This is a genomic window from Neorhizobium phenanthreniclasticum (genome assembly GCF_040066075.1).
Lineage (GTDB): Bacteria > Pseudomonadota > Alphaproteobacteria > Rhizobiales > Rhizobiaceae > Neorhizobium > Neorhizobium petrolearium.
The window spans coordinates 1-432,187 of sequence record NZ_JBEAAL010000002.1; the positions used below are offsets into that span (position 1 = coordinate 1).

At 61.3% G+C, this 432,187-nt stretch carries 400 protein-coding genes, 2 tRNA genes, 1 other RNA gene and 6 pseudogenes; 195 read left to right on the plus strand and 214 right to left on the minus strand.

Features of this window, described 5'->3' with window-relative positions:
• Positions 1-635: 635 nt before the first annotated feature.
• Together ABK249_RS04160 and ABK249_RS04165 are read left to right on the plus strand one after the other, a co-directional pair.
• Positions 636-746: pseudogene (locus ABK249_RS04160) on the plus strand (globin); the annotation flags it as partial.
• Positions 747-750: 4 nt separating this feature from the next.
• Positions 751-951, plus strand: coding sequence for a hypothetical protein (locus ABK249_RS04165; protein ID WP_407721354.1), 201 nt, complete (start codon positions 751-753; stop codon positions 949-951).
• 341 nt (positions 952-1,292) lie between these two features.
• On the opposite strand, the gene ABK249_RS04170 is transcribed toward ABK249_RS04165, so the two are convergent.
• Both ABK249_RS04170 and ABK249_RS04175 read right to left on the minus strand, forming a co-directional pair.
• Complete coding sequence (locus tag ABK249_RS04170) at positions 1,293-2,555, minus strand: FAD-dependent oxidoreductase (RefSeq protein ID WP_227703573.1); 1,263 nt, start codon at positions 2,553-2,555, stop codon at positions 1,293-1,295.
• Positions 2,552-3,370: a shikimate dehydrogenase family protein gene (locus tag ABK249_RS04175; protein ID WP_227703574.1), complete on the minus strand. Its 819-nt coding sequence runs from the start codon at positions 3,368-3,370 to the stop codon at positions 2,552-2,554. Before ABK249_RS04175 ends, ABK249_RS04170 begins: the two co-directional genes overlap by 4 nt.
• A 107-nt stretch (positions 3,371-3,477) precedes the next feature.
• Between ABK249_RS04175 and ABK249_RS04180 the strand changes: the two genes are divergently transcribed.
• The 8 genes from ABK249_RS04180 to ABK249_RS04215 all read left to right on the plus strand — a co-directional run bounded on the left by ABK249_RS04180 (position 3,478) and on the right by ABK249_RS04215 (position 10,854).
• Positions 3,478-4,419, plus strand: coding sequence for a LysR family transcriptional regulator (locus ABK249_RS04180; RefSeq protein ID WP_227703575.1), 942 nt, complete (start codon positions 3,478-3,480; stop codon positions 4,417-4,419).
• Between the two features lie 89 nt (positions 4,420-4,508).
• Positions 4,509-5,318 (plus strand): alpha/beta fold hydrolase, encoded by an 810-nt coding sequence (locus tag ABK249_RS04185; RefSeq protein WP_265105699.1) that lies wholly within the window; start codon positions 4,509-4,511, stop codon positions 5,316-5,318.
• Positions 5,302-6,237, plus strand: a complete 936-nt coding sequence (locus tag ABK249_RS04190; RefSeq protein ID WP_161784752.1) for a LysR family transcriptional regulator — start codon at positions 5,302-5,304, stop codon at positions 6,235-6,237. Before ABK249_RS04185 ends, ABK249_RS04190 begins: the two co-directional genes overlap by 17 nt.
• A gap of 149 nt (positions 6,238-6,386) precedes the next feature.
• The gene (locus tag ABK249_RS04195; RefSeq protein WP_210057886.1) at positions 6,387-7,412 is read left to right on the plus strand and encodes an ABC transporter substrate-binding protein; all 1,026 of its coding nucleotides are present in this window, start codon (positions 6,387-6,389) and stop codon (positions 7,410-7,412) included.
• A gap of 53 nt (positions 7,413-7,465) precedes the next feature.
• Positions 7,466-8,233, plus strand: a complete 768-nt coding sequence (locus ABK249_RS04200; protein WP_227703577.1) for an ABC transporter ATP-binding protein — start codon at positions 7,466-7,468, stop codon at positions 8,231-8,233.
• Positions 8,190-9,071, plus strand: a complete 882-nt coding sequence (locus tag ABK249_RS04205; protein WP_227703578.1) for an ABC transporter permease — start codon at positions 8,190-8,192, stop codon at positions 9,069-9,071. Before ABK249_RS04200 ends, ABK249_RS04205 begins: the two co-directional genes overlap by 44 nt.
• A gap of 26 nt (positions 9,072-9,097) precedes the next feature.
• Positions 9,098-10,132: a zinc-dependent alcohol dehydrogenase gene (locus ABK249_RS04210; RefSeq protein WP_227703579.1), complete on the plus strand. Its 1,035-nt coding sequence runs from the start codon at positions 9,098-9,100 to the stop codon at positions 10,130-10,132.
• Positions 10,129-10,854, plus strand: coding sequence for a hypothetical protein (locus ABK249_RS04215; protein ID WP_227703580.1), 726 nt, complete (start codon positions 10,129-10,131; stop codon positions 10,852-10,854). The genes ABK249_RS04210 and ABK249_RS04215 overlap by 4 nt, the downstream gene beginning before the upstream one ends.
• 100 nt (positions 10,855-10,954) lie before the next feature.
• Here the strand turns inward: ABK249_RS04215 and ABK249_RS04220 are convergent, their stop codons facing one another.
• From ABK249_RS04220 to ABK249_RS04250, 7 genes are read right to left on the minus strand one after another with little or no spacing between them, the layout of a single operon-like run.
• A complete protein-coding gene (locus ABK249_RS04220) occupies positions 10,955-11,875 on the minus strand; it encodes an aminotransferase class IV (protein WP_037149742.1) in 921 nt (306 codons plus the stop codon).
• A 28-nt stretch (positions 11,876-11,903) separates the two neighbouring features.
• Entirely contained in the window at positions 11,904-12,680 is a 777-nt protein-coding gene (locus tag ABK249_RS04225; protein ID WP_037149528.1) for an amino acid ABC transporter ATP-binding protein, read from the minus strand.
• A 22-nt stretch (positions 12,681-12,702) separates the two neighbouring features.
• A complete protein-coding gene (locus ABK249_RS04230; RefSeq protein ID WP_037149526.1) occupies positions 12,703-13,368 on the minus strand; it encodes an amino acid ABC transporter permease in 666 nt (221 codons plus the stop codon).
• 11 nt (positions 13,369-13,379) lie between these two features.
• Complete coding sequence (locus ABK249_RS04235; RefSeq protein WP_227703581.1) at positions 13,380-14,165, minus strand: amino acid ABC transporter permease; 786 nt, start codon at positions 14,163-14,165, stop codon at positions 13,380-13,382.
• 2 nt (positions 14,166-14,167) lie between these two features.
• A complete protein-coding gene (locus ABK249_RS04240; RefSeq protein ID WP_227703582.1) occupies positions 14,168-15,001 on the minus strand; it encodes a transporter substrate-binding domain-containing protein in 834 nt (277 codons plus the stop codon).
• 28 nt (positions 15,002-15,029) lie between these two features.
• On the minus strand, positions 15,030-15,887 hold the full coding sequence (gene proC / locus ABK249_RS04245; protein ID WP_227703583.1) for a pyrroline-5-carboxylate reductase: 858 nt from the start codon (positions 15,885-15,887) through the stop codon (positions 15,030-15,032).
• Complete coding sequence (locus tag ABK249_RS04250) at positions 15,884-16,642, minus strand: GntR family transcriptional regulator (RefSeq protein WP_244446866.1); 759 nt, start codon at positions 16,640-16,642, stop codon at positions 15,884-15,886. The genes proC and ABK249_RS04250 overlap by 4 nt, the downstream gene beginning before the upstream one ends.
• Positions 16,643-16,987: 345 nt before the next feature.
• Here ABK249_RS04250 and ABK249_RS04255 point away from each other — a divergent pair, with 345 nt between their 5' ends.
• The 6 genes from ABK249_RS04255 to ABK249_RS04280 are packed head-to-tail and all read left to right on the plus strand — an operon-like array spanning position 16,988 to position 22,680.
• Positions 16,988-18,247: an ABC transporter substrate-binding protein gene (locus tag ABK249_RS04255; protein WP_037149517.1), complete on the plus strand. Its 1,260-nt coding sequence runs from the start codon at positions 16,988-16,990 to the stop codon at positions 18,245-18,247.
• 57 nt (positions 18,248-18,304) lie between these two features.
• Entirely contained in the window at positions 18,305-19,174 is an 870-nt protein-coding gene (locus ABK249_RS04260; RefSeq protein WP_037149514.1) for a carbohydrate ABC transporter permease, read from the plus strand.
• A complete protein-coding gene (locus tag ABK249_RS04265; RefSeq protein WP_037149511.1) occupies positions 19,164-19,973 on the plus strand; it encodes a carbohydrate ABC transporter permease in 810 nt (269 codons plus the stop codon). Before ABK249_RS04260 ends, ABK249_RS04265 begins: the two co-directional genes overlap by 11 nt.
• A 15-nt stretch (positions 19,974-19,988) precedes the next feature.
• Complete coding sequence (locus ABK249_RS04270) at positions 19,989-20,741, plus strand: glycerophosphodiester phosphodiesterase family protein (RefSeq protein ID WP_227703584.1); 753 nt, start codon at positions 19,989-19,991, stop codon at positions 20,739-20,741.
• Positions 20,738-21,793, plus strand: a complete 1,056-nt coding sequence (locus tag ABK249_RS04275) for an ABC transporter ATP-binding protein (RefSeq protein ID WP_227703585.1) — start codon at positions 20,738-20,740, stop codon at positions 21,791-21,793. Before ABK249_RS04270 ends, ABK249_RS04275 begins: the two co-directional genes overlap by 4 nt.
• A 5-nt stretch (positions 21,794-21,798) precedes the next feature.
• On the plus strand, positions 21,799-22,680 hold the full coding sequence (locus ABK249_RS04280) for a MurR/RpiR family transcriptional regulator (RefSeq protein ID WP_037149502.1): 882 nt from the start codon (positions 21,799-21,801) through the stop codon (positions 22,678-22,680).
• A 107-nt stretch (positions 22,681-22,787) separates the two neighbouring features.
• Here the strand turns inward: ABK249_RS04280 and ABK249_RS04285 are convergent, their stop codons facing one another.
• From ABK249_RS04285 to ABK249_RS04295, 3 genes are read right to left on the minus strand one after another with little or no spacing between them, the layout of a single operon-like run.
• Positions 22,788-23,588 (minus strand): ABC transporter permease, encoded by an 801-nt coding sequence (locus tag ABK249_RS04285; RefSeq protein ID WP_037149499.1) that lies wholly within the window; start codon positions 23,586-23,588, stop codon positions 22,788-22,790.
• A gap of 3 nt (positions 23,589-23,591) precedes the next feature.
• The gene (locus ABK249_RS04290; RefSeq protein WP_227703586.1) at positions 23,592-24,386 is read right to left on the minus strand and encodes an ABC transporter permease; all 795 of its coding nucleotides are present in this window, start codon (positions 24,384-24,386) and stop codon (positions 23,592-23,594) included.
• Complete coding sequence (locus ABK249_RS04295) at positions 24,383-25,372, minus strand: ABC transporter ATP-binding protein (RefSeq protein WP_227703587.1); 990 nt, start codon at positions 25,370-25,372, stop codon at positions 24,383-24,385. The genes ABK249_RS04290 and ABK249_RS04295 overlap by 4 nt, the downstream gene beginning before the upstream one ends.
• A gap of 333 nt (positions 25,373-25,705) precedes the next feature.
• On the opposite strand from ABK249_RS04295, the pseudogene ABK249_RS04300 reads away from it, so the two are divergent.
• Positions 25,706-25,902: pseudogene (locus tag ABK249_RS04300) on the plus strand (MBL fold metallo-hydrolase); the annotation flags it as partial.
• An 89-nt stretch (positions 25,903-25,991) separates the two neighbouring features.
• On the opposite strand, the gene ABK249_RS04305 reads toward ABK249_RS04300, so the two are convergent.
• Together ABK249_RS04305 and ABK249_RS04310 are read right to left on the minus strand one after the other, a co-directional pair.
• On the minus strand, positions 25,992-26,270 hold the full coding sequence (locus ABK249_RS04305; protein WP_227705177.1) for a putative quinol monooxygenase: 279 nt from the start codon (positions 26,268-26,270) through the stop codon (positions 25,992-25,994).
• A 98-nt stretch (positions 26,271-26,368) separates the two neighbouring features.
• Positions 26,369-26,733 (minus strand): annotated as a pseudogene (locus ABK249_RS04310) (nuclear transport factor 2 family protein).
• Here ABK249_RS04310 and ABK249_RS04315 point away from each other — a divergent pair.
• Complete coding sequence (locus ABK249_RS04315; protein WP_227705275.1) at positions 26,668-26,889, plus strand: hypothetical protein; 222 nt, start codon at positions 26,668-26,670, stop codon at positions 26,887-26,889. The pseudogene ABK249_RS04310 and the gene ABK249_RS04315 overlap by 66 nt on opposite strands.
• On the opposite strand, the gene ABK249_RS04320 is transcribed toward ABK249_RS04315, so the two are convergent.
• Positions 26,865-27,290, minus strand: coding sequence for a nuclear transport factor 2 family protein (locus ABK249_RS04320; protein WP_320443049.1), 426 nt, complete (start codon positions 27,288-27,290; stop codon positions 26,865-26,867). The genes ABK249_RS04315 and ABK249_RS04320 overlap by 25 nt on opposite strands.
• A gap of 22 nt (positions 27,291-27,312) precedes the next feature.
• On the opposite strand from ABK249_RS04320, the gene ABK249_RS04325 reads away from it, so the two are divergent.
• A complete protein-coding gene (locus ABK249_RS04325) occupies positions 27,313-27,891 on the plus strand; it encodes a TetR/AcrR family transcriptional regulator (RefSeq protein WP_348862330.1) in 579 nt (192 codons plus the stop codon).
• Positions 27,888-28,559: a hypothetical protein gene (locus ABK249_RS04330; RefSeq protein WP_227703589.1), complete on the plus strand. Its 672-nt coding sequence runs from the start codon at positions 27,888-27,890 to the stop codon at positions 28,557-28,559. Before ABK249_RS04325 ends, ABK249_RS04330 begins: the two co-directional genes overlap by 4 nt.
• Before the next feature lie 86 nt (positions 28,560-28,645).
• On the opposite strand, the pseudogene ABK249_RS04335 reads toward ABK249_RS04330, so the two are convergent.
• Both ABK249_RS04335 and ABK249_RS04340 read right to left on the minus strand, forming a co-directional pair.
• Positions 28,646-29,836: pseudogene (locus ABK249_RS04335) on the minus strand (DNA polymerase ligase N-terminal domain-containing protein); the annotation flags it as partial.
• Positions 29,837-30,467: 631 nt separating this feature from the next.
• Positions 30,468-31,706, minus strand: coding sequence for an aminotransferase class III-fold pyridoxal phosphate-dependent enzyme (locus tag ABK249_RS04340; RefSeq protein ID WP_227703590.1), 1,239 nt, complete (start codon positions 31,704-31,706; stop codon positions 30,468-30,470).
• Positions 31,707-32,040: 334 nt separating this feature from the next.
• Here ABK249_RS04340 and ABK249_RS04345 point away from each other — a divergent pair, with 334 nt between their 5' ends.
• Positions 32,041-32,775, plus strand: coding sequence for a GntR family transcriptional regulator (locus ABK249_RS04345; RefSeq protein ID WP_227703591.1), 735 nt, complete (start codon positions 32,041-32,043; stop codon positions 32,773-32,775).
• Between the two features lie 23 nt (positions 32,776-32,798).
• Here the strand turns inward: ABK249_RS04345 and ABK249_RS04350 are convergent, their stop codons facing one another.
• The 14 genes from ABK249_RS04350 to ABK249_RS04415 all read right to left on the minus strand — a co-directional run bounded on the left by ABK249_RS04350 (position 32,799) and on the right by ABK249_RS04415 (position 49,127).
• Positions 32,799-33,788: a transketolase family protein gene (locus tag ABK249_RS04350; RefSeq protein WP_227703592.1), complete on the minus strand. Its 990-nt coding sequence runs from the start codon at positions 33,786-33,788 to the stop codon at positions 32,799-32,801.
• Complete coding sequence (locus tag ABK249_RS04355) at positions 33,785-34,651, minus strand: transketolase (RefSeq protein ID WP_227703593.1); 867 nt, start codon at positions 34,649-34,651, stop codon at positions 33,785-33,787. The genes ABK249_RS04350 and ABK249_RS04355 overlap by 4 nt, the downstream gene beginning before the upstream one ends.
• A gap of 37 nt (positions 34,652-34,688) precedes the next feature.
• The gene (locus ABK249_RS04360; RefSeq protein ID WP_227703594.1) at positions 34,689-36,374 is read right to left on the minus strand and encodes a N,N-dimethylformamidase beta subunit family domain-containing protein; all 1,686 of its coding nucleotides are present in this window, start codon (positions 36,372-36,374) and stop codon (positions 34,689-34,691) included.
• Between the two features lie 50 nt (positions 36,375-36,424).
• Positions 36,425-38,671 carry a N,N-dimethylformamidase beta subunit family domain-containing protein gene (locus ABK249_RS04365; RefSeq protein WP_227703595.1) on the minus strand — a complete coding sequence of 749 codons (2,247 nt, stop codon included), beginning with the start codon at positions 38,669-38,671 and terminating at the stop codon, positions 36,425-36,427.
• A complete protein-coding gene (locus ABK249_RS04370) occupies positions 38,661-39,011 on the minus strand; it encodes a hypothetical protein (RefSeq protein ID WP_227703596.1) in 351 nt (116 codons plus the stop codon). The genes ABK249_RS04365 and ABK249_RS04370 overlap by 11 nt, the downstream gene beginning before the upstream one ends.
• 117 nt (positions 39,012-39,128) lie before the next feature.
• Positions 39,129-40,196, minus strand: coding sequence for an extracellular solute-binding protein (locus tag ABK249_RS04375; protein WP_227703597.1), 1,068 nt, complete (start codon positions 40,194-40,196; stop codon positions 39,129-39,131).
• Positions 40,197-40,240: 44 nt separating this feature from the next.
• Positions 40,241-41,032 (minus strand): ABC transporter permease, encoded by a 792-nt coding sequence (locus ABK249_RS04380; protein ID WP_227703598.1) that lies wholly within the window; start codon positions 41,030-41,032, stop codon positions 40,241-40,243.
• Complete coding sequence (locus ABK249_RS04385; protein WP_227703599.1) at positions 41,029-41,907, minus strand: ABC transporter permease; 879 nt, start codon at positions 41,905-41,907, stop codon at positions 41,029-41,031. Before ABK249_RS04385 ends, ABK249_RS04380 begins: the two co-directional genes overlap by 4 nt.
• Entirely contained in the window at positions 41,904-43,007 is a 1,104-nt protein-coding gene (locus ABK249_RS04390) for an ABC transporter ATP-binding protein (RefSeq protein ID WP_227703600.1), read from the minus strand. The genes ABK249_RS04385 and ABK249_RS04390 overlap by 4 nt, the downstream gene beginning before the upstream one ends.
• A 130-nt stretch (positions 43,008-43,137) precedes the next feature.
• Positions 43,138-43,926 (minus strand): shikimate dehydrogenase family protein, encoded by a 789-nt coding sequence (locus ABK249_RS04395; RefSeq protein WP_348862332.1) that lies wholly within the window; start codon positions 43,924-43,926, stop codon positions 43,138-43,140.
• 18 nt (positions 43,927-43,944) lie between these two features.
• Entirely contained in the window at positions 43,945-44,592 is a 648-nt protein-coding gene (locus ABK249_RS04400) for a class II aldolase/adducin family protein (RefSeq protein ID WP_227703602.1), read from the minus strand.
• Complete coding sequence (otnK, locus tag ABK249_RS04405; RefSeq protein ID WP_227703603.1) at positions 44,589-45,872, minus strand: 3-oxo-tetronate kinase; 1,284 nt, start codon at positions 45,870-45,872, stop codon at positions 44,589-44,591. The genes ABK249_RS04400 and otnK overlap by 4 nt, the downstream gene beginning before the upstream one ends.
• Positions 45,873-45,963: 91 nt before the next feature.
• Entirely contained in the window at positions 45,964-46,878 is a 915-nt protein-coding gene (locus ABK249_RS04410; RefSeq protein ID WP_348862333.1) for a DMT family transporter, read from the minus strand.
• A 905-nt stretch (positions 46,879-47,783) separates the two neighbouring features.
• Positions 47,784-49,127: a formimidoylglutamate deiminase gene (locus ABK249_RS04415; RefSeq protein WP_227703605.1), complete on the minus strand. Its 1,344-nt coding sequence runs from the start codon at positions 49,125-49,127 to the stop codon at positions 47,784-47,786.
• Between the two features lie 80 nt (positions 49,128-49,207).
• Here ABK249_RS04415 and hutI point away from each other — a divergent pair, with 80 nt between their 5' ends.
• From hutI to hutC, 9 genes are all read left to right on the plus strand, one after another.
• The gene (gene hutI / locus ABK249_RS04420; protein ID WP_227703606.1) at positions 49,208-50,449 is read left to right on the plus strand and encodes an imidazolonepropionase; all 1,242 of its coding nucleotides are present in this window, start codon (positions 49,208-49,210) and stop codon (positions 50,447-50,449) included.
• Positions 50,449-51,984 (plus strand): histidine ammonia-lyase, encoded by a 1,536-nt coding sequence (gene hutH / locus ABK249_RS04425; protein WP_227703607.1) that lies wholly within the window; start codon positions 50,449-50,451, stop codon positions 51,982-51,984. The genes hutI and hutH overlap by 1 nt, the downstream gene beginning before the upstream one ends.
• Position 51,985: 1 nt before the next feature.
• Positions 51,986-52,786 carry an N-formylglutamate deformylase gene (hutG, locus tag ABK249_RS04430; RefSeq protein WP_227703608.1) on the plus strand — a complete coding sequence of 267 codons (801 nt, stop codon included), beginning with the start codon at positions 51,986-51,988 and terminating at the stop codon, positions 52,784-52,786.
• A gap of 12 nt (positions 52,787-52,798) precedes the next feature.
• A complete protein-coding gene (gene hutU / locus ABK249_RS04435; protein ID WP_227703609.1) occupies positions 52,799-54,472 on the plus strand; it encodes a urocanate hydratase in 1,674 nt (557 codons plus the stop codon).
• Positions 54,473-54,507: 35 nt separating this feature from the next.
• Entirely contained in the window at positions 54,508-55,062 is a 555-nt protein-coding gene (locus tag ABK249_RS04440) for a HutD/Ves family protein (RefSeq protein ID WP_227703610.1), read from the plus strand.
• Between the two features lie 107 nt (positions 55,063-55,169).
• Positions 55,170-56,114, plus strand: coding sequence for an ABC transporter substrate-binding protein (locus ABK249_RS04445; protein ID WP_227703611.1), 945 nt, complete (start codon positions 55,170-55,172; stop codon positions 56,112-56,114).
• 62 nt (positions 56,115-56,176) lie between these two features.
• Positions 56,177-56,950, plus strand: coding sequence for an ABC transporter permease (locus tag ABK249_RS04450; RefSeq protein WP_037149438.1), 774 nt, complete (start codon positions 56,177-56,179; stop codon positions 56,948-56,950).
• Positions 56,947-57,735, plus strand: coding sequence for an ABC transporter ATP-binding protein (locus ABK249_RS04455; protein ID WP_037149435.1), 789 nt, complete (start codon positions 56,947-56,949; stop codon positions 57,733-57,735). Before ABK249_RS04450 ends, ABK249_RS04455 begins: the two co-directional genes overlap by 4 nt.
• 113 nt (positions 57,736-57,848) lie before the next feature.
• Positions 57,849-58,589, plus strand: coding sequence for a histidine utilization repressor (gene hutC, locus ABK249_RS04460; RefSeq protein WP_037149432.1), 741 nt, complete (start codon positions 57,849-57,851; stop codon positions 58,587-58,589).
• A gap of 205 nt (positions 58,590-58,794) precedes the next feature.
• Here the strand turns inward: hutC and uxuA are convergent, their stop codons facing one another.
• The 7 genes from uxuA to ABK249_RS04495 all read right to left on the minus strand — a co-directional run bounded on the left by uxuA (position 58,795) and on the right by ABK249_RS04495 (position 66,101).
• Positions 58,795-59,994, minus strand: a complete 1,200-nt coding sequence (uxuA, locus tag ABK249_RS04465) for a mannonate dehydratase (RefSeq protein ID WP_348862335.1) — start codon at positions 59,992-59,994, stop codon at positions 58,795-58,797.
• A complete protein-coding gene (locus tag ABK249_RS04470; protein ID WP_227703613.1) occupies positions 59,991-61,061 on the minus strand; it encodes an L-idonate 5-dehydrogenase in 1,071 nt (356 codons plus the stop codon). Before ABK249_RS04470 ends, uxuA begins: the two co-directional genes overlap by 4 nt.
• 57 nt (positions 61,062-61,118) lie before the next feature.
• Positions 61,119-62,525, minus strand: coding sequence for a TRAP transporter large permease (locus ABK249_RS04475; RefSeq protein ID WP_037149424.1), 1,407 nt, complete (start codon positions 62,523-62,525; stop codon positions 61,119-61,121).
• Between the two features lie 2 nt (positions 62,526-62,527).
• Positions 62,528-63,103: a TRAP transporter small permease gene (locus ABK249_RS04480; protein ID WP_037149716.1), complete on the minus strand. Its 576-nt coding sequence runs from the start codon at positions 63,101-63,103 to the stop codon at positions 62,528-62,530.
• Between the two features lie 70 nt (positions 63,104-63,173).
• The gene (locus ABK249_RS04485) at positions 63,174-64,148 is read right to left on the minus strand and encodes a sialic acid TRAP transporter substrate-binding protein SiaP (protein ID WP_227703614.1); all 975 of its coding nucleotides are present in this window, start codon (positions 64,146-64,148) and stop codon (positions 63,174-63,176) included.
• A 58-nt stretch (positions 64,149-64,206) separates the two neighbouring features.
• Entirely contained in the window at positions 64,207-64,920 is a 714-nt protein-coding gene (locus ABK249_RS04490) for a FadR/GntR family transcriptional regulator (protein WP_227703615.1), read from the minus strand.
• A gap of 116 nt (positions 64,921-65,036) precedes the next feature.
• Entirely contained in the window at positions 65,037-66,101 is a 1,065-nt protein-coding gene (locus ABK249_RS04495; protein WP_227703616.1) for an Ldh family oxidoreductase, read from the minus strand.
• Positions 66,102-66,215: 114 nt separating this feature from the next.
• Here ABK249_RS04495 and ABK249_RS04500 point away from each other — a divergent pair, with 114 nt between their 5' ends.
• Positions 66,216-67,190: a GntR family transcriptional regulator gene (locus ABK249_RS04500; RefSeq protein WP_210055879.1), complete on the plus strand. Its 975-nt coding sequence runs from the start codon at positions 66,216-66,218 to the stop codon at positions 67,188-67,190.
• 76 nt (positions 67,191-67,266) lie between these two features.
• Positions 67,267-68,385, plus strand: coding sequence for a mandelate racemase/muconate lactonizing enzyme family protein (locus tag ABK249_RS04505; protein WP_227703617.1), 1,119 nt, complete (start codon positions 67,267-67,269; stop codon positions 68,383-68,385).
• Between the two features lie 129 nt (positions 68,386-68,514).
• On the opposite strand, the gene ABK249_RS04510 is transcribed toward ABK249_RS04505, so the two are convergent.
• The gene (locus ABK249_RS04510) at positions 68,515-70,089 is read right to left on the minus strand and encodes a hydantoinase/oxoprolinase N-terminal domain-containing protein (protein ID WP_210055876.1); all 1,575 of its coding nucleotides are present in this window, start codon (positions 70,087-70,089) and stop codon (positions 68,515-68,517) included.
• The gene (locus ABK249_RS04515; RefSeq protein ID WP_037149408.1) at positions 70,086-71,165 is read right to left on the minus strand and encodes a DUF917 domain-containing protein; all 1,080 of its coding nucleotides are present in this window, start codon (positions 71,163-71,165) and stop codon (positions 70,086-70,088) included. Before ABK249_RS04515 ends, ABK249_RS04510 begins: the two co-directional genes overlap by 4 nt.
• Positions 71,166-71,313: 148 nt before the next feature.
• Here ABK249_RS04515 and ABK249_RS04520 point away from each other — a divergent pair, with 148 nt between their 5' ends.
• From ABK249_RS04520 to ABK249_RS04545, 6 genes are all read left to right on the plus strand, one after another.
• A complete protein-coding gene (locus ABK249_RS04520; RefSeq protein WP_227705179.1) occupies positions 71,314-72,267 on the plus strand; it encodes an AroM family protein in 954 nt (317 codons plus the stop codon).
• Between the two features lie 174 nt (positions 72,268-72,441).
• The gene (locus tag ABK249_RS04525; RefSeq protein WP_227703618.1) at positions 72,442-73,122 is read left to right on the plus strand and encodes an AroM family protein; all 681 of its coding nucleotides are present in this window, start codon (positions 72,442-72,444) and stop codon (positions 73,120-73,122) included.
• A gap of 31 nt (positions 73,123-73,153) precedes the next feature.
• Positions 73,154-74,746, plus strand: coding sequence for an ABC transporter substrate-binding protein (locus ABK249_RS04530; protein WP_037149401.1), 1,593 nt, complete (start codon positions 73,154-73,156; stop codon positions 74,744-74,746).
• 96 nt (positions 74,747-74,842) lie between these two features.
• On the plus strand, positions 74,843-75,850 hold the full coding sequence (locus ABK249_RS04535) for an ABC transporter permease (RefSeq protein ID WP_037149398.1): 1,008 nt from the start codon (positions 74,843-74,845) through the stop codon (positions 75,848-75,850).
• Positions 75,850-76,797 (plus strand): ABC transporter permease, encoded by a 948-nt coding sequence (locus tag ABK249_RS04540; RefSeq protein ID WP_227703619.1) that lies wholly within the window; start codon positions 75,850-75,852, stop codon positions 76,795-76,797. The genes ABK249_RS04535 and ABK249_RS04540 overlap by 1 nt, the downstream gene beginning before the upstream one ends.
• Complete coding sequence (locus ABK249_RS04545) at positions 76,794-78,443, plus strand: ABC transporter ATP-binding protein (RefSeq protein ID WP_227703620.1); 1,650 nt, start codon at positions 76,794-76,796, stop codon at positions 78,441-78,443. Before ABK249_RS04540 ends, ABK249_RS04545 begins: the two co-directional genes overlap by 4 nt.
• Positions 78,444-78,475: 32 nt before the next feature.
• Here the strand turns inward: ABK249_RS04545 and ABK249_RS04550 are convergent, their stop codons facing one another.
• Both ABK249_RS04550 and ABK249_RS04555 read right to left on the minus strand, forming a co-directional pair.
• A complete protein-coding gene (locus ABK249_RS04550; protein ID WP_227703621.1) occupies positions 78,476-78,697 on the minus strand; it encodes a hypothetical protein in 222 nt (73 codons plus the stop codon).
• On the minus strand, positions 78,678-79,091 hold the full coding sequence (locus tag ABK249_RS04555) for a DUF2325 domain-containing protein (protein ID WP_037149391.1): 414 nt from the start codon (positions 79,089-79,091) through the stop codon (positions 78,678-78,680). The genes ABK249_RS04550 and ABK249_RS04555 overlap by 20 nt, the downstream gene beginning before the upstream one ends.
• 225 nt (positions 79,092-79,316) lie before the next feature.
• On the opposite strand from ABK249_RS04555, the gene ABK249_RS04560 reads away from it, so the two are divergent.
• Positions 79,317-80,678 (plus strand): NAD(P)-dependent oxidoreductase, encoded by a 1,362-nt coding sequence (locus tag ABK249_RS04560; RefSeq protein ID WP_227703622.1) that lies wholly within the window; start codon positions 79,317-79,319, stop codon positions 80,676-80,678.
• Between the two features lie 15 nt (positions 80,679-80,693).
• Positions 80,694-82,007, plus strand: a complete 1,314-nt coding sequence (gene preA, locus ABK249_RS04565; RefSeq protein WP_348862338.1) for an NAD-dependent dihydropyrimidine dehydrogenase subunit PreA — start codon at positions 80,694-80,696, stop codon at positions 82,005-82,007.
• Positions 82,008-82,306: 299 nt separating this feature from the next.
• Here preA and ABK249_RS04570 read toward each other — a convergent pair whose 3' ends face one another.
• From ABK249_RS04570 to ABK249_RS04600, 7 genes are read right to left on the minus strand one after another with little or no spacing between them, the layout of a single operon-like run.
• Complete coding sequence (locus tag ABK249_RS04570) at positions 82,307-83,425, minus strand: M24 family metallopeptidase (RefSeq protein WP_227703623.1); 1,119 nt, start codon at positions 83,423-83,425, stop codon at positions 82,307-82,309.
• 1 nt (position 83,426) lies between these two features.
• Positions 83,427-84,647, minus strand: a complete 1,221-nt coding sequence (locus ABK249_RS04575) for a M20 family metallopeptidase (RefSeq protein ID WP_227703624.1) — start codon at positions 84,645-84,647, stop codon at positions 83,427-83,429.
• A 22-nt stretch (positions 84,648-84,669) separates the two neighbouring features.
• A complete protein-coding gene (locus ABK249_RS04580) occupies positions 84,670-86,301 on the minus strand; it encodes an ATP-binding cassette domain-containing protein (protein WP_037149383.1) in 1,632 nt (543 codons plus the stop codon).
• A 10-nt stretch (positions 86,302-86,311) separates the two neighbouring features.
• Positions 86,312-87,136 (minus strand): ABC transporter permease, encoded by an 825-nt coding sequence (locus ABK249_RS04585; RefSeq protein WP_037149381.1) that lies wholly within the window; start codon positions 87,134-87,136, stop codon positions 86,312-86,314.
• Positions 87,129-88,076 (minus strand): ABC transporter permease, encoded by a 948-nt coding sequence (locus tag ABK249_RS04590; RefSeq protein ID WP_227705180.1) that lies wholly within the window; start codon positions 88,074-88,076, stop codon positions 87,129-87,131. The genes ABK249_RS04585 and ABK249_RS04590 overlap by 8 nt, the downstream gene beginning before the upstream one ends.
• Before the next feature lie 60 nt (positions 88,077-88,136).
• The gene (locus ABK249_RS04595) at positions 88,137-89,687 is read right to left on the minus strand and encodes an ABC transporter substrate-binding protein (protein WP_227703625.1); all 1,551 of its coding nucleotides are present in this window, start codon (positions 89,685-89,687) and stop codon (positions 88,137-88,139) included.
• Positions 89,688-89,708: 21 nt separating this feature from the next.
• Complete coding sequence (locus ABK249_RS04600; RefSeq protein ID WP_227703626.1) at positions 89,709-90,974, minus strand: M20 family metallopeptidase; 1,266 nt, start codon at positions 90,972-90,974, stop codon at positions 89,709-89,711.
• Between the two features lie 164 nt (positions 90,975-91,138).
• Here ABK249_RS04600 and ABK249_RS04605 point away from each other — a divergent pair, with 164 nt between their 5' ends.
• From ABK249_RS04605 to ABK249_RS04650, 10 genes are all read left to right on the plus strand, one after another.
• A complete protein-coding gene (locus ABK249_RS04605; RefSeq protein ID WP_052182800.1) occupies positions 91,139-91,903 on the plus strand; it encodes a GntR family transcriptional regulator in 765 nt (254 codons plus the stop codon).
• Positions 91,904-92,021: 118 nt separating this feature from the next.
• Positions 92,022-92,876, plus strand: coding sequence for a helix-turn-helix transcriptional regulator (locus ABK249_RS04610; RefSeq protein WP_227703627.1), 855 nt, complete (start codon positions 92,022-92,024; stop codon positions 92,874-92,876).
• A 104-nt stretch (positions 92,877-92,980) separates the two neighbouring features.
• Complete coding sequence (locus tag ABK249_RS04615; protein WP_227703628.1) at positions 92,981-95,950, plus strand: xanthine dehydrogenase family protein molybdopterin-binding subunit; 2,970 nt, start codon at positions 92,981-92,983, stop codon at positions 95,948-95,950.
• The gene (locus ABK249_RS04620; RefSeq protein ID WP_227703629.1) at positions 95,947-96,774 is read left to right on the plus strand and encodes an FAD binding domain-containing protein; all 828 of its coding nucleotides are present in this window, start codon (positions 95,947-95,949) and stop codon (positions 96,772-96,774) included. Before ABK249_RS04615 ends, ABK249_RS04620 begins: the two co-directional genes overlap by 4 nt.
• The gene (locus ABK249_RS04625) at positions 96,762-97,274 is read left to right on the plus strand and encodes a (2Fe-2S)-binding protein (protein WP_348862340.1); all 513 of its coding nucleotides are present in this window, start codon (positions 96,762-96,764) and stop codon (positions 97,272-97,274) included. Before ABK249_RS04620 ends, ABK249_RS04625 begins: the two co-directional genes overlap by 13 nt.
• On the plus strand, positions 97,267-98,784 hold the full coding sequence (locus ABK249_RS04630) for an AMP-binding protein (protein ID WP_348862341.1): 1,518 nt from the start codon (positions 97,267-97,269) through the stop codon (positions 98,782-98,784). The genes ABK249_RS04625 and ABK249_RS04630 overlap by 8 nt, the downstream gene beginning before the upstream one ends.
• 37 nt (positions 98,785-98,821) lie before the next feature.
• The gene (locus ABK249_RS04635) at positions 98,822-99,628 is read left to right on the plus strand and encodes an enoyl-CoA hydratase/isomerase family protein (RefSeq protein ID WP_227703632.1); all 807 of its coding nucleotides are present in this window, start codon (positions 98,822-98,824) and stop codon (positions 99,626-99,628) included.
• Positions 99,629-99,705: 77 nt separating this feature from the next.
• Positions 99,706-100,968, plus strand: coding sequence for a benzoate/H(+) symporter BenE family transporter (locus tag ABK249_RS04640; RefSeq protein ID WP_037149360.1), 1,263 nt, complete (start codon positions 99,706-99,708; stop codon positions 100,966-100,968).
• A 470-nt stretch (positions 100,969-101,438) separates the two neighbouring features.
• On the plus strand, positions 101,439-101,897 hold the full coding sequence (locus ABK249_RS04645; RefSeq protein WP_037149359.1) for a tripartite tricarboxylate transporter TctB family protein: 459 nt from the start codon (positions 101,439-101,441) through the stop codon (positions 101,895-101,897).
• 1 nt (position 101,898) lies between these two features.
• A complete protein-coding gene (locus ABK249_RS04650; RefSeq protein WP_227703634.1) occupies positions 101,899-103,398 on the plus strand; it encodes a tripartite tricarboxylate transporter permease in 1,500 nt (499 codons plus the stop codon).
• A 218-nt stretch (positions 103,399-103,616) separates the two neighbouring features.
• Here the strand turns inward: ABK249_RS04650 and ABK249_RS04655 are convergent, their stop codons facing one another.
• From ABK249_RS04655 to ABK249_RS04690, 8 genes are all read right to left on the minus strand, one after another.
• Positions 103,617-105,020, minus strand: a complete 1,404-nt coding sequence (locus tag ABK249_RS04655) for an MmgE/PrpD family protein (RefSeq protein WP_348862342.1) — start codon at positions 105,018-105,020, stop codon at positions 103,617-103,619.
• Between the two features lie 92 nt (positions 105,021-105,112).
• A complete protein-coding gene (locus tag ABK249_RS04660; protein ID WP_227703636.1) occupies positions 105,113-106,090 on the minus strand; it encodes a Bug family tripartite tricarboxylate transporter substrate binding protein in 978 nt (325 codons plus the stop codon).
• A 467-nt stretch (positions 106,091-106,557) separates the two neighbouring features.
• Complete coding sequence (locus tag ABK249_RS04665) at positions 106,558-107,385, minus strand: ABC transporter ATP-binding protein (RefSeq protein WP_227703637.1); 828 nt, start codon at positions 107,383-107,385, stop codon at positions 106,558-106,560.
• A complete protein-coding gene (locus ABK249_RS04670) occupies positions 107,382-108,269 on the minus strand; it encodes an ABC transporter ATP-binding protein (protein ID WP_227703638.1) in 888 nt (295 codons plus the stop codon). The genes ABK249_RS04665 and ABK249_RS04670 overlap by 4 nt, the downstream gene beginning before the upstream one ends.
• Positions 108,270-108,282: 13 nt before the next feature.
• Entirely contained in the window at positions 108,283-109,173 is an 891-nt protein-coding gene (locus tag ABK249_RS04675; protein ID WP_227703639.1) for an ABC transporter permease, read from the minus strand.
• Positions 109,174-109,187: 14 nt separating this feature from the next.
• The gene (locus tag ABK249_RS04680) at positions 109,188-110,195 is read right to left on the minus strand and encodes an ABC transporter permease (RefSeq protein WP_227703640.1); all 1,008 of its coding nucleotides are present in this window, start codon (positions 110,193-110,195) and stop codon (positions 109,188-109,190) included.
• A gap of 55 nt (positions 110,196-110,250) precedes the next feature.
• A complete protein-coding gene (locus tag ABK249_RS04685; protein WP_227703641.1) occupies positions 110,251-111,807 on the minus strand; it encodes an ABC transporter substrate-binding protein in 1,557 nt (518 codons plus the stop codon).
• A 71-nt stretch (positions 111,808-111,878) separates the two neighbouring features.
• The gene (locus ABK249_RS04690) at positions 111,879-115,736 is read right to left on the minus strand and encodes a hydantoinase B/oxoprolinase family protein (RefSeq protein ID WP_227703642.1); all 3,858 of its coding nucleotides are present in this window, start codon (positions 115,734-115,736) and stop codon (positions 111,879-111,881) included.
• A 303-nt stretch (positions 115,737-116,039) separates the two neighbouring features.
• Here ABK249_RS04690 and ABK249_RS04695 point away from each other — a divergent pair, with 303 nt between their 5' ends.
• On the plus strand, positions 116,040-116,774 hold the full coding sequence (locus tag ABK249_RS04695) for an IclR family transcriptional regulator (protein ID WP_227703643.1): 735 nt from the start codon (positions 116,040-116,042) through the stop codon (positions 116,772-116,774).
• Positions 116,775-116,950: 176 nt separating this feature from the next.
• Here ABK249_RS04695 and ABK249_RS04705 read toward each other — a convergent pair whose 3' ends face one another.
• Entirely contained in the window at positions 116,951-117,862 is a 912-nt protein-coding gene (locus tag ABK249_RS04705; protein ID WP_227703644.1) for a LysR family transcriptional regulator, read from the minus strand.
• Between the two features lie 109 nt (positions 117,863-117,971).
• On the opposite strand from ABK249_RS04705, the gene ABK249_RS04710 reads away from it, so the two are divergent.
• On the plus strand, positions 117,972-119,012 hold the full coding sequence (locus tag ABK249_RS04710) for a YeiH family protein (protein ID WP_037149327.1): 1,041 nt from the start codon (positions 117,972-117,974) through the stop codon (positions 119,010-119,012).
• 62 nt (positions 119,013-119,074) lie between these two features.
• On the opposite strand, the gene ABK249_RS04715 is transcribed toward ABK249_RS04710, so the two are convergent.
• Positions 119,075-119,275 carry a DUF2735 domain-containing protein gene (locus ABK249_RS04715; protein WP_037149325.1) on the minus strand — a complete coding sequence of 67 codons (201 nt, stop codon included), beginning with the start codon at positions 119,273-119,275 and terminating at the stop codon, positions 119,075-119,077.
• A gap of 448 nt (positions 119,276-119,723) precedes the next feature.
• Here ABK249_RS04715 and ABK249_RS04720 point away from each other — a divergent pair, with 448 nt between their 5' ends.
• Positions 119,724-120,758 carry a glutamine synthetase beta-grasp domain-containing protein gene (locus ABK249_RS04720; protein WP_037149322.1) on the plus strand — a complete coding sequence of 345 codons (1,035 nt, stop codon included), beginning with the start codon at positions 119,724-119,726 and terminating at the stop codon, positions 120,756-120,758.
• A 79-nt stretch (positions 120,759-120,837) separates the two neighbouring features.
• Here the strand turns inward: ABK249_RS04720 and ABK249_RS04725 are convergent, their stop codons facing one another.
• Positions 120,838-121,482, minus strand: a complete 645-nt coding sequence (locus tag ABK249_RS04725) for a TetR family transcriptional regulator C-terminal domain-containing protein (protein ID WP_037149318.1) — start codon at positions 121,480-121,482, stop codon at positions 120,838-120,840.
• Positions 121,483-121,731: 249 nt separating this feature from the next.
• Between ABK249_RS04725 and ABK249_RS04730 the strand changes: the two genes are divergently transcribed.
• The 3 genes from ABK249_RS04730 to hydA are packed head-to-tail and all read left to right on the plus strand — an operon-like array spanning position 121,732 to position 124,751.
• Complete coding sequence (locus tag ABK249_RS04730; protein WP_227703645.1) at positions 121,732-122,985, plus strand: Zn-dependent hydrolase; 1,254 nt, start codon at positions 121,732-121,734, stop codon at positions 122,983-122,985.
• Positions 122,986-123,021: 36 nt separating this feature from the next.
• Positions 123,022-123,300, plus strand: coding sequence for a hypothetical protein (locus ABK249_RS04735; RefSeq protein ID WP_037149313.1), 279 nt, complete (start codon positions 123,022-123,024; stop codon positions 123,298-123,300).
• Positions 123,297-124,751, plus strand: coding sequence for a dihydropyrimidinase (gene hydA, locus ABK249_RS04740; RefSeq protein WP_227703646.1), 1,455 nt, complete (start codon positions 123,297-123,299; stop codon positions 124,749-124,751). Before ABK249_RS04735 ends, hydA begins: the two co-directional genes overlap by 4 nt.
• An 88-nt stretch (positions 124,752-124,839) precedes the next feature.
• Here the strand turns inward: hydA and ABK249_RS04745 are convergent, their stop codons facing one another.
• Positions 124,840-125,259 (minus strand): cupin domain-containing protein, encoded by a 420-nt coding sequence (locus ABK249_RS04745; RefSeq protein WP_348862343.1) that lies wholly within the window; start codon positions 125,257-125,259, stop codon positions 124,840-124,842.
• On the opposite strand from ABK249_RS04745, the gene ABK249_RS04750 reads away from it, so the two are divergent.
• The 9 genes from ABK249_RS04750 (at position 125,247) to ABK249_RS04790 (ending at position 135,572) form a co-directional block, all read left to right on the plus strand.
• Complete coding sequence (locus tag ABK249_RS04750; protein ID WP_348862344.1) at positions 125,247-125,696, plus strand: hypothetical protein; 450 nt, start codon at positions 125,247-125,249, stop codon at positions 125,694-125,696. The two genes, ABK249_RS04745 and ABK249_RS04750, sit on opposite strands and share 13 nt — an antisense overlap.
• A complete protein-coding gene (locus tag ABK249_RS04755; RefSeq protein WP_348862346.1) occupies positions 125,693-126,484 on the plus strand; it encodes an ABC transporter ATP-binding protein in 792 nt (263 codons plus the stop codon). The genes ABK249_RS04750 and ABK249_RS04755 overlap by 4 nt, the downstream gene beginning before the upstream one ends.
• Positions 126,485-126,487: 3 nt before the next feature.
• On the plus strand, positions 126,488-126,823 hold the full coding sequence (locus ABK249_RS04760) for a hypothetical protein (RefSeq protein WP_348862347.1): 336 nt from the start codon (positions 126,488-126,490) through the stop codon (positions 126,821-126,823).
• The gene (locus ABK249_RS04765) at positions 126,823-127,710 is read left to right on the plus strand and encodes an ABC transporter permease (RefSeq protein WP_348862348.1); all 888 of its coding nucleotides are present in this window, start codon (positions 126,823-126,825) and stop codon (positions 127,708-127,710) included. The genes ABK249_RS04760 and ABK249_RS04765 overlap by 1 nt, the downstream gene beginning before the upstream one ends.
• On the plus strand, positions 127,707-128,834 hold the full coding sequence (locus ABK249_RS04770; RefSeq protein WP_348862349.1) for an ABC transporter permease: 1,128 nt from the start codon (positions 127,707-127,709) through the stop codon (positions 128,832-128,834). The genes ABK249_RS04765 and ABK249_RS04770 overlap by 4 nt, the downstream gene beginning before the upstream one ends.
• 54 nt (positions 128,835-128,888) lie before the next feature.
• Positions 128,889-129,860 (plus strand): ABC transporter substrate-binding protein, encoded by a 972-nt coding sequence (locus ABK249_RS04775; RefSeq protein ID WP_037149297.1) that lies wholly within the window; start codon positions 128,889-128,891, stop codon positions 129,858-129,860.
• A 293-nt stretch (positions 129,861-130,153) separates the two neighbouring features.
• A complete protein-coding gene (locus ABK249_RS04780) occupies positions 130,154-131,347 on the plus strand; it encodes an efflux RND transporter periplasmic adaptor subunit (protein ID WP_348862350.1) in 1,194 nt (397 codons plus the stop codon).
• A 21-nt stretch (positions 131,348-131,368) separates the two neighbouring features.
• Positions 131,369-134,704, plus strand: coding sequence for an efflux RND transporter permease subunit (locus tag ABK249_RS04785; RefSeq protein WP_348862351.1), 3,336 nt, complete (start codon positions 131,369-131,371; stop codon positions 134,702-134,704).
• Between the two features lie 163 nt (positions 134,705-134,867).
• Entirely contained in the window at positions 134,868-135,572 is a 705-nt protein-coding gene (locus ABK249_RS04790; RefSeq protein ID WP_152601090.1) for a Crp/Fnr family transcriptional regulator, read from the plus strand.
• 244 nt (positions 135,573-135,816) lie between these two features.
• Here the strand turns inward: ABK249_RS04790 and ABK249_RS04795 are convergent, their stop codons facing one another.
• Complete coding sequence (locus ABK249_RS04795; protein ID WP_348862352.1) at positions 135,817-137,784, minus strand: adenylate/guanylate cyclase domain-containing protein; 1,968 nt, start codon at positions 137,782-137,784, stop codon at positions 135,817-135,819.
• Positions 137,784-141,407, minus strand: a complete 3,624-nt coding sequence (locus tag ABK249_RS04800; RefSeq protein WP_348862353.1) for a FecR domain-containing protein — start codon at positions 141,405-141,407, stop codon at positions 137,784-137,786. Before ABK249_RS04800 ends, ABK249_RS04795 begins: the two co-directional genes overlap by 1 nt.
• 113 nt (positions 141,408-141,520) lie before the next feature.
• On the opposite strand from ABK249_RS04800, the gene ABK249_RS04805 reads away from it, so the two are divergent.
• From ABK249_RS04805 to ABK249_RS04830, 6 genes are all read left to right on the plus strand, one after another.
• The gene (locus tag ABK249_RS04805; RefSeq protein ID WP_037149290.1) at positions 141,521-142,075 is read left to right on the plus strand and encodes a Pycsar system effector family protein; all 555 of its coding nucleotides are present in this window, start codon (positions 141,521-141,523) and stop codon (positions 142,073-142,075) included.
• Between the two features lie 198 nt (positions 142,076-142,273).
• Positions 142,274-143,098, plus strand: a complete 825-nt coding sequence (locus tag ABK249_RS04810) for an MBL fold metallo-hydrolase (RefSeq protein WP_037149288.1) — start codon at positions 142,274-142,276, stop codon at positions 143,096-143,098.
• A 357-nt stretch (positions 143,099-143,455) separates the two neighbouring features.
• Complete coding sequence (locus ABK249_RS04815; protein WP_227703652.1) at positions 143,456-146,170, plus strand: ABC transporter transmembrane domain-containing protein; 2,715 nt, start codon at positions 143,456-143,458, stop codon at positions 146,168-146,170.
• A gap of 52 nt (positions 146,171-146,222) precedes the next feature.
• Positions 146,223-146,690: a cyclic nucleotide-binding domain-containing protein gene (locus tag ABK249_RS04820; RefSeq protein ID WP_037149673.1), complete on the plus strand. Its 468-nt coding sequence runs from the start codon at positions 146,223-146,225 to the stop codon at positions 146,688-146,690.
• Positions 146,691-146,928: 238 nt separating this feature from the next.
• Positions 146,929-147,519 (plus strand): ankyrin repeat domain-containing protein, encoded by a 591-nt coding sequence (locus tag ABK249_RS04825; RefSeq protein ID WP_348862354.1) that lies wholly within the window; start codon positions 146,929-146,931, stop codon positions 147,517-147,519.
• A gap of 37 nt (positions 147,520-147,556) precedes the next feature.
• Positions 147,557-148,081, plus strand: a complete 525-nt coding sequence (locus tag ABK249_RS04830) for a YHS domain-containing (seleno)protein (RefSeq protein WP_348862355.1) — start codon at positions 147,557-147,559, stop codon at positions 148,079-148,081.
• A 12-nt stretch (positions 148,082-148,093) separates the two neighbouring features.
• On the opposite strand, the gene ABK249_RS04835 is transcribed toward ABK249_RS04830, so the two are convergent.
• From ABK249_RS04835 to urtA, 16 genes are all read right to left on the minus strand, one after another.
• Positions 148,094-150,316 carry an adenylate/guanylate cyclase domain-containing protein gene (locus ABK249_RS04835; protein ID WP_037149282.1) on the minus strand — a complete coding sequence of 741 codons (2,223 nt, stop codon included), beginning with the start codon at positions 150,314-150,316 and terminating at the stop codon, positions 148,094-148,096.
• A 230-nt stretch (positions 150,317-150,546) separates the two neighbouring features.
• Complete coding sequence (gene ureG / locus ABK249_RS04840; RefSeq protein WP_037149281.1) at positions 150,547-151,158, minus strand: urease accessory protein UreG; 612 nt, start codon at positions 151,156-151,158, stop codon at positions 150,547-150,549.
• Between the two features lie 42 nt (positions 151,159-151,200).
• A complete protein-coding gene (locus ABK249_RS04845) occupies positions 151,201-151,872 on the minus strand; it encodes an urease accessory protein UreF (RefSeq protein WP_037149279.1) in 672 nt (223 codons plus the stop codon).
• A 6-nt stretch (positions 151,873-151,878) separates the two neighbouring features.
• Positions 151,879-152,340: an urease accessory protein UreE gene (gene ureE, locus ABK249_RS04850; RefSeq protein WP_037149277.1), complete on the minus strand. Its 462-nt coding sequence runs from the start codon at positions 152,338-152,340 to the stop codon at positions 151,879-151,881.
• Positions 152,341-152,466: 126 nt separating this feature from the next.
• A complete protein-coding gene (locus tag ABK249_RS04855; RefSeq protein ID WP_037149273.1) occupies positions 152,467-153,009 on the minus strand; it encodes a peroxiredoxin in 543 nt (180 codons plus the stop codon).
• 204 nt (positions 153,010-153,213) lie between these two features.
• Positions 153,214-154,923, minus strand: coding sequence for an urease subunit alpha (ureC, locus tag ABK249_RS04860; protein WP_037149271.1), 1,710 nt, complete (start codon positions 154,921-154,923; stop codon positions 153,214-153,216).
• Positions 154,924-154,979: 56 nt separating this feature from the next.
• On the minus strand, positions 154,980-155,387 hold the full coding sequence (locus ABK249_RS04865) for a lysozyme inhibitor LprI family protein (RefSeq protein WP_037149268.1): 408 nt from the start codon (positions 155,385-155,387) through the stop codon (positions 154,980-154,982).
• Entirely contained in the window at positions 155,384-155,689 is a 306-nt protein-coding gene (locus tag ABK249_RS04870; protein WP_037149266.1) for an urease subunit beta, read from the minus strand. The genes ABK249_RS04865 and ABK249_RS04870 overlap by 4 nt, the downstream gene beginning before the upstream one ends.
• A gap of 19 nt (positions 155,690-155,708) precedes the next feature.
• The gene (locus ABK249_RS04875; protein WP_348862357.1) at positions 155,709-156,011 is read right to left on the minus strand and encodes an urease subunit gamma; all 303 of its coding nucleotides are present in this window, start codon (positions 156,009-156,011) and stop codon (positions 155,709-155,711) included.
• An 18-nt stretch (positions 156,012-156,029) separates the two neighbouring features.
• On the minus strand, positions 156,030-156,875 hold the full coding sequence (locus ABK249_RS04880) for an urease accessory protein UreD (RefSeq protein ID WP_037149258.1): 846 nt from the start codon (positions 156,873-156,875) through the stop codon (positions 156,030-156,032).
• Positions 156,812-157,942 carry a CE1 family esterase gene (locus ABK249_RS04885; RefSeq protein WP_348862358.1) on the minus strand — a complete coding sequence of 377 codons (1,131 nt, stop codon included), beginning with the start codon at positions 157,940-157,942 and terminating at the stop codon, positions 156,812-156,814. Before ABK249_RS04885 ends, ABK249_RS04880 begins: the two co-directional genes overlap by 64 nt.
• 221 nt (positions 157,943-158,163) lie before the next feature.
• Positions 158,164-158,859, minus strand: a complete 696-nt coding sequence (gene urtE, locus ABK249_RS04890) for an urea ABC transporter ATP-binding subunit UrtE (protein ID WP_037149256.1) — start codon at positions 158,857-158,859, stop codon at positions 158,164-158,166.
• Positions 158,860-158,861: 2 nt separating this feature from the next.
• Positions 158,862-159,623: an urea ABC transporter ATP-binding protein UrtD gene (gene urtD, locus ABK249_RS04895; protein WP_037149253.1), complete on the minus strand. Its 762-nt coding sequence runs from the start codon at positions 159,621-159,623 to the stop codon at positions 158,862-158,864.
• Between the two features lie 19 nt (positions 159,624-159,642).
• Complete coding sequence (urtC, locus tag ABK249_RS04900; RefSeq protein ID WP_037149251.1) at positions 159,643-160,815, minus strand: urea ABC transporter permease subunit UrtC; 1,173 nt, start codon at positions 160,813-160,815, stop codon at positions 159,643-159,645.
• The gene (gene urtB / locus ABK249_RS04905) at positions 160,812-162,416 is read right to left on the minus strand and encodes an urea ABC transporter permease subunit UrtB (RefSeq protein ID WP_037149248.1); all 1,605 of its coding nucleotides are present in this window, start codon (positions 162,414-162,416) and stop codon (positions 160,812-160,814) included. Before urtB ends, urtC begins: the two co-directional genes overlap by 4 nt.
• Before the next feature lie 205 nt (positions 162,417-162,621).
• The gene (gene urtA, locus ABK249_RS04910) at positions 162,622-163,911 is read right to left on the minus strand and encodes an urea ABC transporter substrate-binding protein (protein WP_037149245.1); all 1,290 of its coding nucleotides are present in this window, start codon (positions 163,909-163,911) and stop codon (positions 162,622-162,624) included.
• 244 nt (positions 163,912-164,155) lie between these two features.
• On the opposite strand from urtA, the gene ABK249_RS04915 reads away from it, so the two are divergent.
• Both ABK249_RS04915 and ABK249_RS04920 read left to right on the plus strand, forming a co-directional pair.
• Positions 164,156-164,464: a putative quinol monooxygenase gene (locus ABK249_RS04915; RefSeq protein WP_037149242.1), complete on the plus strand. Its 309-nt coding sequence runs from the start codon at positions 164,156-164,158 to the stop codon at positions 164,462-164,464.
• Positions 164,465-164,564: 100 nt separating this feature from the next.
• Entirely contained in the window at positions 164,565-165,221 is a 657-nt protein-coding gene (locus ABK249_RS04920) for a phytochelatin synthase family protein (protein WP_037149667.1), read from the plus strand.
• A gap of 50 nt (positions 165,222-165,271) precedes the next feature.
• Here the strand turns inward: ABK249_RS04920 and ABK249_RS04925 are convergent, their stop codons facing one another.
• Entirely contained in the window at positions 165,272-166,231 is a 960-nt protein-coding gene (locus ABK249_RS04925; protein ID WP_037149239.1) for a GlxA family transcriptional regulator, read from the minus strand.
• Between the two features lie 89 nt (positions 166,232-166,320).
• Here ABK249_RS04925 and ABK249_RS04930 point away from each other — a divergent pair, with 89 nt between their 5' ends.
• Together ABK249_RS04930 and ABK249_RS04935 are read left to right on the plus strand one after the other, a co-directional pair.
• The gene (locus tag ABK249_RS04930; RefSeq protein WP_463139866.1) at positions 166,321-166,764 is read left to right on the plus strand and encodes a DUF488 domain-containing protein; all 444 of its coding nucleotides are present in this window, start codon (positions 166,321-166,323) and stop codon (positions 166,762-166,764) included.
• Between the two features lie 74 nt (positions 166,765-166,838).
• Entirely contained in the window at positions 166,839-167,435 is a 597-nt protein-coding gene (locus tag ABK249_RS04935; protein WP_037149237.1) for a LysE family translocator, read from the plus strand.
• An 89-nt stretch (positions 167,436-167,524) separates the two neighbouring features.
• Here the strand turns inward: ABK249_RS04935 and olsC are convergent, their stop codons facing one another.
• Positions 167,525-168,352: an ornithine lipid ester-linked acyl 2-hydroxylase OlsC gene (olsC, locus tag ABK249_RS04940; RefSeq protein ID WP_463139867.1), complete on the minus strand. Its 828-nt coding sequence runs from the start codon at positions 168,350-168,352 to the stop codon at positions 167,525-167,527.
• Between the two features lie 345 nt (positions 168,353-168,697).
• On the opposite strand from olsC, the gene ABK249_RS04945 reads away from it, so the two are divergent.
• The gene (locus ABK249_RS04945; RefSeq protein ID WP_037149233.1) at positions 168,698-172,084 is read left to right on the plus strand and encodes a hybrid sensor histidine kinase/response regulator; all 3,387 of its coding nucleotides are present in this window, start codon (positions 168,698-168,700) and stop codon (positions 172,082-172,084) included.
• The gene (locus tag ABK249_RS04950; protein WP_348862449.1) at positions 172,077-173,012 is read left to right on the plus strand and encodes a response regulator transcription factor; all 936 of its coding nucleotides are present in this window, start codon (positions 172,077-172,079) and stop codon (positions 173,010-173,012) included. Before ABK249_RS04945 ends, ABK249_RS04950 begins: the two co-directional genes overlap by 8 nt.
• 219 nt (positions 173,013-173,231) lie before the next feature.
• Here the strand turns inward: ABK249_RS04950 and ABK249_RS04955 are convergent, their stop codons facing one another.
• The 12 genes from ABK249_RS04955 to ABK249_RS05010 form a co-directional block, all read right to left on the minus strand.
• Entirely contained in the window at positions 173,232-173,525 is a 294-nt protein-coding gene (locus ABK249_RS04955) for a hypothetical protein (RefSeq protein ID WP_037149230.1), read from the minus strand.
• 299 nt (positions 173,526-173,824) lie between these two features.
• Positions 173,825-174,940, minus strand: a complete 1,116-nt coding sequence (locus ABK249_RS04960) for a branched-chain amino acid ABC transporter substrate-binding protein (RefSeq protein WP_037149228.1) — start codon at positions 174,938-174,940, stop codon at positions 173,825-173,827.
• A 142-nt stretch (positions 174,941-175,082) separates the two neighbouring features.
• Positions 175,083-175,436 (minus strand): DUF6867 family protein, encoded by a 354-nt coding sequence (locus tag ABK249_RS04965; RefSeq protein WP_037149225.1) that lies wholly within the window; start codon positions 175,434-175,436, stop codon positions 175,083-175,085.
• A 24-nt stretch (positions 175,437-175,460) separates the two neighbouring features.
• Complete coding sequence (locus ABK249_RS04970; protein ID WP_227703665.1) at positions 175,461-176,189, minus strand: ABC transporter ATP-binding protein; 729 nt, start codon at positions 176,187-176,189, stop codon at positions 175,461-175,463.
• The gene (locus tag ABK249_RS04975) at positions 176,189-177,067 is read right to left on the minus strand and encodes an ABC transporter ATP-binding protein (RefSeq protein ID WP_227703666.1); all 879 of its coding nucleotides are present in this window, start codon (positions 177,065-177,067) and stop codon (positions 176,189-176,191) included. Before ABK249_RS04975 ends, ABK249_RS04970 begins: the two co-directional genes overlap by 1 nt.
• Positions 177,067-178,455 (minus strand): high-affinity branched-chain amino acid ABC transporter permease LivM, encoded by a 1,389-nt coding sequence (livM, locus tag ABK249_RS04980; RefSeq protein ID WP_037149216.1) that lies wholly within the window; start codon positions 178,453-178,455, stop codon positions 177,067-177,069. Before livM ends, ABK249_RS04975 begins: the two co-directional genes overlap by 1 nt.
• A gap of 1 nt (position 178,456) precedes the next feature.
• A complete protein-coding gene (locus ABK249_RS04985) occupies positions 178,457-179,359 on the minus strand; it encodes a branched-chain amino acid ABC transporter permease (RefSeq protein WP_037149214.1) in 903 nt (300 codons plus the stop codon).
• 280 nt (positions 179,360-179,639) lie between these two features.
• Positions 179,640-182,066, minus strand: coding sequence for a GcvT family protein (locus tag ABK249_RS04990; RefSeq protein WP_348862360.1), 2,427 nt, complete (start codon positions 182,064-182,066; stop codon positions 179,640-179,642).
• Positions 182,067-182,193: 127 nt separating this feature from the next.
• Positions 182,194-182,742 (minus strand): sarcosine oxidase subunit gamma, encoded by a 549-nt coding sequence (locus ABK249_RS04995; protein WP_348862361.1) that lies wholly within the window; start codon positions 182,740-182,742, stop codon positions 182,194-182,196.
• Positions 182,743-182,751: 9 nt separating this feature from the next.
• Positions 182,752-185,709, minus strand: coding sequence for a sarcosine oxidase subunit alpha family protein (locus tag ABK249_RS05000; protein ID WP_348862362.1), 2,958 nt, complete (start codon positions 185,707-185,709; stop codon positions 182,752-182,754).
• Complete coding sequence (locus ABK249_RS05005) at positions 185,706-185,987, minus strand: sarcosine oxidase subunit delta (protein WP_348862363.1); 282 nt, start codon at positions 185,985-185,987, stop codon at positions 185,706-185,708. The genes ABK249_RS05000 and ABK249_RS05005 overlap by 4 nt, the downstream gene beginning before the upstream one ends.
• A 23-nt stretch (positions 185,988-186,010) precedes the next feature.
• A complete protein-coding gene (locus ABK249_RS05010; protein WP_348862364.1) occupies positions 186,011-187,261 on the minus strand; it encodes a sarcosine oxidase subunit beta family protein in 1,251 nt (416 codons plus the stop codon).
• Positions 187,262-187,514: 253 nt separating this feature from the next.
• Between ABK249_RS05010 and ABK249_RS05015 the strand changes: the two genes are divergently transcribed.
• The 3 genes from ABK249_RS05015 to sciP all read left to right on the plus strand — a co-directional run bounded on the left by ABK249_RS05015 (position 187,515) and on the right by sciP (position 189,884).
• Complete coding sequence (locus tag ABK249_RS05015; RefSeq protein ID WP_348862365.1) at positions 187,515-188,543, plus strand: DUF2793 domain-containing protein; 1,029 nt, start codon at positions 187,515-187,517, stop codon at positions 188,541-188,543.
• A gap of 200 nt (positions 188,544-188,743) precedes the next feature.
• The gene (locus tag ABK249_RS05020) at positions 188,744-189,403 is read left to right on the plus strand and encodes a sugar transferase (protein ID WP_415926425.1); all 660 of its coding nucleotides are present in this window, start codon (positions 188,744-188,746) and stop codon (positions 189,401-189,403) included.
• Positions 189,404-189,608: 205 nt separating this feature from the next.
• Positions 189,609-189,884 (plus strand): CtrA inhibitor SciP, encoded by a 276-nt coding sequence (sciP, locus tag ABK249_RS05025; protein ID WP_018327815.1) that lies wholly within the window; start codon positions 189,609-189,611, stop codon positions 189,882-189,884.
• A 120-nt stretch (positions 189,885-190,004) separates the two neighbouring features.
• Here the strand turns inward: sciP and ABK249_RS05030 are convergent, their stop codons facing one another.
• On the minus strand, positions 190,005-190,469 hold the full coding sequence (locus ABK249_RS05030; RefSeq protein WP_348862366.1) for a paraquat-inducible protein A: 465 nt from the start codon (positions 190,467-190,469) through the stop codon (positions 190,005-190,007).
• 112 nt (positions 190,470-190,581) lie between these two features.
• Between ABK249_RS05030 and ABK249_RS05035 the strand changes: the two genes are divergently transcribed.
• Positions 190,582-190,860 carry a GNAT family N-acetyltransferase gene (locus tag ABK249_RS05035; protein WP_348862451.1) on the plus strand — a complete coding sequence of 93 codons (279 nt, stop codon included), beginning with the start codon at positions 190,582-190,584 and terminating at the stop codon, positions 190,858-190,860.
• Between the two features lie 112 nt (positions 190,861-190,972).
• Here the strand turns inward: ABK249_RS05035 and ABK249_RS05040 are convergent, their stop codons facing one another.
• The gene (locus ABK249_RS05040) at positions 190,973-191,323 is read right to left on the minus strand and encodes a flagellar export protein FliJ (protein WP_348862367.1); all 351 of its coding nucleotides are present in this window, start codon (positions 191,321-191,323) and stop codon (positions 190,973-190,975) included.
• Positions 191,324-191,747: 424 nt separating this feature from the next.
• On the opposite strand from ABK249_RS05040, the gene ctrA reads away from it, so the two are divergent.
• On the plus strand, positions 191,748-192,449 hold the full coding sequence (ctrA, locus tag ABK249_RS05045) for a response regulator transcription factor CtrA (protein ID WP_037149192.1): 702 nt from the start codon (positions 191,748-191,750) through the stop codon (positions 192,447-192,449).
• 126 nt (positions 192,450-192,575) lie between these two features.
• Here ctrA and ABK249_RS05050 read toward each other — a convergent pair whose 3' ends face one another.
• Positions 192,576-192,938, minus strand: a complete 363-nt coding sequence (locus ABK249_RS05050; protein ID WP_037149191.1) for a response regulator — start codon at positions 192,936-192,938, stop codon at positions 192,576-192,578.
• A gap of 106 nt (positions 192,939-193,044) precedes the next feature.
• On the minus strand, positions 193,045-193,692 hold the full coding sequence (gene chpT, locus ABK249_RS05055) for a histidine phosphotransferase ChpT (protein WP_227703669.1): 648 nt from the start codon (positions 193,690-193,692) through the stop codon (positions 193,045-193,047).
• 236 nt (positions 193,693-193,928) lie between these two features.
• Here chpT and ABK249_RS05060 point away from each other — a divergent pair, with 236 nt between their 5' ends.
• A complete protein-coding gene (locus ABK249_RS05060; RefSeq protein WP_407722101.1) occupies positions 193,929-194,477 on the plus strand; it encodes a DUF1134 domain-containing protein in 549 nt (182 codons plus the stop codon).
• A gap of 154 nt (positions 194,478-194,631) precedes the next feature.
• Positions 194,632-195,843, plus strand: coding sequence for a coiled-coil domain-containing protein (locus tag ABK249_RS05065; RefSeq protein WP_348862368.1), 1,212 nt, complete (start codon positions 194,632-194,634; stop codon positions 195,841-195,843).
• A gap of 40 nt (positions 195,844-195,883) precedes the next feature.
• Here the strand turns inward: ABK249_RS05065 and ABK249_RS05070 are convergent, their stop codons facing one another.
• Both ABK249_RS05070 and ABK249_RS05075 read right to left on the minus strand, forming a co-directional pair.
• Positions 195,884-196,705, minus strand: coding sequence for a TrmH family RNA methyltransferase (locus ABK249_RS05070; RefSeq protein ID WP_227703671.1), 822 nt, complete (start codon positions 196,703-196,705; stop codon positions 195,884-195,886).
• Positions 196,705-197,091, minus strand: a complete 387-nt coding sequence (locus ABK249_RS05075; RefSeq protein WP_210055740.1) for a hypothetical protein — start codon at positions 197,089-197,091, stop codon at positions 196,705-196,707. The genes ABK249_RS05070 and ABK249_RS05075 overlap by 1 nt, the downstream gene beginning before the upstream one ends.
• Positions 197,092-197,129: 38 nt before the next feature.
• On the opposite strand from ABK249_RS05075, the gene ABK249_RS05080 reads away from it, so the two are divergent.
• A complete protein-coding gene (locus ABK249_RS05080) occupies positions 197,130-198,152 on the plus strand; it encodes an RluA family pseudouridine synthase (protein ID WP_227703673.1) in 1,023 nt (340 codons plus the stop codon).
• On the opposite strand, the gene ABK249_RS05085 is transcribed toward ABK249_RS05080, so the two are convergent.
• The gene (locus tag ABK249_RS05085) at positions 198,149-199,024 is read right to left on the minus strand and encodes a DMT family transporter (protein ID WP_227703674.1); all 876 of its coding nucleotides are present in this window, start codon (positions 199,022-199,024) and stop codon (positions 198,149-198,151) included. The genes ABK249_RS05080 and ABK249_RS05085 overlap by 4 nt on opposite strands.
• Positions 199,025-199,128: 104 nt before the next feature.
• Between ABK249_RS05085 and ABK249_RS05090 the strand changes: the two genes are divergently transcribed.
• From ABK249_RS05090 to rpoH, 6 genes are all read left to right on the plus strand, one after another.
• Entirely contained in the window at positions 199,129-199,836 is a 708-nt protein-coding gene (locus tag ABK249_RS05090; protein ID WP_227703675.1) for a helix-turn-helix transcriptional regulator, read from the plus strand.
• A gap of 95 nt (positions 199,837-199,931) precedes the next feature.
• Positions 199,932-200,765 (plus strand): helix-turn-helix domain-containing protein, encoded by an 834-nt coding sequence (locus ABK249_RS05095; RefSeq protein WP_037149171.1) that lies wholly within the window; start codon positions 199,932-199,934, stop codon positions 200,763-200,765.
• 146 nt (positions 200,766-200,911) lie between these two features.
• Positions 200,912-201,073 (plus strand): hypothetical protein, encoded by a 162-nt coding sequence (locus ABK249_RS05100; protein ID WP_200883934.1) that lies wholly within the window; start codon positions 200,912-200,914, stop codon positions 201,071-201,073.
• A gap of 184 nt (positions 201,074-201,257) precedes the next feature.
• Positions 201,258-201,470, plus strand: a complete 213-nt coding sequence (locus ABK249_RS05105; RefSeq protein WP_052182811.1) for a DUF1127 domain-containing protein — start codon at positions 201,258-201,260, stop codon at positions 201,468-201,470.
• Positions 201,471-201,698: 228 nt separating this feature from the next.
• On the plus strand, positions 201,699-202,484 hold the full coding sequence (locus tag ABK249_RS05110; protein WP_227705186.1) for a class I SAM-dependent methyltransferase: 786 nt from the start codon (positions 201,699-201,701) through the stop codon (positions 202,482-202,484).
• A 193-nt stretch (positions 202,485-202,677) separates the two neighbouring features.
• Positions 202,678-203,580, plus strand: a complete 903-nt coding sequence (rpoH, locus tag ABK249_RS05115; RefSeq protein ID WP_037149163.1) for an RNA polymerase sigma factor RpoH — start codon at positions 202,678-202,680, stop codon at positions 203,578-203,580.
• Between the two features lie 216 nt (positions 203,581-203,796).
• Here rpoH and ABK249_RS05120 read toward each other — a convergent pair whose 3' ends face one another.
• Together ABK249_RS05120 and ABK249_RS05125 are read right to left on the minus strand one after the other, a co-directional pair.
• Positions 203,797-206,124: a hypothetical protein gene (locus tag ABK249_RS05120; protein ID WP_348862371.1), complete on the minus strand. Its 2,328-nt coding sequence runs from the start codon at positions 206,122-206,124 to the stop codon at positions 203,797-203,799.
• Positions 206,125-206,183: 59 nt separating this feature from the next.
• A complete protein-coding gene (locus tag ABK249_RS05125) occupies positions 206,184-207,479 on the minus strand; it encodes an adenylosuccinate synthase (protein WP_227703677.1) in 1,296 nt (431 codons plus the stop codon).
• Between the two features lie 287 nt (positions 207,480-207,766).
• On the opposite strand from ABK249_RS05125, the gene ABK249_RS05130 reads away from it, so the two are divergent.
• Positions 207,767-208,654 (plus strand): DMT family transporter, encoded by an 888-nt coding sequence (locus ABK249_RS05130; RefSeq protein WP_227703678.1) that lies wholly within the window; start codon positions 207,767-207,769, stop codon positions 208,652-208,654.
• 36 nt (positions 208,655-208,690) lie between these two features.
• Here ABK249_RS05130 and ABK249_RS05135 read toward each other — a convergent pair whose 3' ends face one another.
• Positions 208,691-209,242 carry a transglutaminase-like cysteine peptidase gene (locus tag ABK249_RS05135; RefSeq protein WP_227703679.1) on the minus strand — a complete coding sequence of 184 codons (552 nt, stop codon included), beginning with the start codon at positions 209,240-209,242 and terminating at the stop codon, positions 208,691-208,693.
• A 257-nt stretch (positions 209,243-209,499) separates the two neighbouring features.
• Here ABK249_RS05135 and ABK249_RS05140 point away from each other — a divergent pair, with 257 nt between their 5' ends.
• Positions 209,500-210,297, plus strand: coding sequence for a creatininase family protein (locus tag ABK249_RS05140; RefSeq protein WP_348862373.1), 798 nt, complete (start codon positions 209,500-209,502; stop codon positions 210,295-210,297).
• Here ABK249_RS05140 and ABK249_RS05145 read toward each other — a convergent pair.
• Entirely contained in the window at positions 210,285-211,250 is a 966-nt protein-coding gene (locus ABK249_RS05145) for a LysR family transcriptional regulator (protein WP_227703681.1), read from the minus strand. The two genes, ABK249_RS05140 and ABK249_RS05145, sit on opposite strands and share 13 nt — an antisense overlap.
• A 190-nt stretch (positions 211,251-211,440) precedes the next feature.
• Between ABK249_RS05145 and ABK249_RS05150 the strand changes: the two genes are divergently transcribed.
• The 6 genes from ABK249_RS05150 (at position 211,441) to ABK249_RS05175 (ending at position 217,586) form a co-directional block, all read left to right on the plus strand.
• Positions 211,441-212,457 carry an ABC transporter substrate-binding protein gene (locus ABK249_RS05150; protein ID WP_348862374.1) on the plus strand — a complete coding sequence of 339 codons (1,017 nt, stop codon included), beginning with the start codon at positions 211,441-211,443 and terminating at the stop codon, positions 212,455-212,457.
• A 146-nt stretch (positions 212,458-212,603) separates the two neighbouring features.
• Entirely contained in the window at positions 212,604-213,428 is an 825-nt protein-coding gene (locus ABK249_RS05155; RefSeq protein ID WP_348862375.1) for an ABC transporter ATP-binding protein, read from the plus strand.
• On the plus strand, positions 213,428-214,279 hold the full coding sequence (locus ABK249_RS05160) for an ABC transporter permease (RefSeq protein WP_227703684.1): 852 nt from the start codon (positions 213,428-213,430) through the stop codon (positions 214,277-214,279). Before ABK249_RS05155 ends, ABK249_RS05160 begins: the two co-directional genes overlap by 1 nt.
• The gene (locus ABK249_RS05165; protein WP_227703685.1) at positions 214,279-215,595 is read left to right on the plus strand and encodes a cytosine deaminase; all 1,317 of its coding nucleotides are present in this window, start codon (positions 214,279-214,281) and stop codon (positions 215,593-215,595) included. The genes ABK249_RS05160 and ABK249_RS05165 overlap by 1 nt, the downstream gene beginning before the upstream one ends.
• 3 nt (positions 215,596-215,598) lie before the next feature.
• Complete coding sequence (locus tag ABK249_RS05170; protein WP_227703686.1) at positions 215,599-217,005, plus strand: FAD-binding oxidoreductase; 1,407 nt, start codon at positions 215,599-215,601, stop codon at positions 217,003-217,005.
• Positions 217,005-217,586, plus strand: a complete 582-nt coding sequence (locus ABK249_RS05175) for an NAD(P)H-dependent oxidoreductase (RefSeq protein ID WP_037149131.1) — start codon at positions 217,005-217,007, stop codon at positions 217,584-217,586. Before ABK249_RS05170 ends, ABK249_RS05175 begins: the two co-directional genes overlap by 1 nt.
• Before the next feature lie 3 nt (positions 217,587-217,589).
• Here ABK249_RS05175 and ABK249_RS05180 read toward each other — a convergent pair whose 3' ends face one another.
• Positions 217,590-218,159, minus strand: a complete 570-nt coding sequence (locus tag ABK249_RS05180; RefSeq protein ID WP_227703687.1) for a dihydrofolate reductase family protein — start codon at positions 218,157-218,159, stop codon at positions 217,590-217,592.
• 114 nt (positions 218,160-218,273) lie between these two features.
• Positions 218,274-218,879 (minus strand): GNAT family N-acetyltransferase, encoded by a 606-nt coding sequence (locus tag ABK249_RS05185; protein WP_320443028.1) that lies wholly within the window; start codon positions 218,877-218,879, stop codon positions 218,274-218,276.
• Between the two features lie 94 nt (positions 218,880-218,973).
• Between ABK249_RS05185 and ABK249_RS05190 the strand changes: the two genes are divergently transcribed.
• The 3 genes from ABK249_RS05190 (at position 218,974) to ABK249_RS05200 (ending at position 221,688) form a co-directional block, all read left to right on the plus strand.
• Positions 218,974-220,167, plus strand: a complete 1,194-nt coding sequence (locus ABK249_RS05190) for a low temperature requirement protein A (RefSeq protein ID WP_348862377.1) — start codon at positions 218,974-218,976, stop codon at positions 220,165-220,167.
• 54 nt (positions 220,168-220,221) lie between these two features.
• The gene (locus tag ABK249_RS05195; protein WP_037149126.1) at positions 220,222-220,797 is read left to right on the plus strand and encodes a transglycosylase SLT domain-containing protein; all 576 of its coding nucleotides are present in this window, start codon (positions 220,222-220,224) and stop codon (positions 220,795-220,797) included.
• A 177-nt stretch (positions 220,798-220,974) separates the two neighbouring features.
• Positions 220,975-221,688, plus strand: a complete 714-nt coding sequence (locus ABK249_RS05200) for a hypothetical protein (protein WP_348862378.1) — start codon at positions 220,975-220,977, stop codon at positions 221,686-221,688.
• A gap of 6 nt (positions 221,689-221,694) precedes the next feature.
• Here the strand turns inward: ABK249_RS05200 and ABK249_RS05205 are convergent, their stop codons facing one another.
• On the minus strand, positions 221,695-222,084 hold the full coding sequence (locus ABK249_RS05205) for a RidA family protein (RefSeq protein ID WP_037149124.1): 390 nt from the start codon (positions 222,082-222,084) through the stop codon (positions 221,695-221,697).
• Positions 222,085-222,299: 215 nt separating this feature from the next.
• On the opposite strand from ABK249_RS05205, the gene ABK249_RS05210 reads away from it, so the two are divergent.
• On the plus strand, positions 222,300-223,340 hold the full coding sequence (locus ABK249_RS05210) for a phytanoyl-CoA dioxygenase family protein (RefSeq protein WP_348862380.1): 1,041 nt from the start codon (positions 222,300-222,302) through the stop codon (positions 223,338-223,340).
• An 11-nt stretch (positions 223,341-223,351) separates the two neighbouring features.
• Here ABK249_RS05210 and ABK249_RS05215 read toward each other — a convergent pair whose 3' ends face one another.
• The 6 genes from ABK249_RS05215 to galE form a co-directional block, all read right to left on the minus strand.
• Positions 223,352-224,776 (minus strand): aldehyde dehydrogenase family protein, encoded by a 1,425-nt coding sequence (locus ABK249_RS05215; protein ID WP_348862381.1) that lies wholly within the window; start codon positions 224,774-224,776, stop codon positions 223,352-223,354.
• A gap of 87 nt (positions 224,777-224,863) precedes the next feature.
• Positions 224,864-225,478: an alpha/beta hydrolase gene (locus ABK249_RS05220; protein WP_348862382.1), complete on the minus strand. Its 615-nt coding sequence runs from the start codon at positions 225,476-225,478 to the stop codon at positions 224,864-224,866.
• Positions 225,479-225,553: 75 nt separating this feature from the next.
• Complete coding sequence (locus ABK249_RS05225) at positions 225,554-226,483, minus strand: VOC family protein (RefSeq protein ID WP_348862384.1); 930 nt, start codon at positions 226,481-226,483, stop codon at positions 225,554-225,556.
• Positions 226,484-226,602: 119 nt separating this feature from the next.
• Entirely contained in the window at positions 226,603-227,307 is a 705-nt protein-coding gene (gene ung / locus ABK249_RS05230; protein WP_348862385.1) for a uracil-DNA glycosylase, read from the minus strand.
• A gap of 11 nt (positions 227,308-227,318) precedes the next feature.
• Complete coding sequence (locus ABK249_RS05235; protein WP_348862386.1) at positions 227,319-227,714, minus strand: VOC family protein; 396 nt, start codon at positions 227,712-227,714, stop codon at positions 227,319-227,321.
• A gap of 12 nt (positions 227,715-227,726) precedes the next feature.
• Positions 227,727-228,716, minus strand: coding sequence for a UDP-glucose 4-epimerase GalE (galE, locus tag ABK249_RS05240; RefSeq protein ID WP_037149107.1), 990 nt, complete (start codon positions 228,714-228,716; stop codon positions 227,727-227,729).
• A 154-nt stretch (positions 228,717-228,870) separates the two neighbouring features.
• On the opposite strand from galE, the gene ABK249_RS05245 reads away from it, so the two are divergent.
• On the plus strand, positions 228,871-229,233 hold the full coding sequence (locus tag ABK249_RS05245) for a YbaN family protein (RefSeq protein ID WP_210055695.1): 363 nt from the start codon (positions 228,871-228,873) through the stop codon (positions 229,231-229,233).
• Between the two features lie 12 nt (positions 229,234-229,245).
• Here ABK249_RS05245 and ABK249_RS05250 read toward each other — a convergent pair whose 3' ends face one another.
• From ABK249_RS05250 to ABK249_RS05260, 3 genes are read right to left on the minus strand one after another with little or no spacing between them, the layout of a single operon-like run.
• A complete protein-coding gene (locus ABK249_RS05250) occupies positions 229,246-230,028 on the minus strand; it encodes a heme ABC transporter ATP-binding protein (protein WP_348862387.1) in 783 nt (260 codons plus the stop codon).
• The gene (locus tag ABK249_RS05255; protein WP_348862388.1) at positions 230,025-231,110 is read right to left on the minus strand and encodes a FecCD family ABC transporter permease; all 1,086 of its coding nucleotides are present in this window, start codon (positions 231,108-231,110) and stop codon (positions 230,025-230,027) included. The genes ABK249_RS05250 and ABK249_RS05255 overlap by 4 nt, the downstream gene beginning before the upstream one ends.
• Entirely contained in the window at positions 231,110-231,994 is an 885-nt protein-coding gene (locus tag ABK249_RS05260; protein ID WP_348862389.1) for a heme/hemin ABC transporter substrate-binding protein, read from the minus strand. Before ABK249_RS05260 ends, ABK249_RS05255 begins: the two co-directional genes overlap by 1 nt.
• Positions 231,995-232,158: 164 nt before the next feature.
• On the opposite strand from ABK249_RS05260, the gene ABK249_RS05265 reads away from it, so the two are divergent.
• Positions 232,159-232,503: an antibiotic biosynthesis monooxygenase family protein gene (locus ABK249_RS05265; RefSeq protein WP_037149100.1), complete on the plus strand. Its 345-nt coding sequence runs from the start codon at positions 232,159-232,161 to the stop codon at positions 232,501-232,503.
• Between the two features lie 9 nt (positions 232,504-232,512).
• Positions 232,513-233,037 (plus strand): heme utilization cystosolic carrier protein HutX, encoded by a 525-nt coding sequence (hutX, locus tag ABK249_RS05270; protein ID WP_348862390.1) that lies wholly within the window; start codon positions 232,513-232,515, stop codon positions 233,035-233,037.
• A 299-nt stretch (positions 233,038-233,336) separates the two neighbouring features.
• Here hutX and ABK249_RS05275 read toward each other — a convergent pair whose 3' ends face one another.
• Together ABK249_RS05275 and ABK249_RS05280 are read right to left on the minus strand one after the other, a co-directional pair.
• A complete protein-coding gene (locus ABK249_RS05275) occupies positions 233,337-233,567 on the minus strand; it encodes a hypothetical protein (RefSeq protein WP_037149096.1) in 231 nt (76 codons plus the stop codon).
• Between the two features lie 92 nt (positions 233,568-233,659).
• On the minus strand, positions 233,660-233,848 hold the full coding sequence (locus ABK249_RS05280; protein ID WP_037149094.1) for a DUF3008 family protein: 189 nt from the start codon (positions 233,846-233,848) through the stop codon (positions 233,660-233,662).
• Positions 233,849-234,137: 289 nt separating this feature from the next.
• Here ABK249_RS05280 and ABK249_RS05285 point away from each other — a divergent pair, with 289 nt between their 5' ends.
• The gene (locus tag ABK249_RS05285) at positions 234,138-234,983 is read left to right on the plus strand and encodes a nucleotidyltransferase family protein (RefSeq protein ID WP_407722104.1); all 846 of its coding nucleotides are present in this window, start codon (positions 234,138-234,140) and stop codon (positions 234,981-234,983) included.
• 32 nt (positions 234,984-235,015) lie between these two features.
• Complete coding sequence (locus ABK249_RS05290) at positions 235,016-235,735, plus strand: metallophosphoesterase family protein (RefSeq protein WP_227705189.1); 720 nt, start codon at positions 235,016-235,018, stop codon at positions 235,733-235,735.
• A gap of 129 nt (positions 235,736-235,864) precedes the next feature.
• Here the strand turns inward: ABK249_RS05290 and lpdA are convergent, their stop codons facing one another.
• From lpdA to ABK249_RS05315, 5 genes are all read right to left on the minus strand, one after another.
• Positions 235,865-237,262 (minus strand): dihydrolipoyl dehydrogenase, encoded by a 1,398-nt coding sequence (gene lpdA / locus ABK249_RS05295; RefSeq protein ID WP_348862391.1) that lies wholly within the window; start codon positions 237,260-237,262, stop codon positions 235,865-235,867.
• A gap of 120 nt (positions 237,263-237,382) precedes the next feature.
• A complete protein-coding gene (locus ABK249_RS05300) occupies positions 237,383-238,678 on the minus strand; it encodes a dihydrolipoamide acetyltransferase family protein (RefSeq protein WP_348862392.1) in 1,296 nt (431 codons plus the stop codon).
• A gap of 1 nt (position 238,679) precedes the next feature.
• Complete coding sequence (locus ABK249_RS05305; RefSeq protein ID WP_227703702.1) at positions 238,680-239,693, minus strand: alpha-ketoacid dehydrogenase subunit beta; 1,014 nt, start codon at positions 239,691-239,693, stop codon at positions 238,680-238,682.
• Between the two features lie 3 nt (positions 239,694-239,696).
• Entirely contained in the window at positions 239,697-240,947 is a 1,251-nt protein-coding gene (locus ABK249_RS05310; RefSeq protein WP_227703703.1) for a 3-methyl-2-oxobutanoate dehydrogenase (2-methylpropanoyl-transferring) subunit alpha, read from the minus strand.
• 47 nt (positions 240,948-240,994) lie between these two features.
• On the minus strand, positions 240,995-242,125 hold the full coding sequence (locus ABK249_RS05315) for an acyl-CoA dehydrogenase family protein (RefSeq protein ID WP_348862394.1): 1,131 nt from the start codon (positions 242,123-242,125) through the stop codon (positions 240,995-240,997).
• Between the two features lie 186 nt (positions 242,126-242,311).
• Here ABK249_RS05315 and treZ point away from each other — a divergent pair, with 186 nt between their 5' ends.
• The 4 genes from treZ (at position 242,312) to ABK249_RS05335 (ending at position 248,584) form a co-directional block, all read left to right on the plus strand.
• On the plus strand, positions 242,312-244,126 hold the full coding sequence (gene treZ / locus ABK249_RS05320) for a malto-oligosyltrehalose trehalohydrolase (protein ID WP_348862395.1): 1,815 nt from the start codon (positions 242,312-242,314) through the stop codon (positions 244,124-244,126).
• A complete protein-coding gene (gene treY / locus ABK249_RS05325; protein ID WP_348862396.1) occupies positions 244,123-246,663 on the plus strand; it encodes a malto-oligosyltrehalose synthase in 2,541 nt (846 codons plus the stop codon). The genes treZ and treY overlap by 4 nt, the downstream gene beginning before the upstream one ends.
• Before the next feature lie 314 nt (positions 246,664-246,977).
• The gene (locus tag ABK249_RS05330) at positions 246,978-248,303 is read left to right on the plus strand and encodes an NAD(P)/FAD-dependent oxidoreductase (RefSeq protein ID WP_227703707.1); all 1,326 of its coding nucleotides are present in this window, start codon (positions 246,978-246,980) and stop codon (positions 248,301-248,303) included.
• Complete coding sequence (locus ABK249_RS05335) at positions 248,300-248,584, plus strand: hypothetical protein (protein ID WP_037149074.1); 285 nt, start codon at positions 248,300-248,302, stop codon at positions 248,582-248,584. The genes ABK249_RS05330 and ABK249_RS05335 overlap by 4 nt, the downstream gene beginning before the upstream one ends.
• A gap of 77 nt (positions 248,585-248,661) precedes the next feature.
• Here ABK249_RS05335 and ABK249_RS05340 read toward each other — a convergent pair whose 3' ends face one another.
• Positions 248,662-249,519, minus strand: coding sequence for an SDR family oxidoreductase (locus ABK249_RS05340; RefSeq protein WP_227703708.1), 858 nt, complete (start codon positions 249,517-249,519; stop codon positions 248,662-248,664).
• Positions 249,520-249,672: 153 nt separating this feature from the next.
• Positions 249,673-250,092, minus strand: a complete 420-nt coding sequence (locus ABK249_RS05345; protein ID WP_227703709.1) for a DUF983 domain-containing protein — start codon at positions 250,090-250,092, stop codon at positions 249,673-249,675.
• Positions 250,093-250,305: 213 nt separating this feature from the next.
• On the opposite strand from ABK249_RS05345, the gene ABK249_RS05350 reads away from it, so the two are divergent.
• Positions 250,306-251,160, plus strand: a complete 855-nt coding sequence (locus tag ABK249_RS05350) for a glycerophosphodiester phosphodiesterase (protein WP_227703710.1) — start codon at positions 250,306-250,308, stop codon at positions 251,158-251,160.
• 5 nt (positions 251,161-251,165) lie between these two features.
• Here ABK249_RS05350 and ABK249_RS05355 read toward each other — a convergent pair whose 3' ends face one another.
• Positions 251,166-251,468, minus strand: coding sequence for a membrane protein (locus ABK249_RS05355; RefSeq protein WP_037149063.1), 303 nt, complete (start codon positions 251,466-251,468; stop codon positions 251,166-251,168).
• Between the two features lie 156 nt (positions 251,469-251,624).
• Between ABK249_RS05355 and ABK249_RS05360 the strand changes: the two genes are divergently transcribed.
• Positions 251,625-252,986 carry an amidase gene (locus ABK249_RS05360; protein ID WP_227703711.1) on the plus strand — a complete coding sequence of 454 codons (1,362 nt, stop codon included), beginning with the start codon at positions 251,625-251,627 and terminating at the stop codon, positions 252,984-252,986.
• 182 nt (positions 252,987-253,168) lie between these two features.
• Complete coding sequence (locus ABK249_RS05365; protein WP_227703712.1) at positions 253,169-253,465, plus strand: hypothetical protein; 297 nt, start codon at positions 253,169-253,171, stop codon at positions 253,463-253,465.
• A gap of 432 nt (positions 253,466-253,897) precedes the next feature.
• Here ABK249_RS05365 and ABK249_RS05370 read toward each other — a convergent pair.
• From ABK249_RS05370 to ABK249_RS05380, 3 genes are all read right to left on the minus strand, one after another.
• Positions 253,898-253,974 (minus strand) — tRNA-Met (locus ABK249_RS05370).
• Positions 253,975-254,105: 131 nt separating this feature from the next.
• Positions 254,106-255,302: a tRNA 2-thiouridine(34) synthase MnmA gene (gene mnmA, locus ABK249_RS05375; RefSeq protein ID WP_227703713.1), complete on the minus strand. Its 1,197-nt coding sequence runs from the start codon at positions 255,300-255,302 to the stop codon at positions 254,106-254,108.
• 1,058 nt (positions 255,303-256,360) lie between these two features.
• Complete coding sequence (locus ABK249_RS05380) at positions 256,361-257,476, minus strand: mechanosensitive ion channel family protein (RefSeq protein WP_037149051.1); 1,116 nt, start codon at positions 257,474-257,476, stop codon at positions 256,361-256,363.
• Between the two features lie 118 nt (positions 257,477-257,594).
• On the opposite strand from ABK249_RS05380, the gene ABK249_RS05385 reads away from it, so the two are divergent.
• Positions 257,595-258,014 carry a DUF1810 domain-containing protein gene (locus tag ABK249_RS05385; protein WP_227703714.1) on the plus strand — a complete coding sequence of 140 codons (420 nt, stop codon included), beginning with the start codon at positions 257,595-257,597 and terminating at the stop codon, positions 258,012-258,014.
• On the opposite strand, the gene ABK249_RS05390 is transcribed toward ABK249_RS05385, so the two are convergent.
• On the minus strand, positions 258,011-259,042 hold the full coding sequence (locus tag ABK249_RS05390) for a Tim44 domain-containing protein (protein ID WP_227703715.1): 1,032 nt from the start codon (positions 259,040-259,042) through the stop codon (positions 258,011-258,013). The genes ABK249_RS05385 and ABK249_RS05390 overlap by 4 nt on opposite strands.
• Before the next feature lie 260 nt (positions 259,043-259,302).
• Here ABK249_RS05390 and ABK249_RS05395 point away from each other — a divergent pair, with 260 nt between their 5' ends.
• The gene (locus ABK249_RS05395; protein WP_227703716.1) at positions 259,303-259,749 is read left to right on the plus strand and encodes a DUF305 domain-containing protein; all 447 of its coding nucleotides are present in this window, start codon (positions 259,303-259,305) and stop codon (positions 259,747-259,749) included.
• Positions 259,750-259,801: 52 nt separating this feature from the next.
• Here the strand turns inward: ABK249_RS05395 and serA are convergent, their stop codons facing one another.
• From serA to ABK249_RS05415, 4 genes are all read right to left on the minus strand, one after another.
• The gene (gene serA, locus ABK249_RS05400; protein ID WP_227703717.1) at positions 259,802-261,397 is read right to left on the minus strand and encodes a phosphoglycerate dehydrogenase; all 1,596 of its coding nucleotides are present in this window, start codon (positions 261,395-261,397) and stop codon (positions 259,802-259,804) included.
• A gap of 81 nt (positions 261,398-261,478) precedes the next feature.
• The gene (locus ABK249_RS05405; RefSeq protein ID WP_227703718.1) at positions 261,479-262,657 is read right to left on the minus strand and encodes a phosphoserine transaminase; all 1,179 of its coding nucleotides are present in this window, start codon (positions 262,655-262,657) and stop codon (positions 261,479-261,481) included.
• Positions 262,658-262,799: 142 nt separating this feature from the next.
• Positions 262,800-263,975, minus strand: coding sequence for a GNAT family N-acetyltransferase (locus ABK249_RS05410; protein WP_348862398.1), 1,176 nt, complete (start codon positions 263,973-263,975; stop codon positions 262,800-262,802).
• 158 nt (positions 263,976-264,133) lie between these two features.
• A complete protein-coding gene (locus tag ABK249_RS05415) occupies positions 264,134-264,973 on the minus strand; it encodes an outer membrane protein (protein WP_037149028.1) in 840 nt (279 codons plus the stop codon).
• A 235-nt stretch (positions 264,974-265,208) separates the two neighbouring features.
• On the opposite strand from ABK249_RS05415, the gene ABK249_RS05420 reads away from it, so the two are divergent.
• Positions 265,209-265,367, plus strand: a complete 159-nt coding sequence (locus ABK249_RS05420; RefSeq protein WP_200883933.1) for a hypothetical protein — start codon at positions 265,209-265,211, stop codon at positions 265,365-265,367.
• A 48-nt stretch (positions 265,368-265,415) separates the two neighbouring features.
• Here the strand turns inward: ABK249_RS05420 and glmM are convergent, their stop codons facing one another.
• From glmM to ybgC, 10 genes are all read right to left on the minus strand, one after another.
• Positions 265,416-266,771, minus strand: a complete 1,356-nt coding sequence (gene glmM, locus ABK249_RS05425) for a phosphoglucosamine mutase (RefSeq protein ID WP_037149024.1) — start codon at positions 266,769-266,771, stop codon at positions 265,416-265,418.
• Between the two features lie 287 nt (positions 266,772-267,058).
• The gene (gene ftsH / locus ABK249_RS05430; RefSeq protein ID WP_037149022.1) at positions 267,059-268,996 is read right to left on the minus strand and encodes an ATP-dependent zinc metalloprotease FtsH; all 1,938 of its coding nucleotides are present in this window, start codon (positions 268,994-268,996) and stop codon (positions 267,059-267,061) included.
• Positions 268,997-269,104: 108 nt separating this feature from the next.
• A complete protein-coding gene (tilS, locus tag ABK249_RS05435) occupies positions 269,105-270,481 on the minus strand; it encodes a tRNA lysidine(34) synthetase TilS (RefSeq protein WP_348862399.1) in 1,377 nt (458 codons plus the stop codon).
• A gap of 10 nt (positions 270,482-270,491) precedes the next feature.
• Positions 270,492-271,526: a tol-pal system protein YbgF gene (gene ybgF / locus ABK249_RS05440; RefSeq protein ID WP_227703721.1), complete on the minus strand. Its 1,035-nt coding sequence runs from the start codon at positions 271,524-271,526 to the stop codon at positions 270,492-270,494.
• A 178-nt stretch (positions 271,527-271,704) separates the two neighbouring features.
• Positions 271,705-272,214: a peptidoglycan-associated lipoprotein Pal gene (gene pal, locus ABK249_RS05445; RefSeq protein ID WP_037149017.1), complete on the minus strand. Its 510-nt coding sequence runs from the start codon at positions 272,212-272,214 to the stop codon at positions 271,705-271,707.
• A 184-nt stretch (positions 272,215-272,398) separates the two neighbouring features.
• Positions 272,399-273,706 (minus strand): Tol-Pal system beta propeller repeat protein TolB, encoded by a 1,308-nt coding sequence (gene tolB, locus ABK249_RS05450; RefSeq protein WP_037149011.1) that lies wholly within the window; start codon positions 273,704-273,706, stop codon positions 272,399-272,401.
• A gap of 14 nt (positions 273,707-273,720) precedes the next feature.
• On the minus strand, positions 273,721-274,884 hold the full coding sequence (locus ABK249_RS05455; RefSeq protein WP_348862401.1) for a hypothetical protein: 1,164 nt from the start codon (positions 274,882-274,884) through the stop codon (positions 273,721-273,723).
• A 10-nt stretch (positions 274,885-274,894) separates the two neighbouring features.
• Positions 274,895-275,347: a protein TolR gene (tolR, locus tag ABK249_RS05460; RefSeq protein ID WP_037149007.1), complete on the minus strand. Its 453-nt coding sequence runs from the start codon at positions 275,345-275,347 to the stop codon at positions 274,895-274,897.
• 25 nt (positions 275,348-275,372) lie between these two features.
• On the minus strand, positions 275,373-276,092 hold the full coding sequence (gene tolQ / locus ABK249_RS05465; protein ID WP_037149000.1) for a protein TolQ: 720 nt from the start codon (positions 276,090-276,092) through the stop codon (positions 275,373-275,375).
• A 254-nt stretch (positions 276,093-276,346) separates the two neighbouring features.
• Positions 276,347-276,796 carry a tol-pal system-associated acyl-CoA thioesterase gene (gene ybgC, locus ABK249_RS05470; protein ID WP_037149613.1) on the minus strand — a complete coding sequence of 150 codons (450 nt, stop codon included), beginning with the start codon at positions 276,794-276,796 and terminating at the stop codon, positions 276,347-276,349.
• A gap of 122 nt (positions 276,797-276,918) precedes the next feature.
• Here ybgC and ABK249_RS05475 point away from each other — a divergent pair, with 122 nt between their 5' ends.
• The 3 genes from ABK249_RS05475 to ABK249_RS05485 all read left to right on the plus strand — a co-directional run bounded on the left by ABK249_RS05475 (position 276,919) and on the right by ABK249_RS05485 (position 279,973).
• Positions 276,919-278,139: an NAD-dependent epimerase/dehydratase family protein gene (locus ABK249_RS05475; RefSeq protein ID WP_210055633.1), complete on the plus strand. Its 1,221-nt coding sequence runs from the start codon at positions 276,919-276,921 to the stop codon at positions 278,137-278,139.
• Between the two features lie 137 nt (positions 278,140-278,276).
• Positions 278,277-279,089, plus strand: a complete 813-nt coding sequence (locus ABK249_RS05480) for a glycosyltransferase (RefSeq protein ID WP_227705190.1) — start codon at positions 278,277-278,279, stop codon at positions 279,087-279,089.
• Positions 279,086-279,973 carry an NAD-dependent epimerase/dehydratase family protein gene (locus ABK249_RS05485; protein ID WP_227703725.1) on the plus strand — a complete coding sequence of 296 codons (888 nt, stop codon included), beginning with the start codon at positions 279,086-279,088 and terminating at the stop codon, positions 279,971-279,973. Before ABK249_RS05480 ends, ABK249_RS05485 begins: the two co-directional genes overlap by 4 nt.
• On the opposite strand, the gene ABK249_RS05490 is transcribed toward ABK249_RS05485, so the two are convergent.
• The 6 genes from ABK249_RS05490 to ruvC all read right to left on the minus strand — a co-directional run bounded on the left by ABK249_RS05490 (position 279,936) and on the right by ruvC (position 283,591).
• Positions 279,936-280,322, minus strand: coding sequence for a hypothetical protein (locus ABK249_RS05490; protein ID WP_227703726.1), 387 nt, complete (start codon positions 280,320-280,322; stop codon positions 279,936-279,938). The two genes, ABK249_RS05485 and ABK249_RS05490, sit on opposite strands and share 38 nt — an antisense overlap.
• 190 nt (positions 280,323-280,512) lie before the next feature.
• The gene (gene ruvB, locus ABK249_RS05495; protein WP_227703727.1) at positions 280,513-281,553 is read right to left on the minus strand and encodes a Holliday junction branch migration DNA helicase RuvB; all 1,041 of its coding nucleotides are present in this window, start codon (positions 281,551-281,553) and stop codon (positions 280,513-280,515) included.
• Positions 281,550-281,957: a PIN domain-containing protein gene (locus tag ABK249_RS05500; RefSeq protein ID WP_227703728.1), complete on the minus strand. Its 408-nt coding sequence runs from the start codon at positions 281,955-281,957 to the stop codon at positions 281,550-281,552. The genes ruvB and ABK249_RS05500 overlap by 4 nt, the downstream gene beginning before the upstream one ends.
• Positions 281,954-282,232 (minus strand): AbrB/MazE/SpoVT family DNA-binding domain-containing protein, encoded by a 279-nt coding sequence (locus tag ABK249_RS05505; RefSeq protein ID WP_037148987.1) that lies wholly within the window; start codon positions 282,230-282,232, stop codon positions 281,954-281,956. The genes ABK249_RS05500 and ABK249_RS05505 overlap by 4 nt, the downstream gene beginning before the upstream one ends.
• A gap of 65 nt (positions 282,233-282,297) precedes the next feature.
• Positions 282,298-282,915 carry a Holliday junction branch migration protein RuvA gene (gene ruvA, locus ABK249_RS05510; RefSeq protein WP_037148984.1) on the minus strand — a complete coding sequence of 206 codons (618 nt, stop codon included), beginning with the start codon at positions 282,913-282,915 and terminating at the stop codon, positions 282,298-282,300.
• A 166-nt stretch (positions 282,916-283,081) separates the two neighbouring features.
• Positions 283,082-283,591: a crossover junction endodeoxyribonuclease RuvC gene (ruvC, locus tag ABK249_RS05515; RefSeq protein WP_037149610.1), complete on the minus strand. Its 510-nt coding sequence runs from the start codon at positions 283,589-283,591 to the stop codon at positions 283,082-283,084.
• A 198-nt stretch (positions 283,592-283,789) separates the two neighbouring features.
• Here ruvC and ABK249_RS05520 point away from each other — a divergent pair, with 198 nt between their 5' ends.
• On the plus strand, positions 283,790-284,620 hold the full coding sequence (locus ABK249_RS05520; RefSeq protein WP_227703729.1) for a methyl-accepting chemotaxis protein: 831 nt from the start codon (positions 283,790-283,792) through the stop codon (positions 284,618-284,620).
• 115 nt (positions 284,621-284,735) lie between these two features.
• Positions 284,736-285,743 (plus strand): LLM class flavin-dependent oxidoreductase, encoded by a 1,008-nt coding sequence (locus tag ABK249_RS05525; RefSeq protein WP_227703730.1) that lies wholly within the window; start codon positions 284,736-284,738, stop codon positions 285,741-285,743.
• A 115-nt stretch (positions 285,744-285,858) separates the two neighbouring features.
• Here ABK249_RS05525 and ABK249_RS05530 read toward each other — a convergent pair whose 3' ends face one another.
• The gene (locus ABK249_RS05530) at positions 285,859-286,605 is read right to left on the minus strand and encodes a YebC/PmpR family DNA-binding transcriptional regulator (RefSeq protein ID WP_037148978.1); all 747 of its coding nucleotides are present in this window, start codon (positions 286,603-286,605) and stop codon (positions 285,859-285,861) included.
• 184 nt (positions 286,606-286,789) lie between these two features.
• Between ABK249_RS05530 and ABK249_RS05535 the strand changes: the two genes are divergently transcribed.
• The gene (locus ABK249_RS05535) at positions 286,790-287,302 is read left to right on the plus strand and encodes a pyridoxamine 5'-phosphate oxidase family protein (RefSeq protein ID WP_227703731.1); all 513 of its coding nucleotides are present in this window, start codon (positions 286,790-286,792) and stop codon (positions 287,300-287,302) included.
• A 24-nt stretch (positions 287,303-287,326) separates the two neighbouring features.
• Here ABK249_RS05535 and ABK249_RS05540 read toward each other — a convergent pair whose 3' ends face one another.
• Complete coding sequence (locus tag ABK249_RS05540; protein ID WP_227703732.1) at positions 287,327-288,172, minus strand: MBL fold metallo-hydrolase; 846 nt, start codon at positions 288,170-288,172, stop codon at positions 287,327-287,329.
• A gap of 203 nt (positions 288,173-288,375) precedes the next feature.
• Between ABK249_RS05540 and ABK249_RS05545 the strand changes: the two genes are divergently transcribed.
• On the plus strand, positions 288,376-289,107 hold the full coding sequence (locus tag ABK249_RS05545; protein WP_227703733.1) for a dienelactone hydrolase family protein: 732 nt from the start codon (positions 288,376-288,378) through the stop codon (positions 289,105-289,107).
• A gap of 29 nt (positions 289,108-289,136) precedes the next feature.
• Positions 289,137-289,520, plus strand: a complete 384-nt coding sequence (locus ABK249_RS05550; RefSeq protein WP_037156110.1) for a YciI family protein — start codon at positions 289,137-289,139, stop codon at positions 289,518-289,520.
• 138 nt (positions 289,521-289,658) lie between these two features.
• Here ABK249_RS05550 and ABK249_RS05555 read toward each other — a convergent pair whose 3' ends face one another.
• Positions 289,659-290,402 (minus strand): SDR family NAD(P)-dependent oxidoreductase, encoded by a 744-nt coding sequence (locus ABK249_RS05555; protein ID WP_037156108.1) that lies wholly within the window; start codon positions 290,400-290,402, stop codon positions 289,659-289,661.
• 91 nt (positions 290,403-290,493) lie between these two features.
• Here ABK249_RS05555 and ABK249_RS05560 point away from each other — a divergent pair, with 91 nt between their 5' ends.
• Positions 290,494-291,048, plus strand: a complete 555-nt coding sequence (locus ABK249_RS05560) for a TetR/AcrR family transcriptional regulator (protein ID WP_227703734.1) — start codon at positions 290,494-290,496, stop codon at positions 291,046-291,048.
• A gap of 49 nt (positions 291,049-291,097) precedes the next feature.
• On the opposite strand, the gene ABK249_RS05565 is transcribed toward ABK249_RS05560, so the two are convergent.
• From ABK249_RS05565 to ABK249_RS05605, 9 genes are all read right to left on the minus strand, one after another.
• Positions 291,098-291,922, minus strand: coding sequence for a TIGR00282 family metallophosphoesterase (locus ABK249_RS05565; RefSeq protein WP_037156095.1), 825 nt, complete (start codon positions 291,920-291,922; stop codon positions 291,098-291,100).
• A gap of 11 nt (positions 291,923-291,933) precedes the next feature.
• Positions 291,934-292,524: a 5-formyltetrahydrofolate cyclo-ligase gene (locus ABK249_RS05570; protein ID WP_037156093.1), complete on the minus strand. Its 591-nt coding sequence runs from the start codon at positions 292,522-292,524 to the stop codon at positions 291,934-291,936.
• Positions 292,524-293,795, minus strand: coding sequence for a hemolysin family protein (locus ABK249_RS05575; protein WP_320443051.1), 1,272 nt, complete (start codon positions 293,793-293,795; stop codon positions 292,524-292,526). The genes ABK249_RS05570 and ABK249_RS05575 overlap by 1 nt, the downstream gene beginning before the upstream one ends.
• 253 nt (positions 293,796-294,048) lie before the next feature.
• Positions 294,049-295,077: a sensor histidine kinase gene (locus ABK249_RS05580; RefSeq protein WP_227703736.1), complete on the minus strand. Its 1,029-nt coding sequence runs from the start codon at positions 295,075-295,077 to the stop codon at positions 294,049-294,051.
• A gap of 9 nt (positions 295,078-295,086) precedes the next feature.
• Positions 295,087-295,530: a response regulator gene (locus ABK249_RS05585; protein WP_037156089.1), complete on the minus strand. Its 444-nt coding sequence runs from the start codon at positions 295,528-295,530 to the stop codon at positions 295,087-295,089.
• Positions 295,527-297,026, minus strand: a complete 1,500-nt coding sequence (locus ABK249_RS05590; protein WP_348862402.1) for a sensor histidine kinase — start codon at positions 297,024-297,026, stop codon at positions 295,527-295,529. The genes ABK249_RS05585 and ABK249_RS05590 overlap by 4 nt, the downstream gene beginning before the upstream one ends.
• 118 nt (positions 297,027-297,144) lie before the next feature.
• Positions 297,145-297,304, minus strand: a non-coding RNA gene (gene ssrS, locus ABK249_RS05595) — 6S RNA.
• A gap of 79 nt (positions 297,305-297,383) precedes the next feature.
• Positions 297,384-297,761, minus strand: coding sequence for a cell division protein ZapA (locus tag ABK249_RS05600; protein WP_227703737.1), 378 nt, complete (start codon positions 297,759-297,761; stop codon positions 297,384-297,386).
• Positions 297,762-297,789: 28 nt separating this feature from the next.
• The gene (locus ABK249_RS05605; protein ID WP_037156158.1) at positions 297,790-298,062 is read right to left on the minus strand and encodes a DUF4164 domain-containing protein; all 273 of its coding nucleotides are present in this window, start codon (positions 298,060-298,062) and stop codon (positions 297,790-297,792) included.
• 342 nt (positions 298,063-298,404) lie between these two features.
• Here ABK249_RS05605 and tkt point away from each other — a divergent pair, with 342 nt between their 5' ends.
• From tkt to ABK249_RS05650, 9 genes are all read left to right on the plus strand, one after another.
• Positions 298,405-300,387, plus strand: coding sequence for a transketolase (gene tkt / locus ABK249_RS05610; protein ID WP_227703738.1), 1,983 nt, complete (start codon positions 298,405-298,407; stop codon positions 300,385-300,387).
• 47 nt (positions 300,388-300,434) lie between these two features.
• Complete coding sequence (gene gap / locus ABK249_RS05615; protein WP_227703739.1) at positions 300,435-301,445, plus strand: type I glyceraldehyde-3-phosphate dehydrogenase; 1,011 nt, start codon at positions 300,435-300,437, stop codon at positions 301,443-301,445.
• 305 nt (positions 301,446-301,750) lie between these two features.
• Complete coding sequence (locus ABK249_RS05620) at positions 301,751-302,638, plus strand: HEPN domain-containing protein (RefSeq protein WP_227703740.1); 888 nt, start codon at positions 301,751-301,753, stop codon at positions 302,636-302,638.
• Positions 302,635-303,216 (plus strand): hypothetical protein, encoded by a 582-nt coding sequence (locus ABK249_RS05625; protein WP_227703741.1) that lies wholly within the window; start codon positions 302,635-302,637, stop codon positions 303,214-303,216. The genes ABK249_RS05620 and ABK249_RS05625 overlap by 4 nt, the downstream gene beginning before the upstream one ends.
• Positions 303,217-304,093: 877 nt before the next feature.
• The gene (locus ABK249_RS05630) at positions 304,094-305,950 is read left to right on the plus strand and encodes a potassium/proton antiporter (protein WP_348862403.1); all 1,857 of its coding nucleotides are present in this window, start codon (positions 304,094-304,096) and stop codon (positions 305,948-305,950) included.
• 110 nt (positions 305,951-306,060) lie between these two features.
• Positions 306,061-307,263 carry a phosphoglycerate kinase gene (locus tag ABK249_RS05635; RefSeq protein WP_227703743.1) on the plus strand — a complete coding sequence of 401 codons (1,203 nt, stop codon included), beginning with the start codon at positions 306,061-306,063 and terminating at the stop codon, positions 307,261-307,263.
• 215 nt (positions 307,264-307,478) lie between these two features.
• A complete protein-coding gene (locus tag ABK249_RS05640; RefSeq protein WP_227703744.1) occupies positions 307,479-308,375 on the plus strand; it encodes a fructose bisphosphate aldolase in 897 nt (298 codons plus the stop codon).
• 181 nt (positions 308,376-308,556) lie between these two features.
• Complete coding sequence (locus tag ABK249_RS05645) at positions 308,557-309,003, plus strand: hypothetical protein (RefSeq protein WP_227703745.1); 447 nt, start codon at positions 308,557-308,559, stop codon at positions 309,001-309,003.
• Positions 309,004-309,121: 118 nt separating this feature from the next.
• Complete coding sequence (locus ABK249_RS05650; protein WP_227703746.1) at positions 309,122-310,039, plus strand: PhzF family phenazine biosynthesis protein; 918 nt, start codon at positions 309,122-309,124, stop codon at positions 310,037-310,039.
• A gap of 15 nt (positions 310,040-310,054) precedes the next feature.
• Here ABK249_RS05650 and ABK249_RS05655 read toward each other — a convergent pair whose 3' ends face one another.
• Positions 310,055-310,216 (minus strand): hypothetical protein, encoded by a 162-nt coding sequence (locus ABK249_RS05655; RefSeq protein WP_227703747.1) that lies wholly within the window; start codon positions 310,214-310,216, stop codon positions 310,055-310,057.
• Positions 310,217-310,504: 288 nt separating this feature from the next.
• Here ABK249_RS05655 and ABK249_RS05660 point away from each other — a divergent pair, with 288 nt between their 5' ends.
• The 3 genes from ABK249_RS05660 (at position 310,505) to rcdA (ending at position 312,945) form a co-directional block, all read left to right on the plus strand.
• Entirely contained in the window at positions 310,505-311,776 is a 1,272-nt protein-coding gene (locus ABK249_RS05660; RefSeq protein ID WP_037156060.1) for an MFS transporter, read from the plus strand.
• Positions 311,773-311,964 carry a DUF1192 domain-containing protein gene (locus ABK249_RS05665; RefSeq protein ID WP_227703748.1) on the plus strand — a complete coding sequence of 64 codons (192 nt, stop codon included), beginning with the start codon at positions 311,773-311,775 and terminating at the stop codon, positions 311,962-311,964. Before ABK249_RS05660 ends, ABK249_RS05665 begins: the two co-directional genes overlap by 4 nt.
• Positions 311,965-312,432: 468 nt before the next feature.
• Positions 312,433-312,945, plus strand: a complete 513-nt coding sequence (gene rcdA, locus ABK249_RS05670) for a protease adaptor protein RcdA (RefSeq protein WP_037156053.1) — start codon at positions 312,433-312,435, stop codon at positions 312,943-312,945.
• A gap of 52 nt (positions 312,946-312,997) precedes the next feature.
• Here the strand turns inward: rcdA and ABK249_RS05675 are convergent, their stop codons facing one another.
• Together ABK249_RS05675 and rpmE are read right to left on the minus strand one after the other, a co-directional pair.
• Complete coding sequence (locus ABK249_RS05675) at positions 312,998-313,525, minus strand: P-loop NTPase family protein (protein WP_227703749.1); 528 nt, start codon at positions 313,523-313,525, stop codon at positions 312,998-313,000.
• 81 nt (positions 313,526-313,606) lie between these two features.
• Entirely contained in the window at positions 313,607-313,828 is a 222-nt protein-coding gene (gene rpmE / locus ABK249_RS05680; protein WP_037156051.1) for a 50S ribosomal protein L31, read from the minus strand.
• A 188-nt stretch (positions 313,829-314,016) separates the two neighbouring features.
• Here rpmE and ABK249_RS05685 point away from each other — a divergent pair, with 188 nt between their 5' ends.
• Positions 314,017-315,813, plus strand: a complete 1,797-nt coding sequence (locus ABK249_RS05685; RefSeq protein ID WP_227703750.1) for an ABC transporter transmembrane domain-containing protein — start codon at positions 314,017-314,019, stop codon at positions 315,811-315,813.
• A gap of 20 nt (positions 315,814-315,833) precedes the next feature.
• On the opposite strand, the gene ABK249_RS05690 is transcribed toward ABK249_RS05685, so the two are convergent.
• The 7 genes from ABK249_RS05690 to ABK249_RS05720 all read right to left on the minus strand — a co-directional run bounded on the left by ABK249_RS05690 (position 315,834) and on the right by ABK249_RS05720 (position 322,442).
• Entirely contained in the window at positions 315,834-316,052 is a 219-nt protein-coding gene (locus ABK249_RS05690) for a hypothetical protein (protein ID WP_037156047.1), read from the minus strand.
• Positions 316,053-316,057: 5 nt separating this feature from the next.
• Positions 316,058-317,089, minus strand: coding sequence for a peptidoglycan -binding protein (locus ABK249_RS05695; protein ID WP_037156038.1), 1,032 nt, complete (start codon positions 317,087-317,089; stop codon positions 316,058-316,060).
• A 3-nt stretch (positions 317,090-317,092) separates the two neighbouring features.
• Positions 317,093-318,136, minus strand: coding sequence for a flagellar motor protein MotA (locus ABK249_RS05700; protein WP_227703751.1), 1,044 nt, complete (start codon positions 318,134-318,136; stop codon positions 317,093-317,095).
• A 123-nt stretch (positions 318,137-318,259) separates the two neighbouring features.
• Positions 318,260-319,060 carry an inositol monophosphatase family protein gene (locus ABK249_RS05705; RefSeq protein WP_227703752.1) on the minus strand — a complete coding sequence of 267 codons (801 nt, stop codon included), beginning with the start codon at positions 319,058-319,060 and terminating at the stop codon, positions 318,260-318,262.
• Between the two features lie 184 nt (positions 319,061-319,244).
• Positions 319,245-320,513 carry an MgtC/SapB family protein gene (locus ABK249_RS05710; protein ID WP_227703753.1) on the minus strand — a complete coding sequence of 423 codons (1,269 nt, stop codon included), beginning with the start codon at positions 320,511-320,513 and terminating at the stop codon, positions 319,245-319,247.
• 130 nt (positions 320,514-320,643) lie between these two features.
• Positions 320,644-321,789 carry a tetratricopeptide repeat protein gene (locus tag ABK249_RS05715; RefSeq protein ID WP_227703754.1) on the minus strand — a complete coding sequence of 382 codons (1,146 nt, stop codon included), beginning with the start codon at positions 321,787-321,789 and terminating at the stop codon, positions 320,644-320,646.
• Positions 321,789-322,442: a thiamine phosphate synthase gene (locus ABK249_RS05720; RefSeq protein ID WP_037156024.1), complete on the minus strand. Its 654-nt coding sequence runs from the start codon at positions 322,440-322,442 to the stop codon at positions 321,789-321,791. Before ABK249_RS05720 ends, ABK249_RS05715 begins: the two co-directional genes overlap by 1 nt.
• 111 nt (positions 322,443-322,553) lie before the next feature.
• Here ABK249_RS05720 and ABK249_RS05725 point away from each other — a divergent pair, with 111 nt between their 5' ends.
• Positions 322,554-323,324, plus strand: coding sequence for a sulfite exporter TauE/SafE family protein (locus ABK249_RS05725; protein ID WP_227703755.1), 771 nt, complete (start codon positions 322,554-322,556; stop codon positions 323,322-323,324).
• Between the two features lie 107 nt (positions 323,325-323,431).
• On the plus strand, positions 323,432-323,695 hold the full coding sequence (locus tag ABK249_RS05730) for an ArsR/SmtB family transcription factor (protein WP_037156018.1): 264 nt from the start codon (positions 323,432-323,434) through the stop codon (positions 323,693-323,695).
• 145 nt (positions 323,696-323,840) lie between these two features.
• Here the strand turns inward: ABK249_RS05730 and ABK249_RS05735 are convergent, their stop codons facing one another.
• On the minus strand, positions 323,841-324,017 hold the full coding sequence (locus ABK249_RS05735) for a YdcH family protein (protein ID WP_227703756.1): 177 nt from the start codon (positions 324,015-324,017) through the stop codon (positions 323,841-323,843).
• A 229-nt stretch (positions 324,018-324,246) separates the two neighbouring features.
• Between ABK249_RS05735 and ABK249_RS05740 the strand changes: the two genes are divergently transcribed.
• The 6 genes from ABK249_RS05740 to ABK249_RS05765 all read left to right on the plus strand — a co-directional run bounded on the left by ABK249_RS05740 (position 324,247) and on the right by ABK249_RS05765 (position 328,673).
• Entirely contained in the window at positions 324,247-324,450 is a 204-nt protein-coding gene (locus ABK249_RS05740) for a YdcH family protein (protein ID WP_037156012.1), read from the plus strand.
• A 13-nt stretch (positions 324,451-324,463) separates the two neighbouring features.
• On the plus strand, positions 324,464-324,961 hold the full coding sequence (gene purE, locus ABK249_RS05745) for a 5-(carboxyamino)imidazole ribonucleotide mutase (protein ID WP_227705191.1): 498 nt from the start codon (positions 324,464-324,466) through the stop codon (positions 324,959-324,961).
• A complete protein-coding gene (locus tag ABK249_RS05750) occupies positions 324,958-326,028 on the plus strand; it encodes a 5-(carboxyamino)imidazole ribonucleotide synthase (RefSeq protein ID WP_227703757.1) in 1,071 nt (356 codons plus the stop codon). Before purE ends, ABK249_RS05750 begins: the two co-directional genes overlap by 4 nt.
• A gap of 127 nt (positions 326,029-326,155) precedes the next feature.
• Entirely contained in the window at positions 326,156-326,281 is a 126-nt protein-coding gene (gene ykgO / locus ABK249_RS05755) for a type B 50S ribosomal protein L36 (protein ID WP_006726873.1), read from the plus strand.
• A 97-nt stretch (positions 326,282-326,378) separates the two neighbouring features.
• Positions 326,379-327,002 (plus strand): tetratricopeptide repeat protein, encoded by a 624-nt coding sequence (locus tag ABK249_RS05760; RefSeq protein ID WP_227703758.1) that lies wholly within the window; start codon positions 326,379-326,381, stop codon positions 327,000-327,002.
• 360 nt (positions 327,003-327,362) lie between these two features.
• Positions 327,363-328,673 carry an MFS family transporter gene (locus tag ABK249_RS05765; RefSeq protein ID WP_081952944.1) on the plus strand — a complete coding sequence of 437 codons (1,311 nt, stop codon included), beginning with the start codon at positions 327,363-327,365 and terminating at the stop codon, positions 328,671-328,673.
• A 139-nt stretch (positions 328,674-328,812) separates the two neighbouring features.
• Here ABK249_RS05765 and pyk read toward each other — a convergent pair whose 3' ends face one another.
• Positions 328,813-330,252 carry a pyruvate kinase gene (pyk, locus tag ABK249_RS05770; protein ID WP_037156001.1) on the minus strand — a complete coding sequence of 480 codons (1,440 nt, stop codon included), beginning with the start codon at positions 330,250-330,252 and terminating at the stop codon, positions 328,813-328,815.
• Complete coding sequence (locus tag ABK249_RS05775) at positions 330,252-330,725, minus strand: DUF1036 domain-containing protein (RefSeq protein WP_210056813.1); 474 nt, start codon at positions 330,723-330,725, stop codon at positions 330,252-330,254. Before ABK249_RS05775 ends, pyk begins: the two co-directional genes overlap by 1 nt.
• Before the next feature lie 198 nt (positions 330,726-330,923).
• Here ABK249_RS05775 and ABK249_RS05780 point away from each other — a divergent pair, with 198 nt between their 5' ends.
• The 3 genes from ABK249_RS05780 to ABK249_RS05790 all read left to right on the plus strand — a co-directional run bounded on the left by ABK249_RS05780 (position 330,924) and on the right by ABK249_RS05790 (position 332,407).
• On the plus strand, positions 330,924-331,715 hold the full coding sequence (locus ABK249_RS05780; protein ID WP_227703759.1) for an N-formylglutamate amidohydrolase: 792 nt from the start codon (positions 330,924-330,926) through the stop codon (positions 331,713-331,715).
• 23 nt (positions 331,716-331,738) lie between these two features.
• Positions 331,739-332,047, plus strand: coding sequence for a DUF1244 domain-containing protein (locus tag ABK249_RS05785; protein ID WP_037155996.1), 309 nt, complete (start codon positions 331,739-331,741; stop codon positions 332,045-332,047).
• 87 nt (positions 332,048-332,134) lie between these two features.
• The gene (locus ABK249_RS05790) at positions 332,135-332,407 is read left to right on the plus strand and encodes a DUF2312 domain-containing protein (protein ID WP_037155993.1); all 273 of its coding nucleotides are present in this window, start codon (positions 332,135-332,137) and stop codon (positions 332,405-332,407) included.
• A gap of 77 nt (positions 332,408-332,484) precedes the next feature.
• On the opposite strand, the gene ABK249_RS05795 is transcribed toward ABK249_RS05790, so the two are convergent.
• From ABK249_RS05795 to ABK249_RS05800, 3 genes and pseudogenes are all read right to left on the minus strand, one after another.
• Complete coding sequence (locus tag ABK249_RS05795) at positions 332,485-334,350, minus strand: peptidoglycan L,D-endopeptidase MepK (protein ID WP_320443030.1); 1,866 nt, start codon at positions 334,348-334,350, stop codon at positions 332,485-332,487.
• A 187-nt stretch (positions 334,351-334,537) separates the two neighbouring features.
• Positions 334,538-334,720, minus strand: a pseudogene (locus ABK249_RS33905) (helix-turn-helix domain-containing protein); the annotation flags it as partial.
• Positions 334,721-334,914: 194 nt separating this feature from the next.
• A pseudogene (locus ABK249_RS05800) lies at positions 334,915-336,103 on the minus strand (sigma-54-dependent transcriptional regulator); the annotation flags it as partial.
• A 160-nt stretch (positions 336,104-336,263) separates the two neighbouring features.
• Here ABK249_RS05800 and ABK249_RS05805 point away from each other — a divergent pair.
• Genes ABK249_RS05805 through ABK249_RS05820 form a run of 4 tightly spaced genes read left to right on the plus strand, consistent with a single transcriptional unit; the run spans position 336,264 to position 340,347 of the window.
• Positions 336,264-338,120 carry a M3 family oligoendopeptidase gene (locus tag ABK249_RS05805; RefSeq protein ID WP_227703761.1) on the plus strand — a complete coding sequence of 619 codons (1,857 nt, stop codon included), beginning with the start codon at positions 336,264-336,266 and terminating at the stop codon, positions 338,118-338,120.
• A gap of 9 nt (positions 338,121-338,129) precedes the next feature.
• Entirely contained in the window at positions 338,130-339,302 is a 1,173-nt protein-coding gene (locus tag ABK249_RS05810; protein ID WP_227703762.1) for an aminodeoxychorismate synthase component I, read from the plus strand.
• Entirely contained in the window at positions 339,287-339,970 is a 684-nt protein-coding gene (locus tag ABK249_RS05815; RefSeq protein ID WP_227703763.1) for an aminotransferase class IV family protein, read from the plus strand. Before ABK249_RS05810 ends, ABK249_RS05815 begins: the two co-directional genes overlap by 16 nt.
• Positions 339,970-340,347 (plus strand): nuclear transport factor 2 family protein, encoded by a 378-nt coding sequence (locus ABK249_RS05820; RefSeq protein ID WP_348862405.1) that lies wholly within the window; start codon positions 339,970-339,972, stop codon positions 340,345-340,347. Before ABK249_RS05815 ends, ABK249_RS05820 begins: the two co-directional genes overlap by 1 nt.
• A 32-nt stretch (positions 340,348-340,379) precedes the next feature.
• Here the strand turns inward: ABK249_RS05820 and ABK249_RS05825 are convergent, their stop codons facing one another.
• Positions 340,380-340,592, minus strand: a complete 213-nt coding sequence (locus tag ABK249_RS05825) for a hypothetical protein (protein ID WP_152601227.1) — start codon at positions 340,590-340,592, stop codon at positions 340,380-340,382.
• Positions 340,593-340,768: 176 nt separating this feature from the next.
• On the opposite strand from ABK249_RS05825, the gene ABK249_RS05830 reads away from it, so the two are divergent.
• The 5 genes from ABK249_RS05830 (at position 340,769) to hemH (ending at position 347,107) form a co-directional block, all read left to right on the plus strand.
• Positions 340,769-341,677, plus strand: coding sequence for a heme-dependent oxidative N-demethylase family protein (locus ABK249_RS05830; RefSeq protein ID WP_348862407.1), 909 nt, complete (start codon positions 340,769-340,771; stop codon positions 341,675-341,677).
• A 153-nt stretch (positions 341,678-341,830) separates the two neighbouring features.
• Positions 341,831-343,276, plus strand: coding sequence for a homospermidine synthase (locus ABK249_RS05835; protein ID WP_227703765.1), 1,446 nt, complete (start codon positions 341,831-341,833; stop codon positions 343,274-343,276).
• 146 nt (positions 343,277-343,422) lie between these two features.
• Positions 343,423-343,782: an outer membrane lipoprotein Omp10 gene (gene omp10, locus ABK249_RS05840; RefSeq protein ID WP_037155972.1), complete on the plus strand. Its 360-nt coding sequence runs from the start codon at positions 343,423-343,425 to the stop codon at positions 343,780-343,782.
• A 214-nt stretch (positions 343,783-343,996) separates the two neighbouring features.
• Positions 343,997-345,931 carry a 5'-nucleotidase C-terminal domain-containing protein gene (locus ABK249_RS05845; RefSeq protein WP_227703766.1) on the plus strand — a complete coding sequence of 645 codons (1,935 nt, stop codon included), beginning with the start codon at positions 343,997-343,999 and terminating at the stop codon, positions 345,929-345,931.
• Positions 345,932-346,072: 141 nt separating this feature from the next.
• Positions 346,073-347,107, plus strand: a complete 1,035-nt coding sequence (gene hemH, locus ABK249_RS05850; protein ID WP_037155966.1) for a ferrochelatase — start codon at positions 346,073-346,075, stop codon at positions 347,105-347,107.
• Between the two features lie 4 nt (positions 347,108-347,111).
• Here hemH and queC read toward each other — a convergent pair whose 3' ends face one another.
• Complete coding sequence (gene queC / locus ABK249_RS05855) at positions 347,112-347,822, minus strand: 7-cyano-7-deazaguanine synthase QueC (RefSeq protein ID WP_037155963.1); 711 nt, start codon at positions 347,820-347,822, stop codon at positions 347,112-347,114.
• A 136-nt stretch (positions 347,823-347,958) separates the two neighbouring features.
• On the opposite strand from queC, the gene ABK249_RS05860 reads away from it, so the two are divergent.
• Positions 347,959-348,996, plus strand: coding sequence for an SPFH domain-containing protein (locus ABK249_RS05860; protein WP_037155960.1), 1,038 nt, complete (start codon positions 347,959-347,961; stop codon positions 348,994-348,996).
• A 4-nt stretch (positions 348,997-349,000) separates the two neighbouring features.
• Complete coding sequence (locus tag ABK249_RS05865; RefSeq protein WP_348862408.1) at positions 349,001-349,459, plus strand: NfeD family protein; 459 nt, start codon at positions 349,001-349,003, stop codon at positions 349,457-349,459.
• A 13-nt stretch (positions 349,460-349,472) separates the two neighbouring features.
• Here the strand turns inward: ABK249_RS05865 and ABK249_RS05870 are convergent, their stop codons facing one another.
• Complete coding sequence (locus ABK249_RS05870) at positions 349,473-350,468, minus strand: KpsF/GutQ family sugar-phosphate isomerase (protein WP_348862410.1); 996 nt, start codon at positions 350,466-350,468, stop codon at positions 349,473-349,475.
• Between the two features lie 144 nt (positions 350,469-350,612).
• Between ABK249_RS05870 and ABK249_RS05875 the strand changes: the two genes are divergently transcribed.
• Positions 350,613-352,133, plus strand: a complete 1,521-nt coding sequence (locus tag ABK249_RS05875; RefSeq protein ID WP_348862411.1) for an outer membrane beta-barrel protein — start codon at positions 350,613-350,615, stop codon at positions 352,131-352,133.
• Here ABK249_RS05875 and ABK249_RS05880 read toward each other — a convergent pair.
• Complete coding sequence (locus ABK249_RS05880) at positions 352,123-353,013, minus strand: ornithine carbamoyltransferase (RefSeq protein WP_348862412.1); 891 nt, start codon at positions 353,011-353,013, stop codon at positions 352,123-352,125. The two genes, ABK249_RS05875 and ABK249_RS05880, sit on opposite strands and share 11 nt — an antisense overlap.
• A gap of 95 nt (positions 353,014-353,108) precedes the next feature.
• The gene (gene galU, locus ABK249_RS05885; RefSeq protein ID WP_227703772.1) at positions 353,109-353,996 is read right to left on the minus strand and encodes a UTP--glucose-1-phosphate uridylyltransferase GalU; all 888 of its coding nucleotides are present in this window, start codon (positions 353,994-353,996) and stop codon (positions 353,109-353,111) included.
• A 274-nt stretch (positions 353,997-354,270) separates the two neighbouring features.
• On the opposite strand from galU, the gene ABK249_RS05890 reads away from it, so the two are divergent.
• Positions 354,271-355,419 (plus strand): lytic murein transglycosylase, encoded by a 1,149-nt coding sequence (locus ABK249_RS05890; RefSeq protein WP_244446943.1) that lies wholly within the window; start codon positions 354,271-354,273, stop codon positions 355,417-355,419.
• Positions 355,420-355,490: 71 nt separating this feature from the next.
• Positions 355,491-356,717 (plus strand): SGNH/GDSL hydrolase family protein, encoded by a 1,227-nt coding sequence (locus ABK249_RS05895; RefSeq protein WP_348862413.1) that lies wholly within the window; start codon positions 355,491-355,493, stop codon positions 356,715-356,717.
• 338 nt (positions 356,718-357,055) lie between these two features.
• On the opposite strand, the gene ABK249_RS05900 is transcribed toward ABK249_RS05895, so the two are convergent.
• The 3 genes from ABK249_RS05900 to gltB all read right to left on the minus strand — a co-directional run bounded on the left by ABK249_RS05900 (position 357,056) and on the right by gltB (position 363,735).
• Entirely contained in the window at positions 357,056-358,510 is a 1,455-nt protein-coding gene (locus ABK249_RS05900) for a glutamate synthase subunit beta (RefSeq protein WP_348862414.1), read from the minus strand.
• A 207-nt stretch (positions 358,511-358,717) separates the two neighbouring features.
• Positions 358,718-358,960 (minus strand): hypothetical protein, encoded by a 243-nt coding sequence (locus tag ABK249_RS05905; protein WP_348862415.1) that lies wholly within the window; start codon positions 358,958-358,960, stop codon positions 358,718-358,720.
• A 53-nt stretch (positions 358,961-359,013) separates the two neighbouring features.
• Positions 359,014-363,735: a glutamate synthase large subunit gene (gltB, locus tag ABK249_RS05910; RefSeq protein WP_037156141.1), complete on the minus strand. Its 4,722-nt coding sequence runs from the start codon at positions 363,733-363,735 to the stop codon at positions 359,014-359,016.
• 472 nt (positions 363,736-364,207) lie between these two features.
• On the opposite strand from gltB, the gene ABK249_RS05915 reads away from it, so the two are divergent.
• Positions 364,208-365,260: a threonine aldolase family protein gene (locus tag ABK249_RS05915; protein ID WP_348862416.1), complete on the plus strand. Its 1,053-nt coding sequence runs from the start codon at positions 364,208-364,210 to the stop codon at positions 365,258-365,260.
• Between the two features lie 12 nt (positions 365,261-365,272).
• Here the strand turns inward: ABK249_RS05915 and ABK249_RS05920 are convergent, their stop codons facing one another.
• Positions 365,273-366,139, minus strand: a complete 867-nt coding sequence (locus ABK249_RS05920) for a LysR family transcriptional regulator (protein WP_348862417.1) — start codon at positions 366,137-366,139, stop codon at positions 365,273-365,275.
• Between the two features lie 87 nt (positions 366,140-366,226).
• Here ABK249_RS05920 and ABK249_RS05925 point away from each other — a divergent pair, with 87 nt between their 5' ends.
• On the plus strand, positions 366,227-367,225 hold the full coding sequence (locus tag ABK249_RS05925; protein WP_052183043.1) for a bile acid:sodium symporter family protein: 999 nt from the start codon (positions 366,227-366,229) through the stop codon (positions 367,223-367,225).
• Positions 367,226-367,307: 82 nt separating this feature from the next.
• On the opposite strand, the gene ABK249_RS05930 is transcribed toward ABK249_RS05925, so the two are convergent.
• The 3 genes from ABK249_RS05930 to ABK249_RS05940 all read right to left on the minus strand — a co-directional run bounded on the left by ABK249_RS05930 (position 367,308) and on the right by ABK249_RS05940 (position 369,228).
• A complete protein-coding gene (locus tag ABK249_RS05930) occupies positions 367,308-367,790 on the minus strand; it encodes an Hsp20 family protein (protein WP_348862418.1) in 483 nt (160 codons plus the stop codon).
• Between the two features lie 380 nt (positions 367,791-368,170).
• On the minus strand, positions 368,171-368,425 hold the full coding sequence (locus tag ABK249_RS05935; RefSeq protein WP_348862419.1) for a hypothetical protein: 255 nt from the start codon (positions 368,423-368,425) through the stop codon (positions 368,171-368,173).
• A gap of 5 nt (positions 368,426-368,430) precedes the next feature.
• Positions 368,431-369,228 carry a DUF899 domain-containing protein gene (locus tag ABK249_RS05940; protein ID WP_037155932.1) on the minus strand — a complete coding sequence of 266 codons (798 nt, stop codon included), beginning with the start codon at positions 369,226-369,228 and terminating at the stop codon, positions 368,431-368,433.
• Positions 369,229-369,350: 122 nt separating this feature from the next.
• On the opposite strand from ABK249_RS05940, the gene ABK249_RS05945 reads away from it, so the two are divergent.
• From ABK249_RS05945 to ABK249_RS05955, 3 genes are all read left to right on the plus strand, one after another.
• Positions 369,351-370,571 carry a helix-turn-helix domain-containing protein gene (locus tag ABK249_RS05945; protein ID WP_348862420.1) on the plus strand — a complete coding sequence of 407 codons (1,221 nt, stop codon included), beginning with the start codon at positions 369,351-369,353 and terminating at the stop codon, positions 370,569-370,571.
• Between the two features lie 34 nt (positions 370,572-370,605).
• Positions 370,606-371,232, plus strand: coding sequence for a Vgb family protein (locus tag ABK249_RS05950; RefSeq protein ID WP_037155926.1), 627 nt, complete (start codon positions 370,606-370,608; stop codon positions 371,230-371,232).
• Between the two features lie 116 nt (positions 371,233-371,348).
• Positions 371,349-372,338, plus strand: a complete 990-nt coding sequence (locus ABK249_RS05955; protein WP_348862421.1) for an alpha/beta hydrolase — start codon at positions 371,349-371,351, stop codon at positions 372,336-372,338.
• Between the two features lie 9 nt (positions 372,339-372,347).
• Here the strand turns inward: ABK249_RS05955 and hisN are convergent, their stop codons facing one another.
• A complete protein-coding gene (hisN, locus tag ABK249_RS05960; protein WP_037155920.1) occupies positions 372,348-373,124 on the minus strand; it encodes a histidinol-phosphatase in 777 nt (258 codons plus the stop codon).
• 326 nt (positions 373,125-373,450) lie between these two features.
• Complete coding sequence (locus ABK249_RS05965) at positions 373,451-374,338, minus strand: N-formylglutamate amidohydrolase (protein ID WP_037155917.1); 888 nt, start codon at positions 374,336-374,338, stop codon at positions 373,451-373,453.
• Between the two features lie 186 nt (positions 374,339-374,524).
• Between ABK249_RS05965 and cpdR1 the strand changes: the two genes are divergently transcribed.
• A complete protein-coding gene (cpdR1, locus tag ABK249_RS05970) occupies positions 374,525-374,887 on the plus strand; it encodes a response regulator CpdR1 (protein WP_037155914.1) in 363 nt (120 codons plus the stop codon).
• 106 nt (positions 374,888-374,993) lie between these two features.
• A tRNA-Val gene (locus tag ABK249_RS05975) sits at positions 374,994-375,068 on the plus strand.
• 46 nt (positions 375,069-375,114) lie between these two features.
• Here the strand turns inward: ABK249_RS05975 and ABK249_RS05980 are convergent.
• Positions 375,115-375,951, minus strand: coding sequence for a Hint domain-containing protein (locus ABK249_RS05980; RefSeq protein WP_348862422.1), 837 nt, complete (start codon positions 375,949-375,951; stop codon positions 375,115-375,117).
• A gap of 313 nt (positions 375,952-376,264) precedes the next feature.
• Between ABK249_RS05980 and ABK249_RS05985 the strand changes: the two genes are divergently transcribed.
• Positions 376,265-377,167 (plus strand): transglycosylase SLT domain-containing protein, encoded by a 903-nt coding sequence (locus tag ABK249_RS05985; protein ID WP_415926426.1) that lies wholly within the window; start codon positions 376,265-376,267, stop codon positions 377,165-377,167.
• 274 nt (positions 377,168-377,441) lie between these two features.
• On the opposite strand, the gene ABK249_RS05990 is transcribed toward ABK249_RS05985, so the two are convergent.
• The 4 genes from ABK249_RS05990 to ABK249_RS06005 all read right to left on the minus strand — a co-directional run bounded on the left by ABK249_RS05990 (position 377,442) and on the right by ABK249_RS06005 (position 381,388).
• Positions 377,442-377,615: a DUF1328 domain-containing protein gene (locus ABK249_RS05990; protein WP_037155909.1), complete on the minus strand. Its 174-nt coding sequence runs from the start codon at positions 377,613-377,615 to the stop codon at positions 377,442-377,444.
• A gap of 60 nt (positions 377,616-377,675) precedes the next feature.
• Positions 377,676-378,710 carry an ABC transporter ATP-binding protein gene (locus ABK249_RS05995; protein ID WP_227703786.1) on the minus strand — a complete coding sequence of 345 codons (1,035 nt, stop codon included), beginning with the start codon at positions 378,708-378,710 and terminating at the stop codon, positions 377,676-377,678.
• On the minus strand, positions 378,707-380,275 hold the full coding sequence (locus ABK249_RS06000) for an ABC transporter permease (protein WP_348862424.1): 1,569 nt from the start codon (positions 380,273-380,275) through the stop codon (positions 378,707-378,709). Before ABK249_RS06000 ends, ABK249_RS05995 begins: the two co-directional genes overlap by 4 nt.
• 96 nt (positions 380,276-380,371) lie before the next feature.
• On the minus strand, positions 380,372-381,388 hold the full coding sequence (locus ABK249_RS06005; RefSeq protein WP_348862426.1) for an iron ABC transporter substrate-binding protein: 1,017 nt from the start codon (positions 381,386-381,388) through the stop codon (positions 380,372-380,374).
• Positions 381,389-381,547: 159 nt separating this feature from the next.
• Here ABK249_RS06005 and ABK249_RS06010 point away from each other — a divergent pair, with 159 nt between their 5' ends.
• Both ABK249_RS06010 and ABK249_RS06015 read left to right on the plus strand, forming a co-directional pair.
• A complete protein-coding gene (locus ABK249_RS06010) occupies positions 381,548-383,623 on the plus strand; it encodes an ATP-dependent helicase (protein ID WP_037155902.1) in 2,076 nt (691 codons plus the stop codon).
• A 96-nt stretch (positions 383,624-383,719) separates the two neighbouring features.
• Entirely contained in the window at positions 383,720-384,430 is a 711-nt protein-coding gene (locus ABK249_RS06015) for an alpha/beta fold hydrolase (protein WP_348862427.1), read from the plus strand.
• 9 nt (positions 384,431-384,439) lie between these two features.
• Here the strand turns inward: ABK249_RS06015 and ABK249_RS06020 are convergent, their stop codons facing one another.
• The 4 genes from ABK249_RS06020 to ABK249_RS06035 form a co-directional block, all read right to left on the minus strand.
• Positions 384,440-384,751, minus strand: coding sequence for a type II toxin-antitoxin system RelE/ParE family toxin (locus ABK249_RS06020; RefSeq protein WP_227703790.1), 312 nt, complete (start codon positions 384,749-384,751; stop codon positions 384,440-384,442).
• The gene (locus tag ABK249_RS06025) at positions 384,751-385,005 is read right to left on the minus strand and encodes a type II toxin-antitoxin system ParD family antitoxin (RefSeq protein ID WP_037155896.1); all 255 of its coding nucleotides are present in this window, start codon (positions 385,003-385,005) and stop codon (positions 384,751-384,753) included. The genes ABK249_RS06020 and ABK249_RS06025 overlap by 1 nt, the downstream gene beginning before the upstream one ends.
• Positions 385,006-385,071: 66 nt before the next feature.
• Entirely contained in the window at positions 385,072-385,791 is a 720-nt protein-coding gene (locus ABK249_RS06030; RefSeq protein WP_037155893.1) for a DUF1003 domain-containing protein, read from the minus strand.
• Position 385,792: 1 nt separating this feature from the next.
• The gene (locus ABK249_RS06035; RefSeq protein ID WP_037155890.1) at positions 385,793-387,568 is read right to left on the minus strand and encodes an ABC transporter ATP-binding protein/permease; all 1,776 of its coding nucleotides are present in this window, start codon (positions 387,566-387,568) and stop codon (positions 385,793-385,795) included.
• A gap of 171 nt (positions 387,569-387,739) precedes the next feature.
• On the opposite strand from ABK249_RS06035, the gene ABK249_RS06040 reads away from it, so the two are divergent.
• From ABK249_RS06040 to ABK249_RS06100, 13 genes are all read left to right on the plus strand, one after another.
• Complete coding sequence (locus ABK249_RS06040) at positions 387,740-388,360, plus strand: TetR/AcrR family transcriptional regulator (RefSeq protein WP_348862428.1); 621 nt, start codon at positions 387,740-387,742, stop codon at positions 388,358-388,360.
• Positions 388,357-389,322 carry an HlyD family secretion protein gene (locus tag ABK249_RS06045; RefSeq protein ID WP_348862430.1) on the plus strand — a complete coding sequence of 322 codons (966 nt, stop codon included), beginning with the start codon at positions 388,357-388,359 and terminating at the stop codon, positions 389,320-389,322. The genes ABK249_RS06040 and ABK249_RS06045 overlap by 4 nt, the downstream gene beginning before the upstream one ends.
• Positions 389,323-389,348: 26 nt before the next feature.
• Positions 389,349-390,284, plus strand: a complete 936-nt coding sequence (locus ABK249_RS06050; RefSeq protein ID WP_407722110.1) for an ABC transporter ATP-binding protein — start codon at positions 389,349-389,351, stop codon at positions 390,282-390,284.
• Positions 390,281-391,441, plus strand: a complete 1,161-nt coding sequence (locus ABK249_RS06055) for an ABC transporter permease (protein ID WP_227703793.1) — start codon at positions 390,281-390,283, stop codon at positions 391,439-391,441. Before ABK249_RS06050 ends, ABK249_RS06055 begins: the two co-directional genes overlap by 4 nt.
• Before the next feature lie 377 nt (positions 391,442-391,818).
• Positions 391,819-395,157, plus strand: a complete 3,339-nt coding sequence (locus ABK249_RS06060; protein WP_348862431.1) for a transglutaminase family protein — start codon at positions 391,819-391,821, stop codon at positions 395,155-395,157.
• Between the two features lie 9 nt (positions 395,158-395,166).
• Entirely contained in the window at positions 395,167-397,578 is a 2,412-nt protein-coding gene (locus ABK249_RS06065; protein WP_348862432.1) for a circularly permuted type 2 ATP-grasp protein, read from the plus strand.
• Positions 397,578-398,459 (plus strand): transglutaminase family protein, encoded by an 882-nt coding sequence (locus ABK249_RS06070; protein ID WP_227703796.1) that lies wholly within the window; start codon positions 397,578-397,580, stop codon positions 398,457-398,459. The genes ABK249_RS06065 and ABK249_RS06070 overlap by 1 nt, the downstream gene beginning before the upstream one ends.
• Positions 398,460-398,594: 135 nt before the next feature.
• Complete coding sequence (locus ABK249_RS06075) at positions 398,595-399,860, plus strand: TadE/TadG family type IV pilus assembly protein (RefSeq protein ID WP_052183042.1); 1,266 nt, start codon at positions 398,595-398,597, stop codon at positions 399,858-399,860.
• A gap of 202 nt (positions 399,861-400,062) precedes the next feature.
• The gene (locus tag ABK249_RS06080) at positions 400,063-402,525 is read left to right on the plus strand and encodes a glycogen/starch/alpha-glucan phosphorylase (RefSeq protein ID WP_227703797.1); all 2,463 of its coding nucleotides are present in this window, start codon (positions 400,063-400,065) and stop codon (positions 402,523-402,525) included.
• A complete protein-coding gene (gene glgB, locus ABK249_RS06085; RefSeq protein WP_348862433.1) occupies positions 402,525-404,741 on the plus strand; it encodes a 1,4-alpha-glucan branching protein GlgB in 2,217 nt (738 codons plus the stop codon). The genes ABK249_RS06080 and glgB overlap by 1 nt, the downstream gene beginning before the upstream one ends.
• 18 nt (positions 404,742-404,759) lie before the next feature.
• Entirely contained in the window at positions 404,760-406,022 is a 1,263-nt protein-coding gene (gene glgC, locus ABK249_RS06090; protein WP_037155862.1) for a glucose-1-phosphate adenylyltransferase, read from the plus strand.
• 19 nt (positions 406,023-406,041) lie between these two features.
• On the plus strand, positions 406,042-407,499 hold the full coding sequence (gene glgA, locus ABK249_RS06095; RefSeq protein WP_348862434.1) for a glycogen synthase GlgA: 1,458 nt from the start codon (positions 406,042-406,044) through the stop codon (positions 407,497-407,499).
• 2 nt (positions 407,500-407,501) lie between these two features.
• On the plus strand, positions 407,502-409,130 hold the full coding sequence (locus ABK249_RS06100; RefSeq protein WP_348862435.1) for an alpha-D-glucose phosphate-specific phosphoglucomutase: 1,629 nt from the start codon (positions 407,502-407,504) through the stop codon (positions 409,128-409,130).
• A 179-nt stretch (positions 409,131-409,309) separates the two neighbouring features.
• On the opposite strand, the gene ABK249_RS06105 is transcribed toward ABK249_RS06100, so the two are convergent.
• Entirely contained in the window at positions 409,310-409,747 is a 438-nt protein-coding gene (locus ABK249_RS06105; protein WP_037155857.1) for an FKBP-type peptidyl-prolyl cis-trans isomerase, read from the minus strand.
• 296 nt (positions 409,748-410,043) lie between these two features.
• Between ABK249_RS06105 and glgX the strand changes: the two genes are divergently transcribed.
• The 3 genes from glgX (at position 410,044) to ABK249_RS06120 (ending at position 413,670) form a co-directional block, all read left to right on the plus strand.
• Positions 410,044-411,990, plus strand: a complete 1,947-nt coding sequence (gene glgX / locus ABK249_RS06110) for a glycogen debranching protein GlgX (protein ID WP_348862436.1) — start codon at positions 410,044-410,046, stop codon at positions 411,988-411,990.
• A gap of 138 nt (positions 411,991-412,128) precedes the next feature.
• Complete coding sequence (locus ABK249_RS06115) at positions 412,129-412,614, plus strand: MaoC family dehydratase (protein WP_037155853.1); 486 nt, start codon at positions 412,129-412,131, stop codon at positions 412,612-412,614.
• A gap of 3 nt (positions 412,615-412,617) precedes the next feature.
• A complete protein-coding gene (locus ABK249_RS06120) occupies positions 412,618-413,670 on the plus strand; it encodes a DUF2332 domain-containing protein (RefSeq protein WP_037155851.1) in 1,053 nt (350 codons plus the stop codon).
• Between the two features lie 36 nt (positions 413,671-413,706).
• Here ABK249_RS06120 and ABK249_RS06125 read toward each other — a convergent pair whose 3' ends face one another.
• The 5 genes from ABK249_RS06125 to ABK249_RS06145 all read right to left on the minus strand — a co-directional run bounded on the left by ABK249_RS06125 (position 413,707) and on the right by ABK249_RS06145 (position 420,228).
• On the minus strand, positions 413,707-414,486 hold the full coding sequence (locus ABK249_RS06125; RefSeq protein WP_037155848.1) for an alpha/beta fold hydrolase: 780 nt from the start codon (positions 414,484-414,486) through the stop codon (positions 413,707-413,709).
• 341 nt (positions 414,487-414,827) lie between these two features.
• Entirely contained in the window at positions 414,828-415,376 is a 549-nt protein-coding gene (locus tag ABK249_RS06130; RefSeq protein ID WP_348862437.1) for a sarcosine oxidase subunit gamma, read from the minus strand.
• Positions 415,369-418,347 (minus strand): sarcosine oxidase subunit alpha, encoded by a 2,979-nt coding sequence (locus ABK249_RS06135; RefSeq protein WP_348862438.1) that lies wholly within the window; start codon positions 418,345-418,347, stop codon positions 415,369-415,371. Before ABK249_RS06135 ends, ABK249_RS06130 begins: the two co-directional genes overlap by 8 nt.
• On the minus strand, positions 418,344-418,685 hold the full coding sequence (locus ABK249_RS06140) for a sarcosine oxidase subunit delta (protein ID WP_037155840.1): 342 nt from the start codon (positions 418,683-418,685) through the stop codon (positions 418,344-418,346). Before ABK249_RS06140 ends, ABK249_RS06135 begins: the two co-directional genes overlap by 4 nt.
• Positions 418,686-418,974: 289 nt before the next feature.
• Positions 418,975-420,228 (minus strand): sarcosine oxidase subunit beta family protein, encoded by a 1,254-nt coding sequence (locus ABK249_RS06145; protein ID WP_348862440.1) that lies wholly within the window; start codon positions 420,226-420,228, stop codon positions 418,975-418,977.
• A 308-nt stretch (positions 420,229-420,536) separates the two neighbouring features.
• Between ABK249_RS06145 and rpsU the strand changes: the two genes are divergently transcribed.
• Both rpsU and ABK249_RS06155 read left to right on the plus strand, forming a co-directional pair.
• Positions 420,537-420,764 (plus strand): 30S ribosomal protein S21, encoded by a 228-nt coding sequence (gene rpsU / locus ABK249_RS06150; RefSeq protein ID WP_037155834.1) that lies wholly within the window; start codon positions 420,537-420,539, stop codon positions 420,762-420,764.
• A gap of 287 nt (positions 420,765-421,051) precedes the next feature.
• Positions 421,052-421,828, plus strand: coding sequence for a tetratricopeptide repeat protein (locus ABK249_RS06155; protein ID WP_233470299.1), 777 nt, complete (start codon positions 421,052-421,054; stop codon positions 421,826-421,828).
• A gap of 160 nt (positions 421,829-421,988) precedes the next feature.
• Here ABK249_RS06155 and ABK249_RS06160 read toward each other — a convergent pair whose 3' ends face one another.
• From ABK249_RS06160 to ABK249_RS06185, 6 genes are all read right to left on the minus strand, one after another.
• Positions 421,989-423,389, minus strand: a complete 1,401-nt coding sequence (locus ABK249_RS06160) for an NAD(P)(+) transhydrogenase (Re/Si-specific) subunit beta (RefSeq protein WP_037155832.1) — start codon at positions 423,387-423,389, stop codon at positions 421,989-421,991.
• Positions 423,390-423,403: 14 nt separating this feature from the next.
• Positions 423,404-423,823, minus strand: coding sequence for an NAD(P) transhydrogenase subunit alpha part 2 (locus ABK249_RS06165; RefSeq protein ID WP_348862442.1), 420 nt, complete (start codon positions 423,821-423,823; stop codon positions 423,404-423,406).
• Positions 423,823-425,106 carry a Re/Si-specific NAD(P)(+) transhydrogenase subunit alpha gene (locus tag ABK249_RS06170; RefSeq protein ID WP_348862443.1) on the minus strand — a complete coding sequence of 428 codons (1,284 nt, stop codon included), beginning with the start codon at positions 425,104-425,106 and terminating at the stop codon, positions 423,823-423,825. Before ABK249_RS06170 ends, ABK249_RS06165 begins: the two co-directional genes overlap by 1 nt.
• 84 nt (positions 425,107-425,190) lie before the next feature.
• On the minus strand, positions 425,191-425,415 hold the full coding sequence (locus tag ABK249_RS06175; protein WP_037155824.1) for an aa3-type cytochrome c oxidase subunit IV: 225 nt from the start codon (positions 425,413-425,415) through the stop codon (positions 425,191-425,193).
• 181 nt (positions 425,416-425,596) lie between these two features.
• Positions 425,597-426,355 (minus strand): N-acyl amino acid synthase FeeM domain-containing protein, encoded by a 759-nt coding sequence (locus ABK249_RS06180; protein WP_037155821.1) that lies wholly within the window; start codon positions 426,353-426,355, stop codon positions 425,597-425,599.
• A gap of 168 nt (positions 426,356-426,523) precedes the next feature.
• Positions 426,524-428,845 carry a putative bifunctional diguanylate cyclase/phosphodiesterase gene (locus ABK249_RS06185; protein ID WP_348862445.1) on the minus strand — a complete coding sequence of 774 codons (2,322 nt, stop codon included), beginning with the start codon at positions 428,843-428,845 and terminating at the stop codon, positions 426,524-426,526.
• Positions 428,846-429,283: 438 nt separating this feature from the next.
• Between ABK249_RS06185 and ABK249_RS06190 the strand changes: the two genes are divergently transcribed.
• Positions 429,284-429,844 (plus strand): TRAP transporter small permease subunit, encoded by a 561-nt coding sequence (locus ABK249_RS06190; protein ID WP_037155818.1) that lies wholly within the window; start codon positions 429,284-429,286, stop codon positions 429,842-429,844.
• Position 429,845: 1 nt separating this feature from the next.
• A complete protein-coding gene (locus ABK249_RS06195) occupies positions 429,846-431,768 on the plus strand; it encodes a TRAP transporter large permease (protein WP_348862446.1) in 1,923 nt (640 codons plus the stop codon).
• Positions 431,769-431,990: 222 nt separating this feature from the next.
• Here ABK249_RS06195 and ABK249_RS06200 read toward each other — a convergent pair.
• Positions 431,991-432,187 (minus strand): transposase (locus ABK249_RS06200; protein WP_348862447.1); only part of this gene is annotated, 197 nt, incomplete at its 5' end.

A 432,187-nucleotide genomic window follows, 5' to 3' on the forward strand; every position in this document is an offset into this window, starting at 1 on the left:
CCACCCCACCCGAAAAACGAAAAGCAATACGCGGGCGGCAAAACCCGCAAACCTTACCCGCCTATCCCGACTGAGCCCCCTCGACGCGAATCAGAACGTAATCAAAACACAACCCATCCTAGAATGCCCCGCCCCCAACACCGCACCCCCCCAAAATCAGGGGGTCATCGAAATATCACAGGCGATAACAATTGCTGGCTATTCCCGGAGCGGTTCATATCCGCGCATCTGACGCGGAAATCGTTTCGAAAGATGGCCCCCGCGTTTGGCGAGCCAATCAGAAAAAAATGCCAAAGCCCCAGCTTGCGGCTACGGATCTCGGATAAATTTGCGTCGTCTATCAGTTAGGTCATAACCGTGGCATTCGGCGACCCGCTGCGGCCCGCGCTGTTTGCCGGGCAGGTCACCGTGATCTGACCGGTCGGAGGTCCGAAGGCGCCGCGGCACCATTGCTGCCATGATCTGAATAACGGGCATGTCCCGGCTGATTGGTGTCGGCTGGCGCATTTCACCAGGACGTGGATTGGCGGACAAGTCGAGTGGTTTTCAAACTGCGGGATCATCTTCTGCATCCTTTCGAGTGTCGCCATCACGGTTATTGGCTCGTCGACTTTTCGTCGGGCGATGGCAGCGTTTGGCTCTGCCTTCGCCGTGCACTGGACGAAACGATCGACAACGAAAAGCTGCGCGAGATTATCTGGCCACCGGTGGAGCGCCTGGCCCTACACATGCAGAACCGGGAATAGGCCGATGGAAAGACTCGACAATCTGCGTCCGTTGATTCTCTTTGTGAGCGACATGATGGGAGCCATGGGGGTCGCCCTGACGGCGGCGGCAAGCCACGCAGGCGACACGCTGTTTCTGGGTTCCGCCTCCACCATATGCCGGGAACGATCATTTTCGCCGGCGATCTCGTCTGCCGGCATTTTCTTGGTGACCGGCTGTTTGTGATGGCAGCGCCAACCGGCGGAACGACGATGATCCTCGGCTGGCTACTCGTGGCAGCCGGAGCGTTCTTCCGCCGACGTCACGTTTGACCATTGTTCCCTGGAACCCACCTATTTAGATGGGTTGTCGTCGACCGGATTGGGCGTTAGGGCGTGCGGCGAACCTGCGAAACGCGGCGTTCGTTGTGAAGCGCCAGGAAACGTTCGCGCACGATCCGGAACAGCCCAGGCGGAAGCATCCCATAGACGATGCTGGCGGAATCACCAGCAATCGCCGGCCGAAGATCGGGGCCAGACCATGAAAGGACCAGCGATCGGCTCTTCAGATCCCATGGGTCGCGCAAGTCAAATCAATGCGTTCTGAGCGCTCAGTTCCTTCCTGACCGATCTCACCTCCAAATGAGACGAAACGCTTAATGCCGCCATCACGCCGGCGGCTTGCCCCGTTGAAAAAGCGGTGCCCATCACCCTGGAGGAGCCATAGGCAAGCGCATCCGCCCCGGCTACTCTTCCCGCCAGGTAGAGGTTATCCAAATCGACTGCCTGCAAGGCGCCCGGTGGGATGTCCGCGAAGCCGCCGCCGCCAATGTCAATGAACCGGGCGCGCCCTGGCGCCTCATGGACTTCCATGGGCCATGCGGCACGGCCTATCCCATCATCGCGCCGCAGCCCCTGCTCCAATGCCTTGCCAGTTAAGTCCTCCCGGGATCTTGGCCGGCGGGTTTCGCGAATGCCGATTTGCGGTCCTGTGGCCACGATGAAAGCCTTCTCAAAACCGGGCAGTTGGCGCAGAAGATCAAGATTGCGCCACGCTTCCCGTCTCGCCTGCCGCTCCGCCGCGCCGAGGTCGGCTCCCGTCAATCCATCCGTGGCAAGGTCGATCGTCATCCACCAGTAATCCCCGGATATGGGCAGCCGAAACATGACGCCGCCGTCGCGACGATGGATTGGTGTCTGCTGCGACAGGTTATGGTTGGCGATCAGCTGCGCCATGCGCTCCCGGTCGAATGCGATTCCGGGGGCGACGCCGCCGATCCGGACCGGCATGGAGGCCGGCTGAACATGGCGACTGGTGAAACTGTCGACCGTCATGTCCACGCCGGACAGAGATGCAAGTGTCGCCTCGCCGCTTGCATCGACAAAGACATTGGCGCCAATTTCATAGCCTCCGGCATGATCTGTGACGGTGATCGACGTGATGCGGCCGTCGTCGACAGTCGCGCCGGTGACACAGCTGTGCAGCAAGATTGAGACACCGGCTTCCTCCAGCAGTCGATCGCCGGCAAACTTCACTGCTTCCGGATCAAGCAGAATAATCCTGTTGCCGCTCGGCGAAACGAAAGGAGAAATGTCCTGGCCGAGGCTCGCAAGGATATTCAAGAATTGCTCGCCGATGCCGCGGACGGCCACTACAGGCTGCGCTCCCTTCTGGAAGAAGCCGCAATAGGCCAGTACGAGGGAGTTTGCGGCGGCACCACCGAGGAAGCCATATCGCTCGATGAGAACAACTTTGGCACCTATTTTCGCGGCCGCAACCGCAGCGCTCATGCCCGCAGCGCCGCCGCCAACAACAACCACGTCGTATCGCGTATCCCGTGTGACAGTCATCTGGTGGGCTCTCCCCCGATGACGCCCATCGCCCTGCCAAGTGCAAGAAGCTGTGCCTTGGCCATCTCGTGTCCCAACTGGATCTTCAATCCGCGTTGGGCCGCCAGTTTCAGCAATGGGGTCTGCTCCGGACTGGTGACGACATCGGCAACCAATCCGCCTGGCGCCATAAGGCTCATGGCGCTTTCCGGCACCGGCAGGGGATCTGCGACACCCATCCCGCAAGGCGAGGCATTTACCAGGAGGTCAAACGTCTTTTGCGGAATGGAGCCGGCCTTCACGGTAAGATTGGGGAATAGGTCTGCAAGCCGGGCGGCAAGCGTTGCTGCCTGAGCCTCATTGATATCACTGATGAACAGTTCGGATAGACCCGCCTCAGCCAATGCGTGGGCGATCGCACGGCCTGCCGCGCCTGCCCCAACCAGCAGGGCGGATTTTCCGCAGGCGACGAAGCCATTGTCCTTTGCTGCCTGGATAAATCCCTCGCCATCCGTCATATCTCCGGACAACCGGCCGTCGGCGTGTCGCCGGACGACATTTATAGCCTCCAGGAATTGTGCACGTGGGGTCAGCTCATGGATCAGCCGGGCAACCGCGGTCTTGTGGGGGATGGTGACGACAAACCCATCGAGATTTTCCCATCCGCCAACCAACTTGATGAAGTCTTCGACCTGCTCTGACCGCAGGTCGATCGGGATCATCGCTCTGTCTTCGCCGGTGGTTGCGAAATAGGTGTTGAAGTTCACAGGGGATTTTACCTGCTTGATCGGCGTGCCGATCATCGCGACCAAACGGGTGGAACTGCCTATCATCATGGTAGCTTCCTCTTTTTTGGTTGCAGGATAGAAATCCTCAGCCATTGACGCCAATATGGAAACAGATGCACTTCATAAATCGGATTTATGAGCAGGAGTGCAGCGGGGTGGCGAATCCCAAACTCAAGGAACGCCAGATCGAGATCTTTCGCATCGTAATGGCGACGAATTCGCTAACTGCTGCGGCGCGGCATCTGGGTGTTTCGCAGCCCAATTTATCCATCGCCATAAAACGCCTGGAGGATCAGCTCGGCATAGCGCTGTTCGGCCGCATCGGCGGAAAGCTCGTGCCCACGCAGGAGGCTCAGCTCATCTTCGAAGAGGTTGAGCGTGTCCACCAGCAGGCCGAAATGCTTTCGGATTCCATCTATTCCATCGCCCGCGGCAACGCATCGACATTCCGCTTCGGTGCGACACCCAGTATCGGCATGCGGCTCATCCCGAAGGCCTTGAGGCGGCTGCAATTGGCAGGGGCGGCAGGCACCTATTATTGCGATTCGCTTCCGCAGCGGGATATCCGCGACTATCTGCTTTTTGGACGAGGAACATGCGTGGCGACCATTGCCCGGATCGACGACCCGGTTATTGAGACGACCGCGATCGCCGAAGCCGGACTGGTCTGCGTGATGCCTGCCGACCATCGATTGGCGGGCAGAGCATCGATAAGCCCGGCTGAATTGTCGGAGGAGACCCTTATCTCCTTCGGTTCGACCACGACGCATGGCCTTTACATTGACGAGACTTATCGCCGAAGCGGCGCCGTGCGAAATACCGCCGTCTACGTCCATTTCGTCGAGGCCGCGCTGTCCTTCGTCGCCGAGCGGATCGGCGTCACCATACTCGATGCGTTTTCCGCCATAGATTGCGCGACCGCCAGGATGGCGGCCGTTCCGATCGCAAACAGCGTGTCGGTTTCCGCCTATGTTCACACCAGCCGCCTGCGCCCCCGGCCGACCACGGTCGAAAGCCTGATCATGGCGCTTCGCGACGTCGCCTTGAGGGAAAGCAACTTTACCAACGGAATAATCAAACCATGCAACGACCCGTAAACGCACTTTTCCCTGGTTTCGAAAACAAGGTCGTCGAGACGGCCGACGCAAACCTTGCTGTCCTGACAGCCGGCTCCGGTCCGGCGGTTTTGCTTCTGCACGGGTATCCCGAAACCAGAGCTGCATGGCATCGCATCGCGCCTGTCCTTGCCGACGATTATACCGTCGTGGTGCCCGATTTGCCGGGCTACGGAGACAGCGATCTTAAAAGCTCTGCACAAGGCATGGGCTCAAAACGACGCATGGGGCAATGTCTGCGTGACATGATGAAGGCGCTCGGCCACGATCGCTTTGTCACTGTCGGTCATGATCGCGGTGGGCGTGTCGCGTATCGGATGGCCCTCGATTTCCCTCAAGCCGTGACGGCGCTTGTTTCCGTAACCGTGGTGCCCACCCCGGAAATGTGGGAGGGCGCAGGCAAGACGTTTGGATTGGGCGCCTGGCACTGGTTCATGATGGCCCAGCCCGCACCTTTGCCTGAAAAACTGATGGCGGGAGATCCCCGCTTTCTGATCGATCTCACCCTCAACAAGATGGCGAAGGGCATCGAAAAACTAAACCCGTTGGCGCTGGAAGACTATCGGACAGCGTTTGATCGGGCCGAGGTCCGGCATGTGATGTGCGAAGATTATCGGGCGGGCGCCACGGTCGATGAAGAAGACGATCTTGCCGATCGCACCGCAGGCCGCAAGATTGCGGCTCCAGTGCTTGTGTTTTGGGAAGACGGGCGACGTTATGGCGGTGGCCGGGAACCGCTCGACATATGGGCGGACTGGGCGCACATCGTAGAAGGCCGCGGTCTTTCCGGCGGCCATCTGCTGCCGGAGACGCGTGCTGACGAAATCCTCGATCTGCTGCTGCCCTTCTTAGAAAGAAATGCAGATGCCATCACGGGATGACGACGACAGGCCGGTAGCAGCGAAGCCGGTTGACGGCCTGCTCAGCCTCCGCCAGATCGAAGTGTTTCACGCGGTCATGCAGGCCCGTTCGATTACCGGCGCGTCGAAGGTGCTGAACGTCTCGCAGCCTGCATTGAGCAGAACGATCCGCCGCATCGAAGACATACTTGGGATTGCGCTCTTCCTGCGCGATCGCAACGGCCTCGTGCCGACGTCGGAGGCGTTGGAAATTCACGCCGAGATCGATCCGCTGATGCGGCAACTCACAGGCGTCGGGAACCAGATCGGCCGCATCGCCCGCGGCGAGACCGCCATCTTTCGAACGGGTTCGACAGCCAGCGTCGCACGCGCACTGGTGCCTCAGGCATTGAGGGATCTCTCCGTCGAAGTGCCTGGCATCGAGCTCTTCTTCGACGTTCTTCCCGTTGACCAGATAGAGGATTATCTCATAGCCGGCCGCGGCGAAGCCGTGGTGACGATTGCGACCTCAGAGCATCCGTTGATCGCAACCGAAGTGGTCGGGAATGCCGATCTGGTTGCGTGTATCCCCAAAAGTCATCGTCTGGCTGTCGAAACCGTCATCAAGGCCTCGGATCTGGAAGGGGCCGACTTCGTTGCATTTGCAGCCGGCGGCGCTCATCAAAAAGTTGTCGACAGCTTTCTTAATCGTGCGGGTATCAAGGTCAATGCCAAGGCGGTTGCCCGTTTTTCCGACACGGCGTTGGCACTTGCCAACGAGCAGATGGGCATAGTCCTCGTCGATTACCTAACGACGCTTGGCCCGGTCGGCAGCAATCTCGTCATCCGCCCTCTCGACAATGCCCCGCATTTCCAGATTTCGGTACTTTGGAACCGGCGAAGGCCACATTCCGCCAATCTGCGGAAATTGATCGAGATCCTGTCGCGCAAGCTCTCCTGAACTCGGGCATGGTCAAACATGGACGTTAGGGGCGCCATCATGCCCTCAAGGCATGGGAAGCATAATCATTGTTTGTTGTACTCGCTCAATTTGAGTGGCACTGAAAAGATACGACGTCACATAGGCGTCGATAGGAGGAGATTTCCAAGATGAATTTAACCTTGAACCGTCGCCAGGCACTTCTAACCATGGGAGCTGCGGGCGCCGCAGCAGCTTTCGGGATTCCGGCCCGCGCGGCAAGCAGGCGCAATCTCGCGGTCCTCAGTCTTGCCAGCCATGCGCCAAGCTTCATCGCTTACGAGCGCGGCTACTTCAAGGATGCAGGCCTCGACATCGAACTGAAGTTTTTCGAAGCCGCGCAGCCAATGGCTGTGGCGATCGCATCCGGCGATGCCGAGTTCGGCGTTACCGCTATGAGCGGTGGCCTGATTAGCCTCGCCCAGAAGGACGCGGTCAAGGTCGTCGGCGGTGCGTTGACGGAAGAAAAGGGCGTTGTCGGCGCCGTTATTCTGGCATCCAACAAAGCGTATGACGCTGGCCTGACCGACCCCTCGAAATTGGCAGGCAAGAGCTTCGGAATTACCACCGCAGGTTCGTCGTTTCATTTTATGGCGCACAAGATCGCAGCCGCCAACAACATCAAGCTCGCTGATATCCAGCTGCGTCCGCTGCAAAAGCTCGGCGCCATCGTCGGCGCGCTTTCAACCGGTCAGATCGATGCCTGGGCAATCCAGGCGAACGTTGCCAACAAAATGATCCGCGAAGGCGCTGCCAAGAAGATCGGCATCGTATCCGATTATGCGCCTGACTATCAGGTCACGACAGCCTTTACCTCGACGAAGAACGCCAAGGACAACCGATCGCTGACGGAATCCTTCATCAAGGCTTACGCCAAGGCGATCGATGACTACAACGGCGCCTTCGTGGATAAGACGTCGAACGACGAGGAGCGCGACGCTGTGGCGAAGCTCGTCCACAAATATGTGGAAAAGGACAGCCCGTACGACGTTGCCAAGCAGAACCTGATCGAAGGTGCGATGCGCATTAACAAGGGATTGGCTCTGTCGCTCAAAAGCTGCGTCGAACAGCTGGAATGGTTCAAGTCGGAAGACATGGTCAAAGACGCCATCAGCAACGAACAGCTCTTCGATACGTCCTACGTCAAGACGATCTGATCGGCTTGCAACAATATCGGAGGCCCAAAAAGAGCCTCCGGTGGGGACCCCTTATGGATCTGAAGCTCAAGAACATCACTCATCACTACGGCGCCGTGGAAGTTCTACGCGACATCTCGCTCGACATTCCACAAGGCCAGATCGCCTGTCTTATCGGACCTTCCGGCTGCGGCAAGTCCACCCTGCTGCGGTTTCTCGGCGGGCTGGAGCGCCCCTGCGCGGGTGAAGTCCTTCAGGTGGGTCAGCCGCCGAGCGACTGTCTCAACCCGCTTACATATGTTTTCCAGCACTTCGCTCTGCTGCCTTGGCGCACCGTCGAGGGCAACATCAAGCTGGTCCTCGAGGATCATGGGCTGAAGCGCAACGAGATGGACGCGATCGTCGCGGACGTGCTGGAACGCACCCGCCTTTCGGATTTCCGTCACGCCCTCCCCAAGCAATTGTCGGGTGGCATGCGCCAGCGGGTCGCCATCAGCCGCGCGCTGGCGGTGCGCCCAGCAGTGATGCTGATGGACGAACCACTTTCGGCGCTCGACAGCCAGACGCGTGAACTGCTCATGGACGACCTCGTCTCGCTTTGGACGCGCCAGCCGTTCACGTCGGTCTACGTCACGCACAACCTGAACGAGGCTGTCCGGCTTGGTCACCGTGTGATCGTCCTTTCCCGTCGGCCGGGACGTATCCGCGAAATTGTCGATATCGATATTCCGCTGGCGGATCGCCACCTCGGCGACCCGGTTCTCGAGGAAAAGCAGAAGCAGCTCTGGGAGCTGATGCGTGAAGAAGCAATGGCTGCCGACAAGGAATTGGCCGATGTCTGAAGTAACATTGGTTTCAACACAATCTACAGTTGGGGCGGAGCCAAAGAACGAATCCGTAAAGCATGTTCCGTTTCGTGGGGGCGGCTTTTCACCGACGCCCGTACGCGGCATGGCGCTCGCCGTTTTCGTGGCGTTGCTGCTCATCGCGGAGATCGGCACGCGCACCGGGTTCATCTCGAACCTCACCCTGCCCCGTCCTTCCGCGGTCTTCGAAACACTGGTTCAGCTCTGGCAGACCGGCGGTCTCTGGCGGCATCTTCTGCCATCGCTGCAGCGCCTCTTCATCGGCGGAGCCCTCGGTATCGCGGTCGGCATTTCCCTCGGTGTCTTTATCGGTCTGTTCAGCTATGTGCGTGCCGGCCTCGTGCCGCTCGTGGCGGCGCTTTTTCCCATTCCGAAAATCGCCTTGCTGCCGCTTTTCGTCATCTGGTTCGGCATTGATGAGATGTCGAAATATGCGCTCATCGCATTTGGAACCTTTACGCCAACAGTCGTCGCAACCTACGGCGCCGTTGATAACGTCGATCGGACCTTGGTGCGAATGGGACAGAGTTTTGGTCTGAGCTGGTGGTCGATCGTTCGCAAGATCGTGCTTCCTGGAGCCTTCCCAGCCATTCTTTCCGGCCTGCGCGTCTCGATTTCGATTGCCATCATCCTTCTGGTCGCAGCAGAGATGCTTGGCGCGCAATACGGCGTCGGCTCCTATATTTTGGAAGCGGGCTCGCTTTACGATCTCGAAAAGCTCTTTGCGGGTGTCACGATACTTTCTGTACTCGGCCTGATCGTGAACTTCATCATCGGCCAGATTGAACGCCATTTCTTGAGCTGGCGCGGTTAGCCCCCTCGACTTCCGGAGAGACCAAGATGTTGGCACTGCAAAAAGTCCGGCCCGGCGTCGGCGTGGAGTTGCGCACGGTTGAGACACTGGACCTGGTCCCGGCGGGCGAAGTTCTCGTTCGTGTCCATTCCGCTGGGATCTGCGGCACCGACCTGCATATCGCGGAATGGACGGCCGGGTACGAGTCGATGCAAAGCGCTATGCCAGTCACCCTCGGGCACGAGTTTTCAGGGACGATTACGGCAGTCGGCGACGGGCTCGAACCAGCCTTGATCGGCAGGCGCATCACCGCTCGGCCCTCGACGACGTGTGGCACTTGCGCCGCCTGCCTTGCCGGCGATGAGGATAATTGCAGCAATCGAAAAGGCCTTGGCATAAGTCGCAATGGTGCGTTCAGCCAATTCGTCTGCGTCCCCTATAGCAACTGCCATGCTCTTCCAGACAATTTGGATATGGGTATAGCCGCGCTGACCGAGCCGATGACCGTTTGCGCCGAAGCTGTCGCGACGGCAGATGTCCGTCCTGGGCAGAAGATCCTGGTGATTGGGCCGGGCTTCATCGGGCAAGGTATCGCTGTCCTGGCACGTGCCAAGGGTGCCGACGTGGTCGTCATGGGGCGCGATGACGAGCCGAGGCTGGCAGCGCTTCGCGCGATCGGTTTCGAATACTTGGTCGACACAAAGCATGTCACTATTGACGAGACGCTTTCAAAACTGTCGCCCTTCGATGCCATCATCGAAGCAGCGGGCGTGCCCGCCCTCGTGTCAGCAACACTTCCGTATCTCAAAAAACGCGGCATCTTCACGGTCGTCGGAATTCATCCCCAGCCGGCGGAGATCGACTTAGTCAAACTCGTCAGGATGCATCAGCAAATCCGCGGCTCCTACCGCGCTCCGGCTGAGGACTGGGACGCAGTGATCGCCTTTCTTGCGGCCAATCAGGTGATGATGAGCAAACTGATATCGCACCGGCTGCCATTGGCGGATGCTTTGACCGGCTTCAGGGTTGCCCATCAGCGCGTCGCCACCAAGGTCGTTCTGCAGATCGGAGGCGGTGCATGAGCGGCGCGTTTCTGGCTCTCTGGAACAATTATCCCAGCGCCATGACCGAGGAATACGAGGCCTGGCACACATTCGAGCACGTGCCTGAAAGGCTGACGACACCCGGAATGCTGCGCGCCCGGCGCTACGCGTCTTTTCTGGAGCCTGAAAATCGCTACTTCACGCTTTATGAACTCACGGATCTGCGCACCATCGAACACCCGGCCTACATGGATCTGGTCAAGAACCCGACCGTCTGGTCGGCAAAGATGCGCCGGCACTTTTCGAATGTGCTGCGAATTCCAGCAAACAAGCTGGCTTCGGGCGGTCGCGGTATCGGCCGCAGCACCCTGGTTCAGGCGTATTCGGTAAAAAGAACGCGCGCCGAGAATGCCGGCTTGCAACTCGCCAGGAAACTGAGCGACATGGTTGCGAGCGGGACGTTACTGAGCTTTATCATTGGCCTTGCGGAGCCGAACCAGCCGTATGAAGTCTTTGCTCAAGATGCTGAGACCGATGACACCACCTATAATGTGGTTGTTATCGCCGACGGCCTATGCCGGGAGACATTGGAAAGCGCTCACGCCTCGATCAGCGAGACGGCTCTTGACCTCCTGCGTCCGTGCAAATCCTTGCGCGATGAGCTATTCGATCTTGTGGTCGCATATCCCGACAACTCACTTCTTTCTGATCGCACAGCCGTTGCCGCAAGCTCTCAGCTCACGCGTCGCTTTGAATCTTGAGCACTGCTCCTTTATGCCCAATTGACCGCGGCCCTCGCCCCCCGGTCAGCTGGCCGACGAGTTGCGGTTATGGCGGTTCGACCACTCAAAACACCAGGTCTCAGCCGTTGATGTAAGCGGCGTAGAGATCGGCGATGTGCTGCGTGACCGGACCGGGTTGCCCATTGCCGACATGACGACCATCGATACGCGTGACCGGTGTTATTCCGCCAAGCGTTCCGGTCACGAATGCTTCGGACGCGCTATAGACTTCCGCCAGCGTGAAGTCTTTCTGGCGCACCACATGCCCAGCGTCCGAATAGAGCTTGATCACCTTCTTGCGCGTGATGCCGTTGAAATTGTAGCGGCCCGTCGAAGTCCACAGTTCTTCACTGCGAACGATGAAGAAATTGGTGGAATTGCAGCTGGCAACAAAGCCATGCGGATCGAGCATCAACGCTTCGTCGGCGCCACAATTGATTGCCTGAATGAGCGCGTGAATGAAGTTCAGGCGGCTATGGGAGTTGAGCCGCAGATCGAACACATCTGGCGTGCTGCAGCGGATGGTGGAGGTCATCAAGGAGAGACCCTTTGACTTGGATTCCGGCTTCGGGATCTTGAACTCGGCAATAATCACGATTGTGGCCTGTCCCATCGCAAAGCGCGGATCCTGATTCGGCGTCTTCTTCTTGCCGCGCGTCACCATCACGCGTGCATGGGCACCGTCCGTCATGTCGTTTCTTCGGAAGGTCTGCCACAGGGCCTCGGCCAGCTCCTCGCGGGTCATGCCGATGTCGAGCTGGATCGAATTGGCCCCCTCGTAAAGACGGTCGAGATGTTCATCCAGGGCGATGATCTTGCCGTTCACCAGACGAACGCCCTCCCAAACGCCATCGCCCAGGACGAAACCGGCATCGAAGACAGAAACCTTGGCCTCGTCGCGCTTGAAGAATTCGCCGTTCAGGTAGATCAGCACATTATCGTTGCGGTGGTCAGCCACGTAACCCTGGGAGCTGGTATTGCTGGCGGCAACTGCATTCATGTTCATATTCCTTGTAAGTTATCCGGATTCAGAATCCGAATTCGCTAAAGCGTTCGAGAAAGGCGCGCGTTCGTTCCTGCCGGGGGTTCTTCAGAACATCATCGGGCGTGCCCACCTCATGAAACACGCCGTCAGCCAGAAAAATGACCTTGGTCGCGAAGTGATAGGCAAAGCCCAGCTCATGCGTGACGAGAAGCATGGTGCGCCCCTCATCGGCCAACTGGCGAATGACACGCAGAACTTCTCCGACCAATTCCGGGTCCAGCGACGAGGTCGGCTCGTCGAACAGCAGGATTTCCGGCTCCATGGCCAGGGCGCGGGCAATGGCGACACGCTGTTGCTGCCCGCCGGACAGCTTGCCGGGATAGGCATCGAGTTTGGTGCCGAGCCCCACCTTTTCGAGTTCGCGCACGGCCCTCTCCCTCGCTGCAGCATTTCTCATGCCCTTGACGGTCAGCAGCCCCTCCATCACGTTTTCCAGCACGGTCATGTGCGGAAACAGATTGAACTGCTGGAAAACCATGCCGACGCGCTCACGCACCGTGCACAGCTCGGATTCGGGATAACGGCGGGCGCCGTCCGGGCCATGGGGCTTGCCGATCGGCTTGCCGTCCAGCGCAATCGTGCCGCCGCTTGGCATTTCCATGAAGTTCAGGCAGCGCAGAAACGTGCTCTTGCCGGAGCCGCTGCCGCCGATGATGGCGATGCGCTCACCGGCCTCGACGCAAAAGTCGATGCCCTTGAGAACATGCAGATCGCCGAAATACTTCTGCAGATCGGTGACGCGAAGAATGGGCTCGGTCATGGCGGGGTTCTCCTTGGAAACATCAGGCCTTCGCCGCAAGGCGCCGCTCTAGACGCGCGGAAAGCCAGGTGCCGGGATAGATGAGGACGAAGTAGATGAAGGCCACGGTCGTCAGGATTTCGAGCGGCCGATAGTAGGTGGAGCTGAGCAGCCGCCCCTGGTACATCAGTTCATGCACCGACAGTACCGAGGCAAGCGAGGACATCTTCGCGACTTCGATAGCCCGGTTGGTGAAGGCCGGGAGCATGCGCTTGAAGACCTGCGGCAGAATAATGCGTTGCAATATCTTTGAATGACGCATGCCAAGCGCACGCGCACCTTCCCACTGTCCCTGCGCGATCGACTGAATGCCGCCCCGGAAGATTTCTGCCGAATAGGCCGATGTGTTCAGCGCCAGGCCCAGCAGCGCCGCGGCGAAAGGTGACAGCTGCACACCGATGATGATCGGAAACGCGTAGAAGAACCAGATCAACTGGATGAGTACCGGCGTATCGCGAAAGAGCTCGATGTAGAACAGACTCGGCATCCTCAGCCATGGCGATTTCGACAGCCGCGCCAGCGACAGCAGGAAGCCCGCACACAGGCCGATGAAAACGCTCGGCACCCAGAGTTCGACGGTGACGAGCAGCCCTCGTAACAGAACCGGCAGGCTTCGAAGCACAAGCACGAAATCAAACTGGTAATCCATGCTGCGGCTCCTCAGCGATAGGCCGTCAGGCGTGCTTCGGCAACACGGGCAAGCGCGCTGGCCGTGACAAGCAGGATGACGTACATCAGGGCAATGGTGGTGTAGACCTCAAGCGGGCGGAAGGTTTCGCTGTTGACCAGCATGGCCTGGTAGAGGAGGTCGGCATAGGCCAGCGTCGAGGCGAGCGCCGTGGTCTTGGTAAGCTCGAAGGAGCGCTCCACGAAAGGCGCAAACATTCTCGTCATGGCCTGCGGCAGGATGATGCGGCGCATCAGTTGCGAATGCCGCATGCCGAGCGCCCGAGCACCTTCCCACTGGCCCTTTTCGATCGACACGATGCCGCCGCGAAACACTTCCGCATAAAAGGCCCCCGACTGCGTGGATAGCGCAAGCACTGCCGCGACGAAGGGATTGAGGCTGACATTGGCCAGCACCGGCAGGGCGTAATAGAACCAGAAGAAGTGGATGATCGGCGGCGTATTGCGATAGAACTCGATGAAGGCGGCGGCGGGTACGGACAGGAACCGTCGGGGCGAGAGCTTCATGAAAGCCAGCAGCAGCCCGACGATGACGCCAAGGACGATCGAGATGCCGGCGATCTTGACCGTGTTCACGAGTCCGGTCAGCAGCAGGTCCCAGCGGGACCATACCCCGGAAAAATCCCAGTGATAGCTCATGAGACTGAGGTTCCTTGCAAGGAGCAGGGCCGCAACCGCCAGGCGCGCATTCCCGGCGATTGATCTGGTGACGAAGGCAGGAGGCTTAAGGGGAAGGACTTGCCCTCCCCTCTCGCTCATTGCTATTTCCACGCTTCCTTGACCAGGCCCGGAATGCCGGCGGGATCGATGTTCTTCGACTTCAGGTAACCATTGAAGATCTGGTCCGGCACGCCGTTCTTGTAGAGCTCGGCGAACTGCTCGCTGATCCAGTTGCGGAAGGCGGGGGTCGTTTCCTTGCGCAGGCCCGCACTGGTCGGCACCGGATTGACGGGCGTGGGTAAGATGACCTTGCCGAGCTTCAGACGCGAATACTGAACCACAAGCGCCGGATGGAACTGCACGACGACATCGACGCGTCTGGCGGCAAAGGCTGCGATGGCTTCATCATTGCTGGAGAAGCGATTGATTTCGGCGTTCTTCGCCATAGCAGTGATGTTCTTATCGAGCGAGGTCCCAAGCGTCACCCCGATGCGCGTGCCGGGCTTATCAATGTCTTCCCAGGACTTTGCGGCGGAATCCGCCGCGACCAGCGCTCCCATGGCATAGTAGAAGAGAGGCGCATCCGGGAAATCGATGGCCTTCCTGCGCTCTTCCGTGGGATCGAGCACAAACATCATATCGATCTGATTGGCCTGAAGTGCCGCCACCGCGTTTGCCCATGTCGTTTCGACAGGAACAAGCGTCGCGTCGAGACTGGTGGCCAATTTCTCGCCCATGGCTACACCAACGCCTGTCCATTTCTCCGTCATCGGATCCTTGAAAAACCAAGGCTCAGCGGAGGTCACGCCGATGCGCAGTTGCTTGTCCTGCTTGATGCGATCAAGCGTGGAAGCGTCTTGAGCGAACGCCGATGTGGCAAACCCCGTCAGGGCAAGGGTCAGTGCGGCGAGAAGGGTTCTCCGTGTGGTAATCATTTGTTCGTCCTCTGAGGTTTTGACGTGATCACGGCCTTTGCGGCTCTTGTTCGTGTAATTTTGCGAGTTCCGTTGCGCGGCTCGCCGCCATCGCCGTTGTTTTCATCAACAGTTCGGCAAGGCCGTTTTCCGCCTCCAGAACGGAAAGGCCGGCTTGTGTCGTTCCGCCGGGGCTGGTGACGGCGTCTTTCAGTTCGCGTGCGCCGCGGCTATCCAGTTCAAGAAGGCGAGCAGCGCCGACAACTGTTTGGCGCGCCAAAAGCTCGGCGACGGGAGTGGCGAAACCCATACGCTCCGCGGCCCGCTGCAAATGCTCCGTGAAGGCGAAAACATAACCAGGTCCACTGCCGGAGATGCCGGTTGCAAGATCAATGTCGCTTTCCTGCTCCACCCAGCAAAAGCGGCCGATGGCTTGAAACAAAGCTTCGACGACCTTTCGATCCAGATCTGAAATCGTGTCCGGCGCGGCATGGCCTACGCTCATTGCGGAAGCGGCCGTCGCGGGCAGATTGGGCATCACGCGCACAATGCGACTTGTCTGATCCGATCGCGCCCTGATCCGCGCAAGCGGGATTCCCGCTGCAATCGATATGACTAACGCGCCGGCGACATTATTCTGCGCCGTCTGAAGTGCCGCCTCGACTTGTTGCGGCTTGACGGCAAGGATGCAGACATCGAAAGCCCTTGCCCCCAGGCTTTCGACACTGGGCAGGACACGAACAGGGCTATCGGGGGGCAAAAGCTTCCGCGCCCTCGCGGCATCGTGATCAACGGCTGTGATTTCGATCAATGGCATGCGCGCGGACACGCCAGCGGCAATCGCCGCGCCCATGTTGCCGCATCCCATCATCAAGACAGAATGAGCAGGACAGAAGGCGTCCGTCATCTCGTAGCCCTTGCCTGGACGTCCGACCGCTCCAGCTTGCCAGCGTTCGACGAAAGCAGAAAATCTTCGGTCTGCTGTCCGCCGCGCGCCATGTGCGCCCTGATTTCAGTCCGCATCACATCCAGACTCTCTCCCAACGCATTAGCAACATAACTGTCGTGACCATCGCGGCGGGGCCCACGGATGCCGTGTGCTCGATGATGCGCAGCCCAATAGAGTTGCAGGCGACCACGGATGCTTTCCCAAGTCTTTTGCAGGATCTTGTGGCCGGAAACTTCGTAGACAAAGCCATGAAGCTGGAGTTCAGCGTCAATACTGGCGACATCATCGCCACTGTCGATGCAACGCGTCAATTCCGCCTGGCGCGACAGCAGACCCTGACGGAACGCTTCGTCACGCTTCTCCCACACCAGCTCGAACGCAAAGATTTCGAGATTGACACGCATGGAATAGATTTCGCGGACATCATCCACGGACAGTTCAACGACATGGGTTCCTGTGTAAGGGATCGTGACGAGGAGACCCTCGTCAATCAGCTGGCGCATGGCCTCGCGCAACGGACCGCGACTGACGCCGAACTGCTCTGCAAGGCTCGATTCGGTGACTTGTGCTCCAGGTGAAATTTCACCTTTCAGGATGGCGCTCCGCAGACCATCGACGATGTGCGCGCGAAATGTCGCCTTTGGAATGCGAATGAAACCTCGGCCACCCTGCTCGTTCACCGAACACCTTTTTTGTTGCTCATCGATTGTCAACAATCAATCACAGACAAATTACGCAGTCAACGCGATTTTTGAAGGGACGCGGTCGGCAGGCCGACTGAACTGCAGACGATGCCTCATCCGCACCAAGTCACTTCGATGCTATCGGCCATGACGCGCCCCATCAGGTTTGGTTCCCTTCATGTACAAACAGGCGTCTTTCGCGACAGGATGGACGCCGTTGCAGGTCGTTGAACATGCAAATTCCCGGTCATCCCCCACACGTTCGACAGGGCGACGAAGTCGCCCGTCATCAAAGTTTAACAAAGGCTTCACCGAACTGTCTCCTAACGGAGTTACACCGCCTCCATTGCAATTTCATTTGCATAGGAGAGAGACATGACACGCAAATTGCATTCTACGATTGCTGCAACCGTCTTTGCGCTGTTCGGCACGCTCGGCACGGCTGACGCGGCCACAACGGTCAAGTTCTGGCACTCTTTCAACAAAGGTCAGGGTGAGGCTCTCGCCAAGATAATCACCCAGTTCGAGGCCGCCAACCCGGGCATCGATGTCGAAGCGGAGTTCATCGGCAATTATAACGATATTGTCGCAAAGCTGCAGGCTGCAATCCCGGCGCGCCGTGCGCCGGATGCCGTAATCTTGGAAATCACCCGCTACGGCCTCTTTGCCAACAACAATATCCTGACTGACCTGACACCCTATTTCGACGCCGATCCGCTTAAGAGCGACCTTTATGATTACGCGCGCGAAGTCGGTATTATTAACGGCAAGAACTATGTCGTGCCGTTCAACTCATCCACGCCGGTCCTCTATTTCAACAAAGACATCTTTGCCCGCGCCGGCCTTTCGGCGCAGACGCCGCTAAAGACCTTCGATAACATCCTTGCCGCGGCAAAGACCATCAGCGAAAAGCTCGGTTCCGAAGGGATTTCCGGCATCGCAGCGCCCGGCCAGTTTGCCCGTTGGGGTCTTGTCATGGCCAACGACAGCGAGTTGATCGACCCGACCACGAACGAGATCTTGCTCGACAAGCCGAATACGGTCGAAGCCTATCAATGGATGGCTTCGCTGGTAAACCACCACAAGGTAGCGTCGCCCGATGGCGTAACGGATGAGGACAATGGCCGCGACGCCTTCCTTGCCGGCAAGGTCGGCATCATGATGAATTCGACCGGCAATTATGTCGGTTCGAAAAAAGCCATCGGCGACAATCTCGTCGTGCGTCCGATGCCCTGCAACAAAGTCTGCTCGGTCCCGATTGGCGGCGCTGGCATCGGCATCATGGCAAGTTCTCCGAAGGAAGTCCAAGACGCCGCGTACAAGTTCATCAGCTACGCCGCCTCGCCGGAAGCCAATGCGGCCTGGTTTGCCGCCACCGGCTATCTGCCGATCAACAAAAAGAGCGCCGCTCTTCCGGTCGCCGTCAAGGCGCTAGAAACACAGCCGGGTATCGATGTGGCCATCAACTCGCTGCCATACGCCCATGGCCGCGCCCGCTCAACGGTCGTGACCTGGATGCGCTCCACCGAATACAAGATGTGGGAGGCCATGGCGCTGGGTCAACGCAAGGTCGACGAGACGATGAAGGATTTCGCCGAGCAGACGCGCGCGGAGAACCAGCGCACCAGCAACTGATCCTCTTCTTCGAAAGGGCGCCGGTGGGCTTTTTTTCTCGCCGGCGCAAATTCTGCCATGCTCCGCAAGCTGACCCCTTATCTCTTCGTTGCGCCGCTGATGATCTTCATCGCGGTCTTCACGTATATCCCGATCCTCACAAGCCTGAACCTTAGCGTGCGCGAATGGAATTTCCTTTCGTCGAACATGCCGTTCGTCGGTCTGCGTAACTACGAGCAATTGCTATTATCGCGCGATTTCTGGAATTCGCTCCGGGTCACCACACTTTTCGCCGTCTTCTCCGTTCCTCTAAGGCTCGGTGCGGCGCTGGTCATTGCGAATTATCTCGTGCGCGAGACCTTGTCATCACGACTGCTGCGCGGGGCGCTCTTCCTGCCCTCGGTCACCTCCACCGTCTCCATCGCCGTGGTCTTTTCCTGGGTCTTCTCGACCGATTACGGCATGATGAACGCGCTGCTCGAGCCGCTCGGTCTTGGCCGTCCGCAATGGCTGCAGGACCCACATCTGGCGCTCTGGGTGCTGATCTTTGTCAACACATGGAAACAGATCGGCTATGACATCGTCATCTACATTGCCGGCCTGCAGGCGATCCCGCAGGAACTCTACGATGCCGCCTCCGTCGACGGCGGACGCCGTTGGCATGTCTTTCGCCGCGTGACACTGCCGCTGGTGATGCCAACCACCTATTTCCTTCTGATCATCTCGGTGATCGAAGCCTTCCAGGTCTTCACCATCGTCAATGTGATGACGCATGGCGGACCGGCCGGCGCAACCGATATGCTGGTGAACCTGCTCTACGAAATCGGCTTCGTGCTGTTCGACATCGGCCGCGGCTCCGCGCTTGCAGTGATCCTTTTCGTCCTGCTCGTGGCGCTTGCAATCGTCAAATCCCGCATCATCGGCAGCAAGGTGCACTATGAAGCCTGAGAACCAAATTCTTGCGGTCCTATCGCTGCTGGTCGGACTGCTGTTCCTGTCGCCGGTGCTCTATTCCATCTGGATGTCCTTCCAGACGGCAGATGCCTTTTACGCCGGAGAAGTGGCCTTCACGCTCGACAATTACGACCGCGCCATCGGCCAGTTCAACTTCGCCCGTTATCTTGCCAACAGCCTCATCGTATCGGGTCTCGTGACGGTGCTGGGCATAACACTTGCCACGCTTGCGGCCTTCGCTTTCGCGCGTTTCCGTTTTCCGGCGAGCGATCTGTTGTTCGGCGCGACCGTGGCGACCCTGATGATCCCTAGCCATATCAGCCTTATTCCCAACTATCTAACGCTTGCGAAGGCCGGATTGCTGGATACCTATGCCGGCTTAATCCTGCCGGCCATTTCGAACGGCTTTGCCGCTTTTTTCTTGCGCCAGTATATCCGAGGCATTCCAAAAGCGCTGGATGAGGCAGCCTATATGGACGGGGCGACACCCTTGCAGGTGCTGTGGCGCATCATCGTGCCGCTATCGCGTCCCGCCATCTCGTCCATGGCCCTCTACATCTTCATCACTGAGTGGAACAACTATATTTGGCCGCTCGTCGCGGTGGGCAGGCAAGACCTATACACGCTGCAGATCGGTCTGGCTCGGCTTTACCGCGTCAATCCCGGCGAAGGTCTCATCGACTGGCCGCTGGTCATGGCCGCCTCCACCATCACCATCCTGCCCGTGCTCATCGGTTTTCTGCTCGTGGAGCGACATCTCGTGCGCGGCATCACCATGGGCGCAATCAAGTAAGTCGAGGACACTAGAATGACACGCATCGCATCGCATCGTGGCGGCACCCTGGAATTCGGCGACAGCACACCACGTGGTTTCGCCGCAACGGCCGAGATGGCACTGGAGGAGGTGGAATTCGACATCCATCCGACGGCGGACGGCGCCATAATCGTGCATCACGACCCGACGCTGGACGGCACGACCGACACGTTTGGCGAAATCGCACGCATGGCCCTGGCCGACGTGAAGGACGCGACGATCAACTATGGCGGCGGTGGCCATCCACTCACGTTGCAGGAACTCTGTGCGCTTTACGAGGCAAGCCCCGTCGGTTTCCGCTGTGAGATCAAGCCTGGTGTCGACGGCGAGCCCTATCGGGATTTCGTGCCACGTGTGGTGACGCTCCTCGCCCGGCATGGAATGCTGGAGCGGACAACCTTTTCCTCTTTCCTCGTGCGTTCCCTGGATGAATTGGCCCGTGCCAGCAATCGTCCGCGGCTCTGGCTGGTCAGTCCGCCCGTGCTTCGCCAACTGGGGGTGGAGACCGTGATCGAGGTGGCGAAGGCGCATGCCATTCCGGAGATCGGCGTCCACATCGATTGTGCAGATCGTGCGCTTGGCGACGCCGTCCGCGCAGCCGGCCTGGAATTCGGCTGCTGGGCGGCCCATTCGCGCTCGCAGATCGAAAAGGCACTCGCGCTCGGCGTCAAGGTGTTCACAACCGATCGGCCGACGCTGGCGATCTCCATTCGCAGCGCCTTTCGCCACAAGGAGACCGCGGCATGAGTGGAATTTCGCTTCGCCATATCCGCAAGGCCTATCCGGGCGGCATGCCGGTATTGCATGGCGTTTCACTCGATATCCAACCGGGTGAATTCGTCGTCATTGTCGGTCCGTCCGGCTGCGGCAAATCCACGCTTCTGCGACTGATTGCCGGGCTGGAGCGCTGCGAGGAAGGCGAGATCGAGATTGGCGGCAAACGCGCCAATGATCTTGCGCCGCAGGACCGCGACATCGCGATGATCTTCCAGAACTATGCACTCTACCCGCATATGAGCGTGCGCGAAAATATCGCCTTCGGTCTCGAGCTGCGCGGCATGCCGAAGGCGCAGCGCAACCGCCGAGCGGAAGAAGTGGCGCGCATGCTTCAGCTCGATCCGTATCTTGAGCGCAAACCGGGGGCGCTGTCCGGCGGCCAGCGTCAGAGGGTCGCCATGGGTCGCGCCATGGCGCGCAATACCTCTACCTTTTTGATGGACGAGCCGCTCTCCAACCTCGACAATGCGCTACGCGTGGCCATGCGCACGGAAATCAAGCAACTGCATCGGCAGCTCAGGGCGACCATCGTTTATGTGACGCACGATCAAACGGAAGCGCTGTCGCTGGCGGACCGCGTAGCAGTCATGAAGGACGGGCATCTTCTCCAGTTCGATCGACCCGACGTCATCTACGATCGGCCGCGCAACCGCTTTGTCGCCGGTTTTCTCGGCGTACCACCAATCAATTTCGTTGCCGCGGAGAAACTGCCCGGCTGGCAGGGCATGAAAGGGCTAACCGCCGGTCTTCGCCCGGAAATCCTGACCGTTCACACGGAAAGACCCGAGCGTCCGGCGCTGTCGGCGCGTCTTGTGCTCTCCGAAATGACGGGATCTGACCTACTTCTCCATTGCGACAGCCCGGCCGGCCGGCTGACCGTGACAACACCGCGACGCGAGGTGGCAGAACATTCAGAGGAACTCTGGATTTCCTATGATCTTGGCCGCGCATTGTTCTTTGAGAACGACAGCGGCGAGCGGGTCGATCTCGCGCGCGATTTTCGCAGCGTCAGGATATCGTAAGGCTGATGGATAAACACGATCCGGCACCACAAGCGCTCGGCGATCTCATCAGCCGCCATTCGACGCGGCTGACGGACGCTGACACGCGTCTTCTCGATGTCCTGGTCCAGGATCCGATCCGTGCAGCGATGGATAATGGGAAGGATGTTTCCCTCCGTGCAGGCGTGCATCCCGCCTCGGCCGTGAGGCTGGCGCGGCGCTTGGGTTTCAAGGGCTACCCGGAATTTCGAAGCTTCCTGCAGGCAAACCTGATGGTAGGCGGTGAAGATTTCGAAAGCCCGGCCGCGCGCATGGCGGCACGCCTTGTGAGAGCAGAAGAAGGTGGTCTGCTCGCCTCGGTGCTCGACAGCGAGATCGCCGCGTTGAACAACGTCCGCAACAGTGTCTCCGACGCCGACATCCGTGCTTTTTCCGAGCGCCTGTGCAACAGCCGCCGCATCTTCGTCTTCGGCCGCGGCCATTCCTCGGCGCTTTCGGCGCTGATCACGCTCCGCCTGGTGCGCTCCGGATACGACGCAGTCAATCTCGGCGGCCAAGTGGACCAGCTGCCGGAGGCGCTTTCGACATTTTGCAAATATGATGTGCTCTGGTTGTTGACCTTCCGCCGTACCTCCCCTCTGGTGCATGAGCTTCGAAGGATCGCGGCAGACCGCGGCGCCCAGACGCTGGCCCTGACGGATCTGCATGCGGCTCGCATCGATCCAGCGCCGGAACATCAGATTTCGATTTCGCGCGGCGAACCGGGGGAATCGCAGTCACTCGTGGTGCCCATGACAATCGCCAACGCGGTGATCCTCGATCTTGCTGCCATTGATGATGGTCGCTCGATCCGGGCGCTCAGGGAATTCCGGTCATTCAAGGCGACATCACGTCTGACTGTGGACTGACGCTGAGCCACAGCCAACGTGGAGCAGACTGGGACGAGATGGTCCTTTAGAAATTGAGCTGACAAGGGAACTATGGTTATTTTACAGATAACTATCCGCGCGCTCTTTCATCCGCCGCCGCCCTGATAGCGGCGCAGGCAGAAGCGCCAGAAGACGACCGCTGCCAGAACGGAGATCGGGCCGGCAGCAAGCGCCGCGATCTCCGCCGCACTTCCGAGATAAGCGACCGGCCGCTTGAGCAGGACCGACACCGGCACGTATGCCATATAGCCGAGCGGCATGACCGAAACGAGCGCGATCTGGAAGACCGGGGCAAAGATGCTGGCCGGATAACGCGACAATTCCCAAAAATCAAAATAGATGCCGAAAAGATAGCGCGCACGGCCAAGGATCATGGCGCAGGCACCGATCATGGTGAGCATGGATGCCGTAATGAGCGCCGCGCTCACGAGAGCACCGAAGATGAGGATGGAGGCCTCGACATCCCACTCGATGGGAATCTGCGGCAGCGCCCAGACGATCAGCCCCGCCCCCAATAGCACATGCCCGCCATATTCGATGTTGAAGCCCGAAAAGACGAGATAGGCCCAAGGGTTGAGCGGCCGAACCAGCAGCGTGTCAAACTCGCCGCCGAGCACGATCTCCTCCATGCGCCTCAACTGCACCAGCGTGAAACAGGCCCCAAGCGCATAACCCAGCGTATGGAAGCCGAGGAGCAGCGCCATCTGCGGCCAGGTCCAGCCACCGATATTCTCGAAGCGGGTAATGATGAGCCAGATCGAGGCGAAGACACCCGCATAACCGAAGGCTTGTGCCGCCCAGGCGATGACCAAACTGGCGCGAAATTCAAGCCGCGTGCGCACCCGAAGCCGCATCAGATAGAAGAGCAGAGACAGCGTGTCGCGCATCCCTCAGCCCCCCTGCACCACGACCTGTCCGCAGGCTCGCGACCAGACAAAGGCAACGGCAAGGCCGAGGGCCATCACCCATCCGCCACCAGCGACGAGGTAAAGAGCGGAAGAGGCAAGATCGCGCGCTCCTAGATAGACCGCCATCGGATGATAGGTGATCCAGGAAAAGGGCAGAACATGCGCTACCGTTGCCAGGCCGGTCGGAAAGAACCAAATGGGCACGAGCCCACCGGAGAGCGTGGCCAAGGCGCCGCGCATGAACCATTCGAGAGAATGAGCATCGAAAATCCAGAATGAAAACAAACCGAGCAGGATGCCCGTCAGCATCAGCACGGCAAGCGAGACAAACAGAAAACCGACAAAGAGAATGCCGTGACCGAAGCTCGCAGGCAATTGCAGTCCGTAGCAGAACCCCATGATGGCGATCACCGGCAGCGAAATCAGCAACCAGTCAAAGAAGCGCGCGCCTAGCTGCTCGGCGAGCAGCATAAGGGGATAGCCCACCGGACGCAGCAGCGTCGCGCCTATCGCTCCGGTGCGGATCGTTGTGCCGACATCGCGCACGATCATCGTGGCATCCCAGCTGGACAGGATCGTGCCGCCGATCAGCGCATAGGTAACCATCTGGGAAAGCGTGATACCGTTCATCGAGCCGTGTCCGCTAAAAACCGCCTGCCAGATCGAAACACGTGCAACGATCTCCACGAGGCTCCCGAGGATACGAACGAGCATCTTGGCCCGGTGCTCGACTTCGCGCTGGAAGGCGGCCCGGATGAGGGCGAGGAAGGCGCTCATGCCGCAGCCCTCGCCTGATAATGCGTGCGGATGATCTCCTCGATGCCAGGCTCGTGCAGACGCACGTCGCGCAGGTCTACGTCGGCCTCAAGGGCTGCCAACAGCTCGATGAGAGAGCGTCCATCATCGGCAATCAGGAGTTCGCGAACACGCCCCTCCCCGCCGACAAGCTCCGCGCCCACAACGCGTACGCGACCCGGTTCGCTTACAAATTCCAGCGTCAGGCGGCGGCGCGCGCCGAAGCGGGAGCGAAGCTCACCGATTGCGCCGTCAAATAACAGCCGCCCCTCGTCCACCATGATAAGACGCGGGCAAATCTCCTCGATATCTTGCAGATCATGGGTCGTGAGGATGATCGTCGTGCCGCGTTCGCGGTTGATGCGCGAGAGGAACTTGCGCACCACATCCTTCGCCACCACGTCGAGCCCGATGGTCGGCTCGTCGAGGAAGAGGATCCTGGGATCATGCATCAGCGCCATGGCGATCTCTGCACGCATGCGCTGGCCAAGGCTCAGATGCCGCACGGGGCGATCGAGAAAGGGCGAAAGTCCCATCATCTCGGTGAGATCGGTTCGGTTGCGGGCGAAGAGGTCCGCCGGCATGCGATACATGCGCCGATGCAACTCGAAACTCTCAAAGAGCGGCAGTTCCCACCAAAGCTGCGTACGTTGACCGAAGACGACACCGATCTGACGCGCATTGGCGACCCGTTCCGCCTGCGGATGTCGGCCGAGCACTGTCACCGTGCCGGCGGATGGCGCAAGAATACCGGTCAGCATCTTGATCATGGTGGACTTGCCCGCCCCGTTTGGGCCGAGATATCCGACCGCCTCACCGGCTGCGATGGAGAATGTGATATCATCCACCGCCGGAACCGGTCTTTTGATCGGAGCGATGAAACCGCGCACGGCACCGAGCATGCCCGGCTGGGACACGCGCTGCTGAAAGGTCTTTGACACGTTTTCGGCAGAGATAATCGAAGCCATAGCGGAGACCCTGAACGTAAAGGCGCTCCCCTTAGAGGAACCGCATGAAACTTATGCGACTCTCAGCTGATTCGCCCGACACATCTTCTGATGGATCCCATTCCCATCAGGAATGGGCAAAGCTGTGGCTTCACACGAGATCTACACTGGTAAAAAGGACCAATACGCGCTGACAAAAAGGCGCCGCTCCCATCGTAGCCGGCTTGAACAGCCCCATGTGGCCCGCCGATATGTCCGCAAAGAGGGTCGTCGAGTTGGCAAGCCGCATCGACCGCTTGCACCGCCCAAGATTTAATCACTTCATGGTTTAAGCTAGGCCAGTTGTAACCCCTTAGCCGCGAGCCGGTCATGAACGATGTCGAGCTCTACGAAGCCGGTGCCGAGATCGTGCCTGGCCTTGCCTCCCGTCGTCGCATCTTCGACCGGGCGACCGCCGAGCGCATTCCCGTACTCGGCTTCCACTTTCCGTCCCCGGTCTCGGCCGGGTGCTCAAGACCGATGGTGCCTACGCCTGGGTGCCCGCCAACTGACAGTTTTGACGCCTACGGCAAGCAAGTATGGGACTTGTAATGGACCAAGGATCAACCGACGCGGTTTTCTTGGCACGATGGGCTCGTCCTCAGAACGGCTTTTCGGCCTTGTCGGTGCGGTAGAGACTTACGGCGACCTTCCGAGGTTTCCCGCGCGGCCCCTTTGCGACCCTGCGCCAGGCGTCCAGCGTGGTCTGGTCGCGCCAGCATTCGAAAAGATTGACGCGCTCCGGATCGACCGCGTCCGCGCTTATGGAGAAGTCGAGACAGCCGTCGTGCGCTCTCGCGCGTTCGACCATGCCCTTGAAGGCCTCCACGAGGCCGTTCCGCTTCTCAGCGTCGGTGCGGGTGTAACCGGCTATGATGATGGGTCTGCTCCTTCGGCTGGCGCCCTATTCCGGCGGCACGCCGCCGTGCATGGTCTGGGATAGCGACCCGTGAGGATCGTCGGTTCGCGATCGGAACGTCAGCCTCCCTTCACGTATCCCAGACCCTCGACGATCTTTCCGTCCTGAACCCGCATGAGGTTGACGCCTCGAACCCGGTCCGCTTCGCGCTCGCTCCAGCGAAGCTGCCAGCGGATGATCCCGCGGTCGCCCATCGCGGAGATTTCCTCAGCTTTGAAGACAAGATTGGCGGACGACGCCACGCTCTTCCAGAAAGTGAGGCAAGCCTCACGCCCTTCGTAGCGCGCTCCATCCGGGGCCGGGGCCGTATTTCGAGAATACAGCCCTCGCCGACCAAATCATCGAGGTCTTCGGGGCGATGCTTCTCAAATGCGTTGTGGAAGCGTTCCACGATGTCGCGGGTAATTTTGGTGTCACTGGTCATGTTCTCACCTCGTTGCGTGATGAAACCGTCGTCCATCCCGAGCGAGTGGTCGATGATGAAGGGGCTGCGATTGAACAAAGAAAAACGACGATGCTTGCGGCTCTCGCCTGTCTTGTCGTTCTGGCAGCGGGTTACTCCGGCAAGGGCGCCGATTGACCGGGGGTTTTGGCATAGGCCAGGGCCTCGACGATCCGGCCGTTGCGGACACGGATCAGGCTGACCCCGCGCACCGAGCCGCCGTCGCCGAAATGGAAGCGCCAGCGGATATTGGCGCGATCGCCCATGACAAAAGTCTCTTCTACCTCGAAGCGGTTGACGCGGTCGGCCGCCATGGCCTGCCAGAACGCCAGGTTAACGTCGTAGCCTGCATAGCGCGTGCCGTCCGGCGCCGGCTGGATCGACTCCATGACGCAATCCGGTGCGATCAGGTCTTCGAAGATCACAGGATCGTGTTCCTCAAACGCCTGGTTGAACCGACGGATGACTTCGGCTGTCTCTCGGGGCTGTATAATATCTCTCCTATACAGAAAGGTCTGTCTACTTCTTGCACTGTACAGACCTGTCTGTTAAAGTCAACCAATGAAGCAACGTACATCTGAAACCCCACCTGAAGCCGGGCCCGCGCGCCGTCGTCTGCTGGACACCGCGATGCGACTTTTCTACGAGGGGGGCATCCATGCTGTCGGCATAGACCGCATCATCGCAGAAGCCGGCGTGGCCAAGGCGACCTTCTACAATCACTTTCCCTCGAAGGATGACCTCGTCGTCGCCTATCTCGAAGAGATAGACCGGCTCGGCCGGGCGGCAGTGGCCTCCCTTCACAAGCAACCTCCTCGGAAAATGATCCTGGCTATCATGGGGCGCATCAGCGAGGCTGTGACCGCGGGAGGCTGGCGGGGGTGTCCATTTCTCAACGCGGCGGCCGAATATCCCGATCCAGCCAGCCCTGTGCGGCAGGCGATCAATGCGCGCCGCATTTGGTATCACAACAGCCTCGAGAACCTTCTCGCAGAAGACGGCGATCCCGCTCCTTCCGTCACCGCGTCCCTCCTCGTCGCGCTTTCGGACGGCCTGCTGGAAAGTGCCTATCTGGATGACACTGAAAGCGTCCCCGCCCTTGTCTGCGAGGCGGTGACGAGACTGCTGGACCGCCGATGAACGCCGCTCGCCGACCAAGCAGCACCGGTCTGAGCCAATTGTTGGATCTCCAGCGGCAGCGCGATTGGATGGAGGGCAAGACGACCCTGCGCGACGCCGACGAGCGTTCGGAGTCACTGGAACTGCGCTTCAAATATCTCGTCCGGTTTGAGAAGCTGCTCGGCCGACCGCAGGCGCCAGAGGTTCTGGAGATTCTCAGGCGTTACGGCCGCGACTGTATCCCGATCCCCTGCCGGACCGAACGGCACTACTGGTCGGTTTCTTGTCTGCCGTCGACTCCGGGCAAGGCGCTCGTTCGCATCAATGCGAGCTGGATGGAGCTTTTCTCGCTCTATGCGGACGGCGCGGGCGTCCGCGCGCTTTTCGTGGTGCATCTTTCCAATTTCACCACCGACCATTCGCTCGATCACGACCAAGTGGACGAAGCTTTTCTTGAGCGCTGCGTCGTGATGCCGGAGGATGTTAGCTATTTCTTCCCGCGAGGCGACGACATTTTCGGCATCAGGGTTCGCGGCTTCTCCTCGATCGGCAAATTCCTCGCGGAGCCTCGAGCGTTGCTGGCCATCCGGACGTTCAACCTGACGCACATGAATCGGGGCCGGAACGCCTATCAGGCGAGCCACTGCTATAGCCTGGCAGATCACATGCTGAGTGATGAAAAACGCTGAATAACGACCCAGGACATCGGAGCGGCGGCGGTTCGGTGGGAAGGCAGGCCAAACGGGGAGCGAGGTGGCCGCGTGGGCCGGAACTCATCGCCCCCTGTCTCGAAATGCTCGACGAAACGGATACGGGGATCGTTTCCGGCATCGGCAAGCAGTACCTGCAATCGAGCTTTTCTTTCGACGAGCGGCTGGGATCGCACATCCTCACCGCCGCCATAGAGGAGGTCAAAAGCGAAATCGACGAGGTTGTCGGTCTTGCCTTCCGAGAGTGCGGCCTGCAGGGCCGCGAAATCCGGCGCGCCATTTTCATCGAGGGTGCAGATTTCGCCATCGACGATGCAATCGGGAAGCGCGAAGGCCGCTTCGGCGATTTCGGGATATTTGGCCGTCCAGTCGAGCCCCTTGTGAATCTTCAGCGCCGCATCACCATCGAGGACACGCGTCTGGATCCGGTAGCCATCGATTTTGATTTCGTGGATCCACCCGGCACCCACCGGTGGACGCTCCAACGTTTGGCAAAGCTGCGGGGGGATGAAATCGGGAAGATCGACCGAAGTAACCGTGTCGGCCTCGTCGTCACCGCGAGCGGCAGCTTTCCGTTCGGCCGCGGCGAGACCTTGGTTGCTGTCCCAGACCGCATCGGCCCGGACATGTCCGCCTTCGACCATGAACGGCTTGGGTTTGCGCCCCCTGCCGGCAGCGATCATCTCCATCGCGCGACCGGAGGCGACGGACGTATCGTTCTCCTCCAGGATTGCGGCGCCGTTTTCGGCGACGGAAAACTCGTCGTGGTGTTTGATCAGCAGCCAATTGGTGCGCTTGCTGCGCTCGCGATCCTTGCGCATCCGCACCAGCACGAAACTGCCATGCAGGCATTTTCCTTCCAACGTGAACTTGAAATCGCCTTTCGTCAGGGCGTGTTCGGTACTCTCCTTGCCCTCCGGCTCTCAATAGCCACGATCCCAGAGCATCACGGTCCCGCCGCCATATTGGCCTTTCGGAATGGTGCCTTCAATGTCGCCGTAGTCGAGTGGATGGTCCTTGACCTCGACCGCCAGCCGCTTGTCATGGGGATCGAGCGACGGTCCTTTGGTGACCGCCCAAGACTTGAAGACGCCCTCGAGCTCGAGGCGCAGGTCATAATGCAGTCGGGTCGCATCGCGTTTTTGGATGACAAAGCGTCGCCGGTTGCTGTGGGCGATCTGCGTCTTCCCACTCGGCTCGGCAGTCTTCTGGAAGTCGCGCTTGGATCGGCAGGTCGAAAGCTTGTCGCTGGCCATGGCTGTTCTCGACAGGGCAAACAAGCGGAATGCGGCGCGGGAGCTTCAGGTTCCATGGCTAGCGCTAACGGCTTCGGGAACAGAAAGGGCGCTCAACCCGGTGGGGGAGCGCCCTTCTTCCGATCCCGGACGGACTCGAACGCCGACGACAGGTCGTCGAGCAGGAGGCCGTCGATACGGGAGGTGAGCAATAGATGTGGTCGACACTGTCGATTTCAAGTGCGGGTTCGCAAACGGATTGCTAATCCAGTCATGACTAATAAGCGACTTGGGTCATTGGGAACGGCGACGGAACAAACCCGCAGATCGATCGCCGAGCGGGTTTTCGCGCAAGTGCGCACTCATGGAGCGCCGATCGACGACGGCCGGGAATACATCGCAATCGTCGAACTGTGGGAGGGCTTGCTGGTAGCGGAAACGCCTCCGGATGACTGGCATCCGAAGGCGGCAATTGCTTCATGCATTTGCTGGAATTGCTCTAGAACTCCTCCCAACTTCCGGTCGCCGATTCCGCGGCTACGGCTTTGGCGCGACCGCGGCCGGCGACGAGGCGCAACGCCGGCGAAGCGTTCTTGAAGTGTGCCGTGTCCCGCGTCCTCCCGAGACATCAACACGATTGTAAGCCTTGCACTTAGGATGAATCCCCCGAGGCCGATACTGCTGCAAATCCGTGTTCTGCCGCCACCAGCGCCTCGGCGATATCGGCTTCTGTATGGGAAGCACACAGGAACATGTTGTGCTTTGGATGGAAATAGACGCCCTTGGCAAGAGCGGCCCTGCAGAAGGCTGAACCCTTGGCAAAATCTGCATCATCGTCGAACAACACAGTCGGCATCTGCGCCGGGCCGGACTGGCGGATCGAGACGCCGAACTGGCGCGATCGGGTTTCGAGACCATCGCGCAGCATCTGGCCGAGATAGCTGACCTTGGCCGGGACGTCGTCGCGGCGCACGACCTTCAGCGTCGCCAGTGCCGCCGCCATGGCCACGGCGCCGGCCCAGAACGAGCCTGTGACGAAGACCTGGGATGCGGCCTTGCGCAACCAGTCGCTGCCGGTGACGGCGGAAAGCGCATAACCGTTCGCGATCGCCTTGCTCCAGGCGGAGAGATCCGGACGCACGCCGAGCGGCTCCCAACTGCCGGCCGTATACAGACGGAAGCCGGCGCGGACCTCGTCGAGGATCAGGGCTGCATTCTTACTGTCAGCGAGACGGCGGGCCGCCTTGGCAAAATCCTCAGTCGGCAGTTCCTGATCGAAACCTAGATCATGGCGATAGGCCGAGACGACGATGGCCGCCATATCGTCGCCGGCCTCTTTGACCGCATTTTCAAGCGATTCAATATCGTTGAAAATATAATATATCAGATGCGCACGATCCTCCGCCGTAACACCGACCAGCGACGGGGAGCACCAAGGGACCGCACCGTGATAGGCACCCTTGGCCACGAGGACCTTGCGCTTAGCCGTAGCCGCGCGTGCCACGGTCACGCAGGTCGTCGTCGCATCCGTTCCGTTCTTCTGGAACAGTGCCCAATCAGCATGAGCGATGGTATCGACCAGCATCTCCGCAAGTTCCACCATCACTTCGCCGGGACCGTTGAGGCAATCACCCAAACGGCGCTGACGCTCAGCGGCTTCCTCGACTTCCGGATGATGATGGCCGAGTAGGTTCGGACCCCAGCTGCACATGAAATCGACATAGCGATTGCCGTCGACATCCCAGACGACGCCGCCTTCACCCCGGGCAAAAAACTGCGGATAGGCTTCCGGCAGCTTAACGGCATGGAGATGACCCCACATTCCGCTCGGCACAACTTTTTCAGCACGCGCGCGCAACGCAGCATCCCGGGCATTGATTAAATCCGACATGGGAAATTCTCCATTATGATTTCGATATATCATATATTTTATCTGGAAAGCAAGCATGACTCTGTGTCGTATGCGCTGGCCGGCCCAGATTTTCAGGATAAGGGCGGCATTAAATCCGATCTTGCGACGTCCTGGCACAGCAATCATTTTGCGTCACAGTTGTCGGGGTCGGGCATGGACGACGACGTGAGATTGCGCATATATATGTTGATTTTGCAGCATTTCGCATTGCCGGGCTATCGCACTGCACTGCGCTCTCCTATATTATATATAATTGAGTTTCGGGGCTTTGTGCGGATCCATGCCGGTAAAGCACCCCTTTCGAGGATTGAACATGGCCGAATTTGACCAGATGATTGGTGATAACGGGGTCGGCCCCGTTGCCCGCGACAGCCTTACAGGGCTGGTCTACAACAATCTCCGCCAAGCACTGATGGAGGGGCGCTTCTGGCCGGGCCACCGCTTCAAGATCCGCGATCTCGCGACAACCATGAACGTGTCCGAAACGCCGATCCGCGAGGCGCTGATGCAACTGGTACGTGGCCGGGCGCTGGAAATGCAGGCAGGACGCTCGATAATGGTGTCGCACATGACGGCCAAGCAATATATCGAGCTGCGCACCGTACGCTTGTTCCTGGAAGGCCTTGCCGCCGAGCACGCGACCACGCGCGTTTCCGAGGCCGATATCGACCACATGGAAGCGATCCATGAAGAACTTATCAGCGCCGAGCAGCAGCAGCGCTGGTCGGATGCCGTGCGCGCCAACTGGCAGTTTCATCGTGGCCTCTACGAAGGCTCCGAGCTGCCCGAGGTCTTGGCGATCCTCGACGATATCTGGATGCGCAACGGGCCGCTCTTGAACTTCCATTATCCGAGCGCGCCGCCGACCTATCCGAACGAGCATCAGCACCTTTCGGTGCTGAAATACTTGCGCCAGCGCCGGCCGGACAAGGTGCGCGAGTCGATCCAGGCCGACATGATGGAAGGCGGACAGAACCTCGTGCGCCTGCTCGAAAAATCCGGCGGCACACGTTTCATGACACCGCCGACCGCCGGAGGGGCGGCCTGAGAGGCAAGATTGAGCACGGGCGGTCATGATGCCGCGCTCTTCGCCGCTTCGCGGACGGTTGCCGCAAGCGCTCCGGCCGAGAGACCATATTTCTCGAACAGGTAGGAAGTGGTGCCTCCCTCGGCAAACGTGTCGCGCACGCCGACACGGCGGAATTTCACATGGACGTCGTTTTCCATCAGCAGTTCGGCAACGGCACTGCCCAAGCCGCCAATGATCGAATGGTTTTCCGCCGTGACGATCAGCGGCATTTTTCGCGCGAGGTCGACAAGAGCAGGATCAAGCGGCTTGATCGTCGCCATGTCGACCACCGTCACATCGACGCCCACGCCGGCCAAACGATCAGCCGCATCGCACGCGATATCCACCATCATGCCACAGGCGACGATCAGGCCGCCTGTGCCCCACCGCAGCACCCGCATCTCGCCGATCTTGAAATCGGAAGCCGCTTCCGCGGCCTTCTCGGCACCGTCGGCGCGCTTCAGGCGCAGATAGACAGGTCCGTCATATGCCGCTATGGCGGCGACCGCGGCGCGTACCTGCGCGGGTCCGCTTGGCTCGATCACCACCATGTTCGGCAACGCCCTCATCAGCGCCATGTCGTCGATTGCCTGATGGGAAACGCCGAGCAAAGTCGTGAGTCCAGGAATGACGCCGACCACTTTTACATTGGCGCGCGGATAGGCGATCTGCATCGCCACCTGATCGTAGCAGCGTCGTGTCGCGAACACGCAGAAACTATGAACGAAGGGAATTTCGCCGCCGCGCGCCATGCCGCCGGCAATGCCGATCATGTTCGCCTCGGCAATGCCGACCTGATGGAAGCGTTCCGGTATCCCGTCGCGGAACAGGTCGGTCTCGGTCGGCAGCGTCAGGTCGGCGGTGAGGCACACGATACGTTCGTCGCGCTTGGCCGCTTCCAACAGCGCCTCGCCGTAGTGCTTGACGGCGCTCGCCGCCGCGGAACTCCGGGCGTTGAAATCGAGAACTTCGAGGGATTGTTTCTCGCTCATTTCGCCTCCTCCGCATCGCCAAGCGCTGCAAGCGCCTCGGCGGCGACGTCTGGCGGCAGTTTCAGGTTATGGGCAAGAATGCCTTCGAGCGAGGGAACGCCCTTGCCGGCCAGCGTCGCGGCAACCAGGCAGGTTGGCTTGTCGCGTTCGCGGGCACGGTCGAGCGCCGCGAGCAGTGCCAGAATATCATGACCGTCAATCTCCTCCGCCACCCAGCCGAAGGCGGAAAACTTCTCGGCGATCGGCGCGACGGAGACGACCTTGTCGATATGGCCCTCGACCTGCATGCGATTGTCGTCAACGATCAGGCAGAGATTGGAGAGCCCGGCGCTGCCGGCAAAAAGGGCGGCTTCCCAGAGTTGACCCTCCTGTAATTCACCATCGCCCAGCAAGACATAGATACGGGCCGACGACCCGCGGCGGCGGGCAGTAAGCGCCATGCCGATGCCGACGGACAGCCCCTGCCCCAATGAGCCGAGCGTCGCCTCGACGGGCGTTCCGATGCGTTCCGAAGCATTGACCTCGAACACCGAACCGTCCTTGCAGTAATCGGCGACCGCGGCGGCATCGACCATGCCGCGCGCGGCAAGCGTCGCATAGAAGATCGCCGTGTTGTGGGCGGTGGAAAGTAGGAAGCGGTCACGATCTGTCCAATGAGGATCGCTCGGATCAAGCCGCAGCTCCGCGAAGTAAAGCACGGCGAAGAGATCGGCCGCACCAAGCCCCTGCTGCACATAGCCCTGGCCCGTCGGCGCCACCAGATTGATGGTGTCGCGACGCAACGACCGGGCTATGCGCACAAGCTCCAGGGCATCGCGGATGCGCGGAGCGGGCTGCCGCTCCCTGGTGATGGCGCTGGTCATCGGCGCGGCCCTCCCAGATCATCGTTCAATCGAGTTGTCATCTGTGCCCCCGCTTATTACTCCAGCCGACCGTGAACCGGTCCAGAATGTTGCGGGTAATGCGCTGGGTGAAAGGATCGCCGCGCTTCAGGCCCATGACCCATTCACAGGTAGCAGCAGTGATTACCTCGCCCTTGCCCCTGATCATATGCACCATCATGCCGGAACCGTATTTGTACTTGGCCAGCCCTTGCGGGGTCACCTCGCCCTCGACGCATTGCACGAGCCCTTCGTGGTCGGTGCCACGTACATAGTAGCGAAAACCATCGCCCTGCGGTTCGTCCTCGGCAAGAACGGCCGGCGCCATTGCAAGGATCTCGATGCTTTCCGGCTGGCCTTCAACTTCGACCGGAAAGGGCAGACCATGGCGGAAGGTGTAATCGAGACCGTCAACCTCGTAGGCGAAGATGCGCTGCTTGTCTCCGAAGATATCGGCGTAATGCAGGCCCGTGCCTTCGAACGCCCAGTGCATTGGACGGTAGACGGTAAAACCCTTCTGGCCGTTCGGCGCGAAACCGCCCCAGGAAGCATACATGCCGTGCGCACCGTTGACGCCGACAGTGGAGGCGCCTGGCCAGCGAACGTTCCTGTCTTCCCAGGCGGTGGTCAGCCGGTTGGCCCTGTCGGTGCCGACGACCGGATCCTTGTGGATCGCTTTGAATTTGTAGCAGACCTGCCGCTTGCCGTCGTCCTCCAGCCGAATCTGCCAGAGAAAATTGGCGCCGAACCGGGCGAGCCTGCCGCCCTTTTCGATATAGCTTTCGATTGCCTTGCGCATTTCCCAAGTCCAGTACTCGTCATGGCCAATGATCGTCAGGCAGGGATAAGCGTCAAGCAATTCAGGCCGGTAATGGAGGTCGGTCTGGGTGATGATGTCGAGTTCGAAGCCTTCCTTCTCTGCCCACACAGCGAAATGGCGATCGAACTGCGCCCAGCCGGCGGCCGCGTAATATTGGCCGAACCCGTTGGCGAAGGCCCATTCCTTCATCGGATAGCGCGGCGCATCACCCATTTCCGGGCCGGGATCCGCGCAGATGCGCGGTGCCCCGGCCGGCAGCCAGACGATGCCGCGGGTCCACGGCCGCTCCAGCGACAGCACGCCGGAGGGCTGGCAGCCATCCTCGCCCTCGACGCCGAAATAATGGTTGGCACCGCCGAAATCGTTATAGGCCGTCCAGGTGCCAGTCGGCAGTATCATCAGGATTTTTGCCCGGCGGGTCTTTTCGGTGGGGCGTACGACGAAGAAGTGATGCTGCACAAAGCGGGTGCCGTCGGCGCGTTCGCAGGAGGAAACCACGCGGTAGAAACCGGAACGCAGATCGATCGGCAGCGTGAAGCGATGGCTCACCGGCCATTTGCAGCCGTTCTTGTAAGCATCCTTAGGCGTCGGCGTGAATACGCCCTCGATCTCGGCCTCGTGCAGCATTTCCGGCAGGTATCCGTCCCGGTAGATCTGCAGGCTCCAGCTCTTCGCCGTGGATGTCGAGTGGAACACCACCTCGTCGCCCGGATTATAGGAAATGTCGTTGGTATAGGTATAAACCTCGGGGACGGCAGGGTCCTCGCGCGGCGTCTCATACCAGGGCTGGCTCTGCCAATGCTCGTCGGCGAACATCGGCCGCGTCTTGCGCTGGCCGAGATTGACGGTGCCGAATTCAGGGGATTGGAACGTGTTGTCTGCCATGATCGTCTCTTGCGATGCTGTGGCGGTTTGATCCGCCGGACACTCTGCTCTCACGCCGCTTCCGGCATGAAGAAGGGTTCGGGGTCAAGGAACCGTTTGACGACATTCAGCGTGATCGTGCTGATATTGTTGTCGTAATTGTTGTAGCCGAGCGACATGCCATAGGTTATCGAGCCGGACGCGAAGACAGCGCCACCATTAGCCGTCTCGAAGAACACCATGTCGGCGCGGACGAGTGCATTCTGGGTACCATCGAGACCATCGACCATGGTGCGGAATTCCTCCGGTGTCGGCAGGGCGCCGGCGCCGAGGCCTTCGGAGGTGGCAAGCAGCAGGGTATGGCGCGGCGTGCCGAGTTCGTAGTCCAGCCGGTCGATCTCGCTGCCGACTGCGCCGCCGTAGCGGAAGCCGAAATTGCCGAGCTTTTCGTCCTGGCCCACGCCTTCGAAGATGAAGGCCGCTCGGGCGTTCTCGCTGTCCGGCATGCGGACATAATAGGTGCAGGCATCGTTGATCATTGCCGAAAATCCGGTACCGACCAGTTTCTGCGGGGCAAAGCCGCTATGGCGCCAGAGCGATCCTGGTTCGCCTGTGCCGGCGAGATGCACCTCGCCGGGCTCGGATTCCCATGTGCGGGTGCCGGCCATGCCGCGGCGAACCTCCAGCGCGGCCGGGGCCGCCGGATGGAAACCGCAGCGCCAGTAAAAGGCATTGCCGCCCATGGAAATGTGCCGACCGCCGGCATTCTGATACTGCATGATACCGTTCATCATGTTGAACGAGTAATATTCCGCATGGGTCGGCGTCATCATGGCGCGGTAGGGTTTGAGCGCTCGGGCGCCTTCACGGTCCAGTTCCACATCGGTGATGATGTCGTATGCGATGCCCTTTTCCTCGAGCCAATCGAGGATGTGGGTGTCGTTGATCAGGTTGAACCAGTAGCCGCGCGGCCGCATGCTCAGAACCGGACGCAGCCAGGACGAATAGGCACGGCCGGAGCCGTCGATATGGCAATCATAGGTCGACTGGCCGATCTCCGGATGCTCCTGCATGTAGACATCGTCCGGTGGCAGCCACAGCACATGCTCCATCAGCGTCTCGAAATGCACCTGATAGAGGCGCAGCGCGCTGTTGGCATAGGCAAGATAGGTAGCGACCGAAAGGACGACGACCAGATCGGCGCGCCGCGTCTTCTTGCCCGGCGTGACGAAGAAGGTGACGTAGCTTTCGCAATCCGGCTCCGGTGTGTCACCGACCGGCGTCAGCCGCAGAGCATAGACGCCGGTGCGCCAATCGTCCGGGACGTCGAGCGAAAACGTGGTCTGCCATTGGCAATCGTAGATATCGTCGCTGTGGAAGTGGATGGCCGCATATTCCCTTGGCGCCAGCCGGAAATCATGGACAGCTCCCGACCAGAAGAAGCCGGTGACGCCGCGGCGCGGCAATTGATGCAGTCTTCCATTCAGGCAATTGGCCGAGAGATCCTTCACTGCGAGAGTGGTGATGCCGTCGCCGAAATCCCAGAAGGCGACGAGGCCCTGGGCGGCCGCACCGGTGCGCGGCTGCCAATCGAAGACGCGCAGGGTCTCGGCCTCCAAGGCCTGTGAAAACACACGCGGCGCTTCGATCTTGCCGTCGAAATGGCCGGTGTATTTCTGCGCTTCGTCAAGATGATGGGCGGCGATGAGGAAGTCGCGGCCGGAATCGAGCTGCACGTCTGCCGGCAGGTAGAACGTTTCGGCGTGGGCTGCGGCCGGACGCGTACCATCGGCAGGCACTATCAGCGATAGCGTCGCGGTCTCGTTGGCGAGATCCAGGGTCGCCGAAACGAAGGACCAGATACGTTCGCGCGCTTTTGACTTCAGCGCGAAACGAGCCGAACCGAGAACCAGAACCGGGTGGCCTTCCGTGTCGATTTCCAGCCCATAGCCGCGCCCGGTGTCCTGACACCAATTGCCCATGATGGCCTTGGCATTGTCGGCAATACGGGTCGGAAATATATAGGCGCCGAAGGACCAGGCGTCGCCGCTGGGAGAAAGCGTGCCGCCGTGTGCGATCACCGCGCAGGAGCCCGGGCGGATTTCCTGATCGAGGCAGGCATGGACGCCATCGATAGCACTGTCCATCACGTCGTATTTGAAGCCCGGGCCATTGGTATCCACATCGCCGCAGCGCAGGCGCAGGACTTCGACCCTGACCTTTTCCCGCTTGCTCGACAGCTGGAACTTGACGGTCTCTCCGGCCGGAATGCTGATGCGGTCGGGATAGCCGAGATATTCGTTGGTCTTATAGATCACCTTGGTACTCCGGAGGTAGCTTTACACCGGTCATGGCTTGCCAACGGATCTTGAAGACATGCCATTCCGCCTCGGCCAACGAGGTGAAGATGCGGTCGTCGACGAAGGGCATGGGGTCGCCACGGCGCTCGGGGATGCGCGACAGGCGCCAGGCCTTGCCCGCCTCCAGAACGATCAGCACCAGGCGGCCCTGCGCCTTGCCCCAGCGCATTTTAGCCAGCATCGCCCGCAACTCCGGGCTGTGAACACCAAGCGGGCTTTTGCGGAATTCGGCGACGAGATCGAGCCGCTTGGGATCGATGACGTAACGCATGGCATTCGGGTCACTGGTGTGATCCATGGAATTCGTCCTGTGTTCGGGAGGGCGCGACCCGGCGTGCCTGTTGCCAGAGGGGAGGACCGGATGTCCGGGTCGCGCCGGAGAGGCGGCGTGATTGCCGCCCTTCCGCTTGAAGCATTACCGGGTCAGCCAGGCTGTCCAGCGTGCACGCAACTCGTCACGATGGGCGCCGATCCACTTGAAATCCGGCTTGACCAGTTTCGGATAGTTCTCTGCCGAGGTGGCGAACAGCTTGCCTTCTTCCGGGCTCAGCGTGTCGTAGACGGTCTTGCTCCCGGTCGCGTAATTGACGTCGCGCATGAAAGGCACATGCGCTTCGGAATTGGCGTAGAAGAAGTCGAGATAGGCGAGTGCAGCATTCTTGTCGGGCGCACCCTTCAGGATCGACATGTAGCCGGTATCGCGGATGGCGCCGTCCCAGGACATGGCAACCGGGGCGCCTTCCTTGACCACAGCCAGCGCGCGGCCGGAATAGCTCATGGTCATGACCACTTCCTTGTTGCGCATGATCTGCTGCACCTGGTCGCCGGTCTTCCACCATACGGCCACGTGCGGACGGATCTCGTCCAGCTTCTTGTAGGCGCGGTCGATATCGAGCGGGAAAAGCTCCTCGGGTTTCACGCCGTCGGCCAAAAGGGCCGCGACGGGCACCCACCAGTCGCGGTCGCCGGTGTCAGGCAGGCCGCGCGGACCGGGGAAATCCTTGACGTTCCAGAAGTCGGCCCAGGTCTTGGGCGCCTTGTCCTTGAATATTTCGGTGTTGTAGTTAATCAGCATGCCGCCTGTCGTGCGGACCACGCCATATTCCGTGCAGGCATCCGAAACGCCGAATTTCTGGATGCTCGGGAGCTTGGAGCAATCTATCTTTTCCAGCATTTCCGTCCGAGCGACGAGGTCGGGCCCGGTGGCGGTGACGATGTCGAATTCGACATTGCCGGTGCGCATCATGGCTTCAGAACGCGCCCATTGGTCGGGAACCTCGATGGCGACGGGCACAACCTCGACATCCTTCGCCTTGGCGAAAGGCTCGTAGAAATACTTGGTCAGGGAGTTCCCCATCAGGCCGCCCGTCGTGGCGATGACAAGCTGGTCTTCCAGTTCCTGCGAGACCGCAGGTGCTGCGGTGGCAAGTCCGGCAGCAATGGCCAGTGCTGCCGTGGTCCATTTCCAGTTCTGCTTAGGCATAGACGTTCTCCTCTTGTTTTGGGGATTCCGCTGGTGGTTCCCGTTTAGGTCTTGGCCCGCGATCGCATCAGGTAGGCAATGAGAAGGATCGCGATTGAAAGGACGATCAGCAGCGTGGCGATCGCCGGAATGATGGGCGTCAGGTTCTGCTCGATATCCTCGAACATGCGCCGCGGCAGGGTCTTGTAGCGGACGCCCGACAGGAAGAACGACACGACCGGTTCGTCGAAGGAGATGATGAAGGCGAACAGTGCGCCGCTCACCACGTTCGGCAGTATGAGCGGCAGGGTGATCAACCGGAATGCATTGAGGCGGGAGGCGCCGCAACTCATCGCCGCCGCCTCCAGATTGGCATCGACCTTTCCGAGCGCCGAGGCTGTGGTGAAAACGACGAAGGGCAGTGCCAGGATCGTATGGGCCAGCACGAAGCCTGGAACGGTGCCGGACAGACCGATCGACTGGAAGAACAGGTAGAGCCCGACCGCCAGCGCGATATGGGGTACGATGATCGGCCCAATCAGCAGGATCTGGAACAGGGTTGCGAGACTGCCCCGGCCGCGCACCATGGCATAGGTTGCCGCCGTGCCGATAACGGAAGCGCAAATGGCTGTCAGAAATGCGACCTGCGCGGAAAGCCAGGTCGCGTTGCGCCATTGCCGGCTGCCGAAATATTCCTCATACCATTTCAGCGTGAAGCCGCGCGGCGGAAATTCCAGGTAGTCGCTGCTGCCGAAGGACATGGGAATAACGATGACCAGCGGAATGACGATGAAGGCGAGCACGGCGTAGACATATGCGCTGAGCGCCAGTGATCCTCTGTCGACGGGTGCTCTCATGACTGGGCTCCCATCAGGCGGTCGAAGCGCAACGTCTTGCTGAAGACCAGCGCGAGAACCGTGACGAACAGTGTCAGCACGCCGACCAGTGCGGAGGCAAAGGGCCAGTCCAGAACTTCGCGGATCTGCTGCGAGACGAGCGTCGCGATCATCAGTTCCTGTGGCGAACCGAGCAGCGCCGGCGTGATGAAGAAGCCGAGCGCAGTCAGGAATACCAACAGAGAACCGCTGGCGATGCCGGGCAGACTGAGCGGCAGGATCACCTCCCAGAAGGCGCGCAGGCGCGTCGCGCCCAACACGGCGGCGGCTCTCAGGTAATCGTTGGGGATGGCGCGCAGCGAGCCGAAGATCGGCAGGATCATGAACGGCAGCAGGACATGGGTCATCGCGACAACAACGGCGCCCTGGGTGTATAGCAGCTTCAGCGGTTCCGAGGTGATGCCGACTGCCATCAGTCCGGAATTGACGAGGCCTTCGCGCTGGAACAGGAATGACCAGGCGGCCGTGCGCACCAGCACGCTCGACCAAAGCGGCAAGATCACGCAAACGCCGACCAGCGCCGCGACCGTGCCGCGCGCACGGCTCATGAAATAGGCGACGGGAAAGCCGAGAAGGACGGCAAGGCCGGTGACGAGCACGGCCGTCCAGATCGTGCGCAGCAGCACGCGGGCATAGACCGGATTGGTAACGACGCGGGCATAATTGTCCAGCGTCGGCACCGGCTCCATGAAGCTGATATAGAGCAACTGCCCGATCGGATAGATAAAGACGAAGCCGATGATTGCGAAGAAGGGGGAAAGCAGCAGAAGGGTGGCAAAGCCGCTGAGGCGCCGCCCGTCCGAATGCCAGAATTGCGATCGGGTGGCGGTGGTCATTTCGCGCCTCCGGCATAAAGCAGGATCGCGTCCTTCGGTACACTGAACGTGGCGGTCGCGCCGCGCGTCAGCGCTGTCAGGTCAGATGCGCCAGGCAGGCGGGCACGGATTTCGGTTCCGTCGGGCAGGCTGCCGATCAAAAGCAGCGCGGAGCCGGCATAGACCACGTCAGAAAGCTTGGTCTGCAAGATAAAGGCAGAGCCGGCGGCGCCGAGTTCAAGCCGCTCCGGCCTGACCGCGAGCACGGCTTTCCGAGCTGCCTCGATCTTTTCGACCACGGCATCGGCTGGAACGTTCCAGCGCTCGCCCGACGGCAGCAGAACGGTGACTGTGTCGCCGACGCTTTCCACCGTGACGTCGATGAAGTTCATTTCGCCGATGAAGCCGGCCGTGAAGAGATTGGCCGGCCGCTCGTAAAGTTCGCGCGAGGGGCCGATCTGCTGGATCTCGCCGTCTTTCAGCACCGCGACCCGGTCGGCCATGGTCAGTGCTTCACTCTGATCGTGGGTCACGAAGATAACCGTGATGCCGAGTTCAGCATGCAGCCGCTTGATCTCGAGCTGCATGTCCTCGCGCAGATTCTTGTCGAGCGCGCTCAGGGGCTCGTCCATCAGCAGCACGCGTGGGCGATAGACGATGGCGCGGGCGAGAGCGACGCGCTGTTGCTGGCCGCCGGACAGCTGGTTGGGAAAGCGCCCGCCATAGCCGGCGAGCCGCACCGTGGCGAGCGCTTCCTCGGCACTCGCGTAGCGATCCGCCTTCGCCATGCCACGCATCTTCAAGGGAAAGGCGACATTGTCCAAAATCGACATGTGCGGGAACAGCGTATAGTTCTGGAACACCATACCCAGATTGCGCTTGTTGGCCGGGAGATAGGTCAGGTCCTCGGAATCGACATGGATGCTTCCGCTCGTCGGGAACTCGAAGCCCGCCACGCTCATCAGGATGGTGGTCTTGCCGGAGCCGCTAGGTCCCAGGAGCGCCAGGAACTCGCCCGCTGCTATATCGATATCCACGCCATTGACGGCAAATACGTTGCCGAAGCGCTTTTCCAGACGGCTGATGCGAATGGAGGCGCCTGCCGCCTGCTCTCTGTTCATTGCCATATTCACTGAAGCCTGTTCCCACTTTTATTGTTTGGCTTGGCTCAAGGCGAGGACCCTCAGGATTTCAGTCGATCCCACCCTGTATTCTCGAAATCCCCGATATCATATTTGATATATCATCATGCTAGCGCCTAATGAAATCGGCGACAAGGGCCATTTGCTCGTCTAGCATCGCTTTTCCGCCGATTGTCCCGGCCCCTCGTGCCGCCGCGGTTACCATCAGACGGGTTACCGGGGGATTGACGATGATGTCGTAGACCACCGTGGTGTTGCTTATCCCGCTGACATCGATCGGTAGCGGGTCGTCGGACAGCATACCGAGCGAAGTCGTGTTGACGATCAGGTCGAAATTCTCGGCGGTATCGGCGCCGGCGGTCACTTTCGTCTCCGGATGGAGCGCCTGGATCGCATCGGCCAGCGCCTGGGCCTTGACCGGGTCGCGGTTGGATATCCATAATTCGGCGGCGCGGGCCTGAGCCATGGCAAGCGCGGTCGCCCGGCCCGCGCCACCGGCGCCGAGTTGCAGCACGCGCTTGCCGGATATCGTGCATCCACGGTTCAGCAAGGCGGAGATGAAGCCCGGTGCGTCCATGTTGTCGCCGACCAGGCGACCGTCTCGGGTCCGCTTGACGAAATTGACGGCGCCGATGAGCCGCGCGTTCTGCGAGATCTCGTCGAGCAGCGCGGCGATCGCCACCTTGTGCGGGATTGTCACGCCGAACCCGACGACATTGTTCATATGTCGGATCGCGCCGACGACGGCGGGCAGGTCGTCTGGCCGCACATGTAGCGGAGACGTGGCGACGTCCTCGCCGATCCCGGCGAAATAGGCGTTCAGGACGGCGCTTGCCCGGACATGGTCCACCGGATCGGCCAGAACGAACATGATCTTCGATTTGCCGGTGATCTCCACAGACATATCCCTCGACGATCAGCCGGGCAATCGGCTGCGGCCATAGCCTTTATAGCGCTCCAGAACCCGCTCGATTTCCTCGTCGGGAATGATGGCGGGCTGGCCGGCCTGGCATGCGAGGATGTATTGCCGGGCGAGCGTTTCAAGCTTCACCGTCAGGTCGAAGGCCAGTTGCAGGCTGTGGGCCGCGACGATCATGCCGTGATTGGCCAGCAGGCAGGCCTTGCGATCCTTCAAGGCGGCGACGGCGCCGTCGGCCAGCGCCCGCGTTCCGAAAGTGGCGTAGGGTGCGCAGGGCACGTCGTTGCCGCCGAAGCTGGCGATCATATAGTGGAAGGCCGGAATCGGCTTCGCTAGACAGGAGAGCGCCACGCAGCTGTCGGCATGGGTATGGACCACGGCCCGTACCTGAGGGTAGGCATTGAGGATGGCGAGATGCATATGCCACTCGCTGGACGGGACGCCCTCCCCCACCGTCTCGCCGTCGCGATCGAGCCGCACCAGCCGTTCTGGCGTCATATTGGCACTGTTGCCGCCGGTCGGCGTGATCAGGATATCGTCGCCGATGCGGCAGCTGACATTGCCACTGGAGCCGTGGTTAAAACCCTTGGCTTCGAGCTTGCCCACGACATCCAGCAGCGACCGCCGCAATTCGATCTCGCTCATAAGGCCACCTCGGGATTCTGCATGGTGTTCAACGCGCGCGTGAAGAGATCGACCGGGCCGAGCTTGCCGGACTTGAGGCACAGCGCCACCGGATCGGCCTCTTCGGTCACGGCGTTGCCGATCCCTGGCCCGCCATAGGCGCCGACACGGAGATTGCGGATCTTCAGCCGCTCGACCACCGAGCCGGAGGTCTCGCCGCCGGCGACGACGAAGCGACGCACACCCTGTTGATGGAAGGCGACGGCAAGGTCGCCGACAATGTGCTCGGCCAGTGCCGCCGCACCGTCGCGGCCGTAAAGCGCCTGCGCGGCGGAAACGGCTTCGGGTGCTGCGGATGTCGAAATGCCGACCGGACCGGCATCGAGCTTCGGCAGCGCCCATTCGAGTGCAGTAGCCACAGCCTGCCCCGCGCCCTCGACCGCCGCCAGGTCGAGGCGGAGCACCGGATGCGACTTCTCGAAATCGGCGAGCTGCTCCAGCGTGCGTTCGGCGCAGCTGCCGGAGAGCACGACGCCCTTGCCGGCCACGGCTGGGAGGCTGCGCCTTTGCGGCGCGCCCTGAACCAGACCCTTGGCGCGCCAGAATTTCGGATAGTGCTGGACAATTGTGGAATTGCCGGTCACCAGCGGCCAGTCGAGCGTCAGCAAGGCGATATTGTCGAGATCCTTGTCATAGATCGTATCGGTGATGAAAAAGCGTATGCTCTGCGCTGCTTGCTCGGTCACAGCGTTTTCAAGTGCCACGCCACCGGCGCTGATCACCGGATGGGCCAGCAGTCCCACCTTTGCTTCCGATTGGCGCTGCAGGACACGCACGAGGTCGGGATCGGTCATCGGCGTCAGCGGATCATGACGCTTCGGCGATTCCGAAATCAGCTGGGCGGCAAGGAACAGATGGCCGTTGTAGACGGTGCGCTTGAGCTCCGGCGAAGACGGGCAGAAGACGGTATAGGGCGCGCCGGTCACAGCCAACAGCATATCGGAAACGGGACCGATATTGCCCTGGTCCGTGGAATCGAATGTCGCACAGTATTTGAAGAAAATTTGCCGTGCCCCACGGTCTAGAAGCGCGCGCGCGGCGCGCTCGTTGCGGGCGACGGCTTCCGCAGCCGGAATGACACGTGTCTTCTGGGCAACGACGATAGCTTCTACGGGGCCGAGGCTCTCGACGGCGTCCGGATCAGTGACAAAGGCGCAGTTCACGCCTTGGGCAATGAGCATCGCCGCCGTTTCCATGCCGCCGGTTAGGTCGTCTGCGACCACTCCAAAGATTGGCTTCATTCATCTGCCCCCAATCGCACGGTTCATCCCGCATCGTTACCGTACATGATATATCAAATATTGGGCGCAGCAAGTCGGCTGCTACACATTTTCAGTCGGTGCTCGGCCCAGCGTCTGCGGGGTTGATGATCGCGGTGTGGACGACGGCGGTGGGTAGTCCGCGGATACGCTCGCGGATAACGGTCAACAGTCCTGCCGAAGCAATGACGCAGATACCGAGAAGTGCCACGCTGTCGGGATATTCGCCGAAGATCAGCACCCCGAATACGACGGCCCAGGCAAGCTGCGAGTAGTGCATCGGCGCGATCTGGTTGGCGTTGCCGTAGCGCGCCGCCATCACGAAAGCCCATTGCCCAAGGCCATAACAGACGCCAGCCAGCCCGAGCAGCGCGAACTCCTTTGCGGTCGGCACATGAATGCCGCGGATCAGCATGGCTACGGCATTGAGAGCCAGAAGATAAACAATCAGCGTGCCGAGGACGCTGGTGGTCTTCACCTTGCCGCCCACGCGCCTGAGGATTATGACGGCTGTCCCGGTCCCCAGTCCTGTTCCGAGGGCGGCAAGATGGCCGGCGTCGAACGGCTGGATGCCCGGCTTCACCACCAACAGGACACCGCAAAAACCGATGATCACCGCAGACCAGCGCCAGATGCCGACCTGTTCCTTCAGTACAAGCGCCGACATGATCGTGACGAATAGAGGGGCCAGAAATACCAACGCGTACGCCTGGGCAAGCGGGATAGTGGTGAAGGCGTAAACGCCGCAGAGGCTAGCCACGACCCCACACATCGCGCGCCCATGAACCGAGAGCGGATACGTTGTGCGCCAAAAATCGCGCCATCTTTCATTGGGATGGCGCGTTACCAATAGGCTTGCAGCGGCAAAGATATTGACGACAAAGGCGGTCTCGAAAATTGAAAGATGCCTGCCGGCCGCCTTCACTGAGGCATCGGTTACGGAAAAGGCGGCATAGGCAATCAGGGCAAGTAGGTAAACGTTTCGCAATGCCGCAACTTCCTCGGCGAATTTTTCATATATCATATTTCATAAGAGGAAGTTATGAAAGCCAGTGTGTTATCTCATTGCTCGATTCGGGAGGATAGATATTTCAGTTACTTATATGGAAGTGTATCCGCAGAACATGGCGACGTGATTGAAATCGGTAGTGTGCCGACTATTTCCCCTCGCCCTCGACGTTCGCGAACGCCATTCGTCCCAACCAGCTCGACACGGCCATTCAATTTCAATCGCGCCATCCACCAGTACCTCTTCTGAAAACGGTTCTGGTAGGCATTCGCAATGGTTTTGATAGAGAGGTGATCCGACAGGTCGAGTGGCAAGACCTCGACCCCCTTTATCCCGGCCAACGCAGCTCGGGTAACGAGAGTATATCGTGGGTACAAGGACACTCGCACCACGCGCGGCAATTACTCTAACCGTTTCCAGACCAAGACCAGAAGAGCCGCCAGTCACTAGCGCAACTTGTCCTCTAAGGTCCACGTCGCGAGCGACCTAGGCCGCGGTCACAGCAGCATCGATCTGGGTTTGGAGCGGTCTCTGAGTTTCGTACATGGTGCTCCTGCTCCAGATCCCATTGGTTGATTGAAACCGGCTTCGTCGAAGACTTCAGAGGGTCATCTGATCTGGAGAGCTCTGCAGACTTTGTTGGTATAGCAGCGGTCCGAGAGTTTTTCGAGTCGGTCTCAATTCTGCGACCGCCGCTTCCTGTTCGCTAGCCTTGAGGGCGTTGCCAGCCTGTCCCGTCAGAATTTCGAGAGCGGCCTCGTCCTCCCCACGGAAGGCGAGCCGCTCCGTACTCTCGATGAAGAGCACGCCCTTAAATTAATAGAACCAACCTCGAAGACAGCCGGCGGGGACCTCAAAACTCACATTTAGCTGTCGTTGTCGTTTCAGCCCAACAGCGCCTGCATGGTCGCCCGGAAGCGAGCCTCGATGCCTTCGCGAAACTTGTGCCGACCGCCTTTTACCTGCCTGACGCCGTTCACCCAAACACTGTCCGGCTTCGGACCACCCGCGAAGATCAGATGATCGAGGACCGTATCGCCTGTAACCCACGGATACCCTGAAAGATCGAGCGAGACGAGATCGGCCGGCGCGCCCTCGCGGATACCCGCCTCATCGCCAAGCGCCCGGCTGCCGCCGACGAGCGCACGGTCGAACAGGGCACGGCCGGTCGAGCCGTTGACAGGCGCGATGACGTTGCGGGCACGGCGGGCGAGACGCTGCGAATATTCGAGCTGGCGCAGTTCGTCGCCAAGCCCGATCAGCACGTTGGAATCCGAACCGACGCCGAAGGCACCACCGGCCGCGAGGAAATCCGCGCCCGGAAAAATGCCGTCGCCGAGATTGGCCTCCGTGACCGGGCAGAGGCCGGCGACGGCGCCGCTTTTCGCCATGGCGCGGGTCTCCGCATCCGTCATGTGGGTGGCATGGATAAGGCACCAGCGCCGATCGACCGGGGCATTCGCCATGAGATAATCGACCGGGCGCGCACCGGAAAAGGCGAGGCAATCCTCGACTTCCCTCATTTGCTCGGCCACATGGATATGCACCGGCCCGCCATTTGCCAGCGGCAGGATTTCGGCGATCTCCTTGATGGTCGCCGCACGCAGGGAATGGGGCGCAATGCCGATCCGGCTTTTCGGAAGCGAGGCGACGGCTTTCGCCGCCCCCTCCATCAGCCGCGCGAAGCTTTCGGTGGAGTTGACGAAACGCCGCTGGCCTTCGCCGGCCGCCTGCCCGCCGAAGCCGGAATGGGCGTAGAACACCGGCAGCAGCGTCAGCCCGATGCCGGTTTTGGCCGCGGCTGCGGCGATACGTTCCGCCATTTCGGCGATGTTTGCATAAGCCGCACCGTCCTTGTCATGGTGCAGGTAATGGAACTCGCCGACGCGGCCGAAGCCGGCTTCCAGCATTTCCATATAGAGCTGCGCGGCAACCGCCTCGACCTGATCCGGCGTCATCGACAAGGCAAAACGATACATCAGCGTGCGCCAGCTCCAGAAGCTGTCGTCACCCATGCCTCGCACCTCCGTCAGCCCAGCCATGGCCCGCTGGAAGGCATGGCTATGCAAATTGGGCATTGCGGGCAGGAGAACGTCGAGGCGCTCATCCGTCGGGGTCGCGGCAACCCCAGCCTCCACCCGCACAATCCGACCATTTTCGAGCATCAGCCGCACATCCCGCAGCCAGCCTCCGGCCGTCAATGCCGTTTTTGCGTGAAGCGTCGTCATCATCGCGTTCCCGATTTTTCGTCTTGTCAGGTTCACCATTATGTATATACATATTACGAACAAAGGAAAGGCAAAAGACAATGAGCGGGAACAATTCCTTGCCTACTTCCGACCATCCGGCCAATGGCCTCTGGCGCAATGCGCGGCTTGCGACCTTTTCAAACGATATTGCCGTCACCGAAGACGCAGCCCTTGCAGTCGTTGACGGACGTATCGCCTATGCCGGCGCGGAAAGCGTGCTGCCGGCGGAATTCGCCGCGCTGCCCGCGACCGATTGCCAGGCGCGGCTGATCACCCCCTCGCTCATCGATTGCCACACCCATCTCGTCTTCGGCGGCGATCGCGCGATGGAATTTGAAATGCGGCTGTCCGGTGCAAGCTATGAAGAGATCGCCAGGGCCGGCGGCGGCATCGTCTCGACAGTTTCGGCAACGCGGGCGCTCTCGGTGGACCAACTGGTGGCAGAAAGCCTGCCGCGCCTTGATGCGCTACTATCCGAAGGCGTTTCTACCGTCGAGATCAAGTCCGGCTACGGACTGACCGTAGAGACCGAACTGAACATGCTGCGCGCCGCCCGCCACTTCAGCGAGATCCGCCCTGTGCGTGTCGTGACGAGCTGGCTTGCCGCGCATGCCACCCCGGCCGAATACAAGGGCCGCAACGGCGACTATATCCGCGATGTCGTGCTGCCGGGGTTGGACATGGCCCATGCAGAGGGGCTTGTGGATGCCGTGGACGGCTTTTGCGAGGGCATAGCCTTTTCGGTTGCCGAGATGCGGACCGTCTTCGACAAGGCGAAGGAACTGGGGCTGCCGGTCAAGCTTCACGCCGAGCAGCTTTCCAATCAGGGCGGCGCGAAAATGGCGGCGTCCTATGGCGCACTCTCCTGCGAACATCTCGAATATCTCGACGTGGAAGGGGCAGAAGCCATGGCAAGGGCCGGAACGGTAGCCGTGCTTCTGCCGGGTGCCTATTATACGCTGCGCGAGAAGCAGGCGCCGCCGGTGGCCGCGCTGCGGCAGGCCGGTGTTAGGATCGCGCTTTCCACCGACTGCAATCCCGGCACCTCGCCGCTTACCTCACTTCTGCTGACGCTCAATATGGGCGCGACCCTGTTCAGCCTTACCGTCGAAGAATGCCTGGCGGGCGCCACCCGCGAGGCCGCCCGCGCGCTTGGCCTCCTCCACGAGACAGGCACGCTGGAGGCCGGCAAATCCGCCGACTTTACGGTCTGGAACGTGAAACGCCCAGCAGAACTCGTCTATCGCATCGGCTTCAATCCCCTTCACGCCCGCATCTTCAAGGGAAGGAAGGCATCCTGATGACCCACGTTCTCACACCCGGACAGGTTTCCCTCCCCGTCCTGGCGGATATCTACTGGAACGGCGCCACTGCCCGGCTCGATCCCGCCTTCGACATGGCGATCGAAAATGGCGCGCGGCGCATCGCCGAGATTGCCGCAGGCAACGCTCCGGTCTACGGCATCAATACCGGCTTTGGAAAGCTCGCCTCGATCAAGATCGACGCGGCGGATGTCGCCACACTCCAGCGCAACCTCATCCTCTCCCATTGCTGTGGCGTGGGTGACCCGCTGCCAGAAAATATCGTGCGGCTCGTCATGGCGCTGAAGCTCGTCTCCCTCGGGCGCGGCGCTTCGGGTGTCCGGCCGGAACTGGTGCGGCTGATCGAGGCCATGCTGGAGAAAGGCGTCACCCCCGTCATTCCGGAGAAGGGTTCGGTCGGCGCGTCCGGCGATCTCGCGCCGCTCGCACACATGGCGGCGGTGATTACGGGCGAAGGCGAGGCCTTTTTCGAGGGCAGCCGGCTTGCGGGCCGCGCAGCCCTGGAAAAGGCCGGACTTGTGCCGATCGTGCTGGCCGCCAAGGAGGGATTGGCCCTCATAAACGGCACGCAGACCTCCACGGCACTGGCGCTTGCCGGCCTCTTCCGCGCCCACCGCGCATTGCAGGCGGCGCTGGTCACCGGAGCACTTTCGACCGATGCGGCGATGGGCTCCTCCGCGCCCTTCCATCCCGATATCCACACGCTGCGCGGGCACCAAGGCCAGATCGATACGGCAGGCGCCTTGCGTGAACTGCTGGACGGTTCTCAAATCCGCAAGAGCCACATCGAAGGCGACGAGCGGGTGCAGGACCCCTATTGCATCCGCTGCCAGCCGCAGGTGGATGGCGCCTGCCTCGATCTTCTGCGCTCCGTCGCCCGCACGCTGGAAATCGAGGCCAATGCGGTAACCGACAACCCGCTGGTCCTTTCCGATAATTCCGTCGTGTCCGGCGGTAATTTCCACGCCGAGCCGGTGGCATTTGCTGCCGACCAGACGGCGCTCGCCATCTGCGAGATCGGGGCAATCGCCCAGCGTCGCATCGCCCTTCTGGTCGATCCGGCGCTGTCCTACGGCCTGCCTGCCTTCCTGTCGAAAAAGCCGGGGCTCAATTCCGGACTGATGATCGCCGAGGTCACCTCCGCGGCGCTGATGAGCGAAAACAAGCAGATGGCCCATCCAGCCTCGGTGGACTCAACGCCGACCTCCGCCAATCAGGAGGATCATGTGTCCATGGCCTGCCATGGCGCGCGCCGCCTGCTGGCAATGACGGAAAACCTGTTTTCCATTCTTGGTATAGAGGCGCTTGCCGCCGTCCAAGGCGTGGAACTGCGCGGACCGCTGAAGACCGGGACCGAGCTTCAGAAGGCGCTCACCACAATCCGTGCCGTCGTGCCTGCGCTGGAGGAGGATCGCTATATGGCGAACGACCTCAAGGCCGCAGCCGCGCTGGTTTCGTCCGGCGCGCTGACGGCGTCGGTGTCCGCCGGCATTCTCCCCGCATTGGAGGTTTGAGATGGCTGTTTTCGAGGTCAGTCGGGGCACCTCGCCCGTCATTCTCGGTTTCCCGCATACGGGAACCGACGTGCCGCCCGCAATTTGGGAACGGCTGAACGACAATGGCCGCAAGCTCGCCGATACCGACTGGCATATCCACAAGCTCTATGACGGTCTGCTGGCGGATGCGACCACGGTGCGTGCCACCTTTCATCGCTATGTCATCGACGCCAACCGCGATCCGGCGGGCGCGAGCCTCTATCCGGGGCAGAACACCACGGGCCTGGTCCCGGAAACGGATTTCGACGGCCTGGTGATCTGGAAGGATGGCGAAGCACCGACGCAAGCCGATATAGCCGCCCGGCTTGCCGAATTCCACGCCCCCTATCACGCCGCACTCGCCGCCGAAATCAGGCGGGTGAAGGCGCCCCATGGCTTTGCCGTGCTCTACGACTGCCATTCGATCCGCTCGCACATTCCCTTCCTGTTCGAGGGCAGGCTGCCGGATTTCAACATCGGCACGGACATGGGCAGGACCTGCGCACCGGAGATCGAAAAGATTGCCGTCGAAGTGACAGCGACGGCCGAGGGCTACACGTCCATCCTCAACGGTCGCTTCAAAGGCGGCTGGACGACGCGCCATTACGGCCAGCCGGAAACCGGCGTTCACGCCATCCAGATGGAACTGGCGCAATCCACGCATTTGCGGAGCGAGGATCTGCCCTTCGCCTATGACGCGGCGAAGGCGGAGACGCTTCGCGTCCACCTGAAGGCCATTCTCACCCGCATCGAGGTCTTTGCGCTCGCCAACAAGAACTGAGGGGAAACCACCATGATCGATCCGCGCCACAACGAACGCGAAATCCATGCCCCGAGGGGCAGTGAACTCACTGCAAAGAGCTGGCTCACCGAAGCGCCACTCCGGATGCTGATGAACAATCTCGACCCCGATGTGGCCGAGCGTCCGCACGAATTGGTCGTCTATGGCGGCATCGGCCGCGCAGCCCGAACATGGGCCGATTTCGATACGATCGTCGCCACGCTGAAGGATCTCAACGAGGACGAGACGCTGCTGGTACAGTCCGGCAAGCCGGTCGGCGTATTCCGCACCCACAAGGATGCCCCGCGTGTCTTGATCGCCAATTCCAACCTCGTGCCGCACTGGGCGACCTGGGACCATTTCAACGAACTCGACAGACGAGGCCTGGCCATGTACGGCCAGATGACCGCTGGCTCGTGGATCTATATCGGCGCGCAGGGCATCGTCCAGGGCACCTACGAAACCTTCGTGGAAGCGGGACGCCAGCATTACGCCGGCAATCTCAAGGGCAAGTGGATCCTGACCGGCGGCCTCGGCGGCATGGGTGGTGCCCAGCCGCTCGCGGCCGTCATGGCCGGCGCCTCATGCCTTGCCGTCGAATGCGACGAGACCCGCGCCGACTTCCGCCTGCGTACCCGCTATGTCGATGAAAAGACACACAGCCTCGACGAGGCGCTCGCAAGGATCGGCGAATGGACGAAGGCCGGCGAAGCGAAGTCCATCGCGCTCATCGCCAACGCCGCGGATATCTTTCCGGAGCTGGTGAAGCGCGGCGTTCGGCCCGATATCGTCACCGACCAGACCTCGGCGCATGATCCGCTGCACGGCTACCTGCCTTCGGGCTGGACGGTCGCCGAATGGCGCGCCAGGCAGGAGAGCGATCCGAAGGCTGTCGAAAGGGCCGCCCGCGCCTCGATGAAGGTGCATGTCAGGGCCATGGTCGATTTCTGGAACGCAGGCGTGCCGACGCTCGACTACGGCAACAACATCCGCCAGATGGCCAAGGAAGAGGGGTTGGAAAACGCCTTCGCGTTCCCCGGCTTCGTGCCGGCCTATATCCGCCCGCTCTTCTGCCGCGGCATCGGCCCCTTCCGCTGGGCAGCCCTTTCCGGCGATCCGGAGGACATCTACAGGACCGATGCGAAGGTCAAGGAACTGCTGCCGGATAACAAGCACCTGCACAACTGGCTGGACATGGCCAGGGAACGCATCTCCTTCCAGGGGCTGCCGGCGCGCATCTGCTGGGTGGGTCTCGGCGACCGTCACCGCCTCGGCCTCGCCTTCAACGAAATGGTGGCCAAGGGAGAATTGAAGGCGCCGGTCGTCATCGGCCGCGACCATCTCGATTCCGGCTCCGTCGCCTCGCCGAACCGCGAGACGGAAGCGATGAAGGACGGTTCGGATGCCGTCTCCGACTGGCCGCTGCTTAACGCCCTGCTCAACACCGCTTCCGGCGCCACCTGGGTGTCGCTGCATCATGGCGGCGGCGTCGGCATGGGTTTCTCGCAGCATGCCGGCATGGTTATCTGCTGCGACGGTACGGAAGATGCGGCGCGGCGCATCGAGCGCGTGCTTTGGAACGATCCGGCAACTGGCGTCATGCGTCATGCCGACGCCGGCTATGACATCGCTATCGATCACGCTAGAAAGATGGGCCTGCGTTTGCCGGGTATTCTCGGAAACTGACCTTCGGCCGCCGGATCGCAATGCAGGACGCATTCATGAAGATATTGCGCGCGGCCGATTATCGGTGGATGGCCTGGAAGAACGGCGGTGGCGAGACCGCTGAAATCCTTGCCTTCCCTCCGGGTGCCTCGATGGACGATTTCGACTGGCGCATCAGCATGGCGGACGTGGCGAGCGACGGACCTTTTTCGCTCTTCCCCGGCATAGACCGGACGCTGACATTTCTGAGCGGCGACGGCGTCGCGCTCGACATTGAGGGGCAAGGGCGGGTCGTTCTCGCCCCCTCCTCCCCGCCACTTGCCTTTCCAGGCGATGTGCCGGTGACCGCGAGCCTGACCGGCGGGCCGGTGCGCGATCTCAACGTCATGACCCGCCGCGGCCGCTATTCGCATCGCGTCCTGCCCATCGAGGTCGAAGGTCATTGCGAATTGCCGATCGGCTCCGACATCGCCTTCCTCTTTTGCCGCACCGGCGAGGTGTCGGTCGGCGAGGCGCGACTCGGCGCCCTCGATGCGGTCATGACGAGGCGAGGCCTCCTTGATCTCTCCGGTACGGCGTCCCTTTGCCTCGTTCTTTTGCGAAACGAGTGAATGCCGTTTTTATCGGCATTTATGCATAGACAAATGAGAGCTGGCGTGGCTAGTATACCTGCCGGAACGCGATCATAAGACAACCAGTTCTGGATAAGGGGAACGTTATGAAAAGCAGAATTTTTGCCACTACTCTTCTCGCCGCGCTTGCTGCAACCAGCGCCGCCCGCGCCGAAACCGCCGTTTCCATCGGTATATCGGGCTGGACCGGCTTTGCGCCGCTGACGCTCGCCAAGGAGGCCGGCATCTTCAAGAAGAATGGCCTCGACGTCACCATCAAGAAGATCCCGCAGGCCAGCCGCCATCTGGCGCTTGCGTCCGGCGACATCCAGTGCGCCGCGACCACGGTCGAAACCTGGGTCGTCTGGAATGCGAACGGCGTCGCTTCGACGCAGATCTTCCAGATGGACAAGTCGCATGGCGCCGATGGTATGGTCGTGCGCCCGGACGTCGCCAAGATCGCCGACCTGAAGGGCAAGACGATCGCCGCCTCCACACCAGGCACCTCGCCCTATTTCTTCCTGTCCTATATCCTGAAGAAGAACGGCCTCTCGCTGAAAGACGTCAAGGTCGTGAACATGGAACCGGGGCCGGCCGCACAGGCCTTCGTTGCGGGCCAGAACGATGCCGCCATGACCTATGAACCCTACCTGTCGACCGTGCGCGCCGCCCCCGACAAGGGCAAGATCATCGCCACGACGCTGGATTATCCGGCGGTCATGGACACGTTCGGCTGCACGCCTGCCTTCCTGAAGGACAATCCGGCCGCGGCCAAGGCGTTTGCCACTTCCTATTTCGAAGCGCTCGAACTGATCAAGAAGGAACCGGAAAAGTCCTACGGCATCATGGGCGCCGATGTGAAGCAGTCAGCCGAGGCCTTCGCCGGTTCCGCCAAGCATCTCGAATGGCAGGACAAGGCCGCCAACAAGAAGTTCTTCGAAGGCGAGTTCAAAACCTTTACCGCCGATGCCGCCGACCTGCTTCTGGAGACCGGTGTCATCAAGGCGAAGCCGGACCTCGAAAAGCTGGCGGATACGTCCTTCATCGACTAAACGCCCAAGGGCGGCGCAGAAGGCGCCGCCCCTCTCCCAACCGGACAAACGGACCCGGCCCCATGCATCCCTTGCAGCCCATCGGTCGCGGCGCGCGCATCGCCCTCGGCATTCTCTTCTTCGTCCTCTTCTTCGCGGCCTGGGGTTTTGCGACGCTTGGCGGCTTCGTATCGCCTACCTTTCTGGCCGACCCGATCACGATGGCCCGTGACGGGCTCTATCTGCTGACGGAGCAGGGTTTCCTCACCGATATCGGCGTGACCGTCTGGCGTGTCGTCGGCGGCTTCGTGCTCGCCTCGGTCGTCGCCGTGCCGCTCGGCATCGCCATGGGCGCCTACAAGCCGGTCGAGGCGCTGCTTGAACCTTTCGTCTCCTTCGCCCGTTATCTGCCGGCCTCTGCCTTCGTGCCGCTGCTCATCCTCTGGGCCGGCATCGGCGAACTGCAGAAGCTGCTGGTCATCTTCATCGGCTCGGTCTTCCAGATCATCCTGATGATCGCCGTCGGCGTCGCCAATACGCGCCGCGATCTGGTCGAGGCGGCCTATACGCTGGGCGCAAAGGATTCCGGTGTCATCCGCCGTGTGCTCATCCCGGCCAATGCACCGGACATTGCCGAGACGCTACGCCTCGTGCTCGGCTGGGCCTGGACCTATGTCATCGTCGCCGAACTGATCGGCGCCTCCTCCGGTATCGGCTACATGATTATCAATTCGCAGGCGCTGATGGCGACCGGCCAGATCATCTTCGGCATCATCGTCATCGGTCTTATCGGCCTCGTGTCCGATTTCCTGTTCAAAGCGGTCAATCGCCGCCTCTATGCCTGGAGGCTCGCATGAGCGCCGAACTCGTCATCTCCAACGTCTCCCGCGTCTTTCCGGGGGTCAATGGCGGCCAGCCGGTCACGGCGCTGCAGCCGACCGACCTGGAGATTCCGCGTAACGACTTTGTCACCATCCTCGGCCCTTCCGGCTGCGGCAAGTCAACGCTCCTGCGCATCGTCGCCGGTCTGGACCGGCCGACAACCGGTTCGGTCACACTGGCCGGCCAGCCGGTCACCGGGCCGGGCGCCGATCGCGGCATGGTCTTTCAATCCTACACGCTCTTTCCGTGGCTCACGATCCGCGACAATGTCGCGTTCGGCCTGAGGGAAAAAGGCGTGCCCGAGAGGGAGAAATGGGAGATCGTCGACAGTTATATCGACAAGGTCGGGTTGCGTGGCTTCGAGAACCATTGGCCGAAGCAACTTTCCGGCGGCATGCAACAGCGCACGGCGATCGCCCGCGCGCTCGCCAACAATCCGCGCATCCTGCTTCTCGACGAGCCCTTCGGCGCGCTCGACAACCAGACACGCGGCCTCATGCAGGAATTGCTGCTCGGGATATGGGAGCGCGAGGTAAAGACGGTGATCTTCGTCACCCACGACATCGAAGAAGCCGTGTTCATGGCCTCCCGCGTCGTCACAATGACCGCGCGTCCGGGCCGCATCAAATCGATCACCCCTGTAGACCTGCCGCATCCGCGTCACTATACGGTCAAATCCAGCCCGGAATTCTCCGCGCTTCGCCTGAAGCTGACGGAGGAAATCCGCTCCGAAGCGATCATGGCGGCAACGGACGGTTAGGGCCTGTGGACAGAGCATTTCCGCGACCGGGTTTCGGCGACAAATGTTCGAAAAGGTTTCGCGGGAAGGTGTTGACGGGCTTTCCGGGAATTGCGTCATGCGAAGGTAGGCCAATGGACGAACGGGTGGAGAAGACGCCGGATACGACGCTGCACCACCGGATTCTCGCCGATGTCGAGAACCGCATCCTGTCCGGCGAATGGCCGCCTGGCCACCGTATTCCCTTCGAGCACGAATTCACGCAGCAATATGGCTGCTCGCGCATGACGGTCTCCAAGGCTCTGGGCGATCTTGTGCGACGCGGGCTGATCGAGCGCCGCCGTCGTTCCGGCAGCTTCGTCGCCTATCCGCAGGTGCAATCGGCGGTATTGGAGATTCAAGACATCCGCCATGAGGTGGAGGCGCTCGGGCTTGCCTATGCCTGGCGGCCGCAAGGCCGGACACTGCGCGTTGCCCGCGCGGAGGACCGCAATCGGCTGGACCTGCCGCCCCGCGCCCGCGTTCTCGCTGTGACCGGTTGCCACTATGCCGGTCGCCGGCCTTTCTGCCACGAGGATCGCCTGATCAGCCTGAGGGCGGTACCGGAAGCGGAAAACGAAATGTTTGACGACAATATAGGGCCTGGCACATGGCTTTTGCGCAAGGTGCCGTGGAGTGCGGCCGAAAACCGTATCAGCGCCGTGTCGGCCGAACCGGAGATCGCCGCGACCCTCGGCATCGCGGCCGGCACAGCCTGCCTGGTCATCGAGCGGCGCACATGGACCGCGGACCAGCACATTACGCAGGTTCGCCTCACCTATCCGGGCGACCGCCACCAGCTCGTGGCCGCGTTTACCCCGTCACAGTCGTCATAGACCGTGGTAACGTTCCGGACGCAGAACCGCTTCTCGACCGCCGCATCATCAGAACCCTCGCCGCACCAATTCGCGCACCCACGCAGGTTAAGGCAACGCTCTTTCGGGTGAGGATAAGCACAGGCTTCAGCCTCTTTCGATCATGGGATAGTTGGCGAAACCAAAACAAAAGCGCCCGTCGGTGTTGTCGGACATGCGTTCATCGTCATGCTCCAAGGCCGTAGCGGGCATGCATCAAGGCTCGTTCGATGCCCCGAAGCTCCGCCAGGCCTTTAAGACGCCCGATGGCGGGATAGCCGGGTTGCGCACCACGTGTCAGGTCGTCGAGAATCTCCTGTCCGTGATCCGGCCGCATGGGGATGAGATGATCCTCCCGACCTTCTTCGCGACGTCTCGCCTCTTCCGATAGCAGTGCGGCGATAACGGCGACCATATCCGTCCCACCTTCCAGATGCTCATCCTCGAAGAAGGAGCAGGGAACGGTGTCGGTATCCCGGGTTACGTTACGCAGATGAATGAAGTGGATGCGGTCGGCAAAGCGGCTGGCGATGAAGGGCAGATCGTTATCTGCGCGCGCGCCCAGCGAACCCGTGCAGAGCGTCACGCCATTTGCCCGGCTGTTGACCTGTTCCATCATATGGGCGTAGTCGGTCTCGGTCGAAAGGATACGCGGCAGACCAAGGAGCGGCCAGGGCGGATCATCACCATGTGCGCAGATATTGATGCCGACCTCCTCCGCTACCGGCACGACCTCTGAGAGAAAATCGACAAGATTTTGCTGTAGTCGCTCCCGATCGATGCCCTGATAGGAGCGAAGCTTCTCAAGCAACTGGTCCAAGGTGTAGCCATCCGCCGAGCCCGGCAGTCCCGCACCGATGTTTTTGGCGAGCGCAGCAATCTTCGTATCCGCCATCCCGGCGAAATGCCGCGCTGCTTCGTCCTGCAGCCATTCCGGATAATCGCAAGCCGCCTCTGGACGTTTGAGAATATGGATGTCGAAAGCGGCAAAATCGACCAGATCGAAGCGCATCGCCTTTGCGCCATGGCGTGTTTCCCAGCGCAGGTCCGTCCGCGTCCAATCCAAGACCGGCATGAAATTATAGCAGACGGTGCGAATTCCGGAGGCAGAAAGACGCCGCAGGGTCTCCTGCCAATTGGCAACGTGACGTCTCCAGTCGCCGGTTTGCGTCTTGATATCCTCGGAGACCGGGACACTTTCCACCACGTCCCATACCAGCCCGCCGGCCTTGATTTGCTCGTGTCGTTCGGCAATCTCGTCAACCGGCCAGACCTCACCGGTTGCGATATGGTGCAGCGCGCTGACGATACCTTCCGCGCCAGCCTGTGCCGCATCGCGCACGGTCACCTTGTCGATCGGGCCGAACCAGCGCCATGTATGTCTCATATCTCGTCCTTCAAAACCTGGTTTGATTGTTTGAAAATGATCTGCACCTTGCAGGCCGTCGACCGGTCCCTGGCCCGATCGAAAGCCTCGACGACCTGATCGAGCGGAAACGTGTGGGAAATGATCGGCCGCACATCGATACGCCGCGTCGAGATCAATTCCACCGCCTGCGCGAATTCATCATGGAAGCGCTGCGAACCCCGCCAGACGATCTCCTTGCCGACAAGGGCGTTCAGCGGGATCGTCATATCGCCGGTAACGCCGACCTGAACGATCGTTCCGCGCGGTTTGATCGCGGCAAAGGCAGAACGCAACGCCGGCCCGGCCGCCGAGCAATCGAAAGCCGCGTCAAAGCTGCCCTTGTTCTCTTGAAAAGGCTGTAACCCGTCCGGATCGGCCGCAACGTTGATTGTCCGAGTTGCCCCCATGGCCGGCGCCCTGGAAAGAGCGGCATCCGTCAAATCCGTGACGACGATTTCCGCGGCACCGGCGTGACGAGTGGCCGCAACCGTCAGCAGCCCGATCGGGCCGGCGCCCGTCACCAGCACTTTCTTGCCGGACAGATCGCCTGCCTGGGCGACAGCGTGCAGGCAGACTGCCAAGGGTTCCGCACAGGCTGCCTCTCCTGCCGAGACGCCATTGCCGACCGGATGGCACTGCGTAGCCCGCACGATCAGCCTTTCCCGAAACATGCCGTTTTCGTGGGGCAAACGCATGGCCGAGCCCATGAAACGCATTTCGAGGCAATGGATAGGCTGTCCGATCCGGCAATATTGACATTCACCGCAAGGCTGCGACGGGTTAACCGCCACGAGTTGCCCAACTTCGAGCCCGGTGACACCCTCGCCCAAGATTTGAACAAAACCAGAGGCTTCGTGCCCGGCGATGATGGGTTCGCGAACCCGCACGGGACCGAATCCGCCATCCTGATAGTAGTGAAGGTCAGAGCCGCAGATGCCGCCCGCCGCCATGACGAGAAGGACCTCGCCGGGCCGTGGCTCGGTATATTCAAACGTTTCCACTCTCAAATCACGCCGGGCGTGAAGTCGGGCAACACGCGTTTGCATCGCTTTGATGCCTTTCGTTCAAGAAAATGCTTGGTCCGCCGGAAGCGGACCGAATACCTATCGGATGAGACCCAGCAGTGTAGGCAGCCAAAGGGTAATCGCCGGTACGAAGGTGATCAGACCAAGCGCTATGAACAGCGGTATCATCCACGGCAGGATGGCAAGCGTCGTGCGCTCGACGGACAGCTTCGAGATGCGGGAGAGTACGAAGAGCACCATACCGACCGGAGGCGTTAAAAGGCCAATCATCAAATTCAATGTAATGACCAGGCCAAGATGGACCGGATCAATTCCGTAGCGCGCTGCAACCGGCATCAGGATGGGGACAAGGATGCTGATGGCAGCGATGGTATCGAGGAAAGCTCCGACGATCAGCAAAAGAATGTTGACGATGAGGAGGAAGGTCCACCAGTTATCCGTCAGGCCGAACAGGAAGTCGGAGAACAGTTGCGCGGCCTGGCTGACCGTCAGCAGCCATGCGAAGATGGATGCCGCCGTGACGATGAACAGGACCGACGCCGTGGTTTCGATCGTGTCGAAAGACGCCTTGGCCAATGTCCGCAGCGTCATCGTGCGATAGCGCACGAGCCCGAGAAATAGTGACCACAGTACGGCGGCCACAGCAGCTTCCGTGGGCGTGAACCAACCCATGGTCATGCCGCCAATCAAGAGGACCGGTGTCATCAGTGCCATGACCGCGGAAAAATCATAATACCAGTCGAGAGCGACAAGAAAAGCGAGCCCGATCAGCACCGCAATATTGATCGACAGGCCAGCAAGGATCATCAGGTATATCAAGGCGGGAAAGGCAAGCACGATCAGCACTTCGAGCGAAGCACCCAGCAGCTGCTTCAGTTCGAATGGCGTATCCGAGCCCCAGCCCTTGCGTCTGGCGAAGATATAGACGGTCACCATCATCAGTACGGTCATGACGACGCCGGGGATGATACCCGCCATGAACAGCGCCCCGATCGAGGCATTGGCCATCATGCCATAGATGACGAAGGGCAACGATGGCGGAAAGATAGGGCCGAGCGTTGCCGAAGCAGCGGTGACGCCGACTGCCGCTTCAACCGGATAGCCGTGGTCCTTCATGGCCTTGATTTCGATCGTGCCGATGCCGGCAGCATCGGCCAGCGCCGTTCCGGACATGCCGGAAAAGACGACCGATCCGATGATGTTGACCTGCGCCAGGCCGCCCTTCATCCAGCCCACCAACGCAAGCGCAAACCGATAGATGCGCCCGGTAACGCCGGCAATATTCATGAGGTTGCCGGCAAGGATGAAGAACGGCACCGCAATCAGCGGAAAACTCTCGACGCCGGCGATCATGCGCTGGGCTGCGATGATGTCCGGCGCGACGCCATAAATCACCAGGTATAGCAACGAGGCAACCGCCATGGAGACGGCAACCGGCGTGCCGATAATCAGAAGCAACAGGAATGATCCGAGAAGAAGAAGCATGCTCAGATTCCCCCCGCGTTGATATGCTCCTGCGCCTGCTCGCGCACCGATTTGGTACCTGTCAGATCCCTGATCAGGTTTTGCAGGGAGCGAAGAAACATCAGCGCAAAGGCTGCGAAGACCGTATAAAAAACTATGCCGCGCGGCAGATCGACGGTGACCATCCGCTCGTCGCCGACAATCTCGAGATATCGCCACATCAGCCACGTGACATAGGCGAAGAAGGCAATGGCGATGGCATCGACAGTGGTTTCTAAAGCTCTGACGATCCGGCCCGGCAGGAAGCGGTAGAGTAGATCGACCTGGATGTGACGTACCATTCGCACGCACATCACCGAGCCAAGGAAAACGACGACGACAAGGCAATTGGCGGCGATTTCCTCGGTCCAGGCGAAGCTGTCATTCAGCACATAGCGTGTGAAGAATTGCAAAAAGACGGCAAGACCCATGCCCCAGAAGACCGCAAGCGTCACCCAGTCCTCGACCGCGTAAGGAGAAAGATCAACCGGTGCGGCTTCTTCCTCAAAGGCATGCGCCATCTCTTCCACGCTGATCGGCGCGTGCGAATGCTCCGTCATCGGATCGACTCCGTTCATAAAGATTGCAGGAGGTTGCCCCGACGCACCGAATGCGCCGGGGCAAGGATCATCACTTGATCGCGCGGATGGCTTCCCAATCGGCCTTCTCGTAGCCGAAGTCTTCAAGTTTGACTTTCTCGACGACATTTTTCTCGAAGTCTGCCTTGTCGATTTCGGTGACGGTCAGCCCCTTCGTCTTGAATTCATCAACGAGCGCCTTCTCGCGCGCTTCGATGGTCTTGGTCGTACGGGCTGCGGCTTCGAGCATGACGTCCGTGAAGATCTTCTTGTCCTCGTCGGAGAGGCTTGCCCAGCGGGTCTTGGAGATAACGGTGTTGAGGTGATCGACGATATGACCGGTCAGCACGATGTTCTTCTGGACTTCATAGAACTTCTTGGCCTCGATCGTCGTCAGGGGGTTTTCCTGCGCTTCGACGGTCCCGTTCTGAAGCGCCAGATAGACTTCCGCGAAAGCGATCGGCGTCGTGTTGGCGCCGCATGCACGTGGCATTGCAAGATAGGCCGGAACGTCCGGCACGCGCATCTTCAAACCGGCCATATCGGCGCATTTGGAGATCGGACGGTTCGAGGTGGTATGGCGCGTTCCGTAGTAGCTGACGGCCACGATATGGTTGCCGGTCTTTTCCTCATAGCCCTTCGTCAGCTTCTTGAAGACGTCGCTCTTCGTGTAGGCGAGAAGATGGCTGGGGTCGCGGAAGATATAAGGATAATAGGTGACGCCGATTGGCTTGTAATCGCGCGCGGCGAAACTGGAACCGGAAATAATGATGTCCACGGTGCCGAGCTTGAGGCCCTGGTTGATGTCGGCTTCTTTGCCGAGTTGGGACGCCGGATAGACCTCGATTTTGTAGCGGCCATCCGTTCGCTTGGCGATCTCCTCCGCGGCCCATACGGAATCCGTGTGGAACGGCTCGGAGGTCTCATAAACATGGGCCCACTTCAAAACGGTTTCTGCATGAGCAGAAAGTGTTGAGACAAGGCTGACTGCGGCTGCGCCCAACAGTGTTGTCAGTTTGAGTTTCATTCTTTCCTCCTAGGTGAAACTGAACTTCCTGGATGACCGCGCCCGGATGGCGAAACGGTCAGTCTTCTCTGGTCGGCTCCTCCCCGAAGCTTTCCGAGAATCTCTTTTGCGCCAGCGTCAGATGACGCCGCATGGCCTCACGCGCCGCCGCAGGATCACCTGCTGCAATGGCGTCACGAATGATACGATGCTCTTCAAGCGCCAACTTCCAGGTGTGCGGACCTTCGAAATAGCTGGCAAGTTTCTTGAAGTAGGGTGACATCCGTGAATCGTAAATCAGCCCGGCGAAATGTTTCAGAGCCGAATTGCCGATGATGTCCGCAATAGCGGTGTGAAAATCCCGGTCGCAGACAAGTGCAACCGAGGCGTCGTTGAGCGATTGCTCCATACGCTCCAGGATAGCATCGATACGCGCAATGCTTGCGGGCGTCACAAGACGCGCAGCTTCCTCCGCAATTCCGCTTTCGATCAGGCAGCGCGCCTGAAGGATCTCCAAAGGACCTTCGGTATCATCGTTCGGCAGGACACCGAGGGCTTGCCTTGGTCGGCTGCTGATGTAGACGCCGGACCCCATCCGGATCTGGATATGTCCTTCGACCTCAAGCACGATCAGGGCTTCGCGAACCGTCGGGCGGGAGACAGCAAAACGCTCCGCAAGCTCTCGTTCGGGCGGAAGCCGTGAGCCCGGCTTCAGCTCTCCCGTCTCGATGAGCACTCGTATCTGTTCCGCAACCTGCCGATAAAGCCGGCGCGGCTCCAAAGCCACGAACATCAATTTCCTCCGGGCGCATCACTCCCCTGACGCACAACTGGTCAGATTGTCTGACCAATTTCTACTATGAGTTAATTCAGCTCTATGTCAAGGACCTCACGAGAGCGTTTAAGCATTCAGGCGGGAAAGGCGACGCCATAGCGCTTGCTGAGTTGCTCAAACGCTGTTGCGGTCGCCGGGTCCAACGCCACGCCGTTCCGCTCGCGCTCCTCCGCGACCTTCCATTCCCTGTCGCCGGGCGCCATCACCTGCCCGTTCTGACGAGGCCGCGATGTCCGCAACTCCTCCAGATAACGCCGCACGCCCCGATCGAACGTCTCCCGATCCACGAAAGCATCCGGTTTTATGGCCAGGACGAAAGCCCCCATCTCCCGAGGGGTGGCAAAGTCCGGTCCTCCCATCGGGGCGATTTCGAAAGACAGGCGCATGCCGGTCATCACCGCGCTGAAGATTTCGGCGACACCGGCAAGCCCGGCACCCTTGAAGCCGAATGCAGCGCCAAGAGGCGCCAGCATGTCCACCAGATCGGCATTGGTGGTATCGTTCCCATCCTCGTCCGAGGCGACGGCATCCGGAAGCGGATGTCCAAGGCTGCGATAAAGTAAAACGCGATTGAAGGGCACAGCACTCGTCGCCATGTCCAAGAGCCATGGATTGGCCTCTGTCGTCGGCACGGCAACCGAGATCGGATTGGTGCCATGGAAACGTTCGGCCCCATCATGCAGCCGCACGAAACTGTCGGAATTGGCGAAGACAAGGCCGATAAAGCCTTGTCTTGCCGCCTCGATGGAATACGCGCCGGCCGGGCCGAAGTGGGATGTGTTGCGGATCGCAACGGCGCCAAGCCCAAAGCGGCTCGCCAGCTCGATGGCATTGTGCATCGCCGTGTAGGTCGCCAGCGCACCATGGGCATGATCCGCATCGAGTGTCCTTGCCGCTCCGAAGCTGTTCAGCATCTTGATGCTAGGGCGCCTGTTCACGCGACCGCCTTCCAAGGCCTCTATGTAATGCGGAAGAAGGCGGATTCCGTGACTGTCCACGCCATGGCGCGTGCCATGCATCATGGCGCGCGAAGCCGCGTCGGCCGTCGCACGGTCCGCGCCCGAGGCCGAAATCACCTCGCGCGAAAACCGTGCCAACTCCGTGAGAGGCAATCGAGTCGACGGGTCGGATTGCGGCATCGCGAAAGCTCCTCCCTCACACCTCTTTCGCAAAATGTATGATGCGTACACTAGACGTTTGATTGAGGATGTGCAATCCCTGATCACCTGACGTTTTCCAAAGACCTTGCCGCCATGCAGATCGCATCCAAGCCTCTTTCGTCAAAGCTCTACCGCCGCGCCTGCGATCTGCTGGCATTCGACATCTGTAGCGGTGCGTTGCCGGCAGCAACCCGCCTGACGGAAACGCGGGTTGCAGAACGCTTCGGCATCAGCAGGACCCCGGCACGCCAGGCCTTGGTCGAACTGGAGCGACTAGGCCTTCTGAAGAAGGCCGAAGGTCGAGGCTATGATGTTTTGCCCGCGACCCGCGAGATCGGTGGTCTTCAGGCTTCAGGCATCGATGACGGGCTTGAACTGCAGCTACGCTCGAGCTGGGAGGTAATCTATCCCGAAGTCGAGATAGAGGTCGTCTCACGCACCTCGCTTGCTGGCTGGCGTATCAACGAGGTGCTGCTGGCCCGCCACTACGGCGTCAGCCGCACCGTGGCGCGCGATGTGGTCGCACGCCTGCAGGAGCGGGGTATCGTCCATAAAGACGGCAGCGCCAGATGGTATGCACCAGCTTTGACTGAAAAACACATTAACGAACTCTATGAACTTCGGTGGGTGCTGGAGCCGCTCGCGCTTGAGAAGGCCGTGCCTCATCTACCTGAGGGGCTTCTTGCCGCCTTCCGAGCAAACATCGAGATGACGATGGCGTCGTCAGAGGTTCGAAGCGAACAGCTGGATCAGCTGGAGCAGGAATTGCACGTGGATCTGCTTGGGCGATGCGGGAACCAGGCACTGCTGCGGGCTGTCAGCCTGCCGCAGGCTCTCTTGGTTGCACACCATTTCCTCTACCGGCGCACCTCAGAACTTTTCGAGAGCGAACCGTTTCTGCCGGAACATCTCGAGATCGTCACTCTTCTTGAACGTCAGGACGTCGCCGGGGCCTGCGAGGCGCTGGTCCAACATTTAAAGGTATCGCGACACCGGGCGATGCTGCGCATTCGTGCCGTCGCCGAAACGATCGAACCGGCGGATTTACCCTATCTGGAGCGCCTGTAGCGGCGAAGCCGAGCTTATGTTTGGGCCAGCGGTCCGCCCATTTCAAAATAGTCCGCGTACGGGAGGAGGTCCCATCATGAAAATTTCAGCCGTCGAACCGTTTATCCTGCACCTACCGCTCACCTCGGATTCGATCTCCGATTCCACCCATAGCATTACGCACTGGGGAGTCGTGGGGACGAAAATCACCACGACAGACGGCCTGGTGGGCTACGGCTTTACCGGAACCCATGCCCACCTGCCGTCAGACCGCCTGATCACGGCGTGTATTCGCGATTGCTATGCGCCGCTATTGATGGGCGAGGACGCCTCCGACCATCAGCGTCTTTGGACGAAGCTTGCCCGTCATCCCGCCCTCCAGTGGGTCGGGCGCGCCGGTATCACGCATCTTGCCCTGGCGGCGGTGGATGTTGCGCTGTGGGATCTTTCCGCGAAGAAGGCAGGCGTCCCCCTCTGGTCACTCCTGGGTGGAGCACGAACCGAGAAGCTCGAAGCCTACAATACCGATATTGGCTGGCTCTCGTTCTCGACGAAAGCACTCATCGCGGGTTCTGCCCGTGCTGTCGAGCAAGACGGATTCACCCGCATCAAGATCAAGGTGGGCCACGACGATCCCAACATCGACATCGAGCGGCTGGAGGCGGTCCGCAAGCGCGTGGGTGGCGCAGTCCGGATTGCCATCGACGCCAACGGCAAATGGGATCTTCCCACCTGCCAGCGTTTCTGTGCACGGGCGCGCGACCTCGACATCTACTGGTTCGAGGAACCGATGTGGTACGACGACGTGGCAAGCCATGCAGCCCTCGCCCGGAGCACCTCCATCCCTGTCGCACTCGGCGAGCAGCTCTATACCGTCGATGCCTTTAGAAGCTTTATCAGCGCTGGAGCGGTACACTATGTCCAGCCGGATGTGACGCGCCTGGGCGGCGTTACCGAATATATCCAGGTAGCGGATCTGGCTCTGGCGAACCGCCTGCCTGTCGTCCCGCATGCCGGCGAAATGAGCCAGGTGCATGTTCACCTGAGCTACTGGCATCCAGCCTCGGCAATCCTCGAATACATTCCCTGGATCAAGGATCACTTCCACGAGCCGGCGAACGTGGAGAGCGGCATCTTCAGAAGACCACAACAGCCGGGGGCGAGCACGACCCCTCTCCCACAAGCCTTTGAGCGCTATGGCAAGTCTCTGGGATAAATCCGATAGCTGAGGGGCTGGATTTCAACAAGGAAATCCGGATCGCCGCCCATCGCTTAGGATGCAGCGTCTTGCGATCCGGATGATCTTTCAGACTGGGCTCACCGGAGAGGCACTGCCGCCACTCTGTTAACGCATGCCATCGGCTGCACGTTTCTCCTCCTCCTTCATGAAGGCGATGTCACCGACGACGCGCACACGCACGCGTCGTGCATCACCCGGCAGATAGGCGATCGGAATGTCTTCCGTGTCGAGCGTCACGATCGAGTTCGGATCCGCACCGGCCTCGACCGCACGCCGGCGAGCAATGCGGTCGGCCTCGGCGATCGCATTGTCGCGCGACATGTCGGAGAAGACCTGATCGACCTCGCCGGAAACTTGCGCCATTGCGGCACCCAACGCATTCGCCACGCCCGCATGTTCGACACGCAGCACCTCCCTCGCCCCCTTTAGCTTTTCGGGGATCAGGAACGCACCACCGCCGACGGCGATCAACTGCACGCCTTCGGCCGAGGTCTTCATCCGGTCGACGCCGTCCTCCACCATCGCCTCGATACGCTTCAGGAGGTCCGCGACCATCGCCTTGTCGAGATGCTTGACCCGATCCCTGTCGCCGATCTCGACGAGGCCGGCGGCAACCGCCACGTCCGTCGTGGTCAGCGTATCGCCGCCGAAGACCAGCGCCTTTTCTGTGATGCGATAGCCGACCGAACGCGGACCGATCTTGCGGGTTTCCGGATCGATGATGGTACCGCCGCCGAGCGCCATCGGCAAAAGGTCGGGCATCCGGAACAATGTGCGGACACCACCGACCTCGACGACATTGTTGGCTTCACGCGGAAAACCGCCGACAAGGCAGCCGATGTCGGAAGTCGTACCGCCGACATCGATGACCATCGCTTCCTTGAGGCCGGTCAGGAAGGCCGCACCGCGCATGGAATTGGTAGGACCGGAAGCAAAGCTGTAGACCGGGTTGGCGGCCGCGACATCGGCCAGAACGACGGTACCGTCGTTCTGGGTCAGGTAAAACGGAGCGTCGATGCCGGCACGCAGAAGCGCATCCTTGAAGGCGTCGATCGTCTTGCGCCCGAGGCCCTGAAGCGCCGCGTTCAGGAGCGTGACATTCTCGCGCTCCAGCAGACCGATGCGGCCGAGCGTGTGCGACAGCGTTATCCGTGCGCTCGGAATGACTGAGCGGATGATCTCGGCGGCTTCCAGCTCGCATTCGGCCGTCAGCGGCGAGAAGAGTGCGGTGATACCGATGGAATCTACGCCGGCATCGCGAATCTTCATAGCTGCATCGCGGATCTCATCGCGGGCGAGCGGCACAAGCGGGCGGCCGTCATATTCATGGCCGCCATGCACCATGAAGGAGAGCGGATCGACCGCGTCCCGCAACTCGTCCGGCCAGTCGATCATCGGCGGCAGCGACGCGCCCGCCGGCATGGCGATGCGGATCGCGGCGACCCGTTCCAGGCGAGCGCGCTCGACCACTGCATTGGTGAAATGCGTCGTGCCGATCATCACCGCATCGACCGGCGAAGCGCCCGGCGCCTGGGAGGAGACCACGTGGCCGATCGCATTGACCACGCCCTGCATTACGTCGGCGGTGGTTGGAAACTTGATGGCCGAAATTACCTTCTCGCCATCGATGAGCACGGCATCCGTATTCGTGCCGCCGACGTCAATTCCGATCCGCTTCATGCTGCAAACACCGATTTGAAATCAAGGTCATAACCGAAGGCGCGCGGGCCGACATGCTCCAGGCCCTTGGGGCTGGTCAGCACATCCGGCGCAGGCAACGCCACCACCGTCACGCGCTGGCCGTAACGTACCGTCTCCGTGCCGATTGCTTCGCCCGAAACCGTATCGAGCAGGCAGATCAGGTCCGGCGTCATGGCGATCGGCTGGCTGTCGCGGAAGGCCACCGCCCACTCGTTCTGGAAGGCAAGCTCGACCTTCGAGCCGCGGTCGCCGTCGAGACCTTCGATCATCGCCGAACCGCGCAGGAAGCCGCCGGTCGTGGTGCGATCCACGTCGGCGATCTTGCCCTTGAAGAGCACCTTGCCGCCCTCGTGGGAAAGCACGGCCTCGACCGGATCGGTATGGGCGGCACGGGCGTCGAGCACGGCACGGCCGAGGCTGACGGCCTTGGTCACCGTGTAAAGAACGCCCCACTCCTTGACTTCGCGGCCGGTGCGCGGTGCCTTGCAGGTGGCGGCGGTGGAACCGACTTCGGTGCAAATCTTGCGGGAGATGCGCTCCATCCACTTCCACGAAGCGGCCTTGGCGACGATCGCCTCGTTGTCGCGGCAATCGACCAGCGTCAGCGGGTACATCGGCAGGTCGCCGATCGCGAAGCTCGTCATCTGCGCTTCCGGATAGGCGCGGCCCATCGCATCGGCGTCGACGACCGGAATATCCAGCATGGCGGCGGCGAGGAAAGGCGAGAGCGCGTTGCCGCCGCCAATCTCGACGCTCATCACGGCGCGGAACTTGCGGCCGGTGTATTCCTCCATGAGTTGCATGGCGCGGGCAAGATGGGCGGGATCGACAAGGCGTTCCTGGCCGACCAGTGGCGCTCCCATCTTCGAGACAACCGCAACGGCATCGCCGTCATCGAGCGCCTTGGGATCGATGAGCTTGACGCGCTTGCCCTCCTTGTAGAGTTTTTTCAGGTTCAGCTGGGCCAGATAGGGACTGCCGCCCCCGCCGGTTCCGAGAATCCAGGCGCCCACGGCAAGCGGGTCGATCTCACCCGCTTCGAAATCACGGATCATGTTTACCTCCGAAGAATGTGCTAGAACCTAGCCATGTGTGACGAAGGATGCCTATAGGGGACTGCCCCTAGAATGAGCTTGCCTTGATTTTGTGCATGCCTAAAACCATCATGCCGAGACGATCGAAAGGACCGATTCCCTGCCCGTGATGAAGAGCTCATACAATCCGGCTTCGGCCTCACCGAAAGCAGCGGAAGCCCGTCATCGCGTCATGTTTTTGAGCGTCGGACAGTCGCCGCGCACGGATATCATCGGCGACATGCTGGAAAACCTTGATATACCGATAGAGGCGCTGGAAATCGGCGCTCTGGACGGTCTTTCCCAGGCGGAAATCGATGATCTGAAGGTGCGCCCCGGCGAAACCAGCATCGTCACCCGGCTCGCTGACGGCAGCGACATCGTCATCTCCAAGCCGCGGATCGCTGAGCGCATGGCGAAGATCGCCGCCGCCTTCCAGCCCAACGAATTCGATCTGGTGGTGATCCTGTCGACCGGACTTTTTCGCGATTTCGAGAGCACCTGCCCGACGGTCAACGCTCAGCGCGCGATGGAATCGGCGGTCATCTCGCTCGCCGCGCACGGCTCCGCCGTCGGCCTCATCCAGCCGCTGCAGCAGCAGATTGGCGAACTCGAAATCCCGGCGCTGGCGCCCTACAAGATCAGCGCGAGCTACGCCGCCGACGGCGACAAGAAGCTGCTGGCAAGTGCCCTGATCGACCTTGCCGATGCGGAGATCATCGTCCTGAATTCCGTGAGTTTTACGGAAGCCGACCGCCAGATGGTCGCCAAGGCAAGTGGCAAGCCGGTCGTGCTCGCCCGCCGCATCGTCGCAAGCGCCATCCGCCTCTTGCTGCACGGCACCCATCCCGTCACGCTGCCTGGCGTTTCACCGGAATTCTCCGAAAAGCTCCTGCGGCTCACGCCGCGCGAACGTCAGGTCCTGTCGCTGGTGGCCGAAGGCCTGTCCAACAAGGCGATCGCCCGCCAGCTCGGCATCAGTCCGAAGACGGTCGAAATCCATCGCTCGAACGTGATGAGCAAGATGGAAGTCACCTCTTCCAACGCGCTCATCCGTATGGTGGTCGCAGCCGGCCATCCGTGACCGAAAAAGGCATTTTTGCGTAAGAAAATTGCGTTGAAAAGCCAATTTGCCTAAAAATTGGCCGCATTAACGATGTCAGAATCATGTCGAACTAGGGGCATTACCCTATAGTGAAGGCGTGCTTCCGGGCGTTAGGCTCCCTGTCATCAAACATGCAGGGGAATTGACGACAGCATGCCATCCAAATCCAAGATTGCCTTCGTGACGATCGGCCAGGCGCCCCGTGTGGATCTCGTTCCCGAGATGATGGCGGAGATTACCGTCGGCCTGCCGGAAGGCAGCATCGAATTTCGCGAATTCGGCGTGCTGGACGGCATGAACGCGGAAGAGCTCGATGCCATGCGCGCCAGAGACGGTGAGCATTCCTTCGCAACGCGCTTGAAGAGCGGCGAAGAAATCGTTTCCTCCAAGGCACTGACCGAAGAAAAGCTGAATCTTCTCCTGAAGAAGATCGATGGTGAAGGTTTCGACCTGATCGTCCTCCTGTGCACCGGCACGAAGATCGAGCCGCTCGAACATACGCTGGTCGTCGAAGCGCAGCGCATCGTCGACTCGACAGTCGAGGCTCTGGCCGCCTCCGCCCGCAAGCTCGGGGTCATCGTGCCGCTCGAACGGCAGGTGCGCGACTTCAACGAGCGGCATGTCTTCAGCGGCGATCACAGCATCGTGTCGGCCTCACCCTATGCGGGCGACGACATGGGCATGCGCGCCAAGCAGCTCGATGATTGCGATCTCATTGTCATGCATTGCATGGGCTATTCGGCGGAGATGCTCGATGAGGTCCGCCGCGCCGTCGATGCCCCGGTTCTCCTGTCGCGCCGCGTCGTCGCGGGCGTTGTCCGTCAAATGATCTGAACAACCAACATACGAACAAGAGAGGGAACGAATGTTCGGCAAAATCATCAGGAATATCGCAATTGCGGGGCTGCTTGCCTCGTCGGTCCTCGCCTCGCCGGCTGGAGCCTTCGAGCGCACCGACAAGGGGAACGTGATCGTGTTCGGCGGCCGGCAGGCGATCCCGGTTCTCGATCCGCATATCCGCTACGACTGGTCGACGCGCATGATCCAGCAGGCCGTCTACGACGCGCTTTTGAAATATGAAGGCGATCCGGCCGAGTTGAAGCCGTGGCTCGCCGAAAAGTGGGAAACCAGCGCCGATGGAAAGACCTGGACCTTCCACCTTGCCAAGACCGCCAAATTCCATAACGGCGATCCGGTGACGGCGGAAGCCGTTCGCTACTCCTTCGAGCGCGGCCTGAAGCTCAACAAGGGCGTGGCCTGGATGCTCAAGGACTTTCTGGCGCCGGAAGGCATCAGCGTGGTCGACGAATATACCGTGAAGTTCGACCTTAAGGCCCCCTATGCACCTTTCCTCTCCTTCCTGCCCTGGTGGTACATCGTCAATCCTGCCGAGGTGAAGGCGCATGAGGTGGACGGCGATTACGGTCAGAAGTGGCTGACCGACCATGCGGCCGGCTCTGGCCCGTTCAAGCTCGGTCGCTGGGAGCCGAACGTCCTTTATGAAGTCGAATCCGTCGAGAACTACTGGAAGGGTTGGCCGCAGGGTGACAAGAACCGCCCGGCCGGCGTGATCTTCAAGATCATCCGCGAGCCCGCCGCCCAGAAGGCAGCGCTACAGCGCGGCGAAGCCGACATCGTCGAGGGGCTGACGCCGGATGATTACATGCAGATCAAGCGGGTGCCCGGCATCGCCATCGAAGACCACAAGGGCATGACCACCTTCGGCATCAAATTCAACACGCAGAAGGGCCCGACCGCCGACATCAACTTGCGCAAAGCGATCGCCTACGCGCTCGACTACGACGCGCTGATCCAGGTCTATAACGGCGCCGCAACGCTGGAAACCAGCCCCCTGCCGGACGCCATGAAAGGCCATATTCCGGTTCCCGGCATGCCGCGCAAGGACCTCGCCAAGGCCAAAGAATATCTTGCCAAGTCCGGTTACCCGAACGGCGGCATCACCCTGCCTTATGTGCATGTCGCCGGCCTCGAAGAAGCCCGCCGCATCGGCCTCGTGCTGCTTGACAGCCTGAAGCCGCTCAACATCAATGTCGAGATCAAGCCGGAGCAGTGGCCGAACATGGTCGCCAACGGCTCGAAGGTCGAGACCTCACCGGCCATGACCTCGGTCTACACGACGCCGGTCTCCACCGATCCGGACGCCGTCGCCTACCAGTACCACAAGGCGAGCTGGGGCCAGTATTACGCGATGATGTTCTACGACAATCCGAAGGTTTCGGAGATGATCGACAAGGCACGCGGCTCGACCAACTGGGATGAGCGCGCCAAGCTCTACGCCGACATCCAGACGCAGATCGTCGCCGACCAGCCGGAAGTCTTCGGCATGCTGCAGAACCGCCGCTGGGCCCGCCGTGACTACCTGCAGGGTTTCCAGTTCAGCCCGGTCCGCTTCACGGGTGAAGTTGACCTCTATCCTCTGTGGGTGAAGGCCGAATAACCGCTGGCTGTTCCCCCACCTTGCAGCCAGAATGGTGCACATGGCCCGGCTCCCCAGTTTCGGGCCATGCGCAATTATAATTGAACGGAGAAGACGGTGCTGACATTCGCCTTCCGCAAATTGCTGACGCTGGTCGGGACGATGATCGGCATTGCCGCGCTGACGTTCCTCATCACCAATGTCGCGCCGGGCGATCCTGCTCGTCTCGTGGCCGGCCCCAACGCCACCGAGGACATGGTGGCGACCCTCCGGACCGAATATGGTCTCGACAAGTCGCTGCCCGAACAGTTCATCGTCTATATGGGCGATCTCGTGCGCGGCGATCTCGGCCAGTCCATCGTCACCACCCGCCCGGTCATGGAAGAGGTGCTGCGCTATGCGCCGGCGACGCTTGAACTCGTCTTCGTCGCCATGGCGCTCGGCATCGTCGTCGGCGTACCGCTTGGCATGCTCTCGGCCGTCTACAAGGACGGACCGCTCGACCATGTGACGCGCATCTTCTCAATCTCGGGCGTCGCACTGCCGGCCTTCTGGTTCGGCATCATCCTGCAGCTGATGTTCGCGGTCGATCTCGGCTGGCTGCCGGTCTCGGGCCGCCTGCCGCTCGTCACCCGACCGCCGGAGGCTTACACCGGCCTGCTCCTTGTCGACAGCCTGATCTCCGGCCGCTTCTCGACTTTCTGGACCTCGCTGCAGCACATCATTCTGCCGGCCGTCGTGCTCTCCTTCCCCTGCCTTGCCTCCATCCTGCGCGTCAACCGCGCCGAAATGATCGAGGTGCTGCAGTCCGATTATATCGTCGCGGCACGCGCCCACGGCATTGCTTCCTTCCGCATCGTCGGGCTTTACGCGCTGAAGAACGCCATGCTGCCGACGCTTGCGATGATCGGGCTGCGCTTCGGCTGGATGCTTGGTTCGACCGTGCTGGTCGAAACCGTCTTCGACTGGCCGGGCATCGGGCTTTATGCCGTGTCTTCCGCCCTTTCTTCCGACTTCAAGCCCGTCATCGGCGTGACGCTGATGATCGGCTTCTTCTTCATCGTCGCCAACACCCTTGTCGATCTCGCCTATGCCTGGATCGACCCCCGTCTCAGGAGCGCGTGATGACGACCCAGATGACCACGCCGGTCTCCGCCCCGGTCAACGATCCGGCGGCGCTTCCCCGCCCACTGACCTTCCGCGAACGGCATGAAAGCCAGATCCGCCAGTGGCGGCTCTATGGCCACATGTTCCGCAAGAGCTTCTCCTCCATGCTCGGCCTGACGCTGGTCGTGCTCTTTCTCCTGCTGGCGGCTTTCGGCCCCGTGCTCGCGCCCTTTCCGGAAGCGGCAAGCGGTGCGATCGACATGTCCAACAAGCTGATGCCGCCAGGCGGCGGCAACTGGTTCGGCACCGACGAGATGGGCGCGGACATCTTCTCCCGCGTCATCATGGGTGCCCGCACCTCACTCTGGATCGGCCTCATCATCACCGGCATCGGCGCACTGATCGGCGTGCCGCTCGGCATCATCGCCGGTTATAACGGCGGCTGGGTGCGCGCGATCATCATGCGCATCACGGAACTTTTCCTGGCCGTACCGGGCCTGGCACTGGCGCTGGCGATCGTCGCGGCGCTCGGCCCCGGCATCACCAATTGCGTGCTGGCGCTCTCGCTCGTCTGGTGGCCAGGCTATGTGAGACTGGTCGAGGCGAAAACGCTCTCTGTCAAGGAGGAGCTTTTCGTGGAGTCGGCCCGTTCGATCGGCGCCAGGACGCCGTGGATCCTCTGGCATCACATCCTGCCCAACTGCCTCTCGCCGATCATCGTCAAGATGAGCATGGACATGGGCATGGCGATCCTGTCCGCCGCCAGCCTCGGCTTCATCGGTCTGGGGGCCCAGCCGCCGGCGCCTGAATGGGGCGCGATGATCTCGGTCGCCCGCACCTACATGCCGGACTGGTGGTGGTATTCGCTCTTTCCCGGTGCGGCCATCTTCCTCACCGTGCTCGGCTTCAACCTGTTGGGCGACGGCCTGCGCGATATCCTCGATCCCCGGAGCCGCGACCGATGACCGGACCTCTTCTCAACATCAAGAACTACCGGCTCGACATCGGCACATTCGATGGTCCGGTGCATGTGCTCAAAGACATCAACCTCACAGTCAATCGCGGCGACACGCTCGGCATCGTGGGCGAAAGCGGTTCAGGCAAGACGGTGCTGGTCCGCTCCGTGCTCGGCATCGGCCCGAAAAACTCCAAAGTCGTCGAAGGCAGCATCGCCTTCGACGGGCAGAACATCACTCGGCTGTCGGAAAAGGACTGGATGAAGATCCGCGGCATCCGCATCTCGATGATCTTCCAAGATCCGATGACCTATCTCAACCCGCTCTTCACGGTCGGACGGCAGATTTCCGACGTCATCGCCGCGCATGAGAAGGCTGCCGGTCAGGGCGTTTCCTCCAAGGCGGCACGCCGCGCCCGTACCGAGGAACTGCTAGACCAGGTGGGGCTGCCGAACCCGGCCATGCTGTTTTCCCAATATCCGCACCAGCTTTCCGGCGGCATGCGTCAACGCGTGCTGATCGCCATGGCGCTCGCCGGCAAGCCGGACCTGCTGATCGCCGACGAGCCGACGACCGCCCTCGACGTGACAGTCCAGGCACAGGTGCTCGATCTCATCAACTCACTGGTCGAGAAGCTGAACCTCACCGTCATCATGATCAGTCACGACATCGGCGCGATCGCAACGATCGCGAAACACTGCGCAGTCATGTACAAGGGTGAGATCGTCGAACAGGGCCTGACGGCCGACATCCTTAGCCGTCCGCAGCACGAGTATACCAAACGCCTGCTCGCCGCCGTTCCGGATATCAACGCCGCGGCTGAGAAGGTTGCCGCCGAACCATCACCGGCCAACCCCGCCAAGCCCGGCGCGCTCCTTCAGGCGATCGATCTGAAGAAGGTTTACCGCAGCCAGTCCGGCACAGAATTCGCGGCCGTCAATGGCATCAGCCTTTCCGTGAAGACGGGCGAAATCTTCGGTGTCGTGGGCGAATCCGGTTCCGGCAAATCGACGCTGGCACGCATGCTGCTCCGCCTCATCGAGCCGACATCCGGCGACATCGTCTTCGACGGACAGAATATCACGAGCCTGACCGGCGAACCGCTCAGGCAGATGCGCCGGCACATGCAGTTCGTCTTCCAGAACCCGCATTCCGCACTCAACGGTCGTCACACGATCGGCGATGCGATCGGCGAACCGTTGCGCATCCAGACCGGCATGAGCCGTCGCGACATCGAAGCACGCACCGAGGCCCTGCTCGACATCGTGCAACTGCCGACCATGTTCAAATATCGTTATCCGCACGAGCTTTCCGGTGGCCAGAAACAGCGCGTCTGCATCGCCCGCGCGATCGCACTCAATCCGCGCCTGCTGATCCTCGACGAACCGACCTCAGCACTCGACATCTCGGTACAGGCACAGGTGCTGGATTTCTTGCAACAACTCCGCGCAGAGCTTAACCTGACCTACGTCTTCATCTCGCACAATCTCGCAGTCATTCGCCAGATCTGCGACCGGACGATCGTCATGAAGCGCGGCGAGATCGTTGAACAGGGCGACACGGAACAAATATTCCTGTCGCCCCGTCAGGACTACACAAAGGCACTCATCGAAAGCGGCAGGAAGACCTCTCGGGCAGCAAGCCTGGGGGCCTAGAGCCGATCATATCCTTTAAGAGGTTGAATGAACTATCGCCGGAATGCCAGCAGCCTGCCCGTCTCGTCCGGCGGTAATAAGGATTTCTGAGAAGACACGCTTGCGGGGAAAGTCACCACATTGGTCATATCCGGCCCTGCATTTGCGCGGGCAGATAGCAGCGCATAAAGTTCCGGCACGAGCCCATCGCCGTTTTGTTCGGCAAGTTTGTGCAGACCGATGAAAAGGCTCATGTCACGACGTTCTTCGTTCATCATTGCGTTCCTTCATGGTCTGGAGCGCCCGCTCCAGACTGGATTTCGAGCCGTTGCGCAGCGGAACGAAGGTGACGCCGAATTTCTTGCAGCCGGTCTTCACCCTCAGACACGCATCGTGGCTGATACAGTCGATGGGGCAGAAAACGCAGTCGACCGACGGCAACACCGTATCGATGCGCGAAACAGCTTCGCGTAGGCCGCCGTCATGATGGATCAACTCGGCGCCATGCTTGCTGGCGATCTCGCGCAGATGCGCAACCTGACAGTCCCTCCCTCCGACATAGAGAAAGCTGCGGACGTCGATCGCGCTACCGCTGGCGACAGAGGATGCCGTCTTGCCGGTCTCCTCCGCGCCGCTATTACCGTTCTTCCGCTTCTGTTTCTTCGCCATGACGCTCCTCGTTTGGCAGCCGAATCTGGTGGGACAATCCCTCGATGGAGCGCACCTTATTAAACTTGATTTTCATAGTAAAGATTAAAGTCGACTCTTTTTATCAGGATATATCCAGTCACCTGACAGGCCGGCTACGACAAAAATTTACCGTTTGATAAATTTTTTGGCTGTGATACGCTTTGATCAATAGTTGTCCATGAATCCATAAAAGAGGGAACCAAAATGGATCGACTGGGAAACGGTATTGAGGCCGGCCGCCTCACGCCGGCGGAATATGAGTCGAATTTCGCCGACCTGCACCCACGTTTCGACCGGCATGAAGCGCTGGTCGCATCCGACCGTTGTTATTTCTGTTACGACGCGCCATGCATGACGGCCTGTCCCACCTCGATCGATATCCCGATGTTCATCCGGCAGATATCCACGGGCAATCCGCTGGGTTCGGCCAAGACGATCTTTGACCAGAATATTCTGGGTGGCATGTGCGCCCGCGTCTGTCCCACCGAAACGCTCTGCGAAGAAGCCTGTGTGCGCAACACTGCGGAAGACAAGCCTGTCGAGATCGGCAGATTGCAGCGATATGCGACCGACATCGCAATGGAGACGGGCAAGCAGTTCTATGCCCGCAAGGCGCCGACCGGAAAGACGGTCGCGATCGTCGGGGCAGGCCCCGCCGGTCTTGCCGCGGCCCATCGGCTTGCCATGCATGGCCATTCCGTCGTGATCTTCGAAGCGCGCGAAAAGGCGGGCGGCCTCAACGAATACGGCATCGCCACCTACAAGGCCGTCGACGACTTCGCGAGCCGCGAGGTGGATTACGTGACTGCGATCGGCGGCATCGAAATCAGGAACGGACAGGCGCTCGGCCGCGATTTCTCGCTTGCCGACCTGACGACCAGATATGACACCGTCTTCCTCGGCATGGGGCTTGCCGGCGTAAACGGCCTCGGCGTCGAGGGCGAAGACCTTTCCGGCGTCGAGGACGCGGTGGATTTCATCGCCTCGCTTCGGCAGGCGAAGGACAAGGCAACCATTCCGGTCGGACGGAGGATCGTCGTCATCGGCGGCGGCATGACCGCGATCGACGCAGCGATCCAGTCCAAGCTGCTTGGGGCGGAGGAAGTGACGATCTGCTACCGCCGCGGCAGGGAGAACATGAACGCCTCGACCTATGAGCAGGATCTCGCAACCGCCAACGGCGTCATCATCCGCCACTGGCTGGCGCCGAAGGCGATCCTCGGCAAGGACGGCAGGGTGGCCGGCATCGAGGTGGAATATACCGCGATGCGCGACGGCAAGCTCGTCGGCACGGGAGAAACCGGCGTGATTGCCGCCGACCAGATCTTCAAGGCGATCGGCCAGACATTCGCGGCGTCTGGCCTCGGAGCGCTGACGATGGACAAAGGCAAGATCGCCGTCGATGCCGAAGGCCGCACCTCGATTGAGGGTGTATGGGCCGGCGGCGACTGTATCGGGCTCGGCGAGGATCTGACCGTCTCGGCCGTCGCTCAAGGACGCGATGCCGCTGAATCCATCAACCGCATGCTTGCTGCGGGTGCGCAGCCTGCCGTTGCCGTCGCTTGAGGGGGAGTGTGAACCATGGCTGATCTCCGCAACAATTTCGTCGGCATCAAGTCCCCGAACCCCTTCTGGCTTGCCTCCGCACCGCCGACCGACAAGGCCTATAATGTCGAGCGCGCCTTCAAGGCGGGCTGGGGCGGCGTCGTCTGGAAGACGCTGGGCGAAGAAGGCCCGCCGGTGGTCAATGTCAACGGCCCGCGTTATGGCGCGATCTGGGGCGCCGATCGCCGCCTGCTCGGCCTGAACAATATCGAGCTCATCACCGACCGCGACCTCTACACCAACCTTCGCGAGATGAAGCAGGTGAAGATGAACTGGCCGGACCGGGCGCTGGTGGCCTCTATCATGGTCCCCTGCGAGGAAAACGCCTGGAAGGCGATCCTGCCGCTGGTGGAAGAGACCGGCGCCGACGGCATCGAGCTCAATTTTGGCTGTCCCCACGGCATGTCCGAGCGCGGCATGGGCTCCGCGGTCGGCCAGGTGCCGGAATATATCGAGATGGTGGTGCGCTGGTGCAAGCAGTACACCCGCATGCCGGTCATCACCAAGCTCACCCCGAACATCACCGACATCCGCAAGCCGGCGCGCGCCGCCAAGGCGGGCGGCACTGATGCCGTCTCGCTAATCAACACGATCAACTCGATCGTCTCCGTCGATCTCGATAATTTTGCCCCCAATCCGACGGTCGGCGGCAAGGGCTCGCATGGCGGCTATTGCGGTCCGGCGGTCAAGCCGATCGCGCTCAACATGGTGGCCGAGATCGCCCGTGATCCGGAAACCTATGGTCTACCGATCTCTGGCATCGGCGGCATCACCACCTGGCGGGATGCGGCGGAATTTTTAGCGCTCGGAGCCGGCAACGTGCAGGTCTGCACCGCAGCCATGACCTATGGCTTCAAGATTGTCCAGGAGATGATCACCGGTCTTTCTGACTGGATGGACGCGAAGGGCCACAGGAGCCTCGACGATATCATCGGCCGTGCCGTCCCGAATGTCAGCGACTGGCAGTATCTCAACCTCAACTACATCGCCAAGGCGCATATCGACCAGGACGCCTGTATCAAGTGCGGCCGCTGTCACATCGCCTGCGAGGACACCTCGCATCAGGCGATCACCAGCATGGTCGACGGCGTACGCCATTTTGAGGTGATGGAAGAGGAATGCGTCGGCTGTAATCTCTGCGTCAACGTCTGTCCGGTCGAAAACTGCATCACCATGGTCGGGCTTGAACCCGGCGCGCTCGACAAGCGCACGGGCAAAGTGGTCGATCCGAGCTACGCCGACTGGACGACGCATCCGAACAATCCGATGGCAAGGCAGGCAGCGGAGTAGCTGAACCGTGATGCCTCGGCCAGCTTGGCCGAGGCATTTTCCACCGCCCTTTCCGGATCAGAAGTGCCATACGATGAGGCGCTGCTTTGAGGGAACAAACTCGTCACCTCATATGTCTATGAACAGCGTTGCAAGAATGGATGTCAAAGGCCAACGAGGCATATGATGAAATCTCTCGCTCCGGCAACAACTGCGCTTTTGATGTTTTAAGAACGAACCGTAGGCCCCTTTTTAACTCTAGTGAACTGCTTCCTGGATGGTTACAGCTTGACCATCCGTCGGAGCCGCCTGACAATTCATCACGTATGCAAGATGTGCCTTGGACATTGAGTTAGTCGCAGGCCCCCATCGTTACTGACAACGACCGTCTCGCTGAAGCCGAGACCCAGCGCAGTCGCATAAAGATGGAACACCATCCCCTCCTCCAGCGCCCAATCCGACGTCGGCAGAAAAACGCCGGAAAAATCGCTGGTGCGCGGGGTGCGGGTGTATAGACCCAATGTGTAAGCCGTGACGTTGTCATAAGACGGCCGCAGGCCTGAATCGAGCGCTCCCTGCCTCATGATCGCATCCACGTCGCGGGCGATCGCCCCCGGCTTCATCGCTGCGATCTGCCGATCCTGAAGTTCCACCAGCCTGTCAGCGCTGGCAGAAAGGGCGGCAGGGGGTGCACCGACAATGATCGGCCGCATGATGCGCGCACCGTAGTTTCCGACGCGCGGAATGAGTTCGACATGCAAGATGTCGCCCTCTTCGATCTCCTCGGTCTTGAACGCGCCATGCAAGAACTCGTGGTTACCGCGCGCCTTTACGACAGGTCCGACTTCGCCGGTATCGGCGCCCTCGCGCAGGAAGACACTGGAGGCGATAGCAGCCGCATCGCGGGTCGTCATCCCAAGCCTGGCATGACGCGCGATTTCCAGCATGGCCTTGTCGGCGATCAAGGATGCCTGCTTGAGAAATGCGATCTCTTCTTGCGACTTCACCCAGCGCAGACTATCGCTGAGCCCCGGCATGGGCACGAATGCCGCCTGTGGAAGAAGCGTCTTCAGACGCATGAACGTCTGGGCGCTCATGCTGTAGGAGTTGGTATCCAGCCCGATCCGCACACCGGCAAATCCGCGATCGCGGATGCTGCCGGCAACCGCAGCCAGCGCCTCATTCGTATCGGCAAAACCGACGATATCCGTAATCCAACTCTTCTCACGGCACGGCGCCTCGTCGAGTGCGCGCAGCGTGAACCAGGCATCGCCCTCGCGTGGCAGGAAGGCCGCGCGATACATGGTTTCAGACACGGTATAGCCCGTCAGCCAGGCCAGGAGCTCGCCGCTGTCGACGAGTAGTAGATCCACACCGGCGGACATCATGGCGCCCCGGGCGCAAGCGATGCGGCGTTCAAATTCTGCCCGGGAGAACATCTCAGACTGCCTCGCAGATATCGAGGATGGTCAGCATGTAGACGCGGATCATGTCGAGGAAGTCAACGATGTCGACACGCTCGTCGGGCATTGTGTTGTAACGACCGCCCGGCCCGCAGACGATGCCTTCCATGCCAAGCTCATGATAGAGGTGGCCGGCATCGGTGCCGTAAAAGCGTGTCGGGGTGATCGCGCCGGTGGGCTGCTTTTGGCCGCGGACGGCTTCGTAAGCGGCGTTGATCGACCTGACGATGCGCGAATCCGGGGAGACTTCAAAGGGCGGCATCAGCGGACGGCCTTCGATCATTTCCGGAACGAGCTTGGCTTTGAGGCCCGGGAAGCGGTCCTCAAGCGCGCGCAATTCCTTGTCCAGATCGGCCAGAACACCCTCCTGCGTCTGGCCCGGAGCATAACGGCACGACCCCTTGAGCCGGACGAAATCGGCCACCTGCGGCGGACGCCACTCTTCCAGATTGCGACCGAGCGCGCCGTGGACGACGCCGACATGGCCGCGGTTGACAGAGCGGTGAACATCGCTCCTGGCGCCGCTGAAGGTCATCGCGTTGATGCGCGGGATGATGTCGCAAGCAGCTGCGATGGCATCAACTGATTCCTCCCGCTTCGACAGATGGCGAGTGTCGCCGGTCAGCTCGATCACATAGCTCAACGCTGCAGCATGCATGGTGACCGCGACGAGGTCGCTCGGCTCGCTGTTGATGAAGTAATCGGCCTTAACGCCGCTTTTGATTGCGGCAAGCGTGCCGACGCCGCCCTGCAATTCGCCGACGACGAAGGTCAGGATCACATCGCCCTTCAGCTTGATGCCGGCGTCAAGCAGCGTCTTTACGGCGCAGAAATAGGCAGCATCGCCCGCCTTCATGTTGGAAACGCCGATGCCGTAGATGAACTTGTCATCGACAAGGCCGGCATAGGGATCGACCGTCCAGCCCTCGGTGACCGGGTTGGTATCAAGATGGCCGTTGAACAGCAGGCTCTTGCCGCCGCCCTGCCCTTTCAGACGGCCGATCGTGTTGAAACGGCGCCCTTCGTCGAAGGCCTGAAGTTCGGCCTCGACGCCGATCTTTTCAAGCTCTTTCGCCATGAAGCGGGCGAGGTCCTTCTCGCCCTCGGTCTCCGAGTGGCTCTTGTGCTGGACCATCGTCGACAGGAAATCGAGGCAGGCCTTTTCGTCGATCCGGTCCAGCAGGGACTTCGGGTCCATTGTCATGCTCCTTGATGCGGTGTCATTGATATTGGGCGGCGGCGCGCGGCACCGCCTCGATCAGGCGGCGGGTATAGTCCGCCCGGTCAGGGCTATCGATCTCATCGGCCTTCACCACCTCGATCAGGTCGCCGCGATACATGACGGCGATCCGGTGGGCGATCTGGCGGATCAGGTTGAGGTCGTGGGTGATGAAGAGATAGGCCGTACCGCTCGCCTTCTGCAATTCCAAGAGAAGCTCCACGACCGAGGCCTGCACCGAGACGTCGAGCGCCGAGGTGATCTCGTCGCAGATGACGAGTTTCGGTCTGGAAGCAAATGCGCGGGCTATCGCCACACGCTGTTTCTCGCCGCCCGAAAGCTGGTGCGGATAGCGGTTCGCGTGGGTGCGCGGCAGGCGTACCTGTTCCAGCATGTCGCCGATCTGCTTGTCGAGATCGGTGGTATCCCCGAACAGTTTCAGCGGACGTGACAGAATTTCCGAGATCTTCTGGCGCGGATTGAGCGATGCATCCGGGTGCTGGAAGATGATCTGCACGTCCTTGCGGTAAGCATTGTCCATGTCGGACGAGCTGCGGATCTCGCGCCCGTCGAACCAAATCCTACCTTCGAAGCGATTAAGCCCGGTCATTGCCTTGGCCAGCGTCGACTTGCCTGAACCGGATTCACCGACGATACCGAGGATTTCGCTCGCATTGACGACGAGGTTGATGGCGTTGTTGCCGGTGACAAGGTCCATCTTCCGGCCGGTCAAGGCCGCGAAGAACGGCTTGCGGCCGAAATAGACGCTGACGTTTTCGACCCTCACCAGTGGTTCGTCAGTCGCAACGACATCATCCTTCACCAACCGATGGGCGGGATCGGGGACGGCGGCGATCAATTCGCGGGTGTAGGCCTGCTTCGGACGGGTGAAGATCTCGCGGACGCTGCCCTGCTCAACGATATCCCCGCGCCTGATGACCGCCACACGGCTGGCGGTGCGCGCGACCAGCGCGAGATCGTGTGAGATATAAAGTGACGCGACGCCGGTCTCGGCCTGCAGTCCTACAAAAAGGTCGAGGATTTGGCGCGAGGTGATGACGTCGAGCGCCGTGGTCGGCTCGTCGAAAATGATGCATTGTGGGTTGCAGGCAAAGGCCGAGGCGATAACCACGCGCTGCTTTTCGCCGCCTGACGCTTCGTGAGGCATGCGATGCATCATCTGTGCCGGCGTCTTCAGGCCCACATGCGCCAGCAAGGCCTCGCCCTCCTTCCACGCCTGCTGACGTGTCAGCCTGCGATGGCGCACGAGCACTTCCGACAGTTGGGTACCAAGCGACAGCGTCGGGTTGAGCGACGTGCTCGGATCCTGAAACACCATACTGATACGCCGGCCGCGAAACGTTTCCATCTCGCGTTCGGATTTTTCCAGCAGGTTGTCGCCGCAGAGCAGGATCTTGCCACCGGGTTCGCGCGCATTCGTCGGCAGGTAGCGCATGATTGACCACGCAAGCGAGGTCTTGCCGGACCCGGATTCACCGACGAGCCCGAGAATTTCGCCGCGCTTGATGGCAAGATCGATGGTCTTCAGCGCGTGGTACGGACCGTTCGCGGTCTCGTAATCCAGCGAGTAGTTTTCGATCGCAAGAACCGGGCAATCTTCTGTATCGGTCATAATGTCTACCTCAGGTTCGCGGATTGAGGGCATCGCGAAGCCCGTCGCCCAGAAGGTTGAAGCCGACAGCGACGATGGCGATCGCCACACTCGGCCAGATCAGGATGCCGGCACTCAAGTGCATGTAGCGGCGCGCTTCAGAGACCATCAGCCCCCATTCGGCGGCCGGCGGCTGGGCACCAAGACCGAGGAAGCTCAAGGTCGCGAACAGCATCACGGCAAACGAGACGCGGATGGTCATCTCGACGATGATCGGAGCAATGACGTTCGGCAGCATTTCGCGGCGGATGATATAGGCGGAGCTTTCGCCGCGGGCGATGGCCGCATTGACGTAGTCCTGCTTGCGGACGGAGAGCGCGACGCTGCGGGTGATGCGTGCCATGCCCGGTGCAAAGGCGATGGCGACGGCAATCAACGCATTGATCGTGCTGGAGCCGAGAAGGTTCACCACCAGCAAAGCGAAGAGCAGGCTCGGGATCGACATGACAGCATCGATGGTGCGCATGATCAGCTCGTCGGCGCGGCCGCCAAGGAAGGCGGACGCGGTGCCGATCAGGGCGCCGATCAAAGTGCCCGCGATGGTGGCGAGCACGGCCATGACGACGGTGGCGCGGGCGCCGATCAGCAGACGGCTGAATATGTCGCGGCCATACTGGTCGGTTCCGAGCCAATAAGAAAGGCTCGGCCCCTTGTAGCGGGAGAGCGGGGAGAGAGCTTCCGGGTCGTGCGGTGCGACCATCGGACCGAAGACGACGATCAGCATGACGAGTACCACGAGCAAGATGCCGATGGCACCCTGCGGCGTCCTCAGGAGACGTTTCATGAACTCAGTCATACTGGATCCTCTTGTCGAGCCAAGCGTAGAGGATGTCGGCAATGAAATTGACGATTGAATAGGTGGCGGCCATGATCAGCACGCCTGCCTGGATGGCCGGCAAGTCGCGCGCCTGGATGGCGACGATCAGCTGGCGGCCGATCCCCGGTATTGCGAAGATCTCCTCCACGACAATCACGCCACCGAGTAGGTACCCGACATCGAGGGCCACAATAGTGATGGTTGGCAGGAGCGCATTGCGCAGCGCATGACGACGAAGAACCTGGCCCGATGAAATGCCCTTCAACCGGGCAGCGCGAATATAATCCGTATGCAGCACATCGACCAGCTCGGAGCGGACCATGCGCGAGACGTGGGCGATGAGAATGATCGAGATGACGCAGACCGGCAGCACGAGATGGACGATGCCGTCCACAAAGTTTTCCGTCAGCGGCACATAACCAGTCGGTGGCAGCCACTTCATCCAGTCGGCGAAGATGAGCACGGCAATCGTCGCGGTAACGAATTCCGGCAACGCGACACCGGCGTAGGAGACGAGGCTGACCACGATGTCGGCAACCTTGCCCCGGCGAATGGCAGCAATGATCCCAAGCGGAACGGCAAGGATCAGCATCAGACCGATGGAGAACACTGCCAGAAGCAGCGAGCGCCCGAGCGCTTCGAACATCGCCGGGCCAACTGGCTGGCCTGTGCGAAGCGAAGTACCAAGGTTGCCCTGCAGCACGTGCCAGAGCCAAGTTGCGTATTGCCGCCAGACGGGAGCATCGAGCCCCATGGTCTGACGCAGCGCATCGAGTGCCTCCTTGGTGGCGTTCTCGCCCAACATCATGACGGCTGCATCGGCTGGTAGGATCTGAGTGATGGCGAAGACGATGAGCGACACGACGAATAGCGTGTAGACGATCATCACCAATCGCTTGGCTATGTAGTTCGCAGACAGGAGCGTGTTCCTTGGCAAGGGGGCCGGACACCCGGCGGGGCGTCCGGTGACATTGACAAATCAGCCGCGCTTCGGCGCATTGTCGGCAAGCGAAACATAATCAAGGCGGAATACCGACGCACGCGGGTGCGCCTCGAACCCTTGCACCCAACTACGCTTGGCTGCCAACACGTCGAAAAAGGATGGGATGATCGAGGGAACGTCCTCGTTCATGATTTCCTGCGCCTTGGTATAGAGCTCGGTACGCTTGGCTGGATCGACCGTCCCGCGGGCTTCGGCGACCAGCGCGTCAAAAGCCTTGTTGTTCCAACGCGTCTCGTTCCAGGACGCATCGGAGGTATAAAGCAACTTGAAGATGCCGTCCGGGGTCGGCTGCATATTGTAGAAACCCACGTAGAAGCTGCCCTTCTTCCAGACCTGTTCGAGGTAAGTCGCGTGCGGCATGGTCTGGACATTGATGGTGATGCCAGCTTCCTTGGCCATCTCGCGCAAGGCAACAGCAAGCTGCGTGCGAACCGCAGGCCGGTCGGAAGCGATCAAGGTCAATTCGAGGCCGTTTGCATGTCCAGCCTCGGCTAGCAGCTTCTTCGCTTCGGCAATGTTCTTCTCGCGCTGCTTGACGCCCTTGAAGAATTGGTAGGACGCGTTCAGGGGCGTGTCGTTACCGGGCGTGCCGAAGCCCTCGGTGACGAAACCGACCATCGCCTCGCGGTCCACGGTAAGCGCGATCGCCTTGCGGACGCGGGCATCGTTGAACGGTGCCATGTCACAACCGAAGTTGATGTTGCAAAACTGGCCCGATGGCGTGCGCAACGTATCGATGCCGTCCGTTCCGTCGATGCGCAGAAACTCGGTTGGCTGAATGGTCGAGATGATGTCGACATCGCCGGCAATCAGGGCCGAACCTTCTGCAGAGATGTCGGGGAAGACCTGCACCTCGATGCGGTCGAGATAAGGACGCGCCGGATCATAGTAGTCGGGGTTGCGCTCAACGACGATCAGGCGATCGGGCTCATAGGAAACGAGCTTGAACGGGCCGGTGCCGACCGCCTTGGTAGAAAGGCTCTTCAGGTCGCCGGTCGCGATCGCGGCCGGGATGATGCGAGCGTTGGTGTAGGCCATGGCGACGGGGAGGTCGGCATACGGGCCTGACAGCTTGAACAGAACCGTCGTATCGTCAACGGCAACGACATCGGAGATCGGGCCGACATTGTTGCGCCCCGGGGAAGCGGTCGCAGGATCGAGGATCGCCTTGAAGGTGGCGACGACGTCTCTGGCGGTGAACGCGGAACCGTCGTGGAAGACGACGCCCTTGCGCAGCTTGAAAGTCCACTCGGTCAGACCATCATTCGCGGCCCAGCTTTCGGCGAGATCCGGCTCGATCGACATATCGACCTTCAGGCGTGTCAAGTTGCTGTAGAGCAGCTCAGTCACCAGATATTCCGGGTTGACGCGGGTCAGCAGCGGATGAATGACGCTTGCCGCCTGGTCGACGGAGATGCGCAGCGTGCCGCCCTTGGCCGGGGTTGCGGCCTGAGCGATACTCAGCGGCGGTGCGGCGAGGACGGCGGCAGTGCCAGCAAGGAAGAAGCGACGTTTCATTTCCAGCATTTTCGAGTTCCCTTTGATGTTCTAGGTGCGATTTTCAGGAATGGCGTCTGCGGCAAAATCTGCCGAGAGATAGGCGAGAATGCTCTTGGCGAGCGCGATAATATCCTGGCGGGTCGTATGTTCTTCCGGGCTGTGGATGCAGCTTTCCGGTCGGCCCAATCCACCGAGAAGCACCTCCGGACCAAACCCAGCCTTCTGGACGTAGCCAAAATCGGAACAGCTCGCAGCGCCCCACTTACGGAAATCCTCCGGCTGATAGCCGAAGCCGAGCGACAGCGCCTTTTGCCATCGCGGCCAGTGCGGGCCTTCGGGATCGTCGGTGGGAATAAGATGTCCGACCAGATCGATGGCGAGCCCGAGCTCGGTACCGTCAATACAACCGCGGACAACCGCCTCGATCTCCGCTCGCGCCTCCTCAAAGGCTTCTTCTGGCGCATAACGGCGGCTGACGAGGATCTTGAGCTCGGCCGGCACCTGACCGCCCGCAGTACCGCCGTGGATGGCGGAAATCGTCAGCTGCGGGCGCAACAGTCCCGTGGCATGCGGCGGCGGGGCGAGCTTGGAGGCTCGCGCGGCGACGCCCGGCTTCAAGGCTGCGAGCGCGTTTAGAATCGGCAAGGCACCCTCGATGGCGTTGACGCCGGTGCCAGTTCGGTTACCCTCGCCGGCATGAACGGCATGACCGGTGATCGTCACCTGAAGATTGAAGATGCCGAAGCAACCCGCCCATATACGCGGCGCGGCCGTGCCGTTGAAGTTGAGGATGTGACCTTCAAGAAGCCGCTGTTCGGCCAGATAACGAATGCCGGGATAAAGTCCCCCCTCCTCGTCGGTGCACAAAAGCAGAACCGGATCATAGGCCAACGCCACCCCGCAGCGTTGGGCCGCATGCAGCGCCAGAAGCGTCGCCGCGATCGTACCCTTCATGTCCGCCGCGCCAAGCCCATAGAGATTGTCGCCTTCGATCGTCAGCGAAAGAGGATCACGTGTCCAGCCAGGTGCGACGGGGACCGTGTCGACATGGTAGTAAAGGCCGCAGACCGGTTGCCCGGTTTGACGGCGCGCGATCAGATTGGTGCGCTCCCCCGCAGCCGGCGCCCCCGGAACATGCCACAGCTCACGCGGCACGATAATGCGCTCGAACTCGAACTCCAACGACGTCAGCAGTTCCATCATCAGGTCGGCGAAGGCATCGTAGCCGAGCCCCGGAGGGAAAGATGTGTCGATCGCGACCATTCGCGCCAAAGCCTGCAAGGCGATCTCGACATCACGGTCAATCGCTGCCATGGCAGACATCAGGGAGCCTTGCGGCGAAGCAGGTTGCTGATCGATCATAGCACCCCCCGGGAGGGCCTCCGGCACAAGCCTCTCAGCTTGCGCATTAATATAAACTATATAGTAATACTGCGTAGACAAAGACCGCGTGTCAACTCCAAAGAAGAGGCAAATGATTGCCACAATCGCCCAACATTTCATCAGACGCACCGAGGCTCACCGAGTTGTCGTTGCCGCTTTACGAAGTGGTAAAGCGACAAATCACTGAAGCGATCATGATCGGCACGCTGGAGCCCGGCTCCGTCCTGCCCAGTGAAGTGGCCCTGTCACAAACCTACGGCGTCGCCGTCGGCACCATCCGCCGCGCCTTGATGGACCTCACGAACGACGGTCTGCTCAGCCGACGCCGCAAGACCGGGACGATCGTCACCGGCCGCAAACCCCAGCACAGCCTGAGACTGTTCTTCCAGTATTTCCGTCTTCATGGTCTCGACGGATCACTCAGCAAGTCGGTAACAACGGTGACGTCGCTTGATTTCGAAACGGCATCCGCCAGTGACGCAGACAAGCTGCAGATCGCAAAAGATGCGTCGATTGTTCGTTTTCACCGCTATCGAAGCGTCGACGATCGGCCCATCATGCACGAAACACTGACGCTGCCTGTTGAACGGGTTCCCGACTTTCCAAAGCGGAAGGAGGACATCCCGCCGCTCTTCTATCTTCACCTGCTCGATAAATACGGGATTCGCATCTCCGCGATCCGCGAGCAGATCGGCGCCGATCTCGCAACCGACATCGATGCGCGATGGCTGGATCTTAAACTCCCGGCAGCTGTGCTGACGATCGATGAAGTGGCGTATGACCAGATGGCCGTGCCCGTCCTGATTTCAGCGCACCGCGCAACGACGCAAAATCACAGATACGTCAACGAGATACGTTAGGCGCGCGATTGACAATGTCTAGCAGTACAAAGAGGTATCCTGAAGAGACCAGGCTAGCATCGGCCTTGAGGGATACTGCCGGGCTTGTAGTTTCTAGGAAATGTCCAATAATTGAGCAATGTCGAATGCTCTGCGCATCGCACGCGGCCGCTTCGGGAGAGTGGCGCTGCTGGATATGGATCGCCCCCTGGTGTGGCACGCGCACCCGCATTGCCACGTCCTGTTGAAGGTCGAGGGCGCCAATACGCAGTTTTCTGTGCGCGACAGGCTCGTGCCGCTCACCGACGAAAGCGCCGTTCTCATCAATGCCTGGGAGCCGCATGCCTATGCGCACGACCAGACTCGCCCGAAGACGGTGATCCTTGCGCTTTATATTGAACCGCAATGGCTCGGTCATTTCCGACCGAACTGGGTGGCGAGCCATGCGCCCGATTTTTTCGCCTCCAATATAGGCTTAATCACCCCGGACATACGTTCGCGCACCCGCACGCTTGCGGAGGCCATGGTACAGGAGCCGAGCAGCAGCAAAGCCCACGAGACTCTTCTCGGCGAGCTGATGACCGCCCTCATCGAGCGTTTCGCCGAATGGCGTGCGGTGCCGAATTCGATCCGCGACCTTGCATCACGCTCCGTGCTCGACTTCCGCATCCGCAATGCCGTCGAGCGCATGAAGGCGGCACCGGGCGACATCACCGATCTCGACCGATTGGCAATCGACGTCGGTCTCTCGCGCGCGCATTTCTTCCGACTGTTCGAAACGTCGATAGGGGTGACCCCGCGCGTCTTCCTCAATGTGCAGCGACTAGAACAGGCCGTCGCGGCCGTCGCCGACGGGAGGGACAGTTTCGCCACGATCAGCGACCGGCTCGGCTTTTCTGTGCCGGCGCATTTTTCGCGCTTTTTTCACGATCATGCCGGATCCTCACCAAGCATCTTCCGTAGCGTCACCCGGCTCTCGGCCCCAGGATTTTGAGACTCCTCGGTAAGGTCTGATACGCCTCGGTATCGCCTGATCGCCCGCCCTCCTCCACCCTTCGCGCCACGGCACCCCTTCACGGATGGGTGCGGGAGGAGCGAATGACGAGATTGGAGACGACGGGAGCCCTGATCGGGCGAACCATCGAACGGGTCGAAGATGCCGGACTTTTGACCGGCCGCGGCCGATACATTGACGACCTGCCCGTCCGACGCGACACCGCGCATCTGGCAATCCTGCGCTCGCCGCACGGTCATGCCGAAATCAGGGCGATCGATACGACTGCGGCCTGCGCGCTGCCCGGTGTATTTGCCGTGCTGACCGGCGACGACGTGGCGCGGCTCACCCGCAGCATGACGGTCGGGGTCAAGGCCAATGTCGAATGTTGGCCGATGGCCCGCGACCGGGTGCGCTATGTCGGCGAACCCGTTGCCCTCGTCGTCGCCGAAAACCGTTATGTCGCCGAAGATGCGCTCGACCTGATCGAGGTCGACTACGCGAAGCTGGCCGCCGTCATCGATCCTAAAAAGGCACTCGCAGCAGACGCCCAGGTCCTCCATCCCTCGCTCGGCACCAACCTCATCAACGAGCGCATCTTTCGTTACGGCGACCCGGAGGCGGCTCTTGCCACGGCTGCACACCGCATTTCCATCCGCATCGCATATCCGCGTAATTCCTGCACGCCGATCGAGACCTATGGCGTCATCGCCGAATACGATCCGGGCGAGGATGCCTATGACGTCACGGCGAACTTTCAGGGTCCATTTTCGATCCATGCGGTGATTTCCCGTGCGCTGAACGTGCCCGGCAACCGCATGCGGCTGCGCACACCGCCCGATTCCGGCGGTTCCTTCGGCATCAAGCAGGGTGTCTTTCCTTATGTCATCCTTGCCGCCGTCGCCGCACGCGTCGCCGGACGGCCGGTGAAATGGATCGAGGACCGGCTTGAACATCTGACGGCGTCCGTCTCGGCAACCAATCGCGTGACGACGCTGGAAGCCGCAGTCGCCGCCGACGGCCGCATCACCGCGCTTTTCTGGGATCAACTGGAAGATTGCGGCGCCCATCTGCGCGCACCGGAGCCGGCAACGCTCTACCGCATGCACGGCAATATGACCGGCGCCTACGCGATCGAAAACGTCGCGATCCGCAACCGCGTGGTGCTCACCAACAAGACACCGACTGGGTTGAACCGCGGCTTCGGCGGACCGCAGGTCTATTTCGCGCTCGAGCGCTTGGTGCACAAGATCGCCGTCGAGCTCGGCCTCGACCGGCTCGACGTCATTCGCCGCAACCTCGTTCCGGCCGACGCCTTTCCCTATCGCACAGCGACCGGCGGGCTGCTCGATTCGGGCGACTACCGTGTCGCGCTCGATCGGGCCTTAGCGGAAGGCGGCCTTGAGGCAATGCGGCTACGAAGGGACGAGGCGCGCGCCGAAGGACGGCTTTACGGCATCGGCTATGCGGCGGTGGTCGAGCCGAGCGTCTCAAACATGGGCTACATCACGACGGTCCTGACGCCGGAGGAACGGGCGAAGGCGGGTCCGAAGAACGGCGCGCAAGCTGTCGCGACGATCGCCATCGACCCACTTGGCTCCGTCACCGTCAAGGTCGCCTCGGTACCGCAGGGCCAAGGGCACCGCACCGTTCTCGCGCAGGTGGTCGCCGAGCGGCTCGGGCTTTCCCTGGAGGCGGTGCGCGTCAACACCGAACTCGACACGGCGCGCGACGCCTGGTCGATCGCCTCGGGTAACTATGCGAGCCGCTTCGCTCCCGCAGTCGCGGGCGCCGCAGCACTTGCGGCCGACCGTATCCGGGGTCGCCTTGCCGCAATCGCCGCCGCGCAGCTCAACGTCACGGCGGACCGCGTGGACTTCCGGGCCGGAAAGCTCGTCGATCGCGACAATCCGGACAATGCCGTCTCTTTCGGCCGCGTGGCGGCGGCAAGCCACTGGGCGCCCGGCACCCTGCCCGAAGGCACCGCCCAAACGATCCGCGAGACCGTCTTCTGGACGCCGGAAGAGCTTCAGGCTCCGACGGCAGCAGACGGCATCAACTCGTCGCTCTGCCACGGTTTCATCTTCGACTTCTGCGGCGTGGAAATCGACCGGACGACCGGCCAGGTGCACATCGACCGCTATGTGACGATGCACGACTGCGGCCGCATCCTGCATCCCGGCATGGTCGAAGGCCAGGTCCGCGGCGGCTTCGCCCAGGCCGTCGGCGCCGCACTCTACGAGGAATATGCCTATGGCAGCGATGGCAGCTTTCTGACCGGCACGCTCGCCGACTACCTGATCCCGACCGTGATGGAGACGCCGGAGCCGCTGATCCTCCATCACGAGACACCCTCGCCCTTCACACCGCTCGGCGCCAAGGGGGTCGGCGAGGGCAATTGCATGTCGACGCCCGTCTGCATCGCCAACGCCGTTGCCGACGCGCTCGGTATCGAAGACATCCAGCTGCCGCTGTCGCCGAGCCGGGTCAGCGAATGGCTCTATGGCGAGGAGCGCCCGCCGTCGAAGCAGCAGGACGCGCTCCCTGTCGCCACCTATGCCTCTGGCGAGCGAATGCTGACCGGCTCGGGCTCGTCCGAGGTCGCCGCCAACCGCGAGGCCGTCTGGGCGATGCTACTCGACCCGAACACGCTGATGGCGATCATTCCCGGCGCGCACGAGGTCAAAAAGGTATCCGATACACATTTTCGCGCCGAGGTCACGCTCGGCATTGGCCCGGTCAAAGGCCGGTACCGCGCCGACATCCGCCTGTCCGACCTGGTCGAACCGGAAGCGGTCACGCTGTCCGGCGGCACGGAAGGCGCGCTCGGCTCCGGCCGCGGTACGGGCCGCGTCACACTGATCGAAACCGAGACCGGCACTCGCATCGACTATCGCTACGAAGCGGCGATCGGCGGCAAGGTCGCCTCGGTCGGCGGACGCCTGCTCGACGGCGCAGCGCGCGTGGTGATCGGCCAGTTTTTCCAGGCGCTTGCCCGCCACGCCGGCGGTGTCGCCCCCGGCGCCATCGGCCTGAAAAAGCGCCTCTTTACTCTGTTCAGGAGACGCCGATGAAGCCCGCATCCTTCGACTTCCTCTGTCCGGAAACGCTGGAGGAGGCCCTTGCCGCGCTGGCCGAAGGCGGCGGCGAGGCGCGCGTGATCGCTGGCGGACAGTCGCTGGTGCCGATGCTCAACATGCGGCTCGCCCGTCCCGGCCTGCTCGTCGACATCATGCAGCTAGATCCGTTGCACAAGATCGAGACATCAGGCGACGAGATCGTTGTCGGCGCGGGCGTGCGCCAAGCGGAACTGGAAGCCCGGCCAGACCTTTCGCGGCACCTGCCGCTCCTTGCCGCGGCATTCCCCTGGCTCGGCCACGTGCAGACGCGGGCGCGCGGCACGGTCTGCGGCTCGGTCGCGCATGCCGATCCCAGTGCGGAATTACCGCTCGCACTGGTGACGCTCGGCGGTACCGTCAGCCTGCGTAGCCGCAGCCGGAGGCGCAAGGTCAAGGCGGACGACTTCTTCATCGGCATGATGGCCACCGACCTCGCCGAGGACGAGATGATCGAGTCCGTGCACTTTCCAAAGGCCCGGCCCGGTTGGGGCTTTTCCTTCCGCGAGATCGGGCGCCGGCATGGCGACTTCGCCATCGTCGCGTGCGCCGCCGTCGCCGACGACGAGGGATTGCGGCTCGGCATTGCAGGGGTCGACGACCGACCGCGCGTCTTCCGGCTCCCGGCGCTCGACAACGACCAGTTCGACGATGCGATCAACGACATCGCCTGGTCCCTGAATGCCCGCGACGACATTCATGCAAGCGCCCGCTACCGACGCGAACTGGTCCGCAGCCTCGGCCGCGAGACGCTTAAGGAGGCAAGCCGATGCCGCACCTGAACGCTGCCCGGAGGCACCTGGTCCACTTCACGGTCAATGGCCGAATGGTCCGCGCCGAGGTCGAAAACCGTATGCTGCTCTCGGACCTGCTGCGCCACGAGATCGGCCTCACCGGCACCCATGTCGGCTGCGAGCATGGCGTATGTGGCGCCTGCACCGTGCAGATCGACGGAAAGCCGGCGCGGGCCTGCCTGACACTCGCCCAGCAGATCCGCGGCAGCGACATCCGCACCGTGGAGGCGCTGGCGACCGACCCGGCGGTGCTCTCCCCGCTCCAAGCGGCCTTTCGCCGCCACCACGGCCTCCAATGCGGCTTTTGCACCCCCGGAATTCTGATGTCGCTCGACGCCCTTTTGCGCGAGCGCCCGGACGCGGGCCGGAAGGAAATTCGCGAGCACCTCGCCGGTCATCTCTGCCGGTGCACGGGCTACGCGACCATCATCGAGGCGGCGCTTGACGCCGCGGAGGAACAACGGAAGGAGGAGACACCGAATGCTTGACCTTGGAACCAGTTTCCTCGCAAGCGTCGAGCGCGACCCGGATGCGCTCGCGATCGTCGACGGCGATATGCGACTGACCTATCGCGGCTGGTACAGCAGGATTTCGGCGCTTGCCGCCGCACTCGACGAGACCGGCCTTAAACGGGGCGACCACGTGCTCACTGCCATGCAGAATCGCTGGGAAAACGCGTCACTGCACTGGGCCTGCCAGTTCCTCGGCCTGATCGTCACGCCGCTCAACTGGCGGGCCAAGGCCGACGAAATCGACTTCGGCATCGCGGATGCCGGCGCGAAAGCGGTGTTCTACGAAGCCTCGACGGAAGAGGCCGTGCGCCTGTCGCGCCTTGCGCAGAACCTGCCACGGTTCTCCGCCGATGCGCTATCCGGCCTCATGGAGGGCACCGCCCCGGATATCGTACCTGTGGCGGACGCCGCAGACTGGTCGCTGATGCTCTATACGTCCGGTACGACCTCGAAGCCGAAGGGCGTGCCGCGCCGGCACCGCGCCGAACGCGCCGGCGCCCTCGCCCATGTGGCGCAAAACCTCTACCGCCATGGCGAGCGGACGCTCGGTGTCATGCCGCTTTATCACACGATGGGCGTGCGCTCGCTACTCGCATCCTCGCTGATCGGCGGCACTTTCGTCTGCCTGCCGCGTTTTGACGTGCCAAAGGCGCTCGACCTGATCGAGCGCGAAAAGATCACCAATCTCTATCTGGTGCCAACGCTGTACCACGACCTCGTGCATCACGAGGCGTTTTCACCCGAGCGCATCGGCTCCGTCACCAAGCTTGGCTATGCGGGCGCGTCGATGACCGACGGGCTGCTGAGGCGGCTGGACCAGACATTTCGGCCGGACCTCTTCGTTAACCACTACGGCTCGTCGGAAATCTACACCTTCACGATCGAGCAGAAGGCGGCAACGAAGCCCGGTTCCGCCGGCCGTGCTGGCATCAACCAAATGATCCGTGTGGTCAAACTGGGCAGCCGCCACCCGGACGAGCGGGCGGCCGTTGGCGTGGAAGGCGAGATCATCGCCTTGATGAAGAGCGACGAGGCATTCGAGGGCTATTGGAACCGTCCAGACGCGGACGCCAAGGCGCTTCATGACGGCTGGTACTTCACCGGCGACACCGGCTTCGTCGACCGTGACGGCGATCTCTTCGTCACCGGCCGGGCCGACGACATGATTATCACGGGCGGCGAGAACGTTTCGCCGGTCGAGGTCGAAAGCTGCCTGTCGCTGCATGAGGGTGTCGCCGAAGTCGCCGTCGTCGGCCTGCCCGACGAGCGCTGGGGCAAGATCGTCGTCGCCTTCGTCAAGCGACGCGGCGCCGTCACGGCCGAGGATCTTGACCGCCACTGCCGCGATTCCGGCCTTGCCAATTTCCGCCGCCCGCGCCGCTTCGTCTTCGTCGAGGCAATCCCGAAATCGCCGGTCGGCAAGCTCCTGCGCCGCCTTCTGGTGGCGGGCGAGTACATCGAGGAACGCACTCCCGAACACCAGTGAGCGACCAAACGCCGCCAGACCAACGAAAGGAAAACCCATGACTGAACCAGCCGCATTCCAGAACCCGCGCCTTGCCGAACTCGACGGCTTCACCGTCACGATCGACGCGGCCCGTCAGCGCGCCGACATCACGCTCGACCGTCCACCCTATAACGTCGTCTCGATGTTGGCGCGTGACCAGTTGCGCCTCGTCTTCGAGGCCCTCGATGAGGATGAGCGCGTGCGCATCGTCATCGTTGCCGGCAAGGGCGAGCACTTCTCGTCCGGCGGCAATATCAAGGGCTTCCTCGAGGCAAGCCCGGAACACGTCTCGCACCTTGCCTGGAACATCGCAGCCCCGGCCCGCTGCTCCAAGCCCGTCATCGCGGCCAACCGTGGCTATTGCTTCGGCGTCGGCTTCGAACTGTCGCTTGCTTGCGATTTCCGCATCGCGACCGACACCACGCGCTACGCGCTGCCCGAGCAGAAACTCGGCCAGATTCCGGGCTCCGGCGGCTCGGCCCGCCTGCAAAAGATGGTGGGCGTCACTCGCACTAAGAACATCGTGATGCGCTCAAAGCGGATCACCGGTCAGGAGGCCTACGACTGGGGCATCGCCTCGGAGATCGTCGCGGATGCCGACCTGGAAAAGGCCGTTGATGCGCTTGTCGAGGAATTGATTGGCTTTTCGCCGCTCGCCCAGCGCACGGCAAAAAAGCTCCTGAACGACACGGACGACGCGCTGCTGTCGACGGCCATCGAACTCGAGGGCCATTGCTACAGCCGGCTTCGGACATCGGAGGATTTCCGCGAAGGCGTACTCGCCTTCCACGAGAAGCGCGCGCCGGCCTTCGTCGGCCGCTGACCCATCGGCCGGAGGGGAACCCGGCTTCATTTCCACGAGGAGGGAGCGGCCTCGGAACCGCTTCGGGAGGATTAATCATGGATACGACACCGCAGACAACCCAGGAAAGCCCCCTTGTCGAAAGGGGGCCTGGCATTGCGTCGGGTCTGCGCGACCTGCCAAAACATCTCGGAATCAAGACGATGAGCGCCGGGCTCGTCGCCGCCATCTTCGGCTGCTCCGGCCCGGCCCTTATTGTCATCGGCGCGGCCGAGGCCGGCCACCTGACCAACGGGCAGACTGTCGCCTGGCTCTTTGCGATCTACGTTCTCGGCGGGATTATCAGCCTGCTGCTTGCGCTCTACTACAAGCAGCCGATCAATGGCGCCTATTCGATCCCGGGTGCAGCACTCGTTGCCGGTTCGCTTGCGACCATTCCGTTCAATGAAGCCGTTGGCGCCTTCATCCTGGCGGGCCTGCTGGTTCTGCTGCTCGGCGTCACAGGGCTCATCGGTAAGGTGATGCGCTGGCTGCCGATGCCGATCGTCATGGCGATGATCGCCGGTGCGCTGATCCGATTTGCGATCGGAACCGTCACCGCACTCGGCAATGCTCCGCTGATTGCGGGTGCTGCGATCCTCGCCTTCTTTGTCTCGATGCGGCTGACCAAGACTATTCCGCCGGTGCTGGCCGCCCTCGTCACAGGCCTGATCGCGGCGCTTGCGACCGGTGCGGTCGGAGGCGGCACGGCCAACATCGCCTTCGCCGCGCCGGAATTCACGCTGCCGGTCTTCTCCGTCGACGCCTTCTTCGCGATCGCCGTCCCGCTCGCCCTTCTTGTGATCGGCGCGGAGAACGCGCAGGCGACCGGCGTGCTCATGGCCGAAGGCTACAGGCCGCCGGTCAACGCGATGACCATCATTTCCGGCATCGGCGGCATCGCGGCCGGCCTCCTCGGCGGCCACAATGCCAACATCGCAGGCCCGATGACGGCGATATGCTCATCCGAACAGGCCGGAGAAAACAAGGAGGGGCGCTATGCCGCGACCGTCGTCAACGGCCTACTCTTCGCCGCCTTCGGTCTCATCGCCGGCGCTGCCGTTCCGATCGTGCTCAGCCTGCCGTCTGCGCTGATCGGCACCGTCGCCGGTCTTGCCATGATCGGCGTGCTGCTATCCGCCTTCCAGAATGCCTTCGGCAAGTCGCTCGGTAACCAGACCGGGGCTTTCGTCGCGCTCGCCGTCGCCATGTCGAACATCTCGCTCCTGGGCATCAGCGCCCCCTTCTGGGCCCTGTTCGCAGGCGTCATCGTGTCGGCGGTTGTCGAAGCCAGGACCCTCAACGAAAAGCAGGCTGCATGACGCCGCGACGGTTTTCGAGCCGGCGTCGAATTTGAACGCATACCCTTCCCCAAGGACATTTGTTCTTGGGGAAGACGGTTGAGGCCTGGATAGCGTTGGTGCTTCGGTCGAGGAATGACGTCCCAACGCTGCGCCACATCACGATCGATTCGCCGATCCCGGCCGCGCTCTAATAGGCAAGTTAGTTCTGCCCTGGGAGAGACGTCCTACAGGGGAGCGACGTCCGACAAATGCGACTGACCTCGGGAGATCAATCCTGGCCCAGGTCGCACGAACTCGCCGACCGCATAGGGCCAGCCATTCCGATCATCGGAACGCCGGGCTTTCGCCTTTGCCGCAGAGGCGATGCTTGCGGTAGGAGCACGATCTAATGGAGTTTTTAAAGGCCATCCACAACGTCGGCGGATCGCAGAAATGGTTGGCGATCGACCTTTAACGTCACCAGGCGCAGTCGAATATGAGGGGGAAATATGAAATTCCATGCAGATCATGCAGTCGGTGTTCTCTTCATCGCTTCAGGCGGCGTCGCCGCCTATCTCGGTGTAGATTACGGCTTCGGCAGCCTTTCCGAAATGGGACCGGGCGCTTTGCCGATATTGCTTGGCGCCACGCTGTTGATCTTTGGCGTTGCACTTCTGCTGCAGGCGCACTTGGCCAGCGAGGGGAGACCGTCCATCGCCCTTATGCCACGCGAGGAACTGCGGCCTTTCGTGGCCATCCTGGCTGCTCTTTTTGTATTCGGGCTGCTGGTTGACAGCGCAGGTCTTCTTCCAGGTCTCTTCGCGCTCGTCTGCATCGGCTGGCTTGCCGACAGGCGGGGGCGGCTGAAGGAACTCCCGCTCCTCCTCCTCGCCATCGGGGCGATCATCGTCGCGATCTTCTACTTCGGCCTGGGCATCCCCTTCCATCTGCTTGACTGGAGCATCTAGCGTGCCGGACTTCTTTTCATCCATCGTCTTGGGGCTGCAGGTCGCCGCTAGCATCGACAATCTCTTCTATTGCCTATTAGGGGTGACGCTCGGAACCGCAATCGGCGTCCTGCCGGGCGTGGGGCCGATCATCACCATCTCGCTGCTCCTGCCCTTGACTTTCGGCCTGCCGCCGACCGGATCGCTGATCCTGCTTGCTGGCATCTACTACGGCGCGGCTTATGGCGGATCCACCACATCGATCCTGCTCAACCTGCCGGGCGAAGCCTCATCGGCCGTGACCTGCCTGGACGGACACCAGATGGCACGGCGAGGCCGCGCCGGCTCGGCGCTTGCCATTGCCGCTCTAGGTTCCTTCTTTGCCGGCACCGTCGGCACGGTGCTGATCGCTGCTGCCGCGCCCGCTATGGCCTCGATCGCGGCAAGGTTCGGCTCCGCCGAATATGCAGCTCTCGTCTTCTGTGCCCTCGTCGCCACCGCCTCCATCGCCAAGGGCGGCTTCATCAAGGGCATCGGATCGGGCGTTCTTGGCGTGCTGCTGGGTCTGGCGGGCGCCGACGTCGCCTCCGGCGTCTTCCGTTTCACCTTTGGCCTTTCGGAACTGCGCGATGGGATCGACTTTGCCGTGCTGGCGGTCGGGCTTTTTGCGGTTTCGGAAATCATCACGACGATTGGCGGCGCGGGAAAGCCTGAGATCGCCACCTCGAAAGTCGGCCGGCTCTGGCCAAGCCGTGACGAGTTTCGCCGCGCATGGCCGGCCGTCCTGCGCGGCACGACGCTCGGCTCCTTCCTCGGGATTCTGCCCGGCGCCGGTCTCGCGATGAGCTCTTTCTCCGCCTATATGGTCGAGAAGAGTATTTCCAAACAACCAGATCGTTTCGGGGCCGGCGCCGTCGAGGGCGTAGCTGCACCGGAAGCGGCCAACAATGCCGCGTCCCAGACCGCCTTCATCCCGACCTTGATGCTCGGCGTTCCCGGGAGCCCCGTGATGGCCCTATTCCTCGGCGCGTTAATGATCCAGGGCATCAACCCCGGGCCGAGTATGATCAGTAACAATCCTGCCCTCTTCTGGGGCCTAGTGGGTTCCATGTGGATCGGCAACCTGATGCTCGTCATCCTAAACCTGCCGCTGATCGGTCTATGGGTAAAGCTTCTCGCGGTTCCTTATCACTGGCTCTACCTCTTTGTGCTCGCCTTTGCGTGCGTCGGGGTTTATTCGATCGGTTTTTCATCCCTTCAGATCCTGACGCTCGTCGTTTTCGGCGCCGTCGGCTATCTCCTGAAGCGGGCCGACTGCAGCCTCGCCATGTTCATCCTCGGCTTCGTGCTCGGACCGATGTTCGAGGAAAACTTCCGCCGCGCCATGTCGCTGTCGCGCGGCGATCCGATGACCTTCATCCATCGCCCGATCAGCCTCACCTTTCTCGTGCTCGGCATCGCGATCTTGCTCGCCGCCACCACGTCGCTCGTCAGAAAGGGTGCGCAGGAGGCAACGGACTGAAACACGTATCGTCCTCCCAGGACAATTCGGCCGGAGCATCAAACCATGCTCCGGCCCTTTTTTCGGGTCTGTATCAAGTGAGGATCAGCAAACAGGAACAAATCCGATCGTCGTTTGCGCCTTCTGCCGTCGGCAAGCGAGGATGAGCACGCGCTGGGGCCATTTTGCGCACGGGGCACAACATCGATCTGGCGGACTAGCAAGACGCCGACCGGCGCCTACACCCGCAGTCCTCGAAACGTTGCACCAACATCGTCAAGCTCCTCGAGCCTTAGCAAGGCGGTTGCCAGTTCCTCCCCCACGGCCTTCGAGATGACACCGTCAATATTGGCCAGGAACTTCTGCAGGTAGCCTTCACGGGGGATCGGATTGCGCCGGGTTCCCGGCATGTCGTCGATCGTATGGGTGAGTTCCCGTCCATCCTTCAGACGGATCGAGACGCTGGCACGCGATCTGCTGATATCGGCGGCGGCGACCGGATCCGGGCGGTGGACGACCTTGTCGACAATCGTATTGACCACCGGATCGATGAGGCTCTCAGGCGCATAGGCATGCTTGTCCATGTGGCCTCGAACCAGCGCCTCAGCGACGGTGTGCTGCAGGCTGATGCGGCCATGCCAACTCGTCTTTGGCCGACGTTTCTCCTCGACAGGTTCGCAGACGGTGGCGAAGGAACGGGGCATGATATCACAATAAATGACGTCAACATCCTGCGGTCTCACACTATGGGTCTCGCGAAGTGCGATGGTGGCAGCGATGAACGGGATCATCGTGTAGGCGCAGGGATGGGCCTTCGAGGCAATGTTCAGCACCTCCCATCGCTCGCCGAGCTCGTCGGTCAGGGCCGCGAAACGAAACTCGGTACCGGACTGGACATGGCTCTTGAACCAGCCGAATTTCCCCTCAAATACCGGGTGGGGACCGGAAATGCCCTGCCCCGCCAAGGCAATCGCGCGAATAGCCGCTGATGCCGCCATGCCCACGTGCAGGGTCTTGGTCGATGTCCCGTCCTCAAAAGAGGCAATAGACCCGGCCGACAAGCTGGCAGCCGTGCCGATCGCATGCTTAGTCTGCTCGATCGAAAAGCGCCTGACACGCGCGAGCCCCCACACCGCACCAAAAACGCCGTAGACCGAACTTGGATGGAACCCGACTTCGTGCATCCTGACCGGCGAGATCATACCGAGACGGCAGAGAAGTTCGCTGCCGACCAGCACAGCCTCCAGAAGGTCCTTTCCCGAAAGGCCGAGCCGTTCACATTCGGGCAGCAGGGCCGACAGCACGACACCGGTTGGATGAATATTGGACTGGATGTGAGTGTCGTCGAATTCGAGCACGCCAGACATGATGCCGTTAAGGAAAGCCGCATTGGCAGGCGTGGTCGGCGCGGCATCCATGAGAGAAAAGGCCTGCCCCCCGGCACCGTCGGATTCGGCAACGGCCCGCCGCGCGGCGGAAACGACGTCAAGCCGGCATGACGCGATCATCACACCAATCACATCGAGAATCCTAAGCCGGGTATTCTCCAAAACCGCCTGGGGAACGCTAGCGAGCGAAAAACCTGTCATCCATTCCGCAACAACTGCACTTAAGGTCGGAGCGGAGAGACGTTTGTCGAGCATCGGGCAGATCCTTGTAGCTGATACCGAAAGCGGTACGCACCAACCCGCTGGCGCGTATCGCGGCATCTTCGCAATCCGGTTGCCGGCAGCGGCTATTTCTTGCTGATATCCATGCTCTTCAGCAGTGAGCCGAAATAGGCATATTCGGCCTCGAGTTCCTGCTGGAGTTGCACGCCGGTGCGGAACCGCGGGGAAAAGCCTGCGCGGGTAAGGGCCGCGCGGAATTCCTGGCTCTCATCGGCATCCTTCAAAGCTCCTTCAATCATCGTGACCAGTTCCTGAGGCGTACCGGCGGGCGCCATGACCGCTTGCCAACCGCCTGTGCGTACATCCTTCAGCCCCACCTCCCGGAACGTCGGGACATCGGGGAAATCGGCCAGACGGGTCTCGCTGGGCACGGCGATCGGCACCAGCTTCCCCTCCCGCGTGGGCGGAATCACCATGGCGTCGATGACGAACTGCACGTCACCAGACAAGAGTGCCTGCACGGCCTGCGATGCGCCGCTATAGGGAATATGCCGCGCCTCGACCCCGGCGCTGCGCAGGAAATCGACCCCAATGATATGGCCGGTCGAGCCGACGCCGACGGAGGCATAGTTCAGTATGCCAGGATTGGCTTTCCCATAGGCCACGAGTTCCTCGTAGGTCTTGACGCCGAGCTCCGGCGGCACGCTGAGCATGCGGACCGATTCACTGATATTGGCGATCGCTACAAAATCCTTGAGAGGATCGAAACCGATCTGGGTGAGATGGGGCGCGGTGGTAAAGATGGCACTGCCGGCAAGCAGCAGCGTTGCCCCGTCCGGCTTGGCGCGGGCCGCTTTTTCCGTGCCGATCGTCCCGCTTGCCCCGCCGATGTTCTCGACGACGACCGTCGTTTTGAGGCGCTTGCTGATCTCCTCTGCGATCATGCGGCCGGTGATGTCGCCGCCACCTCCCGGCGCGTAGGGGACAATCATGCGCACCGTCGAAACGGGATATTGCTCTTCAGCAGAGACTCCGACCGCACTTGCCAGCGCGATCGCTGCCGCCACCAGGCCGTTTTTCATCCCCGTTGTCCAAACTACCATCGATTCCTCCTCACATCATGGTGTTATCTTGAACGCACAGTGGCAGCCGCTCTGAACAAATGCAAAATCTCGCCGGGTGCGTTCCGAGCTGCGAAATTCGCGATAAAGAGCGGCAGGCGGACCAAAGCGAACGCCTATGTCGTCGGGCAAAGGCCGGTCATGCCAGTTTCGTCTCGGCAGCCTCGGTCCTGCAGCGTCTGAAGAGCGCCGATCCGTCACGCTTCAAGGAGAACAGCCTTCGGACGGTGCAAATAGCCGTTAAGATTTGGCGCATGGAAATAGCTGGGCAGATCATACTCAATGGCGACTGGACGAAGTGCCCGCCCGTATCTCCATCCGCCGCGGCGGGCGGAGATACGGGCCATCTCAACGCTCTCAACCTCAGTAACATTATTGGGTGAGGCAATGCGGGCGGCCATCTCGCTCATCGCTTCGGGGGCGCCATGCTTTCCTCTTCTTCTGTGCGTTCAGACGGCAGCCTTCCGGCGGAACGGCGAACGATCCGGATCGGGGTCCGGCATCGCGTCCAGAAGCATGCGCGTATAGTCGCTCTTCGGATGATCGAATATCTCCGCGACCGGTCCCTGTTCCACCAGCTTGCCGCGATAGATCACGGCGACGTCGTCGCAGATATAACGGATGACGCCGAGGTCGTGGCTGATGAAGAAATAGGTGAGGTCGAGTTCTTCCTGCAACCGGTGCAGGAGATTGAGAACGTCCGCCTGGACCGAGACGTCGAGCGCCGAGGTGGGTTCGTCGAGGATCAGGAATTCAGGCCCGACGGCAAGCGCCCGGGCGATGCCGATACGCTGCCGCTGGCCGCCAGAAAATTCATGCGGATAACGGAAAAGATGCTCCGGGCGAAGGCCGACCTGCAGCAGCAGCTCCAGCACCCGCTCGGTGCGTTGGCGGGCATTGAGGTTCACCACGTCGCCATGGATGACCAGCGGCTCGGCGACGATATCATGGATCGTCATGCGCGGATCGAGCGAAGCGTAAGGGTCCTGGAAGACGATCTGCAGGCGCGATCTCAGGCGCCGCATCTCGAGCGGCGTCAGCTTGTGGATGTCCACGCCGTCGAACAAGACATTGCCCGCCGACAGCGTTTCGAGCCGCAGGATGCAACGCGTCAGCGTCGTCTTGCCGGACCCGGATTCACCGACCAGACCGAAGCTCGCACCTTTCCTGATCGACAGGCTGACATTGTCCAGCGCGGTAAAACCCTCGCCGCGACCGAAGAAACCCTGGCGCGGGCCGGGAAAGTTTTTTGTGACGTTCTGGATATCGAGGGTCATGCGGCGGTCTCCGGCATAAGCCCGTTCAGGCCCTTCAATTCACCGCGCTTGGTATGGGCGGTTGGCACGGAGTGCAAAAGCGCCTGGGTATAGCTGTGGCTCGGCCGCTTCAATACATCGTCCACCTTTCCTGCTTCGAGAATGCGGCCGCGATACATGACGGCCACGTGGCTGCAGATCTGTGCCACGACGCCGAGATTGTGGGTGATCAGCAGCACTCCGATATTGCGTTCAGCCACAAGATCATGGATCAGCCGCAGGATTTGCGCCTGCACCGAAACGTCGAGCGCGGTCGTCGGTTCATCGGCGATCAGCAGGTCGGGCTTGCCGATCATCGCCATGGCGATCAGTGCGCGCTGGCGCATGCCCCCGGAGAACTGGTGCGGATAGTCATGAATACGCTCGGCGGCCTTCGCAATGCCGACCTTTTCCAGCATCTCGACTGCCACACGTCGGGCCGCCCTCTTGAGATCGCCACGCGAGGCACCGGGATCGAGCCCGAGCACGGACGGGTCCGCATGGCCGGCATGCAGCGCCACGTCCACTAACTGCGTGCCGATCCGGAAGGCTGGGTTAAGGTTGGTCGTCGGATCTTGGAAGATCATGCCGATATGCCGGCCACGCAAGCCCCTCATCTCCCTGTCGGTCGCCTTCAGCACATCCTTGCCCTGGAACTTAATCGAACCGGCGACATAGCGCCCCGGCGGCGACGGAACGAGCCGTGAGACGGATAAGCCCGTCAGTGATTTACCGCTGCCCGTCTCGCCGACCATGCCCCAGATCTCGCCGCGCTCGATCTTCAGGTCGATGCCGTGGAGGATTTGCGTCTCGCCCTCGTAGCTCTTCATGGCGAGGTTGAGGTTCCTGATGTCGAGAAGCGTCATCGTGATCCCTTCCCTATCGTCGAGCCTTGGGGTCGAGCACGTCACGCAGCCCGTCGCCCAGCAGGTTGAAGGCAAGCACTGCCAAGAAAATCGCAACGCCAGGAGCCACCGCCGTCCACCAGTAATCCGGCATATAGCTGCGCGCACCGGAAAGCAGCGTGCCCCATTCCGGAGTCGGCGGCTTCACGCCGATGCCGACGAAGCCGAGCGAGGCGACGGTCAGTATCGCGAAGCCCATGTCGAGCGAGGCCTTGATGACGATCGGCGAGACGATGTTTGGCAAGATGTGCCTGCCGAGGATGCGCGGCCAGTCGGCGCCGAGCGCATGGGCCGCGACGACGAACTGCTCTTCCTTCTTGACGATCACTTCGCCGCGCACGAGACGGGCATAGGCCGGCCACCACGTGATCGAGATGGCGATGATCATGTTCCAGACGCCCGTGCCGAGCGCTGCCGCCACGGCCATGGCAAGGATCAGGCTTGGGATGGTGAGCAGAAGATCGGTGATGCGCATCAGGATTTCGTCGATCCAGCCGCCGAAATACCCGGCAATGGCGCCGACGATCGTGCCGACGACGATAGCGATGAAGACAACGGCAAGACCGGAAAACAGCGAGACCTGTGAACCGACCAGCACCAACGAAAACATGTCTTGGCCGAGCGCATTGGTGCCGAACCAAGCCGTAGCCGACGGCGGCTGGAATTTCGCACCGGTATTCGTGCCGCCGACGACATGCTCGGGATGCGGCACGATCCACGGTGCGAGGATGGCGATGACGATCAGTGCGATGACGATCGCAAGGCCGATGATCGACAGCCAACTCTGGCGAAACCGATAGAAGGCGCGGCTCCAGTTTTCGAGACGCGCGGACTGGCTGCGCTCGGGTATGGCAATGGGGGTCATTTGCTCAGTCCTGCTCATACGTAGCGTACCTTCGGGTTGAAGACGCCGTAAAGAAGGTCCACGACGAGCATGGTAACAAGATAGATGATCGCGATGATGAGCGTCACGCCGATCACCGGCATGAAATCCTGGGTCAGGATCGCCTGGGTGGCGTAGAGGCCCAGCCCCGGCCAGTCGAAGACCGTCTCCACCAGAACCGTGCCCCCGAGTAGCCAGGAGACGTAGAGGCCGATCACCGTCAGCGTCGAGGTCATGGCGTTCTTGAGCACGTATTTGAAGAGGATCAGCCGGTTGGAAAGACCGAGCGCCCGCTCGGTCATGACATAGTCCTGCTGCAGCACTTCGATCGTCGAGGCGCGCATCATCCGCATGATGGTGGCAAGCGGCGAAAGCGCCATGGCGATCGCCGGCAGTGCCAGATGTGAGAGCGCGATCTGGAACGCGTACCAGTCGCCCGCGATCACAGCATCGATCGTATAGAGGCCCGTCACGTAGTCCGGCGGGCTTTCGATCAGTGGGTAGCGGCCGGACAGCGGCAGGATGTCCAGCCAGGCGGCAAAGGCCATCTGCAGGAGGAGGCCGAGGAAGAAACGCGGCATGGCGATGCCGCCGAGCGCCACCGTGCGGGTCGCATAATCAAGCGCCCCATTCTTGTAGACGGCCGTCAACAGACCGAGCGGAATGCCGATGACGACCGCAATGAACAGGGAGGCGAAGACGAGCTCTATGGTCGCCGGCAGATATTCCACGATGTCCGCGAAGACTGGACGACGCGTGAAGACCGACATGCCCCAATCGCCGGAAACGAGACCGGTCAGATAATCCCAGTATTGCACTGGCAAAGGCTGATCCAGGCCGAATTCGCGCTTCATCTGCGCGATCAGCTCGGGCGTCGCATTCGGACCCGCGGCAAGGCCCACCGGGTCGCCGGGCAGGATGCGTGCCACGATGAACAGAAGCAGGGTCAGGCCGAGCAGGACCGGTAAGAGCAGGACAAGCCTGCGCAAGATATAAAGCAGCATTCGCAAACTCCGGAGCGGCGGGCTTCCGTACCGAAAACCCGCCGGCGGCAAGGGTTCAAGCGATCGACAGCGGCCAGATTTCCATCGTGTTGGCGGCAACCGGGCTGAAAACATAGTCCTTTACGTTGTCGCGCATCGCAAACTTGCGCAGTTCGAGAATGCCGATGATATCGGGCGCATCCTCGACGATTACCGCCTGGAACTTCTTGTAGAGTTCGGCACGCTTGGCGGTATCGACTTCGGCGCGGGCATCCTCGATCAGCTTGTCGACCTCCGGGTTCTTGTAGACCGGATTCTGCCACTGCCCATTGCGCGAAGAATGGTAGGCGGCGAACGCGGTATTGTCCGGGTCGGCATAGTTGGGCGACTGGAAGATCGAGTAGAAGTCGACCATCGTCTCCGGCGAACGGGCCATCGCCACGGTGTCCGGCCAGGTCATGGCACGGATGTCGAGTTTGATGTTGAGTGCCTTCAGCGATTCCAGCATGATCAGACACCAGCGGCGCTGGTTCTCGTAGCCGGCGGCGTGGTGTATGGAGAGCGTGATGCCGCCGTCCTTGTATTGCGACCTGGCGAGATATTCCTTCGCCTTCGCCATGTCCTGGTCATAGCCCTTCTGGTCCGGATCAAAGCCGAAGATGCCGATGGGCAGCGGGCTCTTCATCAATTGGGCCGGGCCTGCGGCATCCAGCATGCCCTGGTAGTTGAACGCGTAAGACACTGCCTTGCGCAGGTTCTTGTCCATCAGCGGGCCCTTGGCCGTGTTCATCTTGATGGTAAACGTGCGGTAGTCAGGTTCCATGATACGGACGACATGCGGCATGTCTTTGATGGCGTCCATGTCCTCGGCGAACATGTCGAGCGCGAAATGCACTTCGCCGCGCTGGAGCATCAGCCGGGCGGTCGAGGCCTCGCGGACGATCTTCCAGATCGCGCCGTCGAGATTGCCACCCTTATGCCAGTCGTTCTCGACGCGGCTCAGTTCATAAAGGTCGCCCGGCTTGACGCGTCCCATCTTGAAGGCACCCGAACCGGCCATGTTGGCGAGCAGGAAGGCTTGCCCGTCGTCAGTCCCCTTGTTGGCTTCGACGAGCTTGGAGTTGACGACGAACATCCAAGGCAGGACGGAGAGAAGCGGCGCGAAGGGCTTCTTCAGCGTCATCGTCACCGTTGTCTCGCCGGTCACCCGGATGCTGTTTTCGTCGAGGATCCCCGACACCATCCAGGCCGGCCCCTTCGCAAGGCGCAGCAGGCGAGCAAAGGAATATTCGACATCCTTGGCGGTCACCGGCGTGCCATCATGGAATTTGGCATTTCCGTCGAGCTCGAATGTGTAGACGAGGCCGTCATCGGACTGGTTCCAGCTCTTGGCAAGGCCCGGCGCCGGAACCGGTGGATTGTTCACCACGCGCACCAGCGGATCGTAGGTATTGCGGAACAGCCATTGCGGCGCGTAGCCGGTGGCCACATGCGGATCGAAGTTCGGAATGTCGACAGTGCTGGCGAGAACCAGGATCTTCCTGCCGGCCGAATTGGCGAGGCGGGGCATTGTCGCGGCGGCGGTCATGCCTGCAGCGCCGATCAGAAATTGACGTTTATTCAGATTGAGCATGTTCCATTCCCCTTTTTTTGTCTGCATTGCTTGTGTGGTCGTCCCTGAGAGGACACGACGTGAGCCAGTGACTACCGGCTCGCCGCTGGCGAAAGGCGGGCGGATGCCGCCAGCTCCTTTTTGCGCTTGCTGAGGCCATAGATAGCTTCGGCGGCCTCGGCGCTGACGTAGTCTTCCTCGACGTCCTCCTCGATCAGTTCTACCGACCGGTTTGCCGGATCGCCAAAGCCGGCGCCGCCGCCGAGCTGCAGCTCCACCACGCGATCGGTGCGGTCCACGACCAAGAGCCCGCCAGTACCGACATCTTCCAGCACATTGCCTTCCTCGTCGCGGACATAACCGTGCGACAGGAGGCCATTCTGACCGCCGAATAGGCCGGCGATCGGCGCGTTGACGCCTTCCGGCGAGACGAAGACGGTGACGGAGGTGCCGTCGTCATAACGCTTGGCGAGCCGGATGCGCGCGCCAAGCCCGCCGCGAAACTCGCCGGCGCCGGCGGAATCCTGAACGAAGCCCTTTTCGAGGATGACGACCGGCGAGCGGCTTTCCAGCATTTCGATCGAGGAGGTCGCCGCGGAGGTTGGCCACAGAACGGACGACTTCCCGTCCTTGGCGGAGCTGCCGCCCTGTCCGCCGCCAGAGAGCAGGTGGTCGTAGAAGATCTTGCCATCCGGGGTCTTGCCGTAGACGGTCAAAAGGCTTGGCAGGCCGGTATGGGCGATGACCTTTTGCGGAGCGGCCTTGGAAAGCGCCCGAAAGATGTTCGGCGAAGTGTACCAGCCGGTGCGGGTGCGCAGGCTAACCGGGGCCGGCTTATTGCAGTTCATCACAGAACCCTTCGGCGCCTTGACAGTCAGCGGTCGGTAGCAGCCCGCATTGCCGCGCACCGAAGGCGTCAGCATGCATTTCAGCGGATAGGTCGAATGCGCCGTCGTGTAGCTCAGCGTGCAGTTGATGCCGCCAAGCGGCACCTCCGGCGGAGCGCCTTCGAAATCGAGCTCGATCTCGTCGTCCTTGATCACCACCTTGACCGGCACAGTCATGTGCGTGCCAAGTGGATTATAGGAGATGGTCGAGGTGTGGACGCCGTTCGGAATGGCGCGGATCGCATCGCGCATCGCTTTTTCCGAGCGGGACTGGACGACCTCGGCGAGCGCCTGGAGATCGGACAAGCCGTATTCGTCCATGAACGCCACCATGCGGCGGGCGCCGGTGTCGTTGGCGGCGACCAGCGAGCGGACGTCGCCCAGCACCTGATGGGAATCGCGAATGTTCTCCGCCATCAAGCGGAAGAGGTCTTCGTTCTCGACACCCGCCTTGATGAGCTTCATCGGCGGGATCTGCAGGCCTTCTTCGTAGATTTCGGTCGCCTTCATGCCGTTGCGGGTGCCGCCGATATCGCCGACATGACCGACCGTGCCCATGACGGCGACGGCCTTTCCGTTCTTGAAGACCGGGGTCATGACTGCGATGTCGAACAGATGGCCCGCGCAGAGCCAAGGGTCATTGCAGACCAGAACGTCGCCCGGCTCCAGCGTATCAATCGGGTAGCGCTCCAGCGCCGCCTTGACCACCATCGGCAGGGTGAGGTTGAAGACCGGCATGACGCGGGCCGAATGGGCCAGCGTTTCGCCGGAGGCATCCAGGATCGAGCAGCCGAAGTCCTGGGATTCTGAGATGATCAACGAATACGCGGTGCGGCAGACCGTGTGCCACATTTCTTCCGCCACGGTGACGAGGCGGCTCCACATGATTTCGAGCGCGATCGGATCGGACTCAATCCTCTCGATTGCTTCCGCCTTGGTCATCTGCGAGGTAACCAGTTCGATGCCCTTGCCGACTGTGGCGATCTTGATGCGCAGATTGCCGGCGGCATCGACGGTCAGCACGTCGCCGGGCGGCACGATTGTGGTCGATTCACGCTCCTCGATGATCGCCGGGCCTTCGACCGTCATGCCCGGCGTCAGCTTATAGCGGTCGTAGATGGCGGCATCGATGAAACCTTCACCGAAATAGCACTTGCGGCTTCCCTTGAGCGCGACGTCGCCCGAGGCAGCGATATCCGCCTGCTTGATGGAAAGCTGCGGGATCGCGCCGCTGGCGCGAAGGCGGAAGGAGAGGATTTCGAGTTCGGCTTCCACCGGAACGCGGGTATAGCGGGCGGCATAAACCTCTTCGAAGGACTTGCGGATGGTCGCATAGGCATTTGCATCAAGTTCGCCGGCCGGGATCGGCACGTTGATCTCGTGCAGCTGGCCGATCAGGCGCATGTCGGCGGTGCGTTCGAAGACGACGTCCTCGGGCTTGGCGCCGGCAGCAATGAGTTTGGCCTTGCCTTCTTCGGCAAGCTCACCGAACTCGGCATTCAGGGATGCCGTGTCGAGGTCGGCCGAAAGGCCCATCGGCCGTGAACGGACGAGATCGAAGGACAGCGGCGCCGTCAGGAAGCCGAAGGCCGAAGCGGCACCGCTGGCCTGCGGAATGATGACTTCGCCGACACCGAGAATGCGGGCGACACGGGCGGCAAACGCCGGGCCGGCGCCGCCGAAACCGATCATCGAATAACCGCGCGGATCCTTGCCCTTTTCGACCAGATGGATGCGGGTGGCGCTTGCCATGTTCTCGCCGACCACCTGATGGATGCCCCAGGCGGCTTCGACGGTGGAAATGTTGAGCGGTTCGGCAATCGTCTTCAGCGCCTTTTCGGCGGCATCGAGATCGAGCGTCATGCGGCCGCCGAGAAAGAAGGCCGGATCGTAATAACCGAGCGCGACGCTGGCATCGGTGACCGTCGGCTTGGTGCCGCCGGCGCCGTAGCAGGCCGGACCCGGAGACGCGCCGGCCGAATGCGGACCAACCTGCAGCAGACCGACTTCGTCGATCGCGGCGATCGAACCGCCACCGGCGCCGATCTCGATCATGTCGACGACCGGCGCCTTGATCGGCAGGCCGGAGCCGTTGCGGAAGCGGCGCACACGGCCGGCTTCGAGATAGGAAGCGATATGCGCCATGCCGTTTTCAATCATGCAGGCCTTGGCCGTCGTGCCGCCCATGTCGAAGGCGATGACGTTTTCCTGGCCGGCCGCCTTGCCGAACCATGCGGTCGCCAGCGCGCCGCCGGCGGGGCCGGATTCGAGCAGGCGGATCGGGAATTCGCGGGCTTCATCGACGGAGACGAGACCACCGGCCGAATGCATCAGACGGAACGCGCCGGTAAAGCCGCGGGCCTTCAGTTCTTGCTCGAAACGCTTCAGGTAACGGTCCATCAGCGGCTGCACATAGGCATTGGCGCAGGTGGTGACGAAGCGCGGATATTCGGAGATTTCGGCAACGACTTCCGAAGAGATGGATACCGACATGTCCGGATAGTGGTGCTTGATGATTTCGCGGACCCGCTTTTCGTGAGCCGGATTGCGGTAGGAATGCATGAGGCAGACCGCGATCGCTTCGACGCGGTCGGCGACCAGTTTCTTCACGGCGCGGAGGACCGAAACCTCGTCCAGCGGCTTGATGACGCCACCATCGGCGCCGATGCGCTCGGAGATCTCGATGCGGCGCGAACGGCTGACCAGCGGCTCGGCGAATTCGATGAAAAGGTCGTAGATGTCGTAGCGCTGCTCGGTACCGATCTCGAGAACGTCGCGAAAACCTTCCGTAGTGATCAGGCCGACCGGGGCGCCCTTGCGCTCGATCACCGCATTCGTCACCAGCGTCGTGCCGTGAACGATCTCGGAGAGGTCTGCAACCGAAATTCCGGCTGCGTCGACCAGTTCTCCGAGACCGCCCAATGCGCCCTGGGAGGGATCTTTTGGCGTCGTCAGGCACTTGTGCAGGCGGATGGAAGCCGCCTTTTCGTCGAACAGGATGAAGTCGGTGAAAGTGCCACCGATATCGACGCCGGCACGGAAGTTCCTGGAAGTCTCTTGCATTCGTATGTTCCCCATAACGGATGGCCGAAGACGCGCAACGGCCCGATCAACGCCGTCATCTTCTCGCGGCGCGCATGGCTCATTCATCTCGGGTTCTGGGTGCCCGGCATGCGGATGGGTAAACCTTCCCCCTGCAGAGGGGATGGATCTAATGCCTGCCTGTTCCGCCGTTTTTTTAAGCATGAATTGTTTTGACATCTTTATAGGCGGCAAGATCAAAGGAGTCTAGCGCTAGTTTCATATTTGACAATAAGTTCCAATAATGGAACTATGGCAGGGTGATTTACGCGCATAGGACGAAACATGAGCTCTCTCGAAGATGCGATCTCCATTCTCGGTTGCTTCTCGCTGGCCGAGCCTTCTCTGTCGCAGGCGGAACTGGCGCGCCGCACCGACTGCCCCAAGGCTACGGCATCCCGCGTGATGAAGGTTCTGCGCGAAAACGGAATTCTTGATTTCGATCCCGTGACGCGCCTCTACACGCCCGGTGTCCGCCTCTTCGAGCTTGGGCAGATCTGTCGCTCGAACCATAATTTCCTGGATCTAGTGAATACCGAGCTGCAGGAGGTCTGCGCCATCGGCGGGCATACGGCCTATGTGACCGTATTTGACGGATATCAGCTCGTCGTGCTGCGCATGGTGCGCGGCTCAAGCCCGCTGGCGATCACCTCGACGCCCGGATACCGTGCTTGGCCACATGCGACCTCAAACGGACGCGCCATGCTGGCACTGCTGAACGAGGAGGAATGGAAGCTTCGCGTTCCAGACAGGTTGCCCTTCGTGACGACGCAAGCGCCGCAGAACCATGCAGAATTGCTGGACCGGATCCGGATCATTCATGAAACCGGACGCTCACATTCCACCAACGATTCCTACGATGGCGTCTCTTCTGAAGGTATGGCTTTCCGCGATCCAGGCACCGGAGAGGTTATCGGAGTGGCAATTTCCTATCCTACAGTGATGGGAACACCTGAACTGCAGGATAAGATAACTCGCCTCTTGGCTAACATGAAGACCAATCTGCTTCGCCATAAGTAGGCCGCCGCGTCATGCTGGCAGGTTCGCGACGACGTGGCGGCCGGCAAGGTTGCGACAGGTGCTGAAATCGGTTCCTGCCGCGACCTTCGACGCGCACGCCGTCTGGCCGAAATTCGCTGTCATGCTGCCGAAGGCTCGGTTCGCGATTGACACGCTGGCGAGGAAATTGCCGCGCCTCATGGAACAAACGGGGGTTCGACGACCGCTTCCGGCTCGCTCAACAGGTCAAGCATGGCCCGCACTGCCCGGGTGACATGCCGTTCCGCATGATAAAGCGCCGAGAACTGGCGGAGCGGCATCGGGAAATCGGCGATGTGCAGCCGACCGGAAAGCGAATGTACCGCCGCCGCGCGGCTGGAAAGCACCGTGGCGGCAAGCCCGGTTTCGACGGCGGCCATCGCGGCCTCGTTCGACGGCATTTCCATGACCACTGAAAGCGACAGCGGCTCGATGCCGAGATTGGCAAGCTGTGCCTCGAAGGCCGCACGCGTGCCGGACCCCTGCTCGCGCATGATCCAGTTGGTTTCCAGAAGATCGACCGAATGGATCCTCCGCCCATCAGCCCAGGGGTGGCGACTGCCGACCACCAGAACAAGCCGATCTTCAGCAACCTTGCGGCGCTTGAGGCCGGCCAGAAAAACCTGCCCCTCCACAACCGCCAGCTCCGCAGCGCCAGTCAGCACCGCATCCGCCGCACTCTGGGTATTGCCGACAGTGAGCCGCACGTCGACCCTCGGAAACCGCTCGTGATAGCTCACGAGCCGCGCCGGAAGCCAATAGCTCGCGACAGTCTGACTCGCATGGATGCGCAGGGTTCCGGAGGCCGAGCCGCCAAGATCGGCAAGCATAAGCTCGGCGGATCGCGCTCGTTCAAGCACATCGCGCGCCTCCGGCACAAAGAGCCTGCCGGCCTCTGTAAGTTCGATCCGCCGTCCGACACGGTTGAACAGGATCACTGCGTGCCGCGCCTCAAGGGCGGATATTGCCGCGCTTACCGCTGATTGAGTGAGGTTCAATGCCTCGGCCGCCCGCGTAACATGTTCGCGAGCCGCCACTTCCAGAAAGATCCTGAGCTGTTCAAGCGTCATCGACATCAATCGCTAAAATCGAACAATTTCAGAAAACTTATCAATTGGATTTGTGATTTTGCAAGATGGAGAATGATTTTCGACAAAATAGAAAATACTTGGAAAAATCATGAAGTCGACACCGACGTCCGCAGAACATCGTCCCCTTCTGTCCACGATCCGCCTCGCCCCCACAACACAGCTTCTTCCTGGCCTCTTTCTCACCGCCGCGATTGCCACGACGGCCATCGTCATCCGCAATCTGACCGGTTGGATGGCGCTGAGCCCGCTTATCGTGTCCATCCTCATCGGCATGCTGATCCGTAACGCCCTGCCCCTTTCGGCGACCGCTGAACCAGGCATAGCCTTCTCTTTGAGACGCATATTGCGCTTCGGCATTGTGTTGCTGGGTTTGCAGGTGACGCTTGCCCAGATCCTTTCTCTGGGCGGAGCAGGCTTGGCGATGGTGGCCTTGACGCTGGTTGCGACCTTCCTCGCGATCCGCATCGTCGGAAGGGCGATGGGTGTGGAGCAGGAACTCACCGATCTTATCGCTGCCGGCACCTCGGTCTGCGGCGCATCGGCGGTCATCGCCGCCAACACGGTTGTGCGCGGCAAGCAGGAGCATGTCGCTTACGCCGTCGCCTGCGTAACGCTGTTCGGTTCGCTCTCGATGCTCATATATCCGCTATTGGCTGGCCCGCTCGGCCTTGATGCACGCGGTTATGGGCTCTGGACCGGCGCAACGATCCATGAAGTCGCGCAGGTCGTCGCCGCCGCGTTCCAGGGAGGCGATGTCGCCGGCCAGTTCGGCACGATCTCCAAGCTCGCCCGCGTCGTCATGCTGGCGCCGCTGATCATGACGCTTGCATTCGCCATGCGTTCGGGCGCGGAAGGTCCGGCCAAGGCTTCGGCACCCATGCCGTGGTTCGTGCTGGGGTTCATCGGAATGATGCTGGTCAACAGCGCGGTCGCCATCCCCACAGGCGCCAGCCAGACGCTGGTGACGCTGACCAACTTCCTGCTCTCCATGGCGCTTGCCGCCATGGGCCTTCACACGGATATTCGCAAGTTGAAGGCCGAAGGTTGGCGACCACTCGCGCTCGGCGCCTTCGGATGGCTTTTCATCGCAGCATTCGGTTACGCGATGCTGAAACTGTTCGCGTTCTAAGAACGAGGACTTGCGAAATCAGGGCTGCGTCGGAAATGGCGCGGTCTTCGCTTCCAGGCGGATCAACAAGGCTTCGGACGGTCGTTGGAGCGAGTTTCGTCGTCGCGCACAGCTTCGTCATGATACCAGCAAGTATCCAACACGTTTGCCGCGACCTCATGGATTTCATCGCCCGGCACTGTCCTGCCGTTGCCCGGCCGCTGTCGGGGGCGGATCGGGAACTGGTAGATCTTCGCCGTTTCACGATGGATGTTCGTCTTCATCCTATCGTCTCCTACGTTCCTAGGCCGTGCATCTAACGCACACAGAGCACAAATTTGCACATTTTTTGTGCTTATTGCATTATTTTATATCAAACGCACCCGTGACGCTAGGCACTAAATGAGATGCAAAAATTCCCCGCGAGTAATCTCGCATCGCAGAGCATCAGGAGCAGGCAACGCAGACTCGACGCCCGAGGTTCCGAACGGCCGTCTCAGAAGCGTCAAAAGCGGTGATTTCCTATGATGCATTTTCCGTATTGCTTCGGTCTCCCCGCATTTACCGCCTGCGCGACAGACATCTTTACACTTTTTTAAGCAGAAGCGCGATCCAGGGCTCAAACTGGCACGGGAAATGCGTTCATCCCGTTATCCCGGAGGCGCGGCTCACTCGGACGTCGCAACCTCAGGATGGCTCAACCATGAACATCACGGCCTGAGAGACAAAAAAATGACAAAGTACAAGCTCGAGTACATCTGGCTCGATGGGTACACACCGGTACCAAACCTGCGCGGCAAAACGCAGATCAAGGAATTCGACACTTTTCCGTCGCTGGAGCAGCTTCCGCTGTGGGGCTTTGACGGTTCGTCGACCAATCAGGCCGAAGGCCGCAGTTCCGACTGCGTGCTGAAGCCCGTCGCCCTCTATCCGGACCCGGCCCGCAAGAACGGCGTTCTCGTCATGTGCGAAGTCATGATGCCGGATGGCGTCACGCCGCATCCGTCGAACAGCCGCGCCACGATCCTCGATGATGAAGGTGCCTGGTTCGGTTTCGAACAGGAATACTTCTTCTACAAGGACGGCCGTCCGCTGGGCTTCCCGGAACACGGTTACCCGGCTCCGCAGGGCCCCTACTACACGGGCGTCGGCTTCAAGAACGTTGGCAACGTCGCGCGTCAGATCGTTGAAGAGCATCTCGAGCTTTGCCTCGAAGCCGGCATCAACCATGAAGGCATCAATGCCGAAGTGGCCAAGGGTCAGTGGGAATTCCAGATTTTCGGCAAGGGCTCCAAAAAGGCCGCCGACCAGATCTGGATGGCGCGCTACCTGCTCCTCCGCCTCTGCGAAAAGTACGAAATCGACGTCGAATTCCACTGCAAGCCGCTCGGCGATACCGATTGGAACGGCTCGGGCATGCATTGCAACTTCTCGACCAAGTATATGCGCGAAGTTGGCGGCAAGGAATATTTCGAAGCGCTGATGGCGCAGTTCGACAAGAATCTGCAGGCGCATATCGACGTCTATGGCCCGGACAACCACATGCGTCTGACCGGCAAGCACGAGACGGCACCGTGGAACAAGTTCTCTTACGGCGTTGCCGACCGCGGCGCGTCGATCCGCGTTCCGCACTCCTTCATCAACAACGGCTACAAGGGCTATCTCGAAGATCGCCGCCCCAACTCCCAGGGCGACCCCTACCAGATCGCTTCCCAGGTTCTGAAGACGATCTCGGAAGTTCCGATCTCCAAGGCCGCTGCCGCCTGATAAAGTGAAACTACCGACTGTGAAGACGCCGGCCTCAGCGCCGGCGTCTTTCTTCTATGTGATCGAGCCGGGCTTCCGTTCAGCTTTTGTTGATTCTGAGCCCGTCCATGTAGAGTTGCTCCAGAAAGCGGGCCGCATCCTCAAAACGCCCCTCGCCTGCGGACTCCTGGCCGAGCACGGCCCGGACTTGCACGTCGAAGTCTGCATAATGCTGCGTCGTCGCCCAGATCGAAAAGATCAGATGATAGGGATCGCATCTGGCGATCTTGCCGGTCCGTGCCCAGGCACGGATGACCTCCGCCTTCTCGTCGACAAGCTTTTTGAGCGGCCCCTTCAGTTCGTCCTCGATATGTGGCGCGCCCTGCAGGATCTCGTTGGCGAAAAGCCGGCTTTCGCGCGGGAAATCACGGGCCATTTCGAGCTTGCGGCGGATATAGGACCGAATCTCCGCCTCAGGATTGCCCTCGGAATTGAAGGCGCGTAGCGGCTCCAACCAGGTGAATAGAACCCGATCGATCAGCGCCCGATGGATCGCTTCCTTGGTTCGGAAATAATAAAGGAGATTGGGCTTCGACATGCCCGCCGCATCGGCGATCTGGTCGATGGTCGAGCCGCGGAATCCGCTTGAGGAAAAGACATCGAGCGCCGCTTCAAGAATCCGCTCCTCCTTTTCTTCCTGAATACGTGTGCGCCTTTGCGTCTTCGCCGCCCGTGGGATGGTCATCCGATTTTCCCGCCCCTCTCTGCTTTTGTCCGTGCCGCTTCGCCGCCCCAGAATTTCCTCTGGATTTTTCGTGATTTTCGGCTTGAGTGACGGCACGGAAATTGTAATGTTTTACCAATCGGTCAAATTATCGGCGACAAGCAAAAAAGCAATGCCGATCTTCAACTGCCAGAAGCGGTTGGAGGACCGAAGGGAACGAAAAGCATGCCGCCGACGACCGGCGGGGCACAAACAGGTGAGGACAGAAAAATGGTGGCAGCACCCGGCGAGAACTTGCGCATCAATGGCGATCGCCTGTGGGATTCTCTGATGGAGATGGCGAAGATTGGCCCGGGCGTTGCCGGTGGCAACAATCGTCAGACCCTGACGGACGCGGATAAGGAAGGTCGCAGCCTCTTCAAGACATGGTGCGAGGATGCCGGGCTCACCCTCGGCATCGACCGGATGGGCACCATGTTCGCGACCCGCGCCGGCACCGATCCCGACGCCCTTCCCGTCTATATTGGCTCCCACCTTGATACCCAGCCAACCGGCGGCAAGTATGACGGCGTACTCGGTGTGCTCGGCGGGCTCGAAGTCGTGCGCACGATGAACGACCTGGGGATCAGGACCAGGCATCCGATCGTCGTCACCAACTGGACGAACGAGGAAGGCGCACGGTTCGCGCCGGCCATGCTCGCTTCGGGTGTCTTTGCCGGCGTGCATACGCTCGATTATGCCTATGGCCGCAAGGATCCGGACGGCAAGACTTTCGGCGACGAGTTGAAGCGCATCGGCTGGATCGGCGATGAGGAGGTCGGCGCCCGTAAGATGCACGCCTATTTCGAATACCACATCGAACAGGGACCGATTCTTGAAGCTGAGAACAAGCAGATCGGCGTCGTCACCCATTGTCAAGGCCTCTGGTGGCTGGAATTCACGCTGACCGGCAAGGAGGCGCATACCGGCTCGACGCCGATGAACATGCGCGTCAATGCCGGGCTTGCCATGTCGCGCATCCTCGAAATGGTGCAGGAGGTGGCGATGAGCGAGCAGCCGGGCGCCGTCGGCGGCGTCGGCCAGGTCTTCTTCTCGCCGAATTCCCGCAACGTCCTGCCCGGCAAAGTCACCTTCACCGTCGACATACGCACGCCGAGCCAGGAAAAGCTGGACCGCATGCGGGCGAAAATCGAGGCCGAGGCGGCGAAGATCTGCGAAAAGCTCGGTGTCGGCTGTTCGGTCGAGGCGGTCGGTCATTTCGATCCGGTGACCTTCGATCCGACGCTCGTCGGCCGCGTGCGAAATGCCGCGGAAAAGCTCGGTTACAGCCATCGCGACATCATTTCCGGCGCAGGGCACGACGCCTGCTGGGCGGCCAAGGTAGCGCCGGCCACGATGATCATGTGCCCCTGCGTCGGTGGGCTTTCACACAACGAGGCGGAGGACATCTCCAAGGAATGGGCAGCCGCCGGCGCCGACGTGCTCTTCCATGCCGTGCTGGAGACCGCGGGGATTGTGGAGTAGGCTCGATAGTGACCAGCTACCAGGAGGGCGGCACCGATGAGCGATCCAGATGCAGACCTGGAGAAGATGGATCACGCCGCGCTGCTTGCAACCGCACGAGCGATGCGCCAGGCGATCCGCAAACACCGCGACAGTTCGATGCACGAGCTCTGTTGGCACCATCCGGACATGTGGGCGCTGCTGCCCGAACCTCCGACCGGCAAACAGATCGTGCCCGACTGGCCGCAATTCATGCGCGGCTGTATTCGCTACCGCCAATCGCTCGACCAGCAACTGGCCGACGCGCCACGCAGCAACACGGAGTTTGGAGAATGACCACAGTCATCAAGGGTGGAACCATCGTCACCGCCGACCTGACCTACAAGGCGGACGTCAAGATCGAGGGCGGCAGGATCGTCGAGATCGGCCCGGATCTTACCGGCGACGAAGTGCTGGATGCTGCAGGCTGTTACGTGATGCCGGGTGGTATCGATCCGCATGTCCATCTCGAAATGCCCTTCATGGGTACCTATTCGTCCGACGACTTCGAAAGCGGTACCCGCGCCGCGCTTGCCGGAGGCACGACCATGGTGGTCGACTTCTGCCTGCCGGAGCCCGGCCAGTCGCTGCTCGATGCCTTGAAACGCTGGGACAACAAGGCGACCCGGGCGAACTGCGACTATTCCTTCCACATGTCGGTGACCTGGTGGGGCGAACAGGTTTTTAACGAGATGAAGGCGGTCGTCCTCAACCACGGCATCAACACCTTCAAGCACTTCATGGCCTACAAGGGCGCGCTGATGGTGAACGACGACGAGATGTTCGCCTCCTTCAGCCGCTGCGCCGAGCTCGGCGCCCTGCCCCTCGTGCATGCGGAAAACGGGGATGTCGTCGCCGCCATGCAACAGAAGCTGATGGACGAAGGGAACGATGGCCCGGAGGGGCACGCCTATTCCCGGCCGGCCTCCGTAGAAGGCGAAGCGACGAACCGCGCGATCATCATCGCCGACATGGCGGGCGTGCCGCTTTATGTGGTCCACACCTCCTGCGAACAGGCGCATGAGGCGATCCGCCGTGCCCGCCAGAACGGCATGCGCGTCTATGGCGAACCGCTGATCCAGCACCTGACGCTCGACGAGAGCGAATATTTCAACAAGGACTGGGACCACGCCGCTCGCCGGGTCATGAGCCCGCCCTTCCGCAACAAACAGCATCAGGACAGTCTCTGGGCGGGGCTCTCGTCCGGTTCGCTGCAGGTGGTCGCGACCGACCACTGCGCCTTCACGACCGACCAGAAGCGGTATGGTGTCGGCGATTTCAGAAAGATCCCGAACGGCACCGGCGGGCTTGAGGATCGCATGCCGATGCTCTGGACCTACGGGGTGGCGACCGGCCGCATCACCATGAACGAGTTCGTCGCGGTGACTTCAACCAATATCGCAAAAATCCTCAATATCTACCCGAAAAAAGGGGGGATCCTCGTCGGCGCCGACGCGGACATCGTCGTCTGGGACCCGAAGCGTTCCAAGACGATCTCGGCGAAGAACCAGCAATCAGCGATCGACTACAACGTCTTCGAGGGCAAGGAGGTCACCGGCCTGCCGCGCTATACGCTGTCCCGCGGGGTCGTGACCATTGAGGAAGGGGCGATCAAGACCCGCGAAGGCCACGGCCAGTTCGTCAAGCGCGAACCGTTCCAGGCGGTCAACAAGGCGCTGTCCACCTGGAAGGAGATCACCGCGCCGCGCAAGGTGGAACGCACCGGCATCCCGGCAAGCGGAGTGTGATGTGAGGGCGATGCGGGGACATATCCAGACTGCCCCACTTTGCTCCAGCGGACATTTCCGCCTCCTCAGCGAGCGTGATTGTAAAACGTCAGGCCGGAATTTCCACCACCCCGTCCAATTCCGGCAGCAGGACGACGCTTTCCTGTTCGTTCGGATCGGTGCGGGCGATCACCGCGGTGCACGGCGTGCTCGAAAGGTTGGCCGGCAGATGCGGCACGCCCGCCGGAATGTACATAAGCTCGCCGGCATGCAGCACGACATGGTTCTCCAGCCGGTCGCCATACCAGGTGTGCGCCGAGCCGGAGAGCATGTAGATCGCCGTCTCGTGGGATTCGTGCAGATGGGCTTTCGCCTTCACACCCGGCGGGATGGTCAGCAGATGCATGCAGATGCCTTTCGAACCCACAGTCTCCGTGGCGATCCCTTGGAAATAACTCAAGCCCTGCTTTCCGTCATAGGTGGCATCGGGCTTCACGACACGGCAGGTGGGTTTTGATGCGCGGTCCATTGCGTCGATCCTCATTTGGCGGGGACAAGGCTTCAACATATCATATCCGGTCCCCGATCAAGGGCGAAGGAAAGCGAAAAACGGCGTTTGCGCTCGCTTTGCTTTTTCTGACGACAGGTTCAAATGCCGATGCACAGATATCTGTTATCGACGGTGTTTATGGCGACGAAGGCGGCTGCCGCTTTGCACGCACCAACGAATGGGAAGAGTTATTCGCGACCCTCACCGACGAAAGCGTGACCACCGCCCTCTCCCACTGTGAATTCAAAGGAATGGCCAAGCCGATTGTCGGCGGCTTCAGGACGGAGGCGGTCTGTGATGAAGAAGGGGAAGAGCAGAGGCATGAGTCGGTGATCGATATCCTTCGCAATGGCGATGTCTATACTGTGCGCTTCGCAGATGGACTTGAATGGGGGCCTTTTACAAAATGCCGATGAACGAACACCCTTCTTCCGTCGTCTCGGCACGAAAGCTTGGCCTGACTTTCGAGACCAGTGACGGTCCGGTACATGCCCTCTCGAATGTCGATCTGGAGGTCCGGAAAGGTGATTTCGTCTCCTTCATCGGCCCGTCCGGCTGCGGCAAGACCACTTTCCTGCGCGTGATTGCCGACCTGGAGAAGAACACGACGGGCGAAATCTCCGTTAACGGCATGACACCGGAAGAAGCGCGCAAGTCTCGCTCCTACGGCTACGTCTTCCAGGCACCGGCGCTCTATCCCTGGCGGACGATCGACAAGAACATCGCGCTGCCGCTGGAGATCATGGGCCACTCGGCAGCGGAGCGCGCTCAGCGTATCGAACGCACCCTCGATCTCGTCAACCTGTCGGGCTTCGGCAAGAAATATCCATGGCAGCTTTCGGGCGGCATGCAGCAGCGCGCCTCGATCGCCCGCGCCCTCGCCTTCGATGCCGATCTGCTGCTCATGGACGAGCCGTTCGGCGCGCTCGACGAGATCGTTCGCGACCATCTGAACGAACAGCTTCTGAAGCTCTGGTCCCGGACGGAAAAAACCATCTGTTTCGTGACGCATTCCATTCCGGAAGCGGTCTATCTCTCGACCAGGATCGTCGTCATGTCGCCCCGCCCGGGCCGAGTGACGGACATCATCGAGTCGACGCTGCCAAGGGAGCGCCCGCTCGATATCCGCGAGACACCGGAATTCCTCGAAATCGCCCACCGCGTGCGTGAGGGCCTGAGAGCGGGACACAGCTATGAGGAGTGAGGTATGAACTCCGTCTTCCTTCTCTGGCTCACGGGCGCCATGGTGGCGTTCCTGTCCGCCGCGACTGCCTCACGTGCCTATGTCACCAACAGCAATATCCTCGTGCTTCTCCTGTCGCTCGGGCTTTATTGCATCGGCAACCTGATGATGGTGCGGCTGATGCGCGAGGCAGGGCTGGGACTGGCGATTTCCGCTTCGGCCATTGCCCAACTCCTGCTCATCAACGTTATTTCTTTCGCGATCTTCGGCGAGCGCCTAAGCACAACCCAGCTTGCCGGCGTCGGGCTCGGCGTCGTCGCCATGGTGCTGATGCTTTTTCCACTGGAGGCCAAAAGCTGATGCAGCAGGAAAGGCTCCTCCATCACCGCATCCTGCCGGTCGTCACGATCCTTTTTATCATCGTTGCGGTGTGGTATGCCGCAGCGGTCTTCATGAACGCACCCTTTCAGCGCGATCTCGACCGGCGCGGCAATGTCACGTCGACCCCCATGGATTTCATCGAAAGGACGCTCTCTCAGCCGAAGCCGGTCCTGCCGGCACCGCATCAAGTGGCGAGCAACGTCTTCGAGAATACCTTTCTGCGCCGCGTCACCTCGAACCGCAGCCTCGTCTATCATAGCTGGGTCACGCTTTCGTCGACCGCCGTCGGCTTCACGCTCGGCACCCTGCTCGGCATCCTGATCGCCGTCGGCATCGTGCATGTGAAGGCACTCGAGCGCAGTCTCATGCCCTGGATCATCGCCTCGCAGACCGTGCCGATCCTGGCAATCGCGCCTATGGTCATCGTCGTGCTGGCGGCGGTGAACGTCACCGGATTGATCCCGAAAGCGCTGATCTCGACCTATCTTTCATTCTTTCCCGTTGCGGTCGGCATGGTGAAAGGCCTGCGCTCGCCGGAACTCATCCAGCTCGACCTGATGCGCACCTATCATGCCAGCGCGGCGCAGACCTTCTGGAAGCTGCGCGTGCCGGCGTCGATCCCGTTCCTGTTCACGTCGATGAAAGTAGCGATCGCGGCAAGCCTGGTTGGCGCGATCGTCGGCGAATTGCCGACCGGCGCGGTCGCCGGCATCGGCTCAAAACTCTTGGCAGGTTCCTATTACAGCCAGACGATCGACATCTGGGCGGCGCTGATCGCCGGTTCGGTACTGGCGGCCATTCTGGTCACCTTTGTTGGAGTGATAGCGAAGATCGTTGACCACGCGATGGGCGGGAGGCCGGCATGAACGCGATCTTCCGCTCCTGGCAGGGCGCACTTGCCTTTCTCCTCTGTCTTGCAGCCCTCGCTTCTCTGCCGCTGCTGAAGACGGATACACCTTCGCATTTCAGCAGTGGCACCTTAGCCCTGATCTTCGCACTCACGATCGGCACCGCGCTGCTTTCTTTCAGCAGGCTCCCCGCACCCCTTCTGGCCGCAATTTTGTTTGTCGGGCCCCATCTGGCGACCTGGTTCCTGATCAGCGGACTTGCGGGCTACGAGGGCAAGGCGACTATGGCCTTCTTCCTTTTGATTGCCGCATGTTGGCTCCTCGCCTGGCGCTGCATCGCGGTGCTCTCCGATATGCATCCGAAATCGAAGGGCGGCGATACCTTCCTGCGGCTCCTCATACCGGCGATCTTCGGTGCCTGGATCCTGATCCTCTGGGAGGCGATCACACGCGGCGCAGGCATTCCCTTCATCCTCCTGCCGCCGCCATCGGCGATCGGCGCGCGCATCGCCGGATCGGTCGCGACGTTGTGGGCGGACGTGCAGCAAACGATCTTCAAGGCTGTGCTCTTCGGCTACATCGTCGGCTGCGCATCCGGCTTCATCGTCGCGATCCTCGCGGATCGCATAGCCTTTCTGCGGCGCGGACTTCTGCCGATCGGCAACATGGTTTCGGCCTTGCCGATCATCGGCGTTGCACCAATCATGGTGATGTGGTTCGGTTTCGACTGGCAGTCCAAGGCAGCGGTCGTGATCATCATGACCTTCTTTCCGATGTTGGTGAACACGGTGGCAGGCCTTGGCGCCGCAGGAGCCATGGAGCAGGATCTGATGCGCTCCTATGCATCGGATTATTGGCAGACGCTGATGAAACTCCGCCTTCCGGCCGCCATGCCGTTCATCTTCAACGCGCTGAAGATCAACTCGACGCTGGCACTGATCGGCGCGATCGTGGCGGAATTCTTCGGCACGCCCATCGTCGGCATGGGTTTTCGCATCTCGACTGAAATCGGCCGCATGAATGTCGATATGGTCTGGGCCGAAATCGCTGTTGCGGCGGTGGTCGGTTCGGTTTTTTATGGTGTCGTGGCGCTTGCGGAAAGGGCGACGACGTTCTGGCATCCGTCTAACCGTGGGGGTTAGGCGCTGAAATCCGGACCCCAGCAAATGGGGCCGGTACGACAGAGGGAAACGACAATGAAGAAGATTATGATGACATTGATGGCGGGCGCGTTCTCGCTCGCGAGCGCCCAGGCGATGGCCGCCGACAAGGTCACGCTGCAGCTCAAATGGGTGGCACAGGGTCAATTTGGCGGCTATTACGTCGCCAAGGACAAAGGCTTCTACGAGGAAGAAGGCCTCGACGTGACGATCAAGCCCGGTGGGCCTGACATCGCGCCTGAGCAGGTGATCGCCGGCGGCGGCGCCGACGTCATCGTCGACTGGATGGGAGGCGCGCTCGTCGCTCGCGAAAAGGGCGTGCCCCTCGTCAACATCGCCCAGCCCTTCCAGAAATCGGGCCTCGAAATGATCTGCCCCAAAGACGGTCCGGTGAAGAACGAGGCCGATTTCAAGGGCCGGACCCTCGGCGTCTGGTTCTTCGGCAACGAATATCCGTTCTTCGCCTGGATGAACAAGCTTGGCCTCAAGACCGATGGCGGCAAGGACGGTGTAACAGTGCTGAAGCAGAGCTTCGACGTGCAGCCGCTCGTCCAGAAGCAGGCCGATTGCATTTCGGTCATGACCTATAACGAATACTGGCAGGCGATCGACGCCGGTTTCAAGCCGGAAGACCTGGTTGTCTTCAACTATACTGAAATGGGCAACGACCTGCTCGAGGACGGCCTCTATGCCAGGGAAGACAAGCTGAAGGATCCCGCCTTCAAGGAAAGCATGGTCAAATTCGTCCGCGCCTCCATGAAGGGCTGGAAATACGCCATCGACAACCCGGACGAAGCCGCGGAGATCGTCATGGACAATGGCGGACAGGACGAGAACCACCAGAAGCGTATGATGGGTGAAGTCGCTAAGCTGATCGGCGACGGATCGGGCGTGCTGAAGCCGGAACTCTACGAGCGTACCGTCAAGGCCCTCCTCGATCAGAAGATCATCACCAAGCAACCTGAAGGTGCGTACACGACCGAGATCACTGACGCGGCATTGAAATAAAAAACGTCTGCCGTTCACCAATTGAGAACGCGCGGCTTCTTTCTACGCGTTCTCTGAAATATTTTGATACAAAATATAACCAAAAGTCATCTCTCCCATAACGGGTGCGGATTGATTTGTGCGGCGCAAACACGTAAAAGTTCTGCCCGGATGGAATCTTTCGCTGCCGGTCTTGTAACCGTTTTGTGCGGTTCCCACCTTGATCCGGGGTCATCGCGTGCGGGGGGACGCGACGAGACCGGAGAGGTTCCCAGCGAGATACTTGCCCCTGATATTAGGTCGGACGTAGTCGCATGTTTCGCAAGTTCCCGAAGTCTGCCGGTATTACGGCTCTCCTCCTCTCGCTTGCCGCGAGTTCCGCTTTATCGCAGGAGGTTACTCCCCCGGCCCCCGCCGAGCCGAAACTGCCATCTATCGTCGTCACCGAGGCTGTGACCAAGCCGCTCGTGGATCGAGTAATCGCGACCGGCACGATCAAGCCCGTTGAAGAGGTTTATGTACAGCCGCTGGTCGAGGGCCTGTCGATCAAGACGCTCAATGCAGATGTCGGCGACGAAGTGAAGGCCGACAGCGTTCTTGCAGCGCTGAATGACGACGCGCTCCTCCTGGAGAAAAGCCAGCTTGAAGCCAACAGGGCGAAGACCGAGGCTGCCCTTGCGCAATACAAGGCGCAGGTGATTGAAGCGCAGGCCAATCTTGATGACGCCACGCGTCAGCGCGACCGTACGAAGCGGCTGAGCCAGAGCGGTACGAGCACGGTTTCCCAACTCGAACAGGCGGAAGCCCTCGTCGAGGTACGCCAGGCGCAGTTGAATGCCGCCAAACAGGCGGTCGCGGTTGGGGAATCCGACATCAAGGTGGTCGACGCCCAGATTGACGACGTCGACCTGAAACTTGCCCGTACAGGCGTGAAGACACCCGTCGCCGGCGTGATTTCCCTGCGCAATGCCAAGGTAGGCGCGATCGCCAGCGGGACCGGCAATCCGCTCTTTACGATCATCAAGGACGGTGCGATCGAACTTGTTGCCGACCTCTCCGAGACCGATATCCAAAAGATCGAGGTCGGCCAGAAAGCGGTCGTGACGATTGCCGGAGGCAGGACGAAGATCGAAGGCAGGGTGCGCCTCGTTTCACCAACGGTCGATGCCACCACGCGGCTCGGCTCCGTACATATCGTCGTCGACGACGAAAGCGGCGCGCGCGCCGGCATGTATGCCAGCGCCGATATCATCGTCACTGAAACAAGCGCGCTGGCACTCCCTCTTTCCGCCGTCACCACCGACCGAAACGGCTCTACCGCCCGCAAGGTTGAGGATAACGTGGTCAAGCAGGTGAAGATCGAAACCGGCATCCAGGACGGTGGTTTCGTCGAGGTCGTCAGCGGCCTCGAAGCCGGTGACTTGGTTGTGGCAAAAGCCGGCGCGTTTGTCCGCGATGGCGACAAGATCGCTCCGGTTCCGGCCGAGCCCGACACCATTTCCAACTGAGACCAGAACGAGGTAAGCCACATGAACTTCTCCGCCTGGTCGATCCGAAATCCGATCGCGCCGCTGCTTGGCTTCGCGCTTTTGCTTTTTGTCGGCATCCAGTCCTTCTATGCCCTGCCGATCACCCGCTTCCCGAATATCGACGTTGCGGTCGTATCGATCACCGTGACCCAGAGCGGCGCTTCGCCCGCCGAGCTTGAAATGCAGGTGACGAAGGAGATCGAGGACGCTGTCGCCTCGATCAGCGGCATCGACGAGATTCAGTCGACGGTGACTGACGGCCAGTCCCAGACGGTTGTGGTTTTCCGCATCGAAAAGCCGACCGATGAGGCCGTTCAGGATACCAAGGACGCAATCGACAAGATCCGCAGCGATCTTCCTGCTGGGATCGAAGAGCCCGTCGTCACGAAGGTGGATGTCGAAGGCCAGGCGATCCAGACCTTCGCCGTCTCCTCCCCGAACATGACGCTCGAAGAGCTTTCCTGGTTCGTTGACGACACGGTGAAGCGCTCGCTGCAGGGCCAGCCAGGCGTCGGCCGCATTGATCGTTATGGCGGCGCGGACCGGGAAATCCGGGTGTCGCTGAACTCCGCCAAACTCGACGCCTACGGCATAACGGCGGCGGACGTCAACCAACAGCTTCGCGGCACGAACGTCGATCTGGGTTCCGGCCGCGGGCAGGTGGCCAACAACGAGCAAACGATCCGTACGCTCGGCGACGCCCGCAATGTAGCGCAGCTCGCCGACACGACGATCACGCTTCCGAACGGCCGTTTCGTGAAACTCTCGGAACTCGGAACCATTGCCGACACCTATGAAGAACCGAAGTCCTTCTCGCGCTTCAACGGTACGCCGTCCGTCACTTTCGCGGTCTTCCGCGCCAAGGGGGCCAGCGAAGTCTCGGTCGCGGAAACGGTCGCGACGAGCCTTGACGAGGTGCGCAAGGCCAATCCGGACGTTTCGATCGAAATGGTCGATGACTCGGTCTATTTTACCTATGGCAACTATGAGGCTGCCCTTCATACCCTGATGGAAGGTTCGCTCCTCGCCGTCATCGTGGTCTTCCTGTTCCTGAGGAACTGGCGCGCGACGCTGATTGCGGCCGTCGCCCTTCCTCTCTCCGCGATCCCGACATTCTGGATCATGGACATTATGGGGTTCTCGCTGAACCTCGTGAGCTTCCTGGCCCTGACGTTGGCCACCGGTATCCTTGTCGACGACGCGATCGTCGAGATCGAGAACATTGCCCGGCATATCAAGATGGGCAAGACTCCTTATCGGGCGGCGCTCGAAGCGGCAGACGAGATCGGGCTTGCGGTCATCGCGACGAGCTTCACGATCATTGCGGTCTTCGTGCCGGTCTCGTTCATGCCCGGCATTCCGGGTCAGTATTTCATCCAGTTCGGCCTGACGGTCGCCTTTTCCGTTTTCTTCTCGCTGATGGTGGCACGCCTCATCACGCCGTTGATGGCCGCTTATCTGATGCGCGCCGAAGACGCCATGGAAGACCATCACGACAACGATAGCCGTCTGATGAAAGCCTATACCAGGCTCGTTACCGGCACGACCCGCAAATGGTATTGGCGGTATACGACACTCCTCGCCGCGATCGCCTTCCTGGTTGGCTCAATGGCGCTTCTCGCGCAGGTTCCCGGTAGCTTCATGCCGCCGGACGACTCTTCGCGCGTGGTGCTCTCGGTCGAGCTGCCGCCGAATGCAACCCTCGATGAAACCGCTGCCGCAACGGACAAGGTCTACGACGCCATACGCCACATTGACGGCGTGGAGAGCATTTTCATTCTCGGCGGCGCTTCTCCCAAAGGCGATCTCGAACTGCGTCGCGCGACGGTGCGCGTTATCCTCCAGAACATCGACCATTCGCTGGTGAAGACCCTGGTCAACAAGGGTCTCGGATCCATTCCCCTGGTTGGCGACTACCTGCCGAAGATAAAGGAGAATGGCCGTACCCGCCCGCAATGGGATGTCGAGAAGGACATATTCGCTGCCGTCCAGTCGATTGCGGATGTCCGTATCTCGAAGGTCAACGACCGTGCCGAACGCGATCTTTCGTTCAACTTCCTCTCCAAGAGCGAAGAGGATCTGAACGAGGCCGTCAGCCTGCTGGAATCGAAGCTGCGCGCTTCGCCCATCCTCGCCAACATCTCTTCGGAAGGCGCCCTGCCCCGACCGGAACTGCAGATCCGTCCGCGCATGGACCAGGCCTCACGGCTCGGCATTACACCGCAGCAGATTTCCGAGACCGTGCGCGTCGCAACGATCGGCGATATCGACGCCAACCTTGCCAAGATATCTCTCGACGACCGGCAGATCCCGATCCGGGTGCAAGCCTCGCTTGACGTCCGCCGCGACCTTGCCGCGATCCGCGCGCTCAAGATCAAAACGGCTTCCGGTGCAAGCGTGCCGCTCTATAGCGTCGCCGACATCGACTACGCGGAAGGTCCAAGCTCGATCAAGCGCAACGACCGCAACCGTGTCGTGTCGATCGGTTCCGACGTACCGTTCGGCACCGCGCTCGACACGGCGACAGCCGAGTTCAAAAGGATCGTCGACGAGACCGAACTCCCCCCGAGCGTACGGCTTGCCGAAAGCGGTGACGCCAAGATCCAGGCCGAGATGACCCAGAGCTTCGGCAATGCCATGCTGCTTGGCCTGATGCTGGTGCTGGTGGTGCTGATCCTGCTCTTCAAGGACGTGATCCAGCCCTTCACCATCCTGTTCTCGCTGCCGCTTGCGATCGGCGGTGTCGCGGTGGGGCTGATCGTCACCCAGAATGCGCTCTCCATGCCGGTTCTCATCGGCATCCTGATGCTGATGGGCATCGTGACCAAGAACGCCATCCTGCTCGTGGACTTCGCGATCGAAATGAAGCGCCACGGCCTGGAACGGGTTCACGCCATGGTGGAGGCAGGCCGCAAGCGTGCCCGCCCAATCATCATGACTTCGATCGCCATGTCGGCGGGGATGCTGCCCTCCGCGCTCGGCGTCGGTGAAGGCGGCTCGTTCCGCGCTCCCATGGCGATCGCGGTGATCGGCGGCATCATCGTTTCGACGGTGCTCTCGCTCGTGGTCGTGCCATCCTTCTTCCTGATCATGGACGATCTTTCTCACCTGCTTGGCAGGATTTTCGGACGGCTCGTCGGCAGGAAGGAAGAGGAAGAGATCGACCTCTCCAAGGAAGAGCTCAGCAGGGAAGCCCGCAAGAGCGCCGAGTCGATCGCTTCGCTGGAAGAGCGCCTCAACCAGATCGAACGGCAGACCAGCGCCAACGACGATCGTTCTTCCGGCGCCCAGACGGGTACAAAGGTGCTCCGTCTGCCGCCGATGGCTGCAGAATAAGCATCGTTCAACGGCATTTTAAGTAACGCCGGGCCCTTGGGTCCGGCGTTTTTCTTGGGCGCGCAAAAATTGCAGAAAATTCTCGGAATTTGATCGGCGTCAAACGGAGCGTTCATAAACCTGTTACTTTCCGTGACATCGGGAATGCGCAACGGCTCAAGCGATGGAAGCGACGACGGAGATGATGAACAGCAACCTGAAGCTCACCAATCGGGATCGGGCTGTGCTGATGAAGACACCTTTCCTGGCCGGGTTAAGCGGCAATTCCCTCATTCGGATGTTTGCAAATATGACCGTGGTGAGCCTTTCGGCGCGGAAGTCGGTTTTCCGGGAGGGGGAAAATGCTGATGCTCTCTACTGTGTTCTAAGCGGTTATGTGCGGCTTTACCGGCTTAATCGCGAAGGCCGTGAAGCGGATATCCGCATCTGCGGTCCTGGTGATACATTTGCCGAATGCCTGATCTATGGCGGTAACCAATTCCGTTACAACGCCCAGGCCGCCGAAGCAGTAACGCTCGCCAGATTCGATCTGCAGGCGGTTCGGGAATTGGCCGAGCAGGAGAAGGATATCTCCAAAGCCGTGATGACGTCCTTGTCCCGGCATCTTCTCTCGACCATGGATTGCGTCGCCAACGACAGGCTGTATACGGCGCCGCAACGGGTTGCGAACTATATTCTGGCGCGGTGTCCGGTCGACGGCGGCCCGGCTTCCATCCGCCTGCCTTTCCAGAAGAGCTTGCTCGCGGGGATGCTTGGTCTCGCACCGGAGGCCCTTTCGCGTGCGTTCTCGGCGCTCCGCAAAACCGGCGTCACAGTACGCGGCCGGGTGATTCAGGTCGTCGACGTGCAGGCCCTGCGCGAGGTCTAGCGGCCACCTCGGCATTGATGCGGCACGGGGTTCTAGGATCTGAAGGTGGCGAAGAAGAGACAACCCTCCGACACGCAACGCTGATCAGCCCGGCGCGTATGCCGCCATACCCTCCTCGCGAAGGAAAACAGGCTCAATCCACTTGAGCGAGCATTTGATATCGTTTGCCATAACCCTATGTCCGCAGGTGAAGCGCAGCACTCCACGCCCCCCGGTTCATATTGATTGAAACCTGATTACCGCATCAGGGGTCAATTTCGGATTTTGCGATAGAGTCGGTATAATATGTCGTCAGCCTTGGCACCTGTTCGATCAGCATCGGCGCGAGTGCCTTCTTTGTCGCGGTGTCCCCGCCATATTTCGCCTGCAGGAAATCGCGGTGCATGGGCAGACTTTGTCTGCACTCTTCTCCGAGGACTGTGAAAACCACCGACTGTTCGGACTTGCCCTTGACGCCGATCCGGTCCAGTTCGAACACGACGAAATGCTCCTGCACGGCATGGGCAGTCGCCTCGCCGACCAGAAGCGGCACACCATAGGCCTTTGAAGCACCCTCAAGTCTTGCAGCGAGATTGACGGCATCGCCGAGCGCTGAATAATCGAAACGGCTGCTCGACCCCATATTTCCGACGACGCATTCGCCGGTATTTATGCCGATGCCGATCCTGAGCGGATAATATGTCCGGCCGGCGGCTTCAGCCTCCCTTCGCAGATCACTGTTGAGCATCTCCATCGAGACGAGCATGTCGAGGGCAGCCGAGACGGAATGGACTGCATGGTCGGGATCATCCAGCGGCGCGTTCCAGAAGGCCATGAGACAGTCACCGATATATTTGTCGATCGTTCCCCCATAGGAGAGCACGATGTCCGAAAGCGGTGTCAGCAGGCGGTTGATCAGCATTGTGAGCTGTTCGGGATCGTCCTTCAGCAATTCCGAGATTGTCGTGAAGCCGCGCACATCGCAGAAGAGAATGGAAAGTTGGCGTCTTTCACCGCCAAGCCTCAGCCTGGAGGGATCACGGGCGAGTTGCTCCACCAGGGCCGGCGCAAGGTATTGAGAAAACGCGCGCGTGATCTGGCGACGGTTCTTTCGCTCTTCGGCATAATCGAGCGTTGCCTGCGCGGCCGCGACGCCGATGAAGGCCAGCGAAGGCGCCATCGGCGAAGCAAAGACACGGCCGAAGCGCAAGGTCAGGTAGCTGCCGGTAAACAGCAGCACCATCGCGGCCGCTCCAACGATAATGGTGCGCCAGCCGGTGCCCTTTGAAACAAATACAGCGGCGACAATCACTGCAGCGAGCAGCAGAAGCTGCTTCATGGTTCCGCTGGCCTCCGCTATCCAGCTCCTCATTCGCAGGTTATCGAGTATCGTTGCCTGGACCTCGGCACCGGCGACCAATTTGCCCGTATGCACGGTATAGGAAGTCGGGAAGGCATCGGCGCCGCCTTTGTCGATCGAAGGCGCGTTCTGGAGGCTCAGGCCAACGATGACCATACGGTTCTTGAAAATTCCAGGCGGCAGGAAATTTTCCGGATCGAGCGCCTGATAATAGGAAACGGTCGGATAGGTCCTCGCTCCCCCGAAAGTCTGGATCAGGCCGCCTGGTTCCGGCAACTCGGTCTCGATGCCGGCAGCGGTCGCAATCATCGCGGCAAAGCTGTCGTCGTGGGCGGGCATCGCACGCAGCACGCCGTCGCGGTGAAGATTGACCGAGGCGATACCGACAAGTGCCAGCCTGTCCGAGAACATCTGAAGAGGCATGACCCGAATAAACTGATCGGCCTGATCGGATGTCACCAGCGTCTCATCGCCCGCAAGCACCACATCCGGGCCGAGAGACTGGGCAAGCGCCTCGTCTTCAGATGAAGTCGAAGGCTCCGAAAAGATGATGTCGAGCCCGATCACTCTCGCGCCCGCGGCGCGCAGCGCCGAGATCAACCGCGCATGCAGGCTGCGCGGCCAAGGCCACTGCACATTGATTTCGGCCAGGGACGGCTCATCGATCGCAACGATGATCGGCCCGTTTTCGGGAAGCGGTTCAGCGCCGATGGTCGAGAGATAGTCGAAGGCGCGGTCGTCGATGAGCGGCCAGCCCGGCAGCCGGGTGATCAGGGTGACGGCCGCGAAGATGAAGGCTGCAAGTGTGGCGACCTGCACGCGGCGGGATGAAAAGAACCGCGTTGCCGACAGTGGGAGGCCGCGAGTAGCCATCAGAACCGCACTTTGAGTGAACCCTTGAAGGACCGGCCCCAACCGGTGATCGGATTGCCGAAATCGTCGTGATCGAGCGTAAAATCCTCGTCCAGAAGATTATACGCCGCCAATTCCAGTTCGAAACGCTTGTCGAACGGCTCCCAGGTCAGGCTGGCATCCAGCGTCCAATAGTCGCCGAGATCAAGACCGTCCTCGTCGACACGCTCACCGATGTAATTCGCTGCAATTGTGGCCTTGACGTTGGCTTCGTTGACCCAGGTGAGTGCCACCTGTCCCGCCCATTCGGGAACGAAAGGCAGCTGCCCTCCGGCAGTTGGCGCGCTGCTTTTGTCGTCCGTATCCGAATAGGCCACCGTGGAGGATAATCCAAAGCCGTGCCCGAGCAGAAGATTTGCGGTCAAGCTGGTCCGGTCGATGCTTCCGCGGCCCGTATCAAAGGTATCGGCCTGCAGAGGAAGGATGATGCTGGCGTCGTGGACGTCCTGGTGTTGATATTCCAACGCCGTGAAGAAATCTGTTGTCCATTCCGCATCCCAGCGAAAAGCGTAGGTATCCAGCGAACCACCCGGATCGAATGAAATTTCGTTCTGCTGGAGGCCGACGATACCGACTGGCGACAAGGTCGGTGTGCTCAGATCGACGCTGTTGCGGATAAATCCGGCACGCAACCATTGCCCTTCGAACGGCGACCAGGCGATACCGACGCGCGGATCGAGCCTCACCGTGTCGGCTGTGTCATCCGAGATCAGCGAGCCGAACAACGCATACTCGGCCTTGAGGTCGGCCGTTATGTCGTGAAGCAGATCGGCATAGATGCGGCCGACACCGTTTCTGTCTGAGCCTTCTAGAGATTGAAACGCGTCGATCCAGCCCCCCTCTATACCATATCGAAGGGCAAATTTTTCCATTCCAATACTGTGATTGATTGCTGCAATGTAAGTCTGTGTATGGAGTTCGTTAGTCACCGTACCGACGATGGGGACCCCACCGATGACAAACCCTTGGGAAAGGTCGCTTTTGCTCTTCTGCTCGTTGAAAAGCACGGCCGCATTGAGAATGTTCTCGTAGCTGAATGTATGACTCCAGCCGATTCCGCCATTGGTAATCGTGGTAGTAGCATCGATATCGTCCACGAAAGCAAAACCGGGGACTAAGATAGTCTGAGAATCCCGGCTGAAATCGGCGTGCGCCTGATTGAAATACAGAACGAACCGGTCGTAAGGCGTCGGGCTGGCAGTCAGATATACGTTGCCACCCAAAACCTTGTTGTCGATATCGAGATCTGTCAGTCCGCTGATATCGCGGCTGTCCGGCAGCGTTTGCCATTCCAGATTGGCATAGAAACTGATCGGGAAGGGAAGATTGCTGTAGCCTTGAACTTCCCCTTCGGCGACATAGCCCAGGTCTCCGCCCGTACTCGTAATGCCGCCACCGATCGAAGCTTCCAGGAATGGCTGGGGAAGCAGATCGATACCGCGGGTGCGTGACGAAATCAGAGTGGGCTCGAGCAGCAATCCCTGCAGAATTGACGAGAAGCCCTGACCATTGGGGCTATTGTTGATGATGTCGACGCCGTAGAGATAGCCGTTTGCGAAAGGGTTGGCGCTACCGCGAATGCCCTGGTCGATATAGGAGACGCCCGAGAACGGATCGAACACGGCATCGCTGTAATATTCGCCCCAGGCATTCAGCCCCTGAAAGCGGAACGCATAGTTCAAGGCCGAGCCGGCCTGCTGGTTGGCGCCAAGCGAACTGTATTGTCCGCCGCGGGCCCTGGCACGCTTCACATATTCCTGCGCGTTGCGGATGGCGCCTTCGGAATCGTAACTATCGATGGCGACCGACGTGCGAAGGGCCGAAATTCCGGGGCTGTTGTCATCCAGCCGATCCGCATTGTCGGCCGCCTGTTCGGCGGCGACCCGATCTCCCTTCTGATAAAGGGCCGCAGCCAGCAATGCCTGACCTTCGGCATAGGCCGGATCGGAAACCGTACCGGCCAGCAGATCCTCAAGCGCCCTGTCCATATCGCCGGTCTGCATGAAGTAGCGGCCACGGGCAATCAACGCTACGCTGAGCGTCGGATCGCGTTCCAGCGCCAGATCGATTTCCCGCTTCGCGTCCTCGACGCGATTAAGGTCCAGATAGAAGAAGGCCAGATTGGCCCGCGCCACTGGATCTTCCGGATCGAGTTCGATCGCCTTTCTGTAGGCAGCCTCCGCTTCACGACCGGCGCTGCGCTCCGACTGCAGGTTTCCGATCTCGTTCCAGGTCGAGCTGCTCCCCGGGGTGACCCTGACGGCGGCTTCAGCATCGGCGAGCGCACCATCGATGTCGCCCTCTATTCCGGCCTTGTAATGGGAACGCACCTCAAGGGCGGTCGGCTCCTGAGGATCGATTGCAAGCGCCGTTTTCATCGCGTCTTGCGCCTGCTGCCGATCATTCAATAGCAACGCCAGCCATGCGCGATAGGCGGGAAGCTCCGGATCGTCGGGGTACTGTTTCTCGGCATCCGCCAGAACCTTGATCGCGGCCCTGAGGTCCTGGAGGAAACCGACCGCGTAAGCGCGCAGGAAGGCACCGTCCGGTCCTCCTACCTGAGGCGGCAACGGCTCGACCCGATTCGGATCAGCAAGCGAGCGAGCGTAATAGCCGCCATAAAGCGCGATACCACGCCGTTTGGAATCGAGCCCTCGTTCAGCCTTGGCGAACAGCCGTGCGGCATCAGCATATCGGGTCTCGCTCGCCGCGAGTATGGCCTCGATAAGGGTAACACGCGCCCGCTGCGCTGCGGAGAGCTGCCGACCTTGGAGCACGGCGAGCGTCTCTTTGGTCCTTACCCGCCCCTCCAGCGAAAGCTGCGCTTCTGCAAGCGACACCCAATCCTCGGTGCTGCGCTGTTCCGGCGGCATCGCGGTGATACGATCAGCATGCCGGCGCATGTCCGCAACGGGTTGCACCGATGGCGGCATGCGCTCGAAAGCCTCGCGTGGCGGCAGATAGAAGAGCATCTGCTCGCGGTCGTCTGATTCGACGATGACCACCTTGCGTGGGGCCTGGCCGATCGAGGCGACCGCCCCCTCACCCTGCCTGACCTCTACACTGCCCTGCGGATTGCTGAACTGAACGACGCCTTCCAGAACCGTAAGAGAGGTCTGGCTTCCACTGACGGTCATCGTCCAGTCCGTGCCGCGGATCGCCGCCGCGGCCGCGGGCGTCTCGACCTGCACGCCAGGCCCGCCGCGCTCGGCGCGAGCCCAGATGGTGCCGGACTGCAGTTGAAGTACGGTGTCGGCACTGGTGCCGGATGTAACCTGTTTCACGACAAGCGCGGAATTGCGGCCAAGGCGAATCTGGGTCCTGTCGGAAAATAAAATTGCCAATTGACCTGTGGCATTCGTGCGCAATACGTCGCCGGTGAGCAGGTCTTGCCTGAGGTCCACGAACCGCCAGTTCGAAACATCGATGAAGCGGACTTCTTCCCCCGCCTTGCGTGCAATGACGGCCCCCGCAGCCGGGCCTGAACGCGGAACAGGGTCCGCCACCGCAGGCGACACCAATCCGCCGGCAAGCACGGACGCCGACATGGCTACGAGATAAAATCGACAGAGAACCCCCAACATGCCTCACCACTGCGTGTAAACTCCGCAAGTGTCAAGAAGCAGGCCGGCAAGAGGATTGCTTTCCTGCCAGAGTGTATTAACAGGGAAACAGTTGATATGCGGAGGGAAAATGAGTGAGTGACTTTGAAGGCGCACCTACCGAGTTGCTGGAAATGCCGATGGCGTCCGGTGAGGTCACCGAGGAATATTTTAATCACGTACGCAAGATAAACGATGTCTATTACGACCAAATAAAAATCTCGGACCAGAAGGCAGCTTACATTTTTACGTTCATGCTTGCCTTCCTTGTTTCCTCCACGGAAGGAAGAAACGTTTTTAACTGGTCACGCTATTCCCAGGGAAGCTGGATAGAGATAACTTTTTCTGGAGCTCTGGCGTTGGCGTCTGTTTGGTCAATACTGTCGGCGATAATGGTTGTATTGCCGCGCAAGGCAAAAAAATCGACAACGCTGTTCTGGGGCACGTGGACTCAGCATCGGCCAGTCTTCGAGCAGGCTGCCGAGCACGGCGATATCGGCTACCTCTTCAAGGAATATCTGGACAATGCGGATGTTCTCTCGCTGATCGCGACCCAGAAATATAAACTTGTGTCCTACGCTTTCCGCGGACTTATGGTCACGGTTGTCGCTTATGTCCTGCTTCTGCTCTTGGCCCAGAACCAAACATAGCCATGCAACCCGAAGGATCGATGCCGGGAGCCGACTGTCCCTCTGCAATGGACGCCGTAGCGCTTGTGTCTTTCAGGGGTTATCCTGACAGAGAAGGAATGGAGGCAGCAAAGGCATCGCATCTCGGATAGTCAGGCGACTGATTTCCTTTGACTATTTCCTGAGAGGCTCATGCCCGGAAGGTCATTTTAAGAAAAGATGAACAACGATAGGCTTCAAGTGAGGTTCTGGGGGGTCCGCGGCAGCATTCCCGTATCCGGCCCCGATTTCAGCCGCTATGGCGGCAATACGGCCTGCATCGAAATCCGCTGCGGTGATGATCGCATTTTGTTCGACGCTGGTTCCGGTCTGCGCGAGGCTGGCCTTGCCTTGGCCGCCGACGGCGTGAGCGATGTCGACCTGTTCTTGAGCCACTGCCACTATGATCACATCATCGGCTTGCCCTTCTTCGACCCCATCTACCGTCCGTCGGTCAAGACGAATATCTGGTCAGGCCACCTGCACGGTAAGATGACTACACGGCAGATGGTCGAACAGTTCATCAGCCCACCATGGTTTCCGCTTCACGCCTTCCCCGCGACAGTCAATTTCCGCGACTTCAGCCCTGGACAGATGCTCACGCCCCGCAAAGGCATAACGATCAGGACCTTCATGTTGAACCATCCAGGCGGAGCGGTCGGCTACCGGATCGAGTGGAGAAGCAAATCCGTAGCGCTGGTCTACGATGTCGAACACAGTCCGGGGGTCTACGATCCCACCCTGCTGGAATTAATGAAAGGCGCCGATCTGGTCGTCTACGATTGCACCTACAACGAAGACGAAATGCAGCATTTCAGGGGCTTCGGTCATTCTTCTTGGCAACACGGAATCAAGCTGGCCCAGATGGCGCATGCAAGACGCTTTGCCATGTTCCATCATGCTCCCTCGCGCACAGATCAGCAGCTCGCTGAGATGGAGCGCAGCGCAAAACTCGTTTTCCCCGGCGCTTTCGCGGCATATGAAGGACAGATCGTGGAGATTTAACTCCCAGGCCGGCAGGTTGCTCGCTAGCGTCCCATGTCATAAATCGCAAATATCTGCCTGTATCGTGGCATGGCTTCGCAACCAACTTCAAGAACCGCAATGAATGACGATGGGCGATGCAGCCGGATTTGGTTCGGGCTTTTCATCCCGTTGCTGCCGATGAACCACGTCATCAAACTCGTCGCGCACCCTTTTTCCCTTCGTTCACAGCGACTGCATTGTGTTTGGCGCGTTTGTCGATGATGATAGGTCGATCTACTTCGCTGGTGGGAGTTTCCGTGGCTTCGTTTCTACAAACCCTTTCCCTTGTGGCCTTTTCGTCCCGGCCGTGAGCTTCCGAGCGGGTTGACGACAACGATGGAAAAGAGCCTGCTCCGCTATATCTGGAAGAATACCCGGCTGCAGCAACTGTGGATTCTGCTTGTCGTTGCGGCCTCCATGGTGCCCTACTTCCTGGCTTTCGACCTGCCGAAACGGATCGTCAACGGACCGATCCAGGGCAGTGGTTTCGAGGATCCGGACACACGCCAGACATTCCTGCATATTGCCTATGACGTTCCGCTCTTCGGCAATGTTGAGTTCTTCAGGGGCATCGAGCTCAACCGCCTGCAGATGCTTGCAGTGCTCAGCCTCATCTTCCTGGCACTGGTGGTGGTGAACGGCCTCTTCAAGCTGTACATCAACACCTATAAGGGCCGGCTCGGCGAACGTCTGCTGCGCCGCATCCGCTTCGAGCTCATCGACCGCGTCCTGCGCTTTCCACCCAAGCATTTCAAGCGGGTGAAATCCGCCGAGATTGCGACCATGATCAAGGATGAAGTGGAGCCTTTTGGCGGCTTCACCGGAGACGCGTTCGTTCAGCCGGCGCTGCTCGGTGGCCAGGCACTCACGACGCTTATCTTTATCATCGTCCAGAACTTCTGGCTCGGAATGATCGCCGCAGGCATCGTCGTGGTTCAGGCAATCCTCATACCGCGCATGAGGAAAAGACTGCTGGAGCTCGGACGTCAGCGTCAGATTACAGCCCGCGAACTATCCGGGCGAGTGAGCGAAATCGTCGACGGCATTGGCGCGATCCATGGCAACGACACCTCCAACCTGGAGCGTGCCGACATCGCCTGGCGTCTCGGGCGCATCTTCTCCATCCGCTACGACCTTTATCAATGGAAGTTCCTGGTGAAATTCATCAACAACTTCCTTGCCCAGGTCACACCGTTCCTCTTCTACGCTATCGGCGGCTATTTCGTTCTGCTGGGCAGGCTGGACATCGGCCAGTTGGTGGCCGTCATTGCCGCCTACAAGGACTTGCCTGGACCGCTGAAGGAGCTCATCGATTGGGATCAGGCTCGCCAGGATGTGCAGGTCAAATATTCCCAGGTCTATGAACAGTTCAACGTGGAGCCGCTGATCGACAGCGGCATCCAGGCGGTTGCGACAGCACCGGTGGCGGCGCTGAAAAGCGCACTCGTCATCAACAACCTCTCGCTCAGCGACGACAGCGGCGCCCGGCTCCTGAACCAGGTCTCAACCGAGATCAAGCCTAATGAAACCGTTGCCATTGTCGGCGCCAACGGCAGCGGAGCTGAAGCCTTTGCGGAGGCGCTCGGCAGGCTCGCCTGGCCGGATTCGGGCGGCGTTACCATCGATGGCCGCGACCTGCTCCAACTTCCGGAATCGATCACCGGCCGCAGGATATCCTATGCATCGGCCGATACTTTCTTCCTGCATGGAACGCTGCGCGACAACCTGCTCTATGGGCTGAAACACTCACCTTTGAGAGAGGCACGGTACGAAGGTGGGAATGCCCGCGAATTCGAAACATACGCGATTGAAGCACGCAAGGCGGGCAATCCAGCCTTCGACCTCAACAGCGACTGGGTGGATTACGCAGCCGCCGGAGCCCAGGGACCGGAAGATCTTCTCAAGATAATTCGACCGGTGCTGGATGCGGTGCAGATCTCCGAGGATATCTTCGATCTCGCGTTGCGGTCGACCATCGATCCGGATGTCCATACGACGATCGGCCTGCATCTTGTCGAGCTGCGAACCTCTCTGCGCAGACGGTTGGCGGAAGAGGACCTCGACGACATCGTCGTACCGTTCGATTTCGATCTTTACAACGCGCAGGCTACAGTCGGCGAAAATCTGTTCTTCGGCACAACCAAGCACCCTATGAAGAATAGCCCTCAGCTTGCGACGCATCCTTATCTCCAACAGATCCTTGGTGACACAAGCCTGAACGACGATCTTTACGCGATGGGCTTTGAGATCGCCGAAAATGCCGTCGAGCTTTTCCATGACCTGCCGCCGCACCATGCGTTTTTCCAGCAGCTGACCTTCATGACAGCCGATGAGATCCCCGCCTATCAAAGTCTGCTTCAGCGGCTTCAAGGCAGCCCCCCGAACGAGGTGTCGTCGGAGGATCGCACGCTGATACTCGGGTTGAGCTTCTCCTATATCGAGCCGCGCCACCGCTTTGGTCTGCTGGACCAGAACCTCATGGAGAAGATTGTCAACGCGCGCAAAAGGTTCCATGCCCACATTCCCGACGACTTGGCCGGACTGGTGGAGCGCCACGACCCGCAACGCTTCTCCAAGTCGGCGAGCCTCATGGACAACGTGCTTTTCGGTCGCGTTGCCCACCAGATGGCTGATGCCTCCGATCAGATCCGCACGCTCATGCGAGAGATTTTCTTCGCTCTCGATCTCTATGACGACGTGCTGTCTGTCGGCCTTCAGTTCGACGTCGGTTCAGGCGGAAAGCGCCTCACCATGGTGCAGCGGCAGAAGCTGAATCTTGCCCGCGCGCTGCTGAAACGCTCGGACTATTTTATCTTCAATCGCCCATTGTCTGCGCTAGACCGGCGGCTTCAGGACCAGATAACCCGCTGTGTCATCCAGGATCTGCATCGGGGAGGTCATCGCCCTTCCATCACCTGGGTCCTTTCCGACCCGAGCCTTGCGGAAATCTTCGACCGGGTCCTCCTCTTCCACCGAGGAACATTGGCGGAATCCGGCAGTTATCTGAAACTCTCGCAGACAAACAGGATTTTCAAGGAACTGCTATCGTAATATTTTGCGGAAGAAGACGTTAGCAGGGATTACGGCAACAGGCAGGACGCTTATTTTGCTGATAGACGAAGTCGAAATGCTGAGACAGGTACCCATCTTGGCCCGGATCAAGCCGGCGAAGCTCAAGCTGCTTGCTTTTGCCTCCGACCGGATGACCTACCGCCAGGGCCAGGACCTATGCCGACAGGGCGACGTGGGCGACGCGGTCTATGTGATACTTTCCGGAACGGCTGATATTATCGTTTCCTCGCCGGCGGGAGAGATCAAGGTGGCCGATGTCGGAGAGAACGCCATCGTTGGAGAGATCGCGGTTCTCTGCGATGTTTCTCGCACGGCCACCGTGCGCGCCACATCTGCACTTGAGGTCCTACGGATCAAAAAGGAACATTTCCTGGAACTCGTGAACGATTTTCCCCAAGTGGCCGTGGAGATCATGCGCATGCTTGCCGCGCGGTTGAGCCATGCCACCGCCGAGCTGACCGCAGCCCGCGCATTGAATCCGCCTTCGACCGCCCAATAAAACGGCCGATACCGATAAATAATGGTCTTGCAGAAATCTCGACTTCACATGGATAGCTGCTGTTATTGCAGTCTTTTAGGCTGAAAATCTTTACTTTGACGGCATCATAAGGTCGCGCGACACGCATAACTTGCCGAAGAAATTGAAAAATGCTAATATTCAACGTTGCCGCGATAACACTGGCCTGCCTTTGAGAACGACCATCAGGCCGTGACCCGATGTAGGGAGAGGGCGTGCCGTGGTTTCCTTTGGATCAATCTTCTTTGCCGTTGTGCTGGTCGCCGGTGTTGCTTCGGCTGGCCCTCTGCAAGATGCCGCTGAACAGGGAGATCTGGAGCTTATCAAGCGCTCGCTGGATGGCGGCTCCGATATGTCAGAACCGAACGAGGCAGGAGATCCGGCACTTGTACTGGCATCTCTAAAGGGTCGGGTCGATGCCGTGGCGCTTCTGCTCGAAAGAGGCGCCGATATAGAGGTCCGAAACAAAGGCGGACTGACTGCATTGCATGCTGCCTCCTATGCCGGAAATCTGGATGTCGTGAAACTGCTCGTGGCAAAGGGCGCGGCCGTCAATGATGCCAAGAACTTCTACAAGATGTCGCCATTGCATGCAGCAGCGGAAGAAGGTCATGCCGACGTCGTGGCCTTTCTATTGGCACACAAGGCCGATATCGAAGCCGCCGAGAGGAACGGTTATACTCCCCTCACACAAGCCGGATGGCGCGGCTATTGGAATGTTGCCGAACTTTTAATGAAGGCTGGAGCGATCTGTCAGAAAGCCGAACTCGTCGGCGAGCCGCTCTACAACGAATGCATCAGGCGCAAATAGCCTGATCCTTGGGACGAAATACGAATGGAGGACTGAGATGTCTCGCAACGGTCTGAAGGCAAGCATGCCGAACATATTGGCCATCGGCGGCGCTGCCATGTTGATTTCACTCTCCCAGCCGGCTTTTGCGGAAGATGTGGTCAACACCGGTTACTTTGGCGATGTCGCAATCAAGGGATATGATCCGGTTGCTTATTTTGTCGAAGGCAAAGCTGTTGAAGGGAGCGAAAAATATTCCCATCGCTGGCTCGGAGCGGTCTGGCATTTTTCGAGCGCGGAAAACCGCGATCTTTTCGTCAAGGACCCATCCAGCTATGCGCCTCAATATGGCGGCTATTGCGCCGACGGCGTTTCGTTCGGAACGGTAACCACCAATGTCGACCCGCGTGCCTGGCGCATCATCGATGGCAAACTTTATATAAGTTACGACCCCGGCGCCGCTGAAGGTATGGAAAAGAACCCCACAAAGGTCGTCGATTCGCAAAGGCACTGGTCCGAAGTTCAGCAGACGCTGATTTCTGAAAAAATGCACGGAGACTGGCTGCATCCTGCTGCCCAATGACCGGATTCAAGATTAGTGCCCATCGCGTACCAATGAGAAGAACTGCAGGGAGCGCGGCGTGACATGGACGTAGGTATCGTTCCGCCCGGTTGAATCCGTATTGCGGAAAACCTGACCGCATACCAATCTGTCCAGAAAATACCCATCGAATTTTTCACACAGACTGTCGTCCTGAATTTCAACGACGCCAGTGATGTTTGTGTTGGTGCTGCGATAGGCCGTTTTTCCGGTCTTGTCGAAATACTGCATGAAATCGGTACCGTTCTTGTGCCTGCCGACCCATGTCCGGCTGTCGATCAGATCGCGGAGATCCGTTCCCTTGACACGATCGGCATCCTTGCCTTGGAAAGCGAAAGGCCATTGCGGCACGCCGGCTGACTTCAGTGCTGCCAGATGACGATCGAGATCTTCGTCGCGCCAGTAATCATAAAGATAACTGTAGTAGGTCAGGTTGCTTTCAGGAAATAGCTCGAGAAGTTTTCCTGCCTCTTGTTCAGCGCGTGCCTGATCCTCCTCACTGGCATAGGCGGCGGCGAGATATTCGCGCGCCGGTTCGGCTCTGGGCAGGTCGCCGAGCGCCGCCTCGATCAGCGGGATAGCCCGCCGATATTCCCGCGCCGTATAAAAGACGATACCGGCGAGCAGTTGGAATCCGGGCGCCGGCGAAGGGTCGAGTCGCAACGCCCTCTCGATTTCGGTGATCGCCTGCCCTCGGCTGCCGGTATGGGCCAATATGAGTGCCAGATTACCATAGGCCTCGGCGTCGTTCGGCTGCGCTGCGATTGCTGTTTTGGCGGACTCCAGCGCCTCCGTCTCGCGGCCGTCAACCCACTGCAACAATGCAAGGACCGCATGGGCGCGCGCGTTGTTCGGGTCCAGCTTCAGAGCCTGCCCGGCAGCGTCATAGGCGATCTTCCTGGCAATGGCCGCAGACCACAGGAAATTGTAGTCGTTCCGCCAGACGTCGACCGCCACGCGGGCGATGCCAGCATGCGCATTCGCAAAACCGGGATCAAGATCGATGGCCTTCTGGTAGAAAGACAGCGTTCGGCGATAGGTGGCGACGTCGCCGTATATGAAGCCTTCATGCTCGGCCCGCATATAATAATCGTATGCTTCCAGATTGTCGGTCGGTATGCGTGCCAGTTGCGTCCGTTCGCCCTGGCTCAGTTTCACCGCGAGGGCCGATATGATCTTGCCGATCACATCATCCTGAACCGCGAACAGGTCGGCATATTTCCGGTCATATTTCTCCGCCCAAAGAGAAAGACCGGTCATCGCCTCGATCAATTTGACATTGATGCGCAGGCGAAGCCCATCCCGTTGCAGCGTTCCCTCCAGGACATATTGGACCCCCAATTCGGCAGCAACGTCCTGGATCGTCCCGGACGTATTGCGAACGGCGAAGACCGAATGACGTGCGATGACGAAAAGACCGGACACCTTGGACAATTCGGTGATGAGATCGTCCGTCAATCCCTCCGCAAGGTGATCGTGCGTCGCATCACCGCTCACGTTGATGAAAGGCAGGACGGCAACGGACGGCTTGTCCGGCAGGGGATAGGCAAAGCGGCCTATCGCTCCCTGAGATTGCGAAGGCGACCAGGGCTGCCACCAGTAAACCATGCTCGCCAGGAGAAGCCCGCAGATTAGGATTGTGACGACATGGACCCAGGGCCACCAGCGCCCTCTGCTGGCGATCGTTTTCCCGGCCGCAGCGGGCTGAAGCAGAACGCGATAGACCCTGATTGGCTCGGCGATACCTTTTATCTTCTGCCGGCCGAGCGACAGATATCCGACGGGAAGCTTGGATTTCAGCTGATCATAGGTGGAACCGGAGACTGCTATGCCTCCGGGTTCCGCAAGCGCCTGTATCCGGTCTGCAATGTTGACCCCGTCGCCATGGATATCCTCTCCCTCGACGATAATGTCGCCAAGGTTGATGCCTATGCGAAACTGCATTTGCTGATCCGGCGGAACCGAAGCGTTTCGCTCGGCTTTCAGAACCTGCACGTCGAGCGCGCAACGCAACGCATCGACGACGCTATGAAATTCCACAAGAAGACCATCCCCTATCGTTTTCACCAACCGACCATTGTTGGTTTCAATTGCGGGGAAGAAGATGCTTTCGGCATCGAAGTGAAATTGCGCTCGTGTTCTCTCCTCGTCGATCTCGCTCAGATGGCTGTAACCGACGACATCTGCAATCAGGATGGCTGCGAGACGGCGTTCCATGCTCCCTCACAGAATATATTAGCGATTATGTTACAACACACGCGGCGCCGAAGCCATCAAACAAGCGATTCAGCTTGTGATTGGAGGAGAAGCCGAAAAGGCAAAGGTAGAGGGCGGCGTGGCGTCTCCCCGTCGGGAAACTCGGCGACGAGGCGCTCCCGGCCGCTCAACACTGACCGGTGGCACAAAGCCACCGGCCGGCATTGTTTGCATAGCCTGCCTCGGGCGGCTCAGAGCCCGCCCTGTTCCTTCAGGAACCGGACCACATGGTCCACGCCTTCGCCGCGCTTCAGATCGGTGAAGAGATGCGGCTTTGTCTCGCGCATGCGAGATGCATCGCGATCCATCACGTCGAGATCGACGCCGACATAAGGTGCCAGGTCCTTCTTGTTGATGATCAGGAGGTCCGAGCGGGTAATGCCCGGCCCGCCTTTGCGCGGAATCTCCTCCCCCTGGCAGGTGGAAATCACATAGATGGTGATGTCGGCAAGATCGGGTGAAAAGGTCGCCGCCAGATTATCGCCGCCGGATTCGATGAAGACCACGTCGAGGTCCGGAATTCGCTCCGTCAAGCCGGCGATCGCCTGAAGATTGATCGTCGCGTCCTCGCGGATCGCTGTATGCGGGCAGCCGCCCGTTTCGACACCGACGATACGGTCTGATGAGAGCGCCTGCATGCGCACCAACGCTTCGGCATCCTCCTTGGTATAGATGTCATTGGTGACGACCGCGACGGAGTAGTCTTCCCGCATCGCCTTGCAAAGTTTTTCCGTCAGCGCCGTTTTACCAGAGCCGACAGGCCCGCCGATACCGACGCGCAAGGGGCCGTTCGCCGATTTCATATGCCGTCCTTTCTCATTTTGCTCACCAGCTTTAGCCTGTTCCTACGAACGGAAAAGCCGCGTGTTTTGCGTTTCATGTCGGAGTGATGCAATCTCCGCCTGCACCGTGGCACCGCCAAGATCATCCGTCGTCGCCCGCGCGGCATTCTTGGCAACCTCTCCGATCAATCCTTCCAGGTCTGCGAGGACCTTGACTCCCTCCGTCTGCCCACAGACGCCAAGCCGGATGCCGGCCGAGACCGATTGCGAGACCATCGCATGCAGATAGGCAGCGAGCGCCTGGTCCAACGGGACGCCATGTGCGGCAGCCACCGAACCGACAGCGACCGGAAACGGCACATCTTTCGGCAGGCGATCGAAAGCCGGATGCGGCCAGGCGGAGGCTGCGACAACAAAAGCTTTGCCGAGCGAGAGCGTCTCGGTGAACCGCTCCGCCGAACCGGCCAGCGCCAGCGCCAGCTCCGCTGTCTCTTTCAGCGAAGCCTCATCCTCGAACTGCCGCCAGGCTTCCGCAAACAGCACCGCATCGTTCCATAACGCACCATGTTGCAGCAGGGTCGAAAGCCAACCGGCCAGACTTCCTGCATCTTTCACCAGACCGTCGAATGCTGCCCGCTCCAACCCGCCGGACCAGGCGAAACCGCCGATCGGGAAGGCCGGCGACAACCAGGCCATCAGTCTCAGCAGCGCCGGTGTATCGAGGCCCTGGCTCATGCAGGCTCAATCATGATGGCCATGGGAATGCCCACCATGGGAATGATAGGCACCGCGAGCCGGCTGGAACGGTTCCTCAACCTCCGTCACGATCGCGCCGAGCCCTTCGAGCATCGACCGGATCACGTGATCGCGCAGGATGAGGATACGGCCTTCCTCGATCTGCGCCGAAAGATGCCGGTTGCCGAGATGCCAGGCAAGCTCGATCAGGTGCAGCGCGTCGCGCGCCGTCACCTCGAAGAGCTTTTCGGGTGCGGCTCGCACCTCGACAGTGTCGCCATTGTCGAGCACCAGACGGTCCCCGTGGTGGAAGAGCACTGCATCCTTGAGGTCGAGCATCACCATGTCACCGTTGGAAAGATGCAGCAGCTTGCGGCGCAGATGACGCAGGTCGTGCGGCAAGGTCACGACGTCGACGGGCGGATCAGTGATGACGCCGGCGGGATGGTAGGAACGGATATGCTGCATGGGACACTCGTCTGTCTGCGAAAACCGCATCATTGCGGAGCTTGCCGCCGCGAGCAAGACTTTTGGGCAGTGAACAAAAAAACCCGGACTCGCGTCCGGGTTTTGGATGAAGCGGAATACACCAGATCAAGCGGCGATCTTGGTCGACTTCAGATTTTCCAGGATGTTCTGCGGCGAAGAAACGCCGTAAGGGTCGGAATCGCAGTTGTCGGAATAACCTTCCTCCTCGAACCACTGCTCGACGATGCCGTCATTGATAATAGCCGCATAACGCCAGGAACGCATGCCGAAGCCGAGATTGTCCTTGGCGACCAGCATGCCCATCTTGCGGGTGAATTCACCCGAACCATCCGGGATGAGCTTCACTTTTTCAAGGTTCTGGCTCTTTCCCCAGGCATTCATGACAAAGGCGTCGTTGACGGAGATGCAGTAGATCTCATCGATGCCTTCTGCCTTGAACTCGCCGGCAAGCTTTTCGAAATCCGGCAGCTGATAGGTCGAGCAGGTCGGCGTGAAGGCGCCCGGGAGAGAGAAGAGTACGACACGTTTTCCGCCGAAATAATCTGCTGTCGTCTTATCTTCCCAACGGAATGGATTCGGACCGCCGATCGATTCGTCGCGCACGCGGGTCCGGAACGTCACATTGGGAATGCGTTTTCCAATAAGCATGGATTCAACTCTCCTAAAATCGTGGAAAATCGACGGCTTGGGGGACCGCCTGAATGAGACGACAAAAACTAACGTAAAATATCTTGCAGTGCAGCATCAAAGGTCTGCGACATAACAGCCATGCGCTCTGTGCATACGTGAGTGACAAGGGACCACCCGGTCGATGTCCACCGGTTCATTGTCGCCTACGCCTTGAATTCGATCTCAGAACAGGAAGTAGCGCTGAGCCATCGGCAGCACGGTGGCTGGTTCGCAGGTCAGGAGTTCCCCATCCGCGCGGACTTCGTAGGTCTCAGGATCGACCTCCACATGCGGGGTCGCCGAATTATGGATCATCGACGCCTTGGAAATACCACCGCGGACGTTCTTGACCGCCACCAGTTTCTTGGCGACGCCGAGGCGCTGGGATAGGCCGGCATCGAGCGATGCCTGGCTGACGAAGGTAATCGAGGAATTCGTCCTCAGCTTTCCGTAGGCGGCAAACATCGGCCGGTAGTGCATCGGCTGCGGCGTGGGGATCGATGCGTTCGGATCGCCCATCGGGGCAGCCGCAATCGAACCTCCGAGCAGCACCATCTCCGGCTTCACACCGAAAAAGGCCGGGTTCCAGAGTACGAGATCGGCGCGCTTGCCGACCTCGACGGAGCCTATCTCGTGGCTGACACCGTGAGCGATCGCCGGGTTGATCGTATACTTGGCGATATAGCGCCTGACGCGAAAATTGTCGTTGTCGCCGGCCTCTTCCTTCAGCCGTCCGCGCTGGCGTTTCATCTTGTCGGCTGTCTGCCAGGTACGGATCGCCACTTCCCCGACACGGCCCATAGCCTGGCTGTCCGAAGAAATGATCGAGAAGGCGCCGATATCATGCAGGATGTCTTCCGCCGCGATCGTTTCCTTGCGGATGCGGCTTTCGGCAAAGGCGATGTCTTCGGGAATGGACGGCGACAGGTGATGGCAGACCATCAGCATGTCGAGATGTTCGGCGAGCGTGTTGACCGTATAAGGCCGGGTCGGGTTGGTGGAGGATGGAATGACATTCGGCTGCCCGCAGACCTTGATGATATCCGGAGCGTGCCCACCGCCCGCCCCCTCGGTATGGAAGGCGTGGATGGTGCGTCCCTTGATGGCTGCGACCGTATCCTCCACAAAGCCGCTTTCGTTGAGCGTATCCGTGTGGATCATCACCTGCACATCATATTGATCGGCGACTGTCAGGCAGTTGTCGATCGCGGCCGGCGTCGTCCCCCAATCCTCGTGCAGCTTGAGCGAAGAGGCGCCGGACAGGATCATCTCTTCGAGCGGCTTCGGCAGTGACGCATTGCCTTTGCCGGCAAGTGCGAGGTTCATCGGGAAAGCATCGAAGCTCTCGATCATCCGTTCGATATGCCAGGCGCCGGTACAGGTGGTGGCAAGCGTGCCATGCGCCGGGCCGGTGCCGCCGCCCAGCATGCAGGTGACGCCGCTCATCAGTGCTTCTTCGATCTGCTGCGGGCAGATGAAATGGATATGCGCATCCATACCGCCGGCGGTCAGTATCTTGCCCTCGCCGGCGATCGCCTCGGTCGAGGGGCCGACGATGATCGTCACACCCGGCTGCGTATCCGGATTGCCAGCCTTGCCGATCGCATGGATGCGGCCGTCCTTGAGACCGACATCAGCCTTGTAGACGCCGGAATGGTCGACAATCAGCGCATTGGTGATCACGGTGTCGACCGCGCCCTCCGCCCGCGTCGCCTGGCTCTGGCCCATGCCGTCGCGGATGACCTTGCCGCCGCCGAATTTCACCTCCTCGCCATAGGTGGTGAAGTCCTTCTCCACCTCGATGAAGAGCTCGGTATCGGCCAGCCTGACCTTGTCGCCCACGGTCGGACCGAACATGCTGGCATAGGCGGCGCGGGACATCTTGTGGGGCATGGTCGGTCTACCTTTGAATTTCGGCCGGTTTCAAAAACGGTACGCTTATGGGGAACTCAGTTCCCCATAGCCTCGATCAGGTCTTTGAGTTCTTCGGTACGCTTGCGGGTAAGCTCCGCCTGGCAGCCGTAGATGAGCATCGGCTCCATCGTGCCACCGCGGGCTTGGAATCCATAGGATGCGCACTGCGCGTCGCGATAGGCGATCCAGGTGCGCTGCGCCTTTACGAGCGCATCTTCAGCCCCCTTGAAATTCCCCTCCGCATCGGCGTCCCAGGTCTTCATGGCCTTGCGGGCCTTCTGATACTCCGCGTTGAGTATCTTGTCGGCGGCATCCAGCTCCTGTTCTTCGCAATAGGTCATCTCCATCTGCGTGATCGGGTTCTTGCAGTCAGGTTTCGGCTCTTGAGCGAGGACGGGAAGCGCGGAAAACGCCAGAATGGCGGCGGCAATCGTCAATCTCACAGTGCACCCATGATCTTCTGCTGAAAGCCATAGACGGCGCGCTTGCCCGAAAGCGGGATCAGCGTGACGGAACGTGTCTGACCGGGCTCGAAGCGGACTGCGGTCCCTGCAGGGATATCGAGCCGCATGCCACGCGCCTTTTCCCGGTCGAAGGAGAGAGCATTGTTGGTCTCGAAGAAGTGGTAATGGCTGCCCACCTGAACCGGCCTGTCGCCGGTGTTGGATACTTCGACGGCAACGGTCGGCGCACCGGCATTGAGCTCGATTTCACCTTCTGCTGCAATCACTTCGCCCGGAATCATGATTCAATCTCCCAGTGAATTAACGTATCGGTTCATGCACGGTGACGAGCTTGGTCCCGTCCGGAAAAGTCGCTTCCACCTGCACGTCGTGGATCATCTCGGCTATCCCTTCCATCACCTGATCGCGGGTGACGACATGCGCACCGGCCTCCATCAGATCGGCCACCGAACGGCCATCTCTCGCACCTTCCACGACGAAGTCGGTGATCAGCGCCACCGCTTCCGGATAGTTGAGCTTGACGCCGCGTTCGAGCCGGCGGCGGGCGACGATCGCCGCCATGGCGATCAGAAGCTTGTCTTTTTCTCTGGGGGTGAGGTTCATGGGAATCCCGCAATAAGATCAGATGTTCCAGACTTTCGGCACTGGCGCGCCGTTACGCAATACGGAAATTGCCGGTACCAGGATTTTTCTCAGTTCGAATCCGGTCGGCGCCACAAGCCGGGCGACCAGCTTGCCGTTCCAGTGGCTGGCACCGCCAGTCCACGGGCTCGCGCCGCCCGACGTACCGGCGAGGCAAGCTCTCAGTTTCGGGAAAAGCGCCTCGGCAAGCGGACCGGAATAGAAAAGGGTTGCGAAGGCGACCTGCCCTGACAGCACCGCCGCAGCGTCTGTGAGACGCCAGATCTCACCTTCGAATTTCATCTCTTCGGCGTGGATGAGCCTGCCTGACCGGCGCACCCGCCAGCGATCGCGGAAGAAACCGCCACGAACCGCCTCGCCCATGGCCTTGCGACCAAGCAGCACGGCTTCGACAGCCAGGAATTCGCAGGTTTCGGCAAGATCGACATCGAGCCTGCGCGTCAGCGAGGCCTGGTCGAAAAGGATGGTTTCCTGAGGAAGCCAGTGGAGGCAAGCATCTTTGCCCACGGTGATATGGGTGGATACGGAGGCCGTACCGGCGGCGGCCTTGTAAATCTTCTCGTTCGCCTGGGTGGTGATCGAAAGCTTCGTAGAAGCCGCAGCGGCGACGGACCATTCGATCGCGTCGCCGCCCGTCAGTCCCCCTGACGTATTGATGAGGATCGCCTCCATTTCAGGCGAAAATGTCTCTGGAAGGCGTATTTTTGCGCAGCCTTCCTGGAAGAATTCGGCAAGCTTCGTGCGCCCGCCGAAAGCCTTGGTTACAAGGCGCCCTGCCCCTCTTGCCCGCTGCGGCGCATATCGGTCGGCTGGCTGCTGTTGCACGTATTCCCCTGAAGATCGGCTTGCGTTCCGCAGTCCGATGCAACACCCGTGCCAGACGCAGTCCCGGAACTGATCTTGACCGGGACGGCGGTGGCGACGACATCGGTACTGTCGGCCTTACCGAAGAACTCCCACATCCGCGACGCAGGATCAACATTCGGATCGAACGCGGGCTTGGCGGACGCGACGGACACGGCCGGGACGACGCTCGCGGCGCCGTCCTTGGCGGCCGCCAGCACGGCTTCCGTCGCAGGAGCCTGCTTCGGCCAGGCATGCGTCCCATTGGCAAAGACATAGGATACAATGCGCGCACCGCTTTTGCAGGCGCCGTAGAGGCTGAACGTAACATCCTCGACGGTCTTGGGATTGCCGTCGCCCTTGCAGCCGTCCAGTTCCGTCCAGCGCTGGATCGCTACTTTGAAACCGTATTGCCAGTAAGCGCTGCCGCCGCCGGCGTAAGGGTTCGCCGTGTCCTTCAGGCCGGCGAAAGCCATGATCGAGACGGGGCGGGCCGGATTGCAATTGGCCTGATCCGGCACCCATTTCCCGCCGATCTCCACGGGGCGGCCGGCGCGCAATGAATGCACGACGCCGACGGCTGCAAAATCGTCGCGGCCGGAGCAGAGATAGGCCGAGAGCATGCGACCGCCGCCGGAATAACCCGATCCGTAGATGCGGGCCGGATCAACACAGAATTCCTCCTTCACGGTCTTCAGCGCCTGCTGAATGAAGGCGATCTCGTCGAGGCCGCCCTCTTGCCTGGTCACAAAAGGAACGTTCCAGGCATAGGTGCCGGTAAACTTGCCGGGCAGGCTGCCTTGCGGCGCAACGACAATGAAGCCGTTCTTTTCCGCCACCTTGTCCCACGAGCTTCTGTTCAGTTGGCCATCTGGATTGCTGTTGCTGCCATGCAAATCGAAAACGACCGGAACCTTGTCCTTGCCGGTATAGGAGGACGGGATGAAATAGACTGCAGAGCGAATGGTGCCGTCGGCCTCGATAATCATCGGATGGCGTCCCGGCTCCATCGGCTGGCCGCAACCGGCATAGGCCCCGCTTGCAGCCAAGAAAAAAGCCCCTACCGCGATCATGCGAGTAAGAGCAGTGTTGGCAAGCCTACCAGCAACGCATGCAAATTCCATCAGCGCCTCATCATGGGTGCAAGAGTGGTGTGTCGACAATATGCGGAATATGCCCTAAACACGGCCTTGGTAACACACATCAGCCCGGTATGAAACGCACGAAATACTGCGATGCGATACAAACATTCACCGGCGAAATACTAGCATCAGACAGTCAGATGCCGTCTCGCTTCTGCCGTATCCAATGTTTCGGCGGCCCCTTCATGCACGATCTCGCCGCGATCCATGATGTAGACTTGGTCGGCAAGCTCCCGGCAGAAATCGAGATACTGCTCGACCAGCAGAATGGCCATGCCGGTGCTGTCGCGGAGATAGCGGATTGCCCGGCCGATATCCTTGATGATCGATGGCTGGATGCCTTCCGTTGGCTCGTCCAAGACGAGGATCTTGGGCCGCGTCACCATAGCGCGGCCGATTGCAAGCTGTTGCTGCTGGCCGCCGGAAAGGTCGCCGCCGCGACGGCCGAGCATGGATTTCAAGACCGGGAACAGCGAGAAGATTTCATCTGGAATGAACTTGTCCTTGCGGGCGAGTGGCGCATAGCCGCTTTCGAGATTCTCCTGTACGGTCAGCAGCGGAAAGATCTCCCGCCCCTGCGGCACATATCCGATCCCGTGCTTGGCGCGCGCATAGGGCGGCAGGCCGTTCAGCACCTCACCCTGAAAGCTGATCGTACCCGCGCTCACCGCGTGCTGGCCGGTAATGGCGCGCAGAAGAGAGCTTTTCCCCACGCCATTGCGCCCCAGCACACACGTGATCTTGCCCATGTCAGCATTGATCGAGACGCCCCGCAGCGCCTGTGCCGCGCCGTAGTGAAGATTGACGTTGTTGACTGTCAGCATGGTCACCGCCCCAGATAGTTTTCGATCACCTTCGGATCGTTCGAAACGAAATCGATCGAGCCCTCCGCCAGCACCGAACCCTCCGCGAGGCAGGTCACCTTGACGCCAAGATCGCGGATGAAGCCCATGTCGTGTTCGACGACGACGACCGATCGCGTCTTGGCGATCTCTTTCAAGAGCTCCGCCGTTTCGACGGTCTCGGCATCGGTCATCCCCGCGACCGGCTCGTCCACCAGCAACAGCTTCGGCTCCTGGGCGAGCAGCATGCCGATCTCCAGCCATTGCTTCTGGCCATGCGAGAGGTTGGCGGCGAGTTCCTGCCTTCGATGCGTCAGCCGGATCGTTTCGAGAATTTCCTCGATACGCGCCTTGTCTTCGGGGGAAAGCGTGTAGAAGAGCGTCGCGAAGACACCGCGGTCGCGGTTCAGCGCCAGTTCCAGATTGTCCCAGACCGTATGGCTTTCGAACACGGTCGGTTTCTGGAATTTCCGGCCGATGCCGAGCTGGGCGATATCCGCCTCGTCTTGTCTCGTAAGATCGACCGTATCCTCGAAGAGCACCGTGCCGGTATCCGGCCGGGTCTTGCCGGTGATGATGTCCATCATCGTCGTCTTACCGGCACCGTTTGGACCGATGATGGCTCTGAGTTCCCCGGGTTCGACGACGAAGGAAAGCGAATTCAGCGCCTTGAATCCGTCGAAGGAAACGGAGACGTTTTCGAGGTAGAGCAGGCTCTTCGTTCTCGTTTCGGCAATCGTGTTCATCGGTTCGTGCCCCCGTCTCTCATTCCGCCGCCTGCACGGCCCGCGCCACCGCCTCTTCGTCGCCCCTGCCCTTCTCGGCTTCCGCTGCGGCCTTCAGCGCCTGGCGCGCCTTGAAGCCGTGCTGAATCGTGCCAACGATGCCTCTCGGCAGGAAGAGCGTCACGGCGATGAAGAGGCCCCCCAGCGCATAGAGCCAGAATTCCGGGAAGGCGCCGGTGAAGAAGCTCTTACCGGCATTGACGAGCACCGCGCCGATGATCGGGCCGATCAGCGTGCCGCGACCGCCGACCGCCGTCCAGACGACAACTTCGATCGAGTTGGCCGGCGCGAATTCGCCGGGGTTGATGATGCCGACCTGCGGCACGAAGAGAGCCCCGGCGACCCCCGCCATCATCGCCGACACGACGAATGTGAAGAGCTTTATGTTTTCCACCCTAAAGCCGAGAAAACGCACCCGGCTCTCCGCATCGCGCACCCCGACCAGAACCTTGCCGAATTTCGAGCGGACGATCGCCGATGCGATGACGAGGCAGAGCGCCAGCATGATCGCCGACATGGCGAAGAGCACCGCGCGCGTTCCATCCGCCTGAACCGGGAAACCGATAATGTCCTTGAAGTCGGTGAGGCCGTTATTGCCGCCGAAGCCCATGTCGTTGCGGAAGAAGGCAAGCATCAGTGCATAGGTCATGGCTTGCGTGATGATCGACAGATAGACGCCATTGACGCGAGAGCGGAAAGCGAACCAGCCGAACACGAACGCAAGCAGGCCGGGCACGAAGAGCACCATGACCATGGCGAAAGCGAACCAGTCGAACCCGTACCAGAACCAGGGCAGTTCCTTCCAGTTGAGGAAGACCATGAAGTCCGGCAGGATCGGGTTGCCGTAGACACCCCTCGAACCGATCTGCCGCATCAGGTACATGCCCATTGCATAACCGCCGAGCGCGAAGAAGGCGCCGTGGCCGAGCGAGAGGATGCCGCAATAACCCCAGACGAGATCGAGCGCCAGCGCCAGCAGCGCGTAGCAGAGATACTTGCCCATCAGCGCCATGAGGTAGGTCGGGATGTGCAGGGCGCTGTCCGGCGGGGCGAGCAGGTTGAGCGCCGGCACGAGGATGGCGACACCCAGAAGGATCGCGACGGCGATGACGATCTTGCCTTCGAGCGCGCGCAGGATGAAGCCCGTGATCATGCTTCCACCGCCCTTCCCTTGAGCGCGAAGAGGCCGCGCGGACGTTTCTGGATGAACAGGATGATCAGCACCAGCACGAGGATCTTGCCAAGCACGGCGCCGACCGAGGGTTCGAGGAACTTGTTGAGCACGCCGAGCGAGAGCCCCCCGACCAGCGTGCCCCACAAGTTGCCGACGCCCCCGAAGACCACAACCATGAAACTGTCGATGATGTAGCTCTGGCCGAGATTGGGCGAGACGTTGTCGATCTGGGAAAGCGCAACGCCGGCGATACCCGCAATACCCGAGCCCAGCGCGAAAGTGAGCGCATCGACCCACGGCGTCCTGATGCCCATGGACGACGCCATGCGGCGGTTCTGGGTGACGGCCCGCATGCTGAGGCCATAGGCGGACTTCTTCATCACCACCAGCAGCGCCACGAAGATCGACAGAGAGAAAACCACTATCCACAGGCGGTTCCAGGTGATCGTCAGCCCTCCGAGCGCGAACGAGCCGGACATCCATGACGGATTGCCGACCTCCTGGTTGGTCGGGCCGAAGATCGAGCGGATCGCCTGCTGCAGGATGAGCGAAACGCCCCAGGTGGCGAGCAGGGTTTCGAGCGGCCGGCCGTAAAGGAAGCGGATGACGCCACGTTCGATGACGAAGCCGACGGCGCCCGTCACCAGGAAGGCGACAGGCAGCGCGATCGCCAGCGACCAGTCGAACAGGCCGGGTGCGTTCGAGCGGATCATATCCTGCACCACGAAGGTGGAATAGGCGCCGAGCATGACCATTTCGCCATGCGCCATGTTGATGATGCCCATCACGCCGAAGGTGATCGCAAGGCCAATCGCGGCAAGCAGCAGGACCGAACCGAGCGACAGGCCGTACCAGACGTTCTGCGCCATGTCCCAGAGCTGAAGTTCGCTTTCGATCGAGGAGATCGCGGTATTGAGATCACCCTTGAGGCTCGCATCGATCGAGCCGGACACGGAATTCAGGATACCGAGCGCATTGCGTCCGCCGAGGCTCCCGATCGTCTCGATGGCGGCGCGCTTCTCGTCGACAGAACGATTGGAGGAAAGCACCGATACCGCCCGCGCCTCCTCCATGCGCGCCTTGACCTCACCGTCCGTCTCCTTGGCAAGCGCCGCCTCGACCAGTTCGAGGTTTTCCGGGCTTGGGGAGCGGAGCACCGCATCGGCGGCCTGCAGGCGAACAGCCCGGTCCGGGCTCAGAAGGGTAAGCCCGCCCATGACGGAGCGGATGACACGACGGAGATTGTTGTTCACCCTGATCTTGGTGACGGCGCTCTTCGGAACCGTACCGGCGGAAGCACCCGTCAGCGGGTCGATCAGTTCGAAACTGGAGCCTGCGGCTTTTGCAATGAAGACCAGGTTGTCCGACTTGCGGAAATAGAGGTCGCCTTCGGCGAAGGCTCCCAGCGCCGGGACAACCCTTGTGTCGCCGGTCGCGGCGATCTGGCCGATCAGCTTTTCGGCCTCATTGAAATCGGCTTTGGCAAGCGCATCGATCAAAGGTTTCGGATCGCTCTGCGCCTGGACCGGCGCGGCGACGGAAAGGATAAGGAAAATCAGACTGAAAAGACGGATAAGCATGTCGAAGTTCCCCGGGGATGGCCGGACGGTTGATGGCTCTTGCCCCTCATCCGCCTGCCGGCACCTTCTCCCGCATGCGGGGAGAAGGACATTTGCCGCGCCCTATCCAGTCCGCGTCAGCGCTCCGTATGGCACGTCCCCTCTCCCCATCGAAACGGGGAGAGGGTTAGGATGAGGGGCAGGTTTAGCCCTCAACTTCGCCGGATCAGCTGCCCTTGCCGCCGCACTTGCCGGTGGCGACGTTGAAGTTGCCGCACTCCATCGGCTTGCGCCAGTCGGAGATCAGGTCCTTGGAGTCCGGCAGGTAATCGGACCACTCGTCACCAACGACTGCCGGCGTTTCCTGAACGATCTCGAACTGGCCGTCGGCCTGGATTTCGCCGATCAGCACCGGCTTGGTGATGTGATGGTTCGGCATGACGGTGGAATAGCCGCCCGAAAGGTTCGGAACGGCAACGCCGATGATCGAGTCGAGCACGGCGTCCGTATCGGTCGTGCCAGCGGCTTCGACGGCCTTCACCCAGGCGTTGAAACCGATATAGGCGGCTTCCATCGGGTCGTTGGTCACGCGCTTCTCGTTCTTGGTGAACGCATGCCATTCCTTGATGAACTCGGCATTGACGTCAGCATCGACCGACTGGAAATAGTTCCAGGCAGCGAGATGGCCGACGAGAGGGCCGGTATCGAGGCCAGCAAGTTCTTCTTCGCCGACAGAGAAGGCAACGACCGGGATGTCCTCGGCCTTGATGCCCTGGTTGCCGAGTTCCTTGTAGAAGGGCACGTTCGCATCACCGTTGATGGTGGAGACGACGGCGGTCTTCTTGCCGGCGGAGCCGAACTTCTTGATGTCGGAGACGATCGTCTGCCAGTCGGAATGGCCGAATGGCGTGTAGTTGATCATGATGTCCTCTTCCTTGACGCCCTTGGACATCAGGTAGGCCTTCAGGATCTTGTTGGTCGTCTGCGGATAGACGTAGTCGGTGCCGGCGAGAACCCAGCGCTCTACGCCTTCGGTCTCGGCCAGGTAGTCGACCGCCGGAATGGCCTGCTGGTTTGGAGCGGCACCGGTGTAGAAGATGTTGCGCGAGGATTCCTCACCCTCGTACTGCACCGGGTAGAACAGGATAGAGTTCAGCTCCTCGAAGACCGGCAGCACCGATTTGCGCGAAGACGAGGTCCAGCAGCCGAAGACGGCGGCGACCTTGTCCTGGGAGATCAGCTGGCGGGCCTTTTCGGCAAACAGCGGCCAGTCGGAAGCCGGATCGACCACGACGGCTTCGAGCTTCTTGCCGAGAACGCCGCCCTTCTTGTTCTGCTCGTCGACGAGCATCAGCATGACGTCCTTGAGGGTCGTCTCGGAGATAGCCATGGTGCCCGAAAGCGAATGGAGAACGCCGATCTTGATCGTGTCGTCGGCAGCAAAGGCGCCGTGAAGCGCCGTCGTCGACATAATGGCAGCAACGAGCGCGCCGCCAAGCTTTGCCTTGAATGTCATTGGTTCGAACCCCTCTTCTCGTTCGTCCGCAACGAAGAACTGACCGTTGCTTGAACGACTATCGGTTGCTGCATCGCAAAACCGTATACGTAAAATGACGTATCCGAGGGGGAGAACCGGGAACGGTCGCGACCGACCTTATGACCTCGGAGGTAATCGACCTCGTCCGCACCTGCGGCTATTCGTTCTAGGATGGCGCGCGGCTCGCGAGCCGCAATTTTGTTCGATCAAGAAAGGCAAAGCCATGGCCGTAACTTACGTCATCCGTTTCGATATCCGCCCCGATCAGCGGGAGAGGTTCATGATGCTGCTGACGGAGGTGCTGGACGCCATGCGGCATGAACCGATGTTCCATCAGGCGGTGCTGCACGCCGATCCCGACGACGAGAACCGCATGATGCTCTACGAGACCTGGGAGGATCATGAAGACGTTCTGGAGGTGCAGTTGAAGCGTCCTTACCGGAACGCATGGCATGCGGCGCTGCCGGAACTCCTCGCCGGCCCGCGCGACATTTCGATCTGGCGTCCGGTCCGCAGTGACCGCTCGGAGTAATCTCGCTCTTGGAAGAAGCTGTCGCCCGTTACCTGCCGGATTGATGTCGTGGCCCCTATGGGTCATTGTACAGATCACCCTTTGCTTCGAGGGCACGGAAATGAAGCGCGGTCTATTTTTCGGCATTATCGGTGCTGCCGGGCTTGTCGCCGGGGCATTATTTATCTTCGTCGGTCAGACAAAGGTCTCGCCGGAGGCGATCCAGTCGTCCGTCATCCGTTCTCCTGATCTGGTCGACAGGGCGTGGAAGCTGCCTGTGGCGGCGACCTTCGGCATGGACCTGACCTGGCAAACAAACGCATCGCGGTGCGGCCCGGCGAGTATTGCCAACGCATTCCGATCCGTCGGCGAGGAGGAGACGACAGAAGCCGAGGTTCTGGATGGAACCGGAATGTGCTGGACGGGGCTTTGCATAATCGGGCTCACGCTGGACGAACTTGCCGAACTGGCCCAAATGAAAACCGAGCGAAAGGTTTCGGTTCTCCGCGACCTGACCGCCGAGCAGTTCCACGAACACATGAAGCGCGCTAACGATCCCGGCCGACGCTACGTCATCAATTTTGCCCGCATGACAATCTTTGGCTCGGGCAGCGGCCATCATTCGCCCATCGGAGGATATCTGGAGGCTGAGGACATGGTGTTCGTTTTGGATGTCAACGAGAACTACCGGCCTTGGCTGATCGAGCGGGAGCGGCTGTTCCTGGCAATGGACACTCTCGATGGCGACAAGAAGCGGGGCCTGCTTCTGATCGAATAGTGGGATCAGGCGCCGAGAATTTTTTCCGCAAGGGGCTGATGTTGAACGCCCTATTCTCTGCTCCTCATCTCCCGCACGCCGCGCCCGAGCCTCTGGCGCAGCAAAGCACGCAATGTCACGCCGTCGGCATAACCGACCAGCGCGGCGATCTCGTCCGGGCTCTCGTCGCTGGTCTTCAGGAGATGCACTGCGCGCTCGACCCGTAAATCCTGAAAATAGGAAAGCGGTGTCTTGCCGAGCACCTGCTGCAGACGACGAGCGAGCGTGCGCTTGCTGGCGCCGACGGCATCGGCTGCGACGTCGAGCGAAAAGCCTTCGGACAACCGGCCGCGCGCCCACCGTTCGAATTTCTCCACCAGCGGATCGGCATGGGCGAGGTGATCGGTGACGACATAGGCCGATTGCGCCGGTCGGCTGTCGACGATGAGATAACGTGCGACGAGGTTCGCAAGCTCCGGGCTCGCCTGCCGCACAAGCCAGAGCGCCATGTCCATATGTCCGAGCGCCGCACCCGCCGTCACCAGCGCCCCGGACTTCACCAGCATGTGGCCATCTTCGAGACGTACGGCGGGATAACGCTGGCGGAAGAGCGGGGCGAGCCACCACGTGGTCGTCGCCTTCTCGCCGTCGAGAAGACCGGATTCGGCAAGCACGAACGTGCCTATACAGGCGGCGGCGATGTTCATGCCGGCCCCTCTCGCCTCCCGGAGCAAGGCACCCGCATCCCGGATGTCCGGGCGGTCGAGTGCCGGCACGAGCATTTCCGGCATCTTGTAGGCGATCGCCGGAATGACGAGCCAGCCCGCGCGTGGATCGAATGCACCCGAAGCCGGGACACAAAGTCCTTGCGCCGTCCGGACACCGTTGCGCATTCCGACAACCGAGACCTCGAAGGGCGGCACGGTGAGCGAGAGCATCGAAACAAGTTCGTTCGCGGTTGTGAAGACGTCGAGGATCGATGAAAGGCCGGTATCAAAAACACCGTCGAGTGCCAACACCTGCAACTTCATGGCAATATTCCCATCAACAATGTCAATATTGACAATAGCAGGCGACACCGGCTTCCGCCATGATGGCATTGTCGAAAGAGGACAAGGGCATGAACATGGACGTAACCACGATCGGCTTCACCAGGACGACGGCCGAGGATTTCTTTGGCCGCATCAGAGCCGCAGGCGTCAAGCGCGTCATGGATGTCAGGCTTCACAACACGTCACAGCTTGCGGGGTTTGCAAAGTCCGACGACCTCGCTTTCTTTCTCAAGGCGCTCTGCGGAACCGGTTACGTGCACGAACCGCTGCTTGCGCCGACCGAAGAAATCATGACCGCATTCAAGAAGAAGAAGGGCGACTGGAACGTCTTCCAGAACGATTTCCTGGACCTGATGGCCGAACGGAAGATTGAGAGCCGGCTGAAACCGGAGCAGTTCGACGGCTCCTGTCTGCTCTGCTCGGAGGACAAGCCGCACCATTGCCACCGAAAGCTCGTCTGCGACTATCTGAACGGCAAATGGGGTGGCAAGCTGAGCGTCCGCCACCTCTGACCTGATCCTAACCGATATCCTGATCCTTGAACGCCGCGGGGAGATCGCCTCCCTGCGTGGGGGAGCCGATTGTCATGACCTACCAGACCATTCTTGCCATCGCCCTGTTTTCCTTTGTCGGCTCTGTGTCGCCCGGACCGAGCAATTTCATGCTGCTTGCTTCCGGCACCAATTTCGGATTCCGGCGCACGCTGCCGCAGATATTCGGCATTACGATCGGCTTGTCTTCGGTGCTGCTGGCAGTCGGTTTCGGGCTCGGCGCCCTCATTCACGCCTATCCGCCAGTCGGCCTGCTGCTCAAGATTGCCGGCTCCGCCTATCTTCTTTATCTGGCCTGGCGGATCGCCATGTCGCGCGCCGTGGCAAGCGGCGAAACAGCAGCCTCAAGGCCGTTGACCTTCCTGGAATCCGCCGCCTTCCAGTGGGTCAATCCGAAGGCCTGGGTTGCCGCGCTGACAGCCATGGCGGCCTATGCCAGCGACGAAAGCCCCTTCGTGTCGGTGCTCGCGATCACGCTCGTGATCGCCATCGTCAACCTGCCGAGCGTGGCGGTCTGGGCAGGCTTCGGCATGGCCCTCCGCACCTTCCTCACCGATCCGATACGTCTCAAATGGTTCAATATCGTCATGGGCCTGCTGCTCGTCGCAACGCTCTGGCCGCTGATGATGTGAAGGCGGGGCAGCCGAAACGACAAGGCCGCCCTCTCTCAGGACGGCCACCGAGAGGGGAGACACCTCCCCGCTGCACGCGATGCGGGCTGTCAGTCGTTCGCCTCGGGACGGTTTCGCCAGGCTTCCGCCTGTGCATAGAACTTCTTTTCCCATTCCTTATGGTTATCGAGGCCTTCCTTGATGAAGGGCGTGAAGATAGCCATGTGCATGAGCAGCCAATTGACGAACCTTGCCGGGAATTTCAGCGGCTTGACGAAGTCGACGAAAAGCACGACGCGGGTCTTGTCCGTGTGGTTCCAGGCCTCGTGCTCGTAGGCGTCGTCGAAAATCAGGACCTTGCCCTCCTCCCAGTGGCAAATCTGATCCTTCACTCGGATCGCCAGCTTGTCGCGCGGCTCCGGCACGATGAGACCGAGATGGAGGCGCAACACGCCGTTATAAGGTCCGCGATGCGCCGGCAGGTGTTTTCCCGGCTCGAAGATCGAGAACATCACGGTCGTCAGGCCCGGAATCTTCTGCATCGCTTTCCAGGTCTCGGGGCATGCCTGGATGTTCTGCTCCGACCTCACTCCGAAGCCGAGGAGGAAGAACGTCTTCCAGCCCTTGTCGGTCGAAATCGTCTTCACATCGGTGGAAATGTCCTGGAAGGTCGGCAATTCGTCCTTGCGGACCAGAATGCGGTCGAGCTCCGCGCGGATAGCAGGCGCCGCCTTCTCGATTTCGGCCGTCCAGGGGAAGGTTGCATTGTCATAAACCGGCGGGTTGCCGAGCTTGGCATATTTGAAATTCAATCGCTCCGCCCAGGCGACGATCGCCATGAAGAAGCGGGTGATTGCACTGGGACGACCCATCGGTGCGATACCGGTCGTACCGAAGCTTTGTTCAGGTTCAGGGATTGTAGGGGATGACGGTTTCACTTGTGAAGCGCCTGATAAGAAAGGTTGATCTGGGGCGGCAAGGCATTTGCCATCACGCCTTTTTCCGCTTTGGCACGTTACTTGACATGGGACGTCATGTTCCAGCTTGCAAGCATCTGTGTCGCAGTTGTGGCAGCTTGGAACATTATTACCGGACGTGTGGCAGAAGGAACGCTCTATCAGGACGTGCCTGTTGAAGCGGCGCATCTCTGTCACAAACGGCGAAACACACGAATGAATTCGCGCCAGCACTTCGCACCTGCGAAAGCATGCTTGCAAAACGCCACGCCACAGCCGAAAGTGCCCATTCGATGATCTTTCTCTTTTGGGTGCTAGAAATTAGGCATGGCAGCGCGACAACGCATCATCCCCGTCCGGCGCGAATACAACCGTTGGGTCGCCAACCAGACGCTTGAGGATTATGCACTGCGTTTCACCGCCAAGAGCGCCCGCCGCTTTTCGTCGAGCCGCATTTCGCAAACCGCCATCGGCGCGATCTCCTTCCTGGCGCTCGAGGCGATCGGTGGCACGATCACCCTCTCCTACGGTACGACAAACGCCTTTTTCGCGATCGTCGCGGCCGCCGTCGCCATGCTGGTCATCGGCCTGCCTATCAGCCGCTACGCCATCCGCCACGGCGTCGATATCGATCTTCTGACCCGCGGTGCCGGCTTCGGCTATATCGGTTCGACCATCACCTCGTTGATTTATGCGAGCTTCACCTTCATGCTGTTCGCGATCGAGGCCTCGATCATGACCGGCGCGCTGGATCTCGCCTTCGGCATTCCGCCCTGGATCGGCTATATCATCAGCGCTGCGGTGGTAATTCCGCTCGTCATTTACGGCGTTCGGCTGATCTCGCGGTTTCAACTCCTGACACAGCCCTTCTGGATCGTGCTGAATATTCTCCCCTTCCTGTTCATCGCCTTGCTTGACTGGGAGAAATTCGATTTGTGGCGCGCCTTTGCCGGCATCCATCATTCGAACGCCGAGGCGGGCGGCGTGGCTCCCTTCGACCTCATCGAATTCGGCGCGGCATCCGCGGTCATCCTGGCGCTGATGCCGCAGATCGGTGAGCAGGTGGACTTCCTGCGCTTCCTGCCGCCGGAGGGCCAGCGCAAATGGCGCCACCGGCTGGCGATCTTCCTGGCCGGCCCCGGTTGGGTCGTGGTCGGCGTGCCGAAACTTCTGGCAGGCTCGTTCCTCGCGGTGTTGACGTTGTCGACCGGCGTTCCGATCGGCGAGGCCGCCGATCCGGCCCATATGTATCTCGCCGCCTTCGGCTACATGATCCCGAACGAGACGGCGGCACTTCTCTTGATGGCCGCCTTCGTGGTCGTCTCGCAGCTCAAGATCAACGTGATGAATGCCTATGCCGGCTCGCTCGCCTGGTCGAATTTCTTCTCGCGGCTCACTCATAGCCATCCCGGTCGTGTCGTCTGGCTGGTCTTCAACGTGGCGATTGCGCTGCTGCTGATGGAACTCGGCATCTATCGTCTGCTGGAAGCCACCCTCGGCATCTTCTCGATCATCGCCATGTCCTGGCTCTGCACCATCTCGGCGGACCTGTTCATCAACAAGCCGCTCGGCCTTGCTCCACCCGGCATAGAATTCAAGCGCGCCCACCTCTACGATGTGAACCCCGTCGGGCTCGGCGCGATGTTGGGCTCAGCCAGCGTAGCACTTGCCGCCCATTTCGGCCTGTTCGGACCGCTGATGGCTTCGCTTGCCACTTACGTAACGCTGATCGCCTTCGTAATCTCGCCCGCGGTCGCCTTCGCAACGCGCGGCCAATTCTATCTTGCCCGCAAACCGCGCCAGAGCTGGAAAAGCCTCGGCTCGATCACCTGCTCCATCTGTGAACATCCGTTTGAGCCGGAAGACATGGCCTGGTGTCCGGCCTATGCCGCACCGATCTGCTCGCTCTGCTGCTCGCTCGATAGCCGCTGCCACGACATGTGCAAGCCGAACGCCCGGCTGAACACGCAGGTGGGTACCGTCGCCCGTTCCTTCCTGCCGGAGAGCGTCATTACGCGTCTGACGACCCGCCTCGGTCGTTATGCCATGACGGCCATCGTCTCGATCTCGATGATCGGGGCGATCCTTGCCATGATCGCCTATCAGGTGAGCCGGGCCGCACCCGCCAACGCCGAGGTTATCCTGGGAACGGTGCTGATCGTCTTCTTCGTTTTCGCCATCATTGCCGGCATCGTCTCCTGGTTCTACGTGCTCGCCCATGACAGCCGCGTCGTGGCGGAAGAGGAATCCTCTCGCCAGAACACCTTGCTGCTCAAGGAAATCGCCGCCCACAAGAAGACAGATGCCGCTCTTCAAGAAGCGAAGGAAACAGCGGAATCCGCCAACCGCGCCAAGAGCCGCTATGTCGTCGGCCTCTCCCATGAACTGCGCACGCCGCTCAATGCCGTGTTGGGCTATGCTCAGATCCTCGAGCGGGACGAGACGATCCCCGCTCCCCGCCAGTCGGCGATCAAGGTCATCAAGCGCTCTGCCGACCATCTGTCGGGCCTGATCGACGGGCTGCTCGACATTTCGAAGATCGAGGCAGGTCGCCTGCAGGTTTATTCCAACGAAATCAACATCCAGGACTTTCTCGACCAGATCGTCGAAATGTTCGGGTTACAAGCGCAGGTCAAGGGGCTCGAATTCGAGCATCAACGCTCCCGCGCCCTACCCCAGTATGTCCGCACCGACGAGAAGCGGCTGCGCCAGATTCTCGTCAACCTGCTCTCCAACGCGATCAAGTTCACCGACGAGGGTAAGGTGCGTTTCGAGGTCGCCTATCGCAGCCAGGTCGCGACCTTCACCATCTCCGATACCGGCCGTGGCATCGCCGAGAAGGACCTCGCCCGTATCTATGAGCCCTTCCAGCGCGGCGAAGCCGACAGCATCCGCCCCATGCCGGGTCTTGGCCTCGGCCTTACCATCACCCAGCTCCTGACCAATACACTCGGCGGTGAGATTGCGGCGACCAGCAAGAAGGACGAGGGCTCGACCTTCCGCGTACGGCTGATGCTGTCGGCCGTGGAGCGGCCGAATACGGCGCCGGCGGCAGAAAAGAAGATCGTCTCCTATACCGGCCCCCGCCGCACCATCATGGTGGTGGACGACAATGAGGACCATCGCGACCTGATGCGGGAAGTGCTGGTTCCGATGGATTTCGTGGTGCTGACCGCAGGCAGCGGTCCGGACTGCCTGACGCTGATCGAGGGCCTGACGCCCGACCTCTATCTCGTCGATATTTCGATGCCCGGCATGAATGGCTGGCAACTCGTCGGCAAGCTTCGCGAAATCGGCCAGACCGCGCCTGTCATCATGCTGTCGGCCAATATCGGAGATGGTTCCGGTGCAAATACCGGCGACGAGGGCCATAGCGACGCGATCGCCAAACCCGTCGATATCCGCCGGCTAGCAGACAAGCTCGCCGCTCATCTCGGTCTCGTCTGGATCTACGAGAACGAGGTAGCGGCCACGCTCCCCGCCGGCCCGAAAAAACCGATCAAAAGTCCGGGGACGAACCATGTGCAGGACCTTTTGCGGCTCGGAGAAATCGGCTACGTGCGCGGCATCGAGGCAAAGCTCGCCGATCTCGCGAAGCAGGAGGAACATCGCCCCTTCGCCGAGGAACTTGGCGCCTATGTGCAGGCTTTTGATCTCGCCGGCTATATGAAATTCCTGACCTGGCTGGAGGCAGAGAGGACGAATGATGGCTGAGACGGTCCTGCCGCGCGATATCGTCCTTCTGGTGGACGACAGCCCCGAAGCGCTGGGTTTCCTCACCGAGGCACTGGAAGGATCCGGTTTCTCGGTGCTGATTGCCACGTCTGGCCAGGCGGCGCTGAACATCGTCGAGCGCATCACGCCGGACCTCATCCTGCTCGATGCGGTCATGCCCGGCATGGATGGTTTCGAGACCTGCCGCAAGCTTAAGACAAACGCTGCCGTGGCACAGGTGCCGGTGATCTTCATGACCGGGCTCACCGAGACCGAGCATGTGGTGCATGCGCTCGATTCCGGCGGCGTCGATTACCTGACGAAGCCGATCAATATCGATGAGCTGCGCGCCCGTATCCGCGTCCATCTTTCCAATGCCCGCTCGGCCCAGAGCGCCCGCGTCGCGCTGGACGCCGCCGGTCGGCATCTCCTCGCGGTCAAGGCGAACGGCAGCATCCGCTGGTCGACCCCGCAGGCGACAAGGCTGATCAATGCCGCCACCGGCAGCGATGACGGTCTGGACATCGTTGTGCAGCGCGTCTTCGCCTGGATGGGCGAGCGCGACAAACCGGGCTTTGCGCGCGACGCAGCCTTTTCGCTGGCCGACAACGGCCAGACGAGCCTGCAATTCTCGTTCCTCGGTGCGATCGGCGCCGACGAATATCTCTTTCGTTTGATGGCGGCCAACAGGCGCCCGGACGATGAGGTGCTGCGCCAGCATTTTCCGCTGACCCAGCGCGAATCCGAGGTGTTGCTCTGGATCGCCAAGGGAAAATCGAACCGCGACATCGGCGATATTCTCGGGTTATCGGCCCGCACGGTGAACAAGCATCTCGAACAGATCTATGTGAAGCTCGGCGTTGAGAACCGTGCCTCGGCCGCCGTCAAGGCCGCCCATGTCCTGCATGGTGAGGAGCGGTCGGCGTGACGGCCTGAACGATCGAGTGGTTCGTCGTGAAAAACGAGCACCTACGGCCAGGCAAACGCCGCCGGAAACTGTCCGCCGAGCGCCGGTCCGGCCAAATGATTACATAGCGGGGCCGTTGCTCCCGCCGGGCAGCAGATATCAAAGCTTGCGTGCGACGACATCACGGGAAAGCAGCAGAACGGTTGCCTCCCTGCCCTTCCATTCGATGCGTCGCTGCAGTCAGGCTTTCTTGAAAAGCTTGTTGATGACCAGACCAACGATGATTTGAACAACAAGGCCGGAAACACCGCCGCCGACGAGCTGGCCGGCAAGAGCCGCGATGTCGATGCCTCCTGCCGCAGCGCCGCCGGCGCCAAGCATTGAGCCGAGGATAGAACCGCCGCCAACGCCTCCGACTGCGCCAGCTATGAGATTCCCGATCTGACCGAGGTCAGAATCTTTCAGAATTTTTCCGCCCGCCGCTCCGCCGACTGCACCGCCGATGATCTGGGCAATAATGGCACTTAAATCCATAACCTGATCTCCCCCGTTGGATGACATTTGTTAATATGTACCAACGGCGGCAATTTCCAAGTCCGGTACCAACAGCTTATTTTCGATTGGCCCCTCGTTTATGGCCCCTCGTTTGATGTCGACGGAATATCCTCCTCCCGCCGAGGTAACAGATGAATGCGCTCGGCAGCATCGACCTTTTTATATGTGTTCCCGATGCCCGATCACCATCCGACTGCCTGCGGCGGTTCCAGACGCAAGGAAGCCCGGCAATGCCGGGCTTCCGCGACTTCTTTCGTGCAGGTGACCCCGCAACGAAATCACATCTCGGTATAGGTGTACTTGCCGTCGGCGCCCTTGCCCCACTTGTACATGACATAGTCCGGACGGGTGATGTCGCCCTTCTCGTTGAAGCCGATCTCGCCGATCGCGGTCTTCCACGGGCCGGAGGACTTCATGGTTTCGGCGACTTTCTCGCCTTCCGTCGAACCCGCCTTCTTGGCAGCTTCCGCGATGATCTGCAGAGCAGCGTAGGAGTAGAGCGTATAGGCTTCCGGCTCGAAACCAGCCTTGCGGAACTTCTCGACGAGCTCCTTGGCAGCAGGGTTCTTGCGCGGGTCGGGAGCGAACGTCATCAGCGTACCGTCGACGGCATCGCCGGCGATCGAGGCAAGCTCGTTCGAAACGATACCGTCACCCGACATCATCGGAGCCTTGATGCCTTGATCCTTCATCTGGCGCATGATGAGGCCAGCTTCGGTGTGCAGACCGCCCCAGTAGACAAGCGTGACACCGGCCTGCTTCATCTTGGCGATCAGAGCCGAAAAGTCCTTGTCGCCGGTGGTAACGCCTTCGTAGAGCACTTCCTTGACGCCGGCGGCGTTCATCGCCTTCTTGGTTTCGTCGGCGAGGCCCTGACCGTACGGGGTCTTGTCATGGATGACAGCGACCTTGCCGTCCTTGAAGTTGTCGGCGATGTACTTGCCGGCAACCCCGCCCTGCTGGTCGTCACGGCCGCATGTGCGGAAGGTGTTCCACAGATCGCGCTCGGTGAAGGTCGGGTTGGTGGACGCCGGAGTGACCTGGATGATGCCGTTTTCGGCATAGACTTCAGAAGCCGGGATCGATACGCCCGAGTTGAAGTGGCCGACGACGAACTTCACACCGTCAGCGACGAACTTGTTGGCGACCGAAACGCCCTGCTTGGCGTCGGAAACGTCGTCACCGAGAACGATCTTGATCTTTTCCCCGTTGATGCCGCCGGCGGCATTGATGTCAGCAGCAGCCTGCTCGGCGCCCTTCTGCAGCTGCGCGCCGAAGGCGGCGTTCGGGCCGGTGAGCGGTCCGCCGACGCCGACGAGGATATCGGCCCATGCGCTGCCGCTGAAAGCGACCATGGCCGTCAGCGCAACAGCGGAAAGAAGAGACTTCTTCATTGATTTACTCCCAGTTTCTTAAAGCGGGTTTGGTTTGAAAAACCGGCACAATACCCACCATGACCGTGCCGGAAATTGTTCCACTCTAGGTTTCAGTTTGAGGCTCGACCTGAAGCAATCTGAGGGTAGAAAACTCCACCTGTCAATCTTTCTTCTTCCATGAAAAAGCGGAGGTCGGCTCATAGAGCCAGTAGTAATTCTGCACCATCTGGCGCGTCCGGCGCAGGCGGAATCCGGCGATCGAGAAGATCGAGAGAAGCACCACGTCGATCACGTAGTAAAAGGCGCTGATGAATGGCCCCTGGAAGAGCGCGTAATGCATGAAACGCATCACGACCCCGAGAAGGAGCGTATAGACGATCACCGTCGGCAGGCCGCTCCAGCCGTCTGCGACCGCCTTGCCGGTACGCCAGGCGGTCCAGAAACCGATCAGCATGACGAGAAAGCGCAGGACGTAGCGGACACCGGTATCGTCTTCGAAGAAAAGTCCCTGCATATCAAATCTCCCTTCGCGGCCCGGTCAGTGACGTCCGCCTTCGAGATAGGCGGCGCGCACTTCCGGATTGGCGAGAAGCTCTCTGCCAGGCCCGCTCATCGTTACTTTGCCGTTGACCATGACATAGGCCCGGTCGGAAAGCTTGAGTGCCGCGAATGCATTCTGCTCGACGAGGAAGACGGTCAGTCCCTCCTCCTGGTTGAGCTTCTTGATCGCCTCGAAAATGCCTCTGACGATGAGAGGCGCCAGGCCCAGCGACGGCTCGTCAAGCAGCAGCAGCTTCGGCCGCGCCATCAGCGCGCGCCCGATCGACAACATCTGCTGCTCGCCACCCGAGAGCGTACCGCCGCGCTGGCTCTGGCGCTCTTTGAGGCGCGGGAAGAGCGTAAAAATCTTCTCGACGTCCTCGGCGAAATATTTGAGGTTATCGAGGCCCGCGCCCATCTGCAGATTTTCCAGGACGGTCATGCGCGGAAAAATGCGCCGGCCTTCCGGAGATTGCGCGATCCGCTTGCGAGCGATGAGATGCGTCGGCAGGCGGGTGATGTCTTCTCCGTCGAAGATGACCTGTCCGTTACGGGCCTGCGGACTGCCGCAGATCGTCATCATTAGGGTCGACTTGCCGGCGCCGTTGGCGCCGATCAGGCTGACGATCTCGCCCTTGTTGACCTCGACATCGACACCCGCCAGCGCGCGAATGTTGCCGTAATAGGTCTCGACGCCCTGGACCTTCAGAAGGGATTCACCGGCCATCAGCGGTCCCCTCCCTCAAGCTCTACCGCAATCACCTCGTCCACCTCGTCATCCTCGACGCCGAGATAGGCGGCGATAACCTTGGGGTCGTTCTTCACATGGTCCGGCGTACCGTCGGATATCTTCTGGCCGTATTCCAGCACCACCACATGATCGGAGATTTCCATGACCACCGACATGTCGTGTTCGATGAGCAGGATCGAAACGCCCTCGCTGCGGATCGAATGCAGAAGCGTGTTGAGCGCTGCGGACTCGCGCGGATTGAGACCGGCGGCCGGTTCGTCGAGGCAGAGTAGTTCCGGGCCCGTGCACATGGCTCTGGCAATCTCCAGACGGCGCTGGGCGCCGTAGGGCAGATCCCCCGCCGGATCGTCGGCGCGATCGGTAAGATCGGCCTTGTCCAGCCAGTATTTCGCCTTCTCGATCGACGCCCCGACTGCCTTCTTGTAAGTCGGCAGGCCGAGCAGGCCGAGGATCGTGTAACCGGATGCCTTCATCAGCACGTTGTGCTGCGCGACCAGCAGGTTTTCCAGAACCGTGAGCCCCGAGAACAACCGGATGTTCTGGAAGGTGCGGGCAACCTTCGCGGACTTCGTGATCTCGAAATCCTTGAGCCGCTCCAGAAGGTGCTCGCGGCCATCCCTCTGCCTGAGCGTGATCATGCCCATGGTCGGCTTGTAGAAGCCGGTGATGCAGTTGAAGACGGTCGTCTTGCCGGCGCCATTGGGGCCGATCAGGGCCGTGATATCACCGCGCCTGGCCTCGAAGGAGAAGTCGTTGATAGCCATCAGACCACCAAACTTCATCGAGAGGTGCTCGACCTTGAGGATGGTGTCGCCAATTGTCGTGGAAGTCATCGTGTTCGTCTCGGGGGCCATCAGCCGTGACCCTCCTTCGTAAAGCTGCCGGAAACCACCTTGCGCTCCTTGAGGAAGGCCGTCGGCTCCCTGGTGCCGACGAAACCGCGCGGCTTGAAGAGCATGACGATGACCATCGCAAGCCCGAAGAGCAGCATGCGGTAGAGTTCAGGCGTGAAATCCGGACCGAAGACGAGTTTCAGGAATGCCATCTCGCGCAAGAGTTCGGTGCCGCCGACCATCACCACGGCGGCGATGGCAATCCCGGTGAGCGAGCCCATACCGCCAAGCACGACGATCGCCAGGATGACAGCCGATTCCAGGAAGACGAAGCTTTCCGGAGAGACGAAGCCCTGCCGGGTGGCGAAGAACGAGCCGGCGAAACCGCCGAACATCGCGCCGGTCGCAAAGGCTGTAAGCTTGGTCGTCACCGTATTGATACCGAGGGAACGGCAGGCGATCTCGTCCTCGCGCAGCGCCTCCCAGGCGCGGCCGATCGGCATGCGGCGCAGACGGATGGTCACATAGGCTGTGAGCAGGCAAAGTGCCAGGATCACGTAGAAGAGGAAGATCTTGTAATAGGCGGACGAGGTGGCGAGACCGAAAGCCTTGGGGAAGTAGTTCGGCGACCCCACATCGAACGACCAGATGCCGAAGATCGACGCCTTCTTGATGCCGGAAATGCCGAACGTGCCCCTGGTGACATCCGTCCAGTTGATGAGCACGAGGCGGATGATCTCTCCGAAGGCGAGCGTGACGATCGCCAGATAGTCGCCCCTCAGCCGCAGCACTGGGAAGCCGAGGATGACGCCCCAGAGGGCAGCCAGGATGCCGGCAAGCGGCAACAACACCCAGAAAGACAGGCCGAGATGCGCCGACAGAAGCGCATAGGAATAGGCGCCGACGGCGTAGAAGGCGACATAGCCGAGATCGAGCAGGCCGGCGAGCCCCACAACAATGTTGAGACCCCAGGCAAGCATCACGTAGATGAGGATCTGGATGCCGAAGTTGTCGACATATTTCAACGACCCCTGGGTACCGAAAAGCCAGACCGAGGCCATCGGATAGAGCAGGAGCGCAATCAGCGCGATCTTGAGGAAGTGCCTGTGGAAGAAGCTCTTTTCCTCGGAGATTTCGAGGATGCCGCTCTTTGCCTTGGCGAGCTTGCGGCGATCCAAATGCGGCTTGATGACGCCGACCATGAGGAAGCGGCCGATCGCGGCGACCGCCACGAAGATCGCAAGCAATCCCCAGCGGGTACGCCAGACGAGCCGATTGTCGATGTCCTGGTAGGTCTCTATGCCGACATAGAGAATGAACATGCCAAGGGCGATGATGCCCGCGAAGATGCCTTCCCTGACGGCCTTCACCATCAGGCCGGACGAAGTGTTTTCAGATGGGGCAGCCATGTCAGACCTTCTCCACTTCCGGCCGGCCGAGAATGCCCGTGGGCTTGAAGATCAGCACGAAGGCGAGGATCACGAAAGTCGCGACGTCCTTGTAGGCGATCGTGAAATAGGCCGACCAGAGGGATTCGATGAGGCCGATCATCAGACCGCCGAGGACGGCGCCGGGCAGTGAACCGATGCCGCCGAGGACGGCCGCGGTGAACGCCTTGACTCCCGGGATGAAGCCGTCGTTGAAATTCGAGACGCCGTAATACATCAGGTACATGGAGCCGGCGACAGCAGCGAGTGCGGCACCCATCACGAACGTGACCGAAATCGTCCGGTCGACGTCGACGCCGAGAAGAGCGGCCATCTTGCGATCCTGCTCGGTGGCGCGCTGGGCGCGGCCGAGCGGCGTCTTGTTGACGATGTACCAGAAGGCGAAGAGCAGAGCCGACGTGACAGCCACGATAATCAGCTGCTTCAGCGAAATGGTGATCGCGCCGATATGGTAGACGTCGGTGACGAGCTGCGGGATCGGCTTGTTGCGCGGCCCCTGTGTCACCTGGATGAAGTTCGACAGCGTAATCGACATGCCGATCGCGGTGATCAGCGGCGCCAGCCGGAACGAGCCGCGCAACGGCCGATAGGCGACACGCTCGATCGTCCAGTTCCACAGGCCCGTCATCAGCATGCCGACGATCAGCATGACGAGCAGAAGCAGCGCCACCGGAATGCCGGCGAAGAAGGACGTGAGGATCAGGAAGACGATGAGAGCAGCAAAGCCCCCGAGCATGAAAATGTCACCATGGGCGAAGTTGATCATGCCGATGATGCCATAAACCATCGTATAGCCGATTGCCACAAGGCCATAGATGGACCCAAGAGTCAGCCCATTGATGAGCTGCTGGATAAAATACTCCATATACTTTCCCCTGGGTGCGATCCTGGAATGGCCGCACCTCTTGTATTTACGCCCCTTGCGGGTTCTTGAGTTCTTAGGCGCATTCCATAACGGTTTCGTAAGAAATGTGAAGACAAAAAGCCGAGAGGCGGGCAAAAACCCGGCACTTCTCAACAATCTGGCTCCGCGAAGATCAGAAATTCCAAAAAACCGGCATACTTTGTCAAAAAATTAGCCAAACTGTTTGCTTTATGAAATTTAAGATCGCCCCTCCATTAACCTTAGACTAAGGATGTAGGGATCACGAGCGCATCCGCGCTCCGTCTTGATCGAAGAGCGGTCGTGGTTGCAGCGTCGCCGGCAGGATCTCGCCGAGCAGTTCGATCTGCCAGCCGTGGATTTCTCCGGCAATCTCCCGCGGCACGTAGCCCATGGCGACAGATACGCCGGAAGCATGCGCATAACCGCCGGAGGTCACCCAGCCGCGCACCTTGCCGTCGAAATAGATCGGTTCATCGCCGATCACGTCCGCATCCTTCGCCTTCACCGTGAAGGTCACCAGGCGAAGCGCGCCACCTTCGGCCTTTTCCTTGAGCGCCGCCGTCTTGCCGATGAAGTCCAACGGCTTGTCATAGGCGATGAACCGGCCGAGGCCGGCTTCCCTCGGTCCATAGAGCGGCCGGTACTCCCGAGCCCAGCTTCCAAAGGACTTTTCCAATCGCAGCGCGTTGAGCGCGCGCAGTCCGAAAAGCGTGATGCCGAATTCCGCCCCCGCCTCCATCAGGAGATCGAAGAGATAACGCTGGTATTCCGGCTTCATCCAGATTTCGTAGCCGAGATCGCCGGCATAGCTGACGCGACCGAGGATCACCGGCGCCATGCCGAGATCGAGCTCCCGGATTGCCATGAAGGGGAAGGCCGCACCCGAAAGGTCGAGATGCGTGAGCTTCTGCAACACATCACGCGCCTTCGGCCCGGCGACGGAGAGACCGACGAGACCGAGGTTCAGGGCGTCAACCTCCACCGAGCCGTCGTCTGGCAGATGGCTCTCGAACCAGCGCATGTGATAGTCCTCGGCAATGCCGGATCCGATCAGCAGAAACTCTTCGTCATCGAGATTGGCGAGGGTGAAATCGCCGATCAGCTTGCCGGCCTCATTGAGCATGGGGGTAAGTGTCATGCGCCCCGCCGGCGGAATCTTTCCGGCAAGGATTTGATCGAGCCAATCGCGAGCCCCCTCACCCCTGATCGCGTATTTGGCAAAGCCGGAGGTTTCCATCATCCCGACGCCTGTCCGCACCGCTCGCGCCTCGCGGCCGACTGTCTCGAAATCGGCAGAACGGCGCCAGGAGAAACTGTCCTCCAGACCCGGAGGCGCAAACCAGAGCGGTGTCTCAAGCCCGTAGGACGTGCCGAAAACGGCGCCGGCGGCCTTCAGCCTGTCGTAGATCGGTGTCGTCAATAGCGGCCGCGCCGCCGGCAGTTCCTCGTTCGGGTAGCGGATCGAGAACCGGCGGGAATAATTCTCGCGCACCTTGGCATTGGTATAGGCGAGCGTCGCATAATCGCTGTAGCGGCAAACATCCATTGCGAAGACGTCGAAGCCAGGATCGCCATTGATGATCCAGTTGGCGAGCGCCAGCCCGACACCACCGCCCTGGCTGAAACCTGCCATCACCGCGCAGGCCGACCAGAAATTCGTCATGCTGCGCACCGGCCCGACCAGCGGATTGCCATCCGGCGAGAACGTGAAAGGCCCGTTGATGATTTTCCGGATGCCGGCATTGTTGAAGGCGGGGAAATGCCGGAAGCCAACCTCCAGCTCGCCGGTGATGCGCTCCAGGTCCTCGGGCAGAAGCTCATGGCCGAAATCCCATGGCGTCTCGATCGGCGACCAGGGCCGGCAGGCCTTTTCATAGGTGCCCATCAGCATGCCGTTGCGTTCCTGGCGGATGTAGATTTCGCCGTCGAAATCGACGCAATGCATGAGTTCCCGGCCGGTCGTCCGGTTGAACTCGATGACCTCCGGCATGTCCTCCGTGAGGAGATACATGTGCTCCATGGCAAGCACCGGCAGTTCGAGGCCGACCATGCGTCCCACTTCGCGCGCCCAGAGGCCGGCCGCGTTCACCACATGCTCGGCGCGGATCTCGCCTTTGTCGGTGATCACCCGCCACGTGCCGTCGGGAAGCTGCACCAGTTCCTCGACCTTGGTATGGAGATAGATTTCCGCCCCGTTCTTCCTCGCCGATTTGGCATAGGCATGCGTCGTGCCGTAGGGGTCGAGATGGCCTTCGTTCGGATCGAAGACCGCACCGACGAACTGGTCCGGGTCGAGGAGCGGCATCATCTCATGCGCTTCCCTGGCGGAAAGCAGGTGTGCCTCCATGCCGCTGTACTTGCCCTTCGCGAGAATCGATTTCAGCCAGTCGAAGCGTTCGGGGGTCGCGGCGAGCATCAGCCCGGAAGTCATATGCAGCCCGATATCCTGGCCTGAATAGGCTTCAATCTCTTTATAGAGTTCAACCGTGTATTTCTGCAGCCTGGCGACGTTCGGATCGCCGTTGATCGTGTGCATGCCGCCCGCAGCATGCCAGGTGGAGCCGGACGTGAGTTCGGAGCGTTCGACCAGAACAACGTCGCTCCAACCGAACTTGGTAAGGTGATAAAGGACCGAACATCCGACAACACCACCGCCGATGACGACAACCCGGGCATGACTTTTCATGGAAACTGTCTCCGTTCAGGAAGGCGATTTCCAGTGAGGTTAGTTGCTCTCGGATCGGCTCAATAGACTGTTCTGCGAAGCAGGATTTGTCGTTTCCGACATAGCGAATATCCCGATCGCGCCATTGCTAGTCGGAAAAGCCCCGCGTCAGCGCGTGCTCGCGCCCCGTCTCCATCAGCTCGTCGAAAACCGAGCCGGCAAACGAGCGCGGCACGATGACCTCGAATGTATCGGCACCGGTGCGGGCGACATTCGCCGCAACATGGCAGCACAGCATATTGGCGGAATGGCCTTCCGCGAAGACATCGGGATGGAGGTCGACGGCCACGCATTTCGCCAGGATTTTTCTGACACTCGGTCCGGAGACAGCCATGAGCACCTTTCCGTCGCTCTGGTCGACAAAGGACGCACCCGGAATATTCGACAGCAGGCCCGCAATCGTTTCCGCTCCCACGGTCTGTGATACGGCCAGCCATTCCGACGGACTGCAGAAACGCGGCGCAAGATCGCTCGCTGCCTTCAGGGCTTCCGCCACAGCTGCCTCGCGCCCGGCATGGGCAAGTACGGAGAAGATCACCGGCCGCCGGACGACTGACAGCTGGTTCGGATTGGGATCGGTCTCGAAACCGGAAATATGATCCTCGAGCACGTGCCGGTGGAGAAGATTGATCGACATCGGCCGCCCTCAGAGATGGAGTTTCAGGTTATCGGGATCGACGAAGACCGGCGAACAGACTTCCGCCATCATCTCCGAGCCGCGCAAACCGTCCCAGACCAGGATCCGCTCGCCGAAACGCTCGCGGCCGGATTTCAGCATAGCGAGCGCGATATGATGGCCGAGCGACGGCGAGAAACAGGCGGAAGAGACGAATCCCTGGTCGTTGGCAAGCGATGGTTTTGCCTGGTCCTTCAGCAGATGCGCCCCGGCCTTGATCTCCTTGTCCGCCTCGACGGCCTTCAAACCGACAAGCTGCAGCCGGTCGGCGGCGGTGAGCCCGAAGCGCATCGAAAGGCGCTTGCCGATGAAATCGGGCTTCTGCATCGCCATCATGCGGCCGAGCCCGACATCATCTGCGGTCGTGCGGCCTTCGAGCTCATTATGGGTGACATGCCCCTTCTCGACGCGGAGCACGTTCAAGGCCTCGACGCCGTAAGCGCAGATGCCCTCGTCCCTGCCCGCCTCCATGATTGCATCGGCGACAGCCTCGCCATAACCCGCCGGCACCGCAAGCTCGTAGGCGAGTTCGCCTGAAAAAGAGATGCGGAAGAGCCGCGCCTTCAGCCCGCCCTGCAGCACCACCTCACGAGCCGCAAGGAACGGAAAGGCGGCATCGGAAATATCGTCCTGTACGATCCGGCTCATGACCGGGCGACTTTTGGGACCTGCAAGCGACATCTGCGCCCACTGATCCGTCGAGGAAACGAAACGCACGTCGAGTTCGGGCCAGAAGGTCTGGGCGGCAAATTCCAGATGGGCAAGCACCTCGGCGGCATAGGCCGTCGTGGTGGTCATGACATAGTGGTTTTCGGAAAGCCTGCTCGTCGTGCCGTCGTCGAAGACGATGCCGTCCTCCCGCAGCATCAGGCCGTAGCGCGCCTTGCCGACCGGCAGTTTCAGGAAGCTGTTGGAATAGACGCGATCAAGGAGTTCGGCCGCGCCTCTCCCAAAGATCTCGATCTTGCCGAGGGTCGAGACGTCGCAGAGCCCGACATTGGCGCGGACGTTCAGAACCTCGCGGTCTACGCTTTCGCGCCAGCTTTTCTCTCCCTCTCTGGAAAACCAGGCGGAGCGGTACCAGAGTCCGGATTCCACGAAAGCGGCGCCGTTCTTCCTGGCCCAGTTCTGCAACGGCGAGGTGCGGACCGGCGCGGCATGTTCGGCCCGGACCGTGCCGGCCAGCGCGCCGAAGGAAACCGGCGTGTAGAACGGCCGGAAGGTGGTGGTGCCGATCTCGGCGGGCGAGACGCCGCGCATGCCGGCCACGATCCCCGCTGCGTTGACATTGCCGAGCTTGCCCTGGTCGGTCGCCATTCCCGCCGTCGTGTAACGCTTGGTGTGTTCGACATGGCGGAAACCTTCGCGCTGCGCGAGCCCGAGATCGCCCACATGCACGTCGTTCTGGAAATCGACGAAGGCCTTGTCCTTCGCACCCGGCACGTACCAGAGCGGCGCGAAAGATGGATCGTACTCGTCTTCCACGTCGGGAATATCAGCCTCGTAGGCCGCAAAGCCGAGATCGCGGAGAAGCGCGGTCGCCTTGTTCGCCCCGTCCTTCAGACAGTCGAAAATCCGGTCGAATCCGGCGGCGGAGCCGGCCGCGACGAAAGCTTTTCCGATATCCGGAGCAAGGAATGCCTGTTTCTCGTCCGACCATACGGGCTTTGCCCCGCGCTGGCACATCAGGTGAACGACTGGCGACCAGCCGCCGGACATGGCGAGCGCATCGCAGGCGACCACCTCTTCAAACCCGGAGCGTTCGGCGATCAGTCCATCGATGCGATGCCAGCCCTTGGTGGCGACGACCGAGCCGTTGCGGACCACGCGCACGCCCTGCGGCACCGGATCGGTGGACTGCGGCCGCGCATCGATGATCGCCGTGACGTCCACGCCCCTGGCAACGAGATCGGCTGCCGTGCGATAACCGGAGCCGCCGTTGGTGAAGACAGCGACCCTGCTCCCAACGGCAACGCCGTAGCGATTGAGATAGGTCCGCGCCGCCGCCGCAGTCATCACGCCGGGCTTGTCATTACCGCCGAACACGAGCGGCCGTTCCTCCGCGCCGGAGGCGAGGATCGCGCGCTTGGCGACGATGCGCCAGAGCCTCTCGACGGCAAGGTCCGGCGACGGCGGAGCGACATGCTTCTGCACCCTCTCGACCGCCCCGAACACCATGTCGTCATACCAGCCGAACACGGTCGTGCGCGCCATCAGCGTCACGTTCGGCAGCGCGGCAAGTTCCTCGATCACCGTACCGGCGAAGTCCGTCGCGGTCATCCCGCCGACGGAAGCGCTTTCGCCGAGCAAGGATCCGCCGAGCCTGAAGCCTTCATCCGCCAGGATGACGCGCGCTCCGGCACGACCGGCGGCAAGCGCCGCCATCAGCCCGGTCGGCCCGGCGCCGATGACGAGCAGGTCGCAATGCGCCCAGGATTTCTCATAACGATCGGGATCGGCCTGCATGGCGACCTTGCCGAGACCGGCTGCGTGTCGGATCAGCGGTTCGTAAAGCCTTTCCCAGAAAAGTGCCGGCCACATGAAGGTCTTGTAGTAAAAGCCGGCGCCAAGAAAGGGCGAGAAGAGATTGTTGATCGCCCCGAAATCGTGCTTCAGCGATGGCCAGCGGTTCTGGCTCACGGCCACGAGCCCGTTGTAGAGCTCGACCACGGTGGCTCGGGCATTCGGTTCGCGGCGGGCGCCGCGACCGATCGTCATCAACGCATTCGGCTCAGCAGACCCCGCCGTCACCGCCCCGCGCGGCCGATGATACTTGAAGCTGCGGGCCATCATCATCTGGTCGTTGGCAAGCAGCGCCGACGCAAGCGTATCCCCCTCGAATCCCCTGAAGGTCCGGCCGTCGAAAGTGAAATTGAGCAACTGGCCGCGATTGACCGTGCCGCCGGAAGCGAGCCGATAGGATGTCATCCGGCCGTCCTCGCCCGTTCGAAATCGGAGGCATCGGTCACGCCGAAGACCTCATGGGTGAGGTTGTCGCGATCGACCACCAGGAAACGACGACAGCCGGCCACATGGTGCCAGTATTCCTGGTAACGTCCCCTGGGATTGTCGCGGACATATACGTATCGGTGCCACTCCTCGTCCTTCACCGTCGCAGATGGGCGCTTCGGCGCGGCAGCGCCCCGGATGGAAAACTCTTCCTTCGGTCTCGTACCGCAATGCGGACAGGTAATCAGGCTTGCCATTGGGTTTTCTCGATGGGGATGTCTCAGTGAAGGTTCGGCTGCGGCCCCTTGCCCGTCTCGTCGATCGTGTAGCCGCGCTCAAACCGGTCGAGGCGCATGAAGCGCGAGACATGGTGCATCTCGTTCTTCGCGATCAGGTGGGCGAAGCAGAAGCCGGAAGCGGGCGTCGCCTTGAAGCCGCCGTAGCACCAGCCGCAGTTCAGATAGAGGTTGTCGATCGGCGTGCGGTCGATGATCGGCGAACCGTCCATCGACATGTCCATGACGCCGCCCCAGCTTCTGAGCACCTTGGCGCGGGAAAGGCCGGGGATCAGCGACACGCCCTCCTCCATCGTGTGCTCGACGGTCTGCAGATTGCCGCGCTGGGCATAGGAGGAATAGAAATCGATTTCGGCACCAAAGACCAGTCCGCCCTTGTCCGATTGCGATATATAGAAGTGCCCGGCGCCATAGGTGATGACGTGATCGATCACCGGCTTAAGCCCTTCCGAGACGAAAGCCTGCAGCACATGCGTCTCGATCGGCAGTTCGAGATCGGCCATGCGCCCGACCGTCGTCGTATTGCCCGCAGCAGCGAGCGCCAGCTTTCCGCAACCGATGAAGCCCTTGGTCGTTTCGACACCGGTTACGCGACCGTTCTCACGGCGGATGCCGATGACCTCGCAATGCTGGATAATGTCGACGCCCCTTTGGTCGGCACCGCGTGCATAGCCCCAGGCGACCGCATCGTGCCTGACTGTACCGCCTCGCTTCTGATAGAGCCCGCCCATGATCGGGAACCGGGCATGATCGAAGTTGAGATAGGGCATCATCTTGCGGACCCGGTCGCGATCCAGCAGTTCCGCATCGACCCCATGCATGCGCATGCCGTTGCCGCGGCGGGCATATTCGTCGCGCTGACCATCGGAATGGAAAAGGTTGACGATGCCGCGCTGCGAGACCATCGCGTTATAATTGAAGTCTTGTTCCAGCCCTTCCCAGAGCTTTAGAGAAAACTCATAGAAAGGATTATTGCCTTCGAGCAGGTAATTGGAACGGATGATCGTGGTGTTGCGGCCGACATTGCCGGAACCGAGATAGCCCTTCTCCAGCACGGCCACATTGGTGATGCCGAACTCCTTGGCGAGGTAATAGGCGGTCGAAAGCCCGTGCCCGCCGCCGCCGATGATGATCACGTCGTAATGCGGCTTCGGTTGCGGCTCGCGCCAGGCCGGCTTCCACAGCCGGTTGCCCGAAAGCGCCTGCTTCAAGATGGAATATGCCGAATAGCGCATGCACCTGTCCCGTTCATTGCGGCCACACATTCGCATATGCGAGAGAAAGGACAAGCGCAATCAGGACATGCAGGGCTCTGATTGCGACAAGAGCAAATCCCGGCAGCAGCCGTTGCAGATCGAGGTAAGGCGCCTACCTCGCCGGGCATATTTCTGGCGCACCGCTCCAGCGTTATCAAAGATTTGGCTGCGTTCGCCTCCCCGCTTCTCCCGCAGGCTCTAGACTAGGCACCGATCGAGAACGGAGCGAGCCATGGCCGAGACGACTGCCAACCAGAAAATGCCCTTCATCCTGCCTTCGCAGGCACAGAAACACGTGACCCACAATGAAGCGCTGTTGAAGCTCGACGCGCTGGTACATCTGACGATCACGGCCGAACAGGCAGTTCCGCCCGTCTCGCCTGCCGAAGGTACCTGCTATCTGGTCGCGGCCGCGCCGGCGGGCGTCTGGACCGGCAGAGAGGGGAAAGTCGCCATCTGGCAGGACGGATACTGGGCTTTTGCCGAGCCGAAGGCAGGCTGGCGTGCCTGGTTCTCGGAGCCTGCCGGGCTGAAGGTTTTTTCCGGCACCACCTGGCAGGACATACCCCTGCCGGCGAGCGGCAGCTTCGATGAGCTCGGCATCGGTGCCTCGCCGGATGGCGCGAACCGGTTTGCCCTCTCCTCTCCCGCCAGTCTCTTCAATCATGCGGGCAACGGGCATCAGATCAAGATCAACAAGGCCGCAACCGGTGATACGGCTTCCCTGCTCTTCCAAACCAACTGGACCGGATATGCGGAAATGGGACTTGCGGGCAGCAACGCGTTCTCGATCAAGATCAGCGATGGCAGCGTCTGGAAGACGGGACTTTCAATCTCCTCCGCCGGTCACGTCTCGCGGCCGAACCAGCCGGCCGTCCGCGCCCATCGAACCGGTGCCAGCTACTCGCCGACCGCCGGCCAGCAGAGCGGCTTCACGACACTCGCCCTCAATCAGGGCGGCTTCACGCTCGGCGCAGCGGCGCCCGGCGGCGGCAATTGTGTGACCGTCCCTGCATCGGGCCTCTATCTCCTCGCCCTCAATGTCGCCGTGCTGACCTCGTCCGGCCATACCACCACTCTGATGCTGAACAGCGAGCAGAATCTGATTTCCATGAATGGCGTTGCTGGAGGAGCACAAACGCAGTCTGCCAGTGGAATTTTTTTCTTCTCAGCGGGCGATTTTATCACTTTAGGGCATGCCGGCACCGCGCAGCTGGAGCTTGGAGCAGGAAAAACAGAGTTATATTTGACAATGCTTTAATACGGCAGCGCAGCAAAGTTTATCTTTTATCGTTAACCAGACATTAACTTGACTGATGACTCCCGCGATAAGGTGTTATATTAAGAAACAACACTGACCGGCAGGGGGCTGCGGGGTAAATGCGGGTGACCGGGTTGAGCGTTTGTGATCTGCATAACGATACCGCCTATAAGCCGGTCAATGGCAGGGATATCGCATCACTGCTGCCGGGCGCTCAGGGAGTGATCGCGCCCTGCAGACAGCGCGATGACGCCCGGATGCAGCTTATCTTCAAACGGGCGCTCGACATCGGCGTCTCGCTGACGGCCTTGGTCATGCTCCTGCCGCTGATGGCGGTGGTTGCGCTTCTGATCCGGCTCGACAGTCCCGGCCCGGCCCTCTTCACGCAAGTCCGCTGGGGCAAGGACTGCCGCAAGATCCGGGTCTACAAGTTTCGCTCCATGCGCACCGATCTCGGCGATACGACGGGGGTGGCCCAGACGATCAAGGACGATCCGCGCATTACCCGTGTCGGCGCCGTCATCCGCAAGACCAATATCGATGAGCTTCCACAACTCCTGAATGTCCTGAAAGGCGACATGTCGCTGGTCGGCCCCCGCTGCCATGCGATCGGCATGCTGGCCGCCGGCATTCCTTATGAAGATCTGGTTTCGGACTATCATCGCCGCCATTCGGTAAGGCCTGGCATGACCGGTTTGGCACAGATGCGCGGTCTTCGCGGTCCCACGGATCGCCCCGGCAAGGCGCGCGCCCGCATCGCCTGCGACCTCCACTACATCGACAATTTCTCGATCCTGCTCGATCTGCGCATCATGTTCGGCACGGTTCTCGTCGAACTTAGGGGCGGTAAAGGCTTCTAATTCCAAGATTTTCCGGCTGCAGGCTTGAATGGGCAACCGTTCGGCGTCTTCCATCCTCAGAGAGGAACGCGTTCTCCGCGCTGCCGGAGATCGCGCAAGGTGGGTCATCAGCAAGCTTTGAACAAATGCCGCGACCTGTTTAGTCAAATGTTAAAACTGCAGAGCTAGGCTCGCGGAAGTGGTCTTGTGTTGTGTAGAGAGTCCAATGACCGAAATGATACGTCCCCGAGTAAAATATGTCATCGGTCCCGATGGCAGCCCTTTGACGATCGCCGATCTTCCGCCGGCCAATACGCGCCGCTGGGTTATCCGGAGAAAGGCAGAGGTTGTTGCCGCGGTTCGTGGTGGCCTGTTGAGCTTGGAAGAAGCCTGCGAGCGTTACACCCTCACCGTCGAGGAATTCCTGTCCTGGCAATCCTCCATCAACGACCATGGCTTGGCCGGTCTTCGCACCACGCGCATTCAGCAGTATCGCCATTAGGGACAATTCCGGAAAGCCGGACTGGGTTTTCCTCTTGGAATTGCGTTAGCCCAAGCACGAATTCACGGTAAACCGCCCGTATAGAACAAGGTGCCGCTGCAGGAGACGCAACGGCACTTTTCAATTTGTGCCGCCGTCAACTTCCCGACCGATCCGTGCGAGAGACGGCAAAAGTCCGGCAATCACCGTCGACGCGGCATAAAACCATAGCCCCGGCTGAGAAACCGCGACTGCCAGTCCACTGGTTTTCGCCGCGAAGACCACGATTGCCACAAGCATCACATCCATCATCGACCACTTCGAGAGATGCGGCATCGCGCGGCGGAAAAGCCCCGCCTCGTCAACCTGGCCTGAAAGCTGTAGCGCAAGTCCGGCCAGCTTGAAGATCGGAAAGATGATCGAAAACAACCCGACCAACAGCGCCAGCCCCGTATCTCCCGTCTGAAAGAGCGACGCAACGAGTTCGACCAGTGACGGCGTTTCAGTAAAGAAATAAAGCCGCTCGAGACGGATGATCGGCAGGATAAGCCCCAGCGCCAGGAAAATTGCGGCAAGCAGAAGAAGAAGCGGCCGCACCAAGCTCATCGTTTTCCTCCGGTTGACAGTGCGGTAACCCATAGAGACGCTGCCCGGCTATTTCTCTCCGGCCTGTTGTCCCGTATTACATCATCCCGTACCAGGAGAAAGCGGGATGATCATGAATATCAGGCATGAAGAAACACAATCCGGCGGGCGCTATGTCGCGGAGGTCGACGGCTACTACGCGGAAATGACCTATTCGCGGGCTTCCCCTCGGCTCATCATCATCGACCATACCGGCGTGCCGGACGGACTGCGCGGCAAGGGCGTCGGCCAGGCATTGGCGCTGCATGCGGTAGAGGACGCCCGCAAGGGCGGCTGGAAGATCATCCCCCTTTGCCCTTTCTTCAAGAGCCAGGTGGTGCGCCATCCGGATTGGCAGGATATTCTCCAGTAGGGGGAAGGTCGAGCGCGTAGACGTTGGCAAACGCGCTAAAACGGAAATCGGGCGCAGGCGCCAAAGCGCCGCCCCGCATTTGAAATATTCCGTACTATGCCGCCCGACGTTCTTAGGCTCGGGCGCGCATTCCACCATCACGCTCTTCGAGCGCCGAAGCCTTGGCGAGCTCCGCCTCCGCTTCCTCGAGCGCCAGTTCCGCACTTTCCTGCTGAACCTTCAACTCGCGAATCGAAACCTGGAGGTTGTCTGCCCGCTGCCGGGCGGCCTTCGCGAAGGTCGGATAGGCGAAGTGATTCGGATCGGTAATACCGGTCTTCTTCTCTTCGAGAGTGATCTGGTGTTCGAGCTCCTTGGCCATCCGCTCGAATTCGGCCATCATCATCTGCAACTGCTGCAGCTGGCGGCGCTTCTCATTAACCTGAAATCCCTTCAGGCGAACTAGGCTGTCACGCGACTTCATACGCAATACTCCGTGGATAGCGAGACCCAGGCCCGTTCATCCGGCTTGTTACACTCCGGATCAAAAAATACGCGCGGCGTTAATAAATTCTCCGCCGCGTTAACCTTTCGTTTACAGGCATCATTAATGGTAATCCCGATCGTTTAAGGGTCGGTAAATACCAAGGCCTAAATTGGCTTCGACAATGTGCGAGTCGAATGAATCACTTGGCGGAATTTCCTCATCCGTCGATTCAATCTTGGTGATGGCCAATCCCTAAGAAAATCAGGCGGCTACTAATTTTGCTTAACGAATTGATGTACCTTGTCAGAGGGAATCATAATTTGTTAACCATTTGGTGGCAGCTTCCAAATCAGGCTCAGTCTGGATCCGTAACGAGTAAGGGGGCGAAAAGGTACCTTACGCGGCGGTAAAGGGGAAAAATATGCGGGTTCTACTCATCGAAGATGACAGCGCGACTGCCCAGAGCATCGAGCTGATGCTGAAATCGGAAAGCTTCAATGTATATACCACCGACCTCGGTGAAGAGGGCGTCGATCTCGGCAAGCTCTATGACTACGACATCATTCTCCTCGACCTGAACCTCCCCGACATGTCGGGTTACGAAGTGCTCCGCACCCTGCGGCTGTCCAAGGTCAAGACCCCGATCCTCATCCTGTCCGGCATGGCTGGCATCGAAGACAAGGTCCGCGGCCTGGGTTTCGGCGCCGACGACTACATGACGAAGCCGTTCCACAAGGACGAACTGGTCGCCCGCATTCACGCGATCGTCCGCCGCTCGAAGGGTCATGCCCAGTCGATCATCATCACCGGCGAGCTGATCGTGAACCTTGACGCCAAGACCGTCGAAGTCGGCGGCCAGCGTGTCCACCTGACGGGCAAGGAGTACCAGATGCTGGAGCTGCTTTCGCTCCGCAAGGGTACCACGCTCACCAAGGAAATGTTCCTCAACCATCTCTATGGCGGCATGGACGAGCCGGAATTGAAGATCATCGACGTCTTCATCTGCAAGCTGCGCAAGAAGCTCGCCAACGCAGCGGGCGGCGCCAATTACATCGAAACCGTCTGGGGCCGCGGCTATGTGCTGCGCGAGCCGGATGGCAACGACTACGCCGAAATCGCCTGATCTCCGCAGCAAGGCATCCTATTTCGAAACGCCCGCCAGGCCCTTCTGGCGGGCGTTTTGTTTTGACCGCGCAAAGGAGGGAAACGAAACCGCAGCCAATCGGCCAGGTCGGATCGGTCCTGGCAGTTACGCCGCCTGCGCCAGACCCGAAAAGACAGAGGTCAGGATCTTGCGATCGAAGGGTTTCAGCAGGAAATCGTCGGCGCCGGCACGTTTGCCGACCATCATCTTTCTCAGATCCGCCTCGATGACGCAGTAGAAGATGCGCACGCTCTTGCCGTTCGGCATGGCGCGAACGGCAGCAATGAGATCGAGCGCGCCTTCGAGCGCTGCATCGACGATCAGGAAGTTGGGGAGTTCCGCATGGCAGCCCGTGATGGCTTCGCGCATGCTGCCGGCCTCGGCGACGAGAAAGCCCAATTCGGAAAGAATGCGTTTGCCGACCTTGCGGACGATGTCCGACTCATCGGCAATCATCAAACGCTGCATCTTGCTCCCCTTGATGCTAATCCGCCCGTTCAGGGCCAGATATCTATCATTAGGGGTACGACACTAATGAATGGTTACCTAAAGGCGCAACCCGTGCCGAATCGTCTCAGGCAGCCACAGCTTCGGCGATGAAGGCGATCTTGTCTTCCGAGACCACATATTTCAGATCCATGCCGCATTCTTCCGCAAGCAGCACCGTGTAATAGGGCTGGATCGAATGAGCATCGATCGGCTCTTCCAGGGTGCCGGTGGCGATCTCGACAAATTTCGCCGGCACGCGCATCATCCGGCCCTTCACCGTTATGGTGAATCTCGCGTCGTATTCCGGATTCTCCAGCGTGACATCGACCGAACCGCCGCGCGGAATACCCGCATAGGCGACCAGGAAGAGGTTGAGAAGCAGCTTGACGCGGTTCTTGGCGATAATCGCGCGCGGACCGCTCCAGGTAACCTCGGTCTTCTTTTCGGCCGCGGCATAATCCTTTGCGGCCTTTTCGGCCTCGCCCGTATCGATCGAAGCACCGACAGAGCCGGAAGCTCCGAAGGCAAGACGTGCGAATCTGAGACGCACTGAAGCGTTGAGAGCCGATGTGCGGATAAGATCGAGCGCGTCGGCGTCGGCCGCACCCTCGTCAAGCAGTTCGAGACCGTTGTTGATCGCGCCGACCGGAGAGATCACGTCATGGCACACGCGGCTACACAGAAGTGCCGCAAGATCTGGCCCACTAAGGGTGAGATTCGGATTCTTCGGCATGCAGGTCTCCTGATTGTGCGAATTGCCCGATCTCCTTCTGCCACGTCAAGATTGCGCAGAGATGGTGCAATGTTCTTAGGCCATAATGACACCATATTTGGTAAACCGATTGTTAAGACCATCGCCGCAAAATAGCCAAGCCTTAAGCATGATGCATGAGGCAGGCTCTGGACGATACAATAATGGATCTGACAATGCGCATCCGCACATCTACAGCCCTCGCCCGGTTCGCCTCGATGGTGTTTGCCGTGATTGCAGCCGCGCTATTCTACGCCGGCCCCGTCTCTGCCCAGCAGGGCTCCAATCAGTATTCGGCTCAGGAGATCGTCGACGCCGGTCACGGTTTCTTCGGCTCCGCCAGCGGCGGGCTGGCGAAGGTCGTTGAGAATGCCTTCCAGAAATACGGCCTGCCGAACGGATACATTCTTGGGCAAGAGGGTTCGGGTGCCTTCATCGCCGGCCTCACCTACGGCGAAGGCGAACTCTACACCAAGAATGCCGGTCAACATCCGGTCTTCTGGCAGGGGCCGTCGCTCGGCATCGATTACGGCGGACAGGGCACGCGCGCCATGATGCTGGTCTATGACCTTCCTTCCGTTGACGCTCTTTATGCGCGCTTCGGCGGAGTTTCCGGCTCGGCTTTCGTGGTTGCCGGTGTCGGCATGACCGTGCTGCGGAACAACAACGTGATTCTGGTGCCGATCCGCACCGGCATCGGCGCCCGCCTCGGCATCAATGTCGGATATCTGAAGCTCACCCGCGCGCCGACCTGGAACCCGTTCTGAGAATGAGCATTGCCCCTCCGGTCCCCGGAGGGATTTTCCATGAACGTCATCAAGGCAATCAGCCGAGCGGCCCCTTTATCGGCGCTTGCCGGCCGCATGTGCTCGTGCTTAAACAAAGCGCGCAGTACCATCCAGCTCGCGAAACGGCATTGTCGTGATCGAATTTGTTCTTCTGTTCGGCTTGGGGTTCCTGAGCGCCGCTCTTATCGCCATGCTGGTCGCGCCGGCAATCCACGGGCGCATCGTGCGTTATACGGAAAACCGCATCAGGGCGACGCTGCCGATCAGTCCGCAGGAAGTGCGCGCCCAGCGAGACATGGCGCGCGCCGCCTATGCGGCCGAGAATGCCCGTACCAAGCAGGAGCTGGTGCAGGAGCGGGAGAAGGCCTTAGGGCTGCAACTCAGGAACGATACCCTCATCGAAGAAGCCAAGCGCCTGCAAAGCGAGGCTGCCGATCTGCGTTCGCAGGTCGAGAACATGGACGTCGAGGCGGCCGAGGCGCGCTCGCGACTGCGTCAGGAAGATAGCCATATCCGGCAGTTGAAGGCCGCGGTTGAAGCTGCAGAGGAAGCCGCCGCTGCCAAGGATCGGGAAATCGAGAACCTGCAGCAACGCCAATTTCGGCTGATGACCGAAGCCGACAATTTCCGCATCGACCTTTCCACACGCGACACAGAAGTGGAGAACCTGAAATTCCGCATCACGGCGCTCCGCGATGAACGCGACACGCTGCGCAACGACTTGCGGCTCCAGACCGCCCGTGCAAAGGACGCCGAAACCCGGCTGGCCCAGGAAGAACACCGGGTCCAGAGGCTCGAAGACAAGCTGGCACGAGAAATCGCCGACCGTGCTGATAAGGAACATGCGCTGGAGCGCCGCTTGGCCGAGATTGGCCGGCTCAGGGAAAAGCTCAAGGCGGCCAACGCCGAGGCTCGGGAGGCAAGCCGCGCCCTTCGCGATTCGACAACCGCACGACCGGGCATGAAGGCGGCGGCGCCGAGAAAGAAGATAGCCCCGGAGGACGTCACCGTGCGCAACCTGCCCCATACGTCAACACCGCGGCAAGCCCGGATTTCCGAAGAAGCCGGCGACAATACGCAGATCGCGGAAATAGCGGAGGAGACCCGCAATCGCGCCACCGCGTTATCGGAGCGCCTGCAGAAGGACGCCGGCGGCAACGATGAAGCGATCCGCCAGGAACTCGCCTCGATCGCTGCGAATATGGTTGCGCTGACGGCCGCCGTTGAAGGTCCCTCTTCCCCGATTCATAAGATCCTGTCCGGAAAGCCGGGAAGTGGGAAGCGGGAGAGCCTGGCCGCCAAATCTAAGCGAGCGCTCGCTGCCATCCAGGAAGGCACGACCTGACACGCCTCCTTCGAGGATGGTCTCCCATCCTTATCGACACCTAAAGCCGGCGCTGCGCCATGGCGATTTCGTAAAGCGCAATTCCCGTCGCGGTCGCCGCGTTCAGGCTGTCGAGTCCGGGCGCCTGGGCGATCCGTGCCGTCTGGATGCGCGACAGGACGTCCTGCGGCAGCCCCTCGCCCTCCGTACCGGTGATCAGCGCCATGCGATCGGAGGCCGGCACGTTACGGATTTCCACGCCACCTCTCGGCGAAAGACCCCATATGGCAAAGTCTTTCTCTGTCAGCACCGTGAGAATTTCGGATGCCGTTCCGCTTTTCGCATAGGGCAGCGACAGCACTGCGCCCACCGAGACTCGCAGTGCCTTACGGTAAAGCGGGTCACAACAGCTCTGGTCGAGCAACACGGCATCCGCGCCGAAGGCGGCGGCATTACGGAAGATCGAGCCGATGTTGTCATGGTTGGAAATGCCGAACGCGGCAACCACCAGTGCCTTTTGCGGTAGGTCGGCAATCAGTTCGGTGACGGCCCTCTCCGGCTTGCGCCGTCCGAGCGCCAGCACGCCGCGATGGAGGTGGAAGCCGGCGATCCGATCGAGCACGGCACCGGAGGCGACATAAACCGGCACATCCTCCGGAAAATCGGCAAGGATATCGGTAAGCCCGGCCACACGGTTTTCAAGCAGCAGGATTTTCTCTGCGCAAAAATCCCCGCCCGCCCGGTGCGCAGCGCCGAGCATTCTCAGCACCACCGTGCCCTCGGCGATGAATCGCCCTTCCCGCCCCGTCAGGTCGCGCTCGCGGATCGACCGGAATTCGGCGATCCGCGAGTCATCTGCATCATGGATGCGGATCGGTTCCATTATTGCGGGATCGCCACCGTCACGTCGGCGACGATGCGGCCGGCGGCAAGATCAAAGACGAAGGCCTTCCGGTCGCCGTCAAGCAGACCATAAAACAGGATCTGGCTGCCGGAGAGGGATACCGACTGGACCGAAAAGCCGGCTGGCAGTTCGGCGGTTGCAGCAAGCGGTTGTCCGGCCGGCACTGAGAAGCTGCCCGTCGAGGCGGACTGCACCGGCGCATCGGGTCGCTGCGAGACCTTGTAGACAACCGCCGCGAGGACAGCCATAAAGCAGACGAACAAGATCCCGCCCGAAACGAGCTGCAGGAGCACCATCTTCCGGCGGATTCTCTCCATCGCCGGATCAAGCGGCTCTTCCTGTTCCTCGACATCGGGTTGGGGCATGGGGGCGTCCTTGTCTGGATTGCTATCGGAATGATTGAATGAACGATCCCTTTAACGAGATAGAGCGCCAGAGGAAAGTCCTCACCGCCGGAGAGGAGGCCGAAGGGCGGCTGGATGCCTGGCTGACGTCCGCGCTGGAGGGCGAATTTTCGCGGAGCCGCATCAAGAGCCTGATCGAGCAGGGCGCGGTCCTCCTGAACGGCAAGCCGGCCACCGAGCCGAAGAAGAAGATCGCAGTCGGCGACAAGGTGGAAATCGAGCTTCCGGAGCCGGAAGATCCGGAACCCAAGGGCGAGAACATCCCGCTCGACGTGCTCTACGAGGACGACGACCTGATCGTCATTGCCAAGCCCGCCGGCCTCGTCGTCCACCCCGGCGCCGGCAACTGGACCGGTACGCTGGTCAACGCGCTGATCCACCATTGCGGAACGAGCCTTTCCGGCATCGGTGGCGTCAGGCGCCCCGGCATCGTCCACCGCCTCGACAAGGATACGAGCGGTGTCATGGTCGTCGCCAAGAACGACATCGCCCACCGACATCTTGCCGAACAGTTCGCCGATCATGGCCGGTCGGGGCCGCTGGAGCGCGCCTACCAGGCAGTCGTCTGGGGTCGGCCCAAACAGCTCCGGGGCACGATCGACGCACCGCTCGGCCGCTCCGGCGCCGACCGCACCAAGCGTGCCGTGAAGCGCGAGGACAGTGAGGATGCGCGCGAAGCCGTCACTCATTACGAGGTGATCGAGCGCTTCCACGAGAAGCCGGATGCCACCACGCTTGCCTCGCTGATCGAATGCCGGCTGGAAACCGGCCGCACGCACCAGATTCGCGTCCACATGGCCCATATCGGCAATCCATTGATCGGCGATCCGGATTATTCGGCGGGCTTCAGGACGAAAGCCAATCTTTTGCCGGAACCGGCGAAGAGCGTCGTCAACCGCTTTCCGCGACAGGCGCTGCATGCCTATCTGCTGGTTTTCGAACACCCGCGCACGGGCGAGGTGATGGAATTCGAAGCCCCCATGCCGGAAGATATGGAAGAGTTGATCGACGCCCTCCGCTAGGTCGCCCCGGGCATCGCCTCCCGCCGCCGCAGGTCAAAAAGCACGTGGAGAAGAACCGCTGCCATCACCACGCTTCCGCCAAGCAGCGTCGCCTCCTCCAGCCTCTCTCCAAGGAAGAGCCAGACCCAGAAGGGCGCGAGCGGCGCATCGAGCGCGCCGATCAATGCCGTCTCGACCGGCGGCAGCAGCCGGGCGCCGTATAGGAGAAGACCGATGCCGAGCGCAAAACCAAGGATGCCGAAAAGCGAGACGATCGCGATATCCTGCAGCGAGGCGGCAAGGGGTGCCGAAAACGGCAGGGAGAGAAGGGCGCTGAGGAGAGCGGCAAGCCCCGCCGTGATAAGAACCGGCTGATCCGGGTAGCGCCGCATCAGCACCGTCATCAGCGCCACGCAAACCGTCATTCCGAAGGCCAGAAGATCGCCGAGGAGGCCGCCGGCCTCCCCCGCCCCGACCATGACGATCACCCCGGCCATCGCGGCAAGGCTCGCCACCAGCGCACTTCGCCCCGGCCGCTCGCCCAGCAAGGCAAAGCCAAGGCCCGCGGATACGAAGGGACATGTCGCGAAAATGATCGAGACATGCGCGACACTTGTCTCCTGCAGCGCTGTGATGAACAGCATCATGCCGACGCCAGAGGCGATGCAAATCGCCAGCCCGGGTCGGCCCAGACGAGGGAGCGCATGAAAGCCACGCTGCGGCGCGATGATTAAAAGCAAGAGGAACAACGCTGTACCGCCGGCGATGCCGCGCCAGACGAGGATCGTCGCGCTGTCCAGCGAGACCAGCCGCGTCATCAGACCCGCCGTGCTAAGGACGACGGTGGAAAAGAGAACGACGATCAGACCGGTTATATATGGCGAAAATTTCATGGGTCTGCCCGAAGCTGCTAAATCGGAGCGAGAACTATCAGATCGGTGCTGACAACAGTCTGTCAGCAATGTTCAATTGGCCGGAATTTCGAAGGAGTGCCGCAATGGCGCGATCGGGCCGCATGTTCGAGATCATCCAGATGCTGCGCACCTCCCGCTCGCCGCTGACGGCAGAGGCGATAGCCGCCCGGCTGGAGGTGACGAAACGCACGGTCTACCGGGACATCGCCACCTTGCAGGCGACGCGCGTGCCGATCGAAGGCGCGGCGGGTATCGGCTATGTGATGCGTCGCGGCTTCGACCTCCCTCCCCTGATGTTCACACCGGAGGAGATGGAGGCGATCACCGTCGGCCTGTCGCTGATTGCACGGACGGGGGACCATAGCCTCGAGGAAGCGGGCGCAACCGCAATGGCGAAGATCAGCGAAGTCCTGCCGTCCTCCGAGCCGTCAACCGCTCAGACGCATCTCTTCGTTTCTTCGTGGCATGCTATCCCGGATCCGGCATTCGACTTGCGGCTGCTGCGCCGAGCCATCCGCGAGGAACGCAAGCTTGAGCTCCGTTATCGCGACGGTGTCGGCAACTTGACGCAACGCATCGTCTGCCCCCTCGCCATCATCTATTATATCGACGGCATCCTGCTGGCCGGGTTCTGCGAACTGCGCCAGGATTTTCGCCACTTCCGCCACGACCGTATCGAGGAATGTGAACCGCTTGACCTACGGTTCCAGGGGCAAAGCGCCGCCCTGCGCAAGATGTGGCGGGATTCGCACGACCTCTTCCATTATGAAACGGAAGAAAATCCGCCCTGATGCATCAAGTCGCCTGCACTGAGCCGAAGGGCATGATTCGGGTGGTTGCAACGCCCGGCAAAGTCTATATTGGCCGGCGATAGTCAGAGGCACCGATGAGCCAGTTTGCGGTTACGAAACTTCTTGATACGGACTTGATCAAGGTCCGCGATGTCGTGTGCAACGGCGACTGCCGTCACCGGAGCGGTGAGGAATGCTCGCATGCGACCAGCCTCGTCTTTCCCTATCGCGGCGTCTTCATCCGCCATGTCGGCCGCGATGACACGGTGGCGGAAGCCAATCAGGTGCTCTTCTTCAACTGCGATCAGGCCTATCAGATCAGCCATCCGGTCGAAGGCGGCGATTCCTGCCTCAGTATGGATGTACCCGAACCAATGCTGGAGGAACTGGTGCCGAAAGCGCATCGCAACTCCAGGGGCTCGCGCTTCATCTTCAACAAACAGCGGCTTCGGATCGATGCCCGTGCACAGGCGCTCGTTGCCCTGCTACGCCATAGCCTGATGCGCGGCACGGCCGAAACGCTGGAGGGGGAGACGCTCGCCATGACGCTGGTGCGCAGGGCAGTCGGCGAACGCACGGCGCGCGCGGCAACTGCCAGCGCCGGACGCCAGAAGCTGGTAGACCGGGCAAAGCTTGCACTTTCCTCCGATCTCGCGCGCCGCTGGACACTTGCCGACATCGCCAGGGAGGCTGGCGTCTCACCCGTCTACCTCACGCAAGTCTTCCAGCAGGTGGAAGGCACGCCGCTCTACCGCTACCAGCTTCGCCTCAGGCTCGCCCGTGCGCTGGACCTGCTCGGCAGCTACGACGATCTGACCCAGCTTGGTCTCGAACTCGGCTTTTCGAGCCATAGCCATTTCTCTTCCGCCTTCCGGCAGGCCTATGGCCGTACGCCGGCAGAATTCCAGCGCTTCGCTGGCCTGAGGTAGAGCAATTCCGGGAAAGTGTGCCGCGGTTTTCCGTCCGGAATTGCGCAAGAACAAGGAGCCTTCGAAAATCGCTAAAGATTCTGACAGCGGAAAATCCCGTCAGGTGTTTTTCTTATCCCGTAAACTCAATACCGGGAGATAATGCCATGAAGGAGAATACCTGTGCGGCCTGTGACTGCGAGCTCGATGCGACGCGGATCGCGGTGAAAATCGGCGGCAGGACGGTCGAGGTCTGCTGCGAGGAATGCGCGGTGGCGCTCCGGGAAGCGGAAGCTGCGACCCGGGCGGTTCAGACCGCCGACAAATAACGCAAGGAGGCGGGCACCGACCGCCCGCCTCCCGATCGCGGCTGCAATCAGCCAGCGTCCTTTCAGGAGACGAACAATGAGGAATGAGAACCGGGCGGTCTTCGACCGCGCCTCGGAACAATGCGACTTTGCCATAAAACTGCCGCCGGCCGTCGATGCCCCCTTCCCGGCCGACGAGGAGGCTATGGCGGAACCGCCAGCCAGGCGATCGATGGTCGGACGCCTGATCGACCTGATCGGCAGGAAACTGCGCCAGCGACGCAACCGCCTGGCGTTGCTGGAACTGAGCGACGACCAATTGAAGGATGTCGGCCTCTCACGCAGCCAGGCCCATAGCGGCGAATACAGTCGTTACCGTCGCAGCGCCTCCCATGCGCTGGAACGGAATTGCCGCTGAGATGGGGCAAAATGGAGAAGAAAAAGGGGTGGCTATCAGCCTGTCTTTGCTGGCATCGACTTCGCCTATCCAGATGAAACACAGACACACTTTCATTTTATTTTTTATATTGCTATCATGTTACTTGGAAATACAAAGAATCAACGCGAAAAATTAGGAATAAACTTCAACATAGAGCGTTTTATTTCCACCGATCGGCGGATATTGGGAGGAAAAGGCGCCAAAGGGATGAATTCGACCATCCGAAAGTTCATCTTTCGCGATCTGCAGACGGTCGAGGGATATATCGATCCTCCCGACGCGCTGGTCTTTCTGTCCCTTTTGAAGGCACAGACGGAAAGGGGGCTGAACGGAGGCATTGCGGAAATCGGCGTCTATTACGGACGCACCTACTTTCTCTTCAGGAGGATAAGCGGGAAGAGAGGCAGGATACTGGCGATCGATCTCTTCGACATCGAGCAGGCGCCGGGCGGAGCGGAGACGCAATACAGCCGCTTCATCGACAATGGCCGGCGTCTCGGTCTGCCCATCGATGAAGACCTGGTCATCAGGAGGGACAGCGCGCGCGTTCAGGCGGACGAGATTGTCGGGAAGATCGGGTACGCTCGTTTCTTCAGCATCGATGGCGGCCACATGCTCCATCATGTCACCGCCGACAGCAGACTTGCAGCCGACAGTCTTGCCGACCATGGGATCATCGCCTTCGATGACACGTTCAATCCAGCCTGGCCGGAAGTGACAGTGGGGCTGGCGGATTTCCTGCGGCAGCGGGAGGGTACATTTTCAGCCTTCTGCATGACGAAGTACAGAACCTATGTCTGTCGCAGCCAGTTTTATGAGTTCTATTGTAACGTGATCAAAAAAGCTCCCGACCTGCTCGCGTTCGAACACTTGGAAACGCAGTTCCTGGGTTCAAAAGTAGCAAGATTGCACAATCCGCTGGGCCGGAGAATCCTGTATGAATTGATGGTACGGTCAGGTATGAGCGTCTTTTCGGAGCGCGTTTACCGGTGAGAACGGACAGCGGAATCATTACCAACATGTAATGATATAACGCTTCCGTGATCACTTGAATCACGGTTCTGCCGCACTTATTTGTTAGCTGGGTTGGTGCGGGGTCGGAAATGACCCGCGCCATTCGGTTCGCCTTCAGCTTGCATCGCTAAATCTTGAGAGGGAGCCGACAACGATCGGAAAGGGGTGCTTTATGGCCCGTAATACTTTGCCTTCCATTACCGCCGGCGAAGCCGGCCTCAACCGTTATCTCGATGAAATCCGCAAGTTCCCCATGCTGGAACCCCAGCAGGAATACATGCTTGCGAAGCGCTATGCCGAACATGGTGACCGTAATGCGGCCCACAAGCTGGTGACGAGCCACCTGCGTCTCGTTGCGAAGATTGCCATGGGCTATCGCGGTTATGGTCTGCCGATCGGCGAAGTCGTATCCGAGGGCAATGTCGGTCTCATGCAGGCCGTCAAGAAGTTCGATCCGGATCGCGGCTTCCGGCTTGCGACCTATGCCATGTGGTGGATCAAGGCCTCGATCCAGGAATATATCCTGCGCTCCTGGTCGCTCGTGAAGATGGGCACCACCGCCAACCAGAAGCGCCTCTTCTTCAACCTGCGCCGGCTGAAGGGCCGGATCCAGGCGATCGATGAGGGCGATCTGAAGCCGGACCAGGTCAAGGAAATCGCCACCAAGCTCAAAGTCTCCGAAGAGGAAGTGGTTTCGATGAACCGCCGCCTTTCGGGTGACGCGTCGCTGAACGCGCCGATCCGCGCCACGGAGGGCGAATCCGGCCAATGGCAGGATTGGCTGGTGGACGAGCATGACAGCCAGGAGGACGTGCTGATCGAGCAGGACGAACTCGATACACGCCGCCGGATGCTGGCAAAGGCCATGGGCGTCCTGAACGACCGCGAACGCCGCATCTTCGAAGCCCGCCGCCTCTCCGAGGAACCGGTGACGCTGGAAGAGCTTTCGGCGGAGTTCGACATCAGCCGCGAACGCGTGCGCCAGATCGAGGTTCGTGCCTTCGAAAAAGTGCAGGAAGCCGTACAAAAGGAAGCGCTTGCCCAGGCAAATGCGCTCCGCGTCGTCGACGCCTGATCCATATAAAGCGAACGTGCAAAAGGGGCTGCTTCGGCGGCCCTTTTCTTTTTTAATAGGTCGGCTCGAAGAAACCTTGCGAACACCGGTACCAAACAAGGTTGTAGCCTGCCCAGGCTTTTCAGCATCCTGCGCTGGAAATTTTCGATTTTGAAATAGGAAGGCCCGGCGTCACAACCGCCGGGCCTTCCTGATATTCATTGGCTGTCGGCAGAATTATTGTCCGCTCGTCGCCGTGCCCAGCGCGTTCCATTCGTTGATCGCTTCGTTGAAGACGCGCTCGCCCTCCTGCCCTTTCTGAAGGGTGAACAGGGCCCGACGTCCATTGCGATAGGCGACCGGAATGTCCATCCAGTTGCGGCTGCGCAGGAGCTCCAGATTGGTCGCGCGCGCATCGGGGAAATCGTTGAGCGCGATCATATGGAAGTCGTCGGTGATCTTGGCCGGCACCGCTATCAGGGCGTTGCCGCGGTCCTGTTCGGTCTGCTTCATGGCAATGCGCTGCACGCTGTCGATCGCGCCGCCTTCGAAGTCAGGCGGTACGGCAAAGACGATTTCGATCAGGTGGCTCGCCGGCAGGGACGAATCCGTGTTGCGCTTCAAGGTAACAAGCGCGCTAAGTCCCCTTCCCGGCACCGTAACGCGTCCCTGAATGACCGGCTCCTGCTGGCCGTTCGCCCCGGCTTCGCGCTGCAGCGACCACGAGACCGCGCCGTCGATTGCCGTCGGTGCCGTCTGGCCGATTCGCTCCTCGTAGAGGAATATCTTCTCGCCCGACAGTGCCGGAACGTCCGCCGGATTTGCCGATGGCGCATTGGCAGACGGTGCAGCGGCATTCGGAGCGGATTCAGCGGGAGCAGACCCGGCTGGCGCGGGAGCGTTCGATGCCGGTGGGGTTGCGGCAGGCTCCGGCGTTGCGGGTGGCGAGTTGAGCTGGGCCACCGACTGGCCTTCGGCGTTCTGCGCCAGGCTGCCGACATCGCCCGGCCCGTCATCCAACTCGCTGCCATCCGGCATAAGGCGCTGCGTGAATTTCGTCCCGGCAGAAGAGCCGTCTGCCGGCGCCGGCGTCGTAGGAGCCGACGGATTCTCCGCGTTGTTCTGCGGAGCCGGTGCCGGCGTTGCAGGTGTCTCGCTTGGTGTGGGATTGGCAGGCGCCGGTGTCGGCGTCTGCTCTGCCGTCTGGCTGCCCGGCAAGCTGGACTGGATCAAGCCATCGACCATGTCGTTCAGCGAATCACGATTGAGCCAGATCGCATAGCCACCGGCGCCGACCAGAGCCAATCCGATGATGGCGAGAATGATGCCGGCGTAATTGCGCTTGCGGACGGGCGTGACCCGGTAGGGCCGGGCCGGCGCAGGCATGAGGTCATCCGCATCGGCTTCCGTATGCAGCGCGCTCTGCGGCGAGGCGGTCGAAGAGGATGCGTCCTTGTTGTAGCCGATGAGTTCCTCAAGATCGCCCCAAGGATCACTTTCGGCTGATTTCACATCCGTCTTGGGCTTCTGATCAAGATAGTCGGCAAAGGGATCGGCACTTGCCGTCGAGCCTGTTTCCGATCGCGGCGGTGGAATATCCGGAAGATCGGAAACCGAAGGCATCCGAACCGTATCCGCAGCAGCATGGGTTTGCGGATGGAAATGCGCATCGACCGCTTCAGCCGTTACCCCCCGGTCGATCGGCTCGACGGGGCCGGTCGGAACGAGTTCCGGCACGTCGTTCCAAACGGCAGCGACATGGGCCCCGTGGCTCGGGGCAGGAGCCGACGTCTCCTGCCAGCCCCAATCCTCGACCGGCTCCGGCTGCCCCACGACGGACCCGGGCGTCTCAGTACCCGAGGCCTGAACGGGCTCCGGCTGCTCCGGCTCCGAATGGTCGTAGGCCGGAGGCGCCGAGACGGGCTCTTCCGGCGGTATGTCATCACGCCAATCGCCGTATTTCGGGACTGCCGGCTCTTCTTCGGCGGATGCGGAAGCGACGGCCTCCTCTTCACCAAAAGCAGGCGGCTCCCCGACAGGCGCATCCTCGGTTGCACGCTCCGCCTGAATGCCGGCCGGCGACGGCTCCTCAAGGCTCTCGTCCTGTTGAACTGGTGCCGGCTCGACCTCAACCGGCTCGGGCTGGGCCTGGTAGGCTTCGGGCGCTTGCTCTGAAGCCTCTGCCGGCTGCTCTTCCTCGTAATGTTCGGCGACCGGCTGACTGGCCTGCTCTTCGAGCTCTTCCGCCGGTTCCCCTGCGGCCCTTTCGGTCCCCGGCTCTTCGCCGTATTGTTCGACTGGCGCCTCTTCCGTGACCGGCGGCGCGGCAGCAGCATCGTCGACAGGTTCAAGCGCTTCGGTATGTTCGCTCTCGACTTCCGTGATCGCGGCTTCGAGCTTCTCCATCTGCCGAAGCAGCATGTCTTCCGGCGGGCGCGGCTTCATGTTCTCGAGCTGCCGCTGAACGGCACCACGAGCCTTATCATACACCTTCGCACGCATCTCCGGCGTATTGTTCGCCAGTCCGTCAACGGCGCGGCGGATCACCGCAACAAAATCAGCCATCAGCACTTTCTCATGATCGCCGGACCGAAAGCCGGCCGAATGGTAACCAATATTTGACTTTAATCTTCAAATGGGTCGGTCACAAGTATGGTGTCCTCCCGCTCCGGACTGGTGGACAGGAGCGCGACCGGAGCACCGATCAGTTCCTCCACCTGGCGAACATATTTGATCGCCTGGGCCGGCAAATCGGCCCATTTGCGGGCACCGACCGTCGATTCCTTCCAGCCTTCCAGCGTGACGTAGATAGGCTCGGCGCGCGCCTGGGCACCTTGGCTGGCCGGAAGATGGTCGATTTCGACGCCATCCAGCTTGTAGCCGACGCAGATCTTCAGCTCGTCGAGACCGTCGAGCACGTCGAGTTTGGTCAGCGCAATACCGGTGATTCCATTGGTGGCGACCGACTGGCGCACGAGAGCCGCATCGAACCAGCCGCAACGGCGCTTGCGGCCCGTCACAGTACCGAATTCATGTCCCCGTTCGCCCAGGAACTGGCCGATTTCGTCCTTGAGTTCGGTCGGGAACGGGCCTTCGCCCACCCGGGTCGTATAGGCCTTGGTGATTCCGAGGATATAGCCGAGCGAACCCGGTCCCATGCCCGAACCGGCAGCCGCCTGGCCGGCCACCGTATTGGAGGACGTGACGAAGGGGTATGTGCCGTGGTCGATGTCGAGCAGCGAGCCCTGCGCACCTTCGAAAAGGATGCGCGCGCCCTTGCGGCGTTCCCTGTCAAGCAGTTCCCAGACCGTCTCGCGGTATGGGAGCACGCGTTCGGCGACTGAGGTCAGTTCTTCCATGATCGCGGCGTGAGAAACTTCCTTTTCGCCGAGGCCACGACGAAGCGCGTTGTGGTGGGTGAGGATGCGATCGACCTTGCCCGGCAGCGTTTCCATGTCCGCAAGGTCCATGACGCGGATGGCGCGGCGGCCGACCTTGTCCTCATAGGCCGGGCCGATGCCGCGACGGGTCGTGCCGATTTTGGTACCGCTGTTGGAAGCGGCATCCTCGCGCATGGCGTCGAGTTCGCGGTGCAAAGACAGAATCAGCGTCGCATTGTCGGCAATGCGCAGCACCTCGGGCGTTACCGCCACGCCCTCACCGCGCAGCTTCTCTATCTCGGCCACGAAGTGATGGGGATCGACCACGACGCCGTTGCCGATGACGCTGAGCTTGCCCCGCACGATGCCGGACGGCAGGAGGGAAAGCTTGTAGCTGACACCATCGATGACGAGCGTATGGCCGGCGTTATGACCGCCCTGGAAGCGCACGACGATATCGGCGCGCTCGGAAAGCCAATCGACAATCTTGCCCTTGCCTTCGTCGCCCCATTGCGAACCCACCACGACTACATTCGTCATTCTTTGCTTCCTATGATCTGGGCAAAGCCCACGCAACCATACGCGCATCGTCCATAAGTCAATATTGATTGACGAACGGTCGATACGCCACTTCGATTTCCTGCACTGCTTGTTACGGCAAACCGTCCAGGCATTGCAAACGGGCGCATCTATAATGCCTTGGCCGGAGGAAAGCGACCTGTTTGTGACTCCGCCGTGGTTTTTACGTGACAAAAGCGCGAGGCCCGCGCTATTTCCCGCCTCGCCCCTTCAAATCGCCGCGATCCCGCCGGCGCCGGAGACGTGTTTTGCATAAAAAAGCCTATCTTGCCCTCGTCATAGCAACCCTGTGCTGGGGCGGCAACGCGGTGGCAGGCAAACTCGCTGTCGGCCATGTGAGCCCGATGATGCTGACCTTCTGGCGCTGGCTCATCGCCACCGTCATCATCTTCGCGATCTCTGCGCCGCAGCTCAGGAAGGACTGGCCGGTCGTCAGGAAGAACCTGCCGATTCTCATCTTCCTCGGCGTCATGGGTTACGTCGTCTTCAACGCCGCGCTCTACACGGCCGTCAATTACACGACCGCGATCAACGTGACCGTCGAGCAGGTGCTCATCCCGATGTTGATCTTCGTGATGAATTTCGCCCTGTTCCGGATGAAGGTTTCCTTGGCACAGGTATTCGGCTTCACGCTGACATTCATCGGCGGCATCATTACCGCCGTCCACGGGGATTTCGAAACGCTCCGGACGCTGACCGTGAACATCGGCGATGCGATCATGATGATCGCGATCGTCGGTTATGCCATCTATACGGTCGCACTCAGATGGCGGCCGATGGTCAATTGGCGAACCCTGATGGCTGTGCCGGCCCTCGTCGCGATGCTCTTCAGCATACCGCTGGCGGCTTGGGAATATTCGAGCGGCCGGATGATCTGGCCGGATACGACGGGCTGGATCGTTGCGCTTTATACCGCCGTTTTCGCCTCGCTCATCGCGCAGGTCCTCTACATCGTCGGCGTCGGAAAGATCGGCGCCAACCGGGCGGGTCTGTTCATCAATCTCGTGCCCGTCTTCGGCACGCTGCTCTCAGTCGCTATCATCGGCGAGGACCTGCAGATCTTCCATATCGTCGCGCTGGCGCTGGCGCTCAGCGGCATCGCCATCGCCGAATGGGGAAAACCCGCCTCCGTCTGAGAAAGCGGGTTGGAGCGGGAAGAACCGCTTGAAGAATCAGATGTCGTAATAGGCCCGCGTGAGGGCCGGCGCGCGCTCGCGAATCAGGCGCGGCGCCTGGCTCGACATGTCGATGACCGGGCTGTCATTGCCAAGGATCACATCGCCGCGGTCTGTTGCCAGCACCAGGACACGCTCGACGCGGCCTTCCTCGCTCACCGCATAGGCAATCCGCATCGCCTTGGCAGACCAGCCGAGCGAGATCAGATGGTCTCGCTTCAGGTCGGCGCAATCCAGGCAACCGTTAACGCCGAAATCGAGCGAGAGGCCGCCGGCGATATCGTCGAAACAGTCGTCCAGATCGGATATCGTACCGTTGACGGCCGAGTTGACCCGCAGCAGTTCGCGTCGCTTGGCGAAGGTCAGGATCAGCACGGCGTCATCGGCATCCTCATGACGCTCGATGGCCGGGACTTCCGACGTATGGATCTGCGCCGCCATGATAGACGAAAGCGACCGGGCGAAACCGCCGGCGCCGGCGGCATTGGCTTCCTTGCCGTAGATGAGGGCCGTCAGGACGACCGCGGAAATAATGAGCTTCTTGATCATAACGCTGCACCCTGTTTCCATCGGACGGCTCTCCGGCCGCCTTGTCTCTTGATGGCACAACTATACGCAGGGATGGTTTTCAGGGCGCTTAAGCAGATAGATGCAATTTTATTGAAATCCGCTTTTTTCCCGCCTTGAGACAGGCGATTGTCCGATGCGTACGCAAAAAGGCAGCATGCCGGGCGGAAATTGATGCTTTTCGAGACGTACTCGATCTCCTAACCCTGTCGCAAACATGGATGAAAGGCAGGAACAGCATGGGCAAGCCATTTTACTGGAATGAACTCAATACGCTCGATTTCGCTGATCTTTCGCCCGAAAAGACCATCGCCATATTGCCGATCGCTTCGACGGAACAGCACGGGCCCCACCTTCCGGTCGCAACCGACGTGGTGATCGCCAACGGCATGCTCGCCGAACTCAACGCGCAGCGTCCGGAGGATCTCGACATCCTCGTGCTGCCGACCCAGGAGATCGGCAAGGCGAACGAGCACGTCTACGGCCCCGGCACGCTTTCCCTCGGCCCGGAAATCCTCATCCCGATGTGGACCGCGATCGGTGCCAAGGTAGCGGAAACAGGCGTGAGAAAGCTCGTCATCGTCAATTCGCATGGCGGCAATGTCGACATCATGAGCATCGTCGGCCGCGAGCTGCGCGTTCGTCATCAGATGGCTGTGATCGGTACGCAATGGGGCCGCTTCGGCCATCCGGAGGGCCTGATCAGCGAGCACGAACAGAAATTCGGCATCCATGGCGGTGAGGTGGAAACGTCGCTGATGCTCCATTTCCGTCCCGATCTGGTGAGAATGGAGAAGGCGGAGAACTTCATCTCCAAGGCGGAATGGATGAAGACGCAGTCGAAATACATACAACCCACCCCACCGCACGCGCTCGCCTGGCTTGCGCATGACCTGAACCCCAATGGTGTCGTGGGTGATGCTTCGAAGGGGACGGCCGAAAAGGGCGCCCTCATCTGCCGCTACCAGGTGGCGGGTTTCATTGAAATGCTGCGTGATTTCGAGGCCTATTCGCTCGACAACCTCTATTCGCGCTGAGCATCCCGCGCAACTGCCTGCATCGGCACATGCCCCTTGGCCTCCAGCTCGCTCACGATCGCGATAAGCTCCGACAGCAGGAATTCCACGAACAGGCTCGTGGCCGTGTCGAGCGTGGCGCGCGAGCGGGCAAAAAGCTTCATCGGCTGGTGGCGCGCGTGCGGATTGGCAAGCGGCCGGAAGACGAGTTCGCCGCGCCGACATTCCGGCAATACATCGAGCGGGTTGAGCAGCGTCAACCCCGTACCGGCCTTGACAAGCTTCTTCAGCATTTCCGATGCATTGGTCTCGACCACCGGCTCGACCGGTGTGGACAGCGGCGAGAGCGCCAGATTGATGACGTTGCGCAAGCTGGTGCCCGGCTGGGCGAGTACCAGCGGTTCCTGTACGACCTCAGCGAGATCGACAGGCCCCTCCTCGCCGGCCAGCCGGTGCCCCGGAGGCATCACGGCACCGATCGGTATATCGAAATTGGCGAGCGTCCGGATGCCGGGCGTCGCCGGGATGTTGAAACCGAGGCCGAAATCCACTTCCCCTGAAATTACCGGCTGGAGAGTGTTGGAAGGTCCGTCGTTCCTCAAATGGATACGCACGCGTGGGTGCTGCGCGACAAATTGGGCTATGATTTCCGGCAGCGGTCCGGCCGCAAGCCCGACGGTCGAGACCAAAGTCACCTTGCCGGCTTGCGGCATCTTCAACCCTCGGATGCGTGTCTCCATCCGCTCGTAGGTCTTCAGCACCTCGCGGATATGTTCGATGCAAAGCTCGCCGGCCGCGGTCAGCTTCAGCCCGCGCGGCATCCGCTCGAAGATCGGCGCGCCCAATTCCTCTTCGAGCGCAAGGATCTGCCGATTGACCGCCGAGGAAGCGACGTTCAGCCGGGCCGCCGCCTTGCGGATCGAGCCGCAGCGGGCGATCTCGTCGATATAAAGAAGTTTTCGCGAGTGCAGCATTTTATCTCCGGCCCTCATTGCTTCTTTTTTGATCATGCCGCACAATTTGGCAGATCAAAACTCGACCGATGCCTGAAAGGCATCAATGTGGACGAATTTTGATGCTTTTCAAAGAGCAACGCAACCGTACAAATGCTGTGAATGGAATGCTCTCACGATGCCGAAAGGCTTAACAGGGGAACGAAGCGACATGTCCAATATACTGACAATAAAGGGTATTCTGGCCACTGCTGGCCTCTTCGCGGCGACACTTGCAGTAACGCCTGCGAGTGCTCTCGATGAAGTCTCGTACGGCACCAACTGGCTCGCCCAGGCCGAGCACGGCGGCTTCTACCAAGCCGTCGCCGATGGCACCTATGAGAAGCATGGACTGAAGGTGACCATCGTCCAGGGTGGCCCGAACGCCGCCAATCGTGCGCTTCTGATTGCCGGCAAGGTCGATTTCTATATGGGCGGACCGCTTGGCGATATGGATGCCGTCAAGCAGGGCATCCCGCTCATCAGCGTCGCCTCGATCTTTCAGAAGGACCCGCAGGTTCTGCTTGCCCATCCGGATGCCGGCGTCGAGAAATTCGAAGACCTTGCCAAGATGGACACGATCTTCATGGGCAAGGAGGGCTACGTCACCTATTTCGAGTGGATGAAGAAGAACTTCCAGGGTTTCCGCGACGACCAGTACAAACCCTATACCTTCAACCCCGCCCCTTTCATCGCCGACAAGAAGTCCGCGCAGCAGGGCTATCTGACGTCCGAGCCCTATGAGATCGAAAAACAGGCCGGCTGGGCGCCGAAGGTCTTCCTGATCGCCGATGCCGGCTACGGCTCCTATTCGACCATGATCACCACCACGCAGCAGATGATCGACAAGAAGCCCGACATGGTGCAACGCTTCGTCGATGCCTCGATCGAGGGCTGGTACAACTACCTCTACGGCGACAACAAGGCGGCCAACGATCTGATCAAGAAGGACAATCCGGAAATGACGGATGGCCAGATCGCCTATTCGATCGCCAAGATGAAGGAATACGGCATCGTCGAATCCGGCGCCGCCATGGAAAAGGGCATCGGCTGTATCACCGACGAGCGTTACAAGAAGTTCTTCGACTCGATGGTGGCGATCGGTGTCGAACCGGCCGACCTCGACTACAAGAAGGCCTATTCGACCAAGTTCGTCTGCAAGGGCGTCGGAATGGCGCTCAAGAAGTAAACGTGGCTGGCTCCTTTCGCCCCTCACCCCGACCCTCTCCCCGCATCCGGGAGAGGGAACCTGCCATAAGCAGCGTCCGAGGGTGAAGGAAGCCGGCATGCCGGCTGAGGGGCAATCTCTTCGCATTTACTGTCGCAAGGCCCGTAATGACCACGTCCCAAGCACCGCTGATCCCAGCCCCCGGAGACACCCGCAGACGCCCGCTGGTCGTGATGCGCAGCGTCTCGAAAATGTTCTCCAGCGGCACGCTCGCACTCTCCGACATGTCGCTGACGGTCGAACCCGGCGAGTTCGTCAGCCTGCTTGGCCCCTCCGGCTGCGGCAAGTCGACGGCACTCCGGATCATCGCCGGCCTAGGCGACACGACGACGGGTACGATCGACTGGCCGAGCTCGCGCATCAATTCCAAGGGATTGCCGGAGGGCGACATCTCCTTCGTCTTCCAGGAGCCGACGCTGATGCCGTGGCAGACGGTGTTCGGCAATGTCTACCTGCCCTTGAAACTGCGCGGCGTTTCAAAATCCGCGGCCCGTGACGAGATCATGGAGACGCTCGAAACCGTTGGCCTTAAAGACTTCGCCGGCGCCTATCCGCGCGAGCTGTCCGGCGGCATGAAGATGCGCGTTTCCATCGCCCGCGCGCTGGTGACCAAGCCGAAGCTCCTACTGATGGATGAGCCCTTCGCAGCGCTTGACGAGATCACCCGCCAGAAACTCAATGACGACGTGCTGAGGCTCTGGCGCGAAACGGGTATCACGGTGATCTTCGTCACCCATTCCGTCTTCGAATCCGCCTATCTTTCGAACCGCATCGTGGTGATGAAGGCCCGGCCCGGCCGGGTGCATGCGGATTTCCCGCTGGTCACGAGCCTCGGTCGCGACGCGCACTACCGAACTTCGGAAGAATACCGCCAGGCCTGCGAAAAGGTCTCCAACATGCTCCTGGAAGCGATAGGCGGGGAGGAACACTGATGGCGACGACCAGTCTTGAAAGCAATCCGCCCCTTGCGCCTCCGAAGCCCGGCTTTTTCGGCCGTCATCGCGATACGCTCCTGCGCACGCTGATCCCGGTCGGCGTGGTGATCGCGCTGATCCTGCTCTGGCAGTTCATCATCACCGTCAACAGCATCCCGCAATATATCCTGCCGGGGCCGCTGGCGGTCGCCAGTTCGCTCTACAACGATTGGGGCACGCTCTGGCCGGCCCTTTGGGTCACGACTCAGATCACCATGCAGGCGCTGGCGCTTGCGTTGATCGGCGGCGTCGGCATTGCCATCTTCCTGGTGCAGTCGAAATGGATCGAAACGGCCTTCTATCCGATCACCGTCATCCTGCAGGTGACACCGATCGTGGCGATCGCGCCGCTGATTTTGATCTATGCGCCGACGACACAGGTTGCACTGCTCATCTGCGCCTTCCTCGTCGCCTTTTTCCCGATCCTGTCGAACATGGTGCAGGGCCTGAAGAGTGTCGACCATAACCTGCTCAACCTCTTCGATCTTTATGGCGCGTCGCGCTGGCAGACGCTGCTTTATCTCAAACTCCCCTCCTCGCTCCCCTATTTCATGACAGGTTTGAGGATCGGCGGCGGCCTGGCACTGATCGCCGCCGTGGTGGCGGAATTCGCCGCGGGTTCGGCGGGCGCGGGTTCCGGCCTTGCCTTCCGTCTGCTCGAATCCCAGTATCGCCTTAACATCCCGCGGCTCTTTGCGGCGCTGATCCTGCTTTCCGTGCTCGGCGTGGTGATCTTTATGATCACCTCCTTCATCGCCTGGCTCGGTCTGCACCGCTGGCATGAAAGCAGCCTGAAGAGAGAGAACTGATGACTGCCGGCTTCATGCAGCTTCCAGACGCCCGCCGTTTCGCGCTCGTCAACGCGATCTTACCCGGCGTTCTCGTGAAAGGTTTTGCCGCGCCTGCAAGAGAGGGCCTGATCTCGGCGGATCTGATCGTCTCTCAAGGCAGGATCGAAAAGATCCTGCCTGCCGGCACCGCGCCTGCCGATCTCGTCAAGGCAGACCTGCGCAACAGCATGGTCTGGCCCTGTTTCGTCGACATGCATACCCATCTCGACAAGGGTCATTTCTGGGATCGCCGCCCGAACCCCGACGGCACGTTCATGGGCGCGCTCGAGAATGTCCGAGAGGACCGCATCGCCAACTGGACGGCGGACGACATCCGCGCCCGCTTCGAATTTTCGTTGAAAAGCGCCTATGCGCACGGCACGAAACTGATCCGCACCCATCTCGACTCCATCCCGCCGCAGCCGGATATTTCCTTTCCGCTGTTTGCGGAACTGCGCGAGGAGTGGAAGGACAGGATCGCGCTGCAGGCCGTCGCCCTCCTGCCACTCGAATGCGTTCCGGATGAAGCCGTGTTCGACGGCATCGTCAAAACGACGAAACAGCATGGCGGGCTGCTCGGCGGCGCCACCCGCATTCTTCCCGATTTCGAAAATATCCTCGATAAGCTGTTTCGCGCCGCGTCCGACCATGGCCTCGATATCGATCTGCATGTGGATGAAACAGAAGACCGGCAGGTCCTCACGCTGGAAGCGATCGCCGACGCCAAGAAACGCAACCGCTTCGAGGGCGCGGTCACCGTCGGCCATTGCTGCTCGCTGGCGAGGCAGGACGACGAGACGGCAAAGCGCGTGATCGACAAGGTCGCGGAGGCCGGGATTTCCGTCGTGTCGCTCCCGATGTGCAACATGTATCTGCAGGACCGCTACGATGGCCGCACCCCTCGCTGGCGTGGTGTGACCCTGTTTCACGAACTGGTTGCCGCGGGCGTCAAGACCGCCGTCTCCTCCGACAATACCCGCGATCCCTTCTATGCCTATGGCGACATGGACCCGGTGGAAGTCTTCCGGGAGGCAGTCCGCATCCTGCATCTCGACCACCCGCTCGACACCTCGGCCCGCGTCGTCACCTCGACGCCTGCTGAAATTCTCGGCCGACCCGATATCGGCTTGATTGCCGAAGGTGCGCCCGCCGATCTCATCCTCTTCAGCGCCAGGCGCTGGAGTGAATTCCTTTCCCGTCCGCAGGCCGACCGCATCGTGATGCGGAATGGCATGGGCATCGACCGTCGCCTGCCGGATTATCGTGACCTTGACCCGATCATCATGAAAGGCTGAGGCATGGCCGATTACGCCAAGATCAAACAGGAGCTCGAAGGCATCGCGGTGGAGGACAATCCGGCGCTGGTGCGCCAGAAGAGCCGTGATTTCTACTGGTATTCGCCGATCCTGAAGGAAGAGCTCGAAAACGTCACCGCCGACCTCGTGGTCTCGCCGAAGACCGAAGACGAGGTGATCCGCACCCTGAAGGTCGCCTATGCGCATGGCGTACCGGTCACCCCACGCGGCGCCGGCACCGGCAATTACGGCCAGGCCATGCCGCTTTCCGGCGGCATCGTCCTGAATCTCATCAACATGAACAGGGTCAAGGAGATCCATCCGGGCCGCGTGATCGCTGAGCCGGGCGTCGTGATCGCTGAACTTGACCGCCAGACGAGAGCGCATTCCGGCCAGGAACTGCGCTTCCATCCCTCCACCGCCCAGACGGCGACGATCGGCGGCTTCGTCGCCGGCGGCTCCGGAGGCGTCGGCTCGATCCATTGGGGCGGCCTGCGCGACCTCGGTAATATCCTGCGCCTGCGCGTCGTCACCATGGAAGCAGAACCGCGCGTGCTGGACCTCACCGCCTGGGACCTGCAGAAGGTCACGCACGCCTACGGGACCAACGGCATCATCGTCGAGGTCGAGATGCCGCTTGCTCCGGCCTATGACTGGGTGGACGTGCTGGTCGGCTATGACGACTTCATGGATGCGGTACGCTTCGGCGATGCGATCGCCCATAAGAACGGCATCCTCGTGAAGGAAATCGCCCCCATAGCCGCGCCGATCCCCCACGACTACTTCCCCCGTCACAAGCCCTTCATCCGCCATCGCGGCCAATCGGTCTGCGTGCTGATGGTGGCGCCGCATTCCATCGATGCCTTCACCGCCTTCACCGAGCGCCAGAAGGGCGAAATCCTCTTTCGTTCCGACAAGGTCGAGAGCATGAAGGGCATCCCACATGCCTATGAACTTGCCTGGAACCACACGACATTGCGCGCCTTGAAGGTCGATGCGAACTTCACCTATCTGCAGGTCCAGTATCCGGGGCCTGACCATGTTGCCAAGGTCGAGAAAATGGTGAAGATTTTTGGCGACGAAGTGCCGGGCCATCTGGAATTCATCAGGTTCGACGGACGGATGCAGTGCTCCGGCCTGCCGCTGGTGCGCTACACGACCCGGGAGCGGCTGGAGGAGATCATGCAGATCCACCGCGACAACGGCTGCCCGATCTTCAATCCGCACCGCTACACGCTGGAGGAAGGCGGCATGAAACAGACGGACGTGGTGCAACTTGCCTTCAAGAAGGAAACGGACCCGAAAGGCCTGTTGAACCCCGGCAAGATGATCGCCTGGGATAATCCGGACTTCGATTTCTCGGCCGGCAAGAACTACCTCTTCCCCGGACTTGCAGCGGCAGGCGGCTGATGCGCGTTTTGCTTCTCCACTCGCATCCGGTCGAATCGAGCTATGGCTCTGCGCTGTATGAGCAGGCGCGCGAGAGCTTGCGGAAAGCCGGGCATGAGGTAGACGACTGCAATCTCTACGCGGAAGGCTTCGATCCGGTCATGTCCCGCCATGACCGGATGATTTATCACACCTATCCCGACAATCTGGAACTCGTGAGACCTTATGTCGACCGGCTCCAGAAGGCCGAAGGCCTGGTGATCGTCACGCCCGTCTGGAATTTCGGCTGGCCGGCGATGCTCAAAGGCTATTTCGACCGCGTCTGGCTGCCGGGCGTGACCTTCGAGATGGAAGGTGGAAAGCTGATCCGCAAGCTCGACAACATCCGCAAGGTGGCCGTCGTGCTGACCTATGGCGCCACCCGCTGGCGTGCCTTCCTTGCCGGCGACCCGCCAAGGAAGCTCGCCAGGCGCGTGCTGCGTGTCCAGACCAACCCGGCCCGGGCGGTCAAATTTCTCGCCCATTACGACATGAACAATTGCACGCCCGAAACCCGCGCAGCCTTCCTCGCTAGAGTGAAACGCGAGATGGAGCGTTTCTGATCTTCACGTCTCGTAGCGCAGATGGACGATGCCGTCGTTGAACGACAGCACATCGATGAGCTTCATCTGGGCCACGGAATATCCCGCCGGAAAGAGCCGCGTGCCGCGCCCGAGTACGGTCGGATAGACCATCAGGTTATACCGGTCGATCAGCCCGGCCGGCATCAGCGAATGCACCAGACCTGCGCTGCCGTAGATCAGGATGTTGCCGTCGAGCTTTTCCCTGAGCTCCCGGACTTTCGCGACGACATCGCCGGAGAGCACCATCGTATTGTTCCAGCCCGCTTCGGAAAGGCTGTTCGAGGCGACGAATTTCGGCATGCTGTTCATCCGGTCGGCAAAGCCTTCCTCGTCCTTCACCAGCGGCCAGACGGCGGCGAAGCTGTCATAGGTCATGCGCCCAAGCAGCACGGCGGAAGCGGAGAACAGCTCCGCACGCTTGAATTTGTCGCCGTCCGGTCCGCGCGTGAAGGGCCCGGTCCAGTCGCCGAGACCGGAATTCTCCATCCCGACCGGGTCTTCAATCACGCCATCAAGCGAGATGTACTGCGAAACGATGATTTTGGCCGTCATTGGCTCTCTCCTCGGGCTTTGCGTTTCAAAGCGCATCCGCGCCTTCCACCCAAGGACGCCGCAGCCCTCACTTCGCCGACATCAGTCTGTGCGAAACAAGATTTTTCCTTGCCTTCAGCATTGGGCACCGCGCCGCAAACGCAAGGCCTCAGCCTCGACCGCGGTAATTCGGGCTCCGGCATCTGTCATTTCCGGCCCGTCGACGTTTTCGGAAATGAAAAGAAACCGATCCGCGTCAGCACCCGCAGACGTCACGGTCCGATAGGTCTCCCACCGATGGTGAATTCTGGCCGCCACATGCAGGGAGGGAACATTCTCCGGACTGACGATCGAGACAACTCGCCGGAATCTCAGTTTGGTGAGGCCGTAGTTCCGGCAGGCGGAGGCGGCCTCGATGGCATAACCACGCCCCAACCATTCGCGCCGCAGATGATAGCCAATCTCCGGCTCCAAGCCTGATGGCGTTTTCTGCAGCGTAATCCCGCAGTCGCCGATCAGTTCGCCGCTCGCCTTCTCGACGATTCCCCAAAGGCCGAAATCATTTTCCGCATAGCTTTGAAAGGCAAGCTTTTCGAACCAGGCGAACGTCTCCTCCAGGGTCTTGGAGCGCGGATAATACCGCATGCTCTCGGCATCGCCGAAGATGCGATGCAGGATAGGCACGTCGGCTCGCTTGAGCTTCCGCAAGACCAGTCGATCGGTGTCAAGAACCTCCGGCATATTCCCTCCGCTGCTCGATGGAGTCGGTCTTTACTTGAGAACGCTTTTTTGCGCTATTCGTCATCTCGACTGTTGATTCAAGGACATGCGAACGATGACGAACCAAGCCTCACCGATCGCCGGTTTTCTCCGCCCCCTTCACTCCCGCGATCCGGACGAACATCACCGCGTCGCGACCTCGCTCGAATTGCTGTTCGACCTCGTATCGGTGATCGCGATTGCCTCTGCCGCCGCCGGCCTGCACCATGCGATTGCGGAAAACCACGCCGCCCAGGGCGTCATCACCTTCGCCATGGCCTTCTTCGCCATCTGGTGGGCCTGGATGAATTTCACCTGGTTCGCCTCGGCCTACGACAATGACGACGTCGTCTACCGGCTCTTGACCATGGTTATCATGGGCGGCTCGCTGACGATGGCCGCCGGCATTCCGGCACTCTTCACGGAAGAGCCGGATTTTACCATGGTGATCTTCGGTTATGTGATCATGCGCATTGCCATGATCGTCCTCTGGCTTCGCGCCGCCTATCACGATCCCAACCGCCGCCGCACCGCGCTTGCCTATGCGGCCGGCATCTTCATCGCCCAACTCTATTGGGTCGCCTTCCTTGCCGTGCAGCCGGTCTCCACCGGCACGGCCTATGCCATGTTCGTGATCGGCGCCATTCTCGAAATCGCCGTCCCCGCGATTGCGGAGCCTCTCAGCGCCAACACGCCCTGGCATCGCCATCATATCATCGAGCGTTACGGCCTTTTGAACATCATCGTGCTGGGAGAAACGTTGCTCTCCGGCTCCATGGCGCTCAGGCAGGTGGCTGGCCATTTCGACATCATGCTGGTGTACACGGCGCTTTCGGCACTCGTCATTGTCTTCGCGCTCTGGTGGGCCTATTTCGCCCGCCAGGAGCATCTCGGCTCCCGCAAGCTCAGCCGGTCGTTGTTATGGGGTTACGGCCATTTCTTCATTTTCGCGTCCGGGGCGGCCGTCGGGGCAGGCTTTGCCGCGCTGGTCGACATCATCACCCATCATTCGGAAGTGCCGCTTCTCGTCGGTGACTATGCGGTGGCGATCCCCGTCGCCATCTATTACGCAAGCCTCTGGTTTGTGCGCGACCGCTTTGCCTGTAACGGCTTCTCTCGTTATGCGCTCCTCATCTTCGGTCTGCTTGGCCTCGTCGCGCCGGCAATCGGGCTCGGCTTGGAAGGCATTGCCGCAACGACTGCGCTTGGCGTCATCGTCCGCAATTCGCTGGCGGCGCATGAAGAATCTGGAGGCCATATCGGCCACTAAACTTTTCCTTAAATTTTACCGGTTATTAATCTCTCGAACTTGAGAGATTAAGCGATGCGTATTGCGTTTTTCATCGCCCTCATGGCCCTCACATTGACCGCCTGCGCCTCCGCGCCGAGCCGGGTCACGAATGCCTGCGCGATCTTCGAGCAGAAGGACGGCCTCTTCAACAACTGGTCGCGCCAGGCCAAGGCGGCGGAACGGGAATTCGGCGTGCCGGTGCCGACCCTGATGGCGACGATCTACGTCGAATCCGGCTTCCGGCCCTATGCCAAGCCGCCGCGCAAATATGTCCTCGGTATCATCCCGTGGGGACGTGTTTCTTCCGCCTACGGCTACGCGCAGGCGCTCGACGGCACCTGGCTCCAGTACAAGAAGGAGACGGGCCGCTGGAGGGCAAGCCGCAGCGATTTCGGCGACGCCGTCCATTTCGTCGGCTGGTATCACAATCAGAGCCACGTCAAGAATGGCATTCCGCTCTCCGACAGCTATAATCTCTACCTTGCCTATTATTCCGGCCAGGCGGGTTATTCGCGCGGCCAGTTCTCCTCCGGCACGCGGCAGGCGGCACGGAAATCCGCCAGCATGGCGGAACGATACGAAGCCCAGCTCAGAAGCTGCGGGTACTGAGCGTCTTCCTAACCGCCAACGATGAGTCGTAATCCGCAAGAAAGGGTCACGTCGCAGATCCGTGCGTGACATGATCTGAAGCAGACACAACAATAAAGAGAAAAGAAATCACCCATCATCCACGGTTGCAGACCAAATAAAATTGAGGCAATATCCGCGGCGGATGGGGGCAGATAGATGCGGAAAGGCATTTATACGACGTTTATTGCTTTACTTGTTTTGGCCGGCTGCGGAACGATTTACTATCGTGATCTGAAACCCGGCTCCTTCAGCGGCAAGCTCTTTGTCATGTGGGTCGGCGAAGGCAATTCCAGCGGAGACGGCAAGTTCGTCTTTGTCCCGGCTCCCGGAAATGAGCTCACCTTCACGCGGCCTTCGGGCAGCCACACGGCAGGCGTCATAAAGCCGGGCGTCATGTACACCGACGGCGGCTCCATCCCGAAGATCGCCCAGATGTTCAAGGGACTTTCACCTTGGGGTTATGCGCCGGCCTACATGATTCACGACTGGCTTTTCGTGGCGAGGCATTGTCTCGTGGACCAAGCTCCGGATGCCCGCTTTCAAGACCTAAGCGATGTCGACTTCGACGAGTCAGCCAGGATCGTCGGGGAGGCCATCCATGCCCTCATCGATGAAAGGAAGGTGGCAAGGAACGACCTTGCCGGAGAAGCGGTGACCTCTGCCGTGAGCAGTGGCATTGCAAGACGTCTCTGGGACGAGAAAGGCGCCTGCGAAAGATCACAGATCTCGAAGGAGCACCTCGCTGAAATAAATGCGGTATTTCCCGATATTTCAACAAGTGCCAAATTGCGAACCTTCCGGCTTCCTCCCGATATGCCGCAAGTTCCCCCGCGACGGCAGGCAAGGATTATATCTGTTGTCGAATTTTGACGGCGCTCAAAACACCTTGGCGGCCGTCACTTCCACTTCGACCAGGAATTCCGCCCGGGTGAAGCCGCTGACGATGATGAGCGTCGACACCGGCTTCGGGTCGAGCGTGTAGCGGTCGCGCACCGCCATATAGGCCGGAAAGTCCTCGCGGCTCGTCACAAAGCCGGAAATGCGGATGACATCCGCATAGGTCATGCCCGCCTCTTCCAGGATCGCGCCGATCGCCTGGAAGCAAAGCTCCGCCTGCCTGGTCACGTCCGGCGGTATTTTCTCGTCAGGCGAAATGCCGAGTTGGCCGGAAGTCACCAGCAGGCTCGCGCCCGGCGGTACCAGAAGTCCATGATTGTAAGCACCGAACGGTTTGCGCACGGAAGGAGGATTGAAAACACGATTCATGGGGCAAGCTCTTCGGTTCGTGCTGGATGCATCGGACGGTAAACCAGCAAATCGATTCTCTCCACCGGATTCAAGGCATCGGTGGTGTTACGCCACGCCGGCAACATTGCAGAGGTGCCGTTGAAGAGGGCACGCGATTTCCGGGCCTCTTGCCTCGCCCCTCTTTCTGATTATCCTTCATCAGGGATTATGCAGGGACAAAGGAGGGGAGATCCATGTCGCGCGCTGTCGCCCAATGGTGGCGTTATCCGGCTTTTGCCCTCGGCATTTTCGGGAGCGAGAAATCCTTTCGCAAGAATCCGCTGCTCGGACATCCTCGCCTCAATGAACTCGGCCTGCACCGCGAGCGCGTTCGCCTCGCCGCCCGCATGGCGAGTTACCGTCGCAAAGTGCTCGGCATATCAGTGAGCGCCGAAGAAAGAGCAGCCTTCGATCAGGACGGCTTCATCATCCGCGAGAACGCCCTCCCCGCAGACGTCTTCCAGCGCATCCGTGATTTTCTCCAGAACGAGCCGCTGCCCGCACGCGAGATGCGGCAGGGACAGGCGGTGACGCGGATGATCCCCATCAATCCACAGCTTCTGGCGAAGATGCCGGATATGGCGCGCTTCAGCCATGATCCGTCGATCGCCGGCCTCATTCGTTATGTGGGAGGCGCCGGAGGGGATCCGGTCTATTTCATCCAGACCGTCATTGCCGAACCGGCGGTCAAGCAGGCGGACCCGCAGACCGCCCTGCACGCGGACACGTTCCATTCAACATCCAAGGCCTGGCTGTTTCTGCAGGACGTCGGTCCGGACGACGGACCATTCGTATTCGTGCCCGGTAGCCACAAGCTGACCGAAAAGCGGCTGGAATGGGAATACCGGCAAAGCCTGCTGGCCAATTCGGACAAACGCTCCCACCATGCGGACGGATCGTTCCGTATCACGCCCGCGGAACTGTCGGAGCTTGGCGACTTCGCGCCGCAGAAGGTGGCGGTACCTGCCAACACGCTGGTGGTGGCCGATACCTATGCCTTCCATTCGCGTGCCGTCAGCGACAGGCATACGACCCGGGTGGAACTGCACGCCTATCATCGCGCCAATCCCTTTACGCCGCTGCCCTTCTCGCCCACCAGCCTCATTCCGGGCATCCGCGACCGCCAGCTCGATCTCTATCTCATGTTCGCGGACCGCAAGGCGAAGAAAGCCGGCAGGCAGCCGGTCTGGAAGGATGTCGGCGCCTGCACCGCCTTTTCCGAGCCGCATATCTGACAACGGCCCGCTCAATCCCCGTAGCCGACGATCCCCTTGATTTCGAGGAAGTCGTGGATGCCCCAGTCTGCATATTCGCGACCGTTGCCGGACTGCTTGTAACCGCCGAAGGGTGCGAAAAGGTCCCATTCCGGATAATTGATGTAGACGGAACCGGCCCGCAGGCGCGACGCCACCTTGCGGGCATGACCGAGTTCACCCTGAATATAGGCGGCAAGCCCGTAGGGCGTATCGTTGGCGATCTCGACCGCCTGCTCTTCCGTCTCGTAGGAAAGAACGGAAAGAACCGGCCCGAAAATCTCCTCGCGGGCAATGGTCATGTCGTTGGTGACATGCCCGAACACGGTCGGACGTACGTAATAGCCGCGATTGAGCCCGTCGGGCCGGCCCGGCCCGCCGGTCACGAGCGTCGCGCCCTCGGAAATGCCGGCCTCGATCAGCCGCTGGATCTTGTCGAACTGCGTCTGGCTGACGACCGGGCCGAGATCGGTGCCGTCGGCGCGCGGATCGCCGGTTTTGAGCTTCTCCGCAGCCGTCTTGGCAATCTCAAGCGCCTCGTCATGGCGCGTCGCCGGCACGAGCATGCGGGTCGGCGCATCGCAGGACTGGCCCGAATTGCCGAAACAGGCCGTCACACCTTCCGCCACGGCTTTTTCGAAATCCGCATCCGGCAGGATGATATTGGGCGATTTGCCACCGAGTTCCTGCGCGACGCGCTTCACCGTATCGGCAGCCGTCTTGGCGACGACGATGCCGGCGCGGGTTGAGCCGGTGAAGGAGACCATGTCCACATCCGGATGGCCGGCCATGACCTGTCCCACGTCCGGGCCCGTGCCGTTGACGAGGTTGAAGACGCCCTTCGGCGTGCCGGCGGCTTCCATCACCTCGGCGAAGATGACGCCGGAAATCGGCGCGATCTCGGAAGGTTTGAGCACCATGGTGCAGCCGGCTGCGATCGCAGGTCCGACCTTGCAGGTGATCTGGTTGAGCGGCCAGTTCCAGGGCGTGATGAGGGCTGAGACGCCGATCGGCTCCTTGACGACCATTGTCGTGCCGCGCCTCTCGGTGAATTCGTATCTCTCCAGCGCCTCGATCGTGGCGCCGAGATGTCCCTTGCCGGCCGCTGCCTGCGCCTCGCGGGCAAAACCGAGCGGCGCACCCATCTCCCGTGAGACGGCCTGGGCTATGTCTTCGTAGCGCTTTTCATATTCCACGAGGATGCGCTTTAAGAGCGCCAGCCGTTCGCCCTTCGGCCATTGGGAAAAGGAGGCGAACGCGGCTCTCGCGGCGACGACCGCCTTGTCCACATCCGCCGTCGAACCGAGCGCGATCTGCGTATAGGCCTCTTCGGTCGAAGGGTCGATGACATCGAGCGCGACGGGGATTTCGGGCTTCACCCAGGCCCCGTCGATGAAGAACTTCAGATGGTTGCTCATGGAAGACCTCCGGACAGCCAGAGAAACGGCATGGCCACTATCGGCCAAGCCCCTATCCCTCGCAAGTCCGGAGTTTCCCCTGAGACCCTATACCCCGTAAGGCGTGAAAAACGTCTTGATGGCTTCGATCTCGTTCGGCCGGATTTCGTGGCCGCCGCCATGCCATTCGAGCGTCACCGTATCGCCCTGCCGCTTCAGATAGTCGGCAAGCGCCACCGTTTGCGGCACCGGGCAGATCGGGTCGTTCTCGCCGGCCGTGATCAGCACATGCGCTTCTTCACCGGCCTTGCGGTCCTTCGGCGAAAACGGGATCAGCGGATGCATCAAGACCCCGGCCTCGAACAATCCGGGCTTCTCGATCATGATATTGGCGAGAATGTTCGCACCGTTCGAGAAGCCGAGGCCGAGCACGGTCGAGGATTCGTAGCGGTCGCGGTTGGCGGCCACGAACTCGCTCATCCGCTCGGTTGCACGCGCCAGGTCGTCGCAATCGTAGACCCCCTCCGCCTTGCGCCGGAAGAAGCGGGCCGCGCCGTGTTCGGACACGTCGCCGCGCGGCGAGATCACCGTCGCGCCGGACAAAAGCCTGCCGCCGAAATCGAAGAACTGGTTCTCGTCGCCGCCGGTGCCATGGAAGACGAACAGGATCGGCGATCCGGGCGCACCGGCCTTTGCCCGGTGCACGTAGCTGTCGTAACTCATTGGATTCTCCTGAAATCTGCTTGATCCGGCGGCGGGTCGAAAACGCCTTGCGCTTTTCGGCCCGCCTCTGCCGGCTTATTCGATCGGTTCGAGATGCTGTTCGAGGGCTTCTCTCAGATGTGCATGCTGCTTCGGCAGCTTCAGCGCTTCGCCGAGATGGGCCGTATCCTCGTCCCGGTTGAAGCCGGGCTCGTTTGTGGCGACTTCGAACAGCACGCCGCCCGGCGTACGGAAATAGATCGCCCAGAAGTAATCGCGGTCGATGACCGGGGTCACCTGATAGCCGGTTTCCATCAGCGCCTTGCGGACTTCGAGCTGCTTCTCGCGGTTTTCGACCGCAAAGGCGATATGGTGGACCGAGCCGGCGCCGAGATGGGCATGGGCGATGTTGGGCATGGTTTCGATGTCGATGACGTCGGCGCCGTTGCCGCCAGGGATACCGAAGCGCGTCACGCCGTCCTTCGCATCGATCTGGCTGTAACCCATGTATTTCAGCAGTTCACCGGTGGCGCCCTCATCGCGAAGCCTCAGCGAAGCGGAATGGAAACCACGGATCGCATTGTCCTCGCCAACGCCGTTGCCGGTCCAGGGCGCACGCGGATCGTCCTTGACCTCGACGAGCGCGAAACCATCGCCGTCCGGACCTGCGAAATACAGCCGGTTTTCGCCGAAGGCGCTGTCGGTCTTCAAGCCGTCGACGCCTGCCTTGCTCAGCCGGTCGGTCCAGTAGCCGATCGAACCTTCCGGGACCGAAAAGAGCGTTGTGCCCACTTCGCCGGTGCCGGGGCGGCCGCGGGCGATATGCGGGAACGGGAAATAGGTCATCACCGAACCGGGCGTGCCCACTTCGTCGCCGTAGTAGAGATGGTAGACATCAGGCGCATCGAAATTGACGGTCTTCTTGACCCGGCGGAGCCCAAGCGTATCGGTGAAGAACCTGTTGTTGGTGCCGGCGCTCGCAGCCATCGATGTGACGTGGTGGAGGCCCTTGATCTGGTCGAGCATTTCAAACCCCTTTCTGGCTCAGCGAGCCGTTATCTGGGGCATTATTTGGTCGATCGGGTGCGGATTGGATAGACTGCCCTATCCGAACGCATTGTTCACTTTTCGAAGATGGCGAGCGGTTAATTGTTCACAGATACGCGCTCGGGCAATTGCCAGTCGATCGGTTCTTTGCCGCGCGAAATCAGGAAGTCGTTGGCCTTGGAAAAATGCCGGCAGCCAAAAAACCCGTTATGGGCCGAAAGCGGCGAAGGATGCGGGGCCTTGAGCACAAGGTGCTTTTTCGTATCGACGAAGGCCGCCTTCTTCTGGGCATAGGAGCCCCAGAGCATGAAGACGACGCCGTCGCAATCCTCGTTGACGGCGCGGATGACGGCATCGGTGAAGCGCTCCCATCCCCGCCCCTGGTGCGAGGCCGCCCTCGCCTCCTCGACCGTCAGCACGCTGTTCAGGAGCAGCACGCCCTGGCTTGCCCAATGCTCCAGGAAACCGTGATTGGCCGGTCGGATACCGAGATCGGTTTCCATCTCCTTGTAGATGTTGACGAGCGAGGGCGGGATGCGCACGCCCGGCCTGACGCTGAAGCAGAGCCCGTGCGCCTGGCCGTAGCCGTGATAGGGGTCCTGGCCGAGGATGACGACCTTCACATGCTCGAGCGGGGTGAGATCGAGGGCGCGGAAATATTCGCTGCCCTTGGGAAATATCCGCTTGCCCGCCTGCTTCTCGGCGACGAGAAAACGCCTCAGTTCGCTCATGTAAGGATTTTCGAATTCCGGCCCGAGCACGTGCTTCCAGCTTTCCTCGAGCCTGACCTCGCCCTCCGCCATCGCTTGTTCTCCTATTGGAACCGGCCGCCTCGCTGCAGGACCTCGATCTTATAGCCATCAGGGTCGGTGACGAAGAAGAACCGCGCAAACGGCTTGCCGTTATACTGCATGTCCACAAGTTTGCCGACCGGCAACCCGAGATCGACAAAGCGCCTGTATTCCAGATCGATATCCTCGACCGAGACGGCGATATGCCCATAACCGTTGCCGAGGTCGTAAGCCTCTTCCTGGCCGGCATTGACCGTCAGTTCCAGTTCGAACCCGGTCTCCCGATTGGCCATGTAGATCAGTGTGAATCCGTCGAACGGCACCCGCTCGGCGATCTTGAGGCCGAAAGCCTTCTCATAGAAATCGACCGAACGCGCCTCATCCAGCACCCGGATCATCGAGTGGACCAATTTTGCCATGACCGGCCTTCCCTATTTCAGAACGTGATTGCTGCGCGAATGCCAATTCCAGGCGGAACGGATGATGTCTGCGAGCGTATATTGCGGCTCCCAGCCGAGCACAGCCTTCGCCTTGTCGTTATTGGCGACGAGCGAGGTGGAATCGCCCTCGCGCCTTCCGACATATTCCACCGGGAAGGGCTTCCCCGACACTTCGGAAATCGCCGCCAGCAGTTCCTTCACAGTCGTGCCCGTGCCGGTGCCGAGATTGAGTTCCATCGTCTCGCCGCCCGCGAGCAGATAGTCCACGGCGCGGACATGCGCATCGGCAAGGTCCAGCACATGGATATAGTCGCGCACGCAGGTGCCGTCGCGGGTGTCGTAATCGTCACCGAACACCTTGAAGCCCTGGCGGCGGCCGAGTGCGGCCTCGATCGCCAGCGGGATGGCGTGCGTTTCCGGCGTATGCCATTCACCGATCCTGCCCTCGAAATCGGCGCCGGCGGCGTTGAAATAGCGCAGCATGACGGACTTCAGGTCCTTGTACTGGCCGTAATCCTTGAGCGCCTGCTCGATGATGAACTTGGTGCGGCCATAGGGATTGATCGGCGCCTGCTTATGCGTCTCGTCCATCGGCACCCGGTCAGGCAGGCCATAGGTGGCGCAGGTCGAGGAGAAGACGAAGGCCTTCAAGCCCGCATCCATCGCCGCCGACAGCAGCGTGAGCGCACCGATGACATTGTTGTCGTAGAAACCGACCGGGTTCTTGACCGATTCCCCCACCTCGATCAGCGCCGCGAAATGCAAAACCGCATCCGGCTTATATTTTGCGAAAACCTCGTCGAGGCGCGGGCGATCGCGGATGTCGCCCTCTTCCAGCGGTCCCCAGCGGACGAATTCCGCATGGCCATTGGAGAGATTGTCGAAGACGATGGGCTCGTAGCCCCGCTCCGCCAGCACCAGACACGTGTGGGAGCCGATATAGCCGGCTCCGCCGACCACGAGCACTTTCTTCTTCGACATCATGTCTCCTGAAGGCTGTTGAAACCGGCGGGCACTATAACGGGCATGAAACAAATGGGAAGGGCAGACTGCGCGGTCAATCGCACTGCACAAATTTGTCGAGACTCGGCCCTCAAACTTCTCTATCCTGCTCAGGATTTATTGTAGGTCATTCATGCGTCCCCTGCTTCTCAGTCTCGGCTGGTTCTTCGTAGCTGTCGGCGTGATTGGCGTTTTCCTGCCGGTCCTGCCCACGACGCCCTTTCTGCTGCTTGCGGTCGCCTGCTTTGCACGCTCCTCGCCGAAGCTCGAAGCATGGTTGCTCGAACACCCGAAATTCGGCCCGCCGCTCAGGGACTGGCGGGAAAAGGGTGCGATCCCGCGGAAGGCGAAAATCGCCGCGGTCGTGATGATGAGCGTCAGCTATGCCATCTTCTGGTTCGGGACGTCGCCGCCCTTCTGGCGTGCTACCCTGGTCGCAGCCCTGATGATCGGTCCGGCGATTTTCGTCGTCACCCGTCCGGAACCCGGTGCCTGAGGTCCGCGGGGGTCAGCGATGCCGCGATTGCGGCAGCACATATGGGATATGTTCGGCCGGCAGCCGCCCGACCGCGCCGGCAATCCCATAGACGCTGGCGATGATCTCGTCATTGACCGTCTCCGCACACGCGCCTTCCGCGACGATCTTGCCGTGGTTCAGCACCACAAGTTGATCGGCAAATTCCGCAGCGAGATTGAGGTCGTGCAGGATGGCGAGCACGATCCCGCCGGCGCTCGCGAAATCGCGGGCGATCTCCAGCACCGAAATCTGGTGACCGAGGTCAAGGCTTGCGGTCGGCTCATCAAGGAAGAGCGCCCGCGGTACGCCATCGACAATCGGCTGTGGTACCTGGGCAAGCGCCCGGGCAAACTGCACCCGCTGCTGTTCGCCGCCGGAGAGCGACGGATAGGGCCGGCTTTCGAAACCACGCAATCCGACTTTGGCGAGCGCCTGCCGCGCCTGCTCGGTCGGGTTCAGCGCTCGCTGCGCCACCGCCCCCATGCGGGCGATTTCAAGTGCCGTAAAGGGGAAGGCAAGCTGTGTTGCCTGCGGCAGCACGGCCCGACGCTTGGCAAGCTCGGCCGGCTGGCAAAGACCGATACTCGTTCCGTAGTAGGAGATGAAACCCGTATCCGGCTTCATCTCGCCGGATACCACCTTCATCAGCGTCGATTTGCCGGCGCCATTCGGACCGATGATCACGGTAAACCGACCAGGCCTGAGGTCGATCCCGACATTGTCGAGAAGCTTGCGGCCCGAGCGGGCGACGGTGATGTGTTCGCCCGAAATCATGGCATGTCCCGCATGCTCACTCCCTTCTTCCCGATGAGCAGGAAGAGGAAGACCGGTGCACCGAAGAGCGCCGTGATGACGCCGATCGGCAGTTCCGCAGGCGCGGCGACGGTGCGCGCCACGCTGTCTGCGATGAGCAGCAGCGCCCCGCCTCCGAGGGCCGAACCGGGTAGCAGGAAACGGTGGGACGGCCCTATGGCGAGACGCAGGAGATGCGGCACGACGATGCCGACGAAACCGATGGAACCCGCCACCGCGACCGTCGAACCGCAGGCGGCAGCCACCGCCACGATGACAATCGTCTTCAGCCTCTGCACCGGGATGCCCATGTGGAAGGCGGCAGCATCGCCCAGGATCAGTGCGTCGAGCCCTCGCGCCACGAAGGGCATGATGGCGAGCACGATGGCGATGAACGGCAGGATCGAGAGCACGCGACCGAAGGTGGCGCCACCGAGCGAGCCGAGGCTCCAGAAGGTGATGTCACGGAGTTGCCGGTCGTCGGCCATGACGATCATGAGGCCCATGATCGCCGCTGAAAGAGCGCCGATCGCGATGCCGGAAAGGATGAGTGTAGTGGTCGACGTCCGGCCGTCGCGGGTTGCGATCATATAGAGCATCCAGGTGTTGAAGAGGCCACCGAAGAAAGCCATCAGCGGCAGGAACTGGTTGCCGAGCAGCATGGAGACGGGCGCAAGTACCGTATTGCCAAGTACGATCGCCGCGACCGCCGCCACCCCGGCACCTGACGTCACGCCGACGATGCCGGGATCGGCGAGCGGATTGCGAAAGAGGCCCTGCATCATTGCGCCGGAAACGGCAAGCCCCGCGCCCACCAGCAGCCCGAGCGCCGTGCGCGGCAGGCGCACGGCCTCGAGGATTACCCGCTCCTGCGTCGAAAGGCTTGCAGCGTTGCCGGTCGCGTAGGCCCAGAGATCGCGAAGGCCCACGCCAGTCGGACCGACGCCGAGCGAGATGAGGCAGGCGACGAAGAGGATCGCCGCGAGCAGGATGAGGACCAGAACGCCCTGCTGCGTCCGGTCGCCACTGCTTGCCGGGCGAAAGGCCATCGCCAGCGCTTTCATCAGTTGATCGCTCCCGGATAGATCTGCGCGGCCAGCGCGCGGGCGGCCTCCGGCGTGCGCGGACCGAAGCCGAGCAGCAGCAGGCCATCCATGGAGATGAGCGCCTTGTTGGCGGCTGCCGGCGTCGTCTGCATGGAAGGAACCGCGAAGACCTGTCCCGGTGTAAGTTTGTGATCGCCGCGCGACATGGAAAGGATCACGTCTGGCTGGGCGGCGATCACCGCCTCGTCGGCGAGCGGCTTGTAGCCGTTGATCGTCGGCGCGGCATTGATGCCGCCGGCCATTTCTATCACCGCACCGGCTTCCGTGTCTGCGCCGCCGGCCATCACACGGCCGTTCGAGAGCGACAGGACGAAGAGCACCTTCTTTCTCGGCCCAGGAACCTTCGCAACGTCTTCGGCAAGCTTCTTGAGGTCCGCTTCCGTCTTGACCGCCAGCGCCTCCGCCTTGTCGGAAAGGCCTACGGCGGCGCCCACGTCGCGGATTTTCTGGCCGATCTTGTCGGCCTCGGGCGGCGTCGGGATCGTGACCATCGGCACTTCGCTGGCTTTCAAGATTTCAAGCACGGGCGGTGGGCCGGACCCCTCTTCCATCAGGATCAGATCCGGCTTCTGACCGAGAACGCCTTCCGCGGAAAGCGCTCGCATGTAACCGACATCCGGCTTGCCATTCGCAGCATCGGGATAGAAGCTGGTGGAATCCCGCGCAACGATGCGGTCCTCGGCGCCAAGCGCGTAGAGAATTTCCGTGATCGTGCCGCCGACCGAAACGATGCGCTTCGCCTCGGGATTGCCCTTTTCGGCCGCCGCGGCATGGCCGGCAGCAAGACCCGTTGCAAGAGATGCGACCACGAAAAATCGGCAGACGGCGGAAGAATATGTCATAATGCCTACCCTGATTGTACCATTCCCGGGCTTGCGAAAATCCACCCGGCGCCACGCCTTCGACGACATAACTTGAGTTGACTACGCAAGTTTTTTCGGCTTTTCAAGAGCGCCGGCCGTAGATATCTTGAGCCGAAAATGAAACTTATTGTGAGGACCGATAAATGTATATCGCCATGAACCGATTCCGTGTGGTGCCGGGCTATGAAGAGGCTTTCGAGAACATTTGGCGCAGCCGGCAGGGCCGCCTGGCCGAACTCCCCGGCTATATCGAGTTCCACATGCTGAAGGGTCCGAAGGCGGAGGATCACACCCTCTATGCATCGCACACGGTCTGGGAAAGCTTCGCGGATTTCGAGGCCTGGACGAAGTCGGAGCAGTTCCGCGCCGCCCATGCCAAGGCCGGCGAAAACCGCGGCAAGGTCGAATATCTCTCGGGCCCGCATTTCGAGGGTTTCGAAGTCATCATCCACGAAGACAAGAACGGCGCACGCGCCGACGCTGCCTGAGGCAGGCCGATGAATGCTGATTCAGACGTCAAGCCGGACCGCCGTGAACGGGCGCTCGCAGCACTTGCAGAAAAGCCTGACGGCGTGGTCGAGGCGATTGCCGCAAAGGCCGAGGTGACGCCGGCCGAAATTCTCGAAATCCTGCCGAGAGGTGCCGCGGTTATCGTCGGGAAGGATCATTTCCTGGATATCTGGTCCGAGATGGGCACCTGGGGCGAAGTCCTCTTTATCGTCCATACGGAGGACATCGTGCTGGAGGCAGAAGGCAGCCTTCCGGCCGGCTCCGAGGCACACGGCTGGTTCAACATCCACGGAGCCAGTCCGATCGGCGGCCATATCCGGAAGGATAACTGCGCGTCGGTGACGTTCGTGGACCGTGCCTTCCACGGCCGCCGCTCCTGTTCGGTCTGGTTCATGAATGACAAGGGTTCGGCGATGTTCAAGGTCTTTGTCCGCCGCGACGCAAACCGCGAACTGATCGCAGAGCAGCTCAATAAGTTCGAAGCCCTGCGCGACCGCTACGTTCCTGCGTAGACCGGATCGGAACAACCATAAGTGACCCGGCGGAAACATATTTTAGCCGGGTTGCATTTTCTCCGGAACCACCTGCCGGTCTGCTCGTTAACGGCGATGGGACCGGGTATCATGTGGTCCGGGACCGCCGGTGACGGCGGCTTCCCGTTTTGTCGTTTGTCGGTCCCGTATGATTGCGTGGAGTGCTGCCGTGTCTCTTGGCGGACCGTTCGCTCGCTCCAGCGGCGTGGAGGAGAGCGATCTCGAACGGCACGGCAGCCTTCCCGTTCTGATAGGGCCTGGAGCCTTCACCGGTGCCCTCAAAGGGCCGGAACCCATTTCCAGAAAACGCCTTCCATCCGCTCGGGATAATATTTGAACTCGCATTCGAAGCGCCGGCCATAGGCTTCCGCCGCGGTCAGCGCCGCCGCGCTCGCCGGCTTCATGCCGGTGCCTGGTGCAAACCAGTCTTCCAAAAGATCGTCCGGAACATAGACTCCGATCCGGAGCGGCAAGGCGGTCAATGTCGCATCGAGTTCTTCCGGCGGCATGGCTTTTCCTCCTCCACGAAAAGACGGCGCTCCGAAAACGTCCGTCTCCCCGGGAAGTTCCGATCTGGCTGCAAAGCCCTTGGGATCAGGGATCAGCGGTGCGCGGCATGCTCCGGCTTGCCCTTGCGCTTCGCCGAAGCCATCTCGTGCAACTCCTTTTCGCTCATGGATTTTTCCATGCCCTTCGAAGCGCCCTTGAGCTCGCCCTTCTTGATCTCGCCCCGCTTGGCGGCGAGCGCCGCGCCGGCGGCCTTCTGCTGTGATTTCGATTTCGCTGGCATGTCTGCCTCCTCGGTTTCACATCCGAGAAGAACAGACCGGCATGGTTTTGGTTCCCGCCTTTGAGGTGGAACATCTCATTTACCCACGGGTTGTTCTGATAACCAGCGGCGCCCTTGGGCGGCGCGATAAGAGGAAGGGACAACTATGAATGCGGACAATCCGGAACGTTGAACCTGTCATCCGCAAACCGCCCAGGGCGGAACTCAAGAACCCGCACGAGTGTTCTCCTGCACGCAACCGAATCGGAGATCGTCAATGAACGCCGAAGCCAATGCCGCGCAGAACCTGATGCCGAAGCCGGCGAAGGCTATACTGGGGAACGAGCCCGAGATGGAAGTCAAGGCGTCACCGACGCTTGCCGATCCGGATTCCGAGTCCTTCGTGGCCATGGCGCTCGAAGACCTCGTCAAATGCCATATCCCCTTCCTCGTCGCCGGCACCTTTGCGGTGAGTGCCTATACCGGCATTTCCCGGCAGACGAAGGACCTCGATATCTTCTGCCGCGCCGGCGATTACGCCCGCATTCTCGCTCACTTCAAGGAGAAGGGCTACGAGATCGAGGTGGAGGACGACCGCTGGCTCGGCAAGGTGAAGAAAGGCCCGCACTTCTTCGATGTCATTTTCGCCGGCTCGAACGGCACGATGCCAATCAGCGACGCCTGGTTCGAGAATGCCCGGCAGATCGAGATGGGCGGCCACAAGGTGAGCATCATCGCGCCGACCGAGCTCATCTGGTCGAAATGTTTCGTGCAGCTCCGCCACCGCTATGACGGCGGAGACATCGTCCATGTCATCCTGCGCGCTCACGACCAGATCGACTGGCAGCGGCTTCTGAACCACATGGAAGTGCATTGGGAGGTGCTGCTGATCCACCTCCTGAACTTCCGCTGGATCTATCCGACCGAGCGCGACAAGGTGCCTGACTGGCTGCTGGACGAGCTGCTCGACCGGTTGAAGGCGCAGCGCGAGCTACCGCTGCCGCAGATGAAGATCTGCCGCGGCCGCATGTTCAGCCGGGTGGATTTCGAGATCGACGTGAAGGAATGGGGCTTTGCCGATGTGGGCGGCGAAGGCGACCTGCGCGACGACCTGCCAAAAGACTTGCCTAGGGACTTGCAAGGAGTATCGTCGTGACCCGGACGACCGACGCAAAAGACGACACCGGGATGAAATCCAACGGCAGGCTGAAGATCGCCGCCATGGGCGACCTGCATGTGAAGGAAAACGACGGCACCTCGTACAAGGAGCTGTTCAGCGAGATTTCCCAGATCGCCGACATCCTCGTGCTCACCGGTGACCTGACGGACCTCGGCAAGCCGAGGGAGGCGGAAATCCTTGCTGCGGAGCTGCGCTCCTGCTCCATCCCCGTCGTCGGCGTGCTCGGCAACCACGATTACGAATGTGGTCATGTGGAAGAGGTGACGGCAATCATCAAGGATGCCGGCGTCCAGCTGCTCGAAGGCCAGGCGGTCGAGATCGACGGCGTCGGGTTTGCAGGCGTCAAGGGTTTTGCCGGGGGCTTCGGCCGTTACATGCTCGGCTCCTTCGGCGAACCGGCGATCAAGGCCATGGTGGCGGAAAGCGTGGAAGAGACCATGCGGCTCGAAAACGCGCTCAGGCAGGTGCGCTCTGAACGGGCGATGGTCGTGCTGCATTATGCCCCGGTTCTGGATACAGTGGCGGGTGAGCCGCAGGAAATCTATCCCTTCCTCGGCTCCTCGCGTCTGGCGGAAACCATCGACCGCTTCCCGGTGAAAGCGGTCGTACACGGCCACGCCCATCGCGGCACCTATTCCGGCAAGACGCCCGGCGGCGCCCCCGTCTACAACGTCGCGTCCCATGTCGAGAAGCCGACCGGAAGACCGTATGCGCTGCTGGAGTTGTGAAACCCACCTCCCCCTCAAGGGGGGAGGTCGTCGCGAAGCGACGGGTTGGGGTGACCAATTTGATCTCCGACGGTTCACCCCACCCCGGACCTACGGTCCGACCCTTCCCCTCAAGGGGAGGGTGAAATCTCACACATGCAGCGCGTGCCCGAGCGCCTTCATCGACGCCTCGGCAAATGCTTCCGATAGCGTCGGATGCGCATGGATCGTGCCCGCTATATCCTCCAGCCTCGCGCCCATCTCGACCGCCAGCGAGAAAGCCGCGGACAATTCGGAAACCCCTGTCCCGACCGCCTGTATGCCGAGCACCAGATGGTTGTCGGCGCGCGCCACCACCCGCACAAATCCTTCTTCCGATGACAAGGTCATCGCCCGGCCATTGGCCGTGAACGGAAACTGGCCGACCTTGGTCTCGCGGCCGCCCGCTCGCGCTTCGTCCGGCGACAGCCCGACCGACACGATCTCCGGATCGGTGAAGCAGACGGCGGGGATCGCGCGCTTGTCCCAGTTCCGGCGTTTGCCCGAAACGATCTCCGCCACCATCTCGCCCTGCGCCATCGCCCGGTGCGCCAGCATCGGCTCCCCGGTCACGTCGCCGATCGCATAGATACCGCGCATTGACGTGCGGCATTGCTCGTCGATCCTCAGGAACCGCCCGTCCATGTCGAGTTCCAGTTCCTGTCGGCCCCAGCCCTCGGTGACCGGCCGGCGGCCGACCGTCACGAGCACCTTGTCGGCGGAGATCCGTTTCTCCTCGCCATCTCCGGTTTCCGCAAGCAGTGCCTCGCCGGTCGCCGACATGCCCCTCACCTTGGTACCGAGCAGCACCTCGGCCCCCAGAGCCGAAAGCCGCCTTGCAACCGGCTGTGTAAGCTGCGCGTCGTAGAGCGGCAGGATGCGGTCGAGCGCTTCGACGATCGTCACCTTCGACCCCAGCTTGGCGAAGGCGATGCCGAGTTCGAGGCCGATATAACCCGCACCAACTATCGCCAACCTCCCAGGCACTTCGGTCAGCGACAATGCACCGGTCGATGAAATAACCTTTCCGCCGAACGGCAATGCCGGCAGCTCGACCGGCGCGGAGCCTGTGGCAATGACGACATTCTCCGCACGGATGACCTGCTGACCGGTCTCGGTCTCCACCGCAACCGTCTTGCCGTCGCGAAATTTCGCCCGGCCGACGACGATCTTTACGCCTGCCTTCTTCAGGAGGCCCGACACGCCCATGGTCAGGCGGCCGGTGATCCCGTCCTTCCAGGCCACGGTCTTCGCGAGATCGATGGCCGGGTTCTCGGCTCCGATGCCCATGGCGTTCCTACCCGCGGCCATGGCCACGGCTCCGTGGAAATCGTCGGCCGCATGGATCAGCGCCTTGGACGGGATGCAGCCGATATTGAGGCAGGTGCCGCCCGGCTTCGCCATTTCGACGATGACCGTATCGATTCCCAGCTGGCCGGCCCGGATGGCGCAGACATAGCCGCCCGGACCGGCCCCGATGACGAGAAGCTTGCAGGCGATTTCCTTCATTGTTCTTCTTCCACCTCACTCATAGAGCGTCCTTTGTGCATCCTCCGGATTCACAAAGGACGCTCTAACTCTTTGAATCGGCGAATAGTGCCTTCCGAAAATCGGAACCGATTTTCGGGCCTATTCGCTGACGAATATCAACGCCGGCGTTTCCAGGAGCGCCTTCAGCCTCTGCACGAAGGTCGCGGCGTCCCAGCCGTCGATCACCCGATGATCGAAGCTGGAAGACAGGTTCATCATCTTGCGCGGCACGAACTGCGTCCCGTCCCAATGCGGCCGGATCGCGAGCTTGTTGACGCCGATGATCGCCACTTCCGGACGGTTGATGACCGGCGTCGAGACGATCCCGCCCATCGCGCCGAGCGAGCTGATGGTGATCGTCGAACCGGTAAGCTCCTCGCGCAAGGCGGTGCCGTTCTTCGCAGCTTCGCTCAGCCGCGCAACCTCGCGGGCACAGTCGAATATGTCCCGCGCCTCGGCATGCTTGACCACCGGCACGACGAGGCCGGAGGGCGTCTGCGCCGCAACGCCGATATGCACGCCGCCGAATTGATGGATCACCCCCGCCTCGTCGTCGAAATGTGCATTGATGCCCGGTTGCTCTGCGATCGCCTTGACCATCGCCCGCATCAGGAACGGCAATATGGTGAGCTTCGGCTTGCCCGGCTTCAGATTGCCATTCAGACGGGTCCGCAATTCCTCCAGCGCCGTCATGTCCACCTCCTCCACATAGGTGATGTGGGGAATGCGCGACTTGGCGAGCGCCATTTTTTCCGCGATGCGGCGGCGAAGGCCGACGATCTTGACCTCCTGCACGCTCTTGTTGGGCTGCAGGCCGGCCGCAACAGCGCTCCCTGTCTCGCGGCTCAGGAACATATCGAGGTCTTCATGGGTGATGCGCCCGGCCGGACCGGTTCCCGGTACCTGCCTGAGATCGATACCTGCTTCCCTGGCCCGCAGGCGGACGGCTGGCGGTGCGAGTGGCCTTTCGCCTCCGGAGCGCGGTGCACCGACACCTGGGGATGCCGCCGCTGCAGACGGTTTTGCCGGAGTGCCCCCCGCTGCGGGTTCCCGCTTTTCCGCGACAGGCTTCGGCTCATCTTCGAGCTCGGCCGAACGCGGCGCCCGCTCAGGCGAAGTCAGCTCGATCGCCGGCTCCTCCTCACCCGCTTCACCGGCGGTCTTGATTTTGAGAATGGCTGCCCCGACGGCAATCATGTCGCCAATGTCGCCATTCCTCCAGGTGACCTCGCCTTCCACCGGAGAGGGAATTTCCACGGTTGCCTTGTCGGTCATCACGGCGGCGAGCATCGTGTCCTCCCGCACAAGGTCGCCGATATTCACATGCCATTCCACGAGCTCGGCTTGCGCGACCCCTTCGCCGACATCCGGCAGCTTGATGATTTTCTCACCCATGTCAGGCCTCCATCATGTCGCGCAGTGCCCGGCCGACACGGGCCGGCCCCGGGAAGTAGTCCCATTCCTGCGCATGCGGATAAGGTGTATCCCAGCCGGCGACACGGATGACCGGCGCTTCAAGATGGTAGAAGCAGTGTTCCTGCACCAATGCCACGAGCTCCGCACCGAAGCCGGAGGTCATTGTCGCCTCGTGCACGACCATGCAGCGGCCGGTCTTCCTGACTGACGCCACGATGGTTTCGAGGTCGAGCGGCAGCAGCGTGCGCAGGTCGATCACCTCCGCATCTATTCCCGTCTCCTCCGCCGTCGCCTCGGCCACATGCACCATCGTGCCATAGGCGAGGACCGTGACCGCCGAACCCGGCCGGCGTACGACCGCCTTGCCGAGCGGCACCGTGTAGTGCTCCGCCGGCACCTCGCCGAGCGGATGCGAGCCCCAGGACGTCACCGGCCGGTCGTGATGGCCGTCAAAGGGGCCGTTGTAGAGCCGCTTCGGCTCCAGGAAGATCACCGGATCCGGGTTCTCGATCGACGAGATCAAAAGGCCTTTGGCGTCATAGGGATTGGAGGGCACCACGACCTGCAGGCCGCAGACATGGGTAAACAGCGCCTCCGGGCTCTGGCTGTGCGTCTGCCCGCCGAAGATGCCACCGCCGGTCGGCATGCGGATGGTTATGGGGCAGGTGAAATCGCCATTCGAGCGATAACGCAGTCGCGCCGCCTCCTGGGTGATCTGGTCATAGGCCGGATACATGTAGTCGGCGAACTGGATTTCCACACAGGGCTTCAATCCATAGGCGGCCATGCCGATCGCGGTTCCGACGATCCCGGATTCATTGATCGGCACGTCGAAACACCGCGTCTTGCCGTATTTCTGCTGGAGGCCCTGCGTGCAGCGGAAGACGCCGCCGAAATACCCGACGTCCTCGCCAAACACGACCACGTCGTCGTCACGCCCCATGGAAACGTCCAGGGCGCTGCGGATCGCCTCGATCATCGTCATCCGTGCCATATCTCACACCCCCGCCTGCTGGCGCTGGCGTTTCAGGTGCGGCGGCATTTCGGCATAGACACCCTCGAACATGTCACGCATCGAGGGGCGGCCGCCGGAATGCAGCGTGCCGTGACGCTCCGCCTCCTTCTGGGCGGCTACGACCGTGTCGCGGATTTCCGCCTCCATTTGGCTGTGGCGCTCCTCGCTCCAGGCACCGATGCGGACCAGATGGTTCTTGAGGCGAATGACCGGATCGCCGAGCGGCCAGGCCTCCGACTCCTCCTTGGGGCGGTAGGCGGAGGGATCGTCGGAGGTGGAATGGGCGCCGACACGATAGGTGACGTATTCAATCAGCGTCGGGCCGATATTCCGCCGTGCCCGCTCCGCTGCCCATTTGGCGACCGCATGAACGGCGAGATAATCGTTACCGTCGACCCTGAGCGACGGCAGGCCGAAACCCAGACCCCGCGCCGCGAACGTGCCGGAGCCACCGCGAGCGATGCCCTGAAACGTGGAAATGGCCCACTGGTTGTTCACGACGTTGAGGATGACCGGTGCCCGGTAGGTCGAGGCGAAGACCAGCGCCGCATGGAAATCGGATTCGGCCGTCGATCCGTCGCCGATCCAGCCGGCGGCGATTCTCGTATCGTTCTTGATGGCCGACGCCATGGCCCAGCCGACCGCCTGCACGTATTGCGTGGCGAGATTGCCTGAAACCGTGAAGAAACCGTGGTCTCTCGCCGAATACATGATCGGCAGCTGCCGGCCCTTCAACGGGTCGGCGTCGTTGGAATAGATCTGGTTCATCATCTGAACCATCGGATACCCGCCGGCGATCAGGAGGCCTGCCTGACGGTAGGTCGGGAAATTCATGTCGCCCGGCTGCAGCGCCTTGCGGAAGGCGCAGGAGACCGCCTCTTCGCCGAGATGCTGCATGTAGAAGGAGGTCTTGCCCTGCCGCTGCGCCATCAGCATGCGGGCATCGAAGGCGCGAAGCAGCATCATGTGCCTCAGCCCCTCCATCAGTTCCTCGTTGGTGAGCGTTCCGGCCCAGGGTCCGACGGCCTCCCCTTCCCGGTTCAGCACCCGGATGATCGAGAAAGCAAGATCGCGGATCGTCTCCGGGTCGACATCCACTTCCGGCCGGCGCACGGAACCGGCCTTGGGAATGGCTACGTTGGAAAAGTCCGGTCTTCCGCCCGGCCTCACCTCCGGCTCCGGCACATGCAGGCTTAGTTTGCCGGGCAGGCTGGGCCTCATTCCATCTTTCATATTCGCTTCTCCTCCCAAAGAACCGACAATTGCCGCGTCACCTCAACTCAATTCGCCAAACCCCGGGCGATGATGATCTTCTGGATGTCGGACGTGCCCTCGTAGATCTGGCAGACCCGCACGTCGCGATAGATACGTTCGACCGGGAAATCGGAAATATAGCCGTAGCCGCCAAGCGTCTGGATCGCTGCGGAACAGACCTTTTCCGCCATTTCCGACGCGAAGAGTTTTGCCATGCAGGCTTCCGAAAGGCAGGGCTCGCCGCGATCCTTGAGCCTTGCCGCATGCAAGACCAGTTGACGCGCTGCCTCGATCTGGGTCTTCGCCTCGGCCAGGCGGAAAGCGACCGCCTGATGATCGAGCAGCACCTTGCCGAAGGCCTTGCGTTCCCTGGCATAGGTGAGTGCGACGTCGAACGCCGCCTGCGCCATCCCGACACATTGGGCTGCAATCCCGATGCGGCCTGCCTCGAGGCCGGAAAGGGCTATCTTCAGCCCCGCTCCCTCCTCACCGATCCGCTGGCTTTCGGGAATGCGCAGGTTGTCGAACATCAGCGCCGCTGTATCGGATGCGCGCTGGCCGAGCTTGTCCTCGACTTTGGAAATGGAAAAACCGGGCACATCGGTGGAGGTGACGAAGGCGGAAATGCCGCGTTTTCCCGCAGAGGGATCGGTGACGGCGAAGATGATCACGGTACCGGCGATCCTGCCCGAGGTGATGAACATCTTCGAGCCGTTGATGATGTAATCGCCGCCATCCCTCGTTGCCCGGGTGCGGATCGCTGCCGCATCGGAGCCGGTATCGGCTTCGGTCAGCGCAAAGGCGCCGATATGCCGGCCCTCGGCGAGCGGCCGCAGGAATTTTTCCTTCTGTTCGTCGGAGGCATGCGCGTCGATGAGCGAGCAGACAGGGGAATTGTGGACGCTGACGAGCGTCGAGACCGCCCCGTCGCCCGCGGCAATCTCCATCAGGGCGCTTGCATAGGCGACATAGGAACAGCCGACGCCGCCCCATTCCTCGCTCGTTCGCATGCCGAGAAAGCCGAGTTTGCCGAGTTGCTGCAACACCTCCGGCTCGATCGCATGCGCCTTGTCGCGCGCCGCGGCACCGGGTTTCAGCACATCGCGGGAAAACTCCGCGGCCGTCGAACGGATGAGCTCCTCCTCATCGGTCAGCATGCAAAGATCTCCTCCTCGAAACCGTCTGCACCAGCTTTAATCTAGAGCCGGAATCGATGGCGGACCACTCCTGCGAACTTGTTATTTGTTACGCCTTTCAGCAATTTTCTTGCGCGTATACGGCCCTATGGAACTCGAAAGCAATTCAGCCGTTTGCCGGTCTCTCTCAATCAGGGACAGGTCGATATGCCGGAACTGGATGCCGTCACCGAATTCCGCGTTTTTCCAAGAACATGGGGGGCGGAATATGTCGCCGCCGGCGAGGTGCGCTTCCGGCTCTGGGCGCCGGGCCAGAAAAAAGTCTGGCTGAGGCTCAACGGCGAAGACACCGAGATGACCCGCAGCCCTGACGGCTGGTTCGATCTGCTCGCGACCGGCGTCGTGCCGGGCACGGAATACAGCTATCTGCTCGCCAACGGCATGGTCGTCCCCGATCCCGCTTCCCGCGGCCAGAAACAGGACGTTAACGGACCATCGCTGGTGATCGATCCGACCAGCTATGCCTGGCAGCATCCGGACTGGAAAGGACGTCCCTGGGAAGAGGCCGTCATCTACGAACTCCACATCGGCACCTTCACCAAGGGAGGCACGTTCCGCGCCGCGATCGAAAGATTACCCTATCTGGCCGAACTCGGCATCACCATGATCGAGGTCATGCCGGTTGCTCATTTCGGCGGCAACCGCGGCTGGGGATATGACGGGGCACTGCTCTATGCTCCGCATGCGGCCTATGGTCCGCCGGAGGATTTCAAGGCCTTTGTGGATGCTGCCCATGGCCATGGCCTGATGGTCGTGCTCGATATCGTGCTCAACCATTTCGGTCCGGAAGGCAATTATCTGCCAATGCTCGCGCCGTCTTTCTTCCACAAGGAAAGAATGACGCCCTGGGGTGCAGCGATCGCCTACGACATCGATCCGGTGCGGCGCTATATTGTCGAGAACCCGCTCTACTGGCTGGAGGAATTCCATCTCGACGGCCTGCGCTTCGATGCCGTCGACGTGATCGAGGACACATCTGAAAAACATGTCCTGATCGAGATCGCCGAGCGCATCCGCGCCGAAATCACCGGCCGGCCGATCCATCTGACGACCGAGGACAACCGCAACGTCACCTTCCTCCATCCCCGCGACGAGAACGGCAACGCTCCTCTCTTCACGGCCGAGTGGAACGACGATTTCCACAATGCCGTCCATGTGCTCGCGACCGGCGAAACGCATGCCTATTACGAGGACTTCGCCAGGGATCCGGAAAAGCTGGCGGCCCGCGCGCTGACCGAGGGCTTCGCCTATCAGGGCGAGGTCTCACCCCGAAAAGGCAGGCCGCGCGGCGTCAAAAGCACAGATCAGCCGCCCGTTGCCTTCGTCGACTTCATCCAGAACCACGATCAGGTAGGCAACCGGGCGCAAGGCGAACGACTGCTCCCACTCGCCGGCGCATACAAGACCAGGGTGCTGTTCGCCGCCCTGCTGCTTTCTCCGCATATCCCGCTCCTCTTCATGGGCGAGGAATATGGCGAGACCAACCCTTTCCTGTTCTTCACGGATTTCCATGGTGATCTTGCGAAGGCGGTGCGCGACGGCCGCCGGAAGGAATTCGAGGGCCATGCCGGCCATGACGACGATACCCTGGTGCCGGATCCGAATGCGAGGCAGACCTTCGACTTCTCCACGCTCGACTGGAACAAGCCGGACTCCGTCGACGGCCGGGACTGGCTGGAATTCACCGGAAAGCTGCTTGAGCTTCGCAAGCAATATGTCTTGCCATTGCTCCGCTCGGCGCACGGTGGCAGCGGCAAAGTCCTGAAGACGGAAAAGGGCTTCCTTGCCGTCACGTGGACCTTCCCGAAAGGCACGCTTTCGATGGCGATCAACATCGGCGAAGAGCCGCAAACCCTGCCCGGGCTGTCCGGCAAGGTGATCTTCGCATGGCCGGAACAGGCCAGGGATCTGCCGCCGAACTCCATCGTGGTGAGCTTTGCACCGACCGGAGACACGGAATGAAGGTCCCGACCGCCACCTACCGCATCCAATTTCGCAACGGCATGACCTTCGACCGCGCCGCGGCGCTGGTGCCCTATCTGAAACGGCTCGGCATCAGCCACCTCTATGCCTCGCCGATCTTCACCGCCACGACAGGCTCTACGCACGGCTATGACGTCACCGACGCCAACGAGATCGATCCAGCGATCGGTGGCCGCGCCGGCTTCGAGCGCATGGTGCGGGCGCTGAAGGCGGGCGGCCTCGGCCTCATTCTCGACATCGTGCCCAACCACATGGCCGCATCGCTCGAAAACCCGTGGTGGCGCGATGTGGTCGAAAACGGCGAAAACAGCCGTTACGCCCGCCATTTCGACATCGACTGGAGCCGTCGTCTCACCCTTCCCTTTCTCGGCGACACGTTCGAAAAGGTGCTTGAAGCCGGCGAGATTTCCATCAGGCTCGATCCCAAAACCGGCAGGCCGGCGCTTGCCTACTACGAAACGCTCTATCCGTTGACGCCGTCGAGCTATGCCGGCTGCGGGACGGCGGTGCTCGCGACCACGGACAAAGCTGCGATCGCCAGGCTTCATGACCAGCAGCCCTATCGGCTGATGTCCTGGCGGGACATGCCGCGCGAACTCTCCTACCGCCGCTTCTTTGAAATCGCCGGCCTCGTCGGCGTCCGGGTTGAGGACGGTTCGGTCTTCGACGATACCCATCACCTCATCCTCGAACTCGTCCATGGCGGCATGGTCGATGGCCTGCGCATAGACCATGTGGATGGGCTTGCCGACCCGAAGGGATACCTCGAGCGGCTGCGCCACGAGACCGGACCGGACTGCTACATCATCGTCGAAAAGATCCTCGGCGAAGGCGAGCATATCCCCGCCGACTGGCCGGTCTCCGGTACGACCGGCTACGAATTCATCGCCGCCGTCAGCAACGTCCTCATCGATGCGGGCAAGCTCGATACGCTCCGGGAGACCTATCATCAGGTCGTCGGTCATCCCGTCAACATGGAGGCCGAACTCCGCGCCGCGAAATTGATGATGGTCGACAACAACTTCGCCGGAGAAGTTGCAACCCTGCTGAAGCTCGCCATGCAGATCCAGCAGGTGGAGGATCGGGAATCGGCACTTGCCGAAGCCTCCGTGAGATCAGCCCTGCGCGAATTGCTGGTTGCCTTTCCTATCTACCGGACTTACGGCACCCGGGAAGGCCTGCCGACGGAAGACCGGAGGGTGCTGGGAAAAGTTCTGGACACGGTGCGAAACGGACCGAACGCTCCGCCGCTCCATGCTCTCGCTTTCCTGGAGCGCATTCTGATCGGCGATGTCGAGCAATCCGTCGCCGGCCGCGCTTCAGTCTTCCGCACCCGCTTCCAGCAACTGACCGGTCCGCTTATGGCAAAGTCCATGGAGGACACGCTTTTCTATCGTCACCATATGCTGCTCGCGCTGAACGAAGTCGGCGGTGAACCGCTCCCTCGCGCCTCTTCGCTCGGGCGGTTCCATGGAGCGATGGAGACGAAGCTTGAAAGGGAACCCGACGCCCTTTCCGGCACCTCCACCCATGACACCAAACGCGGTGAGGATGCCCGCGCACGTCTTTACACACTGAGCGAAGCTCCCGAACTTTGGGCCGAAGCCGCCGCGCGCTGGCATGAAATGAACAGAGCTTTAATCTCGGCATTGGATGACGGCCCCGCCCCCGAACCTCCCGTCGAATGGATGCTCTATCAGGCGCTCGCCGGCGTCTGGCCGGCAACCTTCGATCCGGGGAACCTGGAAGATCTGAAGGCCCTGGAGGAGCGCTTCGCCGCTTACGTCGGGAAGGCGTTACGCGAGGCGAAACTCCGCACCAATTGGGGTGATTCCAACGAGGCCTACGAGAAAGCCGTCATCGGCTATGCCCGCGGACTTCTTTCGCCCGGGAACCAGACTTTTCGGGCGGATTTTTCCGATACGCTCCGCCCCTTCATCCATGCCGGTCTGGTGAACAGCCTCACCCAGACCATCATCAAACTCACCGCTCCCGGCGTGCCGGATATCTACCAGGGATGCGAAGGCCTCGATTTCAGTCTCGTCGATCCGGACAATCGCCGTGAGCCGGATTTCGAGACGTTGCAGACCTGGCTTTCCGAGAGTGAGATGCGTCCATCGACAAATGAGGAATGGCAGAGCGGCCGGCTGAAACAGCATGTCACCGCCGTCCTTCTGCGGCTGCGCCAGGAAGCACCGACGTTGTTTCGCAAGGGCGAATACCTGCCCCTTGAAGCCGTCGGCAAGCGCGCCGACAATATCGTTGCCTTCGCCCGCGCCGACGCCGAAGATGCATTGATCGTGATCGCCCCCCGGCTCGTCTTCAGCGCCTTCCATACGGCATCCCCTCAGTTCGGGGCAGACCGCTGGGCCGAAACTGAGGTTTCGCTGCCGGAAAAACTCGCCCATCGCCGCTATCGTGACATCTGTGCCGGAAAGACGATGCATTTCGGAGAGCAGGTCGCCCTCAGCAGGGTCTTCGCCGACTATCCCTTCGCGCTCTTGCTTGCGGAATAGCTGTCGGTTTCGTCAATGGAGAAAGCGCCGATCTGCTTCGAGACGGCGCCTTGATTCTCTTGCAGAGGTTGAGATTCCCGTAGATTTCTCAACGAAATCAAGCGAATCCGACGAGATTCAGAATCGCGATGACAATAACGATGGCGCCGACCAACCAGATGATGCTGTTCATGTCTTTCTCCTTTCGATGTTGTGGTGTGAACGGCGCGGGACTGAAAATGTTCCGGTAGAATGCCTTTGGAACAAACAAGGTCGGCACGTGTTGAACGAGCGTCGTGCGGAGCTTCGACCTCCGTCAGGAAGGGTGGGGTGAAATGGCCGGAGAAACGCCTCAGGGCGACAATATGACCGGAGCGACGACGCATCGCGTGGTCATCGTCGGTGCAGGCTTTGCCGGTCTGGCGGCCGCCCGCACCCTCGGCAATACCGGAATCGACGTCACCGTCATCGATCGGCGCAACCACAATCTCTTTCAGCCGCTGCTTTATCAGGTTGCGACCGCGGCGCTGTCACCTGCCGATATTTCCGAACCGATCCGCCGCACGCTCGGCCGCTTCCGCAATATCAAGGTCATGCTGGCGGAAGTGACCGGCATTGATCCCTCGGCGAAAACGGTTCAGCTCGATCACGGCGCCTCGGTACCCTACGACCAGTTGGTGATCGCCACCGGCTCCGAATATAATTACTTCGGCCACGAGGATTGGCGCGCCTGGGCGCCGGGGCTCAAGACGATCCATGAGGCGCGGCTGATCCGCCAGCGCCTGCTGCTTGCCTTCGAAAAGGCCGAACTCTCACAGGATTCGGAGGAAAAGAAGGCGCTTCTGACCAGCGTCATCATCGGCGGCGGCCCGACCGGGGTGGAGATGGCAGGCGCGATTGCCGAACTCGGCCGCTTCATGATCACCCGTGATTTTCGCAAGCTGGAGCCCGACCATATGCGGGTGATCCTCATAGAGGCTGGTCCGAAGATCCTTTCAGCTTTCCCCGATAATCTCGTCCAGTATGCGCTTCGGGAACTTGAGAAAACGGGCGTCGAGGTGCTGACAAACCTTCCCGTGGAAGCAATGACCAAGGATGAGGTCGTGGCAGGCTCGCGGCGCTTCCGCGCCGGCTGCATCATCTGGGGGGCAGGCGTGAAAGCATCCCCGGCCGGCAGGTGGCTCGGCATTGAAGGCAAGGCCGGCGGCCGTATTCCGGTCGAGCCTGATCTCTCCGTCACGGGGTTTCCCGATATCTTCGCGATCGGCGATACGGCACTTGGCCTTGCCGAAGACGGTAAACCGTTGCCGGCACTCGCCCAGGTCGCCAAGCAGCAGGGCGAATATCTCGGCCGCGCACTCAAAGAGAAATTGCTGGACGGCAAACCTGTCGGACCTTTCCACTTCCAAAACCGCGGCAATACAGCCGTGATCGGCCGCAATGCCGCGATCTTCGACTTCGGCAAATGGACGCTCAAGGGCTGGTTTGCCTGGCTTCTTTGGGCGATCGTGCATGTCTATCTGCTCGTCAATTTCGAAAAGCGCCTGCTCGTCAGCATTCAGTGGATCTGGCGCTATCTGACCCGGCAGCGCGGAGCCCGGCTGATCGACGAGAATGCCGCTGCCTTCGTGCCGTCATCCACGCAAAGGACCGAGACATGAACACCGCCAACCCGCAGCTCGAAGGTCTTTATCTCGCGCTTGCCGCGATCAACCGCCTTCTGGTCGAAAAGGGCCTCGTATCCCACGTCGAAATCCAGGATGTCCTGCAGACCACCGAACGTGCGGTGCTTGCCGACGACAAGCCGCTCAGCATTTCGAGCTCCCATCAGAAAGCCGTCGCGTTCCCGATCCGCCTTCTGCTTCTGGCGAACGAGGCACACGAACAGGGCAAGACATTCTGTTTCGATGATCTGGCGCGGGAGATCGGTCGGCGAACCTGAGATATTGGATGGATCGCGGGCTCCGAACGGTGGCATGAGCGCATGCCGCCGCTGTTCTCGATGGAGGAAGAAGAAGATCAGAGGATCGGCTTGCCGCCCGTCACTGCGATCATCGTGCCGGAGACGTAGCTGGAAAGCGGGTCGGCAAGCATCACATAGGTCGTTGCAAGCTCCGCCGGCTGGCCTGGCCGCTTCATCGGCACCTGTTTGCCGAACTCCTTGACCTTGTCTTCCGGCATGGTGGAGGGAATGAGCGGCGTCCATATCGGGCCAGGCGCCACGGCATTCACCCGGATGCCCTTTTCGGCGAGAAGCTGCGCCAGCCCTGCCGTAAAATTCTGGATCGCGCCCTTGGTGGTCGCGTAGGCAAGCAGGCCCGGGTTCGGATTGTCCGAATTGATCGACGCGGTATTGATGATGGTGCTGCCTGGCTTCATATGCGGTACGGCGGCCTTGGAGAGATAGAACATCGCGTGAATGTTGACCTTGAAGGTGAGCTCCCATTCTTCGTCGCTGATATCTTCGATCGAGGAGAAGCTCGCCTGATGCGCCGCATTGTTGACGAGGATGTCGATACCGCCGAATTCCCCCACCGCCTTGTCGATGATCGCTCGGCAATGGGAGGAGGCCTTGATGTCGCCCGGCATGAGCACAGCCTTGCGTCCTGCTTCTTCAACAAGACGCTTGGTGTCTTCGGCATCCTCGTCCTCATCGAGATATGAAATCAGAAGATCGGCCCCCTCGCGCGCATAGGCGATCGCGACCGCCCGGCCGATGCCGCTGTCGCCGCCGGTAATGACGGCGCGTTTGCCGGCAAGCCGCCCCGACCCTCGGTAGGAAAGCTCGCCATGATCCGGCACCGGATCCATCCGGTTCGTAAAGCCGGGCATCGGTTGCTGCTGTTCGGGAAAGGGCGGCGTCGGGTACCGGGCCATGGGAAGCGTCCTCCTTTTCGGTTGGGAAGTTGCTTTTCCAACTCGCTGCAAAGGCGGATGTTCCCGACCGCAAACACGGAAAAGGAAGAAGGCGCCGAGACCGCGGCGATGCGGGAGCTGAACGCTCCCTGGAACATTGACGGCGCCGGAGGCTTAGCTTTTGTGCTGCGTATCATCCGCCTGCGGACTGCCGGAACCTCGGTCCAGTTTGCCCTGCTCGGCCTTGTAGAAATACTGGCTCGCGATCAGCCACCCTTTGAGCGGCCGGAGTGGCAAGAGGCAGGTGATGAGCAGCACCGGCAGAGAGATCAGGAGATGCACCCAGAATGGCGGCTGGTAGGAGACTTCAAGCCACACGGCCAACGCGATGCTGGGCACGCTGCCGAAACAGACGACGAAGAAGGCCGGACCATCCGCCGGGTCGGCAAAGGAATAGTCGAGGCCGCAGACCTCGCAATTGGGCCTGAGCGTCAGGAAGCCGTTGAAAAGATGTCCCTGGCCGCAACGCGGGCACCGGCCACGCATACCGGTGCTGGAGGGAGAAAGCGGGGGCCAATCGGCGTCATATGCCATGACATCTGCCTTTCGTGACAGGACACAATCTGTGGTTCATCTCTGGCTCGGCAATACCGTTCAAGCAAGGTCTTCTCTTGATACGCGTCAATTCGCCCCGCATGCGAACTGCCATGTCGAACCATGAAACTTCTGTGACAGGTCTATGGCAGGAGAAGCGAAATGCATAGTCTGAGGGCAACCGAATCGTCCTGCTGCTCTCGACGGAATCCCATGACATCCGAATTTCCAGGCCTCGGCATCACGTATCGCGGCCACTTCACGCGGCTCAAATGGCACCGGCTGCGCCGCAGCCTGACAGATCCCCTGTTTTCCGCCGAGATAATGGCCGAGGGGTTCCGATTGGGTGCCTCAACCGAACTCGATCTGCGCATACGCACCGATGGCGGCTTCGTCGTCCTGCACGACGCGGAGCTCGAAGGGGAAACCGATGGCGGCGGCCTCATCCGCGAGGCCTCCGCGGATGCCATCCGCCGACTTCACCTCAAGAGCGGCGGCCATCCGCCTATCCTCAGCGAAGATCTGGCATCGATGCTTCAGACCGCTCATCCAGACGCTCTTCTTCAGTTCGACATGAAAGACGAGCTTGCCGCCATCGGTCCGCGTGGGATGGACCATCTTGTGCATTATTTTGCCGATGCCGGCTCATCGATCATCATCAGCGCTCATGACCTCGACCTGATACTCGCGGTCAAGCAAAGGCTGCCGGATTTGAAACGCGGCATCGATCCCAGCGACAAGTTTGGCGACATTTACAAGGCCGGCGGCTGGAGCGCCGTCGAGAAGGACCTGCTCGCCGACATTCATGGCCCAACCGAACCGGACACGGTCTATCTCTACTGGCCGATCCTGCTCGACGCCGCCAAAGCCGGTCTGGACATGATCGGCCTCTGCCACGATGCCGGCAAGCTGGTCGACGCCTGGACCTTCAACCTCAGGAACCCGGATGCGGGGTTCGACGAGGGAGAAGCGCGCGATTTCGCCGCCCTGATGGCGCTGAAGCCGGACCAGATCACCACCGACGAGGCCCCCGCCACGGAACGCGCCTGGGCCGGGCTCGTAGGTTGAACGTCTCAATCGTCCCAGAACGGCTCGCGATAGACGCGCCGGCTGACCAGTTTCAGGCTTCGATCCGGCTGCAGGATATATCGCTCCTCGACCCGCTGGCCGAACTCGTTTCGGAACTGATGGCTCACGACGCTGCCGATCGGAGACTTGGTGAGCCGGGTGCGCGGCTGACCGCCATAGGTGATGCTGCCCGGAATGGGCTCGATCCCCGGTCCGATTTCGAGAGCTGGACTAGGCCTGCCGACGCTATCAACGGTACAGCCGGCGAGCGCAAGCACAAGGCCGGCGATGGCGACGATGGTTCTCATGAGTGATCCTTCCCGGTTTGAAGCAGTGGCGGATTGTCTCAATTCAGAAGTCGATCCGAAGTTCCCAACCGGCCCGGCCGATAAATATTCTACCCATCGCCAGAATATTCGTTACACATTTCAATCGCCAATCACTGAATGGGGAGAATGCGTGCCGTGACGAAACCGTATGGAGCCATGTCGATCGCCGAGCTTTCCGCGCTGATCCAGACTGGAACGGTCGACCCCGTCGCGGTGACCGAAGCAGTGCTTGCGGGCATCGAGGCCTACCCGGACAAGGCGGTCTTCATCTCCCTGCTGAAGGACCGGGCGCTGGCAGAGGCCGAGGCGTCCTCGAAGCGCCTGAAGGACGGCCGCTCGCTTGGCCTGCTCGATGGTATTCCGATCGCCTGGAAGGACCTTTTCGACGTCGAAGGACTGCCGACCACCGCAGGCTCCAAGGTGCTGAAGAAGGCCGAACCTGCCAGGAAGGATGCCGCGATCGTCGACCTTCTGAAACAGGCGGGCATGGTGGCGGTCGGCCGCACCAACATGAGCGAGTTCGCCTTTTCCGGCATCGGCATCAACCCGCATTACGGCACTCCTCGCAATCCGCATGGAAAGGATGTGCCGCGCATTCCGGGCGGTTCGTCCTCCGGCTCCGCCGTCGCGGTTGCAGCCGGCCTCGTTCCCGTCGCCATGGGTACGGACACCGGCGGCTCGATCCGCATCCCGTCGGCACTGAACGGTATCGTCGGTTACAAGGCGACACGCGGTCGCCATGCGATGGACGGGGTCTATCCTCTGGCGACGAGCCTCGATTCGCTTGGCCCCCTCTGCCGTACGGTCCAGGACGCCGTCTGGATCGATGCCGCCATGCGCGGCCTTGCCGCCCCCCAGACCGCCCGCCGGTCGCAAGAGCCGCTCGACATCGTCATCCCGACCAACATCGTCTTCGACGGTGCCGAACCGGGCGTCGTCACCGCCTTCGAAGCTGCAATTGGCCGGCTCGAAAGGGCCGGTGCGAGGATCACCCGCATCACCATTCCGGCCTTCGATGAGATCCCGGCCCTGATGGCAAAGCGCGGCGCGCTCGTCACGGCGGAAGCCTTTGCGCTTCACCGGCAGCGGCTGTCGGGACCGGAGGCTGCCGAAATGGACCACCGGGTCGTGGCCCGGACGCGTCTTGGCGAGAAGATCAGCATGCCGGACTATATCGCCATTCTTGAGACGAAAGCACGCCTGATCGCCGAGACCGAAGCGCTGATCGGCGACCGTTTCGTCGCCATGCCGTCGGTCGCTCATGTTGCGCCGCCGATTGAGGCGCTCGAAAAGGATGACGAACTGTTCTTCGCGACCAATGGCAAGACGCTGGGCAACACCGCGCTCGGCAATTTCCTCGACTGGTGTGGTGTTTCGATCCCCTGCGGCACGGGCGACGCCGATATGCCCGTCGGCTTCCTGCTGTCGGCAGGCGCCAACCATGACGAGGCGCTGCTGCAGGCCGCGATGAGTTGCGAGGAGACCGTCAGAGGGTAGGAAACTGCGGCGAAGAGGACGTCCTGACACGGACTGCCAAGCACCTCGTCAGACAGGGACCGGCACCATTGACTCTGCTGTCCATCGTGGCACTTTGGTTCGGTGAGCGCGGCGGAACGGTGCATCGTGCCCGCCCGCCTGATCTGCACGATCGAAAGCTCACCGGATAGAGGAATGGCTTGATGTCATCGGAAGAGGACGATCGGTCGGACCAATCGCGAAGAGTAGCGGAGGCCGCGGCTAAGGTTGTCGATCCGGAGCTCATGGACGCGCTACGGCAGGCGGCAGCGCACGCCTGGAACACCGGCGAAGTCAAATTCGATCTGCAGATCGCATCTGCCATTCAGGCCATCGCCAAAGAGTTGGGCGTCACTCGAGACGAAGCAGTCCGGCTGATGGTACGGGAATGGTTGGAAGGGAATGCCTATTCGCCTGTGCGCCGGCAAGGGGAAGATGACGATACCGGAGGAAAGACGTAAGCGAACCGGCGCTCATCGCGCAACCGGCTCAGCAGGCCGGGAAACGATGGCGGAATGGAAGGCAACCGCTCCAACGCCGGGGATAGCCAACGTATCCGCCTCGCCAGATGATTGGAAGTAGGCCGTGCTGATGCGCCTACTCCTTTAGGCCAGGTTCACCGGCAGAAAACATCGGACTAAAATCCATGATTGTAAGCCGAGCATAGAAGAGGCTCGACTTTCGGCGAAGCCCGCGCTGGGGGAAATTGCGCGGGCTTCGTCATTCTGATGATCCGGCGGCAAATTACATTTTCCTGAGAATATCTTCAGATCAACACCTCCCGTCGCACGCGGGCGACGAGGAATTCCAGCAGGATGGCCCGCCGAACCATATAAGCTCGGCATCAAGGATATCTGTCGAGCCTGTTCGGCCCGGAGGATTCGGTGATGGATTGGTAGCGGGAGGCAGAATTGAACTGCCGACCTTGGGGTTATGAATCCCACGCTCTCACCAACTGAGCTATCCCGCCACAGGATTTGCGGTGTTCCGAAAGTCCGGTCCGCTTTGGTCGTGCGGCTTATAAGTCGCCCGTCACCAAAGTGTCAAGCGCGGTTTTGGCAAATCCGGCGGCTATTTTAAAGACCGCCGGAAAGCGCCGGATCAGGCCGCGACAGGGGCGGAAAGCAGCGCCTGGAGAGACGCTTCAGCCGCAGCCGCGCGTTCCGAACGTTCGATGAAACCGCCGCCATAGACGCGTGCATCCGGCCCTTCCGCAGAATAGAGGACGCAGGCCTGGCCCGGTGCCACGCCCGCCTCGCCCATCATCAGGTCGACATAGGCGCCGCGGTCGTCGCAATGGACGGTGGCCGGCGTCGGCGGACGAGTCGAACGGACCTTGGCAAAGCACGCAAAGCCGTCGCGGGCATCTTCATCGAGCGCGCCGTCGCCGATCCAGTTGACGTTGCGCAGATAGACGCGATGCGTATCCAGCGCCTCCTTCGGGCCGACGATCACGCGACGCGAGCGGGCATCGAGATAGACGACATAGAGCGGTTCGCCTGTGGCCACCCCGAGCCCTTTACGCTGGCCGACCGTGTAATGCACGATGCCTTCGTGGCGCCCGAGCACACGGCCGTCCATGTGCACGATATCGCCGGCAAGCGCCGCATTCGGCTTCACCTTGCTGATGATGTCGGCATACTTGCCCTGCGGCACGAAACAGATGTCCTGGCTGTCGGCCTTCTTCGCGACGACGAGGCCCATGTCTTCGGCCAGCGCCCTCACCTCCGCCTTGGACATGCCGCCGAGCGGGAAGCGCAGGTAGTCGATCTGCTCCTGGGTGGTGGCGAACAGGAACCAGCTCTGGTCGCGGTCGCTGTCGACCGGGCGGAACAGCGCGCGGCGGTTCGGATTGTCCGCAGTCGGATTGCGGCGCGAACGGATGTAATGGCCGGTCGCAAGCGCATCCGCGCCGAGCTCCCGCGCCGTCGCCAGAAGATCGGCGAACTTGACCGTCTGGTTGCAGGCAACGCAGGGGACCGGCGTTTCGCCCATCGCATAGGCTTCGGCAAAAGGATTGATCACCGTCTCGCGGAACCGCTTTTCGTAATCAAGCACGTAATGCGGAATGCCGAGCGTTTCGGAAACCCGACGCGCATCGTCGATATCCTGGCCTGCACAGCAGGAACCCGCGCGATGCACGGCCGCACCGTGATCGTAAAGCTGCAGCGTGATGCCGAGCACGTCGTAGCCCTGGCGTTTCAGAAGACCGGCGACGACGGAGGAATCCACGCCCCCCGACATGGCAACGACAACGCGTGTGTCTTCCGGCCTCTTGTCAAAATCCAGCGTATTCACGGGTAACTCTCTCGGTATATCGGGCCGCCGGTCCATGTCAGGAAGGGCGGGAAGTCGGGGCCTGGCGCGGGATCGGCCGCAAACCGGGCTATTCTTGCCGGATATAGAAAGGATTTGTGGCCGGCGCAAGGAGGATGGGTATTTCGGCGGCTTTGGCATGGTTTCGGTCCTGCCCTCGGATCGCATTTCGCCTTCCCCCGGACTGAACCTGTGACCGGATGACGAGCGGACAGACTCCTCCCTTGGTACGTTGCGTCTTTTTCAATCGGCCGGGACACGTCGTGTGCCTCGATTTAAGTTTTTATGGGTGACACCCGACGTGTCCCGTTCGGTGTGTTTTTCCGCGCAACTCCGGTTCCTCTGCGGCGATATGGTCTTACGTCCTTGCGGATGCCATACCGGGTTGTGTGCGACACACGCACGCCCCGCCTGAAGACGGGAGGGGAACCATTTTCTGCGCAGCCCCTGGCGACCCACCTGCATCAACGGCAGACCGAAAGGGCACCGGTCCCATCTCGCCGGCGATGCGTAACCGGTGTAGCCGAAACGGAACGGGGAGATTGTAGGCGTGAGTTGAGAGGGCGGGGATGAACGGAAGTGATTTTTCCTGCCGATTTCTTCCAAGGCCTTGATTTGCCTCACCATCCCCCCTCTGCCCTGCCGGGCATCCCCCCTCAAGGGGGAGATGCCCGGCAGGGCAGAGGGGGGCGCGGCACGGAACAGCCCGTCGCTTTGGCGCCGGGCGTTCAGAACTGCAATCGATTCATTGGATCGATTGCTCGGGTTTCGCCCAACCGCTCTTCACCCTCACCGATCCGAAGACCGGTTCATGTCGCGGACGACCCAGCGGAAAAAGAGATAGATAACCAAGAAGAAAAAGATGAGAGGCAACAGATTTTCGAATGCCGACATCATTAAATCTCAAGCCTGCCCTTCCCGATTCGCAAGCTAGCTTCTTTGATCTGCGACAACAAACGCTAATTCACCCTAGCTAACAAATGTTAATTCGCATTCGGTTGCACACCGAAGTTCAACAAGAAATGTAGCTTGCCGCTCCATCATGACTGAAGCGTCCTGGGCTGCGCCGCCTCGCCAACGACCGCGCCGTTGGTCGCCCCCTCCGCCCTGACCCGCGGCAATGCCGATGGATATTCCCGCTGGATGAAGTCGATCAGCTTCTCGCGCATTTCGCAGCGCAGGTCGAAGGTCCTGGGCGCGTTGGAAGCGGAGGCGAGGATGCGGATCTCCATGACGTTTTCCCTGAAGTCCGTCACCTGCACCGCAACGACCCGCTTGTCCCAGAGTTTCGAGGCGGCCGCGATCTCCTCCACCTTCTTTCGGATGACGTCCACCGGCACGGAATAATCGAGGTAGATCATCACTGTGCCGATCAGCGCCGCCCCCTCGCGCGTCCAGTTCTGGAAAGGCTGTTCGATGAAATAGCTGAGCGGCAGGATCATCCGCCGCCAGTCCCACAATTTCATCACCACATAGGTGGAGGTAATCTCCTCGACATTGCCCCACTCCCCTTCGACGATCAGCGCGTCATCGATCCGGATCGGCTGGGTGATCGCAAGCTGGATGCCGGCAAAGATATTTTTCAGCACCGGCTGAAGCGCCAAGCCGAGCACGATACCCGCGACACCGGCGGATGCAAGCAGGCTGACGCCGTATTGCTGCACCGCCGGGAACGTCATCAGCGTGGCGGCGATGGTGATCGCCACGATCATGAAGCTCAAGATGCGCTCCATGATGCGTGACTGGGTGACATGCGCCCGGGCAAGCAGGTTGTCTTCGGCGTCGAGCTTGAAGCGGCGCAGATAAACGACCGTCCAGACATGCAGGGCGATCTTCGCCATCCAGCCGACCACGACGATGAAGCAAAGCAGCAGGATATGGCGGATCACCGACGCCTGATTGCCGGTGAGAGGCGCGACGGTCGCGCCGAAGGACAGCGTCCAGGTGAGGATCGCAAGCCGCATGGGCCGCCGCGTGCGGGAGACGAGCGAGCGCCAGAAGAGATCCCGGTTCGCGACGAGCCGCGTCAGGAAGCGGAAGCCGAAGCGTTGAATGGCCAAGCCGATAAGGAAGGCGACCACGAGCACACCGATGCTGACGAACCAGTCCGGCAGCCAGGCCGTGTCGCTGCGGAATTCCTGAATGAAGTGCTCCATAGGTCATGACCTAGAGTGCGATGCAGCATAGAAAAGAGTGGCCGCAAAAATATCATGTTTGGGGGGCCTGATGGCGTGGGGCGATCAAGGCACGAAAAACAGGGCGGAGGAGAATGCGATGGAATTCGATCTCATGCGCTTTGTCGATGCGCAGGCGCCTGTCTATGACCGGGTGATCGACGAATTGCGGAACGGCAGGAAAGACACTCACTGGATGTGGTACATCTTCCCGCAGGTCGCCGGGCTTGGCTTCTCGATCATGTCGCAGCGTTTCGCGATCGGCTCGAAGGAAGAAGCCCTGGCCTATCTCCGCCATCCGCTGCTCGGACGCCGGCTGCTTGAATGCACCGAGGCGATGCTTGCCCACAAGGATCTCTCGGCCCACGCGATCCTCGGCTCGCCGGACGACATGAAGTTCAAAAGTTCAATGACATTGTTCGAAACGGTCAGCGAAAAGGGCTCCCCTTTCGAGAGAGCCCTTGAACAATTCTATCACGGTGAGCGCGACGAAAAGACCATCGCGCTGTTGCGCGCCTAGGCCGCGACCTGGATCGCCGAGACCTTCCAGTCGTTGGCGGGTTTGCGGACAAAGGTCCAGATCTCCACGGTCTCCGTGGCGTTGTCCGGATCACCTTCAGTCACCGCGCCGCTATCGCGATCACGCATAAAGTCGATGCTCGAATAGCGCATGGCCACGGTCGCATATTCCTGGCCGTTCTCGCGCCACGCTTCTGCAAGGTCGCCCTGCAGGAGCTTCACGTCCTTCACCTCGTTCCTGCGGCCGCTGGTCGCGTTCTCGCCAAGCTCCTCAGCCAGGTAGGACATGGCTTCCGGCGTGGTGAGGTTGCGCAGCTTCGCATAGTCCTCGGCAGCGTAAGCCGCCTGCACGTCCGCCAGCATTTTCTCGAACTGGTCGAGGTCGCGGTTGGTGATGCCGATCTCGTCGGTTTCAGGCCCAGCCTGACGGGGTGCAGAGCTGTAACCGGTAGCCGTACCGCCGCCGCCCAGAGAACCGATCTTGGGGATCTGGAAGGAGGACGACGTGTTCTGATGCGACGTCTCGTAAGCGTTGCGCTCTTGGCCGTAGCCTCCGGCCGGACCGGCCGGCTGCTGCCGGCGCGCAAACATGCGGAAAGCCAGCATGGCAAGCCCGGCGATCAGCGCGATCTGCAGCAACATGCCGAGGAAGCCGAAGCCGCCGCCGAAGCCGGTGCCCATCAGCATGCCGAACAAACCGCCGAGCAAGAGCCCGCCGAAAAGTCCGCCTGCCAGGCCACCGAAGAGACCGCGGCGAGGCTGCTGGGCCGTCTGCTGACCGAGGCCGGTCTGCGGACGCGTGGCGTTCTGCTGCGTGTTCGGGGTCATGGAGCGTTCAATGCCGGTCGCCGGTGCCGGCGCCGTGCGGGTGACCGGCGGAGCCGAATAGGTGCGCGTACCGCGACTGCCGAAGCCGCTGAAACCGCCGGCGCGACGCGCCTCTGCCATGTCGACGGCGGTGAGAGAAACCGCCATGCCGATCGCAAGGACCGCGAACAGTTTCTGGAATCGCCGAAGCTTGGATAACATCTCTTTCTCCTCATAACCGCATGGATGCGGCATTCCCGGATTATATAGCGATGCACCCTTTGCGATTTTAGAGGGCATCGTCGCTTTTCGCGCTGAAGTAGATAATGGACGAAGAAACGAGAGGCAAGCCTCAAAAATGCAACCTATGAGGGATTCCGGAAACGTTGGGTAAGCTCGAATTACATCCGGCCTTTGCATGCCTGGAACAATCATCCCCTCGCCCCTGTTCCCGCCACAGGCATCAAGAAAGGTTTTCATCCATGCACTATGCGCGCTTTTTTACGATGATCGCGACATCGACCGTCGTCATGTTCGGTCTGATGTATCTCAACACCTACCAGTTGGATCATGTCTTCTTCAGCGAAACACGCGCCTACATGGCCCTCGTGATGGGCGCCGTCATGGCGATCATCATGCTCGCCTTCATGCTGCAGATGTATACGAACCGGATGGCCAATATCGCCATTTTCATAGGGAGTGTAATCGTTTTCGCGGCAGCTCTTTTTCTCGTCCGCAGCCAGACGACCGTGGACGACGTCTCCTATATGAAGGCGATGATCCCTCATCACTCGATCGCCATCCTGACAAGTTCCCGGGCCAATATTTCCGATCCGCGCGTGCGCCAGCTCGCCGATGACATCATCGAGACGCAGCGACGGGAGATCGATGAGATGAAGGGCCTGATTGCCGATCTGCAGAAACAGTAAGCCCGGCACGAAACGCGCCGGGCTTCTTGCACTATCCTTGGGAGGACGACTTTCAGTCGATGTTGAAGACCAGCGGCTTGGCCTGCCGGATCGCCGGATTGGCGGTGAGCTTCTCCAGGACTTCCGGGGCCACCGGGCCGTCGACATAAAGCAGCGCGATCGCGTCGCCGCCTTCCTTGTCGCGGCCGAGCTGGAAGTTGGCGATGTTGACGCCGGCGTCGCCAAGCGTGGTCCCCATGAAGCCGATCATGCCGGGCACGTCCGTGTTGGCGATATAGATCATGTGCTGGCCGACTTCGGCATCCATGTTGATGCCCTTGATCTGGATGAAGCGCGGCTTGCCGTCCGAGAAGACGGTGCCGGCGACCGAACGGGTCTGCTTCTCGGTGGTGACGGTGAGCTTGATATAGCCGTCGTAGACACCCGTCTTGTCGCGCTTGACCTCGGACAGGATGATGCCCTTTTCCTTGATCATGATCGGCGCCGAAACCATGTTGACGTCGGAAACCTGATTGCGGATGAGGCCGGCGAGCAACGCGGAGGTCAGCGCCTTCGTGTTCATCGTCGCGGTGATGCCGTCGTAAAGGATTTCGATTTCCTTGATCGGGTTTTCCGTCACCTGCCCCGCAAACGAACCGAGCACGTCGGCGAGCTTGATGAAGGGCTTCAGGATCGGCGCTTCCTCGGCGGTGATCGACGGCATGTTGATGGCGTTCGAGACAGCACCCTTGACGAGATAGTCCGACATCTGCTCGGCCACCTGCAGTGCGACATTTTCCTGCGCTTCCGTCGTGGAGGCGCCGAGATGCGGCGTGCAGACGACATTGTCGAGGCCGAAAAGCGGGCTCTCGGTGGCGGGCTCCACCTCGAAGACGTCGAAGCCGGCGCCGGCGACATGGCCGGACTTGATGGCTTCGGCAAGTGCTGCCTCATCGACCAGGCCGCCGCGGGCGCAGTTGATGATGCGGACACCCTTCTTCGTCTTGGCAAGGGCTTCCTTGTTCAGGATGCCGCGCGTCTTGTCGGTCATCGGCACATGCAGCGTGATGAAGTCGGCCCTGGCGAGCAACTCATCGAGTTCGACCTTGGTGACGCCCATTTCCTCGGCGCGTTCCTTCGAGAGGAACGGGTCATAGGCAAGAACATGCATGCCAAGGCCGATCGCCTTCTTGCAGACGATCGAGCCGATATTGCCGGCGCCGATGACGCCGAGCGTCTTGCCGGTGATCTCGACACCCATGAAGCGCGACTTCTCCCACTTGCCGGCCTGGGTCGAACTATCGGCAGCCGGAAGCTGGCGGGCGACGGCGAACATCAGCGCGATGGCATGCTCGGCCGTGGTGATCGAGTTGCCGAAGGGCGTATTCATGACGATGATGCCGCGGCGCGAGGCGGCCGGGATATCGACGTTGTCGACGCCGATGCCGGCGCGCCCGATGACCTTGAGGTTGGTCGCAGCCGCGATCAGCTTCTCCGTCGCCTTGGTGGCGGAACGGATGGCAAGGCCGTCGTAATTGCCGATGATCTCGGCAAGCTTGTCCTTGTCCTTGCCGAGTTTCGGCTGGAAGTCGACTTCGACGCCGCGATCGCGGAAAATCTGGACGGCGGTTTCCGACAATTCGTCGGATACGAGAACGCGAGGTGCCATGTCTGGGCTCCTTGAAAAGGGGTTCTGTCTTGGATGAGGAAGCGGGCTCCGCCTCGAAAAGCGGAGCCGAAGCGCGATCGTTTATGCGGCAGCCTTGGCGAGCGCGGCCTTCTGGGTATTGAAGGCGTAAGCGAGCCACGGCATCAGGGCCTTCATGTCGGCCTCATCGATCGTGGCGCCCGCCCAGATGCGCAGGCCCGACGGCGCGTCGCGATAGGCGCCGATGTCGAGGGCGACGCCTTCCTTTTCGAGGATCGCGACGATCCCTTTTGCGAATGCGGCCTGCGCATCGTCATCGAGCGCCAAGATTTCGGGGTCGACGATCTTCAGGCAGACGGACGTGTTGGACCGCGTCGCCGGATCGACTGCAAGATTCTGAAGCCAGGAGTTCGCGGCGCAGAAATCGAAGATGACCTTGGCATTGGCATCGGCACGGGCGATCAGCGCCTTGAGCCCGCCGACCTGCTTCGCCCAGAGAAGCGCATCGATATAGTCCTCGACGCAGAGCATCGACGGCGTGTTGATCGTCTCGCCGGTGAAGATGCCTTCGATCAGCTTGCCGCCCTTGGTCATGCGGAAGATCTTCGGCAGCGGCCACGCGGGCGTGTAGGTCTCGAGACGCTCGACGGCGCGCGGGGAAAGGATCAGCATGCCGTGACCGCCCTCGCCGCCCAGGACCTTCTGCCAGGAGAAGGTGACGACGTCGAGCTTCGTAAAGTCCATGTCCTGCGCGAAGGCCGCCGAAGTGGCGTCGCAGATCGTCAGACCCTTGCGGTCGGCGGGGATGAAATCCGCGTTCGGAACGCGCACGCCCGAGGTCGTGCCGTTCCAGGTAAAGACCACGTCGCGGTCGAAATCGACTTCCGCCAGGTTCGGCAGCAGGCCGTAATCGGCTTCGAACTTGCGGACGTCCTTGAGCTTCAGCTGCTTGACGACGTCGGTGACCCAGCCGGCGCCAAAGCTTTCCCAGGCGAGCATGTCGACGCCGCGTTCGCCGAGCAGCGACCAGAGCGCCATCTCGACGGCGCCGGTATCGGAAGCCGGCACGATGCCGATGCGGTAATCCGCCGGCACGTTCAGGATTTCGCGGGTAAGATCGATGGCCTGCTTCAGTTTCGTCTTGCCGACTTTGGCGCGGTGCGAACGACCGAGCGGGGCATCAGCGAGCGCTTCGAGCGACCAACCGGGGCGCTTCGAGCAAGGGCCAGAAGAGAAATGGGTATTGTTCGGACGTACGTCCGGCTTTGCGGTATCCGCCATGATGCTATCCTTCCAGATAGATGGCTCCTCGTTGGGGAGGAGTGTCCCGCCGCCGTGGATATTCCTGTCCGCTTTCACAGTCAAGCGGGCGATGTCGCTCTCGGATAAATTTCTACCGCAGGCGCCGCCCGATACGGCGAGATCAGCAGATCACCGGGAAATACATCCATCCGAGAAAGGCGACGTTCGCCTGCCGCAAACGCCGCAGGATGACCCATTTCAGGGGTCTCACCGCCTGCCAGATGGCGGTGGAGCGAATACCCGCGGCGACACGGCGTCGCATGAGGAAGATCCGGCCACGCAGTGTAACGGGTTGCTCCCGGGCCGTCAGGGGAAAGGTCGTCTCGCAGCTTTCGAGCTTCCAGGCCTCATCGCCGATACCGAGGTCCAGCCATTCGAAGCCGTTTTCGCAGAGCCATCCGAGCGTGCGGCTATAAAGCACGCTGCCGGGCGAATATTTCGCCCAGGCGCCCGCCTCGAAGGACAGCATGATTGCATAGTAACGCCGGCCGGCCACAAGGCCCCAGATGGTCGCGATGATTTCCTCTCCCGACTTCAGGTAGAAGAGCCGAAGCATGCCTTCGCGGGCGAAGAGCTCGGTGCCTCTGTCGAAGAAGTCGCGCTTTCCGGCATCGACGTCGAAACCGGGAACGCGGGTCTGCTCGAACCGCCACTGTTTCTGGCGCATGAAGGCCAACGTCGCCTGGCGGCGTTCCGCCTCGTCCGCCGCGATCCCGAAGGAAAGCGGCGCGATCTTTTCCAGGTTGCGGATCTTGCGCATCAATGTCTTGCGTTGCGGTATCCCCGCCTCGATCTCCGCCCAGGGCCGGCGCAGGTCATTGCAGTGACAGGAAACTCCGTTCGGACGATCGCCGATAAGGCCGAGCGGATTGACGATGCCGTCGATATCGCCCGGCATCTTGCTGAACATCACGACATCGAAGGGCGGCAAGGCGTCCGTGACAGCCCGCCAAAGCTCCTCCGCCGTCTCGCGTGACCAGGCGATCGGTGTCGGAAACAATACCGGTGCGTTGTAATCGGCCGCATCGGCATCGATGAATTCAAGGATTCTCGCCCCCTTCGACAAGCTGATGCAAAGAGGGATGAAGATGACCGGGCGGCCGGCAGCGTCGCGCACTTCCACGAAATGCAGGCTGCGGCGGCCGGTTCGTCCGAGACTCGAAAGCCACACCTTGAGAAACGCGACGCTCTGGAAAGGGTGAAAGCGTGCGCCGTTCCCGGCCGTTGCGCCCTGCGGCCAGTCCTGCGAGACGTCGTCGACGTCGTCAAAGACGGAGATCTTGAACACCAGCACCATCTGCAAGCCTTTTTGGAATGTCCCGGCATTCGATAGCGGCTCAGGCCCGAGTTTTGAACCCGAAACCGGATACATCGTTAATTTCGACGACGCTTCATCTGTCGCCTCAAACGCAAAAGCCGCCCGGAAGGCGGCTTTTACTTTCGGATATCTGAAACTCACTTGTAAACGATCGGCTCCGGCGGGGGCTCGTAGGGCGGGACGTCGCAGCCACCGAACGTGTAGCGTGCGCCGATGCGGGCCTCATGCATGTCGAAGCCCTTGTCATCGCCGGGACCGCCGCCGAGATTGTAGCCGAACATGTCCCCGCCCATGATGTGGCGGTAGCGATAGCCGATATCGGCCTTGAGGTTGCAGGTGATGTCGATGGCCGCGCCCGCCATGAGAGCATAGGTGAAGCGCCAGCTCTTCTGGCCTTCGTGTTCGCTGGTATAGCAGCCGGCGGCATAGGGATCGTCGCAGATCGTGTTGCGGAGCTTGCCCCACTTGACGTAGGCACCGCCGATACCGCCGCCGACATAGGGCGTGATGTAGCCGTAAGTGCCGAGGTCCACATAGACGTTGGCCATCAGCGAATAGGCGTGCATGTAGGATTTGTCGCTGGAGGAGCATGCAACGAACGGGTTGCCGACACCATCACCGCAGACACCCGACGTGCCGCCGCGGAAATCCGCCGAGGTGAGGTAGTCGAAAGTCACGTCAGTGCGCAGGTGGTTGTTGATCTGGTAGCCGACACCTGCCCCCAGCAGGAAACTGTCTTTCAGCGACGTGTGGTCGAAATTCGTCAGCGTGGAATTGGAGCCCTGATAGTAATTCGCCCCGCGTATGTCGTTGAAGGAATAGCCGACATCGCCGCGCAGATACCACCCGCTGGCTTCCTGCACGGTTACTTCCGGAGCATCCATGATCGGCTCGGGTTGCGGCTGATAAAGATCTGCAGAATTGGCGGTGCTCACCGTCAGCGCCAGCACGAATGCGCTGGTCAAGCACTTTTTCATGGCTTCATCTCCAAAGCTCGTATCGCGTATGGCTGGCGGAGCGCGCAGCCAACGGGTTGATCCGCGAAAGATGATGAAGAAGAAAGGTTAAGCGCCGCTTAACCATGCTTGTTTACCGCATGTTTTCCTTAATTTCAGTCAGGGCCGCAGACGAAAGCTTGGCTTTGACCAAGTTAACCATGGCGCTGCACGGCTTCCATTGGCAAAAGCTTCCGCGACGTTTAAGGAAGGCGACATGCCAGACAATGTCATCAAGTTCCAGCGTCCGCCAAAACCGAAGCCACCACGGCAAACGCCGCCATGGCTCAAGCGCCTGCTGATCGCGCTCGGCATCGCCGCCTTCTTCGCGGCGGCCTTCATCTATTTTTCGCTGACAGGCGCGGCGCAGCCCTGAGGCGCGCCGCGTTCAAGCAAGCCCAAGCCTTATGTGCGCAAGACGCGTTCAGGCCGCAGCGCTGCGGGCGCTGGCTATGGCACCGACAAGGCCGTCGACGATGCGTTCGATCTGCGCCCGATCGTCTCCTTCCGCCATCACGCGGATCAGAGGTTCGGTGCCGGAGGGACGGATCACGAGGCGACCATGCGAAGCAAGCTCGGCCTCCGCATCGGCGATCGCCTGACGCACGGCGTTATCCTCCAGCGGCTTGCCCCCCTGGAAGCGGACGTTCTTCAGAAGCTGCGGCACAGGCTCGAAACGACGGCAGATCTCGCTGACCGGCCGTCCAAGACGCTTGACCCGCGCCAGGATCTGCAGCGCGGCGACCAGACCGTCGCCGGTCGTGCCGAAATCCGAAAGAACGATATGGCCGGACTGTTCGCCGCCGACGTTGAAGTCATTGTGGCGCATGTGTTCCACGACGTAACGGTCGCCCACCTTGGTGCGGTGGAGGTCGAGGCCCTTCTTCTGAAGGAACCGTTCCAGTCCGAGATTGGACATGACGGTTGCGACAACGCCGCCGCCCCTCAGCTTCTCGTCCTCGGCCCAGCTCTCGGCAATCACCGCCATCAACTGGTCGCCGTCGACGATCTCGCCACACTCATCAACGATGATGACGCGGTCAGCATCGCCGTCGAGCGCAATGCCGATATCGGCGCGCACTTCATGGACCTTCTTCTGCAAATTTTCCGGGCTGGTCGAACCGCAGTCGAGGTTGATATTCGTGCCGTTCGGCTCGTTGCCGATCGTCACCACCTCGGCCCCGAGCTCCCAGAGCGCGAGCGGCGCCACCTTGTAGGCCGCACCATTGGCGCAATCGATCGCAACGCGCAGGCCGTGCAGCGTGACATCGCGCGGCAGCGTGCGCTTCACATGCTCGATATAGCGGTAGATATCGCCCTCGACGCGTTTCGCGCGGCCGATATCGCCGGGCTTGGCGAGCTGAGCATGCATGTCCTTGTCGAGCAGATCCTCGATCTGCATCTCGATCTCGTCGGAGAGCTTGTAGCCATCCGGACCGAAGAGCTTGATGCCGTTGTCCTGATAGGGATTGTGGGAGGCGGAGATCATCACGCCGACATCGGCGCGCAGGGAACGGGTGAGCATGGCGACCGCCGGCGTCGGGATCGGTCCGAGCAGAAAGACATCGAGGCCTGCGGCGGTGAAGCCCGCCACCATCGCATTCTCCAGCATGTAGCCGGAAAGACGCGTATCCTTGCCGATCACCACCCGGTGGCGATGATTGCCGTTGCGGAAGATCGTGCCGACGGCAATGCCGACCCGCATCGCAAGATCGGGCGTCATCGGAAAGACGTTGGACTGTCCGCGAATACCATCGGTGCCGAAATAGCGGCGTGTCATGTAAACTCCTTCGTCATCGCGCCTCACATCGCGCGGTCCTGGCGCGATCCCGGGCGAAGTCCTGGCAGGGATCGGACCCGCGATCCTCTCGACGGCCGGGCCGGCCTCATGGTCGGCTCATGCCATAGATCGCATGAATAAGCACATAAATTAGCGTCAAAATCGCTTATATCCCGTTACCAATAAGGCTAAGGCCCGTCACTCATTGAGATAGCCGGGGAGATAGACAGTCAAACAAAAACCGCCGCGGATCGCTCTGCGGCGGTTTTGAGTTATGTTTGAATGGCTCAGTGCGGCTGGGGTTCGAGACCGCTTTCAGGCTCGCCGCCCTTCGGCTCGTCCTTTTTGGAACCGCCGGTGCTCGGCACTGCCGAACCACGGGCGGGCGGCGCGTCGTCGCCGAGATCGCGTGACGGCTTATGCCCTTTGAGCAGTGCCTTGATCTCCTCGCCCGACAGCGTCTCGTATTCGAGCAGGCCTTCGGCGAGAGCCACGAACTCGTCGTGCTTCTCGGTGATGATGCGGCGGGCCTCTGTATAGGCCTCGTCGATCAGGCGACGCACTTCGGTGTCGATCTTCTGGGCGGTCGATTCCGACACATTCTTCGACTGCGACACCGAATGGCCGAGGAAGACTTCCTGCTGGTTCTCGCCATAGGCGACCTGGCCGAGCACGTCGGAGAAGCCCCATTGCGTGACCATGGCGCGGGCAAGCTTGGTGGCCTGCTCGATGTCGGACGAGGCACCCGAGGTGATGTTTTCCTTGCCGAAGGTGATTTCCTCGGCGACGCGTCCGCCCATCATGATGACAAGGCGCGACACCATCCACTTGTAGCTCATCGAATAGCGATCGCCTTCGGGAAGCTGCATCACCATGCCGAGCGCACGGCCGCGCGGAATGATCGTCGCCTTGTGGAGAGGGTCGGCGACAGGGACGTTCAGCGCGGTGATCGCATGGCCGGCCTCGTGATAGGCGGTGAGCTTCTTCTCCGCCTCGGTCATGGCCGAGGAGCGGCGCTCCGCACCCATCATGATCTTGTCCTTGGCGTCCTCGAACTCCTGCATGGTGACAAGGCGCTTGTTGCGCCGGGCCGCCATCAGGGCCGCCTCGTTGACGAGGTTCATGAGGTCGGCACCGGAGAAGCCGGGCGTGCCGCGCGCCAGCACCTTGAGGTCGACATTCGGCGCCAGCGGAACGTTGCGGGCATGAACCTTGAGGATGCGCTCGCGGCCGACGATGTCCGGGTTCGGAACGACGACCTGGCGGTCGAAGCGGCCGGGACGCAGAAGCGCCGGGTCGAGAACGTCGGGACGGTTGGTCGCGGCGATCAGGATGATGCCTTCGTTCGCCTCGAAACCGTCCATCTCGACGAGGAGCTGGTTGAGGGTCTGTTCGCGCTCGTCATTGCCGCCGCCGAGGCCGGCGCCGCGATGACGACCCACCGCATCGATTTCGTCGATGAAGATGATGCAGGGCGCATTCTTCTTGGCCTGCTCGAACATGTCGCGCACACGGGAGGCACCGACGCCGACGAACATTTCGACGAAGTCCGAACCGGAAATGGTGAAGAAGGGCACGTTGGCTTCGCCGGCAATCGCGCGGGCGAGCAGCGTCTTACCCGTACCGGGCGGGCCGACAAGCAGCACGCCGCGCGGGATGCGGCCGCCGAGCCGCTGGAATTTCTGCGGATCGCGCAGGAATTCGACGATCTCTTCGAGGTCCTGCTTGGCCTCGTCGACGCCGGCGACGTCTTCAAACGTCACGCGCCCGTGTGCTTCGGTCAAAAGCTTGGCCTTGGACTTGCCGAAGCCCATCGCGCCGCGCGAGCCACCCTGCATCTGCCGCATGAAGAACAGCCAGACACCGAGAATCAGAAGCATCGGCAAAAGCGTGCCGAGATAGCTCAGGAAACCGGAAGACCCGTCCGTTTCCGGGCGGGCCACGATGGTGACGTTCTTGGACTGCAGCCGCTCCATCAAGGTATCGTCGATGACGGGCGAATAGGTCTGAAATCCAGAGCCGCTTTCCGTATAGGTGCCGAGCACCCGGTTGCCTGTGACGACGACATCCCTGACCCGCCCCGAATCCACGTCACGCAGGAATTGCGAATAGGGAATCTCACGCGAGTTGGTCTGCGTCGGCGCCGTCTGGAACATGCTGAACAATGCGACCAGCAAAAGGGCTATGATGACCCAGAGGGCGATATTACGAAAGTTTGGGTTCATTGAACTCCCCGGACTGTGACGGCCCGCTTTTTTTCGAGGCGACCGCCTTACTTGCCGCTTAACATAGGGTTGCGGCACGTCCTTGCCAAGGAGAACCGGAGCCGCCGCCTAGCTTTTCCGCGCGGAATCCTTAACCGGCAGCGGGGGAAAAACGTCGCATCCGAGCAAAACAGCAAACTCGCTTGCGAGATTAAGGTCAAACTGCGGCAAAAAGCGGTCGAAGGGGGCAAGGGTTGGCATGATGTGAATTTGGCCGGCGGTGGGCGGCTGGCTCAACGCGATCGTCGAACTCCCCGCTGGAAAGAAGAAGGAGTTCGCCTCAACCCACGGCATCACGCTCATAGCCCGCATGGCGATTGCCGGCGGCGCATCCGGAAAGAGGGCACGCGCCTCCTCCCGATCCGGAGCGGTCGGGCCGATGATGATCTCGGCGGCGCTGCCGTTGGCGATCCGGTATCGGCCATCCCATACCGCGATCCCGCCGGGTGCGACGACAAGCGGCATGAGACCTCGGTTTTCGCGAGCAAGATAAAGCCCGTCGCGGCGAAGGTCGAAGATCACTCGTCCGGCGGTGATGCGTCCGGGCCGGCCGCTGTCGAGAAAGGCCATCACCCTATTCGTGCTCTCGCCGCGCAAGGCATGTGCCCTCCCCCCGAGCACCGCCGAAAGCAGCGACAAGGCGTGGCGGCGCACGGCGCCGTCGCCCGCAAGGCCCGCCGGAGCAAGATGGGCCAGCACGCCAAGACGGATCGTCACATGATCGTGAACGAGACGGGCCGCCGCATCGGACAACGCCGTCCGCCGCTTGACAGCCCGGGTGAGCGCTGCCGCATCGAACGAGCCTTCAGTCGCGAGCTTTCCGCGCACCCTCACCCGCTCGTAATGCGGATTGAGATTGCTGGGATCGTCGATCCAGCTCTCCCCTTCATTGGTCAGAAAAGCGCGGATATCGGCACGTCGGGTTTTCAAGAAAGGTCTCAGAAGCCAGCGGCGTCGTTCGAGAAGCACCGCCTCCGCCATGCCGGCAAGGCCGAGATTGTCTTCTCTGCCGCTTCGGGCGGCGCGCATGGCAACCGTTTCCGCCTGGTCGTCGAGCGTGTGGCCGGTGAGGATGGCGGTGGCATCAATCTCGTCGGCGATCTCCACCAGGAGGCGATAGCGCGCCTCGCGGGACGCGGCGGAAAGGCCCGCCTCCGGCTTCTCGCCCTCCCAGCGGCGGATGACATGCGGAATGCCGAGCCTGCTGCAAAGGGCGGCGACGCTCAGCGCCTCTTCTGCGGATTCAGGCCTCAGGGCATGGTCGACGGTCGCCGCGAAGAGTGAGATGCCGGAACCGGGAGAAATGGCTTTCGAAAGAGCGACGAGCAGGCCGGTGGAATCGCTGCCGCCGGAAATGGCGACGAGAAGGCGCGCCGGTTTCGTAATAACGTCAAGGAGCCGCTGGATCGCTTCGACAGGCGGCAGGTTTGAAGCGGAGGCAGTCACGAGGACGCCGTCAGCCGCAGCGCAAGCGCTTCTGTTCGCTGCCGACCTTGGAAAGCACCGCCTTGGAGGCGGACGGATAACGCTTGGCGACTTCGCGGAGCGTCGCGCAGGCGGTCTCGGTATTGTCGAGGGCGGCAAGCGACATGCCGAGCTTCAGGAGCATTTCCGGAGCCTTCGGCGACTTGCCGTAACTCTGGTGCGCGTTGAGGAAAGTCTTGGCGGCTTCGTTGTATTTTTCCTGCGAATACTGTGCTTCTCCCAGCCAGAAATTGGCGTCCGCGAGGCGCGTGCTCCTCGGATAGGACTGGATATAGCCGGAGAACTCCTGCTCGGCGAGAGAGTAGTCGCCGGTAAGGATGTGATTATAGGCGATCTGATAGGCGTCGCTCTCGCTGCCGAGGGCGGCCGTCTGTTGCGGATCGGTCTTTGCGCGCGCCGCGGCCTTGCCGGGAGCCTGCGAGCCGATATCCACGCCTGGAAGGCCGGCGGCGTTGTTGACCCGGTCGTTGCGCGTGGCAGCCTGCGGATTGCCGTTCTGATCGAGCTCGATGGAGCCAAGCGTGGTCGGCGGCGGCGCCATCCGGCCGTCAGCGGCCTGATCCTGTCCGATTTCGCCTTCGGACGGTGATTCGATGATCCTGGCGACATCGTCGGAAGGCTGGGCGGAGGGCGCGGTTTGTGCGGGAGCACGATTGGACGCCACGGCCGGTCTCCCGGCCGTGGTATCGATTTCACTACGCTTGTTCTTCTCCAGATCCTGGAAGCGGAATTCGTTGTCTTCCTGCGTCTTGCGCAGCTGCTCCTGCATCTGCAGAAGCTGATAACTCATTTCCTCGATCCGGCCGTTCAACTGGCGGACCTCTTCCTGGAGTTGCTGGATACGAACGGCATCAGCGCTCTGCGCAAGAACCACCGGCGGCTGATGAGCCTGAGATCGTTCCGCCGCAGCCTGATCACCCCGGAAAAGTTTCGGCAGCGAGAAAGCCCCCGCAGAAGCGCTCGTCGCCATCAGCCCCAGCATCGCTGCCAAGACAAGTTTCTTCATAAGTGTCCGTCCTGCTCTTTCGTGTGCACCGGATTGGCGCAGCAGGAGATTTTTCCAACTGACGCCAAAAAGCAACCAAGGTCACGTTCAAAAATCCCTGAAATCAGGGCCAAACTATGGAAAAAGCAAAAAGGCGGCCTGGATAGCCGCCTTTTATTCCGGGGACCCGTGGCCTCAGTTACGAACCGGCGCCACCAAGAACCGTGACGGCGCGGCGGTTCTGCGACCAGCAGGAAATGTCGTCGCAGACGGCGACCGGGCGCTCCTTGCCGTACGAAATGGTCTTCATGCGGTTGGCCGGAACGCCGCGGGAAGCGAGATATTCCCTGGTGGCCGCGGCGCGGCGGGCGCCGAGGGCGAGGTTGTATTCGCGCGTGCCCCGTTCGTCGGCATGGCCTTCGACGGTAATTGCATAGTTCGGATAGCGCTGCAGCCACTGGGCCTGACGGTCGAGCGTCTGCTGGGCGTCGGCGCGGATCGAGGAACTGTCTGTGTCGAAGAAGATGCGGTCGCCGACATTGACGGTGAAATCCTGGCTCGAGCCGGGCGTCGCAGCCCCGGCGCCGCCAAGCCCGAGTTCACCGGCGCTGTTCGGCAGGTTCTTCTTGTTGGCGCAGCCGGCGAGCGCGAGTGCGAGCGTGAGCGCAATGACGGCAGGGTTGCGAGCGAGATTCTGCATGCGGCTCATGGCCGGTCTCTCCTTAGATCAATAAATTCCGAAATTTCAGAGTTGCCAGACTCTAACCGGGCTCGGTTAACCATGACCAAACACTTATGGTTAACGGAATGTTACCGCGCCCCTTATTAGGTCGTTTCTCAGTAGATTCGGGCGCAAAAGAGGCGACAAGCCGCCTCTTTTGTGTTCATCGGTCCTACTCCAGAAGCGGAGACCAGGCCGGGTCGGACGCATAGGAGGGGGTCTTGATGAGTTGTTCGTTGTAGCCGGTCAGGTCGATGGAATAGAGCTGCGGACCGCCCGAGCCCGCCGCCTGGCGGAAGAACATCAGGACGCGGCCGTTCGGCGCCCAGGTCGGGCCCTCGTTGTGGAAGCCGGTCGTCAGGATGCGCTCGCCCGAACCGTCCGTCTTCATCACGCCGATCGAGAACTTGCCGCCCGACTGCTTGGTGAAGGCGATCAGGTCTCCGCGGGGCGACCAGACCGGCGTGGAATAAGAGCCGTCGCCGAAAGAAATGCGGGTCTGGCCCGAACCGTCGGCATTCATCACATAGATCTGCGGCCTTCCGCCGCGGTCGCTTTCAAACGCTATGCGCGTGCCATCCGGCGAATAAGACGGCGACGTGTCGATCGCCTGGGTCGAGGTGAGCCGCGTCGTGGTGCGCGAGCGAAGATCCATCGTGTAGATGTTGGAATTGCCCTCCTGCTGCAGGCTCATGATGACCTTCTGGCCATCCGGCGAGAAGCGCGGCGAGAACGTCATGCCCGGGAAATTGCCGACCACCTCGCGCTGCCCCGTCTCCAGTTGGAGAAGATAGACGCGCGGCTGGTTGCCCTCGAAGGACATGTAGGTGACTTCCTGCCGGCTCGGCGAGAAGCGCGGCGTCAGCACGATGTTCCTGGCATCGGTGAGCGTGCGGACGTTGAACCCGTCCTGGTCCATGATCGCGAGCTGGCGCTGGCGGGCCGTCTTGGGGCCGCTCTCCGAGACGAACACGACGCGGGTGTCGAAATAGCCCTCCTCGCCCGTGATCTGCTTGTAGATCGCGTCGGCAATGATGTGGGCGACCCGGCGCCAGTTCTCCGGCTGGGTGTAGAACTGCTGTCCGGTCATCTGCTGGCCGGCGAAGGTGTCCCAGAGACGGAACTCGGCGCGAAGCCGCCCGTCGCCTTCGCGGGTCACGCGGCCCGTCACCAGCGCTTGGGCATTGATGACCTTCCAGTCCTCGAATCGCGGTGCACGGTTCGGGTCGGCAATCTTCTCGATGAAGGCTTGTCTGTCGATCGGCGCAAAAAGGCCGGAACGCTTCAGGTCGGCGGCAACGACCTGGGAAATCTGCGGCCCCAGTTCATTGTTCGACAGGAAATCCGTAATCGCGATCGGCAGCGGTTCGACATTACCCTTGTTGATGTTGATTTCCACGCGCGCCTCGGCCGGCGCGGCAAACATCACGGCCATGCCGGCAAGCGCGATCACGAGGCGGATGAAAGAACGTTTCATCATGATATCAGAGCCTTTCAAAGCAATTCGCTTGGGTCGAAGTTAACGACGACTTCGCTCCAGGCGTCGTATTTGTCGGCGGGCAGGTTCCTGAAGGGCGACGAGCGCATGACCGCACGAAGCGCGCTGCCTTCGAGCGTGCGGCGGGCGCCATCGGAGCCGCCCCTGGCCGTCACTTCCGGCCGCCCGACAATCGCGCCGGTTTCGTCCAGTTTCATGGTGACGGTGATGATCACGCCCTCCGCCCCTTCGATGCCGGCGATGACGGACCAGTTGTTCTCGATCTGGCCGCGCAATGCATCCATTTCGCTCTGACTGAGCTTGGAGCCGCCCGTGTCCTTCTTTCCGCCCATGGCCGCCGGTGCGCTGGAACGTTTCGCGCCGCCGCCAGATGCCTCCTGCTTGTTGAGCAGTGCGGCAATCTGATCTGCGTTGAAGTCGCTCTCCTTCGAGGAAGAAGACTTGGCGGTCTCCTGCTTCTTGCCTTCCTTCTTGTCGGTCGGCTTCTCGGCAGCCTTTGCGGTCTCCGTCGGCTTCGGCGTCTCAGGCTTTTTCTCGGGCGGCTTTTCGGCAGGCTTCTCGACGGGTTTGGCCTCTTCCTTCGGCGGTTCCGGCCGCGGCTTGGCCGCGGGGATCGGCACGGCGTCCGGCAGCGGGATCTCTTCCGCCTGGGTTTCGGCGGGTGCGGGTGTCGGCTGGGGCTGCGGCGCCGGTTCGGGTTGGGGCTGCGGCGGCGTCACCTCGGGCTTCGGCTCCGGCAGGGCGGCAACCTCGGCCGGTTTCGGTGCCGTCTCCTCCGGTACGATGTCCTTGACCTCGTTCTGTTCGGGGGTCGGGGTCGGCACCGGCTTCTCGGCCGGCTTCGGCGCAGCGGCCGCCTCCGTCGGCACCGGCTTCTTGGCGGGCGTCGGCGGCGTCTTCAGATCGATATCGTTGTCGCCGGCATTTTCGGCATTCTCGACGATGTTCGGCTTGGTCGTCGGCTTCGGCGCGGCCTTTTCGGCAACGGGCGCCTTCTTGTCACCCTGCTGGATCTGGGTGATCGACTCGACCGGAATGATATCGACAGGCAAAGCTTCCACGTCGGCCACCTCGAAGGAGGCCGGCGCGCTGATGGACACCAGCGCATAACCGAGCACCAGTGTGTGGAGAACCAGCGATGTGCCGAGACTACCTCTCATGGCGCCGCGATCACTTCTCCTGTTCCTGAAGCGTGACGAGGCCGATATTCTTGTAACCGGCCGAGGAAATACGGGCCATGACCTTCATGACGACGCCGTAGGCCGCGGTCGTGTCGCCGCGCACATAGATGCGTTCGTTGTAGCCAGTCGTGGCGATCGCCTGCAGCTTCGGTACGATCTCGTCGATGCCGATCGGCGTTTCCTGCAGGTAGATCTCGCCCTGCGGATTGACCGAGACGGTGATCGGCTGCGTATCGGCATTCATCGCACTCGCCTGCGTTTCCGGCAGGTCGATCGGCACGCCGACAGTCATCATCGGCGCCGCCACCATGAAGATGATGAGCAGCACGAGCATCACGTCGACGAGCGGCGTGACGTTGATCTCGCTGATGGCGCCGCGCCGACCGCCGCGCCTGCGACGGCCACCACCCGATGCCTTTGCTCCTCCAGCCGACATACCCATGATACGTTACTCCTTGCGGATCGCTTTACTGCGCCGCCTGGCGCGGCTGGAGCTTCTCATCGATCTGGCGCGACAGAATGGCGGAAAACTCGTCCGCGAAACCTTCCATGCGGCCCGAAAGCTTGCCGGCATCTGCGGTGAACTTGTTGTAGGCGATGACCGCCGGTATGGCCGCCACGAGGCCGATCGCGGTGGCAAGCAGCGCTTCGGCAATACCCGGGGCGACGACGGCGAGGTTGGTGGATTTCGAACCGGCGATCGCCTGGAACGAGGTCATGATACCGACGACCGTACCGAAAAGGCCGATGAACGGACCCGCCGAACCGATCGTCGCGAGCGATCCGAGACGGGCTTCATAAGCCTCGCTCTCACGTGCCATGGTGACGTCCATCGCCCTGTCGATGCGCATCTGCAATCCGATCGGCGCGCGTGCGCCGCGCTCGAAGCTCTTCTTCCACTCACGCATGGCAGCGACGAAGATAGCGGAAAGCCCGTTGTTCTGGCGTTCCGAAAGCGTGCGGTAGAGCTCTTCCAGCGACTGGCCGGACCAGAAGACCTGTTCGAACTGGTCGAACTGGCGTTTCGCCTTGTTGAAGCTCACGTATTTGTCGATCACGATCGCCCAGGTCCAGACCGACGCGCCGATAAGACCGATCATGACCAGCTTGACGACAAGACCGGCCTGCATGAACAGCGACCAGAGGCTTACTTCGCTTGCCGCCGCCGCCAAACCTACCTGTTCCATCTACTACTATCCCCGAATCCAAACGCCCGGTTTTTAAGGACCGGGCGGGTTCAAAAGCGCGCTCTCGCGAGAATGTCCTTGATCGCTGAATGCGCCCGCCGTAACCCCAAGATGCCCTGAGTTTCCAGCTTGGCTTCTCGCTTTCAATTTTGGTCAAAGGAAGGCGTGCGTTGCACAAATTCCTCACCGGCCAGTAAGACATCATTATCGTTAAGGATGTGTTACAGCCGAGGATGCCGGTTTACTTCATTTAGCTAAACCGGGTGCCCCAGAAACTTTTCCGCCACGCTCTCCGGAAGGCGGCGCGGGCGGCCGTGTTTGTTGATGACGGCAATCACCACCTTTGCCGCAATCAAGAGCGTGTCGCCGCGGCGGATTTCCTGATTGAGCACCATTTTCGCGCCGCCCGCCTTTTCCGTCATCGTCTGAATGACGAGGATATCGTCCATGCGGGCCGGCTGCTTGAAATCGATCTCCATCCGATGGACGACGAAGACGAGCCCCTCCTCGTCGGCCGAAAGAAGCGCGCTCTGCTCGCAACCGAGGCAGCGCAGATAGTCCGTGCGGCCGCGTTCGAGGAAGTGCAGGTAGCGCGCGTGATAGACGAGGCCCGAGAAATCCGTGTCTTCATAATAGACGCGCTGGGCAAGCCGATGGCCTCCCTCGACCAATTCGCCCGATAACAAAAAATTGTGTGCCTGCATAAGCTTGCCTTGGAAAAACCCCATCGCCCACTGGATAATCGTGGAACACTGAACCAGCTTTCAAGAGCTGTCACAGTTCCTCCCTATCAGGAAATTCATCGAAAACCAGCGGAGAGTACGTCATGAAGATTGCAGTCCTCGGCGGAGACGGTTTCGTCGGCTGGCCGACATCGCTTCACCTGTCCGATGCGGGCCACGAAATTCACATCCTCGACAACCTCTCCCGCCGCTGGATCGACACAGAGCTCGGCGTCCAGTCCCTCACCCCGATGGACAGCATCCAGGAGCGCACCCGCATCTGGCACGCGGAGACCGGCCGCCGCATCCATTTCCACCTGATCGACCTCGCCAAGGACTACGAGCTCCTGAAGGGCTGGCTTGCAAAGCATCGACCGGACGCCATCATCCATTTCGCCGAACAGCGCGCCGCGCCCTATTCCATGAAAAGCGACCGGCACAAGAACTACACGGTCAACAACAACGTCAACGCCACGCATAACCTTTTGAACGCTCTGGTCGAACTCGAACTCGACGCGCACCTCGTGCATCTCGGCACAATGGGCGTCTACGGTTATTCGACGGTCGGCGCGGCAATTCCGGAAGGCTATCTGCCGGTCGGTATCGAGACCCCCGATGGCCGCACCGTTTCCCAGGACATCCTCTATCCCGCCAATCCCGGCTCGATCTACCACATGACGAAGTGCCTGGATCAGCTTCTCTTCCAGTTCTACGCGAAGAACGACGGGCTGAGGATCACCGACCTGCATCAGGGCATCGTCTGGGGCACCCATACGGAGCAAACGCGGCGGCATACGCAATTGATCAATAGATTCGATTATGACGGGGATTACGGGACGGTCTTGAATCGTTTTCTCATCCAGGCGGCGATCGGTTATCCGCTGACCGTGCACGGCACTGGCGGCCAGACGCGCGCCTTCATCCATATCCAGGATTCGGTGCGCTGCATCGAGATCGCACTGAACAACCCGCCTGAGCGCGGCAGCCGCGTCGAGATCTTCAATCAGATGACCGAGACTCACCGGGTGCGCGATCTTGCCGAATTGGTCGCGAAGATGACCGGCGCGAAGATCGCCTGGCTGCCGAACCCGCGAAAAGAGGCGCCGGAAAACGAGCTGATCGTCAAGAACGAGAAGTTCCTCGGTCTTGGCCTTGCTCCCACCACGCTCGGAGAAGGCCTGCTCGGCGAGATCGTCGATGTTGCGAAGAAATACGCCTATCGCGTTGACAGATCACGCGTTCCCGCCGTTTCTGCCTGGACCAGGGACATCGCCGCCAAGGTGGAGCACGACCCGGAAGGCAAGCGGCTGAAATCGGTATCCTGATGACTGGGAATTTGCTCGCCGTCATCCTCGGGCTTGTCCGAGGATCTGCCGTTCACGGAGAATATTGAATGGCAGCAGATGCTCGGGACAAGCCCGAGCATGACGATCGGAGGGCTAAAAAGGGACTACTGCACACCATGAAAAACGCCTTCGTCACGCTGGTGACCAATGCCGATTACGCGATGGGTGCCGTGGCGCTCGCCCGTTCGATCCAGCGGACGGAAACGGCGGCGGACATCGTCGTACTGCACACGGGCGGTGTCGGAGCAAACGATCTTGCGCCGCTAGAAGCCCTCGGCTGCCGACTGGTCGAGGTCGACCACTTGCCGCTCTCCGACGCCTTCAACGAACGGCATGCCAGACAAAACCTGCATGGCGCGGCCCCCTTCACCAAGGGCCGCAAGCCGGACTTCCACACGCCCCTCGACAACTTCTGCAAGATTCGCCTCTGGCAGCTCACCGAATACGACAAGGCGGTCTTCATCGATGCCGATGCGCTGGTGTTGAAGAACATCGACAAGCTGTTCGATTATCCGGAATTCTCCGCCGCGCCGAATGTCTATGAAAGCCTCGCCGATTTCCACCGGCTGAACTCAGGTGTCTTCGTTGCCAAGCCTTCCACAGAGACCTTCGAGCGGATGCTGGCCGCGCTCGACCGGCCGGATGCCTTCTGGCGGCGCACCGACCAGACCTTTCTCGAAAGCTTCTTCCCGGATTGGCACGGCCTGCCGGTGTTCATGAACATGCTGCAATATGTATGGTTCAATATGCCGGCGCTCTGGGATTGGGAGAGCATTTCGGTGCTGCACTACCAGTATGAGAAACCCTGGGAAAGGGATCATCCGAAAGCGGATCGCCTGCGCCCGCTGATCGACCTTTGGGATGCCTTTCATGAGGGTCGGGATGTCCCGGATCTCGCGGCACTTCCCAAACCCGGGGAGCCTTCATGAAAGTCCTGGTTTCAGGCGGGACGGGCCTTGTGGGGCGTTACATCGTCGAAGGCCTGCTGGAAGCCGGATACCAGGTCATCGTCGGCGGGCGGACGCCGCCCGCACCCGACCTCTTCTCCAGACCGGTCGGTTTCGCAGCCCTCTCCCTTGATCCGGATATCGACCGGATGGAGGCTTTCGACGATGCCTATTTCTTCGTGCATGCCGCCTTCGATCACCTTCCCGGAAAATACCGCGGCGGCGAAGGCGACGATCCGGCCCGCTTCCGACGGCTGAATCTCGACGGGACGGTCAAGCTCTTCGAGACGGCCAAACGGGCGGGCACGCGGCGCGCGATCTTTCTCTCCAGTCGTGCGGTCTACGACGGACTGCCGGCTGGTACGCCGCTGACCGAAGACCTCGTCCTCAGGCCGGACAGCCTTTACGGAGAGATCAAGCTCGACGGCGAGCGGGCACTCACAGCTCTCTCCGGCCCGGGTTTCGTCACGGCGAGCCTGCGATTGACGGGCGTCTACGGCGACTTTCAGCCGAACAAGTGGGACGCGCTTTTCGAGGACTACCTCGCCGGTCGACCCGTGCCGTCACGGGCAGGCACCGAGGTCCACGGCCACGACGTGGCTGCTGCCGTTCGCCTGATGCTCGATACCGAGATAGGGAAGATCGACGGGCAGGTTTTCAACATTTCCGACATCCTGACCGATACAAGGGAAATCCTGGGCAATCTGCCGCATCGACCGCATGAACTGCCGCTCCCTGCCGACCGTCATTCGATCAATCCCATGTCGACGGAGAAGATCAGAACGCTGGGCTGGAAGCCGGGCGGCATGATGCTTTTGAGCGGAACTGTCAGGAATCTGGCGAACGCCCGTGCTCCGACTGTTTGAAACGCCGCATCCTGCCCTCGTTTCTGGCCGTTTCGATCGCCTTTTTGTGCTCTTCGGCCCATTTCTGACCGGCATCGCCTCCCCAAAGCAACCAGGCGATATAGCCGGTTGATGGATTCTCATCGTCACCGAAGTTCTCGGCGCGCTTGTCCGCCTTATGACGATGGAAGTAACTTACCATCTTCCTGATCGTCTTCTCGGAAAGCGGCTTGCGGTTCTTCAGATCGCGGGCCCGGGCGATACCCGCCATCGTCCCGCCGCGCCGATATTGCGCGCGCAATTTCAGCCCCTTATCCGCATTTTCTGCCACCTCGGCCGGGGGGATGCGATCGGGACCCTGGTCAGACATGGCAGAACTCCGACCGGCTCTTCGGAAGCTCCCCCTCGCTTCGCTGCCATGTCCGATGAACTGCGTTCTCGATATCGATCGTCCGCATGGCGTTCTCCTTTTCAAGGAAAACCCAGGCAGACAGCGAAGGTTCCGTTGGCCGGGACCGGAGATCAAGATCGGGTCAGCCGGGACCGCCGGAGGTGATCGCTTACTCGTCCTCGGTGAACATCCGGAATTGCGCGGCCTCAAGATCCTTGGGCGGCTGCATTCCGAGATGTTTCCAGGCATTTGCAGTTAAAACGCGGCCGCGCGGCGTGCGCTGGATGAAACCCTGCTGGATCATGTAGGGCTCGATAATGTCCTCGATCGCATCGCGCGGTTCGGACAGGCCAGCGGCAATCGTCTCGATGCCAACCGGCCCGCCACCAAAATTCACGGCGATCATGTTGAGGTAGCGCTTGTCGAGCTGGTCGAGACCCGCATGATCGACCAGAAGCCGCGTCAGCGCCTCGTCGGCGATCTCCTTCGTCACCGCCTCCGCCTTCGCGACCTCCGCGAAGTCACGCACGCGGCGCAACAGCCGGCCCGCGATGCGCGGTGTGCCGCGCGCACGCCGGGCGATCTCACGGGCGCCGTCGTCCGTCATCGGCAGGTTCATCAGCCGAGCGCCGCGCCGCACGATGAGTTCCAGTTCCTCGACGGTGTAGAACGACAGGCGCACCGGAATGCCGAAACGGTCCCGCAACGGCGTGGTAAGCAGGCCGAGACGGGTGGTGGCGGCGACTAGCGTGAATTTCGAAAGGTCGATCTTCACCGAACGCGCCGCCGGCCCCTCGCCGATAATGAGGTCGAGCTGGAAATCCTCCATGGCGGGATAAAGGATTTCCTCGACCGCCGGATTGAGGCGATGAATTTCGTCGATGAAGAGCACATCGCGCTCTTCGAGATTGGTGAGCAGTGCCGCAAGATCGCCCGCCTTGGCGATGACCGGGCCGGAGGTGGAACGGAAATTGACGCCGAGTTCCTTCGCCATGATTTGCGCCAGCGTCGTCTTGCCGAGTCCGGGCGGGCCGACGAAAAGCACGTGGTCGAGCGCCTCGCCACGCCCCTTCGCCGCCTCGATGAAGACCTTCAGGTTGGCGCGCGCCTCCGCCTGGCCGGTGAACTCGTCCAGCGACTGCGGGCGCAGCGTCGCATCCAGGTCTTCGCCCCGCTTTTCCGGCGTTATCAGGCGGGCGGGTTCATTCATGTGAGAAGTTCCATTCCGGGGACGCGCGCGGCGGCTTTCTTGTCGAAGGTAAAAGTCTTACTGCAGTCATCGATACGATTCATCTCACTCAGCAAGGCATCGGCGAAATCGACGTTCGACATACGGCAGATATGGATAGCATTGCCGACCGCCTCATAATCCGCCACCTCGAACTCGCGCCGTTCCAATATGGCCTGAATGAAGTCCAAGATACGATCCCTGGGATAGCGGTATTTGCGGTTCAGGACCCAGCTCGCTTCAAGGATGACGGATACATTGATGAAAAGAATATCGTCGGCATCCAGCCGATCCAGAAGCCTGCTAACGGCATCCATCTGCCTCGCATCATCCGGAATGGCGATCCGCAATAGGACGTTGGTATCGATGCCGATGCGTCCACTCATTCTCCGCCGCTCTGTCTGATCGCGTTTTCGTATCGCTCGACGGCGGCGTCCATAACAGCATTGTCGATATCGTTCTGCGAAAGCGGTCCATTTGCCAGCGGCTTGCCGAGTACGCCAGCCAATTCACCAAGAGGCTTATTACGCGGAATGACAACCATCTCGCCGTTGCGAACCCAAGCATAGCATTTGTCGCCCGGCTTGACCTTCAACTGGTCACGCAGGTCTTTCGGTATGGTCATCTGTCCCTTGGATGTGATCGTGATGCTGAAACCCATATCGCAACTCCGCTACGCCTTACATTCCGAGAATAGTAAGGCGAAATCTCTCTTTTGCAATCCCCTCACCGCGCCAGTTCCTTCAAGCCCAGCCGGATCAGCTTGGCGCTGTCACCCCCTTCGCCGCCGTTCTTCAACGCGGCGGCCACCGCATTCGCCGCCTGGTCACGTGAGTAGCCGAGATTGGTCAGCGCCGAGACCGCGTCCGCGACCGGCGCCGAAGCGACACCCTCGCCGATCTCCTGCTTGAAGCCGATATTCGCGGACGCCTCGCCCGCAAAGGCCGGGGCCTTGTTCTTCAGTTCCGTCACGATGCGCATCGCCACCTTTGGGCCAACGCCCGGCGCCCGCGACACGGAAGTCCGGTCCTGCAGCGCGATCGCATTGGCAAGCTCGGATGGCGTCAGCGTCGAAAGCACGGCGAGCGCCACCTTGGCGCCGACCCCCTGCACGCTTTGCAGCAGGTTGAACCATTCCCGCTCCAGCGCCGAAAGAAAGCCGAAGAGCTTCAACTGGTCTTCACGCACATACGTCTCGATGAAGAGCACCACCGCCTCGCCCACCGAGCCCATTTTCGAAAGCGCGCGGGACGAGCAAAAGACCTCGTAACAGACGCCATGCACGTCCACGAGAACGTAGTCGTCGCCGATCTCGTCGATAGTGCCTTTGAGCTTGCCGATCATAAGAAAGTCCGTCAGGGATGAGTTTCGGGGGAGATGATGTCGAGCGAAGGAAATAGGCGCGATAGCGGGACGCGTCGCGCGTAAGAAGACACGTTTTTCAGTGACGCGCACGATAATACCTCTCAAGTATTACCTATTGACCCAACGTGAACAAGTCAAGAACAAACTACCCCGCCAATGCCTGCCGCATGCGTCTTCCACCCCTGTGATGGGCATGGCAGATGGCGATCGCCAGCGCGTCGGCCGCGTCATTGCCTTTGAAATCCGCCTTCGGCATCAGGATCTTCAGCATCATGTGAATCTGCTGCTTTTCGCCATGCCCGACACCGATCACCGACTTCTTCACAGCATTCGGTGCATATTCGGAAACCGGCAGACCGGCACGCGCGGGCACCAGCATGACGACCCCCCTCGCCTGGCCTAGTTTCAGTGTTGCCACCGCGTCCTTGTTGACGAAGGTCTGTTCCACTGCCGCCTCGTCCGGCCTGTAGGCATGCACGATCTCTGCAAGCCCGTCATGGAGCTGGCAAAGGCGCGAGGCGAGGTCCATGTCGCCATCCGAGGTTACCGTGCCCGATGCGACGAAGCGCAAGCTGTTGCCCAGCGTCTCGATGATCCCCCAACCGGTGCGGCGAAGCCCCGGATCTATACCGATGATGCGAATCGTCTCTGTCATGCGCATGAGCCTATCGCCTTCCCGCAAAAGGCGCCACGCCGACGTGACGGCCATATCGGCGACTTCGGCCTAACTCGTCCGCCGTTAACTATGTGGAAAAGGATTTGGGCAGAACCTTAACAAATCCGGCAACTGCCTTTCCTTCACCGCGTTGGTTGAGCACAAAGGGGGGAGCCGAAGCATAAAGGAGGCGCCCGAATGATACGGGATCGAGATCCGAATGAATTGGAACTGCAGCATATGCGTGTCGTCGTCAACGCGCTGGACAGTGGGCTGAGACGGTTTGCCGTCGGGGACCTGGAGGCGACAATCGATGCGCCCTTTCCCACCCACTTGGAGGGCATGCGGCGGGATTTCAACCGCGGTCTGCGCGCACTGAGCGGCACGGTGGATTCGGTCATCGGCAATGCCCGTCTCCTGCGCCGCGAATCAGATGCACTTCGGAAAAGCATGACCGAAAACGCGGGGAAAGAAGCCGAGGAATCCACGCGCCTTTCCAAAGCGGTCGCGGCTGCCGGCACCGTGGCCCTGGGCCTTCGCCAGCAGAAGGCACTTGCCCAGCACGCGGCCACCATCGCCGAGAACGCCAAGCTCGACATACACCGTCCCAAGGAGGCGGTTGCCGCCGCGCTGAGGCTTATTGAAAAGATCGGCAGCGACCCCGGCGGCAAGGCATCACCCGGCCGCATCGAGGCGCTCTCGGAGAAGACTGAGCAGATCGGCCGGGAACTGGACGCCCTCAGCCTTTATCTGGACGCTCTAGGCGAACACATCGGCAATCTCGCGGAGGGGGTTGAAACCCAGGCCGGCACCGCATCCTCCACCTATGACGAACTGAACGAACTTGCAAAATCGAGACGCTCCGCAAGCCTGAAGGCCGATATCGAAACGCTGACGCTCGACCGCATGGACCGGGAGATCGCCGAGATCGACCAGAAGGCGAGCCGCTTCATGCATGTCACGGTCATCACCCCGCCGCCGCGCGATCCCGGTACGCGCGGTCCGCATCTGCGGCTGGTCAAATCGTGACCTGTCGGGGCCGCCATCGCGGCCCCTTTTTCCGTGGATCGGAGGGGTCGCATTCCTGGACACGGCTGCCTAAATAGATGGGACACCCTGTCACCCATCCGTTCAGGACATGCCGATGATCCCCTTTTCCATTCTCGATCTTTCGCCAATCGGCGAAGGTTATTCCGTGCGCGATGCACTCGACCAGTCCCGCCGCATGGCGATCAAGGCGGAAGAAGAGGGCTATAAACGGGTCTGGCTCGCCGAACACCATGGCATGCCGGGCATCGCAAGCGCCGCCACATCGCTGGTGATCGGCCATGTGGGCGCCGCGACCAGGACAATCCGCGTCGGCTCCGGCGGCATCATGCTGCCCAATCATTCGCCGCTCGTCATTGCCGAACAGTTCGGCACGCTGGAAGCGCTGCTGCCCGGTCGTGTCGATCTCGGCCTCGGCCGTGCACCGGGAACCGACATGCGCACCGCGAGCGCGCTTCGCCGCAACCTCGAAGCAGGGGCGGAAAATTTCCCGCACGACATCCTCGAGCTGCAAAAACTGCTCGGCACGCCGGAAAGGGACCAGGGCCTCATCGCCGTTCCCGGCATGGACGCCCATGTGCCGATCTGGCTGCTTGGATCGAGCATCTATAGCGCCCACCTCGCCGCCGCGCTGGGCCTTCCCTACGCCTTCGCCTCGCATTTCGCGCCCGACATGCTGATGGAGGCGATCGCAATCTACCGTGAGCGGTTCCAGCCCTCGCTTGAGCTCGAAAAGCCCTATGTGATGGTGGGCGTCATGGGCGTCGCGGCAGAAACCGATGCCGAAGCCGAGCGGCTTTTCACGTCCTCGCAGCAGCAGTTCGTCAACCTGCGCAAGAACGTCCGAACCCGCTTCCCGAAGCCGGTCGACAGCATGGAAGGCCTCTGGACGCCGATGGAGAAAATGAACGTCGAGCACACGCTGCGTTACGCAGCAGTGGGCTCCGTGCCGAAGATCACGGCGAAGCTCAGCGATTTTCTCGAAGAGACCGAGGCCGACGAACTGATCATCTCCATGCCGATCCACGACATCGACAAGCGCCTGCGCTCGGTGGAACTGTTCGCGACCTTGCCGATGATGGAGAAGATTTCACCCTCCCCTTGAGGGGGAGGGTCGAACCGAAGGTTCGGGGTGGGGTGACAGGCAAGACAGCTTATGTTTCACCCCCACCCATCGCTTCGCGATGACCTCCCCCCTCGAGGGGGAGGTAGAGGAAAGATCAGGCCGAAAGCTTGGCCATCACCTCGTCGGAAACCTCGAAGTTCGAATAGACGTTCTGCACATCGTCATCGTCTTCCAGGTTGTCGATGAGCTTCATCAGCGACTGCGCCTTTTCCTCATCGACCTCGATCGTGTTCTGCGGCCTCCAGATCGCCTTGACGGTCTCGGCTTCGCCGAGCGTGGCTTCCAGCGCTTTCGATACTTCGCCAAGGCTTTCGAACGCGCAGATGATCGTGTGGCCGTCCTCGTCGGAGGTCACGTCGTCGGCGCCCGCCTCGATCGCCGCCTCCATTACCTTGTCCGCATCGCCGGCGCCCGGCTTGTAAGTGATCTCGCCCACATGATCGAAGGAGAAAGAGACCGAACCGGTTTCGCCGAGCGCACCGCCCGCCTTGGTGAAGATCGAACGGACGTTCGAGGCCGTGCGGTTGCGGTTGTCGGTCAGCGCCTCGACGATGACTGCCGTGCCGCCCGGACCGTAGCCTTCGTAGCGGACGGAATCATAGGTTTCAGCATCCGCGCCGGACGCCTTCTTGATGGCGCGGTCGATATTGTCCTTCGGCATGGACTGCGCCTTGGCGTTCTGGATCGCCAGACGCAAGGCCGCATTCATGGTCGGATCGGGCAAACCCTGCTTGGCGGCGACGGTGATTTCGCGCGCGAGCTTGGAGAACAGCTTCGACCGGATCGAGTCCTGCTTGCCCTTCCGGTGCATGATGTTCTTGAACTGTGAATGGCCAGCCATGGCACCCCTGACGCTTTAGCTTGCTTTGGAATGGGCGCCTTATAATTTCGAAGCCCAACAGGTTCAAGGCTTTTCCGTTCAAGAGCATTTCCGGTTGGGGCGCGGGCTTTTCGCCGCCCCGATCCAGGAACAAAGCCCGAGCCTCGCTGTTTCTTCATCTGAACGAAGATAGAGGAGACAATCTATGGCAAGCCTGACAGAAGCCCGCGAAGCGCCGGAACGCCAGCTCTGGGACGAGATCGACAACATCCATGCAGGCATGCTCGGCATCGAAGGCTCGCATATGCATTTCCAGCCGATGGCGCCGCATGTGGATCGGAAGACCAGCACGATCTGGTTCTTCACCAAGACCGATACGGACCTGGTGCGAGCCATCCGTCCGGGTACACGGGCGCATTTCTGCGTCGTCGGCAAGAACCACGACTATCATGCCTGTCTGGCCGGCACGCTGGAAGTGCGCAAGGATCCGGCAAAGATCGACAACTACTGGAGCGCCGTGACCGCCGCCTGGTACGAAAACGGCAAGGAGGACTCGCTGCTCACCATGCTCGCCTTCCGCGTCGACGATGCGGAAATCTGGGCGTCCACGGACAGTTCGCTGAAGTTCGGCTGGGAAATCGCCAAGGCGAACCTGACGGACGAGAAGGTGCCGGAGGTCGGCGTCAAGCAGCACCTCGCCTTTCCGCAATTCCATTAGATCGATACGTCGCGGCGGGAATGCTCAAAGCCCTTGCGGCACCAGAATGGTCGGCTTCTTCGGCAGTGTCCGCATCGAAACCCTGATCACCGGTTCTCTCGCATAGGCGATATCGAACCGCCCATCGAACATGGCAAGGAAGTTGTCGAGCGGCGGCCCAAAGCGGTGCATGGGCAGGATGAGCGAGGAACGCAGGCGCTGGACGACGCGGCTCATGCTGTCCGCTCCCATCGTGAGCCCGCCATCGACCGGCACCATCAGGATGTCGAGCCGGCCGATCTCCGTATATTGCTCCTCGGTGAGCTCGAAATGCAGGTGGCCGAGATGGCCGATGCAGAGCCCCGCGACCTCGAAAATGAAGATGGAGTTGCCGTTTTCCTCGACGCTTCCACCCCAGGAGCGGATGTCGGAAACGACGTTGCGGATATAGACATCCCCCACCATCAGGCGATGCTCGGCCTTTTCGCTGGGAACGTCACTCCAGCCGTGCAGGACATGCTTGATGCCGGTATCCGGGCTGAGCGTATAGTGGGTGGAATGCGCCTTGTTCATCGTCACCACATCCGGCAGACGCGGCGGCGGATAGACGCCGCTGTAGTCGGTTGCGATCCCGACACCCTCCGGAGTCTCGATGAAATAGGTGGAGTGGCCGACGAAGGTGATCTTCACCTCCTCCTTTTCGGCGAGCGCGAGATTTTTCCCCGTCTGGACGAACTGCAGGTCGGAAGGTCTGAAACTCGCGAACATCACGCCGGGCAATTTGCTGGCGATCGCCTGGCACTGGCTGACCGGAAGGCCGGCATCCTGCGCGAACACGGCGAAGGCCGAAAGAAGAAGGCTGGAAAGACCGAATGCGAGAGCCCGTAGCATCGTGCCACTCCCAAGAACTGCAGTTCATGCTCATTCCCGGCGAAAACATGCGGCAATGCGAAAGACCGGTCCAGCGGAATTGGCTCGCCGACCCTCACAATTCTGTCATTGGTGAAGATCATGGAATTGACTATTGAAAAGCTTTCGCACCGACCGAGATAACCTCGCCGGCGCATGAGGCAGGAATGCTGGAGGGAGATTTCATGAAGCACGACATTGAGATCAAGACGGCCGACGGCACCGCCAGGGCTGCCGTCATCAAGCCGGAAAACCGCGCGGCGACGGTTAAGGGCGTCGTGATGTACATGGATGCCTTCGGCCCGCGTCAGGCACTCTACGACATGGGCCGGCGCATCGCCGATGCCGGCCATATCGTGCTCGTGCCCGATCTCTATTACCGTTCCGGGCCCTATGAACCTTTCAATGCCAAGACCGCCTTCAGCGACGAATCCACAAAGACAAAGCTCCGGAGCATGATGCAGGCGACTACGCAGGAACTGACCGCCCGCGATGGCGCCGCCTTTATTGACGCCCTGGAAGCGGCAGGCGCGACCGGCCCGATCGCCGTCGTCGGCTATTGCATGGGCGGCGCACGTGCGCTCACCGCCGCCGCCCGTTATCCCGACCGCGTCAAGGCGGCGGCGAGCTTCCACGGCGGCAATCTGGCGAGCGACGCCGATGACAGCCCGCACAGGCTCGCCGATAAGATAAAGGCGCGGGTTTATGTGGGCGTCGCCGGCGTCGACAACTCGTTTCCGCCCGAACAATCGGGCAGGCTCGCGGAAGCCCTTCGCAGCGGCGGCGTCGACCATACGATCGAAAACTACGTCGGCATGGCCCATGGCTGGGCCGTTCCCGACCACAGCGTCTACAACGAGCAGGGTTCCGAGCGGCATTTCAAGCGCTTGCTGACACTACTTGAGGAAGCGCTCTAACGCAAGATTGCACAAGGAGGGGACAATCCATGTACTACGCTATCCTGGCCTATCACGCAGAAGGAGTGGTCGAATCCTGGACCGAAGAAGAGGATGCGGCACTGATGACCGATCTGCTCCGCATCAACGACCGGCTTGTCAGGGAGAAGCATCTGGGACCGGCCGCGCGGCTGGGTCCCACGCGAAGCGCCGTGACGCTCCGCGGCAAGGATGCCGGCATCGTCACCGACGGCCCCTTTGCCGAAACCAAGGAAGAGTTGCTCGGCTTCTATGTGGTGGATTTCCCCACACTTGACGATGCCGTCGCAGCAGCCCGCGACCTGCGCCGCGCCAATCCGACCGCCGTCTATGAAATCCGGCCCGTCTCACTCTATCTGCCGGGCGCGCCGCTGGAGACCCGGGACGAGGGGTAAGGGTGCTTTGCGAAGTCGCGAAAGGAAAAGGGGCGGCCCGGACCGCCCCAGACCGAAATGTGGAATTCAAGCGGATGTCGATTCCGAGTCCGCTTGCGGCGCGGCTGTTTCAGGTGGGTCATCCTTCCGGAACTATCTTCAGACCGCCACGAATCCGCCATCGACAAATAGCTCTTCGCCACCAACGAAGCTGCTTTCGTTCGATGCGAGATACAGCACCGCCTTGGCGATCTCTTCGGTCTGGCCGAGCCTCCCGAACGGAATAGTTTGCTGCATCCATTCCTCGGCGCCGGCATTGTTCTGCAGATAGGTCTGCATTGCCGGTGTCAGGACCATGCCGGGTGAAACGACGTTCACACGAATGCCCCGGCTTTTCAGATCGGTCGTCCAAGTTCGCGCAAACGAACGGATCGCTGCCTTTGTGGCGCTATAGATGGAGAGGTTGGCGAAGCCCTTGCTACCCGCCCCCGATCCAGTCAGCACAACAGCGCCGCCGGCAGACATCAGCGGTAGAGCCTTTTGCACGGTGAAGACCATGCCCTTCACATTGATGCCAAAGACGCGGTCGAAATGATCTTCTTCAATGCCGCCGATGGGGGCTGACTCGGACACGCCGGCATTTGCGAAGACCACGTCCACGCGGCCGTGATCGCGCTTTATCTGCGCGTATAGCCTGTCGAGGTCTGCAAGATCGCTGACATCGCCTTGAACACCGATGGCACCGTTGCCGATTTCCTCGAGCGCCTCGTCCAGGCGTTCTTGCCGGCGTCCCGTGACATACACATGGGCGCCTTCTGCTGCGAACGACTTGGCTGTTGTCAAGCCGATGCCGTCCGTTCCGCCCGTGATCACCACGACCTTGTCCTCAAATCGCTTCGTCATATCATTCGCTCGCTTTCACAATAAGTGGAGGATTGCTCCAGTTACTATATGGAGATATCCTCCACTTACAAGTCATGGTGAGGCAGATTTTTTGACTGACGAAACCCCATTGCGAGCCGATGCGCAGCTGAACAGGGAGCGAATCCTTGCCGCAGCCGAGGAAGTCTTTCTGGAGAGAGGCACGGGCGTTTCATTGGACGACGTCGCAAAGCGCGCCGGGGTCGGGATCGGGACGCTTTATCGCCGCTTCCCAACGCGGGAAGACCTCTTAGCCGCGACGTATAGCGCCCGCTTCTTGGCTCTCGCTGAGGCGAGCCGTGCCAGAGCAGTTGATCTTGACCCCTCAAGCGCCTTGCGCGCCTACCTTGAAGAACTCGTCCAATATACGAATGTTTATCGAGGTTTTGCGGCGTCTCTCGGGACGGTTCTACAGATTGGAACGCCCGGATGTCTCGCTACCAGTGAGGAAGGTGCCCGACTTTTGCATACTGCACAGGAGGCGGGAGCTATTCGACCTGATATCAGCTTCAACGACATAGTCTGCGTCGCGACCGCAATCTCGCTCGCTACTGAGAAAGACACCTCACCGCAAGCGCACATCGCTCATTTGGTGGGCGTGTTCATGAATGGAATCGGTTTGCGCTGAAGCCACCAGGTTAGGGGCTGGGCCTAGATCATCCCTCAATCGCAGTCCTCTAGTTCCAAAAAGATGGAACTGTTTCGGCCAGCCGCGGGCCGATCCGCAGGGGCGCGATCTTCTCCGCAAGGCCGGTGGCGTCGGAAATCTCGATGCCGAGGCCGCAGAGCGTGGCCGGGCCCGTCGCCGCCTCGAAACGCCCCTTCGGCATTTTCGAGATGAAGCGGTTGAGCGGTTCTTCCTTGTCCATGCCGAGCGACGAATCGTAGTCGCCGCACATTCCGGCATCCGACATGTAGCCCGTGCCGCCATTGAGGATCTGGCAATCGGCCGTCGGCACGTGCGTATGCGTGCCGACCACGAGGCTGGCGCGGCCATCCACGAAATGCCCGAAGCACTGCTTCTCGCTCGTCGCCTCCGCGTGGAAGTCGAAAACGATCGCGTCCGCCTGCTCCTTCAGCGGACAGGCCGCGAGGATCGTCTCGGCGCTCTTGAACGGATCGTCGAGTTCCGGATGCATGAAGACCCGGCCCATGATATTGGCGACCAGGATGCGGGCGCCGTTTCGGGCATAGTAGAGCCCGGCGCCCCTGCCCGGCGTCCCGGCGGGATAGTTGGCAGGCCTGAGGAACTGGTCGTGGCGGGCGGCGAAGGCGATCGCGTCCTTCTGGTCCCATACATGATTGCCGGTCGTCACCACGTCGGCACCGGCATTGATCGTTTCCAGAAAAATCTCTTCCGTGATGCCGAAACCGCCGGCGGCATTTTCGCCGTTGACGATGACGAAATCGAGCTTCAGGTCGGAGACGAGGCCGGGCAGCTTTTCCCACACCGCCGTGCGGCCGGTCTTGCCCACCATGTCACCCAGAAACAAAAGGCGCATTCTTATCCAATCTATGCCTGGCCCGAATGTTCGAAGGGCCGGTAGCCGCTTTCCGTCAGGACCGCGTCCAGTCTGATATCGTGAGGTTCAAACGGCACTGATGCCACTTCCTGGCAGTCGAATGCAATCCCGATCAGCTTCGGCTTCAGGCCTTTTTGCTGCAGACGGTGAATCGCCCGGTCATAGTAGCCGCCGCCGTAGCCGATCCGGTGCCCCTGCCGGTCGAAGGCCGAAAGCGGCACCAGCATGACGTCGGGATCGAGTTCCGCCGCCTCCGGACCCGGGCCGAAGGTGCCGAACGTGCCGGGCACCAGGTCGGCTCCGCGGACCAGTTCGCGGAAGACGATCGTCTTCTTGTCGAGGATGACGGGAACGCAAAGCCGCGCGCTGCGGTCTCTCAAGGATGCCATCAGCGGCCTTAAGTCGACCTCCGAGCGGATCGGCAGAAAACCGGAGACGATCGCGCCTGCTTCAAAGTCGATCGCGCCCGCCCCATGCGAAGCAATCGCCAGGCTCTTTTCGATCCGCTCGACCGGCAAGATGGCGTCACGTGCGGCGAGCCGCTCGCCACGCAGCTCCGCTTTCGTCTTCCCATCCGCCATCACGCTCTTTCCGTGGCCCTGGTGACGAGCAGCTTGTCGATGCGCCGGCCATCGAGGTCCACGACCTCGAAGGTCCAGCCGTTCTTCGTGAAGCTCTCGCCGAGCTCCGGCAGGTGCTTCATCTCGTCGAGCACGAAGCCGGCGACGGTCTCGTAGCCGGGGTCTTCCCCGATCGGAACGCCCATCTGTTCGGCGAACTCGTCGACAGGCATCCAGCCGGCGACAAGGAAGGAGCCGTCGTCGCGCGGCACGATCGCGGGCTCCTCCTCCTCGTCCTCCTGGAAGACGCCGGTGATGGCCTCCAGGACGTCGCCGGAAGTGATGATGCCTTCGAAATGACCGTATTCGTCATAGACCAGCGCCATATGGGCCGGCGCGCGGCGGAGCGCCTGGATGACGTCGAGCGCGCCCGTGAGGTCTGAAACGACCGGCGCCTCGCGCATCAGCCCCGCTACGTCGAATTGCTTCTCGCCGGCGATGAAGCCGTAGGCATCCTTGACGAACAGCACACCAAGGATCTCGTCGGAACTGCCCTTGCGCACCGGCAGGCGCGAGCGCTGCGTGGCGCGAAGCTGGGCGCGAAGCTCTTCCGGGTCATCCTCGGTATCGATGACCTCGACATCCCGGCGCGGCGTCATCAGGCCGCGCGCCGTGCGGTCGGCGAGCCGCATGACGCCGGAAATCATTGCCGATTCCTCCGTCTCTATCACCCCCGCGCTCTGGGCTTCGGCGAGCACGGTGCGGATTTCCTCGTCCGTCACCCTGTCCCCGGATTCGCCCCTCTGGCCGAGCAGGCTAAGCACCATACGGCCGGAAACATCCAGAAACCAGACGATCGGCGCGCCGATCGTTGCAAGCAGCTTCATGGCCGGCGCAACCCGCGCAGCGACCGTCTCCGGCGCACGCAATGCGATCCGCTTCGGCACCAGTTCGCCGATGATCAGCGAGAGATAGGTGATGGCGACCACCACCGAGCCGACGCCGAGCGCATCCGCGGCATTGTCCGACAGGCCTTGCGCCTGAAGCCATCCGCTGAAACGCGCGCCGAGCGTGGCGCCGGAGAAGGCGCCGGAAAGCACGCCCACGAGCGTGATGCCGATCTGCACGGTGGAGAGGAAGCGGCCGGGGTCTTCCGCAAGCCGCATGGCCGTCGCCGCGCCCTTGTTGCCCTGTTCGGACATGACCTTCAAACGAACGGGGCGGGAGGACACGACGGCAAGTTCCGACATTGCCAGGACACCATTCAAAACGGTGAGCGCAATGACGATGATGATTTCGGTTAACAAGAGGAGCTCTTTGGCTAGGACAATATTCCGCACGCGAAACAGAAGCATCGCTCCGAAGAACGGCCCGCCTTGATGCGATTGCGCCGAAGGCGCCTCGCCGGCAAAGTTTCGCGCACAGCTCAGAAAACCGGAGACCGGTTCTCGGAGCTATGCACCTTCACTCGCAGATGGAAATCATAGGGTCGCATCCCGCCCATTGCAATGGCTGGAACAAAATCATGCGAAGTGGCTGAAGCTTTCAGTGCAGGCTGATCGTCAGTTCGGCGCGGGTTCCGGCGATATTCGGCACATAGTGGATGGCCGAACCGAGCGTTGCAGCCATGGATTTGACGATGCGGCTGCCGAGCCCCGTGCCTTTCGGCTGATCGTCTTCGCGCCAACCGATGCCGTCGTCCTCGACGGCAAGAAGCACGCTGTCCTCGCCCTGACGCTTCAGGAGGATTCTCACCTCGCCTTCCGTGCCGGCCGGATAGGCATATTTCAACGCGTTGGTAAGCAGTTCCGTGACGATCATGCCGATGGAAACGGCGCGATCGGACGAGAGCGATACCGGTTCGGCATCCAGCCGGATCGAAGGCCCCTGCCGATTATTGACCGAGCCCTGGACCTCGCGCACCAGCGTGCCGAGATACTTGTCCATCGACACGTGGCGGACGTCGTCGGAGGTGTAGAGACTGCGGTGCATGCCGGCGATGGCGGTAATGCGCGCCTGCGTTTCGGAAAGTGCCGCCTTGACCTCCTCGCTGCCGCTGCTGGAGGCCTGCAGGCGGATGAGTGCGGCGACCAGCGCCAGGCTATTGGCGACCCGATGGTTGACTTCCGCAAGCAGTATCTCGGCGCGCTCCTTGCCGCGGCGAATCTCCTGTTCGGCCTTCTCCTTGGCGCGGCGCAGTTCGGCATTGAAAATGCCCTGATCGATTGCGCTTTCCATCAGCGGCCAGAACTCCTCGCCGACCGTTTTGATGACATAGTCCGAGGCGCCGCTCTTCAAGGCGTCGATGGCGATCGTCGCGTCGCTGGAGCCCGTAACGTAGATCACGGGAATATCCGAACCACGCTCCTTCAGCCGGTGGAGGATCGCAAGCCCGGTGCCGGACCTCAGGTAATGATCGAGCACGACCACGTCGAGGCCGCCCCGATCCACCGCGTCCATCGCGGAGGCCTCATCCAGCGCGTGAACGACCTGATAACCGGCGCGGCCAAGGTGGCGTTCGGCAAGTCTGGCAAGGGCAAGGTCGTCGTCGACGTAAAGAATGGTGCGCGGCATCGCTTCTCGTTATTGTCCGGGTATCTGCATCACGGCAAAAAACAGCCCGAGCTGTCTGATGGCGTGCGCGAAGTTTTCATAGTCGACGGGCTTGGTGATGTAGACGTTGGCGCCAAGGTCGTAGCAACGCTGGATTTCCCGCTCGTCATCGGTCGTGGTCAGGATGACGACCGGAAGGCGTTTGGTGTGAGGATTGGACTTCACCTTCTCCAGGATGTCGACGCCCGACATGTCCGGCAGATTGAGGTCGAGCAGGATGAGCAGGTACCGTTCACGGCTGATCGCTCCCGAGCGGTCCGTCCCGAGAATGTAATCCAGCGCCGAGTTGCCATTGGTGAACGGGACGATCTCGTTGTTGACGCCGGCGCGGCGGACGTTTTTCTCGATCAGCCGCGCATGGCCCTCGTCGTCCTCGACCATCACGATCGTGACTTCTCTTCCGGCAGCTTTCATGACCCGTAACTCCTGACATATTGGGACAGATTGGTCGGCAGGCGGATGATGAACGTTGCACCGCCGCCCAAGGTGGACGTCACCGTAATCTCGCCCCCTAAATTTCTCACTAATGAGCGCACGTGGGCGAGGCCTATTCCTTCACCCGGCTTGTCCTGGACCCCGGAGCGCCGGAAGAGCTCGAAAATCCGCCCGTGATCCTCCGGCGCGATTCCTCTGCCATTGTCGGCGATCTCGATGCGAATGGAATTGCGCCCTGCCGGCATGGCCTTGACCGACAGCGTCAACGGGCGGTCCGGGTGCTTGTACTTGACCGCATTGTCGAAAAGATTGCCGAAGATTTGTTCCATCGAAAATCGGTCGGTAATAAGGCCGCGAGCTGCCGCCACCGAAATATTCACCTCTCCGCCCGCCTCGTTGACCTGATGATAGACGCTCGCCGCGGTCATCTCGAGGAGTTCCTGCAGATTGACGCTCTCCGGTTTCAACTCACGCCGTCCGTCGCGCGAAATCTTCAGGATCGCGTTGATGAGCCCGTCCATCTTCTTCGTCGAGGAGCGGATGAAGGCGATCGCCTCCGGCAGGTCCTCCTCGACCGCCTGCCGCGCTTCCCGCACATCACCTTCCGTCAGCGCGGCCCCGTCGGCGAGAACATAGGTGCTGATCGATTTCAGGGTCTCATCGAGTTCGCTGGTAAAGCCCATGATGTTGACGAGCGGCGCCCGCAGGTCGTGCGATACAATATAGGCATAGCGCTGGATCTCCCGGTTCGCCTGGATGAGATCCTCCGTCCGCTCGTTGACGCGCTCTTCGAGACTGCTGTTCAGGTCCTCCACTTCCGCCCGCGCGCGCTGCAGTTCGCGTATATGCTGAAAGACGACTGCAATCGCGCCGCCGAGCACGAGGATGATCAGAACGCCGCCGCCGACCGTGAACCACTGCAGCGACGACGCCGAATCATGAAGCTCGCCGACACCCGCATTGAGCCGTCCATCCGCGTCTCGGACCAACTGGCTGAGGATGGCGCTGATGCCGTCCATGGTCTGGCGGCCATAGGCTCCCTTGACGATCGCGACGGCGCCGGCGAAGTTGCCATTCCTGCCGAGATCGACCGTGCCACGCAGTTCCTCCAGCTTCTCATCGATCAGATGATCGAGTTCGTCCATCCGGACCTGCACGGAGTTTTGCGCTTCGACGGCTGCCTTGAACCGGGCTCGGGCCTGCGGCAGCCTTGTCGTGGCAACGGTATAAGGCGTCAGGAACTGTTCGTCCTGGGTAAGCAGATAACCCCGCTGGCCGGATTCGGCGGCACGCAGATTGAGCAGCATGTCCGAGGCGGAACTGCGCACGTCGCGCAGCTTCACCACGTCCTGAAAATAGGCCTGCGTCTTTCGCGACATGAAAAAGGAGGAAAGCACGATCGCGACCAGGATGACGCTGCCGAGAAGCAGCATCAGCAGGGAGGATCGGGCGAAGGTCGTGTTGAAAAGTCGCATTGAAAACAGGCCGCTGGTGGAAAGGGACGGCAAGAAGTTGGTGGCCTCGCCACCGTTTTCAAGCGTCGACCGGCACGAACGCCCGCGAAGATGATCTTTTGAGGAACTAAAGAGAAAAGTGCGATCCGAGACAACCGATGGAAGCTTTCGATCCTGGGCGCCTACTTACGTAGGTGGGCGCCGTATGTCCAGGCCCACGAGCCTGGTCAGGGACAGCTCCCTAAGGATCGGGTATGGCCCCGAGGATTCATTGTTCCTGTCGAGAAGCACAGACCGCGAGGTCAATATAAGGAGGAAACCGGCATTGCACCAGTGGCAGCGCGGCCATTTTTATTGCCGGCCGCCAGTGCCTGTTCGCTAGTTCACAGACGCCGGCGCACGCCCGTTGAGCTTCGCGGTCAAGCCCTCGAGTCGGGAGGCGAGTTCGCCAAGCGCGGAGACAACGATCTGCTCGTTTTGCCGCTGGCTTTCGAGCGTACCGTCGCTGCTTGCCTTGAGCGCCCCAACCTCCGCTTCCAGCTTGCCCAGCTTGCGCGTCACCTCGGACAGTTCGTCCATGATCATGATGCCGGCCATGACGGTGATCCTGAGATCGCCGATCTCGCCGAACTGGCTCTTGAGATGTCCGACATACTGGTCGAAGCGCTCGGCGAGCTCGGTCAGGTGATCTTCCTGTCCTTCTTCGCAGGCCATGCGATAGGCTTTTCCGTCGATCGTCACCGTTACCTGGGCCATGAGATCCCCTCTTGATCCTGTTGCCGCGTCAGCGGTCGAGCACGGCGCGGATGGTCTCCATCGCCGTCACCAGGCGCCGCGAGACTTCCCGGTTCACCTCTTCCAGGCGGTTGGCGCGAAATTGCGATTCGTCGAGTTCCTGGGCAAGCCGCGCCCGGTCCGCGTGCACGCGGCGCACCTCGCCTTCTGCTTCCTGGCCTTCGCGCTGGCGCTCGATGCGCGCCTCGATGGCGCTTTCGAGACCGCCGATCGCAGCCTTCAGCTCCGAGATCGCCATGTCGATCGTCTTTTCCGCCGGCATGAGAAGCCTTCCTGTCGAAACGCGAAGAGGGCCGAATCGCATCGGCCCGCATTCTCCACAATCGCCACAGACTATTCACGGGCCGCAAGGCGGTCAATCAATCCAAACCCGTCGGACCTGTTCTAACTGTGGATCATGGCCTGTGTTTCGATATGCTCTTCGCACTGCATATAAATCAGGCAGCATGCGGGAAACTTCGCCATCATTCCATCGTCGGGCCTGTGCTTTTATTGACTTGCGCGTTGCACCTGCTAAGGATCAGCCGCTCCCCGACGGTCCGTGGTCCACCTCCTGGTGGCACCAGCAGGACCGCGACCGACACCCGGAAAAAGCGGATTAGCTATGACCTCTCGCGACAAACATAACCGGATGGCGAATGCGATCCGATTCCTTGCCATGGATGCTGTGGAAAAGGCCAATTCGGGCCATCCCGGCCTGCCGATGGGCGCTGCCGACATCGCGACCGTGCTCTTCACCCGCTACCTGAAATTCGATCCGAAGAACCCGCTCTGGCCGGACCGCGACCGTTTCGTACTGTCCGCCGGTCACGGTTCGATGCTCCTCTATTCGCTCCTCTATCTCACGGGGTATGAGGATATGACGATCGAGGACATCAAGCAGTTCCGCCAGCTCGGCTCCAAGACGGCCGGCCACCCCGAATACGGCCATGCCTCGGGCATCGAGACGACCACCGGCCCGCTCGGCCAGGGCATTGCCAACTCCGTCGGCATGGCGATCGCCGAGCGCAAGCTTGAGGAAGAATTCGGCTCCGACCTGCAGAGCCATTATACATACGCGCTCTGCGGCGACGGCTGCCTGATGGAAGGTATCAGCCAGGAAGCGATCGCACTTGCCGGGCATCTCAAGCTCAACAAGCTCGTCCTTATCTGGGACAACAACAACATTACCATCGACGGCCCCGTGAGCCTCGCCGATTCCACCGACCAGATCGCCCGCTTCAAGGCTGCGCATTGGAACACGATCGAGATCGATGGCCATGATCCCGACCAGATCGCCGCCGCCATCGAAGCCGCCCAGAAATCTGACCGTCCCACCTTCATCGCAGCCAAGACGATCATCGGCTTCGGCGCCCCGAACAAGCAGGGCACCCACAAGGTGCACGGCTCGCCGCTCGGCGCCGAGGAAATCGCCGCCGCCCGCAAGGCGCTGGACTGGGAGGCGGAAGCCTTCGTGGTCCCCGCCGACGTGCTGGATGCCTGGCGCCTCGCCGGCCTGCGCTCCACCAAGACGCGCAAGGAATGGGAAGATCGCCTTGCCGCCGCGCCGGCAGAAAAGAAGTCCGAGTTCGTCCGCCGCTTCGCCGGCGACCTGCCAGGCAGCTTCGATAGCGCCATCGACGCCTTCAAGAGGAAGGTTGCCGAGAACAATCCGACGGTCGCCACCCGCAAGGCCTCCGAGGATGCGCTTGAAATCATCAACGGGCTTGTGCCGGAAACGCTCGGCGGTTCCGCCGACCTGACGCCATCGAACAACACCAAGACCAGCCAGATGAAGTCGATCACGCCGACCGACTTCTCCGGACGCTACATGCACTGGGGCATCCGCGAGCATGCGACGGCGGCGGCCATGAACGGCATCGCCCTGCACGGCGGCCTGATCCCCTATTCCGGCGGCTTCCTGATCTTCTCGGACTATTGCCGCCCTGCCGTCCGCCTCGCAGCCCTGATGGGTATCCGTGTCGTCCATGTCTGGACACATGACTCGATCGGCGTCGGTGAAGACGGCCCGACCCACCAGCCGGTGGAACATGTCGCGTCCTTGCGCGCCATCCCGAACCTCCTCCTCTTCCGGCCGGCCGACGAGACCGAGACGGCGGAATGCTGGCAGCTGGCGCTCAAGGAAAAGCATCGCCCCTCCGGCCTGGCGCTCACCCGCCAGAACCTGACGCCTGCCCGCAAGACCTACGAAGAGAAGAACCTCTGCGCCCACGGAGCCTACGAACTGGTTTCCGCAAGCGACGCCAGGGTGACGATCTTCGCGTCCGGCTCGGAAGTCGAGATCGCGCTGAAGGCGCAGGCTGTCCTCGACGGCAAGGGGATCGCGACGCGCGTCGTTTCGGTCCCCTGTGTCGAACTCTTCCTGGAGCAGCCGGAAGCCTACCAGCAGGCGATCGTCGGCAACTCGCCGGTCAAGATCGCCGTCGAGGCAGCAGTGCGCGAAGGCTGGGATCACTTCATCGGCCCGAAGGGCGTCTTCATCGGCATGAAGTCCTTCGGCGCCTCCGGTCCGGCCAAGGATCTCTACAAGCATTTCGGCATTACCGCGGAAGCGGTCGTCGCCGCTGCCGAGAAAGAGCTCGCGTGAGCCGGAACCATTCACCTAGAGACCTGTAAGAAGCGGGAGTATCAGAAATGACTGTCAAGGTTGCCATCAACGGGTTCGGCCGCATCGGCCGCAACGTTCTGCGCGCCATCGTGGAATCCGGCCGCACCGATATCGAAGTCGTCGCCATCAACGACCTCGGCCCGGTCGAGACCAATGCGCACCTGCTGCGTTACGATTCCATTCATGGCCGCTTTCCCGCGGAGGTGAAGGTCGAAGGCGACACGATCGCCATCAACGGCGGCAAGCCGATCAAGGTGACCGCGATCAAGGACCCGGCGACCCTGCCGCACCGGGAACTCGGCGTCGGCATCGCCATGGAATGCACGGGCATCTTCACCGCCCGCGATAAGGCCGCCGCCCACCTGACGGCCGGCGCCAAGCGCGTTCTCGTCTCGGCCCCCGCCGACGGCGCCGACCTCACGGTCGTCTACGGCGTCAACCACGACAAGCTGACCAGCGAACACCTGGTCGTCTCCAACGCTTCCTGCACGACCAACTGCCTGGTTCCGGTCGTCAAGGTCCTGAACGACCTCGTGGGCGTCGATCATGGCTTCATGACCACGATCCACTCCTACACGAACGACCAGCCGTCGCTCGACCAGATGCACAAGGATCTCTACCGCGCCCGCGCCGCAGCACTTTCGATGATCCCGACCTCGACGGGCGCCGCCAAGGCCGTCGGCCTCGTGCTGCCGGAACTGAAGGGCAAGCTCGACGGCTCCTCGATCCGCGTCCCGACGCCGAACGTCTCCGTCGTCGACTTGAAGTTCGTCGCCAAGCGCAACACGACGAAGGAAGAAATCAACGAGGCCATCAAGGCCGCCGCCAACGGCGCGCTGAAGGGCGTCCTCGGCTACACCGAGGAGCCGCTGGTTTCCCGCGACTTCAACCACGACAGCCATTCCTCGATCTTCGCGGTCGACCAGACCAAGGTCATGGAAGGCAATTTCGTGCGCATCCTCACCTGGTACGACAACGAATGGGGCTTCTCCAACCGCATGGCGGACACGGCGATCGTGCTTGCAAAGCTGATCTGAGGATTGGCGAGGCTGCCTTCCGGCGGCATCGGCAGGATATGAACCTCCTCCCGCAAGGGAGGGGGTTTTTGTTTGTGGGGATTTCGGAGAGGGCAATGCTGGGTTCGAGGAAAGCGCACCGCCAGCAAAAGTCGCCGGTCGTGAAGCGCTCACGGCGCCAACGGGAGACATAGCGCCATCGGGTTAGATGAGTGACCGCTCTGGGGCCGCGAGTGGACCGTCGACTCCACAGCTGATTATTGTAGAAGCGCCCCTTATATTCGGGTCTATTTCGTTTTCATTACTCTTCGCGGTATGGTCACGGGATGATCGAAACCCCATCAATCCTCTATGCGGGCATTTCCCACGTCACGTATGCCGGCGAGCCGTTCGATATGGGACACGGCATCGTCCTGAGGCCAACGTATGCTCATCTCTTTGCCGCCAACATGATGGCGTTCGCGAGAGCAACGGAGGGGAAACATCATCCTGCCCCTTGGCGCGCGGCGCGAGGTGGGTTCAGCTACGATATTGAGGTCGAACTGGCAGTTCCCATCGGCCAGAAGCTACCAGGAGAACTCAGAGCTGAGGACACTGTGTGGTTGATCGCCGCGCTGCTGAGACTGGCGGAATATACTTATCTGATGGTCCCAGTCATTTCTGATGTGTCGTTCGATGCGGCAGTTGCATCGAAGCAGGATCCGCTGCTCCAGCCGTTCGAGATTGAACCGCGCATCCTTCACGCGAGAGACGACAAGATGTCGCGCCTCAAGATTGAGGACCTGTTATGGGTGAAATCCGTGTGGCCCCGGACGGCAGAACTGTTGCGGACATGCTCGCCACTAAACATGGCACTTCGTGCGGCCGACGCCTGCACAGTCAGGGACCGACCGGCCTCGGCGTTGCTGACAGCGTGGGGTGCGCTGGAAGAACTATTCGCTCCGTCACGGGCTGAGCTTCGCTTTCGGGTATCAGCTCACATCGCGGCTTACCTTGAGCCGGTCGGGCCCAAGCGACGCGAATTGTTTAAGACGGTTGCGGACCTCTACAACGCGCGCTCGAAGGCCGCACACACAGCCCAAGATGCAGAGGTCGCCGTGTTAATACAAAGCTTCATAATCCTACGGAACGCCCTCATTCGGATGATCGACGAGGGAGCCGTGCCGACGCAGGCCGATCTGGAAGAGCGTCTGTTCTGCGGTGACGGGCAATGATCATCGACGGAGCGACAAATTGGGGAGCGGACGGCCCCCGCCCGGCCGCAGAGGGCTTCGACGTCGAAGCGCGGTCGAAGTCGATTTATGAATGGGTCCGGCAGGTACGCGGCGGTGTTCTGGCTGGCGCGTTCACCGTCGAGCGGCATATTAGCGTTGCCATCACCCACTTTATGCTGGGCGACAGGATTGGCATTCCCGAAGTTCGGGACGCCTTTGACGAAGGGTTACTTGGACCACTCGCATTCGAGCGCCGCATCAACGTGGTCATGCAGATCGCCCCACATGTACTCTCGTCCGATGAGGCGGCATCCCTCAAGGCAGACCTGAGCGAGCTGAGAACCTTGCGGAACGCGATGGCTCACAAGCCCTTTTGGCTCCATCCCGAACTGAACGACGAAAGGGAGGTCGTGAACCTTGTGCCGATCATGCAGCGTGGGAAGGGTCTCCTGCTGCTAACGACGCCGTTCGTGGAGCAGGTCAACGCACTGATCGCAGGCCTGATCGAAAGGACTGACAATCTAGCCAAAGGAGTTGCCCAGTGTTCGCCTAAGTCAGGCTCCCCGAAAAGCGATTGACCGCCATTTGTGGGCTAGATCTGCGAACGGCCGGTATTGGGTTTAAACGACGCGGTTCTGAACAGCCGAATTGGGCGCAAAGAGGTTATACACGCCGAGATCGCCAAACGGCAGCTTCCGGTCCGAAAGAAACCATGTGACGTTCTTTCTTGCCCTGAAACCGCAAAAGCCCGTCATGCTGCGCTTTGCCAAATTTTTTTCATCCCCTAATTTCCCCGCCCTCACAACCCATGCCTACAATCACCTCGCTTCCGTCGCCGGAGTGTTTCGCGAGACGTTCGCGGGCAGGCGGGAGCCGGCGCTTTCATCGGAACCGTAACGTGCGGGAAAGGTGGAAGAGGTGAAAGCCATGGAGAGTTCGTCGCAAGACAAACGCTCCTATCAAGCCTCCCCCGGGCAGCCATGTCCGGTTCGGTTGAGCCGTGCAAGTGGTGAGCCTGTCCCGAAAGGACGGGCGTGAACAAGACCACGCAGCGAGGCGAGATGATCACCTGTAGGGGCCGGAAGCCCCGAGAGAACGCCGAAGGCCACGCGAATGCGGAGCCACTTTATACAAACTAAATGAGGTTCCGCATTCGTGTGGGCTCTCCGATAATCCAGCATCCCCAAAAGTGGGAACCGGTTTTGGGACAAGACGCTGGGCAGAAAATTGAAAAGGCTTCGGCACCAAGGGATGAGTCCATCTTTTTTCCCCCTCGCCCTTCTCTTGCCGGAATTGTTCCTCCCTAATCAACGCGTCGTATCGATTCGCCTGGCCTCCGGTCGGGATCTGCCTCATTCTTGCAAAGCCGCATGGCGGCACAGCACAGTTCCGGCGATCGGGACTGCGGGCGGGGATCGTGTCACGAGCGAGGTGTGAAGGAAGGGGCTTAATTCGGTGGAGGCATTCTACATCATCCTGCTGGTCGGCACGGTGCTCGTGCTGTCGGCTGCCCTTTCGAGCCTGCTTGCCTTTCGCTTCGGCGCCCCCCTCCTCCTGGTCTTCCTGTCGATCGGCCTGCTCGCCGGCGTCGATGGCCTCGGCATCCAGTTCGAGAATTACTCCTTCACCTTCATGCTGGGATCGCTGGCACTGGCGATCGTGCTCTTCGATTCCGGCTTCATGACGCCCGCTCATTCCTTCCGCATCGCCGCCGCGCCGGCGCTGACGCTGGCCTCTGCCGGCGTGCTCCTGACGGCCGGCATTTTTGCGATCGCCGCCTCGTTCTTCCTCGGCTTCTCCTTTGTCGAAGGCCTGCTGCTCGGCTCGATCGTCGCGTCCACGGATGCCGCCGCCGTCTTCTTCCTGCTGCGCATTGGCGGCATCAACATCCGCGACCGGGTGCGCTCGACGCTGGAGGTGGAATCCGGCACCAACGACCCGATGGCGATCTTCCTGACGATCGCGCTGTCGGAACTGGTCGCCACCGGCCAGGGCTTTTCCGGCCTGGACTTCCGTTTCCTGATGCTTTTCATCGAGCAGATGGGGCTTGGTCTGATATTCGGCCTGTTCGGCGGCATGATGATCGTCTGGGTGCTGAACCGCTTCACCTCCGACCGGGGGCTTGCGCCGATCTTTGTGCTGACGCTGGCGCTGCTCGTCTTCGCCTTCACCGGCGTCATGGGCGGCAGCGGCTTCCTGGCCGTCTATGTCGCCGGCATCTATTCCGGCAACCGCCGGATGTTCGCCAAGCAGCAGATCGTCCGCTTCAACGAGGGGCTGACCTGGCTTGCGCAGATCATCATGTTCCTGGTGCTCGGCCTGCTCGCCACCCCCTCGCAGTTTCCGGCCATCCTCCTGCCGGCGATCGGCCTTGCGCTCTTCCTGATGTTCGTCGCCCGCCCCGTCGCTGTCTGGCTCAGCCTGCTCCCCTACGACTTCACCCAGCAGGAAACCGGCTTCGTCGCCTGGGTGGGCCTGCGCGGGGCGGTCTCGATCCTGCTTGCGATCATGCCGATCCTCAGCGGGGTGGAAAGCGGCTCGGTCTTCTTCAACACGACCTTCATCATCGTGCTCGCCTCCCTGTTGGTCCAGGGCTGGACGATCCGGCCGGTCGCCGAAAGGCTCGGCCTCATCATCCCGCCGCGCATGGGGGCGGTCGACAAGGTCGAGCTGGACCTGCCCGGCAAGGCGACCCACGAGCTGATCTCCTACCGCGTCATGAAGGACAGCCCAATCCTCAGCGGCGAGCGCATTCCCCGCTGGGCGATGTCCTCGCTCGTCATCCGCGACGGACGCAGCATGCGCTACCAGTATGCGGGACGGCTGAAGGAAGGCGACCAGGTCTATCTCTTCGTGGCGCCCAGCTACACGAAGCTTCTCGATCGCCTTTTCGCAAGCCGCGTGCCGGTCGAGGAGGATGATGCCGAATTTTTCGGCGCCTTCGCCATCTCGCCGACGCGCCCTGCAAGGGAGCTCGATGCGGCCTACGGGCCCGGCCTCCTGTCCGCCAACGAGCAGAACATGACGGTTGGCGACCTGATGACCTCCAGGCTTGGCGGAAGAGCGGAATATGCGGACCGCATCCGCTTCGGTTCGATCGTGCTGATCGTCCGCGAGCTCGACGAACATGACGAGATCCGCAGCCTCGGCATTTCGCTGGAGCCGGTGGAGCCGGCGACCAATCTGCCGATCTTCATCAACATGCGCGAGATCGCCCACCGCATCCGCGACCTCCTGCGCAAGTATCGCGGCAAGCCGGTGCCTGGAAAAAGCGGCGCGACGCCCCCGGAAGGTCCGGCCTCCGCGGCATGAATGCCGAGGTTCCCGAAGAGAATGGCGCAAGCATCCGACAACCGCCTTGCGTCATCGGTCTGGCATAGTATGGTCCGCACGAACTTTTCCTCAGCAAGTGGATCAGCATCATGCCGGCCTTTAAAACCCTTGACGATCTTCCCGATATCGCAGGCAAGCGCGTGCTCGTGCGCGTCGACCTCAACGTTCCCGTCGCCAATGGCAAGGTAACAGACGCGACCCGAATCGAGCGCGTGGCGCCGACCATCCTGGAACTTTCCGGGAAGGGAGCGAAAGTCATCCTGCTCGCCCATTTCGGCCGTCCGAAGGGCGAGCCGGTCGCCGATATGTCGCTGTCGCTGATCATGACGGCCGTCAACGAGGTGCTCGGACAGAAAGTCCTGTTCGCGACCGACTGCATCGGCCCCGATGCCAGGAAGGCGATCGACGGGATGGCGAACGGCGACATCCTGCTCCTCGAAAACACCCGCTTCCACAAGGGCGAGGAGAAGAACGACGCGGCCTTTACCGCAGCGCTTGCCGAAAACGGCGATATCTACGTCAACGATGCCTTCTCCGCCGCCCATCGCGCGCATGCCTCGACCGAGGGCCTCGCCCATCATCTGCCCGCCTATGCCGGCCGCACCATGCAGGAAGAGCTGGAGGCGCTGGAAAAGGGTCTCGGCAATCCGGCCCGCCCGGTGGTGGCGATCGTCGGCGGCGCCAAGGTTTCCACCAAGATCGACCTCCTCAAGAACCTCGTGAAAAAGGTCGATGCGCTGGTGATCGGCGGCGGCATGGCCAATACCTTCCTCGCGGCCAAGGGCATCAATGTCGGCAAGTCGCTGTGTGAGCACGACCTTGCGGATACGGCTAGGGAAATCATGAAGGAAGCGGAAGCCGCCAATTGCGCGATCGTGCTGCCGGCCGACGGCGTCGTCGCCCGCGAATTCAAGGCGGGCGCCGCCAACGAGGTTGTCGATATCGCATCGATCCCTGCGGACGCCATGGTGCTGGACGTCGGCCCGAAATCGGTGGCGGCGATCAACGACTGGATCTCCAGGGCTTCGACGCTCGTCTGGAATGGTCCGCTCGGCGCCTTCGAGATCGCCCCCTTCGACAAGGCGACCGTCGCGGCAGCCAGGCATGCGGCAGAAGAAACCAAGGCCGGCAGGCTCGTCTCGGTTGCCGGCGGCGGCGACACAGTCTCGGCCCTCAACCATGCCGGCGTGGCCGACGACTTCTCCTATGTCTCGACCGCCGGCGGAGCTTTCCTGGAATGGATGGAAGGCAAGGAACTGCCGGGCGTGGCCGTGCTTTCCAAGGCGGCTTGAGCTATAATTCCAAAAATCGGCGTGCGGATTTATGTCCGCACGTTCGGGCGTCAAGAAGCATTTAAAAACTTTAGATATTTTAAACGATTGAAACGATTTCAATCGTTTCAATGACTTACCACGGGATTTCCCTTAAAAAAAACTTCTGTTATCCGCGGATGGCATCTTAGGAGATATGAGCGCGTTTTGCGCCAACTTAGGGACAGGAGTGTAGTATGGTGGACGCGAAGATGTTGAACAAGATCAGCTCTGCGCCCGGATTTATTGCGGCACTGGATCAAAGCGGTGGTTCAACACCTGGAGCGTTGCGCCTTTATGGCGTATCCGACACCGACTATCATGGCGACGAGGAGATGTTCCGCCTGATGCATGCCATGCGGGTCCGCATCATGAGCGCGCCCGCCTTTACGGGCGACAAGGTTATCGGCGCTATTCTGTTCGAGCGGACCATGGACGGCGATGTCGATGGTGAGGCTGTTCCGTCCTATCTCTGGGAAAAGCGCGGCGTCGTACCCTTTCTCAAAGTCGACAAGGGCCTGAATGCCGAGGAAAACGGCGTTCAAACGATGAAGCCGATGCCCGATCTGGATACTCTTCTGATCCGTGGCCGCGAAAAGGGAATATTCGGGACGAAGATGCGGTCGGTGATTGCCCATGCCGACAAGGCCGGGATCGCTGCCGTCGTAGAGCAGCAGTTCCAGGTTGCGCGCCAGATCATCGGCCAAGGCCTGGTGCCGATCGTCGAGCCTGAAGTTTCCATCAAAAGCCCGACAAAGGAACAGGCTGAAGCCATTTTGCGCGACGAGATCGCCGAGCAACTCGACAAGCTTCCAGCAGGTGAGACCGTCATGCTGAAACTGACGATCCCGACGGTCGCCGATTTCTATGCGCCTTTGGTCGCTCATAAATCAGTCATTCGCGTCGTCGCCCTTTCCGGCGGCTACAGCACAGCGGAAGCCTGCGAAAAGCTCAGCCATAACCATGGCATGATCGCGAGTTTCTCGCGCGGGCTGACGGAAAAACTGCGCGTCACGATGAGCGACGCAGAGTTCGATGCCAGCCTGGCCGAAACGATCGATCAGATCTACGCCGCAAGCGTCAATAAGTCCTGATGCGATCCCGATGATCGGTGGCGTAGCATGTCGCTGATCTCGGGCGACATGCTACGAGCCTTGTCACGGAAGGGAATGGGCCGCACCGGCAACGGAGCGGCCTTTTGTTTGGCAGTCCGGTCGGTAAGTCTTGATGACCCGAATTGGCGGCACCACCTCTCTGCGGAAAGGAGGCTGAGCCATGACAGACCTGGAAACGACGGTCCGCGAACTCTTCAATGACTACGGCAGAATTAGCAACGATGCGCTCAAGGATGCGTCCTTGGTTGATATCGACGGAATGACTGCCTTCTTCGCCGCGTACTTTGTCGGCTCGACACCGCAAGCGGTGTTCGGTGGACCCAATGACGAAAAATTTCGCGAGGTCATCCCGAAAGGATTTGCGCGTTACCGCGAGGTCGGCGGCAAACAGATGCTCATTACCGGCATAAAGGTCACGCCGCTCAATGATCTGCACGCACTCGCAGAGGTCGGCTGGGATTTTGCCTATCTCAACAAATCGGGTGAAAGCGGAAATATCCGCTTCACCAACTTCTACTTCATCACCGTTGCAGGCGGCCGCCCCAGGATTTTTGCCTATATCACGGGCGACGAGGAAAAGGCGATGAAGGATCACGGCCTGGTCTGATCCGCGCCTGGTCGCCAGCCTTTCGTTTTATTGATCGGTGAATCACAAAGATTGGTTGGCGCAAGAGAAGTTCGTCGTTTAACTAACTAACGAACTGCATATCCTGGGAGCTGCCGCCATGCCGATTGCCGAATTTGTCACCGTCGATGTTTTCACCACCGAGCGCTTCGCCGGCAATCCGCTCGCCGTCATTCCCGATGCACGCGGCCTCACAGCCACTCAGATGCAGAAGATCGCCGCCGAATTCGGCTATGCGGAAAGCACATTCGTGCTACCGCCGGAGAACCCTGAGAACAGCGCCCGCGTGCGCATTTTCACGCCGACGATGGAAATCCCTTTTGCCGGCCATCCGAATGTCGGCACGGCTTTCGTGCTCGGCCGGCAGGCCGAACTCTTCGGCAGGCCGGTCGGCGAGAGGCTCCGCTTCGAGGAAATCGCCGGACTGGTGGACATCACGCTTCTTCGCGAGGCCGATACGGTAACCGGCGCCACGATCCGCGCGCCGCGCCCTCTGGAACTTGGTGACGAGGTGCCGACGGAACTCATCGCCGGCTGCGCTTCCATCGAAGCCGCTCATGTCCGCATCTCCGGCCACAAGCCGGTTATCGCCTCCGTCGGCCTCCCCTTCGCAATCGCCGAGCTCGAAAACCTCGATGCGCTGGCTGCCGCGCGGCCGAACATCACGGTCTTCCACGAGGCGGCCGCCCGGCATCCGCGTCCGGAAGGGGATTTTTCGCTTTTCGTTTACGTCCGTAACACCGAAAATCCATGGCATATCCGTGCCCGCATGTTCGCGCCGCTCGACAACGTCATCGAGGATCCGGCAACCGGCAGCGCATCTGCCGCCCTCTCCGCCTTTCTGGCGACGCAGGCGCCCGAGGTGGATGCAAACGTGCAGATCACCATTGAACAGGGCGTCGAGATGGGGCGCCGCAGCTTGATTGAATTGGATGTGGCGAAAACGGGCGGTATCGTTACCGACGTGCGCATTACCGGCCGCTGTATCTCCGTCATGCGCGGTGCAATCGACTGCTGAGGAGTATCGGCAGCGTCAGGAGAAATCGCGCAGGATCAGCGTCGCACCCCAGATCGCGAAGGCGAAGATCGCAAGCTTCCAGAAATCGCCGCGATGCCTGAGACCCGGCAAGCCGAGCGGCTTGATGATCTGGGCCGCCATGGCGAGGATCAGCAGAACTGAAATTGTCTTCGTCATTCCATTCTTCGTTCCGCTAAAGCGTGTCGCGATCTTTCAGATTCGCTTATCACGCTTTAAGTTCTTATTTTCACGCATGTCGTTATCGCAAAACCGCTGCACACTTTTGCGCGACATGCTTAGTCGCCACAGGCTGGACATTTTTGCGCTTCACCACAGATAGCTTTGGAGAGGATTCGGGGGAACCCGCTCCGCCTTCGTTAACGCCCGATTCATCCGCATGCAACAATGCTTGCACGCGATGCCATGATTGACTGCATCCGCGAAAAGAGCTGACAGTACCGAAACATGAGCCGAAACCTTCTGCCCGTCCTCGCCCTCCTCTGCGGTACGCTTTTCCTCTTCCTCGGCAACGGCCTGCAGGGTCTTCTCCTGCCGGTGCGCGGCTCGCAGGAAGGTTATTCCAACGAGGTGCTCGGGCTGCTCGGCACCACCTGGGCCTCCGGTTTCGTAATCGGCTGCTTCGTGGCGCCGAACGTGGTGCGCCGCATCGGCCATGTCCGCGCCTTTTCCGGCTTCCTGTCTCTGATATGCCTGAATGTGCTCCTGACCGGCATCCTGGTCGACCAGACCGCCTGGCTGATCCTGCGCGCCATCACCGGCTTCTGCACCGCCGGCACGTCGATGATCATTGAAAGCTGGCTGAACGAACGCGCCACACCCGAAAGCCGCGGCACGATCTTCTCCTTCTATATCTCGATCACCCTGTTCGGCGTGGTCGGCGGCCAGCTTATGGTGCCGTTCGCGGATATTTCCACGCCGATACTCTTCATGGTCTGCGGCATCCTCTACTCCATCGCCGCGCTGCCGACGACGCTCTCCAAGGCTGCTTCTCCGCAGCCGCTGAAGCGGGCACGCCTGGATCTTCCCGGCCTGTTCCGCAACTCCCCCATTTCCTTCGTCGGCATCCTGCTGATCGGCACGGCAAACGGCGCTTACGGGACGCTCGGGGCAGTCTTTGCGACCCGGGCGGGGCTGGACCACAGCGCGGTCGCAGCCATGGTCAGCATCACTATTTTTGCCGGCGCGATCATGCAGTTTCCGGCAGGCCGGCTCTCGGACACCATGGACCGCCGTCACGTGCTCGCCGGCCTTTCGGCGGCCTCGGCACTGGCTGGCCTCGCCGTCGCGCTCCTGAGGCCGACAGACGTATACAGCATCGTTATCCTAGTGGCGATCTATGGTGCTGCGGCGAACGCGCTTTATCCGATCGCCGTCGCGCATGCAAACGACTTCGCCGCACCTGAGGATTTCGTGAAGGTCTCGGGCGGCCTGCTGCTGCTATACGGTATCGGCACGATTATCGGGCCGACGCTCGGAGGCCCGGTTATGAGCTTCGCCGGCCCGCATGCCCTCTTTGCGGTGACCGCGGTCGCGCATATGCTGGTAACGGCTTATGCGATCATCCGCAGCCGCCAGCGCGCACCGGTGCCGGTCGAGGAGCGTGAGGCCTACCAGACCGCGCCGACCTCAGCCGGGCCGCTTGCAACGCCGGAAAGCCTGTCACTCGATCCGCGCGCCAAGAACGAGGCAACCGCAGAGATGAAGGAGGCATCATGAGCTTTCTTGATGACGATCGACCCAAGAAGCCGACTAGCCATGAGATCGGCTCCGATCTTTCCATGCTCTCCGTCGATGAGCTCGATTCGCGCATCAGGCTCCTGAAAGAGGAGATCGTGCGCCTGGAGGCGGAAAAAGAGAGAAAGGATGCCGGCCGTCGCGCCGCCGACAGCTTCTTCAGATCTTGAAAAACTAAGATATCGAGAAGTTTAAGGGTATTTTTTGCTTCGCCTTAACGGAATATTAATCATTAACGGAGACTATCCATCTGTCCAGGCTTCCTGGACTCAGACAGTTTCACCGTTCGGCGAATGGTCTGATTTCTCCCTGTTTTACCTTGAGAGCCGCCATCCCGCGGCTCTTCTTTTTGTTGCAGGACCATTTCCCCGATTTTCCTTCGGCACGGCATCGCAGCGGCTTCGGCAGGGGTCAGTTTCCCAGCCCAGGCCAGAAGCTGTATTCACAGCCTGAAATGTGTCTCATTTCAAGAAGATGGCCTCTATTTACCACTTCTTGTGGGTATTAACCTTTCCTTAAGAAACGTCTTGCGGATTTCCATTATAAGTATCATGTTCATGCCAAGTCAGAGCGGTTGGGAACTTTTACTCGACCTTGACCATTTGCCTGAATGTGATTGCGTTAGCAGGATGAATTCGATGTCCGAACAGGGATTGAACACCGTCAGTTTCGCCGGCCGCGCCGCTGCCTCCTCGCAGTTCAAGGCGCTCTACTCGGAGGGCATGGCCCTGGTTGAGGAAACCGCGAGCTATCTCGACGGTCCGGGGCGTGCCGCCTCCAAGGTTCTGCCGCGCATGGCGTCGGTCCTCTACGCCGCGGAATCCATGCGACTGACCACCCGCCTGATGCAGATGGCTTCCTGGCTGCTCCTGCAGCGCGCCGTCAACAACGGCGAGATGAGCCGCGACCAGGTCCTGTCGGAAAAGAGCAAGGTACGCCTCGACGGCTTCAACGTCGACCGCAGCGCGCCAGGCTGGCTCGACCTGCCGGAAGGTTTCCGCGAACTCGTCGAGCGTTCGCTCCGCCTGCAGAACCGGATCGCGCTCCTCGACCGGGAAATCTATCGGCCCGCCGACACCACCGTCATGCCTGACAACGAAAACAGCGTCCGCGCCCAGCTCAACCTGCTGCGCACGGCGTTCGGCAACTGAACCACGCGAACTCGCTCCATTCAGCCGGCGCATATCGGCTGCGCCGGCGTTTTCATGTCCGCGAAACGTCCCGGACATAGGCAGCAATCTCATCCCGGCTTTTCAAGCGAACCTTCACGCCTGAAAAGCCATCATAGAGCTTGAGGTGGCCGTCAAAGGAATTCCAGTTGTTCTTCCGCGCGCGATACTCCGAGACCCATCTCACGAGGCCCTCGAAGTTTTCCTCGCTTTCCCCGCCTTGAATGCCGCGCGCCCGGATATTCGCAACGCACTCCTCCTCGCAAAGGTCGATCCAGATCAATTGCGTCGCACGCGGAAGAAGCACGTCGACAAGCCATCCGTAGACGCCCTCCATAAGCCATACGTCGTCATCGGCCCGCTTTTTGACCTCTTGAATGACAACCGACTTGTCGCGAGCGATGCCATAGCGGCCGGGCTGCCAGTAGACATCGTCGAGGTGCACGGCCTCCATGCCGATACGCACCGCCATTCGTTTCGCCAGCCAGGTCTTGCCAGCACCGCCATTGCCCATGATGACGATACGACGGAGTGGGTCCGGCAAGTGCGATCGGTTTTCCATCCCGCATCCCTTCCTGCCCCATCAAAACAAAAAAGCCCGGCTTTCGCCAGGCTCTTCGTTTGGTCTGCTCGCTCAAGCGAATTAGAGGCCGAGGCCGCCGAAACGCTTGTTGAACTTCGAGACGCGGCCGCCGCGGTCCATGAGCTGCTGGTTGCCGCCGGTCCAGGCCGGATGGGACCTGGGATCGATTTCAAGGTTCATGGTCGCACCTTCCGAACCCCAGGTGGAGCGGGTCTCGTATTCGGTACCGTCGGTCATGACCACCTTGATCATGTGGTAGTCGGGATGGATGTCAGCCTTCATGTCGATAATCCTGCTCTTGCGAGGTCCATTTGTCGCAATTGCGAGCGAGAACCCTCTTTAATAAATGAAGCCGCAGACCGGTCCGGTCACGGCTTCACAATTCGATGCGGAGCCTATACAGGAAGGTTGCCGGAAGTACAAGTACCCCGTAGGGCCGAGAATATGCCTGTCGGGCGCATGGAGACGATGTGGCCGAAGCCCGAGAAAATCAACCGAGAAGCAAGGCTTTAAGACCGCTTGCAAGGCTCGTTCCCTATCTCGCCCGCTACAGGTCGATGGTCGCAGCCGCCACCTTTTTCCTTGTATTGGCCGCGGCCACCATGCTCGCTCTGCCGCTTGCCGTGCGCCGCATGGTCGACCACGGCTTTGCCTCTTCCGACGGCAACTTCATCAACAACTATTTCGGCATGCTGCTGGCGCTCGCAGCCCTCCTCGCGATCGCCAGCGCCATGCGCTATTACTACGTCATCACCATTGGCGAGCGTGTCGTCGCGGATCTGCGCCGCGAAGTCTTCTCCCACATCATCAGGCTTTCGCCATCCTTCTACGACGTCAACCAGTCGGGCGAGATCGTCTCACGCCTGACGGCCGACACGACGCAGATCAAGTCCGCTTTCGGTTCGGCCGCTTCCCAGGCCTTGCGTAACACCATCCTCTGTCTCGGGGCGATGGCGATGATGATCTATACGAGCCCAAAACTTTCCGCTCTGGTGCTCGGCGCAATCCCGCTGATCGTCTTTCCGCTGGTCGGCTTCGGCCGTTCTGTCAGGAGACGCTCCCGCGCCGCTCAGGATACGCTTGCGGAAACCTCCGCCTTCGCGGCAGAGACGATCGGCGCCACCCGCACCGTCCAGGCCTTCGGTGGCGAGACAACTGCAAGCGGCCGTTATGGCGGAGCGGTCGAAAAGGCTTACGACGCCGCCCGCGTTGCGATCAAGGCCCGCGCGCTTCTTACCGGCTTCGGTATTCTCCTCGTCTTCGGCAGCGTCGTCGGCGTGCTCTGGTACGGCGCACAGAGCGTGCTGTCCGGTACGATGACAGCCGGCACGCTTGGGCAGTTCGTGCTTTATTCGGTGATCGCCGCAAGCTCGCTCGGCCAGCTCTCGGAAGTCTGGGGCGAGCTTTCGGCCGCCGGAGGCGCGGCGGAAAGGCTTACGGAATTGCTGCACGAGGTGCCTGCAATCCGCGACCCGGAAAATCCCGTCGCTCTCCCCTCCCCTTCGCGCGGCGAGGTCGAATTCCAGGATGTCTCCTTCGCCTATCCCGCCCGCGTCAGCGCGATCACGCTGAACTCGCTTTCCTTTCGTGTGAAGCCCGGCGAGACCGTCGCGATCGTCGGCCCCTCCGGCGCCGGGAAGAGCACGATCTTTTCGCTGCTGATACGCTTCTATGATCCATCCACCGGCACAGTGAAGCTCGACGGGGTCGATCTGAGGCGGGCAAATCTCTCCGATCTCCGGTCCCGGCTTGCCATCGTGCCGCAGGACGTGACGATCTTCGCCGCCTCGATCCACGACAACATCGCCTTCGGCGTGCCGAATGCCACGCGCGAGGCCGTCCGCACCGCAGCGATCGCCGCCCAGGCGGACGAATTCATCGGCAAGCTCGACCAGGGCTACGATACGCTTGCCGGCGAGCGCGGCATCACGCTGTCCGGCGGCCAGCGCCAGCGTATCGCCATCGCCCGCGCCATTTTGAAGGATGCGCCGGTCCTGCTTCTCGACGAAGCCACCTCGGCGCTGGATGCCGAAAGCGAAACGCTGGTGCAGAAGGCGCTCGACGGCCTGATGCAGAATCGCACGACGCTGGTCATCGCCCATCGGCTTGCAACGGTGCTGAAAGCCGACCGCATTCTGGTCATGGAGGACGGACAGATCGTCGAGGAAGGCACGCACCAGAGCCTGATCGCCAAGGGCGGGCTTTACGCCAAGCTCGCCCGGCTGCAATTCCACGACATCGAACGGCAGAGCGCTACGGCACTCTGAATAGAGGAAACGCCCTCAATTCACTCTGCGCGCGTAAACGTCCATTTCACGACATATTTGCCGTTGCGCTTCAGTTTGGTCTTGATGCGCATCTCGACTGGCCCTCCGAGCGCGGCTTCGGCACCCTCGAAGGCCTGCCGGGCTTCGGCCATCGCCTTGTGATAGGCGCTGTTGTCTCGTCTCGGACTATCCGCGACCGCCTTCATCAGGGCGGCCATGTCCGGCTTGTCTTCGTTCATGAGTTTTACCGCTCCGTCAGCTTCAGCTCGATGCGGCGGTTCTGCGACTTGATCTCCGGCGTATCCCCCTGAGCAATCGGCTGGAATTCGCCGAAACCGGCGGCCACCAGGCGGTTGGCCGGCACGCCCTTGGAGATGAGGTATTTCACGACGGACGTGGCGCGGGCGGAGGAGAGTTCCCAGTTGTCGCGATAGCGGCCGGTGCCGGAAAGCGGCGAGTTGTCCGTGTGACCATCGACGCGCAGCACCCAGTTGATTTCCGCCGGGATTTCCTTGGCAAGATCGAGAAGTGCGGCGGCAAGCTTGTCCATCTCCACACGGCCGGCATCGTCAAGCTCGCTGCCGCCCACCGGGAAAAGCACTTCCGACTGGAAGACGAAACGGTCACCGACGATGCGGATATTCTCTCTGTCGGAGAGGATTTCGCGCAAGCGGCCGAAGAAGTCGGATCGGTAGCGGTTGAGCTCCTGCACGCGCTGCGCCAGCGCCACATTGAGCCGCCGGCCGAGATCGGAAATCTGCGCCTGGGAAGCCTGGTCCTTCGCCTCGGAAGCCTGCAGCGCCGCCTCCACAGCCGCGATCTGGGCCCGGAGGGCAGCGATCTGCTGATTGAGGAGCTCGACCTGGCTCGCGGCACGCGCACTCAACTGCTGTTCCTGGTTGAGCCGGCTCGTAAGCTCGCCGATCCGGGTATTGGCCGCTTCGCTGCTGCCGGCACCCTGGCTCAGCAGCTCTTGAAGTCGCGAACGCTCGCTTTCCGAGGCGGCGAGCGAGGATTGCAAGGTGGCAAGCTGATCCTCGAAGTCCTGGCTGTTGTTCTTCTCCAGCGCCAGAAGCTCTGTCAGTTCGGCGATCTGACTGTTCAGCCGGTTCAACGCTTCGTCGCGGCCGGAAATCTCCCGGCTGAGCAGGAACTGCGCCAGCACGAAGACGGTGAGCAGGAACATGATGGCAAGCAGGAGCGTGGAAAGCGCATCCACAAAGCCTGGCCAGTAGTCTACACCTCGCTCACGACGGCGATTCTTGGCGAGCGCCATCGCTTACTTCCCTCCGATCTTGTCGGAAAGCCGGTCAAGTGTGCGGCGCAGGGCTCTTGCCTCTTCCTGCTGCGCCTCGATCCAGTCACGCAGCATCTGCTGCTCGTTGCGCATGTTCTTGACGAGGCCCTGGATGCCTTCGGCGAGATTGGCCATGGCGGAAAGCGAGCGATCGCTGTGCTGCCCGTCCGGCAATTTCAACTGCGCGGAGGCAAGTGCCCGAAGCTGCTCGGTCAGCGCGCGGATATCTTCCGACGAACCGTGGGCGATCGTCTCCGCCACGGCCGGCAGGTCTGACCCCACATCCGTCACCGAAGAGAGCCAGTTCTCAAGCTCCGTATAGAAGCGGTTCTGGGCGCGCCCGGCCTGCAGGTCCAGGAAACCGAGGATCAGCGAGCCGGAAAGGCCGAGCAGCGAGGAAGAAAACGCCGTGCCCATGCCGGCGAGCGGTTGCGAAAGGCCGCTCTTGATGGCGGCCAGGATATCGTTTGAATCGCCGGAATTCGGATCGAGTGCCCCGATCACGTTGCTGATCGAACCGATCGTGCCGATAAGGCCCCAGAACGTGCCGAGCAGTCCGAGGAAGACGAGCAGTCCGATGAGATAACGCGACGTATCACGCGATTCGTCGAGTCGCGTGCCGATCGAATCGAGGATCGACCGGAAGGCCGCGGTCGAAAGCGCCATTCTGCGGCGACTGCCGATCAGCGTGCGCATCGGCGCAAGCAGCCTGGGTTCGCGCCCGACCTTGTCGGCGCTGCCGGCCGCGCGGAAGGAATTGAACCAGCGCACTTCCGGAACGAGGCCAATCACCTGGTTGAAGACCAGGACGATGCCGATCAGCAGAACGCCGAGAATCAACCCGTTGAGGCCCGGATTGGTCTGGAAGGCATGCGCTGCCTGGCGGTAGAGAATCGAGGCGACGAACCCGACGATGATCAGGAAGATCACCATGGTCCACAGGAAGGACGCCGGATTGGAAAGTTTGTAGGCATAGCCGCCACGCGGTTCAGACTCGTCCAGATCGTCCAGTCTCGCATTCGCCATGATATGCCCTTGCCTCCGGTACTCTTCCGCGCCGGAGGCTAGTGTAAAATTGCGACGAATTGAAGTGCGGAAGCTGGTGATACCTCCCCTTTAATTCGGCTCTATGGCCGTAACACCAGAGACTTACCGCGTCGGAACAGGCCGGTTTGCAACTTCGAGCAATGCCTTCTGGATCAGTTCGTTGCCGGCGACAATATTGCCGCTGCCGAAAATACCCGTCGTGCCCTTCATGTCGCTGACGAAACCGCCCGCCTCACGGATGAGGACGATGCCGGCCGCCATGTCCCAGGGCGAGAGGTCGGCCTCCCAGAACCCGTCCAGCCGGCCGGCGGCGACATAGGCGAGATCGAGCGCAGCCGCGCCGAGACGACGAATGCCGGCGACCTCCCCCATGACATGGCGGAGTTCGACGAGGAACTTGCCGTGATTGCCGCGACCGAGATGCGGAACGCCGCAACCGATGACGCAATCAGAAAGCGCGCGGCGGGCGGCGACCCGGATGCGACGATCGTTCAGGAATGCCCCGCCGCCCTTTTCGGCGGTGAAGAGCTCGTCTGTCGCCGGATTGAAGACGACCCCGGCGACGACCTCACCGTTGCGTTCCAGTGCGATCGATACGGCGAACTGCGGAATGCCGTGCAGGAAGTTGGTGGTGCCGTCGAGCGGATCGACGATCCAGCGATGCGCGCCGTCCGTACCTTTCACCTCCTCGCTTTCCTCTCCGAGGAAGCCGTAGGTGGGGCGAGCTTTCATCAGTTCGTCGTGGACGATCTTTTCCGCCTTCAGATCCGCCTGCGAAACGAAATCGCTGGGTCCCTTCACCGAAACCTGCAGGTTCTGCACCTCGCCGAAATCCCTGGCGAGCGACTTGCCTGCCTTGAGGGCAGCCTGAACCATGACGTTGAGAAGGGCGGAACGAGCCATGCGGGAAGTCCTTGAGGGGTCCCGAATTGCATCTGAACGGGACTGCGTTTTTTGAGATTTTCTTGATGGGCGGCTTCAAGACCACAAAACCGCGAGAAATTCAAGCCATCCACCGGAGAGCGGACTATTGTTGCCACCAATCGTGTCCGTAAAGCGGTCCTCTTTCGATATTACCTGAGATCTTCTAAACCGCATCCTGCAGCCAATCCGCGGTCAGGCCGGCGGAGACCGAAAGCAGCGTCGCCATCCAGAGATGGACCGCAAAGCCCCGGCTGCCGAAGATCGCAGCGTAGATCGCCTTGACTACCATATTAACGAGCACGCCGACACCTATGGCGCGCGCGGCGAGCTTCGGATCGAGCGCCGGCAGCATGCCCGCCACCGTGACCGTCGTGGCATCCACATCGGCGAGCGCGGAAAGCGCCGAGGCGGCGATGAGACCTGCATCGCCGAAATAAAGGGTCGCGGCCCGGGCCAGAAAGGCCACGGCCGCAAGCAGGGCCGCCATCCTCGCAATTGCCGGAAGCTCGAACGGATTGGCCGGGGAATGCCCGTCATCCATCGACGGCTGGCGGGACGAAAGAAAGAACGCATAAGCCAGCATCAGCACGGCGCCGACGCCGATCGGCAGAAGAAGACCAGGCAGCAGACTGACCGCCAGCGTGCCGATCAGGAACGCGGTCCGCAATAGCGACAAGGCGCCGGCACTGATGGCCCCTGCCGCAAGCGATGTCGGGTCTGCGCCCTGGCGGCTGCGCCTGGCAAACGCGACGGTCGTGCCGGTCGAGGAGACGAGGCCGCCGATCCCTCCCGCCACCACATCGCCCCGCGAAGTCCCAAGCAGCCGGACCGCGATATAACCGGCAAATGAGATCGAGGCGAGCGTGATGACCAGGAGCACGAGGCTTCTGGGCGAAATGCCTCCGAACGGTCCGACCGGCTCGGCCGGAATGATCGGCAGAAGCACGAAGGTCATGGCGAGCAGGATCACCGCCGAGCGCAGTTCCACCCATTGCAGGCGCCGGATCGCCCCGTGCAGGAATTCGCGGCTGGCAAGAAGCGTGACGAGCGCTGCTCCGGCGGCGGATGCCAGCACCATGTCGCCCGTGACGGCAAGCACGCCGAGACCGAAGGTGAGGATTGCGGTAATGACCGAAGTGGCGCTGAAGCTCTCCTCTGCGATGGCTTCGCGCAGTTCGAACAGGGTCATGACAACCGTTACGGCGATGAGAAAACCGATGGTCACGATGCCTGGATAGACGGACGTCGGAGCGAGGCTTCGCTCGATCAGGCCGGCAATGCCGCCGAGCATGCCGATCATCGTGAAAGTTCGGATGCCGGCCGTGCGGGCGCCCGCCGGTTCGTCCCGTTCGCGCCAGTGCCGCTCCACACCGACCGCGGCACCGATGGCTATCGCCAGCCCGACACGTTCGAAAAGCTCGATATTGTCCAATCCCGTTCCGTCCCCCTATCGCCCCGGCGATTGCGCCGATCGGCCTCGGCCGGCCCTTCGCTCGCGCTCCGGGCGTTCGTCCTGAAATCGATTCACTGGATCGATTTCTCCGGCTGCGCCGGACCGCTCCTCACCCCCTGCGGAACTTGTTGGCTGCCTCGATCGCCTGCTTCTGCTGCTCTTCATTGATGCCGAGGTAGAAGTCTTCGAGCTCCGGATCCTGCAGACCGGCGCGGCGCGACAGAACGTACCATTTGGCCGCCTCGACCGGATTGGGCCGGGTGCCGAGCGCATTGATATAAAGATGCGCGAGCTTGTTCTGGGCGACGACATTGCCGCGATGGGCGGCGATCCGCATCCATTCGAAACCCTTGTCGTAGTCGCGTGTCCCCCCGATCCCGTTCACCAGCCAGAGCCCCATATCGAGTTGTGCGGTATCGTACCCGGCTTCGGCGGCGCGCTCCAGCCATTCGCGGGCCTTCGCCTTCTTCTCCGCCGGCATGTCCTTCAGCGTCACATAGAGCTGCGCCACGGCATATTGCGCGTCCGCCACCCCTTGCCCGGCAGCTCTTTCATAGAAGGGCAGCGCCAGATGCAGGCCGTTTTCACCCGGATTATCCGCAACGAGAATCTGCGCCCAGTTGAACTGCGCCGACGAATTGCCGGCTTCCGCGGCCTTGCGCATGAATTCGTCGGCTTGCTTCTTGTCGCGCGGGACATCTCGGCCCGCCATCAGAAGCAGCGCATACTGGAACATGGCAGCGGGATCGCCACCTTCCGCAGCCTGCTTGTACCAAAACGTCGCCGTCTTGGCGTCGCGCTTGATACCCAGACCCTTGGTCATCATTTCGGCGACGAGCGTCTGCGCCGCAGCGTCCCCCTTACCCGCACGTGTCAGCGCCTTGTCGAGAGCCGTCACGTAAAGACCGCGCTGATAGGCGCCATAGGCCTCGTCGATGGGGCCGTCGTAGGGCTTCTCGGGCGGTATGGGTGGCAAAGTCGCTCCCATGCGCTGATAGAGCTCCACGCCACCGGAAGGCACGATACCGTCCGGCTGGCCCTGCCCCTCGGCTTTGCTCCCTGGCGTTTCCGAATCTGCCTGCGTCTCGACCCGGTCCTTCTTCATCTGCTGGGTATCCGGCTCGACGGGACGTGTGACGGCCCTGGTGTCTACCTGTGCGAAGGCAACGGAGGGCAAAACCGCCGAGGCGAGAAGGCTCGCCAGCAGTCCATTCAGAATCGCGCGGTAAGTTCGGTTCGACGGCATGGGCCTCATCAAGCCTCAAACCGTGGCGCTTTTTCGTCCAGGGTCGCGTTGACTTCGGCGACCACCGCTCCGGCGCCCCTGGGATTGTCAAAGACTGCAGCGCGGAGCGCCACGAATTCAGCGCCGGTCTCGGCGACCGCAAGCGCCGACGCGGGATCGTTGCCGCCCACGACAATGCAGGGGATTTCCACCATCGAGGCCCACCATTCGCCAAGCGCAAGGTTCTTGGGATGCGCCTCCGGTTTGATGTCGCCGTCAAGCTTGCCGAAGAAGATGTAGTCGGGACGCAATTCGCCGATCTCCAGCGCCTGATGGCGATCCGCCGCCCCGCCGGCGCCGACGATGAGCTTCGGCACGAATTTCTCGATCGCCTCCTCAAGCTCGGCGGGGGAGCCGGCCATGTGCAAGCCGTCGGCCTTGACCCGGCCGGCTACGCGACTGTCGCCGGCGATCAAGGCCGCCGCGCCAGCCGCCTGGATGATCGGCACCAATGTCTCGGCACGCTTCTGGAAAGCCTGATCGTCGAGGCCGTATTGCGGCAGGATCACCGAGGCGACGTCGCCGCCCGAAAGCGCCTCTTCAAGCTCCTTCGCCTGACGGGCGGCATCATCATAGTCCGGTACAATAAGCACAAGGCGGCAGCGATCTTCCGATCCGGTCATGTTTTTTTTCCATTCGGCGGATGGCGCCAATCGCAAATCCGCACTCGTTTTCTGTCCGTAAATTCGATAGACCGGACCGATTGAAGGATCAACCGCCCCGCCTCGGAACGAATGCCTGATACGCTGACCCTCGCCTTTTTCGCAGCCGCCATTCCTGCAGTCATGCTCGTCGGTCTCTCGAAAGGGGGGATCGGCGGCGCGATCGGCCTCATGGGCGTACCGCTCATGTCCATGGCGGTGGACCCGGTCAAGGCGGCGGCGATCTTCCTGCCGATCCTGATCCTCATGGACATCGTGGCCTTGTGGTCCTGGCGGAACTACAACGATCCCAAGACACTCTTGATGATCCTGCCGGGCGGCATCATCGGTATTGCGCTCGGCTGGGCGACTTCCACATATGTATCGGACGACGCGCTTCGTCTTGTCATCGCCGTGGCGACCATCCTCTTCACGGTCCGTTATTTCTGGCAGGTCTACGGCCCGCACTCGAACAGGCCCGCAGCGCCGCTGCCGCACCGTCCGGTTGCCGCCACCTTCTGGGGAGCGCTTTCCGGTTATGCGAGTTTCGTCGCCCATGCCGGCGGCCCGCCTTTCCAGATCTATGTCCTGCCGATGGGGCTGGACCCGAAATCCTACACCGGCGCCAGCATCCGTTTCTTCGCGATCGTCAATGCCGTGAAGGTCATTCCCTATTTCTTCCTCGGGGCACTGGACAGGGAAAACCTGACGATCTCCGCGACGCTTCTGCCCATAGCGCTGCTGGCGACCATAGCAGGTGCGGCGGTCGTCAAGCATCTGAAGGCCGAGATCTTCTATCCCATGACCTATGGCCTGGCCTTTCTCGCCGGATTGAAACTGCTCTGGGACGGCCTGCCGCTGTAAGCGCGAGCACAACATCACTAAATAAGCAACGCAGCATATAGTGTCATTTATTGCTGCAACGCACAATAAATCTTGCCGTTACCATGCGTTTACCGTAAGTTTGACATATGACAACAACAGTTGACCCTTTTGCAGCCATAGCTGACCCGAACCGGCGGTATCTGCTGGAGGAATTGCGGCGTTCGCCGAAAACGGTCAACGAACTGGCACAGGGCCTGCCGATCAGCCGGCCTGCAGTGTCGCAGCATCTGAAAGCCCTGCTCGACAGCAATCTTGTCAGCGTCACGGCAGAAGGCACGCGGCGCATCTATGCCGTCAACAGCAAGGGTTTCGACAGGCTCAATCTGTGGCTGGATCAGTTCTGGTCGTGACCTAAGATTTGCAAGTCACCTGTTTTAGGGTCGTCGGCCACGACCAGAACTTCATTTTCATACTGTCTGGATTGTTTTGCCGCTTCCTGAGATGCCTCTTATTTGATCCTAACGCGAGGCAGCGGCCAGTTCTCCCATTGAAAGATTAGTGACGCGTAGAGGCTTTGAGCCGTTGCATTTCGTCTTTAATGCGCAGCTTGCGCCGCTTGATGTCAGCAATTTGACGATCATCGGAAGAGGGGGACGCCAGAATGTTTTGGAGTTCCTCCTCCAGAGCGCCGTGCTTCTTTTCAAGCGATGCGATATGAGCCTGGACGGTCATGTGGCATGTTCCTTCCTTGGTCACCTGCCCCGGCTTCACCCTTGGCCGAGGCTTCAGGTTTACGACGGAAGTGTGACACGATCGACCCCATTTGTCGAAGGAGAAATCGTGGTTTGAACAAGGCAAATTCGTGACGGCGGCTAACTTCCAGTTAACGCGGTTTGGTGGTAGAGGCTTGCGGACATTGCTGGCGACCACAAAATGCCGGATATGAAAATGGGGACCGAAAATGGCTGATCAGGAACAGGCGGATATCCGGCTGGCGCTCGCGAAACTCCGTCAGGAGCACGAAGATTACGACGCTGCCATCAACGCCATGATCGAGGTCGGCTGTGACGCGCTCCGAATTCAGCGCATGAAGAAGAAGAAGCTGGCGATCAAGGACAAGATGAGCCAGCTTGAAGACCAGATCATCCCCGACATCATTGCTTGAGGGAGGCATCATGCTGGCAGAAAGACCACCCGTCGCCATCATCATGGGAAGCCAGTCCGACTGGGAGACCATGAAGAACGCCGCCGATACGCTGGAGGCGCTCGACATCGGTTATGAGGCCCGGATCATTTCCGCGCATCGGACACCCGAACGGATGATGGAGTTCGCCAAGACCGCTCGCGCCGAGGGTTTTCAGGTCATCATCGCCGGCGCCGGCGGTGCAGCCCATCTCCCCGGCATGACCGCCGCCATGACGCCGCTGCCGGTCTTCGGCGTGCCGGTGCAGTCCAAGGCGCTGTCGGGCCAGGACAGCCTGCTCTCGATCGTGCAGATGCCCGCGGGCATCCCGGTCGGGACGTTGGCGATCGGCAAGGCCGGAGCGATCAATGCCGCACTGCTTGCTGCAGCGGTCCTGGCACTCAATGACGACGAGGTCGCCGACCGTCTCGACGAATGGCGCGCCCGCCAGGCGGCGGCCGTTGCAGATTACCCGATAGACGAGGTTCCATGACGGTCCACACGATCGGCATCATCGGCGGCGGACAGCTCGGCCGCATGCTGGCCATTGCCGCAGCGCGGCTCAACTTCCGCACGATCATCCTGGAGCCGCAGGCCGACTGTCCGGCGGCGCAGGTGGCGAGTGCCCAGATCACTGCAGCTTACGATGATCCGGCAGCGCTTGCCGAGCTCGCCAGCCGCTGCGACATCGTCACCTATGAATTCGAGAACGTTCCGGTTCTGGCTGCCGAAACGCTGCAGCTTGCGGTGCCTGTCCATCCGCCGGCCACGGCGCTGGAGGTTGCGCAGGACCGCCTCACCGAAAAGAGCTTCCTCAATTCCTGTGGCATCGAGACTGCAAGGTTCCACGCCGTCGACAGCCAGGCCGACCTCGAAAAGGCGCTCGCGGATTTCGGCGGCAAGGGCGTCTTGAAGACCCGCCGGCTCGGCTACGACGGCAAGGGCCAGCGCGTCTTCCGCTCGGCTGCGGATAGCCCGGCCGGCGCATATGACGACCTGGGCGGCGTGCCGCTCATTCTCGAAAGCTTCGTGCCGTTCGAGCGCGAGGTGTCGATCATCGCCGCCCGCGGCAAGGATGGCGCCACCGCCTGCTACGATCCGGCCGAAAACGTCCACCGACACGGTATCCTGCATACCTCCACCCTCCCCGCACGCATCTCCGATGCGACGGCGCAAGTCGCCCGCGAATCGGCGAAGAAACTGCTTGCCGCGCTCGACTATGTCGGCGTCATCGGCATCGAGTTCTTCGTGATGGCGGATGGGACCTTGATCGCCAACGAGATCGCCCCGCGTGTCCACAATTCCGGCCACTGGACGGAAGCCGCCTGCGTCGTTTCGCAGTTCGAGCAGCATGTCCGTGCCGTTGCCGGACTGCCCCTCGGCGATCCTGCACGCCATACGGACTGCGTAATGACCAACCTGATCGGCGACGACATTCTCGACGTTCCCGCCTGGCTGGCGAAGAAGAATGTGCTCGTTCATCTTTATGGCAAGACGGAATCCCGTCCCGGCCGAAAAATGGGCCATGTGACCGAGCTTAAAACACTGCCGCAAGGTTGACATGCGCCCGGGCTCGGGTTATCTGCACGCCCAACTTGAGAGCGCGCCCCCTCCAAGATAAAGGCGGCGCGCTTTTGATTGATAAGGACAAGCGGCTTTCGAGCCCACAGACTGCTGGACCAGAACAATGAAGATCAAGAACTCGCTCAAGGCGCTGAAGGCCCGTCACCGCGATAACCGCCTGGTTCGCCGCAAGGGCCGTATTTACATCATCAACAAGCAGAACCCGCGCTTCAAGGCTCGTCAGGGCTGATACGGTTCCGGTCCCGGACATCCCGCGGACCGATCAAATTGTCGATAGCGCGACAAATCGGGTTTGACCTTGAGCGCATGCGGATTACCTTATCCGCATGCGCTATTTTCGTTTCAGCTCTCTGATTCTGGCCGCGACCTTCGCCGCCTCCTCGACTCTCGCCCAGACGGCAACGCCTGCCCCGCCTGCCGTCATCCCGCAGCAGGCAGATCCAGCCGTTCCCACATCGGCTTCGCAACCGGCCAATCCGCTCGATCCGCTGTTCGAGGCGCTGAAGCGCGAACGCGATCCGGATAAGGCGCGCGGCATCGCCACCCAGATCATGACCGACATGAACGATTCGGGGAGCGCCACGGTCAATCTCCTGATGCAGTGGGCCGCGACCGCTATCAAGGAGAAGCGCAATGCCGCCGCACTCGATTTCCTCGACCAGGTGACCCTCCTCGATCCTGCCTATCCCGAGGGCTGGAACCGCCGTGCGACACTGCACTACACCATGGGCAACACGCGCAAATCCATGGCCGACATCGCCGAGGTGCTGAAGCACGAGCCACGCCATTTCGGCGCGATCGCCGGCATGGCGGGCATCCTGATGGAAGCAGGCAAGGATCAACTCGCCCTGAAGGCCTGGGAAGATTACCTCGCCATCTACCCCGCCGATCGGGAGGCGCAGGAAGCGGTAACGAAACTCTCCGAAAAGATCGCCGGCAACCGGACGTAAACCATCCATAACGGCATGTCCCGGCCGGGTCCGAGCGCCGGATCCCTCGCCTCGGAGAAAGCGAAGGCGTGATCTCGCATCACCGCCGGCATTTCAATTCCGTGCGATATGTGAACAACGCACAATTACCGCACAAGTCGTTTGACGTTTACGTAGCCGTCGCATTATTTCAGCGCATCTTGCCGATCTCACCCATTGGCGCAGTAATATCTCTGCAGGGGCCGGAGGTTTCACAGGTCCCGATTTCACAAAACCAGCAGCTGCTGCGGCGGCGTCTCCTTGACAACGCCGGGACGGCGTTTGCGGGAAAGTCATTGTTTATCGGTAACCCAACGGAGGGACTGTATGTGGAAAAAAGACATGAACCAGATGGCGCCCATCGATGACGCGCATGACACGCGCCGGCGCATCTTTGCCATCGTTGGCAGCGCCTCGGGCAATCTGGTGGAATGGTACGATTTCTATGTCTATTCCTTTTGCGCGCTCTATTTCGCCTCGGAGTTCTTTCCCGCCGGCGACAGTACGACCCAACTCCTGAATGCCGCCGCTGTCTTTGCTGCCGGCTTCCTGATGCGCCCGATCGGCGGCTGGCTCTTCGGCCGCATCGCCGACAAGCTCGGACGGCGCACATCGATGCTGATTTCGGTGACGATGATGTGCCTCGGCTCCTTCATCATCGCGGTACTGCCGACCTACCAGACGATCGGCATTCTCGCGCCCATCCTGCTCCTCCTGGTGCGTCTGCTGCAGGGGCTTTCCGTCGGCGGCGAATACGGCACGACGGCGACCTATATGAGCGAGGTGGCGCTTGCCGGACGGCGCGGCTTCTTCGGTTCGTTCCAGTATGTGACGCTGATCGGCGGCCAGCTTCTCGCCGTCCTTGTCCTCGTCATCCTGCAGCAGTTCCTGAACGAGGCCGAACTGAAGGCCTGGGGCTGGCGCATTCCTTTCGCGATCGGCGGCGTCGCTGCCATCGTCGCACTCTTCCTGCGCCGCTCGCTGCACGAGACCTCGACCGAGGCGACGCGCGGCAAGAAAGAGGCAGGCACTCTTGCAGGCATCTTCAGGCATCACAGGAAGGCGTTCTTCACCGTCGTCGGCTATACGGCGGGCGGATCGCTGATCTTCTACACCTTCACCACCTACATGCAGAAATACCTCGTCAATACGGCGGGTATGAGCAAGGAAACCGCCAGCACCACCATGACGGCCGTGCTTTTCGTCTACATGCTGCTGCAGCCTGTCTTCGGCACTCTTTCCGACCGGATCGGGCGGCGAAATTCCATGCTTCTCTGGGGCGCGCTGTCGATCGTCACCACCGTGCCGCTGCTGACGGCGATCGGCCAGGTGACGAGCAGCACGCTGGCTTTCGTGCTTATCACCACGGCGCTCGCCATCGTCAGCATCTACACCTCGATCAGCGGGCTGGTGAAGGCCGAAATGTTCCCGGCGGAAGTGCGCGCGCTCGGCGTCGGCCTTGCCTACGCCATCGGCAATGCGCTCTTCGGCGGAACGGCGGAATATGTGGCGCTCTGGTTCAAGTCGATCGGCCACGAAAGCTGGTTCTTCTGGTACGTCACCGTCATGATGGTGATCGCCTTTACCGCCGCGATCATCATGCCTGACGCCCGCAAGAAGGGCTACCTGCAAGGGCATGGCATGGTCGACTGAGGCCGTCCCGACCATCGTAGACAACAACGACGCCGCCTCTCGGGGCGGCGTTTTCATGCGCACGAACGAGAAACCCGCCGGGTCGCCCCGGCGAGTTTCTCTTGAATAGGATCTGCGTGAAAACAGCGACCGGACCCGTTCAGATGCCCGTCTGGCCGTCGGAGCCGATATAGGCGATGCGCAGCATGTTGGTGGCGCCGGGCGTACCGAGCGGCACGCCGGCCGAGATGATGATCCGGTCACCCGGATTGCCGAAACCTTCGGACACGACGATACGGCAGGCGCGGTTCACCATGTCGTCAAGATCGATCGCATCATGCGTGACCACGCAGTGCATTCCCCAGACCACGGAAAGCCGGCGTGCCGTCTGGACGATCGGCGACAGCGCGATGATCGGCACCTGCGGGCGCTCGCGCGAGGCACGCAACCCCGTTGTACCCGACGAGGTATAGGTGACGATGGCCGAAAGCCGGAGCGTCTCGGCGATCTGACGGGCGGCAAGCGAGATGGCGTCTGCACCGGTCGCCTCGGGCGTAGCGCGCTGCGCGTAGATGATGCTGGGGAAAAGCGGGTCCTGTTCGACCTCTCGGGCGATCGACGCCATCATCGAGACGGCTTCGACCGGATACTGGCCGGATGCCGATTCCGCCGACAGCATGACCGCATCCGCGCCTTCGAAGACGGCGATCGACACGTCCGAGACTTCCGCGCGGGTCGGCACCGGCGAGGAAATCATCGATTCCAGCATCTGGGTCGCGACGACGACCGGCTTGCCGGCCCGGCGACAGGCGCGCGTGAGCTGCTTCTGGATGCCTGGCACGGTTTCGATCGGCATTTCGACACCGAGGTCGCCGCGCGCCACCATGACCGCATCGGAAAGCTCGATGATCTCGTCGATACGCTCGAGGGCTTGGGGCTTCTCGATCTTCGACATGATACCGACGCGACCGCGGGCGATCTTGCGTACTTCGGCAAGGTCGTCGGGACGCTGAACGAAGGAAAGCGCGACCCAGTCGACATCATCGGTTGCCAGCACCGCATCGAGATCGACCCGGTCCTTGTCGGTGAGCGCACCGACGCCAAGCAGCGTGTCGGGAAGGCTGACGCCCTTGCGGTCGGAAATGCTGGTGCCGGCGATCACGGTGCAGACGATGCTCTTTCCATCGGCCTTCTCAGCCTTCAGCGCGAGCTTGCCGTCATCGATCAACAGGCGGTGACCGGGCTTCACGGCTTCAAGGATTTCCGGATGTGGCAGGAAGACACGGGTCTCGTCGCCAGGCTCGTCGCGGTTGTCGAGCGTGAAGGTCTGGCCGGGCGTCAGCGTCACCTTGCCGGCGGCGAACTTGCCGACACGCAGCTTCGGGCCCTGCAGGTCGCAGAGGATGCCGATCGGCCGGCCGCATTTGGCCTCGACGGCGCGGATGCGGGAAATCAGCGTGCGCATCAGATCATGGCTGGCATGGCTCATGTTGATGCGGAAGAGATCGGCCCCCGCCTCGTGCAACTTCTGGATCATCGCCTCCTCGGAGGAAGCCGGTCCCAGCGTCGCGAGGATCTTTACTTTGCGGTTGCGCCTCATCAATTCTGGCCTTCTTGTGTGCCGGGCGCATCCGAAAGCTGGACCATCCAGCTCCCCTGACGGCCCGTGTCATATTCCTTGAAGCCCATGCGCTGGAAGCCACGGGCGAAACAATCGTTGACGCCGACGATCTTGAACTCGTTCTCCGCGACGCACATGTTGACATTGCCAGCCCAGCGGCCGCCGCGGGCCGCATCCTCGGCATAAAGATAGTAGTAGCGCGACTGCAGCTCGCCCTCGATCAGCGTGGCACAGGTGGAGGCCGGCACCTGCCACCAGCCTTCCGTGGTCCAGCCCTCGGCAGCGCGATAGCCGATCGCCACGCCGACGAGGTTCTGGGTGCCGTTGCACACGCGGAAATCCGCATGCGCGGCGCCTGCCGCAAAGAGCGGCACACCGACGGCCACAATGGCGACGAGCGCGGGAACTGAAACGAGAGAACGAAGATAGGCTGTGGGGGATTTTTTCGACACGGTTTCCGTCAGGACTCCATGATTATTCGTGAAGCACTTTCTTCGCGCGGCGTAGTCTGAAAGTCAACGAAAGTCTAATCGATTAAGCAACCTTCACACCGCCAATCGTCATCTTCGACGGGCGGCGGACGGCTTGCGCCGGACGCCTCACCGTGTCATCAACCCAATCTCCGCAACGACCTCCATTTCCCACGCGCGATGCAGGACTTCATTCCTTTCGAGATCATAGAAGGCGATTATGACAGCGGCATGGTGCTGCTGGCCGACCATGCCATGAACCGCCTGCCCGCCGCCTATGGCAGCCTCGGCCTGCCGGAAAGCGCGTTTCACCGACACATTGCCTTCGATATCGGCATCGAAGGACTGACGCGCAGGCTGGCCGCGATGCTGAATGTCCCGGCCGTCCTGAGCTGCTTTTCCCGCCTGCTGATCGATCCGAACCGCGGCGAAGACGATCCGACGCTGATCATGAAGATTTCCGACGGCGCGATCATTCCCGGCAATCACCCGATCACAGAAGCCGAATGGGACTTTCGTCTCGACAATTATCACCGGCCCTATCATCGCGCGGTCGAACGGACGATCGCCAAGGCGGGTGCCTCCGGCCATGCGCCGCTCGTGCTCTCGCTGCATTCCTTTACGCCTTTCTGGAAAGGCACTCCCCGCCCCTGGCACGCGGCGGTTCTCTGGGACAGCGACCCTCGCGCCGTACTCCCCTTTCTTGAACTCTTGCGCCAATCGGCGGATATCGAGGTCGGCGACAACGAGCCCTATGACGGCGCACTGAAGGGCGATACGATGTACCGGCATTGCATGATGTCCGGCACGCCGCATGCTCTCCTCGAAGTGCGGCAGGACCTGATCGGCGACGAGGCGGGGATCTCGGCCTGGGCGGAAAGGCTGGAGCCGATCTTCAAGACGCTCAATGCCGACCCCACATTGCACGAATACAAGATCTTTCCGTCGCGCACGGGCCCCTATACCGGCTGATACGAACATCAGGAGACGATCCGATGACCGAACTCACCAAGGAACAGCAGACCGAATTCGAGGCAGCGGCCTTCCGCCGTCTCGTCCGGCATTTGCGCGAGCGCGCCGATGTGCAGAACATCGACCTGATGAATCTCGCCGGCTTCTGCCGCAACTGCCTCTCCAACTGGTATCGCGATGCGGCCAGCGAAGCGGGTGTCGATCTCTCCAGGGACGCATCCCGTGAAATCGTCTACGGCATGCCTTACGAGGACTGGAAGAATCTGCATCAGGCGGAAGCGACCGATGCTCAAAAAGCCGCATTCGACATCAACAAGCCCGCCGATGGTTGATCGACGGGCGGATTTGGCTTGACCTCGGTCTCTCTTTTCGGCAGTTGACGACCACTCATTCAAATTTTCTACGATCAGGAGGCCCCGATGTCTGATGCTCATGGCGTCGCCCGCGACCAACTCCGCGCATTTGTCGAGCGCATCGAAAGACTGGAAGAAGAAAAGAAGACGATCGCCGACGACATCAAGGACGTCTATGGCGAAGCCAAGTCCATGGGCTTCGACACCAAGATCCTCAAGAAGGTCATCGCGCTTCGCAAGAAGGACGACCAGGAACGCATGGAAGAGGACCTGATCCTCGACACCTACCTGGCTGCGCTCGGCATGATCGAAAGCCCGCCGGACCAGGATGCCGCCTGATTCTTGCTCGCCATAGGGTCACGAAAAACCCGCCGGAACGGCGGGTTTTCTGTTTCCACGGATACGTTCGGCGTCGATCAGTCGCCTGGGCCGCTGAAGCGGTTCGGGTCGATCGCGACCGTGGCAGCGACCGGCTTGAACCCGCCGCCGGAATAGGCCGCCGAATATTCGCTGTTGAGCGTACGGCTGACCACGCGCGGCGCCTTCATCGAAACCGCTTCTTCGGCGCGATTGTTGTTGAGAGCCCATTTCGCAAGCATGTCGCCGGTCAGAGCACCGCCGGCAGACGAAGAAGCCGATCTGCCCGTGCGTCCACCTTTGGCGGGTACAGGAAGCGCGCCGGCCGAGGCGGCAACAGGCGGCCTCGGAGCATCGAACCCGTCACCGAACTGCCTGCCCTTGCCGGCTGAAGCCTGAATGACCTTCGGAGAGACGGCTGCCGTTTCAACCGGCCTTTGAACCGGCGCCGGTGCAGGCCGGGTCGGCTGCACGGACGGGCGCTGGTATTCCACGCTGCGAGCCAGCGCAGCGACGAGTTCAGGCGTCAATTCCTGTTCCTCGTCCGTCTTTGCACCGGCTTGCGGCGTAGCGGCCGACGCTTCCGGTGGTGTTGCACTAGCAGGCCGATGGACCGGAAGCGGTATGGAAGCCACTTCTTCCGGCGCCGGCATCGGACCGACAGATGCAGTCATCATGCTGTTGTCGGCATCACCCTTCAAACCGCGCGGTCCAAGCAGTGTCGGAACCGGAATGTTATAGGTGGAAAGGTCGGCGAAGGCCTCGCCGGTCGGCTGCGGCGTATCGGCCGGAGCGGAGGCCTGCAAGGCGAGCGCTTCCTGAGCTGCGTTACGCGCTGGCGAATAGAGCGCGGTCGCAAGCCCGCCGGATGCCGTATCCGAACGGAAGGCCGGGCGCGAAAGCGGCACGGGCGCGGCAATCTCCTGCTCTTCCGGCGTTTGCGTTGGCGATGGCGACGACGCGGAGGCCACCATTACGCCCGGTGGCGTGGTCGCCTCTGCCGGAGGCTCCTTCGCGGCCGGAGCCGGGCGTTCTGCCACGGCCGGCGCGCTGCTTTCCGCGTTGTCCTCTTCCTCGTCGGCTCCGCCGCCAAACAGGAAGGCCAGCAGGTTCGGCTGCCGCTTCCGTTCGGAACCGTCGCTGCGAATGCTGCCGCCCGCCGTACTGGCGACCTGGATCGAGCTGGAGCTGACACGCTTCTTGTAGTCCGCCAGCGCCTGCTCGTAACCGGGCAGCGGCTTGCCGTCGGCAGGCAGATGAAGTGTCTTGCCGTTCGGGAAGATCTGCACGAGTTCCTGACGCGTCATGCGCGGCCAGGCCCGCACGCCGCCGACATCGAGATGCACGAAGGGTGACCCCGATCTCGGATAATAACCGACCCCGCCCACCTGCATCTGCATGGCGAGCCCCCTGAGCGTCGAAAGCTTCACGCCAGGAATGTAGAAATCCATGGCCTTGCCGAGCATGTGCTGGCTGTTCTTGGCGACACCCGTATTGCGGGAGCGGGAACGCAGCATGCCATTGGTGGCCGGAGAACGGTAGGCCGAAACGACGTGGATATAATCCGAGGCGCCGCTGCGGCGGTAGACTTCCCAGACGAGGTCGAAAAGCCGCGGATCCATCTTGGTCGGCTGATTCTTGCGCCAGTCGCGCAGAAGCTGGTTGATCTGCTGGAGGCCCTTCTGGTCGTACCGGCCGTTCCGCTTGAAGGTGATGACCGCCTTCTCTCCCGTATGGACGAAGTAGAGCTTCAGGCTTCTGGTTTCGGCAGCAGCATCGGAGACAGAAACGGAAAGGACCGGCAACGCCGCCAGGAGCAGCAGGGCAGCCGCTGCAACGCGCTTGGCGAGAGTTCTGAAAAGCCCGGCCTTGCCGCCGCGCACCTTCTCACCCGAAGGCGCTTCTTTTGCATACTGATCCGGCAAAACGATCCCCGTCCTGTCGACAACGTCCCACGCTGCCTCAAATGACTGTCAAATGCGGTCACACGATGGCAAATGTGCCACAGATGTACAACCTTCTTCCATATAGTCAACAAATGGCTAATGGGAGGTTGATGAAAGGTGCCAGGACATCCTTGCGCGAAAGTTAACTCCCGCTAATACAACGCGATTATGCTGCTTCCTTGAGCGGATCGTCGGGGTCAATGCCGTAATCCTTCAGTTTCCGGTAGAGAGTCGAACGTCCGATGCCCAGTTTTCGGGCCACCTGACTCATCTGGCCGCGATAGAATTTCAACGCGAAACGGATGAGCTCCTCCTCGACATCGGCCAGTTTTCTCACGTCACCCGCTTCGTCGGTACTGACGATGATATTTTCCGCCGACGGGTAGGCGGCGGCGAGCATGGCCTTGGGATCCGGCTGTGCGGCGCGGGCCCTTTCGCTGTTGGCGAAGACGGGTGATTCGGCGAGCGCCTCCCGCACGGCGTAGTCCGACATTGCGGCCGGCGTCGGCGCAATCGCGGTCGCGGCAAGTTCGGCCGACCGGAATTCCGGAACCTGCGCGGCGATCTGCGGGAAGTCCGCTTCCGTCAGCTCATCGCCTTCGGCAAGCACCACGGCGCGAAAGACGGCGTTTTCGAGCTGGCGGATATTGCCCGGCCAGTCATAGGCCGTAAGCAACGCCAGCGCGCCAGGGGCGACAGTGAGCATCTTCGGCAATTTCTGCTCCGCCGAGAAGCGTTCGGCAAAAACGCGGGCGAGATGTGGAATGTCTTCCTTGCGGCGACGCAGCGCCGGGATGGTGATCGGGAAGACGTTGAGTCGGTAATAGAGATCCTCGCGGAAGCGCCCGGCGCGTACTTCTTCGATCAGGTCCTTGTTGGTGGCCGAGATGAGCCGGACATTGACCTTCTGCACGCGCGCCGCGCCGACGGTCTCGATCTCGCCCTGCTGTACAGCGCGGAGCAGCTTCACCTGGACTTCGAGCGGCAGGTCGCCGATCTCGTCGAGGAAAAGCGTTCCGCCGTCCGCTTCCACGAACTTGCCGGTATGGCGTTCGGTCGCGCCGGTGAAGGCGCCTTTCTCATGGCCGAAAAGGATGCTTTCCACCAGATTGTGCGGGATGGCGCCACAATTGACGGTGATGAACGGCTTGCCGGCCCGGTCGCCGTTCGACTGAATGGCGCGGGCGATCATCTCCTTGCCGACGCCGGACTCTCCTTCCAGCACCACCGGGATGTTCGAATGTGCCGCGCGCTGAGCGAGATCGATGACCCGCAGCATGTCGGGGCTCGCGGAGATGATATCGCCGAAACCGACGGCGCCGGGGCGATGGCGGCGACCGCCGCGTACTTTCGATTCCTTCTGGTTGAGCTTGAGTGCATTGGCGATCGATGCGGCGATACGTTCCGGCGAAACCGGCTTCACGACAAAATCGAAGGCGCCTGCCCGCATGGCCTGCACGACGAAATCGATGCTGCCCTGCCCGGTCTGGACGATGACCGGTGTTTCGATGCCCGCTTCGCGAATGGCGGCAAGGAAGGTCAGGCCATCCATTTCCGGCATCATCAGGTCGAGCACGATAACGTTGATGTCGACGGCTGTCCGTTTCAGGAACTCGAGTGCGACAAGGCCGTTTTCGGCAAGATGCGCGGCGTATCCGTAACGCTCCACGGCATTCTTCAGAAGGCGACGCTGAATTGGATCATCATCCACAACGAGGATTTGCGCAGTCATGCTCGGGCTCCCAGCAACGTTCATCGTGCTCCCTTTCGGGTGGTTATGCTGGAGGTTGTGCCAGAAAGGCTTGAACATCCCCTTTTGAGAAAAGCTTGCATTTTAATCGACGGCGGGGAAAACAAATCACCGACCGGATCGAAAATCAGAGGACAAGGCGATGAAACACCCCGCAATCGCGTTTCGCGAAATTCCTGCCGCAATGGCCGCCGGCGCTGCAGCAACCGATCCGGCGCTTGGCCTCCTGCCGCTCTGGAAACTGTCCGACCTTTATCCCGCCAGGGATTCGCCTGCCTTCACTGCCGACACGGACAAGGCGGAAAAGCTGGCGCTCGCCTTCGAGGAGAAATGGAAGGGCAAGCTGGCGGACGCCGCGACGAAGACCGGCGCTGGCGGCATCGGTGAGGCGCTGAAGGAATACGAGGCGCTCGATGACCTGCTCGGCAAGCTCGGCTCATATGCCGGCCTCACCTATTTCTCCGACACGTCGAACCCGGCAAACGGCAAGTTCTACGGCGACGTGCAGGCAAAATTGACCGACCTTTCCTCCCATCTCCTGTTCTTTGCACTGGAACTGAACCGCATCGACGACAAGCTGATGGACGCCTGCATGGATCGCGATCCGGCCGCCGGCCACTACCGTCCCTGGGTCGTCGATCTCAGGAAGGACAAGCCGTTTCAGCTCGAAGACAAGCTGGAACAGCTCTTCCTCGAAAAATCCATGACATCGGCCGCGGCATTCAACCGTCTGTTCGACGAAACCATGGCGGAACTCCGCTTCGAGGTGGACGGCGAGAAGCTGCCGCTCGAAGTGACCCTCAACATGCTGCAGGAGTCCGAACCGGAGGTGCGCGCCAAGGCGGCGGCAGCCCTTTCGAAGACTTTTGGCGAGAACCTGCGCGTCTTCACCCTGATCACCAACACGCTCGCCAAGGACAAGGAGATTTCCGACCGCTGGCGTGGCTTTAAGGACATCGCGGATTCGCGGCATCTGGCGAACCGCGTCGAGCGCGAGGTGGTGGATGCATTGGCTGAGGCAGTGAAGAATGCCTATCCGCGTCTCTCGCATCGCTACTATGCGATGAAGGCGAAATGGCTCGGAATGGAACAGCTGAATTTCTGGGACCGCAACGCGCCGCTGCCGGAAACGCCCACCGCTGTTATTCCGTGGACCGAAGCAAAGGAGACGGTGCTTTCCGCCTATCGCGGCTTTGCGCCGGAAATGGCGAAGATCGCCGGCCGTTTCTTCGACGAGGAATGGATCGACGCGCCGGTACGTCCCGGCAAGGCGCCAGGCGCCTTCGCGCACCCGACCGTGCCGTCGGCCCATCCTTACGTGCTCGTCAATTACATGGGCAAGCCGCGCGACGTGATGACGCTTGCCCATGAACTCGGCCACGGCGTACATCAGGTGCTTGCGGGCGCTCAGGGGGCGCTGATGTGCCAGACGCCGCTGACGCTTGCCGAAACGGCCTCCGTCTTCGGCGAGATGCTGACCTTCCGCGCCCTGCTGGAAAAGACCAGGGACAGGCGCGAACGCAAGGCCATGCTCGCCCAGAAGGTCGAGGACATGATCAACACGGTCGTGCGCCAGATCGCCTTCTACCAGTTCGAGCGCAAGGTCCACACGGCCCGCAAGGAAGGAGAGCTCACCTCCGAACAGATTGGCGAGCTCTGGCTCTCCGTCCAGGGGGAGAGCCTCGGGCCTGCGATCAGGATCTCCGAAGGCTACGAGACGTGGTGGACTTATATTCCCCACTTCATCCACTCGCCCTTCTATGTCTACGCCTATGCCTTCGGCGACTGCCTGGTGAATTCACTCTATGCGGTCTACAGTCAGGCGGAACCCGGGTTCCAGGAGAAGTATTTCGAGCTTCTGAAAGCCGGCGGCACCAAGCATCATTCGGAGCTTCTGAAGCCTTTCGGCCTCGATGCCGCCGATCCGTCCTTCTGGTCCAAGGGCCTGTCGATGATCGAAGGCCTGATCGACGAACTGGAGGCCCTGGACAGGGCGTGAGCCATTTCGATGGAACAGACGGCGCCTTACGCGCTCTTTCGGGATGATCCCGTCGGCCGGAGCCTTGTCTTCGACCGGCCGAAGGAGATCGTCCTTGCGCGGACGGCCGACGAGGTTCTGCCCGCCCTTCATCGATTGGAGGAAGCCCGCCGCTCCGGCCGATGGCTGGCGGGCTATATCTCCTACGAAGCCGGTTATGTCTTCGAGGAGAAGCTCCGGGCCCTGATCGTGCCGAACCGGCCGGTGCCCCTGCTTGCCATGGGAATATTCGATGCTCCCGCCGGTCACGAGCATCCGTTCGCCCTGCCGGAACCGGTGAAAAGTGAAGACCCCTTGTTGACCGAACCGCACGCGGCCTGGGATTTCGAAACCTACCGGCAGCGTTTCGACCGGCTGCATGAGCACCTGCGCAAGGGCGATTGCTACCAGGCAAACCTGACCATGCCGATCACCGCCCGCTGGCAGGGCGACCCGCGCTCCGCCTTCTGGTCTCTCGTCGAACGCCAGCCGGTGCACTACGGCGCACTCATCGATTTCGCCGGGGATTTCGCAGGCCCGGTCATCCTGTCGCGCTCGCCCGAGCTCTTCTTCTCGGTCGATGCCGAGCGCTTCATCGAAACACATCCGATGAAGGGCACCGCCCCGCGCGGCGCGACCGCGAAAGAGGACGAGGCGATCATTGAGGCCATGCTCGCCGATGAGAAGACGTTGGCCGAGAACCGCATGATCGTGGATCTGCTGCGCAACGACATTTCGCTCATCAGCGAAGTAGGCACCCTCTCGGTGCCGAAACTGTTCGAAATCGAGACCTATCCGACCGTTCACCAAATGGTCAGCCACGTGCGGGCCAGGCTAAAACCGGGGATAGGCTTTCCGGAAATCCTCGCGGCGCTCTTTCCCTGCGGCTCCATCACCGGAGCGCCCAAACTGTGGGCGATGCAGATTCTGGCCGGATTGGAGGATAGCCCTCGGGACGCCTATTGCGGTGCGATCGGTTATTGCGACCCGGCCGGGCCGATGCGCTTTTCCGTGGCAATCCGCACGATTACCCTTTTCAAGGACGGCAGGGCCGTCTTCAATGTCGGCGGCGGCATCGTCTTCGACTCGAAGGCAGAGGCCGAATATGACGAGTGTCTTTTGAAGGCACGCTTTGCGGTGGGCGACCAATGGATTTCTCGCTGATCGAAACGATGCGCTGGGAGCCGGGCGCGGGCTTCCTGCGGGTGGAACAGCATTTGCGCCGCCTCAGCCGGTCGGCCGATGCCCTGGGATTCCGCCAGCCGCCGCCGGATACGCTGAAGCAGCTTCAGGCCGCCGTCAGCGGCGAAAACGCCATGCGCGTTCGTCTTGTCATGACCTATCGCGGCAGGATCGAGATCACCGCGACGCCCTTCAGCCCGATCCCCGCCGGCACCGTATGGCGTGTGCGCGTCGCAAGCACCTCGCTTCCGTCGGACGATCCACTGTTTCGCCACAAGACCTCCCGCCGGGAACCCTATGAGGCCGCGCGCGCCGAATTCTCCCCCGACGAGGCGGATGAAGTCCTTCTACTCAACGAGAGGGGCGAAATCTGCGAGGGCACGATCACCAATGTCTTCGTCGAGGATGCGGATGGCCAGTTGCTTACGCCGCCGCTGACAAGCGGGCTTCTGCCCGGTATATTGCGCGCCGAACTGATCCGCGAGCGGAAGGCCCGCAGCCAGATCCTTCGTCTTGCCGACCTCAAGGAGCGCCGCATTTTCGTGGGCAATTCGCTGCGCGGCCTCATCCCTGCCGAACTCGTAAGCGACAAGGAACAATCGGAACCATCACCTGCTGAAGCCGTCTCTGGAACTGGAGGAGAAAGGTAATGGTCGAATCGCAATCGCTTGCCGATCATCTGCTTTCGCTCGAAGCTGCGCTGCAGACCCGCGAGGTGCGTAGTTCCGAGACGCGATTGCGTGAACTTCTGGCGCCTGAGTTCCGTGAATTCGGCCGTTCCGGCCTTGTCTATACGTTCGATGACATCATCTCCCGCCTCGTCTCCGAGGTCGGGCCGAACAACACGGCGATCCTGGATTTCTCGGTGTCGCTTCTCAGCGACACTGTCGCGCTCGCCACCTATCGCGGCGTCCGTCTCGTCGACGATGACGGGCACAAGCTCTTCACCAACCGCAGTTCGATCTGGCGTCTCCATGTCGACGGCAAATGGCGCATGGTTTTCCACCAGGGCACGGCGACGGAATGACGGAGACACGGCGATCTTCGCCGACATATCGCTCATTTGATAATGAGCAACCCCTCGGGATTGCGCTCGCCTGAAGACGCGACGACCACCGCCATGGCGCACCCGATGAAGAACACCGCCCAGAACGGCAGCCACATGCGCCAGTCAAAGCGATTTTGCACGCCATCCGGCCGAACGGGATAAAGCCGGATCCAGGCCCTCGACGTCGTATTGCGCAAACCCATGGTCCTGAATGCCGCGATCATCCCGACAATCACATAAAAGACCCTGCTGAATAGCACCATCAGCCTTCCCGCCCCGCATGTTGCACCTGCGAAATATTTGTAGGGCTGTCGCGGCATGTTCCAAGTCTTCGAAGATGATTTTTACAAGTACATGAATTTGGCTTAAACCGATCCTGAAACGGCACACCCGGGACGGCATGAACGACAAGCCCCTCATCTATACGCCCTATGACGGCTCCTCGAAGCCCTTCACCATCGGGCTTCTCCAGCTCGATCCTGCCCGCTGGATCGAACCGGACGGCGATCTTGCCTATCACCTGACCGAGAAGAGGAAGCTCTTCGCCGAGCATGGCGATCAGGTTTTTCAGGCAGAACCGGATACGGAAGAGGCCCAGCAGGAAATCCTGGATGCGCTGGCGGACTATCTCCCGTCCCACCATCCGGCGATCTATCATCGCGACGGCGATCTCGTGGAGACCGCGGGCCACAGGATCGATCTCGCCGACCAGAGCCTGCCGCCGCTTGTTCGTGCCGGTCTCATGGTGCAGGACGATCTCGTCATCATGCGCAAGGGCGAGAACGGCTGGCGCCTCGCCGCCGCCTTTCTCGCCTTCCCCTCCTCCTGGTCGCTTGCGGACAAGTTCGGCAAGGCGATCGATGAGGTTCATGCGCCAGTGCCGGATTTTGCAGGCGGCAGCCGCAATGCGGACCTCATCAACCGCATGTTCGACAATCTTTCGCCAGCCCGTTTCGTGGTCCGCTGGAACTGGTCGGTCAACTGGGGCTACAAGCTTTACCGCCCTGTCGCGCAGCCTGCTTCCGAAACAAAGGACGTGCCGGCAGAGGGGGCGTTCATCCGCGTCGAGCGCCAGACGCTCAGGAAAATGCCGGTCTCGGGCGACATCCTCTTCACCATCCGCATCTATCTCGATCCGGTCACCGCAATCACGGCTCAACCGAACGCCCGGGAACTGGCAGCCTCGCTCGCCGATCAGCTCGAAACGCTGACGCCGGAACAGGCCGATTACAAGGGGCTCCTCGCAAAACGCGCCGAACTCCTGGCCATGCTTCGGAAATCCGCCGAAAAACTCGTCTCTGTCGGGTAAGTGCCGATTTCACCCGGAAAACCGATGGCCTCTTTATTGTGACGCTGTTTTATGATCTAGAGCGCCGCGAAATCGCACCTGCGCATCCATTATCCGTTCACTGCCGAAGAAGCGGGGCAGCGGCCCACAGGGCCGCCGATCAAGGAGAGAGACATGTCAGAGACTAACTATCCGGTGTATGGCGAAATCACCGGCCCGATCGTGATGATCGGTTTCGGTTCGATCGGCCGCGGTACGCTGCCGCTGATCGAACGCCACTTCAAGTTCGACAAGGACCGGATGGTGGTGATCGACCCGCGCGACGACGAAGCGGGAATTCTCAAAAAACACGGCGTCCGTCACATCAAGGAATATGTGACCAGGGATAACTACAAGGATCTCCTGAAGCCGCTGCTGACGGCTGGCGGCGGCCAGGGCTTCTGCGTCAACCTTTCGGTCGATACCGGCTCGCTCGACCTGATGAAGCTCTGCCGCAAGCTCAACGTCCTTTATATCGACACCGTCGTAGAACCTTGGCTCGGCTTCTATTTCGACAAGAACATGAAGAACGCGGATCGCACCAACTATGCGCTGCGTGAAACCCTGCGCAAGGAAAAGGCGAAGAACCCGGGCGGCGCGACGGCGGTCTCCACCTGCGGCGCAAACCCCGGCATGGTGTCCTGGTTTGTCAAGAAGGCGCTCGTCAACCTTGCCAGGGATACCGGCCTGAAATTCGAAGAGCCGACCCAGCACGACCGTGAAGGCTGGGCGAAGCTCATGAAGAAGCTCGGCGTCAAGGGCGTCCATATCGCCGAGCGCGATACCCAGCGCACCAAGCACCCGAAGCCGCTCAACGTTTTCTGGAACACCTGGTCGGTCGAAGGCTTTATCTCCGAAGGCCTGCAGCCGGCCGAGCTCGGTTGGGGGACACACGAGGAGTGGATGCCGAAGAACGCCAAGCAGCACAAGAAGGGCTGCAAGGCGGCGATCTATCTGGAACAGCCGGGCGCCAACACCCGCGTACGGACCTGGTGCCCGACGCCCGGCCCGCAATACGGCTTCCTCGTCACCCACAACGAGTCGATCTCCATCGCCGACTACTTCACGGTGCGTGACAAGGATGGCGAAGTCACCTTCCGTCCGACCTGCCACTACGCCTATCATCCGGCCAATGATGCGGTGCTTTCGCTGCACGAGATGTTCGGCAATGGCGGCACGCCGCAGCCCGTTCACCACGTTCTCGACGAAGACGAGCTGGAGGACGGCATCGATGAACTCGGCGTCCTGCTCTACGGCCACGAGAAGAACGCCTACTGGTACGGTTCGCGCCTGTCGCTCGAGGAAACCCGCCGCATCGCTCCTTACCAGAACGCCACCGGTCTGCAGGTGACCTCGGCCGTTCTCGCGGGCATGGTCTGGGCGCTGGAGAATCCGAGTGCGGGCATCGTCGAGGCGGATGAGATCGACTACAAGCGCTGCCTTGAAGTGCAGCTTCCCTATCTCGGCCCGGTCGAAGGCCATTACACCGACTGGACCCCGCTCGATGGCCGCCCGGGCCTCTTCCCGGAAGACATCGACGAAAAGGATCCCTGGCAGTTCAGGAACATCCTGGTTCGCTGACCGATTGGGAAAACCGCCTGCTCTTCGGCAGGCGGTTTTTTGTGTGTCCACAGGCCCTTGCCTTTTCAAGGCCACATCTTGCGTTACATAGGTCCGTGGCGGCATGCTTCGCCTTAAGGGACGGACCGATTCGCGGGAGACAGATCATGAAATTGAAAGCGAGCTTTGCGCTCATCGCCGCCGCAGGCCTGACCGCCTGCATGTCCTCTCCTCCGCCGCGCCAAGCTCCTCCGCCCCGGCCCCAGGGTGTCGAGGGAAGCTGGTCCGATCCGAACGGCATCGTCTCCACCTTCCAGGGAGGCACGTTCAACACCCGCTCCAGCGACAGCAATACGCTTCTGGCCTCCGGCACCTACGTCAATCTCTCGCCGACGCTGGTCGAGATCAATATGACCTCGCTCGTGAGAAAGACGCAGTCACGCGTCAATTGCTCGCTCGTGAGCCCCAACCAGCTCAACTGCACGCAGGATAGCGGCGCCCAGTTCTCCCTTATGCGGCGAAGCTGATCACGGTCTTTCGGGATCTATTTTACAAACCCCGCTTCGGCGGGGTTTTCTTGTTTTGCGCGGGAAGCAGCGCGCATGCACGGCTGTCACATTTCCCTTGAAACGGCATCCTCTTGATGAAAACATGTGCCGCAGAACGATTGTCACGGTGGGACAGTAGAACAATCGGCGCGAGGCGGCCAAAAGCCGATCGATCAAACAGGAGAGAGATCAGATGATGAAGACATTGAGGTTCGGGCTGATGACCGTTTCGGTTTTGGCCCTTTCAACCGGCGCGGCGCTCGCCGATTTCGAGCTCAATATCCTGCACATCAACGACTTCCATTCGCGCATCGAGGCCGTCAACAAATATGACTCCACCTGCTCGGCGGAAGAAGAAGGCAAGAATGAATGCTTCGGCGGCGCGGCCCGCCTGCTGACCGCGATCAACCAGACGCGTGACGCTCTGAAGGCCGAGAACAAGAACGTCCTCCTGTTGAATGCCGGCGACAATTTTCAGGGCTCCCTCTTCTACACGACCTACAAGGGCGCGGTGGAAGCCGAAGTGCTGAACGCCATGAAATTCGACGCCATGACCGTAGGCAACCACGAATTCGACGACAGCGACGACGTGCTCGCCACCTTCCTGGACAAGGTCCAGTTTCCGGTCGTGACCGCCAATGTCGTCCCAAGCGCCGCCGCCAAGATCGGTGACCGCATCAAGCCCTTCATCATCCTCGATGTCGGTGGACAGAAGATCGGCATCGTCGGCGCCGTCACCAATGAAACACCGGAAATCGCCAATCCCGGTCCGAACATCACGATCGCCGACGACGTCGCCAAGATCACCGAGGCCGTCCAGGCCGTGAAGGCTCAGGGCGTAGACAAGATCATCGCGCTCACCCATGTCGGCTATCCGCGCGACCTTGCGGCGATCGCTAAGATACAGGATGTCGACGTTGTCGTCGGCGGCCATACCCACACGCTTCTCTCCAACACCGTCAAGGGCGCGGAAGGCCCCTACCCGACCTGGTCCGACAACCCCGGCGGGTACAAGATTCCGGTCGTGCAGGCATTCCAGTACAGCCGCTATCTCGGCGACCTGAAGGTCGTCTTCGATGACAACGGCGTCGTCAAGGAAGCAAGCGGCGAGCCCATCCCCGTGGATGCCAAGTTCCAGCCCGACCAGGCCATGGTCGCGCGCATCGACGAATTGAAAGCCCCGATCGAGGAAACCAAGAAGAAGATCGTCGGCAGTGCCGAAGCCGCAATCGACGGCGACCGCCGCAATTGCCGTGCGAAAGAATGCTCGATGGGCAATCTGCTTGCCGATGCGCAGCTTGACCGCGTCAAGGGCCAGGGGATCACCATATCCATTCAGAACGGTGGCGGCCTGCGCGCTTCGATCGATGCCGGCGAGGTGACAATGGGTGAAGTGCTGACTGTGCTGCCCTTCCAGAACACCATCGCCACTTTCCAGATCAAAGGCTCGGACATCATCGCCGCGCTGGAAAACGGCGTCAGCCAGATCGATGATGGCGCCGGCCGCTTCCCGCAGGTCGCCGGCCTGAAATTCTCCTTTGACAAGTCGAAACCGGCCGGCAGCCGGGTGAGCGACGTGCAGGTCAAGGAGGGAGACGCATTCGCGCCGATCGATTCGGCGAAGACTTATGGCGTCGTTACCAACAACTTCGTCCGCGCCGGCGGCGACGGCTACAAGATCTTCGCGACCAGCGCCGTGAACCCCTACGATTTTGGCCCGAACCTGGAGCAGGCGGTGGCGGACTACCTCGCGGCCAACAATCCCTACAAGCCCTATACGGACGGCCGTATCACCGATCTCACTCCGGCGGGCTACACACCGCCGCCGAAGCCAGCCCCGGCCGCTCCGCCGGCCCCTTCGGCTGCAGCTCCCGCGGCGCCGGCACCGGCCGCCCCCGCTCCGTCGCAGACGGCAGCCGCTCCGGCAACCCCGGCCCCCGCGGCCCCTGCCGCGCCGCAGCCGGCCGGCCCGACCAAATACATTGTCGTGAAGGGCGATTCGCTCTGGAAAATCGCCGAGGCTCATTACGGCAACGGCGAGGAATGGACGAAGATCGCCGAGGCGAATTCGCTTAGCAATCCGAATATCATCCATGTCGGCGCCGAGCTCGAACTTCCGGCGAAGTGAGCTCTCGGCCTAAACTGGACAATTTGTCTCTTGTCAAAAATGCCGGTCCGGGCTTTCCCGGACCGGTATTTCTTTCTAAGTAAACCGCAATGCCGAAGTGCCTCGTCGCCGCTTGAGAAGCTTAGCCTTGGAAGGGTCCGCATGATTTCTCCATCCGCCTCCATGCCTCCCGATCATCCGAAAGTGACTTTCGGCAAGGTCGGCGTGCTGCTTGTCAATCTGGGCACTCCGGACGGCACGGATTACTGGCCGATGCGGCGTTATCTCGCAGAGTTTCTGTCCGACCGGCGGGTGATCGAATGGTCCAGGCTTTACTGGTATCCGATCCTCTACGGCATTGTCCTGAACAAGCGGCCGCAGAAGGTCGGCAAGGCCTATGAGGTGATCTGGAACAAGGATCTGAACGAAAGCTTCCTGCGCACCTATACCCGCAATCAGTCGGATCTGATGAGCGAGCGGCTGAAGGATCTGCCGAACGTCGTGGTCGATTGGGCGATGCGTTACGGAAAGCCCTCGATCGCCGAACGCATCGACGCGCTGAAGGACAAGGGCTGCGAGAAGATCGTACTTTTCCCGCTTTATCCGCAATATGCCGCCTCCACCACCGCAACCGTCAATGACAAGGCTTTCGAGCACCTGATGAAACTGCGCTGGCAGCCGGCGATCCGCACGGTGCCGCCCTATCACGACGATCCGACCTATATCGAAGCGCTCGCCAATTCGGTACGGCAGACCTATGCGACGCTCGACTGGGAGCCGGAAGTGCTGATCGCCTCGTTCCACGGCATTCCGCAATCCTATTTCAAGGCTGGCGACCCCTACCATTGTCATTGCCAAAAGACGGGCCGGCTGCTGCGAGAGGCACTCGGGCTGACCGAGAAGAACTTCATGCTCACCTTCCAGTCCCGCTTCGGGCCGGAGGAATGGTTGCAGCCCTATACGGACAAGACGGTCGAGAAACTGGCAAGCGAAGGTGTGAAGCGGATCGCTGTCATCAATCCTGGTTTCGTCTCCGACTGCCTGGAGACGCTGGAAGAGATCGCCGGCGAGGCCGCCGAAACCTTCCTGCATCACGGCGGCGAGAAATTCGTGCACATTCCCTGCCTCAACGACAGCGAGGGTGGCATGACGGTGCTCGAAAAGGTCGTGCGCCGCGAACTCCAGGGCTGGGTTTAGCGCCTCACCGAATTTCGTCAGCCCTGAAGCCTTCGGTCGCCGCCTTCCAGAAATCCGGGTCCTCGTACTCCGTCGGATCGGTGATATTGGCCAGATGGAAGGCTTCCCGCCGCTCGACGCAGGTGCCGCAGCGGCCGCAATGGCGCGTCCCGCCCTTGTAGCAGGACCAGGTCTCGGCGAACGGCGTGCCGTGAAGCGCGCCGTCGGTGACGATATCCGCCTTCGAGCCGTTGACGTAAGGGGCGAGCAGCCTGACCGAGGCGTAACCGTCCAGCGCATGGTCCTGCATGGTCTGGAAGGCGTCGATGAAACCCGGCCGGCAATCCGGATAGATGAAATGATCGCCCCCGTGCACGGCGATCGCCACGGCTTCAGCGCCTCTTGCGGCGGCCACCCCGAATGCGACGGCGAGCATGATGGCGTTGCGGTTCGGCACGACCGTGATTCGCATCGTCTCCTCGGCATAATGCCCGTCCGGCACGTCGACATCGTCGGTCAGCGCGGAGCCTGAAAGCTGGCTTCCGATCGACCGCATGTCGATGATCTGGTGAAAGACGCCGAGCCGCCGGGCGCAGGCGGCGGCAAATTCCAGTTCCTTGCGGTGCCGCTGGCCGTAGTCGAAGGAGATGAGGCCGAGAAGCTCCTGCTCCGCCGCGACCCTATGAGCGAGGGAAACGGAATCCAGTCCGCCGGAGCAGACGACGATGGTTTTCATGATCAGGTATCCTTGTTTTGACCGGGTAGGCTGCGACCGGTATTCAATTGTCCTCTCTAGAACGGCCGGATGCGCTTGTGAACAGCATTCCCGTTGAATAGGATCACGCCGTTCGAGAAAGCGGCAGGGGGTTGTTATGCTGTTGGGTGGCTTCGATATCGTCGTGATCGCACTGGTTATTCTGGTCATCCTGGTCCTGTTTGCCGGGATCAAGACCGTGCCGCAGGGCTATCGCTATACGGTGGAGCGCTTCGGCCGCTACACCCGCACGCTCGAACCGGGCCTCAACCTCATCACGCCGTTCATCGAACGCGTCGGCGCGCGCATGAACGTCATGGAACAGGTGCTCGACGTCCCGACCCAGGAAGTCATCACCAAGGACAATGCAAGCGTTTCGGCCGATGCCGTCGCTTTCTACCAGGTGCTCAACCCGGCCCAGGCCGCCTACCAGATCACCGATCTCAAGAACGCCATCCAGAACCTCACCATGACCAATATCCGTTCGGTCATGGGCTCGATGGATCTCGACGAGCTGCTGTCGAACCGTGAAGTCATCAACGAGCGGCTGTTGCGCGTCGTCGACGAGGCCGTCGGTCCCTGGGGCATCAAGGTCACGCGCGTCGAGATCAAGGACATCCAGCCGCCGGCCGATCTCGTTGAATCCATGGGACGGCAGATGAAGGCGGAGCGCGAGAAGCGCGCCCAGATCCTCGAAGCCGAAGGCGCCCGCAATGCCCAGATCCTGCGCGCCGAAGGCGCCAAGCAGGCGGCGGTGCTGAAAGCCGAGGGCGAGCGCGAGGCCGCCTTCCGCGAGGCCGAAGCCCGCGAGCGCCTGGCGGAAGCCGAGGCGAGAGCGACGCAGGTCGTTTCCGAAGCGATTGCCGTCGGCAACGTCCAGGCCATCAACTATTTCGTGGCGCAGAAATACACCGAAGCGCTGGTGGAGATCGGCAAGGCGACGAATGCCAAGATCGTACTGATGCCGCTTGAGGCCTCCTCCATCATCGGCTCGCTCGGCGGCATCGGCGCGATCGCCAGGGACGTCTTCGGCGACGGTCCTGCGCCGGCTGCGCCGCCCCGCCCGCCGATCGCTCCCCGCTCGCCGGCAACTTCGCGCACGACGCCGGCGGTCAATCCGTTCAACCCCACGTCACCTTCCTCGTCCGAGACCTGAAGCGATGATCCATGATTTGGTGAACGGTCTCGGCCCCTGGAGCTGGTGGATTCTCGGCCTCATCCTGCTGGCCGCCGAACTTGCCGCACCGGGCGTATTCCTGATCTGGATCGGCGCCGCGGCGATCGTCGTCGGCGCGCTCTCGCTTTTGCTCTGGGATGCGGTGTTTTGGAGCTGGCAGGTCCAGTGGCTGCTTTTCGCCGTGCTGTCGGTCGGCTTGGCTCTCGCCGGGCGCCGCTTCTATGCCGGCCGGAGCGAGCCGAGCGACGAGCCTCTCCTGAACCGGCGCGGCGAAAGTCTGATCGGCCGCACGGCCACTCTCCACGAACCGATCACGGAAGGACGCGGCCGCATCCGCCTGGACGATACCTGGTGGCCGGTCATGGGGCCCGACCTGCCGGCCGGCACACGCGTGAAGGTGGTGACCGCCAGCGGTCGTGACCTGACGGTCGAGGCGGATTGAACTCTTTCCGGAATCAGGCGACGCCGACGCGCAGGAGATCGTGGAAATGCACGATGCCGACAGGCTTGCGCTCCGCGTCGATGACGATGAGCGCGCCGATGCTGTGCTTGTTGAGAAGCGCCATGGCCGCCGTCGCGAGCGTTTCCTTGCCGACCGTCTTCGGGCTTGTCGTCATCACGTCATCGACCGGCGTCTGACGGAGGTCGAGGTCCAGGTGCCGGGCGATATCGCCATCGGTGACGACGCCGCAAAGGCATCCTTCCTCATCGACCACGCCGACGCAGCCGAAACGCTTGCGCGACAGCTCCTGAATGGCCTCGGGCATGGTGACGCCCTTCTTCACCAGCGGAATCCGGTCACCGGTATGCATGAGATCGCTGACATGCGAGAGCATCGCGCCGAGTTTGCCGCCCGGATGATAGACACGGAAATCGGTTGCCGAGAAACCGCGCGCTTCCAGAAGAGCGACGGCGAGCGCATCACCCATGGCAAGCTGCATCAGCGTCGACGTGGTCGGCGCAAGACCATGCGGACAGGCCTCCTGCTCTTTGGGCAGAAGCAGCACGACATCGGCCTCCCGCGCGAGCGTCGAAACCTCGCCGGCGGTCATCGCGATCAGCGGAACGGAGAAACGCCGGGTGAAGGAGACGATGCCCTGCAATTCTGCGGTCTCGCCGCTCCAAGAAAGCGCCAGCACTACATCCCCGGTGGCAATCATGCCGAGATCGCCGTGATTGGCTTCCACGGGATGGACGAAGAAGGCGGGCGTGCCGGTCGATGCAAGGCTCGCAGCGATCTTCCGGCCGATATGGCCACTCTTGCCGACCCCGGTCACGATGACCCGGCCATCGATGCCACCGATGATCTCCACTGCATTGCGAAAGCGATCGCCCAAGCCATTCTGGAGGGCATTATCCAGCGCATCAAGCCCTTGTTTTCCAAAGGCAATGGTCCTCAGCGCAGAGTCGACGACATCATGTTCGACGAGTTGCAAAGCTCTCTTGATCATGGTGAAGCCTTAGCGTTTTTTATATTCGAAGTCCATCAACTTTGCACCGCAACGGCGACATTCCCGGCTTGGTGCGGCACCGCAACCAAACGTTAACTACATCGCTTTACGTTTGGGTAAGCATTCCGATCGCCAGGCGGGCCGATGAAGATCATCACGAGAACAGGCAGGACGCGTGAACGGCGCCGGACGGCGGCCGGCTTGCTGTTTGCCTGCTCAGCGCTTGCCACGCCGGCCGTCGCCCAGACCACCAGCCCCTTTCCGCCGCAGGGCGGCTCCCTGCCGTCCGTGGCGGACGCCACGGCACCGACTTCACAAACCACCCTCGGCGGAGGTACGGGGACCCAGCCGGCCAGCGGCACGGCGGGTGCTGCCGACGATCCGAACCGGGACGACCCGAATGTCGCAACCGGCGCGGTACCGGGCCCCGTTCCGGATGCCGATCAGGAACCGCCTTACGAGGAAGACCTGAACCAGCCCTACGAGCAGCCGCTCGATCCCGGCGCGGAGCCCATCGACGCGCGGGAACAGCCGCGCGAGCCGGGTGATCCGACCGGCATCCGGCTGGGCAGCTTTCTCCTCCGCCCCACGGTCACCAACGGCGTCAACACGGAAATCACCCGTTCCAATGGCAGCGAGCGTCGCCGCGACTACTTCTCGACGGTAATCCGCGGCACCCTCTCCTCCGACTGGTCGCGCCATTCACTGACGGTGACCGGCGAAGGAACCCTTGAGCGCAACTTTCGCGGCGGTGACGAAGGCGAACGGCCAGAAGCCAACATCGATGCGGATCTGCGGCTGGATCTTGCCGACGATACCATCGCCCATATCACGGGCGGCTACAGCTTCACCCGCGAAGACGACTACGACCCGAACGCGATCGGTGGCGCCACGACCCAATCGGGCGTCAACGAATTTACCGGCGGCCTCTCGGTGGAGCGCGATCTCGGTAAAATCCATGGCACCGCCGCACTCGATCTTTCCCGTGCCATCTATACCGACGCCAAACTCTCGGACGGCACCGTCGTGAGCATGAAGGATCGCAACCGCAGCGGTATCGACGGCAGGCTGCGGCTTGGCTACGAGTTCTCGCCGGCCCTGATCCCTTACGTCGAAGTGGCGACCGGCCACACATTCTACGACCAGAAGCGCGACAATTCCGGTTACGCCCGCTCCTCGCAGAGCTATGCGGCACGCGGCGGCGTGGAATTCGATTTCGGCGAGAAGTTGCGCGGCGAGATCGGCACCGGCTACGAGTTCGTCGATTACGAGGACAGCCGCCTGAAATCGGTGAACGCGATCACCTTCAACGGCAATGCGATCTGGTCGCCGCAGCGTGGCACCGATGTCAATCTCGGCCTGCGCACAACGGTGCAGGATTCCACCACGCCGGGCCAGAGCGGCTGGGTGGAATATCAGGCAACCGCGGGACTGACGCACGAAATGCGCGATCATCTCGTGGCGCGCCTTACCGGAAGCTCCACCTACCGCGATTTCTCAAGCGGCGGCAGCGACGAGACCGTCTGGGTGGCCGGCGCCGGTCTTACCTGGGCGATCAACCGTTATCTCGACCTGACCGGCGACGTGGAATACGAGCAGGCGGATGGCGGCGGTTCCGATGAACGCATCGTCCGCGCCGGCGTCGGGCTTACCGTCAAGCGGTGATATCCGGCCGGCCGGCGATCCATTCCATGAGCGCGTTCTGGGCATGCAGGAGAAATGCCTTCGCCGGAGTGCTCTGACAGACGGAATGAAGCATGGCATCCGCCGTCACCTCCTGTCCCCGCATGACCGGCGGACAGGGAATGAAGATCGCGTCGGCACGGCAGTCGTCCAGAATCGCCGCCGATATCCGATAATCGGCGAGCGCGCTCTCTTCCGCCCCGCCCGGCCACGAGTCCGTCAGGATAACGTCGGCATCCTCAAGTTCGCGCATATCCTCGCTGACCCGGAAATTTCGGTTGACGAGCGCCGGCTCCCGGATATGCCATCTCTGCGGAAAAACCTGCACCACCTCGATGGGCAGCGAGATCGATGCCTCGACCCACGACCGAAGTATATTGGCGTCCGGTGCGACACCGGCGATCTTCAATCTCTCGATGCCGCCCCGCCTGCTGCTGATATAGGCAAGATCGCCGAGCGTCTCGCAGGGATGGTTCGACCGTGTCCGCGCATTGATCACCGGAGCCTTGGCATTCGCCGCGAGTTCGCGAAGTCCGGCAAGCTCCCGCGTGCGGATGACGATCATGTCGAACCAGTTGTCGAGATAGCCTGCGAGGTCGGCGATCGCCTCCCGTCCGCCAAGGCTCACCGGCGCGTCGATGCAGAAGCCGCCCATCGCCTGGATGCCGAGATCGAAGGCCGTGGTGTTGCGCCAGCCGCCATCATCGACGATGAGCGCGATGCGCTTGCCGGAAAGGCTCCGGGGCATCCGCCGCGCGCGCCAAGCCTGCGCCAGTTCGCCGGCACGGGCAAGGACCGCCAGGACGATCTCCGCCGGCAGGTCGTGGAATTCGAGAAAATCCGTGTCTGCCTGGACGTCCATGGTCGATATGCATCTCCAAAAAGGGAGAACCCCTTACAGCAGGGCCACAAGGGGTTCTTCCGACATTCCGGCCGCAGGTTCCGGCCTCTCCCGTCCTACTTCAGCGATGCGATAAGCGCCTTGAGCGGCTCCTCGATCGCCGGGCGGATATCGGCGCGCTGCAGGGCAAAAGCGAGGTTCGCCAGGATGAAACCATCCTTGGCGCCGCAGTCATAGGTCTCGCCGGTGAACTTGTAGGCCGAGAACTCCTGGCTCTTCGCGAGCGTCAGCATGCCGTCGGTGAGCTGGATCTCGTTGCCGGCGCCGCGCTCCTGGGTCTCCAGGATCTTGAAGATTTCCGGCTGCAGGATATAGCGGCCGTTGATGTAGAGATTGGACGGCGCAGTCCCCTTCGGCGGCTTCTCCACCATCTGCGTGATCCTGAACCCGTTGCCGACCGCCTCGCCGACGCCGACGATGCCGTATTTATGCGCCTGGTCCGGATCGCATTCCTGCACGGCGAGCACATTGCCGCCGGTCTTCTCGTAAAGCTCCACCATCCCCCGGAGGCAGCCCTTCTCGGCCGACATGATCATGTCGGGCAGGAGCACCGCGAAGGGCTCGCTGCCGACGATGTCCCGGGCGCACCAGACCGCATGGCCAAGCCCGAGCGGCACCTGCTGGCGCGTGAAGCTTGCCGTGCCCGCCTTCGGCAGAAGGCCGGCGAGCAGTGTCAGCTCGGCATTCTTGTTGCGTTCGCGCAGCATCTGTTCCAGCTCGTACTGGATGTCGAAATAGTCTTCGATAACGGCCTTGCCGCGACCGGTCACGAAAACGAAATGCTCGATGCCCGCTTCCGCCGCCTCGTCCACCACGTACTGAATGACCGGCTTGTCCACCACGGTCAGCATTTCCTTCGGCACCGCTTTGGTCGCGGGCAGGAAGCGCGTGCCCAGACCTGCGACGGGAAACACTGCCTTACGGATCTTCTGTTGTTGTGCCACTCATGCCTCCTGAAAGCACATCATCGTGCGAGTTGTTCGATTCCGGTCCTCTAGCGTCGATTTGCTACCGTTTCGCAAAGACTGCCGCTGGCCGGATTTCCATGGTAAAGAATTTGTTGACCGTATTCTGTTATTACATCGTTAAGCCGCATGCCACTCTCGCCTTCGGGCTTGGTTAAAGGAAGAATGGACACGACTGCCGATGAAGATACTTCGCACCAACCTCTTGCGCGGATTTGTTTTCTCCCTGTGCGCTGGGTTCGCTGTCGCAAGCATGCCGATAGATGCCCAGGCTGACGCCGGTTTCAAGGCTTGGATCACAAAATTCTACCCGACTGCCGCAAAGAGCGGGATTTCCCGTTCCACCTATGAAAGAGCCTTTGCCGGCATTACCGAACCCGACCGGGACGTGCTCGAAAAGGCGCAGTTCCAGCCGGAGTTCAAATCGAAGATCTGGGACTATCTCGATTCCCGCGTCAATCCCTATACCGTGCGTATCGGTCGCGAGATGGCCGCAAGGCATGGCTCCACGCTCAACGCCCTGGAACGGCATTTCGGCGTCGACAAGCACATCCTGCTTGCCATCTGGTCGATGGAATCCAATTACGGCGCCGCACTGGACAATCCCGAGCGCCTGCACCACATCCCGCAAGCGCTTGCGACCCTTGCATGGGGTGATTCGAGGCGCTCCAATTATGCCCGCAAGCAGCTCGTCGCAGCCTTGAAGATTCTCCAGTCCGGTGATGTCGCACCGAGGCAGCTCACCGGCTCCTGGGCAGGCGCCATGGGTCACACCCAGTTCATTCCGACCAGCTACCTGCTCTACGCCGTCGACGCAGACGGCAACGGCAAGCGCGACATCTGGCATTCGGTGCCGGATGCGCTTGCGACCTCCGCCAACCTGCTCGCCAAGAACGGTTGGCAATCAGGCAAGACCTGGGGTTACGAAACGGCAGTTCCGGCAAGCGGCGCGCGTTACGAAGGCCAGACCAAAACGTTGGCCGAATGGGCGAAGCTTGGTTTCGCCCGTCCGAACGGCAAGGGCTTTCCGCGCGGCGCGGATCGCGCAGAACTGAAGCTCATGGCCGGCACGAATGGCCCGGCCTTCCTGATGCTCAAGAATTTCTTCGTGGTGAAGCGATATAATGCCGCCGACAGCTATGCGCTCGCCGTCGGCCTGCTCGCCGACGAGATCGCCGGTTACGGCGGCATGCAGCAGGCATGGCCGCGTCCGGACGGCACGCTCGACATCAGGCAGAAGTTCGAGCTGCAATCGCGCATGAAGGAGCTCGGCTATTACAACGGCGAGGTCGATGGCAATTTCGGCTCCGGCTCGAAGGCAGCCATTTCCGAGATCCAGAAGCGGCTCGGCATGCAGCAAAGCGGCGAACCCTCACGGCAGCTTCTCGAAGCTTTGCGTTGACAAGCAGGCGTAGTGCTCCACATGGTTTTCCGATGGTCCAGCACCTGTAGAGCGTGCGAGGCGTACGAGGCATGAAGGCTTTGTGGAAAACCAGCGGACAAGGAGGTTGGGCTCGTCTGGGCGCGGTTTTGCTTGCGCTGTTGCTCGCCTTGCCGTTCGGTACCTCGCCCGCCACCGCCCAGGAGCCGGCCCCGCGGCGCAACCTCTTCGACCTGCTGTTCGGCGGCCCCCGCTATGAGCGCTACGAGCGATACGAACCTTACGAGCGTGCGCCCCGTCGGCGTTATAACCGTGACGGCTCGATCATCGAGGTGAAACCACGGCCGCGCAAACCGGCCCCTCGCCGCGCCGCGGCGCCGCGCCCGCCGCAGCCGGTCGCACCTCCCGCCCCCGAGCCCGTCGCGAAGCTGGAGAACGCCAGGCAGATCCTCGTGGTCGGCGACTTCATGGCCGGCGGCCTTGGCAGCGAACTGGAGAATGCGTTCGCGACGTCTCCCGGCGTCGCCGTCGTCGAACGCAGCGACGGTTCCTCCGGCCTCGTCCGCAAGGATCATTTCGACTGGTCGGCCGAACTGCCGGCCATGCTCGACGAAGCAAAGCCCGCCATCGTCGTGGTGATGGTCGGCGCCAACGATCGCCAGCAGATGCAGATCGGCGGCACGCGCGAAAAGTTTCGCAGCGAGGCCTGGTTCAAGGAATACGAGACGCGCGTGGCAGAGCTCGCCGGCATCGTCGCCTCCCGGAAGCTGCCGCTGCTCTGGGTCGGCCTGCCCTCGTTCCAGTCGCCCTCCATGATGGCCGATGCGGTGACGCTGAACGCCATCTACCGGAGCCAAACGGAGAAGGCGGGAGGCGAATTCGTCGATATCTGGGACGGCTTCGTGGACGAGGACGGCAAGTTCATCCTGACGGGCTCGGACGTTAACGGCCAACAGGCGCGGCTGCGCAGTTCCGACGGGATTACCTTCACCAAGGCCGGCAAGCAGAAGCTCGCCTTCTATGTCGAGAAACTGGTCCGCCGGCATCTCGGGGAAATGGCGAGCCCCGACGTCGTCAAGCTTGATTCCAGCAGTCTGCCCTCCCTGTCCGCGCTGCCGGCCGCGCCCGGTCAAGCTGTCCCGACCCATCCGATCAGCCTGTCAGACCCCGAGCTTGACGGCGGCAAGGACCTGCTCGGCGCGGCACCACTTCCCTCGATCCTCGTGGAAACGCCGCGCGACAAACTGGTCAAGCGGGGAGAACTTGCCCCTGCCCCGGCCGGACGGATCGATGATTATCGGATTCCAGCGGCGCAGTGAGCTACCGGCCGGCAGTAACCGCCTCTCTTCCTACACGAATTGGGAAGACCCCATATCGTAACTTTGGAGCAGTCCGCCCCCTCTGGCCTGCCGGCCATCTCCCCCACAGGTGGGGAGATTACAAGCGGCCCGGCCTTCCCGCCTCTCTCGTTATTTCCGTCGCAGCAGGCCATCTGTTGAACAGTACGCCTCTTGTTTGGGGAAACCGGTGCGTCCAGCCGATCTCCCCACCTGTGGGGGAGATGGCCGGCAGGCTAGAGGGGGGCGGACTTGTTACGGCTTAACGGAATTTCCACCAGCCCCGAAAGCAGGGCTTGGACAAGCCCCCATTACCGAACTTACCGCGGCAATACAGAGCTTCCCATCAGCGCCTCGTCGATCGCCCGTGCCGCCTGGCGGCCTTCGCGGATCGCCCAGACGACCAGCGACTGGCCGCGGCGCACATCGCCCGCCGTCCAGAACTTGTCGACCGAGGTCCTGTAGTCGCGGTCGTTGGCAACGACATTGGTCGAGCCGCGCCGGTCGAGATTGACATCGAGCTTGCCTTCGAGCTCGGTCAGCACGCCCTCCTTGAGCGGCCCGGAAAAGCCGATCGCGATGAAGGCAAGGTCGGCCTTGATGATGAATTCCGTGCCGGCGATCGGCTTGCGGCGCTCGTCGACTTCGCAGCAGCGCACACCGGTAAGCTGGCCGTCTTCGCCGATGAATTCGAGCGTCGCCACCTGGAATTCGCGCACGGCGCCTTCGGCCTGCGACGACGAGGTGCGCATCTTGGTCGCCCAAAAGGGCCAGACAGCGAGCTTGTCTTCCTTCTCCGGCGGCTGCGGGCGGATGTCGAGCTGGGTTACCTTGACGGCGCCCTGCCGGAATGCCGTGCCGACGCAGTCGGACGCCGTATCGCCGCCGCCGACGACCACCACATGCTTGGCGCCGGCGAGGATCGGATCGGACGGCCAGGCGACGCTGTCGATATTCTCGCGGCCGGTGCGGCGGTTCTGCTGCACGAGATAGGGCATCGCGTCATAGACGCCGTGCAGGTCGGCGCCCGGAATGCCGGCCGGGCGCGGGGTTTCCGAACCGCCGCAATAAAGCACCGCATCGTGATCGGAAAGCAGCTTTTCGACCGGCATGTCCACGCCGACATTGACGCCGGTATGGAAAGTCACGCCCTCGCCCTTCATCTGCTCGACCCGCCGGTCGATGAAGTTCTTCTCCATCTTGAAGTCCGGAATGCCGTAGCGCAGGAGCCCGCCGGGCTTCGACTCGCGCTCGTAGACATGCACGTCGTGGCCGGCGCGGCCGAGCTGCTGGGCCGCAGCCATGCCGGCGGGGCCGGAGCCGATGATCGCGACCTTCTTGCCTGTGTGCACGGTCGCCGGCTGTGGCGCGATGAAGCCCAATTCATAGGCCTTGTCAGCGATCGCTTGCTCGACTGTCTTGATGGCAACCGGCGCATCCTCCAGATTGAGCGTGCAGGCCTCCTCGCAAGGGGCGGGGCAGACGCGGCCGGTGAATTCCGGGAAGTTGTTGGTGGAATGGAGGTTGCGGATCGCCTCCTCCCACTTGTTGTTGTAGACGAGGTCGTTCCAGTCCGGGATCTGGTTGTGAACCGGACACCCGGTCGGCCCGTGGCAATAGGGAATGCCACAGTCCATGCAGCGCGCCGCCTGCTTGGTGACTTCCGCATCCGACATCGGGATCGTGAATTCGCGGAAATGGCGGATGCGGTCGGAGGCCGGCTGATACTTCGCCACCTGCCGGTCGATTTCCAGGAAACCCGTTACCTTGCCCACTCGCTTGCCCTCACACCTAAACTACAGAGCCAAAGGCCCCCAATACCAGTAGGCAAGGCCTAGGCCCGCCCCCAGTGCGATGAATTCCAGTCCCAGCGTACCATTCGACAGGTAAATCGCTGCAGGAACTGCGGCGGCAACAACCAGAGAAACCAGTCCATGGGCAATGCGCATAACCACTTTCCTAATTTCACTGTTGCCAGCCAGTTATTCGAAAGGTTTCACCGTCTCTGGCCAGGTGCCATTTTCCCATTCAACGAATGGATTAAACTTGTCCCACATGGCCTCACATGCCGCCTCTTCCGCAGGATGGATTGTAATGGCTCCATCCCTCTCCTGACGGATGATGATCTTCTCTCCTTCGAGAAAGAAGTCATCCGGAATAGCAACGAGACGACGCTTGCCCTCTCTGATGATCTTACCTTTGTGCTCTTTCGCAATTGGTCCCATCGGCGCCTCCATCATAAGTTGAGAACTCATAACATAAGGCGCCGACAGTTTAACTACTCCGCCGCGATCCCCATCCGCATGCGCTCCATTTCCTCCAGCGCACGCCGGTACTCGACCGGCATGACCTTGCGGAATTTCGGCCGGTACTCGCTCCAGCGATCGAGGATTTCCTTGGCGCGGTTCGAGCCCGTGTAGTGCAGATGGTTGGAGATGAGCTGGTAGAGGCGCTCCTCGTCGTGGCGCGTCATGTCCTCGGAAACGTCGACGCGCCCCTTGTGCATGAGGTCGCCGCCGTGATGGTGCAGCTTCTCCAGCATGTCGTCCTCTTCCGGCACCGGTTCGAGTTCGACCATCGCCATGTTGCAGCGTTTGGCGAAATCGCCGCTTTCGTCGAGCACATAGGCCACGCCTCCGGACATGCCGGCCGCGAAATTGCGCCCCGTCTCGCCGAGAACCACGACAATGCCGCCGGTCATGTATTCGCAGCCATGGTCGCCCACGCCTTCGACGACGGCGATGGCGCCGGAGTTACGCACCGCAAAGCGCTCGCCCGCCACGCCGCGGAAATAGCATTCGCCGGTGATCGCACCATAAAGCACGGTATTGCCGACGATGATCGCGTTCTCCGCCGCGAGCTTCGAGTTTTCCGGCGGGCGCACGATGATCCGGCCGCCGGACAGGCCTTTGCCTACATAGTCGTTGCCATCCCCCACCAGATCGAAGGTAATGCCGCGAGCAAGGAAGGCGCCGAAGGACTGGCCTGCCGTACCGCGCAGCGTCACATGGATCGTATCGTCCTTGAGTCCCTTGTGACCCCAGCGCTTGGCAAGCGCACCCGACAGCATCGCACCGGCGGAACGGTCGACGTTCTTGATCGGCACTTCGAAGACCACCGGTTCCTTGCTTTCAAGTGCCGCTTGCGACTTTTCGATCAGCTTGCGGTCGAGAACGTCGTCGATCGGATGCTTCTGGCGGGTCGTCCAGTAGGTCGCTTCCTTGGGAGCTTCCACCTTGTGGAAGATCTTCGTGAAGTCGAGCCCCCTGGCCTTCCAGTGAGCGAGCATTCCGTCCTTCTCCAGCAGTTCCGACATGCCGATGATGTCGTCGAGCCTGGTGAAGCCGAGCGAGGCGAGGATCTCCCGCACTTCCTCGGCCACGAAGAAGAAATAGTTGATGACGTGCTCGGGCGTGCCCTTGAAGCGCTTGCGCAGGACCGGGTCCTGGGTAGCGACGCCCACGGGACAAGTGTTCAGATGGCACTTGCGCATCATGATACAGCCGGCGGCGATCAGCGGCGCGGTCGCGAAGCCGAACTCGTCGGCGCCGAGCAGCGCGCCGATGATGACGTCGCGGCCGGTCTTGAGGCCCCCGTCGACCTGCAGCGCGATGCGCGAACGAAGCCCGTTCAGAACCAGCGTCTGCTGGGTTTCCGCAAGGCCGATCTCCCACGGGCTGCCGGCGTGCTTCAGCGACGTGAGCGGCGAAGCGCCCGTGCCGCCGTCGAAGCCCGCGACAGTGATATGGTCGGCGCGCGCCTTGGCGACGCCCGCCGCAACCGTGCCCACACCCACTTCCGAGACAAGCTTGACGGAAATGTCCGAGGTCGGGTTGACGTTCTTCAGGTCGTAGATGAGCTGCGCCAGGTCTTCGATCGAATAGATGTCATGGTGCGGCGGCGGCGAGATGAGGCCGACGCCCGGCGTGGAATGCCGGGTCTTGGCGACGGTCGCATCCACCTTGTGGCCGGGCAGCTGGCCGCCTTCGCCGGGCTTGGCACCCTGCGCCACCTTGATCTGCAGCATGTCGGCATTGACCAGGTATTCGGTGGTCACGCCGAAGCGGCCGGAAGCGACCTGCTTGATCGCCGATCGTTCCGGGTTCATCGAACCGTCCGGCAGCGGCATGTAACGATCGCTCTCCTCGCCGCCCTCGCCGGTGTTCGACTTGCCGCCGATCCGGTTCATGGCGATCGCCAGTGTCGTATGCGCCTCGCGGGAAATCGAGCCGAAGGACATCGCCCCCGTGGAGAAACGCCTGACGATGTTCGCAGCCGGCTCCACCTCGTCGATCGGGACGGGCTTGCGGCCGATCTCGCCCGCCGCCTTGATCTTGAAGAGGCCGCGGATCGTGTTCATCCGCGACGATGTCTCGTTCACCATCTCGGCGAATTCGCGGTAGCGATCCTGGCTGTTGCCGCGCACCGCATGCTGCAGCGAGGCGATGGCATCCGGTGTCCAGGCATGGCTTTCGCCGCGCATGCGATAGGCATATTCGCCGCCGATATCGAGCGTCGAGGCCAGAACCGGGTCCTTGCCGAATGCCGCATGGTGACGGGTGACGGTTTCCTCGGCGATCTCCTTCAGACCCACGCCTTCGATCGTCGTCGCTGTGCCGAAGAAATACTTCTCGACCAGTTCCGACGACAGGCCGACGGCGTCGAAGATCTGCGCGCCGCAATAGGACTGGTAGGTGGAAATGCCCATCTTGGACATGACCTTCAGGATGCCCTTGCCCACCGCCTTGATGTAACGATAGACGATTTCCTGGGCATCGACCTCCTTCGGGAATTCGCCGCGGGCGTGCATGTCGACCAGCGTGTCGAAAGCGAGATAGGGGTTGATCGCCTCCGCCCCGAACCCGGCAAGACAGCAGAAGTGGTGGATTTCGCGCGGTTCGCCGGATTCCACGACGAGGCCGACGGACGTGCGCAGGCCCTTGCGGATCAGGTGATGGTGCACGGCCGCGGTCGCAAGCAGCGCCGGGATCGCGATACGGTCCGGTCCGATCTGCCGGTCGGAAAGCACGATGATGTTGTAGCCGCCCTTGACCGCCGCTTCCGCCCGCTCGCAGAGCCGGTCGAGCATTTCCGGCATGCCTTCGGCGCCCCGCTCGATGTCATAGGTGAAGTCGAGCGTCTTGGTATCGAAGCGGTCTTCCGTGTGGCCGATCGAGCGGATCTTTTCCAGATCCCCGTTGGTCAGGATGGGCTGGCGCACTTCCAGACGCTTGGCATTCGCCATGCCCTCATGGTCGAGGATGTTGGGACGCGGACCGATGAAGGACACGAGGCTCATGACGAGTTCCTCGCGGATCGGGTCGATCGGCGGATTTGTCACCTGCGCGAAGTTCTGCTTGAAATAGGTGTAGAGCAGCTTCGACTTCATCGACATCGCTGAGATCGGCGTATCGGTGCCCATCGAGCCAATCGCTTCCTGGCCGGTCGTCGCCATCGGCGACATCAGTATCTTGGTGTCCTCGCTCGTGTAGCCGAAGGCCTGCTGGCGGTCGAGCAGCGACACGTCGCGACGCAGCGCCCGCGGCTCCACCGGCTTCAGGTCCTCCAGGATGAGCTGCGTGCGGTCGAGCCAGTTGCGATAGGGATGCTTGGTCGCAAGCTCGCTCTTCACCTCCTCATCGGAGATGATGCGGCCCTTTTCCATGTCGATCAGCAACATCTTGCCCGGCTGCAGGCGCCACTTCTTGATGATGGTCTCTTCCGGCACCGGCAGGACACCGGCCTCGGACGCCATGATGACGCGGTCGTCGTCGGTGACGACGTAGCGGGCCGGACGCAGACCGTTGCGGTCGAGCGTCGCGCCGATCTGCTTGCCGTCGGTGAAGGCGACCGCCGCCGGACCGTCCCACGGCTCCATCAGCGCCGCATGGTATTCGTAGAAGGCCTTGCGGTCCTTCGACATGGACTGGTTGCCGGCCCAGGCTTCCGGGATCAGCATCATCACGGCATGGGCAAGCGAATATCCGCCGCGCACGAGGAACTCGAGCGCGTTGTCGAAACAGGCCGTATCCGACTGGCCTTCGTAGGAGATCGGCCAGAGTTTGGAAATGTCGTCGCCGAAGAGCGGCGAGGAGACTGATGCCTGACGCGCCGCCATCCAGTTGACGTTGCCGCGCAGCGTGTTGATCTCGCCGTTATGGGCGACCATGCGGTAGGGGTGCGCGAGCTTCCAGGACGGGAAGGTGTTGGTCGAAAACCGCTGGTGCACCAGCGCCACGGCCGTTTCGAAACGCGGGTCCGACAGGTCCTTGTAATAGGCGCCGACCTGATAGGCCAGGAACATGCCCTTGTAGACGATGGTCGAGGACGACAGCGAGACCGGATAGAAACCGGTCTCCTGGCCGCCGAAGGCGTCGTAGATGCGGTTGGAGATTACCTTGCGGACGAGGAAGAGCTGGCGCTCGAACTCAAGGTTCGTCGCGGCATCCCGACCGGCGCCGATGAAGACCTGCAGGTGATAGGGCTCGGTCGCGGCGATGTCCGGCGCCTTGGAGAGCGAGGAATTGTCGACCGGCACTTCGCGGAAGCCCAGAAACTGCTGCCCCTCCTCCGCGATCACATCGACGATGACCTTCTTGAAATGTTCGATCTGATCGGCATCGCGCGGCATGAAGAAATGGCCGACGGCGTATTCGCCGGCCTTCGGCAGGGTGACGCCCTGTGCCGCCATCTCCTCGCGGAAGAAGCGGTCGGGGATCTGCACGAGAATCCCGGCACCATCGCCCATCAGCGGATCGGCTCCGACAGCGCCTCGATGCGTCAGGTTTTCAAGAATGAAGAGGCCGTCCTTGACGATCTGGTGCGACTTCTTCCCCTTCATATGCGCGATGAAGCCGACGCCGCAGGCATCGTGCTCGTTGCGGGGGTCATAGAGACCCTGGCGCATTGGCACACCGGAGGCGACAAAGGGGACGCGTGCTTTCGTCTCGGCGGAGGCCTGAGCCTGATGGCCGGGCACCTGGGAGATCATCTTCGTCATCGTCATTCCTCCTGTTGGCCGCGTCGAAGCGGGCAAAGTGGCTTTCATTTGTCTCGTTCGGATGACAGACTGCCCGCCACCCCTGCTTCACGCGATGGCGCCGCTCCAGCGTCAGCTGCAGCTTTGCAGCGCAACATAACCCGGATCGGCGTTGACGTCAGCGGAAAAGAGGGGCGAACCAGCGCTTCATTTCCCGAAATTAGGACAGCATATCTGTCCTAATTCGCATTTTCTATGACACAGATTGGAATGGTTCACAAGTGCGTAGCTTGAAAATTTCAGGCTTGCCGCGACAGGAGATTGCCGGGCAACGCGTAAGCGCGAAATTTAATTACCTCTCAGGTCTGGTGATATTCAGATGATTGCCCTGGATATAGGTCCGCGGGGTGAGAGCGCCTTTACCGTTGATTGTGAGGCCAAAACGCCTAATCTGCGCCGGACCTTTTCAAAAGTTCTCCCAAGGTGTCCTTTCATGTTCTTCGCTTCCGACAACTGGGCCGGCGCCCATCCCGCCATCAATGAACGTCTTTCCAGGGAATCGACCCGGTTCGCCGCCGCCTATGGCACGAGCGACCTGGACAAAGCGGTCGAAGCCCGTTTCAACGAGATTTTCGGGCGTGAGGTGTCCGTCTATTTCGTCTCCACCGGCACGGCGGCCAACTCGCTTTCGCTGGCGAGCGTCGCCCGTGTCGGCGGCGTCGTTTTTTCCCATTCGGAAGCGCATGTGATCGAAGACGAGTGCGGCGCGCCGGATTTCTTCAGCAACATGCGCATGGTTCCGGTCGATGGCGAAAACGGCAAGATGGACCCCGCGAACCTCGCGAGCGGCATTGCCGGCTTCCCGCAGGATTCGCTGCATCACGGCCGCGCCGCCGCCGTCACCCTCACCCAGGCGACGGAAAGCGGCACCATCTATACGCTCGACGAGATCGAAACACTCTCGACCATCGCCAAGGCGAATGGCCTGCCGGTCCACATGGATGGCGCGCGCTTTGCCAATGCGCTGGTGGCGCTCGGCACGACGCCGGCCGAAATGACATGGAAGCGCGGCGTCGACATCCTCTCCTTCGGCGGCACGAAGAATGGCTGCTGGTGCGCCGAAGCGATCGTCTTCTTCAATCCCGAACTGGCGAAAGATTTCGCCTTCATCCGCAAGCGCGCCGCCCAGCTTTTTTCGAAGACCCGCTTCATCTCGGCGCAGTTCGAAGCCTATCTGCAGGACGATCTCTGGCTCGGCATGGCGCGCCACGCCAACACCATGGCCGATCGGCTGCGCGCCGGCATTCGTTCGCTGAACAGCACGCGGCTTGCCTGGGACACGACCTCCAACGAGGTTTTCGCCGTGCTCAACAAGGCCTCCGCCGAAGCCGCCCAGGCCAGGGGGGCAAAATTCTACGACTGGCCGGCACCGCACGCCATGCCGGAACCGGTGAAGGACGACGAGATGCTGATCCGCCTCGTCACCAGCTTCGCGACGACCGAGGAGGACATCGATCAGTTCCTGTCGATCTGCAAGGCAGGCTGACAACCGCAAATATCAGGCCGCGTTGCGCTGATGCTGTGGCACGATCTGCGCCTTGATCAGGCTCGACAGCGCCTCCGTGAGCGCGGCATCCGCGCCGCGCCGGGGGATCAGCACGAACTCCGCGTCCTCCAGCACCGGCAGCCGGTCGGCCGGGATTTCCTTCAGGCCCGAAGGCGCCATGCTGCGCGGCTGCACGAGCACGCCCATGCCGGCTCGCGCCGCGGCGGTAAGCCCACTCAGGCTTTCGCAGGTGCAGACGATCCGCCAGGGCATCTTTTCCCGGTCAAGCGCCTCCTGCGCCACGCGCCGCGTAATGGATGGCGGCGGAAAGGCGATGAGCGGCAGAGCGTTGCCGCGCGAAAGAATGAGGTCGGGATCGCGCGCCAGCCAGACGAGCGGTTCGCGATAGAGAAGCCGCCCATGCGTCTCGCCGACATGCCGCTTGGCGAGCACGAGGTCCAGGCCGCCCTCATCCTGCATCTGGTGAAGCACGGCGGAAAGCGCCACGGTCAGTTCCAGATCCACCAGCGGATAGAGCCGGATGAAATCCTCGAGAATGGCGGTGAGCCGGTTCGCCACCACGTCCTCCGAAACACCCAGCCTCAATCGCCCCCTCAGCCGGCTTTCGCCGAACAGCGAGGCGACCTTGCCGTTCAACTCCAGCATGCCGCGCGCGTAGCCCAGCAGCGCCTCGCCTTCCGCTGTCAGCCTGACCTGATGCGTATCGCGGAAGACGAGCTGCCGCCCGAGCGATTTCTCCAGCCGCTGGATATGCTGCGTGACGGTCGACTGGCCGATGCCGAGGCGGGCTGCGGTTTCCGTGAAACTGCCGGTCTGCTCCAGCATGACGAAACTGTTCAGGTGGTGAAGGTTCAGCATGGCTATCCGCCTTCGTGATAACTGTTAATGTTTGCATTCTGCTTCATGATAAGCGAGAGATAAAGCCTCATTGCGAGGAACATGCTCATGAGCCGTTTTCTGCCAGACCGTTTCACGGTCTTCCTGGTCTGTACCGTCATTCTCGCCTCCGTCCTGCCGATCCATGGGCAGTGGGCGGAGTGGTTCGGCGTCGCGACCGATTTCGCCATCGGCCTGCTGTTCTTCCTGCACGGCGCGCGCCTGTCGCGCGATGTCGTGGTGGCGGGCTTCCTGCACTGGCGCCTGCATCTGACCATCCTCGCCACCACCTTCGCGATCTTCCCCCTCCTCGGGCTGGCGATCGGCTTCATCCCGTCGGATATCCTGCCGCCCGCGCTCTATGCCGGCATCCTGTTCCTCTGCGTGCTGCCCTCGACGGTGCAGTCATCGATCGCCTTCACCTCGATTGCCGGCGGCAACGTGCCGGCGGCGATCTGCGCCGCATCCGGCTCGAATATCTTCGGCATGTTCCTGACCCCGCTGCTCGCCGGCCTGCTGCTCTCGACCACCGGCGACGGAGGTTTTTCGTGGGATGCGCTGGAAAGCATCCTATTACAGCTTCTGGCGCCGTTCGTCGCCGGCCAGATCCTGCAGCCCTGGATCGGCAACTGGATCCGCTCGAAGAAGAAGATACTCGCCCCGGTCGATCGCGGTTCGATCCTGATGGTCGTCTATCTCGCCTTTTCCGAAGCGGTCATGGAAGGTCTCTGGCACACCTTCTCGGCCGTCGATATCGGTGTCGTCATCCTGGTCGACATGGCTCTTCTGGCAGTGGTGCTCTGCATCACCATGTTCGGCAGCCGCGCGCTCGGCTTCAACAAAGAGGACGAGATCACCATCACCTTCTGCGGCTCGAAGAAATCGCTGGCGAGCGGCGTGCCGATGGCAAACGCCATCTTCGCCAACCAGTCGTCCTCGATCGGCGCGATCGTGCTGCCGCTGATGCTCTTCCACCAGATCCAGCTGATGGCCTGCGCCGTCATCGCCCAGAAATACGCAAATCGTCTGAAGGCGAAGGAGACGACCGCGGAACCGGCGGCCGCGTGAAACAAAAAAGCGGCCCTTCCGTTATCGGGAAGGGCCGCAAACTCGGCTTGCTGCTTTGACTGGAGGTCTTGAGGGCCGAGGGTCAGTTGACCTGCTGCGGCGTGACCTGAGCCTCGATCGTCTTCGCGGTATCGCCGGCTTCCGCGGCGATCGCGATGCGGCGGGGCTTCATGGCTTCCGGGATATTCCTGAGAAGGTCGATATGAAGCAGGCCGTTCTTCAGCGAGGCGGACTGGACCTCGACATGATCGGCAAGCTGGAAACGGCGCTCGAAGGCGCGCTTGGCGATGCCGCGATAAAGGTATTCGCTCTGGCCGCCGGCCTCTTCTTCGCTCTTTTCACCTTTCACGGTCAGCACATGGGCATGGGCTTCGAGCGACAGTTCCTTTTCGTCGAAACCGGCGACAGCCATGGTGATGCGATAGGTGTTTTCACCGGTCCGCTCGATATTGTAGGGCGGATAGCTCGGGGCCTGTTCAACGGTGCCACGGTTGTCGAGCAGGTTGAAGAGGCGGTCGAAACCGACGGTGGATCGGTAAAGGGGGGAAAAATCGACGTGACGCATGATGTCCTCCTTGGGAAGCGACGTTGCGGTTTTCGTTTGGCTCCGCCTCCCGTAATGGCGATGGCGGACCGTTCACGCGGACCCTTTTTGGCGCCCGCAGGATGAAGATGGGAATTGCGCTCTCGCCGTTCAAGGCCTCTTCGGGGCCGCCTCCGGAAACCTCCGGCCGGCATGAACCGGGCATGAACATGGGATTCCTGTGACGTTCAGGACCGACTTGATAGAACAGGACCAGGGAAGCAGGACTGCCTCCCGAAGACGTCATTCGTCCCTTCAGTCATCCTCTGCCGGGACCGCGCGGTTTTCCCTGAACCGCCGGTTCCGGTTTCTTTTTTGCGCCGGCAGATCGCGCCGGCGCAAATTCCTTACGGAACGGCGCGTCAGGACCGGCCCGAAGCGGTTCCTCCTCCGGCGAAAGGCAACCTGAGCCAGGGCGCCAGATGGAAGACGCTCATCAGCAGATACATCGGCACCATTCCGCCGAACGGCGACATGTCGTGCACAGAGGAGCAGATCATGTCCGCGCCGCCGGTCGCGGCCGTCAGCAGCGCCATGATGGCGAATGTCGGTGCCGCGGCAAGGGATAGCCAGCCGGAGACCGGCCTCCCTTTCGCATTGTTGCGGTGGAGTGGCATCGGCCTCACCCCCTGCCATACCTGTCGTGGTGGCGCCACCAGATACCGTTCTCGTTGCGGCCCCTGGGCGCACGATCGAGCCATTGATACATGCCCCACAGGCCATCCAGTCCGCGCGAATAGCTGGAATAGGTGTGGTAGACGACGCCGTCTTCGAGCACGAAGGCGCTGACGCCCGGCCTGTCGCGCGCATAGGTGGCGACATCGGTCCCGGTCGAAGCCGCGATCTGGGCGATGGGGCTTTCGCTGCTGCCCTGCTGCCATTCATGAACGGTCTGGCCTCCTGGGGGCCCCGCCAGCGGCGGCTCGCGGCGGAAATTGTATTCGATCGTGCCCTCGCGCTGCTGGTCCGCGGTGAACCAGACGCTGAAGTCGGCGTTGAAGTCGCCGCCGTTCGAGGACGCCCAGGGAAAGCTCCATCCCATCCGCTCTTTGAAGGCCTGCAGTTTTTGAAGCGGTGCCCGCGACACGGCGGAAAAGGCCACGTCATGGTTCTCAAGGTGAACGACGACGCCGTTGAACCCGTCGGCGATCGAGGAGCAGGACGGGCATCCAGCCGTATAATCGGGTCCGAACATGAAATGGTAGACGAGAAGCTGCGAACGTCCGCCGAAAAGGTCCACCAGCGAGGCGCTCCCGTTCTCGGTCTCGAACCTGTACTCCTTGTCGATCCGCACCCAGGGCAGTTCCTGACGCCGCAGTGCCAGTTCGTCGCTCTTGCGCGTCAGCTCCTTCTCGTCCCTCAACAGGTCGAGCCGTGCTTTCAGCCATTCTTCGCGTGTCCCGGTCATATGTGTCATCATCGCTTTTCTCCATTTGACTGCCTGCCGCCGCCCGATTTCCGGTGCGGCGGTTGCTTGCTGGTCGTGAATAAACTAGGTCCGGTTATCGGGATGGTGGGAGTTACAAGTGTGGCGGGATTCCGATGGACTCGCTGATCACCGCGGCGGCACGTGCACTCGCAGCAGGAGATCCGCTCGGCGCATTGAAGCACGTCGCCCTGCGGGACGATGCGCCCGCCCTTGCGCTGAGAGGCATTGCCATGGCGCAGCTCGGCGAGCTCGACCGGGCAAAGATGCTTCTCAAAAGTGCCGCGCGCGCCTTCGGTTCGAGGGAGGCCGTGGCCCGCGCCCGGTGTGTCGTCGCCGAAGCCGAGATTGCACCCGTCTCCCGCGAGCTCACATGGCCCACCAGGGCCCTTGACACGGCGCGGGCGACGCTCGAGGCGCATGGCGACGGCCTCAACGCCGCCCATGCGCGGAACCTCGAACTCCGGCGCCTGCTCCTCATCGGCCGCCTCGACGAAGCGGAACGCATTCTCGCCGGCCTCGCCCCAATACCGCTCCCTCCGGCATTAGCGGCCGCCCGCGCGCTGGCGGTTGCAGGAATAGCGATCCGGCGCTTGCGGACCAGGGCGGCGCGCGCAGCGCTTGCCGAGGCCGGACAGGCCGCAATCGAAGCGAAGATCCCCGCACTGATAGCCGAGGTCGAAAGCGCCTCCCTCGTCTTCAGCGCACCGGCAGCACGGCTGGTCGCCCGCGGCGATGAACGCCCTCTCCTGCTCGACGAGGTCGAATCGCTGCTGGCGTCGGGCACGCTCGTCGTGGACGCATGCCGCAACGTCGTGCGGGACGAAAAAACGATAGTCCCGCTTGCGACACGCCCGGTCCTCTTCGCGCTTCTGCGTGCTCTGGCCGAAGCCTGGCCCGCGGATGTATCGAGAAGCACGCTGCTTGCCCGCGCCTTTCGGGCGAGGCATGCCGACGAATCCCATCGCGCCCGGCTGCGCGTCGAGATGGGGCGGCTTCGCGCGGAGCTTCTAACGCTGGCGGATGTCAGGGCGACGAAGCGGGGCTTTGCGCTGGTGCCGCGCCACGCCTCGGAAGTCGTCGTGCTGGCGCCGCCCGTCGAGGAGCAGCATGCGGCGGTGCTTGCTTTCCTCGCCGATGGCGAGTCATGGTCGAGTTCGGCGCTCGCGATCGCACTTGGATTGAGCCCGCGCACCGTGCAGCGGGCGCTTGAACAGCTCGCGGCCGCGGGCAAGGTGCAGTCCTACGGGCGCGGACCGGCACGCCGCTGGATGACACCGCCCGTGCCGGATTTCCCGACAACCTTGTTACTCCCGGGCCCGCTGCCGAGCGGCTAGGTTGGAGGCGTGAGAACAAAGAAAGGGTGAAACCATGAAACGATCCCAAGCCGAAATCCTCCGCGAATACGGTCCCTTTCCGGATGTGGAGCAGGTGGCAGGCGTCACCTTCGATGGCCGGCATGTCTGGTTCGCGTCGGGTGACAAGCTGAATGCGTTCGATCCGGCAAGCGGTAATGTGGTGCGCTCGATCGATGTCCCCGCGCATGCGGGAACGGCCTTCGACGGCCGGCATCTGTTCCAGATCGCCGAAGACCGCATCCAGAAGATCGATCCGATGACCGGCAGCGTGCTTGCGACGATCCCGGCGCCCGACGGCGGCTCGTCCGGTCTTGCCTGGGCCGAGGGAACCCTCTGGGTCGGACAGTACAGGGACAGGAAGATCCACCGGATCGATCCGGAAACGGGAGCGATCCTCCGCACCATCGAGTCCAACCGTTTCGTCACCGGTGTTACCTGGATCAACGGCGATCTCTGGCACGGCACCTGGGAAAATGACGAGAGCGAGTTGCGGCGGATCGATCCGGAAACGGGAGAAGTCCTGGAAAGGCTCGGCATGCAGGCCGGAGCCAACGTGTCGGGGCTCGAATCCGACGGCGGCGACCGGTTCTTCTGCGGCGGCGGAAACAGCAGCAAGGTCAGGGCCGTCCGCCGGCCTTGAGCCATGGCATTCGAGATCCGGACAATCGTCCATGAGGACGCCCATGCCGGCTTCGTCGGCGCCCGGCCATTCTTTTTCCCTTGACGTTACGCCGCCCGCGCCTATCGCTTACCGGCATGACAGAAGCAGAAGCCTCCGCCAACGACGTCCTCCACCACACCCCGGCCAATCCGGCGCCGTTGAACTATACGGCCGGTTATTTCACCGGCCATCGCGGCACAAAACTGCGTTACGGCCTCTTCCGCTCCGAGATTTCGCCGGCGGTCGGCACGGTCGTCGTCATGCAGGGCCGTAACGAATTCATCGAAAAGTATTTCGAGACGATCCGCGACCTGAATGCGATGGGCCTATGGGTCGCCACGTTCGACCTGCGCGGCCAGGGCGGCTCGGATCGTTTGACGAAGAACCCGCGCAAGGGCCATGTGCGCCGCTTTTCCGATTACGAACGGGATCTCGAAATCTTCCTCGAGCAGATCGTTCTGCCGGATGCCCGCCTGCCCTTCTTTCTGGTCGGCCATTCCACCGGCGCGCTGATCGCACTCTCGGCCGCCCCGCGGCTGTCGACCCGCATTCATCGTATGGCGCTTTCGGCGCCCTATATCGCGCTTTCGGGCCAGGGCGCACCGCAAGGCGCGATCCGCACGCTCGCCGGCCTCGCCTCCTGGACCGCACTCGGCCGCATCTCGATGGGTACGGACCAGAGCCGCCGCCCCTTCGAGGGCAACCCGCTCACTTCCGACATCGCCCGCTTCCATCGCAACGCGGAAATCATTGCAGCTCATCCGGAGCTGACGGTCGGCGCGCCGACGGCCCGCTGGCTGCATGAGACCTTCAAGGCCGCCCGCCGTGTATCGAACCAGGCGCATCTGACCCGGATCACCATTCCGACGTTGATCCTCGCCCCCATGCTCGATGGCGTCGTGCCCTACCGGGCGCAGGAGGAACTGTCGAGGAAATTTCGGGCCGCCCAACTCATTACCGTCAACGGGGCGCGCCACGAGCTCTTTCAAGACAGGGATATCTACCGGGCGCAGGGGCTGGCCGCAATCGAAGCCTTCATGCCGGGTCTGGACGGCGGCTTCGGCCTGTCCGAAACCGCCGCCTGATTCCTCTCGTCACCTTCCCGAAAGCAGCGCCAGCGCCTCTTCATGAACGGCCTTGCTGCCGGCGGCGACGATGCTGCCGCCACCTTCCGGCCGCCCACCTTCCCAGGTGGTGATGACGCCGCCGGCCTGCTCGATGAGCGGGATGAGCGCCCCGACGTCGTAGGGCTTCAGCCCGTTCTCGACGACGATGTCCACGTGGCCCGCGGCAAGCAGCGCGTAGGCATAGCAATCGCAGCCGTAGCGGAAGAGCCGCGCCCTGCTTTCGACCATCCGGTATTTTTCCATCTCTCCGCCCACGAAAAGATGGGGCGACGTGGTGAAGAGAATCGCATCGCTCAGCGTTTTGCAGTCGCGTGTAAAAATCTGCCGCTCGCCGTCAGGCCCGCGATACCAGGAACGTGTACCGTCGGCGAAATAGCGCTCGCCGGTGAAGGGCTGGTCGACGAGGCCCATCCTGGCGCGACCGTTCGACTGGAAGCCGATCAGCGTGCCCCAGACCGGCAGGCCGGAAATGAAGGCGCGCGTGCCGTCGATCGGATCGATCACCCAGATATGCTCGCGATCGAGACCTATATTCTCATGCTCCTCGCCGAGAATGCCGTGCTCCGGGAACTTTTCCGTAATCAGCGTGCGAATCGCGGTTTCGGCTGCGCGATCGCCCTCCGTCACGGGATCGAACCCGCCCTCCAGCTTGTTCGTCACATAGGCGCCGGTGCGGAAGCGTGGCAGCGTCTCCGCCCTGGCGGCATCGGCAAGCTCGTAGAAGAAGTTGCGGTCCGGAAGCATGGAAACCCCTCGATGGATGGATGCTTCTTCTAATCACGTTTCCCGCAACTGAAAACCGGTTTCATGGACCATCGCCGAAGACGGCGCGAAGCCCTGCCGCAAATCTCACCACTTCGCCCAAAAATGACGCAAATTTAATCAACTAAAAAAGTTGCTTGACATTTGTGCAGCGCACTACTAGCGTTGGCATACAGTCTTTGACTGTAAATACCCTCCTTGGGTGTTTCCTCCCTAGACTTAGCCGCGCTCCAAAGCGCGGTTTTTTTTGCCCGCCGATCGGGGATCGGCAGAAAAATACATTCAGTGAGCCTCTGGAAGCCTGGAATTTATTCCGCGGCGAGCGCGCTGTTGCCGCCGGCGAAATCGACGACGAAATCGGCCATCTGCCGCATGAAGGTGGAAAGGGCTGCAGCAATCGCCGGGAATTCCGGCTTCTTGGCGAGTGTTACTTCGTCCACATAGAGCGCCCGGTTGACCTCGATCTGCAGGGCGTGCAGCCCCCTGACCGGCCTTCCGTAATGTTCGGTAATGAAGCCACCGGCATAAGGTTTGTTGCGCACGGCCGAAAAGCCCATCTCACCCAGGAAATGCAGTGCGGCGCGCGAAAGCTCGGCTGACGCGCTGGTGCCGTATCGGTCGCCGATGATGAAGTCCGGCCGCACGTCGGAGCCGGAGAGCCGGATATTGCCGGGCATGGAATGGCAATCGATGAGGATGGCGAGCCCGAAGCGGGCGTGGGTACGGGCGATCAGCTTTCTAAGGCAGGCATGATAAGGTTTGTAGATCGCCTCGACGCGGGACATACCCTCTTCGACGGACAGGCGGCGGCGATAGATTTCCATGTTTTCGGCAACGATGCGCGGGATCGTGCCGAGACCGCCCGCGACACGCATCGAACCGATATTGACGAAAGGCGGCAACGGCCCGTCGAACATGCGCGGGTCGAGCTCATAAGGCTCGCGGTTGACGTCCAGATAGGCGCGTGGAAAATGGGCGAGCAGCAATGGCGCGCCAAGCTCCGGTGCATCTGCAAACAGCTCGTCGACATAATGATCTGCGGAACGGCGGATCGACAACGCATCGAGATTGGCCTGAGCCAGGAAGGCAGGCGGATAGAGCCGGCCGCTATGCGGCGAATTGAAAACGAAGGGGATGGTCTGCGTTGCGGGCTCCCTTACTTCGAAATGCTCAAAATCACCCGCGCTGCAATCCATCCTGCCTTTACCATGTCACGAACTTGTTCGGAAACCCATGTTGCCAGTTGCCCGGCGCGAAGTCCATACTATCTATACCTCGCCACCCTCCTCTTCCACCTCCATTAAACGGATGTTTACCGCGTCTTGGCAGTGTAATAGGTCTCTCAAACTCTTTGAAATCTGCATTGGATACGGTCCCCGGAGATGAATCAGAAAATCCTTCTCGCCGAAGACGATAACGATATGCGCCGCTTCCTGGTGAAGGCGCTCGAAAAGGCGGGCTACAAGGTGGCTTCCTTCGACAATGGCGCAAGCGCCTACGACCGGCTGCGCGAGGAACCTTTCTCGCTGCTCCTGACCGATATCGTGATGCCCGAAATGGACGGGATCGAACTTGCCCGCCGCGCGACAGAACTCGATCCGGACCTGAAGGTGATGTTCATCACCGGGTTTGCGGCGGTCGCGCTCAACTCCGATTCCAAGGCGCCGAAGGACGCCAAGGTCCTCTCCAAGCCCTTCCACCTGCGCGATCTTGTGGATGAAGTGAACAAGCTGCTCGCCGCTTGAGCCGCGAAAAGTCCGGAAATGCGGAGCCTTCAAAAAACCTTCGCATTTCGTTTCAAAAACCAGTTGACGGCCCGACCAGTCTATGGTCTATGCGCCGCCATCGGATGGGCGTGTAGCTCAGCGGGAGAGCACTACGTTGACATCGTAGGGGTCACAAGTTCGATCCTTGTCACGCCCACCATTCCGATCTCCTTTTAGACGTGGATTCCCGATCCCGTCCGTCCTGATCAACAGGCGATTCTTTCACCCCGGGCGGCAAGTCTCACGTGGGCGTCCCGCGTTGGCGTCCGTGCTCGAATGAACCCCGCCGAGGCCAACCGCAAAAGCGCCTTCAGGTGCTCGCGGCCACCATAGCCGACGATCGGCGCATAGGGGCTCATGGTGAGGTTGACGTCTGCCGGATAGAGACGCGCGAACTCGGCGAAGTTCGTAAAGCCCTCATAATTGTCTGCATTGAGCTGGAAACTCTCGACGGGAGCCCCTTCGGCCAGGATGACTTGGTGAGCGTCCAGCAGGATCTGGAAATACTCGATGGCGCGGCTGTCCGCGGGCAGTTCGGGCATAATCGTGGTCCCGTTGACGAGATCCTTGGCCCGGATGAGAACACCATCGATGTAGAGAGAGTGGCCGGGGGAGAGATAGAGCTTCCGTTTCGGCGTACCTTCATCCAGGGCGGATGGCGATATGCGAATCGGCACCACGTCCATATTCCAGGTCGGCCCCCTGCATTTGTAGGTTTGAAGGCCGATCCATTTGATCGGCAGCGCCTTGCCGCCAATCGTTTCGACCAGGTCGCCGATGCGAAGCTCCTCGACAGGGACTTCACCTTTCGGTGTCATGATCGAGGTGCCGCGTAGCAGGCACATGGGGTTCTTTCCAGGGCCTTTGCCCGGCTTGTCCCCCCCTTTTTTCCACCATGCCCTTCCACCGGCTTCGGCCGAAGATGAAGAAATGATCGTGCCGGCGAGCGAACCCATTGCCACGATCCTGGCGGTCGTCGCAGCGGTCAGGCCCAGCAAATGTCGTCGCGCACTGTCGATCTCCGAAGGATCTTTACCGGTCATCGTCATTCTCCCTTACAGCCCGTTATGCAGCTATCTTGCGCGCGCTTGTCGTTAGGGAGAATTTCCATCTTGGTGGATGAATTGCAGACAAACGATTACGACCATACCGCAAAAGTATTAGGATCGGCACAGGCCGGAAACAGACTCGCGGGAGTTCGAGCATGCCGTTACCGCCGGCAATCTGCGGACCGTTGCGGTGTGCTATCATCGCCGGCATGAAAGCCCTTTCTTCAGCCGCGTCGTCAAGCGACGATAACCGCCACCTGCCTTGCCATGGGGTGAGCTTGCGGTGAAGGCAATCCATCATCTCCTCATGGCAATGCTGGCCTTGCCCGCGGCGGCGACCTTTCCCTCGATCGGTCTGACTGCGGACGAGGAGGCTGCGTCCAAAGCCTGCCTCTATGAACGTTCCGCAAAGGAGGATGGCCAGGCGCTCTGCATCGGGCGAGAAAGCTATGATCGCGATCTGTGCCGGGTAATGGAGCATGTCGCACGCGCCAACGCTGTGCCGCCGCAATTCTTCGCGCGCCTTATCTGGCGGGAAAGCCTGTTCCGCGCCGAAGCCGTGAGCCCGAAAGGTGCGGAGGGCATCGCCCAGTTCATGCCGGGGACCGCGAAGCTCCGCGGGCTTGCAAACAGCTTTGATGTCATCGAGGCTCTCGCTGCATCCTCCCTTTATCTGAGTGAGCTGCGTGACCGTTTTGGCAATCTCGGCCTCGCGGCAGCGGCCTACAATGCCGGCGAAGCTGGCCTCCAGACTTTCCTGAAGGCCGACCGTCTGCCGATCGAAACCCGGGACTATGTATTCGCCATCACAGGACATACCGTCGAGACCTGGAGGGACAAGCCGCCTGAAACCGCCGCCCCTCCCCTCGATGCGGACAAGTCTTTCATGGAAGGCTGCGTCGAACTCGCCGAGACGCGGCGCCTGCAGGAGCCTGTCCTGATCGGCTCTGCCGACTGGGCCCCCTGGGGTGTTCAGCTTTCGGCCCATTATGATCCCACGGTCGCAAGCCGGCTCTTTGTCAGCGCGATTGGTAAACTTCCTGAGCCGCTTGGCAGCGAACGCGCCCTGATCGTCCGGCAGAAGGGCGGCAACTTCGGCTACCGGCCAAGATATGCGGCAAGGATCGGAAGGGCGACCCGCGCCGAAGCGACCGAACTCTGCACCCGTATCAAGGCGGCGGGCGTGCCGTGTACCACATTCAGGAACTGAACGGCGCAGCCCGGCCAGCCTAAAGCTGCCCCCATAGATGACCGGGCTGCAAATTTCTTTCACGACCGTACCGAATCGCCGCGAACTGACCTCGTGAAGCGACATCAGATGTGCCAAACGCGACGCACCTGCCTTGCTGAGGTAGGTTTTCCCCAACTTGCCCTGTCCGAATTTCGGCAGGGCTTTTTCTTTTCGGAGATGGAAGACCGAGAAGGAGCCGAGATCGGCAAGCCTCTTGGATTTGCGGGCTACCGCAGATCCCTCTTCCAGGGCGTCACATCACCGCGCCGCCGGCCATGAGCGCCAGCACGAGGAATACCAGGAAGATGACGAGGAAGAGGAAGAAGAGAAATTTCGCAATCGTTGCGGTGGCCGCCGAGATGCCGGAAAAACCGAGAAAACCGGAGATCAGCGAGATGACGAGGAAGATGAGAGCCCATTTCAGCATGGAACTTGTTCCTTCTTGTTGATGGCCGCATAACGTGAAGGAAGGTTCCAGGGTTCCCGGCTATCGAAAAACGTGCGCTGTCCCCGAGACACCGATCATCACCCGATCCCCGGGAAAAAGCGCCTCGCGGCTCGGAATGTCGAGGCGGAAGGAAAACGCTTCTGCGCCACCGAGCGTGATCCGAACATCCGAGGTCGCTCCGCAGAAATTGATCTCCGCTATCGTGCCCGGGGCTCCTTCGCCACTCGCATGCGTCACCGAAATCTGCTCCGGCCGAAGCATGATCTCGGCCTTGCCCCGATAGGCCGTATCGTCGACCGGCAGGAGGCCCAGCGGACTTTCCGCGCGGCCTTCGCCGATCACCGCCGGCAGCACGATCGCCTCGCCGAGGAAGGCGGCGGTCACCGGATCGACCGGCTTCGAATAGACCTCGCGCGGAGTGCCCACCTGCGCGAACTTCCCGGCCCGCATCACCGCCACCTGGTCGGCGAAGGCGAGCGCCTCACCCTGGTCGTGGGTGACGAGCAGCGTGGTGATGCCGGCCGCCGTCAGCACTTCCGTCACCGCCTTGCGGGTGGCGGCGCGAAGTCCCGTGTCGAGCGCCGAGAACGGTTCGTCGAGCAGCATCAGCCTCGGCTTGCGGGCAAGCGCGCGGGCGAGCGCCACGCGCTGCTGCTGGCCGCCGGAAAGCTGGTCCGGCCGACGGGAAAGCATGGCACGGTCAAGGCCCACCATGCCCATCAGTTCCGCCGCCTTCGCCTCCTTGACGGCCCGCTCCGCGTTCAGTCCGAAGCCGATGTTTTGCGCTACCGTGAGATGCGGGAAGAGGCAGCCGTCCTGCGCTACGATGCCGATGCCGCGCTTGTGCGCCGGCACCTGGGCCGAACCGTCCGCCATCAGTTGCCCGCCGAACACGATCATGCCTTCGTCCGGCTGGTCGAAGCCGGCGACGAGGCGCAGCAGCGTGGTCTTGCCGCAACCGGACGGTCCGACGATCGCCGTGCGGCTGCCGGCCGCGACCGAAAGATCGATGCCGTCGAGCGCGGCCACCATGCCGTATCGTTTGCGCAGGGAATTGAGTTGGAGAAGCGTCATCGCCCGGCGATCTTCTTGGACTGGTAGTGGAGAAGCCATATGAGCGGCATGGAAAAGATGACCATCAGCAGAGCATAGGGGGCAGCACCGGCATAGTCGATCTCGCCCGTCAGTGCAAAGAAGGCCATGGCGAGCGTGCGTGTGCCGTTCGGCGCCAGCATCTGCGTCGCCGTCAGTTCGTTGATGATACCGAGCGAGGCGAGCGCCACGCCTGCGGCGGCGCCAGGGGCAGCGAGCCTGACCGTCGTCGACCAGAGCGCATTGCCGGGCGAGCGGCCGAGACTGGCGGCCGCCTGCTCCAGCTCCACGGGCACCTGGGCGATGCTCGCCCTCAGGCTCACCAGCGCCCGCGGCAGGAACATCACGACATACGCGAGCACGATGGTCGCCACCGTCTGGTAGAGCGGCAGCATGACGCGCACGGTGACGGTAACGAGTGCCAGCGCCACGACGACGCCGGGCATGGAACTCGCGAGATAGTAGCAGCCTTCGAGGAAGCGGGTCGCACGGGTCGGCCGGCGCACCGAAAGCCAGGCGATCGGCACGGCCGCAGCGGTCGTCGCAAGCCCGCCGATCAGGCAGATGGCGAGCGTCTGGATGAGCGAAAGCCCGACCTCGTCCATCCGCCAGATGCTTGAGCCCCCGGCGATCAGCCAGCGGCCGATGGTCAGAGCCGGAATGCCGAGCGAAAAGGCAGCGACCGTCAGCGGCAGCAGCAGGCAGGGATATTTCCACTTGCCCAGCCGGATGATCTTCAGTTGGCGCGCGACGCCGGGCCCGAGCCGCGCATAACGGCGGGAACCGCGAAGGCCCGCTTCCAGGCCGAGCAGCACGAAACAGCAGAGAACCAGCACCAGCGCCAGCATATGTGCGGCAGTGCCGTTATAGGTCGACTGGAACTGGTCTATGATCGCCGTCGTAAACGTGTCGAAGCGGATCATCGCGAAAAGCCCGTATTCGGCGAGCAGGTGCAGGCCGATCAAAAGCATGCCGCCGCAAAGCGCCAGCCGAAGCTGCGGCAGCACCACGCGCCGGAAAACGGCAAAAGGCGCCAGCCCCAGCGAGGCCGCCTGATCCTCCAGCGCCGGATCGAGCAGGCGGAAGGCAGCAGCGAGCGGCAGGTAGAGAAAGGGGAAATAGGCGACGACCGAGATCGCCACCCCGGCAAAAAGCCCGTGAAGGCTCGGCCACATGCCGATCCAGGCGTAGGAATGCACGAAGGCGGGCACGGCAAGCGGTGCCACCGCGAGCCAGGACCATAGACGTGCGCCCGGCAGGTCGCTGCGTTCGGTCAGCCAGGCAAGCGACACAGCAACCACGATACAGATCGGAACAGTGAAGAAAATCAGGAGGATGGTGTTGACCATCAATTCACCGACCCGGCCGCGGAAGATGAGCAGCGCGGCCGTTTCCCAACCGGTGACGGCGGTTGCCCACAGCACGAAACCGAGCGGCAGGAGCGCCATCACCGCCACCGCGACCGCGATGGTCAATGTCCAGGACGAGGCCGCCGGCATGCGGCGGCGCGGTGCGACTGGAACACTGGTGTCAGTGATGGAACTCATGGAAGACCCGAAAAACATGAGACATCGCAGGTAAGCCCTGCGATGTCTCCATGCAACACTTATTGCTGAGTATTAGAGCAAACTTATTGCCGCATCTCAGAGGAGGCCGGCCGCCGTCATCATATCGGTCACCTTGGCATTGTTGAGTGTCGAGGGCTCCACCTTCGGCGCCCGCAATTCGTCGAGCGGCACGAGCGCCTTGTTGGACGCTTCACCCTTGCCGACCGCGTATTCGAAGGACGTGCCGTCACGCAACACCGCCTGGCCGCCCTTGCCTGTCACCCATTTGAGGAAGGCCTGCGCCTGTTCCTTGTGCTTGGATGAGGCAAGGATGCCGCCGCCGGAGATGGAGACGAATGCACCCGGATCCTGGTTCCTGAAATAATGCAGCGCGACGTTCTTCGAGTTTTCACCGGTCTTCGCCTGGTCGCCGAAATAGTAATAGTGGTAGATCAGCGCGCCCTCGGTCTGGCCGGCATTGACGGCCCTCATCGCGGTGGAATTGCCGCGATAGGCGGTGAAGTTCTCCTTCATGCCCTTGAGCCAGTCCGCCGTCGCCTCCTTGCCCTTGAGCTGCAGCAGCGCGCCGACGATCGCCTGGAAATCGGCGCCCGAGGGAGATGCGGCCCAGCGGCCCTTCCATTCGGGCTTGGCGAGATCGAGCATGGATTTCGGCAATTTGTCTTCGGAAAGTTTCGTCTTGTCATAGGCAAAGACGGTGGAGCGGGCGGCAATGCCGATCCAGTGGCCGTCCGCCGGGCGGAACTGTTCCGGAACCTGCTCGAGCGTCGCCAGATCGACCGGAGCGAAAAGCCCCTTGCCGTCGACCAGCGCCATGGCCGGCGAATTTTCGGTGAGGAACACGTCGGCCGGCGAATTGGCGCCTTCCTGGACGATCTGGTTGGCGAATTCGAGGTCCGAGCCGTTGCGCACGGTCACCGCGATGCCGGTCTCCTCTGTGAAGGCTTCGACCCATTCCTTCGTCAGCCCCTCGTGCTGGGCATTGTAGATGGTGATGCTGTCGGCCACCTGCGCCGAAGCAGGTGTCGAAAGCGCGATGACGGAGAGGGCAAACGCCGCAGCGCCGGCAAAGAGGGGGGAAGAAGTTTTCAAGGTCGCCTCCAAGCGAGAACTTACGCGGGCTGTCATAGCGAAACACGAGAACAGCGGTCAAGTTAAGGCGCATTCCCAAATATGTGAATGAGGGCGAGGCCAGGCGAATCAGCTATGGCTAATTCGAACGCAACGGGAACGAGCCCGCCGGAAGCAGGAATGCCAGCAGTCGCCTATCTGGAAAAATTGAATGACGCGCAGCGGCGTGCGGTGGAGCATGGATCGGACGTGCCGAAGGGCGGGCCGGCAGGCCCCCTGCTCGTCATCGCCGGCGCGGGCTCCGGCAAGACCAACACGCTCGCCCACCGGGTCGCGCATTTGATCGTTTCCGGCGCCGATCCGCGCCGCATCCTGCTGATGACCTTTTCCCGCCGCGCCGCATCAGAAATGGGCCGCCGCGTCGAGCGCATCTGTTCGCAGGTGCTTGGACCCAATGCCGGCATCATGACCGATGCGCTCGCCTGGGCCGGCACCTTCCACGGCATCGGGGCAAGGCTCCTTCGCATGTATGCCGAACAGATCGGCCTCGATCCGGATTTCACCATCCACGATCGGGAGGATTCCGCCGACCTGATGAATCTCACGCGCCACGAACTCGGCTTCTCGAAGACGGAAAGCCGTTTCCCGACCAAGGGCACCTGTCTGGCGATCTATTCCCGCGCGGTCAATTCGGAGACACCACTGGACGAGGTGCTGAAGGCGCACTTCCCCTGGTGCTCCGCCTGGGAAAAACAGCTTCGGGAACTCTTCGCATCTTACGTCGAGGCCAAGCAGGCCCAGAACGTCCTCGATTACGACGATCTCCTGCTCTACTGGGCGCAGATGATGAGCGAACCGGCGCTGGCGGAAGATGTCGGCGGCCGCTTCGATCACGTGCTGGTCGACGAATACCAGGACACCAACCGGCTGCAGTCGTCGATCCTGATGGCGATGAAACCCGGCGGCCGAGGTTTGACCGTCGTCGGCGACGACGCCCAGTCGATCTATTCCTTCCGGGCAGCGACGATCCGCAACATCCTCGATTTCCCCGGCTCCTTCGATCCGCCCGCCGATATCGTCACCCTCGACCGCAACTACCGTTCGACCAATACCATCCTCGCCGCCGCCAACGGCGTCATCGAGCTTGCCCGCGAGCGCTTCACCAAGAACCTCTGGACCGAACGGCAATCGGAGGAGCGCCCGCGCCTCGTTGCCGTCCGAGACGAGACCGAACAGGCGAACTACATCGTCGAGAAGATCCTCGAAAACCGCGAAACCGGCATGACCTTGAAACAGCAGGCCGTGCTTTTCCGCGCCTCGCATCATTCCGGTCCGCTGGAGGTGGAACTTACCCGCCGCAACATCCCCTTCGTGAAGTTCGGCGGCCTGAAGTTCCTGGACAGCGCCCATGTGAAGGACATGCTGGCGACGCTGCGCTTCGCCCAGAATCCGCGCGACCGCGTCGCCGGCTTCCGCCTGATGCAGCTCATCCCCGGCATCGGCCCGCAGACGGCGGGAAAGATCCTCGACGCCATCGCCGCCGATCCCGAGCCGCTCGCGGCTTTGCAGGAAATCCCCGCCCCGCCGCGTTCGGGCGCCGACTGGCCGGCCTTCGTCGACATGCTGGCCTCCCTGAAACAGGGCACTGCCGGCTGGCCTTCGGAGATCGGCCTTGCCCGGCTGTGGTACGAGCCGCATCTCGACCGCGTCCACGAGGATGCCGAAACCCGCAAGGCCGACCTTTTGCAGCTCGAGCAGATCGCCGGCGGTTATACGTCGCGCGAACGTTTCCTGACCGAGCTGACGCTCGACCCGCCGGATGCGACCAGTGCCGAATCCGGCACGCCCCTGCTCGACGAGGACTATCTCATCCTCTCGACCATCCATTCCGCCAAGGGCCAGGAATGGCGCTCGGTTTTCCTCTTGAACTGTGTCGACGGTTGCATTCCCTCCGACCTCGGCGTCGGCTCGACGGCCGAAATCGAGGAGGAGCGCCGGCTCCTCTATGTCGCCATGACGCGGGCGAAGGATTACCTCCACCTCATCACTCCGCAGCGCTTCTTCGTCCACGGACAGAACGCCCAGGGCGACCGCCACGTCTATGCCGCGCGCACCCGCTTCATTCCGGCAACGCTCCTGCAATTCTTCGAGACCACGTCCTGGCCGGTGGTCGCGCCCATGTCGGACGCAGAACGCCAGGCCCGCCACCAGGTCCGCATCGACGTCACCGCCCGCATGCGCGGCATGTGGCGCTGATTTCATCCTCGTTTGTCCCCTCTCCTGTCGCATTGACTCGCATCATGCCCGATGGGAAACAACCGGCATCGTTCGGATGTCGAGGGAGGGGATCGAATGACCGGCCGCAGGATAGTCTTGGTGCAGGGGGCCTGGGGATCGAGCGCGAGCTGGACGCCGGTCACCGATCTTCTGCGGGGCATGGGCCATCAGGTCTTCGTGCCGAGCCTGACGGGGCTTGGCGAGCGCATCCATCTCTTTTCCGGCGCGATCAATCTCGACACCCATATCGGCGACGTTGCCGGCCTTATCGAGGCGGAAGGTCTCGATGATTTCGATCTCGTCGGCCATTCCTATGGCGGCATGGTGATCACCGGCGTCGCCGACCGTTTTTCAAGCCGCATCCGGACCCTCATCTATCTCGACGCCTTCCTGCCGTCGGACGGCCAGTCGGCACTCGACCTTCTCGGCCCGGAAATCGCGCTTGCCAATCTCGCCGCGGCAGGCGAACTCGGCGGCGTCGCCGTGCCGCCCCCGGCCCGCCACGCGACCCACGTGCCGGAGCACCTGAGGCATTACATGACCGGCCGCTCGCCGCATCCCTTCGCGACCATGATCCAGAAGCTCAGACTGACCGGCGCCCACGAAACCATCGCGAAACGGCTCTACGTCTCGGCCAATATCGATCAGGCTGCACTTTTCTCCGGCATCTACAAGCGCTTGAGCGCCGATCCCGGCTGGATGTCGATGAAAGTGCCGAGCGGCCACATGCTGCAGCTCGAAATGCCGGACGAGGTCGCCCGGATCATTCACGAGTTTATCGGGTAAGCGAAACGCTCACCCCTCGGGACGTTCATCTTCCTTGCCGAAAATAGTCTCGATATCGCGAGCACCGTGTAGGATGCGTTCAATGCGGACATCTTCGCCTTCGACCGTATAGAAGACGACATAGCGGCGAAAGGGAAATGCGCGCAGGCCCGCCCACAGTTCAGGCCGTGGCGCTCCCATGCGTGGCATATCGACCAGCCGGTTACAGCGGACACGCAATTCCGCGATGACGTGGTAGGCCGCAATAGGATTGTCAGTGTGGATATAGTCGCCGATCTCTTCCAGGTCCTGCACGGCGGCAGGCGAGAATGCGACGGCCATCAGGAACGGCTTCCGCCGTACTTCGCTTCAAGGCGGTCGAAGACCTCATCGGCAGGGATACCTGCACCGCTCTCAATTCCGGCGCGGATATCCTCGCGCAAAACCTGGAGGCGCGCCTGGCGCTGCTCTTCACGTTCCTCCAGAAGGCGCAGGCTGTCGCGCACGACTTCGCTGGCGCTGGCATAACGGCCGCTTTCCACGAGTTCCCGCACAAAGCCTTCATAATGCGGGCCGAGACTGTAGCTGGATGGCATCACATTACCTCTTATCTATCTAATCTTATCAATTTTTGATAAAACCGACAAGACAGATGACAACCGTCACTCCCGCTCCCGCCCGCCTTGGCGCAGTTCCAGAAGCTCGATCTGGATCTGCTGCAGCTCGGCCAGCCGCTCCCATTGCTTGGCCATCTGGTGGTCGATCTTCTCGTGGAGCTGGCGGATTTCGAGCTCGGCGCGCAGGTTGATCATGTAGTCGTTCTCGGCCCGCAGGCGGTCCTTCTCTTCCTGCCGCCGCTGGCTCATCATGATCACCGGCGCCTGCAGCGCCGCGACGCATGACAGCACAAGGTTCAGGAGAATGAAGGGAAAGGGATCGAAGGGGGTGGCGAACAGACCGGAAATGTTGAGCGCCATCCATGCCAGCAGGACCGCGATGAACAGCAGGATGAAGGTCCAGGAGCCACCGAAGGAGGCCACCTTGTCGGCGATCCGCTCGCCGAAGGTGAGATTGCGGTCGAAAATGACGGCGCCGGCCTGCACCGTCGAAGCCCCCTTCTCGAAACTGTCGAGCACCTGGCGGTCGAGTTGGGAAAGCTCGCCACGCTCCTCGTCCAGCAGCTTTTCCACATAGCGGCGCCGGAAATGGCCGAGATCCTCGTCGCAGATCAGGCTTTCGGCGGCGCAATCCTTCACTTCCGCGGCGATCATTTCGTAGAGATGCGGCCTCAGATAGCCGATCCTGTGCAGCTTCCACTTGGGAAAGGTCCGGCCGCAGACGATGCACTGCCCCGTCTTGGCCGATGCCGGATGTCTGTTCATGTCACGCCTCTACATTCCTGATCTCTGTGCGCGCCGCAAGCGGCGCCAGATGGAAGAGCCGCGGCGAGAATTTCTTGAGGAAATCTTCCGAGCGGCCGATATAGATCAGCGTCGAGCCTGTAAGGTCGGCCAGCACGGCCAGAAGCTGTTCGTTGGTGTGAGGTTCCAGGCCTTCCAGCACGTCGTCCATGACGAGCCAGTCCGGCTTGCGCAAGACCGCATTGGCGACCAGCAGCGACACTTCCTCGTCCTTGTCGAGCAGCCGGTCCCAGCGCTCCACGTCGTCCAGCCGGTGGACGAGGCGCCGCAGCCCCACCCTTTCGAGCATTTCGGCCAGCATGTCGTCGTCCGCGCCCGGCAGGCCGTGCGGATAGGTCAATACATCGCGCAGCTTCGCCGTCGGCAGATAGCCCTCCTGGGGCACGAAGATCATGCTTCCAGCCGGCGGCAGGCCGATTTCACCGTGCCCCCAGGGCCATATATGCGCGAGTGCCTGGAAGAAGAGGTGCCGGTCGGCTCCCGGGTCGCCGTTGATCATCACCCGCTCGCCCTGCCCGATGAAGCACTCGCCTTCCCGCACCTGGACGCCGTTCCCCGGCCCGCCGAGATCGGGATTGGCGAAGACGCTCAGCCCGCAGACGCTGATCCCCCCTTCAGTCGGGTTCTCGTGATAGGTGATGACCTTCTCCCCGGCCGCGGGCGCGTCCATGGACAGGAGCGCATTGCGAAAGGAGGAGACGCGCGTCAGCGTCGCACGCCAGTCGGCGATGACGCCGAAATTGTTGACATACCATCTCAGCGCCTGATTGACCTGGTTGAAGGCGCCGACCGCCATCATAAGTCCGCCGAAGGAAAGATCGCCGGAAAAATACATGGGCGATGCGATGATGATCGGCGCGACGAGCGCCAGCCAGCCGAAGCCGGCGGACACCCAGGTGAGATTGGTGAGCGCCCAGGCGACCTGCCGGAGCATTTCGAGCACATTGTCGATCGCCAGATGCACCCTCTCGCGCTCGTTCGCTTCCCCGCGCGCAAGCGAGATAGGCTTCATGTTCTCGTTGGCCCGCATCAGCGCAGCGCGCAGGTCGGCTTCGCGGGCGTAGCGCTCGGCGTTGAGCCGCGGCAGCCGGTCGCCCACCACGTTGCTGAGCCATGAGCCGACGAGCGCGTAAAAGACGGTTGCCCAGACCATGTAGCCGGGGATGAAGACCGTCCTCGCGCCGAAATGGAACGTGAAATCCGACGAGATCGCCCAGAGCACGCCGATGAAGCTTGCAAGCAGGATGGTCGAATTGACGAGCCCGATTGCCAGCGCCGTCGTGTTTTCGGCGAGGATGCGCGTATCCTCGTGCAGCCGCTGGTCGGGATTGGCCGCGATCGCGCCCGCCCTCGAGAGCTTCATCGCCCGGCCGGGCACGAGCCAGACATCGGAAAGATCCCGCGCCAATCCTTCGCGCATCCGCATCGCGGTGATCTGGTTCAGCCAGGTCTGGATGACGTTCAGCAGCGTCAGGCTGAGCGCGATGACGGCGAAGACCACAAGCTGGTTGAGGAACTCGGGCATGTCCCGACGCTCCAGCGCATCGTAGAAAGGCCCGTTCCATTCATTCAGACGATATGTCGCGTAGGTGGTCGCGAAGATCACGATGAGCAGCGCCGCCGTCAGCACCAGAACGCGATTGCGAACCGGCGCTGTCCAGAAAGCGCCGACCATCATGCGGAGTTGGCCGCCCAGGGGAAGCTCGTAGGCTTGAAGCATCACCTTACTGTCCGTCATCCTTTGCCGCTCTTTTTCGTAGTGCCGATATTTGTGACTTCCTAACACGCTTAACATAGTCATTCATTGATATGGCTACCTCTCCCGACGTTGCTCCAATGACTTTTGTTTGCATGCGGATGTGATCCATGATAATGACTGTCCAGTCAGTCATAAATATGTCGAGACGACATGGCAGCGAAGAAAAGAGAAAAGCGCGATCCGCAGCAGCGAAAGGCGGATATCCTGGGCGCTGCCTTCGCGCTGTTTGCCGAACGCGGTTTTGCCGCCACCCGCATGGAGGATGTCGCGATCCGCGCTGGCATTGCCAAGGGCACGGTCTACCTGCATTTCCCGGACAAGGAAGCGCTGTTCATCGAGCTTGTTTCGGGCATCGCCTCGCCGATCCTCAGCCAGATCGACGGGCTTGTGCAGAATGAGGCGATCCCGCCGCGGCTTGCCGTTTCGATATTCTACGCCCTCTTCAGGCGCGAAGTGCTGGAGACCGAACGGCGGCATCTCCTCCGGCTGGTCCTGGCGGAAGGCCCGATGTTCCCGGGCGTGACGGAATTCTACCACCGCGAGATCATTTCGAAGGGCCTCGGTGTGCTGCGGATCCTCCTGCACCGAGCCGCCCGGCGCGGCGAATTGCGCAATCCGGCTGTCGCCGAAATGCCTCAGCTCGTTATTGCGCCGGCTTTGATGTCGATCATCTGGTCGACGCTCTTCGAGCGCTACGAACATCTCGACACGCAAAAACTCTTCGACACTTTCCTCGACACGCTCTTCCTGCCGGAAAGGGCAGCACAATGAAACGCATCCTCGCCGTAGTCCTCGTCGCTGCAGCCGCGCTCGCTGTGCTCCCTTTCCTGCTCGCCGAAAGCGGCGATCGTGCCTATCAGGGCTGGGTCGAGGCGGACACGCTGTTCATCGGCGCGGAAAGCGCCGGACGCCTGACGGCGCTCGATGTCGCCGAGGGTGAGGACGTTGCCGCCGGCGCGCCGCTCTTCAGGCTGGATGCGTCGAGCGAGGAGGCGGCGGTCGCCGCCGCCCGCGCTGCCCTTGCCCGCTCCCAGGCCGAACTCGATCTGGCCGAAGCGGCCCAGAAACGGCCCGAGGAGATCGACGTTCTACGCGCCTCCGAACGCGAGGCCACCGCCCGCCTGGAACTCGCCAAACAGGATCTCGACCGCACCCGCGTCCTAGTGGAGCGCGGCACCGCAACCCAGGCGAGCCTCGATACGGCGATCGCCACGGAAGCGGCCAACCGCGCCTCGCTCGACAGCGTCCGCAGCGAGATCACCCTCGCCAACCTGCCCGTCCGCGACGAGCAGCTCCGCCAAGCGCGCGAGGCCGTCGCCGCCGCGAAGGCCGATCTCGCTTCGGCCGAGGCAGCGCTTGCCAAGCGCTCCGTCGCGGCCCCGGCCGCCGGCAGCATCGAGACCCTCTATTACCGGCTCGGCGAGGTCGTGCCATCCGGCCGTCCCATCGTCGCGCTCCTGCCGCCGGAAAACGTCCGCATCCGCTTCTTCGTGCCGGAAACCGAGATTGCAAGGCTTGCGCTCGGCCAGGCGATCCGCGTCGCCTGCGATGCCTGCGAACCGTCGGATGCGAAGATCAGCTTCATCTCCGGCACGACGGAATACACGCCGCCGGAAATCTACAGTCTCGAGGAACGCGCCAAGCTCGTCTACCGCGTCGAAGCGATCCCGGCCGATCCGAAATCCTTCCGCCCCGGCCTGCCGGTGGATGTCTCGGCCGGGGCCCGGCCATGACCGAGGCAACCATGACGGACCCGACAATGACCGTCGAAGCCCCGGAAACGGTAATCGACGTCCACCACCTGACCAAGAGCTTCGGCGGCCGCAAGGTGGTCGACGATGTCTCCATGTCTGTCAGGAAGGGGCGCATCCACGGCTTCCTCGGCCCAAACGGCTCCGGCAAGACCACCACGATCCGCATGCTCTGCGGGCTTCTGACGCCCGACAGCGGCGACGGCACCTGTCTCGGCTTCGACATCCTGACCGAGAGTGACCGCATCCGCCGCCGCGTCGGCTACATGACGCAGAAATTCTCGCTCTACCAGGATCTCTCGATCCGCGAGAACCTGGAATTCGTCGCCCGCGTCTACGGCCTCTCCGACCCGCGCGGCAAGGCAAGTGCCGCGATCGAGCGTCTTGGCCTGAAAGGCCGCGAAAAACAGCTTGCCGGTGAACTGTCCGGCGGCTGGAAACAGCGGCTTGCGCTCGGCGCCTGCATATTGCCGGAACCCGCCCTGCTTCTCCTCGACGAGCCGACCGCCGGCGTCGATCCCCAGGCGCGCCGCGATTTCTGGAACGAGATCCATGCCCTTGCGACGGAAGGCCTCTCGGTGCTGGTCTCCACCCATTACATGGACGAGGCGGAGCGCTGCCACGAGATCGCCTATATCGCCTATGGCAAGCTTCTCGCCGAGGGCACGGTGGACGAGGTGATCGCCGCCACCGGCCTTTCCACCTGGACGGTATCCGGCCCGGAGGTCCACCGCCTCCAGCAGGAACTGGAGAAGCTGCCGGGCATCGACATGATCGCCCCCTTCGGCACCAACCTGCATGTCGCCGGCCATGACGAGGCAGCCCTCGGACAGGCGATCGCGCCTTACCGCGACCGCGCCGATCTAAAATGGGAAAAGGACGAACCGACGCTCGAAGACGCCTTCATCGACCTGATGCGCCGCTCGGAGGACAATTTTAGATGACGGTGCCCTCACACGAGACCAGGAACAACAACGGCGGCATATCCTTCGGGCGCTTCTGGGCGATGACGATCAAGGAGTTCATCCAGATGACCCGCGACCGGGTGACGCTCGCCACCATGATCATGATCCCGGTCATGCAGCTTTTCCTGTTCGGCTTCGCGATCAACACCACACCGCATAACCTGCCGACCGCCGTCCTGATGCGCGAGAATACCGATGTCGGCCGCTCGATCCTGGCCGCCCTTGAAAACACCGATTTCTTCCAGATCCGTACCGTCATCACCCGCGCCGAGGACATGGACGAACTGCTGGAATCCGGCCGCGCGCTCTTCGTCGTCGAAATCCCGGAAGGGTTCGAGCGGGCGCTCCGCCGCGGCGAGACCCCTGCCCTGCTCGTCGCCGCCGACGCCACCGATCCGGTCGCGTCGAGCTCCGCGCTCGGCGCACTGTCCGGCATCATCACCACGGCACTTGCCAACGACCGGCAGATCGAGTTTTCGGAGCCCACCAAACCGGCCTTCAAGGTCATCCAGCACCGCCGCTACAACCCGGCCGGCTCTTCGACGCTCAATATCGTGCCCGGCCTGCTCGGCACGATATTGACGATGACGCTTTTGATCTTCACCGCCCTTTCGGTGACCCGCGAGACGGAGCGCGGCACGATGGAGAACCTGCTCTCCATGCCGATCACGCCGGTGGAGATCATGCTTGGCAAGATCACCCCTTACGTGCTGATCGGCCTCATCCAGGCGCTGATCATCATCGCCGCCGGCATCCTCGTCTTCCGCGTGCCGATCGTCGGCCATCCGGCCTCGCTCGCCGCGATTACCGGGCTCTTCGTCGTCGCCAACCTGTCGATCGGCTATACGTTCTCGACGCTCGCGACCAACCAGTTGCAGGCCGTGCAGATGGCGATGATGTTCTTCCTGCCGAACATTTTGCTCTCGGGTTTCATGTTCCCCTTCGCCGGCATGCCCCAATGGGCGCAGTGGATCGGCGAGGCCCTGCCGCTCACCCATTATATCAGGGTCGTGCGCGCCATCATGCTGAAGGGCGCCGATATCGGTGTGCTCGCCTACGACACGGCAACACTTGCCGGCCTGATGCTCGTAGCCATGTCGATCGCCGTCACCCGCTTCCGTCGGACGCTGGATTGAGGCGTTCTCCCACGTATCACCGCGGCTTTCCTGTCACCCCCTCTGTCCTGCCGGATATCTCCCCCACAAGGGGGGAGATCGGCAAGATGAGCCGGCTTCGCAAACCTCATCTTCATTCGCTGTAGCTTCGGCAATTCGAGAGTTTTGTTTGGGGGCAAGGCCTTGCTGCTATCGGTCTCCCCCCTTGAGGGGGAGATGTCCGGCAGGACAGAGGGGGGTAACGGGGCGCTATGCTCTACATCGAGCACCTGTAATTCCCGATACACGACAAGCTTCAAATCCGCCTTGCATTATTTTCGTGCAGCGCACAAAATCCTTGCAATCATCATCGATCGGCCAGTGAGCTCAGGCTCTTCGAACGGCCGGCAAGGGGCACAATGGCGATCAAGGCGAGCATCTATCACCTCACCCATTACAAATACGACCGACCCGTCCGTCTAGGACCGCAGATCATCAGGCTGAAGCCCGCCGCCCATTCCCGCACCAAGGTGCTCAGCCATTCGCTGAAGGTGACCCCTTCCAACCATTTCGTGAACCTGCAGCAGGACCCCTACGGCAACTATCTCGCCCGCTACGTCTTTCCCGATCCGGTCACCGAACTGAAGATCGAGGTCGACTTGGTCGCCGACATGACGGTCTACAATCCCTTCGACTTCTTCGTCGAGGAGGAGGCGACCAGATGGCCGTTCGACTATCCCGAAACACTGGTCGAGGACCTTTCGATCTACCGCAAGCCGGAGCCGGCAACGCCCCTCCTGCAAGCCTTCGTCAATTCGATCGACCAGTCTTCCGACCAGCCGACCGTCGACATGATCGTCGGCCTGAACGCCCGCCTTCAGAAGGAGATCGGCTATGTCATTCGCATGGAGCCCGGCGTCCAGGCGCCGGAGGAGACGCTTGCGACCGCGAGGGGCTCCTGCCGCGACACGAGCTGGCTGCTCGTGCAACTGCTGCGCCATCTCGGTTTCGCCGCCCGCTTCGTCTCGGGCTACCTGATCCAGTTGACGCCGGACCTCAAGGCCCTCGACGGCCCGTCCGGCACCGAGGTCGATTTCACCGACCTGCACGCCTGGGCTGAGGCCTATCTTCCCGGCGCCGGCTGGGTCGGCCTCGACCCCACCTCCGGCCTCCTGACCGGCGAAAGCCATATTCCGCTTGCCGCCACCCCGCATTACCGTAATGCCGCGCCGATTTCAGGCGGTTATTACGGCGAGGCCGAGACGGATTTCGCCTTCGACATGCGGGTCGCCCGCGTCGCCGAGCATCCGCGCATCACCAAGCCGTTTTCCGACGAATCCTGGGAAGCACTGAACGATCTCGGTGAGCAGGTCGACCGCGCCCTCCAGGCGCAGGACGTGCGGCTGACCATGGGCGGCGAGCCGACCTTCGTCTCGATCGACGATTTCGAATCCGACGAGTGGAACACCGCCGCCGTCGGCCCGACCAAGCGGGAAAAGGCCGATGCCCTGATCCGCCGGCTGCGGGAACGTTTCGCGCCGGGCGGCTTCCTGCATTACGGCCAGGGCAAGTGGTATCCGGGCGAAAGCCTGCCGCGCTGGACCTTCTCGCTCTACTGGCGCAAGGACGGCCAGCCGATCTGGCGCGATCCGGGCCTGATTGCCCAGGAAGGAAGCGATCATGACGTTACCGAGGACGATTCCGCCAGGCTCCTGACGACGATTGCCGGCGAGCTCGGCATTGATCCCGATTACGTCGCGCCGGCCTTCGAGGACCCGGCCGAATGGATCATCAAGGAAGGCAGCCTGCCGGAGAATGTCGATCCGTCCAATTCAAAGCTGAAAGACCCGGAAGAGAGAAGCCGCATCGCCCGCGTCTTCGAGCGGGGCCTGACCCGGCCGACCGGCCACGTGCTGCCCGTACAGGCCTGGAACGCCCAAGCGGGGAGAACGGCAAATGGCAAACGCTGGATGAGCGAGAAATGGCGCACCCGCCGCGGCAGGATATTCCTCGTTCCCGGCGACAGCCCGGTCGGCTACCGCCTGCCGCTCGGCACGCTCCCTTACGTTCCTCCGTCGCAATTTCCCTATATCCACGAAGCCGATCCCTTCATCCCCCGCGGCCCGCTGCCGGACGTCTTCGTCCCGAGCGGCCGCGCCATGCCGGAAGCCTCGTTCCAGGCGGATGAAACCGCAATTCAGGACCGTGTCGAACAGACCCTCAGCGACATCGGCGGCGCCGTCCGCACCGCCATTTCGGTCGAGCCGCGCGACGGTCGCCTCTGCGTCTTCATGCCGCCCACCGAGCGGATCGAGGACTATCTCGAATTGATCGCGGCGGCGGAAAACGCGGCGGCCGCGCTCGGCCTCTCCGTCCATATCGAGGGCTATGCGCCGCCGCATGACGAGCGCATCAACGTCATCCGCGTCGCCCCCGATCCTGGCGTCATCGAGGTGAACATCCACCCCGCCGCGAGCTGGCAGGAGACGGTGGCGATCACCACTGCGATCTACGAGGAGGCCCGCGAGAGCCGCCTCGGCGCCGACAAGTTCATGATCGACGGACGCCACACCGGCACCGGCGGCGGCAACCATGTCGTGGTCGGCGGGGCGAACCCGAACGACAGCCCGTTCCTGCGCCGGCCGGACCTTCTGAAGAGCATCGTGCTGCACTGGCAGCGCCATCCCTCGCTCTCCTATCTCTTCTCCGGCCTCTTCATCGGCCCGACCTCCCAGGCGCCGCGCATCGACGAGGCCCGCCACGATTCGCTCTACGAGCTGGAGATCGCGCTTGCCCAGGTGCCGCCGCCCGGACAGGGCATGCCGCCGCTGCCATGGCTGGTCGACCGACTGTTCCGCAACCTGCTGGTCGACGTCACCGGAAATACCCACCGCTCGGAAATCTGCATCGACAAGCTCTTCTCGCCCGACGGCCCGACCGGGCGGCTCGGCCTGATCGAATTCCGCGGCTTCGAAATGCCGCCGAACGCCCGCATGTCGCTTGCCCAGCAGCTTCTCGTGCGGGCGCTCATCGCCCGCTTCTGGAAGAATCCGATCGAGGGCAGGTTCGTCCGCTGGGGCACGGCGCTTGCCGACCGTTTCATGCTGCCGCACTACATCTGGGCCGATTTCCTTGATGTACTGGCCGACCTCCGCGAAAACGGCTTCGATCTCCGCCCCGAATGGTTCAAGGCGCAGCTCGAATTCCGCTTCCCCTTCTTCGGCGAGGTGGAATACGAGGGCTCGAAGCTGGAACTCAGGCAGGCGCTCGAACCCTGGCACGTGATGGGCGAGCAGGGGGCGATCGGCGGCACGGTGCGCTACGTCGATTCGTCGGTCGAACGCCTGCAGGTTAAGCTGGAGACCTCCAACCGGTCGCGCTATACGGTCGCCTGCAACGGCCGCGCCGTGCCGCTGAAGGAAACCGGCGCATCCGGCGTCTCGGTGGCGGGCGTGCGTTTCAAGGCCTGGCAGCCGGCGTCCGGCCTGCATCCGGTCCTGCCGGTTAATACGCCACTCACCTTCGACATATATGATACATGGTCCGGCCGTTCGATCGGTGGCTGCATCTACCATGTTGCCCATCCGGGCGGTCGCCATTATGAGACCTTCCCGGTCAACGGCAACGAGGCGGAAGCGCGCCGGCTTGCCCGGTTCGAACCCTGGGGGCATACGGCGGGTCGCTACGCGCTGATGCCGGAAGCGCCCTCGCCCGAATTCCCGCTGACGCTCGACCTGCGCCGGCCGCAAGGAGTGTAAGAGAAGTCCATGTCCAAGGGACCGGCAACCGGACTGGCAAATGAAGAAAGGGTCGCCACCGATCCGATCCTCGGTTATGCCGCGCTGCCGGGCATCGCAGACGAGATGCTGGATGCCGGCGGCCAGATCAAGCCGGTCTGGCGCAACCTGATCTCGCACTTGGGCCGCATGCCGGAGGCCGAGCTCCACGAGCGCTTCGCCCGCGCTGACCGCTACCTGCGCGATGCCGGCGTTTTCTACCGCACCTATGGCGCGCAGGGCAGCGGCGAGCGCAACTGGCCGATCTCCCATGTCCCGGTGCTGATCGACGGCAAGGAATGGGAAGCGGTCTCGAAGGGGCTCGTCCAGCGTGCCGATCTTCTCGAAGCCGTCATGGCGGATATCTACGGCGACAACAGACTGGTGCAGGAAGGCATACTGCCGCCTGCGCTGATCGCAGGAAATTCAGAATTCCTGCGGCCGCTGGTCGGCGTCAGGCCCGTCGGCGGTCATTACCTGCATTTCTGCTCCTTCGAGATCGGCCGTGGCCCGGACGGCAACTGGTGGGTGCTCGCCGACCGCACTCAGGCGCCCTCGGGCGCCGGCTTCGCGCTGGAAAACCGTGTCGCCACCACCCGCGCCTTTTCCGACATCTATGCCGAAAGCCATGTCCACCGGCTCGCCTCCTTCTTCGGCGCCTTCCGAGACGCCTTGCAGGCCCACAAGCAATATCCGGAGGACCGGATAGCTGTGCTCACGCCGGGACCGGCCAACGAGACCTATTTCGAGCACGCCTATATCGCCCGCTATCTCGGCTTCATGCTGCTCGAAGGCGAGGACCTGACGGTCGTCAACAATCGCGTCATGGTCCGCACGGTCGCCGGCCTGAAACCGATCGGCGTGCTCTGGCGCCGCCTCGACGCTTCCTATGCCGATCCGCTGGAGCTCAACCAGAACTCCCATATCGGTACGCCCGGCATGGTGCAGGCGCTGCGCGCGGGCGCGCTCGCCTTCGTCAATGCGCTGGGCTCCGGCATCCTGGAAACCCGCGCGCTGCTCGCCTTCATGCCGACTGTCTGTCGCCGGCTCACCGGCGAGGATCTTCTCATGCCCTCGATCGCCACCTGGTGGTGCGGCCAGAAGAACGAGCGCGACCACGTCGCCGGCAATATCGAGCGCATGGTCATCGGCCCGGCCTATTCCAGGCTTCCCTTCTTCGACGATAACGGCCAGTCGGTGCTGGGTTCCTCGCTGCGCATGACGGCGAAGGACGCGGTCGGCGACTGGCTTGCGACCGAGGGCGCCAAGCTGGTCGGCCAGGAGGTCGTGACGCTCTCCACCACCCCCGCTTACGTCAACGGCAAGCTCACCCCGCGGCCGATGTCGCTGCGTGTCTTCGCCGCCCGCACCGAAACCGGCTGGCAGATCATGCCGGGCGGCTTTGCCCGCATCGGCTCGGGCGACGATGTCGCGGCGATCGCCATGCAGGCCGGCGGAGCGGCGGCCGATGTCTGGATCGTCTCGGACAAGCCGGTCGCGCGCCCTACGCTGCTTCCGCCGGAGGAAAGCTTCACCCGCAACATGCCGGGCAGCCTGCCGAGCCGCGCCGCCGACAATCTCTACTGGCTCGGCCGCTATATCGAGCGGGCCGAAGGGGCGCTGCGCATCCTGCGCGCCTGGCACCTGCGCTATGCGGAATCGGCCGATCCCGAACAGCCGCTGCTGGCCGACGTGACGCATTACCTCAAAGCGATCGACATCGACATGTCGAAGGCCGTGCCGGTCTCGCTGCTGCGCAATGTCGACAGCGCCATCTATTCGGCGAGCAACATCCGCGACCGTTTCTCCCCCGACGGCTGGCTGGCGCTGACCGATCTTGCCAAGACCGCCCGCCGCTTCCACGATGCCGTGCAGCCGGGCGACGATGCCTCGCATGCCATGACCATCCTCCTGCGCAAGCTTGCGGGCTTTGCCGGTCTCGTGCACGAGAACATGTACCGCTTCACCGGCTGGCGTTTTCTGTCGATCGGCCGGCATCTTGAACGCGGCCTGCACATGACCCGCCTGCTCGGCCATATGTCCGGACCGGATGCGCCCGACGGCTCGCTCGACATGCTGCTCGAAATCGGCGACAGCGTCATGACCCATCGCCGCCGCTACAACGTCAACACGGCGCGGCTGACCGTCGCCGACCTGCTCGCACTCGATCCGCTCAACCCGCGCTCGATCCTCTTCCAGTTGAACGAGATCCGCACCGAGGTGGAGCAGCTGCCGAACGCCTTCGTCAACGGTCAGATGTCGCCCTTCTACCGCGAGGCGATGCGGCTGCATTCCGGGCTTGCCGTCATGACCCCGGAGGCGATGAACCAGGAGGTCTACCTGAAGCTCGAACAGGAGATGGAGAGGCTGTCCGATATCCTCGGGCGGACCTATTTCAGCTGATGCTTTACGACCTCTCCCTCCACATGGGTTATGTCTACGACGTGCCGGCCACCGGCGCCCGCCACCTGATCCGTGTCCTGCCGCTTTCGCTGCCCGACCGGCAGCGGCTGGTGGCCGGCTCGCTGACCGTGATGCCGAACGCCGAGGAGAAGGCGACCTTCATCGATTTCTTCGGCCAGCAGGCGACTTCGGTTCTGCTGCGCGCGCCGCACGAGCGTCTCGACATCCGCATGCAGGCCCGTGTCATGGTGGAGCCTCAGCCTTTGACGGCCGATCTCTCGCCGGAACTCGACGCGCTCAGGGAGGAACTGACGCGCCTCTGGTCGGTCGATGCCTCTTCGCCGCATCATTTTGCCGCTCCGAGCCCGCGTCTACCCGAAGAGCCGCAGATCGCCGCCTATGCCCGCGAGATCGCCAGGCCCGGCCAGACGGTGCGCGAGATTGCCGCTGCGATCTGCGCCCGCATCCACAGGGACTTCACCTACGACACGAAGGCGACCACGGTCGACACCACGCCCAAGGAGGCCTTCCGCCTGAAGCGCGGCGTCTGCCAGGATTTCGCGCATGTCATGATCGTGGCGCTCCGAAGCCTCGGCATTCCGGCCGGCTATGTCTCCGGCTTCCTGCGCACCATTCCGCCGCCCGGCAAGGAACGGCTCGAAGGGGCGGATGCCATGCATGCCTGGGTGCGGGTCTGGTGCGGCGAAACCATGGGCTATGTCGAACTCGACCCCACCAACAACATTCCGGCCGGCGGCGACCACATCGTCGTGGCCTACGGCCGCGACTATGCCGACATCGCCCCGGTCATCGGCGTTCTGAAAGGTTACGGAAGTCAGAAGGCCGTCCAGGCGGTCGACGTCGTCCCGCTGAAATCCTGACCTTCCGCCCCGTTTTGATGCTAATTCATTGAAATCGCTAAAATTGTAACGATCCGCTTAGCCCTTCCTATACCCGCATCCGGTAAACGGGTCCCATGGGTGTTCAAATGAATTGAACGGGGCATAAGGGCGACGATGAAGCACACTCTCTTTTCGCGGCTTTTGAAGGACCGCGCCGGCAATTTCGGTATCATGACGGCCGCCATGCTTCCGGTCCTTCTGGGCGTTGCGGGTTTTGCGATCGATCTCACGCACGTCATGGACGAGAAGACACGCCTGCAGGCGGCCGCGGATGCGGCTACTCTTGCCACCGCATCCGCCATGTCCGATGAGGGCGACATGAGTCAGTCGGAAGCAGAAACGTTGATGACGGACTTCTACGTCGAGCAGGCTGCACAGGAGATCAACAATTCCGACATGACCGAAGCCGAAAAGGCGGCAGCCTTGGAAGAGCTTAGGCGGAACACCGAGGCCATGGCACTGATGACGGTCGCCTCGAACACCACGACCAGCTATGACGTTCGTCTCAAGACGAGCTATGACGTGCCGCTCAGCGGCTTGAGCGCGGTTCTCGGGTTCAAGAAAATGACCATCAGCATCGAAAGTCAGTCTGCGAGCGCCCGCGAAGGCAACGCCCTGTCCATGTATCTGGCGCTTGACGAGTCCGGCTCCATGGCCTGGAATACGACGACGATCAATCCCGCCCAGCCGACGAAACAGGAAGCCTATAACTGCGGCTCCACATGGAATGGCTACTACTGGCAAACCAAGACCTGCTACAGGACCGTCGACAACTACCTGACCAAGATGCAATCCCTCAAGACCGCGGCTGGCGTCATGTTCGATGAACTGGACAAGGCCGATCCTGATGGGGAACTGGTCCGCGTCGGCGCGGATTCCTATGACGACAAGAGCAAGGCCGAGCAGAAGATCAACTGGGGAACCACCAAGGTTGCCACTTATGTGGACAACCTTCCGGCAGTTCCCGACGGCGGCACCGACGCCAGCGGCGCTCTGACCAATGCCTTGAGCGCATTGAAAAAGGCAAACAGCACCGAAAAGAACGCCCATGACGGGAAGGGCAATACCAGCTTCGAGCGCTTCATCGTTTTCATGACCGACGGCGAGATGACCGGCAACAGCAGCTCGTGGAACTCCACGATCGACGCCAAGGTGCGCGGCATCTGCGACCAGGCCAAGGCGGACAAGGACGCGGCGGGCAACGGCATCAAGATCTACACGATCGCCTTCATGGCTCCCGACAAGGGCAAGGCTCTGCTGAACTACTGCGCCACTGGTCCCGACTATTACTACGAGCCGGACAACATGACGCAGCTCGTGCAGAGTTTCGGCGAGATCGCCCGCAAGGCAGCCAAGACGGCTACCCGCCTGACGAACTAAGTTTCGACACGAACGCACTGCAAAAACGCCCTGCCCTTGCCGGCGGGGCGTTTTGCTTTGCGCGGGCAGAATAACGGGGCCGAGCAAAAATAAAACGAGCATTGCAAGCGCGTCATAACGGTGCATAAACTGTAGCCATACACCGTGCCGGATGGACTGAATCGGACGCTATCCTCCCGCTCCACCAGAAAGTTGGCGATATATGAACAGAACGTCTCCCACCGTTGAAATCCCCCAGCCGGCTCCCCGCAGTTCCCGCCCCGAAATCATGGCGGAAGAGATCATTGAGCGCCTGACCTACCGCATCGGCAAGGACGCCAAGGTGGCGAAGCCCCACGACTGGCTGACGGCGACGATCCTGGTGGTGCGCGACCGCATCATCGACAAGTGGATGGAAAGTACCCGCAAGGTCTACCGCACCGGTGACAAGCGCGTCTATTACCTCTCGCTCGAATTCCTGATCGGCCGGCTGATGCGCGATGCCGTCACCAATATGGGCCTGATGACGGAAATCCGCGACGCGCTTACCTCGCTCGGCGTCGATATCGACGTGATCGCCGGCCTCGAACCGGATGCGGCGCTCGGCAATGGCGGCCTCGGCCGTCTTGCCGCCTGTTTCATGGAGAGCATGGCGACGGTCGACATCCCGGCTTACGGCTACGGCATCCGTTACGTCCACGGCCTCTTCCGCCAGCAGATGGCGGACGGCTGGCAGGTGGAACTGCCGGAAACCTGGCTTGCCCACGGCAACCCCTGGGAATTCGAGCGCCGGGAAAGCTCCTACGAGATCGGCTACGGCGGCACGGTCGAGACGGTCGGCGGTTATGACGACCCGTCCCGTTATGTCTGGAAGCCGGCCGAACGCGTCATCGCCACGGCCTATGACACGCCGATCGTCGGCTGGCGCGGAAAGCGCGTCAACACGCTGCGCCTCTGGTCGGCCCAGCCGATCGATCCGATCCTGCTCGACGCGTTCAATGCCGGCGACCATATCGGCGCGCTGCGCGAGAGCAACAAGGCGGAAAGCCTGACCCGCGTCCTCTATCCGGCGGACGCCAATCCGGCCGGCCAGGAATTGCGCCTGCGCCAGGAGTTCTTCTTCTCCTCCGCCTCACTCCAGGACATCTTGCGCCGCCACCTGCAGCAATATCCGGATTTCACCAACCTGCATGAGAAGGTGGCGATCCAGCTCAACGACACCCACCCGGCCGTGTCGATCACCGAGATGATGCGGCTTTTGACCGACATCCACGGCATGGATTTCGAGCAGGCCTGGGAAATCACCCGTCAGACCTTCTCCTACACCAACCACACGCTCCTGCCTGAGGCGCTGGAAAGCTGGCCGGTGCCGCTCTTCGAACGGCTTTTGCCGCGCCATATGCAGATCATCTACGCGATCAACGCGCAGATCCTGCTGGAAGCCCGCAAGCAGAAAAGCTTCTCCGAGACCCAGATCCGCTCGATCTCGCTGATCGACGAGAACGCCGAGCGGCGTGTGCGCATGGGCAATCTCGCCTTCGTCGGCTCGCATTCGGTAAACGGCGTCTCGGCGCTGCATACCGACCTCATGAAGGAAACCGTCTTCGCCGACCTGCACACGCTCTATCCGGCCCGCATCAACAACAAGACCAACGGGATTACGCCGCGCCGCTGGCTGATGCAGTGCAATTCCGGTCTGACCTCACTGATCGAGGAAGCCATCGGCGACAAGTTCCTCGATGACACGGAGGCGCTCAAGGCGCTCGATGCTCACGCCGATGACCCTGCCTTCCAGGAGAAATTCGCCGCCGTCAAACGAGCGAACAAGGTGCAGCTCGCCAATCTCGTCGGCAGCCGCATGGGGATAAGGCTCGATCCCTCCGCCATGTTCGACATCCAGATCAAGCGTATCCACGAATACAAGCGCCAGCTTCTGAATATCGTCGAGGCTGTCGCGCTCTACGACCAGATCCGCTCGCATCCGGAACTCGACTGGGTGCCGCGTGTGAAACTTTTCGCCGGCAAGGCGGCGCCGAGCTATCACAACGCCAAGCTGATCATCAAGCTTGCCAACGACGTCGCACGCACCATCAACAACGACCCGGCGGTGCGTGGCCTCCTGAAGGTCGTCTTCGTGCCGAACTACAATGTCTCGCTCGCCGAGATCATGGTTCCGGCCGCCGATCTTTCCGAGCAGATCTCCACGGCCGGCATGGAAGCCTCCGGCACCGGCAACATGAAGTTCGCGCTGAATGGCGCGCTGACGATCGGTACGCTCGACGGCGCGAATGTCGAGATGCGCGATTACGTCGGCGAGGACAATATCGTCATCTTCGGCCTCAAGGCCGACGAGGTCGCCAAGGTCCGCGCCGACGGCCACAACCCGCGCGCCATCATCGACAGATCCCCGGAACTCGCCCAGGCCCTGAACGCCATCGCATCCGGTGTCTTCTCGCCGGACGACCGCTCGCGCTTCTCCGATCTGATCGATGGCATCTACAATCACGACTGGTTCATGGTCGCTGCCGACTTCGACGCCTATGCGGCAGCCCAGCGCAGTGTTGACCAGCTCTGGCTCGACCCTAAATCCTGGTATTCGAAGACGATTCGAAATACTGCCCGGATGGGATGGTTCTCCTCTGACAGAACTATTCGCCAATACGCGTCGGAGATCTGGAGAGCCTGATGACGAAATCGCCGCGCGTCCTCGATGACGGAAGAGCCCCAGGCGAAATTCCATCATCCGAGATCGAGGCGATTTTGGAAGGCAGGCACGCCAACCCATTCGCCGTCCTTGGGCTTCACAAGCTGAAGGACGGCTTCAGGGTCCGCTGCTTCATTCCAGGCGCCGAAGCCGTCACCGCGCTCTCCCTCAACGGAACGGAGCTCGGCGAACTCACCTGCCGCCATGAGGCCGGATATTTCGAAGGCCCCGTCAACGCCTCCCACCTCCAGCCGGTCCGTTACCGCGCTCGCCGCGGCGACAACGAATGGGCCGTCACCGACCCCTACAGTTTCGGTCCCGTGCTCGGCCCCATGGACGACTATTTCGTCCGCGAGGGTTCACACCTGCGCCTCTTCGACAAGATGGGCGCCCATCAGATGAAGCACGAGGGCGTCGAGGGCTTCCATTTCGCCGTCTGGGCGCCGAATGCGAAACGAGTCTCCGTCGTCGGCGACTTCAACAACTGGGACGGCCGCCGCCACGTGATGCGGCTGAGGGTCGATACCGGCATATGGGAAATCTTCGCGCCGGACGTCTCGGCCGGCTCTGCCTACAAGTTCGAAATCGTCGGCAAGAACGGCAAGCTCCTGCCGCTGAAGGCGGATCCCTATGCACGCCGCGCCGAGATGAGACCGGACACCGCCTCGGTCACCGCACCGGAACTCCTGCAGAAATGGGAGGATGCGGCCCACCGGGAATTCTGGGAAAAGGCCGACCATCGCCGCCAGCCGATCACCATCTACGAGGTGCATGCGGGCTCATGGCGCCGCAAGCCGGACGGCTCCTTCCTCACCTGGGACGAGCTCGGCGCCGAACTCATCCCCTATTGCGTCGACATGGGCTTCACCCATATCGAATTCCTGCCCGTTACCGAACATCCCTATGATCCCTCCTGGGGCTACCAGACGACCGGGCTCTTCGCGCCGACCGCCCGTTTCGGCGAACCGGAAGGTTTCGCCCGCTTCGTCAACGGCTGCCACAAGGTCGGCATCGGCGTCATCCTCGACTGGGTGCCCGCGCATTTCCCGACGGATGAGCACGGTCTGCGCTTCTTCGACGGCACCGCTCTTTACGAACATGCCGATCCGCGTCAGGGGTTCCATCCGGACTGGAACACCGCGATCTACAACTTCGGCCGCATCGAAGTCCTCTCCTACCTCATCAACAACGCGCTCTACTGGGCGGAGAAGTTCCATCTCGACGGCCTGCGTGTCGATGCTGTCGCCTCCATGCTCTATCTCGACTATTCGCGGAAGGAAGGCGAATGGGTGCCGAACGAATATGGCGGGCGGGAAAACCTGGAAGCCGTCCGCTTCCTGCAGAAGATGAACACGCTCTCCTATGGCGCCCATCCCGGCATGATGACGATCGCCGAGGAGAGCACCTCCTGGCCGAAGGTTTCCCAGCCCGTCCACGAAGGCGGCCTCGGTTTCGGCTTCAAGTGGAACATGGGCTTCATGCACGACACGCTGAGCTATCTGGCGCGCGAACCCGTCTACCGCAAGCACCACCACAGCGAGATCACCTTCGGCCTCATCTACGCCTTTTCGGAAAATTTCGTGCTGCCGCTCTCCCATGACGAGGTGGTACATGGAAAGGGTTCGCTGATCGCCAAGATGGCCGGCGACGACTGGCAGAAATTCGCCAACCTGCGCGCCTATTACGCCTTCATGTGGGGTTATCCGGGCAAGAAGCTGCTCTTCATGGGCCAGGAATTTGCCCAGTGGAGCGAATGGAGCGAGGCCCGCGAACTCGACTGGAATCTTTTGGCTTACCATCCGCATGAAGGCGTGCGCCGCCTGATCCGGGACTTGAACTTCTGTTACCGCTCCAAGCCCGCGCTGCATGCCCGCGACTGCGAAGGCGACGGCTTCCGCTGGCTGATCGTCGACGATGCGGAAAATTCCGTCTTCGCCTGGCTTCGGATGGCGCCGGGAGAAAAGCCGGTGGCGGTGATCAGCAACTTCACCCCCGTCTATCGGGAAAATTTCCGCATCCCCTTGCCAAACGAGGGAAGATGGCGGGAAATCCTCAATACCGATGCCGAGATCTACGGCGGCAGCGGCAAGGGCAATGGCGGCCGCGTTCAGGCGGTGAACGCGGGAGGAGCCGTCCATGCCGAAGTCACGCTGCCGCCGCTGGCAACGCTGATGCTGGAATTGGAACAACAGGCCTAGTGGAATAGGGAGGAGAATATGAACGAGAAGCGAATTCAGCCCCTTTCGCGCGACGCGATGGCCTATGTGCTGGCCGGCGGACGCGGCAGCCGATTGAAGGAACTGACCGACCGCCGCGCCAAGCCGGCCGTCTATTTCGGCGGCAAGGCACGCATCATCGATTTCGCCCTCTCCAATGCCCTGAATTCCGGCATCCGCCGCATCGGCGTCGCGACGCAATACAAGGCCCATTCGCTGATCCGCCACATGCAGCGCGGCTGGAACTTCTTCCGCCCCGAGCGCAACGAAAGCTTCGACATCCTGCCCGCCTCACAGCGCGTTTCGGAAACGCAATGGTACGAAGGCACCGCCGACGCGGTCTACCAGAACATGGATATCATCGAGGCCTACGCGCCCGAATACATGGTCATCCTCGCCGGCGACCACGTCTACAAGATGGACTACGAATACATGCTCCAGCAGCATGTCGATTCCGGCGCGGACGTCACCGTCGGCTGCCTGGAAGTGCCCCGCATGGAGGCGACCGGCTTCGGCGTCATGCATGTCAACGAAAAGGATGAGATCATCGCTTTCGTGGAAAAGCCCGCCGATCCGCCCGGCATTCCGGGCAATCCGGAATTCGCGCTTGCGTCGATGGGCATCTATGTCTTCCATACCAGGCTCCTGATGGAAGCCCTGAAGCGCGATGCCGAAACGCCCGGCTCCAACCGCGATTTCGGCAAGGACATTATTCCCTACATCGTCAATAACGGTAAGGCGGTCGCCCACCGCTTCGCCAATTCCTGCGTCCGCTCCGATTTCGAACGTGAGCCCTACTGGCGCGACGTCGGCACGGTCGATGCCTACTGGCAGGCCAATATCGACTTGACCGCCGTCACCCCCGAACTCGACATCTACGACAAGTCCTGGCCGATCTGGACCTATGCGGAGATCACCCCGCCGGCCAAGTTCGTGCATGACGACGAGGACCGCCGCGGCTCGGCCATCTCCTCCGTCGTCTCCGGCGACTGCATCATCTCCGGCTCGACGCTTTACAACAGCCTTCTCTTCACCGGCGTGCGTGCAAATTCCTATTCCCGCCTTGAAGGCGCCGTCATTCTCCCGAATGTCCGCATCGGCCGGCGTGCGCAGCTTCGCAATGTCGTCATCGATCACGGTGTAACCATTCCCGAGGGACTAGTGGTCGGCGAAGACCCGGAACTCGATGCGAAACGCTTCCGCCGCACCGAGAGCGGCATTTGCCTGATCACCCAGGCGATGATCGACAAACTGGATTTATGAGACGGAGTTCAGGGGTTTAATGCAGGTTCTTTCGGTTGCGTCGGAGGTCTATCCGCTCATCAAGACAGGAGGGCTTGCCGATGTCGCCGGCGCACTACCGCTTGCCCTGAAAGGCTACGGCGTATCGGTGAAGACGCTGATGCCGGGTTATCCGGCCGTGATGCGGATGGTGGAGAACGCAACGGTCCGGATGAGTTTCGAGAGCCTGCTCGGTGCCAAGGCCGACGTGCTCGAAGTCGAACATCAGGGGCTCGACCTGCTGATCCTCGATTCGCCGACCTTTTTCGACCGCCCCGGCGGGCCTTATGCCGATGCCACCGGCAAGGACCATTTCGACAACTGGCGGCGTTTTGCGGCTCTTTCCAAGGCTGGCGCCATCATCGCCCAGGGCGGCATGGCCCAGGGAGAATCAGGCTGGCAGCCGGATATCGTTCACGTGCATGACTGGCAGGCGGCCATGGTGCCGGCCTATATGCGTTACGCCGCCGAACCCGAAATCCCGACGCTTGTCACCATCCACAACATCGCCTTCCAGGGCCAGTTCGGCGCCGACATCTTCCCCTATCTCGAACTGCCGCCGCATGCCTTCGGTATCGGCGGCGTAGAATATTTCGGCGGCGTCGGTTATCTGAAAGCCGGACTGCAGACGGGCTGGGCGATTAGCACGGTCAGTCCGTCCTATGCCGAGGAGATCCTCACGCCCGAATTCGGCATGGGGCTCGAAGGCCTGCTCGCCTATCGCGCCGCCGATCTGCACGGTATCGTCAACGGCATCGACACCGGCATCTGGAACCCGGCCACGGACACGGCCGTCAAGGCGAATTACACCGCCGCGTCACTCAAGACCCGCGCCGCGAACAAGCGGGCAGTCGCCGAGCGTTTCGGCCTGATCGAGGACGATGGCCCGCTCTTTTGCGTCATCTCGCGGCTCACCTGGCAGAAGGGCATGGACCTTCTGGCGGAAGCGGTCGGCGATCTCGTCGAATTGGGCGCACGGCTTGCCGTGCTCGGCTCCGGCGACCGGGCGCTGGAAAATGCCTTCCATGCTGCCGCCGCCCATCATCCCGGCCGCATCGCCGTTCTCCCCACCTATGACGAGCCGCTGTCGCACCTCATGCAGGCGGGTTCGGATGCCATCATCATTCCCTCGCGCTTCGAGCCTTGCGGGCTCACCCAGCTCTATGGCCTTCGCTACGGCTGCATTCCCGTCGTTGCCCGAACGGGTGGCCTCAACGATACTGTCATCGACGCAAGCCATGCGGCACTCGCCGCCAGAACCGCGACCGGCGTCTCATTCGGCCCCGTCACCGCCGGCAATCTGCGCCGGGCGCTCCGCCGCGCAGTCCGGCTCTACCGCGATCCGAAGGTCTGGACCGCGATGCAGAAGCAGGGCATGAAATCCGACGTCTCCTGGGAAAAGAGCGCCGGTCTCTATGCCGAGCTTTATAAAAATCTCCTTGCAAGAAAAGGATCATGATCATGATCAAGACCGTTCACACCGCCCCCTATCAGGATCAGAAACCGGGCACATCCGGCCTGCGCAAGAAGGTCCCGGTCTTCGCCCAGGAGAACTATGCGGAGAATTTCATCCAGTCGATCTTCGATGCGCTCGAAGGCTTTGAAGGCAAGACGCTGGTGATCGGCGGCGACGGCCGCTACTACAACCGCGAGGTCATCCAGAAGGCGATCAAGATGGCTGCGGCCGCAGGCTTCGGCAAGGTCATGGTCGGCAAGGGCGGCATTCTCTCCACGCCCGCTGCATCCAACATCATCCGCAAATATCATGCCTTTGGCGGCATCATCCTCTCGGCCAGCCACAATCCCGGCGGCCCGACGGAGGATTTCGGCATCAAGTACAATATCGGCAATGGCGGCCCGGCGCCGGAAAAGATCACCGACGCCATCTTCACGCGATCCAAGGTGATCGATACCTATAAGATCGCCGACGTGGCCGACGTGGATCTCGACGCGCTCGGCTCCTTCAAGGTCGCCGGCATGCAGGTGGAGGTGATCGACCCGGTCGCCGATTATGCCGACCTGATGGAGCAGCTCTTCGATTTTCCGGCGATCCGCGCATTGATCGCGAGCGGCGTCCATGTCGCCATGGATTCCATGGGCGCCGTCACCGGTCCCTATGCCAAGGAGATCTTCGAAAACCGGCTCGGCGCACTGGAAGGCTCGGTGCGCAACTTCACGCCGCTGCCGGATTTCGGCGGCCATCATCCGGACCCCAACCTCGTCCATGCCAAGGACCTCTACGACGACGTGATGAGCAAGGACGGCCCGCATTTCGGCGCCGCTTCCGACGGCGACGGCGACCGCAACATGATCGTCGGCAAGGGCATGTTCGTGACCCCTTCCGACAGCCTCGCCATCATCGCCGCCAACGCCACGGTCGCGCCGGGTTATGCCAAAGGCATCGCCGGCATCGCCCGCTCCATGCCGACCAGTGCCGCCGCCGACCGGGTAGCGGAAAAGCTGAAGATCGGCATGTACGAGACACCGACCGGTTGGAAGTTCTTCGGCAACCTCATGGATGCCGGCAAGGTGACGGTCTGCGGCGAGGAAAGCTTCGGCACCGGCTCCGACCACGTGCGCGAGAAGGACGGGCTCTGGGCAATCCTCTTCTGGCTGAACATCATGGCCGCGCGCAACGAAGGCGTCGCCGAAATCGTCAGAAAGCATTGGGCCGAATACGGCCGCAACTACTATTCCCGCCACGATTATGAGGAAGTGAATACCGAAGCCGCCAATAACCTGATGGCCGCGCTGCGGGAGAAGCTCGCAACGCTTCCCGGCAAAACCTTTGGTTCGCTCAAGGTCTCCGCCGCCGACGACTTTGCCTATCACGATCCGATCGACGGCTCGGTCTCGAAGAACCAGGGCATTCGCATTCTCTTCGAGGGTGGTTCGCGCATCGTCCTCCGCCTCTCCGGCACCGGCACGTCCGGCGCGACGATCCGCGTCTATGTGGAGCGCTACGAGCCTGATCCGGCAAAACACGGCATTGACACGCAGGAAGCCTTGGCCGACCTCATCGCCATCGCAGACGAGATTTCGGAACTCAAGAAACGCACCGGCCGCGACAAGCCGAGCGTGATTACCTGATCTTTCTAATATTTGCCCCTCACCCTAACCCTCTCCCCGCTTGCGGGGAGAGGGGACGTGCCTCACGCAACGCCCAATAGGTAGGAAACCGGCGCGGCATATCTCCTTCTCCCCGCCAGCGGGGAGAAGGTGCCGGTAGGCGGATGAGGGGCAAAGCATCCCACCTGCTTACAGGACCCTCACGCCGCCCTGACGATTTCCACCAGTTCGACGTCGAAGACCAGGTCTTTGCCGGCGAAGGGATGGTTGGCGTCGACGGTCACGACCTGCTCGTCGATTTCGGTGACGACGAGCGGGATCGTGTTTCCGTCCGGCGTTCTGGTCTGCAGTTGCAGGCCGGGCTTGAGGTCGATATCCGACGGCACGGCCGAACGGGGAAGCGCGTGGACCTTGGCTGGATCATGCGCTCCGTAGGCCTCTTCAGCCGGCACGGTCACCGTCTGATGGCTGCCGAGTTCCATGCCGTCGATCTCCTTGTCGAGCCCCGAAAGGATCTGACCGGCACCGAGCACGAACTCCAGCGGAGGCTGGCCCGTCGACGAGTCGAACTCGGTGCCGTCGGTGAATTTTCCGATATAGTGAATCCGGACTGTGTCGCCGCTTTTGGCTTGCGTCATCTGTCTGGCCCTCTTTGCCTGAGGTTTGAAGGTGACCGCATACGGGTAACTGAATACGGCCGGCGAAACGGCCTTTTTTCCTTCGACCGGTCCCAAGACTAGGGAAATCGGCCGTCGAATGCAAATTAGGGCGCGGACGGCTTTTCGGCGATAGCCGGCGGCAGATGCTTCTTCACGATGAATTCACCATCAGGAGGGATGCTGGTCGGACGTGATCCGGCGGCTTTCGTCGGATGATCCTCCGGCCGGCCTCGCATGGCGCAACAGGACGGGCGCAACTGGGACTGGACGACCGCATGGTTCTTTCATCGCTCGGAGCAACGCTGACCGCAGACGGCTGTGATTTCGCGATCTGGTCGCACCGCGCGTCACGGATCGAGCTCTGTCTCTTCGATGCCGAAGGAAAACAGGAAACATCCCGCTACCGCCTCGTGCGCGGTCGCGATGATATCCATCGGGTCTCGGTACGCGGAGTGATGGAGGGACAGCGCTACGGCTACCGCGCCTGGGGCGCCTATGATCCCGACAAAGGCTCCTGGTTCGATCCGTCCAAGCTTCTCGTTGATCCCTATGCCCGCGAGATCGACCGGCCGTTCCGGCATGATGCAAAACTCTCCCTGTTCGGCGTCGACACCGCCGACCTCGTACCGAAAGCGGTTGTCACCCGTAATCCGCTCGCCAAAATCGGCAAGCCGCTCCTGCCGCCGGGCGGCTTCATCTACGAGATCTCGGTCAAGGCCTTCACCATCCTGCACCCGGAGATCCCCGAAGCGAGCCGCGGTACGGTCGCCGCACTCGCTCACCCTTCGATCATCTCCCATTTGAAGACGCTCGGCGTCGATGCGGTCGAGCTGATGCCGATCACCGCCTGGATCGACGAACGCCATTTGCCTCGCCTCGGTCTCTCCAACGCCTGGGGCTACAACCCGATCGCCTTCATGGCGCTCGACCCCAGGCTCTGCCCCGGCGGGATGAAGGAACTGCGCGAGACGGTCTCCGCACTCCACCAGGCGGGCATCGGTGTCATCCTCGATCTCGTCTTCAACCATACCGGCGAGAGCGACCGCCACGGCGCGACGCTCTCCATGCGCGGCCTCGACAACCTGGCCTATTACCGCCATGTGCCCGGCGAGCCGGGGCACCTCGTCAACGACACCGGCACCGGCAACACGGTCGCCTGCGACCATCCTCACGTGCGCCGGCTGATCATCGACACACTCCGGCATTTCGTCCTGCATGCCGGCGTCGATGGCTTCCGGTTCGACCTCGCGCCCGTAATCGGCCGCACGGCCAACGGCTTCGTCCCCGATGGGGAAACTATGAAAGCGATGATTTCCGATGAGGCGCTGAAGGATCGCGTGCTGATCGCCGAGCCGTGGGATATCGGCCCCGGCGGCTACCAGCTCGGCAATTTCCCCGAACCCTTCCTCGAATGGAACGACCGCGCCCGCGACGACATCCGCCGCTTTTGGCGCGGCGACCGCTGGACGACCGGCGCGCTCGCGACAAGGCTCGCCGGCTCCTCCGACATTTTCGCCCGCCACGGCCGTCATTCCACGCGCACGGTCAATTTCCTCGCCGCCCATGACGGTTTCACGCTGATGGATCTCGTCTCGCACGAGAACAAGCACAACGAAGCCAATGGCGAGGAGAACCGCGACGGCCACAACGACAATTTCTCCTGGAACAACGGCGTCGAAGGCGAAACGGACGATCCCGTCATCCTCGAAAAACGCCGCAGCGATGTGTCCGCTCTACTTTCGACGCTCTTCGTGAGCCGCGGCTTCGTCATGCTCACCGTGGGCGACGAGGCCGGCCGCAGCCAGCGCGGCAACAACAACGCTTACTGCCAGGACAACGCGATCACCTGGTTCGACTGGTCGAGGATCGACGGCAGGCTGGTGGAGCACACCGCCGCGCTCGCCACGCTCCGCAAACGCTTTGCGATCTTTTCCGAAACCGGCTTCCTGAACGGCAACGGCGATGTCCAATGGCTCTCAGTAGAAGGCAGGCCGATGGAGGTCGGCGACTGGGACGCCCCCGACAATTCCATGCTCGGCATGGTGCTCACGACGCACGATCGCCAGGCTGGGAGACCGACCCGGCTTGCCGTCCTCTTCAACCGCGGCCCGGAGCCGGCGACCTTTGCTCTGCCCGGCTGGAACTGGCGGCAATTCCCCTCCCGCGAGCTCTGGAACCAGATGCTTCCCGCCCGCTCCGTCCGCTTCTGCATCGAGGAATGATGCGGTGCAAAAATAATTCGCCAATCGGTCCAAACTCTGTAAAGTCCGCCCGCCGCCAGCGCAGTTCCCGGAGATGAAGTGGAGCGGTTTTCCGCCCGGAACTGCACCAATCGTTCTGGAAGAAATCAGTGAGGTCGCATGCGTGAAATTTCGCTCGTGGAAGTGCCGGGGCTTGTCGGCCAGGAACTCGGCATATCCGACTGGATTCTGGTCGATCAGACGATGATCAACCTGTTTGCCGATGCGACGCACGACCATCAGTTCATCCATGTCGATCCGGAGCGCGCCGCTGCCGAAAGTCCGTTCGGCGGAACGATCGCCCACGGTTTCCTGACGCTCTCGCTTCTGTCGGCGATGAATTTCGGCGGCGTGCCGAAAATCCGCGAACAGACCATGGGCCTCAATTACGGCTTCGACCGCATCCGCTTCATGTCGCCGGTGAAGACCGGCAGCCGCGTCCGCGGCCGTTTCGTGCTTTCCGACTGCCGTTTTCGCGGCGCCGGCATGCTGATGACCACCTACGAGGTGACGGTCGAGATCGAGAACGAGAAGAAGCCGGCGCTGACGGCCAACTGGATCACCATCATCCAGTTCGACCCCAAGGACCGGCCGGAGGGCGTGTGAGCCATGGCGTCCGAAGCTGAGATCAGGCAGGCCTTCCGCGAACAGATCGTTGCCGGCCAGACGCTGGATTCCCCTTTTACCGCCCGCCTCGGCGCGCTGATGGTGGAACGCCTCGACGGCTCCACAACGGTCGGCCGGAGGGTGCTGGCCTGGGAAGGCGACCCCGGCACCCGCGGCGACCTGCTGCCCACCCGGCTTGCCGGCGCTTTGCATGCGCTCGTCATCGACGGCAGGGACGAGGGGCTGAAGGCCGTCTATCCGCCGAACGAGGTCAGCGACGACGCGCTCTGGAGCGGCATCATCCATGCCTTCGGCGAACACGAGAACTTCATCCTCGAACGCCTGCGTTTCGCGCCGCAAACGAACGAGGTGCGTCGGTCGAGCGCGCTGCTCGCCGGCTTCCTCACCATCGCCGACCTTTTCGGGAAGCCCCTGGTTCTTTCGGAATTCGGCGCCAGCATGGGCCTCAACCTCAACTGGGACCGCTATCATCACGATCTCGGCGGCTTCCTGTGGGGTGATCCCTCGTCTCCCGTGATGCTGAAGCCTCGTTGGGAGGGCGGGTCGCCGCCGCGTGCCGAGATCGCCGTGCAGGATCGCGCCGGCTGCGACCTGAACCCGCTCGACCCGAACGCGCCCGAAGACAGCCTGCGGCTCCTCTCCTATCTCTGGGCCGACCAGCCCGACCGGGTGGAGCGTACCCGCGCAGCGATCGAAGTCGCCCGTATCAACCATGTCCTGGTCGAAAAGGGCGACGCGCTCGCCTGGCTGAAGGAAAAGCGGCTCGCGAACCTTTTGCCCGGCACCGTACATGTCGTCTACCATTCGATCGCCTGGCAATACCTGCCGCCGGATGCCCGCGCGAGAGGCGAGGCGATCATCGCGGAAGCCGGCAGCCGCGCCACCGAAGACGCCCCCCTCGCCCGCCTTCAGATCGAGATGGACGACAATCCGGACGGTGTGACGCTCAGCCTGCAGATCTGGCCGACCGGCGAACGCCGCGAACTCGGCCGCACCGACCCCCACGGCCGCTGGGTGAAGTGGCGGGGGTGGTGAAACGTCGGAATGCCCGGGTCGGGACCCGGACGCCTCCTATGCCTGATGCCCTGCCGCTTCCAGGATGAGCCGGGTGATCTCCTGCGGGTGAGAGATCAATGACAGATGACTGGCCTTCAACTCGATGGTCCTGGCGCCCATGCGCTTGGCCATGAACCGTTCGAGGTCCGGATTGATCGTCCGGTCTTCCGTCGAAACGGCATAGAAACTCGGTTTCGAACGCCAGGCCGCCTGCGTGGTCTTGCCCGTGAGCAAGGCCTTGTGGAACGGCTGCTGAACCGCGTAAAGCACCTTCGCCTTCGCTTCCGGCAGGTCCCCCGCGAAATCGCGCAGGAACGCGGCTTCGCTCAGACGTCCCTCGTCGCCGTCGAAGACGATGCCGGCCGTGGCGGGCGGCGTCGGAAATGTCTTGGCCAGCGCCGTATAGTCCTCGCCCGCATCCGGCGCACGCGCCGCCACGTAGACGAGCGACGAAACGTTGGGGTGCATGCCGGCTTCGGTGACGATCATCCCGGAAAAGGAATGCCCGACCAGGACCGTGGGACCGTCCTGTCGCGCCAGTACGCGTTCGGCGGACGCGACCGCTTCGGGCAATGTCGTCAGAGGATTCTGCACGCTCGTCGCATTGAGGCCGGCTGCCTGCAAACGGCCGATCACCTCGGACCAGCATGATCCGTCGGCAAACAGCCCGTGCACAAGCACGACATTGCGCGCCTTCAGCGGCGCGGAAGGAGCGGCCATGCCGCGGCTCGCGATGAGGGAAGCGGCTGCGCCTGCCACCAGGGCGGACGAAAAGGTACGTCTGTTCATCAGCATTTGCTTTTCTCCAATGATACTCGGCGGGAACGCCCGACCAGGGGTGCGGATAGGGCATGCGTACTGAAGCTCAAAACTTCTGCGGTTCCGGAGACAAAATTGCAGTCACAGGCAGCAAGCCTCTCTTTGCTTCAAGCAAATTCTTCAGAGACTTCCGAGGCCTATTTCGGCCCTACGCGCTTCGAACTTCACGGATGAAATATGCAGGCCGGAAGCTCGTCGTTCTACATTCCTGGAGTATTAATCGGATCATATGAGCAGATGACCGCCGGCATACCTAAGTATACTTGCGGAGGCGCGCAGCCAACGAATCCTGCCTCACCGGCAAGGATCCGTCCAGCCTAAAACGCTGCGTCCCGCGCGCCTTCAGACAGCAGTCCGAAGGCATAGTCCGAAAACGACCGCCAGACCTCTACCCGGAACGCATCCTCTGCGGTCCTTAAGAGCACGATCTCCACCTTGCCGAAGACGGTGCGCGAGCATGCGCCGACCGGAAAGGCGGCAAGCGAAAGATCCTGCGGGCAGCCGGTATTGATCGCCGCAGCAGCGCCGGGACCGGAAACCAGGATCGCCGTGTTGCGGTGGGAAATATCCACCGCCGAATGCAGCACGCCGGAATTCGTCGCCTCCTGCATGAGCCCGGCGCCTTCTTCGCCGATCACCAGCCACTCGTCCGGCCCGAGCCATAGCGCCGTGCGGCCGTTGGCGGAAGCGGATGTCTTCGGCTTTACCGGCAGGTCGAGGCCAAGGGCTCCCGACAGCGCCGCCACGTCCTCGGGTCTCGCGCGCAGCGAGAGGCGTTCTGCCGGGGGCGCGGCCTCCAGCCGGACGGCGGAGGAGCCTCCGTAACTGCCGGAAAGGGGCAGACTACGAATTACTGGATCAACCATGGATGCGGCCTCCTTGCTTGTCGAAGAACACCATGTCGGTCACTTCCACTTCGATCGTCCTGTCCTTCATCGGCACGTAGAGCGTTTCGCCCATGCGAGCTCTCCCGCCGGCAACCAGCGCCAGCGCGATCGATCGGCCGCAGTTTTCCGACCAGTAGGATGAGGTGACATGCCCCAGCATGGTCATCGGCTTCGGCTGGTTCGGATCGGCGACGACCTGCGCCCCCTCTTCCAGCACGTCCGCTGGGTCCTTCGTCAGGAGCCCGACAAGCTGCTTGCGGCCCTCGCGGACGAGGTCGGGACGCTTCAGGCCACGGATGCCGACGAAATCCGTCTTCTTCTTCGAAACCGCCCAGTCGAGGCCCGCATCATCCGGCGTCACCGTGCCGTCGGTATCCTGGCCGACGATGATATAGCCCTTCTCGGCGCGCAGCACGTGCATAGTCTCAGTGCCGTAGAGGCAGGCACCCATGCCTTCCGCCTGTTCCCATATCGCCTTCCAGACGGCCGGGCCGTAATCGGCCGGCACGTTGATTTCGTAACCGAGTTCACCGGTAAACGAGACGCGGAAGAGCCTTGCCGATACGCCCATGACCGAGCATTCCGCCACATTCATATGCGGGAAGGCCTCGTTGGAGAGGTCGACGCCCTCGACGAAGGGCTGGATGATCTCGCGCGCCTTCGGCCCCTGCACGGCGATCACCGCCCATTGTTCCGTGGTCGAGGTCAGCCAGACCTTCAAATGCGGGAATTCCGTCTGGAGATAATCCTCCATGTGATGCAGCACGCGCGGCGCCCCGCCGGTCGTGGTGGTCACGTGGAAACGGTCCTCCGCAAGCCTTCCCACGACGCCGTCATCATAGATGAAGCCATCCTCGCGGGTCATGATGCCGTAGCGGCATTTGCCGGGTTTCAGCGTATCCCAGGCATTGGTGTAGAGGAGGTTGAGGAATTGCGCCGCGTCCGGCCCGACCACTTCGATCTTGCCGAGAGTCGAGGCGTCGAACACGCCCGCCACATCGCGCACTGTCTTGCATTCGCGGTTGACGGCCGTCGCCATGTCCTCGCCGCGCTTCGGGAAATACCAGGCGCGCTTCCAGTTGCCGACATCCTCGAATTCGGCGCCTTCTGCCGCCTCGAACTCATGCATCGGCGTCCTGCGGGCCGGATCGAAGAGTGGCCCACGTGAATGGGCGACCAGCGTGCCGTAGGTGACCGGCGTGTAAGGCGCGCGGAAGGTGGTGAGCCCCACCTTCGGGATCGGTCGTCCGAGCATTTCCGACGCGATCGCCAGACCATGCATGTTGGAGAGCTTGCCCTGGTCGGACGCCATGCCGTTCGTCGTGAAGCGTTTGATATGCTCGATCGAATGCATGCCCTCGCGCACCGCAAGGCGGATGTCCTTGGCCGCCACGTCGTGCTGGAAATCGATGAAGGCCTTCACAACCGTCTCCGGCCCCGCGCCTTCCGCCGCGCCGATCATGCCGCCGGTCCACTCGAACCTGTTCTCCCCGGAGAGAGCCATGGCACCGCCGCCTGCCTCAATCGCCTCGTCGATCAGCTCGGCAAGGTCGTCCGTGCCGTTGCAGGCGCCGACCGAAACGCAGTCCTGCGCGTAGATATCCGGCAGAAAACGCTGGTTCTGTTCATCGAAGCGCAGTTTTCCGCGCGACTGCGAGAAGAGGTGTACGGAGGGCGTCCAGCCGGCCGAGACAATCAGTGCATCGACCGCGATCTTGCGGGCATTCGAGCCGCCGTTGCGGGCAACCGTCATCGAGGAGATGCGCAAGCGGCCGGAGGTATCGGTGACGGAATGACCCGTCAGCACATCGATGCCGAGCGACCGGGCTTCCGCAAGAACCGCCTCGTCTGGATTTGTCCGGTTATCGACGATCGCGGCGATCGCCACACCGGCCCGCTTCAGGTCGAAAGCCGCCTCATAAGCCGAATCATGCGCGGTGTAGACGCCGACATTCTTGCCGACCGCGACGCCGTGATGGTTGAGGAAGGTCCGCGCCGCAGAGGCCAGCATGATGCCCGGCCGGTCGTTGTTGGCGAACACCATGTGCCGCTCGATCGCGCCTGTCGCCAGGATGACGCGCTTTGCCCTGACCTGCCACAACCGCTCGCGCGGCAGGTCCCTGCCGGGCCTGGCCAGATGATCGCTCACCCGCTCCACCAGCCCCAGGAAGCCGTGGTTGTAATAGCCGAAGACGGTCGTGCGGGTCAGCACCGTGACGTTCGGCATGGCCTTCAGCTTCGCGGCGAGGCCTTGCACCCAGTCATAGCCGTTCTGCCCGTCGATCGTCGCCGCCGCATCGAAATGCAGCGCACCGCCGACTTCCGGCTGTTCGTCCACGAGGATGACGGATGCGCCGGTCGAGGCGGCGGAAAGCGCCGCCGTCAGGCCGGCAACGCCTGCGCCGGCAACCAGCACATCGCAATGGGCATAGCGGCTGGCATAGTGATCCGGATCCTCTTCCGTCGGCGCGACGCCGAGGCCGGCGGCGCGGCGGATGAAGGGCTCGTAGAGCTTCGCCCAGGCTTCCTTCGGCCACATGAAGGTCTTGTAGTAGAAGCCGGCCGCGAAGAACGGCGAAAGCAGGTCGTTGAAAGCACTGACATCGAACCTCAGCGACGGCCAGCGGTTCTGCGAGGCAATCTTCGCACCGTCGAACACTTCCTGCACGGTGGCGCGCACGTTCGGCTGGCGGCGGGCAGCGTCGCGCGCAACGTCGATGAGCGCGTTCGGCTCTTCCGCCCCGGCGGAAAGGATGCCGCGCGGCCGGTGATACTTGAACGAACGCCCGACGAGATGCACGCCATGCGCCAGGAGCGCCGAGGCGACCGTGTCGCCTTCCATCGCCGTGTAGCTCCTGCCGTCGAAGGTGAAGCGCGCAGTACGCGCCGGCGTCAGGCGGCCGGCACCCTTGATGCGGAAGGCACCGAGATTATCCGGAGAACCGCTCATCTTGCGTCTCCTTCTGTCGCCTCATAGGTCTCCACGGTCTTCTCGCTGGCGCCGCTTTCCGGCAGCGGCTGTTTCGGCAGGCCTGCCTTGTAGGTCATCAGGAACCTGTCGCTCACCGTGTCGCGCGCCGCGTTGAAGAAGCGGCCGCATCCATGGATGTGCCGCCAGCGCTCGTAGGTGAGGCCTTTTTCATTGTTGCGCAGGAAGAAATATTCCGCGAATTCCTCGTCGGAGATCGCCGCGATATTTTCCGGCCGGGCGATATGCGCCTCGCCGGCCCAGCGGAATTCCAGCTCCGAGCGATCTTCCTCGCAATAAGGGCAATGGATCAAAAGCATGCGGGGCTCCGCAGGGTTTGGGAGGATGAATGTGAGCGAGGCAGGCTCCCACTGATCTCCCCCCTTGTGGGGGAGATGTCACCGAAGGTGACGGAGAGGGGTAGCGACGGTGCGGCAAAGACAGTTGCCGGCGAATATGCGGAAAGGCCTACCCCCCTCTGCCCTGCCGGGCATCTCCCCCTTAGGGGGGGAGATCGATATGCCGCGCTGTCTTCCTCCATAAGCGACCGCCATCCTATGCAGCGAATGGACAAAACCTGATCCGGAACCCGAAACATCCCACGCCCCCTCAATGTGCGACAGCGGCCGCCGCCGCCTCGTCGATCAGCCGGCCGGTGCGGAACCGGTCGAGCGTCAGGCCGGCAGCCAGTCGATGCGGCTCGCCCTTGGCGATCAGGTGGGCGAAGAGGTTCGCCGAGCCCGGCGTCGCCTTGAAACCGCCTGTACCCCAGCCGCAATTGACGAAGAGGCCCGGCACCGGCGTGACGCCCTGGATCGGCGAGCGGTCCGGCGTGTTGTCGGTGATGCCGCCCCACTGGCGCATCATCTTCACCCGCCGGAAGATCGGGAAGAGCTCGCAGATGGCATCGAGCGTATGGGTGATGATCTGCAATCCGCCGGTCTGGGAATAGGAATTGTACTGGTCGGTGCCGGCGCCGATCACGAGTTCGCCCTTGTCGGACTGCGAGATATAGGCATGCACCGTGTTCGACATCACGACACAGGGGAAGATCGGCTTCAACGGTTCCGAGACCAGCGCCTGCAGCGGGTTGGAATGAAGCGGCACGCGCACGCCCGCCATTTCCATGACGACGGAGGAGTGTCCGGCTGCCGAAACCCCGATCTTCTTCGTGCCGATGAAACCCCTCGTGGTTTCAACACCCGTCACCTCGCCGTTCGCGCCTCGGCGGATGCCGGTCACCTCGCAGTTCTGGATGATATGCACACCGCGATCGGAGGCCGCGCGGGCATAACCCCAGGCGACCGCGTCGTGGCGGGCGGTGCCGCCGCGCCGCTGGAGTGCCGCGCCGTTGATCGGGTAACGCGCCGTCTTGGAGATGTCGAGAACCGGAACGAAGGCTTTCGCCTGTTCCGGCGTCAGCCATTCGTTGTCGATGCCGTAGAGCCGGTTGGCGTTAATGTGCCGCTTGAAGCTCTGCATGTCGTGGGTATTGTGCGACAGCATCATCACGCCGCGCGGCGAATACATGACATTGTAGTTGAGCTCCTGGCTCAAGCCCTCCCAGAGCTTCAGCGAATGCTCGTAAATGTCCATGCTCTCTTCATAGAGATAGTTGGACCGGATGATCGTCGTGTTGCGGCCGGTATTGCCACCGCCAAGCCATCCCTTCTCGATCACCGCGACATTGGTGAGGCCGTGCTCCTTGGCGAGATAATAGGCAGCACCAAGGCCGTGCCCGCCGGCGCCGACAATGACGACATCATAGGAGGAACGCGGCTCCGGCGAGGTCCACTGCGCTTCCCAGCCTTTATGGGCGCGCATCGCCTCGCGGGCTATGGCGAAAACCGAATATTTGCGCATCTCGCCTTCAGACTCCTGGGATCGTTGGCTCGGTGATGTTGGATCGGCATTCTCGGTAGTGCGATACCCATCGCAAATCAATATGCGCCACAATGGCTGTTTTGCGACGCGTGAGACGATTGTTTCGACACGCGGCAAAAGGACCCGGATCCATTTTCGCGAGAGTTTGAACGGAGCATATGGACTTCCACGGACTCATCTGCTATGCCGCATCACCAATCGCACGGTTAACGCCGGGCGGACGTTATTTTTCGTCCTCTAATCGTACCGATGAGGGCGAGCAACCAAACCAAAGGAACGGGATTCACGTGCAGGTACTAGTCCGCGACAACAATGTCGATCAGGCGCTCCGCGCTCTCAAGAAAAAGATGCAGCGCGAAGGCATTTTCCGTGAAATGAAAATGCGCGACTACTACGAGAAGCCGTCGCAGAAGCGCGCCCGCGAAAAGGCCGAAGCTGTTCGTCGCGTCCGCAAGCTGGCTCGCAAGCGCGCTCAGCGCGAAGGCCTGATCGCCGGCGGTCGCACCGGTCGTTGATCGGCCGCTTTTTCGACGTTTTCCTGTGCTTTCAGGGCGGTGGCGACAAGGGCGCCGCCGCTCTTTTGATTTGGTCTTGAACCAATTGCATGTCGCCCCGAAAGCGGGAACCGGTTTTGGGACAACGACAGGCAAGGGAACAAGAAATGCTCTTTGCCCGATACGAGGAAACGCGCCTGATGGCCGCCAAAACTGCCGTTCTGATTCGTGGAACCCAAATTTCCGGCCTTTCAACCATCGTTTCTCCCCTCCGCGGCAAGACCGCGCTTGTCCCTGCGTTGTTCGCCATGCTGGCGATTGCCGGCTGCTCGACGACCTCCACCGACATGATCACGGTTGACCGTGCCCAGGGCAGCCAGGAAAATATCTCCTCGCTCTCGGCGGTCATCAATGCCAATCCGAATGATCCGGAAGGGTACAATGTCCGCGGCACGGCTTACGGACGTGCAGGCGAATTCTCCCGCGCGCTTGACGACTTCAATCGCGCCATCCAGCTCAATCCGCAGTTCTACCAGGCCTATGCCAACCGGGCGCTCGTCTATCGCAACATGGGCAAGCCGGTGGACGCCGCCAATGACTACAACCGGGCACTGCAGATCAACCCGAGCTATGATGTCGCCTATATCGGCCGGGGCAATATCTACCGTCAGGCGGGCCGCACCAACGAAGCCTTCAACGATTTCTCCAAGGCGATTGAACTCGATACGACCGACGGCCGCGCCTATCATAACCGCGGCCTGATCTACCAGCTTCGCGGCCAGCATGCCCAGGCGATCGAGGATTTTTCCAAGGCGATCTCGCTCTCGCCCAATTCGGCAGAACCCTATAACGGACGTGGCATTTCCTACGTCGCGCTGAATGACGACGACAACGCCTTCGCCGACTTCAACCGCGCGATCGAGCTGAACGACAAGCTCGCCGAATCCTGGGCGAACCAGGCGCTGGTCTACGAACGCAAGGGCGACAAGTCACGCGCCTACCGATCCTATTCGCACGCTGTGCGCCTCGACCCGAATTACAAGCCCGCCGTTGACGGCGCTTCCCGCACCCGCGCGACAAGCTGAGACTCCGCTTCATAGCACTCGAGGCGTGGAAGGTTTTCCGTTGCCGAGTCTATTGGTCGCTGGCCTCGTCGCGATAAAGATCGAAATCTTCGAGCAACCGACCCACGAAAAAGCCCGGCATCGCCGGGCTTTTATACTCACTATTCAGCAATCGCTTGCGTCAGTGCTTCATCGCCTTGACGATATCTTCCGTCATCTTCTTGGCGTCGCCGAGTAGCATCATCGTACCGTCCTTGTAGAACAGCGTGTTGTCGATGCCGGCGTAACCGGAGCCGAGCGAGCGCTTGACGAACAGGCAGGTCTTGGCCTTGTCGACGTCGAGGATCGGCATGCCGTAGATCGGCGAGGACTTGTCGTCGCGCGCCGCAGGATTGGTGACGTCGTTGGCGCCGATGACATAGGCGACGTCGGCTTGCGCGAACTCGGCATTGATGTCTTCCAGTTCGAAGACCTCGTCATAGGGCACGTTCGCCTCGGCGAGCAGCACGTTCATATGGCCCGGCATGCGGCCGGCGACCGGATGAATGGCGTATTTGACCTCGACGCCGTGCTCCTTCAGCGTGTCGGCAAGCTCACGCAGCGCATGCTGCGCCTGGGCGACCGCCATGCCATAGCCCGGCACGATGATCACCTTCTCGGCGTTCTGCATCAGGAAGGCAGCGTCGTCGGCCGACCCCTGCTTGACGGTCCGCTGCACGCCGTCGTCGCCGGAGGCCGAAGCGGTCTCGCCGCCGAAGCCGCCGAGGATGACGGAGATGAAGGAGCGGTTCATGCCCTTGCACATGATGTAGGACAGGATCGCGCCGGACGAACCGACCAGCGCGCCGGTGATGATCAGCGCCAGGTTGCCGAGCGTGAACCCGATGCCGGCGGCCGCCCAGCCGGAATAGGAATTCAGCATCGATACGACCACCGGCATGTCGGCGCCGCCGATCGGCACGATGAGCAGCACGCCGAGCGCCAGCGCCAGCCCCACGACCAGCCAGAAATCGAAATGGCTCTCGGTCTGCACCAGGCCGACGATGAAGACGACGATCAGCACCAGCAGGCCGATATTGATGAAATGCCGGTAGGGCAGCAGGATCGGTTTGCCGGACATGCGCCCATCGAGCTTCAGGAAGGCGATGACCGAGCCGGTGAAGGTGATCGCACCGATCGCGGCACCCAGCGCCATCTCGACCAGCGCCTGACCGTGGATCTCACCGATCTCGCCGATGCCGAAGGAGTGCGGCGCATAGAGTGCCGCGGCCGCCACCATCACGGCGGCGAAACCGACCAGCGAATGGAAACCGGCGACAAGCTGCGGCATCGCCGTCATCGGAATGGTGCGGGCGATATAGGCCCCTGCCCCGCCGCCGATAGCGAGCGCCAGCACGATCAGGATGAAACCGCCGAAGGTCGGCGTGGCGAGCAGAAGCGTGGTGACGATGGCGATTGCCATGCCGACCATGCCGTAGATATTGCCCTGACGGCTGGTGGTGGGGTGGGAAAGCCCCCGAAGCGCCATGATGAACAGCACGCCGGAGACGAGGTAAAGGAAGGCTGCGAGATTCTGCGACATCGTCTAGGCGTCCCTCAGCGATCTTTTTTCTTGTACATGGCGAGCATCCGGCTGGTCACCAGGAAGCCGCCGAAGATATTCACCGAGACGAGCACCAGAGCGACGAAGCCGAAACCGGTGGCGAACCCGCTGAGCGAGGCGCCGACTGCGAGCAGTGCGCCGACCACGATGACCGAGGAGATCGCATTGGTGACGGCCATCAGCGGCGTATGCAGCGCCGGCGTCACCGACCAGACGACGTAATAGCCGACGAAGATCGCCAGCACGAAGATCGCAAGCTGGAAGACGAAAGGATCGATCGCGCCGCCGGAAACGGCATGGGCGGCCGCACCGGCCGCATTGGCAACTTCGGGCGCCTGCTCGGCGGCGGCCTTCACGGCGGCGACCGCATTGTCGAGGCTTTCCAACGCCCTGTTCATAATTTCATTCGCCATCAAAGCCCCTCCTTCTTCGCGGCATCGTCCTTGGCAGGTTTACGGCGCGCGCGCGTGGCTTTTTCCGCCGGTGCGTCACTGGGCGAAACCACCTTCTCCTTCCTAGGCGCCGCCTTCTTCGGCGCCGGCGCCGCTGCCGGCTCTTCGGCGGGCACAGCCGTCGCGAAGGTCGGATGCACGACCGCGCCGCCGTTCGTCAGCATCGTCGCCTTGACGAGTTCGTCTTCGATATTGATCGAAAACTCCTTCGTGCCCTTGTCGACCATAGTCTCGATGAAGGCATAGAGGTTGCGCGCATAAAGCGCTGAAGCGGATGCGGCGATGCGGCCGGCGACATTGGCATAACCGATGACGGTGACGCCCTCGACGGTGACGACCTTGCCCTTTTCGGAACCTTCGATATTGCCGCCGCGCTCGACCGCGAGATCGACCGCCACCGAGCCCGGCTTCATCGAGGCGAGCATGGCGCGCGTGACGAGTTTCGGCGCCGGACGGCCCGGAATGAGGGCCGTGGTGATGACGATGTCCTGCTTGGCAATGTGGTCGGCGACAAGCGCCGCCTGCTTGGCCTGATATTCCGCCGACATCGGCTTGGCGTAACCGGCAGTGGTCTCGGCGGCCTTGAACTCGTCGTCCTCGACAGCGATGAACTTGCCGCCGAGCGAGGCGACCTGCTCCTTGGCGGCCGGGCGCACGTCGGTCGCGGAGACGACGGCGCCAAGGCGCCTTGCGGTGGCAATCGCCTGCAAGCCGGCAACGCCCGCCCCCATCACGAAAACCTTGGCGGCAGGAACCGTGCCGGCCGCCGTCATCATCATCGGCATGGCCCGGCCGTATTCATGCGCCGCGTCAATCACGGCGCGGTAGCCGGCAAGGTTTGCCTGGGACGACAGGACGTCCATGGATTGCGCACGGGTGATGCGCGGCATCAGCTCCATGGCGAAGGTGGTGAGCCCGGCCTTCGCCATCCCGGCGAGTGCCGCCTCGTTGCCGTAAGGATCCATGACCGCAAACACGACCGCGCCCGATTTATAGGAGGCGATCTCCGCGGCCGTCGGTCGGTTGACCCTGAGCAGGATATCGGCCGCTCCGGCATCGGCGGCGGTCCCGATACGGGCGCCGGCAGATGCGAAATCTGCGTCGGGAATGCCCGACGCCAGCCCTGCACCATTCTCGACGACCATCGAAAAGCCGAGGCCGACGAGCCGTTTTACCGTTTCGGGTGATGCGGATACGCGCGGCTCTTCCGAACCTTCGCGGCTTACAAATACGATCTTCGCCAAAGACTGTTTCCTCCCAGTCGATATCGCAGGAGGGCGCGACATCTCATCCCCCCTTACGCCAGAGACAAATCCGGCCGGTCAGGATCAGCGCAGCAGGAAGACGCCGGCGATGTTGAGAACGATGAAGACGATGAGGCTGCCGAGGAAGCCCACGCCGCCGAAGAAACCGGCGGCCATTGCGATCAGCAGGACGGCGGTGACCATCGTGCCCCATTTCGCACCGGCGATGAACATGTTGTAGGTCTTCTCATGTTCCGAATAGTCCATGGAAGCCCCTGTTTCCACCGGCCCGCTATGGTGATTGTCCATCTGTCCCGTCTCCTTAGAACACCAGCCGCACGCGACCCGCGGGGTCAAGCGTTTTCGCGCGCGGAAAAACCCTCTTGAACGTCCTCGATCATGCCTAGAGCAGCAAGATGAACGTCACGTCAGGCCTTACACAAAGCGGCTGGAAAGCGCAATGGCACGAAACGCCGCTCCCGTACGCTCGTCACGTCACGTAGACCATCTCGGGAGAATCCGGCCTGACGGCAATCCGGGCCGTCGGAAGGATGGTGAGCGGCGAAATCTCGAAGCGCGAAGACCGGTCGAACATAAGCCGCCGCTCGAAGGCCTCGGATTGAAACGCCGGGAAACGCCGCATCAGTTTCGACCTTATCTCCCGCGTACGCGATGCAAGCAAGGTCAGCTCGAAGCCATAGGTTTTTGTCATGGTCGGCGGAACGACGGTATCGGCATAGAAGAAGCGTCTGTAGAACGCCGCATGCGAAGGTCGTATATGCTGGAGCATGCGATCCGCGTCGAAATGGATCGCCGCCATGATCGTCGGCCTGACGGTGAGATAGGGAAGCGTCGAGCGCTCGTTGGCGAATTCCGCATCGATGGCGAATCGCGCCGGATCGATGAGCGTGAGGCCGGCATCGAGAAAAGCGTTGATCGCATCGGGAAAAATGCCGCTCGACTGGGATACCCGATGCTCCGGCGTTACATAATGAATACGTAATGTACTGACGAGCTCTTCGTAATAATAGACGCCGAAGACATAAGCATGACTGTCGAAATCGATCTCGTCGAGCATGCTGCTCACAGCGACAGGCAGCACATTGTGCGCTTTATAGGCTCTATATCTCAGCCGTGCGATATCCTCGAAATCCTCATGGCTTTCGATTCGCCGGTATTCTATGTGATCCAAGGTCTCAAGAAGCTTGCTGGAAAAATATCCGTCTGAAAAGGTCTTTTCTGTTTGCATTGAGGTCATTCCTGGGGCGTTAACCAGGAATTAACCCTAAAAGGCGACAGGGCTGCAATAAGCGAATGCCGATTTTAATAAAGTTTTAAATATTATGGTTAAAAAGCACCGGATCGGCCTTCCGGCTGCACGAAATCCAATCGCATTCGCTCAGATTTTAGGCAGTGGTCAGCGTGCGGCTGCCCTGAACGCGGAGCTTTGCGTGTTCTTTGCACCGCGCCGCAGGGTGGAAAGCTTGCCGGTCGGCGAGGCGGTGGCCGCAAGCTCGGTGATTCTGTCGGCATCCACCGGCATGGAGAAGACGTAACCCTGCACCAGATCGGCGAAACGGTGACGATTGATGAGCGCGAGCTGCTCCCGCGTCTCGACGCCTTCCACAATGATCTTCAGGCCGAGTTCTCGCGACAGGTGTACGATGCCGCGCAGGAGCTTCAGCTTGCGCTGGTCCTCGCCGATATTGCGGATGAAGGCCCGGTCGATCTTGACGATGTCGACCGGCAGCGAATCCAGGTAGCTGAGGCTCGAGAAGCCGGTGCCGAAATCGTCGATCGCAATCGTGACGCCGAGCGCCCGGAACTGGTTGAGAATCGCGCTGACCGCGACGGGCTCGTCCATGAAACAGCTTTCCGTCACCTCCAGGTGCAGCCTGGAGGGATCGAGCGAATGGCGCTTCAGAACGTCCGCCACGTATCCGACGATCTCGTCATTGCGCAGGTCCTGGATTGAGAGATTGACGGAGACGCCCATCGGGTCGGGCCAGGTCATGCAATCGCGACAGGCCTGATCGAGGACCAGGCGCGTGATCTGGGAGACGAGGCCCATATCCTCCGCCATGGGGATGAAGATGTTCGGGCCGACCAGGCCGCGTTCGGCATGGTGCCAGCGCACCAGGGCTTCGCTGCATTCGATGACGGAACCGTCGGGCCGGTACATGGGCTGGTAGACGACATGGAGGGCTCCGTTGGCGACCGCGAGCCGAAGGTCTGCACGGAGCTTCTGCTCATCGATATATTGCGCGTCCATTTCCGGCCGGAAGACGGTCAGCGCACCGTGCCCTTCGGACTTTGCATGGTTAAGGGCGAGGTCGGCCTTGATCTGCCAGTTCTCCATGTCGAAATCCTGCGAGGGCAGGATGACGCAGCCGCCATTCATGGAAACCGTCAGGCGCAGGCCCTCCACATGATAATCTCCCTGAATTCCCGCGTGAAGCTGGCGGATTTGCTGCTCCAGCCCGCCACTGTCTTCGCCACCGGTAAGCAGGATGACGAATTCGTCGCCGATCAGGCGTCCGGTCAGCATGTTGTCCGTCCCGAGCGCGGCAAACCGGGCCGCGATCGCCGAAAGCAGCCGGTCGCCGACCACATGGCCGCGCATGTCATTGACATGCTTGAAGCCGTCGACGTCGAACACGGCGAGAGCCGCCAGCGCCTCGCCGCGACCGTTCACCTTCTCCGCCGCCAGCCCGGCGAAATAGCCGCGGTTCGGCAGGCCTGTCAGCGCGTCAAACCGCACCATATGCAGGATCTTTTCCTCCGCGGCCACGCGGGCGCTGACATCCTCGAAAATCAGGACCACGCCGCCATCGGAGCGATGGCTCACGGAAAATTCCAGGTGGCGTTCACCGCTGAATCGAAACAGTGCCCGGTTCAACGTCCCTTTGGCCAATAGGGCGATCTGCTGGATAATTGCGTCGGAGGCGCGGACGGTGCCTTGCCGCAGCACGTTCACGAGTTCGCTGTCTTTCACGTCCACAGCAGGATCAAGTCCCAGGAGATCGCGGGCCTGACGATTGATGACTTCGATCCTGCCGTTACCGTCCAGCATCATGAGGCCGTGGGCCATGGTCTTGAGCGCGGTGTCGAAGCGGCCGGCGATGAGCGTCATTTCACGCGAAGCGATGACATTCTCGTAAAGGAAGTCTCGAACCCCCTTGGCCATGGAGCGCGTGGTAAGTCCGAACGGGATCAGCAGCAACGACATCAACGCCAAATTCAGTTCGCCGGTTAGAATACAGGCCACGATGATCGGCAGGCAGCAACCGATGATCTGAAAATCCACCGCATGACGTGAACCGTAATTGCGCCCGACGATGGACATCATCGTGCCGAGCGTCATCGCGATGCAGGTGAAAGCCGCAAATGTGCTCTGCAGGACAAGAAGCGCGTAACCGCTGGCAATACCCAGCAGAAGCGCGGTCATCGCCGCTCCGACGACATAGCCGCGCTCGATGGAAGCAATTTGTTCACGGGACAGGGACTGCTTGTCGAGACGGTCGAACTGCCAGAAACCCGTGATGCGATAGAGGAAAACCGCGACGAAGCACGCCGCCATGCCGAGATAGAAGACTGAACCGGTATCGCTGAAGACGAGAAAGCACCACATGACGTGCACGATCATGCCCGTCGCCAGCGTGCCGCGATTGCCAAACAGTGAGCTGACGAACGACAGGTACACGTCCGTCTGCAGCACCTTCGCTTCAGTCTCTTTCATCGGGTTCATCCCTTTGGTTCCGGCCAACACTGCTGAAAACCTTTTAAAAATTGATTGTGCAAATGGCTCATCCCCCCCTAATCAGTGGGGGGTTGTTGAGAGTTTGCTCAATGAATTCCAAACAGGATAGCTAAAATTCCAACACCTGTGCCGAATTGGGATTTGCAACGCGGCCGTCATTCGCATCCATCGATCGTCCAAAACGCTCTCCGACTTTCGTCGAATCCTCCGCTGTTTGCACTCAACAAAACGCGAAAAACCTTGCCGAAAGCCACCGATTTCAGGCTTTCCCGGTTATCCGGCGATTGATTTTTGCCGCACCAGTCAATACACGTCGCGCCACCGAAACCGGAGGCTATCGCTTCCGGCCAAACACTATCCTATCATGACCCAGGACCTGATAATCACTCAAAATAAGTCCAAGAGGAGGGGAAAATAATGGCTGGACTGCTTGTATTTAGTCGGCTCGTCGACGCTGTTACGACGGCAATTGGCAAATCCGTATCCTGGCTGCTGCTGGCGGCGGTTCTGATCAGCGCCGGCAATGCCGTGCTGCGCAAGACGCTGGACCTGTCGTCCAACGCCTGGCTGGAAGTGCAATGGTACCTGTACGGCACGGTCTTCATGCTGGGCGCGGCTTATGCGCTTCTGCAGAACGAGCACGTCCGCATCGACATCCTGTCGTCGAGTTGGTCGAAGAAAACCCGGGACATCATCGACCTCGTTCTGCACATCATCTTCCTGCTCCCCTTTGCCGGATTGATGGCATGGCTCGCCTGGCCCTGGTTCTGGCTTTCCTACCGCTCCGGCGAAATATCCTCGAATGCCGGCGGATTGATCATCTGGCCTGCAAAGCTTGCCGTACTGCTCGGCTTCATGCTGCTCCTGCTCCAGGCCCTGTCGGAGATCATCAAGCGCTTCGCGGTCGTGACCGGCCGGATCGAAGACCCGCGCGAAGATAAAGCCGGCCAGATGCCGCCCGCCGCGTCCGAGGTCTGACATGATCGATTTCATTGCCCACAACCTCCCGCTCGTGATGTTCACGAGCGTCATGGCGATGCTGCTGCTCGGCTACCCCGTCGCTTTCACGCTGGCAGCCGGCGGCCTCGCCTATTTCGTCATCGGGGTCGAGCTTTCGACTATTTCGCCGGAAATCCGGCTCTTCTGGCCGCTCCTGCAGAGCCATCCCGAACGCATTTACGGGATCATGTACAATGATACCCTGCTCGCCATTCCGTTCTTCACCTTCATGGGCATCATCCTGGAACGGTCGCGCATGGCCGAAGACCTGCTCGACACGATCGGCCAGCTTTTCGGTCCTGTCCGGGGCGGTCTCGCCTATGCGGTGATCCTGGTCGGCGCGCTGCTCGGCGCCACCACCGGCGTGGTCGCCGCCTCCGTCATGGCGATGGGCCTCATTTCCCTGCCGATCATGCTGCGTTACGGCTATAACCGGCCATTCGTTTCCGGCACCATCGCCGCATCGGGAACGCTCGCTCAGATCGTGCCGCCCTCGCTGGTGCTGATCGTCATGGCCGATCAGCTCGGCCGCTCGGTCGGCGACATGTATGTCGGCGCTCTTTATCCGGCCCTGCTCATCGTTGCGGTCTATTGTGTCTATGTGTTCATAGTATCGATGACGAAGCCGCAATGGGCCCCTGCCCTGCCGCTGGAGGCGCGCACGCTCGGCAACGGCGTGACATCCCTCATCGTGATGATCGCGATCGCCGTGGCTCTCTATTACCTCGGGCTCCACGTCCTTTTCACCGGTATCCAGAGTCCCGAATGGCGGCTTGTCGCGGCGATGGCCTTTGCGATCGCAGTCGCCTACGTCGTTGCCATCGTCAACGGGCGGATGCAGAAGAAGATCATTTCGAGGCTCGCCGAACAGGTGATCATCGTGCTGATCCCGCCGCTCGCGCTGATCTTCCTCGTGCTCGGCACCATCTTCCTCGGCATCGCGACGCCGACCGAAGGCGGCGCCATGGGTGCCACCGGCGCTCTCATCCTGGCATTCGCCAAACGGCGCCTGACGTTCGCGTCGATAAAAAGCGCGCTCGATTCCACCACGAAGCTCTCCGCCTTCGTGATGATGATCCTGATCGGCGCCCGCGTTTTCGGTCTCACCTTTTACGGCATCAACGGCAACGTCTGGATCGAGGAACTGCTGCTTGCCCTGCCGGGCGGCGAATACGGCTTCCTGATCGTGGTGACGATCATCGTCTTCATCCTGGGTTGCTTCCTCGATTTCTTCGAGATCGCCTTCATCATGGTGCCGCTGCTCGCGCCGGTGGCCGAAAAGCTCGGCATCGACCTCGTGTGGTTCGGCATCATCCTCGGCGTCAATCTGCAGACATCGTTCCTGACGCCGCCCTTCGGCTTCTCTCTTTTCTTCCTGCGCTCGATCGCGCCCTCGGCTCCCTGGGCCGACAAGGTGACGGGCAAAATGATGGAAGGCGTGAAGACCTCGGAAATATACCGCGGCGTGCTGCCCTACATCGTCATCCAGTTCGCGATGATCCTGGTGGTGATCGCCTTCCCGGGCCTGGTCATGCATTACAAGAGCGACCAGCAGGCTGTGAACCCGGACGACGTGAAGATCGAGATCCCGGGCTTCGGCAACCAGAACGGCTCCGCACCGGCACCGTTCGGCCTGCCGCCGCTTGGCAATCAGCCCGGCGGCACGGGCGGCCAGGCCCCCTCGATGGGGCTTCCCCCGCTCGACCTTGGCGGGCCTTCGCCGCAGGCACCGGCGGGCGGCGCGCCGGCACAGCCCCAACTGGGCCTTCCTCCGCTTGATCTGGGCGGCCCTGCTCCCCAGGCGCCCGCGGGAGGCCAGGGCCAGCAACCGGCACCGCCGGCATCGGGAACAGCCCCTTCCGGCAATCCCGATCTGAGCCAGCCCCCGAAGATCAATCCTTGAGGGGCGGCTTCTCTTATCAGCATCCTGATGGGAGAGTATATTTCGGAGTGGAAGACAGGGGTGGAGCCCTGCCTTCCTTTTGCTATCTAGCTAGGAATTGAAATCGGACGGAGACTGACCAGCCCGTCCGTTTTCTCCTTGCCAATATCGTAATGCTCAGTGGTTTCCACATCGCATCACCTCCGGTTCGAGGGCAAGGCTCTTGCCTAGAGCGGGATGATTTTAGATCCGTTCATATCCGGCCTCGTTGAAATAGTTCTGGCATTCTTTTGGAGAAACGGTTTGGAGGATGGTTGCGAGCGCGTCATGGATGGCGTTGCGGCTTCTGGCCTGCGCCTCGCGTAGCCGGTGTTTGATCTTGGCGAAGAGCTTTTCGATCGGATTGAGATCGGGGGAGTATTGCGGCAGGAAGAACAGCC

Excerpts from the sequence above, each read along its gene's own strand:
- ABK249_RS04165 (WP_407721354.1), top strand. The coding sequence starts at position 751 with ATGGAAAGACTCGACAATCTGCGTCCGTTGATTCTCTTTGTGAGCGAC.
- ABK249_RS04170 (WP_227703573.1), bottom strand. The coding sequence starts at position 2,555 with ATGACTGTCACACGGGATACGCGATACGACGTGGTTGTTGTTGGCGGC.
- ABK249_RS04175 (WP_227703574.1), bottom strand. The coding sequence starts at position 3,370 with ATGATGATAGGCAGTTCCACCCGTTTGGTCGCGATGATCGGCACGCCG.
- ABK249_RS04190 (WP_161784752.1), top strand. The coding sequence starts at position 5,302 with ATGCCATCACGGGATGACGACGACAGGCCGGTAGCAGCGAAGCCGGTT.
- ABK249_RS04195 (WP_210057886.1), top strand. The coding sequence starts at position 6,387 with ATGAATTTAACCTTGAACCGTCGCCAGGCACTTCTAACCATGGGAGCT.
- ABK249_RS04200 (WP_227703577.1), top strand. The coding sequence starts at position 7,466 with ATGGATCTGAAGCTCAAGAACATCACTCATCACTACGGCGCCGTGGAA.
- ABK249_RS04210 (WP_227703579.1), top strand. The coding sequence starts at position 9,098 with ATGTTGGCACTGCAAAAAGTCCGGCCCGGCGTCGGCGTGGAGTTGCGC.
- ABK249_RS04215 (WP_227703580.1), top strand. The coding sequence starts at position 10,129 with ATGAGCGGCGCGTTTCTGGCTCTCTGGAACAATTATCCCAGCGCCATG.
- ABK249_RS04220 (WP_037149742.1), bottom strand. The coding sequence starts at position 11,875 with ATGAATGCAGTTGCCGCCAGCAATACCAGCTCCCAGGGTTACGTGGCT.
- ABK249_RS04225 (WP_037149528.1), bottom strand. The coding sequence starts at position 12,680 with ATGACCGAGCCCATTCTTCGCGTCACCGATCTGCAGAAGTATTTCGGC.
- ABK249_RS04230 (WP_037149526.1), bottom strand. The coding sequence starts at position 13,368 with ATGGATTACCAGTTTGATTTCGTGCTTGTGCTTCGAAGCCTGCCGGTT.
- ABK249_RS04235 (WP_227703581.1), bottom strand. The coding sequence starts at position 14,165 with ATGAGCGAGAGGGGAGGGCAAGTCCTTCCCCTTAAGCCTCCTGCCTTC.
- ABK249_RS04240 (WP_227703582.1), bottom strand. The coding sequence starts at position 15,001 with ATGATTACCACACGGAGAACCCTTCTCGCCGCACTGACCCTTGCCCTG.
- proC (WP_227703583.1), bottom strand. The coding sequence starts at position 15,887 with ATGACGGACGCCTTCTGTCCTGCTCATTCTGTCTTGATGATGGGATGC.
- ABK249_RS04255 (WP_037149517.1), top strand. The coding sequence starts at position 16,988 with ATGACACGCAAATTGCATTCTACGATTGCTGCAACCGTCTTTGCGCTG.
- ABK249_RS04260 (WP_037149514.1), top strand. The coding sequence starts at position 18,305 with ATGCTCCGCAAGCTGACCCCTTATCTCTTCGTTGCGCCGCTGATGATC.
- ABK249_RS04265 (WP_037149511.1), top strand. The coding sequence starts at position 19,164 with ATGAAGCCTGAGAACCAAATTCTTGCGGTCCTATCGCTGCTGGTCGGA.
- ABK249_RS04270 (WP_227703584.1), top strand. The coding sequence starts at position 19,989 with ATGACACGCATCGCATCGCATCGTGGCGGCACCCTGGAATTCGGCGAC.
- ABK249_RS04275 (WP_227703585.1), top strand. The coding sequence starts at position 20,738 with ATGAGTGGAATTTCGCTTCGCCATATCCGCAAGGCCTATCCGGGCGGC.
- ABK249_RS04280 (WP_037149502.1), top strand. The coding sequence starts at position 21,799 with ATGGATAAACACGATCCGGCACCACAAGCGCTCGGCGATCTCATCAGC.
- ABK249_RS04285 (WP_037149499.1), bottom strand. The coding sequence starts at position 23,588 with ATGCGCGACACGCTGTCTCTGCTCTTCTATCTGATGCGGCTTCGGGTG.
- ABK249_RS04290 (WP_227703586.1), bottom strand. The coding sequence starts at position 24,386 with ATGAGCGCCTTCCTCGCCCTCATCCGGGCCGCCTTCCAGCGCGAAGTC.
- ABK249_RS04295 (WP_227703587.1), bottom strand. The coding sequence starts at position 25,372 with ATGGCTTCGATTATCTCTGCCGAAAACGTGTCAAAGACCTTTCAGCAG.
- ABK249_RS04315 (WP_227705275.1), top strand. The coding sequence starts at position 26,668 with ATGCTTCTCAAATGCGTTGTGGAAGCGTTCCACGATGTCGCGGGTAAT.
- ABK249_RS04325 (WP_348862330.1), top strand. The coding sequence starts at position 27,313 with ATGAAGCAACGTACATCTGAAACCCCACCTGAAGCCGGGCCCGCGCGC.
- ABK249_RS04330 (WP_227703589.1), top strand. The coding sequence starts at position 27,888 with ATGAACGCCGCTCGCCGACCAAGCAGCACCGGTCTGAGCCAATTGTTG.
- ABK249_RS04340 (WP_227703590.1), bottom strand. The coding sequence starts at position 31,706 with ATGTCGGATTTAATCAATGCCCGGGATGCTGCGTTGCGCGCGCGTGCT.
- ABK249_RS04345 (WP_227703591.1), top strand. The coding sequence starts at position 32,041 with ATGGCCGAATTTGACCAGATGATTGGTGATAACGGGGTCGGCCCCGTT.
- ABK249_RS04350 (WP_227703592.1), bottom strand. The coding sequence starts at position 33,788 with ATGAGCGAGAAACAATCCCTCGAAGTTCTCGATTTCAACGCCCGGAGT.
- ABK249_RS04355 (WP_227703593.1), bottom strand. The coding sequence starts at position 34,651 with ATGACCAGCGCCATCACCAGGGAGCGGCAGCCCGCTCCGCGCATCCGC.
- ABK249_RS04360 (WP_227703594.1), bottom strand. The coding sequence starts at position 36,374 with ATGGCAGACAACACGTTCCAATCCCCTGAATTCGGCACCGTCAATCTC.
- ABK249_RS04370 (WP_227703596.1), bottom strand. The coding sequence starts at position 39,011 with ATGGATCACACCAGTGACCCGAATGCCATGCGTTACGTCATCGATCCC.
- ABK249_RS04375 (WP_227703597.1), bottom strand. The coding sequence starts at position 40,196 with ATGCCTAAGCAGAACTGGAAATGGACCACGGCAGCACTGGCCATTGCT.
- ABK249_RS04380 (WP_227703598.1), bottom strand. The coding sequence starts at position 41,032 with ATGAGAGCACCCGTCGACAGAGGATCACTGGCGCTCAGCGCATATGTC.
- ABK249_RS04385 (WP_227703599.1), bottom strand. The coding sequence starts at position 41,907 with ATGACCACCGCCACCCGATCGCAATTCTGGCATTCGGACGGGCGGCGC.
- ABK249_RS04390 (WP_227703600.1), bottom strand. The coding sequence starts at position 43,007 with ATGAACAGAGAGCAGGCGGCAGGCGCCTCCATTCGCATCAGCCGTCTG.
- ABK249_RS04400 (WP_227703602.1), bottom strand. The coding sequence starts at position 44,592 with ATGAGCGAGATCGAATTGCGGCGGTCGCTGCTGGATGTCGTGGGCAAG.
- otnK (WP_227703603.1), bottom strand. The coding sequence starts at position 45,872 with ATGAAGCCAATCTTTGGAGTGGTCGCAGACGACCTAACCGGCGGCATG.
- ABK249_RS04415 (WP_227703605.1), bottom strand. The coding sequence starts at position 49,127 with ATGACGACGCTTCACGCAAAAACGGCATTGACGGCCGGAGGCTGGCTG.
- hutI (WP_227703606.1), top strand. The coding sequence starts at position 49,208 with ATGAGCGGGAACAATTCCTTGCCTACTTCCGACCATCCGGCCAATGGC.
- hutH (WP_227703607.1), top strand. The coding sequence starts at position 50,449 with ATGACCCACGTTCTCACACCCGGACAGGTTTCCCTCCCCGTCCTGGCG.
- hutG (WP_227703608.1), top strand. The coding sequence starts at position 51,986 with ATGGCTGTTTTCGAGGTCAGTCGGGGCACCTCGCCCGTCATTCTCGGT.
- hutU (WP_227703609.1), top strand. The coding sequence starts at position 52,799 with ATGATCGATCCGCGCCACAACGAACGCGAAATCCATGCCCCGAGGGGC.
- ABK249_RS04440 (WP_227703610.1), top strand. The coding sequence starts at position 54,508 with ATGAAGATATTGCGCGCGGCCGATTATCGGTGGATGGCCTGGAAGAAC.
- ABK249_RS04445 (WP_227703611.1), top strand. The coding sequence starts at position 55,170 with ATGAAAAGCAGAATTTTTGCCACTACTCTTCTCGCCGCGCTTGCTGCA.
- ABK249_RS04450 (WP_037149438.1), top strand. The coding sequence starts at position 56,177 with ATGCATCCCTTGCAGCCCATCGGTCGCGGCGCGCGCATCGCCCTCGGC.
- ABK249_RS04455 (WP_037149435.1), top strand. The coding sequence starts at position 56,947 with ATGAGCGCCGAACTCGTCATCTCCAACGTCTCCCGCGTCTTTCCGGGG.
- hutC (WP_037149432.1), top strand. The coding sequence starts at position 57,849 with ATGGACGAACGGGTGGAGAAGACGCCGGATACGACGCTGCACCACCGG.
- uxuA (WP_348862335.1), bottom strand. The coding sequence starts at position 59,994 with ATGAGACATACATGGCGCTGGTTCGGCCCGATCGACAAGGTGACCGTG.
- ABK249_RS04470 (WP_227703613.1), bottom strand. The coding sequence starts at position 61,061 with ATGCAAACGCGTGTTGCCCGACTTCACGCCCGGCGTGATTTGAGAGTG.
- ABK249_RS04475 (WP_037149424.1), bottom strand. The coding sequence starts at position 62,525 with ATGCTTCTTCTTCTCGGATCATTCCTGTTGCTTCTGATTATCGGCACG.
- ABK249_RS04480 (WP_037149716.1), bottom strand. The coding sequence starts at position 63,103 with ATGACGGAGCATTCGCACGCGCCGATCAGCGTGGAAGAGATGGCGCAT.
- ABK249_RS04485 (WP_227703614.1), bottom strand. The coding sequence starts at position 64,148 with ATGAAACTCAAACTGACAACACTGTTGGGCGCAGCCGCAGTCAGCCTT.
- ABK249_RS04490 (WP_227703615.1), bottom strand. The coding sequence starts at position 64,920 with ATGTTCGTGGCTTTGGAGCCGCGCCGGCTTTATCGGCAGGTTGCGGAA.
- ABK249_RS04495 (WP_227703616.1), bottom strand. The coding sequence starts at position 66,101 with ATGCCGCAATCCGACCCGTCGACTCGATTGCCTCTCACGGAGTTGGCA.
- ABK249_RS04500 (WP_210055879.1), top strand. The coding sequence starts at position 66,216 with ATGCAGATCGCATCCAAGCCTCTTTCGTCAAAGCTCTACCGCCGCGCC.
- ABK249_RS04505 (WP_227703617.1), top strand. The coding sequence starts at position 67,267 with ATGAAAATTTCAGCCGTCGAACCGTTTATCCTGCACCTACCGCTCACC.
- ABK249_RS04510 (WP_210055876.1), bottom strand. The coding sequence starts at position 70,089 with ATGAAGCGGATCGGAATTGACGTCGGCGGCACGAATACGGATGCCGTG.
- ABK249_RS04515 (WP_037149408.1), bottom strand. The coding sequence starts at position 71,165 with ATGATCCGTGATTTCGAAGCGGGTGAGATCGACCCGCTTGCCGTGGGC.
- ABK249_RS04520 (WP_227705179.1), top strand. The coding sequence starts at position 71,314 with ATGAAGAGCTCATACAATCCGGCTTCGGCCTCACCGAAAGCAGCGGAA.
- ABK249_RS04525 (WP_227703618.1), top strand. The coding sequence starts at position 72,442 with ATGCCATCCAAATCCAAGATTGCCTTCGTGACGATCGGCCAGGCGCCC.
- ABK249_RS04530 (WP_037149401.1), top strand. The coding sequence starts at position 73,154 with ATGTTCGGCAAAATCATCAGGAATATCGCAATTGCGGGGCTGCTTGCC.
- ABK249_RS04540 (WP_227703619.1), top strand. The coding sequence starts at position 75,850 with ATGACGACCCAGATGACCACGCCGGTCTCCGCCCCGGTCAACGATCCG.
- ABK249_RS04545 (WP_227703620.1), top strand. The coding sequence starts at position 76,794 with ATGACCGGACCTCTTCTCAACATCAAGAACTACCGGCTCGACATCGGC.
- ABK249_RS04550 (WP_227703621.1), bottom strand. The coding sequence starts at position 78,697 with ATGAACGAAGAACGTCGTGACATGAGCCTTTTCATCGGTCTGCACAAA.
- ABK249_RS04555 (WP_037149391.1), bottom strand. The coding sequence starts at position 79,091 with ATGGCGAAGAAACAGAAGCGGAAGAACGGTAATAGCGGCGCGGAGGAG.
- ABK249_RS04560 (WP_227703622.1), top strand. The coding sequence starts at position 79,317 with ATGGATCGACTGGGAAACGGTATTGAGGCCGGCCGCCTCACGCCGGCG.
- preA (WP_348862338.1), top strand. The coding sequence starts at position 80,694 with ATGGCTGATCTCCGCAACAATTTCGTCGGCATCAAGTCCCCGAACCCC.
- ABK249_RS04570 (WP_227703623.1), bottom strand. The coding sequence starts at position 83,425 with ATGTTCTCCCGGGCAGAATTTGAACGCCGCATCGCTTGCGCCCGGGGC.
- ABK249_RS04575 (WP_227703624.1), bottom strand. The coding sequence starts at position 84,647 with ATGGACCCGAAGTCCCTGCTGGACCGGATCGACGAAAAGGCCTGCCTC.
- ABK249_RS04580 (WP_037149383.1), bottom strand. The coding sequence starts at position 86,301 with ATGACCGATACAGAAGATTGCCCGGTTCTTGCGATCGAAAACTACTCG.
- ABK249_RS04585 (WP_037149381.1), bottom strand. The coding sequence starts at position 87,136 with ATGACTGAGTTCATGAAACGTCTCCTGAGGACGCCGCAGGGTGCCATC.
- ABK249_RS04595 (WP_227703625.1), bottom strand. The coding sequence starts at position 89,687 with ATGCTGGAAATGAAACGTCGCTTCTTCCTTGCTGGCACTGCCGCCGTC.
- ABK249_RS04600 (WP_227703626.1), bottom strand. The coding sequence starts at position 90,974 with ATGGCAGCGATTGACCGTGATGTCGAGATCGCCTTGCAGGCTTTGGCG.
- ABK249_RS04610 (WP_227703627.1), top strand. The coding sequence starts at position 92,022 with ATGTCGAATGCTCTGCGCATCGCACGCGGCCGCTTCGGGAGAGTGGCG.
- ABK249_RS04615 (WP_227703628.1), top strand. The coding sequence starts at position 92,981 with ATGACGAGATTGGAGACGACGGGAGCCCTGATCGGGCGAACCATCGAA.
- ABK249_RS04620 (WP_227703629.1), top strand. The coding sequence starts at position 95,947 with ATGAAGCCCGCATCCTTCGACTTCCTCTGTCCGGAAACGCTGGAGGAG.
- ABK249_RS04625 (WP_348862340.1), top strand. The coding sequence starts at position 96,762 with ATGCCGCACCTGAACGCTGCCCGGAGGCACCTGGTCCACTTCACGGTC.
- ABK249_RS04630 (WP_348862341.1), top strand. The coding sequence starts at position 97,267 with ATGCTTGACCTTGGAACCAGTTTCCTCGCAAGCGTCGAGCGCGACCCG.
- ABK249_RS04635 (WP_227703632.1), top strand. The coding sequence starts at position 98,822 with ATGACTGAACCAGCCGCATTCCAGAACCCGCGCCTTGCCGAACTCGAC.
- ABK249_RS04640 (WP_037149360.1), top strand. The coding sequence starts at position 99,706 with ATGGATACGACACCGCAGACAACCCAGGAAAGCCCCCTTGTCGAAAGG.
- ABK249_RS04645 (WP_037149359.1), top strand. The coding sequence starts at position 101,439 with ATGAAATTCCATGCAGATCATGCAGTCGGTGTTCTCTTCATCGCTTCA.
- ABK249_RS04655 (WP_348862342.1), bottom strand. The coding sequence starts at position 105,020 with ATGCTCGACAAACGTCTCTCCGCTCCGACCTTAAGTGCAGTTGTTGCG.
- ABK249_RS04660 (WP_227703636.1), bottom strand. The coding sequence starts at position 106,090 with ATGGTAGTTTGGACAACGGGGATGAAAAACGGCCTGGTGGCGGCAGCG.
- ABK249_RS04665 (WP_227703637.1), bottom strand. The coding sequence starts at position 107,385 with ATGACCCTCGATATCCAGAACGTCACAAAAAACTTTCCCGGCCCGCGC.
- ABK249_RS04670 (WP_227703638.1), bottom strand. The coding sequence starts at position 108,269 with ATGACGCTTCTCGACATCAGGAACCTCAACCTCGCCATGAAGAGCTAC.
- ABK249_RS04675 (WP_227703639.1), bottom strand. The coding sequence starts at position 109,173 with ATGACCCCCATTGCCATACCCGAGCGCAGCCAGTCCGCGCGTCTCGAA.
- ABK249_RS04680 (WP_227703640.1), bottom strand. The coding sequence starts at position 110,195 with ATGCTGCTTTATATCTTGCGCAGGCTTGTCCTGCTCTTACCGGTCCTG.
- ABK249_RS04685 (WP_227703641.1), bottom strand. The coding sequence starts at position 111,807 with ATGCTCAATCTGAATAAACGTCAATTTCTGATCGGCGCTGCAGGCATG.
- ABK249_RS04690 (WP_227703642.1), bottom strand. The coding sequence starts at position 115,736 with ATGCAAGAGACTTCCAGGAACTTCCGTGCCGGCGTCGATATCGGTGGC.
- ABK249_RS04695 (WP_227703643.1), top strand. The coding sequence starts at position 116,040 with ATGAGCTCTCTCGAAGATGCGATCTCCATTCTCGGTTGCTTCTCGCTG.
- ABK249_RS04705 (WP_227703644.1), bottom strand. The coding sequence starts at position 117,862 with ATGACGCTTGAACAGCTCAGGATCTTTCTGGAAGTGGCGGCTCGCGAA.
- ABK249_RS04710 (WP_037149327.1), top strand. The coding sequence starts at position 117,972 with ATGAAGTCGACACCGACGTCCGCAGAACATCGTCCCCTTCTGTCCACG.
- ABK249_RS04715 (WP_037149325.1), bottom strand. The coding sequence starts at position 119,275 with ATGAAGACGAACATCCATCGTGAAACGGCGAAGATCTACCAGTTCCCG.
- ABK249_RS04720 (WP_037149322.1), top strand. The coding sequence starts at position 119,724 with ATGACAAAGTACAAGCTCGAGTACATCTGGCTCGATGGGTACACACCG.
- ABK249_RS04725 (WP_037149318.1), bottom strand. The coding sequence starts at position 121,482 with ATGACCATCCCACGGGCGGCGAAGACGCAAAGGCGCACACGTATTCAG.
- ABK249_RS04730 (WP_227703645.1), top strand. The coding sequence starts at position 121,732 with ATGGTGGCAGCACCCGGCGAGAACTTGCGCATCAATGGCGATCGCCTG.
- ABK249_RS04735 (WP_037149313.1), top strand. The coding sequence starts at position 123,022 with ATGAGCGATCCAGATGCAGACCTGGAGAAGATGGATCACGCCGCGCTG.
- hydA (WP_227703646.1), top strand. The coding sequence starts at position 123,297 with ATGACCACAGTCATCAAGGGTGGAACCATCGTCACCGCCGACCTGACC.
- ABK249_RS04750 (WP_348862344.1), top strand. The coding sequence starts at position 125,247 with ATGCGCGGTCCATTGCGTCGATCCTCATTTGGCGGGGACAAGGCTTCA.
- ABK249_RS04745 (WP_348862343.1), bottom strand. The coding sequence starts at position 125,259 with ATGGACCGCGCATCAAAACCCACCTGCCGTGTCGTGAAGCCCGATGCC.
- ABK249_RS04755 (WP_348862346.1), top strand. The coding sequence starts at position 125,693 with ATGAACGAACACCCTTCTTCCGTCGTCTCGGCACGAAAGCTTGGCCTG.
- ABK249_RS04760 (WP_348862347.1), top strand. The coding sequence starts at position 126,488 with ATGAACTCCGTCTTCCTTCTCTGGCTCACGGGCGCCATGGTGGCGTTC.
- ABK249_RS04765 (WP_348862348.1), top strand. The coding sequence starts at position 126,823 with ATGCAGCAGGAAAGGCTCCTCCATCACCGCATCCTGCCGGTCGTCACG.
- ABK249_RS04770 (WP_348862349.1), top strand. The coding sequence starts at position 127,707 with ATGAACGCGATCTTCCGCTCCTGGCAGGGCGCACTTGCCTTTCTCCTC.
- ABK249_RS04775 (WP_037149297.1), top strand. The coding sequence starts at position 128,889 with ATGAAGAAGATTATGATGACATTGATGGCGGGCGCGTTCTCGCTCGCG.
- ABK249_RS04780 (WP_348862350.1), top strand. The coding sequence starts at position 130,154 with ATGTTTCGCAAGTTCCCGAAGTCTGCCGGTATTACGGCTCTCCTCCTC.
- ABK249_RS04785 (WP_348862351.1), top strand. The coding sequence starts at position 131,369 with ATGAACTTCTCCGCCTGGTCGATCCGAAATCCGATCGCGCCGCTGCTT.
- ABK249_RS04790 (WP_152601090.1), top strand. The coding sequence starts at position 134,868 with ATGGAAGCGACGACGGAGATGATGAACAGCAACCTGAAGCTCACCAAT.
- ABK249_RS04795 (WP_348862352.1), bottom strand. The coding sequence starts at position 137,784 with ATGGCTACTCGCGGCCTCCCACTGTCGGCAACGCGGTTCTTTTCATCC.
- ABK249_RS04800 (WP_348862353.1), bottom strand. The coding sequence starts at position 141,407 with ATGTTGGGGGTTCTCTGTCGATTTTATCTCGTAGCCATGTCGGCGTCC.
- ABK249_RS04810 (WP_037149288.1), top strand. The coding sequence starts at position 142,274 with ATGAACAACGATAGGCTTCAAGTGAGGTTCTGGGGGGTCCGCGGCAGC.
- ABK249_RS04815 (WP_227703652.1), top strand. The coding sequence starts at position 143,456 with ATGGAAAAGAGCCTGCTCCGCTATATCTGGAAGAATACCCGGCTGCAG.
- ABK249_RS04830 (WP_348862355.1), top strand. The coding sequence starts at position 147,557 with ATGTCTCGCAACGGTCTGAAGGCAAGCATGCCGAACATATTGGCCATC.
- ABK249_RS04835 (WP_037149282.1), bottom strand. The coding sequence starts at position 150,316 with ATGGAACGCCGTCTCGCAGCCATCCTGATTGCAGATGTCGTCGGTTAC.
- ureG (WP_037149281.1), bottom strand. The coding sequence starts at position 151,158 with ATGAAATCGGCGAACGGCCCCTTGCGCGTCGGTATCGGCGGGCCTGTC.
- ABK249_RS04845 (WP_037149279.1), bottom strand. The coding sequence starts at position 151,872 with ATGAGCCAGGGCCTCGATACACCGGCGCTGCTGAGACTGATGGCCTGG.
- ureE (WP_037149277.1), bottom strand. The coding sequence starts at position 152,340 with ATGCAGCATATCCGTTCCTACCATCCCGCCGGCGTCATCACTGATCCG.
- ABK249_RS04855 (WP_037149273.1), bottom strand. The coding sequence starts at position 153,009 with ATGCTTATTGGAAAACGCATTCCCAATGTGACGTTCCGGACCCGCGTG.
- ureC (WP_037149271.1), bottom strand. The coding sequence starts at position 154,923 with ATGCCCCACAAGATGTCCCGCGCCGCCTATGCCAGCATGTTCGGTCCG.
- ABK249_RS04870 (WP_037149266.1), bottom strand. The coding sequence starts at position 155,689 with ATGATTCCGGGCGAAGTGATTGCAGCAGAAGGTGAAATCGAGCTCAAT.
- ABK249_RS04875 (WP_348862357.1), bottom strand. The coding sequence starts at position 156,011 with ATGAACCTCACCCCCAGAGAAAAAGACAAGCTTCTGATCGCCATGGCG.
- urtE (WP_037149256.1), bottom strand. The coding sequence starts at position 158,859 with ATGCTGACAGTCAACAACGTCAATCTTCACTACGGCGCGGCACAGGCG.
- urtD (WP_037149253.1), bottom strand. The coding sequence starts at position 159,623 with ATGAACACGATTGCCGAAACGAGAACGAAGAGCCTGCTCTACCTCGAA.
- urtC (WP_037149251.1), bottom strand. The coding sequence starts at position 160,815 with ATGATCACGGGCTTCATCCTGCGCGCGCTCGAAGGCAAGATCGTCATC.
- urtB (WP_037149248.1), bottom strand. The coding sequence starts at position 162,416 with ATGCTTATCCGTCTTTTCAGTCTGATTTTCCTTATCCTTTCCGTCGCC.
- urtA (WP_037149245.1), bottom strand. The coding sequence starts at position 163,911 with ATGACATTCAAGGCAAAGCTTGGCGGCGCGCTCGTTGCTGCCATTATG.
- ABK249_RS04915 (WP_037149242.1), top strand. The coding sequence starts at position 164,156 with ATGGCCGTAACTTACGTCATCCGTTTCGATATCCGCCCCGATCAGCGG.
- ABK249_RS04920 (WP_037149667.1), top strand. The coding sequence starts at position 164,565 with ATGAAGCGCGGTCTATTTTTCGGCATTATCGGTGCTGCCGGGCTTGTC.
- ABK249_RS04925 (WP_037149239.1), bottom strand. The coding sequence starts at position 166,231 with ATGAAGTTGCAGGTGTTGGCACTCGACGGTGTTTTTGATACCGGCCTT.
- ABK249_RS04930 (WP_463139866.1), top strand. The coding sequence starts at position 166,321 with ATGAACATGGACGTAACCACGATCGGCTTCACCAGGACGACGGCCGAG.
- ABK249_RS04935 (WP_037149237.1), top strand. The coding sequence starts at position 166,839 with ATGACCTACCAGACCATTCTTGCCATCGCCCTGTTTTCCTTTGTCGGC.
- ABK249_RS04945 (WP_037149233.1), top strand. The coding sequence starts at position 168,698 with ATGGCAGCGCGACAACGCATCATCCCCGTCCGGCGCGAATACAACCGT.
- ABK249_RS04950 (WP_348862449.1), top strand. The coding sequence starts at position 172,077 with ATGGCTGAGACGGTCCTGCCGCGCGATATCGTCCTTCTGGTGGACGAC.
- ABK249_RS04955 (WP_037149230.1), bottom strand. The coding sequence starts at position 173,525 with ATGGATTTAAGTGCCATTATTGCCCAGATCATCGGCGGTGCAGTCGGC.
- ABK249_RS04960 (WP_037149228.1), bottom strand. The coding sequence starts at position 174,940 with ATGAAGAAGTCTCTTCTTTCCGCTGTTGCGCTGACGGCCATGGTCGCT.
- ABK249_RS04965 (WP_037149225.1), bottom strand. The coding sequence starts at position 175,436 with ATGCAGGGACTTTTCTTCGAAGACGATACCGGTGTCCGCTACGTCCTG.
- ABK249_RS04970 (WP_227703665.1), bottom strand. The coding sequence starts at position 176,189 with ATGGCCGGTGAATCCCTTCTGAAGGTCCAGGGCGTCGAGACCTATTAC.
- ABK249_RS04975 (WP_227703666.1), bottom strand. The coding sequence starts at position 177,067 with ATGGCCCCCGAGACGAACACGATGACTTCCACGACAATTGGCGACACC.
- livM (WP_037149216.1), bottom strand. The coding sequence starts at position 178,455 with ATGGCTGCCCCATCTGAAAACACTTCGTCCGGCCTGATGGTGAAGGCC.
- ABK249_RS04985 (WP_037149214.1), bottom strand. The coding sequence starts at position 179,359 with ATGGAGTATTTTATCCAGCAGCTCATCAATGGGCTGACTCTTGGGTCC.
- ABK249_RS04990 (WP_348862360.1), bottom strand. The coding sequence starts at position 182,066 with ATGAAAAGTCATGCCCGGGTTGTCGTCATCGGCGGTGGTGTTGTCGGA.
- ABK249_RS04995 (WP_348862361.1), bottom strand. The coding sequence starts at position 182,742 with ATGTCGATCAATCTTCTCCACCGGCACGTGCTCGAGGATCATATTTCC.
- ABK249_RS05000 (WP_348862362.1), bottom strand. The coding sequence starts at position 185,709 with ATGACATCCTATCGGCTCGCTTCCGGCGGCACGGTCAATCGCGGCCAG.
- ABK249_RS05005 (WP_348862363.1), bottom strand. The coding sequence starts at position 185,987 with ATGGCAAGCCTGATTACCTGTCCGCATTGCGGTACGAGACCGAAGGAA.
- ABK249_RS05010 (WP_348862364.1), bottom strand. The coding sequence starts at position 187,261 with ATGCGCTATTCGGCATATTCCATCTTGAAGCAGGCGCTTTCGGGCAAC.
- ABK249_RS05015 (WP_348862365.1), top strand. The coding sequence starts at position 187,515 with ATGGCCGAGACGACTGCCAACCAGAAAATGCCCTTCATCCTGCCTTCG.
- sciP (WP_018327815.1), top strand. The coding sequence starts at position 189,609 with ATGACCGAAATGATACGTCCCCGAGTAAAATATGTCATCGGTCCCGAT.
- ABK249_RS05030 (WP_348862366.1), bottom strand. The coding sequence starts at position 190,469 with ATGAGCTTGGTGCGGCCGCTTCTTCTTCTGCTTGCCGCAATTTTCCTG.
- ABK249_RS05035 (WP_348862451.1), top strand. The coding sequence starts at position 190,582 with ATGAATATCAGGCATGAAGAAACACAATCCGGCGGGCGCTATGTCGCG.
- ABK249_RS05040 (WP_348862367.1), bottom strand. The coding sequence starts at position 191,323 with ATGAAGTCGCGTGACAGCCTAGTTCGCCTGAAGGGATTTCAGGTTAAT.
- ctrA (WP_037149192.1), top strand. The coding sequence starts at position 191,748 with ATGCGGGTTCTACTCATCGAAGATGACAGCGCGACTGCCCAGAGCATC.
- ABK249_RS05050 (WP_037149191.1), bottom strand. The coding sequence starts at position 192,938 with ATGCAGCGTTTGATGATTGCCGATGAGTCGGACATCGTCCGCAAGGTC.
- chpT (WP_227703669.1), bottom strand. The coding sequence starts at position 193,692 with ATGCCGAAGAATCCGAATCTCACCCTTAGTGGGCCAGATCTTGCGGCA.
- ABK249_RS05060 (WP_407722101.1), top strand. The coding sequence starts at position 193,929 with ATGGTGTTTGCCGTGATTGCAGCCGCGCTATTCTACGCCGGCCCCGTC.
- ABK249_RS05070 (WP_227703671.1), bottom strand. The coding sequence starts at position 196,705 with ATGGAACCGATCCGCATCCATGATGCAGATGACTCGCGGATCGCCGAA.
- ABK249_RS05075 (WP_210055740.1), bottom strand. The coding sequence starts at position 197,091 with ATGCCCCAACCCGATGTCGAGGAACAGGAAGAGCCGCTTGATCCGGCG.
- ABK249_RS05080 (WP_227703673.1), top strand. The coding sequence starts at position 197,130 with ATGAACGATCCCTTTAACGAGATAGAGCGCCAGAGGAAAGTCCTCACC.
- ABK249_RS05085 (WP_227703674.1), bottom strand. The coding sequence starts at position 199,024 with ATGAAATTTTCGCCATATATAACCGGTCTGATCGTCGTTCTCTTTTCC.
- ABK249_RS05090 (WP_227703675.1), top strand. The coding sequence starts at position 199,129 with ATGGCGCGATCGGGCCGCATGTTCGAGATCATCCAGATGCTGCGCACC.
- ABK249_RS05095 (WP_037149171.1), top strand. The coding sequence starts at position 199,932 with ATGAGCCAGTTTGCGGTTACGAAACTTCTTGATACGGACTTGATCAAG.
- ABK249_RS05100 (WP_200883934.1), top strand. The coding sequence starts at position 200,912 with ATGAAGGAGAATACCTGTGCGGCCTGTGACTGCGAGCTCGATGCGACG.
- ABK249_RS05105 (WP_052182811.1), top strand. The coding sequence starts at position 201,258 with ATGGCGGAACCGCCAGCCAGGCGATCGATGGTCGGACGCCTGATCGAC.
- ABK249_RS05110 (WP_227705186.1), top strand. The coding sequence starts at position 201,699 with ATGAATTCGACCATCCGAAAGTTCATCTTTCGCGATCTGCAGACGGTC.
- rpoH (WP_037149163.1), top strand. The coding sequence starts at position 202,678 with ATGGCCCGTAATACTTTGCCTTCCATTACCGCCGGCGAAGCCGGCCTC.
- ABK249_RS05120 (WP_348862371.1), bottom strand. The coding sequence starts at position 206,124 with ATGGCTGATTTTGTTGCGGTGATCCGCCGCGCCGTTGACGGACTGGCG.
- ABK249_RS05125 (WP_227703677.1), bottom strand. The coding sequence starts at position 207,479 with ATGACGAATGTAGTCGTGGTGGGTTCGCAATGGGGCGACGAAGGCAAG.
- ABK249_RS05135 (WP_227703679.1), bottom strand. The coding sequence starts at position 209,242 with ATGATCAAGAAGCTCATTATTTCCGCGGTCGTCCTGACGGCCCTCATC.
- ABK249_RS05140 (WP_348862373.1), top strand. The coding sequence starts at position 209,500 with ATGGGCAAGCCATTTTACTGGAATGAACTCAATACGCTCGATTTCGCT.
- ABK249_RS05145 (WP_227703681.1), bottom strand. The coding sequence starts at position 211,250 with ATGCTGCACTCGCGAAAACTTCTTTATATCGACGAGATCGCCCGCTGC.
- ABK249_RS05150 (WP_348862374.1), top strand. The coding sequence starts at position 211,441 with ATGTCCAATATACTGACAATAAAGGGTATTCTGGCCACTGCTGGCCTC.
- ABK249_RS05155 (WP_348862375.1), top strand. The coding sequence starts at position 212,604 with ATGACCACGTCCCAAGCACCGCTGATCCCAGCCCCCGGAGACACCCGC.
- ABK249_RS05160 (WP_227703684.1), top strand. The coding sequence starts at position 213,428 with ATGGCGACGACCAGTCTTGAAAGCAATCCGCCCCTTGCGCCTCCGAAG.
- ABK249_RS05165 (WP_227703685.1), top strand. The coding sequence starts at position 214,279 with ATGACTGCCGGCTTCATGCAGCTTCCAGACGCCCGCCGTTTCGCGCTC.
- ABK249_RS05170 (WP_227703686.1), top strand. The coding sequence starts at position 215,599 with ATGGCCGATTACGCCAAGATCAAACAGGAGCTCGAAGGCATCGCGGTG.
- ABK249_RS05175 (WP_037149131.1), top strand. The coding sequence starts at position 217,005 with ATGCGCGTTTTGCTTCTCCACTCGCATCCGGTCGAATCGAGCTATGGC.
- ABK249_RS05180 (WP_227703687.1), bottom strand. The coding sequence starts at position 218,159 with ATGACGGCCAAAATCATCGTTTCGCAGTACATCTCGCTTGATGGCGTG.
- ABK249_RS05185 (WP_320443028.1), bottom strand. The coding sequence starts at position 218,879 with ATGCCGGAGGTTCTTGACACCGATCGACTGGTCTTGCGGAAGCTCAAG.
- ABK249_RS05190 (WP_348862377.1), top strand. The coding sequence starts at position 218,974 with ATGACGAACCAAGCCTCACCGATCGCCGGTTTTCTCCGCCCCCTTCAC.
- ABK249_RS05195 (WP_037149126.1), top strand. The coding sequence starts at position 220,222 with ATGCGTATTGCGTTTTTCATCGCCCTCATGGCCCTCACATTGACCGCC.
- ABK249_RS05200 (WP_348862378.1), top strand. The coding sequence starts at position 220,975 with ATGCGGAAAGGCATTTATACGACGTTTATTGCTTTACTTGTTTTGGCC.
- ABK249_RS05205 (WP_037149124.1), bottom strand. The coding sequence starts at position 222,084 with ATGAATCGTGTTTTCAATCCTCCTTCCGTGCGCAAACCGTTCGGTGCT.
- ABK249_RS05210 (WP_348862380.1), top strand. The coding sequence starts at position 222,300 with ATGTCGCGCGCTGTCGCCCAATGGTGGCGTTATCCGGCTTTTGCCCTC.
- ABK249_RS05215 (WP_348862381.1), bottom strand. The coding sequence starts at position 224,776 with ATGAGCAACCATCTGAAGTTCTTCATCGACGGGGCCTGGGTGAAGCCC.
- ABK249_RS05220 (WP_348862382.1), bottom strand. The coding sequence starts at position 225,478 with ATGAGTTACGACAGCTACGTGCACCGGGCAAAGGCCGGTGCGCCCGGA.
- ABK249_RS05225 (WP_348862384.1), bottom strand. The coding sequence starts at position 226,483 with ATGCTCGACCAGATCAAGGGCCTCCACCACGTCACATCGATGGCTGCG.
- ung (WP_348862385.1), bottom strand. The coding sequence starts at position 227,307 with ATGGCGGAGGGCGAGGTCAGGCTCGAGGAAAGCTGGAAGCACGTGCTC.
- ABK249_RS05235 (WP_348862386.1), bottom strand. The coding sequence starts at position 227,714 with ATGGCAAAATTGGTCCACTCGATGATCCGGGTGCTGGATGAGGCGCGT.
- galE (WP_037149107.1), bottom strand. The coding sequence starts at position 228,716 with ATGTCGAAGAAGAAAGTGCTCGTGGTCGGCGGAGCCGGCTATATCGGC.
- ABK249_RS05245 (WP_210055695.1), top strand. The coding sequence starts at position 228,871 with ATGCGTCCCCTGCTTCTCAGTCTCGGCTGGTTCTTCGTAGCTGTCGGC.
- ABK249_RS05250 (WP_348862387.1), bottom strand. The coding sequence starts at position 230,028 with ATGATTTCGGGCGAACACATCACCGTCGCCCGCTCGGGCCGCAAGCTT.
- ABK249_RS05255 (WP_348862388.1), bottom strand. The coding sequence starts at position 231,110 with ATGAAAGCGCTGGCGATGGCCTTTCGCCCGGCAAGCAGTGGCGACCGG.
- ABK249_RS05260 (WP_348862389.1), bottom strand. The coding sequence starts at position 231,994 with ATGACATATTCTTCCGCCGTCTGCCGATTTTTCGTGGTCGCATCTCTT.
- ABK249_RS05265 (WP_037149100.1), top strand. The coding sequence starts at position 232,159 with ATGTATATCGCCATGAACCGATTCCGTGTGGTGCCGGGCTATGAAGAG.
- hutX (WP_348862390.1), top strand. The coding sequence starts at position 232,513 with ATGAATGCTGATTCAGACGTCAAGCCGGACCGCCGTGAACGGGCGCTC.
- ABK249_RS05275 (WP_037149096.1), bottom strand. The coding sequence starts at position 233,567 with ATGCCGCCGGAAGAACTCGATGCGACATTGACCGCCTTGCCGCTCCGG.
- ABK249_RS05280 (WP_037149094.1), bottom strand. The coding sequence starts at position 233,848 with ATGCCAGCGAAATCGAAATCACAGCAGAAGGCCGCCGGCGCGGCGCTC.
- ABK249_RS05285 (WP_407722104.1), top strand. The coding sequence starts at position 234,138 with ATGCCGAAGCCGGCGAAGGCTATACTGGGGAACGAGCCCGAGATGGAA.
- ABK249_RS05290 (WP_227705189.1), top strand. The coding sequence starts at position 235,016 with ATGAAATCCAACGGCAGGCTGAAGATCGCCGCCATGGGCGACCTGCAT.
- lpdA (WP_348862391.1), bottom strand. The coding sequence starts at position 237,262 with ATGAAGGAAATCGCCTGCAAGCTTCTCGTCATCGGGGCCGGTCCGGGC.
- ABK249_RS05300 (WP_348862392.1), bottom strand. The coding sequence starts at position 238,678 with ATGGGTGAGAAAATCATCAAGCTGCCGGATGTCGGCGAAGGGGTCGCG.
- ABK249_RS05305 (WP_227703702.1), bottom strand. The coding sequence starts at position 239,693 with ATGGCACGGATGACGATGATCGAGGCGATCCGCAGCGCCCTGGACGTT.
- ABK249_RS05310 (WP_227703703.1), bottom strand. The coding sequence starts at position 240,947 with ATGAAAGATGGAATGAGGCCCAGCCTGCCCGGCAAACTAAGCCTGCAT.
- ABK249_RS05315 (WP_348862394.1), bottom strand. The coding sequence starts at position 242,125 with ATGCTGACCGATGAGGAGGAGCTCATCCGTTCGACGGCCGCGGAGTTT.
- treZ (WP_348862395.1), top strand. The coding sequence starts at position 242,312 with ATGCCGGAACTGGATGCCGTCACCGAATTCCGCGTTTTTCCAAGAACA.
- treY (WP_348862396.1), top strand. The coding sequence starts at position 244,123 with ATGAAGGTCCCGACCGCCACCTACCGCATCCAATTTCGCAACGGCATG.
- ABK249_RS05330 (WP_227703707.1), top strand. The coding sequence starts at position 246,978 with ATGGCCGGAGAAACGCCTCAGGGCGACAATATGACCGGAGCGACGACG.
- ABK249_RS05335 (WP_037149074.1), top strand. The coding sequence starts at position 248,300 with ATGAACACCGCCAACCCGCAGCTCGAAGGTCTTTATCTCGCGCTTGCC.
- ABK249_RS05340 (WP_227703708.1), bottom strand. The coding sequence starts at position 249,519 with ATGGCCCGGTACCCGACGCCGCCCTTTCCCGAACAGCAGCAACCGATG.
- ABK249_RS05345 (WP_227703709.1), bottom strand. The coding sequence starts at position 250,092 with ATGGCATATGACGCCGATTGGCCCCCGCTTTCTCCCTCCAGCACCGGT.
- ABK249_RS05350 (WP_227703710.1), top strand. The coding sequence starts at position 250,306 with ATGACATCCGAATTTCCAGGCCTCGGCATCACGTATCGCGGCCACTTC.
- ABK249_RS05355 (WP_037149063.1), bottom strand. The coding sequence starts at position 251,468 with ATGAGAACCATCGTCGCCATCGCCGGCCTTGTGCTTGCGCTCGCCGGC.
- ABK249_RS05365 (WP_227703712.1), top strand. The coding sequence starts at position 253,169 with ATGTCATCGGAAGAGGACGATCGGTCGGACCAATCGCGAAGAGTAGCG.
- ABK249_RS05380 (WP_037149051.1), bottom strand. The coding sequence starts at position 257,476 with ATGGAGCACTTCATTCAGGAATTCCGCAGCGACACGGCCTGGCTGCCG.
- ABK249_RS05385 (WP_227703714.1), top strand. The coding sequence starts at position 257,595 with ATGGAATTCGATCTCATGCGCTTTGTCGATGCGCAGGCGCCTGTCTAT.
- ABK249_RS05390 (WP_227703715.1), bottom strand. The coding sequence starts at position 259,042 with ATGTTATCCAAGCTTCGGCGATTCCAGAAACTGTTCGCGGTCCTTGCG.
- ABK249_RS05395 (WP_227703716.1), top strand. The coding sequence starts at position 259,303 with ATGCACTATGCGCGCTTTTTTACGATGATCGCGACATCGACCGTCGTC.
- serA (WP_227703717.1), bottom strand. The coding sequence starts at position 261,397 with ATGGCACCTCGCGTTCTCGTATCCGACGAATTGTCGGAAACCGCCGTC.
- ABK249_RS05405 (WP_227703718.1), bottom strand. The coding sequence starts at position 262,657 with ATGGCGGATACCGCAAAGCCGGACGTACGTCCGAACAATACCCATTTC.
- ABK249_RS05410 (WP_348862398.1), bottom strand. The coding sequence starts at position 263,975 with ATGGTGCTGGTGTTCAAGATCTCCGTCTTTGACGACGTCGACGACGTC.
- ABK249_RS05415 (WP_037149028.1), bottom strand. The coding sequence starts at position 264,973 with ATGAAAAAGTGCTTGACCAGCGCATTCGTGCTGGCGCTGACGGTGAGC.
- ABK249_RS05420 (WP_200883933.1), top strand. The coding sequence starts at position 265,209 with ATGCCAGACAATGTCATCAAGTTCCAGCGTCCGCCAAAACCGAAGCCA.
- glmM (WP_037149024.1), bottom strand. The coding sequence starts at position 266,771 with ATGACACGCCGCTATTTCGGCACCGATGGTATTCGCGGACAGTCCAAC.
- ftsH (WP_037149022.1), bottom strand. The coding sequence starts at position 268,996 with ATGAACCCAAACTTTCGTAATATCGCCCTCTGGGTCATCATAGCCCTT.
- ybgF (WP_227703721.1), bottom strand. The coding sequence starts at position 271,526 with ATGAAGAAACTTGTCTTGGCAGCGATGCTGGGGCTGATGGCGACGAGC.
- pal (WP_037149017.1), bottom strand. The coding sequence starts at position 272,214 with ATGAGCCGCATGCAGAATCTCGCTCGCAACCCTGCCGTCATTGCGCTC.
- tolB (WP_037149011.1), bottom strand. The coding sequence starts at position 273,706 with ATGATGAAACGTTCTTTCATCCGCCTCGTGATCGCGCTTGCCGGCATG.
- ABK249_RS05455 (WP_348862401.1), bottom strand. The coding sequence starts at position 274,884 with ATGAGAGGTAGTCTCGGCACATCGCTGGTTCTCCACACACTGGTGCTC.
- tolR (WP_037149007.1), bottom strand. The coding sequence starts at position 275,347 with ATGGGTATGTCGGCTGGAGGAGCAAAGGCATCGGGTGGTGGCCGTCGC.
- tolQ (WP_037149000.1), bottom strand. The coding sequence starts at position 276,092 with ATGGAACAGGTAGGTTTGGCGGCGGCGGCAAGCGAAGTAAGCCTCTGG.
- ybgC (WP_037149613.1), bottom strand. The coding sequence starts at position 276,796 with ATGCAGGCACACAATTTTTTGTTATCGGGCGAATTGGTCGAGGGAGGC.
- ABK249_RS05475 (WP_210055633.1), top strand. The coding sequence starts at position 276,919 with ATGAAGATTGCAGTCCTCGGCGGAGACGGTTTCGTCGGCTGGCCGACA.
- ABK249_RS05480 (WP_227705190.1), top strand. The coding sequence starts at position 278,277 with ATGAAAAACGCCTTCGTCACGCTGGTGACCAATGCCGATTACGCGATG.
- ABK249_RS05485 (WP_227703725.1), top strand. The coding sequence starts at position 279,086 with ATGAAAGTCCTGGTTTCAGGCGGGACGGGCCTTGTGGGGCGTTACATC.
- ABK249_RS05490 (WP_227703726.1), bottom strand. The coding sequence starts at position 280,322 with ATGTCTGACCAGGGTCCCGATCGCATCCCCCCGGCCGAGGTGGCAGAA.
- ruvB (WP_227703727.1), bottom strand. The coding sequence starts at position 281,553 with ATGAATGAACCCGCCCGCCTGATAACGCCGGAAAAGCGGGGCGAAGAC.
- ABK249_RS05500 (WP_227703728.1), bottom strand. The coding sequence starts at position 281,957 with ATGAGTGGACGCATCGGCATCGATACCAACGTCCTATTGCGGATCGCC.
- ABK249_RS05505 (WP_037148987.1), bottom strand. The coding sequence starts at position 282,232 with ATGGGTTTCAGCATCACGATCACATCCAAGGGACAGATGACCATACCG.
- ruvA (WP_037148984.1), bottom strand. The coding sequence starts at position 282,915 with ATGATCGGCAAGCTCAAAGGCACTATCGACGAGATCGGCGACGACTAC.
- ruvC (WP_037149610.1), bottom strand. The coding sequence starts at position 283,591 with ATGACAGAGACGATTCGCATCATCGGTATAGATCCGGGGCTTCGCCGC.
- ABK249_RS05520 (WP_227703729.1), top strand. The coding sequence starts at position 283,790 with ATGATACGGGATCGAGATCCGAATGAATTGGAACTGCAGCATATGCGT.
- ABK249_RS05525 (WP_227703730.1), top strand. The coding sequence starts at position 284,736 with ATGATCCCCTTTTCCATTCTCGATCTTTCGCCAATCGGCGAAGGTTAT.
- ABK249_RS05530 (WP_037148978.1), bottom strand. The coding sequence starts at position 286,605 with ATGGCTGGCCATTCACAGTTCAAGAACATCATGCACCGGAAGGGCAAG.
- ABK249_RS05535 (WP_227703731.1), top strand. The coding sequence starts at position 286,790 with ATGGCAAGCCTGACAGAAGCCCGCGAAGCGCCGGAACGCCAGCTCTGG.
- ABK249_RS05540 (WP_227703732.1), bottom strand. The coding sequence starts at position 288,172 with ATGCTACGGGCTCTCGCATTCGGTCTTTCCAGCCTTCTTCTTTCGGCC.
- ABK249_RS05545 (WP_227703733.1), top strand. The coding sequence starts at position 288,376 with ATGAAGCACGACATTGAGATCAAGACGGCCGACGGCACCGCCAGGGCT.
- ABK249_RS05550 (WP_037156110.1), top strand. The coding sequence starts at position 289,137 with ATGTACTACGCTATCCTGGCCTATCACGCAGAAGGAGTGGTCGAATCC.
- ABK249_RS05555 (WP_037156108.1), bottom strand. The coding sequence starts at position 290,402 with ATGACGAAGCGATTTGAGGACAAGGTCGTGGTGATCACGGGCGGAACG.
- ABK249_RS05565 (WP_037156095.1), bottom strand. The coding sequence starts at position 291,922 with ATGCGCCTTTTGTTTCTGGGTGACATGGTGGGCAAGACCGGCCGCACG.
- ABK249_RS05570 (WP_037156093.1), bottom strand. The coding sequence starts at position 292,524 with ATGGCGGATGGGAAGACGAAAGCGGAGCTGCGTGGCGAGCGGCTCGCC.
- ABK249_RS05580 (WP_227703736.1), bottom strand. The coding sequence starts at position 295,077 with ATGCCGCGCACCATTCTTTACGTCGACGACGACCTTGCCCTTGCCAGA.
- ABK249_RS05585 (WP_037156089.1), bottom strand. The coding sequence starts at position 295,530 with ATGAAAGCTGCCGGAAGAGAAGTCACGATCGTGATGGTCGAGGACGAC.
- ABK249_RS05590 (WP_348862402.1), bottom strand. The coding sequence starts at position 297,026 with ATGCGACTTTTCAACACGACCTTCGCCCGATCCTCCCTGCTGATGCTG.
- ABK249_RS05600 (WP_227703737.1), bottom strand. The coding sequence starts at position 297,761 with ATGGCCCAGGTAACGGTGACGATCGACGGAAAAGCCTATCGCATGGCC.
- ABK249_RS05605 (WP_037156158.1), bottom strand. The coding sequence starts at position 298,062 with ATGCCGGCGGAAAAGACGATCGACATGGCGATCTCGGAGCTGAAGGCT.
- tkt (WP_227703738.1), top strand. The coding sequence starts at position 298,405 with ATGACCTCTCGCGACAAACATAACCGGATGGCGAATGCGATCCGATTC.
- gap (WP_227703739.1), top strand. The coding sequence starts at position 300,435 with ATGACTGTCAAGGTTGCCATCAACGGGTTCGGCCGCATCGGCCGCAAC.
- ABK249_RS05620 (WP_227703740.1), top strand. The coding sequence starts at position 301,751 with ATGATCGAAACCCCATCAATCCTCTATGCGGGCATTTCCCACGTCACG.
- ABK249_RS05625 (WP_227703741.1), top strand. The coding sequence starts at position 302,635 with ATGATCATCGACGGAGCGACAAATTGGGGAGCGGACGGCCCCCGCCCG.
- ABK249_RS05635 (WP_227703743.1), top strand. The coding sequence starts at position 306,061 with ATGCCGGCCTTTAAAACCCTTGACGATCTTCCCGATATCGCAGGCAAG.
- ABK249_RS05640 (WP_227703744.1), top strand. The coding sequence starts at position 307,479 with ATGGTGGACGCGAAGATGTTGAACAAGATCAGCTCTGCGCCCGGATTT.
- ABK249_RS05645 (WP_227703745.1), top strand. The coding sequence starts at position 308,557 with ATGACAGACCTGGAAACGACGGTCCGCGAACTCTTCAATGACTACGGC.
- ABK249_RS05650 (WP_227703746.1), top strand. The coding sequence starts at position 309,122 with ATGCCGATTGCCGAATTTGTCACCGTCGATGTTTTCACCACCGAGCGC.
- ABK249_RS05655 (WP_227703747.1), bottom strand. The coding sequence starts at position 310,216 with ATGACGAAGACAATTTCAGTTCTGCTGATCCTCGCCATGGCGGCCCAG.
- ABK249_RS05660 (WP_037156060.1), top strand. The coding sequence starts at position 310,505 with ATGAGCCGAAACCTTCTGCCCGTCCTCGCCCTCCTCTGCGGTACGCTT.
- ABK249_RS05665 (WP_227703748.1), top strand. The coding sequence starts at position 311,773 with ATGAGCTTTCTTGATGACGATCGACCCAAGAAGCCGACTAGCCATGAG.
- rcdA (WP_037156053.1), top strand. The coding sequence starts at position 312,433 with ATGTCCGAACAGGGATTGAACACCGTCAGTTTCGCCGGCCGCGCCGCT.
- ABK249_RS05675 (WP_227703749.1), bottom strand. The coding sequence starts at position 313,525 with ATGGAAAACCGATCGCACTTGCCGGACCCACTCCGTCGTATCGTCATC.
- rpmE (WP_037156051.1), bottom strand. The coding sequence starts at position 313,828 with ATGAAGGCTGACATCCATCCCGACTACCACATGATCAAGGTGGTCATG.
- ABK249_RS05690 (WP_037156047.1), bottom strand. The coding sequence starts at position 316,052 with ATGAACGAAGACAAGCCGGACATGGCCGCCCTGATGAAGGCGGTCGCG.
- ABK249_RS05695 (WP_037156038.1), bottom strand. The coding sequence starts at position 317,089 with ATGGCGCTCGCCAAGAATCGCCGTCGTGAGCGAGGTGTAGACTACTGG.
- ABK249_RS05700 (WP_227703751.1), bottom strand. The coding sequence starts at position 318,136 with ATGGCGAATGCGAGACTGGACGATCTGGACGAGTCTGAACCGCGTGGC.
- ABK249_RS05705 (WP_227703752.1), bottom strand. The coding sequence starts at position 319,060 with ATGGCTCGTTCCGCCCTTCTCAACGTCATGGTTCAGGCTGCCCTCAAG.
- ABK249_RS05715 (WP_227703754.1), bottom strand. The coding sequence starts at position 321,789 with ATGAGGCCCATGCCGTCGAACCGAACTTACCGCGCGATTCTGAATGGA.
- ABK249_RS05720 (WP_037156024.1), bottom strand. The coding sequence starts at position 322,442 with ATGACCGGATCGGAAGATCGCTGCCGCCTTGTGCTTATTGTACCGGAC.
- ABK249_RS05725 (WP_227703755.1), top strand. The coding sequence starts at position 322,554 with ATGCCTGATACGCTGACCCTCGCCTTTTTCGCAGCCGCCATTCCTGCA.
- ABK249_RS05730 (WP_037156018.1), top strand. The coding sequence starts at position 323,432 with ATGACAACAACAGTTGACCCTTTTGCAGCCATAGCTGACCCGAACCGG.
- ABK249_RS05735 (WP_227703756.1), bottom strand. The coding sequence starts at position 324,017 with ATGACCGTCCAGGCTCATATCGCATCGCTTGAAAAGAAGCACGGCGCT.
- ABK249_RS05740 (WP_037156012.1), top strand. The coding sequence starts at position 324,247 with ATGGCTGATCAGGAACAGGCGGATATCCGGCTGGCGCTCGCGAAACTC.
- ABK249_RS05750 (WP_227703757.1), top strand. The coding sequence starts at position 324,958 with ATGACGGTCCACACGATCGGCATCATCGGCGGCGGACAGCTCGGCCGC.
- ykgO (WP_006726873.1), top strand. The coding sequence starts at position 326,156 with ATGAAGATCAAGAACTCGCTCAAGGCGCTGAAGGCCCGTCACCGCGAT.
- ABK249_RS05760 (WP_227703758.1), top strand. The coding sequence starts at position 326,379 with ATGCGCTATTTTCGTTTCAGCTCTCTGATTCTGGCCGCGACCTTCGCC.
- ABK249_RS05765 (WP_081952944.1), top strand. The coding sequence starts at position 327,363 with ATGAACCAGATGGCGCCCATCGATGACGCGCATGACACGCGCCGGCGC.
- pyk (WP_037156001.1), bottom strand. The coding sequence starts at position 330,252 with ATGAGGCGCAACCGCAAAGTAAAGATCCTCGCGACGCTGGGACCGGCT.
- ABK249_RS05780 (WP_227703759.1), top strand. The coding sequence starts at position 330,924 with ATGCAGGACTTCATTCCTTTCGAGATCATAGAAGGCGATTATGACAGC.
- ABK249_RS05785 (WP_037155996.1), top strand. The coding sequence starts at position 331,739 with ATGACCGAACTCACCAAGGAACAGCAGACCGAATTCGAGGCAGCGGCC.
- ABK249_RS05790 (WP_037155993.1), top strand. The coding sequence starts at position 332,135 with ATGTCTGATGCTCATGGCGTCGCCCGCGACCAACTCCGCGCATTTGTC.
- ABK249_RS05805 (WP_227703761.1), top strand. The coding sequence starts at position 336,264 with ATGAAACACCCCGCAATCGCGTTTCGCGAAATTCCTGCCGCAATGGCC.
- ABK249_RS05810 (WP_227703762.1), top strand. The coding sequence starts at position 338,130 with ATGGAACAGACGGCGCCTTACGCGCTCTTTCGGGATGATCCCGTCGGC.
- ABK249_RS05815 (WP_227703763.1), top strand. The coding sequence starts at position 339,287 with ATGGATTTCTCGCTGATCGAAACGATGCGCTGGGAGCCGGGCGCGGGC.
- ABK249_RS05820 (WP_348862405.1), top strand. The coding sequence starts at position 339,970 with ATGGTCGAATCGCAATCGCTTGCCGATCATCTGCTTTCGCTCGAAGCT.
- ABK249_RS05825 (WP_152601227.1), bottom strand. The coding sequence starts at position 340,592 with ATGATCGCGGCATTCAGGACCATGGGTTTGCGCAATACGACGTCGAGG.
- ABK249_RS05830 (WP_348862407.1), top strand. The coding sequence starts at position 340,769 with ATGAACGACAAGCCCCTCATCTATACGCCCTATGACGGCTCCTCGAAG.
- ABK249_RS05835 (WP_227703765.1), top strand. The coding sequence starts at position 341,831 with ATGTCAGAGACTAACTATCCGGTGTATGGCGAAATCACCGGCCCGATC.
- omp10 (WP_037155972.1), top strand. The coding sequence starts at position 343,423 with ATGAAATTGAAAGCGAGCTTTGCGCTCATCGCCGCCGCAGGCCTGACC.
- ABK249_RS05845 (WP_227703766.1), top strand. The coding sequence starts at position 343,997 with ATGATGAAGACATTGAGGTTCGGGCTGATGACCGTTTCGGTTTTGGCC.
- hemH (WP_037155966.1), top strand. The coding sequence starts at position 346,073 with ATGATTTCTCCATCCGCCTCCATGCCTCCCGATCATCCGAAAGTGACT.
- queC (WP_037155963.1), bottom strand. The coding sequence starts at position 347,822 with ATGAAAACCATCGTCGTCTGCTCCGGCGGACTGGATTCCGTTTCCCTC.
- ABK249_RS05860 (WP_037155960.1), top strand. The coding sequence starts at position 347,959 with ATGCTGTTGGGTGGCTTCGATATCGTCGTGATCGCACTGGTTATTCTG.
- ABK249_RS05865 (WP_348862408.1), top strand. The coding sequence starts at position 349,001 with ATGATCCATGATTTGGTGAACGGTCTCGGCCCCTGGAGCTGGTGGATT.
- ABK249_RS05870 (WP_348862410.1), bottom strand. The coding sequence starts at position 350,468 with ATGATCAAGAGAGCTTTGCAACTCGTCGAACATGATGTCGTCGACTCT.
- ABK249_RS05875 (WP_348862411.1), top strand. The coding sequence starts at position 350,613 with ATGAAGATCATCACGAGAACAGGCAGGACGCGTGAACGGCGCCGGACG.
- ABK249_RS05880 (WP_348862412.1), bottom strand. The coding sequence starts at position 353,013 with ATGGACGTCCAGGCAGACACGGATTTTCTCGAATTCCACGACCTGCCG.
- ABK249_RS05890 (WP_244446943.1), top strand. The coding sequence starts at position 354,271 with ATGCCGATAGATGCCCAGGCTGACGCCGGTTTCAAGGCTTGGATCACA.
- ABK249_RS05895 (WP_348862413.1), top strand. The coding sequence starts at position 355,491 with ATGAAGGCTTTGTGGAAAACCAGCGGACAAGGAGGTTGGGCTCGTCTG.
- ABK249_RS05905 (WP_348862415.1), bottom strand. The coding sequence starts at position 358,960 with ATGGGACCAATTGCGAAAGAGCACAAAGGTAAGATCATCAGAGAGGGC.
- gltB (WP_037156141.1), bottom strand. The coding sequence starts at position 363,735 with ATGACGAAGATGATCTCCCAGGTGCCCGGCCATCAGGCTCAGGCCTCC.
- ABK249_RS05915 (WP_348862416.1), top strand. The coding sequence starts at position 364,208 with ATGTTCTTCGCTTCCGACAACTGGGCCGGCGCCCATCCCGCCATCAAT.
- ABK249_RS05920 (WP_348862417.1), bottom strand. The coding sequence starts at position 366,139 with ATGCTGAACCTTCACCACCTGAACAGTTTCGTCATGCTGGAGCAGACC.
- ABK249_RS05925 (WP_052183043.1), top strand. The coding sequence starts at position 366,227 with ATGAGCCGTTTTCTGCCAGACCGTTTCACGGTCTTCCTGGTCTGTACC.
- ABK249_RS05930 (WP_348862418.1), bottom strand. The coding sequence starts at position 367,790 with ATGCGTCACGTCGATTTTTCCCCCCTTTACCGATCCACCGTCGGTTTC.
- ABK249_RS05935 (WP_348862419.1), bottom strand. The coding sequence starts at position 368,425 with ATGCCACTCCACCGCAACAATGCGAAAGGGAGGCCGGTCTCCGGCTGG.
- ABK249_RS05940 (WP_037155932.1), bottom strand. The coding sequence starts at position 369,228 with ATGATGACACATATGACCGGGACACGCGAAGAATGGCTGAAAGCACGG.
- ABK249_RS05945 (WP_348862420.1), top strand. The coding sequence starts at position 369,351 with ATGGACTCGCTGATCACCGCGGCGGCACGTGCACTCGCAGCAGGAGAT.
- ABK249_RS05950 (WP_037155926.1), top strand. The coding sequence starts at position 370,606 with ATGAAACGATCCCAAGCCGAAATCCTCCGCGAATACGGTCCCTTTCCG.
- ABK249_RS05955 (WP_348862421.1), top strand. The coding sequence starts at position 371,349 with ATGACAGAAGCAGAAGCCTCCGCCAACGACGTCCTCCACCACACCCCG.
- hisN (WP_037155920.1), bottom strand. The coding sequence starts at position 373,124 with ATGCTTCCGGACCGCAACTTCTTCTACGAGCTTGCCGATGCCGCCAGG.
- ABK249_RS05965 (WP_037155917.1), bottom strand. The coding sequence starts at position 374,338 with ATGGATTGCAGCGCGGGTGATTTTGAGCATTTCGAAGTAAGGGAGCCC.
- cpdR1 (WP_037155914.1), top strand. The coding sequence starts at position 374,525 with ATGAATCAGAAAATCCTTCTCGCCGAAGACGATAACGATATGCGCCGC.
- ABK249_RS05980 (WP_348862422.1), bottom strand. The coding sequence starts at position 375,951 with ATGACCGGTAAAGATCCTTCGGAGATCGACAGTGCGCGACGACATTTG.
- ABK249_RS05985 (WP_415926426.1), top strand. The coding sequence starts at position 376,265 with ATGGCAATGCTGGCCTTGCCCGCGGCGGCGACCTTTCCCTCGATCGGT.
- ABK249_RS05990 (WP_037155909.1), bottom strand. The coding sequence starts at position 377,615 with ATGCTGAAATGGGCTCTCATCTTCCTCGTCATCTCGCTGATCTCCGGT.
- ABK249_RS05995 (WP_227703786.1), bottom strand. The coding sequence starts at position 378,710 with ATGACGCTTCTCCAACTCAATTCCCTGCGCAAACGATACGGCATGGTG.
- ABK249_RS06000 (WP_348862424.1), bottom strand. The coding sequence starts at position 380,275 with ATGAGTTCCATCACTGACACCAGTGTTCCAGTCGCACCGCGCCGCCGC.
- ABK249_RS06010 (WP_037155902.1), top strand. The coding sequence starts at position 381,548 with ATGCCAGCAGTCGCCTATCTGGAAAAATTGAATGACGCGCAGCGGCGT.
- ABK249_RS06015 (WP_348862427.1), top strand. The coding sequence starts at position 383,720 with ATGACCGGCCGCAGGATAGTCTTGGTGCAGGGGGCCTGGGGATCGAGC.
- ABK249_RS06020 (WP_227703790.1), bottom strand. The coding sequence starts at position 384,751 with ATGGCCGTCGCATTCTCGCCTGCCGCCGTGCAGGACCTGGAAGAGATC.
- ABK249_RS06025 (WP_037155896.1), bottom strand. The coding sequence starts at position 385,005 with ATGCCATCCAGCTACAGTCTCGGCCCGCATTATGAAGGCTTTGTGCGG.
- ABK249_RS06030 (WP_037155893.1), bottom strand. The coding sequence starts at position 385,791 with ATGAACAGACATCCGGCATCGGCCAAGACGGGGCAGTGCATCGTCTGC.
- ABK249_RS06035 (WP_037155890.1), bottom strand. The coding sequence starts at position 387,568 with ATGACGGACAGTAAGGTGATGCTTCAAGCCTACGAGCTTCCCCTGGGC.
- ABK249_RS06040 (WP_348862428.1), top strand. The coding sequence starts at position 387,740 with ATGGCAGCGAAGAAAAGAGAAAAGCGCGATCCGCAGCAGCGAAAGGCG.
- ABK249_RS06045 (WP_348862430.1), top strand. The coding sequence starts at position 388,357 with ATGAAACGCATCCTCGCCGTAGTCCTCGTCGCTGCAGCCGCGCTCGCT.
- ABK249_RS06050 (WP_407722110.1), top strand. The coding sequence starts at position 389,349 with ATGACCGTCGAAGCCCCGGAAACGGTAATCGACGTCCACCACCTGACC.
- ABK249_RS06055 (WP_227703793.1), top strand. The coding sequence starts at position 390,281 with ATGACGGTGCCCTCACACGAGACCAGGAACAACAACGGCGGCATATCC.
- ABK249_RS06060 (WP_348862431.1), top strand. The coding sequence starts at position 391,819 with ATGGCGATCAAGGCGAGCATCTATCACCTCACCCATTACAAATACGAC.
- ABK249_RS06065 (WP_348862432.1), top strand. The coding sequence starts at position 395,167 with ATGTCCAAGGGACCGGCAACCGGACTGGCAAATGAAGAAAGGGTCGCC.
- ABK249_RS06070 (WP_227703796.1), top strand. The coding sequence starts at position 397,578 with ATGCTTTACGACCTCTCCCTCCACATGGGTTATGTCTACGACGTGCCG.
- ABK249_RS06075 (WP_052183042.1), top strand. The coding sequence starts at position 398,595 with ATGAAGCACACTCTCTTTTCGCGGCTTTTGAAGGACCGCGCCGGCAAT.
- ABK249_RS06080 (WP_227703797.1), top strand. The coding sequence starts at position 400,063 with ATGAACAGAACGTCTCCCACCGTTGAAATCCCCCAGCCGGCTCCCCGC.
- glgB (WP_348862433.1), top strand. The coding sequence starts at position 402,525 with ATGACGAAATCGCCGCGCGTCCTCGATGACGGAAGAGCCCCAGGCGAA.
- glgC (WP_037155862.1), top strand. The coding sequence starts at position 404,760 with ATGAACGAGAAGCGAATTCAGCCCCTTTCGCGCGACGCGATGGCCTAT.
- glgA (WP_348862434.1), top strand. The coding sequence starts at position 406,042 with ATGCAGGTTCTTTCGGTTGCGTCGGAGGTCTATCCGCTCATCAAGACA.
- ABK249_RS06100 (WP_348862435.1), top strand. The coding sequence starts at position 407,502 with ATGATCAAGACCGTTCACACCGCCCCCTATCAGGATCAGAAACCGGGC.
- ABK249_RS06105 (WP_037155857.1), bottom strand. The coding sequence starts at position 409,747 with ATGACGCAAGCCAAAAGCGGCGACACAGTCCGGATTCACTATATCGGA.
- glgX (WP_348862436.1), top strand. The coding sequence starts at position 410,044 with ATGGTTCTTTCATCGCTCGGAGCAACGCTGACCGCAGACGGCTGTGAT.
- ABK249_RS06115 (WP_037155853.1), top strand. The coding sequence starts at position 412,129 with ATGCGTGAAATTTCGCTCGTGGAAGTGCCGGGGCTTGTCGGCCAGGAA.
- ABK249_RS06120 (WP_037155851.1), top strand. The coding sequence starts at position 412,618 with ATGGCGTCCGAAGCTGAGATCAGGCAGGCCTTCCGCGAACAGATCGTT.
- ABK249_RS06125 (WP_037155848.1), bottom strand. The coding sequence starts at position 414,486 with ATGCTGATGAACAGACGTACCTTTTCGTCCGCCCTGGTGGCAGGCGCA.
- ABK249_RS06130 (WP_348862437.1), bottom strand. The coding sequence starts at position 415,376 with ATGGTTGATCCAGTAATTCGTAGTCTGCCCCTTTCCGGCAGTTACGGA.
- ABK249_RS06135 (WP_348862438.1), bottom strand. The coding sequence starts at position 418,347 with ATGAGCGGTTCTCCGGATAATCTCGGTGCCTTCCGCATCAAGGGTGCC.
- ABK249_RS06140 (WP_037155840.1), bottom strand. The coding sequence starts at position 418,685 with ATGCTTTTGATCCATTGCCCTTATTGCGAGGAAGATCGCTCGGAGCTG.
- ABK249_RS06145 (WP_348862440.1), bottom strand. The coding sequence starts at position 420,228 with ATGCGCAAATATTCGGTTTTCGCCATAGCCCGCGAGGCGATGCGCGCC.
- ABK249_RS06155 (WP_233470299.1), top strand. The coding sequence starts at position 421,052 with ATGCTGGCGATTGCCGGCTGCTCGACGACCTCCACCGACATGATCACG.
- ABK249_RS06160 (WP_037155832.1), bottom strand. The coding sequence starts at position 423,389 with ATGTCGCAGAATCTCGCAGCCTTCCTTTACCTCGTCTCCGGCGTGCTG.
- ABK249_RS06165 (WP_348862442.1), bottom strand. The coding sequence starts at position 423,823 with ATGGCGAATGAAATTATGAACAGGGCGTTGGAAAGCCTCGACAATGCG.
- ABK249_RS06175 (WP_037155824.1), bottom strand. The coding sequence starts at position 425,415 with ATGGACAATCACCATAGCGGGCCGGTGGAAACAGGGGCTTCCATGGAC.
- ABK249_RS06180 (WP_037155821.1), bottom strand. The coding sequence starts at position 426,355 with ATGCAAACAGAAAAGACCTTTTCAGACGGATATTTTTCCAGCAAGCTT.
- ABK249_RS06185 (WP_348862445.1), bottom strand. The coding sequence starts at position 428,845 with ATGAAAGAGACTGAAGCGAAGGTGCTGCAGACGGACGTGTACCTGTCG.
- ABK249_RS06190 (WP_037155818.1), top strand. The coding sequence starts at position 429,284 with ATGGCTGGACTGCTTGTATTTAGTCGGCTCGTCGACGCTGTTACGACG.
- ABK249_RS06195 (WP_348862446.1), top strand. The coding sequence starts at position 429,846 with ATGATCGATTTCATTGCCCACAACCTCCCGCTCGTGATGTTCACGAGC.